A 461,373-nucleotide genomic window follows, 5' to 3' on the forward strand; every position below is an offset into this window, starting at 1 on the left:
CTGAGGGCCGCAAAGCCGCAGAAGGCATCATGAATTATCTAGAAGTCTGATAGTCAATATTCAGCTATATCCAAATAAGTCGAGGGCTGGTTATCCAGCCCTTTTTATTACTATTTTCCACTGCATATCCCTACTCTCTCAAGATTTTGTAACAATCTCAATTTGCCTTATTTGCAGCATTTTAATCATGAAGCGCTATAGTAAAGGCCGAGTTCATATTGAATTATGCTGTTAGGCTAAGACTTCCTGGCCTCACACCGCTATTTTTCCGGTAGTTATTGTTTTGTTACGCCTTGTTTTAAAGAAAGGATTATCTGTTATGAAATCTCACTTACTTTTCATGGCTGGCGGCTTGCTGGCTCTTAGTGGCAGCGCATTTGCAATGTCGCTTAATTATCAAGAAGTTGGCTATAATATTGAAGCCCGTGGCGCTCGTGCGGTGGTGGCTGAATTGGCAAAAGCGGGGCAACTGCCTGCGGTTGAGAATAATATTAAGCTCGGTGATGACAACTGGATTGCCATGGCCCCTAAATTGGCCGATGGCGGAAATGCGAGTTTCACTGCCGGGATAAAATCTGCGCTCTCTTCGGCACTTATTTATAACCCAGCTGCCGTCCTAAAAGCAGTAAGTGACAGCAAAAATCTTTCATTATCAGAGATTTGTACCGCACCAGCCGATGCTAAAGACAGTGCTGCCAAAGCCAGTTTTCAGCAGCGTGCTACTCATACGCTGTCAACTATCAGAAATAGCGACATGATGAGCCAGCGTGATAGCTGCCTGGCCGAATTGAAAAAGTTATCTTGATAGCGGATTAGATAGCAATGATAAGGGCGGCCAATGCCGCCCTTGACGTATTATCATTTTCGCCGAAAAACACCGGCTATTACTTAACGACCCGTAATGCTGGGCGGCCACCACGTGGCGGTGGCGGCTCATCATCAGGTGAATGCCCCTCACCTTCTGGGGCCTGAGTGTCATCCGTAACTAATGTTAGGCTTTCAGTCGACGTAGTCTCGCTGTCTTCTTCCATACCAACAAAATGACCATCAGCATCTGCATCGTAAGCTTCTTCAGGTTCAAACAGGGTGCCTGAACCGTTTTCACGCGCATAGATAGCCATCACCGCCCCCATGGGGACAGTCACTTGACGGGGAACACCACCGAAACGGGCATTGAAGCTGACGCCATCATTGCCGAGTTCCAGATTACCCACCGCGCGCGGTGCCACATTCAAGACAATTTGCCCATCACGGGCAAACTCCATTGGCACCGAAACACCCGGCCGGGTAACATCTACGACCAGATGTGGAGTCAGTTGATTATCAATCAGCCACTCATAAAATGCGCGCAACAGGTAAGGACGGCGCGGAGACATATCAGACGTCGCCATAAAAATTAACCCCGGGTTTGCAGGCGCATTTCACGTTCAGCTTCAGTCAGAGAAGCCAGGAATGCATCACGCTCAAACACACGTGTCATATAGCCTTTCAGCTCTTTAGAACCCGCGCCAGTGAATTCAATGCCTAATACTGGCAAGCGCCACAACAGCGGGGCCAGATAGCAATCGACCAGGCTGAACTCTTCACTCATAAAGTAAGGCGCTTCATTAAACACCGGAGCGATGGAGAGCAGTTCTTCACGCAATTGTTTACGTGCTGCTTCCGCTTCTTGGGCATTGCCTTGTTCGATTTTGTGCAGCAGGGAATACCAGTCATGCTCAATGCGGTGCATCATCAAACGGCTGCTACCACGTGCAACAGGGTATACCGGCATCAATGGTGGATGAGGAAAACGCTCATCCAAGTATTCCATGATGATGCGGGATTCATACAGCGTTAGCTCGCGATCAACCAAAGTAGGAACGGTACGGTAAGGGTTGAGGTCAATCAAGTCCTGCGGCAGATTATCAGCTTCAACCTGCTCAATCTCAACACTGACACCTTTCTCCGCCAGTACGATGCGTACTTGATGGCTAAAAATGTCGGTCGGGCCGGAAAACAGCGTCATTACCGAACGTTTGTTGGCAGCGACAGCCATGAAAACCTCCAAGATTATCTAGAAAACAATGCGAATAGCCCACGGTGACGTTGCTATCCTGAGTCGTTTTACCGCCGGTTCGCAATCCAGGTTGTTGCTGCCGTAAATAATCCTTGGTCGAAATAATAATTCAGCCAGGGAAAGACACGGACGCCAACAGTTCGCCGAACAGGCACAAAAGTGGGTGATAGTTTACCAGATTTTGTGTGTTTTGTGGGGGTGGCGCTGCGATTTCATCAATAATTGTCTATCAGACAACGGTTTAGCGGCAAAAATATAATGAATAAAATGACGGGAGAGTATTTCTAACGATTCATACAAATAAAAAAACCCGGTGAGACACCGGGTTTTTACCATTAACTTGCTGCCATAAAGGCAAAAAATTAACGTTTGGAGAACTGTGGACGACGACGTGCTTTACGCAGACCCACTTTCTTACGCTCAACTTCACGCGCATCACGCGTTACGAAGCCAGCTTTACGCAGTTCACCACGTAGAGACTCGTCATATTCCATCAGTGCACGGGTGATACCGTGACGGATAGCGCCAGCCTGACCTGAAATACCACCACCTTTAACAGTGATGTACATGTCAAACTTGGTAACCATGTCTACCAGTTCCAGCGGTTGATTCACTACCATGCGGGCAGTTTCACGACCGAAGTAAACTTCAAGGCTACGTTGGTTAATAACGATTTTACCACTGCCCGGCTTAAGAAAAACGCGTGCAGCAGAACTTTTGCGGCGACCAGTGCCGTAGTATTGATTTTCAGCCATTGCCATAATCCCGATTAAATGTCCAGAACTTGCGGTTGCTGTGCCGCATGATTGTGCTCAGTACCTGCATAAACTTTAAGTTTACGATACATTGCACGGCCCAGCGGACCCTTCGGCAGCATGCCTTTAACCGCGATTTCAATCACACGCTCAGGACTGCGGGCAATCATCTCTTCAAAGGTCGCTTGTTTGATACCACCGATGTGACCGGTGTGACGGTAATAAACCTTGTCTGTACGCTTGTTACCGGTTACAGCAACTTTTTCTGCGTTCAGAACGATGATGTAATCACCAGTATCAACGTGCGGGGTGTATTCCGCTTTATGCTTGCCGCGTAGGCGACTAGCCAGTTCAGTAGCGAGGCGACCCAAGGTCTTACCATTCGCGTCAACAACATACCAGTCGCGTTTTACAGTTTCTGGTTTAGCTGTGAAAGTTTTCATTATAAAAGCTTACCCAATTAATAAGTTACACGTTGGTGAACACCCAAACGTTCAAAAACAGTTGAGGCTCACACGACCATCAGTCCAGCAAACCTACCCCTTCGAATAGCCAATGCTGGCACTATACAAAGTTCTGGGAAAAAAACTTTGTTGTAACGTGGGGTCGCAAGATTATAGAGAAGTCGGCGTGAAAGATCGAACTGTTTTTGGCAAGAAAGGTATAAATTAAACATGTTAAGTTAGGGCGAAGAACAATCGCCCACCACAGAGTAGCATTTTAGCCGGTAAAAAGTGAATAACAGCAGCGCAGATATTCTTACGGCAAATGCGGTAAAGAGAGATATTCTTCACTCTGCATCTCTTGTAATCGCGATAAACAGCGCTGATATTCAAATTTAAGACGCTCACCGCAATAAATCTCAAACATTGATGCTTCTGCGGCAATAATCAATTTCACTCGCCGCTCATAAAACTCATCGACTAATGCCAAAAAACGCCGGGCCGTATTTTCATCTTGCGTCGCCATCCGGTGGACATTGTGCAGCAATACGGTGTGATAAAGCTTAGATAGCGCGATGTAATCAAGTTGGCTGCGGGCCTCTTCACATAAGTTATGGAAATCAACGGCTAGAACACCCTGTGCTGAGCAAATGGCCGGCAAAGGCCGGTGATTGACTTCCAGCACCGGTGCCTTTTCTCCTTCTTTGCCCGCCAGCTTAATGAAAATATCTGCCATTGCCTGGTCAGTTTGCGCGCTGAGTGGGGTCAGATAGAGATTTGCTTGAGTCAACGTGCGCAGACGATAGTCAATACCCGCATCAACATTCATCACGTCACAATATTGCTTAATGAGTGCAATGGCCGGTAAGAAGCGAGCGCGCTGTAACCCATTACGATACAAATCGTCCGGAGGAATATTGGACGTCGCAACCAACGTGATGCCGCGAGCAAACAGAGCTTCCAGTAAGGTCGCCAACAACATGGCATCAGTAATATCCGACACAAAGAATTCATCAAAACACAGCACATCAGTCTGAGCCTTGAAGCCATCAGCAATGATTTCTAATGGATTTTCATGGCCTTGCAACGCGGTTAGCTCCTGATGTACCCGTAACATAAAACGGTGGAAATGCAGGCGGAGCTTACGTTCACCCGGCAAACTGTGGAAAAACATGTCCATCAGCCAGGTTTTACCCCGCCCCACGCCGCCCCACATATACAGGCCCTGAACCGGGCGAATGGGGGTGCGAGGGGCAGTTCGGCCCAATAAACGCCCCAAACGCCCTCGAATACTGGCGCTGCCCGCAGGGGAACTCTGGCGCTGATTCAGTTCCTGATAAATGGCATCCAGCCTTGCAACGGTGCGCTGCTGTACAGCATCAGGTTGATAGTCGCCGGCATCTAGTGCCTGCTGGTAAAGTACTCTAGGTGAACTTGATTGCATGTTTATCAATAATCCCTGATAAAATAGTTAGCTACTTTTTGCCGCACTTTCTTGCTGATTTATCGGGCAATCGCAGCATTTACCGACTCTGCCGCTGCGAAAAAATCCTGATAACCATAGGCAAAGTTGCATCAGGATTCCACTCAGACAAGGTTAACGGTTATAGTGGGTATTATTAAGTGAAAAAGCCCCGCTGAACAATGAAGTCAAAAAGGAGTCATCATGACCTGGGAGTATGCGCTTATTGGGTTGGTTGTTGGTATTGTGATTGGCGCGGTGGCTATGCGCTTTGGCAACCGCAAATTGCGTCAGCAGCAAGTGCTGCAAAATGAGCTGGAGAAGAGCAAAACAGATCTGGAAGAATATCGCCAGGAACTGGTTGGGCATTTTGCCCGCAGTGCCGAATTGCTGGATAACATGGCTCGCGACTATCGCCAGCTTTATCAGCATATGGCGAAAAGCTCCAATAACTTGTTACCGGACTTGCCGTTGCAGGATAATCCGTTCCGCTACCGTCTGAGCGAATCGGAAGCTGATAATGATCAGGCACCGGTCAAAATGCCACCTCGTGATTACTCCGAAGGGGCATCCGGCTTACTGCGCCCGGAACATCAGACCCGGGACTAAACAGATTAATACCAAGCTGACTACAGCATGCTGCACACGGCTGTAGTCAGCACATTTACACTTCTATACTTACCTCTCCTTGAATTGTTTTATCCTGACCCCTATATCAAGCGGTATCTTAGGGTGCTTATTTTTAGAACAGCAGTAGCCTTTTGAAATAAGTGAATTTTTTAGCCAATTCAGAGTCTGAATTAACAACGGGCCTGTAGCAGCCATCTACCCTATTCATTCACCGTTAGGTATTGAGAGAGTTTAAGTCAATGAAGAAAAAGTCATTATTTCTTAGTGCGCTGGCAATGAGTGTCAGCTTAGGTCTCGCGTCTGTTCCTATGGTGAACGCAGCAGCACTTCCCGCCGCCGTAGCAGGGCAAGCAGTCCCAAGTCTGGCACCAATGCTGGAGAAAGTATTGCCCGCCGTTGTCAGCGTTCACGTCTCTGGCACCCAAGCCCAGCAACAGCGTTTGCCCGAAGAGTTCAAATTCTTCTTTGGCCCGAATGCCCCAACAGGTAAAGAGAGTAACCGCCCCTTTGAAGGTTTGGGCTCTGGCGTCATTATTAATGCGGAAAAAGGTTATGTACTGACCAATAACCACGTTATCAATAACGCCGATAAAATCCGTGTTCAGCTCAATGATGGCCGTGAATATGATGCCAAACTGCTGGGGCGCGATGAACAAACTGATATTGCGTTGTTACAGCTAACAGACGCCAAAAATCTGACCGCCATTAAAATAGCTGACTCCGATAATCTGCGAGTCGGAGATTTTGCCGTCGCCGTGGGTAACCCATTTGGTCTGGGGCAAACTGCCACATCCGGTATTATTTCAGCCCTGGGTCGCAGCGGCCTGAATTTGGAAGGGTTAGAAAACTTTATTCAGACTGACGCCTCTATCAACCGGGGGAATTCTGGCGGTGCGCTGGTGAATTTGAACGGTGAATTGATCGGAATTAACACCGCAATTTTAGCGCCAGGTGGCGGTAACATCGGCATCGGGTTCGCTATTCCGAGTAATATGGCGCAAAACCTCAGCCAACAGTTAATTGAGTTTGGTGAAGTGAAACGCGGTCTGCTTGGTATCCGTGGTAGTGAAATGACCGCAGACATGGCAAAAGCCTTTAATATTGATGCTCAGCGCGGTGCTTTTGTCAGTGAAGTATTGCCAAAATCAGCGGCATCGAAAGCCGGTATCAAAGCGGGTGATGTATTAGTTTCCGTCGATGGTAAACCTATCAGCAGCTTTGCGGAGTTACGCGCCAAAGTAGGTACCACCGGCCCGGGTAAAGCCATTAAAGTCGGTTTATTGCGTGATGGTAAGCCACTTGAAGTGACTGTCACACTGGAGAACAGCAGCCCAACGTCCACCAGTGCCGACACCTTATCCCCCTCATTGCAGGGCGCATCCCTGAGTAATGGCGAAATCAAAGGCGGCAGCAAGGGCGTTAAAGTAGAAAATGTCACCAAAGGTTCACCGGCAGCGCAATCGGGCTTGCAGAAAGACGATGTGATTATTGCCGTAAACCGTGTGCGCGTAAAAGATATCGCCGAGTTACGCAAAGCGATTGAAGCTAAACCGGCGGTTATTGCACTGAACATTGTGCGCGGTGATGAGAATATTTATCTGTTAATCCGCTAATTTGCAGAAAAATCGGACACAGCACAATGCTGTGTCCGCCAAACTCATGCTATCCTCCGGTTACCTATTCATTCATGCCTTAAACTTCATGTTTCTTAAGCTATTGCGTTCTATTATTTTGGGGCTCATTGTTGCCGGTATCTTGCTGGTCGCAATACCTATGCTCCGCAGCCCCGGCAATTTCTTTTCCAGCAATGGTAATAGCATAGATGAAGAGGCCCCCGTCAGTTATAACCAGGCGGTGCGCAGGGCTGCCCCTGCCGTTGTTAATGTTTATAACCGTAGCCTAAGCCCGACTCAGGAAGGGCTAGCCATTCGCACTTTGGGCTCCGGCGTGATCATGAGTGATAAGGGTTATATTCTTACCAATAAACACGTTATCAATAATGCTGAACAGATCATTGTCGCCTTACAAAATGGCCGGATATCAGAAGCATTGTTGGTCGGTTCAGATAATCTGACTGATTTAGCTGTCTTGAAAATCGATGCCGTAAATCTGCCGGTCATCCCCATTAATATTAATCGTACGCCACATATTGGTGATGTCGTGCTGGCGATTGGTAACCCATACAACCTTGGGCAAACCGTGACACAAGGGATTATCAGTGCCACTGGGCGGATTGGTTTGAGTGATTCCGGGCGACAAAACTTTCTCCAGACAGACGCCTCAATCAACCAAGGCAACTCCGGCGGTGCACTGGTTAATACCCTTGGTGAGTTGATGGGGATTAACACGCTGTCCTTTGATAAAAGCAGCAATGGCGAAACACCAGAAGGCATCGGTTTTGCCATTCCGACAGCGCTCGCGACCAAAGTGATGGAAAAGTTGATTCGTGATGGGCGGGTTATTCGTGGCTACATTGGGATTACCGGCGAAGAATATCCACCATTCAATGCCAGCGGTAATAGCGGCGAGCGAATTCACGGCATTAAAGTGAACAAGATATCGCCCAATGGCCCGGCCGCGAATGCTAACTTACACGTGGGCGATATCATTCTTAGCGTTAATAATAAGCCGGCAACGTCTGTGATTGAAACTATGGATCAGGTGGCGGAAATTCGCCCTGGCACCACCATTCCGGTGCTATTATTACGTAATGGCCAACAAATTACGGCCCAAATCACCATCACAGAATTGGACCAAAACGAAGTCCTTGGCCAACAACAGCCCGCGCCATAATCATGATGGCCGGTATGCGCCGCAAAAAAATGCCAGCCCGAGAATCACCGGCTGGCATCTGCTTTTATCAGGCGATGAGAAAAACTTATTCGCCTTTTACACGCTCGATCTTGGCACCTAGCGCACGCAATTTATCTTCGATACCTTCATAACCACGATCGATATGATAAATACGGTCAACAATAGTCACCCCATCAGCGATACAGCCGGCTAATACCAAACTGGCAGAAGCACGCAGATCGGTTGCCATGACTTGAGCACCGGACAGTTGCTCGACGCCATAGCAAATCACGGTATTACTTTCGATTTCTGCATGTGCGCCCATGCGAATCAGCTCTGGTACATGCATAAAACGGTTTTCGAAAATCGTTTCGGTGATAACTCCCGTGCCTTCCGCGACCAAGTTCAGTAAGCTGAACTGGGCCTGCATATCCGTTGGGAAGCCTGGGTGTGGCGCAGTCCGCAAGGTAACGGCTTTAGGGCGTTTACCATGCATATCAAGGCTTATCCAGTCGTCACCAACTTCAATATCGGCCCCCGCTTCACGCAGTTTAGCCAGCACCGCATCCAGCGTATCAGGGCGAGTCTGACGACAAACTACTTTACCGCCAGAAATTGCTGCTGCGACCAGGAAAGTACCGGTTTCGATACGGTCAGGCAGTACGCGATAAACACCGCCACCCAAGCGAGCCACACCTTCAATAGTAATGCGATCAGTTCCTGCGCCAGTAATTTTAGCTCCCAGCGTATTAAGGAAGTTTGCCGTATCCACGATTTCTGGCTCGCGAGCGGCGTTTTCAATTATTGTGGTGCCCTCGGCCAATGTGGCAGCACTCATAATGGTCACCGTCGCGCCAACGCTGACTTTATCCATCACGATATGCGCAGCTTTCAAACGCCCATTAACAGATGCTTTAACGTAGCCCTCTTCCAGCTTGATTTCAGCACCCAGTTGTTCCAAACCAGTAATATGCAAATCAACCGGACGCGCCCCAATAGCACAACCGCCCGGTAGGGAGACCTGCCCCTTACCAAAGCGGGCAACCAATGGCCCCAATGCCCAGATTGAGGCGCGCATGGTTTTCACTAAATCGTAAGGCGCACAAAATTCGTTCACACCACTGGCATCAACAAAAACAGAGCCGGAAGCATCACGCTCAATTTTAGTGCCTAATTGGCTCAACAATTTAATGGTGGTATCAATGTCTTTTAGCTTTGGGACATTTTGCAACTCTACCGGTTCCTCAGCCAATAACGCAGCGAACAATATCGGTAATGCCGCGTTTTTCGCCCCGGAAATGGTGACCTCACCGCTTAGGCGAGTCCGCCCCTGCACACGAAACTTATCCATTGTGACCACTCTTTGTTGTCAAAATACGGGTTGTTGGCAAAATACTGATCGCCAAATTCGAATTCACTGCCCGCGTGACCAACCGCCCAACAAACTGGTAGGCAATTTTATCGCCGACAGTATTAAAAGCCGTTTAGTTTGCGATCCCGCTGCCACTCTTGTGGCGTATAGGCCTTAATGGATAAGGCATGAATACGGTTATCAGCAATATATTCCATCAAAGGTGCATATACCGCTTGCTGCTTTTTCACCCGGCTCATATCAGCAAATAACTCACCCACAGCAATCACCTGAAAGTGGCTGCCATCACCGGTAACATGCGCTTCTTGTAATGCCAATGCTTGCATCAGCACGTCTTTAATTTCGGAAGTATCCATAAGATTCATTCTATTTTAGGGGGATTATAGCCATCATACTTCAACTAGCAGCGGAGTTGACCGCATCTTGAAGCCTGTTGGCTATAGTAATCAGTTGAACATATTAGTGGAATACCGCTTTCTCTGAAACTAAAGAAAAGCCCCTGTTTTGCTATTGCACACAGGGGCTTGAAAAATTTAGTTTTTTGCCGTGGAAGAAAACGGCACAACAGGGTGCCGACTCAATACCACTGACTACGCGCTGGCAACTTCCACCGGGATGACGTCGCGCAGATTGTACAGTTCAATCAAGGTGGACAACCGATCACTGACACCGGTAATAGTGAGTGAGACGCCCTGCTTGCTGCGCAGTTCACGAAAGTGAACCAGCAGTGCCAGGCCAGATGAATCAACGCGCTGTAATTGGCTGACATCAATGCACGTCTTATCTGCCAATAATACCCCGCGCTGTTGCCACAGGGGTAACAGCGTTTCACGATCTAATTCACCTTGCAGTATCAGCGTTTCGCGCTGTGACTGCCAATGCAATTCATCTGCCATAATCACTGCTTGTCTAAAGTTATCGGCTGTTTTGCGGCAATCAGCAACTGTTGGGTCAGGCCATCAACGCCCTTCTGACGTAAGATAGAAGCCCACTCATTTTGCTTGGTGCTTATCATGCTAACCCCTTCGGCTATCATGTCATACGCTTGCCAGTGACCCGTTTGGCTGTTTTTGCGCCACTGGAAATCTAAACGTACCGGTGGGCGGCCATTAGGGTCGAGGATAGTCACACGAATGGCGATAATATTGGCATCACCCAGTGGCTGGTCTGGCGCTACGTCGTAAGTTTGACCATGATACAAAGCCAGCGCCTGACCATATGCCTGTTCCAAGTATTGGCTGAACGCATTGAAATATGCCTCGCGCTGCGCAGGTGTGGCGGCTTTGTAATAACTGCCTAACACCAAGGCACCGGCGTATTTAATCTGCACAAATGGCAATAACTCTTCACGTACGATAGTGCGCAAATAATCTGGATTCTGCTTAATTTTGGCTTGTTCGGTTTTCAGGCGCGTAAATGTTCTTTGCGCCGCTTCATCCATTAAGCGGTATGGGTTGGTTTGGTCGACCGCATTTGCCAGTGGTGCCACCACTAACAACGCGACCATAAGTAAACGTTTAAACATTCAGATACCCTCTTAAGGATGTTGAGTTGCGGGCAAACTGCCATTGACTGCTGCTGGCTCAGCGGCGGGCGCATCAGAATTACCATTGCCGTCACTTTTGTACAAGAACTGGCCGATAAGATCTTCCAACACCAATGCAGATTTGGTGTCTTGAATCACGCCACCATCTTTCAAAATACTGGTTCCCATGTCAGGGTCTTCAAAACCGACATTGAGCGCCAGGAACTGCTCACCCAACAAACCGGAAGTGCGTACTGCCAAGGAACTGGTGTCCGGGATATGGTTATAGCGCTGTTGAATATCTATCGCCACCCGTGGACTGTAGTTTTTGGTATCCAATGTGATATCAGCGATTCGCCCCACCACCACCCCACCAATTTTGACCGGCGAATTATTTTTTAGGCCGCCAATATTGTCAAAATTTGCGTAAATCCGGTAAGTCGGCTGATTGCCGACAGATTTGATATCCGCCACTTTCAAGCAGAGGAATACCACTGCCAGAATCGCAATCAGTATAAACGCCCCTACCCAGACTTCATTTTTCTTCGTTTGCATCGACTCAGTTCCCAAACATCAGTGCTGTCAGCACAAAATCTAATCCCAATACCGCCAGTGACGAATGCACGACGGTACGGGTCGTTGCCCGGCTAATCCCCTCAGATGTTGGGACCGCATCATAACCATTAAACAGCGCAATCCACGTCACGGTAATAGCAAATACCAGGCTCTTAATCAGGCAATTCAGTAAATCAGTGCGCCACTCAACGGCACTTTGCATGGCAGACCAGAAGAAACCGCTATCAATGCCTTTCCAGTCGACACCGACCACAGACCCACCCCAGATGCCGACAGCGACAAAAATAGCGGTCAATAATGGCATACTGATAAGGCCGGCCCAGAAGCGGGGAGCAACCACCCGCCGAAGAGGGTCAATCGCCATCATTTCCAGACTGGAAATCTGTTCAGTGGCTTTCATCAAACCAATTTCTGCTGTCAGGGCAGAACCGGCACGGCCAGCAAAGAGTAACGCCGTGACCACTGGCCCTAACTCGCGCAGCAATGATAAAGAAACCATCATCCCAAGACTGGCTTCCGCACTGTAGGTGGTGAGGATCAAAAAGCCCTGTAAACCCAAAACCATACCGATAAACAGACCGGAAACCACGATAATCAGTAAGGATTGCACCCCAACGCTATACAGCTGTTTGACCAATAATGGCCACTGTTTTCGCGGTTCAGGCCGGCCAACCAGCGCATTAAACAGCATTAAACCTGCGCGACCAAAGGATGCACAGACATTGATTCCCCTGCGACCCAAAGACGCTAACGCCCGTACTAACATGAAGACTCCATCACTTTGCGCCTAACAATTCAGTTTTATAATCCCCGGCCGGGAAACGGAAAGGCACCGGCCCGTCGGCAATACCATCGAGGAACTGGCGTACCCGCATATCATCGTTGGCTTGTAGTTGTTCAGGTGTTCCTTCAGCAATCACATGCTGATCAGCCACAATATAAGCATAGTCAGCGATACTCAGCACTTCTGGCACATCATGGGAGACCACCACACAAGTGACACCCAATGCATGATTCAGCTCATCTATCAGTTTTACCAGTACGCCCATGGTGATAGGGTCCTGCCCGACAAAAGGTTCATCAAACATGATCAATTCGGGATCAAGGGCAATAGCCCGCGCCAGTGCTGCACGCCGTGCCATCCCCCCCGAAAGCTCGGCGGGCATTAAATTTGCCGCGCCACGCAACCCCACGGCCTCTAACTTCATCATCACCGTGCTATGTAACAGCTCTTCTGGTAAATGGCTATGTTCACGTAATGGGAAAGCCACATTCTCAAATACAGTCAAATCGGTGAAAAGCGCGCCGGATTGAAACAACATGCTCATTTTCTTGCGCACATCATACAAACGCTGACGAGAAAGCGCCGGAATATTATCACCATCAAACCAAATTTCCCCGGCATCTGGCGCAAGTTGCCCGCCAATCAAACGCAGCAGAGTGGTTTTACCAATCCCTGAAGGCCCCATAATCGCAGTGACTTTGCCGCGCGGAACCGTCATGTTGATATCGGCGAATATTGGCCGCTCACCACGGGTAAAACTCATCCCGCGGATCTCTATCAAATTCGACGCCAGTTGGTTCATTATCATTCGTCCCTTAGGCCTTTTAGACTCATTTACCCACCAATGCTACAGCAAATAGCGGCAACGAGCGCAATTGGGCAGTATTCTGGCAACTTATTAACACTTTTTCGTAGCCAAAGTTGCCATACGTTTTACTTTTCTGGCACTGACAGTCAAAATTAGGATGTCACCAAAAAGAGCGTAATGTGTTTTTAGTGATGTTTACCCGCGAGCTATCTGTTCTGTGCCGGCTATCAGTGACCGACAGCGAGTTTGTGCCAACGGATCGGGATTATACCTAATAAAGGACTCTGCATGTTTCTGGCGATAACACTATTAATCATTGGTTTGGTGCTACTGGTGTACGGCGCCGATCGATTAGTTTATGGCGCTGCCGTGTTATCGCGTTCTTTCGGAATCCCGCCACTGATTATTGGGATGACGATTGTCGGCATTGGCACTTCGCTACCGGAACTCATTGTATCAGTCACGGCGGCATTGAATAACCAAACAGATATGGCGGTCGGGAATGTGCTGGGCTCTAACATTACCAATCTATTACTGATTGTTGGTGGTGCCGCCCTGATACGCCCCCTGACCGTGCGCTCAGAAATTTTACGCCGCGAATTACCCTTGATGTTGCTCGTGACCGTATTATGCGGCTTTTTGCTGGCAGATAACCATCTGAGCCGAGCGGATGGCGTTATTTTACTCTTGGCGGCGGCCGCTTTTATTATTCTGATGCTAAAAATTGCCCGCCTGGCTCACGCGCAAGGAAATGATATTCTTACCCGCGAGCAATTGGCAGAGTTACCGCAAGACAGCAACAATACCGTCGCATTATTGTGGCTGGTGCTGGCATTTATTATTTTGCCGCTGTCAGCCAAAATGATTATCGACAATGCCACAGTCATTGCCAGAGTCGCAGGGGTCAGTGAACTGGTTATCGGGCTGACGGTCATCGCCATTGGCACCAGTTTACCTGAATTGGCCACATTCATCGCCGGGGCTTTAAAAGGTGAAGATGATATGGCGGTCGGTAATATTATCGGCTCAAACATTTTTAATATTGTTATTGTGTTAGGTGTCCCCGCATTGCTGTCCCCGGGGGATATCAACCCCGAGGCTTTCCAACGAGATTACTGGGTAATGCTCGGTGTCAGTATAATATTCACGGTGCTGTGTCTGGGGCGTAAACATCGAATCGGCCATATGGCGGGCGCTCTGTTATTATGTGGGTTTATCGCGTATCTCGCGGTGCTATTTTGGCTGCCCTTAACTGCGGCCTAACCCATGTTGCCTACCAACATTGAGCGGGAACCAAGTATGTTTTCTTCTGATTTACAGCCACATGTGGATTTACAACCCAGAGTTGATTTCCAGCAGGCCGGTAAACAAGTGCTACAAATTGAGCGCGATGGGCTGGCACAGCTCGACCAATATATTAATGACGATTTTACCAAAGCCTGTGAAGCCATATTTAACTGCCACGGCAAAGTTGTCATTATGGGAATGGGTAAATCTGGCCATATTGGGTGCAAAATTGCCGCCACCTTTGCCAGCACCGGCACGCCGTCATTTTTTGTCCACCCCGGCGAGGCCAGCCATGGTGATCTGGGTATGATCACACCGCAAGATATCGTGCTCGCCATCTCCAACTCAGGGGAATCTAACGAAATTCTTGCCTTGATCCCTGTTCTTAAGCGTCAGAAAATTCAGCTTATTTGTATGAGTAGCAACCCAGAAAGTACCATGGGCAAAGCGGCTGATATTCACTTGTGCATCAAAGTGCCGCAAGAAGCCTGTCCCCTGGGATTGGCCCCCACCACCAGCACCACCGCCACATTAGTGATGGGCGATGCCCTCGCCGTTGCCCTGCTACAGGCACGGGGCTTCACTCCGGAAGATTTTGCTCTTTCCCATCCGGGCGGCGCACTGGGGCGCAAGTTATTGTTGCGAATAAGCGATATTATGCACACCGGTGCCGACATTCCTCACGTCAGCCCTGATGCCACATTACGCGATGCATTACTGGAGATTACTCGGAAAAATCTGGGTTTAACCGTAATCTGTGACGACTTAATGATGATTAAAGGTATCTTTACCGACGGTGACTTGCGCCGGGTATTCGATATGGGCATCGACTTGAATAACGCGAAAATCGCCGATGTGATGACCAGCGGCGGGATACGGGTTCGTCCAACCATGTTGGCGGTGGATGCCCTCAACCTAATGGAATCACGTCATATTACCGCGGTGTTAGTCGCCGATGGTGACCAATTGCTGGGTGTGGTACATATGCACGATATGCTGAGAGCTGGCGTGGTTTAATTAAGGGCAAAATATGAGCAATACCGTCTATCTGGATACATGTTATGGGCCCGTGGCTAGCAGCGTCATACAGCGGGCGGCCAATATTCGCTTAGTGATTTGTGATGTTGACGGCGTCATGTCTGATGGCCTGATTTACATGGGTAATCAAGGCGAAGAGCTGAAAGCTTTCAATGTGCGGGATGGCTATGGTATCCGCTGCCTGATAACCTCTGGGATTGAAGTGGCTATTATTACCGGCCGCTGCGCCAAATTAATGGAAGACCGCGCCAACACCTTAGGCATTACCCACCTTTATCAAGGGCAATCTGATAAGCTGCTCGCCTATAACGAGCTATTAGTCGCCTTAGAGTGCCAACCTGAGCAAGTGGCTTATATTGGTGATGACTTGATTGACTGGCCGGTGATGGCGCAAGTTGGCTTATCTGTCGCCGTGGCGGATGCCCACCCATTACTTATCCCCAAAGCGCACTATGTTACGCACATCAATGGCGGGCGCGGTGCGGTACGCGAGCTATGTGATTTGATATTATTGGCCCAAGGTAAACTCGAGGGTGCCAAAGGATTGTCGATATGAGTAAAACAAGACTATGGATAACAATATCCTTAGCACTGATTGCTTTAGCCTTGATTGGCTGGAATTTTTCCGGTTTTAATCAAAAGGATACACAAATTGTGGCCGATGATAATGAACCCTCATCGCAAAGCCAACATACTGTGACGGTGGTTTTTAATCCGGTCGGGCAACTGAATTATAAACTGGTGGCGGAAGAGGTTCAGAACTTCAACACACAAGAGCTGACCTGGTTTACCCGGCCGGTGATGACCATGTTTGATGAAAATGCGGTCGCCACTTGGACAGTACGTGCAGATCGCGCCAAGTTGACCGATGATAAGATGCTTTATTTGTATGGTCACGTGGAGGTTGATAGCTTAACCCCAGACGCCCAGTTACAAAAAATTAAAACTGATAACGCCCAGGTTAATTTGATCACTCAGGATGTATCCTCAGACGATGAAGTTACCCTCTTTGGTATTGGATTTACATCTAACGGCATGAAAATGCGTGGTAACTTGCGGGATAAAACCGCCGAGCTGATTGAAAAGGTTAAAACCTCTTATGAAATCCAAAAATAAAATTCGTCATTTTTTGCTTGCCAGCTCACTTTTAGCCGCAAGCCTGCCTGCATTGGCTTTAACCGGCGATTCAGACCAACCCGTTCTGGTCGACTCGGTCAAACAAGCGTTAGATATGGCAGCGAATACCGTCACATTTACTGATAATGTGATTATCAAGCAAGGCACCATTGAGATTAAGGCTGATAAAGTCGTGGTGACTCGTCCGGGCGGTGATCAAAACAAAATGGTCATCGAAGGTTTTGGTAATCCGGTGACTTTCTATCAGATGCAAGACAGCGGCAAACCGGTCAAAGGCCACGCGCAGAAACTGCGTTACGAGGTTGCTAATGACTTAGTCATATTGACCGGAAACGCCTATCTGGAACAGCTTGATAGCAATATCAAAGGTGATCGCATCACTTATCTGGTGAAAAAACAGCAGATGGAAGCCTTTAGTAACAAAGGCAATCGCGTCACTACCGTGCTATTACCGTCCCAATTACAAGATAAAGGGCCAGCAGCGTCAGGCCAAAAGAAGAGTAAGTAATCATTTATGGCAACATTAATCGCAGAAAAACTGGCTAAGGCGTACAAAGGCCGTAAAGTGGTCGAAGACGTTAGCCTGACAGTCAAGTCCGGTGAGATTGTCGGCCTGCTTGGGCCGAATGGTGCAGGTAAAACCACCACTTTTTATATGGTCGTCGGCATTGTCCAGCGTGACGCCGGGCGTATTGTGATTGATGATGAAGATATCAGCCTCTTGCCACTGCATGAACGCGCCCTGCGCGGGATTGGCTATTTACCCCAAGAAGCCTCCATCTTCCGCCGCCTGAGTGTCTTTAACAATCTGATGGCGGTGCTGGAAATCCGTAAAGATCTCTCATCCGAGCAACGCCAAGAGCGGGCCGATGAGTTAATGGAAGAGTTCCATATTACTCATTTACGTGACAGTCTAGGGCAATCACTTTCTGGTGGTGAACGCCGCCGGGTTGAAATTGCCCGTGCACTGGCCGCGAATCCTAAGTTTATTCTGCTGGATGAGCCCTTTGCCGGTGTTGACCCAATTTCAGTTATTGATATCAAAAAAATTATTGAGCATCTGCGCGACAGTGGTCTGGGTGTATTGATTACCGACCATAACGTCCGTGAGACACTAGACGTTTGTGAGCGGGCTTATATTGTAAGCCAAGGGCATTTAATCGCTCACGGCACACCACAGGAAATTTTGGCTGACGAACAAGTTAAACGTGTTTATCTGGGTGAAGAGTTCCGTCTCTAATCTTCACTCGACAGCCCGTTTCGTCATCCATTAAGGAAAATTGATAACGTATTATGAAGCAAGGTTTGCAACTCAAGTTTAGCCAACAACTGGCCATGACTCCGCAGCTACAGCAGGCGATTCGCCTGTTGCAGCTTTCTACGCTAGAACTCCAGCAGGAGATTCAGTTAGCGCTGGAGAGCAACCCGCTGCTAGAGCAAACTGATCTTCATGAAGAGATAGAGGCCAAAAAAACGGTCGACAGTGAATCGCTCGACACTCGCGAAGCACTGGAACAAAAAGATATGCCGGAAGAGTTGCCGCTCGATGCCACCTGGGATGAAATTTACACCGCCGGTACGCCATCGGGCATGCGCAATGATTACAGTGACGATGAGCTGCCGGTCTATCAGGGGGAAACCACCCAAACACTGCAAGATTATCTGATGTGGCAAGTGGACTTAACACCCTTTTCCGAAACCGATGCCGCGATTGCGACCTCCATCGTCGATGCTGTTGATGAAACTGGCTATCTTACTGTGCCGCTAGAAGACATTCTGGAAAGCATGGGCGATGAAAACATCGCACTGGACGAAGTTGAAGCCGTACTCAAACGAATTCAACACTTTGATCCTATTGGTGTTGCTGCTCGCAATTTGCGCGAATGTTTATTGGTGCAGCTGTCGCAATATGCTAAAGATACCCCCTATCTTGCCGAAGCACGTTTGGTTATTAGTGATTATCTGGATTTGCTAGGCAACCATGATTTCCGCACGATGATCCGTTTAAGTCGGCTAAAAGAAGATACACTTAAAGAAGCCATTGCTCTGATTCAGTCACTCGACCCACGCCCTGGTCAATCTATTAATATCGGGGAGTCTGAGTACGTCATTCCCGATGTTTTGGTTCGTAAAGACAAAGGGCACTGGACGGTCGAGCTGAATGCCGATAGCATTCCGCGCCTGAAAATTAATCAGCAATATGCAGCAATGGGAAACACTACCCGCAATGATAGCGATGGGCAGTTTATCCGCAGTAATCTACAAGAAGCAAAATGGTTGATAAAAAGCCTTGAGAGCCGCAATGAAACGCTGCTGAAAGTGGCACGTTGCATTGTCGAGCAGCAAGTGGCCTTTTTTGAGAATGGGCCTGAATTTATGAAACCCATGGTGCTGGCAGATATCGCCCAAGCCGTGGATATGCATGAATCGACAATTTCCCGTGTGACCACGCAGAAATTCCTGCACAGTCCTCGGGGCATTTTCGAGCTGAAATATTTCTTCTCCAGTCACGTCAATACAGATAGCGGGGGTGAAGCTTCTTCTACTGCCATCCGTGCACTGGTGAAAAAATTGGTTGCGGCAGAAAACCCTGCCAAACCCCTTAGCGACAGTAAGCTGACCACACTATTATGTGAACAAGGCATTATGGTGGCACGGCGTACCGTCGCGAAGTACCGAGAGTCGTTATCCATCCCGCCGTCAAATCAACGTAAACAGTTGGTTTGACCTGAACTGAGAAGGAAGACACTATGCAGCTCAATATTACCGGACATCATGTCGAAATAACCGAAGCATTACGCGAGTTTGTAACCACTAAATTTGCCAAACTTGAGCAATACTTTGATCGAATTAACCAGGTGTATGTGGTTTTAAGTGTCGAAAAAGTAAAACAAATTGCAGAAGCGACGGTACATGTGAATGGGGGGGAGTTGCATGCAAGCTCAGAGCAGGAGGATATGTACGCCGCCATTGATATTTTGGTTGATAAACTGGCGCGCCAGTTGAACAAGCATAAAGATAAATTGAAGCAACATTAACCGATAAAGGTTCTACACTCGCTACATAGCCTGATGCCAGCAGAATATTCCACTGGCATCAGGCGTAAAACAGCGCTTAAGTGAAAAATGAGATGACCAACGATCCAGCATTGCAACTAAGCTCGGTATTAAATATCGAGTGCACCAAAAGCTCCGTACATTGCTCAAGTAAAAAACGGGCTTTGGAAATTATCAGCGAGTTAGCTGCCAAACAGCTCAACCTGCCATCACAGATCGTTTTCGATGCTGTATTAACCCGCGAACGTATGGGCAGTACCGGTATTGGTAATGGTATCGCGATACCGCATGGCAAGCTGGAAGAAGATACACTGCGCGCTGTCGGTGTATTCATTCGTCTGGAACAACCTATAGCTTTCGATGCTATTGATAACCAACCGGTTGATCTATTATTTGCCTTGTTGGTTCCAGCAGATCAATGTAAAACTCACTTACACACTTTGTCTTTAGTGGCCAAGCGATTAGCTGATAAAACAGTGTGTCGCCGTTTACGGGCGGCGCAAAGTGATGAAGAGCTTTATCAAATCATGACTGAACTACCGCCAGAAACAGCATAATCAGGCGAAACACCCTGCACTTCAAAAACGCAGGATATTGGCCAAAGTAATTAGAGTCACGGGTAGGCAGCAAGCAAATGAGTTCCGATGCGCTTACTCAAGTAAATGATTCGGGTGAAAGAGCGCAGCTAACACCCCTGTGGCTTCAAGTACACAGGGCACATAAGATACCAAGGGGAGTCACTCACATGGTGCTGATGATTGTCAGCGGCCGTTCCGGTTCAGGGAAGTCTGTTGCTTTGCGCGCATTGGAAGATATGGGCTTTTATTGTGTCGATAACTTGCCCGTGGTTCTGTTGCCGCAGCTGGCGAGTACCCTGGCCGATAGAAATATCTCTGCCGCAGTGAGCATCGACGTGCGCAATATGCCGGAGTCTCCTGAGGTATTTGAACATGCCATGACCCAACTGCCTGAGAGCTTCTCACCGCAGTTGCTGTTTTTGGATGCAGACCGCAATACCCTGATTCGTCGCTACAGTGATACCCGTCGCCTGCATCCGCTGTCGACTAAAAATTTGTCCTTAGAAAGTGCTATCGACGAAGAAAGTGCCCTACTTGAGCCATTGCGCTCACGGGCTGACTTAATTATTGATACCTCGGAAATGTCAGTGCATGAGTTGGCTGAGATGCTACGTACCCGCCTGCTGGGTAAACGCGAGCGCGAGCTGACCATGGTGTTTGAGTCCTTCGGCTTTAAACATGGCATTCCTATTGATGCAGATTATGTCTTCGACGTGCGCTTCCTGCCAAACCCACACTGGGACCCGAAATTACGCCCAATGACAGGTTTGGATAAGCCGGTTATCTCTTTCCTTGATCGCCATACTGAAGTGCACAACTTTGTTTACCAGACTCGCAGCTATCTGGAACTGTGGTTGCCGATGCTGGAAACCAATAACCGCAGTTACCTGACGGTTGCTATCGGTTGTACCGGTGGTAAACACCGCTCAGTCTATGTTGCTGAACAATTGGCCGATTATTTCCGCGCTCGCGGCAAGAATGTCCAATCACGCCATCGTACTCTGGAAAAGCGTAAATAAATGACTGTCAAACAGACCGTTGAGATCAAAAACAAGTTGGGGATGCATGCCAGACCCGCCATGAAATTGTTCGAACTGGTTCAGAGTTTTGATGCAGAAGTGATGTTACGCAATGACAGCGGCACCGAAGCCGAAGCCAGCAGTGTAATTGCACTGCTGATGCTCGACTCCGCCAAAGGCCGTCAGATTGAGGTGGAGGCCACTGGGCCTGATGAGATTCAAGCATTGGCGGCAGTGATAGAATTGTTTAATTCGGGGTTTGATGAGGATTAAGGTGCTCACTGAACCTCAACCGAGTCGGGCCGCCCAAGCCCCGCTCACTCTCCCCTCCATCCTTGTCGGCAAAATTCCTGATTGCGCTCAAGACCAAAACCATAGTTTTAGGTTTTGATGTTAAAAACACATTTGAGCAGTCGAGCAACTCCCCCTAATTAAAGATACTGCAAATCAAAACACACTAAGTAATCGTTTGCTAATCATAAAAAATGCGGCGTTTCCCTCTTGCAGAGAAATCCCACGCGAGTATAATTCGCCACAATTTGCCGGGAGATATGATGAAAAGTTGCTTGGATTTTGCCCAACATCGTCGTTTTGTTGAAAATGACCCGATTGATGGTCGACAAAATAGACTGCCAGCAGGCAGCCAGCTGCCATTCTTTCTCCCGTTGCTACACCGATCCTGAAAGGCCCCTCAATTGAGGGGCTTTTTTTTGTCTACTGATCGACGCCACATTCAACACCATGACAACTGATTAAAAATGAAGGTAGCCCGGGATCTCGGGTAACCACAGAGGAGAGAGCACATGGCCAACCCCTTGTATCACAAGCACATCATCTCAATTAATGACTTATGCCGCGAAGAGCTGGAACTGGTGCTGCGCACGGCCGCCAGTCTAAAAAGTCATCCGCAACCTGAGTTGTTAAAACACAAAGTGATCGCCAGCTGCTTTTTCGAAGCCTCCACCCGCACCCGTTTATCATTTGAAACTTCCATTCACCGCCTCGGCGCATCCGTTGTCGGCTTCTCTGACAGCAGCAATACCTCTTTGGGCAAGAAAGGCGAAACATTGGCCGACACCATGTCAGTCATCAGCACTTACGTCGATGCTATTGTCATGCGCCACCCGCAAGAAGGAGCCTCCCGTCTTGCCGCCCAGTTCTCGGGGAATGTGCCGGTGGTCAATGCCGGGGATGGGGCCAACCAACACCCCACTCAAACACTGCTCGATTTATTCACGATTCAGGAAACCCAAGGGCGGCTGGATAACATCAATATCGCCATGGTCGGTGACCTAAAATATGGCCGCACAGTGCACTCATTGACACAAGCGCTGGCTAAATTCAATGGCAACCGCTTCTTCTTTATCGCCCCGGATGCACTGGCAATGCCAGCTTATCTCCTGGAAATGCTGGCAGAAAAAGGTATCGAATACAGCCTGCATGCCAGCATTGAAGAAGTGGTGCCAGAACTAGATATTCTCTATATGACCCGCGTACAAAAAGAGCGCCTTGACCCCTCTGAATACGCGAACGTCAAAGCGCAGTTTGTCCTACGCGCGGCTGATTTGAATGGCGCACGAGATAATCTCAAAGTGCTGCACCCACTGCCGCGTATTGATGAAATCACCACTGATGTTGATAAAACGCCTTATGCCTACTATTTCCAACAAGCGGGTAATGGGATTTTTGCACGTCAGGCGCTGCTGGCACTGGTATTAAACGCAGAATTGGCTCTTTAAGGGGATTGAACATGACTCAGGATTACAAACTACAGGTTGAAGCGATTAAATGCGGCACCGTGATTGACCATATTCCGGCGCAAATCGGTTTCAAATTGTTGTCGCTGTTCAAACTGACCGCGACTGACCAGCGCATTACCATCGGGCTGAATTTACCATCTAAGCGCTCAGGCCGTAAAGACCTAATTAAAATAGAAAATACCTTCCTGACAGAGCAACAAGCCAACCAATTAGCGATGTATGCACCGGATGCCACTGTCAACCGCATCGATAATTACGAAGTGGTGAAGAAGCTGACACTCAGCCTGCCAGAACAGATTGATGCTGTCCTCACCTGCCCAAATAGCAACTGTATCAGCCACAACGAGCCCGTCGACTCGAGCTTTAAAGTGAAGGCCATGCAGGGTGAAATCCACCTGAAATGCAAATATTGCGAGAAAGAGTTCGATCACCAAGTGGTGCTACAAGCGGATTAACACGACAAACTGGCTCATTCCCAACTCGGATGAATACGGCTGTCCGTAAATATTTACAGCCGCCGGCTATCAGCAAACTTCGTCCGAGTGGGTTGCCGTAATCGCCCTCATCTTTATAATGGTGGAGAGAATTCTTACCCCGACCATTACACGTAAACCAGGAGTCTACATGTCACGCATTATCAGCACAGAACTCGCCCCTGCCGCCATTGGCCCTTATGTCCAGGGTGTTGATCTGGGCAACATGATCATCACTTCCGGCCAGATCCCGGTTGATCCTAAAACGGGCTTGGTAGCCGATGACGTATCCGCTCAAGCGCGTCAATCACTGGAAAATGTGCAAGCTATCGTCGAAGCGGCTGGCCTGAAAGTTGCCGATATCGTGAAAACCACAGTATTTGTTAAAGATCTGAATGATTTCAGTGCTGTTAATGCCACTTACGAAGCATTCTTCGCAGAACATAATGCCCCTTTCCCTGCGCGCTCATGTGTGGAAGTCGCCCGTCTGCCAAAAGATGTCAAAATCGAAATCGAAGCTATCGCAGTACGCCGTTAATTCTGCTGTTGTTGCCTCTACGGCTGGTGATGACCGGCCGTTTTTTATTGTTATCCCGCCAATTTCCCCTCTCTTTCTCCATGCGCCATTGCAGACCATCATCAGCCGGCCAAGGGAATTCTCTGCTCAGTCATAAAGCACCCTGCTCACTAATTGCACCCAAATAGTGCTGAAATCGCTCTAATCCCCCTGATTTTGCCTGTTTGCAGAGCTGGCACAGTTTATGCGTTACCTCATACACAGCCTGTTCTGTTAGCGAGGTGATAATGCTGAACATCGACCTTTCCGTATCCAGATTTTTCGATGAAATGTTACTGGCTGAGGGGAAACACCGAGGCCATTACGACGCCTACTGGCAATGGTTACAAGCCGCAGATCAGCTGACCATCGCGCGTAAACGCGAGGAAGCTGCACTGCTGTTTCATCGAGTGGGCATTACCTTTAATGTGTATGGTGACGATGACGGCGCGGAGCGGTTAATTCCATTCGACAGTGTGCCGCGCATTATTCCCGCCAGCGAATGGCAGATGCTTGACCGTGGCATCCGCCAACGTGTTCAGGCGCTAAATGCATTTCTGCATGATATTTACCACAATCAGCATATTCTCAAAGCTGGCATTATTCCGGCCGAGCAAGTGCTGGCTAATGACCAATATCAGCCCTGTATGCAAGGGGTGAATTTGCATCGAGACACCTACGCACACATTATTGGTGTGGATATGGTGCGTAATAGTGATGGCCTTTATTACGTGCTGGAGGATAACTTGCGCACACCTTCCGGCGTCTCTTATATGCTGGAAAACCGCAAAATGATGATGCGGCTCTACCCGGAACTGTTTGCTGAACAGCGCATTGCACCGGTTGAGCGCTACCCTTCCCATCTGTTGCAAACACTGCGCGAGAGCACGCCAGTTAATGATCCTATCGTCGTGGTGCTCACTCCTGGCCGCTTTAACAGTGCTTATTTTGAGCACAGTTTCCTGGCTCAGCAGATGGGGGTCGAACTGGTCGAAAGTGCTGATCTGTTCGTCAAAGAAGGGGCGGTATTTATGCGCACCACCGCTGGCCCTTGCAAGATTGATGTTATCTATCGGCGAGTGGACGATGCATTTCTCGACCCACTGGCTTTCCGCCCTGACTCCATGCTGGGGATCCCAGGGCTGCTGTCAGTCTATCGGGCGGGCGGAGTGGTATTAGCCAATGCTATAGGTACCGGCGTGGCAGATGATAAATCTATTTATCCCTATGTGCCGGAAATGATTCGTTTTTATCTCTCCGAAGATCCTATTTTGGCCAATGTTCCCACCTGGCAATGCCGCCAACCGGCTGAACTTTCTTATGTATTAGCCAATCTTGAGAAAATGGTGGTGAAAGAAGTTCATGGTGCTGGGGGCTATGGCATGTTAATTGGCCCGGCGGCGACACAAGCTGAAATTGGCCAATTTCGCCAATTACTGCTGGCACGGCCGCAAAACTATATTGCGCAAGAAACTCTCGCGCTCTCCACCTGCCCGACATTTGTTAACAGTGGGCTAGCCCCACGCCACATTGATTTGCGCCCCTTTGCCTTATCTGGTGCAGAGATTCGCTTGGTTCCCGGCGGATTAACTCGCGTGGCGCTGGGCGCAGGTTCGCTGGTGGTTAACTCCTCACAAGGCGGCGGAACCAAGGACACTTGGGTATTGGAGGATGATGCATGCTAAGCCGAACAGCCAGTGAACTTTATTGGATGGCCCGCTACCTCGAGCGGGCAGAAAATATTACCCGGGTATTGGATGTCACTAACCGATTATCGATGATGCCCGGCAGCAGTCGCGTGAATTTTGATTTACTGGTGCCCCTTAGCTTGAGTAATACTCAGGCGCTGTTTGCTGAGCACTATCCGCAGGTTTCCATGACCCACCTGCTGAACTTTTTCGTGCTCGACAGCAACAATCCTAGCAGTATTTTCAGTTGCTTACAGATGGCGTGGAATAACGCCCATGCAGTACGCGGCAGTTTGTCGTCTGAAGTATGGGAAAGCATTAACGCCACTTGGATTGAGATGAAGCAGTTGCGCCGCCAGGGGATCAGTGCCGCGGGGATTGATGCATTTTTTGACTGGGTTAAGGAGCGCTCACACCTGTTCCGGGGGGCCGTGTATGGCACATTGCTGCGCAGCGATGCACTCTATTTTATTCGGCTGGGCACCTTGATTGAGCGCGCGGACAGTACCGCCCGCCTGTTAGATGTCAAAAATCAATTATTGGATAGCGACGATGACCCGGTGCGCGAATATTACCGGATGGACACCCTGCTACGGGCCGTCAGCGCCCGCGAGGCTTACCACAGTTTATATAAGCAGCAACTGAGCCGCGAGGCGATTGCTGAGTTACTGATTTTACGCAATGAAATCCCCCGCTCGCTATTGGCTTGCGTCAACGATATGGAACAGCAGTTGGCATTAATTGGCGGGGTTGCCAACCAGCCGCGGCGTTTGGTCAGTATTTTGCTGGCCGAGCTACGTTTTAGCAGCATCACGGATGTCATGGCCGATGGCCTGCACATCTATTTGATGGATTTTTTAGGCCAGATAAATGCTATATCTGACAGCATCCGTCAAACCTATCTGGAGGTCCAATGAGACTGAATGTCGATCACAGCACCCACTATACTTATGCTCAATTGGTGCAGCACAGCACGCAGTATCTGCGCCTGACCCCGCAAGATTCAGCCCATCAGCGGATTTTGTCTTGGCAATTAACTTTACCGGAAAATGCCATTTGCACCACTGATGCCTTTGGTAATGTGCTGCATGTGCTGACATTGGATAAGCCGCATCAGGCCATTACCATACAAGCTCAGGGGGTGGTCGAGATTGAAGATAATGTCGAAGATGACAGTGGCGACCACCTCTCGCCCCTGGTGTTTCTACGCCACAGCCCGCTAACCCAACCGGATGCCGCTATCCGCCAGTTTGCTTTAGGGTATTGTCAGGGGGCTACCAGCGCAGGTGCTCAGTTAGATTGTCTGACTCAAATGATGGGGGAGTTACTGGCTAAAATGCCCTACAGCCCTGGCACCACCACAGTACAAGACAGCGCTGCGCAAGCTTTCGCCGCCGAACAGGGGGTGTGTCAGGATCACACTCACGTCTTTCTCGCCTGTTGCCGCAGTTTAAATATTCCGGCGCGCTATGTTAGCGGCTATCTTTATACAGAATCCTCCAGTCATGTGGCGACCCATGCATGGGCAGAAGTGTGGCTGAATGGGCATTGGCAGAGTTTTGATGTCACTAATAATACCTGCAAGCCAAATCAGCATTTAAAACTGGCCGTTGGTATAGATTATCTGGATGCCTGCCCGGTGCGCGGTATTCGCCGGGGCGGTGGTTATGAAGATATGCAAACCATTGCTGCTGTGCATATGTTAGCTAACCCGCGACAAGATATGTCGCAATAAACCTGCTGCTGACGGCTAATAACCTAATAGATAAGGGTATGTATTATGACCTACTGTGTGGCCATGCGGCTGTCATCCGGGCTCGTGTTTGCTTCTGATTCCCGCACCAATGCCGGGGTGGATCATATTTCCACTTTCCGTAAATTGCATCTATTTCAGCAAGATGGCGAGCGAACGCTGGTGGTGCAAAGTGCGGGCAATCTTGCCACCACACAGAGCATTGTCAGTTTGCTACAACGCCGGTGTTTAGACGCCGAACAAACCAACCTGATGAATGTGCATTCGATGTATGAAGCAGCCACGCTATTGGGTGAAACGGTGCGGGAGGTGATTAATCGGGACAGTGGTGCGCAGCAAAACAGCGGCGGAACTGATTTTAGCTGTAACCTATTATTGGGCGGCCAAATTAAAGGTGAAGAATTGCGGCTGTTTCATATCTATCCGCAAGGCAATTTTATTGAAGCCACACCAGACACGCCCTACTTCCAAATTGGTGAAAGCAAGTATGGTAAACCCATTATTGACCGCGTGTTGGGCTACCATACAACCTTGGATCAAGCCATGCAATGTGCTTTGATTTCAATGGATTCAACCTTGCGCAGTAATTTGTCAGTCGGGTTGCCACTGGACGTGATTATCTATCCACGAGACAGTTTCAGCACCGCCCAGCAATACCGGATCACGGAAGATCACCCCTATTTTATGATGATCCGTAAAGGTTGGGGGGAAGGGTTGCTGAGTATTTTTTCTCAGTTACCGCCATTAAAACTCGGCGAGTAATCAAGGGATGAAACAAATCATCCCAGCAATACTAATCCCTTAACCAATACACGCCCTCATAAGGCCGCAGTGTCATCTCCTGTGGCTGGAAGGTGCTTTCGCCATAGCTGCTCAGCAACAACTGCCAGTGACCATCTTGTGCAATATCTGCCGGCCGCCAGGGTTGCGGCTTATCACTTAGGTTGGCGACCACCAGCAATTGCTTACCTTGCCAGCTACGTAAATAACACCATAAATCAGCACGTTGCGGGCATAAGTCCTGATAGTCACCAAAGGTGAACACGTCATGTTGCTTGCGCAGCGCTATCAGATATTGATAGGTATAAAACACCGAGTCGGCATCTGCCAATGCAGTTTCGACATTAATCTCATGATAATTATGGCAAGGTTCAATCCACGGCGTCCCTTGACTAAACCCGGCATTGTGGCTGCTATCCCATTGCATAGGGGTACGGCCATTATCTCGCGATTTAGTCGCCAGAATTGCCAATAACTCGTCACAATCACGCCCCTGCGCCCTCAATTCAGCAAACATATTCAGGCTTTCAACATCACGGTATTGATCTATAGAGCTGAAGTTTGGATTGGTCATGCCAATCTCTTCACCCTGATAAATATAAGGCGTGCCCTGCATCCCGTGCAGCACCAGCGCCAACATTTTGGCGGCAGGCAAACGCAGCGCGCTTTCATCACCAAAACGCGACACAATGCGCGGTTGGTCGTGATTGCACCAGAACAGCGCATTCCACGCGCGGTTGTGCATCCCTTGCTGCCATTGGTTAAAAATCTTTTTTAACTCAACACTATCCGCCGGCATCAATGACCATTTTTCGCCATTAAGATAATCCACTTTCAAATGATGGAAATTAAAGGTCATTGACAACTCATCCCCGGCTAATGCCGCATAGCGCTGACAATGCTCCAGGCGAGTGGAGGACATTTCACCGACTGTCATTAAGCCACGGGGTTGAAATACATCGCGGCTCATTTCCTGTAAAAATTCGTGGATACGGGGGCCATCGGTATAGAAACGGCGGCCATCACCGTCAAAATCGTCAGGAAAGTCTTGCTGCTTAGACACCAGATTAATCACATCCAGACGCAAACCATCCACACCAATATCAGCCCAAAACTCGCACACTTTTTTGAGTTCATCGCGAACAGGTTGGTGCTCCCAGTTCAAATCGGCCTGCTCGGTGGCGAATAAATGCAGATAATACTGACCACTGGCGGCATGCCATTGCCAAGCATTGCCACCAAATTTAGAGCGCCAGTTATTGGGTAAATTGTCGCCCTCTCCATCGCGCCAAATATAAAACTGGCGATAAGGGCTGTGGCGGTTCTGTGATGCTTTGAACCATTCATGTTCAGTAGATGTATGGTTGAAGACCATATCCATCACGATACGAATGCCCCGTTGGTGAGCTTGTGCGACCAGATGCTTGAAATCAGCCAAGGTGCCGTACGCCGGATCAATGGCGCAGTAATCCGCGACGTCATAGCCGTTATCCACTTGCGGCGAGACATAAACCGGTGTCAACCAGATGGCATCAACCCCAAGCTTTTGCAGATAATCCAAGCGCTGCGTCACCCCCGCTAGGTCACCGTAGCCATTGCCAGTACTGTCCTGAAAACTTTTCGGGTAAATCTGATAAATGACGCCGTTTTGCCACCAAGGGATAGGATTATTCATAGCAGACTCTTATTCATTGAGAAATTAACTCCGCCACAGCATCTCCTCCGGCGGATATCCGGACTCAGACCGGCAATTCGCCGCGGCGGTCTTTGCGTTGATAAACCAAGATGGTCAATACCAGCGGCACGATAATCGCCACCAGCATGGCCAGTGCATAAATCGCCCAAAACTGGGGTTTGATGGACAAAATACCCGGCAGACCACCGACTCCAATACCATTCGCCATCACCCCAGTTAGCCCGCAAATCAGGCCCGCCAGTGCAGAGCCAATCATGGCGCACAACATCGGGAAGCGGTATTTCAAGTTAATACCGTACATGGCCGGTTCCGTCACACCGAGATAGGCTGAAATCGCCGCGGGGACTGAGATCTCGCGCTCATTAATCTTACGGCTAATGATGATGATACCCAGCACCGCAGAGGCCTGCGCAATATTAGACAAAGCAATCAGCGGCCAAACCGGTGTGCCGCCCATGCTCTGAATCATCTGCATATCAATGGCTAGTGTAGTTTGATGCACACCGGTTATGACTAACGGCGCATACAGGAAACCAAACAATGCCGCGCCAATAGGGGCGAAACTGCCGGTCATCACCGCTTTTACCCCCCACGCCACGCCGTCACCAATCATGCGGCCAAATGGCCCAATCAAAGTATGCGCCAAGAAGACGGCCAACAGCAGGGAAACCACCGGCACAACCACCAAATAGAGGTAAGCAGGAATAATTTTTTTCAGATTGGTTTCAATCCACCCCAGTGCTAACCCCGCCAGAATAGAGGGGATAACCTGCGCCTGATAACCCACTTTTTCAATGGTGAACCAACCGAAGTTCCATACCTCAGGAATTTGTTGCCCCAACAGATAGGAATTCATTAATTGCGGAGAAACCAGCGTAATCCCTAATACAATCCCCAATACTGGCGTGCCGCCCATTTTTTTGACGGTTGACCAACAGATAGCCACTGGCAAGTAGAAGAAGATGGCTTCGCCCAGTAACCAGAGGAAGTCGTAAATGGTCTTCCACGCCGGGTACATTTGCGCCAGCGTTTTGCCATCCGACATCGGAATATCGCCAATCACATTACGAAAACCGAGGATCAAGCCCCCACTAATCAGCGCCGGTAACAGTGGAAAGAAGATCTCGGCAAAGTGAGAAATACCGCGCTCAAACCAGGTCATATTCTGCCGTGCGGCCAGTTTGGTTTGCTCTTTATCCACTTCATTCTGACCAATTTTGGCAATCAATGCTTTGTAGTAATCATCGACTTCCGGCCCGATAACCACTTGAAATTGCCCGGCATTGGTAAAACAACCTTTGACCATCGACAGCTTTTCTAGCTCTTTGGCAAAGGCTTTCGACGGGTCATTTAACACAAAACGTAACCGAGTAATGCAGTGGCTGACGGTGGCAATATTTTCTTTGCCTCCCACCAGTACGATCAATTGTTCGATATCTTGTTGTTTGACTTTGCTCATTTCAACATACCTTGCGTAAAGGTGGGGTAGGGTACTGAATTATAATGTTTTTTACAAAAATACGGCCATACTATCTTGCCCAAAAAAACAAATTAAAAATAATCGTCGGTGATAAAAAACAATATTTAATTAAATATTTAGCTATTTAAATGTTAGCTAGGTATTTATTTTTATGGAATGGGAACGTTCCCTATTTGAGTTCAAGATCACAAATTGACAAATTTTTGTGCATTTATTCATCGGAAATCAGTCATTACCACAACGCCCTGCCACTCAACAGGAGGCGGCAGAGAGCATCACGATAGGGAAAATAGCATCAAGCCAATTGACCGGGGATGATAATTTGTTGAATAGATTGGTGATTATTCAGTTGGTCAAGCAGTTGCTGTGCCGCTTGCACACCGGCACTGCCGTAACCCAGCTCCACTGATAGGCTATTAGGAAACAAGAAACTCAACAGCGGCGTATTGCCAATACCACAGACTTGGATATTTTGCTGTCCTTGCTGCTGCAAGTACTTACTTACCCCCATGGCGATGGTATCAGAGGCACAGACCAATGCTGAGGTATCCGGTTTTATCACTTGTGGTGCGAGCTGGAAGCCGCTTTGATAACTCAATTCACCCAGCGCAACAGTCGCCGTCAAACCATATTGCTGGCAGTAATCGAGATAAGATTGATGACGACGCAAGCCGGTGGTGGCATCCGTAGGTTGCACGCCGATGTAGCTAATATGGCGATGCCCGGCCTGACGCAGTTTATCCATCAGCAACCGCACTGCGCCCTCGTCGTCATAACAAACCGAAGAAAAACCCGCATATTCGCGCGCCAATACCACCATTTTCTCCTGCCATAGCGAGAGTATTTCTGCGGTTAAGCCCGTGAAACCAAACAAAATTACGCCATCGACATGGCGCTGTTGTAATACCTGCAGATGCTCACTGACCAACTTGGGGTCAAACTGGCTCTCCATCAAAATCGGGTCGTAACCTTGCTGATAGAATAGCGGCAGCATGGTGCGCACCGCCTGATTTTCAGACGGTGAATCCAAGCGTGAGACGATAATTCCCACCACTTTATCACTCTGCCCCCGCATGGCACGAGCTGACTTTGACGGGGTAAAACCCTGTTGACGGATAACCGCCTCAACCCGCTCGCGAGTCAGTGGGCTGACACTGCCCTCGTTATTCAAAACCCGTGAAACGGTGGATTTTCCAACGCCACTCATGCGGGCAATGTCCTTAATGGTCAAACGGTTTTGCATGGTTTACCTAATGTTTAGGTTTGAATACATATAATAAACTTATTATTTGTAGCTACCATATTATTGATATTTACCACCGCGGTGGGAAGACTAACATGCACGGAATCAGACTCAGCGCATGATATCCCCATGACTGGTAACACGTTATTACCCTAACGGATAGGATAGCCGTCAGGGCGATTTTTGCCGTGGCAACAATAATAATACGGTTTACTGTCTGTCTAGCTGTTTGAGTGCTATAGCTTCAAACTCAAGCAAAACGTTTTTTCACTCACCGGAGGTTAATTACCCAGTGGACCCTGTTCCCTCGACCTGCACCCTTAGGGGTGTGCCGGTAAGGTAATCCCCCGTCTGACGTGGCTGCCTTATCGGATAATAACAATCTGAGAGGCAGTCACTGCGCACTTCCCCTGCGTTGGTTTCTGCTGATGATGTTTTTGCCCTTATTACGGCAGGTTTGCCGTGGGCGCAACCTGAAAATCGTCTCATATCACCTCAAAAAATCGAGTTGCAAGCAGGCTGCCAATGCGCATGCAGCTTGAAATAGCATGGGTGTGACGATTGCAGGGTATGACAGTAAGGTTTGAACCATGCAAGTTAAAAATTTCACTCGGCAATTGCTCAATGTATTGAGCCGTAGCCTGCCCCGCCGCCTAATCCGCCGGGAAAGCATGCTAGAAGGGCTTTCAGCCGGGAGTACGGCAAAAGATATCCCGGCGGATCTGACGCGCCAACGTTTGCAATGTGCCAATGAAACGCCCCAGCAACTTTATCAACGTTTTCAAAGCCATCCCGAGGGACTGACAGAGCAGGAGGCTGAGGCCATTCGCCTCAACAGCGGCAGTAATCTGATTGAAAATCAGCAAGCTACCCCTTGGTGGATTCATCTTTGGCACTGTTATCGCAATCCCTTTAACTTGCTCTTGACCATTCTGGCACTGATTTCTTATGCCACTGAAGACCTTACTGCGGCACTGGTGATTGGTGCCATGGTGCTGATTTCCACCCTGATGCATTTTATTCAGGAAGCCCGCTCAAACCGCGCGGCAGATGCGCTGAAAGCCATGGTGAGCAACACCGCGACAGTGCTACGTAGTGATGCACATAGCGGCAAAAGTGAGCACCGCGAGCTGCCCATCGCCCAGTTGGTGCCCGGCGATATCATCAAGTTGTCTGCTGGCGATATGATCCCAGCGGATCTTCGTATTCTGGCGGCGAAAGACTTGTTTATCAGCCAAGCCGCACTGACCGGAGAATCACTACCGGTTGAGAAAGTGGCGCAATGCCGTGAATGTGATGAGCAGAATCCTTTAGAGCGCGATACGTTGTGTTTTATGGGCACCAATGTGGTGAGCGGTTCTGCGCTGGCAATCGTCATCGGCACCGGTAACCAAACCTATTTTGGCCTATTAGCTGAGCGCGTAACCCACCAAGATGAGCAACCCAATGCTTTCCAAAGTGGCATCAGCAAAGTCAGTTGGCTGCTGATCCGTTTTATGTTGGTTATGACGCCAATTGTGTTGCTTATCAATGGCTTTACCAAAGGTGACTGGTGGGAAGCCGCGCTGTTCGCCCTCTCGGTGGCGGTGGGTTTAACCCCCGAAATGCTGCCGATGATCGTCACATCGACCTTGGCAAAAGGGGCGGTGAAGCTGTCAAAACAGAAAGTGATCGTCAAACGGCTGGATGCTATCCAGAACTTTGGCGCGATGGATGTTTTGTGCACCGATAAGACCGGCACCCTGACCCAAGATAAGATTGTGTTGGAGAGCCATACCGATGTGTTTGGGGCCAATTGTGAACGAGTGCTGCGCTATGCCTGGCTCAACAGTTACTATCAAACCGGGCTGAAAAATTTGCTGGATGTGGCGGTGCTGTCCTCCATGACCGAATCCGCCCTGGCCGAGTCTCAATCTGCCAACACACTGGCGGGTTACCACAAAATCGATGAAATTCCGTTTGATTTTGAGCGCCGCCGCATGTCAGTGGTGGTCAGTGATAAATCGGATTATCACGAACTCATCTGCAAAGGCGCATTGGAAGAGATGCTGTCTATTTGCCGCCATGTCCGCCAAGGGGATGAAGTCATCCCGATGACCGATACATTGCTGGCGCGCATTCGCCGCATTACCGATGAACAAAACCAGCAAGGGCTGCGAGTAGTTGCCGTCGCCACGCGGATTTTACCCGCATATCAACAAAACTATGCGGTTATCGACGAATATGACCTCATTCTTGAGGGCTATATCGCCTTCCTCGATCCACCCAAAGAGAGCACTGCACCTGCGCTGTTAGCATTGAAAAACAGCGGTGTGAGCGTCAAAATTCTTACTGGTGACAATGAGTTAGTCGCGCGAAAAGTTTGTAAAGATGTCGGGCTGTCTGTCGAGCAAGTGTTACGCGGCCATGATATTGAGCAGATGAGCGAGGCCGAACTGACGCAAGCCACCCGCACCACCACGGTGTTCGCCAAACTCACACCGATGCATAAAGAGCGCATTGTGCAAAATCTGCGCGATGCAGGCCATGTGGTTGGTTTTATGGGGGATGGTATTAATGATGCCCCAGCACTGCGGGCGGCTGACATCGGGATTTCAGTGGATTCCGCCGTCGATATTGCGAAAGAAGCCGCCGACATCATTTTGCTGGAAAAGAGCTTGATGGTTCTGGAACAAGGGGTCATAGAAGGCCGCCGAACTTTCGCCAACATGCTGAAATATATCAAAATGACCGCCAGTTCCAACTTTGGTAACGTTTTTAGTGTGCTTATTGCCAGTGCATTTTTACCTTTCTTGCCGATGCTGCCACTGCATTTGCTTATCCAAAACTTGATGTATGATATCTCGCAGATTGCGATTCCGTTTGATAATGTCGACGAAGAGCAACTGGCTAAGCCGCAACGCTGGAACGCCGGTGATCTTGGGCGCTTTATGGTGTTCTTTGGGCCGATAAGTTCAATCTTTGACGTGTTGACGTTCAGCCTGATGTGGTGGGTATTTAAAGCAAATACACCAGAAATGCAGACGTTATTTCAATCCGGCTGGTTCGTTGAAGGGCTGCTGTCCCAGACCTTGATTGTGCATATGATTCGCACCCGTAAGATTCCCTTTATTCAAAGCCGCGCCTCATGGCCGTTGTGTTTGATGACCTTGGCCGTCGTTGCCGTCGGTATTGGGCTGACCTTCTCGCCGCTGGCTGGGTTCCTGCAATTACAGGCGTTGCCACTGTCTTACTTCCCATGGCTGATTTTGATCCTCACCGGCTATATGGTGACGACCCAGTTAGTGAAAGGATGGTTTGTGCGCAGATATGGCTGGCAGTGATTGGTTTTGACTTCAACTTGAGCAGGAGACTCAGTCGCTATAAGTTCAGTAGCCGGCTGACCCTCCTTCTTGGTTGAGGTGCTGCAGAGGCGATAAGTTGAGCACTAAGTGATTATCAACCGAAGCTAAATGCGACTCAAACAATCCATCGCTATCATTTTGAAACTATCAAAATGCTGGCTACTCAATAAGCGGCTCATGGAGCGCTCGCGCACGAAGGTGACGAACAAATCGTAAATGGCCATCGCCTCTTCATAGTCCGTTTTACTGATAGCCAGCAAGAAAATAACATGCGCGACCTCCCCCTCCCCCCAAGCAATACCTTGGGGGGCGAGCAGGGTGACCACCACGGTTTTCTTCGCTAATAAGCCCAGTGAATGTGGCAAGGCAATCCCCTCGCCCAACATGGTGGAGACGATGGCTTCCCGCTCCACAACCGAGGGGTAGAAATCCGCATCGACAAAACCCTCTTCTTCCAACTGGCCACAGACTTTCTTGAACAACTGTGCTTGCGTCATGGGCTGGTCGATAATCATAAAATGTTGGCTATCAAAGAATTTTTCCAACATGTAAGGGCGGGTGCGGTCAACTAACACCAGCTTGCCCAGCTGCTCTAGCTGATATTCGGTCGGGAAGGGTGACATCACCACCACCGGCTTGTTCTTTTCTGCCAGCCGTGAATTAGAAATAATAAAATCTTCGTCGATATGGTCGAGATTTTCGTAATCACGCAGGGAAATCGTCTGTGTCATCACAATTTGCGGGTACTTACGCGCGATCTGCGCCTGAATCATGCGCGTGGTTGAGTTGCCGGTATCACACACCAACATCACTTGAGGATGGCGCTGGTAACCAATATGGTAATGGCGCTCTAGGCCCACCCCAATGTGCAACACCAGATAGCCAATTTCATTCTCACTGAGACTGTAAGGGGTATATTTCCCCCAACTGGAAACCGCTGCCAATGTCACATCATAGGCCATTGGGTAATGCTGTTTAATGTTGGATAACAGTGGGTTAGGAATAGTAATCTGATACTTCACCCGGGTTATCATGGTCTTGATATGGGTGAGTAAATCAAGCCGCAGCTGCTTATCGCCCTGCAAATTATAGTTATAGTGGGTATTGATATAAGAGAGAATATAATCCACCAATGTCTCTTCGTCATCGGCGTTAATTTCACTCGGGCGACTGGTGCTAGGCTGGCTGGCCTGTACCCGGCGGGCAGCAATATTCACCCGCAAGTAAGCTTCTTCTGCGGCAGAAATATCCTTACCGGATAATAGCTTAAGTTCATTTGCCAAACGGCCAGAGGCCAATTTAACTGCCTCGTCGACATCTTCTGCATCAAAATCGGATAGCGGGTAACCGTCTGTGATGCGCTTTATCGCCACCGCGCAGTAAAAAATCAGGTATTGCTCGCCCTCATCGGTTAACCGCACCGCGTATTGGGCAAGCAACTCATGCAGTAATCCGCTCAGTTCCGGCATGGTCTGGATACTGAGAAACTCATTTTTTAATAATGGGTTATCGGCATCTTGCAGTTGTAACTGAAACAGTAAATCCGTCAGACAGGTGCGAATGGCTAATTCCGCACCGAATAATTTCATGCCATAGCGGGGCTTGGTTTCAATGGTTAGATGGTAGCGGTTTAGCCTTTCTCTCACCTCGGCCATATCATTTTGCAATGTGCCACGGCTGACAAACCATTCATCAGCTAAATCTTCTAGCTTCAATGAAAAAGCGGAGGTCAAAAAGCGGATTAACAGATAGTGAACCCGCTCATTGGCTGTCCGTGGCGTCAGGTGCATCTTACGATTTTGCTGCTGTAGGGTACGAAAGCGGTCAGCATCCTCCACCATCAGCCGATACCCAAAACCCCGGTTATGCACAAAGTGCGCACCATAATGCTCAAGAATCTCATTCAACGCCGTGATGTCAGCCCGGACTGTACGTGTTGAGACCGCAAAACGTTTCGCCAACTCCTCCTGAGGTAGCGTTTCCGATTGCAGCGCATCGAACATATAGGCCAGACGTTGATAGGGGAATCTCACTGCTCCACTCCGTTATTCAGAATCTTAAGCGTCCCCCTGCCAACATAGCCGCAGGGGGCGCGTTATCTCACATTATTTTTTCTGTGCGGCCGGCACAAATACCATTTGCGAGGGGCTGCCCACGGCGGTATAGCCAGGTACAAAGGTCAATTTGCCACTTTGTGGCGAGACTTTAAAGCGCGTTATGTTATCGCTACGTTGATTCATGGCGTACAAATAGTGCCCGGTGGGGTCGAGAACCAACGTGCGCGGATAATCACCACGGGTCCACACATCTTCTATCAGCTTAAATTCACCATCAGCCGTCACGGCAAACAGGCCAATACTGTTATGCAGGCGGTTTGCGACATACAAGAATTTGCCATCTTGCGAGAGTGTCAGGCCCGCTGCAAAGTTGGTACCACGATAGTCACTGGGCAATGATGATACAGTATGTAACTGTTTCAATGTGCCTTTTTCCGGATCTAACTGATAGCTGGTCAGGGTTGATGCTTCTTCATTAATCAAAAATAACGTTTTGCCGTTAGGATGGAAGACAAAATGGCGCGGGCCAGCCCCCGCCGACGAGGCGCTGATAAATGGCGGAGAGTTAGGTATCAACTTGCCATTATCTGCCTCAAAGTGGTATTGATAAATTCTGTCCAGCCCCAAATCGGTGGAGAACACAAACTTGCCATTCGGTGAACTGGCGACCATATGAGCATGGGGGCCATTGTGGTCACTGATGGCAAAGCTCCCCTCTACCGCAGCCGCGGGTTTCGCGGCCCCCGCCGGGCCTTCATCTTGCTGTACGTCACTGGCATCAGAAAGTTTGCCACTGCTTTGTCGCGGGAAAACAGCCACTGAACCACTGATATAGTTGGCGACCAGCAAATGGCTGCCCGACGGGGTTAAGGAGAGATACACCGGCCCTGCCCCCTGAGAATCAACCTGATTAATCAACGTCAAGCTGCCATCAGCCGGATTAATGCTGTAAGCGGCAATAGCACCGTGTTTGCCGCCATTATAGTCCGCGACTTCACTGGCGACATATAAGGTCTTGCCTTGATTATCCACCACCAACTGCGCCGGATTAGCCAGTGAACTGACCAGCGTTTTCTCCGTCAATTCACCGGTTTTAGCATCAACCACTAGCCGGTAAACTCCTTCACCATTCGGGAGATAGGTTCCGACGTAAGCAAATGATTTATTGGCAGTCTGCTCGGCGTGGGCCAGCGGATTAAACAGGGCGACCGTCGCCAAAGCGATTCCCGCTGACAGATTTTTTAAGCCAGTCAGACCGGTTAAATCAGATTCTGTTGAGCTGTTATGCATATGGGTCCTTACTCATAGTGAACGATTATTGAATGGTATGGGTCTATTCAACTTCACCATCAGAGCACCCAGCGGGGCGCTCTGGACACTGGCGGCCTATCAAGTTTTATGCTAATAAATCAGAAAGTTACGGCACGATTTTTTTGACGATATTCAATAAGGTTTGCACGTCTTGTGGCCGGGTATTGCCCGTTTTGCTATCAATGATTGAGCTATAGATATGTGGAATAACTTTCGTGACGCCAGCATCCAACGCGATTTGCACAATAGCTTCGAAATTATCCAGATCAATACCGCCAGTTGGCTCCAGCCAGAAACCGGTCGCCGCGCAAGCCTCGGCCACGAAACGGTATTCATCAATGGAATCCAACCCATTCATCGGGAAGAATTTCACCGAACTGCCGCCCATATCTTTCAGCATGGCAATGGCGGTTGTGATCGGAACAATGGCGTCTTTTTGTTGTGAACTCAGGGGGCCGGTAGAAATTTTCACATAGCCCACTTTACCAGTGGGGGAAATCAGGCCGTTGACCACCGTCTCATGCTGGCCCAGCAAGGCACGGCTGGTGCCAACACCGGTGAAAACCTGATTCACATGTTGCGGCTGTACTTGCTGTGAAATCTGGCTGACCATCGCCGACTGCTTGGGATCACCGGCACCCAGCCCAACCGACAAAGCATTGTCAATCAGGGCAGCATACTCACACATGTCTTTGACGGCGCTGTCGACATCCGGGTAATTCTTCGATAACACCCCCACCAGCACATGGCCTTCAGCGGCCTGATAAATCTCGCGCGCATTGTCTTTAGAACCCGCCAGCACATTCAAACACACGCGGTCACGGTAATAATTTGGGGTCAATTTCATCGGTCAGGCTCCCTTAACCAAGCGGTTAATGCAGGTGTAAATTGTCTCAAGTTGCGATGGCGTCACACTGCGCACGTCCACCTCAATCTTGCCCTCGTTAGCTTTGTAAGCACGGAAGTAAATGGCAATATCACCATTTTTGAGTGCATCGACCAAATCTAGGGCCGAGCGGCCAATTTTGGCCTCGTCAAAACTGATTTCAGTGCGGGCAATATCACGCCCCGCCGCATCCCACACCACTTTGGCTGAGACGCCGTCAATAGTATTTAACTGGCTGATGAAAGGAGCCATTTTCTCCACCATCTGCTGGCCCGTCTCTTTCTCCAGTGTCATGTAGCTTTCAATCGCGCGGGTCAGTCCAAGAATGCCCTCCTTGCCGACTTTCATCGCCCGGCCAATGCCATTGGCTTGCAATTTCACCCAATCCACATAGGTTTTCTTGCCTAATACCAAGCCGCTGGTCGGCCCTTCAATGGCTTTGGCCCCACTGTAAATCACCAAATCCGCGCCCATGTGGTAGTAACACTGCAAATCTTCTTCTGCAGCGGCATCGACAATTAATGGCAACTGATGTTGACGCGCAATCACCACGGCTTGTTCCACCGATAAAATGCTTTTTTGCACACAATGATGGGATTTTATATACAAGATCGCCGCAGTATTGGGTGTGATGGCCGCCTCCAGCTGTTCTGGTAGGCACTCATTGGCATAACCCGCTTCCACCACTTTACCGCCGCCTAATGTCACCATGGTATCCACCGGCGCACCAAAGTTAACATTGTGGCCTTTGGCCATAACAATTTCATGGGGCACGGTGCGCGGTGCGGCATGCAGGTTAACCAGTAAGTTAGCATTGTCTTTGACAATCACCGCCGCGACGGACTGGGCAATCCCGGCAGAGGCGCAAGACACCACCACCGCACTTTCCACATTCAGTAAGTTCGCAATATAAGCGCCAGTTTGATTCACCAGATCTTTCATCACAAAGTAATGATTCAGCCCCAACTCCACGGCCTCAACCACATCTTGCCGTGGCGTCGAAACCCCCAGCATCGTCATGCGGCCGGAAGCATTAATGACATGCTTTAACTGGTATTTTTCATAGACTGAAGACATCTTTTAACTTCCCCTCGTCAGTTAATACTAAGTCACCGGCAACAACCGCCGCCAGTGGCACCAGGAACTTGTCACCGGCAACCGATTTACCTTCTGAATCACTGAACACCTTAGGCTGCTGTTGCAACTCAAAAATGGTCAAATCTGCATCATAGCCCGCATCCAGCCGCCCTTTATCCGTCAGGCGCAGAGCCTGTGCGGCATTTTCAGTCACACAGCGAATGACTTGTTCAAGACTCAGCCCGAGGGTGAAAAATTTGGACATCACCGTCGCCAGGCTATGTACTGGCCCATTTAGGCGGTTGCGACAATAAATGTCGGAGCTGATGGTGTGCGGGTAAATACCTTGCTTGATGGCAAGCTCGGCCACATCGAAACTGAAACTGGCACTGCCGTGGCCCACATCTAATAATACGCCGCGCTTTAATGCCCGCTGGATAGATTCACGTAATGCGCCGGCGGGGGTCAAAATTCGATTTGGTTTGCCGTTATAGCAGTGAGTAATAATGTCACCTTGGGTCAGTAAGTCGGCAATTTCATCCAAGTCGGGGGGGTTATTGCCGATATGCACCATCAGTGGCAACTGATTGTTTTCTTGCTGAATTTCTTTGGCGCGCACCAATGGTTTGATACCGTTTTTACCCACTACACTGCTGCTCATTCGGGCTTTAATGCCGAGAATAAAACCGGGATTGCGGGCAATGGCTTGGCTGACACTTTGCTTATCAATCTGCGCCATATCCGCTAATTCGTTTTGCGTCACAATGCCTGTTTTCGCAATATTCAGGAAAGCATAAACATGGGTTTTGGCCGCACGGGTTAAGCGGTAAAAATCGTCGATATCATTGGCCCCGGTGCTGCCCGCGTCCACCACGGTGGTGACGCCGCTGGCAACACCGACTAAATCGGCTTCATCATGATAAATAGGTGATGCGGGGTAACAATGCACGTGAGAATCAATCCAGCCGGCACTGAGGTAGAATTTCCCAGCCAGATCCAACACTTTTTTCGCGGAATTAATCGGATATTTGGCCTGATTGTGTTTATCTTCAGAAATAACCGCGCTGACGGCGACTATTTTTCCGTCATTAATCGCAACATCAACCTGTCGGCCGTCAACTAATAATGCCCCAGTGATAATAAAGTCATACATTATATTATACCTTCCTGACTCAATGCCGCCACGAGGTAAATATTCAAATAACTGGATATTTACCTCGTGTATTAGGAAATGGCGACTGGGAAAATAGATCCTAAAATCATAGCGCCCAGAATTGCACCACCGGTAATAGGTTTGTTCCACAGATAAAACAGCAATGCACCGGCTAAAGAACCAATGCCAATCGGAATGGATGCGGTAATGGCAGACAAGATAATCAATGGCCCTAAGAAACGACCAGACGAATTACCAGCCCCCATCATGACATCAGCCCCATAAGTTGAATTACTCTGGTTAATCGTAAATTTACGCGCCAAAATAATCAGATAGCCAATCGCCAGACCAATAATCAACCCTGTCACTAACGAAGCGGTGAAATTAGCAACCGGGAAAACAAATCCGGCCCCCAATAATAATGCCGGCACCCCCAAACCCACACCAGTTTGAATCGCCCCGCCAATATCCAAAATACCGACCAGTGAACCTTCAATAATTCGGGCGAATAAGAAGCTGGCACCAAATGCCGCCACTGCACCATAAACTCCCGTGTCCATCCCCGCACGTAGCATTGAAACAAATGCCACTTCGTTAAATGCGCCGATACCATATAAATAATACATATGAGTACCTGCAAATACACCGGAGGATAATAACCCGACAAAGATCGGAAATGACCAGTCGGCATACCAGAAATTATTCTTGGTTTGTTCATCCATCATCAAGCTCCTCTCGCTGTTTATTTTCCGCTTAATGCATTATGAATAGCATTGAGCCACACTGGTGCATTCAGACTGAATGATTCCAGGAATTTCAGATCGAAACCGCGGAAGAAACCACTGAGAACAAATAATAGAACAATTACTGTCATCATGATTTTAGTGACTTTATTCCAGCCGCTTTCCTCGACGCCTTTGCCAATTAAAATACCTAAAACTAGGCCTGGCACCGCGTTACCCATAATTAACTGCGCTAAGCCACCGAAAATAGTGGCCCAGAAACCAGAACGACGCCCGGCATCAATTGCCGCTAACCAGAAAATAACTGGCATCACGGTGTTAACCAGAATATTCGCCGCAGGTACCAACACTTTAATCGCTGTCACCTGTAATGCAGCTGGCACCGCCGATGCTGTAGTATTTAAGAAACTGACAACAATAACCCCGATAATTCCGCAGGCAATGGCCATCTTTTTCGGGTTATGCATGGTTTCTGCCACATTGCGATTTTTAATCATCAATGCTGCAGCCCCCCAGTTAGGAATAATACGATGGTCGACATCTTGAGTAAAAGCACCTGCCGCCACTGAAGAAGCCCAGGCGTTGAAGAAAAACCCTAACCCAAAGGAGAAATGCGAAGCCGGATCACCCTCACACGAGTTCAACTCGCCCAAGGTACGAAACGCCCCCATTCCTTGTATGGTCGGGGCGTGGAACATCCGGGCGGCCCCAACACCTACCCCCACGCCGACCAGTCCGCCGATAATAATCGACTTAAAAAGAATGATTAGAAACATCAGTATATCCTTTTCATTTAGATATGAAGACGACCTTATCTGTATTAATGATTGTCACACTCACGGTAATATCTAATTCAACGCTGTACGTTTTTCTTTCTCGCGGTAGGAAAAAGAATAAAAACTTTTCATTTTTTACTGATAATTCTGCTTTTAATACTTTTACGTCTTGTGGTTCGATTCTCAGTAAAATATTTTGTGTCGATTTCAACACGGTATTCTGAACATTACCGAGCGCATTAGCGAAAGCTTTACTTTGGGTATCGCCTTTACCTTTTACTTGCACCTGAGTGGTATATTGCTCTTTCATTACGGTTGACCATATTTCTTGATATAGGCTTCTACTAACTTCTGCCCTAGCTCTTCTTTATCCATAAATCCGAAGCCTAATACCTTGCAGCCTTCATTTATTGCCGTCACACCTTCCTCCACTGAACGCATGCCGTATTTTGCTTTGTAACCATATTTATTTTGCGCAGTAATAGCACCGGCACCACCACTGCCACAGAATGAAATACCGAAATCTGCTTGTTCGCTATTCATCACATCACCCAGTTTCATATCGGCAGCCACTCCGGGAATAACCACCACGCGGCCACCTGCTAATTCAACACCTTGACCTACTTTCTGGCCTTTTCCTAAACGGTCGCCAATCACTACGGTAATTTGAGTCATAGTCTCTTCTCCAGAACAGTATTTTATGGGTTATTATCTTTCGCGACTTCAAAATGCACCGACAACAGATATGCTTCTTCAATGGGTAAATTGGCAAATTTATTGACCACTTGCTGAGCCATTTGCATCGAATGTGCTGAAATCTCATCAAATAATGATTTATCCACTTCGGGTAATGGCTCGCCGGTTATTGCGCGCAGCACCATAGCCCGAATATGTGATGTCAACATTTGCTGTTGAACAGCATTGGTGAAAATATTTTCGGCATTTAACATCGCGGTAATTTCAGCTAATACCCGCTCAGTGATGATAATTGCCTCTTCCATTCCAGGGTTCTCGGCTGCATTCAATGCGGCTACATCATTCACGCTGGCAATCCTCTATTCCTTGCTGCTAACACTCTCTGACTGCAAAGATAAGTTCAGTTATTTATCCGTCATCCCTTGCCTCTGCGCTATAACATCACCCTACCTGCAAGCGGAATGGGTGTGTAGCGGCATTTTTTCCAGTTCAAAGTGGAAATGTAATGGGCTGGGGGGATCACTTTCGCAAAATAGGCATGTTAGATAGCTAACTTAATCATTAACAACAAAATAACTTTTATATAAATGCACCGTGAAAGCCTGCGGTGGAAAAAAGTTCGTGATCCGGATCTCTTTCCTTTCTTGTCGGAAGAGCCTAATATCAGATTAATATTAAGCTATTTTCTAACACCCCCTCTCCTATGGCGTGGGGGTGTTGTTTTTATGTTTTGCTGAAATTGAATTGGAGAGTGGTATGACCAAGCCAACCATCACGATTAACGAGCTGGATGCTGAACGTTTGGATGCGTTACTGGCGCAACCGGCTTTTGCTGGTTCTGTGGTCGCAACAGCGCTCAACGAAGAACTGGATCGTGCAGAAATTCTGCCCCCGAATGCTATCCCGGCAGATGTGGTGACCATGAATAGCCGCGTGCGTTTTCGTGACCTGAATAGCCAGGAAGAACATATTCGCACCTTGGTTTATCCGGCATCACTGAAAGACAGTAACGAGCAACTATCAGTGATGGCACCTTTAGGTGCTGCATTGTTGGGGTTGCATGTTAATGACGAAATTAGTTGGAAATTGCCGGGTGGGGATGAAGCCCGCATTACCGTGCTGGAATTGCTTTACCAGCCGGAAGCTGCCGGTGAGTATCACCGCTAGTTATTCCTCAAAGCCTTTGGCGTTACAGCTAGCAGTGCTGTAACGCCAAGTGCGAGGGGTGCGATTAGCGGTATTTTTTGTGGTAAGTATCGCGAGTCGGTTTAAAGTCTTGTGCGGCCTTTTTAGCGTCATCTAACTTGCCCTGATCAGCTAATGCCAGCGCGCCATCAATTTGCCCAATTAATAAATCCAAACCGTGGCGGAAGTCTTTAACTTCGGGGCTATCTGCAGCTTTGTCTTTTAACTTGGTGGGGATCCCTCGCTGTGCATCCTGTGCCGCCACCCGCATCGCCTGTAAACCTTGTTTGATAACATCGGTTGAGTCAGCTTTCAGCACTTTGCCGTAATTCTCCGCGATAGTATCCATGTTATCGGCCACACTGGCCGCCATTGCTAGACTGCTGGCACTGAGTAATGCCGCCGCGATTAATGCCATGATTGTCTTGCCCATTTGCGTTCCTTATAATTATTGTTTAGTTAATGATTATCGTTGATACATTGCTCCTACTTAACATAGGCAATAGAAAACCAAACTGACAATAATTTTTTGTCATCGGCTGAAAAATGGGCGTGGGTGGGATTTTGGCCAAAAAAAAGCTGGCAATAGATGCCAGCCTTAGTTCCACAGCAACACCCTATTATTCGCCAGCAATCTTCATGGCAGGTAATAAAATAGAGCCGCACTGAATGTTACTGCGGGTTTCGATATCGCTGCCGATACTGACGATATTGCGCAGCATATCTTGCAAGTTACCGGCGATAGTTATCTCACTGACCGGATATTGAATTTCACCGTTTTCAACCCAGAAACCGGCGGCACCCCGGGAATAATCCCCAGTCACCGTGCTAACCCCTTGGCCCATCAATTCGGTCACCACCAGGCCTTTATCCAGCTGCTTGAGCATGCCGGCAAAATCCTGGCCCTGGCCGGCAATGCGCCAGTTATGAATGCCACCCGCATGCCCGGTGCTTTGTAGCCCCAATTTACGGGCAGAATAGCTGGTCAGCAGATAGGTTTGCAGCACCCCATCCTTGACGATTTCGCGTTGCAATGTGCGCACGCCTTCACTGTCAAATGGCGTCGAAGCAAGGCCGCGCAATAAATGCGGATGTTCTTCGATAGTCAGCCACTCGGGTAAAATCTGCTTGCCAAGGTGGTCGAGCAAGAAAGTGGATTTACGGTAAATATTGCCACCGCTGATAGCAGAAACCAAATGACCAAACAGACCGGTAGCGACTTCTGCGGCAAACAGCACCGGCGACTGCATAGTGGGCAGCTTACGGGGTGACAAACGCGATAAAGTACGGCGGGCACACTCTGCACCGACCCATTCAGGGCTGGCTAAATCTTCCATTCGGCGGCCAATGGTATAGGCGTAATCCCGCTCCATATCGCCACCGTGTTCAGCAATCACACTGCTGGAAAGGGAATGGCGGCTTGAACAGTAGCTTTGCAACATACCGTGGCTATTGCCGAAAACTTTGATGCCATAATGGCTGTTAAAGCTGCCGCCCTCGGTATTGGTAATACGTTTATCTGCTTGTAATGCTGCTTGTTCTGCACGTGCCGCCAGCAAGATTCCCTGCTCAGCATCCAAATCACTCGGATGGAACAAATCTAAATCTGGCGCATCAAAGGCCAGCAAAGATTTTTCAGCCGGGCCTGCATAAGGGTCTGGTGAAGTATAACGGGCGATATCCAGTGCCGCCTGTACCGTACGGGCGACGGCATCTGGGTTTAAGTCGGTGGTGGACGCGCTGCCTTTACGCTGCTGGTGATAGACCGTGATCCCCAGCGCACCATCACTGTTGAATTCCACGTTTTCCACTTCACCAAAGCGAGTGCTAACACTGATTCCGGTGGTTTTGCTGACGGCAACTTCGGCCGCATCAGAACCCGCGCGGGCCAATTCCAACGCCTGTGCGACAGCGTGTTCCAGCGTGTTACGCTGTTGTGCAACTTGAGTGACTACTTTCATCAGTCTGCCATAATTAATGAGATAATCGTTCAGGAAAGTGTCGTAATACGACGACTTACACGGATAAAATAGAGGATTCCATAGTTCTGAGTCTATCAGAGATCTTTGTACAATTTCGCAGAAAGCCCACAACCTGCTACGATTAGCCTCTTTTTAAGGAATTTGACCATGAACAAACAGCCCGAAGACTGGCTAGATGAAGTCCCAGAAGATAAAAACGACGATGACGATGAAATTATCTGGGTCAGTAAAAGTGAAATTAAACGTGATGCCGAAGCGCTAAAAGATCTCGGCTCCGAGCTGGTTGAGCTGGGTAAAAATGCGCTGGATAAAATCCCGTTGGATGAAGATCTGCTGGCAGCCATTGAATTGGCACAGAAAATCAAGAAAGAGGGCCGACGCCGCCAACTTCAGCTCATCGGTAAAATGCTGCGTAGCCGTGATGTCGAGCCAATCCAGACCGCATTGGATAAGCTGAAGAATCGCCATAACCAGCAAGTCTCGCTGTTCCATAAACTGGAAACGCTGCGTGACCGTTTAGTTGCCGAGGGTGATGATGCAATCCCTACTGTGTTGGAATTGTATCCGGATGCCGATCGCCAGCAACTGCGTAGCTTGGTGCGCAATGCCCAGAAAGAGCAAGCCGCGAATAAACCGCCGAAGTCATATCGTCAGATCTTCCAGTATCTGCGTGAATTGGCAGAAAAACAGCCGTAATCGGGCGGGGCCGGGTCAGACCCGGCTCCCGACGCCATAACATTTTCCATCAGGCGATATTAAAGCGCAGGCTGCCTGCCAGCTCCTCTTCCGCCTCTTCGAACAATAAAACTATTGCCCCAAAACGGCGTTTCCGGCGGTGATTGAAATGAATAAATTCAATCTCTACCGGTAAAGCTATCTCGCCGGTGACCACATCCCACAGCGCATCCAGATTGGCACCAAAGCCTTCACTCAGCGCAAACTGTTGGGAGAATGCGCGATAAAAAGCTGGAAGATCAGGTATATGGTCAAAATCGAATACCACTTTTACCATCTTTTCACTCCATCCGAATGAAATGCTTGTAGTGATCCTGAGTCAGATAAATCAGGCCGTCATTGGAGTAAAGCAGCCGATCAGTGCCACGATGCCCACAGCGATAATTCACATCAGCTTCACGCCAGTTGCGGCCTTTAGCTTCAGGCAGTTGGCGCTCACGGTTAGAAAACCTGTCACCACCAATCGCTTTGCCTGGCAGCACCTGGCACAAATTACCTTCTTTTGGGTTCCAGCCCTTTTCACGTGCCTGCTGTTTGGTGATATAAAAATCCGGCAGGCGGTGATGGTCTTGCAAATATTTTACCACCTGCGGGTGTTGAGTTAATTGCTCGATAGACGCAGGAGCCGATAACCGTTGGCGCTCTATGTCTGGCGCTTGGCCGATAGCACGCGCAGTGACATTATCAATACTTTGCCACGTTGCCACGATCAGCAGTAATACCGCGCCCAGAATGGCTATAAGTCGCTTATGCATGGTTCTCCTTAACCCTTAGGCTGCTACTCATTTAATTTATAAATTGCCCAGATGCAGAGTTTTAACTTCCATAAACTCATCCAGCCCCAGCACAGAGCCCTCCCGGCCAAGACCGGATTCTTTCACGCCACCGAAAGGGGCTAATTCAGTCGACACCGAGCTTTCGTTCACGCCAATCATACCGCTTTCCAGTGCGTCTGAAACCCGGAATACTCGCTGCAAGTTCTGAGTATAAAAGTAAGCCGCTAATCCAAATGGGGTGTTATTCGCGCGCTTAATAACTTCGGCTTCTGTATTGAAACGAAAACAGGCCGCCAGAGGGCCAAATGTCTCTTCAGAAGCCACTTTCATTTGCTCTGTCGCATCAGCAATGACCGTGGGCTGGAAGAAATTCCCACCCAGTTCATGGCGGTTGCCACCGGCTAATAATCGCCCGCCTTTCTCAAGCGCATCTTTCACATGGTCTTCAACTTTCTCCAACCCTGCCAGGTTAATCAGTGGCCCCATATTGACGTCTTTATCCATGCCGTTGCCAACTTTTAGTTTCTTAACTTCAGCAGCCAACCGATTAACAAACTCATCATAGACACCATCTTGGATATAAAAACGGTTAACACAGACACACACTTGCCCAGCATTGCGGAATTTACAGGCCATGGCCCCTGCAATGGCGGCATCTAAATCAGCATCGTCAAACACGATATACGGCGCATTCCCCCCCAATTCCATGGAAATTTTCTTCATGGTCGCGGCGGCATTGCGCATTAACGTTTTGCCCACTTCAGTCGAACCGGTGAAGGAAATTTTACGCACTTCAGGGCTGTCCATGATGGCATCGCTGATAGCATGGGTGTCACCGGCGACGCCATTAAGCACGCCCGCCGGCACCCCCGCTTGCTCGGCCAATGCCAGCAAAGCAAAGGCGGAAAGCGGTGTGTTGTTAGCCGGTTTAATCAGCCCGGTACAGCCCGCCGCCAGCGCTGGCCCCAGCTTACGGGTCAACATCGCCAGTGGGAAATTCCACGGCGTGATCGCCGCCACCACACCGACCGGCTCACGGGTGGCCAGAATGCGCGCGCCTTCTTTGGCCGGTGGAATGATTTCACCATTGGCACGCTTAGCCTGCTCACTAAACCATTGAATAAAGCTGGCGGCATAGGCCACCTCGCCCAATGCTTCTTTCAATGGTTTACCTTGCTCAGAAACCATTATCTCCGCCAATGATTGCTGGTGTTCCATTATCAGCAAATACCAGCGCTGTAGAATCTCTGCGCGCTGTTTCGCTGGCGTTTTGCGCCAAGCGGGAAAAGCCTCGCTGGCGGCTTTAATGGCGGCTTCTGTTTCCGCTTTACCGGATTTCGCCACTTTCGCGACCAATGCACCAGTGGCGGGGTTGCGAACCTCGAAAGTGCTCTGCGCCTGATGCCAGGAACCGCCGACAAAATAGCCAATATGGTAAACACCGTCGCTCTGTTGTTGAGATTGTAATGGATCGCGTAATGAGTTTTGTGCTGACACGGGTCGACCTCCTGCGGGGAATGATGCCCCCCATCAATGGGAGGCTAGGAAGGATAATTCCAGATTCAGTATAGCCCTTGGAAAAGCGATGGGAACAACTTAGCGCCCTTCAGCCCGCGATTATATCAGCGCACTCTGATAACGGTGCAGCATGTCAGCCAACCGTTTTACTGGGCGAGTAACTGAATCAGGTGACTGATAATCAATCAATTTTTGCTGATATTGCGCTAATTCCTGCAACAGTCGGGCGAAGTAATAGCGCCGCTTCTGGGAATTCTTTGCATTAATGACTCTATCCGCCGTGTAACGAATTTGCTTATGGAAAGCACTCAATTCAGCATTGACCGGAATTTCCGTTTTATTGAGCCGCTGATGGGCGATTATCAAGCTTAAGGCCAGCCGATACTTATCAATATCACCGGGGAACATCATTAAAAGCTGATTAAGCTGTTGATATAAAGCAGGTAAATGATTTTCATTACGCCGCGCTTTATTGGTGGTCAGGGCAGACACCGCACTGTAAACAAAGCGGTTTAGTAAAGTTCTGCCCGTTCGGTCTTTGGCATTATCACGGATCAACAGCAGCACAATCAGGGAAACAAAACAGCCGACAATTTGGCCCAATGCGCTGTCGAGGAACAAGCTGACATTAAATTGCATCGGATTACTCAATACCATGATGTTGATGGTACTGGCCAATGTCCCCAGAGATCCCAGCCGCCGCTTTTGTACTTCAATACCAATAATAAACGCCAACAATCCCAAACTGATACACAGCAGTAACATGCTCTGCTGCGTGGCCGGAATGATAAACAGAAAGTACAGCGCCCCAATGGGCAGGGCCATAACCACCCCTAGCAAGAAGTCTATTGCCACCATCCGCGGATTAGGGGTGCGCATCGCCAACGACGTCACCACCGCAATCATCACCATACACCCCGCCCCTGATGTCCAGCCAGTCCACAACCAAAACAGGCCGCCGATTGCCGTCGCAATACCGGTGCGTAGGCCGTTAATCATGGCGTGGTGACCCTCAGCGGAGACATGTTTCACCGGCACAACACCGGCGAGAATATCTTCTTCGACCCGGCTGATGCTGCTGTTGGTGTGGATCCCTTTTGCCAGTAATAAATATCGTGTTGCCGCCCCGACCCAACTGCTGATGGTATGGGGAATGGTTTCACTGTGGCTGGCACCAATGAATTGGCGCAACTTTTTCATGCGCTGATGGATGTCAGCCGGCGTGTGCGCCGGTTTGCTCAGCATGGCTTTCAGTTCAGCGCTTAAAATATCGGGGTGGTTCGCCAGTAGCAGGTAGGTTTCACACGCCTGAGTGATCAGTGTTAATGACTCGGTGTGCAGCACCTGCAAACGCCGATTGCAGCGCTGCCAGCGGGAAGATTCCATCATCAGATAGCTGCGCATCCCATTGAGTGCAGTGGTATTTTTAACTAAATCATTCCAGGCTCGGTCAATATCGGCCTTTTCCGCAGGGCGAATGCACAGCTGCAGAAGTTGGTATTGATCCACCAGCACTTTGTCCACTAGGCGATCAATATCTTGTTTAATTGATCGCGGTGAAAACAGCAGGTCAGCCAGCACTGCACAGACAATCCCCAACACAATCTCACTGCAGCGCTCTACGGCAAACTGGGGGGTTAACAGGGGGGTTTCGCCGGTCGTCACAATGATGATAAGCGCGGTATAACCCGCTAGACCAAAAGCATAAGAGTTTTCCACTCGTACCAATGATGAGATCCAGGTACACACCCCGGCCCACAAGCAGCACAACATCAGCGTCAAAACCGGCGCTCTAATCGTCAGAACAATAATCAACAAGCCGCCAATACAGCCGATAAATGTTCCGATAATGCGCAGCCAGCCCCGATGACGAATCGCCCCAGAGAAAGGTTCGCCGCCCGCTGCAAAAGCCGGGCCAGCAGCCACAATCGCGGCGGTCAATACTGACCAACGCGGCGTTTCTAATTGCAAATGAAAGCCCAGAAACAGCGCAGCGACAATGGCAAAACTGAGCTTAAAAGCAAAGCGCAGACGGATAAAGGTCGGGCTGGTCATGTTAGCCAAACTCGCGCAGACGATGCATCAATTTCACAATCGGCGATGCTTGATTAGGGTCACGATCATTTGATCCCGTAATCACGACTGTTGCGGTAGTGCCCGCTGGATAGGGATGTTGCTGATCTTCACGGTCTAGGCGGATCTTCACCGGCACCCGCTGCGCCAACCGCACCCATTCCAGATTATTATCAATCGTCGCCAACCCTTTGCTGTCGACACTGCTGCTGCTATTGGTGATGCCGGCGGAGATGCTATCGACCGTGCCATGCAGGATGCGGTTGCTGCCAAGCGGCGTAATTTCGGCCCGATGCCCTGGTTTCACCCCGTCCAATTTCGTTTCTTCCAGATAGGCTAAAATATAGAAAGTCTCTTTTTTCACCAAGGCCACCGCCGTCGCACCGCGGTTAATAAATTCGCCAGCATGGACATTCAGGTTAGTTACCCAGCCCTCAGCAGGGGCGCGCACCGTGGTTCGCTCCAGGTCAAGTTTGGCTAAATCACGTACCGCAACAGCTTTCGCCAGTTGATGACGGACAGTTTGCAGCACATTGCTGGATTGGTCGATTTCCTCTTGTGACAGTGCCTGAACCCCTAAGCGCTGGCGTCGACCGGATTCGCGTTGTTTCTCGCCGGCCAGTGTCTGGTAATAAGCCACGTCAGCTTCTGCTTCTGCCAGTGCTTGCTGATAGCGCGGCTGGTCAATCACAAACAGGATTTGGCCTTTCTGCACCAGCTGATTATCTTTAACGGGTACATCTGTGATTAAGCCGCTGACATCTGGTGCGATCGCCACCACATCCGCAGTAAATTTTGCATCACGAGTCCACGGCGATTCCGTATAGAATGCCCAGACCTTGAAAATGGCGATCACCGCCAGTAAAACCAGCAGCAAGGTGATGCCGATGCGGATTATTTTTAAAGAAAAAGTGCTCACGGCGACCTCAGGAAAAAAGACGGGATATTAAATAAAAAAGACAACCATACAGCGCGGTATTAAAGAGGGCCGGATGCCAGACAAACTCATAAATACCCGTGGGTTGCAGCACACGACGCAGGGCAAAAAAAAGTGCCAGCGAGAGTAGCAGTTCAACAAATATCGGTGGGAAAGATAGGCCAAATATCACCATCACCGGCAGCAAACTCATTCTTTCAATCCTTTCTGTTATAGGGTGTTGGTGAGTACGCCCGGCTGAATAATCTCTCGTTCAGTTGAAACACATCCAACCGCAGCAACCATGGCTAAAAGCACCAGCCATAAGACTGACTTATAGGTTAAACTTGATTGTTCAGTATGACTGCGCTTGCCATGAGATGAGATAACACTTCGGCTACGTGGCTTTCAAGCTGCGGATTGTTCTACCGACAGCAGTATATTAGCCTGCTTACTATCAAGTTATCTACAATGTGTGATCTAAATCACTTTTAAGCCAGAGTTAACAATCAATATGGCGTTACCCATCCATGTAGAGTGAACAATGGAAAGATTAAAACGCATGTCAGTCTTTGCCAAAGTGGTCGAATGCGGCTCCTTTACCGGAGCTGCACGCCAGCTGGCCATGAGTGTCTCGTCAATCAGCCAAACAGTGTCAAAACTGGAAACAGAGCTCAATGTTAAGCTGCTTAACCGCAGTACCCGGCGCATCGGTTTGACGGAGGCGGGCCGGATTTATTATCAGGGTTGTCGGCGGATGTTGCAGGAAGTGCAGGAAGTGCATGAGCAACTGTATGCCTTTAACAATACCCCGACCGGCACATTGCGCATCGGCTGCTCATCAACAATGGCACAAAATGTGCTGGCGACAATGACGGCCGAGATGTTGAAAGAATATCCAGGGCTCTCCGTCAATCTGGTGACCGGAATACCCGCGCCAGACTTGATTGCCGATGGTTTAGACGTGGTGATTCGCGTCGGGGCTTTACAGGATTCGGGGCTATTTTCCCGCCGCCTCGGCTCCATGCCAATGGTGGTCTGTGCCACTAAACGCTATCTGGCGCAGCACGGGACCCCCGAAAAACCGAGCGATATGATTAATTTTTCGTGGCTGGAATACAGTGTCAGACCAGACAGTAATTTTGAGCTAATTGCGCCAGAGGGTATCACGACACAAATTTCGCCGCAGGGCCGTTTCGTCACCAACGATTCACAAACAATGATTCAGTGGTTAAAAGCCGGGGCAGGGATTGCTTATGTGCCGTTGATGTGGGTCATTGAGGAAATTAAACGCGGTGAGATAGAAATTTTATTCAAACGTTACCATTCAGACCCACGACCTATCTATGCGCTCTATACCGAAAAAGATAAAATGCCGCTGAAAGTCCAGGTTTGCATTGATTATCTAATGGCCTACTTCAAACGCATTGCCGAGATTTATCAGGGTTATCGCTAAATAATTCGGTGCTCCGTGGGGATAAAACTGAGCACCGAATGCCGTTGACTCTTATGCCGTCCCACCCACTGTCAGGTTATCCAACTTCAGCGTTGGCTGGCCGACCCCTACTGGCAAGCTTTGTCCTTCTTTACCGCAGACACCAACACCTTTATCCAGCGCCAAATCGTTACCGACCATCGAAATCTGCTGCATAGCTTCAATACCCGAGCCTATCAAAGTAGCGCCTTTCACCGCACTGGTGATTTTGCCTTTTTCGATTAAATACGCCTCAGAGGTGGAGAAAACAAACTTGCCGGAGGTGATATCCACCTGACCGCCACCAAAATTAGGCGCATACAGGCCATATTCCACACTGGCGATAATCTCTTCCGGCGTAGATTTACCCGCCAGCATATAGGTATTGGTCATGCGCGGCATTGGCAGATGCGCATAGGATTCACGACGGCCATTACCGGTCGGCGCAACACCCATTAGCCGCGCATTCAGTTTATCCTGCATATAACCTTTCAAAATACCGTTTTCAATCAGCACGTTATATTGACCGGGAACCCCTTCATCGTCGATGGCAAGCGAGCCGCGGCGACCTTGCATCGTGCCATCGTCCACCACGGTACACAGCTCTGAAGCCACCAATTTACCCATTTGCCCGCTGAATACGGAGCTACCACGGCGGTTGAAATCCCCTTCCAGCCCATGACCAACAGCTTCGTGCAGCAACACCCCCGGCCAGCCGGCACCTAACACTACCGGCATAGCACCTGCCGGGGCGGCAATCGCAGAGAGATTGACCAGAGCCATTCTGACCGCTTCATTAGCAAAATTATCAGCGCGCACTTCGCCATCAACGGTTTCCAGGAAATAGTCATAGCCGAAACGGCCGCCGCCGCCACTGGCCCCGCGTTCGCGTTTGCCATTCTCTTCAACCAATACGCTGACTGACAGGCGCACCAGCGGGCGCACATCTGCCGCCAGTGTCCCGTCGGTGGCCGCAACCAAGATTTGCTCATATACGCCCGTCAGACTGGCGCTCACTTCCTGCACCCGTTTGTCGGCAGCACGAGCGACTTTATCGACCCGGTGCAACAAGGCGATTTTGTCTTCCCGCGACAGACTTTGTAGCGGGTCAAGCAGCGGATACAGCGCCTGATGGGAAACCTCCCCCAAGGTATGCACTTTGCCGTTGCCACTATCACGCACGATGCTGCGCGCAGCATGAGCGCTTTGCTGTAAAGCATTCAGGGTGATTTGGTCGGCATAGGCAAATCCGGTCTTTTCACCGCTAACCGCGCGCACACCAACACCCTGATCAATATTGTAAGAGCCATCTTTGATGATGCTGTCTTCCAACACCCAGGCCTCATGATAGCTGGACTGGAAATACAGGTCAGCATAATCGAGGCGGCGTTCAGCCAACTGCCCCAATACTGAGAACAAGTTCTGATGGTTCAGCTTGTTAGCAGCGAGTAACTGCTCACTGACAAACGAGAGGCTCATAGTTTTCACTCTTTATTTAGATGATAGCGGCACCAGCGACGACACAAAGCGATTGTGCTGTAATACCGGCATCTGGTTACGAATAGTTTTCAAACCTGCGGTTTCAATTTTGACTTTTAAGGCAGCAACCGCGTCTGGATTTTGCCCGATGACTTTACCCCATGCATCGACCGCCATGCTGTGGCCCCATGTCCGGCGGGTCGCGCCATGACGCCCAACCTGTGCGGCGGCCAGTATCACACACTGGTTTTCAATCGCCCGGGCGCGCAATAAAATCTCCCAGTGAGCTTCACCGGTGACTTTGGTAAAGGCCGAAGGCACTGAAATAATCTCTGCTCCCTGCGCCCGTAAAGCTTGGAACAAACCGGGGAAACGTAAATCGTAGCAAATCGTCATGCCAAGGCGACCCACTGGCGTATCAACCACCGTCAATTGCTGGCCCGCCTGATAAGTATCAGACTCACGGTAATGACTATGAAGGTCGTTTATATCCACATCAAACATATGGATTTTATCATAGCGAGCTTTCAGTTCGCCCTGGTCGTCAAACAGCAAGCTACTGGTGGTGATAAGATCCGGTGACTCGCGGCTTATCATCGGCATTGAACCCACTTGAATCCACACACCATATTTACGGGCCATTTCACGGACTTCTTGCTGCAATGGCCCGTCATTATGCTGTTCGGCATGGTGGCGATATGAGGCGGCATTAGCAAAGAGCAATGCATTTTCCGGCGTCATAACCAGTTGAATGCCTGAGTTTAACTGTTTGATCTGCTGCTCAATTTGAGCCAGATTGTCACGGATATTTTCACCGCTGCATAACTGCAATAATGCAACATTGGCATTTTTCATGGCGCCTTACTCTCCTTTAGCTGGCGTAATACTTCATGGATGGCCGGTTGATCCAAACTACCGGTAATCTGATAGCGAATCAGCGAAACCTTGCTCCATAACGGCCCTAAAATTTTCGAAGCAGCGAACACCGCCGCCCCAACCACCGGGTTAATGGCAAAGGCAGTGGCGACACCGACAGTGGCAGAAATCTCTGGGGTAATGACCGCTTCCATGGCTATCTGGCGTTTGACTAAATCAACATTTCCGCTCATGGCAATATCTGCCGCCAGCCCATCAACCACTAAATCATCAGTATGCATCACGCCATTGTTAATCTTGGCATTGCCCCGAATAGAATCAAACGCGAAGTCACGGCTAAACGTATCACTAAAATCGAGCTGGAGCTTACGTAATAGTGCGTCAAAACTCACCAATCGCAATAGCTGCCCTGCGCGCCCGCCGCCAAGATCAGTCAGTAACCCTCTGCCCAATCTACTCTTTAACGTGCCATTTAGGGTATTAATCTGCGGTTGCCACGGCACGCCACGCCAATTTAGCTCGGCATTGATATCAAACGAAGCATCTTTAACCGGCGTTGTCAGACCAAAGAACGAGAGAGTTTCATCGATTTTTGGCCCACTCAGCGCAACATTCAGGGACGTTTTATCGCCTGAACTGTCTTGCTGCCACTGCCCACTGATTTTCGCGCGCCCGTTACCCGCCTCGATAAGCCCATTGGTCAGCGCCAGAATGTGGCCTTTCGGGGTCAAATCTGCATTAATCCGCCCGATGCTCTGCCCTAGAATCCAACACTCTTTGCAGCGCAATTGCACTGCGGGCCAGTTATGGAATGTGACCTTGCTGGGGCTTTGTGGCTCCTGCAATGCCGCCTGTGCTAGTGGATCTTTGGCCTCACTCCCCGCCCATTGCGGGTTGTAATAAAGATAATTGATATCGGCATGCCACGGCCCACTTTCTGCCATAAGCAGGCTGCCATCCACTTCCTGGCCTTTTGCCGTGACTTTCGTACCCGCAGGTAATGGGTCAACCTGCAAGGTCAGCCCATGCCAGGCTTGCCCCCCCATCAAGAGTTGAGGGGTCTGTAATGTCAGCCGTTTAGGCAAAATGACATTAGACGGCCCCCCCTTGATTGTGGGTTGAGCTGATGAAGCAAAAGGCGCGCTCACTGCCGCAAACTCGGGTGCCAGTAAATCCAGCCAGCGCTCGCCGTCAAGGTTAGGTAAATTGAGTACCAAACCTTTATCATCTGGCAGCGGTGGCGTTTTTTTACTGCCGGTCTGCCAGATAGCGCGGGCCAACTCGACCTGCTGTTTTTGCATTAACCATTGGCTATTAAAAGCATTGTGACTGCCCGCACTGCCAGACAAGGTAAAGCTCTCCAGCCCACCGGCCGCCTGTACCTGTAATGATAATGGCTGGCCACTTGATTTATCTAGCGGTGGAGGTAAGTGACTGCTCACTTTCTTAAGGTCAGCCGAGACATCAACTTGGTAATCTGGCTTACCGTTTTTAGGCAATTGCACGGCAACTTTACCTTGCCAGTTGGCGCTGCCACTCAGTAATTTTGCCACATCATTAGGCACCCCCGGTAATTTGGCGGGCAACCAGTCGCCGTGCAGCCCAACATTGACTAAAAAGTTCTTAGGTTGCTCTTCGGTAGTAAAATCAACCGATAACGGCTGCCCGAACCAATTGGCTGATAAAGTATCACTCTCGAGATTGCCATCATTGAAACGGAACTTACCGCTGATATTCTCCAGTTGGCTTTGCAGCGGCTTAACCAACAGGCTGTTATTCTGCAACGTCACTTCACCATTAGCATGTGTAATGCGGCCTTCTGCCAATGGGATATCGAGATGTAAGCGCCCACTAACATTACCGCCCACCTGCAATTCTTCCAGTGTCTGGGCCACCGAGTCATTGAGTGGTGTATCAGTAAAATAGTCATGAACTGCGCGCCCTTCACCGGCAACTTCAGCTTCCACGTACAGTTTTTCTTTCAGATAATCCGGGATGATGGCGCTGATATTGCGGCCGGTAACCTTGCCCAGCATGGCATGAGGCGCATTCATCCACAGGCCCTCATTGAGGAAATCGAGGTCGATGGCTAAGTTTTCTAGTGCAGGCCAATCTGGCTGGAATGCAAAGGTCGCGTTACGCAGCGGCACATAAACCTGGAATTGGCCTTCTTTATGTTTATAAGGAAAATCATGGGGATTGCCGTTGTAAATCAGCGTGGCATTATCCACCTGCCCACCCTGTAACGCCGCGGTCAGATAATCAGCCAGTTTCTCGCCCATCAATGGGATTGGGAAGTAGCGCCAGGCGTCAGTTGCATCATACAGGCGGATACCGCTCAAAATCTTAAGCCACGGCTGGCCTTGGTCAGGCTGCATATAGCGGAAACTGCCATTGGCCCACAATGATTTAGCCCGGACATCCAGTTGGTCGCTCCATAGCTCCCACCCTGTATCATTAACTTGCCAGTTCACTATGCCGCTGGCCTGGCTGACTTCTAATGGGGCGCGGAACATATCGCCATAAGGCAAAGTGCTGTTTTTGAGGTTGATATCCAGCCGACCATGCTCGGCAGTCCCACTCAGCACGCCAGCAAAATTATTCACCCCTGGGAGCAAATCCCAATGCTGCCAACTGATATCGTGCCATTTGGCCTGAAAACGGGTTCTTTGCGGTTGGCTGATGGGAATATCCAATGCCAAAGCATCGACAATCCCTTGCGGGCGTAAATCAGCCCAGCGCTTCATCAATTCAGGGGTAAACAGTGACAAAGTGGGCAGTAGCGGCCCCACCCGCTCTAGCTGAATATTTGTGGCGCGAATTCGTAACTCTTGAGACTGGTCTGGGCCAATAAATTGGGTATTCTCTGGTAACCACAGTGCGGATAAATGCCCTTTGGGCCAAGGTTGACCATCCGTTTTAAGACGCAATTGCGGCGCATCAATTTGCCAGCCATTCCCTTGACGGCGGCCTTCCAGCACAAAATTATCCACCGCTAACTGATGGGATTGCTGGCCCACCGTCCAATTAGCTTGCCCTTGGCTGAGCAAGACATTGCCGCTGTAGATTTCGCCACTGTTGATAGTGAGCCAAGCCGCCAGACTGAACTCTGCACTGTCCAGGCCGGTATTGTGGTGCAGCCAACGGCTAATCCAAGGTTTCAAATCAATATTATCGGCCTGCATATAAACCGTGCCATTGCTTAAAATTCCTTGATTATCATGCAGATCCATCCGCACCATCAGCACGCCATGTTGGCCATTAATGGTCGAGAGGCTGATTTGCCCTTCAGCACGATGCCGGCTCACCGAGTTAAGCCAAGTCAGTTGTGGAATCTCTAATTCGGCACGTGGGCCTGATGGGGTAAGGAAAGAAATACGGCTGTTGCGCAGATCAAAGTGATCTAACTGGCGCAAGAAGATATCTGTGATGGTGCTGGCTTCAAAACTGTTGCCATTATTCTGCTGTCTATCCAGTGTGGTGTGGAGATCCAGCTGCAACTGATAGAAAGTCATATCGCGCAGTTGCCAACGCCAATGTAGCAATGACTGCCATACATCCAATGCCAAGGTCACCCGCTGCACCTGCCAGTCGGCTTTCGGCAATTTAGCGCTAATATCGCGCAACTCCAATGTTGGGCCAAAAGTTTCCCATGTCCCTTGCATAAACCCCACTTCCAGTGGGATACCGCTGATGGACTGAACCTTGGCCACGATTTGCGCACGATAGTCGTTGATGTGAGGCAGCATCATGCGTAGCCCACTAACCAACAGTGCCACCACAACAATCATTGTGGCGCCTGTCGCAAATATTATCTTGGGCAGTCGCCTCACACTTCTCTCCTTGCCATCCCTGTAAGGCCGGGAGGCACTTACATCATCACCACATCAAATTGCTCTTGGTTATACAGTGGCTCAATCTGCACTCGCACTTGCTTGCCGACAAAAATTTCCACTTCAGCCAGTGCATGAGATTCTTCGCCTTTTAGCGCTTCCCCCACGGCCGGAGAAGCATAAACCAAGAAGCGGTCAGAATCATAAGCATGGTGAACACGGACAATCTCACGCAAGATTTCATAGCATACGGTTTCTACCGATTTGACCGTGCCACGGCCACGGCAGGTCGGGCAGTCATTACACAGCACGTGTTCAATGCTCTCCCGCGTGCGCTTGCGCGTCATTTCTACTAAGCCTAGTTGAGAGAAACCGTTAATACTGGTTTTTACTCGATCTTTACTCAGAGCCTGTTCCAATGAATGCAAGACACGCCGACGATGTTCTTCATTACTCATATCAATGAAATCAATAATGATAATCCCACCCAGATTGCGCATCCGCAGTTGACGGGCGATAGCTTGGGTAGCTTCAATATTGGTATTAAAGATAGTCTCGTCAAGATTACGATGCCCGACAAACGCACCGGTATTGATATCCACGGTGGTCATGGCTTCGGTCTGATCAATAATCAGGTAACCACCTGATTTTAACTCAACTTTGCGCTCTAATGATCGCTGGATTTCATTTTCGACATCATAGAGATCAAAAATGGGTTGCTTGCCAGCATATAACTCCAGTTTTTCGGTCATTTCTGGAATATATTCACGGGTAAACTCCACCAGCAAATCATAAGTCAATTTAGAGTCGACACGGATTTTATCCAACGCCGCTCCGGCAAAATCACGGAGCACCCGCTGTGCCAGGGCCATTTCACCGTACAGTTTATATTTGGTGATATTGCGTTTTTTGCGCTCTTGAACTTTCGTCCACAACCGTTTGAGAAACGCGGCATCAGCGGCCAATTCCTCTTCACCAATCCCTTCGGCGGCGGTGCGGATAATAAAACCGCCTTGCTCATCGCAATACTCCGCCACAGTTTTTTTCAAGCGCTCGCGCTCAGTTTCGCTTTCAATACGCTGGGAAACACCCACATGGGCGGCACCTGGCATTAACACCAGATAGCGGGAAGGCAGGGTGATATCGGTGGTCAGACGTGCGCCTTTTGTGCCGAGCGGATCTTTCACCACTTGCACCATTAAATCCTGGCCCTGGCGCACCAGTTCCGCGATATCGCGCACATTGAAGTTTTTCTGCTCATCCCCGGCCACGCATTCGGTGTGGGGCATGATATCGGAAGCATGAAGGAAAGCGGCCTTCTCCAGGCCAATATCAACAAAAGCCGCCTGCATACCCGGCAGAACCCGGCTAACACGCCCTTTGTAGATATTACCGACGATTCCTCTTTTTGCTTCACGTTCGATATGAATTTCTTGCAGGATGCCACCATCAATGTAGGCAACCCGCGTTTCAGACGGTGTGATATTGACCAGTAATTCAGCTGTCATGTATTCCTCTCACATTACGTAGCGCAATGAAATTACTCAGTAATTCATGGGTTTCAACCAACGGCAGCCCCACCACGGCATGATAACTGCCGCTGATGGTTCTGACGAAACAACCACCTCTCCCCTGAATACCGTAAGCGCCCGCTTTGTCCATGGGTTCACCGGTAGCAATATAGTCACTGATTTCTAACTGGGATAACACGCGAAATGTCACATCTGTCACCACCATGGCAGATAATATATCTTGTTGGTCAGCAATCGACACCGCCGTCATCACTTGGTGCTGTTGCCCGGACAATGCACGTAAAATTTGCTGCGCATCCGCTTTATCTCGTGGTTTTTCTAAGACTTGCCCATTTAACACCACAATAGTATCGGCCCCTAAGACCGGCAAATCTTGTGGTGCGACCATCACCCCTGCCCGTGCTTTATCCTGTGCTAAACGCCGGACATATTCTTGTGCACTTTCCTCAGGTTTACGCTGCTCTTCAACCTCTGTTTTCAGTACCTCAAAAGGGACATCAAGCAGGGTCAGTAATTCACGGCGACGCGGAGAACCAGAGGCGAGGTACAGGGCTGTCATGAGTCTTAAATCCTTATTGCACCGTAAATTGACGGCGAATTTTACGCATTAACAAAAATAGCCAAGGCCATAGAATGCCGTTGACCACACTACTCCAGAATACTTCGGGGCGGAATGAGACATTACTGACTAAAAACTCAGACCAGAACACCACGACATCCATCGTCAGCGATAACAACATCACAATCAGTGCCTGCTGCCACAGTGCCATATTGCGAAATAGCTGAAACTTAAACGCCACCAGATAAGCGATGATACTGAGCGCCAGCGCCCGCACCCCGAGAGTCGACCCCAAAATAAGGTCCATAATCAGCCCGAGAATAAAACCAGTCCCCACATTGACCCGGTGCGGTAATGCCATTACCCAATAAATGAGGACCAATGCCAGCCATGAGGGCCGGAACATATAAATTTGCTCGGGCCACGGCATAATTTGCAGCACCATAGCAATCAGAAAGGATAACCAGATAACCCAACGGCCATTGCTGCTGTAGCGGTTCATGGTGATACTCCCGGAGCAGTCACTGCGGTTGGTGCCGTGGTTGCGGGTGGTGCCGGTGGGCCCATGGCATCGGCAGAGGGTAATACTTGCGACATCATCGGAGCCAAACGTTCATTTGCGACGCGGCGAACTTCATCAGGCGGCAATGGAATATCGCCGTTGCGATCTGCCCCCCACAATAACAATAAGTAACGCAAACGCTGTAAATCCGCGGTCGGACGAGCTTGAATCACCGTATAAGCGCGTTGGTTATCCACTTTGACCGACGAAACCACTCCGACCGGATAACCTTCAGGGAAACGCCCCCCCAAACCGGATGTCACTAATACATCACCGACACGAATATCCGTATTACTAGGCAAATGCTCTAATAATAAGTCATCGGTGCAACCGCTACCGGCGGCAATCACTCGAATATCATTTCGCAAAACCTGAATAGGAAGAGCGTGGGAAGTATCACAAATCAATAATACGCGGCTGGTTAATTGACTTACCGCAACAACTTGGCCTACGACCCCCCGATCACTGATAACCGGCTGGCCTTCGTACACCCCATTGTTAGAACCTTTGTCGATAACCACTTGATCACTATAGGGATCTGTCCCGCTGGACATGACCTGCGTCACCATTTTTTGTTCATCTTGACGCAGTGGAGAACCGAGCAATTCACGTAAGCGGTTATTTTCCTGCTTAAATTGCCCCAGCAACTGCAAATCAGTGTTTTTCAGCAATAGCTCTTGGCGCAACGCACGATTTTCCAGCTCCAACTGTTGATGGGTAGCCAGAGTTTCAGAAACGTTATCGAGAACTTTACGTGGCCCATTGGCCAGAAAATAGAAAGGGCTAACGGCGGTGTCCATATAGGTACGTATTTTAACAAATGTACCTAATCGGCTATCCGCTATCACCAAAATAATGGCTGCAAGAACGGCAAAGAACAACCGCAGTTGCAGGGATGGACCCCGGCTAAAAATCGGCTTCATAAATTATGCGTATTCCTCGACGACAAAAAAAGAAACACTTGACCTGATGCGTAAGAATACGGTTATCCGATCAAGGCCTCTTCTTTTGTTTTGGCTGACTATTCTTCGCTGAACAAATCGCCGCCATGCATGTCGATCATTTCCAACGCTTTACCACCGCCGCGGGCGACGCAGGTCAATGGATCTTCTGCAACCACAACCGGGATACCCGTTTCTTCCATCAGCAAGCGATCCAGATTGCGTAACAATGCGCCACCACCGGTCAACACCATACCGCGCTCAGAGATATCAGAAGCCAGTTCTGGTGGGCACTGTTCCAGCGCAACCATTACGGCGCTGACAATCCCCGTCAGTGGCTCTTGCAGCGCTTCCAGGATCTCATTGGAGTTTAGCGTAAAGCCACGCGGTACACCTTCAGCAAGATTACGGCCGCGCACTTCAATTTCCAGAACTTCATCACCCGGGTAGGCAGAACCGATGCTGTGCTTGATACGTTCAGCTGTTGCTTCGCCAATCAATGAACCGTAATTACGGCGCACATAATTAATGATAGCTTCATCAAAACGGTCACCACCGATGCGTACGGAAGAAGAATAAACCACCCCGTTCAGAGAGATAACGGCCACTTCTGTGGTCCCGCCACCTATATCCACCACCATTGAACCGGTCGCTTCAGAAACCGGTAAGCCTGCACCAATTGCCGCGGCCATCGGCTCTTCAATCAGAAACACTTCACGAGCGCCAGCGCCCTGAGCAGATTCACGGATCGCACGGCGCTCAACCTGAGTTGCCCCGACTGGTACACACACCAATACACGCGGACTTGGGCGCATAAAGCTGTTGCTGTGAACTTGCTTGATAAAGTGTTGCAACATTTTTTCAGTCACAAAGAAATCGGCGATAACACCGTCTTTCATTGGTCGAATAGCTGCGATATTACCGGGGGTACGCCCCAGCATCTGTTTAGCATCATGGCCCACAGCCGCGACGCTCTTCGGTGAACCGGCACGATCCTGGCGAATAGCAACCACTGAAGGTTCATTCAGTACAATGCCTTGTCCTTTAACATATATAAGGGTATTGGCGGTACCCAAGTCGATGGACAAGTCGTTGGAAAACATGCCACGAAATTTCTTAAACATAACGAAAGGATAATCCTGCAAGCTGGGGGCGGAAAATAAAATCCGCCTACTTTACCAACCACACGAAGCAGCGACAAGGCGCAAAAACGTCCTGATTCGGTGAAAAAGTAGCTGCGTTATTGACATCTCGCTCCATCACAAACCTATGTCATTTGAAAAGGTTGAGTACACCCTCTCCACAACACAGTTTCCGCGCAACGACCGGCGTAACACAGCACATAAAATCTAACATTTAACCTGATTCTCGTCGGAAGTAAGCGCCCACCAACGATTTACGGAAATGACTGGCACATTCTACGTTAATTTTTGCTCAACGATCAGGCTAAACATTGCCTTAATACGAATATTTTTTCTTTCCAGGGCTTAAAAGCGTCGGCGGAGCAAAAAAATTGCCCTGTCCACCGTAAACACCTTTCTCCTTCAGAGTTTGCCACTCTTCACGGGTCAGCACTTCTGCGGCAAAAACTTTCGCATGCGTTCCCGCACAAGCACCGGTTAGACTCTCGACAAACAGCTGATTCTCATAACGTAAATTAATGCTTCTTACTAATCCTGGATGAAGTTTAATCATTTCCACCCGGAGAGACTTAATATATGACGTACTGACAACCGTCAACCCAGCCTGTGACACCATGACCTTGCAACCGACACCCAGTAACAAACGCATCATCGGACGGATTTGGCTGATATATTGACACACATCTGCCTCTGCAAGTTCAAAGATAATTCGCTCTCTATCCGATTTTCTGCATTGCAACAACGTATCCCGCAGCCAGCGCTGGAAAGGACGTTGTAATAATGAATCAACGCTGATAGAAAATGCCAGAGTTTCGTCCGGCCATAAAGCTAATAAAGGAATTATCCGATCAATTTTTTGGCGGTCATAACGCTCACCCAAACCGAATAACTGCACCAGTGGCGTAAATTCAGCGGCCCGCAATTCTTGCTCGCCATCATATATGCGACTAATAATTTCACGGTGGTGAATTTTGCCGTCAACTGTAACAACCGGTTTCTGGTAAAGCCGTGGGCCACCGTTAAGCAATGTTTGTTCCAGCAAAGTGCGCCATTTGACGCTACCACGCCCTTTTTCTGCGACTTGGGTGTCGTAAACATACCAACCATTTCCCCCATACATCGCGGCATTTTTGGTCGCTTGTCCAGCATTATCCATTATTTGTTCTGCTGAATCGCCATTGCGATACGCCACAATGCCAATATGCATCAGTGATTCTCGGTCAATAACATGGGGTTCGGGCAATGACCCAACTGCATGCACTAGCTGTGCAGCCATGACATCAGCATCTTTAAGCGTTTTATGAGGGAGTAAAATCGCAATATCACTGTGATGATAACGGGCCAGCAATGCAGAGGGGTGACGCGTGACAAAAGTAGAAAGCAGATTAATCAGCGAATGCATCAGTTCTTGCACCTGCTGGTGATCATCCGTTTCAATTAAACTGTCAAAATCCGGTAACTGCACCATCATCACCACCCCGTGGGCACCCGATTCTTCCATTTGAGTCGTCAGTTGGTTATCAAAAAAATGGCGGTTACTGAATCCTGTTTTGGCATCCTGTGCGGCAAAAGTGCGAATTAAAGTATCAACGCGATTGCGCTCTTCCCTAGCTTCTATCAGCTCTGCCAATAAATGATCAATGGCGCGGCTGGCGCAAGGAGGCCATTCGTGGCCGTCGTTATTCATGGCGTACTCACGTTCACCACTAAGAATACGCTTGGCTCGCCGTTCCAATTTTTCCTGACCTGCGGTCTGTTCACGTAACCAGCGGAAACTTAACAGGAGTGTCAACGCGATAATTATCACTGCCAGCGATAAAATAGCGGCGGCATAAAGAGAGCGAGCATAGCTGCTTAAGGGGTCAATATAAGTGAAATGCATTGAAGCCCCGGGCTGGTGCACCATAGGGACGACCAAGCTGCGGTAACGACTTTGACCGTTCCAAGGGGCATAAATAGCAGGCAATTTTAGTTGATATAACGTGCTGTCTTTATTCTGGATGCTCACTTCCAAAACACCCAGCGTCCGCATCATTATGGGCAACCATTCGCGTTCTTTATCAGCAGGATACACCAGCAATGATTGATCATAAGCTGTGACAATACTCTGGAGGCGGTGCTCCATTTTTTTCTGACACAAATAAAAAAAACTTGCCGTGCTACCCAGTAGCACTAAACACATCGCCAATACGACCAGCAGAGTCATAAATACAGAAAGTTTGGTTGTAAATCGCATCCCTTAACCTTGCGAAGCGCAATTCAGTGAAAAAAATACCTCAGTTCCTTCGAGGAAAAACACTATATGACAAAATGCCGTCATAACGCTGATTTTTTACGTCATAATGCGACTAAAACACAATAACTCAGCCTTTTTCCCAGAACTTCTGGTTAATCCTCTTTTAAGGATAGTCACGGACGAAATCAACAGCCTGATTTTTGTTCTTGATCAGGCCAGAAGGTTGATGTTGTCGCTATATTGGCTCACTCTTAACTCATACTTCCTTTGAATCTTGGAGTGCCACATGCGAGCGCTTGTTCTTGAGCAAACTGAAGGCCGTACTACCGCAGAAGTGCGCGAAATATCCCCTTCACAGTTGCCTGCCGGTAATGTCACGGTTGATATCAATTGGTCTAGCTTGAATTATAAAGATGCACTGGCTATCACGGGCAAAGGGAAGATTATCCGTGAATTTCCGATGGTTCCTGGCATTGATTTTGCTGGCACCGTCCACAGTAGTGAAGATCCGCGTTTTCATGTTGGCCAATCGGTCTTGTTGACTGGCTGGGGAGTCGGCGAAAACCATTGGGGCGGTTTGGCGGAACAAGCTCGCGTTAATGGCGACTGGCTGGTGCCCATGCCTGAAGGGTTGGAGCCTCGCAAGGCGATGATCATTGGAACTGCAGGTTTCACTGCAATGTTGTGCGTCATGGCATTAGAAGAGGGTGGAGTGACACCTGAAAGCGGTGAAGTGGTGGTCACTGGCGCGAGCGGCGGTGTGGGCAGCACGGCGATTGCTTTACTTGCTGCACTGGGTTACCAAATCGCCGCTATTTCTGGCCGTGACAGTAACAGCGACTACCTGAAGAGCCTCGGTGCCCAACGCGTGCTTTCGCGCAATGACTATCTTGATGCTTCACGCCCATTGGAGAAACAATTGTGGGCAGGAGCCATTGATACAGTTGGCGATAAATTGCTGGCAAAAGTGCTGGCACAAATGAGTTACAACGGCACGGTTGCAGCTTGTGGTTTAGCGGGGGGCTATTCGCTTCCTACCACCGTCATGCCATTTATTCTGCGCAATGTCCGTTTGCAAGGGGTAGATTCGGTGATGACGCCGCAACAGCGCCGCCGGCAAGCTTGGCAAAGGCTACAGAAAATTTTGCCCGAAAGTTTCTATCAGCAAGCATCACAATCCATCACGCTCGCCGATACGCCGACCATCGCGGCGCGCCTGCTGGCAAATGAAATCACGGGTAGAACCTTGGTGAAAATCCGCTGATTTAGCTCCGCCGGGGGCAATCATGCTCCCCGGCTTATCATTCGTATTGTAATGATTTTCAAATTTCCCGCCGCTCCTCTAGCACTTATCCATATAAGCCGCCATGATTAACATCAATTGGGTTGATATATTCTCCCCTGCTTGACGGAGCTATTTTATGCGCAACTTTTTCTCCCATTCCCTGCATCATGCGGCCATTTCACGCAAACTGACCGAAGCGGATGTCACCCCTGAGAGCATTTTTTATCAGCGCCGTAAGGTGTTACAAGCGCTGGGGATCACCGCTGCCACACTGGCGTTGCCGACATCTGCACAGGCTGACTTACTGGCATGGTTTAAAGGGAATGATCGCCCTAAAGCCCCTGCGGGCAAACCGCTGGATTTCACTAAATCAGCAGCTTACCACCCTGATTTGGCGCTAACACCCGAAGATAAAGTCACCGGCTACAATAATTTCTATGAATTCGGATTGGATAAAGCGGACCCCGCAGCCAACGCCGGCACACTGAAAACCGAAAGTTGGCAGATAAAAATCGACGGCGATGTCGCCAAACCAATGACACTCGATATTGATGACCTGATGAAACGCTTTCCGCTGGAAGAGCGCATTTACCGCATGCGCTGCGTGGAAGCCTGGTCAATGGTTGTGCCGTGGATTGGCTTTGAATTGGGTAAATTGCTCAAACTGGTAGAACCCACCAGCAATGCGCGTTACGTCGCGTTCCAGACACTTTACGCACCGGATCAGATGCCCGGCCAAGAGGATCGCTTCATTGGCGGCGGCCTGAAATACCCTTACGTCGAGGGATTACGGCTGGATGAGGCAATGCACCCCTTGGCCTTCATGACATTAGGGGTTTATGGTAAAGCCCTGCCCCCCCAGAATGGTGCGCCACTGCGCCTCATCACCCCGTGGAAATATGGCTTTAAAGGTATAAAGTCCATCGTTCACATTCGCCTGACCCATGACCAGCCACCGACAACTTGGAATCTGAGCGCACCCAATGAGTATGGTTTTTATGCCAACGTGAACCCTCATGTTGACCATCCGCGCTGGTCGCAAGCAACCGAGCGCTTTATTGGCTCCGGCGGGATCCTAGATGTGCAGCGCCAGCCGACGCTATTGTTTAATGGCTATGCTGACCAAGTTGCTTCACTCTATCGTGGTTTGGATCTGCGGGAGAATTTCTGATGCGGCTCAGTTTACGACAAATTAAGTGGCTAAAAGTCGCTATTTGGCTGGCAGCCGCACTGCCTTTCCTATGGCTGATTTTATCCGTGGACCAAGGCTGGCTCAGTGCTGATCCTGCTAAAGATATTCAACACTTTACCGGCCGCATGACCCTTAAATTGTTATTGGCGACACTGCTGGTCACGCCACTGGCACGCTATGGCAAGCAACCGCTGTTGATCCGCTGTCGCCGGCTGTTAGGTTTATGGTGTTTTGCCTGGGGAACACTACATTTGGTCAGCTACTCGGTATTGGAACTGGGGCTGAGTAATATTGGCTTACTGGGGCGTGAGCTGGTCACCCGCCCTTACCTGACGCTGGGCATAATAAGTTGGCTATTGCTCCTGTCACTGGCCGTGACATCCACCTTATGGGCCCAACGAAAAATGGGAGCCAACTGGCAAAAATTGCATAATCTGGTGTATATTGTCGCCATTCTTGCGCCGATTCATTATCTTTGGTCGGTGAAAACCCTATCACCACTACCGATTCTTTATGCCGTAGCGGCAGCAATATTATTAGCGCTACGTTATAAAAAATTTCGACAATGGTGCCGTTAAAAATCTGAGTTTTTCATCAACCATCATTTTTTTCTATTGAATATCTTCGCTGATAAGACCAGTATTTAGCTGCTAATTGCTACGATATCATTATAATGCCCGACCTTAATGCTGATCGCAGTATCAAATTCGTCGTAAAAAGGTGACAAATCGGTGACATCAGGTTATTTTTTACGATGATGTACTAATTGCCGGAGATACCAGCACAATGTCGGATAAGTTTCACATTTTGCTTCTGAATGGCCCTAACTTGAATCTGCTTGGAACGCGTGAACCCGAAAAGTACGGTTACACGACATTGACGGAGATTGTCAGTCAATTAGAGACTCAAGCTCAGGTCATGGATGTGGCGCTATCCCACTTGCAATCAAATGCAGAGCATGTGCTGATCGATAGAATTCACCAGGCACAGGGTAAGACCGATTTTATCCTGATCAATCCGGCAGCGTTTACACATACCAGTGTTGCACTGCGCGATGCGCTGTTAGGTGTGCAGATCCCGTTTATCGAGATCCATTTATCTAACGTGCATGCCCGGGAGCCCTTCCGTCATCATTCATATCTCTCTGATATCGCGGTTGGCGTAATCTGTGGACTTGGCGCAGATGGCTACAACTTTGCTTTACAGGCAGCGGTAAATCGCTTGTCACAACCCAACTAGACCCGAAATAATTCGAGTGGTGGGAAGGCGGCAACTGAGTAAATCCCCGTGAGCTTACATAAGTAAGTGATTGGGGTGAACGAAGGCAGCCAACACACATACCACTCGCAGCATGATGGGTATAATTGCAACACAAAAAGAGTACGGAATCACACTCATGGATATTCGTAAGATTAAGAAACTGATCGAACTGGTTGAAGAGTCCGGCATTTCAGAGCTGGAAATCTCAGAAGGCGAAGAGTCAGTACGTATCAGTCGTGCTCCCGCCGCACCAAACTACCCAATGATGCAACAGCCGTATGCTTTCGCAGCACCACAGCAACAACCAGCTCTGGCAGCTGCTGTCGCTCCAGCACCAGCTGAAGCTGCTGCACCGGCGGCTATCAGTGGTCATATCGTGCGCTCCCCAATGGTCGGTACTTTCTACCGCACCCCGAGCCCGGATGCCAAATCCTTCATTGAAGTAGGTCAGAAAGTTTCTGCTGGTGACACTCTTTGCATCGTTGAAGCGATGAAAATGATGAACCAAATCGAAGCAGATAAATCCGGTACTGTAAAAGCCATTCTGGTTGAAAATGGTCAACCGGTTGAATTCGACGAGCCTCTTGTCGTCATCGAGTAACGAGGCGTTCCATGCTTGATAAAATCGTAATCGCTAACCGTGGTGAGATTGCGCTGCGTATCCTGCGAGCTTGTAAAGAGCTGGGGATTAAAACTGTCGCAGTTCACTCTGTTGCGGATCGTGATCTTAAACACGTGTTACTGGCTGACGAGACTGTCTGTATTGGTCCCGCGCCGTCTGTCAAAAGCTATCTGAACATCCCAGCAATTATTTCTGCTGCTGAGATCACCGGCGCGGTGGCTATTCACCCCGGCTATGGTTTCCTGTCTGAAAATGCTGATTTTGCCGAACAGGTAGAACGTTCTGGTTTCATCTTTATCGGCCCTCGCGCCGAAACCATTCGCCTGATGGGCGACAAAGTTTCAGCGATAAATGCCATGAAGAAAGCCGGTGTACCTTGCGTTCCTGGCTCTGATGGCCCACTGGATGACGATACTGCCAAGAACAAAGCCTTTGCCAAACGAATCGGTTACCCGGTCATTATCAAGGCATCAGGCGGTGGTGGTGGTCGTGGTATGCGTGTGGTACGTCACGATAAAGATCTTGAGCAATCCATTAACATGACTCGTGCGGAAGCAAAAGCGGCTTTCAATAACGACATGGTTTACATGGAGAAATACCTGGAAAATCCACGCCATATCGAAATTCAGATTTTGGCTGACGGTCAGGGTAATGCAATCTATCTGGCTGAGCGCGACTGTTCTATGCAGCGCCGTCACCAGAAAGTGGTCGAAGAGGCACCAGCGCCTGGTATCACCAGCGAAATGCGCCGTTATATCGGCGATCGCTGTGCCAAAGCCTGTGTGGAAATCGGTTATCGTGGTGCGGGGACTTTCGAGTTCTTGTATGAAAACGGCGAGTTTTATTTCATCGAAATGAACACCCGTATTCAGGTTGAGCATCCAGTGACCGAAATGATAACCGGCGTCGATTTAATTAAAGAGCAGCTGCGTATTGCCGCGGGCCAACCTCTCTCCATCAAACAAGATGAGGTGAAAGTGCATGGTCACGCAGTAGAGTGCCGTATCAACGCCGAAGACCCCAATACCTTCCTGCCAAGCCCGGGTAAAATTACCCGTTTCCATGCGCCGGGCGGTTTTGGTGTGCGTTGGGAGTCCCATATTTACGCCGGTTATACCGTGCCACCATATTATGACTCCATGATCGGTAAGCTGATTACTTACGGTGAAAACCGTGATGTTGCTATTGCCCGCATGAAGAATGCGCTGGCAGAACTCATTATCGATGGCATCAAGACCAACGTGGAGTTGCAGCAACGCATCATGAATGACGAAAACTTCCAGCACGGTGGAACCAACATCCACTATCTGGAGAAAAAACTCGGGTTGCAAGAAACCTGATATTTCGCTTTTCATGCCAAGGCCGGTAAATTACCGGCCTTTTTCTTTTCATTGGTTTAATTTTCTGTTGATTGACATGGCTGGCGTTCCAATAATGCAGCAACCGAGTGCATCCCGATAAACTGACTCTGGCCAGTAACTCGGGTGAGCGAATGTAGCTAACACCGCTGCAAAGCCATATAAGAAGGGGAAAAATGGACACAAGGTTTCTACAGGCCAACAAAGAAGCACGCTGGGCCTTTGGCTTAACACTGGTGTATCTGGCGGGCTGGGTAATAACGGCTTACTTACCGGGCAATATTCCTGGCATCAGCGGCCTACCCGCTTGGTTTGAAGCCGCCTGTATTGCACTGCCGCTGCTGTTTATTGTGCTGTGCTATTTGATGGTGCGCGTGATATTTCGTGATATCCCCTTGGAGGACGACAATGCAAACTGATGTCATCCTGCCATTAGTGGGCTATCTGGCCATGGTATTCGGCTTATCTGTTTATGCTTATACCCGCCGCAAAACTGGGAATTTTCTCAACGAATACTTTATCGGCAACCGCTCGATGGGGGGATTCGTACTGGCAATGACCCTAACGGCGACGTATATCAGCGCCAGCTCATTTATCGGCGGGCCAGGTGCTGCCTATAAATACGGCCTTGGCTGGGTATTGTTGGCCATGATTCAGTTGCCTGCAGTGTGGTTATCCTTAGGGGTATTGGGTAAGAAGTTTGCCATCCTGGCACGCCGTTATAATGCCGTGACCCTCAATGACATGCTGTATGCGCGCTATCAGAGCCGCTTATTAGTGTGGTTAGCCAGCCTCAGCTTGTTGGTGGCCTTTATTGGTGCCATGACAGTGCAGTTCATCGGAGGCGCTCGCTTACTGGAAACCGCCGCCGGTATTCCTTACGACACCGGCTTATTGATTTTCGGTGTCAGTATCGCGCTATACACCTCTTTTGGTGGATTCAGGGCCAGTGTGCTCAACGATGCCATGCAAGGATTGGTGATGTTGGTCGGCACCATTTTACTGTTGGTGGCAGTTATCCATGCCGCTGGTGGGCTACATAAAGCCGTCGAAACACTACAGCATATTGATCCGGCGCTGGTTTCACCTCAGGGTGGCGATCAGATCCTCGACTTGCCATTTATGGCATCATTCTGGATCCTAGTGTGCTTTGGTGTTATTGGTTTGCCACATACTGCGGTGCGTTGCATTTCGTATCGTGATAGTAAAGCCGTGCATCGCGGCATTATTCTCGGCACCATTGTTGTGGCAATCTTAATGTTTGGTATGCATTTAGCCGGTGCATTGGGCCGGGCCGTGTTGCCGGATCTCAAGATCCCGGATCAAGTGATCCCGACATTGATGATAACGGTGTTGCCACCATTTGCCGCGGGGATCTTTCTGGCCGCACCAATGGCGGCTATTATGTCAACTATCAATGCCCAGTTGCTGCAATCCTCGGCAACCATTGTGAAAGATTTATACCTCAATCTGCGGCCAGAAGAGCTGAAGAATGAACGCAAACTGACCCGTATTTCCAGTATGTCGACACTGATACTCGGGCTATTACTGCTGCTTGCCGCCTGGCGACCACCAGAAATGATTATCTGGCTGAATCTATTGGCCTTTGGTGGGCTTGAAGCCGTATTCCTCTGGCCACTGGTGCTGGGGCTGTATTGGGAGCGAGCCAATGCCCATGGAGCCCTGAGCTCAATGATTGTTGGGGCGATATGCTATACAGTTCTGGCCAGTTTCGACATTAAAATTGCGGGCCTGCACCCGATAGTGCCCTCACTGGTACTAAACCTGCTGGCGTTTTATATCGGTAATCAGTTTGGCGATAAAGCACGAGCACGGCAGCCCGTCATCGCCAATGCTGAATAGAATTGCTACTTTTAGATAGCGATTTTTGACCAAAACCTTATTGATAAAAACCGATGCCAACACTCGCGTTGAAGGTCGGTTTTAGAAGAGAAAGCTATGCCTTGGATCCAACTTAAGTTAAACACCAGCGGTAATCAGGCCGAATCCCTTGGTGATGCATTGATAGAAAGTGGCGCAGTCTCTGTGACGTTTCAAGATACTCACGATAATCCGGTATTTGAACCACTGCCGGGGGAAACTCGCCTGTGGGGCGATACCGACGTCATTGGCCTGTATGATGCAGAAACCGATATGGCGCAAGTGGTCGCCATGCTGGAATATCATCCGCAGCTCGGTAACGGTTTTCGCCACAAAATTGAGCAGTTGGAAGATAAAGATTGGGAACGCGAATGGATGGATAACTTCCATCCAATGCGCTTTGGTGAGCGGCTGTGGATCTGCCCAAGCTGGCGTGATGTACCCGACCCTAACGCCGTTAACGTGATGCTCGACCCCGGTTTAGCGTTTGGTACCGGCACTCACCCGACCACCGCATTATGTCTGCAATGGCTTGATGGTCTGAACCTCGACGGTAAAACGGTTATCGACTTCGGTTGTGGCTCAGGGATTCTGGCTATTGCCGCGCTAAAACTCGGTGCAGCGCACGCTATTGGCATCGATATCGACCCGCAGGCCATTCAAGCCAGTCGAGATAACGCGCAGCGTAACGGCGTCTCAGAGCGTTTGGCGCTCTATCTGGCAAAAGACCAACCAGCAAACTTATCTGCGGATGTGGTGGTCGCCAATATCCTGGCAGGCCCACTACGCGAACTCGCGCCATTGATTAGCGTGTTACCCGTCACTGGCGGCCATCTTGGCTTATCAGGCGTGTTAGCAACACAAGCGGCTGGCGTCGCCCAAGCCTATGAGGATCAATTCGCTCTCGACCCGGTAGCAGAGAAAGAAGAGTGGTGCCGCATCACCGGCATCAAGCAGTAATAGCCACCACGCTAATAATAACTATCAATATTACTGGCGTTGCAACATTCACTGTTGTCACGCCAAGTTAGCCGAGTCGCATTAGCATTGCTAGGCGACCGCTAGCCATCCATCAGGTCTTTTTTTAGCTAAAATGAGATGTCTGACACATTTATATCTGCTATTTATCATTCATTTGATGGATAAATCAGCACTTTTGACCACAATGATGTTACGCCGACAGTTGATAATTATGTTGTTTAGTAGAAAATACTAAAGCGCACAATTTAACCATACTAGCTTAACTCAATGTTATATATAGATAAATAATTAATTAGCCAAGATTAGTCTGTAATTTGTCGCTCTTTTTTCATCAATTGGTCAAAGTTTGGCCTTTCATCTGAGCGCAAAAATGCGTAATATACGCGCCCTTACGGACACAGTGTGGTCATTCTTTGTCTATGCGTATTGGACACATCCAGCTTACAAATTGCCTGATTGCCGCCCCGATGGCGGGCATCACAGATCGCCCCTTCAGAGCGCTATGTCATGGCATGGGGGCTGGGATGGCAGTATCTGAAATGCTCTCCTCTAATCCAGAGGTATGGCGGACGGATAAGTCGCGTTTACGCATGGTTCATAGTGATGAGCCTGGAATTCGTGCCGTGCAAATTGCCGGTAACGACCCGGATGAGATGGCAGCAGCCGCCAAAATCAATGTGGCGAATGGTGCCCAAATCATTGACATCAATATGGGATGTCCGGCCAAGAAAGTGAATCGCAAACTGGCAGGATCAGCATTATTGCAGCATCCTGATCTGGTCAAACAGATTCTCTCCGCAGTAGTTAATGCGGTAGATGTGCCAGTAACGCTGAAGATCCGGACGGGTTGGTCGGCCGAACACCGTAACTGTATAGAAATTGCCCAACTGGCTGAAAACTGTGGTATACAAGCCCTGACGATTCATGGCCGAACCCGTTCTTGTCTGTTTAATGGCGAGGCGGAATACGACAGTATTCGGGCAGTTAAGCAGATTGTTTCCATTCCCGTTATTGCGAATGGCGACATCACTGACCCGCATAAAGCCAGAGCAGTGCTTGACTACACTGGGGCTGATGCCCTGATGATAGGACGTGCCGCTCAGGGAAGACCTTGGATCTTCCGGGAAATCCAGCATTATCTGGACACTGGGGAGCTGCTGCCACCGATGCCACTTGGCGAGGTACAGCGCTTGTTGGACGGGCATATACGGGAATTGCACGACTTTTATGGTCCAGGCAAGGGATTTCGTATTGCACGTAAACACGTCTCTTGGTATCTCCAGGAGCACGCCCCTAACGACCAGTTTCGGCGCACATTCAACGCCATTGAGGATGCCAGCGAACAGCTGGAGGCGTTGGAGGCATATTTCGAAAATCTTGCGTAAACAGAAAAAAGAGCTGACAGAACTATGTTCGAACAACGCGTAAATTCTGACGTACTGACCGTTGCAACCGTAAATTCACAAGATCAGGTGACTCAAAAGCCTTTGCGTGATTCGGTAAAACAAGCACTGAAGAACTATTTTGCTCAACTGAATGGTCAGGATGTGAGTGACCTGTATGAGTTGGTACTGGCTGAAGTTGAACAGCCATTGTTGGACATGGTGATGCAATACACCCGTGGCAACCAAACCCGTGCGGCCCTGATGATGGGCATCAACCGTGGCACGCTACGTAAGAAATTGAAAAAATACGGCATGAACTGATACTAGTCAGTTAACTTGTTGTTTAAAAAGGCGTACTCCACACGGAGCGCGCCTTTTTTATTAGCTGGTTTCTACCCGGTTACGTCCCCGCTGCTTCGCATGATATAACGCTTCATCGGCGCGTTTTAGCGCATCCTCCGGCTTATCTTCCCCACTCCAGTACGCCACACCCAACGAGATAGTAATAGGTCGAATGCCTGGCATCACCATCATCTCTACATTTTGGCGCAACCGGTTAGCGACTTGAATGGCGACATCAGGTGAAGTGCCGGGCAGCAACATCAAAAACTCTTCCCCACCGCTACGGCACAGGATATCAGTATCACGGGAGCTTTCGCGGATCTGCACCGCTAACTGCTTGATAACTTCATCACCAACATCATGGCCGTAAGAATCATTAATCACCTTGAAATGGTCAATATCCAGCGCGATGACCGAAAAATGCTGTTCAAATTGTGAAATTGGCTCAAGTGTTGTGGCTAGCCCGCGTCGGTTATACAAGCCCGTCATTGGGTCAGTTTGTGCTTCAAACCTCAACTTACCAATTTTCTTCTGCAACAAACTAATCCCAATCAGCAGCGCCCTTTTAAGCTGAGTAGATTCAAAATACCATGAAGGTATCTCTTTGATACTGTTGGCTATATCTGGCTTATCCATATCATTGGCACTGCCTGCCAGTAACCATAGCGGGCGAGCAATCATGCGGGACAATAGCCAGACCCCCAGCAGTGTGAGCAACGCCAGCGGCGCTATATGGCCCAATCCCTTCAGCATTAACCCCTCAAGGGGCTTCAAAGTGGACGATTCTGGCCGCAGGGTAACAATCTCCCAACCCGCAGGGCCGACCATGGAGTAACCCGCCAACATTGGTTCACCGCTGGTATTGGTCACTATCAAGCTGCCATTGTCACTTTTCTTGCTGGCCTCGGTAATCGGCTTAGGTTCCAGTATTTCTCCGATGCGGTTAACATCGCGGTGATAAAGAATACGCCGATCACCGTCGAGCACTACGATGTAAGAACCATCACGATAATAATGCTCGCCCAATAATTCATTTAAAATACTTTGCTTACGGAGATAAATTGTCCCGCCGATGTAACCGCGATAGTGCCCATCTGGCGTGATAATCGGTGTCGAAATATTGATGACCAGATTATTGGCGGCGGACATATAGGGTTTACTGATGAGCGGGCGACGCAGTTTTAGCGCCTCTACAGACCCAGGGGATGTCAGGCTGTGGCCCAATAACTGGAGGCTATCAGGCGATGTAGCGCGCACAATGCCGTGAGTATCCGTCACCACAACCGAGTTAAAACTGTCAGTTTGGTATTTTAGCCGAGCAGTCTCTGCTTGCAGAGCAGCCTGATCGTCAAAATTCTTTGCGGCGATCACACTGCTGTAATGCAGCTGCTTTTGCGCACTTAGCAGAAAAATTTCCGTACTGGACGCCAATTTCGTGGCATAAACGCGGTTCGCTTCCAGTGTGTTATCAATCAGTAACTGCCGCTGAACCCGATAACTGGCATAGAAGCTGTTTGCCAGCGTCACAAATGCACTCATCACAGCCAGAATAAGGATTAAGCGACCTAAGTCGAGGCGAAAAATCTTGGTTGAAAGAATCGAGCGTGACACGACAACATTCCTGCATGCAATGGGTTGGCTAAATTTGCTACTGACGGTAACACGAAAAGAACGCCGGAACTCATCTATATTGCATAAGCTCAATATTATCTCTTCAAATGAATCATTATCACGCTATAGTCATTATTAACAGTTAGCTATGGCTTTGGTGATTGTTAACTGACGTCTGATTTGTACTGATAATGAGGGGTTAATTATGAATAAAATGATCATCGCAGTAGCACTCGCAGCTACTGTATTAAGTGGATGCGCTAACAATAGAACGGCGTCTGGTGATACTTTCACGGCGGCTCAAGCACGGCAAGTACAGACGGTGACTTATGGTACGGTGATTTCCGCACGCCCAGTCACGATTCAGGGTGGCAGTGAAAATAATGTGGCTGGCGCTATCGGCGGGGCCGTGGTCGGCGGTTTCCTGGGCAATACTATCGGCGGTGGCCGTGGTAATAGCCTAGCAACAGCGGGTGGTGCCGTTGCCGGTGGTATGGCTGGTCAAGGTGTGCAAAGCGCCATGAACCGTAGTGAAGGTGTACAACTGGAAATCCGTCGTGATGATGGCAGCAGTATTGTCGTCGTGCAGGCTCAGGGACCAACCCGCTTCAGCGCCGGCCAACGTGTCATCATTGCCAGTGACCGCAGTGGTACCGTGACTGTTTCTCCACGTTAAATGCCAGCACCGGGAGAGATCTCCCGGTGTCTTGCCTCCCAACCTAAAAAAATCGCCACGATTTCCTACCCCATAACTAATTGTTTAATAAAATAAAAAATTAATATTGCATTCAGTTCTAGATAAAAAAACCATTTATATTAGTTATGGCAGTCAAATATTATGTTGCCATAGGAAATGTGTTGTGGTTAAATAGCGTCATCGGTTTGGAACACAGACCTTATGAAAGCAGTTTTAGTTAAGCAGTCCTCAGTTAAAGCGTTATCCTAGATATCCCTTCTCCGTGAGTCTCCTCCTAAGTGCCCAATAAGTTATCCGCTGAAAAACAGACCACGTTCGCTACATTATTGTGGCAAAAATAATTGAAGGAAATATCTCTATGTCTAATAAGATGACTGGTTTAGTAAAATGGTTTGACGCTGGTAAAGGTTTTGGTTTCATTACTCCTGCTGACGGCAGCAAAGATGTATTCGTACACTTCTCTGCTATCCAGAGCAATGATTTCAAAACATTAGATGAAGGTCAAAAAGTTGAGTTCTCTATCGAGAGCGGCGCTAAAGGCCCAGCAGCGGTAAACGTAGTCGCTCTGTAATTCAGTGTGATTAGGGGGGCAAGCTGCCAATAGCGATGACGGCTAGACCCGAGCAGAGTAGCCGCTCCCCAAATAAGTAAAGTAATACCCGGTTGACAGTAACATTTATGCAAGCAGTTTTAGTAAAGCAGTTCCCCGTATTAGCGTTATCAGATAGATACCTCTTCTCCGTGAAATTCCTTCTAAGTGCCCCATAAGTTGTGCCCAAGCCTATTCGCTCGCCTATGGCGGCAATCAAAAAATAATTGAAGGAAGTATCTTTATGTCTAATAAAATGACTGGTTTAGTAAAATGGTTTAACGCTGATAAAGGTTTTGGTTTCATTACTCCTGCTGACGGCAGCAAAGATGTATTCGTACACTTCTCTGCTATTCAGAGCAATGATTTCAAAACGTTAGATGAAGGTCAGAAAGTTGAGTTCTCTATCGAGAGCGGCGCTAAAGGCCCAGCAGCGGTAAATGTTATTGCTCTGTAAGAGTCAATAATAAAATCTAAATCAAAGAAACCACGGTTTCAATGATGACGATATATCGGGATGATTTACGATAGCGATGAAGGTGATAGCCCTGAGCAGTTAAATCATTCTGAATAAAAACAACCCGCCTTAGTGCGGGTTGTTTTGTTACTGAGAACCGGGTTTCATCCCGAATAATATAAATATTCACCTCATCCAGAGCGCAATATTTAATAATTAAAATTGATACGTTGTGCATTATTTCTTAACAGATATATTTAATCTGCCCGCTCCACTTGCATTCCCTCAGACTCATTCTGTCATCTCGTCTATTAATGCAAAATTATGTTGTTTTAACAGATAAAATCCCGCCCTGCATAATTAATAAAGTAAAGTAATCGACAAATTTCTTCTGAATCAATCCGTTCAGAACAATATATTTATCCCACCGCACTCCCGCGCCCCGTACAATATAAGAATGACTTTGATCAAAATCATGACGTTATTTTCTCTATACAGTTATTTCATATAATCTCAGCCTTAATAATTTAACTATTCCCTACAACTGCTGGCGATGATTAACACTGCACATAAAATAGCATCAGGGTAAATAATCATGTCGATACTCAAAACACGTATAGGAAGAATGCTACTTATCCTATTTATTGGGATAAGCATCTGGTTTAGTCCAGTACCGGAATCTGTTGATCCACGAGCTTGGCACCTCATGGCCGTCTTTGCCGCCACAGTTATTGGGCTGATTCTCTCGCCCTATCCGTTAGGTGCAATGGCAATATTCAGCCTGACGGTCGTCGCCGCCACCGGTTTACTCAGCATTAAAGAAGTGCTCGCCGGCTTTGCCGACCCAACAATCTGGATGATAGCTTGCGCCTTCTTTATTTCACGCGGCTTTATCAAAACAGGTTTTGGCCGCCGAGTCGGGTACTTGTTTATCAGTAAGTTAGGCCACAGTTCACTGGGTTTGGCTTACGGATTGGTATTGACTGATTTGCTGTTTGCACCGGCCATGCCATCAACGTCCGCTCGCTGTGGTGGCATCATCACCCCGCTGTTTCGTTCAATATCTGAAGCTTATGAATCCACCCCTGAGCGAGGAACCGAGCGCAAAATCGGGGCTTTTCTGGTGCAATGTATCTTCCAATGCAACGCCATTACCTGCGCAATGTTCCTAACGTCGATGGCGGGTAACCCGATGATAGGTAAGCTGGCCGGTGAAATGGGGATAACCATTACCTGGACCAGTTGGGCGCTGGCCGCGATTGTTCCTGGGTTAATTTCTCTGGCCGTCATTCCATTGCTGCTGTACCGCTTTTATCCTCCTGAATTGAAGAAAACCCCGGAAATGCGCGCATTGGCCATCGTGAAACTGCAAGAAATGGGGCCAATGAGCCGCAATGAATGGATCGTGTTATCAGTCTTCATTGGGTTGGTGACCTTGTGGGTGTGTGGTGCTGCGCTGAATATTGATGCCACCATGACCGCCTTTATTGGCCTGGCCATCCTGCTATTGAGCGGCGCGCTCACGTGGGATGATGTCATTGCTGAGAAAGAAGCCTGGCACACAGTGATTTGGTTTGCGGTGCTGCTCACTCTGGCCAGCCAACTGAATAAACTCGGGTTCATTACCTGGTTTGGGGCCTCAATTGCGGGCTCGGTACAGGGCATGAATTGGGTACCGATGATGGGGATTCTGCTGCTGGCTTACTATTACAGCCACTATATGATGGCCAGCGCTATTGCCCATATCAGCGCTATGTATGCGATTTTTGTTTCCATCGCCATTGCTGCCGGGGCACCGCCAATGCTGACAGTGCTGGTGTTTGGCATGTTCAGTAACCTGTATATGGCGACCACCCATTACTCCGGAGGCCCGGCCCCAATACTGTTCGGGTGTAACTTTATCCCGCTGGCAACCTGGTGGAAAATAGGTTTCCTGATCAGTTTAGTGGTTATTCCTATCTGGTTGATTATCGGTAGCGCCTGGTGGAAAGTGCTGGGCTTTTGGTAACCCACCGCCAAGATAAAAGTAAAAATACCGCGCTGTCAGGATGGCGCGGTGTTGATTTTTCCTTCCATTTACCGCGATTGTGATATAATTCACCAAAAGCTAGCCTCGCTTATCGATAGCCCTCTTTTGTGACCATTCACTACGCGACCCCCGCTTTTAATGTAAATATTGTGTCAATTATCGTCTTCACGAAAACGATAATCGACCTACGGTGTCTGAAGATATGTACCGCTATCGAGTTATTTCCTTATGCGTTACACGCTCGCACTTAACGCATAACGATAGAGTTCATATGATAAAGCCGCAGAAATTCCATATTTCCCTGCTCCACCCGCGCTATTGGCTGACTTGGTTTGGCCTCGGCGTGCTGTTTTTGTTAGTCCAATTGCCCTATCCAATCCTAAATAAATTAGGCATTTGGCTCGGGCGCACCTCCATGCGTTTTCTCAAACGGCGGGTTTCTATTGCCCGACGTAACCTCGAACTCTGTTTCCCTGATATGGATAAAACTACCCTCGAGCGGACGATTGTCGGTAATTTCGAATCCTTGGGCATGGGGTTGCTGGAAACCGGTATGGCATGGTTTTGGCCCGATGCTCGAGTAAAGCGCTGGTTTACCGTCTCCGGCCTGAATCACCTGAAAAAGGCCCAAGAGGGCAAACGCGGAGTCTTAGTCATTGGCGTTCATTTTATGTCGCTGGAACTCGGCGGCCGCGTCATGGGCCAATGTCAGCCAATGATGGCAATGTATCGTCCACACAATAACAAAGTGATGGAGTTAGTGCAGACTTGGGGCCGGATGCGCTCCAATAAAGCCATGTTGGACCGTAAAGACCTGCGTGGCATGGTGCAAGCCCTGAAAAAAGGTGAGGCCGTTTGGTTCGCGCCAGATCAAGATTACGGCCCGCGTGGCAGTGTTTTCGCACCTTTGTTTGCCGTTAATCAAGCCGCCACGACCAGTGGTACGTTTATGTTAGCCCGCTTAGCGAAACCGGCCTTATTGCCATTAGTGTTACTGCGCAAAACAGACGGCAGCGGCTATGACCTGCTTATCCAGCCAGCACTGGAAGACTATCCGATTGATGACGAGATAGCGGCAGCTCGTTACATGAATAAAGTGATTGAAAAAGAAATCATGCGTGCCCCCGAGCAATATCTTTGGTTGCACCGCCGCTTTAAAACTCGCCCGGTGGGTGAAACATCACTCTATTAAAAGCAACCTAAACAAGAAAAGCCCGGTCTATGCCGGGTTTTTTATTCCCTGAAATCCACCCAATGTGGCTGGATGCGTGTTACCCCTCGACCGGTGTTGCGCCCTCGGTCGTGGCTGTATCTTGTATGGCGATGAGATTACGCCCCGGCAATGTTTTGCAGGCCACCCCGCCAGTAGGCGGTGCCGTCGTGGGGTAGACCTCTTTGGGTAAGACATAAACCGGCGTGGTGGCGACAAAACCATCACTGAAAGTCGCCTCAACAAAAGTGGCCTGCCAGCCAGATGAGGGGGCCGTAAGCGCGATATCAAGGGTATTCTCTGCTGTTAGCGCCAGTGGAAAGGCGGTGTATTGCACATCGCAAGCATAACGAAAATCACGCGCGGCACTGTTGCTGGCACTCCATAGCAAGACTTTATCCAGAGTCTCGGACAACTTCACCGTCAATGTTTGCACCTTATCTTTCATGCCAATACTGGTATTTATGTGTGGTAAGGGCGTGGATTGTCGCAGGCGATTAACAAATGGAATCAGTGACTGTTCGCTAAACGCTTTAATACCATAGTGGCTGGAGTTGGGGGCAACTCGCAGGACTTTCTCCCCCGGTAATTTTTCGTAGTAAAAGTCTGTGTTATCAGGCACGTAAAAATCATCGCCGCTGGCATTGATAATATATTTCGGAATACTTAGCCGGGACTGATACTCAGTTCCCATGTATTGGAGAGGATCGATAACCTGCATCAATTTAGTAAAGCCCGCTGTATCCAGCTTCTTATCAATCTCGTCCAGATAATAAGGGGCAAAAGCTATCGGCCAGTTACCGCCATAAGATTGATACATATGTTCCAATGCGGCGCGGGTATCCAGCAGATCAATAACAAAGGGCGCGATAGCACTCACTCGGGCGTCGGCAATCGCCGTCAGCCAAGTCGTCCAACCGCGTTTGGATAGCCCCGTGACAATAAAACTGTCTAATGCTTGTTCCGGCAAAGCTTGTTGAGCCATGGTCATCGCCTGAGAAACAGCTGCCGCCATGGGCACCTGCAAGGGCAATATAGCGCGGGACTCAGGGGCGGCCATAAATAGAGACCAGCTACGGGCCACACTGACATCCTCTTTGCGGGGTTCGCCATCCTGCTGATACTCAAGATACTGATTGGGAATGGTGCTAATCGCTATCACCACCGTGTTGGTTTGGCGGGCAATATTTTGCAGTGCATCGAGGGGAAAATCCGTCGGCCCAGATGCTGGAACGGTGCCAGTGGCGTGGTTAATCCCATTATTAATCACCACCAGCCCTTGTGTCGATGTGTTGCTACTTGGAATAAAGACCTCGACCTGATGCTGCCAAGCGGCGGGAGAGACTAAATTATCAGGGGCCCAATGTTGAGAAGTCAGTTGGTAGCGACGCCATTCAAGCCCCGGTAAATTCTCCTGACTGAGTAAAGTGTAACTCAGCGGTTCCGTGGCTAATTTCGCCTTGTAGCTGGACAAAACCTGAGAAAAATTAATATTGCTGCATTGGGTTGATTCAACATCCGCTTGTGCCAAGCAACTGGCCGTGAGCAACCATGGCAATCCACAGAGCAAAGCAGTTAAATAATGAGGCATAATCCCTATCCTTTTATCTAAGGTATTTGGCTAAATAACTTTCCCACAGGGGATTAAATAACGGATTGAGCATTCAGAAAATCCGAATTTCACCTAGATATGCCTTTTTTTATATTACGATATGGACAAAATTCAGACAGTAAACTCACGAGACCGCCTTGCCCTCCGATACACTAAAAACCATAAGAAATTTCTGCACTAAAACATATCAACCGGGCTGTAAACGCGCCATTACGGTGCGTTCTCCCCTTCCCGCGCATACCCATAAAGAGTTAACCCCAAGTAATTACTCAGAGGATCAATGGAATGCAACTCTGGCATCCCATTTGCTAATACCAAACTGGCTACACGCCAACAGACAGCGAAGGTGCATCACCGGTGCGCTACAAAATGACAATAGGCACGACTTTGCCTCACAGGACGCTTTCATGAAAAAAATAATGATTTCAACGCTGGTTGCTGCTGCCTCGTTAGTGGCATTAGCGGGTCAAGCTCAGGCGGGCACTACTTTGGATGCGGTGAAGAAAAAAGGTTTTGTGCAATGCGGGATCAGTGATGGCTTGCCCGGCTTCTCTTATGCCGATGCCAGCGGTAAATTTTCCGGGCTTGATGTAGACATTTGCCGTGCTGTTGCCGCCGCCATCTTTGGTGATGCGGAAAAAGTCAAATACACCCCACTGACCGCCAAAGAGCGTTTCACTGCCCTGCAATCTGGCGAAGTCGATATTTTGTCGCGTAACACCACCTGGACGTCATCCCGCGATGCAGGCATGGGCATGCTATTTACTGGGGTGAATTATTATGACGGCATCGGCTTTCTGACCCACAATAAAGCCGGGCTGAAAAGCGCCAAAGAGCTAGATGGTGCCACCGTATGTATTCAGGCCGGCACCGACACTGAGCTTAATGTTGCCGACTACTTTAAAGCCAATAAAATGCAATACACCCCGGTCACTTTCGACCGCTCTGATGAAAGTGCCAAAGCACTGGATTCCGGGCGCTGCGATACCCTGGCCTCCGACCAATCTCAACTGTACGCTCTGCGCATCAAGTTAGGTAAACCAGACGAATTTATCGTGCTGCCCGAAGTCATTTCCAAAGAACCGCTGGGGCCGGTGGTACGCCGTGGCGATGAAGATTGGTTCGCGCTAGTGCGCTGGACATTGTTTGCCATGCTAAACGCCGAGGAAATGGGCGTAACCTCAAAAAATGTCGAGGAACTGGCGGCTAAACCGACCACTCCTGATATGGCGCATTTGTTAGGTCAGGAAGGCAATTATGGCAAAGATCTAAAAGTTCCTAATGATTGGGTAGTTAAAATCGTCAAACAAGTGGGTAACTACGGCGAAAGCTTTGACCGTAATGTGGGGATGGGCAGTGAACTGAAAATCAAACGCGGCCAAAATGCGCTGTGGAACAATGGCGGCCTTCAGTACGCACCTCCGGTTCGTTGATAACAGACGCCCCTCCGGCAGGCCTGCCCTGCCGGATGAATTATCCAGACCGAGGCCCACACTATGTCACAACGCCCAACCGCCAAAGGTGCCTTTGCGCTGACCAACCCAGCGGTGCGCGCCTGGGTGTATCAAATTATCGCGCTATTGATACTGATCGGATGCGGTGCGTACCTGATCCATAACACTATTACCAATTTATCAACCCGGGGCATCACCTCCGGTTTTGCTTTCCTGAATAACAGCGCCGGTTTTGGCATTGTTCAGCATCTTATCGACTATGAGCAGGGCGATAGCTATGGGCGAGTCTTTCTAGTCGGGCTATTCAATACCTTGCTGGTATCCGTATTATGTATTTTCTTTGCCTCAATATTAGGCTTCTTTCTGGGATTGGCGCGTTTGTCTGATAACTGGTTATTGCGCAAATTATCGACAATCTACATTGAGACATTCCGTAATATTCCACCGCTACTGCAAATTTTCTTCTGGTATTTCGCCGTGTTGCGCAATCTACCGGGGCCAAGACAGAGTTTGGATGCCTTCGGCGTCGCATTCCTGAGTAATCGTGGTTTATATCTGCCGTCCCCGGAGTTCGCTGCCGGTTTTATGCCAGCGCTCATCGCCTTGCTACTGGCCGCTCTCGCCATTTTTGCCCTCTATCGCTATAACCATTTTCGTCAGTTACATACCGGGCAATTCCACCGCACCTGGCCTGCGGGCTTGCTGTTATTGATAGCCCTGCCCGCACTGGCTCATTGGCTATATGGCCCGGCGTTACACTGGGATTTGCCACAGTTACGGGGTTTTAACTTTAAAGGCGGGCTGGTGCTGATTCCTGAATTGGCCGCCTTAACACTGGCGCTGTCAGTTTATACCTCGACCTTTATTGCCGAAGTTATTCGCTCGGGTATTCAGTCTGTGCCACATGGCCAGCATGAGGCCGCGCGCTCATTGGCGTTGCCTAATACCGTGACCTTGCGCCAAGTGATTTTGCCGCAAGCGCTGCGCGTCATCATCCCACCACTGACCAGCCAATATCTGAATATTGTCAAAAACTCTTCGCTGGCGGCGGCAATCGGCTACCCAGATATGGTGTCGCTGTTTGCCGGTACCGTGCTGAATCAAACCGGCCAGGCGATAGAAACCATTGCCATTACCATGTCGGTCTATTTGGTTATCAGCTTGTCCATTTCATTTTTAATGAATCTCTACAACCGGCGTATTGCGCTGGTCGAGCGCTAAGGGGAGCGAATGAGCATGACATTAACCCGCGAGCCGCCCAGCACTGTACGGCCAGGTAAGCCGTTGAGTCGGATGGTGTTTTGGGCCAGAAAAAATCTGTTTTCCAGTTGGACTAATAGCTTACTGACCCTATTGTGCTTATGGCTAATGTGGCAGTTAATTCCGCCATTACTGAACTGGGCAATTTTTAACGCCAATTGGCTAGGTACAACACGCGCTGATTGCACCCGTGAAGGTGCCTGCTGGGTCTTTATTCATGCGCGCTTTGGCCAGTTTATGTATGGCCTGTATCCCATAGATCAGCGCTGGCGGATCAATACTTCATTAATCATTGGGTTACTCACACTAATCCCCTTATTTTGGCATGGAATGCCGCGCCGTGGCCGGTATCTGGCGGTTTGGGCAGTGACATATCCACTATTGGTGTGGGTGATGCTATACGGCGGTTTATTCGGATTGACCGTGGTTGAAACCCGCCAATGGGGTGGCCTGACTCTCACCCTGATTATCGCCGCCGTAGGGATTGCCGGTGCATTACCGCTCGGCATTTTGCTGGCACTGGCCCGCCGCTCCAGCATGCCCATAGTGCGTATTTTGTCCGTGATTTTTATCGAGTTTTGGCGCGGAGTACCATTAATTACCGTGCTATTTATGTCTTCGGTGATGCTACCGCTGTTTATGACCGAGGGCACCAGTATTGATAAGCTGATTCGTGCATTGGTGGGGGTGGTGTTATTCCAGTCAGCTTATGTCGCAGAGGTGGTGCGCGGTGGCTTACAAGCTTTACCCAAAGGCCAAACTGAAGCCGCGGAGTCACTCGGCCTAGGCTATTGGAAAACACAAGGGCTGGTTATCTTGCCACAGGCCCTGAAAATGGTCATCCCGGGGCTGGTAAACACCATTATCGCGCTGTTTAAAGACACCAGTTTGGTCATCATCATTGGTCTGTTTGACTTGTTCAGCAGTGTGCAGCAAGCCACTGTCGACCCCGCCTGGCTGGGGATGTCGACCGAGGGCTATGTTTTTGCCGCCGCAGTTTATTGGATTTTCTGTTTCAGCATGTCGCGCTATAGCCAGCATCTGGAGAAGCGCTTTCACACCGGACGTTCTACACATTGAGGCCTAACATGAGCGACAATCAGCTAACCAAAAATGATAAAATGATGATTACACTGGAGAATGTTAATAAATGGTATGGGCAATTCCATGTCCTGAAAGACATCAATTTGTTTGTACGCCCCGGCGAACGCATTGTGTTATGCGGCCCTTCTGGCTCGGGAAAATCCACGACCATTCGCTGCATTAATCACTTGGAAGAGCATCAAGAGGGAAGAATCAGGGTAGACGGAATCGAGCTGAATGACGATTTACGCAACATTGAGCGAGTTCGCACCGAGGTCGGCATGGTGTTTCAGCACTTTAATTTGTTCCCGCACTTAACCGTCATGCAGAACTGCACTCTGGCCCCAAGTTGGGTGCGGAAAATGCCGAAGAAAGAAGCCGATGAGCTGGCAATGCATTATTTGGCGCGAGTGCGCATAGCTGAACATGCGCATAAATTCCCCGGCCAGCTATCCGGCGGACAGCAGCAGCGAGTGGCCATTGCCCGCTCTTTGTGCATGAAACCTAAAATTATGTTATTCGATGAGCCGACGTCAGCACTGGACCCAGAGATGGTGAAAGAGGTGCTCGATACCATGATAAGTCTGGCGCACGAGGGGATGACCATGCTGTGCGTCACCCACGAAATGGGCTTTGCCCGCACTGTCGCAGATAGGGTCATTTTTATGGATCGCGGCGAAATTGTTGAGCAAGCGCCACCGGCTGAATTCTTCTCTAACCCGAAATCAGAACGTACCCAAGCATTCTTAGCACAGGTTATTCATTAATGCAGTTTCATCCTCAAACTCATTGATATTGCAGGCCGGGTTACTCGCACCGCGCCACTGCAATTTCAAACCTATTCATTACTTTGGCAGTTTCATTGAGTATTTATGGGTGAGGGCATCCTCACCCTTTTTTCATCTTATCGGCAACCACTACCACAATATATGCCCAATCAAGGGAGCGCTAATGACAGTAATAATGCCAGCCAACATCATCACCAGGCTGGATACTACCCCCTCTTGCTGCCCCATTTCATAGGCTTTTGCTGTCCCTGCGCCATGCGAAGAAGCACCAAGACCGGCGCCTTTCGCCAACCCACTGCGCACAGAAAGACGCAAAAACAGCAAATCCCCGACCGCCATGCCAAACACCCCGGTAATCACCACAAACAGCGCGACCAAATCCGGCTGCCCACCTAACTGTTTTGCGGCCTCGAGCGCAAAAGGGGTAGTAATTGAGCGCACCGCCAAACTGCGTTGCACTTCTTCCGAGAGCGTCAATAACTGCGCCAACCACACCGAACTGACCACCGCCACAGTAATCGCCGTGATAACGCCAGCAGTGAGAGACAGCCAGTGGCGGCGGATAATCGAGAGATTCTCATAAACCGGCACGGCAAACGCGATGGTTGCCGGCCCGAGCAACCACAATAACCAGTGCGTCTCACCAATATAATCCTGATAAGAGATATGGGTGACCACCAGCAACACCACCAACACCATGGGGGTTAACACCAAGGGCATCAATAATAATGACCGACAGCGGCGATAAAGTTTTTTATTGGCGAAATAAAGTGCCAGCGTCGCCAGGAAACACCCGATGCTGATAATAAAATCATTCATGATGAGATTTGCGGCGTTGTAGCCACACCTCAAAACGGTAAACCCGATCAACCACCAAGCCAGTTGCAGCAAGGGTTAGCGAGGTACTGACCGCAATAACTGCGAAAATTTTCCAGCCCTCCACCATGATTAATTGCGCATAATTCACCACGGCGACCACCGCGGGAACAAAGAACAATAGCATTTCAGCCAACAGCCAGCGCGAGCCTGCCTGAACCCAGCGCACCGGCAGGATCCGCAGCATAATCATCACCAGCAGCAATAACATGCCGACAATATTGGCGGGCAATGGCAGGTGGAAAACTCTCACCAGTTGGTCTGCAATAACAAATAACCCGGCATATAACGCCACCTGAACCGGCACCTGTAGCCGCGAAAGAACAGCAGGCGCAAAACGGTGTAACGCCAATGACATAAGAAACCCCAGTGGGAAATTTTTCCAGTGCTCAGTATAGGCCGCAGACAACCTTGCAAAAAATGAATTAAAATCATTGTAATCATGCCTAAATGGCATACTTGTTATCTTTCCCCTTTGCCGCGAGTCACTGACAGGAAAAACTGATGGATATTAGGACGCTACGTTATTTCGTCGAAGTAGTACGCCAGCAAAGTTTCACTCGGGCGGCGGAAAAATTGTTTGTGACTCAGCCCACCATTAGCAAAATGCTGCGCAATCTGGAAAATGAATTGGAGTGCAGCCTGCTAACTCGTGAGGGCCGCCGCTTGCATTTGACCGACAGCGGGCAGGCGGTTTATCAGCGCGGGCTGGCTATCCTCGACCAATTTCAGCAGTTGGAAGCTGAATTAGAAGATATTGGCTCCTTGAAAAAGGGCAAATTGCGGCTGGGTATTCCGCCCATGGTTGGCACCCAGATGGCGGTGCTGATTAGCGAATTTCGCCGAAGTTACCCCGGTATAGAACTGCAAATTGCCGAATTTGGCGGCCTAACTGTACAACAGGCGGTATTATCCGGCGAATTGGATTTAGCCCTGACCGCCCTCCCCGCCGATGGCGATTTGCCCTTGACATCATTGCCACTGTTCAGCCATCCGCTTTGTGTGGTGGTGCCGCGTAGCGCATTTTGGCTTAACCGCACGACCATGAGTATTCCTGAGCTGGCTGACCTGCCCATCCTGATTTACAACGAGGATTTTGCGCTCTACCGCCAACTAATGGCTGCTTTCGCCGCAGGTGGTTTTACCCCGCAAATCGCGGTACGCAGCGGCCAATGGGATTTTCTCGCCGCGATGGTGCAAGCCAATATTGGTATTGCGATTTTGCCGGAACCTATCTGCCAGCGGCTGGATAAAAATGCGCTGTTATGGCTGCCATTAGAACCATTGATGCCATGGCAGTTAGGATTGATATGGCGTCAGGGAAGTTATCTTTCTCACAGCGCTCAGGCCTGGATTAGCCGCTGCCGTGAATTCTGGCCAAATGGGTCTTTAGTGGAGATAAAACCGGCTACTGAGCAGTAGCCGGATAAGAAGAATTAACTTTCTTTTTCAATCAATAACGCTTCGAGCAAATCCAAATCATGCAGCAGTTTTTGCAGGGTTTCGTTGCTGATTTTCTGTGTAGCACGCAAATGATACAGCTCGCCGCGCTCCGCCCGCAGGGCCGTTAAGCGAAAGCGCCGCTCCAGATTTTCGATAAGTAGCGTATTTTCGATTTCATCTTTACTGCCAGTACGCCGTCGTAGCGTGCCGATGACGCGCGAACTCACCTCTTTGAGCAATTCCGGGTCGATATTCTCTTCACTGCTGGCCGCCAGCCGCTCTTCCATCTTATTCAAACTGACAATCGCCACCTCTGCCGCCGCCGCGCGCGCCAAGCGAACCTCTTCGCGGCTGACACTCTTATCGGCCATCGTCACACCACGCAATAAAGGTGGCAATGCAATAACCCCGACAATGACCGACAGTAAAATCACGCCGGTGGCGATAAACACCAATTGGTAACGGGATGGGAAGGCCGAGCCATCACTGAGAAATAACGGAATGGACAGCACACCGGCCAGTGTAATCGCCCCTCGAACCCCAGCAAATGACGCCACCCACAGCTCACGGGTGGTGTAGTTACTGAATTCTAATGGCCGCTTAGCCAACAAGCGCTTACTGATTCTCTTCATCGACCATAACCAGCCAAAACGCAGTACCAGCAATGCACCATAGATAATGGCAACATCGGCGAATAGATTCCAAGTTTGGATAGTCGGGTCTAATTCAGCCTGCACAATCGAGGTTTCGAGAATCCCCGGCAATTGCAGGCCCAACAGGATAAACACCATGCCGTTGAACACGAATTCCAACATCGACCACACGCTATCGGCGCGTAACCGCATTGTTAGTGGGGCATTACGAATCACACCCGACTGACTGATAGTCATACCCGCAGCCACGGCGGCCAAAATGCCGGACACACCAATATGTTCGGCAATCAAGTAAGAGGCGAACGGCAACAGCAGCAGCAACACGATTTGTGTGGCCGGGTCATCGCCACTCCAGCGGCTCATCAGGCGCAGTGACTTACTGTACAGCCAAGTCACGGCCACACCGGCCAACAGCCCCCCAATAGCGACTTTCAGGAATTCCAGCGTCGCACCGGAAACCGAAAACACCATGGTGCCCATGGCAACAGCAATCGCAAACTTCAGCGCCACCAGGCCGGAAGCATCGTTCATCAATGCCTCCCCCTCCAGCACGCCCATAATTGATTTGGGGATACGCCCTTTCCCCACGATACCGGACAACGCCACGGCATCGGTCGGCGACAATACTGCCGCCAGCGCAAAGGCGGCCACCAGCGGGATACCCGGCACCATCCAGTAAATCAGGTAACCGATCCCCACCACCGTGACCAACACCAAGGCCAAGGCCAGACCCAATATTTCCCGCCCATGATGAATAAACTCCCTGGTCGGTGTTTTCCAGCCATCAGCAAACAGCAGCGGCGGAATAAACAGCACCAAGAATAATTCGGGGTCAAAATCGACATGCAAACCAAAGTGGGGGAAGGCCAACAAGGCACCACAAACAATCTGCATCAGTGGGAGGGGGATTTGAAACGGCAACATCCGGGTGACCACGCCGGAAAGCGACACCACCAAAATCAGGATGAGGATTGTAAAAAAGATTTCCATGCTTTCCTTAGACTCAACTCAACATAGCGCAGCAACATAAAATTATCACGGCCCTGCTTATCGGCAAGACTGAACGGCATTTGATAGTAGATCAATTTTTTGCAAAACGGGGAAAAAACCTGTTATTGAGCGCAGGAAAAAACAAAGAAAGTAGGGGTATTAACACCGGTAATGGCATCGGGAGTATATTTATCCCGATGCCAGCAAAGATTGACGACTTAGATTGCCCAACCGCCAGCATAGAATGCCACCAGCGCCACGGCAATAATCACAGTACCGAGATTCAATTTACGCCATTCACCAGAGCAGACCCGCCCAATCACCAGTGAACTGAAGCCCAGCATAATGCCGGTCACGATATTACAGGTCAGCACGATAAACACCGCACAGAGCAAACCGGACATCGCATCGACGAAATCGTCGAAGTCCAATTTAGAAACGTTGCTCAGCATCAGCAAACCAACATACATCAAAGCGGGAGCTGTTGCATAAACCGGAACCAAATAGGAAAGCGGCGAAAGGAACAGAATCAGCAAGAACAGGATACCGACGACCGTTGCTGTCAGGCCGGTTTTACCGCCTGCCGCAGTACCGGCCGCCGATTCAATGTAAACCGCCGCCGGAGCCGCGCCCACTAAACCAGCGAAGATGCTGCTGACAGAGTCAGAAGTCAGTGCTTTGCCGCCACTGATAATCTGGCCATCTTTATCCAGCAAGTTTGCCTGCCCAGCCACCGCACGAATAGTCCCGGTAGCATCGAAGACCGCCGTCATCACCAGCGCCAACACACTTGGCAATACCACGGGTTGCAGTGCGCCCATGATATCAAGACTGAAAATCAGTGAGTTACCATTAGCATCGGCCAAACTTGGCATGGCGAATAGCCCTTGATAAGTCACACTTGGGTCAAAAATCAGGCCGATAATGGAGATGGCGATAATCACCAACAGAATGCCGCCCGGTACCCGCAGTTTTTCCAAACCGAAAATCACCGCCAGGCCCAATAACGTCATAATGACCGGGAAAGAAGTAAATGCCCCCAGCGCTACCGGCAAACCTTCAATGGGGTTTTTGATAACCAAGCCGACACCATTGGCAGCAATCAGCAACAGGAACAGCCCGATACCAATACCGGTGCCGTGAGCCACCCCCATCGGCAAGTTACGCAATATCCATGAGCGGATACCCGTGACGGAGATAATGGTAAACAGTACCCCCATCAGAAATACTGCGCCCAATGCCACAGGAATACTGATTTGCTGGCCCAATACCAAGCTAAATGCAGTAAACGCCGTCAATGAGATGGCGCAACCAATCGCCATCGGCAAATTGGCCCACAAGCCCATCAGCAAAGAACCTAAGCCGGCAACCAAACAGGTCGCAACAAACACGGCAGTTGGCGGAAAACCGGCTTTACCGAGCATGCTCGGCACAACAATAACCGAATAGACCATCGCCAGAAAAGTCGTCAGGCCGGCCAGCACTTCTTGGCGCACATTACTGCCACGTTCACTAAGCTTGAAAAACGCATCAAGCGAACCCTTCGGCTTGACTGCCTGGTTCGCTTGAGGATTGGTGCTAGACATGGTTATGTCCCCTGTGTGTCAATGTAAAGTCGTCAACAAGACACGCGCTCTTTCCATACGTAATCGTTTCCGTCCCTGCCGATTAACTCGCCAACTCCCCCAACACCCATATGATGGAGAAAATAGCAAACGATTAGCTGGAAAAATGCATGACTGAAAAAAATCGAAGTTTAGGGCAGATGCCATTTAAGGCAAACGATTATCTAGCTATTTGCAGCGACTAAGCAACATCAGATAGCGACATTTAATGCATTTTTTTACATTAATTTGTCCGCGAGCATCAATTGCGCAGTGAAACGAAAGTGTGAGTGACCTCACACTCGTTGGTTTGAGATCCCCGCCCCCAATGGTCACTTTTCTAATTTGAAAGCGCCGCCCTTTGCAATCGCCTGTTGATAAGCTGGGCGTTGATGAATTCGCACTAAGAAATCTTGCAGTTTTGGGAATCCCTCAAGGCTACCGCGTGTATTTATCGCCTCAATAGGAAAACTCATCTGAATATCTGCGGCACTAAAATCACTGCCTGCAAACCATTGATTTTTCGATAAGTGTTGTTCAAGATAATCACGATGGGTGGCAATTTGCTTATTCAGATAGCTTTTCTGTACTCCATCGCCTAATGCCTTGGCTACTGGGCGGATAATCCACGGAACTGGCGGCCCACCGAAGCGGCTAAAGATAAGTTTCATGACCAAAAGTGGCATCAATGAACCTTCAGCGTAATGCATCCAGTAACGAAATTGCTGGCGATCATAATGGCCGGTGGGCTTAAACAAGCCTTGTGCATCATAGGTTTCCTGCAAGTATTCGATGATAGCGCCCGACTCCGCCAGGGTCAGGTCACCATCAGTAATCACCGGTGATTTCCCCAATGGATGGATTTTTTTCAACTCGGGTGGTGCCAGCAAGCTGCCGGGATCGCGCTGATAGCGCTGCAACTCATAGGGGACTTGCAACTCTTCCAGCATCCACAAGATACGCTGTGAACGCGAATTATTCAGATGGTGAACAATGACCATATCAAGCTCCATATGATGAATATCAGAGTATTGATTATAGTGATAAAAGGATATTTGGGTTGATCGAGCGGCCAACGTCACGTGAAGCAAGCAAAACAACGATAACTGAGTGCTTAAAATCACCTTCTGCAGAGGTCTGTAAAGCCGAAAGTAAAAAACCCTGCCGAGACAGGGTGTTATTTTATCGCCAAGACTATTTTGGTTCATAGCCCCAGTGGGATCAGAACGGAATATCGTCGTCAAAATCCATTGGTGGCTCATTGCCGCCTTGTGGCTGTGCTGCAGGGGCTGCTTGTGCAGGACGTGAAGTCTGGCCGCCGCTGAACTGGTTGCCACCTTGTGGCTGCTGAGGTTGACCCCAACCACCTTGTGCGCCGCCCTCTTGTGGTGCGCCACCGCCCGCAGGAGCACCGCCGCCTTGACGGCCACCCAGCATTTGCATGGTACCGCCCACATTAACCACAACTTCAGTGGTGTAACGCTCTTGGCCACTTTGATCCTGCCATTTACGGGTTTGCAATGCGCCTTCAATATAGACCTGAGAACCTTTACGCAGATATTCACCGGCAACTTCTGCCAGTTTGCCGAACAACACCACACGGTGCCATTCGGTCTTTTCTTTCTGCTCGCCGGTTGCTTTATCACGCCAGCTTTCGGAAGTGGCCAGGGTGATATTGGCAACAGCGCCGCCATTCGGCATGTAGCGGACTTCCGGGTCTTGGCCCAAATTCCCGACCAAAATCACTTTGTTTACGCCTCTGCTGGCCATGTGAACTCTCCTGATAAAATAAATTTCGTACAGTATAAACGACCCAGTTTAACACGCTAACCACCAAACGGCACAACTGATCATAACTGCGGAATGCATTGCAGATTTAGCGTAAAAACAGTCTTAATTGCACTCAGATACTGGATATCCATTCAGGTTTTTTTGTGTCATAATTATTCGTTTCGTACTGGCTGTGCTCTTTTTTGGCGTAACAAATTACGCCGGCTTATTGCTTTTCATCTTTGTTTTTTAAGGTAAAAAACCGATAAAGGCACGGTGAGAGGCTCAGTTTACATCCGGGAAGTGTTTGAATGGATAATATCGAAGTTCGGGGCGCTCGCACCCATAATCTTAAGAATATCAGCCTGATTATCCCGCGCGACAAACTGATCGTGGTTACCGGTCTATCGGGTTCAGGCAAATCCTCGCTGGCTTTTGATACCCTATATGCCGAGGGGCAGCGCCGTTATGTTGAGTCTCTCTCCGCCTATGCGCGCCAATTTCTATCATTGATGGAAAAACCGGATGTTGACCATATTGAAGGTCTCTCCCCAGCTATCTCCATTGAGCAAAAATCGACCTCCCATAACCCACGTTCCACCGTGGGGACCATCACTGAAATCCATGATTACCTGCGCCTGTTATTCGCCCGTGTGGGTGAACCGCGCTGCCCAGACCACGATGTTCCGTTAGCAGCCCAAACCGTCAGCCAGATGGTGGATAACGTCATAAGTCAGCCCGAAGGCCGTCGCCTGATGCTGCTGGCACCCGTGGTAAAAGATCGCAAAGGCGAGCATACCAAAACACTGGAAAACCTGGCGATGCAGGGCTATATCCGGGCGCGGATCGACGGCGAAGTTTGCGATCTGTCTGATCCACCGAAATTAGAATTGCAGAAGAAACACACTATTGAAGTGGTGGTTGACCGCTTTAAAGTGCGCGAAGATTTGGCTCAGCGCCTGGCTGAATCATTCGAAACCGCATTGGAGCTTTCCGGCGGGACAGCAGTGGTCGCCGATATGGACAACCCTCAGGCCGAAGAACTGCTGTTCTCTGCCAATTTTGCTTGCCCAATCTGCGGCTATAGCATGAGCGAGTTGGAACCACGTCTGTTCTCCTTTAACAACCCGGCGGGTGCCTGCCCGACCTGTGATGGTTTGGGCGTACAGCAATTCTTTGACCCCGACCGTGTGCTGCAAAATCCCGAACTGTCATTGGCAGGTGGCGCGATTCGTGGTTGGGATCGCCGTAATTTCTATTACTTCCAAATGCTGCGCTCACTGGCGGATCATTATAAGTTTGATATCGAAGCGCCATTTGATTCGCTGGATGCTGCAATACAGAAAGCCGTGCTCTATGGTTCCGGCAAAGACACCATTGAATTCAAATACATTAATGACCGTGGTGATACCACCGTGCGCCGCCATCCTTTCGAGGGGGTGCTGCACAATATGGAGCGCCGTTATAAAGAGACGGAATCCAGTGCGGTGCGCGAAGAGTTAGCTAAGTTTATCAGCAACCGCTCCTGTGCTTCCTGTGAAGGTACCCGCCTGCGCAAAGAAGCACGTTATGTCTTTGTGCAAAATACCCCGCTGCCGAAAATCTCGGATATGAGCATCGGCGATGCCCTTGAGTTTTTCAAGCGCTTAAAATTGAGCGGCCAAAGAGCGCAAATTGCCGATAAGATTCTGAAAGAAATCGGCGAGCGATTAACGTTTTTGGTCAATGTCGGCCTGAATTATCTGTCGCTGTCCCGTTCTGCAGAAACCCTCTCCGGTGGCGAGGCACAGCGCATCCGCCTGGCCAGCCAGATTGGTGCGGGCTTGGTCGGTGTTATGTATGTGCTCGATGAGCCGTCCATCGGGCTACATCAGCGCGATAATGAACGTTTGCTGGAGACCCTGATTCACCTACGTAATCTGGGCAATACCGTGATTGTGGTGGAGCATGATGAAGATGCTATCCGCGCCGCAGATCATGTGATTGATATCGGCCCAGGTGCGGGTGTGCATGGTGGCGAAGTCGTCGCGGAAGGAACTGTCGATGACATTATGGCGACACCAGAGTCATTAACCGGGCAGTTCCTCAGCGGCAAGCGGGAAATCGCCATACCGGTGCAACGCGTTGCGGGTGATCCGAGCAAAGTATTAAAACTGATCGGCGCCAGTGGCAATAATCTAAAAGACGTCACGCTGACGCTGCCTGTCGGGCTGTTCACTTGCATTACCGGTGTCTCCGGTTCTGGTAAATCAACACTGATTAATGACACTTTATACCCTATTGCGCAGCGCCAACTGAACGGCGCGACTATTACTGAACCGGCGCCATACCGTGATATCCAAGGACTGGAACACTTTGATAAGGTTATCGATATTGACCAAAGCCCGATTGGCCGGACTCCGCGCTCGAACCCGGCCACCTATACCGGTATCTTTACGCCAATTCGCGAGCTATTTGCCGGAGTACCGGAATCGCGCGCTCGGGGTTATACACCGGGCCGCTTTAGCTTTAACGTGAAAGGTGGGCGTTGCGAGGCCTGTCAGGGTGATGGCGTCATTAAAGTTGAAATGCACTTCCTGCCGGATATTTATGTGCCTTGCGACCAATGCAAAGGGAAGCGCTATAACCGCGAGACACTGGAAGTTAAGTACAAAGGTAAAAATATTCACGAAGTGCTGGCGATGACCATCGAAGAGGCGCGCGAATTCTTTGATGCTGTACCAGCCTTGGCGCGCAAGCTGCAAACCTTGATGGATGTTGGCCTGTCGTATATTTGTCTGGGCCAGTCGGCTACCACCTTGTCGGGCGGGGAAGCACAGCGAGTCAAATTGTCACGCGAACTGTCAAAACGCGGCACTGGCCAGACATTATATATTCTGGATGAACCCACCACCGGTTTGCACTTCGCGGATATTCAGCAACTCCTGGCGGTACTGCATCAATTGCGGGATCAGGGCAATACCATTGTGGTCATTGAGCATAATCTGGATGTTATCAAAACCGCAGACTGGATTGTCGATTTGGGGCCAGAGGGTGGCAGTGGCGGGGGGGAAATTTTGGTTTCTGGCACACCTGAAACCGTCGCAGAATGCACAGCATCACACACGGCTCGATTCCTCAAACCGATGTTGCAGCGCAAATAGAACATCAGGCCAGCACTCTGGGGCAGGGAACTATCTGTCCCAGAGGCTATGTTTACCCCTCAGACAACCAACTCTTGTCTTCTATGTTCTGGTAACCCTTGGAATACCAATTGATAAGAGCGGTCAATGAGCGAATAGAACTGTGAGTTAGGTAATTTGCCATCCAGAAACACCGTGTTCCAGTGCGCTTTATTCAAGTGTTCACTCGGCACGATCTCCGGATGTTGCTCACGTAGGCTTTCGGCCAATTCAGGGCTGGTTTTCAATGAGATAGAGGGGCGTCCACCCGTCTCTCCCACCATGGCAAACATCACGTCCGCCACTTTAATCTGATTTGCTTGCCATTCCTCATGGTCACTCTGCACAGCCCCCGGTTTGGACATGCAGTATTCCAGTAATGCCGAATTATTCATGGGGATATCTCCTATTATGGGCCGGTACCGACTCGCGAAAGGGCCTCATACATTGTTTTTTCCATAAAAACGTCATTTCATCAGTGACAGCAATATGCTGAATGGCTAGCTTGCGCCTGTAACAATAGATTTACTGTGAGCGATGAATGATCGTTTGGCATGTATCTACTACATTAATGAGTATATTCTTTAATCGATTTACAGCCATCGGCCGTGGGCCAAACAAGCGGAATATGGCGATAAGTTGCGGAAAGGTGGCGAAAAAAATAATAGAAAAAGGCGATATTGCTATCGCCTTAATGTAAAAAATACGCAATTCAGATTACTGTACCGCCGCAAAAGCTGCCGCAACGCGCTGGACATTACTGTGATTAACGCCCGCCATGCACATCCTGCCGCTGGCAATCAGATACACACCAAACTCTTCACGCAAGCGCTCCACCTGAGCAGCACTCAGACCGGTATAACTGAACATCCCGCGTTGTTGCAGCAAGTAATCGAAATTACGATGTGGCAGTGAGGCTTTCAAAGCTGCAACTAAAGTGCTGCGCATTTCAATAATACGCACACGCATTTGTTCCACTTCAGCCTGCCATTGTGCCCGTAATTCAGTGTTATGCAGCACTTTAGAAACCACCTGCGCACCAAAGTTTGGTGGGCTGGAATAGTTACGGCGCACAGTGGCTTTCAGTTGCCCCAATACGCGGCCCGCAGCCTCCTCACTTTCACACACCACAGACAAACCGCCCACCCGCTCGTTATAAAGGGAGAAGATTTTTGAGAAAGAGTTACTGACTAAACAGGGTAATTCTGCTGCCGCCATCGCGCGGATAGCATAGGCATCTTCCTCTAACCCGGCCCCAAAGCCCTGATAAGCAATATCCAGGAATGGGATTAAATCACGGGCTTTAGCCACTTCAATAACCTGATCCCACTGCGCATTTGTCAGGTCCGACCCCGTCGGGTTATGGCAACAAGGGTGCAATAACACAATGCTTTTGGCCGGTAACTGTTGGAGTGTTGCCAGCATTTGGTCAAACTTCACAGCCAATTTGTCATTATCAAAATACGGGTAGGTATTCACTTTAAAACCTGCGCCACTAAAAATAGCAACGTGGTTTTCCCAAGTCGGATCACTGACCCAAACCTGTGAATCGGGGAAATAATGATTCAGAAAATCAGCACCGACTTTCAATGCACCAGAGCCACCCACGGTTTGGATGGTCGCCACCCGTTTCTGCACCAACATCGGGTGTTCTGCACCAAATAATAGCTGCTGGATGGCGCTGCGATAAGGTTGCAGACCCTCCATCGGCAAATAGACCGGGGTTCCGTGTGGCTGGGCACTTAATTGCGCTTCGGCAGCGTTGACTGCCTGCATCAATGGGATCTCACCCTGCTCATTATAATAAAGCCCAATACTCAAGTTCACTTTATGTGCGCGGTTATCGGCTTTAAAACTTTCCATCAGCGACAGGATCGGGTCACCTGCATAGGCGTCAACATTTTGGAACACGGTGCTGCTCTCCTTTATCGATAATTATTGTCTACATCATTCGCATTCCAGAGAGAGGGCAACTCAGCCCGCCAGTCACGGGGACAGTTCGTGACGTCGGTGCATGAAAGCGGCCAATACATCTGTAACTTGAATGCGACGCGTATATTTATGCAGCTTACCTTATTCCCCCAGATATTCCATCGCGACACGGGAGGTCAGCTTAGTAATCAATTCATAGGCGCTGATACCGGTGTGCACGGCAATTTTTTCAACCGGTAATTCAGCCCCCCATAGCAAAACTTCGTCGCCGACTTTATCCGTGGCATCCGGCCCCAAATCAACGGAAATCATATCCATTGAGACCCGGCCAACAATGCCAACCTCGCGGCCATTCAGCCATATTGGGGTGCCCGACGGGGCGCTACGCGGATATCCATCACCATAGCCAATCGCCACCACCCCCAGCCGCGTATCCCGCTCACTGACCCAAGTGCCACCATAACCCACAGGTTCACCGGCTTTGTGCTCACGAACAGCAATCAGACTGGATTTCAATGCCATCGCCGGCAACAGATCAAAATGGCTGGCGTAGGGCTCATCCATCGGCGAAACCCCATACAGAATGATGCCGGGGCGCACCCAATCACGATGCGATTCTGGCCACAGTAAAATACCGCCGGATGCCGCAATAGACTGTTTGCCGGGCTTATCGGCCGCAAAAGCATCAAAACAATCAAGTTGCTGGCGGGTCGTGTCCACTTGCGGTTCATCCGCTCGGCTAAAGTGGCTCATGATATTGACTGGCTGAATGACATTACGGCACGCACTTAAGCGCTGGTAAAAAGCCTTCGCTTGTTCTGGGCGAACCCCCAGACGATGCATGCCGGTATCCAGTTTCATCCAAACATTGATTGGGGCGGAGAGATTGGCAGCTTCCAGCGCTGCCAGTTGTTCAATACTATGTACTGCAGTTTCAATGCGATTGGCCACCAGAACCGCGAGATCTTCGGCAGCAAAAAAACCTTCCAACAACAAAATCGGTTTGACAATTCCGCCAGATCGCAGCATCAGCGCTTCACCAATCCGCGCGACACCGTAGCAATCGGCATCCTGCAAGGTATGCGCTATTTCTAATAACCCGTGGCCATAAGCGTTTGCTTTCACAACTGCAATCAGGCGGCTTTGCGGTGCCATACGCCGAACCTGTTGCAAATTATGTCGCAGAGCGCGGCGGTCGATTACTGCAGTTGCCGCTTTCATTTCTTATCCTTAGCTATTGATATTATTAATTTTATCACTCGTCGTCATACTGTGGCCCAGCATAGTTATCAAAGCGTGACCATTGACCATTAAACTTCAAGCGTACTGAGCCAATCGGGCCATTACGTTGTTTTCCCAAGATAATCTGTGCAATCCCTTTTTCATCACTGTTTTCGTGATAAACCTCATCACGATAAATAAACATGATTAAGTCAGCATCCTGCTCAATAGAACCCGACTCACGTAAGTCAGAGTTAACTGGCCGCTTATCAGCACGTTGCTCCAAACTTCGGTTAAGCTGGGACAGCGCCACCACCGGCACCTGCAACTCTTTCGCCAAGGCTTTCAGGGAACGTGAGATTTCAGCGATTTCCAAGGTGCGGTTATCCGAAAGCGACGGCACCCGCATTAATTGCAGGTAGTCAATCATAATCAGGCTCAAGCCGCCGTGCTCACGGAAAATTCGCCGCGCGCGCGAGCGCACTTCAGTCGGCGTCAGGCCGGAGGAGTCATCAATGTACATATTGCGTTTTTCCATCAATATGCCCATGGTGCTGGAGATCCGCGCCCAATCCTCATCATCAAGTTGACCGGTACGAATGCGGGTCTGATCAACATGTGATAAAGACGCCAACATACGCATCATTATTTGATCACCGGGCATCTCCAAACTGAAGATCAACACCGGTTTTTCCTGCATCATCGCGGCGTTTTCGCATAAGTTCATCGCAAAGGTGGTTTTCCCCATCGATGGACGCGCCGCCACAATGATTAAATCTGATTTCTGCAAACCGGCTGTTTTTTTATCCAAATCAGTAAAACCGGTTGAAACCCCGGTGACGCCATCGTGTGGCCGCTGATAAAGCTGCTCAATTCGCGCGACAGTGGCTTCGAGGATCTGATCGACACTTTTCGGCCCTTCATCTTTATTGGCCCGGCTTTCGGCGATCTGAAACACTTTGGATTCCGCCAGATCCAGCAGATCTTCACTGCTGCGCCCTTGGGGATCATAACCGGCATCGGCTATCTCATTGGCGACCGAGATCATTTCGCGAACAACTGCACGTTCACGAACAATGTCTGCATAAGCACCGATATTCGCCGCACTTGGCGTATTTTTTGACAATTCAGCCAGATAGGCAAAGCCGCCTACCGATTCCAAATCACCCTTTTGTTCCAATGACTCGGATAAAGTGATCAAATCGATCGGCTTGCTGTTTTCCAGCAAGCGCTGCATTTCAGTAAAGATCCGGCGATGTGGTCGGCTGAAAAAGTCATTGCTGGCTACGCGCTCAGAGACGTTATCCCAGCGCTCATTATCCAGCATCAAACCGCCCAACACGGACTGCTCTGCCTCCAGCGAATGAGGTGGGAGTTTCAGCCCTTCCATCTGGCGATCGCGTGGCTCGGTCATATTGTTGGTGGGTTTTTTCGCTGCCATGAAAAGTGTTCTTTACCTTTGTTGCGATAGAGGAAAACGACGACTAAGAAATAAAGCGAGTAGTATACGCTATATTGGAAAGTAGTAATTATTTAGCGCTAACATGCAATTATTATTTCGAGGATCTGGCATGGCAAAACACATTCAATTCAGCACCACTGGCGGGCCGGAAGTATTGCAGTATCTTGATTTCACACCTATCGACCCGGCACCACATGAAGTTCAAGTAGAAAATAAAGCTATTGGTATTAATTATATCGATACTTATGTGCGTTCTGGCCTCTACCCACCGCCACAGTTTCCCAGCGGTTTGGGAAGTGAAGCGGCCGGTATTGTCACTAAGGTCGGTTCGGCAGTTAGCACGATAAAAGCTGGCGACCGGGTGGTATATGCTCAGGCAGCACTAGGTGCTTACAGCGAAATCCATAATATCGATGCGAGTAAAATTGCGCTGCTTCCTGAGCAGATCTCCTTCGAACAGGCCGCTGCTTCATTCCTTAAGGGGCTGACTGTTCAGTATTTATTACGCCAAACCCATGAAATCAAACCCGGCGAAGTGTTCTTATTTCATGCCGCGGCAGGCGGCGTTGGGCTGATTGCCTGCCAATGGGCAAAAGCGCTGGGCGCGAAACTGATTGGCACCGTCGGCTCCGATGAAAAAGCGGCATTGGCGCAAGCCAAAGGGGCTTGGGCGACCATCAACTACCGTAAAGAAAATATCGCCGAGCGCGTGGCTGAGTTGACGAATGGTGAAAAAGTGGGCGTAGTGTATGACTCAGTGGGGAAAAGCACCTGGCTGGACTCATTAAATAGCCTTAAACGCAGAGGTTTGATGGTCAGTTTTGGTAATGCCTCTGGCCCAGTGACTGGTGTTGATCTTGCCATACTGAATCAAAAAGGCTCATTGTATGTGACCCGGGCTTCCCTCAACGCCTATGTGACTAACCGGCAAGAGTTGGCAAATGCCAGCCAAGAGCTGTTTTCATTGATTATCAGTGGAGCCATTAAGGTGGATGTGGCGCAAGCTCAACAGTTCCCGCTGAGTGATGCGCGCCGCGCCCATGAAGTATTAGAAAGCCGCCAGACAACCGGCTCTAGTCTGTTAATTCCTTAATTCTCGGCACTATTAATGGATAGCTAAATATCGCTATCCATTATTTAAATTTTAATTTATTAAAAAAGTTATTTCCTATTATTTTAAGACCACAGTTTAATATATCCCAATTGCCCTCATGCCACTAAATATATATCCTCATTCGGTAATTTAAACACGACAAAATCCATTAACTATAATGAGGTCTAAATAATGAGTAACGCTGAAAACAATAGAGATATAGATGAATTGCTAAGAAATATCTATTGCGACAATAAAATCAATAACTTAGAGTTTCAGTTATTGCGGGACTTTGCTGATGAGAAATTTGATTATCTTTTAGATAATTATGGAAAAAATAATAATTTATCAGCATTCCAAAAATCTATGGATGTTGCTGTTCAATTAATGCAACAGAGTTTTTTTGATATCAAAGCAAAATGTAAAAATGAAGAAGAGAAGCAATTGGCAAAAGAAGCTTTTGATGCACAAATAGCTTATATCATTGCTAATTATGACCGATTCTTTTCTAATCTTTAATATCTATCACCTGACTTAATATTCTGCTTGTCAAGTCAGCGCCTAAAGTAATAACCAGGGCTTCTAATGCTAAGAAGCCCTGGTTACACCGCTTTCTTTGAGACACTTGTAGGGGTACAGCAGGGTATTTTCTGTCAGAGTGATGTTCACTTAAGTGAACGTGCCGTTTATACGGCTATTTTCACCTCTGACAGGGATGAAAACGTGATACCAAATCGTATCTGTCAGCATCCTAACAAGCCCATTTAGGAAAAAATACGTTTTCCTGGTAATTTGCTCCACTAAACTTTCAGCCTGTGATCACTCCCGCAAGAAAACAAAATAATCAGTAACGTCTTACAACCGGTTTTTGCATTGAACGCCAGATCCAGACAATGACCACCGCCAATATCAACCATGGCAACAACTTAATCATCATCACAAATAAGCCACCTAGCATCATAAAAGCAGCGGCAACCATTAAAGCGGCGAATATGCCCAACAGAGAAACACCGGTCACCATCAGCATAATAAAAAAGCCGATCACAAAGAGGATTTCGAACATGGCTGGCTCCTTAATAATTATTTATATCTCACCATCACATCATTAAATACAATGATATCGATAAAGTGTTTATTAAGCTTATTACAAGAAACGTGCCAATTTAGAGAGTATAGGTAACAGATTGAATTTACTGATTATCAATAAAATAAGCCTGCCAATGAAATCAGCAGGCATGGTCAATTTCGCTAACTTATCGTCACTTTAGTGACTAACTGTGTTGTGGGCGAGTCACCAATGCCAGCGCCTTTTCTACCACGGAAACATCAGCTCCAGGCTTATGCGCATTTTCACTCAAATAACGGCGCCACTGGCGCGCACCGGGGATCCCTTGGAAAATACCAAGGATATGCCGGGTTATATGGCCCAAATAAGCGCCACGCGACAGCTCCTGTTCAATATAAGGATAAAGCGCTTCTATAGCTTTAACACTGTCGACCACTGGTGCATTTGGATCAAACAGTTCGCGGTCCACTTGCGTTAAAATACTGGGGTTTTGATAGGCTTCACGCCCCATCATCACACCATCGAGATGCTTAAGATGTTCTTTAGCCTCAGCCAAGGTTTTGACACCGCCATTAATAGCGATAGTCAGTGCCGGAAAATCACGTTTAAGCTGATAAACCCGCTCATAATCCAGAGGAGGAACTTCGCGATTTTCTTTCGGGCTTAATCCTGAAAGCCAGGCTTTACGGGCATGGATGGTGAAAATATCACATTCACCACGTTCTGCGACAGTCTGCACGAATTCACACAAGAACTCGTAGCTATCTAATTCGTCAATCCCAATACGGGTTTTCACCGTGACGGGAATAGAAACCACATCACGCATGGCTTTAATACAATCAGCAACCAGATCTGCCTCAGCCATTAGACAAGCGCCAAAACGCCCATTTTGTACCCGATCAGAAGGGCAACCGACATTCAGATTAATTTCATTGTATCCACGAAGCTCCGCCAATTTAGCGCAATGTGCTAGCGCTTGTGGATCACTGCCCCCGAGCTGTAACGCGACGGGATGATCTTGCTCGCTATAAGCCAGATAGTCTGCTTTGCCATGGATGATCGCACCCGTAGTGACCATTTCGGTATAGAGCAATGCCTGCTTAGTTAACAAACGATGAAAATAGCGGCAATGGCGGTCTGTCCAATCGAGCATCGGCGCGATGGAAAAACGTTGTAGGGGGTAATTGCCTTTAAACTCGCTTGTACCAACGATCAAGCCTGAATCAGTGGATATGTTATTTTCGTGCATTCTGGGTCATTTTGTCGTATTTTTTCTTTATCAGCACCCCATACAGCCCCCTAATACGTGGGGTGCTGAGATAGGACAAGGGAAAAGCATGGTCTACTATAGCATAGAAAAACGCCTTCGCGCCGATGGCACTGGCGCGCTATAGTCCAGAGCAATCTCATTAGATTCTTATTGCGCTAGTTTTTGGAAAACATCTCCAAGAACTAATCTCGCACCAGCATTAGACAAGTGACTTCCATTATTATATAGCCCCCCATCTTTATTAATAATTAAACAACGGTTATCACTACATAAACTATCAACCGGTTTTATAATAATCAGATTAGGGTTTGGTGTGAGATAGTTATCGAGTGTTTCACCTAAGGAGAGTGCGGCATAATAACCTTTGGTTCTTTTATCATAGACTTTATTAATATGGGCGCTCGTCAGGTTCAGCAATCTAAAATACTCTATTTTAACATCGGTACTAATGCTAGGTATTGGGTATATCACAACCACCCGATGCCCTAAAGAAAGTAGTCTATTAATGTTCTCAGCAAGAGATTCCCATACTAACTTTTCACCAATAATAGGCATGCCGCTCGCTTTTTCCTCACCCTCTTGCACCAATTTAACATCTTTAAATTGAGCATAATTCGCGGCAATTAGAAATGTTTTTTTATTAGTGAAATCATTAATCACCTGCCAACGTTGACGATTAATTTCAGGGCACTCAGGGGCAGTACCAAACCATAATTTTTCAGAGACAAATGAACATTGCTCATATGTTAAGGATATAATACCATGACCTTTTTCCGCTAATTCACTCTGTAACGCATATTCGAATGATGCGGCATAACTATCACCCAGCACAACCCAGCTTTCATCACCAAACCTACATGCTTCTAGAGGGCTTCTATTTGCGCAGTCAATTGTTTTTTCATCAGATAGATAATTCTTACCTTCAGAGTTCCCCTTTAGACGCCTAAATTCAGGGACTTTAAAATCCTCATACATTTTTTTAGCTAAAGGCGACATGAAAGTTTCGGTCTGATCAGATGAACTATTTTTAGCTAATATGAAAACTGAAAACACAATTAAAATAATCGGCGATACAGTAATAACGACCAATTTCCAGCGAGATAACTGTTTTGTCCTAAAGGGTTTTTCAATCAAATAGAACGATAACACAGAAATAACCATTGACAGTAAAATCAACAAGATGGATGTAAAAGTATTGATTTCACCTATTTTAATTCTATAAAAAACAAATAATGGCTGATGCCAAAGATAGATAGAATAAGATATCGCCCCAATGAAAATCATTGGTTTAAGTGATAAAAAATTAGATGCTACACCCTTCTCACGAGAGAACAATATTATTAAACAAGTCCCTAGAACAGGTATTAATGTAATAACAGATGGATGTAGCATACTATCATCAACAAACAAAATGGATAAAATAATTAAAACAAACCCTACGACTGGTAATGTTTTATAATGAATTTTGCTAATGTTAAGTTTGTTTTCTAAAGTAATAATAGCAACAATACTTCCCGCCATCAGCTCCCACATTCTACTCGGTAACATATAGAACGCGAAGTTGGGTTGGCGATAGGCTAAAATGTTAGATAACACCAATGAAAGCAAAAAAAGTGAAAATATTATAGTCAGTTTTTTATCTTTAAATCTCTTACATAACCAAAGACATAAAAAAGGGAAAATCAGATAAAATTGCCACTCAACAGACAAACTCCAAGTATGCAGCAATGGTTTATATTCACTGGAATCTGATACATAAGTATCTTCACCAAAAAAGTATAAATTAGACACGAAAAACAAAGATGCCAATAGGGTTTTTACATAAATAACAAGGCTATCAGGTAATAAAAAATAAAAAGCCAAAACAGAAGAAACTAATAAAACAGCAATCATCGCTGGTAATATTCTTTTTATTCGTCTAATAAAAAAACTTTTAAAGAAAAAACACCAGCATTCATCTGCGTAAAAATTATTGTCGTTATCAAGTATCCCGATAATACAAAAAATATATCTACGCCAAGAAAACCACCCTTGAATACCTCATAGCCAAAAAGAGAAAATTTAACGTGATATAAAAGCACGGATATCACTGCAACAGCCCTTAAGCCATCTAACTCTGCCCTGTATTTGGTGATATCAGAAGACATTTTCATCTCTGTAAAAAATTAGTTTATTTATTTTCCCATAGCAAAAGTAATTTTGCAATATACGAACAATGGTACATGGTAAAATACCATTACTTTGAGTCAGTAATGCATACTTATCTTTATTTGCGAGGGCTTTAAAACTGCTAAAAAGTTTTACTTTAAATTCACTTAACCCCAAAATTGACACCAGCGTTTTAATCACAGAATCTATCAATAAAGGGATATTGAGCAACAGGTTAATATGATAAAATCTGTTCCATTCAAACGCTGCGGGATGAAACCATGAACTCAACCAACCAGGAAAAGCTGCTTGCTCAGGCTGAGAGCCTGTGCCAACAACGTAACGTCCGGCTGACACCGCAACGTCTTGAAGTATTACGCCTCATGGCGCAACAGCCCGGCGCAATCAGCGCTTATGATTTGTTAGACTTGCTCCGTGTTTCCGAGCCGCAAGCTAAACCGCCAACGGTCTACCGCGCATTAGATTTTTTGCTCGAACAAGGGTTTATTCACCGAGTAGAGTCAGCTAACAGCTATGTGTTGTGCCATCATTTTGAAGAGCCAACTCATACCTCCGCACTCTTTATCTGCGATCGCTGCAAGATTGTGACTGAACGCCCGACTGTAGGTATTGAAGAAGCACTGGCACAGTTAGCAAAACAGTCTGGTTTTACATTGCGCCATAGCGTGGTGGAAGCCCATGGCTTATGCACTAAATGTGGGGAGGTTGAAGCATGTGAAAGCCACGATCATTGTGATCATGACCATTCTATTGTGATGAAAAAAAAATAAATATCTGGCGATAAAGGTCAGCCCGTTATCAATATAGTAATAATACAGTAATAGGTTGAATTAGAATATGCGTTAAATAACACTGCCATGATAATAAATAGAAGGTACCACAGGACACGTCCTTGTGTCTTATCGATATTAGATTAGGACTAAATAGAATACTTTCCATTATTAACATCACTATGTAATAACGTATATTCTATGAAATGAAAGACCCAATATAATTTATATCGACATCAATTAAATTCCTTTTTAAGGCTGTTACCAGCGGTATTTGCTGTGGTCTTCCCAAGCTTTAACTTCTTTCTCGGCTTGCTCTTTCTGATAGCCGTATTTCTCTTGGATCTTACCTACTAGTTGGTCGCGCTTACCTTCAATAACGGTTAGGTCATCGTCAGTCAGTTTGCCCCATTTCTCTTTAATTTTACCTTTGAACTGCTTCCAGTTACCGTCAGCTTGATCTTTATTCATAATAACTCCGCTATCTTGGAATAAGTTAATTCGGTACGATAAACATTCTTTATAAAACTAATATTTTCTTAAATTAGTCACTCACAGTCTTAATTTAAATTAAGCATGATTATTTTATTTACCGTATAAATAACTATAGCAGAGGATATTAATAACTGAAGGAAAACCAATGTTACTGGTCGCAATGATGACCATAAGTGAATAACGAAACCATATTATATTCAGTTAAAACAGTAGGTAATAACGTATTATCGGATTGTTCTCAATATAAAGTGAATTAACAGAACAGAAGGTTATATGAACAATATACCCTCTAAATAAAGAGGGTATACATCAACAACTAGAATCAGATCCAGTCGCCATTGCGGATGACACCAACAGCCAGTCCTTCAATGGTGAAACTTTGTTCACGCAGATCGACAATAATCGGCTGGAACTCGCTATTTTCAGGAAGAAGCTGCACGATATTACCTTGTTTTTTCAAGCGTTTTACTGTGACTTCATCATCAATTCGCGCGACAACCACTTGTCCGTTACGCACATCTTGCGTTTTATGCACCGCCAGTAGGTCACCATCCAGAATACCGATATCTCTCATCGACATCCCATTAACCCGCAGTAGGAAATCTGCGCTTGGCTTAAACATGGAAGGGTCGACTTTGTAGTGCCCTTCAATATGTTGCTGTGCCAGCAAGGGTTCACCTGCTGCAACCCGGCCAATCAACGGTAGGCCATCTTCTTCTTCCATCAGTAAACGAATACCGCGGGAAGCGCCAGAAACAATCTCAATAACACCCTTGCGGGCCAATGCTTTTAAATGCTCTTCAGCGGCGTTAGGAGAGCGGAATCCCAGACGCTGCGCAATTTCGGCACGGGTCGGCGGCATGCCAGTTTGCGATAGGTGATCGCGCACCAGGTCATAAACCTCTTGCTGTCTGGTCGTAAGTGCTTTCATTTCGCCCCCTGTTTGTTTATACAGTCTTGCTGTGAGTATATACAGGTAAACCTGTATTGGGAACCAAAGAGTGAATAAAAACAGGGATTAATCACAGCTTATTTTTATTGTGTTGCTCACCGTGCCCAAAGCCACGATATTTCAGCCACACAACTAGCCCACATGTTGCCAGAGCACCGTTATCCAGATAAAAAGCGCCAGCAGGATAGCGAGAAACACAGCGGCAGACCCCATATCTTTGGCACGGCCTGAAAGTTCATGGAATTCACTGCCGATGCGATCAACTACTGCTTCAATGGCACTATTGATGACTTCAATAATGATCACTAACGCGACACTGCCAATCAATAAAATGCGCGCTAAAGCATCTACATCTAGCCAGAAGGCCAGTATGATAGCGACGATGGCAGCTACTGATTCTTGGCGAAATGCGGCTTCGTTTTTCCAGGCAGCACTGAGGCCTTTCATCGAATAACCGGCCGCTTTATAGATTCGGGTAAGCCCTGTTGATTGATTCGCCATGTTTTATTGCCTTTATCTTAAGTTAATGATGAGCTTTGCCGCTTTCTGTTATCTTATCACCACAGATCTCAAAACCAGTTTCTGGTATCCTTGCGACGAATTGCTAACAAGAGGCTTCATGTCGTTATGTCAGGTTGGCGTAAAATATATTATAAGTTACTGAATTTACCACTTAAACTGTTGGTAAAAAGCAAGGTTATTCCGGCAGATCCTGTGACTGAGTTAGGGTTAGACCCTTCTCGTCCTATTCTGTACGTTTTGCCTTACAATTCTAAGGCTGATTTGCTGACTTTGCGAGCGCAGTGTCAGGCGCAGGATCTGCCCGACCCATTGATTCCATTGGAAATCGATGCCGTGCAACTGCCGAGTCATGTGTTTATCGATAATGGCCCTCGAGTCTTTCGTTATTACGCACCTAAGCAAGAGTCGGTCAAGCTGTTCCACGATTATCTAGATCTGCACCGCAATAATCCGGAGCTGGACATTCAAATGTTGCCGGTTTCCGTGATGTTTGGTCGTTCGCCAGGGCGTGAAGGCCATGGTACGCCGCATCTGCGTGTGCTGAATGGTGTGCAGAAATTCTTTGCCGTATTGTGGCTGGGCCGCGATAGCTTTGTGCGTTTCTCGACCACGGTTTCATTGCGTCGGATGGCCAGTGAGCATGGCACCGATAAAACGATAGCCCATAAGCTGGCGCGCGTGGCGCGGATGCACTTCTCCCGTCAACGTCTGGCCGCTGTCGGCCCGAGCTTGCCAGATCGCCAAGACCTCTTCAAAAAGCTGTTGGCTTCCAAGGCGATTGAAAAAGCCGTGGCGGATGAAGCACGTACCAAGAAAATCTCCCATGAAAAAGCGCAGCAAAATGCGATTACGCTAATGGAAGAGATCGCCGCAGACTTCTCTTATGAAGCCGTGCGTCTGTCTGACAGGGTATTGAGCTGGACGTGGAACCGTTTGTATCAGGGTATTAATGTCCATAATGCAGAGCGCGTACGGCAGTTAGCGCAAGATGGCCATGAGATAGTCTATGTGCCTTGCCATCGCAGCCATATGGATTACCTGCTGCTCTCTTACGTGCTTTATCATCAAGGGCTTGTACCGCCACATATTGCTGCCGGTATTAACCTTAACTTCTGGCCTGCCGGCCCGATTTTCCGCCGTTTAGGGGCTTTCTTTATCCGCCGTACCTTTAAAGGCAACAAACTCTACTCAACCGTGTTCCGCGAATATCTGGGCGAATTATTCACCCGCGGCTATTCCGTCGAGTATTTTGTTGAAGGTGGGCGCTCACGAACCGGCCGCCTGCTAGAACCGAAAACCGGCACGCTGTCGATGACGATTCAAGCCATGTTACGTGGCGGTTCGCGGCCCATCACGCTGGTGCCAATTTATATTGGCTACGAGCATGTGATGGAAGTGGGTACTTACGCCAAAGAGCTGCGAGGAGCCACCAAAGAGAAAGAAAACCTGTTGCAGATGTTGCGTGGCCTGCGCAAGTTGCGCAATCTGGGTCAGGGCTATGTCAACTTTGGTGAGCCAATCCCGCTGACCACTTATCTGAACACCAATGTACCGCAATGGCGGGATGCGATTGATCCCATTGAAGCACAGCGCCCGAGCTGGCTGACACCGGTGGTAAATGATTTGGCCGGTAAGATTATGGTCAGAATTAACAATGCTGCGGCAGCAAATGCCATGAACCTGTGTTCGACCGCGTTGTTAGCTTCACGTCAGCGTTCACTAACCCGTGAGCAATTGTTGGAGCAACTTGAGTGCTACCTGCAACTGATGCGCAATGCGCCTTATGCGAAAGATGTCACTGTGCCGGATAAAACACCGGAAGAGCTGCTTAATCACGCCTTAAATATGAATAAGTTTGAGGTGGAGAAAGACAATATTGGTGACATTATCATCTTGCCACGGGAACAAGCCGTGCTGATGACTTACTATCGCAATAATATCCAGCACTTGCTGATGTTACCGTCACTGATAGCCAGTATGGTGATGTACCACCGTCGCATTACCCGCGCGGAATTATTGCGCCAAATCAGTATGATTTATCCAATGTTGAAAGCTGAACTGTTCCTGCATTACAGCAAAGAGCAGTTGCCACAAACCTTGGATACATTGATAGATGAACTGGCTCGCCAGCAGCTGATTTGCGATAAAGGGGATGAATTGGTGCTGAACCCAGCCCGCATTCGCCCTCTGCAATTACTGGCCGCTGGTGTGCGTGAAACCTTGCAACGCTACGCAATTACACTGTCATTACTCAGTGCTAACCCAAGTATCAACCGTGGTGCATTGGAAAAAGAAAGCCGGATTATGGCGCAGCGTTTGTCTGTACTGCATGGGATTAATGCCCCAGAATTCTTCGATAAAGCCGTGTTCTCGACACTGGTCGGCACCTTGCGCGAAGAAGGCTACATCAGCGACAGCGGTGATGCCATTCAGGAACATACACTGGAAGTTTACAATATGCTGAGTGCGTTGATGACGCCGGAAGTGAAGCTGACAATCGAAAGCGTCAGTATGCCGGCGGAAACCAACAATCAGTTACCCGCCCCTGAGGCCGAGGATGAATCGGAAGATTAATCCTGTAAGAGAAAAATGAAGAACAGAATGGCCAGATTTATCATCTGGCCATTTTTTTATATGTAACTCACCAAAATGCCGAGAAACAGCACCAGCCCCACATAATTATTATTCAGGAAGGCACGGAAGCAAGGATCGCGTTCACGCTGGGCAATCATCTTCTGTTGATGAACAAACAGCGCACCTGCCAGCAAAACTGACCCATAAAATGCGCCACCCAAATTCATCAACCAGCCAATAGTGACCATTAAAATCAACGTGGCCAATTGCAGCAACCCGATGATTAATTTGTCGCGCTGACCAAATAAAATGGCTGTGGATTTAACACCAATTTTCAGGTCATCATTACGATCCACCATGGCATATTGCGTGTCATAAGCGACTGTCCAGCAAATATTAGCGAGCAAAAGTAGCCAGCATACCAACGGCAAACTCTCACTCACGGCGGCAAAACCCATAGGGATTGACCAACCAAATGCGGCCCCCAGTACTACCTGCGGCAAGTGAGTGACCCGTTTCATAAAGGGATATACCCAAGCCAAAGCCAGTGCAGCCAGCGATAGCCAGATGGTCATGCTATTGAGTGTTAATACCAAACCAAATGACATCAGCACCAATACGACAAACAGGATTTTACTTTCTTTCTCGCTGATAAGCCCGCTTGGCAAGGGCCGGGATGCCGTGCGTTTGACAAAGCCATCAATCCGTCGGTCAGCATAATCATTAACAACACAACCGGCGGCGCGCATGAAAAACACCCCCAAGACAAAAACAATCAATATTTTGGTGTCAGGAATGCCGTGCCCCGCTAACCATAGTGCCCACAAAGTCGGCCATAGCAATAATAGTGAGCCAATGGGTTTATCAATGCGCATTAGACGACAATATGCCAGCCATTTGCTCTGAACAGTACTTTCCTTCAATTTATTGCTCTCCAAAATCTCACCACCACATGACACGGCTAGAACAGCATTATTTGGTATAAAGCGGCGAGGCCGGTAAAAAAACTTCAGTCAGTAACAAGGGCTTACCGGATAAACGAAGTAACGAACGGCGCGCCCAAAGGCTATCTTGTCGCCCGACTTGAATATAATCGCGGGTTAAATTATTACCACCAAATAAATAGCGCCCAAGCGGTAATGTGCCTAAATCCACCAGCGAGCGGTCCGGGCCAGACAAGGTTTCTTGCGGGATAACCGTGCGACCAAGCAACCACGGCTCATTATCACCACACAGAATGATTTCTCGTAACCAATAGCGCTCACTGACCGGCAGGTGTTCGGCATCTTCACCTAACTCATTATGGGTAATAAAGCATTCGCGCTGCGGTTCAACATGCACCCGCTGACAATGTTGCTCAAAACGCCGGGTCATTGATCCCAACTCCATCAGCCAGTCAGCAATGTCCACGGGAAGAGTTGGGCGCTCAATGGCACACCATTGAATGGGTTTTAAAATTGATGCATTGCCGGTCAGCATGCGAGTCGCTCCCTGCCGAGGATAAAATACGCATCCTCGCAATTGGTCATTGGTGGTCAGTAAATAGGGCATCATTGTAGCGCAGAATAGATATCGAGCGACATCAGGTTACGGGTTTATTACGCCCGGCAACATCGCGCCATCACTTAATTTTTTTATATTCGTCAATATATTCAAGTATATCGCTAATTCTCATATCCACTCCCCAATGTTGCTGGCTGCTCTCGACACCTCTTGCTGAGTGGTATCCATCATAGGCTTTATCAAAATCAATAGGATAGAAAGTGTTGGTTTTTTCATCATATAAAACATTATTAAAATTTAAGTCATCATGAATAATATTGTGATAGCCAAGGTCATCCATCATGCTCAAAAATCGCTCCTTCGCACTGGGTGGGAAAATGGCGCGCTTAATACTGGTCAATGTTCTCCCCGGTACACGGTACATTCTTATATAGTATTGATTTCCTTCAGCAATTAGCTCGGCGGCCCCCTCGCCATAATATCGATTAAAAAACTCAACTTCTTTCACGTGGATATCAGTGATAACTTCTTGATTTTGTGCAGCTAATTTCTTTAATACAAAACCGCGATTATTGGCATCCAGGTAGACATCGCCAGTCACTCCACGGCCAATTTTTGTACCTAACTTGATTTCAGGGTTAAATTGAGGATGTGAAAAGCGCGATTGGAGTGGCCCGCCGCCCAGAAGTCTGCCGGGCCGAATAAATTGCGGCCCTTGTTTCAAGACAAAACCTAAGTCTTGGCCGGTGACTAAATCAACCTCCCAATAAGCACCGCTACCGCCCTGCCTGACCCATGCTTGCCGCACTTCGCCGGCGGCGGCATCTTTAAGTGCAATTCGTTGTACCTCAATAAGTGTGCCGCGCGGGTTTTCTATCTCCTGAGTTTCCCGTTCAGGGACATTTACCTCGGGGCTGTATTCTTCTATCCCACTGATTTCATGATTGATTAAATCATCCATCTCAACTGATAATGTGGGCGACAACAGAGGGTCAGCACCGGGCGGAAGCTGTTCCACCGTCTTGACCCCCTCCCCCGCTCCCCTAAGCAAACTCACTTCCATCACCATCGCCGTCATGCCCGCCGCCATATTTTCCTTATCATTGCGGTAGCGCGGCCCTTCCACTTTGGCGATAGTGCACATCGGGTTGGGCTGGGGTAATTTACACACCCAATGATTTTCCAGACTTTCCCAGGCATTGCCCCAAAAACGTGTGTTTTCAGATTCGGGTTGGTAGGCTTGTGCCAGAGAACTTATTTTAAGCTGCAATGTTATGCCCTGTGGCTGCTGACCATCGTCTATTAACATCTCAATGGCTTTAGCCCGGATTGCCGGATGGGTTTTGATTTGTGCATAATATTGGTTTTTTTTCGCGTCCAGGCTCTTGAAAACATTAATTAACTTGCCGCGGCTACTGAGCATCGACATATTGGCGACAAAGTGATCACTGGCATTGCGACGCCGCTTAAATTCATCAACAGGTGAATCGAACTTTTTCTGGGGGAAACCAAACCGAGCATCCTGATGGTAAATATATTGTCTGGAAACATTGATATTCCTGACGCCATTTTCTAGCAAAATCGCCTTTATGGCCTGATTTTCATCAAATTCATCAGGTGGATGGCGATAGGCCAGACGCATATCAAGATAGTCTAATTCTCGCGCTATTTTCTCGCGTTCGGTGTGATAAAGCGCATGCTGCACCAACAAGTAGAGTGCGGGCTGATGATATTCTAATAGTTGACCGATCGCTTTGAGGTCCGACACAAACCTTTCCTGCTCCAAATCAATGGCAATATCGTCAATAATATTGCCAGCTAATTGTTTGAGCCGGCTAAAGGTAATCAGTGCTGATTCAGACAAGCCAGACATCGCGATTGACTCGGCAATGCGGTTGAAAGCACTCGCCATCTGCTTGACGGTCAGCACTTCGGCCCCATTAGATTGGCTGAAATGGGACAAAAAAATCACCGTCGGGCTATAACCGACAACTCCAGTTTGTTGTAATTGCTGCTCTTCCTCCAGCAATAAGTTATAGAGTTGCTCGGTATCTTTACCCTCCAATTGATCAAGTGCTTTACCTTGCAATCGATAATATAGGTTGAGCGTCGCCTTGAGTGAAAACGCCAAACTGCCGACCGGGTACTGGAGGTCAAGAAATTGGGTGAAATCCTGTTGGCTGCAGATGTCAAACCCAACCAAGCTGCATCCCGTTAACGTCATCTCCATCAGTGAGCCGGTCAAATAACGCCCTTGGGCATTTTTCGGTGCAAATCCATTGGCCAGATAACTTTCATCCGATTGCACTACCGCCGGTATGGCCGTCATTCCCTCATGCAGCACCCTTAATGCCTGAACTGCACGAAAGACGGGTAGCCCTGCGCCATCCAAACTATCTCGCGCCCAATGGACAGGTTGTTCAGCGGAGCCGCCCTCCACTTCCCCGTAGCGCTGGCCATAATGGGAATAGTTATACAGTATTGCCGCTTGAATTCGCCGCTCTTTATATTCAGGGCGATAAATACCAGCGGATAATTCGGTCAAAGTGGGCGGGTTCTCTTGATGCAGCCACCAGACAAGGTTTAGGGCGGCGAGCGGGGTGAGTTGCTCTTCTGTCGACAGCATCAGGCCTTTTTGGAATAACTTAAAAAGCACATCCCGCTCCAAACTGGCTATCCGTGCTTTTTGGTATCCTTGCTCTGCGGTTAACTCCGCTCTTAAATGCAGTAAATCCTCCAAACTTTCTGCTGATTCAACCTGTTGTACATCATAGAGTTGTAGGTAAAGATCCACAATTCTGCCCACCCGCGCATCACTGATTTGCCCGAATTGTTGCAACCATATTTCCTGCTCCAATTCATTCGCATTATCAATTAATTGCATTGCCTGACTGAAGACGGGATCTGAGGTCGAACTGACATTGGGCAGTTTGTCTGCCATTGCTTCCAATAGCAGATGGTCTCGTGCCGTGACTTTTAGCGGTGATCTAAAGGAATCAGTATGTTGGCGATTAATCGTGGATGGCGTAAATGGAGGGGGTTCTTCTGCCAAGAGGGCCGAACAAAACAGCACTGCAATCCATAGACAAAACTGAGTTTTCTTTAACATCAATTAGTTCCTTTAATTGTCTAGCTGAATCATTAGGAGCCATCTGATATCAATCCCGGTATGCCTTCCAAGATACCGAGATCAACCCCATTTTCAGTCTGGTAGATTCTTATTTGTCTTTTGTCTCTCTCTACTGAGCCAACAAACGAAAGCCCCACCAAGAAAAAAGGTGCGCCGAGGCGCACCAATCATCCAGCCATATTCGGCAGTGCCGGGATTTACCCCTTGCCTTTTACACTACCAATAAAGGTTTTTCGGGCTGAAGTTGAGCCCAAATGTTCCGCTTCGTTCAACAATTTCAGCGCCTTATCGACATCACCGGATTTCACCGCGTCTTTAATCGCCTGGTTGAAGTAGTTTTCAGTCTCGCTCAGCATCGGCTCTGTGGGTTTGGCCGGGGCTGGAGCTGCGACGGCTGCAGGTTGAATCGCGCTGCCCACCACCACGGGCGCAAAAGCCGGTGCTGACTGTATCAAGCCAATCATGACATTGCCCATGCCTTGCTCGGCGGTGGCTTTAATTCTCAAATTACCGGTCGGGATATGTTTGGCAATCGGGTCTGGAATATCCGGTACCGCATTACCCACGCCCATGGCATAAGCTTTGGCCGGATCCAGCAATTTGGTGGTTTTGACCAAATCATCACGGGTCGTGTAGACCAGCAGATAGATTTGTTTTTGCCCCAATGCCGGTGTCAATTTCATGACGCCCTGCAACCTGTCACTGGTCATAATGCCGGCTTTTTCATAAGTGAAATAGCTGGATGGATAGTAAGCCGCCGGGCGCATCTGTTCATCTAACACTAATACGCTAGGGGAAAATAATTGATTATCAGTAACTAAGCTGCTGAGTGTGACCTCCATGGAGCCACGGTCTGCCGGGAGTGCGAAAGCAGCAACCGCGCCCTCGACATTCCCCTGAGAAATTTGCGGGCTGGAGGCCGTCAGTTTGATATCTTGCGTCGCCGGTGGCACTAATGGCTGCCATGGCAACTGTTGTAATGTCGCGGTACTGATAGTCGGCGCGATGGAAACATTCGCCGGAGAAATCGTTGATTCGGCTTGAACTGCCAGAGGTGCTGAAACCCCCAGAGCTAATGCCAGACAGAGTGTCAGCAGATTCTTCTTCATTGTTATACCCTCATACATTGAGCGTCAGCGCTAACTGTGCACAGGCAAGGTCGGCAAAGTTAACCAATATATTCCCGTCATACCTCAAGCTGCATGTGCATTAGCTGCAACTCGCGCCACTTCAGGTATATGGCTTTATCTTGTTGGCAATGGGCCGTAGCCCGTCTCATCATGCAAAACAGCCGCCCCTCAGGACGGCTGTATGACATCTGTTACCACCAGGCTTCGAATTGCGCGCCGAAGGTCACTTCATTGTTTTTACCGCGGCTGTCGGTACCGATGGTGCCATTTTGTGCCAGCCCCTTATCAGCACTGCCATTCACATCGTTATAGCCCCACTTCTCATCCCAGTTGGCATAAGTAGCGAAGACACGAATGGCCGGACGTGACCAGATGCTGTCGCCTGCTTGCCATTGTTGTGCCAATGTCAGTTTGTATTGGCCGTTACGGTCGCCGGTACGTTGTGATTTCACATTGTCGTAGCCAACTTCTGCCAAGGTACTCATGATATTGGTCCATTTGTACATTGGACGCACACCCACGCTGTACCACGTGGTGCCGTTGTTGTTGTCCCAGTCAGTGTCCTGATACAGTCCGACGTACATCAGATCCCACTTCTCAGCCAGATTGATGGCACCGTGGTCGATAATACGCAGCATGTGGCCATTGTTATTCACTGATGTACCTTGTGAATGGCCGCTGTTGTATGAAGTCATAGAGTCAGTGGCATACTGAACAACAAATTTGTTGAAGCCGCCCATCATGCTTTGCGTATGTTCAGCGGTCAGCATCACGCCATCTTTCGAGGCATTTGGGGCCAGCGCGTAGTCGTCCTGGGTATTGGCACGACCATAATCCACACCAAACTCCAGGGTGCCGCCTGGGTTAGTTTCTAAACCGGCTAAACGGATGTCATACACATCATTGACGGTGTGGTCGGCATCTTTGCGTTGATTGTCAATCCAGGCACTTGAACCACCCGCTTCTGAGTTACGGGTTGCAGCCACAGATAATTTACCGAAGCCCAGATCAATAGCCTCTAAACCCGCACCTGGGCCAGAAATATCCCAGTAGTAGAAGTCAATCATATGGACGTCATGACGTTGGTAGAAGCGCTTACCTGCCCACATGGTGGAGCCAGGCAACCAATCAATTAGATTTTTACCCTGCACGTTGGCTTCACGGAAAGCGGGGTCGGTGGATTCCCAGTCATCACGTTGTGAAACGGAATACGCGACGTTGGTATCTAAGTAGAAGCTCTTATCACCCTCTTTCCACAGCTCCTGGCCTAATTTAATTTCCGCATAAGTTTCACATTCGTTACCCAGACGGTATTTACTTTGAGCACCAGTTGCTTTGAAACATTGTTGTTCACCGCCACTTGCCGTCCAGCCGATGCCGGAGCGCGCATACCCGTGGAAATCAACAGCCATGGCTTGAGTGGAAAGGACACCAGCGGCAACAGCCAGTGCTATCGGTAACTTGCGCAGAGTAGTCATCAGTAATCTCCTGTTATATTTGCCTGTCGGCATGCGTGCTTTACATTTTCCGTAACCGAACGTCGTGGTAACTAGACGCCCAGTTCTCGATACAACCGCTTGCACGCAGAACCATCTTCACGGAACAGATGACAGCGATATGGCGGCAGACCGATGGCGAATGTTGCACCTTCTTCTACCAGCACCACGTCGTTCTGGCGGTAGACCAGGTTTTGACGTATTGCCGGGATTTGGATGTGAATTTGAGTTTCATTACCCAGTTGCTCTACCACCTGAATTTCGCCCTCCAGCGTCACTTCAGAGGCACTGCTTGGCAGCAGATGTTCCGGGCGGATACCCAAAGACAGATTTGCACCGACCTGAACCTGAGTGCCCTCCACCGGCAGCCACACTAGCTGGCGATTTGGCAGTTCTATCTGCACCTGACAAGGTTCAACGGCGGTCACTTTAACCGGTAAAAAATTCATTTTTGGCGAGCCGATAAAGCCCGCAACAAAGCGATTAGCAGGGTAGTGGTACAGCTCAAGCGGCTTACCGACTTGCGCCACATTGCCGGCATCCAGCACCACAATTTTGTCCGCCAGTGTCATGGCTTCGACCTGGTCATGGGTGACGTAAATCATGGTGCGTTGCAGGCGCTTATGCAGGCGTGATATCTCAATGCGCATCTGAACCCGCAGTGCGGCATCCAGGTTAGAAAGCGGTTCGTCGAGCAAGAAAACATCCGGCTCGGCGACCAAAGTACGGCCAATCGCAACACGCTGGCGCTGCCCGCCTGACAAAGCCTTAGGCCGACGTTCCAACAAGTGAGCCAGTTGCAGCACTTCAGCGACCTGATTCACTCGCTGATTAATTTCTGCTTTCTTCACACCAGCCAATTTCAGGCCGAAAGACATGTTCTCTGCCACTGACAGATGGGGATAAAGCGCATATGACTGGAACACCATGCCGATACCGCGCTCTGACGGCGGCACTTCATTCATCCGCTTACCACCAATCAACAACTCGCCCGCGGTAATGTCCTCAAGGCCAGCAATCATCCGCAGCAATGTTGACTTTCCACAGCCGGATGGCCCCACAAAGACTACAAACTCGCCGTCATCGATTTCCAAATTGATGTCTCTGGAAATCACAGCCTCACCAAAGGCCTTATAAACGCCGCTCAGCGTTACATTAGCCATCTGTTACTCCTTTGCTTACGCAAACAACTTTTCATATGAACCTGACTGAAGAAAAATGGCGGAAGCAAATTCCGGCATGACCCATCGCATGACTCCCAGCCCCTGATGACTCTCTTGCTGCGCGCCGTTCCGCCATGCCTTAGCAAGGTTGCCCCGGACGACGTCGCGGCCTGAGTATAGGGCTGCGCGTTGATTAACGCTGCAATGTCCTGATCTGCTTGGGTAATAATTAACCGAACAACCACATTTCGTTGGTGACCGCATTTCAAAGGTGCTGAGTTTCAAGGGTGTTGACGCTGTTTCGATGACGACACCGCTTTTCAATGACGGCGATAATGCGGCAGCCGCACTATTTGGTAATCATCCGTAACAAAGTTTTTCATGGGGGAGGAGATGGGAGGATGAGGGAACGACCACGGGGAACAGAAGTTCCATCACAAATACAAATGTGTGATCTACCAAGCAAATTTCGACCTACATTATTGTGTCTGACACCACAGAATAGGCAGCAGTGTTAAGTCGGTCACAATAACTCGTCGGGGGGCGTAGAGAGGGGGAGGATGATGGTGTATCCAGTTGTGACTCAATATGTCAGCGTAATGTATTAGTCTCTGTAATAAACGTTTTGGTCAGTGTAATGAACGTAATGACTCACAAGAAAGTCGGTACCCACAAAATTGGATAAAAGGATTGGATTATGACTCGCAGCTTCACAAAATCCGGCATTGGTAAGACCGCACGTGTTTTGGCCCTTTCAGCGCTAACCACGCTGGTGCTCTCTTCCTCTGCTTTTGCCAAAATTGAAGAAGGTAAACTGGTTATCTGGATCAATGGCGATAAAGGTTATAACGGATTAGCCGAAGTCGGTAAGAAATTTGAGAAAGATACCGGCATCAAAGTCACTATTGAGCATCCAGATAAACTGGAAGAAAAATTCCCACAAGTGGCGGCGACAGGTGATGGCCCGGACATTATCTTCTGGGCACATGACCGCTTTGGTGGCTACGCGCAATCTGGCTTGCTGGCGGAGTTACACCCTGCTAAAGCTTTCCAAGACAAGCTGTTCCCATTCACCTGGGATGCCGTACGCTTTAATGGCAAACTGATTGGTTACCCCATCGCCGTCGAAGCCTTGTCTCTGATTTATAACAAAGATCTGGTTAAAGAAGCGCCAAAAACATGGGAAGAAATTCCTGCGCTGGACACCAAGCTGCGCGCAAATGGCAAGAGCGCCATCATGTGGAACCTACAAGAACCCTACTTCACTTGGCCACTTATCGCAGCTGATGGCGGTTATGCTTTCAAATCTGAAAACGGTGTCTATGATGTCAAAAACGTCGGCGTGAACAATGCCGGGGCGCAAGCCGGCCTGCAATTTATTGTTGATCTGGTGAAGAACAAGCACATCAATGCGGATACTGATTACTCCATCGCAGAAGCAGCCTTTAATAAAGGTGAAACCGCGATGACCATCAATGGCCCATGGGCCTGGTCAAATATTGATAAGAGCAAAATCAATTACGGCGTGACCTTGTTGCCAACCTTCCATGGTCAACCATCCAAGCCGTTCGTCGGTGTTCTGACTGCCGGTATTAACGCCGCCAGCCCGAACAAAGAACTGGCGACTGAATTCCTGGAAAATTATCTGATAACCGACCAAGGCCTGGCTGAAGTTAATAAAGACAAGCCGTTGGGGGCGGTGGCATTGATTTCATACCAAGAGCAGCTGGCAAAAGATCCACGGATTGCGGCCACAATGGATAACGCCACCAAAGGCGAAATCATGCCGAATATCCCACAAATGGCGGCCTTCTGGTATGCAACCCGCAGTGCGGTGTTGAACGCCATCAGTGGCCGTCAGACCGTGGAAGCTGCACTCAATGATGCAGCGGCACGTATCGTCAAATAAGAGTTTCACCTGCCAAGGGGCGCGGTTCGCCGTGCCCCGACCCAGTTTTCAGTTGTCATGCTGTCATGATGCTCACAGTCATTGACCTTGCAGCAAGGCAGCCAGTGAATAAATCCCGGTGAACTGATACAAGTCAGTGAGTTGGGTGAGCGAGAGCAGCTAACAGCGCTGTAACTTCAAGTACGAAGAGTATGAAAGGGACCATTATGCAGTTATCCCACACCGAGTATCAAAGCCGTAAAAAGAAAACCGCCTGGTGGCAAAGTGATGTTCTTAAGTGGCTGATTATCGGCACATTAAGCTTATTCACCTGCTATTTGATCGTGTTGATGTATGCTCAGGGTGAATATCTTTTTGCCATTGTGACACTGATTTTGGTGAGTCTGGGGCTGTATGTTTTCGCCAACCGCCGCGCCTATGCCTGGCGCTATGTTTACCCTGGTGTTGCCGGGATGGGGCTGTTTGTTCTGTTCCCGCTGATTTGCACCATCGCCATTGCCTTTACTAACTACAGCAGTACCAACCAGTTAACCTTTGAACGCGCCCAGTCGGTGTTAATGGACCGGCAATTCCAGACCGGCAAAACCTATACTTTTGGTCTCTATCCGAGCAGTGAACAATGGCGGCTACAACTCACCAATCCGGATGACAATACCGTCCTGATTTCAGAGCCTTTCAGCTTGAATGCCACTGGCGAGCAAAAAATAAATGTCACGCCAGCCAGTGCCGAACAAACCACCGAACGCGCCTCTTTGCGGGTTATTACCCAAAATCGTCAAGCCTTGAGTGGATTGGTGGCTATTTTGCCCAGTGGCGGTGAACTGCGCATGAGCTCACTGCGCCAGTTTTCTGGCACCAGCCCGCTTTATAAGCTAGGCGCGGATGGTAACGAACTGATTAATCAGCAGACCGGGGTGACATATCGGCCGAATCCGGATGTCGGTTTCTATCAGGCCATCAATGCAGACGGGCAGTGGGAAAATGAAAAACTCAGCCCCGGTTTTACCGTCACTATCGGCTGGAAAAACTTCCTGCGGGTGCTGCATGACGAGGGGATTCAGAAGCCTTTCATCTCAATATTCATCTGGACCATTATTTTCTCATTATTGACTGTCGTCCTGACGGTGGCGGTCGGTATGGTTCTGGCCTGTGTCGTGCAATGGGATGCTCTGAAAGGCAAAGCCGTCTATCGGGTGCTGCTAATCTTGCCGTATGCCGTGCCAGCATTTATCTCAATATTGATTTTCAAAGGGTTATTTAACCAAAGCTTTGGTGAAATCAACCTGATGCTCAGCCACTTATTTGGTATCAAACCGGCGTGGTTTAGCGACCCTATCACTGCAAAAAGCATGATACTGATCGTCAATACTTGGCTTGGTTATCCTTACATGATGATTCTGTGTATGGGGCTGTTGAAAGCCATCCCCGATGATTTATATGAGGCATCGGCAATGGACGGCGCTGGCCCGCTCCAGAATTTTTTCCGCATCACTTTGCCTTTGTTGATTAAGCCATTGACGCCACTGATGATTGCCAGCTTCGCCTTTAACTTTAACAACTTCGTATTGATTCAGTTATTGACCAATGGTGGCCCAGACATGATTGGTACCACGACGCCTGCGGGATACACCGACTTACTGGTCAGCTACACCTATCGCATCGCCTTTGAAGGCGGCGGCGGGCAGGACTTCGGCTTGGCGGCGGCAATCGCAACACTGATTTTCATTCTGGTAGGCGCGCTGGCGATACTGAATTTGAAAGCCAGTAAAATGAATTTTGACTAAGGAGGAGATGCAGATGGCCATGGTTCAACCTAAATCCCAGCGTTTGCGTCTATTAGGCACCCATTTTCTGATGCTGTGCTTTATCGCGCTGATAATGTTCCCGCTGCTGATGGTGATTACCATTTCACTGCGGCCCGGCAACTTTGCCACCGGGAGCTTAATCCCGGATCAAATCTCTTGGGAACATTGGCAACTCGCACTGGGCATGAGTGTGACTCATGCTGACGGTAGCGTGACACCGCCGCCATTCCCGGTCATGTTGTGGCTCTGGAACTCAATCAAGATTGCCGTGATAACGGCGATAGGTATTGTCACACTCTCCACCACTTGTGCTTATGCTTTTGCCCGCATGCGCTTTCGTGGCAAAAGCACTCTGCTGAAAGGGATGTTGATTTTCCAAATGTTCCCCGCCGTGCTGTCTTTGGTGGCGCTGTATGCCTTATTTGACCGCTTGGGGCAATATTTGCCATTTATCGGGCTCAATACTCACGGTGGGGTTATTTTTGCTTATATGGGCGGGATTGCTCTGCACGTCTGGACCATCAAAGGCTATTTCGAAACCATTGATAACTCATTGGAAGAAGCCGCCGCCTTGGATGGCGCGACGCCATGGCAAGCTTTCAGGCTGGTGCTGTTACCGCTGTCGGTGCCAATTTTAGCCGTCGTCTTTATTCTGTCATTTATTGCCGCCATCACTGAGGTGCCGGTCGCGTCATTACTGCTGCGCGATGTGAATAGTTACACCCTCGCGGTGGGGATGCAGCAATATCTAAACCCACAAAACTATCTGTGGGGCGATTTTGCCGCGGCTGCCGTGCTCTCTGCCATCCCAATCACAGCCGTATTCCTGCTGGCACAGCGCTGGTTGGTTGGTGGCTTAACGGCGGGCGGGGTAAAAGGCTAAATATTTCTCGTTGGTTTATGTCGTTACTATTGATTATGCCGCTGCTTCACTTGCTGTACTTTCATCCTCTGGTACTGTGTCTTTAGGGCGGCCTGAATGGCCGCCATTTTTATGCTTAAAATCAAAACATTACTCGCGCTTTAACCTTTCAGTATTGGCTAAGTACAGAGTTACCACCAGCAATAATATGGATGCTGAATAAATCAGTGTATCAATGGGGCTTTCATGATCGACAATGATCAACCGAATAATAGCCGTGATCCCAATATAGATAAAATAGCGCAATGGGAAGTGATAACCAGACTCAAAATACTTCACAATCAAGGCAATAAATTCAAAATACAGGAAATAAATCACAATGCCTTCAATCAGCATATAGGAAGAAGTTTCCTGATTATTTATAAATAGCATTTGCCCCAAATGAATGGTCTCTTTTACCAGAAAGACCACCAAAATAGCCGCTAATACAATCAACCCCGCATTCAATAAACGCTGTAGATTTTTAGCTACCCACTGAGAACGTGAATTTTTGGCCATAAATACCCCATAAAAAGTAGGCGAAACAGCCTGAGACTATCACAGCAATGCTGCATTCGAATCAAAAAAAGCCCCTTACTAAAAGTAAGGGGCTAACAAGCGCGGATCAAGGAGCTTGGATGTGTAAGTTTAACGCCAGCTCTTGAAACGGTTAATCAACGCATTAGTAGAACTGTCATGGCTGGTCACATTTTTGTCATCTGCCAGCTCCGGCAAAATACGGTTAGCCAGTTGTTTACCCAGCTCAACACCCCACTGGTCAAAGGTGTAGATGTTCAAGATAATCCCCTGCGTGAAGATTTTGTGCTCATACAACGCAATCAATGCACCCAGGCTGAATGGGGTGATTTCACGCAACAAAATAGAGTTGGTTGGCCGGTTACCCTCAAACACTTTGAATGGCGCAACATGAGCCACTTGTTCTGGGGTTTTACCTGCCGCCGCAAATTCAGCTTCCACTTCTGCCAGTGACTTACCAAAAGCCAAAGCTTCAGTTTGTGCGAAGAAGTTAGACAGCAGCTTCGCGTGGTGGTCACTCAGTGGGTTATGACTGATTGCCGGAGCAATGAAGTCGCAAGGAACCAATTTGGTACCCTGATGAATCAACTGATAGAAAGCATGTTGACCATTAGTACCCGGCTCACCCCAGATAATTGGGCCAGTCTGGTAATCAACCGGGTTACCGTTGCGGTCAACATATTTACCGTTAGATTCCATATTACCCTGCTGGAAGTAAGCCGGGAAACGGTGCATATATTGGTCATAAGGCAGGATAGCTTCGGTTTCAGCACCAAAGAAATTGTTATACCAGATGCCAATCAATGCCAACAGGATTGGCAAGTTCTTCTCCGCCGGAGTTTCTGCGAAGTGTTTGTCCATGGCGTGTGCACCACTGAGCAGCGCTTCAAAATGATCAAAACCGACCGACAGCGCGATAGACAAGCCAATAGCAGACCACAAGGAGTAGCGGCCACCGACCCAATCCCAGAACTCAAACATATTGTTGGTATCAATACCAAAATCGCCAACAGCTTTTGCATTGGTAGACAATGCCGCAAAGTGTTTAGCCACATGCGCCGGATCACTCGCGGCAGACAAGAACCAGTCGCGCGCACTGTGGGCATTGGTCATGGTTTCTTGCGTGGTGAAGGTTTTTGATGCCACCAAGAACAATGTTGTTTCTGGATTCAGTGGCTTCAAGGTTTCCGCAATATGGGTGCCATCAACGTTAGAAACGAAATGCATATTCAGATGATTTTTGTATGGGCGCAGCGCTTCGGTCACCATGTAAGGGCCGAGGTCTGAACCACCGATACCGATATTGACGACATCGGTAATCGCTTTGCCGGTATAACCTTTCCAGTCACCGCCAATCACGCGGTCACAGAATTGCTTCATTTTCGCCAGTACCGCGTTCACTTCCGGCATCACATCTTTGCCATCAACCAAAATCGGGCTATTGCTGCGGTTACGCAGAGCAACATGCAACACCGCGCGGTCTTCAGTCCGGTTAATTTTCTCACCGGAGAACATGGACTTAATCGCCCCAGCCAGATCGGTTTCTTGAGCCAGCGCTTGCAGTTTTTCCATGGTTTCGCTGGTAATGCGGTTTTTTGAGAAATCCACCAGCATTTGATCGTCAAAAGTGGCGGAGAATTTCTCAAAACGCTGCTTGTCCTTGGCAAACAGATCGCGGATTTGCACATCTTTCATCTGTTCAAAGTGTTGCTGTAACGCTTTCCAGGCAGCGGTTTGACTAGGATTAATATTTTTCATAGCGGCGCTCTTCTAGGCTTAAGGATTAATGAAATGAATACATTGATTGTATCCTGTTACCCTGTGATTGAGATCTCTTTTCTTGCGATAGGTGATATCTCTCGAAACAACTTTTGATCTGCTTCCTGTTTTCTCTCTTTCCCTTAATCTACGCCCCGCCCATGAGGTAAATGCCGCATTGTCAGCCGATATCCAGTTAAATTAGTTATATGAAGTGACAATTTATTAAATATGAAAATACCTCATGGTCATATCGTTGACAGCAAGCCGATAACCCGTTATTCCTAAAGACCTACTTACGCACCGAGTGCGTAAGCCAGAAGAGGTGCGTCGCCCAGGTAAAATGTCGGAGGAGCCGTGATCCGCTGAAGACACTCGAGGGGGAGCGACGCCGAGACACGATGATTTCGGCCATCAGCGTGTCGACTGCAGGGGCTGAATCCCCTGGGTTGTCACCAGTGCCGTTCCTTTAGGGCGGTCAACAAGGTGGAGCGCTTCTGGGTGTAACGTAGAGTTATTTCTACGCCTGCCCCCTAACTTACCGCTCTTCCCTTGTGCCAAATCTAATACAGATGACCACCCAAGATGGCATCCCTGACACGAGGTTTTTTAGATGATTCAAGTAGCACCCCAACGGACTGGCAGCGCCTCCTCCCCGACGGTTGTCGCCAAATTTGGCGGCACCAGTGTGGCTGATTTTGATGCCATGAGTCGCAGCGCTGATGTGGTTTTATCGAACCCGGATGTTCGTTTAGTGATTTTATCGGCCTCAGCCGGTATCACCAATCTGTTGGTCGCGCTGGCCGATGGTTGCGAACAGGAAACTCGCGCCCTTCATTTAGCTGACATCCGCCGCATTCAATACAGCATTCTCGCCAAACTCGCGGATCCGGCGGTTATCCGTGAAGAAATTGACCGCATGCTGGAGAACATTGCCATGCTGTCAGAAGCCGCCAGTCTGGCAACCTCGGCAGCACTGACTGATGAGCTGGTCAGCCACGGCGAATTGATGTCGACATTATTGTTTGTCGAACTATTACGCCAGCGCCAAGTGGCGGTGGAGTGGTTTGATGTGCGCAAAATTATGCGCACCAATGACCGCTTTGGCCGCGCCGAGCCAGATACTCATGCATTGTCTGAACTGGCTCAGGCCCAGTTAGCGCCGCGCATTGAACACGCCATTATCGTGACGCAAGGTTTTATCGGCAGCGAAAGTAAAGGGCGCACCACCACACTTGGCCGTGGTGGCAGTGATTACACTGCCGCACTGTTGGGCGAAGCACTTAATGTCAGCCGCATTGATATCTGGACGGACGTTCCCGGGATTTATACCACTGACCCGCGCGTGGTGCCCGGGGCAAAACGCATTGATAAAATCGCCTTTGAAGAAGCTGCTGAAATGGCGACTTTTGGCGCCAAAGTGCTGCATCCTGCCACCTTATTACCGGCAGTGCGCAGTGACATTCCGGTGTTTGTCGGCTCAAGCAAAGACCCGGAGGCCGGCGGCACGTTGGTGTGCAATGAAACTTACAATCCTCCGCTGTTCCGGGCATTGGCGCTGCGCCGCAAACAAACTTTGCTGACCCTGCATAGCCTGAATATGCTGCACGCCCGCGGTTTTCTGGCAGAAGTTTTTAATATTCTGGCGCGCCACAATATCTCGGTTGACTTGATAACTACCTCTGAAGTGAGTGTGGCACTGACCCTAGATACCACCGGCTCAACCTCGACCGGCGACAGCTTGCTGACCAGTTCGCTGCTGACCGAGCTTTCCTCCCTGTGCCGGGTCGAAGTGGAAGAAAATCTGGCATTGGTGGCCATTATCGGCAACAACTTGTCACAAGCCTGCGGGGTGGGTAAAGAAGTGTTCGGTGTGCTCGACCCATTCAATATTCGTATGATTTGCTACGGAGCTAGCAGCCACAATCTGTGCTTCCTGGTGCCGGGTAATGATGCAGAAAAAGTGGTGCAAACGCTGCATCATAATTTATTTGAATAATAGATTATTTGAATAACAGATTGATTACAAACAAAAACCGGCCCCAATCGGAGGGTCGGTTTTTTGTTGTTTATCGTGAAATTAGTCAGAAAATCTTTAATTTTCAGTGCCATTTCCAATGTAAGGCTGACTTTTTGCCATGACAAAATGAATGGCTTTAACGCCAACAGAACTGGATGATAAGGCGCGCGAATTCCCGCCCCCCTATTACCTCGGTGCTGAAGTTTCGTCCATGGTGTTAAATGTGACCTTTTTCTGCTGAGCATGTTCCTGCTGAAGAAAAAGCTGCCGAGTAAATTGCTTACCTTCCGTCATCCTTCGCCCAGTTGCTCGCCCAATACCGCAATTCCTGATGTTACCTACCGAAAATAACTTTTCAGCAATAGCGCTACCCACCACTTTAGCCGCCAGAGATTTATTCAGTGGTACAGACAATAACAAAGGCCTATTTACTTTTAATATTCCACCCATTGCTGGTGTTCTCCAAAGTTCACTATGATTAAGGAATCACAGAGTAGCGAACGTGCGCTGGCCCCTTCTATCATAAATCGTAGATGAAGTTTGTTCCGTCAGTCCGCATCATAACCCAAATTGGGGGCCAGCCAGCGCTCGACCTCAGCCACTGGCATCCCTTTGCGCGCGGCATAATCTTCAACTTGATCGCGCTGAATCTGCGCCACGGCAAAATATTTGCTGTCCGGATGGCTGAAGTACCAACCCGATACCGATGCCCCCGGCCACATGGCGTAGGATTCGGTCAGTTTCATGCCAGTGTGAGTTTCTACATCCAGCAACTGCCAGATTTGACCTTTCTCTGTGTGCTCTGGGCAGGCCGGATAGCCCGGGGCTGGGCGAATCCCTTGATAATTTTCGCGTACTAACTCTTCATTGCTCAGATTTTCATTAGGTGCAAAGCCCCAATACACTTTGCGCACCCGCTCATGCAGATATTCAGCAAATGCCTCGGCCAGCCGGTCAGACAGCGCTTTAATCATAATTTTATTGTAATCATCATGTTGAGCATCATAGGCATCAGCCAGCGCGTCCTCCTCCAGCCCGCCGGTGACGGCAAAAGCACCAAAATAGTCGGCTTTACCACTGAATTTAGGGGCCACATAATCCGCCAGACAATAGTTCGGGAAGTCGGTTTTCTCCGTTTGTTGCCGAAGATGATGACTGACCACCAGCACATCATCACGCCGCTCATCACGATAAATCTCAATATCATCACCCACACTGTTGGCCGGGAATAGGCCGACCACCCCTTTCGGATGCAGTAAATTCTCTGCCGACAGCTTATCCAACATCTCGTTGGCATCGGCAAACAGGCGCTTAGCTTCCTCGCCAACCACTTCATCTGCCAGAATGCGCGGATACTTACCCGCCAGCGACCAAGTCATAAAGAATGGCGTCCAGTCAATGTAGTTGCGCAAGGTTTCAATGCTGGCCTCCACCGCCTGCACACCTAATTTGTGTGCTGCTGGCGGCGTATAATTTTCCCAATCGATAACGGCGCAGTTGTCCCGGGCGGCTTGCAAACTCACCGGCGGGGTACGTGGTTTCTTGCGGGCATGCTGGATACGGACGGTTTCATATTCTTTGCGCGTTTTGGCCACAAATTCATCGCGTTGAGTGTCAGATAACAGCGCGGAAACCACCCCCACACTGCGCGAGGCATTAGAAACATAGGTGGTGGAGCCGCTGTAATTTTGCTCGATTTTCACCGCCGTATGCGCCTTGGAGGTGGTTGCACCGCCAATCAACAACGGCAAAGTAAAGCCCTGGCGCTCCATCTCCTTGGCCACATTCACCATCTCATCGAGCGATGGAGTAATCAGGCCAGACAAGCCAATAATATCGACCTTTTCTTCCCGCGCGGTACGCAGAATTTTTTCCGTCGGCACCATCACGCCCAAATCGATAATTTCGTAGTTATTACATTGCAGCACCACGCCAACAATATTTTTGCCGATGTCATGCACATCACCTTTGACCGTCGCCAGCAGAATTTTGCCCGCCGTGGTGCCTTTCTGCTTACTGGCTTCAATATAAGGTTCGAGATAGGCGACCGCCTGTTTCATCACTCGGGCAGATTTCACCACTTGCGGCAGGAACATTTTTCCTTCGCCAAACAGGTCGCCGACCACATTCATCCCCGCCATCAATGGCCCTTCGATAACCTCGATTGGCCGGGCGGCTTGCTGCCGGGCTTCTTCCGTATCCAGCTCAATGAATTCGGTAATGCCTTTAACCAGTGAATATTCCAGGCGCTTCACTACCGGCCAGCCGCGCCATTCCGCTTGCTGAACCGCTACTTCATCACTTTTACTGCCACGGTACTTTTCTGCCAGCTCCAGCAGGCGCTCGGTACTGTCATCGCGGCGATTAAGAATGACATCCTCAACCGCATCACGCAGTTCATCCGATAGGTCGTCATAAATCGCCAGCTGCCCGGCATTGACGATACCCATATCCATACCATTACGAATCGCGTAATAGAGGAATACTGCGTGAATAGCTTCACGCACTGGGTCATTGCCCCGGAAGGAGAAAGAGACATTGGAGACACCGCCTGAAATCATGGCGTATGGCAGTTCGGCTTTGATGTCGGCACAAGCTTCAATAAAATCAACAGCATAATTATTATGCTCTTCAATGCCGGTGGCGACGGCAAAAATATTCGGGTCAAAAATAATATCTTCCGGCGGGAAGCCGACTGTTTCTGTCAGAATCTTATAAGCACGGCGGCAAATCTCAATTTTGCGCGCGCGAGTATCTGCCTGCCCCTGCTCATCAAAGGCCATGACCACCATGGCCGCGCCATAACGCCGCACCAATTTGGCATGATGAATAAAGGCATCCACCCCCTCTTTCATCGAAATGGAGTTGACGATGCCCTTGCCCTGAATGCATTTCAGCCCTTTTTCGATGACATCCCACTTCGAGGAGTCAATCATAATTGGCACCCGGGCAATATCGGGTTCACCGGCAATCAGATTGAGAAAGCGCACCATCGCCGCTTCAGCATCCAACATGCCTTCATCCATGTTGATATCAATGATTTGCGCGCCACTCTCAACCTGCTGGCGTGCTACATCCAGTGCCTCGCCGTATTTTTCTTCTTTTATCAGCCGCTTGAAGCGGGCTGAGCCAGTAACGTTAGTCCGCTCACCGACGTTGACAAATAAGGTGTTGGCATCAATTGTCAGCGGTTCCAGCCCGGCCAAACGGCACGCCACCGGAATATCCGGTAACGGGCGCGGCGCAACCCCCGCCACGGCTTTGACCATCGCGGCGATATGCTGGGGTGTGGTGCCGCAACAGCCGCCGACAATATTCAAAAAGCCCGCTCGCGCCCACTCGCCAATCTGCTCGGCCATCTCTTTGGCTTCCAGATCATATTCACCAAAGGCATTCGGCAAACCGGCATTCGGGTGCGCACTGACATAATATTCAGAAATACGCGATAACTCAGCGACGTATTGACGCAACTCATCTGGCCCCAAAGCACAATTGAGGCCAAAAGAAAGCGGTTTTACGTGGCGCAGAGAGTTATAGAAAGCTTCCGTGGTTTGGCCAGAGAGGGTGCGGCCTGAAGCATCGGTAATGGTGCCGGAAATCATTACTGGCAACAATACACCCATGGCTTCAAATTCAGATTCAACCGCGAAGGTGGCGGCTTTGGCATTCAGGGTATCAAAAACGGTTTCAATCATGAGAAGATCAACACCGCCCTCAATCAGCGCGCGGGTTGATTCACGATAAGCTTCAACCAGTTGGTCAAAACTGACATTTCGGAATGCCGGATCATTCACTTTTGGCGAGATAGACGCAGTTCGGTTAGTTGGCCCGAGCACCCCGGCAACATAGCGGGGTTTTTCCGGTGTCCGAGCCGTCCATTCATCGGCGCAAATGCGCGCCAGACGGGCAGCTTCATAGTTAATTTCCGCGGACAGCGACTCCATCTGATAATCCGCCATGGCAATGGTGGTGGAGTTAAAGGTATTGGTTTCGAGAATGTCAGCGCCGGCTTCAAGATAGGCATTATGAATGGCAGTAATGACTTCCGGCTTGGAGAGCACCAATAAATCATTATTCCCTTTCAGATCACTGGGCCAATCCGCAAAACGCGCGCCTCGGTAATCGGCCTCTTCCAGTCGATAGCTCTGAATCATGGTGCCCATACCACCATCCAGCACCAAGATCCGCTGCGCTAACTGCCGATGTAATTCCTTAACTTTATTATTTGTAACTGTGTCCACCACTGTCGCCTCTTTACCCTGTTGCCTCGCCATTATCTGATACATATTTTGTTATTTATTGGTATCAGACATGCTGAAAAAGTTATCCCTACAAACCTATCAGCCATCCTAGCACAAGTTATCAATGTAATGAGTCCAGTCACAGTTGAGACTTTTTCAGGTAGCAAACCAAACTCATCGGATGAGCTTTTTTTCCGGTTTGCATGCATAATTGAAAAACGAAAATGAGTTCCATAATAATAGAAGAGGGCTGATTTATGGCGTTACCGATTTCGATTAAACGGGGAAAGAAACCCAAGACAGCCGCGCAAACCACGGCAGCACCAACAGGCCAAGTTCAATCATTGACACGGGGCCTAAAATTACTGGAATATATTTCCGAATCACAAGGCAGTGTCGCACTAACTGATTTAGCGCAACAGGCCGGTTTACCCAATTCCACCACTCACCGCCTGTTAACCACCATGCAACAGCAAGGTTTTGTCCGCCAGGTGGGGGATTTAGGTCTTTGGACGATGGGCGCGCACGCCTTTATTGTCGGCAGCAGCTTTTTGCAAAGCCGTAACTTGCTGGCAATGGTTCACCCGATGCTGCGCCGTTTGATGGAAGAATCTGGTGAAACGGTGAATCTGGCGGTACTTGATCACAGTGACTATCAAGCCATTATTATCGACCAAGTGCAATGTACCGCACTGATGCGGATGTCCGCGCCGATTGGCGGCAAACTGCCCATGCATGCCTCTGGTGCCGGTAAAGCTTTTCTCTCCACCTTGTCAGATGAACAACTGATACAGTTATTACATAAAAAAGGGTTGCATGCCTACACCCAGCATACTCGCACCAACCCTGCCAGTCTGAAAAAGAACCTGGCGCTGATCCGCAAGCAAGGCTATTCCTTTGATGATGAAGAACATGCACTCGGCCTGCGCTGTATCGCCGCCTGCCTGTTCGATGAACACCACGAAGCTTTTGCTGCTATTTCCATCTCCGGCCCGGTATCACGTATTACCGACGATCGCGTTACAGAACTGGGTGCGCTGGTCATTCATGCTGCCAAAGAAATCACGCAATCTTACGGCGGTGGTAATCGTAGCTAATGCACCAACCGCCGTACATTGACCGACAAACGGTAGTGCCCCGGCCTTAATGGCCATGGGGCCAGTACCGGGAACCCTTAGTGAGCTTGCCGGCCTCGCGATTAATTTAACGCGCGCTGGGAAAAGCGCTGTTTTCGGCGATAAGCAAACACATCCTCCACATGCCCATCTTTAATCCGCTGTTGTAACCCCCGCCAATAACTGGCATGGAACAGGTCGCTGTGCATTTCCTCGAAAAAGTGCCGTACTTTCCGGTCACTGCACAAGAAATGGCGAAACTCTTCAGGAAAAACATCATTGGGTGACACGCTATACCACGGCTCGCTGGCCATCTCATCTTCAGGATACCGCGGCGGTGGAATATCGCGGAAATTCACCTCCGTCATATAGCAAATTTCATCATAATCGTAAAACACCACGCGCCCATGACGAGTGACACCGAAGTTCTTAAATAACATGTCGCCGGGGAAGATATTCGCTGCCGCCAGTTGCTTAATGGCATTACCGTATTCTTCGATAGCATCCTTTAATTGCTGATCATTCGCCTGCTCCATATACAGATTCAATGGCGTCATCCGCCGCTCCATATACAAGTGTTTCAGAATGATTTGGTCACCTAAATCTTCTAATTTTTCAGGCACTTCCCGCTGCAACTCGGCCAGCAATTCGGCACTAATGCGCTGTTTATCAATGACAAAATTCTCATACTCTTGGGTATCCGCCATGCGCCCTACCCGGTCATGCTCTTTAACCAATTGATAGCATTCTAAAACGCGTGCCTGGCTGACCTCTTTTTGCGGGGCAAACTGATCTTTAATCACCTTAAAAACCCGATCAAATGACGGCAAGGTAAACACCAACATCACCATGCCTTTGACCCCAGGTGCAATAATAAACTGTTCGCTAGATTGATGAACGAAAGTGAGATATTCACGATAGCTTTCAGTTTTACCGTGCTTTTGGCAACCAATCGCCATATACAATTCGGCGGTAGATTTGCCCGGTAAGATTTCCCGCAGCCATTCCACCATCGCCGCAGGTAATGGCGCATACACCATAAAATAAGAGCGGGCAAAGCCGAACACAATGCTGGCCTCGGCTTTGCTGGTTAGACAGGTATCAATAAATAGCGCGCCGGATTCATTGTGATGAATAGGTAGCAAGAATGGCAATATTTCGTCCGCCAATCGCAATTTCCCCACTAGCCAAGCCGCTTTATTGCGGTAAAACAGTTCATTCGCAATTTGAAAGCGCGCGCTCGCAAGTTGCTCATCTGTAAATGTTTTCCGCAATGCCGCTACAATGTAGCCAATATCTCTGGGCAAATCTTCCCACGGTAAACGCAGCGGTAAATCATTAAGTACCAGCTGTAACATGCCACTCAAATTACCTTGGGGCATAAAATCACGCGCTAAGGGTCGGGGAATGTCACGAAAGCGCCGCTCCGGTTGTGAACTGAAAACAAACAATTTATCCGGGGTTAAATCGCGGTGTTTGAACAAGCGGCAATAAACTGAATTAAAAAAACTTTCGGCTATTTCAAAACGCGGATAATCCGGTAACAGCCCAGTATAAATATCTTTTACCCGTGCGAGAAAGTCCGCATCAAAACAGCGCTGATCGGTGATGTGCTTGAGTTGTTCAACCACTAATCCCACATGGCTGTCATAGAGGTGAATGCGCTGTTTCATCGCCTGCTGTACCGCTTGCCAATCCGCCTGTTCAAAGCGGTGTTGAGCGCCCGCAGTCACCTCCAAGAAGCGGCCATATTGCGCATCGAATCCCTGCAAAATTGTCTGAGCGATTAATTGTTCCAGCTTTGCTGCCATACTCACCCCCGCCATACGGAACAGAGCCTGCATAAGCAGGCCCTTGATAACTCGATACTTTCACTCAATCAGCTGATTAAAATTGCTGTTCTTCCGTCGAGCCAGTCAATGCTGTTACCGATGACTCACCGCCCTGAATGATATTGGTGACTTTATCAAAGTAGCCAGTACCCACTTCTTGCTGATGAGATGCAAAGGTATAGCCGCGCTCAACAGCGGCAAACTCTGGCTGCTGCACTTTTTCAACATAGTGTTTCATGCCCTCACCCTGCGCGTAAGCATGGGCCAGGTCGAACATGTTGAACCACATGCTGTGGATGCCCGCCAGAGTGATAAATTGGTATTTATAACCCATAGCAGACAAATCATCCTGGAAACTGGCAATTTGCTGGTCAGTCAGATTTTTCTTCCAGTTAAATGATGGCGAGCAGTTGTAAGCTAATAACTTACCAGGGAATTTAGCATGGACAGCATCAGCAAAACGTTTGGCTAGCGCTAAATCTGGTGTCGAAGTTTCGCACCAAACCAAATCAGCATAAGGGGCATAAGCCAGGCCGCGGCTGATAGCTTGCTCAATGCCAGCATGTGTGCGGAAGAAACCTTCAGCGGTGCGCTCACCCGTAATGAATTCGCTGTCATAAGGATCACAATCTGACGTCAGAAGATCAGCAGCATCGGCATCGGTGCGGGCAATCAGCAGGGTTGGAACCCCCAGAACATCGGCGGCCAGGCGGGCGGCAACCAACTTCTGAATGGCTTCCTGAGTCGGCACCAAGACTTTGCCGCCCATATGACCACATTTTTTCACAGCGGCCAGTTGGTCTTCGAAATGCACCCCTGCGGCCCCGGCCTCAATCATGGCCTTCATTAACTCAAACGCATTCAACACACCACCAAAACCGGCTTCGGCATCTGCCACAATCGGCAGGAAATAGTCGGTATAACCTTTGCTGCCTGGCTCAATATTATTCGACCACTGAATCTGATCTGCGCGACGGAAGCTATTATTTATCCGTTTAACCACCGCAGGAACCGAATCGACCGGGTATAACGACTGATCCGGGTACATACTTGATGCGGTGTTAGCATCAGCCGCCACCTGCCAACCCGACAAATAAATGGCCTCGACCCCAGCTTTCGCCTGTTGCAAGGCCTGGCCGCCGGTTAATGCCCCCAGACAGTTGATATAACTTTTACGTGACTTACCGTGCAGCAATTCCCATAAGCGCTTAGCGCCGTGCTGTGCCAGAGTGCATTCTGGGTTAACCGAGCCGCGCAGCTTAACCACGTCTTCAGCACTGTACGGGCGAGTAATCCCCTGCCAGCGCGGTGATTTCCATTCTTCTGCCAATTGCTGAATTTGTTGAGTACGAGAGGTCGTCATGGTGATATTCCTTATTATTTAATTTTGTAGGGTTAAATAGGCTGTCATCTCAGGCTAACAAGGCGTAGCCCGGCAATGTCAGGAAGTCGATAAGCTCGTCTTGTGTTGTAATCCGCTCCATCAGACGCGCGGCTTCATCAAACCGCCCGCTGTCAAAACGCTCTGCGCCAAGTTCAAGCTTCACTACCTGCATTTCCTCACTCAACATGCTGCGAAATAGCTCTTTCGTCACCGTCTGGCCATTACTCAGGCTTTTCTGGTGATGGATCCACTGCCAGATAGAAGTACGCGAAATCTCAGCCGTCGCAGCATCTTCCATCAGGCCATAAATCGGCACACAACCGTTGCCAGAGATCCATGCTTCAATGTATTGCACCGCCACCCGGATGTTCGCGCGCATCCCCTCTTCAGTGCGCTCACCGGAGCAAGGTTCCAGTAACTCAGCAGCAGTGATTGGTTTGTCCTGCTCACGAGTCACTTCTAATTGATTTGCTCGCTCGCCCAATACTTGGTTAAAGACTTCCATCACCGTGTCAGCCAGCCCCGGATGGGCGACCCATGTGCCATCATGACCATTACTCGCCTCTAACTCTTTGTCTGCACGGACTTTATCCAACACCAGCGCATTTTGAACCGGATCTTTATTGGGGATAAACGCCGCCATGCCTCCCATCGCCAAAGCACCGCGCTTATGGCAAGTCTTAATCAGCAAGCGGGAATATGCACTCAGGAACGGCTTGGTCATCGTGACCGACTGGCGGTCAGGCAGAACACGGTCGCCGTGATTTTTCAACGTTTTGATATAGCTGAAAATATAGTCCCAGCGGCCGCAGTTCAGCCCAACAATATGATGGCGCAGGTGATAAAGAATCTCATCCATTTGGAACACGGCTGGCAAGGTTTCAATTAACACCGTGGCCTTAATGGTGCCTTGCGGTAAATTGAAACGTTGCTCGGTAAAGGTGAAAACATCACTCCACCACGCAGCTTCTTGATAAGACTGCATCTTTGGCAAGTAGAAATAAGGGCCGCTGCCATTGGCCAGTAATTGCTTATAGTTATGATAGAAATACAAAGCGAAATCGAACAACCCCCCGGGAATAGCTTCCCCCTGCCATTTCACATGTTTTTCCGGCAAATGTAGGCCACGAACCCGAGCAATCAGTACCGCGGGGTTAGGTTTAAGCTGATAAATTTTGCCGGATTCATTGGCATAGGAAATCGTGCCTTTTACGGCATCATGCAGGTTAATCTGGCCATCAATAACTTTTTCCCAGCTGGGTGCCAGTGAATCTTCAAAATCAGCCATAAAGACTTTCACATTGGCATTGAGGGCATTAATCACCATTTTGCGCTCAACCGGCCCGGTAATTTCAACGCGGCGATCACGTAAATCAGCAGGAATTCCCTGGATTTTCCAATCACTATCTCGAATGGAATTGGTTTCCGAAATAAAATCCGGTAATGCGCCTTGATCGATCTTTTTCTGCCATAATGCCCGCGCAGCAAGGAGTTCACCACGAGGTTTGGCAAATTTCACCACTAATTCGGTTAAGAATTCGATAGCGTCATCCGGCAAAACCTGTCGCTCTGCAGCAGTAAATTGCTGGGTAAAAACTAACTCCGTGCCAACCAACTGTTGTGTCATTTCCCTTCCCCTTCCCAATCTCACGACTTTCACATCAACGCCAATGCAGCGTCACTCTTGGATTCGTATCGGGTAATGCATTCCAACCGGAAATTGAAGGCTAGATTTTATGGTCACTTTTCACCCCGACAGGACTAAGAATAATCAATTAATTTAGAAAATCAAAAACGATTTCCATTTTTATTAAAAATAATTTTTTAATCTTTAATTATCATATTGTTAACATCATAGTAAATATTAGATAGAGAGGAACTGACTTCCATTTTGTGTTTTTTAGTGTGATAAGTTATTGTTTAATAAAGAGATCAGACCAGTTCATGGCGGGTGAGTCGGCTTTATCGGAGCCAAAAACAGAAAGGCGGCCTCGATTCAGCCGCCTTTATAACATTGAGAGAGAGGAAAAATCAGTCGAGGGTAGGATTCATATGGCGCAAATCAAATGGCGTGATTTGGTAAACATAGTAGTTTAGCCAATTAGCAAACAATAGATGCCCGTGGCTGCGCCAAGATGCTTTTGGCGGTAATGAAGCATCATCATTGGGGAAATAATTGAGTGGAATTTGGGGGTTTAGACCCGCGGCCAGATCCCGCTGATATTCACCGGCAAGGGTATCCACATCATACTCAGGGTGGCCTGTGACAAACGCGACTCGCTTATCTTTGCTGGCGAACAGATATGCGCCCGCCTCTTGCGAGGAGACCAGAATATCTAAATCTGTATATTGTTGGAGCACTTCAACCGGGAAATCGGCATAGCGGGAATGGGGGGCTAAGAATGTTTCATCAAAGCCACGTGTGAGCAGCGCCAATGGTTTATCTGTCTGATGTGGGTAAATGCCGGAGAGCTTAGTCTCACGGGTCATCTTAGGGATTCCGTATAAGATATTTAATGCCGCCTGTACCGCCCAACACACAAATAAGGTCGAGGTAACGTGATCTTTTGCCCAGGCAATAATGCGTTCAATCTGTGGCCAATAAGCTACATCACAGAAATCGACCAACCCCAAAGGGGCGCCAGTCACAATCAATCCATCAAAGTTTTGCTCTTGAATATCCTCAAAATCGCAATAGAAGTTATTTAGATGTTCAGCGGGGGTATTTTTTGACTCGCGGCTATCAATGCGCAGCAATTGAATATCAACCTGTAGAGGCGAGTTAGAGAGTAAACGCAGGAATTGATTTTCCGTCTCAATTTTTTTAGGCATTAGATTCAAAACCAACACCTTCAGGGGACGAATTTCCTGAGTTTTTGCGCGCGATGAGGTCATGACAAAGACATTCTCATTACGTAAGAAACTCACTGCTGGTAATTCATCAGGAACCCGAATTGGCATGCCTATATCCTCAATATATCCGTTTATACGTTTAGACTTCTAGATGCCCGAAGATAGCGGATTTTGAGTAAAAAGTCGAGTGATCTGAGACAACCTGAGAATGTTTCATGGCTGAAATTTCAGCATACAGAGTATAGGAAATAACCTTCACAGTGATTTTAAATGCCAAAAAGCACAAAAACCGCTTTGGAAACAGTGGGTTTTCACGGAATTATCAATGGAATTTTATGGATAGCAGAAAAGCAAAAACCCCACGCTTTTGGCATGGGGTTTTTACTTGATTTGATACCTGGCAGTGTCCTACTCTCGCATGGGGAGACCCCACACTACCATCGGCGCTACGGCGTTTCACTTCTGAGTTCGGCATGGGGTCAGGTGGGACCACCGCGCTATTGCCGCCAGGTAAATTCTTTTCTACAACTGCCGAACTTTAACCCATGTAACTGGTGCTGATACCCAGAGTCGAACTGGGGACCTCACCCTTACCAAGGGTGCGCTCTACCAACTGAGCCATATCAGCACGCTAAATTTGATGCCTGGCAGTGTCCTACTCTCGCATGGGGAGACCCCACACTACCATCGGCGCTACGGCGTTTCACTTCTGAGTTCGGCATGGGTTCAGGTGGTGCCACCGCGCTATGGCCGCCAGGCAAATTCTGTTTCAATCAACCCGCTCCATGATAATCATCACGTAGCCAGTTAATCCAATCTGTAAACATCGCTGAAAATCAAAATTCTCTCTAAAACACCTTCGGTGTTGTAAGGTTAAGCCTCACGGATCATTAGTACTGGTTAGCTCAATGCATCGCTGCACTTACACACCCAGCCTATCAACGTCATAGTCTTTAACGTTCCTTCAGGGGGCTTAAAGCCCCAGGGAAGACTCATCTCGAGGCAAGTTTCCCGCTTAGATGCTTTCAGCGGTTATCTCTTCCGAATTTAGCTACCGGGCAATGCCATTGGCATGACAACCCGAACACCAGTGATTCGTCCACTCCGGTCCTCTCGTACTAGGAGCAGCCCCTCTCAATCTTCCAACGCCCACGGCAGATAGGGACCGAACTGTCTCACGACGTTCTAAACCCAGCTCGCGTACCACTTTAAATGGCGAACAGCCATACCCTTGGGACCTACTTCAGCCCCAGGATGTGATGAGCCGACATCGAGGTGCCAAACACCGCCGTCGATATGAACTCTTGGGCGGTATCAGCCTGTTATCCCCGGAGTACCTTTTATCCGTTGAGCGATGGCCCTTCCATTCAGAACCACCGGATCACTAAGACCTACTTTCGTACCTGCTCGAGCCGTCACTCTCGCAGTCAAGCTAGCTTATGCCTTTGCACTAACCTCACGATGTCCGACCGTGATTAGCTAACCTTCGTGCTCCTCCGTTACTCTTTGGGAGGAGACCGCCCCAGTCAAACTACCCACCAGACACTGTCCTCACCCCAGATTATGGGGCCGAGTTAGAACATCAAACATTAAAGGGTGGTATTTCAAGGTTGGCTCCACGCAGACTGGCGTCCACGCTTCGATGCCTCCCACCTATCCTACACATCAAGGCTCAATGTTCAGTGTCAAGCTATAGTAAAGGTTCACGGGGTCTTTCCGTCTTGCCGCGGGTACACTGCATCTTCACAGCGAGTTCAATTTCACTGAGTCTCGGGTGGAGACAGCCTGGCCATCATTACGCCATTCGTGCAGGTCGGAACTTACCCGACAAGGAATTTCGCTACCTTAGGACCGTTATAGTTACGGCCGCCGTTTACTGGGGCTTCGATCAAGAGCTTCGCCTTGCGGCTGACCCCATCAATTAACCTTCCAGCACCGGGCAGGCGTCACACCGTATACGTCCACTTTCGTGTTTGCACAGTGCTGTGTTTTTATTAAACAGTTGCAGCCAGCTGGTATCTTCGACTGGCTTCGGCGCCGAGAGCAAGTCTCTTTACCTAATGCCAGCGTGCCTTCTCCCGAAGTTACGGCACCATTTTGCCTAGTTCCTTCACCCGAGTTCTCTCAAGCGCCTGAGTATTCTCTACCTGACCACCTGTGTCGGTTTGGGGTACGATTTAATGTTACCTGATGCTTAGAGGCTTTTCCTGGAAGCTTGGCATCAACTACTTCACCACCGTAGTGGCTCGTCATCACACCTCAGCGTTGATAAGCAACCGGATTTACCAAGTCACTCCGCCTACATGCTTAAACCGGGACAACCGTCGCCCGGCTAGCCTAGCCTTCTCCGTCCCCCCTTCGCAGTAACACCAAGTACAGGAATATTAACCTGTTTCCCATCGACTACGCTTTTCAGCCTCGCCTTAGGGGTCGACTCACCCTGCCCCGATTAACGTTGGACAGGAACCCTTGGTCTTCCGGCGTGCGGGCTTTTCACCCGCATTATCGTTACTTATGTCAGCATTCGCACTTCTGATACCTCCAGCAAACCTCACAGTTCACCTTCAACGGCTTACAGAACGCTCCCCTACCCAACAACGCCTAAGCGTCGCTGCCGCAGCTTCGGTGCATGGTTTAGCCCCGTTACATCTTCCGCGCAGGCCGACTCGACCAGTGAGCTATTACGCTTTCTTTAAATGATGGCTGCTTCTAAGCCAACATCCTGGCTGTCTATGCCTTCCCACATCGTTTCCCACTTAACCATGACTTTGGGACCTTAGCTGGCGGTCTGGGTTGTTTCCCTCTTCACGACGGACGTTAGCACCCGCCGTGTGTCTCCCGTGATAACATTCTTCGGTATTCGGAGTTTGCATCGGTTTGGTAAGCCGGGATGGCCCCCTAGCCGAAACAGTGCTCTACCCCCGAAGATGAGTTCACGAGGCGCTACCTAAATAGCTTTCGGGGAGAACCAGCTATCTCCCGGTTTGATTGGCCTTTCACCCCCAGCCACAAGTCATCCGCTAATTTTTCAACATTAGTCGGTTCGGTCCTCCAGTTAGTGTTACCCAACCTTCAACCTGCCCATGGCTAGATCACCGGGTTTCGGGTCTATACCTTGCAACTAGACGCCCAGTTAAGACTCGGTTTCCCTACGGCTCCCCTATTCGGTTAACCTTGCTACAAAATATAAGTCGCTGACCCATTATACAAAAGGTACGCAGTCACACCACGAAGGTGCTCCCACTGCTTGTACGTACACGGTTTCAGGTTCTATTTCACTCCCCTCGCCGGGGTTCTTTTCGCCTTTCCCTCACGGTACTGGTTCACTATCGGTCAGTCAGGAGTATTTAGCCTTGGAGGATGGTCCCCCCATATTCAGACAGGATGTCACGTGTCCCGCCCTACTCATCGAGTTCACAGCAAGTGTATTTTTGTGTACGGGACTATCACCCTGTACCGTGCGACTTTCCAGACGCTTCCACTAACACACAAACTGATTCAGACTCTGGGCTCCTCCCCGTTCGCTCGCCGCTACTGGGGGAATCTCGGTTGATTTCTTTTCCTCGGGGTACTTAGATGTTTCAGTTCCCCCGGTTCGCCTTGCATGGCTATGTATTCACCATGCAATAGTGCAACGAATTGCACTGGGTTTCCCCATTCGGGTATCGTCGGTTGTAACGGTTCATATCACCTTACCGACGCTTTTCGCAGATTAGCACGCCCTTCATCGCCTCTGACTGCCTAGGCATCCACCGTGTACGCTTAGTCGCTTAACCTCACAACCCGAAGGTGTCTTTCGACATCGTCGCATTGCGATTATTTGAGAGACTCTATGACAGGTTAATCCTTATCTCAGCACTTCTACGGAGAGATAAGTTTCAGCTGTCATGTTTCAATTTTCAGCTTGTTCCAGATTGTTAAAGAGCAATATTTCACAACCCACTGAGTCTTGCGACCGCAGTACGTTTTGAAATAGTTTTTTATATGGTGGAGCTAAGCGGGATCGAACCGCTGACCTCCTGCGTGCAAGGCAGGCGCTCTCCCAGCTGAGCTATAGCCCCATATAAAAAGCAAAATCACCTTATTGCTGCAACTCAACAGGGAATGGTGAGTTGGTGGGTCTGAGTGGACTTGAACCACCGACCTCACCCTTATCAGGGGTGCGCTCTAACCACCTGAGCTACAGACCCAACAAGGTACTAAAGCCCGACTAATTTCTCAGTCCGGCTTTATTTGCTCGTTACTTTCTATCAGACAATCTGTGTGGACACTGCGCAATGCGTATCTTTAGGTAAGGAGGTGATCCAACCGCAGGTTCCCCTACGGTTACCTTGTTACGACTTCACCCCAGTCATGAATCACAAAGTGGTAAGCGCCCTCCCGAAGGTTAAGCTACCTACTTCTTTTGCAACCCACTCCCATGGTGTGACGGGCGGTGTGTACAAGGCCCGGGAACGTATTCACCGTAGCATTCTGATCTACGATTACTAGCGATTCCGACTTCATGGAGTCGAGTTGCAGACTCCAATCCGGACTACGACAGACTTTATGTGGTCCGCTTGCTCTCGCGAGTTCGCTTCACTTTGTATCTGCCATTGTAGCACGTGTGTAGCCCTACTCGTAAGGGCCATGATGACTTGACGTCATCCCCACCTTCCTCCGGTTTATCACCGGCAGTCTCCTTTGAGTTCCCACCATTACGTGCTGGCAACAAAGGATAAGGGTTGCGCTCGTTGCGGGACTTAACCCAACATTTCACAACACGAGCTGACGACAGCCATGCAGCACCTGTCTCACAGTTCCCGAAGGCACCGAAGCATCTCTGCTAAGTTCTGTGGATGTCAAGAGTAGGTAAGGTTCTTCGCGTTGCATCGAATTAAACCACATGCTCCACCGCTTGTGCGGGCCCCCGTCAATTCATTTGAGTTTTAACCTTGCGGCCGTACTCCCCAGGCGGTCGACTTAACGCGTTAGCTCCGGAAGCCACGCCTCAAGGGCACAACCTCCAAGTCGACATCGTTTACAGCGTGGACTACCAGGGTATCTAATCCTGTTTGCTCCCCACGCTTTCGCACCTGAGCGTCAGTCTTTGTCCAGGGGGCCGCCTTCGCCACCGGTATTCCTCCAGATCTCTACGCATTTCACCGCTACACCTGGAATTCTACCCCCCTCTACAAGACTCTAGCTTGCCAGTTTCAAATGCAGTTCCCACGTTAAGCGCGGGGATTTCACATCTGACTTAACAAACCGCCTGCGTGCGCTTTACGCCCAGTAATTCCGATTAACGCTTGCACCCTCCGTATTACCGCGGCTGCTGGCACGGAGTTAGCCGGTGCTTCTTCTGCGAGTAACGTCAATCACAAAGGTTATTAACCTTTATGCCTTCCTCCTCGCTGAAAGTGCTTTACAACCCGAAGGCCTTCTTCACACACGCGGCATGGCTGCATCAGGCTTGCGCCCATTGTGCAATATTCCCCACTGCTGCCTCCCGTAGGAGTCTGGACCGTGTCTCAGTTCCAGTGTGGCTGGTCATCCTCTCAGACCAGCTAGGGATCGTCGCCTAGGTGAGCCGTTACCCCACCTACTAGCTAATCCCATCTGGGCACATCCGATGGCGTGAGGCCCGAAGGTCCCCCACTTTGGTCCGAAGACGTCATGCGGTATTAGCTACCGTTTCCAGTAGTTATCCCCCTCCATCAGGCAGTTTCCCAGACATTACTCACCCGTCCGCCGCTCGCCGGCAAAGTAGCAAGCTACTTCCCGCTGCCGCTCGACTTGCATGTGTTAGGCCTGCCGCCAGCGTTCAATCTGAGCCATGATCAAACTCTTCAATTTAAGATTTGTTTGATTTGCCATCGAAATGGCGATGCTCAAAGATTACTTTCTGCAAATATGCATTCGAACCGAAGTTCAAATGTGTACTGCTTTGGTCACTCTTCAAGACTTTGATTATTTCTGCCTGTCGAAACAGGCTTTGATATCGTCTTGCGAGTGCCCACACAGATTGTCTGATAAATTGTTAAAGAGCAGTGCGTTAGCAACCCGTGGTTGGTAACGCGAGGTGCGCATATTACGCTTTCCTCATTCAGAGTCAACTACTAATTTCGTTGAATTTCTCTGTTCTCTTTGCCGGTCACTTAACTACTTGATTCGTTGTGTGCCGTCTCGATGGATGCGCATTATAGGGAGTCGAATTTTTTGCACAACACTTTTTTCGTGTTTTTTTCCTGTTTGAATACTTTTCACTCCTTACGTGCAGATCTTGGTCGATCCGTTGTATTTTCACTATGATCCGCACCTCTGATTGGTTGTAATTCCATCAGTAAAGGCTAGTATTCTCGGTACAGTACTTTCATATAACGAGGCTATTATTATGTCCGATGCTATTCGCCCCTATCTTCATTATTCACCTACACTAGGTGAGCGCGTCATGATCGATAGATCCAGCGTGGTCATTGGTAATGTGATTTTGGGTGATGATGTTAGCGTCTGGCCGTTAGTTGCCATCCGTGGTGATGTTAATCAGGTTAGCATTGGGGCACGCTCTAATATCCAAGACGGAAGCGTTTTGCATATTACCCATCACTCAGAACATAACCCCGAGGGAAATCCACTGATTATTGGTGAAGATGTGACTGTCGGGCATAAAGCTATGCTGCACGGTTGCACCATCGGTAATCGAGTACTCGTGGGAATGGGTTCCATCGTGTTAGATGGTGCTGTTATTGAAGATGATGTGATAATCGGGGCTGGTAGCTTGGTTTCCCCCGGGAAACGATTGGCTAGTGGTCACCTCTATATCGGCAGCCCAGCCAGACAAGCTCGCCCTTTAACGCCTGCTGAATTAGAAGGTCTGCTTTATTCCGCGAATAACTATGTGCGCTGGAAAGATGACTATCTGGCAGAAATTAAATAGAGAGTCATTTCTGATGCAAGGAATAAACTATGCTTTCCCTGCATCATCCACACTTTTCTATTGACCTAACTCATTACGTAACTGATTTAATACTGGGGTTATTGCGGGCATCACACCATGCCATAACTGGAAAGCATGCGCTGCTTGCCCCACTAGCATTCCTAATCCATCGGCATAATTGGCTACACCCAATCTAGTACACCAGGCTAAAAATGGCGTGATATCAGTTTGATAATACATATCATAACAACGAGTTTGCGAATCAATAATATCCATAGGTATGTTTGGCACATCACCATGAATACCCGAGGCTGTCGCATTTATAATTAAATCAAACTGCTGCCCACTCAGGGCCTGCATTTCAATAGCAGCAATATCACCTAAATGGTGGAACACTTTAGCGAGTTGCTGCGCCCGAGCATAAGTCCTATTGGTGATAACGACTTCACAACCATATGAAAGTAAAGGGAGAATAACCCCCCGAGCCGCTCCACCAGCGCCCACCAATAAAATACGATCGCTGGTTTGGATCAAATGCTGCCGTTCAAGATCACTGAGTAAACCGATACCGTCGGTATTGTCGCCTAACAAGCGCCCATCTTCTAATTGCTTAATCGTATTGACAGCCCCAGCCAGTGATGCACGCTCCGTGAGTTCATCGCACTTCGCATAAGCTCGCTCCTTAAACGGCGTGGTTATATTCGCGCCCCGCGCTCCATCCGCAAAAAAAGACGTTAAAGTCTGTTCAAAAGATTCAATAGGCGCCAAGACCTTCCCATAGTGATGTTCAATACCGGTTTGCTCGGCAAAAAGCGCATGGATCCTTGGCGACTTACTGTGCCCAATCGGGTTACCAAACACTGCAAACTGTTGATCCATGTTATGTATTATCCTTGACGAAATTGTTTACCGGTTAAGGCATCTCTGATTTCAGATGGATTCAAACGCCCCCCCACCAGGCCAGTAAGTACTGGTAGCAAAGGGCCAAACTGCATTCTGACCTCATCAATGGTACGACAAGGCTCTTGCCCGCTTAAATTGGCGCTGGTTGAAACCACCGGCTTGCCATATTGCGTACAAAGTTGCTGCACCAGTGGGTGGTCACTCACTCTGACGGCCAGTGAGTCAAAGCTGCCCGTTAACCAACGCGGTGTCTCAGGGCGGGCAGGAATTACCCAAGTTACCGGCCCTGGCCAAACAGAAAAAATAGCCTTTCGTTGAGCATCACTGAGTGCCGCGTCATTTACATAAGGTTTTAGCTGTTCATAATTGGCTGCAATTAGGATTAAACCTTTCTGCCATGGCCGCTGTTTTAACGCTAATAAGGCATTCACTGCCTTTTCACTGTCAGGGTCACAACCTAAGCCAAAAACAGCTTCTGTCGGATAAGCTATAACCTCTTCTTGTTGCAACGCCAGTAACACTGCTGGCATTGCAGAATTATTCTCTTGTTTACTCACACTGTTATTACTCACTAACAATTGCCTTCCCGCATAACTTGCTGGCGCAAAAACGTTTTACACCTTGCGCTGTTCTCTTTTCCATTAACAATGGATAGTGGCAATAAGCACACTCTCCGGCAATGGGCTGTTGATTGATTGTAAACTGACAATCGGGATAGCGATTACAGGCATGGAAGATCTTTCCAAACCGGGATTTTCGCTGTAATAATTTTCCTTGCCCACATTGCGGGCAGTCGATAGAGGTTTCATCAGGCTTATCAATCACTTCGGTATGATCACACTGTGGATATTGGCTACAGCCAATAAACATACCAAAGCGCCCTTGCCGTAATACCATCTCTGAACCACATTCAGGGCAATGTTGCCCTTCCAGAACCTTCACGATATGGCCATCAGATTGTGCTTTCAGTGGGCGCATATACTGACATTCTGGATAATGTGAACAACCAAGGAATGGGCCATGACCACCGCTGCGAATGACTAACGCCGATCCACACTCCGGACACGACCCATTATCCTTGGCAGTAACTGTTTTTGTCATAACACCTTCTATTTAAAATTATTAGCCAGTGATATTACCAGTTAGTGCAAATAACCTTCATTGACTTCAAAAAGTAACTCTTCCATCTGCTGATAAGCGCTCTCATAACCCGGAATATTAAATAGCACCATCAACACCACCCATTTGAGATCCTCCAGATCAATCTCATTCGAGTCCAATGCCATGATGCGGTCGATAACCATTTCACGGGTATCAAGATGTAATACCTGAATTTGTTCAAGAAATAGGATAAAACCACGGCAAGTGGTATCCAGACGTTGGGACTCTTCCGCCGTATAAATACGCAGTGCCTGCGGTTCGGCAGCATAGAGATAAGGTGCTTTCTGCCCCTCTTGTAAGTCAGCCAGAGCCTCTAACCAGTTCAGGGCGTTGTTGATATCCTCACGATAGAAACCAGCTTGTGCAAGATCGTCGGTAATTTTGTCTTGATCAACAAGCATTTCCGACTCGTTATGCATATAAGTTTCAAATAAGTAAATTAGAACGTCGAACATGGCCTGCCCTCCTTAATCGGACATAGCCGCCGGGTACAGCTGCGATCCACCCTGCTAACTCCAGCTCGAGCAATTTGCTGACGATATCTGGCACAGGTTGGCCGGCACGTTCGGCGACGACATCAACGGGTGTCACCTCATCTCCTACGTTAGCCAACACATCGGCAAATGGCAATTCAACTTGCCCTTCGGATGAAGAAATAATTTCTTTCTCGGGCAATGATATCCATTGCAATGAACCAGCAACCTGTTCCGCGACCTCACGGGCAGACTTGGCCAAGTAAGCGCCCTGCTGAATTAGCCAGTGGACACCCTCACTGGTTGCACTGCCCAGAGGGCCAGGTAGAGCAAAAACATCTCGCCCCTGATCCATAGCATAACGAGCCGTAATTAAAGAGCCACTTTTCAGTGTCGCCTCAACAACCAATACAGCGGAGCTTAACCCGCTGATTATGCGGTTTCTTCTGGGGAAATGGGCCGCGATCGGCAATGCCGTCGTCAGAAACTCGGAGACCAAAACGCCCCCTTGATGCTCAATTTCGCGGGCTAATTGGCTGTGGCACCGCGGGTATATATTTGCCAAACCACTCCCTAATACCGCAATGGTTTTTCCTTTAACATTCAAAGCTGCCTTATGACATATCCCGTCAATCCCCACCGCTAAGCCACTGGTGATAACCAACCCTGCCGCCGCCAGTTCTGAAGCAAAATGACGCCCCCACTGCTCACCATAATGACTAAAATGACGGCTCCCGACCATGGCCATTTGTGAGCGATAAAGAACATCAAGCTCACCTGAGGCAAAGATAACCAAGGGCGGGGCGGAAATATGTGTTAAACGTGGCGGGTAGCCCGGTTCGCCATAAACTAGTAAGTGATGAGAGGGGTTGTTGAGCCAAGTTAGCGTTGCATCAATATAGTGGGGCTCGACCTGAGTAAATTGCTGACATTGTTGCAGATTTAACCCATAGACGGCTAACCTGCCGGGGTGAACATCACCGCTGGCGAGTAACCTCTTGGCTAAAGCACTGCTTTTGACTGCCCCAAGCCCTTTGACTTGGCTCATCCTGAGCCATAATTCTGCCGCTAGCATATCGCCTCCCTAGCTGACTTCCTAAGCTGACACCGATTCGTTCAATTGGTAGACGATGCTGTCAATCAAGGCCGGAAATGTCTAGAATAGAGATTGAATATCATTCACTACTCGGACGCAGATCTAGATATTTATGTCAGTATTACAAGTATTACATTACCCAGACGAGCGGCTGCGCAAAATTGCAGCGCCGGTAAAAGAAGTCAATGGTGAAATCCAGCGTATCGTGGATGACATGTTCGAAACCATGTACGCAGAGGAAGGTATTGGCCTTGCTGCTACCCAAGTGGATGTTCACCTGCAAATTATCGTCATTGATGTTTCGGAAAATCGTGACCAACGTTTGGTGTTGATTAACCCTGAACTGCTGGAAAAAAGCGGTGAAACCGGCATTGAAGAAGGTTGCTTATCAATCCCTGAGCAACGTGCATTGGTGCCTCGCGCTGAAAAAGTCAAAATCAGAGCACTGGATCGTGACGGCAAATCATTCGAGCTAGAAGCTGATGACTTATTAGCCATTTGTATCCAGCATGAAATGGACCACTTGGTAGGTAAATTGTTTGTGGACTATTTATCACCACTGAAACGTCAGCGTATCCGCCAAAAGCTGGAGAAAATGGCCAAGCTGAATGCTCGTGCCAACTAACCCCTTTTAATGCAGGAAACCAATGTGTCTGACTCTTTGCGGATTATTTTTGCCGGAACTCCTGACTTTGCAGCGCGCCATTTAGGCGCGTTGCTGTCTTCCCAACATCAGATTGTGGGAGTTTTTACTCAACCTGACCGCCCGGCGGGCCGTGGTAATAAGCTCACGCCGAGCCCAGTTAAGGTATTAGCCGAACAACACAACATTCCTGTTTTTCAGCCAAAATCATTACGGCCGGAAGAAAATCAACATTTAGTTGCTGACCTTAACGCAGATATTATGGTGGTGGTCGCCTATGGCCTGATTCTTCCCGCAGCAGTTTTAGCAATGCCGCGCTTAGGCTGCATTAATGTCCATGGTTCTCTGCTGCCACGTTGGCGCGGTGCTGCCCCCATCCAACGCTCTCTCTGGGCTGGCGATGCCAAAACGGGTGTAACCATCATGCAAATGGATGTTGGGCTAGATACTGGTGATATGCTGCATAAAATTGAGTGCGTGATTGAGCCAGAAGATACCAGTGCGACCCTGTATGATAAGTTGGCACAGCTTGGCCCACAGGGTTTATTAGCCACATTGCAACAACTGGCTGAAGGCAGTGCGCATCCTGAAGTGCAAGATGAAACACATGTTACCTATGCAGAAAAACTGAGCAAAGAGGAAGCCAAATTAGATTGGTCACTTTCTGCTGCCCAGTTAGAGCGCTGTATTCGTGCCTTCAATCCTTGGCCTGTAAGTTATTTCGTGGTTGACGAGCAACCCATCAAAGTTTGGCAAGCACAAGTGCTTGCTGCGGTTGATAATGCAACGCCAGGGACCATTCTTCATGCTGATAAGCATGGCATCCAGGTTGCCACCGCAGATGGCATTTTGAATATCACGCAACTGCAACCCGCCGGTAAGAAAGCCATGTCAGCCGCTGATTTACTAAATTCACGACGCGAATGGTTTACACCCGGTAGCCAGCTAGCATAATAGCTCAGGTCTGACGGATAGATTTCATCGCCCGATACTTCATCATCGGGCCACTTTCCCTTTATTTGCTGACGTTTGTCGGCTTTTTTGGTTATGAAAAACACATATAATCTCCGCAGCATCGCTGCTAAAGCAATTAGCCAGGTATTGGATCAGGGGCAATCGCTCAGTACCGTTTTGCCTGGGCTACAAAAAAACATTTCTGATAAAGACCGCGCATTGCTGCAGGAGTTGTGTTTTGGCACTTTGCGTGTCCTGCCGCAACTTGAGTGGTGTATCCAGCAGTTAATGGCGCGCCCGATGACCGGAAAACAGCGGGTTTTTCATTATCTGATTATGGTTGGACTTTATCAGTTGATATACACCCGAATTCCCCCCCATGCAGCACTGGCAGAGACTGTTGAGGGCGCTACCGCCTTGAAACGCCCACAATTAAAAGGGTTAATTAATGGGGTACTGCGCCAATTCCAGCGCCAGCAAGTGGAACTACTGGAACGGGCGGCTAATAATGATAGTCACTATCTGCATCCAAGCTGGTTATTGGCGCGAATCAAACATGCTTATCCTGAGCAATGGCCGCAAATTCTGGCGGCAAATAACCAGAAACCCCCCATGTGGCTGCGGGTAAATCGGCTACACCATTCGCGCGATGAATATCTGGAGCTATTAAAACAAGCCAACATTGATGCCCTACCGCACGATGTTTATCCCGATGCGGTTCGCCTTGTCACCCCTTGCGCCGTGAATGATCTACCCGGCTTTGAACTTGGCTGGGTAACCGTGCAAGATGCATCAGCGCAAGGTTGCATCCCTCTGCTTGACCCACAAAATGGTGAGCAGATCCTCGACCTATGCGCCGCTCCGGGTGGCAAGACAACTCATATACTGGAAGCTGCGCCAAAGGCTCATGTATTAGCTATAGATATCGATGAACAACGGCTCAGCCGAGTTAAAGAAAATTTACAACGTCTTAAATTACATGCCGTGGCCCGAGTTGGGGATGGGCGCACACCTGATGAATGGTGTGGTGAACAACAGTTTGACCGAATACTGTTAGATGCACCTTGCTCTGCAACCGGCGTCATTCGCCGCCATCCTGATATCAAATGGTTACGCCGAGATAGTGATATTGCCGAGCTGGCTCAACTGCAATCTGAGATAATAGACGCTATCTGGCCTAAACTGAAAAAAGGTGGCGTCATGGTTTACGCAACCTGCTCCATATTGCCCGAAGAAAATCAGCAGCAGATCGCCGCTTTCCTGCAACGCCAGGATGAGGCTGAGTTGGTTGAAACCGGCACACTCTCAGCGCCCGGTAGACAAAACCTGCCCCATCCTGAAGATGGTGATGGTTTTTATTATGCGAAGTTGATCAAAAGATAGTCGTGGCTTTTACTGCCTCAAACCTAATTTCAGTGTGAAACAGAGAACGCTATGAAAATAATTATTCTTGGGGCGGGGCAAGTTGGCGGAACCCTGGCAGAAAACCTGGTGGGTGAGAACAATGACATCACTGTCGTTGATGTCGACTCCGGGCGGCTACGCCAACTACAAGATAAATTTGATCTGCGAGTGGTGCAAGGGCACGGCTCGCACCCTCGTGTGTTGCGCGAAGCAGGGGCGGAAGATGCAGATATGTTGGTGGCAGTGACTAACTCCGATGAAACCAATATGGTTGCCTGCCAAATCGCTTACTCGCTCTTCAACACCCCCAATCGAATTGCCCGTATCCGGTCAGCTGAGTATATCCGTGAAGCCGACAAACTGTTCCTGCCGGAAGCGGTACCTATTGACCATTTAATCTCGCCGGAACAACTGGTTATCGATTACATCTATAAGTTAATCGAATATCCCGGCGCTTTGCAGGTGGTCAACTTTGCCGAGGGAAAAGTCAGCATTGCGGCGGTCAAAGCCTATTATGGCGGGCCATTGGTCGGCAATGCATTATCATCTTTACGTGAACATATGCCGCATATTGATACCAGAGTCGCAGCTATATTTCGTCAAGACCATCCTATTCGCCCACAGGGTTCAACCATTATTGAAGCGGGTGATGAAGTCTTCTTTGTGGCCGCCTCACAGCATATTCGCGCGGTCATGAGTGAATTGCAGCGCCTGGAAAAACCCTATAAGCGCATTATGATTGTCGGCGGAGGCAATGTGGGCGCGGGTTTGGCTCTGCGATTAGAAAAAGATTACAGCGTAAAATTAATTGAACGCGACCAACAGCGCGCCGCTGAATTAGCTGAAATGCTGCATGACACCATCGTATTTTATGGCGATGCATCAGACCAGGAATTACTCGCAGAAGAGCATATTGAGCAGGTTGATGTCTTTATTGCGATTACCAATGATGACGAAGCAAATATTATGTCGGCAATGTTGGCAAAACGGATGGGCGCTAAAAAAGCAATGGTATTAATCCAGCGCAGCGCCTATGTCGATTTGGTGCAGGGAAGTGTTATTGATATTGTTATATCACCGCAGCAGGCCACTATTTCTGCGCTATTAGGCCATGTCCGCAAAGCCGATATTGTCAGTGTTTCATCATTAAGGCGCGGTGTGGCGGAAGCAATTGAAGCTATTGCCCATGGCGATGAAAGCACATCAAAAGTTGTCGGGCGCATGGTAGAAGATATAAAACTACCGCCGGGCACAACTATTGGGGCCATTGTGCGCGGTGACGAGGTTATTATTGCCAATGGGAATTCTGTGATTAAACAGGGCGACCATGTAGTGATGTTTATAACTCATAAGAAATTTGTTCCTGATGTCGAGCGGTTGTTCCAACCCAGCCCATTCTTCTTATAATCAATGACAGCTAAATTAAAAGCATTCTTATTGAGGATAGAAAATTTTTCTATCATTATGGCCGTATCCAGTTTTATTTAGCTAAGATTAACTAGTTCATTTTAAAGGGGGGGTTGGTTATGAGCTTTATGAAGGAATTCCGTGAATTTGCCATGCGCGGCAATGTTGTCGACTTAGCGGTCGGGGTTATTATTGGTGCCGCATTCGGCAGAATTGTTTCCTCACTTGTTGCCGATATTATCATGCCGCCACTGGGCTTATTACTCGGTGGCGTCGATTTCAAACAGTTCCATTTCGTATTACGGGCGGCTGAAGGGACGATACCCGCGGTTGTCATGAATTACGGCTCATTTATTCAAAGTATTTTTGATTTTGTCATTGTGGCACTGGCTATTTTCTCTGCAGTTAAACTGATGAATAAACTGCGTCGTGAAAAAGCGGAAGAACCCGCCGCACCTCCAGCCCCAACAGCAGAAGAAACCTTATTGACAGAAATCCGTGATTTACTAAAAGCCCAACAATCAAAATAATTTCAAATCATCAAAACAAAAAAAGCCATCACATTGATGGCTTTTTTATTACTCTACACTCAGAAGGCCAGTGGTAAAAAATCTATTAATTGCTTACCACTGGCCTCCCAGTTACCACCTTTGACATGTTTTCCTTTTCGCTGGTAACTTCCTTTCCCTTTAACATTCTTTTCAATACGTTGCCTGAACAGTGGGTCATGGAGCAGTGCTTCCAACGCGTTGTCTTTAATTTTACCTTTGGTGTGCTGATAGGTCGTCATATTAATGCCTCACTAATGAAGATATTGCTTAATAAACCCACAGATAATAGCGCCTATATTAATGAATGAAAACTGCCCGCTAAAAAATTTAATCTCTGGATAACTCTTCGGCCGCCCCCTGCTCCAACGCTTCTAAAATAGAGCAATAAGTCGTAGCATGTGAACTTCCACAACATGCATTGCTAAGTCGTTTTAGAGATTCGCGCATCCGTTTTAACTCTGTAATCTTACTTTCCACATCATTCAAGCGGGAATCGACAATTGCCTTAGACTCTTGGCAAGTATGATGTTCAGGGTCAACACGGATAGACAATAATTCGGCAATGGTTTCTAAAGTAAATCCGAGCTGCTTGGCATAACGGATAAACCGCAAACGCTGCAAATCTTGTTCAGTGTATAACCTGTAGCCACCCTCTGTACGCTCTCCATGTTCCATCATCCCTTGTTTTTCATAATAGCGAATAGTATCGGGTGTTACGTCAGCGAGTTTAGCGAGCTGCCCAATCTTTAACATTTATTATTCCTCTTTAGACAGCCTATCTACCACTTTATGCTGATATTCTGTATGTAAAAAATCCGTGCTAAGCCCTGCCTGTTTCAATCTTAACTCTAATAAGAGCAGCTTCTTATGCAAATTTGCATAATCATCATGTTGCCTATCGATCTGTGACAATAAATCAGCAATAGTCAGTGCTTCCTGCATATCCTGTAATTTGGGAGGAAGATAGCCCGCATTCTTGAGTAATCTATATCCGGCTCTTAATTCAACAGGGACAAAGGTATCATCATCGAGCAATAATGGCCGGCCATTTCCTGGTAAGTTATCAAGCTCGCCTCTCTCCTGAGCGCTAATAATATGTCTTTCAGCCCACTCATCAATTAACGCCATGATGCCCCCAAGAGATCAAATTTCACGAATAGATAAAAGTTAAGATTAATAGATTGGCGGATAAATAATAAGAGGAGAAAAGGGCTATCGGGAGGGTAAGGACTCATGTCACTGAATTATGGTCGTAAAAAAACCGGGCAAGCCCGGTTTTTTTACGCGTTTACAGATTACTCTGCAGCAACTACTTCTGCTTGCGATGCAGCACGATCAACTAACTCGATGTAAGCCATCGGGGCGTTGTCGCCTGCACGGAAGCCACACTTCAGAATGCGAGTGTAACCACCGGCGCGGCTCGCGAAACGCGGGCCTAGCTCGTTAAACAGTTTTGCCACGATCTCGTTATCACGAGTGCGGGCGAATGCCAGACGACGATTAGCTACGCTGTCGGTCTTGGCAAGAGTAATCAGCGGCTCAACAACGCGACGCAGCTCTTTCGCTTTCGGCAGGGTCGTCTTGATTATCTCATGACGAACCAAAGAGCCGGCCATGTTACGGAACATAGCCTGGCGATGGCTGCTGTTACGGTTCAGTTGACGACCACTCTTACGATGGCGCATGACCTTATCCTTCTCAGTAAAACCTTAACCTGTGATCCGGTTACTCGTTATCAGCAATGCTAGCCGGTGGCCAATTTTCTAGGCGCATGCCTAAAGAAAGACCACGTGATGCGAGCACGTCTTTAATCTCAGTAAGAGATTTTTTACCCAGGTTAGGCGTTTTCAGCAACTCAACCTCGGTACGCTGTACCAGATCACCGATGTAGTGGATAGCTTCTGCCTTGAGGCAGTTAGCAGAGCGGACAGTCAATTCCAGATCGTCAACAGGGCGCAGCAGGATCGGATCAAACTCTGGCTTCTCTTCTTTAACTTCCGGCTGACGTACATCACGTAGGTCAACGAAAGCTTCAAGCTGTTCAGCCAAGATAGTTGCCGCACGGCGGATCGCCTCTTCAGGATCGATCGTGCCATTGGTTTCCATCTCGATAACCAACTTGTCCAGGTCGGTACGCTGTTCTACACGCGCTGCTTCAACATTGTAGGCAATTCGCTCTACAGGGCTGTAGCATGCGTCTACTAACAGACGACCAATCGGGCGCTCATCTTCTTCCGAATGAATTCGGGCAGAAGCCGGCACATAACCACGACCACGTTGAACTTTGATACGCATGCTAATAGCTGCGTTTTCATCGGTCAGGTGGCAGATAACGTGCTGCGGCTTGACGATTTCGACATCACCATCATGGGTGATATCGGCTGCAGTCACAGGGCCAATGCCAGACTTATTCAGGGTAAGAATAACTTCATCTTTACCCTGAACTCTCACCGCCAGCCCTTTCAGGTTGAGCAGGATCTCCAGGATATCTTCCTGTACGCCTTCTTTGGTGCTGTACTCATGCAGTACACCATCAATCTCAACCTCGGTCACCGCGCAACCCGGCATAGATGAAAGCAGAATACGGCGCAGTGCGTTGCCGAGAGTATGGCCAAAGCCACGCTCTAACGGCTCAAGGGTCACCTTGGCGTGCGTCGAACTGACTTGCTCGATATCTACCAGGCGCGGTTTTAGAAACTCTGTCACAGAACCCTGCATTGTGTCCTCTCTTTGGTACTAAGCTTTACTTGGAGTAAAGCTCGACGATCAGGTGTTCGTTAATGTCCGCAGACAGATCAGTACGTTCAGGAATACGTTTGAACACACCTTCCATCTTAACAGCATCAACTTCCAGCCAAGTCGGCTTTTCACGCTGCTCAGCCAGCTCCAAAGCTGCCTTAACACGAGACTGCTTTTTAGCTTTCTCACGGATGCTGACTACGTCATTCGGAGATACCTGATAAGAAGCGATGTTAACAACGCGACCATTTACCATGATAGCTTTATGACTAACCAGCTGACGTGATTCAGCACGAGTTGCGCCAAAGCCCATACGGTAAACTACGTTATCCAGACGACCTTCCAGCAGTTGCAACAGGTTTGCACCTGTGTTGCCTTTCAGACGTGCTGCTTCTTTATAGTAGTTACGGAATTGACGTTCTAGAACACCATAGATACGGCGAACTTTTTGTTTCTCACGTAACTGCACACCGTAGTCAGACAGACGCGGTTTACGCGCACCGTGCTGGCCAGGTGGTTGTTCAATCTTACACTTGGTGTCAATCGCGCGAACGCCAGACTTAAGGAACAGGTCTGTGCCCTCACGACGGCTCAGCTTGAGCTTAGGACCCAAATATCTTGCCATTTTCTCTCTCCAACAAACCTAAAAGCAGCGTTATACGCGGCGCTTTTTCGGCGGACGACAACCGTTATGAGGGATCGGAGTCACATCAGTAATATTAGTGATGCGGAAACCAGCCGCGTTTAACGCACGGATAGTAGACTCACGGCCCGGACCAGGTCCTTTAACCATAACTTCCAGATTCTTGATACCGTATTCTTTCACTGCGTCAGCGCAGCGCTCTGCTGCAACTTGCGCTGCAAACGGAGTAGACTTACGAGATCCACGGAAACCGGAACCACCTGCTGTTGCCCAACCCAATGCGTTACCTTGACGATCTGTAATGGTAACGATGGTGTTGTTGAAAGAAGCATGGATATGAGCCACACCGTCAGAGACTGTCTTTCTTACACGCTTGCGTGCACGAATAGGTGCCTTTGCCATTATTCAATCACCCCGATTATTTCTTGATCGGTTTACGCGGACCCTTACGGGTACGTGCGTTGGTCTTAGTACGCTGACCGCGAACTGGTAGACCACGACGATGACGCAAACCACGATAAGTCCCAAGGTCCATCAGACGCTTGATGCTCAGGGTCACCTCACGACGCAGATCACCTTCTACAACGTACTTGGCAACTTCGTCACGCAGCTTCTCGATTTGCTCTTCAGACAGCTCACTGATCTTAACATTTTCAGCAATACCCGCCGCAACACAGATAGCCTGTGAGCGAGTTTTACCGATGCCGTAGATCGCAGTTAACGCGATAACGGTATGTTTCTGATCAGGAATGTTAATGCCTGCTATACGGGCCACTATGCACTCCTACTATTTTATACAGCAATACCATTCTGAAAAGCCCGTTTTCAGGATACTCAAATAGCATTGCAGTCACATACAAAAGATTGGCTGGCTAATCTAGCCAGCTCAACCCAACTTTGCAAGAAAAATATGCAAGATAAATCAGCCTTGACGCTGTTTATGCTTTGGTTCGGCACTGCAGATTACGCGAACGACACCGTTACGCTTAACAATTTTGCAGTTACGACATAATTTCTTGACGGAAGCACGAACTTTCATTTTTACTCTCCGTAACTTCTCAAACATCCCTGAATCAGCGGTTATAGCCTTTCAGGTTTGCTTTCTTCAATGCAGACTCATATTGACTCGACATCATCAGAGTTTGCACTTGAGCCATAAAGTCCATGATGACCACCACTACGATAAGTAGGGAGGTACCACCAAAGTAAAATGGTACTTTCATCGCGTCACGCATGAACTCCGGGATCAGGCAGATAAAAGTAATATACATAGCACCAATTAAGGTTAGACGCGTCATTACTTTATCGATGTACTTCGCCGTTTGCTCTCCCGGACGAATTCCTGGCACGAATGCACCGGACTTCTTCAGGTTATCTGCTGTTTCACGCGGATTGAATACTAACGCCGTGTAGAAGAAACAGAAGAAGATGATTGCAGATGCATAGAGTAACACATAAAGCGGCTGTCCCGGCTGCAAATACATCGAAATAGTCGTCAGCCAGTTCCAACCTGTTCCACCCCCAAACCATGATGCAATCGTGGCCGGGAACAGAATTATGCTAGAAGCGAAGATTGCTGGGATAACCCCGGCCATATTCACTTTCAGCGGTAAGTGTGTGCTCTGTGCTGCATAAACACGACGACCTTGTTGACGTTTAGCATAGTTAACGACGATACGACGCTGACCACGTTCAATGAAAACAACGAAGAAGGTTACTGCAAACACTAATACTGCAACCAACAGCAACAGGAGGAAGTGCAGGTCGCCTTGCCGAGCTTGCTCGATGGTATGCGCTATCGCAGGTGGAAGACCCGCAACGATACCAGCGAAGATTATGATTGAGATACCGTTGCCGATACCCCGTTCAGTAATCTGTTCACCCAGCCACATCAGGAACATAGTCCCGGTGACTAAGCTAACAACAGCGGTAAAATAGAAAGCAAAGCCTGGATTGATTACCAGACCTTGCATCCCAGGCATATTCGGTAAACCGGTAGCAATACCGATAGATTGGAATATCGCCAATACCAACGTGCCATAGCGGGTATACTGACTAATCTTACGACGGCCAGCCTCCCCTTCTTTCTTTATTTCTGCCAGCGCCGGATGAACCACCGTTAACAGTTGGATAATAATCGATGCCGAAATATACGGCATGATACCCAAGGCAAAGATAGAAGCACGACTGAGAGCACCACCAGAGAACATGTTAAACATTTCAATGATGGTGCCTCTCTGTTGCTCGAGCAATTTAGCAAGCACAGTGGCATCGATACCAGGAATCGGAATAAAAGAGCCGATACGGAAAACAATAAGCGCACCGATAACAAACAAAAGTCTGCGCTTCAGTTCGCCTAATCCGCCTTTAGCACTTTGAAAATCTAATCCTGGTTGCTTAGCCATCTGCTACTTATTCCTCAATTTTACCGCCAGCAGCTTCGATAGCAGCACGAGCGCCTTTGGTGACACGCAGACCACGCAGAGTTACCGCACGAGTGATTTCGCCTGAAAGCATAACTTTCGCGAACTCAATCTGGGTACCAACAACGTTAGCGGCTTTCAGCGTGTTCAGGTCGATTACGTCGCCTTCCACTAAAGCCAGTTCAGACAGACGAACTTCTGCCGTGATCATCGCTTTGCGAGAGGTGAAGCCGAATTTCGGCAAACGACGATATAAAGGCATCTGACCACCTTCAAAACCACGACGTACGCCACCGCCAGAACGTGAGTTCTGACCTTTGTGACCACGACCAGAGGTTTTACCCAGGCCAGAACCAATACCACGACCTACACGCTTCGGCGCATGCTTGGCACCATCAGCCGGAGACAGAGTATTTAAACGCATCTGTTACTCCTCAACTTTAACCATGTAGGAAACCAAGTTGACCATACCACGCACAGCAGGAGTATCCTCACGCTCTACAGTATGACCAATACGACGCAGACCTAAACCGATCAAGGTTGCCTTATGTTTTGGCAAACGACCGATACTGCTTTTTGTTTGAGTTACTTTAATAGTCTTTGCCATGGTTATTTCCCTAGAATTTCTTCGACGGATTTACCACGCTTAGCAGCGACCATTTCTGGGGATTTCATATCTTCTAAAGCAGCGATAGTTGCACGAACCACGTTGATCGGGTTAGTAGAACCATATGCTTTAGCGAGTACGTTATGAACCCCTGCAACTTCCAAGACGGCGCGCATTGCACCACCGGCGATGATACCGGTACCTTCAGAAGCTGGTTGCATGAATACACGAGAACCCGTGTGAGCACCTTTAACAGGGTGCTGCAGAGTACCGTTATCCAAAGCAACATTAATCATAGCGCGACGGGCTTTTTCCATCGCTTTCTGGATCGCTGCCGGAACTTCGCGTGCTTTGCCGTAGCCAAAACCAACGCGACCGTTACCATCACCAACGACTGTCAGTGCGGTAAAGCTGAAAATACGGCCACCTTTTACGGTTTTAGATACGCGGTTTACCGCGATCAGCTTTTCCTGCAGTTCGCCAGCTTGTTTTTCGATGTGAGACATCTTACACCTCTACCTTAGAACTGAAGGCCAGCTTCACGGGCAGCATCTGCCAGTGCCTGGACTCGACCATGATATTGGAAACCGGAACGGTCAAAGGATACTTTCGTAATCCCTTTTTCCAACGCGCGCTCAGCAATAGTTTTGCCTACAGCTGCTGCGGCATCTTTGTTGCCGGCGTACTTCAATTGCTCATTGATAGCTTTTTCTACAGTAGAAGCGGCGACCAAAATTTCAGAACCGTTTGGTGCAATAACCTGCGCGTAAATATGGCGTGGGGTACGATGTACCACCAGGCGAGTCGCACCCAGTTCTTTGAGCTTGCGGCGTGCGCGGGTCGCACGACGGATACGAGCTGCTTTCTTATCCATAGTGTTACCTTACTTCTTCTTAGCCTCTTTGGTACGCACGACTTCGTCGGCGTAACGGACACCCTTGCCTTTATAAGGCTCAGGACGACGGTAGGCACGCAGATCTGCTGCAACCTGACCAATCACCTGCTTATCAGCGCCTTTCAGCACGATTTCAGTTTGGGTCGGGCACTCTGCAGTGATGCCAGCCGGCAATTCATGGTCAACTGGGTGAGAGAAGCCTAAAGCTAAATTCACCACGTTGCCTTTAACTGCGGCACGGTAACCTACACCTACCAATTGAAGCTTCTTAGTGAAGCCTTCGGTAACACCAACGACCATTGCATTAAGCAGTGCACGAGTGGTACCCGCTTGGGCCCAACCGTCTACAGCGCCTTCGCGTGGAGCGAAAGTCAGTGTATTTTCTTCTTGCTTAACTTCAACAGCGCTATGGACGGTACGAGTCAGCTCGCCGTTCTTACCCTTTATCGAAATAACCTGACCGTTGAGTTTTACCTCTACGCCGGCAGGAATGACGACGGGTGCTTTTGCAACACGAGACATTCTTTCCTCCCGAATTAAGCTACGTAGCAGATAATCTCGCCACCAAGACCTGCTTGGCGAGCTGCACGATCGGTCATAACACCTTTAGAGGTAGAAATAACAGCGATACCCAAACCGGCCATAACTTTTGGCAGCTCATCTTTTTTCTTATAGATGCGCAGACCTGGACGGCTGATACGTTGAATGCTTTCTACCACTGCCTTGCCCTGGAAATACTTAAGTGCTAATTCCAGTACAGGCTTGGTGTCGCCTTCGACTTTAAAATCTTCAATAAAACCTTCTTCCTTCAGAACGTTGGCAATTGCCACTTTCAGCTTGGAGGAAGGCATGGTGACCGCAACTTTGTTTGCGGCTTGACCGTTACGGATACGGGTCAGCATATCCGCGATCGGATCTTGCATGCTCATCTGTCTTTACTCCCGTGATTCAATTGGTGACAATTACCAGCTAGCCTTTTTAAGGCCCGGGATTTCACCGCGCATTGCGGTTTCACGGACTTTAATACGGCTCAACCCGAACTTCCGCAGGAAACCATGCGGACGACCAGTTTGGTTGCAGCGATTACGCTGACGGGACGGGCTGGAATCACGCGGCAGAGACTGCAGCTTCAGAACAGCATTCCAACGATCTTCATCGGATGAGTTCACACCAGAGATAATAGCTTTTAATTCCTCGCGTTGAGCGCGGTATTTATTAGCTAGTTTTACGCGAACGACTTCGCGTGCTTTCATTGATTGCTTTGCCATAAGTCAACCCTACCTTACTTGCGGAATGGGAATTTAAAAGCAGCCAATAATGCACGGCCTTCATCATCGGATTTCGCAGTAGTGGTAATGGTAATATCCAAGCCACGTACACGATCGACTTTATCGTAGTCGATTTCCGGGAAGATGATCTGCTCGCGCACACCCATGCTGTAGTTACCACGACCATCGAATGACTTAGCGGACAAGCCACGGAAGTCACGGATACGAGGTACAGCAATGGAAATCAGACGCTCTAAGAATTCCCACATGCGTTCGCCACGCAGGGTCACTTTACAGCCGATCGGATAGCCCTGACGGATTTTGAAGCCTGCAACAGATTTGCGTGCTTTGGTGATAAACGGCTTTTGACCGGAGATTGCTGCCAAGTCAGCTGCTGCATTATCCAGCAGTTTCTTGTCAGCGATCGCTTCACCAACACCCATATTCAGGGTGATCTTCTCGACCCGAGGGACTTGCATGACAGAGTTGTAGTCAAACTGAGACATCAGTTGTTTGACCACCTCGTCTTTGTAGTAATCATGCAGTTTCGCCATCGTATTACTCCAAATTACTTGATAGTTTCGCTATTAGATTTAAAGAAACGGACTTTTTTGCCGTCTTCGAATCTAAAGCCTACACGGTCAGCCTTACCGGTTGTCGCGTTGAACAGCGCAATGTTGGAAACTTGAATTGCAGCTTCTTTTTCAACAATGCCGCCTGGTTGGTTCAGGGCCGGAACCGGCTTCTGATGTTTTTTAACCAGGTTGATACCTTCAACAATGACCTTACCAGCAGACAGGACATTCTTTACTTTACCGCGCTTACCTTTGTCTTTCCCGGTTAGCACGATAACTTCGTCATCACGACGGATTTTCGCTGCCATGGTTCGCTCCTTAGAGTACTTCTGGTGCCAGAGAGATAATTTTCATGAACTTCTCATTACGCAGTTCACGAGTTACCGGCCCAAAAATACGCGTGCCGATTGGCTGCTCGCTGTTATTATTTAAAATAACACAAGCGTTGCCATCGAAGCGAATGACAGAACCGTCCGGGCGACGTACACCCTTCTTGGTGCGCACCACTACCGCCTTCAGAACATCGCCTTTCTTCACCTTGCCACGAGGAATTGCTTCCTTGATGGTGATCTTGATGATGTCGCCGATGCCTGCGTAGCGACGGTGCGAGCCACCTAGAACCTTGATACACATTACGCGACGTGCACCGGAGTTGTCGGCCACGTTCAGCATAGTCTGTTCTTGGATCATGTTAGTGCTCCGCTAATGTCAACTACTACTTTAGGACCCAGAATAGGTCGTTTAAAAGCCCCACTAATGAGGGCGCGGCATTATAACACCGGTTCCACATCCTTTGATAGGAAAAAGTGGGTAGAAAAAATAAGCGGCCCATTTTCTGAGCCGCTTATTATGTTCGAGCCAGCTACTCTATTACAGAATCGCTTTCTCTACAACGCGAACAAGTGTCCAAGACTTAGTCTTTGACAATGGACGGCATTCGCGGATTTCTACCACGTCACCGATACCACATTCATTGTTCTCGTCATGTACATGCAATTTCGTCGTACGACGGATGAATTTCCCGTAAATCGGGTGCTTCACCACACGCTCGATAGCAACAACCATGGATTTCTCCATTTTGTCACTAACTACGCGACCTTGCAGAGTACGGATTTGGTCAGTCATTACGCACCCGCCTTTTCAGTCAGTAAAGTCTTAACACGTGCGATATTACGACGCACTTGTTTCGACAGGTGAGTTTGTTGCAGCTGGCCACTAGCCGCCTGCATGCGCAAATTAAATTGCTCACGCAGCAGGTTGAGCAGCTCAGTGTTCAGCTCTTCAACGCTTTTTTCACGCAGCTCTTGTGCTTTCATTACATCACCGTCTTAGTTACAAAGGTGGTTCCTACAGGCAGTTTCGCTGCTGCGAGCTTAAATGCTTCGCGAGCAGTTTCTTCCGGCACACCAGCCATTTCAAATAAAACTTTTCCTGGCTGGATCAGGGCAACCCAATACTCTACGTTACCCTTACCTTTACCCATACGCACTTCGAGCGGCTTCTCGGTGATCGGTTTGTCCGGGAATACACGGATCCAGACCTTACCTTGACGCTTAATTGCACGTGTCATCGCACGACGGGCTGCTTCGATTTGACGAGCCGTCAGGCGGCAACGGCCACAAGCTTTCAGGCCGAACTCACCGAAGCTAACATCCGTACCTTGCGCCAGGCCACGGTTACGGCCTTTGTGCATCTTACGGAATTTTGTACGCTTTGGTTGTAACATCAGCGATTCTCCTTACTTGCGGCCTTTACGCTGCTGCTTTTTAGGTTGAGCAGCCGGTTCCGGTTGTTCAACAGCAGCCATACCACCCAAGATCTCACCTTTGAAGATCCATACCTTAACGCCGATTACACCATAAGTGGTGTGCGCTTCAGATGTGTTGTAATCGATATCCGCACGCAGTGTATGCAACGGAACACGACCTTCACGGTACCATTCGGTACGCGCGATTTCAGCACCGCCAAGACGGCCGCTTACTTCAACTTTGATACCTTTAGCGCCAAGACGCATTGCGTTCTGTACAGCACGCTTCATAGCACGACGGAACATAACACGACGTTCCAGCTGTGAAGTGATGCTATCAGCAACCAATTTTGCGTCCAGTTCCGGTTTACGGACTTCGGCGATGTTAATCTGTGCAGGAACGCCAGCGATATCCGCTACGACCTTACGCAGTTTTTCGACATCTTCGCCTTTCTTGCCGATAACGATGCCAGGGCGAGCAGTGTGAATAGTCACACGTATGCTCTTCGCTGGACGCTCGATAACGATGCGAGAAACGGAAGCTTTCGCTAATTCCTTAGTCAGGAATTGGCGAACTTTAAAGTCGCTGTCCAGGTTGTCAGCGAATTCTTTGGTATTTGCGTACCAGGTAGAGTTCCAAGCTTTGACAATACCTAGTCGAATACCATTAGGATGTACTTTCTGACCCATTGCTAGTCTCCAGAGTCTCAGCGATCGGACACAACCACAGTAATGTGGCTGGTGCGCTTCAGGATGCGATCTGCACGACCTTTTGCACGCGGCATAATGCGCTTCATGCTAGGGCCTTCGTCTACGAAGATCTTCGTGACTTTCAGATCATCGATGTCAGCGCCATCGTTGTGTTCTGCGTTAGCAATGGCAGACTCTAGTACCTTCTTAACCAAACCAGCAGCTTTTTTGTTGGTATAGGTCAGAGTTTCCAGAGCTTGCGACACTTTCTTACCGCGAATCAGGTCCGCTACCAAGCGAACCTTCTGAGCAGAAGAACGAGCGTGGCGATGTTTAGCGATAGTTTCCATCTCTTCCTCCTACCTTAGCGCTTTTTAGCCTTTTTATCGGCCGCATGGCCGCGATAAGTACGGGTCGGCGCGAATTCACCCAATTTGTGACCGACCATTTCATCGGAAACAAAAACAGGAACGTGCTGACGACCATTATGGACAGCGATGGTCAAACCGATCATATTTGGAAAGACCGTTGAACGACGGGACCAAGTCCGAATTGGCTTCTTGTCTCCGCTTTCCACCGCTTTCTCTACCTTCTTCAGCAAGTGCAGGTCAATGAAGGGACCTTTCTTGAGAGAACGTGGCATGGCTTATCCTCTAATTATTTTTTACTACGGCGACGTACGATGAACTTATCAGTACGCTTGTTGCTACGGGTCTTCTTACCTTTGGTTTGAACGCCCCACGGAGTTACCGGGTGCTTACCAAAGTTACGACCTTCACCACCACCGTGTGGGTGATCTACCGGGTTCATCGCCGTACCGCGAACGGTAGGACGAATACCACGCCAACGACTGGCACCTGCTTTACCCAGGACACGCAGCATGTGTTCAGCGTTACCGACTTCACCTAAGGTGGCGCGGCAATCAGCTTGAACCTTGCGCATTTCGCCGGAGCGCAGACGCAGAGTAACGTAGGAACCGTCACGAGCAACGATCTGAACGTATGCACCAGCAGAACGAGCCATTTGGCCGCCTTTACCTGGTTTCATTTCTACGTTATGAACCGTTGAACCAACTGGGATGTTGCGCATCGGCAGGGTGTTACCTGTCTTGATTGCAGCATCAACACCAGATTGAATCTGGTCACCAGCTTTCAGGCCTTTAGGCGCCAGGATATAACGGCGTTCGCCGTCTTTGTACAGAACCAACGCGATATTCGCGGAACGGTTCGGATCGTACTCCAGACGCTCTACCACTGCAGGGATACCATCTTTGTTGCGTTTGAAGTCAACCAGACGATAATGCTGCTTGTGGCCACCACCGATATGACGGGTAGTGATACGGCCATTGTTGTTACGGCCACCGCTTTTGCTTAATTTCTCAAGCAACGGGGCATAAGGCTTACCCTTGTGCAGCTCAGGGTTAACCACTTTAACAACGTGGCGACGACCCGGAGATGTAGGTTTACATTTAACAATTGCCATTGTTTACTCCTCCGACTTACTCTGCGCCGCCGATGAAGTCCAGATTCTGGCCTTCTTTCAGGGTGACGTAAGCTTTTTTCCAGTCGCTACGACGACCAACACGCTGACCGTGACGCTTACTCTTGCCTTTAACCAGCAAGGTGTTAACGTCTTCGACTTCGACTTCAAACAGTTTCTGCACTGCAGCTTTAATTTCTGCTTTGGTCGCGTCTTTGGCAACTTTGAGAACGATGGTGTTATTCTTTTCCATCGCAGCGGACGCTTTTTCAGATACATGCGGCGCGCGCAGTACTTTCAGCAGACGTTCTTCACGAATCATGCCAGCATCTCCTCAACTTGCTTCACAGCATCAGCAGTCATAACCACTTTGTCGAAGGCGATCAGGCTAACTGGGTCGATACCGGCTACATCGCGAACGTCAACCTTGTACAGGTTGCGAGCTGCCAAGAACAAGTTCTCGTCCAGTTCACCCGTTACGATCAGCACATCTTCCAGAGCCATATCTTTCAATTTCTGCGCCAGCAACTTAGTTTTAGGTGCTTCAACAGAGAATTTTTCGACAATGATCAGACGATCTTGACGTACCAATTCGGACAGAATGCTTTTCAGCGCGCCGCGGTACATCTTTTTGTTTACTTTTTGACTGTGGTCCTGAGGCTTCGCAGCGAAGGTCACACCACCTGAACGCCAGATCGGGCTCTTTACAGAACCAGAACGCGCACGGCCGGTACCTTTCTGGCGCCACGGTTTTTTACCGGAACCAGTCACTTCAGCGCGGGTCTTCTGAGCACGGGTACCTTGACGGGCACCTGCTGCATAAGCAACAACAACCTGATGTACCAGCGCTTCGTTGAAATCACGACCGAAGGTAGTTTCGGAAACAGTCAGCGCGCCTTGCGCGTCTTTCAATACTAATTCCATTGCTATCCCCTTACGCCTTCACAGCTGGTTTAACGATCAGGTTGCCACCGGTTGCGCCCGGTACAGCACCCTTAACCAACAGCAGGTTGCGCTCAGCGTCAACACGTACTACATCCAGGCTTTGAACGGTTACACGCTCGTCACCCAGGTGGCCAGCCATTTTCTTGCCTTTGAACACTTTGCCCGGAGTCTGGTTTTGACCGATAGAACCCGGAACGCGGTGAGACAAGGAGTTACCATGGGTAGCATCTTGGGTACGGAAGTTCCAGCGCTTAACAGTACCGGCAAAACCTTTACCTTTAGACGTACCTGTAACGTCGACTTTCTTAACGTCTGCAAAAATTTCGACGCTAATTTCTTGACCAGCAGTAAATTCTTGACCTTCTGCAAGGCGGAATTCCCACAGACCACGGCCAGCTTCTACGCCAGCTTTCGCGAAATGACCCGCTTCTGGTTTAGTAACGCGGTTAGCTTTTTTAGCACCGGTAGTTACTTGCACAGCACGGTATCCGTCGTTCTCCAGGCTTTTGACCTGAGTTACGCGGTTCGCTTCAATTTCGATAACAGTTACTGGGATTGAAACGCCATCTTCAGTGAAGATACGAGTCATGCCCACTTTTTTACCGACTAAACCAATCATTGTTTCAACCTCTCAATCGCTCAATGACCTGATTAACCCAGGCTGATCTGCACGTCTACACCGGCAGCCAGATCCAGACGCATCAGAGCATCAACGGTTTTCTCGGTTGGCTCAACGATGTCAACCAGACGCTTGTGAGTGCGAATTTCGTACTGATCGCGCGCATCTTTATTGACGTGCGGAGAAACCAGAACAGTAAAGCGCTCTTTGCGAGTTGGCAGCGGGATCGGACCACGAACCTGCGCACCAGTGCGCTTGGCAGTCTCGACGATTTCCGCAGTTGATTGATCGATCAAACGATGATCAAACGCTTTCAGGCGGATACGGATTCTTTGGTTCTGCATGAGACCAGAGCTCCAATTATTTATAAACGTAAATGATTACTCCTCGCACCCATTTCGATTGATGGGGGAGTGTAATCGTTCAACATATAACCCCCATATCGGGAGTATTGTTCGGCTCCAACACTAGGCTGCAACCGACAGATTAGTTTCAATCTGACCTATCAAGATTAGGTAGGCCCGCGCATTATACGTAAATACCAGCAGGAAGCAAGCTGGTGTTGAAAATCTATGCAAAAACTTACTAGATAATTTAATCGAGAAAGAATAAAGCTATTTGAAGGACTTTAATGAAGAGAAAGAGTGAGGCCAATACCGCGCTCACTCTTTTGACTAGAAATATTATTGCTGGATAAACTGCGAGGAATTAGTCTTTTGCCAGCTGGGCTTGGGAGTAGTTTTGTATTCCCAGACGGTCAATCAGACTAAGCTCGGTCTCAAGCCAATCAATGTGCCCTTCTTCTTCGGCCAGAATTTCTTTCAGCAAATCGCGGCTAACATAGTCATGAATAGAGTCCGCGTAGGCAATCCCCTCACGCAGATCCTTAGCACCAGCCAATTCGAGGGCCAAATCTGACTTCAGTATCTCCTCAACATCCTCCCCAATATTCAGCTTACCTAAATCCTGTAAGTTAGGTATGCCCTCGAGGAATAAGATGCGCTCGATATATTTATCCGCATGTTTCATTTCATCGATGGACTCGTTATACTCCTTATCATTAAGGCGCATCAATCCCCAGTTTTTAAACATGCGGGCGTGGAGAAAATATTGATTGATGGCAACTAACTCGTTGCCGAGCAGTTTATTGAGATGTGCAATTATCTTTTTATCACCTTTCATAGCTATACCCTCCGCTTCCAGTACTAAAAGTGTAGTACCAGATGGCAAAGTGTGGGGAAAACTTCTCCCTGCTAACTATTAGGCAACATCATTCATTTCTGGAATATTAGCTCGTTCCTCAATCAAGATTTCTCTGGCCTGTCGAATGCACTTCCCGCAGTCGGTGCCAATTGGGACTAATTGACGCAACTGCTGGATGGTATGTGGATGGTGCTGACGTACAGCTTTACGGATAACTTTGTCTGATACCGCATTACACAGGCAAACATACATAAAATGACTCACTTCTTAACCAGTATTTCTAGTGTAAATAAGAATGCGAGTTATTTCAATTAAGATTATTAACTTTGGGCAATAAAAAAGGGCGCCGAAGCGCCCTCTACTTGATCAATAAAATAATTAATCAATAAAACAATTAAGCGATAACTTTAGCAACAACACCAGCGCCTACAGTACGGCCGCCTTCACGGATTGCGAAACGCAGACCGTCGTCCATCGCGATTGGGTGAATCAGAGTAACAACCATGTTGATGTTGTCACCTGGCATCACCATTTCAACGCCTTCTGGCAGTTCGATGGTACCGGTTACGTCAGTAGTACGGAAGTAGAACTGAGGACGGTAGCCTTTGAAGAACGGAGTATGACGGCCGCCTTCATCTTTGCTCAGAATATAAACTTCTGATTCAAAGGTAGTGTGTGGCTTGATAGAACCTGGTTTAGCAAGTACTTGACCACGTTCGATATCTTCACGTTTGATACCACGCAGCAGAACACCCACGTTCTCACCAGCACGGCCTTCGTCCAGCAGTTTGCGGAACATTTCAACGCCAGTACAAGTAGATTTAGCAGTATCTTTGATACCAACGATTTCTACTTCTTCACCAACTTTAACGATACCGCGCTCTACACGACCAGTCACTACAGTACCACGGCCGGAGATGGAGAATACGTCTTCGATTGGCAGCAGGAACGGCTTGTCGATAGCACGTTCTGGTTCTGGGATGTAAGAATCCAGGTAGCCAGCCAGTTCGATGATTTTAGCTTCCCACTCAGCTTCGCCTTCCAGCGCTTTCAGAGCAGAACCACGGACAACTGGCAGGTCATCGCCTGGGAAATCGTAAGCAGAAAGAAGTTCACGAACTTCCATTTCTACCAGTTCCAGCAACTCTTCATCATCAACCATGTCACATTTGTTCATGAATACGATGATGTAAGGAACGCCAACCTGACGACCCAACAGGATGTGCTCACGAGTCTGTGGCATAGGGCCATCAGTTGCAGCAACAACCAGGATAGCGCCGTCCATCTGAGCAGCACCGGTGATCATGTTTTTAACGTAGTCGGCGTGCCCTGGGCAGTCAACGTGCGCATAGTGGCGTGACGGGGTGTCATATTCAACGTGAGAAGTGTTGATGGTGATACCACGTGCTTTTTCTTCTGGTGCGTTATCGATCTGATCGAAAGCACGAGCGCTACCGCCGTAGGTTTTAGCCAAAACGGTGGTGATTGCTGCAGTCAGGGTAGTTTTACCATGGTCAACGTGGCCGATAGTACCGACGTTTACATGGGGTTTGGTACGTTCAAATTTTTCTTTAGACACGACTATATTCCTTACTCTTGTGCTCTCCCACTGATGAGAGAGCACTGGATCATTGTTTTAAACCCGAAAGCTTATTTGCCACGGGCTTCGATAACGGCTTTAGCGACGTTACTAGGTGCTTCTGCATACTCCAGGAATTCCATAGAGTAAGAAGCACGGCCCTGAGTCTGAGAACGCAGGTCAGTAGCATAACCGAACATTTCAGACAACGGAACCTTGACGCGAACGGTTTTACCGGTAGCAGTATCTTCCATACCTTCGATGATACCACGACGACGGTTAAGGTCGCCCATTACGTCACCCATGTAATCTTCAGGGGTTTCGACTTCAACCTTCATGATTGGCTCAAGCAGAACTGGTTTAGCTCGTTTGAACCCTTCTTTAAAGGCGATAGAACCGGCTAATTTAAACGCCAATTCTGAGGAGTCAACGTCATGGTAAGAACCGTAGTGCAGACGGATTTTAACGTCAACAACCGGGTAACCAGCCAGAGGACCGGCTTTCAGTTGTTCCTGGATACCTTTATCAACAGCAGGGATGAACTCTTTAGGAATAGAACCACCAACGATTTCGTTGACGAATTCATATCCAGCACCACCCGGTGGCAACGGAGACATGTCGATAACAACATGACCGTACTGACCACGACCGCCTGATTGTTTAGCGTGCTTACCTTCCACGTCCTTAACGGTTTCGCGGATAGTTTCACGGTAGGCAACCTGAGGTTTACCGACGTTTGCTTCCACGTTAAATTCGCGGCGCATACGGTCAACCAGAATATCCAAGTGCAGCTCACCCATACCTGCGATGATAGTCTGACCAGATTCTTCGTCAGTCCAAACGCGGAATGATGGATCTTCTTTTGCCAGACGACCCAGAGCCATACCCATTTTTTCTTGGTCGGCTTTGGTTTTTGGTTCAACGGCAACAGAGATTACTGGCTCTGGGAACTCCATACGTTCCAAGATGATCGGACTAGCAGGATCACACAGAGTGTCACCCGTCGTCACGTCTTTCAGACCAATCGCTGCTGCAATATCGCCGGCACGAACTTCTTTGATCTCTTCACGTTTGTTGGCGTGCATCTGTACGATACGGCCCAGACGCTCACGCTGTGAACGTACTGAGTTCAGCACAGTGTCACCGGAGTTTACAACACCAGAGTACACACGGAAGAACGTCAAGTTACCCACAAACGGGTCGGTAGCAATTTTGAACGCCAGTGCAGAGAACGGCTCTTTGTCGTCAGAATGACGAACTGCCGGAGTATCTTTACCGTCGTCCAGAATACCATTGATTGCTTCGACATCAGTTGGTGCTGGCAGATAGTCGATAACTGCATCCAGCATTGCCTGTACGCCTTTGTTTTTAAACGCAGAACCACAGGTAACCAAGATAATTTCGTTACGCAGAACGCGTTGACGCAGAGCTTTCTTGATTTCTTCTTCGGTCAGCTCTTCGCCGCCCAAGTATTTGTCCATCAGCTCTTCTGACGCTTCTGCAGCAGATTCAACCAGATTCTGGTGCCATTCTTTAGCCAGTTCAACCATATCAGCCGGGATATCTTCGTATTCGAAGGTCACGCCCTGATCAGCATCATTCCAGTTGATCGCTTTCATTTTCACCAGATCGATAACACCGGTGAATTTCTCTTCCGCGCCGATAGCCAGTTGCAATGGAACTGGATTCGCGCCCAGACGAGATTTAATCTGACCAACAACTTTCAGGAAATTCGCACCCATACGGTCCATTTTGTTAACGAACGCGATACGTGGAACTTTATATTTGTTCGCCTGACGCCATACGGTCTCAGACTGTGGCTGAACACCACCAACTGCACAGTAAACCATTACCGCGCCATCAAGAACACGCATGGAACGTTCTACTTCGATGGTGAAGTCAACGTGCCCAGGGGTGTCAATGATATTGACGTGATGTGGTTCGTACTGTTTAGCCATACCAGACCAGAAGCAGGTAGTAGCCGCAGAAGTAATGGTAATACCACGCTCCTGCTCCTGTTCCATCCAGTCCATGGTGGCTGCGCCGTCATGAACTTCACCGATTTTATGATTTACACCGGTGTAAAACAGGATACGTTCGGTAGTGGTTGTCTTACCGGCGTCGATGTGAGCGCTGATACCGATATTACGATAGCGCTCAATGGGTGTTTTACGAGCCATTTGATTCCTCTATTCCTAGGGCGTTCGTTCGGTTAACCCATGCGGGTTGGCTGTTGAGCACCCGCATGGTTAGCAAAACTATCGCGTGGGATTACCAGCGGTAGTGGGCGAACGCCTTGTTAGCTTCGGCCATACGGTGAACGTCTTCACGTTTCTTAACAGCAGAACCTTTGTTCTCTGCTGCGTCAGACAGTTCATTCGCCAAGCGCAAAGCCATGGATTTATCACCGCGTTTACGAGCAGCATCAACGATCCAGCGCATTGCCAAGGCATTACGACGAACCGGACGAACTTCAACTGGTACCTGATAAGTAGAACCACCAACGCGGCGAGACTTAACTTCGACAGTCGGGCGCACGTTGTCCAGAGCTACTTCGAAAGCTTCCAGAAAATCTTTACCAGAACGCTGAGCCAGGGTCTCCAGCGCGGTATAGACGATTGCTTCTGCAGTAGATTTTTTACCATCTACCATCAGGATATTTACAAATTTAGCCAACAATTCAGATCCGAACTTAGGATCTGGTAAAATTTTACGTTGGCCAATTACACGACGACGTGGCATGGAAATACTCCGTTGTTAATTCAGGGTTGTCCAAAACTCTAAGAGTTTATTTTGACATTAATGTGAAAATGTTTGGCCTTACTTAACGGAGAACCATTAAGCCTTTGGCTTCTTCACGCCGTACTTAGAACGTGATTGCTTACGGTCTTTAACACCTGAGCAGTCAAGCGCGCCGCGAACGGTGTGGTAACGCACACCTGGCAAGTCTTTAACACGACCGCCACGGATCAGGATCACGGAGTGTTCCTGCAGGTTATGACCTTCACCGCCAATGTAGGAGGTGACTTCAAAACCGTTAGTTAAACGCACACGGCAAACTTTACGCAGTGCGGAGTTAGGTTTTTTCGGAGTGGTTGTATATACGCGGGTACATACACCACGTTTCTGCGGGCATGCTTCCAGCGCAGGAACGTTGCTTTTAGCAACCTTCATGCTGCGTGGCTTGCGAACCAGCTGGTTAATCGTTGCCATTATTAAAAAAGCTCCTGGTTTTTTGCTTCGTAAACACGTGATAAATCCCCCTCGTTTGCACAACAGGCAGAGAACGAGGACGCAGAATTTTATGGCTGACTATCTAAGGTGTCAAGAAATATACAGCATTGACTGCATTACCATGCCAGTTGCTGCTGATGTTTTAGGGTCAAATCCACGAATTGATTATAACCGATTAGCGTAGCGCTGTCTGAAATTTGACCAGATAAGCCGCGCGCAATAACATCATTTTCCAATACAAATAGCGAAGTGGGGTTATTTAACAATAGGTTAAGACTTTCACTATTTTTCAAAACAGTCATCACCCCATCTTGCAGAAATAGAATTTCATCTTCAGCTGTGACTAATCTCAGTAATGCCGATAAATCGCAGTGATAAGGGGAATGACTGACGGTATAAAGCATTATGGCTTCCCAAATCCCATTAAAAAGTCAGCACAACTTCATAATTTGCCAATTGGCGGCGTAAATTTACCGGAGATAATACCTCGACATCAAGTACCCAATCCGTCACTTCGCTTAATCCGCGCTGCTGCAATGAGGCTTCACAGATATAATAATTCTCGACATCGTACAGGGGTAAGACACCGAAAGTGGCGATATAGTTTCTGGCAAGAATTTTTTCTGGCTGCTGCTGAGGGAGCAATTGCAATACGCCATCAGAGATGAAGAATACGCCTAAATCCTCACTCAACGCTGATGTGGCGAGCAAAGCATCCAACCCCTCCCGCCCCGCCGAGTTACCATGAGGGCCTTGGGTGAAAACAAAAGCGATGCGCTTCATGGCCATTAGAATTGCACCATACGGTCACAGGTTAATGCCGCTTCTGCCAGTGCCCCCAAGCCGCTTAGGGTAAAACCGGGTTGCAGATTCGCCGCCGCTAAATTGAGTTGGTCAGCTTCATGTTGGTCACTAATGCCGCGCCGCAATGCCGCCGCCACACAGACATTCAATGTAACAGCCTGTTCAGTCGCCAATTTTTGCCATGCGCGCACCAAGTCAAATTCATCATTAGCCGGGGCAGTTAATTGGTTAGCATTCAAAACACCTTCACGATAGAAGAAAACACTAACCAAATGATGACCGGAATTTATCACAGCTTGTGCAAACTGATAGGCACTGCTGGCCTGCTGGGTGCCGTATGCTGGCCCCGTCACCAGCAGGCAGTATTTCGCCCTATTCACCCCTGACATCAACGATCATGCCCAATAAGATCGCCACTTTTAAACTGGCGAATGTAGAGATAAACGGTGTGTTTAGAAATATTTAGCCGCTCAGCAACCTGATTAATGGCATCTTTGATATCAAAAATACCTTTTTCGTATAGATTGAGAACCACCTGACGGTTCTTTGCATTGTTAGAAACATTGCGATCGGCATTTACTTCCTCAATGGTGAACTCCAATGTCTGTGCTACCAGGTCATCAACTGATGAGGCAAAGTTGACGGAGGAAGGGACTTCTTGGGTTTCCGGCGGCATAAATGTCTGAATGATTTGTGAGAAAGGCACATCCAGATTCATGTTAATGCACAGCAAACCAATAACCCGCTGGTCGCGGTTACGGATGGCGATAGTGACTGATTTCATCAGCACACCGCTTTTGGCCCGCGTGAAATAAGCCCTTGAAACACTGCTGTCAGCCCCCGCCATGTCGTGCAACATCCGCAGGGCCAGATCGGTTATTGGGGAACCAATCTGCCGGCCGGTGTGTTCACCATTGGCAATTCTGACTGCAGAGCTTTTCAGGTCTTCCAGTGAATGCAGGACAATCTCACAGTGGCTGCCAATAAGCATCGCCAAGCCATCAACGATAGCTTCATATGACTTGAGTATTTCATGGTCCGTCTGACTGAACGGACGTTCATCCAGTAAATCCAGTTCACTGGTTTCGCTACTGAGAAGCGAATTAGACATCGAAGACACCATCCTCTACGTAAAGCCTGTCTCAATATCGTTGGCAGACTCATAACTCAATATCTTAGACTTTAAGTCTAGCAAATATGCCGAGATAAAATCCTTGCGTTCGCGCGTGGTATTGACGTTAAGCCCACAAGCTATAAATCGTCAAGTTATCAACGAGCGGAAGTGCGAATTGATAGATATACCGCAAAAAAAACCGCCACGACAATTATCGCGGCGGTTATGAGTATCACCGGGCACTACTCTACGGCAACCAATACGCTAAATTACTTCTTAGCTTTTGTATCCGCAGCAGCAGGTTGCTGTTCTTGAGCATCAGCCTTAGGCGCGGCTTTCACATCCAGCAACTCGACATCAAATACTAGAGTAGAGTTGGCTGGAATACCTGGGACGCCAGTTTTGCCGTAAGCCAGCTCTGGTGGGATAACCAGCGTTATCTTGCCGCCTTTCTTGATTTGCTTCAGGCCTTCGGTCCAGCCTGGGATAACACCATCAAGACGGAAAGACAGGGGCTCACCACGTTTGTAAGAGTTATCAAACTCAGTCCCATCGGTCAGTGTCCCTTTGTAGTTAACTACAACGGTGTCGCTGTCTTTTGGCGCATCACCGGTACCGACTTTCTCTACTTTGTACAGCAGGCCAGATGCGGTTTTCTTCACATCTTTTTCTTTTGCGAAGGTTTCACGGTATTTCGCGCCTTTATCGGCGTTTTCTTTGGCATCCTGCTCCATTTTGGCCTGAGCAGAAGCTTTTACGCGCGCTTCAAAACCTTGCAAGGTTTTTTCGATTTCTTCGTCAGTCAGTTTGCTTTTGCTCGCAAAGGCATCCTGTACACCCGCGATCAGCTGGTCTTTATCCAGTTTAATGCCAAGTTTTTCCTGTTCTTTCAGGGAGTTATCCATGTAACGCCCTAGGGAAGCACCTAATGCATATGCTGATTGCTGGTCATCATTCTTAAATGCGCTATTTGTCGTTGCTGCGGCATCAGCAGTTTTAGCTGTTTCAGCAGCAAAAGTAGCAGAGGTATTCAGGGTCAGCGCCATGGTCGTAGCCAGTAGCGTTACTTTAAACAGTGATTTCATCCATTTCTCCATTGGCTTAAGGACACTTACCCCAAGCAACGATTATAAGTGTAATTTGTACTATAACTGTCTGTGCGAACACAAAACAATCTCTATGCAGCTGCTATTAAGTGATATTAAGACTTTTTTTACTACAAGAAGTTTCGTTTTATCGATATCTTGACCCTTGCGGGGTCATCATGGCGTTTTACAGGTAGAATCCCCCCCTGCCTTTTCCCATATTATCACTGGATGGAAAGTGGCCAAAGGATATGGTTTGCAGTCATAAGAGGTAACTAAAATGGAACAATCCCTGTTTGAACAACGGCTGGAAATGCTAGAGAGCCGGCTGGCATTTCAGGAAGTGACTATTGAGGAGCTCAATTTGATCGTGACGGAGCACCAGATGGAAATAACCAAACTGCGGGAGCATCTACGATTATTGACCGATAAACTGCGAGAATCTCAGTCTTCTATGATGGCCTCGCCAGCAGAAGAAGCACCGCCTCCGCACTATTAGCATCACATTGGCAATCAGTGGCGCAGACAGAATAACTCCGTCGCGCTGATAGCAAAAAGCCAGCCGCAAGGCTGGCTTTTGACTGAGCCGGTAAAGTCACCAGATCAGATTTTAGTGGCAGCCGCAGCCGCCTTTACCACAACCGCCTTTGCCGTGCTCATGACCGTGCTCACTTTCATCATGGCCATGGCCGCCGCAGCAACCGTCACCGTGTTCATGGTGATGATCATGCTCACCATGTACGTGACCATGCTGCAGTTCTTCTTCGGTTGCTTCACGGATAGCAACCACTTCGACGTGGAAGTTCAAATCCTGACCCGCCAGCATATGGTTACCATCAACCACGACGTGCTCATCTTCAACCGCAGTGATTTCAACCGGCACTGGGCCTTGGTCGGTATCTGCCAGGAAACGCATGCCAACCTCCAGCTCGTCAACACCCATGAAGACGTCTTTAGGTACGCGCTGCACCAGATTTTCATCATAGCTGCCGTAACCTTCGTCAGCATTCACACGCACATCAAAGCTGTCGCCAGCTTCGTGGCCTTCGAGCGCTTTTTCCAAACCAGCGATCAGGGAACCGTGTCCGTGCAGGTAGTCCAACGGCGCGCTCACCGGAGACTCATCAACTAACACACCGTCTTCTGTACGTACCTGGTAAGCCAGGCTGACCACCAAGTTTTTTGCTACTTTCATGATATCTCCTACCCTTGGAACAAAAATTGGCACAGATTGTAGCGGAAATCTGCACCGCTGTACCCATCAGCATAAAAAATCGCGTGGGATAACGCTACTCTGGATGGAAAATACCGATCACTTGCTCATTGGCACGAACATGCTGTTTAACTTGTTCGTCCGTTTGACGCTGATGGTGACCGCACTTTACACACTCCACCACCTCAACCTGATCTTCACGCCATAAAGCCAGGGTATCCAATGCCTTGCATTGTGGGCAGACCGCGCCAGCAATGAATCTTTTACGGGTTTTCGTCTTGTGACTCGACGGGGTTGTCATCATTATCTCCGGCATTATTCGTATTCATCCCAGCCATCTAACTGCCGACTTTCATGCAGCATTTCGCGTTGGAAAATATCTTCCAGTTCACGGCGGGCTTCTTTAACTCTGGAAATTTGCGCGACATCACCATGATGCTGCGGCACCAATTCCCGTAACATGCGCATATCGAGACGACGGAAATGTTGTTGCGCCCGGTAGGCCTGATGCGGATGCATGCCTAACCCCAGCAACGTCTTACGCCCCAGTTCCAGCGCACTGGAAAAAGTTTCGCGCGTAAAATCTTTCACGCCGTTTTGCAGCAATTCATGGGCTTCTACCCGCCCTCTGGCACGGGCTAAAATATGCAGATTAGGGAAATGTTGTTGGCATAAATGGACCAAAGTCATGGTGTCTTCCGGCTCATTACAGGTAATCACGATAGCTTTGGCCTTCTCTGCTCCAGCGGCGCGCAGCAGTTCTAGCTCAGTGGCATCGCCATAGTAAACTTTATAGCCATATTTGCGCATCACACTGACGGCACTGACATCGCGCTCCAACACCGTGATCCGCATTTTGTTCGCCATCAGCAAGCGGCCAATCACCTGACCAAAACGCCCAAAACCAACAATAATCACCTGCGGGTTATTGTCTTCAACAAACGGTTTTTCATCACTCTCTTCTTGTGCGTTGTAGCGGCGGACTAAAATCCGGTCAATCCCCTGCATCAATAATGGCGTTGTCATCATTGAGAGTGTGACCACCACCAACAGCAATGCCAGCTGTTCCGCATCCAACACGTGCTGAGAGAAGGCCGCAGAGAACAACACGAAAGCGAATTCACCACCCTGACTCAACACGCCGGCAAATTGCAGCCGCACTGAACGGCGCAAACCAAATGTTCGCGCTAAACCATACAGCACCGTGCCTTTGATAAAGACCAAAGCTAACACACCTAGCAGCACGTCCCACAGGTGAGTGAACAGGACGCCGAGGTTCAGGGCCATCCCGACTGAGATGAAAAACAACCCAAGTAACAACCCCTTAAAGGGTTCGATGGCAATTTCCAGTTCATGCTGGAATTCACTTTCAGCCAGTAAAATGCCCGCGATAAATGTCCCCAATGCCATAGACAGGCCCAGGGCATCCATAAACAACGCCGAGCCTAAAACCACCAGCAAAGCCGCAGCGGTAAACACTTCCCGCACACCGGAGGCCACAATGTAGCGAAACAGCGGGCGCAGCAAATATCGCCCGCCAATCAGCATGCCAGCAAAAGCCGCGACCTTAATACCAATCCGTGCCCAGTCATTGGCTGCCCCGCCGCCGCCGGCCAAAATAGGAATCAGCGCCAATGCTGGGATTACCGCCATATCCTGGAATAGCAAGACCGAGAAACCGAGCTGGCCGCCTTCGTTGCGGTTCATGCCCTTTTCGCGCATCAATTGCAATGCCATGGCCGTTGAAGACATCGCCAAACCGACACCGCCAATCACCGCCGCTTGCCAGGCAAATTGAGTGAAATAGAGCAATGCCCCCAGCACCGCCGCGGTTATCACTACCTGACCGGCACCGACACCAAAAATAGAGCGCCGCAGTTGCCAAAGCTTGGCAGGGTTCAACTCCAAGCCAATGATAAACATCAGAAAAACAACACCCAGCTCGGAGAAGTGGAGGATTTCGTCAACATCACGAATAAACCCTAAGCCCCAAGGGCCAATAGCAATACCGGCGATCAAATAGCCCAATACCGCGCCGATCCCCAGGCGCTGAGCAATCGGAACCGCCACCACAGCAGCAAATAAAAAAAGTAAGATAGCGGTCAGTAGCGCCGAGCCTTCCATATCAGTGCCCTCCCGTCGATAGCGGTGACTGCAACCACTGCGCATAAGCTTGTGCATGGCTGGCTAACACTTCCGGTTTCTGGCGGCGCGCCCAATATATAATCATCGGACTCATCCAATGCATATGGCACATAGCTGCCGTCAATTCAAACGGCCGTAGAATATCTTCCATCGGATAGCGATTATATCCCCCTGCCCGATAGGCGCCTTCCGGCTCACCGGTGGTAATCACTGAACGCCAGTATTTCCCGGTCAGGGCATGCCCACCGACACCATTGGCAAAGCCACGCGCCAGCACACGATCCAACCATTCTTTCAGCAATGCCGGGCAACTGTAGGTGTAAAGAGGGTGTTGAAATACAATAATTTGATGTTCACGTAGCAATTGCTGCTCGTGGTGAATATCAATAAAAAAATCCGGATAATGTGCATAGAGATCGTGCACAGTAACATGTTCTAAGTGCTGCACCGGTTGCAGTAAAACCCGATTAGCCACCGAATCCTGTGATTCCGGATGGGCATACAACAGCAAAACCTTCGGTAGCTGCGACATCATTCCCCTCCAAAGCGTCGTCAGGGCCCGGTTTTTCCGTTACCATGCTTCGCAAAGACCAAAAAAGACTCATATTTGTACCCACAGTCATTGGCGTCGCCAGTCGGCAGCGGCAAGCACCACGGGGATAATAATTTAACATACTCTAAACATACGGCACTCTATGATTGTTTTTTCCTCGCTACAAATTCGACGTGGTACTCGCGTCTTGCTGGACAATGCAACAGCAACGATTAATCCTGGCCAAAAGGTCGGGCTGGTCGGCAAAAACGGCTGTGGTAAATCCACTCTGCTGGCGTTGCTCAAAGGCGAACTGAGCGCCGATGGCGGCAATGCCGCTTTTCCCAGTAACTGGGCGCTGGCTTGGGTTAACCAAGAGACCCCGGCACTGGATGTACCGGCGATAGAGTATGTTATCGACGGTGACCGCGAATATCGCCAGTTGGAGGCCGAACTGCAGGCCGCCAACGAAAAAAATGACGGCCATGCTATTGCCACCGTGCATGGCAAGCTGGATGCCATCCATGCCTGGACCATTCAGTCGCGTGCTGCCAGTTTGCTACACGGGCTGGGCTTTTCTCAAGATCAATTACAACAGCCGGTGCGCTCGTTTTCTGGCGGCTGGCGGATGCGCCTTAATCTGGCGCAGGCGTTGATTTGTCGCTCCGACTTACTGCTGCTGGACGAACCCACCAACCACTTGGATTTGGATGCCGTCATCTGGTTGGAAAAATGGCTGAAAAACTACTCCGGCACATTGGTGCTGATTTCCCATGACCGCGATTTCCTTGATCCTATTATTGATAAGATTTTACATATTGAACAGCAGACGCTGAATGAATATACCGGTAATTATTCATCCTTCGAACGCCAGCGGGCGACCAAACTGGCGCAGCAACAGTCGATGTATCAGCATCAGCAAGAGAAAGTCGCGCATCTGCAAAGTTACATTGACCGTTTCCGGGCGCAGGCCACCAAAGCCAAGCAGGCCCAAAGCCGCATTAAAATGCTGGAGCGCATGGAGCTGATTGCGCCCGCTCATGTGGATAATCCATTCCACTTCAGTTTCCGCACCCCAGAAAGCCTGCCTGACCCGCTGCTACGAATGGACAAAGTCAGTGCTGGCTATGGCGAGCGCACGATTTTAGAGTCCATCAAACTCAATCTGGTGCCGGGCTCGCGTATTGGCTTGTTAGGCCGCAATGGTGCCGGTAAATCAACGCTAATCAAGCTGTTAGCCGGAACTTTAGCGCCACAAAGTGGTGAAATTGGCCTGTCCAAAGGGATTAAGCTGGGTTACTTCGCCCAGCATCAGCTTGAATTCTTACGCGCTGATGAATCCCCACTCCAACATATGAGCCGCCTGGCTCCCAAAGAGCCGGAACAACAGCTACGCGATTATCTCGGGGGCTACGGTTTTCAAGGCGATCAGGTGACCGACCCGACCGCCCGCTTCTCTGGCGGTGAGAAAGCGCGTCTGGTGTTGGCACTGATTATCTGGCAGCGCCCGAATCTATTGCTGCTGGATGAACCAACTAACCACCTTGATCTTGATATGCGCCAGGCTCTGACCGAAGCCCTGATTGATTTCGAGGGCGCATTGGTGGTGGTGTCCCATGACCGCCACTTATTGCGCTCAACCACCGATGACCTCTATCTGGTACACGATGGCAAAGTAGAGCAGTTTGATGGTGATTTAGAAGATTATCAGCAATTTTTGGTCGACATTCAGCGCCAGCAAAGTCAGCAGGATAACCCCACCAAAGAGTTATCCGGCAACAGCGCGCAGCAACGTAAAGATCAAAAACGCCGTGCTGCTGAATTCCGTAGCCAAACTCAGCCTTTGCGCAAACAAATTATGACGCTGGAAAAGCAAATGGATAAACTCAGCGCAGAACTGACCGCCATCGAAGAGCAATTGGCTGACTCTGCCTTATACGATATTGCCCGTAAGGCGGATTTGACCCAATGTCTACAGCAGCAGACGCAAGTCAAATCCAAGCTGGAAGAGACTGAAATGCAGTGGTTGGACGCCCAAGAACAGCTGGAAGACATCACCAAGCAATTTGAAGCGGAGTAATCGGTTTTCCCCGCCATAATGCAGGGCATAGCACGCTAACTTTCACGTGTTATGCCCTGCTTGAGTCTTTATCACATAAATAGATATTAAATTAAGATTTATTTTTGTTATTACTTCGAAGATTTTAATGTCTAATAAGCTATAAAAACTATTTCTGGGAAGAAGTATAAATGCAGCGCATTTTGGTCATCCGAATTGATTTCCTTGGCGATATGATATGCACCACTGCTTTATTACACGCACTAAAACAGCGCTGGCCTTCGGCTGAGATTCATGTCTTAGCCAACAAATATAATCGGGCAGCACTGGCACGTAATCCTGATGTCAGCGCAATTCACACTTACGTTTACAGTAAACAATGTGAGCGAAACCAAAAGTCAGGCCGGGTGAAAGCTATTTTTGACCGGCTGGCCCTGATTTGGCAATTACGCCGGTTGCGCTTTGATCTACTGATTATCCCGAACGGCGGCATGAGCAAGAACAGTATTCAGTTCGCCAAACAACTGAATGTGGTCGATAGCCGTTGGCATACTACCGTCACTGAATTTGATGACCGCAACCCTGAGCATGTTGCCAGCCGCCCGATGCGCCATGAGGCACTCTCCGGCTTTGCCTTGCTGCCCGAATTAAACTCGGTCGATATCAATACGCTCAAGTTGCATCTCTATCCTGACCCCGCATTACAGGCGAAATGGCAGGCAGAGTTAGGTCACAAAGAGCGGCCACGGGTTGGTTTGTTTGTCTCGAACAAAGCCCCGCAGCGGCGTTGGAGCTGGGAGAAATGGCAGCAGTTGGCACTAAAACTCAGTGACCAAGCTGATGCAGTGATTCTCTATGACCCCAATGATCCCCCGAGTGAGCAACAACTGGCGAGCATCAAAGGGCGCGCTTTATTAACCCCCTCAGTCGATGAATTTGTGGCCGCAGCAAGCCAACTGGATATGGTCATTTCTGCCGACAGTGCGCCGGTGCATATCAGTTCCGCGCTGCAAATCCCGGTGGTGGCGTTGTTTGAATCTCGGCCAGAGAAATATCGCCGTTGGTATCCGCTAACCCGCCACATTTTGTTGCATAAGGGGCTGCAAGTTGATGATATCACTGTCGATGCCGTCGAAACCGCCGCCCGCCAGCTGCTGGATAACCAATAAAATACCCCATTAAGGCCGATATACTGGCTTATCCCCCAAAATAGTCGCGCGGTGCATAATGCGCCGCTGCGGCAGATAATCAGCATTAGCATAATGTTGGGTAACGCGGTTATCCCAAATCGCAATATCATCTTGCTGCCAGCGCCAGCGCACCTGGAATTCAGGTTTGGTGGTGTGCGCAAACAGAAAGCGCAATAAAGCATCACTCTCTTTATCACTCACATCAACAATTCTGGTGGTGAATCCTTCATTAACAAACAATGCCTGACGCCCACTCACCGGGTGGGTGCGTACCACCGGATGCAGCAGCGGCGGATTTTTCTCTTTGGCTAACAGCCAGCGCTGATGCTCTTCTGGCGTTGCGCGATGTTTGTGCTCGGGGAAAGAGTGGGCGAAATCATGCTCAGCGCGTAACCCCGCCAATAGCTGTTTAAAGGGCGCAGAAAGTGCTTCATACGCGGCGATGCCGCTGCTCCATAAAGTATCGCCGCCAGTGGTCGGTAATTGCTTGGCCGCCAATATCGCGCCTAACGGCGGGTTCTCGATGAAGGTGACATCGGTGTGCCAGTTATCATTATCCGGCGGATTATTATCGTGAGTATCTAACACAATAATCTCTTCACACTCTTTAGCATGAGGATAAACCGGATGAATGTGTAAATCGCCAAAACGCCCGGCTAAATCGCGCTGCTGTAAGGGCGTTATCGGCTGCTGGCGGAAAAACAGCACCTGATGCTTGAGCAGCGCGTGATAAAGCTGCTCAAACTGACTGTCGCCTAATGGGCGGGCGATATTAATATTCTCAACCAGTGCGCCGATATACGGCCCCAACGGGGTCACGACCAAACGTTCATTCATTGTTGTGCTCCATACCAAGGTGTTAGCCGGCGTTGAATCGCCCGTAAACTTAATTCCATGCCAAAAGCGATAATCGCAATCACACTGATGCCCGCCACCACCACGTCGGTGGCCAGAAACTCACCGGCGGATTGCACCATAAAGCCCAACCCGCGCGTGGCAGCAATCAGCTCAGCGGCCACCAGTGTCGACCAACCGACCCCCAAGCCAATGCGAATACCGGTTAGGATTTCCGGTAATGCGCTGGGCAGGATGACAAACCATAAAACCTGCCAGCGGCTGGCCCCCAATGCGCGGGCGGCTCTCACCCGCACCTGTGCAACGCTGCGCACTCCGGCGACGGCGGCCAGGGTTATCGGCGCGAATATCGCCAGATAAATCAACAGGATTTTTGACGTCTCGCCGATACCGAACCAGATGACCATGAGTGGCAAATAAGCGAGCGGCGGCACCGGCCGATAAATTTCAATCAGCGGATCCAGCACCCCGCGCACCGTGCGGCTCAGCCCCATGGCAATCCCAGTAGGGACACCGAGTGCGACAGCGGCTAACAGCGCAATAAGAATTCGCCCTAAACTGGCCGCCAAATGCTGCCATAGTGTGGCATCCATAAACCCCTGCGGGCTGGCAATCACCCGTAACTGATGCAAAACCTGCTGTGGCGCGGGGAGAAATAGCGGGCTGATAAGCTGGAGAGCCGTAATTGCCCACCATAGCGCCACCACACTTGCTAATGTGGCGATGCTGAGCCATAGCCCTTTATTGACCGCTAACCGGCGGGCGCTTTTTTTCGTCGCGCTGCGCGCCGTCGCTGGTGCCGGCACGGCCACGGGTTGGCGTAAATTGCCGTCGCGTAAGGTACTGTGCAGGCTCATATTAGTGCCTCCCGCTGCTGGAAGATTTTACCCAGCACATATTCACGGCGGGCGATAAACTCCGGATCAGACTTAATGCTGCGGCAGGCTTCACCCTCGGCATAGCGCTGGCCAAAGTTCAGTGATAACCGCTCGACAACCTGCCCCGGCCCCGGCGACAGCAACAATAATTCGCTGGCCAGGAAGACGGCTTCTTCAATATCGTGGGTAATCAGCAAAATTTGTTTGCCGGTATCACGCCAGATAGTGAGCAGCAGCTCTTGCATCTGTTCGCGAGTGAAAGCATCCAGCGCGCCGAACGGCTCATCGAGCAGTAATAGACGCGGCTCCACGGCCAGCGCCCGAGCTATGCCCACGCGCTGGCGCATCCCGCCGGAAAGCTGCCAAATAAAATGATGTTCAAAACCGGCCAAGCCAACGCGATTCAGCATTTTCAGTGCCGTGGCCCGCTGCTGCTGCTGACTGAACCCCGCCAGTTGCAGGCCAAATTCGACATTACTGACCACATCGCGCCACGGCAGTAAACCCTCATGCTGGAACACCACTCCCCGCTCGGCACTGGGGCCATGAACCGGAATATCATCCAGAGTGATGCTGCCAGCTGAAGGCTCGATAAATCCGGCAATTAAGTTGAGCAAAGTGGTTTTGCCGCAACCTGATGGCCCCAATACCACGACCAACTGTCCGGATGCGATTTGCAATGACACATCCTGTAAGGCCGGTTTGCCCTGATATTCAGCCCACAGGCCGCGCACATTTAACATGATGGCTCCTAGGACTGTGGTTGGGTCTGAACTTCTTTCACAAAGCGGTCTGTGACAAAATCACGATAATCACTGGCAACCTGCGGGATTTTCCCCTGCTCTTTCAGAAATGCGGCCGTGTCACGAATAGCTTGGTTCACCGGCTGACCTAACTGGGTTATCTGGTCAGCCACGGGCAGGTAAGTATTGCCTTTCACCAACTCCGGCACCTGCTCGGCGGGAACACCACTTAAGCGCGCAAGTTGACTCAGATGTTCAGGATTTTTAAGCCATTGTTCCGGTTGCGCCAAATAAGCGCTTTGCGCCGCCAAGGCACTGCGAGCAAAGGCGGTCACCACCTCAGGATGGGCTTGGGCGAAGTCTTTGCGCACCACCCAGACATCCAGTGTTGGCGCGCCCCATTGACCCACTTGTGCAGAATCAGTCAGGACAGTACCGGTTTTGGCTAATTCATTCACCGCAGGTGCCCAAACATACGCGCCATCAATATCACCGCGTTGCCAAGCCGCAGCAATCGCTGGCGGTTGTAAGTTCAGAATAGTGACCTGCTCCGGCTTGATGCCCCAATGCTTCAGCGCAGCCAGTAGGCTGTAGTGGGTGGTGGAGATAAACGGCACGGCAATGCGCTTGCCAATTAAATCCTGCGGCGTTTTGATCTCTTTTTTGACCACTAAGGCTTCAGAGCTGCCCAGTTGGGAGGCCAGCAAAAACACTTCAATTGGGACATTCTGGCTGGCAGCAACTGCCAGTGGGCTGGAGCCGATGTTACCAATCTGCACATCACCTGAAGCCAGTGCTCTGACAACACTGGAGCCGCTATCAAATTTGCGCCAATCCACCTTGGCACCGGAAAACTTTGCAAAGCTGTTATCCGCTTGGGCGACCTTGGCCGGCTCCGCAGAGGTTTGGTAGGCGACAGTCACATCAACAGCATGTGCACTGGTGGCCAGCAATGACAGAGCCAGCAGCGCCCCACCAGGCAGCAAAAAGCCGCGGGCTGCGCTGGCAAGATTCATAGAAGAAAAGGTTATCGCCATGGGTTCACTCCGCTCGGTTAACAATGTCATTCGCTATTATTGCGACCCTCAGCGCACTCGGGCGGCTGAGATGACAGTGATACCTGAAGGAGCAATATGGCTAAAGGAATAAAAAAATATTCTTTATTCCTTTAAGTGATAACAAATTAGCTAAAAACTGAATTCTTATCTGCAACAAATAGTTAACTAAAGGGACATTTCGCCTTTGAGGAAAATGCGCGACTGACCGGAAATAACAGTGCGATCCCCCGCTAACATGCAGAATAACTCGCCACCGCGAGCAGAGATTTGGCGGGCATGGAGTGCTGTGCGGCCCAGTCGCGCCACCCAATATGGCATTAATGTGCAATGAGCCGACCCGGTAACCGGGTCTTCATCACTGCTCAAGGTGAAATAGCGCGAAACAAAATCAACCTCATCACCCGGTGCCGTCACAATCACCCCCCGGCCAGTATAGGCAATCAATGCCGCTAAATCCGGCTGCAACTGGCGCACCTGCTGCTCATTTTCTAGCACCACCAGCAGCGATTTTGCCTGCCAAAGCTGTTGAATATCCACACCGAGTAAGGTTTTCAGTGCAGCCGAAAGCGCGATTTGCGCTGGGGGCAATGCGGGGAAATCCAGTGACAGTCGGCCAAAGTTATCCGCATCGCGCTTGACATGTAAATCACCGCTGGCGCTGCGAAAGCAGATATCATGCAAACCGGGGTTCACCACGTTGAACATCACATGCGCCGCCGCCAAAGTGCCGTGGCCGCATAAATCCACTTCATATTCTGGGGTAAACCACCGAATCGCCGACTTATCCCCCTCATCCCAGACAAAACTGGTTTCCGGCAAATTAATCTCAGCGGCAATGCATTGCATCTGTTCGGCCGACAGCGGTTTTTTCAGCAAACAGACCCCGGCCGGATTGCCGGATAATCCTGGGCCGATAAATGCATCAACATGAAAATAGTTATAAGCCATCAATTTGCTCCGGTGATTGGCTAATGCCAAATCAACAACACACAGGCCGCCGTCAGCAAGCCCATCGAAATATTAAAAGTAAACCAAGCGCGGCGACTGCGCAGCAAGCGGCCAATCAAAGTCCCAAAACCCAGCCAAATAATACCGGCGACCAGATTCACCATAAACATGCCAAGGCTTATCATTAAGATGGAATTATTATAAGCCGCCCCCGTCATGCTGAAGCTGGCGACGGAGCCTAATCCCATCAGCCAGGCTTTGGGATTAAGGAACTGTAATAGCCAGCCCTGATATAATCGCAATGGTTTTGGCGGTGCGACATTGATGTCTAATTTTTCATAGGCCGAAGTGGCAATTTTCCATGCCAGCCACAGTAGATAAAGACTGCCCAGGATTTTTAGAATGAAGTGCAGCGAGGGATAGATCAAAATCAGGCCACCGACCCCGAATGCCACCAGCAGCAGCATGCTCTGCATACCCAACATAATGCCTAACATCAGCCAGATAGAGCGCATAAAGCCAAAGTTGGCACCAGCAGAAGTCAGTAACATATTATTGGGGCCGGGGGTGATGGCAGCAACCCAAAGAAAACCAACCATTGAAAGAAATAAACTCAGTTCCATGAGACGGGTGCCTCTCACCCAAAATGATGCGCGATATACCCATGAAGCTAACAGTGTGCTATTGATCACACAAGAGCAACGACATGATTTCCATTCATCATATGTATGAAATATTTCGTCCGCTGGCCGGGGCCAGCAACCCACACCTGCAAACACTGCTGCCGCGGCTGGTGCGACGGCGGGTGCAGCTTAGACCTTTTTGGCAACGGCTGGAATTGCCCGATGGGGACTTTGTCGATTTGGCCTGGAGTGAAAATCCTGAGCTGGCGCGCGATAAGCCCAGATTGGTACTATTTCACGGGTTGGAAGGGAATTTTTACAGTCCTTATGCCCATGGTTTACTGCACGCCTGGCAAGCCGAAGGGGGGCTGGGTGTGGTGATGCATTTTCGCGGATGCAGTGGAGAAGCTAATCGTAAGTCTCGCATTTATCACTCCGGTGAAACAGAAGATGCCCGTTTCTTCCTGCGCTGGTTGCGAGAAAACTATGGCCAAGTACCAACGGCTGCGGTCGGCGTCTCTTTAGGCGGCAATATGTTAGCGTGCTATCTGGCACAGCAAGGGCAAGAGAGTTTATTAGAGGCCGCCGTGGTGGTTTCGGCCCCACTGATGCTCGAACCTTGCGCCAACCGCATGGAGCAAGGTTTCTCACGTGTTTATCAGCGCTATTTGCTGAATCAGCTCAAGTTAAATGCCACGCGCAAGCTGCTGCATTACCCCGGCAGTCTGCCTTTGGATCTGGTGCAATTGAAAGGGCTGCGGCGAATCAAAGAATTTGATGATGTCATAACGGCGAGAATACATGGCTTCAATGATGCACTGGATTACTATCGGCGGTGCAGTGCTTTGCCACTGCTCCCGCAAATTACCACGCCATTGCTTATTATTCATGCCCAAGATGACCCCTTCATGACGACAGAAGTTATCCCCAATCTCAGCGAATTACCCAGTAACATTGATTATCAGTTAACTGAGCATGGCGGCCATGTCGGTTTTGTTAGCGGCTCATTAAAACACCCACAAATGTGGTTGGAACAACGTATTCCAGCCTGGCTTTCCCCTTATTTGGAGCAACAATCATGATTATCCCCTGGCAGCAAGTCGACAGTGAAACGCTGGATAATATGCTGGAGGCCTTTGTGTTACGTGAAGGCACTGATTACGGCGAGCAAGAGCGCTCATTGGCACAGAAAGTCGAAGATGTGCGCCGTCAATTAGTGAGTGGCGAGGCGGTATTAGTGTGGTCTGAATTACACGAAACCATCAATATTATGCCACGAGGCGCATTTCGTGCCGGGGCAGAAGAGTTGCCATAATCCTCGCGTTGCCGCCGCACTCTTGGCGAAAAATCAGAGTGACAAGCTGGACACTTTGCCCTAAAAATAACCCTTAATGATAAAAAATAGCCCGTTTAAACCTGTCCGCTGAGTTAACTAACCCCATGGAGTTACAGCTAATATGTCAATTAAACATCCGGTTATCGCCGTCACCGGCTCCAGTGGCGCAGGAACCACGACCACCAGTCTGGCGTTTCGCAAAATTTTTCAGCAATTGAATATTCGCGCGGCTCAAATTGAGGGTGACAGTTTCCACCGCTACACCCGCCCGGAAATGGATTCAGCGATTCGTAAAGCACGGGATCAAGGCCGACATATCAGCTATTTTGGCCCAGAAGCCAATGACTTTGGGCAGTTAGAAGAGAGTGTTTCGCAATATGGCGCATTGGGTACCGGGCGCTCACGTAAGTATTTGCATACCTATGATGAAGCCGTGCCCTACAACCAGATTCCCGGCACATTCACTCCGTGGGAGTCGCTACCAGAGCCGACTGATGTGCTGTTCTATGAAGGGCTGCACGGCGGGGTTGTCACCGAGCATCATGATGTCGCAAAACATGTAGATTTACTGGTCGGCGTAGTCCCCATCGTTAACCTGGAGTGGATTCAAAAATTAGTCCGGGATACTGGCGAGCGCGGCCATTCTCGTGAGGCGGTGATGGATTCCGTGGTGCGCTCCATGGATGACTATATTAACTACATCACGCCACAATTTTCGCGGACTCACATTAACTTCCAGCGAGTACCGACCGTCGATACCTCCAACCCATTTGCCGCCAAAGCCATTCCGTCACTGGATGAAAGTTTTGTTGTCATTCACTTTAGAGGTCTGAATCAAATCGATTTTCCCTACTTACTGGCGATGTTACAGGGATCGTTTATTTCCAATATCAATACTTTGGTGGTCCCAGGCGGGAAGATGGGGCTGGCAATGGAGTTGATTATGGCGCCATTGGTGCAGCAATTACTGGAAGGCAAAAAGATTATTTAATCGCCTGCGTACTTGAAGTAGCGGCCAACATCTCCGCTGCTTCAAGTCCGTCGAGTTTATTTAGGCGATTTCGCGGATCTCAAAACTGTGGGTAATGGTCGCCGCTTTGCCCAGCATCAGAGACACCGAGCAATACTTTTCAGCTGACAGCTCCACCGCGCGCTCAACAATTTTATCGGTTAAGCCCTTGCCGCTCACAATAAAATGCAGGTTAATTTGTGTAAACAGGCGCGGTGCCTCTTCCCGGCGCTGCGAGGTTAACGTCACTTCGCAATCGCGCACATCATTACGGCCTTTTTGCAAAATAGAGACAACGTCAATTGCGCTACAGCCGCCCGCCGACATTAACAGCATTTCCATCGGGCTCGGTGCTTTGTCTCCCGCATTTCCGTCCATCAAAACTTGATGCCCTGAAGCGGATTCCCCCAAAAATGTCAGCCCCTCAACCCACTTTACACGTGCCTGCATAACTCTTGCTCCCGGTTAAATTTTCTGATTCAGACTACCCTTTCATTTACAAACTGGCAATGTAACCCGATGTTCATCATGCTGAAGCGATACAACACAAGACACTGGCCTCATCCTGTGCTACAAACAGAATCGAAAGTGTTGTTTCTAGAATTAAATAGGGTAGCTTCTCAATACTCAGTGAAGGGTTTCTATCCGGTACGTATCTTGGCTATACCTTTCGGCAGTTGAGCAAATTAATATGCTAAGAGAAAGTGTATTTTATAAGCACGCCGCGCAGGGAACTCTGAACCCTGTTAAGTCTGGCTGCGATAACAACAGAGGATAACAGCGAATGGTTCTCGGCAAGCCACAAACAGACCCGACTCTCGAATGGTTCCTGTCTCATTGCCATATCCACAAATATCCATCGAAGAGTACGCTAATTCACCAAGGTGAAAAGGCCGAAACGCTTTACTACATCGTGAAAGGCTCCGTTGCGGTGCTTATCAAAGATGAAGAAGGTAAAGAGATGATTCTCTCCTATCTCAATCAGGGGGATTTCATCGGCGAGCTTGGATTATTTGAAGAAGGCCAAGAACGTAGTGCCTGGGTTAGAGCAAAAACCGCCTGTGAAGTGGCTGAAATTTCTTACAAAAAATTCCGTCAGTTGATTCAGGTTAACCCAGACATCTTGATGCGCCTGTCTTCACAGATGGCGAACCGCTTGCAGATTACATCGGAGAAAGTGGGTAACCTCGCCTTCTTGGATGTCACTGGGCGCATTGCACAAACGCTGCTTAACCTGGCAAAACAACCTGATGCCATGACCCACCCAGATGGGATGCAGATAAAGATTACCCGCCAGGAAATTGGTCAAATAGTTGGCTGCTCCCGCGAAACTGTGGGGCGGATACTAAAAATGCTGGAAGATCAAAATCTGATCTCCGCGCACGGTAAAACGATTGTCGTTTACGGCACGCGTTAATTCCCCCATAAACCGGTGTCGTTACCTCGGCACCGGTTTTTTATTTGTGTGATCAATAAACTTCTGGGGCCTATATGAATTGGCAACGGCTTATTTATCATCCTGAAGTTAACTATGCACTTCGCCAAACATTAGTCCTCTGCATACCTGCGGCGTTGGGATTCGCCATGGGCGAGTTACGGCTGGGGTTGATGTTCTCCCTGATACCAGCGTGTTGTAACATTGCGGCGCTAGATACCCCCCATCAACATTTCTTCCGACGACTGATTGTCGGCGGGGCTCTCTTTACATTCAGTAGCTACCTCACTCAGCAACTGCTGCTGTGGGAAGTTCCATTACCCGCAGTGATGCTTGGCTTGGCATTAATATTGGGTGTGAGTGGAGCTATCAGTCAGCTCAATGGTCGACTGCTTCCCGCCGCCCTTATCGCCGCTATTTTCAGCCTCAGCATGGTGGGCCGCGCACCTATCTGGCAAGCCCCCTTGATGTGTGCCGTGGGGACTCTCTGGTACGGCGTATTTACCTGGCTGTGGTTTCGCTTATGCAGGGACCAGCCCATCCGTGAGCCATTGAGCCAGCTTTATCATCTGTTGGCTGATTATTGCGACGCGGCATATCGTTTATTTGGCCAGCAGCAAGAAGCAGAAAAGACGATACCGCAGCTGTTAGATAGACAGCAAGGTATTATGGATAAAATTAATCAACTTTATCAACAATTTAACTTGCTCCCTAATACCACAAAAAAAGAACGAAAACGGCTACTGACACTCTTTCAAATGGCACTCGATTTGCAAGAACACATCACTGCGGCGATGAATCAGTCAGAAAAAACGCAAGAACTGGTTGAACAGACACCAATAGAAAAGGTTCTTGAGCGCAATATACAGATTATCTCAACACAAATGCGCACCATCGCCGATGATATTCTCTACCACCACCGGGCGAAAACCCATGTTAGCGCGGGTGATGCACTGGTCGAACTGGAAGAAATTGCCCAGCAATATCCTAATAATCCGGTGGCACAATTCTGCTATTACCATATCAGTCATATTACCCAAATCCTGAGTGACCAGCGCCCGCAATATGACCGCGATTTGATGTCCAGCCAGGTACCCCAGCCGCTCTGGCCAGCTATTGTCAGTTACTTATCTTTTAAATCCAGTGTATTACGTGATGCAGGTCGGATGGGTGTCACCTTGGCCACAGGCAGTTATATCGGCAACCTTATTCACCTGCCTAAACCTTATTGGATTTTACTCACCATCATGCTGGTGACGCAAAACGGCTATAACGCCACAAAAATACGTATTCATCACCGCGCCCTTGGCACCCTGATTGGGCTGCTACTCGCGGCAACTTTGCTGCATTTTAAGATGCCGGAAGGCACCACACTGAGCATCATGTTATTCATCACATTGATAGCTTATCTGGTGCAACGCAAAAACTATGGCTGGTCAGTTATCTTTAGAACTATCACTACGGTCTATATCTTGCAGCTATTGACTGGAGAGGGTGCGGACTTTTTGATCCCACGTTTGCTGGATACATTAATCGGCTGCGCATTGGCCTTTGCCAGCGCACTGTGGTTGTGGCCTCAGTGGCAAAGCGGTTTACTGCGGAAAAATGCGCATCAGGCGCTAGAGAGTTATCAGAATATCCTGCGCATCCTACTGAAACCTCAGCCAGATATCGGGAAGCTGTCCTATCAACGCATTCAGGTCAACAAAGCCAGCAATGCAGTTCTTAGCTCACTGAATCAGGCCATGCAGGAGCCGGGATTCAACTCAAAATATTTATCTGACATGCGCCTCTGGGCCACACATAGCGAACTTATTGTTGGGCATATCAATGAGATGACTATCCTGACCCGGGCCTACCCATTGACAGAATCGCCGGGGGAAACCGATAAGCACCACGTCCAGCTAACCGTAAAGTTGGCGGAAGATTATTTACAGCTCTGTGAGATGGCCATTCAGCAATGCCAGCAGCGACTGGAGTCGGATAACAGTGAGGGGAATAACGATTTTGTGCAAATGCCGGACATTGACCCCGACACGCAAATCTCTGAGCTGGAGCGCAATTTACGGCGCATTCTGTCGCATCTTAGTGTAATGCATACCGTTTCATCTCTGGCATGGCAGCAGCAGCCGCACCACGGTATTTGGCGCAGCCACAAGTTAAAAGCGTAGAATGGCGAGGTGGCCCTCTCCGTGATGCCGCTTAGCCGTTGACCACCTTGGCGACGGCTTGTTCTAAACGCGCCATACCGAGCTGGATATCTTCTGGCTCAATCACCAGTGATGGGGCCAGGCGCAGTACATCAGGCCCGGCATTGAGGATCATCACCCCCTGCGCGGCCGCTGCGGTCAGGAACTCCCGCGCACGCCCCTGATATTGCGGGGTTAATTCTGCCCCAATCAGCAACCCCATGCCGCGAATATCGCTGAACACATGATACTTGCGGTTAATTTCTTGCAGAGCCTGCACAAACCAGCCGTGGCGCTGTTCAATACCATTAAGTACCTCAGGGGTGTTAATCACATCCAACGCGGCTTCAGCTACCGCACAGGCCAGCGGATTGCCACCATAGGTGGTACCGTGTGTTCCAACGGCCATCACTGAGGCAATTTCTTCTGTTGTCAGCATCGCACTGACAGGGAACCCGCCGCCCAATGCTTTAGCCGTGGTGAGGATATCTGGCGTAACACCATAATGCATATAGGTAAACAGCTTGCCGCTGCGCCCCATGCCGCTTTGAACTTCATCAAACACCAACAGCGCTTTATGTTGGGAGCACAGCGCACGTACGCCTTGCAGAAACTCTGGCGTCGCTGAGGTAATGCCGCCCTCTCCTTGGATAGGCTCCAGCACCACCGCGCAAGTGTGGTCATCCATAACGGCTGCTACCGCCGCCAAATCATTAAATGGCACATGGATAATATCCGCCGGTTTCGGGCCAAAACCATCGGAATACTTTGGCTGGCCCCCGACCGATACAGTAAACAAGGTGCGACCATGGAATGCATTGTGGAAAGCAATGATTTTAGTTTTATAGGGGCTATGGCGCTCAATAGCATAATGGCGAGCTAACTTAAATGCGGCCTCATTGGCCTCACCGCCGGAATTGGCGAAAAACACACGGTCAGCAAAGGTGGCGGCAATCAGTTTTTGCGCTAACCGCAGCGCCGGCTCATTGGTGAATACATTGCTGGTATGCCATAGCATTTCACCTTGCTGATGCAATGCTGCCACCAGCGCCGGATGGCAATGCCCCAGAGCAGTGACTGCAATTCCGCCTGCAAAATCAATGTATTCCGTGCCTTGCTGATCCCACACCCGGCTACCTTTCCCTTTTACTGGGATAAACTGCGCGGGTGCATAAACAGGCAAAATAACCTGATCGAATGTACTGCGATTCACTGCTAATTTATCTGTCATTACCCTGTCCACCTTGATAAACCATTGAGCTACCAATTACTGACGAGTGAAAATATAATCACAAAATATGCATAAAAAATCACACACAGGCAAACAAAAAAATCATTTATTGAGTGAGTCTAATTCAACAGGTTAATTTTTAAGGAAATTATCTAATAATTGATGGCCTTGCTCGCTAAGGATGCTCTCCGGATGGAACTGCACCCCCTCCAGCGGCAAGCTGCGATGGCGAATCCCCATAATCTCATCCATCACACCGTCCTGCTCCGTCCATGCCGTCAGCTCAAAGCATTCAGGCAGTGAATCGGTGGCAATCACTAAAGAGTGATAACGCGTCACCGTCAGCGGCTGATTAAGTCCACGAAAAACCCCCTCACCCGTATGGCGAATAGCGGTTGTTTTACCGTGCATGACTTGCCGCGCCCGCACAATTCGCGCGCCAAAGGCCTGCCCTAGCGCCTGATGACCAAGACAGACGCCCAATATGGGTAACTTACCGGCGAAATGGCGAATGGCAGCCACAGAGATACCGGCCTCATTCGGGGTACAGGGGCCGGGGGAAATGACCAAATGGGAGGGCGATAACCTTTCAATATCAGCCAGTTGTACTTCATCATTACGTTTAACCACCACCTCCGCCCCCAGTTCACAAAAATACTGATAGAGGTTGTAGGTGAATGAATCGTAATTATCGATCAATAACAGCATTTCATATCCAAAAAAATCAGGTTAGCGCTTACGCCCACCGGTAATCGAGCCCAGAACCCCGCGCAAAATTTGTCGACCCAGGTCACGCGCCATACTTTTGGCCGCAGTCTGCACAATACCATCGCGTTTACCCCCACGCGGGCCGGTAGAACCAAAGAGCAAATCATTCAGCCCATCCATCAGTCCACCGCCATGGCTATTTGGCGGCTCTGGTGTTGCCGCCCCGCCTGCCGCCTCGTCCCCCAAGGTCGAGGAGCCGCCAGCAGATAATGTCTCATAGGCCGATTCTCGGTCGACCATCTCTTCGTAGCGGCCATACAGCGGCGAATGATTGATGGCGTGATTACGTGCCGCAGCATCCAACGCCCCCATTTTGGATTGCGGAGCAATCACCATGGCGCGCTCCACAATATTGGGCCGCCCTTTCTCATCAAGGAAAGAAATGAGTGCCTCACCCACTCCCAGCTCAGTAATCACTTGCTCAGCACTGAATGCCGGGTTCGCGCGCAGGGTTTGCGCGGCCGATTTAACCGCTTTTTGATCCCGTGGGGTAAAAGCGCGTAAAGCATGCTGCACCCGATTGCCCAGTTGGCCGAGGATCTTATCCGGAATATCTAACGGGTTTTGTGTCACAAAATAGATGCCAACCCCTTTTGAGCGAATCAGCCGCACCACTTGCTCAACTTTATCCACCAGCGCGCTCGGCGCATCAGTAAACAGTAAATGGGCTTCATCAAAGAAGAAGACCAATTTCGGTTTATCAACATCGCCGACTTCCGGCAATTGCTCGAAAAGTTCGGCCAACAACCACAGCAGGAAAATGGCATAGAGTTTGGGCTGATTAATCAGCCGATCCGCAGCCAGCAGGTTGATAATACCTTGCCCATTGCTGTCAATCCGCATCAAATCGTGAATATCCAGCATTGGTTCACCAAAGAATTGATTCGCTCCCTGCTCTTCCAAGGTCAGTAAACCGCGCTGGATGGCCCCTACCGAGGCGGGCGTGATATTGCCGTATTGCGTGCGGAACTGCTTAGCATTGTCGCCGACATATTGCACAATGGCGCGCAAATCTTTCATGTCCAGCAACAGCAAATTGTTGTCGTCCGCAATTTTAAAGACCAATTGCAGCACACCACTTTGTACTTCATTGAGATCAAGTAAGCGCCCCAGCAGCAGTGGGCCAAGATCAGAAATAGTGGCTCGGATGGGGTGGCCTTTTTCAGCAAAAATATCCCAAGGGACAATGGGGCATGCTTGGGGCTGCCAGTCAGTGACCCCGATCGCCGCCAACCTGGTTTGCAGCTTTTCGGATTCAACCCCCAGAGCACCAATCCCGGATAAATCGCCTTTGACATCAGCCAGAAATACCGGGACACCAATGCGAGAAAATTGCTCGGCCATTTTTTGTAGTGTGACCGTTTTGCCCGTTCCGGTCGCGCCGGTAATTAAACCATGGCGGTTTGCCAGCGCCGATAAAATGACTAAATCCTGTGCCGGCTGCGCCTTTGCGATAAGCAATGCTTCACTCATGGATAGTTACCCCAAGCAGAGTCAGATAATTGATTATAAGCAACCTATTGGAGCAGACGAGCTAATTTTTTGGCGGGGCTGAATATTTATCCAATGCCATTGGCGTTGCAGGTAGGCCGCGGTGAACTTATCCCGATCAGCTGACTGAAGTCAGTAACTCGGGTCAGTGAGCGTAGCTAACACCCCTGCAACGTCAAGGACGAAAGGTAATTTAAGGTAATACTTTTGCGGACAGAATAGTAATCGGTTTAACTGGCACATTCTGATATGGGCCAACGTTTTCTGTCTGAACCTGGGAGATTTTTTCTACTACATCCATCCCCTTAACCACTTTACCGAACACCGCATAGCCAAAGTCACGCTGGCCGTGATCGAGGAAAGCATTGTCTGCCACATTGAGGAAGAATTGGCTGGTGGCACTGTCTTTATCTGCGGTGCGGGCCATAGAAATGGTGCCGCGCAGGTTACGCAAGCCGTTATCCGCTTCATTCTTGATAGGTGTTTTCGCCGTTTTTTGTTTGAAATCAGCAGTAAAACCGCCGCCCTGAATCATAAAACCAGGGATGACGCGGTGGAAGATAGTATTGTTGTAATAGCCGTTGTTGACATAATCAACGAAATTCTGTGTTGAAACCGGTGCCTTCTGGCTATTGAGTTCCAACTCAATATTCCCAACCGACGTTGTTAACAACACATGAGGTTCACCGGCAGCTAAAGCCGCGGGCGCGACGGCGCTCAGGGAGCAAAGTGCGATGAAGGTCACTAAAGTACGTTTGAACATTAACGGTTCCTTTCTGTAGGATGCGAACAACGCAAAAGCGCTTTGATTCTAGAGAGCTGACCCGCGCAATGCCACCCATTTACGGTTATTTACGTAACAAAATGCGCATTTCGCTGAAAACTCGCGACGGCAGCAGTGAAACAGCACAATAGAGATTAATTAGCCAAACTAAACCATCTACCAAATCTCAGGCAACAGTGAAATTCTGCAACCGGGATCACGTCCTGCCCATTTGCTTACTCTCAAACTACCATTCTTGTGAGCAGCATCCCATTTTGTTTTTGGTTAATCGTTAGTCTTCCCCCTCAAATGAGAGCGCTCTCATTTCTAATTTACTCATTCGGAGGCCAAAGATGAAAACCTTTAAAATTGCCATTATTGGTGGCGGCAGTAGCTATACCCCTGAGCTAGTTGACGGATTAATTCAGCGTATTGAGCAGTTACCTGTCACTGAACTGGCACTGGCTGATGTCGAGTTAGGCCGTCAAAAAGTGGAGATTATTGCCGCGCTAACCCGCAGAATGCTAGACCGCCATGGGTTGGAACAGGTGAAAGTTAGTGTTCATTTCTCACTGGACACCGCCATCGAGGGAGCCAGTTTTGTGCTGACACAATTCCGTGTCGGCCAGCTGCCGGCACGGGCGGCGGATGAGCGCTTGGGTCTGAAATATAACTTGCTCGGGCAGGAAACCACCGGCGTTGGTGGTTTTGCTAAAGCGCTGCGAACCATTCCAGTGATGCTGGATATTGCGGCTAAAGTTGAGAAGCTGGCGGCGGATGCTTGGATAATTAACTTTACCAACCCGGCAGGTATCGTCACCGAGGCCGTCACCCGCTATAGCAAAGCAAAAATTATTGGCCTGTGTAATGTGCCAATCAGTATGCACCATATGATTGCAAAATTACTGGATGCGCCATCTGAAGATATCCAGCTGCGCTTTGCTGGGCTAAATCATATGGTGTGGGTGCATGAGGTTCTACAGCAGGGTAAAAATGTCACCGCCGAGGTACTAAATATGTTGTGCGACGGTGCTTCCCTGACCATGAACAATATTAAGGAAGCACCATGGCCGCCGGAATTTCTGCGCGCAATGGGCGCAATTCCTTGCCCATATCATCGCTATTTTTACCAGACGCAAGATATGCTGGCGGAAGAAATGGCCGCTGCTGCTGAACGTGGTACCCGCGCAGAGCAGGTCATGCAGGTAGAAAAAGAGCTATTTGACCTGTACGCTGACCCCCATCTGGATAGCAAACCGGAGCAACTCAGTTTCCGGGGTGGATCATTTTATTCTGAAGTAGCACTGGAACTTATTCGTGCAATTCATAATAATTTAGGTACGCAACTAGTTGTGAATACCACCAACCGGGGGGCGATTCGCGGTTTATCTGATGGCTCAGTGGTAGAAACCAACTGTATTGTTGATGCGCAAGGCGCTCATCCACTCACTTTTGGCCCTTTACCGGTTTCAATGCATGGGCTCACCCAGCAGGTCAAAGCCTACGAGCGCCTCACGATTGAAGCCGCCGTGCATGGTGACCGACGCAGTGCTTTGTTGGCATTAGTGACTAACCCACTGATTGGGAACGCCAGCATTGCCCAGCCACTACTGGAAGATGTGCTACAGGTAAATAAACTTTACTTGCCGCAGTTCGCAGATTTGTAACATTCATTCATTTTATACTCACAGTAATTGAAGTTGCAGCTTCCCCCCTGCAGCTTCAAGTACTCAGGGGATTGGAGCATGCAATGGTCACACTGGAAGACGTCGCGGTATTAGCCGGAGTTTCCCGCGCTACGGTATCCCGCGTGGTCAACGGTGATACCAATGTCAAAGCACAGACGCGCGAAAAAGTAGAACAAGCGGTGGCGGTATTGGGCTATACCCCAAACCCGGCCGCACGGGCACTGGCCTCCAGCCAAAGTCATACTCTGGGGCTAGTGACTACCTCCTATCGCGGGGGCTTTTTTGGTGCATTGATGGATTTTGTCCAAACTGAGGCGGAATCTCAGGGTAAGCAGCTGTTAGTCACCCAGGGGCGGGATAATGCAGATAAAGAATGGCAGGCAATTCAGCGCCTGTATAATTTGCGCTGCGACGGCCTCATCCTGCATGTCCGTTTTCTCAGTGATGAAAGGCTGCACCAGCTGGCGGCGGCAGGCCGCTCATTCGTGTTATTGGATAGATTGGTTCCCGGCCTGGAGGCCCGCTGTGTCACTTTCGACCATCGTCGTGCCAGCCAAATGGCGACCCAAGTACTGATTGATGCCGGCCATCGCCATATTGCGTGTATTAGTGGCTCAGCACAGCGCCATTCCAGCGGATTGCGCCGTCAGGGGTTTATCGATGCCATGCAATTAGCGGGGTTAGCGCCCGTCGCCTGTTTGGAAGGGGTTTACGACTTGGAGAGTGGCTATCAACGTGCGGATGAGATCCTCAATCGCCCGCAATTACCCACCGCTATTTATTGTTGTAACGAAGAAATGGCCATTGGGGCCCTGCTGGCTATCAACAAGCACCGCTTGCAAGTGCCGCAGGATATTTCATTGCTGTGTTATGACAGTGGCGAACGCGCGCCTTTTGTCAGCCCGGCATTGAGCAGCTTGCATTTCCCGATTGTAGAAATGGCGCGCTATGCGACTCAATTATTGATTAACCCACTGATCCCCAACGCCAGTTTCCCCCCGGCGATTATCATGCGCGAGTCGGTGACGCCGCCTAAAAACAGCCATTAAAAGCGCAGTTGATACTCACAACAAAGGTGGCAAGCAAATGCCTGCCACACTTATCATTTCACTCGCAAATTGATGTTTAGAATGTCACATTCAGTTTTGCCCACAGAGTCCGGCCCGGCTCATTCAGCTGTGTATTGGCGGAGTAACCAAAACCGCTGTTACCGGCCATATTGAGGTGCTCGCTATATGCTTTATTCAGCAGATTATCGACACCGGTGCTGATTTTCACCTGCGGAGTCACCTTGTAGGCCACATTCGCCGACAACACGCCGAAGCCGGCACTGTCAGCGAAGTCTTTGCCCACCACATTCCCCTCATTCAGGGCAATCCGCTGCTGACTGCTGACCAGCCGCCATAATGCCGTGCTGCTCCAGTCACCGGCTTCAAAGGTCAACCCCAGCCGCGCTTCGAGCGGAGGAATTTGCGGCAATGGCCGATTATTGCTGGTATTTTCGCCCCATGAATAAGCCAGACTGGCATCCGCCTTCCAGTTATCATTGAAAGCATAGCCAGCCCCCATCTCACCGCCCATGATAGTGGCGTTGATATTATCCGCCTGACTGATACGCAAATTGTTCGGGTTATATTTGAACAAGATGAAATCATTAACCCGCCCTAAATACGCCGACATCCAACCATTCAGTTGCTTACCATTATATTGCGCCCCAATATCAAGCTGGGTGGTTTTCTCACTTTTCACCCCCTCAAAAGCACTGCTGGAGCCAGTAGGGCCAAATTTTGGTGAGAATAGCTCCCAATAATCAGGAAAGCGCTCAGTATGGCCCAAGCCGGCATACCACATCACCGGTAACTCAGCCAGATTATGCTCAAAACGCATGAAGCCGGCGGGGAGTGTCGCGGAGCGGGTTGGCTCATCAGCACGAACATAATTAGTGACCTGATGATGGTCGACACGGGCACCGGTAATCAACTTATCTTGCTCGCTGGCGCGCCAAGTCAGTTCACTGAACAGCCCATAGTTGGCAAAACGGGCATTTTTACTCCAATCTCCTTGTTTATTCTTACGATGGGTATTTGTTTGCAGGTCAGTCCCCGCCTCCAGCTTGAAATCTTGCCACAACCAAGTGCCCATCACTCTGCCGCCCAAGGTGCGCCGGTCTAGGTTACTGCTCATTGCCATCATTGGCGGGGTGCGTAATGTGTGATTGTCCATAATATGATTGACATAGGTGTAATAGACTTTCGCTTCGATTTTATCCAGCACATCACCAATATTGGTTTTTTCAAAGCGCCCGCCCCAACTCTCCCGCAGGAACTGAGAGCCGTCCATACCGCGCCCAGCATAGCGAGCTTCGCCGTCACCTTTGCCTGCCGTCAGTTCCAGCAGAGTATCTGCATCCGGCGTCCAGCCCAGTGCCATGTCGCCATTCCATTTATCCCATTGCGAGGGTACCCGCGCCCCATTGCCATCCTGATAATCGCCAGCCTGAGACTGATTCCCCATCATCCGCAAATAGCCTTGTGCATTGCCCAAGCTGACATCAACATTTTTATCCCAGCGGCCATTCGAGCCCACCAACAAACTGGCATTTCCTTTGATGCCCGCCGCGGTAAAGTGCGGGGGTTCGCGCTCAAACAAAATGGTACCGGCAGAGGCTCCCGCCCCCCACAGCACCGATTGTGGCCCTTTCACCAAGGTTAATAGGTCAAAACTCTCCGGCGAAATATATGAGGTCGGCGCATCCATCCGCGACCCGCAAGTGCCCAGAATTTCTGCACCATCAGTCAGAATTTTCAGGCGCGAACCAAACATGCCACGAAATACCACGTCACCATTGGTGCCACCATTGCGGATTTGGGCGAAACCGGGGATGGTTTTCAGATAGTCAGCACCATCACTGGCCGGCACTGGCTGGCGCGGTGCTTTTGGGGATGTGACGATAATGAGCGGTGAATGTAAGGGCGCCGTGACGGTAATGACATCCGCATCATGGGTTTTTTTAGCTGCGCCAGCATCTGCTGCCTGATTTGTCACCGGATGATGAGTCACCCCATGCCGATGCTCCTCAGCCACCACATTTAAGGCCAATACCGATAAGGTCGAGGTTACTGCACAGGCTAATAATGTTTTTCTAAAGGTTTTATTCTTACCAGACATAACTATTCCTAGGGTAATACAAAGCGATCCAGCGGGTATTTATCCACGCCAGAAAAGTGTTTTTTATTGAGTTATCAGGAATAAAACAGTGGTAATGGCGGAGCGCGCGGGTGGCCTTCGGAATAAGTATCGTCAATGATTTTTGCATATATAAATATCGTGGGTGATATCTCAACCCGCGGTAATACGGAGTGCATATCGGCTTTAAAAGCCGTATTGAGCAATGGCAGATGGGTCAGTAAGACACAATATCCACAGGCGGCATGCTCCATCACCATGTCATGATGAACAGCAGGCTGCCCGTTATGAGCGGCCTGGACATCATGATGGGCCATATCCATGACATCGTCGGTCACCATCATCGAGAGGGTGCTTGGCGCGGAGGAAGGCACCAGTGAGGTGGATATCACAGGCGCGATGAAGAGCATTAGAATCGCGGCGATCCCCAGCCAGGCGCAATAGCACCGGCGACGATAAAGCATTTGACCTACTGGCATCCGCCCATCCGCGCGAATAATATTGCTACGCTAATCCCATGGCTCATGACGAGAGTTCCTTTATCTCAATAGCAAAAAAAATACGAGTGATAGTTTCCTATTTTATCAATAACTTTCATTGGCTGTGACTGGCCGAATGAGTGGGGAGGATCATATCTAAATCTGAGTTAAGCCGGCATTAAACCGCCTTAAATTAAGACTATTTCTCCTTTTTTCCGAGCTTAGATTTGTGATGCGTCACTATTATTTGCAATGACTCAGTTTTAATTGCATTTGAAATTGAATGTATATCACAAAAAATAGCCATGCCTGTGCTAGGATCCGCGGCCTCAGTTGTGAAACTGGTTTGAACACTTTTTATTAATGTTATTACTATTATTGTTTAAATATTATGCTGACACAGGCCCATCTATGAATAACAGCAACCGCCTTCGACTCACTTGGATCAGTTACTTTTCATACGCGCTGACCGGTGCGTTAGTTATTGTCACCGGCATGGTGATGGGAAATATCGCAGAGTATTTCAATCTGCCTATTGCCAGTATGAGCAACACATTTACTTTCCTTAATGCCGGTATTTTGATCTCTATTTTCCTTAATGCTTGGTTGATGGAAATCATTCCGTTAAAACGCCAGTTAGTCTTTGGCTTTATTCTGATGTTGATTGCGATTGCCGGATTGATGGTGGGCCATAACTTGATGGTCTTCTCCATCAGCATGTTTATTCTCGGGGTCGTTAGCGGGATAACCATGTCGATCGGGACTTTCCTGATTACCCATATGTATGAAGGGCGTCAGCGCGGTTCGCGCCTGCTGTTCACCGACTCCTTCTTCAGCATGGCCGGGATGATTTTCCCCGTTGCCGCGGCAATGCTGCTGGCGCGCCATATTGAATGGTACTGGGTCTATGTCTGCATCGGCCTGCTGTATGTGGGCATTTTCGTCCTGACATTGTGCTCTGAATTCCCGGTTCTGGGCCATAAAGCCACGGACCAAAGCCAGCCGGTCGCCAAAGAGAAATGGGGCGTTGGCGTCTTGTTCCTGGCGATTGCCGCCCTGTGCTATATCCTCGGCCAACTCGGTTTTATCCAGTGGGTGCCGGAGTATGCGACCAAAACTTTCAATATGGATATCAGCCAGGCCGGCCAATTGGTCAGTAACTTCTGGATTTCTTACATGATTGGCATGTGGGTGTTCAGCTTTATCCTGCGCTTCTTTGACCTGCAACGCATCGTCACGGTGTTAGCGGCGCTGGCAACCTTATCAATGTATATGTTTGTCAGCACGGATAACCCAGACCACCTGAGTTACTACATTCTGGCCTTGGGCTTTGTCTCCAGTGCCATCTACACCACATTGATTACCTTGGGTTCACTGCAAACCAAAGTGTCTTCGCCAAAACTGGTGAACTTCATTTTGACCTGCGGCACCGTCGGCACCATGCTCACTTTCGTGGTCACCGGGCCGATTGTGGCCAACAGTGGTGTACATGCAGCACTGGCAACGGCTAACGGCTTGTATTTGACCGTGTTTGTGATGTGCCTGATTCTGGGCTTCTTCACCAAACACCGCAGCCACGGCCATGTAACTCACTGATTTTTCTGTTCTCCTGCCCTACGACCTTGGCGGTTGTAGGGCATTCACGGCGATTTAACATTTATCTCTATTTGAAGTTAATCACTTCCTCCGCGCCTAAATATATCCGGCTCTCTGCGGGCTGCGTCTTGGCTATCACCACGCCATGGCGAATAGAGTAATGCACCGGAACCTGCCGCCGTAGCGCATCAAACCCACTGTCCGCGGGCAGAATAATTAAGTTGGCGCTATTACCCGGCTGCAAACCATAATCCGATAAATTCAACGTTCTGGCACTGTGGGTGGTTATCAAATTCAGCCCATCATTGATTTGGCCGTATCCCATCAGCTGGCAAATATGTAATCCCATATGCAAAACCTGCAACATATTGGCAGTGCCCAGCGGATACCACGGGTCAAACACATCATCATGACCGAAGCAGACATTAATCTGTGCCGCCAGCATCTCTTTAACCCGTGTAATGCCGCGCCGCTTTGGATAAGTATCAAAGCGCCCTTGCAGATGAATATTCACCAGCGGATTAGCAACAAAGTTAATGCCGGACATTTTCAGCAAGCGGAATAGCCGCGAAGCATAAGCGCCATTGTAAGAGTGCATTGCCGTGGTATGACTGGCCGTCACCCGCGCGCCCATATCTTCCCGCAGTGCCAATGCCGCCACCGTTTCGACAAAGCGCGACTGTTCATCATCAATCTCATCACAATGCACATCCACCAGCCGCTGATATTTCTGCGCCAGTGCAAAAGCAATATGCAGTGATTCAACGCCATATTCGCGGGTAAATTCAAAATGCGGAATGGCACCGACCACATCCGCCCCTAGCCGCAGCGCCTCTTCCAGCAGTGCCGCGCCATCTGGGTAAGAGAGAATCCCCTCCTGCGGGAAGGCCACAATCTGCATATCCAGCCACGGGCTGACTTCTTCTTTAACTTCCAGCATGGCACTCAATGCCGTCAAGCCGGGGTCAGAGACATCCACATGGGTGCGAACATGCTGAATTCCATTGGCTATTTGCCATTTCAGCGTTTGCCAGGCGCGCTGTTTAACATCTTCACGGGTCAGCAGGGCTTTGCGCTCCGCCCAGCGCTCAATGCCCTCAAACAAAGTGCCAGATTGGTTCCAACTGGGCTGACCGGCGGTTTGCGTGGTATCCAGATGAATATGCGGCTCAACAAACGGCGGCAATGCCAGCCCGCCCTGTGCATCCAACACCCCCACACCGCTGACTGGCTGCTCCGGTTGGGGCACCATCGCCGTGATTTTGCCATCCGCAATTGCTATCTGCCACAACCCGGCCTGCCCGGCTAGGCGGACATGATTGATAGTGGTTAATAAATGATTCGCTAAAGATTGGCCCGCCATACATACCCCCATCATGATTGCTGTGCGTCATTATGCTTTAGCTTACCCGACTCGCCGCCACTCACCCGATTTTCTTTAAATAAAACACTGTTTTATTTAAATGAGTAAACCAACCAAAACTGAAACCATTCAGCCAAACATGAATGAAATCCGCAACTTATCAAAAGCCGTTAAAAATCAGCCATCTACCACCTTAGAGGTATATGGAAAGCAAATTGATTTACATCAATAAGTACGCGCGGCGGAAGATTAAGGTGAGGGTAGAAAATTAAAAATTGAGGCAAAAATGAGCAAAGTCAAACTTGCCATCATCGGCAATGGTATGGTCGGCCACCGCTTTATTGAGGACTTATTAGATAAAGCAGATAAAGACCAATTTGAGATAACCGTATTTTGCGAAGAGCCGCGCATCGCTTATGACCGGGTTCATCTTTCATCTTACTTTTCCCACCATACTGCAGAAGAATTATCACTGGTTCGCGAAGGTTTTTATGAAAAACATGGCGTAAAAGTGCTGGTAGGTGAACGCGCCATTACCATTAATCGCAAAGAGAAAGTCATTCACTCCAACAGTGGGCGCACCCTCTATTACGACAAGCTGATTATGGCGACAGGATCTTATCCATGGATCCCGCCCATCAAGGGCAGCGAAGGGCAAGATTGCTTTGTTTACCGCACCATTGAAGACTTGAATGCCATCGAAGCTTGTACCCGCCGCAGCAAACGCGGGGCGGTGATTGGCGGTGGGCTATTAGGGTTGGAAGCGGCCGGCGCACTGAAAAACTTGGGCGTTGAAACCCATGTTATTGAGTTTGCTCCCGTTTTAATGGCCGAGCAGCTTGACCCGATGGGCGGCGACCAACTGCGCCAGAAGATTGAGCGCATGGGCGTCAAAGTGCATACCGGCAAAAACACCCAAGAAATTATCCATTCTGGACAGAATAGCCGCAAAACCATGCAGTTTGCCGATGGCACACAGCTGGAAGTCGATTTTATTGTGTTCTCCACCGGTATCCGCCCCCAAGACAAACTGGCCCATCAATGCGGTTTAGCTACCGCGCGCCGGGGGGGGATTGCCATCAATGATTATTGCCAGACTTCTGACCCTGATGTGTACGCCATTGGCGAATGCGCATCATGGCAGGAGCGCACTTTCGGCTTGGTCGCCCCGGGCTACAAAATGGCACAAGTGACTGCCGACCATGTATTAGGCCGCGAAAATAGCTTCCAGGGTGCAGACATGAGCGCCAAACTCAAGTTGCTGGGGGTCGACGTCGGTGGGATTGGTGATGCCCATGGCCGCACTGAAGGCGCGCGCAGCTATGTCTATCTGGATGAAAGTAAAGAAATTTATAAACGTCTGGTGGTCAGTGGCGATAACAAAACCCTGCTCGGCGCGGTGCTGGTGGGGGATACCAGTGATTATGGCAATCTGCTGCAACTGGCGCTGAATAATATTGAGTTACCGGAAAACCCCGATAGCCTGATTTTACCGGCTCATGCGGGCAGCAAGCCGGCCATGGGGGTGGATTCACTGCCAGATACCGCGCAAATTTGCTCCTGTTTTGATGTCACCAAAGGCGACATTATTCAAGCGATCGGCCAGGGTTGCCATACTGTGGCGGCGCTTAAATCGGCGACCAAAGCCGGCACCGGCTGCGGCGGCTGTATTCCACTGGTGACCCAAGTGCTGAATGCCGAACTCAGCAAGCAAGGCATTGAAGTTAATCATCATTTGTGCGAACACTTTGCTTATTCCCGCCAAGAGCTATACCACCTGATTCGTGTTGAACAGATTAAAACCTTCGCCGCCCTGCTGGAGAAATATGGCAAAGGTTACGGCTGTGAAGTGTGTAAACCGACCGTCGGTTCGCTGCTGGCATCGTGCTGGAATGAATATATATTGGCGCCGCAGCATACTCCGCTGCAAGACACCAATGACAACTTCCTCGGCAACATTCAAAAAGACGGCACTTACTCAGTTATCCCGCGCTCGCCGGGCGGTGAAATCACACCTGATGGCCTGCTGGCCATTGGCCGCATTGCCAAACAATATAATCTCTATACCAAACTGACTGGCTCACAGCGCGTCGGGATGTTTGGCGCGCAAAAAGACGACCTGCCCGCTATCTGGGCGCAGTTAATTGACGCCGGCTTTGAGACCGGGCATGCCTATGCCAAAGCACTGCGCATGGCGAAAACCTGTGTCGGTAGCACTTGGTGCCGCTTTGGGGTCGGTGATAGCGTCGGTTTTGGGGTCGCGCTGGAGCATCGTTACAAGGGCATCCGCACACCACACAAAATGAAATTTGGGGTCTCCGGTTGTACTCGTGAATGTTCGGAAGCACAGGGTAAAGATGTCGGAATCATCGCCACCGAAAACGGCTGGAACCTGTATGTCTGCGGTAACGGCGGGATGAAACCTCGTCATGCGGATTTACTGGCCGCGGACTTGGATGAAGCCACACTGATGCGCTACCTCGACCGCTTTATGATGTTCTACATCCGCACCGCCGATAAGCTGCAACGCACTTCGGTATGGCTGGAGAGTCTCGACGGCGGCATTAACTACCTGCGCGCCGTCATTCTCGACGACAAACTGGGCATTAACGACCAACTCGAAACCGATATTGCCCGCCTGCGCGACAATGTCGTCTGCGAATGGAAAACCACCGTTGAAAATCCGGCGGCACAAGTGCGTTTCGCCCACTTTATTAACAGCCCACGGCGCGACCTCAATGTGCAAGTGGTGCGCGAGCGTGAACAACATCGCCCAGCGCGTCCGGAAGAACGCATTCCTGTCCGGATGCTGGAACTGGAGGAAAACCTATGAGCCAGTGGACGCCACTTTGCCCATTAAATGACATTTTGCCCGGGAGCGGCGTATGCGGCCTGATGGGTGAACATCAAATCGCGGTCTTTCGGCCTTATGCTGACGAACAGGTATTTGCCATCAGCAACATTGACCCTTTCGCCCAGGCCAGTGTGCTGTCGCGCGGGTTAATTGCAGAACATCAGGGCGATTTGTGGGTCGCCAGCCCGCTGAAGAAACAACATTTTCGCCTGCATGATGGCTTCTGCCTAGAAGATGAAACGCGCTCGGTTACCCATTATGACGTGCGGGTACGCGACGGTATCGTGCAAATTAAGCATTGATAAATAACGGGAAAATCTGGTTTAACCGGATTTACACACCATAACCTTTGGATATCTCCGAGATATTGGCGACAAAATCGCAGGGGATTTAGGATTCACTATGTACAGCGACACCATCAACAAATGCGCGGCCAATGCGGCCCGCATCGTCAAACTGGCCAAAGAAAGCCCGCTGGGCTTTTGGATTGGCTCAGCCATGGCCGGTGCCTATGTCGGCCTTGGTATTATTCTGATTTTCACACTGGGTAACCTAATTGACCCGGCATATCGCCCATTAGTCATGGGAGCCACCTTTGGCCTGGCGCTGACCTTGGTGATTATCGCCGGCTCTGAGCTGTTTACCGGCCACACTATGTTCCTGACCTTCGGTGTCAAAGCCGGCACCATCAAATCCAGCCAAATGTGGGCGGTATTACCCCAAACCTGGCTAGGGAATCTGCTGGGTTCTGTTTTTGTCGCCCTACTTTATTACTACGGCGGCGGCAATCTGCTGTCAGTAGATACCAGCTTGGTGCATAGCGCCGCATTGGCAAAAACCTCAGCGCCAGCTATGACCTTATTCTTCAAAGGTGTATTATGTAACTGGCTGGTTTGTCTGGCAATCTGGATGGCAATTCGTGTTGAAGGTGCTGCGAAATTTATCGCTATTTGGTGGTGTTTACTGGCCTTTATTGCCTCCGGTTATGAACACTCGGTGGCCAATATGACACTGTTTGCTTTGTCCTGGTTTGGTCATCACAGCGAGGCTTACACCCTGAGCGGCATCGGCCACAACCTATTGTGGGTCACACTGGGGAATACCTTGTCAGGTGCGGTATTTATGGGGCTGGGCTACTGGTATGCCACACCGCGCGAGCAGCGCCCACAGTCTGCGGCAGTCAATACGCCACAGGCGGTTAAGCATTAATGACCATGAATAACCAGCCCGCAGGGGCTGGTTTTGCCACACAGCGGCCTTAACTTGAAGGATTGCCCATGGACTACTTCCCGATTTTCTGCCAACTGCAAAACAAAGCCTGCCTGCTGGTCGGTGGGGGTGAGGTGGCCGAACGCAAAGCCCGTTTATTGCTCGCGGCGGGTGCCGCCGTTACCGTCAATGCGCGCGAATTTACACCACAGTTTCACGATTGGGCCGCGCAGGGGCAACTTTCATTGGTCAGCGGTGAGTTCATCACCGAACTATTAGCAGAGAAATGGCTGGTGATTGCAGCAACGGATCAAGTGGCCGTCAATGCCTTAGTCTATCAAACTGCCAACCAACAACGGGTATTTTGCAATGTGGTTGATGACCCGAAACGCACCAGTTTTATCATGCCATCAATCATCGACCGCTCCCCTATCATGGTTGCTATCTCATCCGGCGGCAAAGCACCGGTATTGGCCCGATTGCTGCGAGAAAAACTCGAGGCCATGCTGCCGCAGCATTTAGGGCAGTTGGCGCGCTTGGCGGGCGATTTACGCCAGCGGGTGAAACAGCACTTTGCTGCCATGACTGACCGCCGCCGTTTTTGGGAGAAACTGCTGACCCATGACCGTCTGGCGCAATCACTGGCTAATGAAGACCGGATACAAGTCGAGCACCACCTTGAGCAACTGTTCAATGTGCCACTTGCAGATTGCGGTGAAGTGGTGCTGGTGGGCGCAGGCCCCGGCGATGCCGGTTTGCTGACATTAAAAGGTTTGCAACAGATTCAGCAAGCTGACGTCGTGGTATATGACCGCTTGGTATCCGATGAAGTCATGAATTTAGTGCGGCGCGATGCCGAGCGAATTTTTGTCGGCAAAGAGTCTGGCCGCCACACCGTGCCGCAAGAGCAAATTAATCAGATTCTATTGCAGCAGGCGCAGCAGGGAAAACGTGTGGTGCGCCTAAAAGGCGGCGATCCGTTTATTTTTGGCCGCGGCGGTGAAGAATTGGAAACATTGGCAGACTACAACATTCCATTCTCCGTGGTGCCGGGGATAACGGCGGCTTCTGGCTGCTCGGCTTACAGCGGCATTCCTCTGACTCACCGTGATCATGCCCAAAGTGTGCGGCTGATTACCGGCCACGCCAAGAAAGACAGTCAGTTGGATTGGGCCAATCTGGCAGCAGAAAAACAGACGCTGGTTTTCTATATGGGGCTCTCACAGGCTGGTGAAATTCAGCAGCAACTGATTCGACACGGCATGCCCGCCACAACACCGGTGGCACTGGTCGAGAACGGCACCTCGCGGCATCAAAAGGTGGTTAGCGGCGAACTGAGTCAGTTGGCGCTACTGGCCCAGCAGGTCAGCAGCCCGAGTTTGATAATCGTCGGCAGTGTGGTCAGTTTGCGCGAAAAACTGAACTGGTTTTCCAGTGCCGAACATGGCGAGGCCGGGGTAAAGGAACAAATTGAACGAGTGGGCTGAACTGAACTGATGCTAAAGGGGGAGCAACCCCCTTTAGCTAAGTGACTAATTTACTTATGGATGGGTAACAAAACCAATCGCGTCATACACTTTTGCCAGTGTTTCTTGCGCACGACCACGCGCCTTAGCGGCCCCTTCGCGCATCACTTCCTGCAAGAAAACTTCGTCTTGACGATATTGGTGATAGCGCGTTTGCAGCTCACTCAGCATGCCAGACACCGCATCGGCAACCGCCCCTTTCAAGTGGCCGTACATTTGGCCGGCAAACTGGGCTTCCAGCTCCGCAATAGACTGGCCCGTGACGCCAGAGAGAATATCCAGCAGGTTAGAAACACCGGCTTTCTTTTCGGTGTCATATCGGATAACCGCGGGTTCGTCAGAATCTGTCATCGCGCGTTTAATCTTTTTCACGACAGATTTAGGGTCTTCCAATAATTCGATGACGTTATTGCGGTTGTCATCTGACTTTGACATCTTTTTGGTTGGATCCTGCAAAGACATAACCCGTGCACCGGCTTTAGGAATAAATGGCTCAGGGATTTTGAAGATATCACCGTACAAGTTATTGAAGCGGCTGGCAATATCGCGACTCAATTCCAGATGTTGCTTTTGATCTTCCCCCACGGGCACCTGATGGGTCTGGTACAGCAAAATATCTGCGGCCATCAATACCGGGTAGTCGAACAAACCGGCGTTAATATTTTCAGCATAGCGGGCGGATTTGTCCTTGAACTGAGTCATGCGGCTTAGTTCGCCGAAATAGGTGTAGCAGTTCAGCGCCCAGCCCAGTTGGGAGTGCTCTGGTACATGGGATTGAACAAAAATGGTGCTTTTCTGCGGATCAATACCACAAGCCAGATACAGCGCTAAGGTGTCCAGCGTTCTTTTACGTAACAGCGCGGGGTCTTGACGAGCAGTAATCGCATGCAGGTCAACAATGCAATAGATGCAATCATAATCATCTTGCATCTGTACCCACTGACGCAGCGCACCCATGTAATTACCAATAGTCAATTCGCCGGACGGTTGCGCGCCGCTAAATACGATAGGTTTTATTGGGTTATCGGATACAGCCGTTAATGCAGTGGGTTTACTCATTTTATGCTTCCTGATCTTTTAAAGATGGTAGCCCGATGGCGGGCAACAGACAGGCAAAATGCTCCAGCACACAGTCGGGATGACTGGTGGCAATAGCTTCACCATAGTTATATCCATAAGTTAGCCCAACGCAGGGGCAACCCGCCGCCTGTGCGGCCATAATGTCATTACGTGAATCACCAACAAACAGCATTTCATGGGCATGCAAGCCAAGTTTGGCTAACAATAAATACAATGGAGCTGGATGAGGTTTCTTCACCACGACATCATCACCGCCAATGATGACGGAAAAATACTCGGCAATACCCAGTGATGCCAGCAGCGGGGCAACAAATGGCGTGGGCTTATTGGTAATCAGCCCCATCGGCAAACCACTGGCCGCCAGTTGCGCCAGTGTTGCTTTCACTTGCGGAAATAACTGACTTCCCTGCTCAACCGTTTGGGCATAATAGTGGTCAAATAGTTCGCGGGTATGGGCTACAGATTGAACATCGGCCTCACGGCCAGCCCAGCGCAGCGCGCGCTCGACTAACACATCAGCGCCATTGCCAATCCAGGTTGACACCAAATCTTGGCCCGCGGCGGGCAAATTTTGCTGCTGCAACGCCATATCAATCGCGCTGGCAAGCCCGGGGGCGCTATCAACTAATGTGCCATCGAGATCAAAAGCCACCCCGCGGATAGCATCAAATTTAGTCATTAGTAGACATCGCCAATTCACTGCGCATGGCATCAATAACTGCGGCGTAATCTGGCTGATTAAAAATAGCCGACCCCGCCACAAACATATCCGCACCGGCGGCCGCGATAGCACGAATATTATCCACTTTAACGCCACCATCCACTTCCAGGCGAATGTCATAGCCGCTGTCATCAATCAGTTTGCGCACCTGGCGCAATTTATTGAGGGTTTCGGGAATGAAAGACTGCCCACCGAACCCAGGATTGACCGACATCAACAAAATGACATCCAGCTTATCCATCACGTAATCAAGATAGCTAAGTGGGGTTGCCGGGTTGAACACCAAGCCCGCTTTGCAGCCACTCTCTTTAATGAGTTGCAAAGTGCGGTCAACATGCTCGGAAGCTTCAGGATGGAATGAAATATAGCTGGCACCCGCTTTAGCGAAATCCGGGACAATGCGGTCAACCGGTTTCACCATCAAATGGACATCAATAGGGGCGGTGATGCCGTAGTCACGCAGAGCCTTACACACCATCGGCCCGATGGTCAGATTAGGCACGTAATGGTTGTCCATCACATCAAAATGCACAACATCAGCACCGGCGGCGAGCACCTTAGCGGTATCTTCACCCAAACGGGCAAAGTCTGCTGATAGAATAGACGGGGCAATTAAAAACTTTTTCATCCGCTTCTCCAAACGTGTCTCTTTGCTTTATGAGATATCAGCTTGGTTGATAACCGGCTATCTCATCAGTCACTGGGTTTGAATCGTTACCGAGCAGGCGTTCCCACTCAGCTATACAGCGCCAAAAGTTCGTTCACTTTACTACGGCCGAGGATATTACGGCTGATAGTACGGCGCGCTTTTACCACATGCAGTGACGCCTGATGATACCAATCGCGCGTCAGTTCAGTGTCGTGATTAGAAATCAGCACCGGAATCTTGTTCTCTGCCGACAGCTGGTAAGCCAAGCGAGCCAGATTCTGTTGATCCGCCAGACCAAAATTACTGGTGTGATATGCCGTAAAATTAGCCGTCGCTGACAATGGCGCATACGGAGGGTCGCAGTAAACCACGGCCCCGTGCACTGCTTTTAATAAGGTTTCCTGATAGTGCTCACAAACAAAAACAGCATGTTGCGATTTTTCAGCAAACCAATACAGCTCAGTTTCCGGGAAATAAGGTCTTTTGTAACGGCCAAAAGGCACATTGAATTCACCGCTCAAATTATAACGGCACAGACCGTTATAACAATGGCGATTCAAATAGAGAAACAATAATGCACGGCGATAGGCATCAGTACTGGCGTTAAACTCTTGGCGCAGTTGGTAAAAAATCTCGGAATTATTGAAATCACCCGTAAATAAAACGCGAGCATCCCGCACGAAATCATCGGTGCGGTCCTTCACGATATTGTAGAGGTTGATAAGATCGCTGTTGATATCGGCCAGTATGTAAGACTCATACTCAGTGTTAAGAAACACCGAACCCGCACCGACGAATGGCTCTATCAAGCAGTCGCCCGCTGGAAGATGGCGTCGAATGTCATCAACCAGCGGATATTTTCCACCAGCCCATTTTAAAAAAGCGCGGTTTTTCTTCATGCCGTCAGTTAGCTACTTAATAATTCAGAGCCGCAGATTGTACTCTGTTTCAGACAGCACATCAGCGCACAAATAAGAATGATTTATTTTTTAAGGTCTTGCTGTACTTGCTGTACAGGTTTAACCCACGGTTTTTTCGCCTGAACATCAGCTGGTAGTGTCGCAATAGCCCTTTTTGCATCCGCAGAAGAGGCGTAGTTGCCACTCACTAAGATGTACCAAGGCTTACCATCACGTTTAGTTTCATAGACATGATAGTCAGATAATTTTTGCTGCTTAGCATAGGCATTCAACGTATCTGAGCGCGAAGCGCTGCTCAGTTGCAACGTGAAGTGGCTACCAGGGGCATTTTTCAATGCACTGCTGCCAGTCGTGCCTGATTTCGCTACCGCAGAAGCGGCTGGAGAAACTGCGGTTGTCGGACTTTTATGACTAACAGCCGGTTGCTTAGTCGCGGTTGTGGCCGATTTTTGCGCTGGATGGGTTAGCGGTTCCCGCGCTGCGGGCACTTTAGCCCCTTTCGAGCCCGAAACCGTTGCTGGCGCTGTCGGTAAGGTTGATGTCTGACCGTCATTCATGTTTTGAGACAATGTATCAACCTGCCCCTGGGTCTGAGAAAGTGCATCAGACATATTTCCAGGTAACTCAACACGTTGAGTTGGACCATTGGCAGAAGACTGCGGTGCGGCCTCGGTCGGCGTCGGAGATATTGGCGGAACACTGATATCTTGTGGCTGAGCCGTGTTCTTCACCCCATTAGCATCATGACCATCAGTGGTGTTATTTGCCACTGCGGGTTGGGTGTTATTACCGCTGGTCAATGAAGATGAATCAGATAGATTAATGCTTCTCGCATCCACATTCGGATTCTGTTGTGATGCTTCATGCTCTGTCGGTGCTTTAAGAGCTGAGCCGATGGCAATAATAATCAGTAACAGCACTAAAATGCCGATACCAATCATCATATGTTGGCGTGAAACCGCCAGCTTAGGCCCAGTTGAGGACTTGCGGGCACGTGTAGGACGACGGTCACTGCTATCTGGTTTCAGATCGTCTTCCGGCTTTAAATCATCCATCTAAACCCTCCAACTAGAGGCAAAAGCCAACCACATTTATCACTGCAGCCCGGCTGATTGATTTTACTGACTGCAAACAGGCTAAACCGCCCGCCGCAAAGGAATATGATGTTTTTATGATACAACATCATAGAACTTATGAGCATAGAACTTATCAACATAGAGTTTGAATATCTTAGCTATGTCAATCCTATAACCGGCAATCCGCGATAGACGCCAGCACCATATCATGCGCAATACCACCACGGACTTCAGATTTACCTATCGCCGTTGGCAGCACTAGGCGAAGCTCCCCGGCCAGCACTTTTTTATCTCGCATCATATGCGGCAGATAAGATTCTGGCGTCATTTCCTGTGGCCCGCAAACTGGCAGACCCGCACGTAAGAGTAGTTTCTTGATACGCTCAACATCTTTGTCTGAGAACTGGCCCAATCGACGGGAGGTCTGTGCGGCCATCACCATTCCGGCAGCCACGGCTTCCCCATGTAGCCAGACGCCATAACCCATTTCGGCCTCAATGGCATGGCCATAAGTATGACCCAAATTGAGTAAAGCGCGCATTCCGCTCTCTTCACGTTCGTCGGCGGCAACAACATCGGCTTTCAATTCACAGCAGCGGCGGATGCAGTAAGCTAATGCTGACATATCCAAGGCAAGAAGTGAGTCGATGTTAGCTTCCAGCCACTCAAAGAAATCGGCGTCAAGAATAATGCCGTACTTGATAACTTCAGCCAGCCCGGAAGCCAGCTCACGTGGAGGGAGGGTTTTGAGACAATTAAGGTCAACCACCACCGATGCAGGCTGGTAGAAAGCACCAATCATGTTCTTACCCAAGGGGTGATTCACTGCGGTTTTACCACCGACAGAGGAATCCACTTGAGAAAGTAAGGTAGTAGGAACTTGAATAAAGCGAACGCCACGCTGATAGCAAGCTGCGGCAAAACCGGTCAGGTCGCCTACTACACCGCCACCTAAGGCGACGAGCGTAGTATCACGACCGTGCGGTTTTTCCAGAAGGGCAGAAAACACCTGCTCCAGAACACTCAGAGATTTATACTGTTCACCATCAGGTAAAATCACCTGATCAACTTTAATGCCGCTGTGCTCCAGCACTGCCCGGACTGAATCCAGATAGAGTGGGGCTAGCGTTTGGTTAGTGACCAACATCACCTGGTCACCCGCCTTTAGCGGCTTAAAAGAGGCCGGATCATTAAACAACCCAGCAGCAATCGTAATCGGGTAGCTACGCTCCCCTAACGTGACAGTAATCTTCTCCATGTCGCGCCCAGTAACCTTCTTAACTTACGCCCGCGGGCATTAGTAAAATGCTAAAATCAGTTACTTTCCAGCATGTTGATAATCTGGTTAGCAACAACTTTCGCGCTTTGATCGTCAGTGCGGATGGTGACATCTGCAATTTCTTCATACAACGGATTACGTTCTTTTGCCAGTGCTTCTAACACTTCACGTGGGGGCGAATCAACCTGCAACAACGGACGTTTTTTGTCGCGCTGAGTACGGGCCAACTGCTTTTCGATAGTGGTTTCCAAATACACCACAACGCCACGGGCTGACAAACGGTTACGGGTTTCTCTGGATTTAACAGAGCCACCACCGGTTGCCAGAACAATGCCCTGTTTTTCCGTCAGTTCATTAATAACTTTTTCTTCACGATCGCGGAAACCTTCTTCGCCTTCCACGTCGAATACCCAGCCCACGTCAGCTCCGGTACGTCGCTCAATTTCTTGATCAGAGTCGAAAAACTCCATATTGAGTTGCTGAGCTAACTGACGACCAATAGTGCTTTTGCCGGCACCCATAGGCCCAACCAGAAAGATATTGCGTTTCTCTGCCATGTTTTTGGTATTACTAAGACTATTCGTTAATGATAACCCGCCCCGCCAATCAAATTAGCGACGGGACCTAAACTGAAACCTCATGAGCGATAGTGCGAGATCAGACGGAAAATTATCTCAGCACTTCTGGTAGTTTGGCAACCGAATAAATCGTTGTACACGTCGTGGGAGGGAAACCATACGTTTTTATCGGCGTATCAACGTTATTAAAAACCTCGGAGCTCAATTCGGTAACCCTTGTAAGCTAAATCGGAGGCAGCGTCAAATTTAGAAGCTCCCTATCACACAAAAAGTTGCAGAAAGTCACCAAGATTAGTCCGTTTTCATAAATCTGTACCCTATAAAACTCATGCGCTGATTAACTTTGGTGTGATGAAAATCACTAACTCTCGACGACTTTGTTGCTGGGCATCCTGTTTAAACAACCCACCTAACCAAGGAATATCGGCCAGTATGGGCACTTTATTAATGCCCTGACTACTTTTTTGCTGAAAAATCCCGCCTAACACAATAGTTTCACCATCATTGACGGTTATTTGGGTTTTTATTTCCTGTTTATCTATTAATAAAGTTTCACTATCGCCACGTTTCATCGCCATTCCGGGCATATTTTGACTGATTTTTAAGTTTAAAGTAATTTTGCCATTACGCAGTATTTTGGGGGTAACTTCCATCCCGAGTACCGCCTCTTTAAACTCAATCGTCGTGGCCCCTTTTTTACCCTGTGAAACGGTATAAGGAATATCTGAACCTTGCTTTATACTGGCAGTTTGCTGATGTGAAGTCACTAAACGCGGGCTGGCAATAATATCGACCTGATTTTCTTGTTCCAATGCGCTCAACTCCAGTTCTAGCAGACGCCCCCCGATGCGGGCAACATTGAACCCCGCATTGACAGCGCTATTTGGCAGCGGCAAATTAACATTAAAATCATTCATGCGAAGTGCTGGCGCTGGTTTCCCCTCCCCCATCCCCCAACGTACGCCAAGTTCCTGCAAATTCTCGCGGCTGATGGTCACAATATGCGCAGCAAGTTGGACTTGCTGTAAAGGCAAATCCATCTCTGTTAGCCAGTTTTTCAATAATGCTAATGATGCGGGAGTATCGCGAATTAATAATGTATTTGTACGTTTATCTACCACCACACTGCCCAACGGAGAAAGCAGTCCCCCCTCAGCTAAATTCAAACTCTCCGCAACTTGCTCAGCATCCGCATATTGCAAGGCAAGGCTCAAGTTACTCAGCGCTTGCGGTGCCGATTTTTGTTCGGCTCGTTGTCGTTTATCTTCAATATCCTGCTCAGTGAAAACCATCAGCACCGCACCCTCACGTTCAACTTTTAGGCGGCTCATGCGTAAAACGATAGCGAGCGCTTGCTCCCAAGGGACACCAACCAACTTTAAGCTAAGCTTGCTGCTGACTTCTGCCCCGATCACCAAGTTCAATTGCTGATAATCCGCCAGTGCTTGCAGCACAATGGAGACAGGGGCATCTTGAAATTCCAGAGTGACGACTGGCGCGCCACCTTTGGCACTCACGCAAAAGGTGTTAGTCAGTAACACACTGAGCAACAAGAGGATAAATAATGACTCTCGTACCACGCGGCATGCAGCCAAAAACCAACCTTTCACTTTGATTGTATAAATTCCCATCAGACTAATTCCTTTTAATGCTGATAATTCATCGCTAGCGCATTGATAGCACTACAGTTCCCAATAAACCTGAGCATGGCCGGTCTGAATTGACATGCTGCAGGCTAACCTGCCGCTCGCTGATGTGGGTCACCCGCCAATGGGGCAATAAACGTGTTTCCATAACAAGTTTTCGCCACTCCCCCCCTGGCCGCAGCACCCAACCAGAATGATAATCGGTACCACGGACAGTGCCCTGCAATTGCCAATGGATAAGCTCTCTACGGTCATCATCACAAGATTGTGTTGATATTTGCTGAAAAGGGTTGCGCTCAATCGCCGCCAATAAAGGCTCTGCGCTAGCAGCCGAGGTCATTGCTACCAACAGCCCCGCGATAACCCATGCTCTAAGGCGATGATTACTCATGATCACCCTCCACGCGATATTCTTTTAGCTGTAGTTTTACTCTCAGCGCCGAGCTATCTCGCGTAATATCAATCACTTGGATTTGGACCGGCGATGGAGTTGTTGCTAACTGACGAAGCAAATGGAGCACCCCATAGAAATTGACGCGCAAGGTTGCATGCCATTGTTGCGGTGCCGATGAGTGCTCCCCGGCCTCCACTGGCTGTTCAGATTGCCGCTGCCAACTGATAACCTGCCCACCAAACGGCGTAATCCATTTGCCGACTAAATGCGCTATTGGACCCTCTGACTGCTGCCACGGTGCCTCTATTGCCCGCAATGCAACAATTTGCTGCTGAAGAGAAATAAGTGATGGCAACAGTGCCAGTGCTGATTGTTGGCGTTCAACCTGTTGTTGATGTTGAATAATATCCTGATCCGCTAGCTGTTGCTGCTGCCACATCGGCCGCAATATCAGGCTATAAACACATGCGCCAACCAGCGCCAATAGCCCCCATTGATATAAGCAAAGCTGCCAGCCGGGCCTGTCCATCCAACGTTGAAGCTGTTTATTCATCATTAATTTCTTCTCCCTGCCAGTTCGCCTGCACCATAAACTGAAAATGGCCATCATCACGCTGAGCAATCTTTTGTAAGCGCACATCGGCCAACAGAGGCTGCTGGCTCAATCTGGCCAAAAAGTCATGAATGGCAACGTAATCTTGGCTGACGGCCTCAAAAACCAACTTGTCACCTTGTGGCATCCAATTTATTAACCAGCAATTATCAGGGATTTGTTGTGAGAATAGCTGCAATAGTGTTGCGTAGTGACCGGCAGATTGCTGCATTTGCCGATATATTTTCACTCGCTGCTCTATATGCTGTTTTTGTGCCATTCCTTGTTGCACTTGCTGGTGCTGCTGGTTTAATACCGTCTGTTGGTGCGAAAGCGCCGCCAGGCTGCGTTGCTGACTGATTTGTACTGAGTGTGATTGCATCTGCATAGCAATCAGTGCGAGGATAAAAATCCCCCCTTGGCATAACCCTACATTGCGCCAAAATCGGTAACGGGTTAGCTGGCGTTCCATACGCCATAATGCAAAATTAACCTGATACATCAGTAATCTGCCGGGCGTAATGCCAGCCCTCCAGCTAAGATGAAAGCCGAGGGCAATGGAGGTAGCGGTGGCTGATATTGGGCAAATGCCGTAAAGGGTGACCAGAGCATCGTATCTTCCGGGGGTGGCTCCTCCGTCGTGCTGCTGTAATACACTTTTGCAGCTTTATCCTGTTCGGGATAATAGGCATGAAGTTGCGCTAATAGCGCAGATAACGGATTGATTGTACTAGCGCTACAACCCTCCTGTGGATCATCAGTTTCAATCGCAACCACACCAAAGCTGAACGGCATCTCGCTGGAAGAGACCCATAACCACTCATTTGCCAGCCGATGGACTAACCAATAAGGCCCCGATAAACCCGCCGCCGTAGCCATATGGCGCAAGGCGCAAGGGGTGATATCAATCATATGTGCTGACAACCCCGCCTGCTGAAGGCATTCTTGCCATTGACGAACTTCTGACTGGCGAGCCGCAGTGATTAATAACTCATTGCCAGCCATCGCCCCAGCCCGATAATCCAACGCCAATTCCTGGCTGTTTACCGGGAAAATCTTGCTGGCCACCGTGCGAATGAATCCCTCACGTTCGGGCTCGCGCAGCCGCCGGTCTGGGGCAGGAATGGCCTGTTGTAATATGCGCTGGGCGGGCAAGGCAATACGTAATGAAATATGTTTTGGTAATTGTTTGCGTAATAGTTTGAGTTTGTCGCTAACAACATCCGGCTGTTGTAAAATACCCTCCCGCAAAGCCCCGGAAGGTAAGGTTTGATGCCACCAATAACGCAGTTGCCAGCCACAACGCCGCCTGACAACTGCCAAGGCGCGTATAGCCTCCATTTGAATATCCAGCCCAACCTGCCAATATTGTGAGTGCACTTTGTCGACCTCCGTGTCGAGAGAGAATAAAAGAACGTATCCATGTTACGGGCTTGCCTTTATACTACGACGCGGTTGTTTATAAACTGCCCAATTGACATTGAATGGGAAATCTCAGGTGAAGTTCGTAAAGTATTTTTTGATCCTTGCGGTGTGTTGCATTTTATTGGGAGCAGCCTCGATATTTGGCCTGTACAAATATATTGAGCCTCAGCTACCTGACGTTGCCACGCTGAAAGATGTCCGGCTGCAAACACCGATGCTGGTGTATAGCGCCGAAGGCGAATTGATCGCCCAATACGGTGAAAAACGCCGCATCCCGTTGACATTAAAACAAATTCCACCAGAAATGGTGCATGCGTTTATTGCGACGGAAGATAGCCGATTCTATGAGCATCACGGTGTGGACCCAGTGGGGATCCTACGTGCGGCGTCTATTGCTATGGTTTCGGGCCGCGCCTCTCAAGGGGCCAGCACCATCACCCAGCAATTAGCGCGAAACTTTTTCTTAAGCCCAGAACGAACCTTGATGCGTAAAATCAAGGAAGCTTTTTTGGCCATTCGCATTGAACAGTTGCTGACCAAAGATGAAATTCTTGAGTTATATCTGAACAAGATTTATTTGGGTTACCGCGCTTATGGTGTCGGGGCCGCAGCTCAGGTTTATTTTGGTAAAGATGTCAATGAGTTGACTCTCAGTCAGATGGCGATGATTGCCGGTTTGCCGAAAGCGCCATCAACGTTCAACCCGCTCTATTCGCATGACCGGGCGATTGCCCGCCGGAATGTTGTGCTGTCGCGCATGCTGGATGAAAAATACATCACGCAAGCACAGTATGATCAAGCGCGCAGCGAAGAGCTGGTTGCTAACTATCATGCGCCGCAAATTGCTTTCTCAGCACCTTATCTCTCTGAAATGGTGCGCCAGGAAATGATTAAGCGTTACGGTGAAAACGCCTATACCGACGGCTATCAGGTTTATACCACCATCACCAGAAAGCTCCAGTTAGCGGCTGTTGATTCCTTACGAGCCAATGTGCTGGCCTATGACATGCGCCACGGCTATCGCGGGCCATCGAATGTGTTATGGAAAGTGGGTGAAAGTGCTTGGAGCAATGAGCAAATCATTGATTCGCTGAAGACTTTACCTGTTTATGGCCCACTGTTGCCTGCGGTCATTACGCAAGCTAATCCTGAGCAAGCAACCGCAATATTGGCGGATGGCAGCAATGTGACGTTACCGATGGCCGGTATTCGTTGGGCGCGTCCGTATAGATCTGATAATGCTCAAGGGCCGACACCGAAGAAAGTCACGGATGTGGTTCAGCCAGGTCAGCAGATTTGGGTTCGCAAAGTCGGTGACAGTTGGTGGTTGGCGCAAGTGCCAGACGTCAATTCCGCCTTGGTTTCTATCGATCCAAACAATGGCGCGATTAAAGCGCTGGTTGGCGGGTTTGATTTTAACCAAAGTAAGTTTAACCGTGCGACACAGGCATTGCGTCAGGTCGGTTCGAATATCAAACCATTCCTGTATACCGCGGCGATGGACAAAGGCCTGACTCTGGCAACTATCCTTAACGACTTGCCAATTACACGTTGGGATGCCGGTGCGGGGACAGATTGGCGGCCAAAGAACTCGCCACCGACATATGACGGCCCAATTCGTTTACGCCAAGGTTTAGGCCAGTCGAAAAACGTGGTTATGGTGCGAGCTATGCGGGCTATGGGCGTGGATTATGCCGCTGAATACTTACAACGCTTTGGTTTCCCGGCACAAAATATCGTGCATTCCGAGTCACTAGCATTAGGTTCGGCGTCATTCACACCATTACAGTTGGTTCGTGGCTATGCCGTGTTGGCAAATGGCGGCTATTTGGTTGATCCGTATTTCATTACCAAAATCACTGATGATACCGGCAATGTACTGTTTGAAGCGCAGCCGAAGATTGTTTGTGAGGAGTGTAACTTACCGGTCATTTACGGTGATACCCAGCGTTCGGTTGTATTGTCCGACGATAACACTGAAAACGTCGCGACGTCACAAACGAACAATGCCAACAATGTGCCCATGCCGGAGCTAGAACAAGTCACTCCAGCCCAGGCGAAGCTCAATAGCGATGAGCAATATGCCCCTCATGTTATCAGCACGCCACTGGCGTTTCTGATTCGCGATGCATTGAACTCCAACATCTTCGGGGAACCGGGCTGGATGGGGACGGGCTGGCGTGCAGGGCGCGATTTGAAACGTAAAGATATCGGCGGTAAAACCGGTACCACCAACAACTCAAAAGATGCCTGGTTCTCCGGTTATGGCCCTGATACGGTGACATCAGTCTGGATTGGCTTTGATGATCATCGCCGTGACTTGGGCCGCAGCACCGCATCAGGCGCTATCCCTGACCAGATATCTGGGGCTGAGGGGGGGGCGAAGAGCGCACAACCGGCGTGGGATGATTTTATGAAAGTCGCCCTTGAAGGTTTGCCGGAAAAACAAGTGCCACCACCACCCGGCATCGTCAGTGTTGTGATTGATAAACAAACGGGCAAACTCTCTACTGGTGGGCCCGGTAGCCGTGCAGAATACTTTATCGAGGGGACACAACCCACTGAGTATTCAGTGCATGAGGCGGGTACAACCCTGATGGATAACGGCCAGACGCACGAATTATTCTGATTGTGAGTGTTATGATGGCAACATAGCCATAGCGCATCAGAAGCAAAATAAAAGCCGGGAAATCGCAAGATTGTCCCGGCTTTTTCATAGCGTCAGTCAATATTAATAGAGGCCCGCTTTAGACAGAAATGCTTGTGCCAAAAACAGCGCACTGACATTCCGAGCTTCGCAAAAACCGGGTTCATCAAGCAGCGCCATCATATTGGCAATCGGCCAACGCACTTGAGGTAGCGGTTCCGGCTCATCACCTTCCAGGCTTTGCGGATAGAGGCTTTGCGCGACAACAATATTCATTTTGCTGGAGAAATAAGACGGTGCCATTGTGAGCTTATTGAGGTAATCGAAGCGCTCAGCCCCGAATCCAACTTCTTCCATCAATTCGCGATTCGCCGCTTCCAAGACACTCTCCCCGGGATCAATCAGCCCTTTAGGAAAGCCCAATTCATACTCTTCGATGCCCACGGCATACTCGCGGATCAGCAATAAATCATGGCCAATAATGGGCACAATCATGACAGCTTCGCGATTAGATGGCCGCATCCGCTCATAGACTCGCTGTACGCCATTACTGAACTCCAGGCTCACAGCTTCTACAGTAAATAAGCGGGAGCGGGCGATCGTTTCTATTGTCAGTATTTTAGGTTTTTGCAGATGTTTCATCATGGCCCCAAATTAAAACTCACCGCTTGTCGGACGCGCATCAGGGTCATCAGGCCCATATTATGGTTACTTAATAAGCCACTTTTTGCCCACGCGAATTAACCCGACTCTTTATGCTGTAATTTATTAGAACTTGATCACATTGTGCGTTAATGAGAACCTTTATCGCAATGTCAGTTAGATATAATTTACCTGTTTTTAACATGGCGGCGAGTTTAGTCAAGATTCAAGTGGTTAATTTTCATCCTATACCAGCGTAATACACGTTAAAACTTGTGTTTGAAAATAGGATTATGCTGATATTACCGATGTTTTAGCCTTGCTATCCTTATCAGTCTACGGGCAGTCGAAGAGCACTTGCATTAGGTTATTTGATGAATAACTCTGTTATATGCCTCTGTACTGTATTTATGCGTAAAATGATACATTATTTCATAGAGTTGACGTAAATCAGAGGCGTTCGGATGGGGATGGGATGAGCACAATAGTCTTAATCTTGGCCTTACTGCTGACCGGCCTGATTGCAGTAGGCTCATGGTGGTGGTTTCGATTCCGCCGCCCTGCCCCCGTAACTGCAACACTGCCGTTCGCGAAACCGACACATCGCAAATTGACTCCAGAAGAACGGGGCAATATTGAAAACTACCTGCTAAACCAACAAGATAAAATTGGCTTCAAACCCCAGTCGACGTTTGATACCCGCACTCTGACAAACAGTGCTCCGTCACCCGCAAAACTGATTCTGACCCCCCAGAGTGACAATGTTTATGCGGTTACCCGCGCAATAACCCGCTACGGCGTGGCAACTGACGAACCCAATAATTGGCGCTATTATCTTGATTCCATTGAAGTTCATCTGCCGGCTTCATGGGAGCAATATATTACGCAGGATAATGATGTCGAACTTATCCAAACCCAGACTATCCCCTTGGTTATCTCTCTTAACGGCCATACGCTGAAAAATCACCAGACTGAGAGTACATACCAGCCGATTTTGCCCTCTGTGGCGCAGAATGCGTCAATTCGCAAAGCGGATAGTGAACATATTGAGCTACTGAATATCCGGAAAGAAACGCCGGAAGAGTATGCCCTGCATGGCGCTAATGGCTTAAAAGAAGCCGGGGCTATTTGTTTGGCATTATTATTGCTGTTCTTCGCCCTGACCGGCCCCGCGGTAATACTACCTTGGCTCGTTTGTGTGGCGGCAGTATTAACCGGCTGGGCCTGCTGGAATATGTTCCGCCCGCTATCTGAAAAAGATTTACGCGAAGTGCATTGTTTGAGTGGTACGCCAAAACGCTGGGGTCTGTTTGGCGAGTCAAATCAGGGGCAAATGAACAATATTTCGCTCGGGATTGTTGATCTGATTTATCCCGCGCATTGGGGGCCTTATTTCGCTCATGACTTGGGCCAGAAAACCAATATTGATATCTACCTCAATCGTCAGGTTGTGCGCCAGGGAGCATTCTTATCATTACATGATGAAATGAAACATTTCCCGCTACAGCGCTGGGGGAAAAACCTGACACTAATGGCCGGCTCACTGTTGGTGATGGCGCTATTACTGATTTATGTCCCGCTGGGCCTGCCACTGAAATTGAGTGTCGCGTGGTTACAAGGTGCGCAAAGCCAGCAGGTGACCAGTGTCGCAGCATTAGAGAAAATGCCCCTGCGTATTGGCGATATGCTGAAAGCGCAGGGCATGGGAATGTGCTATGTGCCGCCGAATAGCCAGACGCCGCACAGTTTTGTTTTTACACCTTTTGATTGTTCCGGTATCTATTGGAATAATGCAGCGCCCTTACCACAGCCGGAATCTGAAACCATTGAAAAAGCGGCAGCCCTGATTGCGACCGTCAATCAACAGCTACATCCACAGGGCACAGATGCCAACGTTAACCCACAGTTAGCAACTGCCATTGAAAAATCTGGCATGATTTTGCTGGATAACTTTGCTGATATCGTCCTAAAAACACAGGCATTATGTGCTGGTGATGCCGATTGTATCCGCCTGAAAAACGCCTTGGTTAATTTGGGCAATGCCAAGAATTGGCCGGGGCTGGTCAAGCGGGCGCAATCTGGCACATTGAAAGGCATGAATGTGCTGTTGCGCCCCGTCAGTGCTGATACTCTGGAAAATTTGGTTAAAACGGCAACATCATCATTTGTTTACCGTGAAACACATCTGGCGACCGAGGCCTTAAACAGCCCACCGCCGGGCGGGTTCCTGATAACCAGTGATGAGGGTAAGCAGTTGGTCAATCACCCAGCGCCATCCGCCCCGCTGTTTGATTACAGTGCGCTTGAGCAGTGGCGAGAATTGCAGCGCCTCTCGGGGTTACTGCTCAACACCCCCTTTAAGGCGGAGGGGATCATTACCAATATCACCACCGACGCCAATGGTACTCGCCACATTGCATTACACAGTGAACCGGATATCGTGACTCTCGGGCGCTATTTGGGTACCAGCCTATTGCTGCTGGTATTGATTGTCTGCTTCGTGGTCAACACCACCTTGTTCATTCAGCGCATTTTGAAGAATCGTAGCCGCATGGATAACATTCAGCGCTACTATGATAATTGCCTCAACCAACCCCTCACGCCAACACCATTCCTCCGCTAGCACTTTTTCGTTTATCATTAGTATTATTTATCACCAAAGTTGTGATTGTGGAGCCGCTATGCCCCCTGAATTTAATTGGCAAGAAATTGATACTGTGCTGCTGGATATGGATGGCACCTTGCTGGATTTAGAGTTCGACAGCCATTTCTGGTTAAAGCAGGTACCAGAAACACTCAGCCAACGCCGGGGGATCTCGCTGGAGCAAGCGCGCAAAATTATCCATGATGAATATCTGGCAGTGCAGCACACCTTAAATTGGTATTGTTTCGACTACTGGAGCGAGCGGCTAGATTTAGATATCTACACAATGACCACCCAAGCAGGCCATCGGGTGCGGTTACGCCAGGATACCAAGCCATTTTTAGCCGGTTTACGTGAGCGCGGGTTGCAAACCATTTTGCTCACCAATGCCCATCCGCACAGCCTCGCGGTAAAAATTGAGCATACAGCCCTCGACCAGCACCTTGATTTATTACTTTCCACCCATACATTTGGTTATCCCAAGGAAGATCAACGACTGTGGCAAGCTGTCACGCAGCATACCGGGCTGAATCCTGTCAGAACCTTATTCGTCGATGACAGCGAAAAGATTCTGGATGCCGCGCACACCTTTGGTATCCGCTACTGTTTGGGGATAGAAAACCCAGACTCCAGCTGTGCTGATAAGGTATTTCACGGCCACCCTGCAATTAATGACTACCGTAAGCTATTGCCTGCATTGCAATTACGTAGATGAGCAACAGGCAGGAGGTTCCATGAAGGATAAAACCGTCTCGGACGAATCGGTTCGGCTGGATAAATGGCTTTGGGCGGCCCGGTTTTACAAAACCAGAGCCATTGCTCGGGAAATGGTAGATGGCGGCAAAGTCCATTACAACGGACAGCGCGGTAAACCGAGCAAACTGGTTGAAATCAATGCGGAAATCCGTCTGCGCCAAGGTAATGACGAGCGCACGGTGCGGGTTTTGGCGCTACATCATCAGCGCCGAGGAGCAAGTGAAGCACAAGCATTGTATGAAGAGACCGAAGCCAGCATTGCTAACCGCGAGAAAGTGGCCCAGGCCCGTAAGCTAAATGCCCTGACCATGCCCCATCCGGACAGGCGGCCGGATAAAAAAGAGCGCCGCAACCTGATAAAATTTAAACAAGGCGAGCCGGAGTAAACTCAATATAGCGGGTTTAAACGGCGGCCAAGATGAGAGAAAATTATGTCTAATCACGACCAATTACACCGCTATCTGTTCGCTCACCATGCTGTGCGCGGTGAACTGGTTTCAGTTAATGAAACCTATCAGCAGGTATTGGCCAATCATGACTACCCACCTGCGGTGCAAAAGCTGTTGGGCGAAATGTTGGTCGCGACCAGCCTGCTCACCGCTACCCTCAAATTTGATGGTGATATCACTGTACAGTTACAGGGTGGCGAAGGTCCGCTATCACTGGCAGTCATTAATGGCAATAATCAGCAAGAAATGCGCGGTGTCGCCCGTTTTACCGGTGAAATCAGCGATAACAGCACTCTGAAAGAAATGATGGGCAACAGTGGATATTTGGTGATAACCATCACCCCGGCCCAGGGTGAGCGCTATCAAGGCGTCGTGGCATTGGAAGGTGAAACCATCGCCGCTTGCCTGGAAAATTACTTTATGCAGTCGGAACAGCTCCCTACCCGCCTGTTTATCCGCACCGGTGATGTGGCTGGTAAACCGGCTGCGGGCGGCATGCTGTTGCAAGTTCTGCCAGCGCAAGAGCGCAACGAAGATGAGTTTGATCATCTGGCACAACTGACAACCACCATTAAAGCCGAGGAATTATTCACCCTGCCGGCCAATGAGGTGCTGTATCGTTTATATCATCAGGAAGAAGTGACACTTTATGAACCACAAAATGTCAGTTTCCGGTGTACCTGTTCTCGTGAACGTTGTGCCGATGCATTAGTCACGCTATCTGAAGATGACGTCAAAGAAATGCTCGCGCAGGACGGCAATATTGATATGAATTGTGAATATTGCGGCACTCATTACCTATTTGATGCCGTCGATATTGCCGCATTAAAAAGTGGCAATAGCCCGTCACCAGAACAAATTCATTAATTCTTGTAATGCTTGGTTGGGTGCTGACTCGTGCCCAGCTATTCCTTCTGCCGTTTCATACTTGCGACAATCCGTGTTCTATCTCTCATAACCTAGCGAAAAATAGGCCATATATTGAAATATTTGAACGCTATCGCTGTTAATCAGAGATGAGTAATTACAATCGCTGGTAGAAAATTGACGATCCAGGAGTTATGACATGAGTGTTAAAGGAATTACCCCGCAGGAGCTCGCCGCCTATGGCATCCATAACGTCAGCGAGATTGTTTACAACCCAAGTTATGATTTACTGTTCCAGGAAGAGACTAAACCCACGCTGGAAGGATACGAGCGCGGAACCCTCACCACTACAGGAGCAATTGCGGTAGACACCGGCATCTTTACTGGCCGCTCACCAAAAGATAAATATATTGTCCGTGATGCTATCACTCAAGATACCGTGTGGTGGGCTGATCAGGGCAAAGGCAAGAATGATAACAAACCGCTGAGCCAAGAAACCTGGACTCACCTGAAAGGGTTAGTAACTCAGCAGCTGTCTGGTAAACGCCTGTTTGTTGTTGATACATTCTGCGGTGCAAATGCCGATACCCGCCTGCAAGTGCGCTTTGTTACTGAAGTGGCCTGGCAAGCGCATTTCGTCAAAAACATGTTTATCCGCCCAACAGATGAAGAACTGGCCCATTTCGAACCTGATTTTATCGTCATGAATGGCGCTAAGTGCACCAACCCGAACTGGAAAGAGCAAGGTTTAAATTCAGAGAACTTTGTGGCATTTAACCTGACAGAACGTATGCAGCTGATTGGCGGCACATGGTATGGCGGTGAAATGAAGAAAGGGATGTTCTCAATGATGAACTACCTGCTGCCACTGAAAGGCATTGCGTCCATGCACTGCTCGGCTAACGTCGGTGAAAAAGGCGATGTCGCCATCTTCTTCGGCCTGTCCGGCACGGGCAAAACCACCCTGTCTACCGACCCGAAACGCAAGTTAATCGGTGATGACGAGCACGGTTGGGATGATGACGGCGTATTTAACTTCGAGGGTGGCTGCTACGCCAAAACCATCAAGTTATCTGAAGAAGCAGAACCCGATATTTATCATGCAATTAAGCGAGATGCCCTGCTGGAAAACGTCGTGGTACTGCCTGATGGAACGGTTGATTTCAATGACGGTTCCAAAACTGAAAACACCCGTGTTTCTTACCCTATCTACCACATCGAAAATATCGTCAAACCGGTGTCTAAAGCAGGCCATGCTACCAAAGTTATTTTCCTGACTGCTGATGCCTTTGGCGTATTACCGCCGGTATCCCGCCTGACGGCAAATCAAACCCAGTATCATTTCTTGTCTGGCTTTACCGCCAAACTGGCCGGTACTGAGCGCGGTGTCACTGAGCCAACGCCAACCTTCTCAGCTTGCTTTGGCGCGGCATTCTTATCACTGCACCCAACCCAATATGCAGAAGTGCTGGTTAAACGTATGCAAGCGGTGGGCGCTCAGGCCTATCTGGTGAACACGGGCTGGAATGGTACGGGCAAACGTATTTCTATCAAGGATACCCGTGGCATTATCGATGCCATTTTGAATGGTGAAATTGATAAAGCGGAGACCTTCACCTTACCAATCTTTGACTTGGCCGTGCCAACGTCATTGCCGGGCGTGAACCCTGAGATTCTCGACCCACGTGACACTTATGCCGATGTTGCGCAGTGGCAAGAGAAAGCTGAAGATTTGGCGAAGCGTTTTACCACCAACTTCGATAAATATACCGATACCCCAGCCGGGGCAGCGTTAGTCAGTGCTGGGCCGAAAATCTAAGTTAGATTGGGGCTGATTATCTTGTGAGGGGCACAGTGGTGCCCCTTTTGTTTTTCTGGCGGTGAAAGGGATTAGTCATCCAGCTCGGTATTTTAACAACCAAACTCACCACAAACCAATATCACCCATGCCCCACTACCGCAGGCAATTTCGGCTTCACATCCAACGGCAAGGGAATATATGCCCGGATCCGTAACCCGCCCCGCGCACTGGTGCCGATATCCAATAAACCGGCGTGGGCATCAATAATGCGCTGCACAATGGCCAGCCCTAAGCCGGTGCCACTGGTGCTACGGGCGCTATCGCCACGGACAAAGGGCTGGAACAGATGCTTTAAATCTTCCGGCTTAATACCTGGGCCATCATCTTCCACCTGGAACCAAGCCCGCTGTAACTCCGTGCCGCTGCTCACTTTTATCCAACCATTGCCGTAACGGGCAGCATTCACAACCATATTCGCCAAGGCGCGTTTAATGGATAACGGATGAATATCCACCATGACCTCACCGGCGCATAAATCTGTTTCAATTACCCGCTCATAGCCACTTTCGGCGGCAATCACCTCACCCAATACCGCATTAAGATCGCTCGGTTCGGTCGGCATCTCCTGCCCGGTGCGCAAATAGTCAATAAATTGCTCAATAATGGCATTGCACTCTTCAATGTCTTTATTGATAGATTCAGATAAGTAGCCGTCGGCTTCACTCATCATTTCCGTCGCCAAACGGATGCGGGTCAATGGCGTACGTAAGTCATGGCTGACCCCCGCCATTAACAAGGTTCTGTCGTCCGCCAGCAATTTCACGCCGGCCGCCATTTGGTTAAATGCCCGGGTCACGGAGCGCACCTCAGAAGCACCATACTCACGCAGTGGCGGGGGAATAATGCCCTTACCGACCTGCAAAGCCGCGTGTTCCAGCTCCACCAAGGGGCGATTCTGAATCCGGATAAACAGCCAGGCACCGCCAACGGCCAGTAGCATGATGGCCAAGGTATAACGGAATAATGGCGAGAAATCACCCTGATGGATCTCAGTTAATGGCACCCTCACCCAGATATCCGGCGACAACCATGTTTTTAGCCAGACAACCGGTGAGTTTTTATTAACTTCGACACGAACGTCGGTTGGCCCACCTAACTGCTGGGCCATTTGGTCACTGAGAAATTTGTAATGCTGTGCCCAACGCAGGCCACTTTCCTCTGCCGCGGCATTGGTATAAAGCGAAATACCCAATTCACGGTAAATCTCACGCCGAAACGCCGGCGGGACTTCAAGTAGCGTGCCATCTTCCAGTTGCAGCCGGTCAGTCATCAGCATACGAACTTCGTAGGCCAACACTTTATTAAACTGCTGCAAACTGGGCAAAATAGCGAAATTCAGCACCACCAAATAGGTTGTCACCAAGCTGACAAACAGCAAGGTCACAATCAATAATAAGGTTCGGGCAAATGAGCTACGCGGAGAAAAGCGCCATCGCCTCATGCTTTACTGCCGTCCGGCACAAATACGTAGCCCAAACCCCATACCGTTTGGATATAGCGCGGATGCGCCGGATCTTCTTCTACCATGCGACGCAGACGTGAAATCTGCACGTCGATAGACCGCTCCATAGCACTGTATTCGCGACCGCGCGCCAGATTCATCAGTTTATCGCGGGATAATGGCTCACGCGGGTGGCTAACCAAAGCTTTCAGCACCGCAAACTCACCACTGGTCAGTGGCATAGGTTCATCCTCGCGGAACATCTCGCGCGTCCCCAGATTCAGTTTGAACTTACCAAAAGCAATCACCGCTTCTTCTTGTGAAGGTGCGCCCGGTAACTCGTTGGCTTGACGGCGCAGTACCGCGCGGATACGAGCCAGCAATTCGCGGGGGTTAAATGGCTTAGGAATATAATCATCTGCCCCAATTTCCAGCCCAACGATGCGGTCAACTTCCTCGCCCTTAGCCGTCACCATAATAATCGGCATTGGGTTGCTTTGGCTGCGCAGGCGGCGGCAGATAGACAGGCCATCTTCGCCCGGTAACATCAGGTCGAGCACCATCAGGTGGAAAGACTCACGGGTCAGCAAACGATCCATTTGTTCAGCATTGGCGACACTGCGCACCTGGAAACCTTGTTCTGTCAGGTAACGTTCTAATAGCGCGCGCAGGCGCATGTCGTCATCAACGACCAGAATCTTGTGATTCTCTTGCATTTTATTACTCCCAAAGGCCGTATTGCCCGAATCTGCACATTGTTAGAAAAACTCACTCTAACAGACAGCTATTAATGGTATATATTCTAGTCGAAATTGTTACAAAGATTATTATCGGGCTTAATTATCAACACTTTCGTCAAATGGGCGGTAGCGAATGTCTAAAATCCAGTAGGTTGCTTCGCCATTGGGTGTTTGCACCGTCACCTCATCATCCACCTGTTTGCCAATCAAGGCGCGGGCCACCGGTGAATCAATAGAAATCCATTTCTTCGCGGGATCAAACTCATCCGGCCCCACCAAACGGAAGATTCGCTGTTCCTCTGATTCATTTTCGACCCGCACCCAAGCCCCGAAAAAGACTTTCCCTTCCTGACGTGGGTCAGGATCGACCACTTTCAGCACCTCAAGGCGCTTGGTCAAAAAACGTACCCGCCGATCAATTTCCCGTAGGCGCTTCTTACCATAGATATATTCAGCATTTTCCGAGCGGTCGCCCATTGCAGCAGCTTCAGACACCGCCTGAGTCACCACCGGCCGCTCTTCTCGCCACAGGTAATGCAGCTCACGATCCAGTGCCTGCCAGCCTTCACGGGTAATATAGTTACTTTTAGCCATAAAATTATCCAATTATCCCTGTAGGATAGATACCTCTACTATACCCTATGTTTTTACCGAGAAGTTCAGGTTAGCTCAAGCCCGAAGAGCGCTCTACTGGCAATTTATCCGGGCAGTCCGTATAACTGTCTTCTGCCCTTTTTCCTACTGACTAATTGATATCAGACTTATGAATGAACAACTGAGCCGCATTATTGCAAGCGAACTACAGGCGCGGCCGGAGCAAGTTGCCTCCGCAATACGCCTGCTGGATGAAGGTAATACCGTGCCCTTTATTTCACGGTATCGTAAGGAAGTTACCGGCGGGTTGGATGATACCCAGCTGCGCCAGTTGGAAAGCCGTTTGGGCTATCTGCGCGAACTTGAAGAAAGACGCCAAACTATTCTTAAATCAATCGACGATCAGGGCAAACTCACCGCGCCGCTAGCCGCTGCCATTAACGGCACCATGAGTAAAACCGAGCTGGAAGATTTATATCTTCCTTATAAGCCCAAACGCCGCACTCGTGGGCAGATTGCTATTGAAGCCGGCCTGGAACCCTTGGCTGACAGCTTATGGAATGATCCACAGCAAGACCCAGAACAAATCGCCCTGGCTTATATTGATGCCGATAAAGGCGTGGCGGATACCAAAGCGGCACTGGATGGGGCGCGCTATATCCTGATGGAGCGCTTTGCTGAAGATGCCACTTTGTTGGCAAAAGTGCGCCAATATCTGTGGAAAAACGCCCATTTAGTCGCCAAAGTGGTGGAGGGCAAAGAGCAGGAAGGCGCTAAATTCCGCGATTATTTTGATCACCACGAACCCATTGCCCAAGTTCCTTCACACCGCGCACTGGCGATGTTCCGTGGCCGTAATGAGGGCGTGCTGCAACTGGCGCTGAATCCAGATCCGCAGTTTGACGAACCGCCGCGCGAAAGCCAAGGCGAGCAGATTATTATCAATCATCTGGATTTACGCCTGAATAATGCCCCAGCGGATAACTGGCGCAAAGCGGTGGTCAACTGGACATGGCGTATTAAGGTGCTGTTGCATCTTGAAACTGAACTGATGAGCACACTGCGTGAGCGGGCTGAAGACGAAGCTATCAATGTATTCGCGCGTAACATGCAAGATTTGCTGATGGCCGCACCAGCAGGGATGCGCGCCACCATGGGCCTTGATCCCGGCCTACGTACCGGGGTGAAAGTGGCGGTGGTTGATGCTACCGGTAAGCTGGTGGCCTTCGATACCATCTATCCCCACACCGGCCAGGCGGCTAAAGCTGCGGCGGTGGTCGCCGCCCTGTGTATCAAGCATCAGGTGGAATTGGTGGCCATTGGTAATGGCACCGCATCACGGGAAACCGAGCGTTTCTTTGCTGAACTGCAACAGCAATATCCGGCGGTAACCGCGCAGAAAGTGATTGTCAGTGAAGCTGGGGCCTCGGTTTATTCGGCCTCAGAGTTGGCCGCGCTGGAGTTCCCGGATCTCGATGTTTCCATCCGTGGCGCAGTTTCTATTGCGCGCCGGCTGCAAGATCCGTTGGCGGAATTGGTGAAAATCGATCCAAAATCCATTGGGGTCGGCCAATATCAGCATGATGTCAGCCAAAGCCAACTGGCGAAAAAGCTCGATGCAGTCGTAGAAGACTGCGTAAACGCCGTTGGGGTGGATCTGAACACTGCATCAGTGCCGCTGCTGACCCGAGTCGCCGGCCTGACCCGCATGATGGCGCAGAACATTGTAAGCTGGCGTGATGAGAATGGCCGCTTCCATAACCGTGAGCAATTACTGAAAGTCAGCCGCTTAGGGCCAAAAGCTTTTGAGCAGTGTGCCGGTTTCTTGCGCATCAACCACGGGGATAACCCACTGGATGCATCCACGGTGCATCCAGAAGCCTATCCGGTCGTCGAGCGCATTTTGGCCGCCACCGAGCAAGCTTTGCAGGACTTAATGGGCAATGCCACGGCCTTGCGCAACCTGAATGCTGGTGATTTTACCACCGAGAAATTTGGCGTGCCGACCGTGACTGACATCCTGCGCGAGCTGGAAAAACCGGGCCGAGATCCGCGTCCAGAGTTTAAAACCGCGACCTTTGCCGAGGGGGTCGAAACACTGAATGACCTCACCCCGGGGATGATCCTTGAGGGGGCGGTGACGAACGTAACCAACTTTGGCGCGTTCGTGGATATCGGCGTCCATCAGGATGGTCTGGTGCATATCTCATCACTGGCAGATAAGTTTGTCGATGACCCGCATAAGGTGGTGAAAGCGGGGGATATTGTCAAAGTGAAAGTCATGGAAGTGGATTTGCAGCGCAAGCGCATTGCCCTGAGCATGCGCCTTGATGAACAACCGGGTGAAAGTGGCTCACGCCGGGGTAATGGTGGCGAAAACCGTGCCAATACCAATAATGATAACCGGGGTGCCAGCCGCCCACGCAATAATAATGAATCCCATAACCGCCCACCTGCCAAAGGGCGAGCAGACAGCAGCTCCAGTGGCAACAGTGCCATGAGTGACGCGCTGGCGGCGGCGTTTAAAAAACGCTAATACCTAAGCTTGAGGGCCACATTTTGTGGCCCTTTCTTCATCAACTTGCTGTTATGGGCATTGAATCAGGCGCGGCAAACACGCCCTAATAATATATTAAGCCGCCATAATCATATTTTTTTCTTCTATAAGATTGTAAGTTTATCCTCCAAATTAATTAGCACGCGATTATTTTCCGCCGCAATGACGCCGCTAAATTTGGCCGCGAGTGCAGCTGATTTAACATCATATTTAACATGCAGCTTAATTTATAAATAATTACGATAATATTCTGCTAGTTAATTAAAATACGAATGTTATTTGATTCAAATCATAGTGAATTAATTATGTTAATCCTCAGTGTTTCTTATGCTCAGCAGATAGTGATGGAAACATTCAGTTAACTGATTTAACTCATCATTCGCATTTGCGATCATGCTAATTTGATGGTAAAACAAGCGCAAATAGAAATCAGACTCATTAATTATAAAAATGAAATTGTAATGAATATTTACTCTTGAGCATTTGACCTGAGTTGAATATGAAAACAATTCTCACTATTATTATTTTAATCATTACGCCTTGTTTATCGACGCTAAATAATGCGAGTTGCAGGACAGTCGCTAGCCCATATGCGGCTGAGAATATGACCAGGGAAATACGCTGCATTCTGGTACGCCAATCACGATAATTAATGACCTATATCTCAAGAGGCTCTTATGCATTTGATCCCACAGCGTTCCTACAAAATTGTTGGTTTCTCACCTGAAATTAGCCCGGCTTATCGGCAGAAATTATTGTCTCTGGGTATGCTGCCCGGTTCTTCATTCAATGTTGTTCGCCTTGCGCCCTTAGGTGACCCCATTCAGATAGAAACCCGGCGGGTGAGTCTGGTGGTACGTAAGAAAGATTTGGATCTGCTGACACTCGACCTGCAACCCTAATATTTCAGGTCAACGTCTTATTCTGACTACGAGGTGATGCCACAAAGCCGCCTTGCACACTTTAATTTATTGATATTACGTTGGATCATGAAAGCACTCACCATTGGCCTGATTGGCAACCCGAATGCGGGGAAAACCACCCTTTTCAACCAGTTAACCGGTGCTCGTCAGCGGGTAGGGAACTGGGCGGGGGTCACTGTTGAGCGCAAAGAGGGCCATTTCAGCACCGCGCAACATCAGGTCACCTTGGTTGACCTGCCCGGCACATACTCGTTAACCACCATTTCAGAGCAAACGTCGCTGGATGAGCAAATTGCCTGCCACTATATTTTGAGCGGCGAAGCTGACCTGCTGATCAATGTGGTTGATGCAGCCAATCTGGAGCGAAACCTTTACCTGACACTGCAACTGATAGAATTAGGCATCCCCTGCATTGTGGCACTCAATATGCTGGATATTGCCGAAAGCCAGCACATTCATATTGATATCACAGCACTTTCTCAGCAATTGGGTTGCCCAGTGATTCCGCTGGTCTCCACCCGAGGCCGCGGTATCAATGAATTAAAAAACAGTATTGATGAGTTTCAGCCCGTGACCGACAAAGCACTGGTTAACTACCCGCCGGCGCTGCTCCAAGAAGTGGATAAACTGGTACAAGAAATGCCGGGATCCTGGCCAGTACAGCAACGCCGCTGGTTAGCACTGCAAATACTGGAGGGGGATATCTACAGCTTGACGCGCGCGGGTATCACCTCATCGCGGGTAGCATTGGCGCGAGAAAATCTGCAACAAAAACAGCATGAAGACCCAGAACTGGTGATTGCCGATGCCCGCTATCAAAGTATTGCCCACATTTGCGACCGCGTGGGCAATTCCCAGCAAGCTGAGCCCAACCGCCTGACACAAGCGCTGGATAAAGTCATCCTCAACCGCTGGCTGGGCGTGCCTATCTTCTTGTTTGTTATGTATTTAATGTTTGTATTAGCCATCAATATTGGTGGGGCTTTACAACCCATATTTGATCTCGGCTCGGCGGCTATCTTTATACAGGGGATACAATGGGTCGGTTATACCCTGCATTTCCCAGCCTGGTTGACCATTTTTCTTGCTCAAGGTGTCGGGGGCGGGATAAACACGGTGCTACCGCTGGTGCCGCAGATTGGTATGATGTATTTGTTCCTCTCGTTTTTGGAGGACTCCGGTTATATGGCTCGGGCCGCATTTGTTATGGACCGGCTGATGCAGGCGCTGGGGTTACCGGGTAAATCTTTTGTGCCCCTGATTGTTGGCTTCGGCTGCAATGTCCCGTCGATTATGGGGGCACGCACCTTGGATGCCCAGCGCGAGCGCTTGATAACCATCATGATGGCGCCATTTATGTCCTGTGGAGCGCGACTGGCTATTTTTGCCGTCTTTGCGGCGGCATTCTTCGGGCAAGACGGCGCGAGCATCGTCTTTTCTCTCTACTTGCTGGGAATTGCCGTGGCCATCCTCACCGGCCTGGTACTCAAATACACTATCATGCGCGGCGAAGCATCACCCTTTGTGATGGAATTGCCGGTCTACCACGTGCCACACCTCAAAAGTCTGCTATTACAAACCTGGCAGCGGCTGAAAGGCTTTGTGCTGCGCGCCGGGAAAGTCATTGTCATTGCCAGTATTTTTATTGGCGGCCTGAATAGTTTTTCTTTCAGCGGCAAAGCGGTGGATAGCATCAATGACTCAGCGCTGGCTGCGGTCAGTAAAGTGCTGACCCCATTACTGACCCCCATGGGCATCCATAGTGATAACTGGCAAGCAACCGTCGGCTTAGTCACCGGGGCGATGGCGAAGGAAGTGGTGGTCGGGACATTAAATACCCTGTACACCGCCGAACAAATTAAAAATGAGCCCTTTGATGCCGAAAACTTCCATTTATGGCGTGAATTAGGTGGCGCGGTTGATACCACCTGGCAGGGATTAAAAGAGACCTTTAGCCTCAGTGTGTTATCTAACCCAATTGAAGCCAGTAAAGGTGATGGCGAAATGGCGGTCGGCTCGATGGGGATGATGAGCAGCAAGTTCGGCTCCAGCATTTCAGCCTACAGCTACCTGATTTTCGTCTTGCTGTATGTGCCTTGTGTCTCGGTGATGGGGGCGATTGCGCGGGAAACCAGCCGAGGCTGGATGACGTTTTCAATACTGTGGGGGCTGAATGTTGCTTACTCACTGGCCACGTTGTTCTACCAAGCTGCCACCTTGCGCGACCATCCACAACAGAGCCTCAGCATTATCGCTTTAGTTATTATTATTAATGTTTTGATCTTATTTGGTTTGCGCCGTGCGCGGAGTCGGGTCACGGTGAGATTACCCAGTAATACCCCCACCAGCAGCTGTTGCCAAAGCTCTGGCAATGATTGCCACTAATGAGGAGGTGCTATGACCAGCCTACTGCAATTGCGTGATGCAATCGCCCTCAGCGGCAGTGCGGATGCAAATCAACTGAGTCATCAACTGGCGATGCCGTTACCTCTGGTTGAGGCTATGCTGGAAAAGTTAACCGCCATGGGCAAAATTGAGCGGATTGAACAAGATAATAGCGGGTGCCTCACCGGCAGTTGCCGCAGCTGCCCGGAGGGGCTGAATCAATGTAACACTGTGATTTATCAATTAAAAAATAAATTTTGAGTGAAATGAGATGCCCGCCTGGACATCTCTAGCAACATTATTTGTAAACATCCGCATCAGCATCAAACTTCGTCTTCTCGCGCTCGGCAATAATCACGTAATACTTACCGCCTTTCTCATCTGCCAATTTAGACAGTTCTTGCTTCACATCCATTGGTGATGTTGCTTCACCCGAGGTCGAAATAGTGCCGATCTTCTCGTAATTCTTCGCTTCTTCTTTAGTGATTTCTTTCGCCGCCATCGCGCCAAAAGAAACCCCTGTCACCACCAGAGCTACCGCCAGATTTTTCAATAAACTCATACTGAACACCTCGAAAATGAATGATTAATGTGTATCAATATTGTACTAATGCATTAGCAATTATTAATGATATTTAATATTTAGCCATTAAATCGACGATTAAATTTCCCTTGCCCGCCTTTTCCAACAGTTGCCACCGCCCACTCTCTGGTGCTAAAAACCCAGACAATAGAACACTAGCCGTGGTTCTGTCGCAAACAGTGCTGTTGTGAGAAATCGATAATTTGTTCTGAAAATTCATCAGGATGGGAAACAAATGGCGCGTGAGCGCATCCTTTCATCACCACGGATTGGCTATGCGGCCATTTGCTGTCTAATAATGAGGCCACTTTGCGGGGGACTAATCCATCCAGATAACCGTAAATGCGCAAGCAAGGAAGATAACTGTTCGCCAGCCCTTCGCGTAAATCTGCGGTGCGCAGAATATCCAGCCCCCCGGTCAACACCTCCACTGCTGGCATCTGATGCTGCAGCACCACGGCCTTCAACAAGCGGGCATCCTGGCGCGCACTTTCCGTCCCCAATGTTTGCAGGGCCAGAAAACGCTCAACAGTTCGCTGGAAATCCTCACTGAGCTGCTGCTGGAAACCCGCCAGCACTTCTGGGCGGATACCCGGCCATTCATCGTGAGCAGTAAAACACGGCGAAGAAGAAACGGTTATCAGCCCACGGACGCGCTCGGGGCGGCTCAAGGCTATCTGATTGGCAACCAACCCGCCCATTGACCAACCCAGCCATATCGCCTGTTGCGGCGCTTGTTGTAAAACAATCTCAGCCATGTCAGGCAATGACATCGCCCCAAAATCATGGCTGCGCCCATAGCCGGGGAGATCAACCAAGTGCAGGCGAAAATGCGGCGCGAGTCTGTCAATAATGCAATGCCATACCTCGGCATTCAGCCCCCATCCGTGCAGCATCACAAGATCAAGACTGCCCTCACCACAGGTGTTCCAATAGAGTTGTTTCATGCGTTAGTATCCTGTCGCCTTAGCCTTTCATCAAGGAAGATGTCTATGCTAACAATCGTCAGTCCGTGTTGGCTATGCCAGCAGCCGTTATATCACTCTAAACACGGTATTTGTTGCTACTGCCGCCGCCATCTGCCCCAGTTGCCACCCTGCTGCCCTTGCTGCGGTTTGCCGAGTCATAACCGTGTTTTGCTTTGTGGCCGCTGCCTTAGCAACCCACCGCCTTGGAGCAGCATCACTTTTGTCAGCGATTATGCCCCCCCATTGAGTGAACTCATAAAAAGGCTAAAATTTAGCGGGGTAACTTCACTGGCTCCGGCATTGGCCCGCTTATTGTTACTGCGCAGGCTCGATACCTGGCGACACGGTCATGCCACAAAACCGGACAGAATCATCAGCGTACCGCTACACCGCTGGCGCTGTTGGCGGCGCGGATATAACCAAACAGACTTATTAGCCCGCCCATTAGCACACTGGTTGGGTTGTCATTACAGCAACACCACCTTACGTCGTATCCGGGCAACCCCGCCGCAACAACAATTAAACGCCGCAGAGCGACGTAAAAATATGCGGGGAATATTTCGCTGCACGACATCAGTTCGCGGCCAACATATTGCTCTGCTGGATGATGTTGTGACAACAGGCAGTACACTGAATGAGATTGCCAAGTTACTCTGGGCCCAAGGGATCGCCTCACTGCAGGTCTGGTGTATTTGCCGAACCTTGTAGTCACCCTAACAATGGGCGTATTATAACCGACAAGAGTAGTCAACTATTGAGCAGATGCCATGATCACAATAACAGATGCAGCACAATCTCATTTTGCCAAACTGTTGGCAAATCAAGAAGAAGGCACCCAAATCCGCGTATTTGTTATCAACCCCGGAACACCGACCGCTGAGTGCGGCGTGTCTTACTGCCCACCGGATGCCGTTGAAGCAACAGATACTGAACTGAAATTCGAGCAGTTATCAGCTTATATTGATGAGCTGAGCAAACCTTATCTTGAAGATGCTGAAATCGATTTCGTCACTGACCAGCTAGGTTCACAACTGACACTGAAAGCCCCTAACGCCAAAATGCGTAAAGTGGATGACAATGCACCGCTAATGGAGCGGGTCGAGTATGTTCTGCAATCGCAGATTAACCCGCAGTTAGCCGGTCACGGTGGCCGAGTCACTTTGATGGAGATCACGCCAGATGCATTGGCTATCCTGCAATTTGGTGGCGGTTGTAACGGCTGTTCCATGGTTGATGTGACGTTGAAAGAAGGCATCGAGAAAGAACTGTTGCAGAAATTCCCAGAATTGAAGGGCGTGAGAGATTTGACCGAACATCAGCGCGGCGAGCACTCTTACTACTAATATTCGCTTTCATACCTTGGTTAAGGCCTTTTGGCTGACAAGATGCAAAACAAAGGGGAAGCGCCGTTAAGTGCGATTCCCCTTTCAGTTGTTAATCAAAATCAGGCCAATATTAGCCAGCCGAAACATTCTTGCGGCGTTTATCCAAATCTTTCAATAAGCGATTAACTTGGCCGTCGGCAAACATCTCTTCTAATGTTGCTGCCAATTTACGCCGCCAGTTTGGGTATTCATCACTGGTGCCCGGAATGTTGACCGGTGCTGCCATATCCAACCAGTCTTCCGGTTGCAGCCCCAGCAGCGCACTCGCACTGTCAGCAACATAGCGCTGTAATCCACGATTAAGCACCGGGTTCATTGAAAGTAATGATGCTTTATGGCCCACTTTCTTGGGCACGCAATCATAATGATGCAGCCCTTCGAGCAAACCTTGCTTAGCGCGCTCTCTATCAAGATAAAGCTGCTTCAATATCAGTTGGTCCGGATATAACCCTAGCTCATTTCCCAACTTCAAATCATCACTTTGCCAATAGCCCCGTAAGGTCGGTAAATCATGTGTCGTGATGGTTGCCATCGCTTGCACAGGATAAGACTGCGGAGCACGGAATATATTTTCGCTATCATGCTCAAAATACAGTACTTTGTAAGAATACACCCCACTGTCGCGCAGCTTGCCAACAATCTCTACTGGCACTGTGCCTAAATCCTCACCAATGACCATGCAGTGGTGGCGCTGACTCTCTAAAGCCAATATCGCCAGCAGATCGTCAACCGGATATTTAACATAGGCACCTTGATCAGCCGTGTGGCCGTAAGGAATCCACCATAGGCGCAATAATGCCATTACGTGGTCAATACGCAGCGCGCCACAACTGGTCATATTGGCTCGCAGCAAATCGATGAAAGGCTGGTAAGCACGGGCCACCATGACATGCGGGTCCATGGGCGGCAAGCCCCAGTTTTGGCCCAGCGGCCCTAAAATATCAGGCGGAGCCCCTACTGAAGCTTTAAGACAATATAACTCGCGATCACACCAAGTTTCAGCCCCGCCCTCCGCCACACCGACCGCCAAGTCACGATACAAACCCAGCGGCATTTTTTGTGTTTGGCTGGCGCGGAAACAGTCATCAAACTGGCTGGCAGCCAGCCACTGTAACCACAGATAGAAGTTCACTTCCTCGGCATGCTCACGGCAAAAATCGGCCACTCCCGAACTGTGCCCTTCACGGTATTTTTCCGGCCACACCGGCCAACCCCACATCATCGGGTCATTTTCACTCAAATGAGCATGTAAGGCATCAAAAGCAGCCTGTTGATGCAAGCTACTGCCCCCTTGCTCAACAAACCGATGGAATGCCTGTACCCGTGTATCTTTGGCTTTGCGGGCGGTAAAAAGCGGGAAGGCCAAACGTAAAGCCCTCAGCTTGAGTTGCATGACCTGCGGATAATCAACCCATGCGCTAGCACGTGCTTTAAGCACTGCGTTTTGTGTCTCGGGCTGATGCCACCACATCTGTGCCGCTTCGCTGTGCTGGAATTCATCCACCCGATTAACATCAATATAAATCACATTCAGCCAGCGCCTGGAAGAGGGGCTATAAGGGCTGGCACTTTGTGGATTGGCCGGATACAGCGCATGAATGGGATTAAGACCAATAAAGGCACCACCGCGCTCACCCACCTGCTGCAACATCTGGTTTAAATCGCCAAAGTCGCCAATCCCCCAGTTGTTCTCGGAACGCAGGGTATATAGCTGAACACAGGCCCCCCACAGCTTTTTCCCGGCCAGCAAAGCATCCGGCTCATAACAGCGTTTCGGGGCCACGATAACCGAGCACTGCCACTGTTGTAAGCCCTGCTCCAGCACCAAACGGTGATAACCCTGCGGCAATGAAGCCGGCAATGTCAGCGTTTTTTTGGCACTGATTCGCCCTTGGTGCAAATCACCCTTTTCTGTCTGTAACTGCCAGTGATAATCGCCTGATCCCGCCATTGGCAGCTGCATTGGGCTGCCAAAAGTAAATACTTTGACCGGTGGTAATGGTGCTTTTTCTGCCTGAGAATCTGGAAGCACACTCGTGCGCCCCATGGCCGCCAATAACTGCTGCTTGGTTTGTGCCGAAATAGCCTGCGGCTTACCATGAGCATTGATATAATTGGCGGCTATCCCTGCCAGTGTCGCTGCTTGATCGAGCGATTTACGATCCATGCAGTCTTCTCCTTAACGTTTGGCTTGCCAGATTCGCGTCTGATAGTCGCGAATTGAACGGTCAGAACTGAACATCCCCACCCGGGCGGTGTTAAGAATGGTACGGCGAGTCCATTCATCCTTATCGCGGTACAGGGCATCAATTTGCTTCTGTGCCTGACAATATGAAGCAAAATCAGCCAGTACCAGATAAGGGTCTCCCCCGTCCAACAGGCTGTGCAGCATCATGTCAAATGCGTGTTTATCACCTTGGCTAAATGCACCGCTGGCCAGCTCATCCAGAATACTTTTCAGGTGTGCATCAGCTTTCAAATAACTCTTTGGTTTATAACCTTTCGCCAGAATGGCTTTTACCTGCTCAACCGTGTTACCGAAAATAAAGATATTCTCGTCACCCACCTGCTCAGCAATTTCAACATTAGCGCCGTCCAATGTGCCAACGGTCAATGCGCCATTCAGGGCCAATTTCATATTGCCCGTCCCGGAGGCTTCTTTACCGGCAGTTGAAATCTGCTCGGACACATCTGCCGCAGGGATCATCAACTCCGCCACCGAAACCCGATAGTCAGGGATGAAAACAACTTTTAGACGATCTTTGACGATAGGATCATTATTGATCTTCTCAGCCGCCTGATTAATAGCATAAATAATATTCTTGGCTAAATAATAACCCGGCGCTGCTTTAGCACCAAACAGGAATACACGCGGCGCAATATCCAGCTTCGGGTTGTCGCGGATCTGGCGATACAGCGACAGAATATGCAACAGATTCAAATGCTGACGTTTATATTCATGCAAGCGCTTAATCTGCACATCAAAGATGGCATCCGGGTTAATGGTTATCCCCATGACGCGCTTAACATATTCAGCGAGCTTAACTTTGTTGTCGTATTTGATTTGCTGATAGCGGTGACGGAAAGCTTTATCTGCGGCATAAGACTCAAGCCCGGCTAATGCATCCAGATTATTTGCCCATTCCACTTGCAATGTGTCGTCAATCAAACCAGACAGCGCCGGATTACACTGCTTCAACCAGCGGCGCGGCGTAATACCATTGGTAACATTGTGGAATTTATTTGGCCATAATTGATAGTATTCTGGGAATAAATCTTTGATAACTAAATCAGAGTGCAACTGCGCAACACCATTGACCGCAAAGCCGCTCACCACACACAGGTTGGCCATCCGCACTTGTTTATTATGGTGTACAGCCAGCTTGGCCCAGACAGCTTCATCACCCGGCCATTGTTTATCCACCAACTGTTTAAATTGCGCATTGATCTGCTTAATAATGACAAAATGGCGCGGTAACAAGCTGCGCACCAGTTTTTCATCCCAGCACTCAAGGGCTTCTGGCATCAAGGTGTGGTTGGTGTAGGCGAAGGTTTTACTGGTAATCGCCCAAGCCGCATCCCAGCTCAGCTGATGTTCATCCAGCAAGACACGCAGCATTTCCGGGATAGCAATAGTCGGGTGAGTATCATTTAACTGAATCACTTCATAGTCAGGCAACTCAGCCAGCTTGCGGCCCGCCAGATGGTGCTTGCGCAAGATATCGGCGACCGAACAAGCACATTGGAAATATTGCTGCATCAAGCGCAAGCGCTTACCGGCCAGATGATTATCATTCGGATACAACACTTTAGTCAGCTTTTCGGCTTCAACACCATTTTTCTCTGCCAGTAGGAACTTACCGTCATTAAAATCAGTTAAATCAAATGGATGTTGATGAGTCGCCTGCCATAGGCGCAATGGCTGAGTGACCCCATTGCGATAGCCCAGCACCGGCAAATCCCATGCTTCACCGCGTATAGTAAAGGCCGGGCGCCATAACTGGCGGCCATCAGACTGTTTCTCCAGCTTGCCACCAAAACCGACATCCACAGCCAATGCGGCATTGTGGCGGAACCAGGGGTAGCTTTCGCGCTGCCAATTATCGGGTGCTTCCTGTTGCTGACATTCACTGAAAGATTGGCGGAACAGGCCGTATTGATAATTCAGGCCATAACCGGTCGCGGGCTGCTCAACAGTCGCCATCGAGTCAAGAAAACAAGCCGCCAGACGCCCCAAGCCACCATTACCCAATGCAGGGTCGGTTTCCTGCTCTAGCAAGTCACTCAGATTAACCTTCTGCTCCGCTAGCAGTGCCTCGACTTGGTCATACCAGCCTAGGTTAATCAGGTTATTTGCTGTTAACCGGCCAATTAAAAACTCCATCGAAATGTAGTTCACATGGCGCTGCACTTGGGCGGTTTTACCCGGTGCTGGCTGCGCAGACAATTGTTCGGCTAATGCGGCGCTAACAGCTTCCCACCATTGGTGTTGGGTCATTTGCTGAGCCGAAGTTAAGCCAAAACGCTGCCACTGGCGGGTCAGTGCGGCCAGGAAATGTTCCTTTTTAAGCATAGGCTGTGACATAGGGAGGTCTCTATCCTGTGAGTTGGGTAATTTTACCCTTATCCTGCCAATGAGAGCTGACAAGATCATCATCCTGCCGGGGGATTAGCTGGGGATGAGTCGTAGGGCGTAGCTAAAATTGTGATCCGGTGCAACTTACAGCCATAGGAAACATTAACTCTGTTGCAATAAGATGGCCGTTATCAGACCTTAGCAGTGCTGATTAATTACGAGGCTAAAAATAATTACTCTTATGAATGCCTGTAACAACTCACGACAAATGGATTTATCAATCGCCAGGACATCTTCTCACCGGATCCCATTTAAACCGGATACAGCATGCTGATCCCATCAAAACTGAGCCGCCCGGTACGGCTGCAAAATACCGTGATACGCGATCGCTTGTTAGTGAAGTTATCGGGTGTCGCCAATTACCGTCTGACCTTAATCAATTGCCCAGCAGGCTATGGCAAAACGACACTGATCGCCCAGTGGGCGGCCGACCAATCTGATCTTGGTTGGTATTCTCTGGATGAAAGTGACAATCAGCCAGAGCGCTTCGCTACCTATTTAATTGCCGCGATACAATTGGCGACCAGAGGCCATTGCAACAAGAGTGAGGCTCTCAGCCAAAAACATCAATATGCCAGCCTTGCTGCGCTGTTCGCCCAATTATTTATCGAGTTGTCCGATTGGGATGGCCCGCTGTATCTGGTGATTGATGATTATCATCTGATTACCAATGACGCCATCCATGAAGCTATGCGCTTTTTCCTGCGCCATCAGCCGGAAAATCTAACGCTAATTTTGCTCTCTCGAACCTTGCCGCCATTGGGGATTGCTAACCTGCGGGTGCGCGACCAACTGTTGGAATTGGGCATGCAGCAGTTAGCCTTTACTCATCAGGAAGCGCAGCAATTCTTCGATTGCCGCCTCTCCGTGCCGCTAGAGCAAGGGGATAGCAGCCGCTTGTGTGATGAGGTTGAAGGCTGGGCAACGGCGCTGCAATTGATTGCTTTGTCATCTCGCCAACCCAATTCCTCAGCACAAAAATCGGCCAAACGGCTGGCCGGCTTGAATGCCAGCCATTTATCAGATTATCTGGTCGATGAAGTGCTGGATCAGGTCGACAGTGACGCGCGTGCGTTTCTATTGCGTTGCTCGGTATTGCGCTCGATGAATGATGCCCTCATTGTGCGCCTGACCGGTGAAGATAACGGCCAGCAACGGCTAGAAGAGTTAGAGCGCCAGGGGCTATTTATCCATCGCATGGATGACAGCGGTGAATGGTTCTGCTTCCATCCTTTGTTTGCCACTTTCCTGCGCCAGCGCTGCCAGTGGGAACTGGCGTTAGAGCTGCCCGAATTGCACCATGCGGCAGCTGAAGGTTGGATGGCTCTGGGCTATCCTGCAGAAGCCATCCACCACGCATTAGCGGCCGGTGATGTCGGCATGCTACGTGATATCTTGCTGCAACACGCCTGGACACTATTTAACCACAGTGAGCTAGCCCTGCTGGAAGAATGCCTCACAGCCCTGCCCTACTCTTTATTGGTGCAAAATCCTGAGCTGGCATTGCTGCAAGCTTGGCTGGCGCAAAGTCAACATCGCTACAGCGAGGTCAATACCTTGCTTGAGCGCGCCGAATCAGCCATGCAGGAACGTAAAATTCCTATTGATGAGATTCTGCGCGCTGAGTTTGATGCGCTACGTGCTCAAGTGGCTATCAACGCCGGTAAGCCGGATGAGGCCGAAAAACTGGCAACAGATGCGCTGAAGTATCTGCCAATGGCTAACTTTTACAGCCGCATTGTCGCCACTTCAGTCACTGGTGAAGTTCATCATTGCAAAGGGGAACTGAGCCGCGCGCTGCCCATGATGCAGCAAACTGAGCAAATGGCGCGCCGCCACGAAGCCTATCACTGTGCGCTATGGGCGCTATTGCAGCAGAGTGAAATTCTGATTGCACAAGGGTTCCTGCAAGCCGCATATGAAACACAAGATAAAGCCTTTGATTTGATTCATGAACAGCATCTTGAACAGCTGCCGATGCATGAATTTCTATTGCGAATTCGCTCACAAATCTTGTGGTCTTGGTCGCGGCTGGATGAAGCCGAAGATGCCGCGCGCAAAGGTATCGAGATCTTGGTCAACTACCAGCCACAGCAGCAGCTACAGTGCCTGGCGATGCTGGCAAAATGCTCACTGGCGCGCGGGGATCTGGATAACGCCAATATGTATATTCAGCGCTGCGAGGCGCTACAACACGGCAGCCAATATCACCTCGACTGGATTACCAATGCTGATAAACCCCGGGTTATTCACTGGCAAATGACCGGGGATAAAGTCGCGGCGGCGAATTGGCTGCGCCAGGCACAAAAACCGGGGATGGCTGATAACCACTTTTTGCAGGGGCAGTGGCGTAATATTGCCCGCATCCAGATTATGTTGGGGCGATATAATGAAGCAGAAGTGGTGCTGGAAGAGCTCAATGAGAATGCCCGCCGCTTACGGTTGACCAGTGACCTGAATCGTAATCTATTGTTAAGTAACATTCTTTACTGGCAAACCGAGCGGAAAAGTGAAGCGCAGAAAGCCCTGATTGAGTCCCTCTCCTTGGCCAATCGCACCGGCTTTATCAGCCATTTTGTGATTGAGGGTGAGGCGATGGCACAACAGCTGCGGCAACTGATTCAACTGAATGCCTTGCCCGAACTGGAGCAACACCGCGCCCAGCGCATCCTAAAAGACATTAATCAACATCATCGGCATAAATTTGCCCATTTCGATGAGATTTTCGTCGATAAGCTGCTCACGCATCCACAGGTTCCCGAGCTGATTCGCACCAGCCCGCTAACCCAGCGGGAATGGCAGGTGCTAGGGCTGATTTACTCCGGCTACAGCAATGATCAAATAGCCGGTGAGCTCGACGTCGCCGCGACCACCATTAAAACGCATATTCGTAATTTGTATCAAAAATTGGGGGTCGCCCACCGGCAAGACGCGGTACAGCAAGCACAAAGGTTATTACAGATGATGGGCTATGTTTAGTTAGCCGCAGGGTGAAATCGCCCTATCTTAACTTTCCACGTTAAGGCTACGCTGACAATGTTCGCGTAGCTTATTGATATTAGATATAATTTTATTAACTCGCTCTGACTCTATTTCCGCCTCTTTTCCTTCGAATTTTTGAGAGCTAACTCTTAATTTATTAATAATATGGTCAACAAAATTAATTTCTTCTTCGGAGTCATTTTGGGGTTGGAACATCTGATTGACCATACTCTGTTTTATTGAGTTTAAGTTTTTTTTGATCAATGCAACTTGCTGACTTTCAAAATCGTCATCAACTTGCAATTGCTTAGCCTCCTTCAAAGCATTAATCACACAATTATTAATATATTGACGACTTCTCTCTTCGGTTTTCGCATTAATATTCATCACTCTAAATATTTCATTTACATCAATTAATCCATTTATTTTTTTAATATCATCATAGACCCCACCAATAAATTTATACCTTTCAACCCTATTATCATACTTATCTTTAACTAATATTGAGTTTAGATTAGAGTCAATTTGTTCAAATAAAGTCGTCATCTCATGATACGGGCAACTAGTATAATGATTATAAACCTTAATTTTATTATCATCATTACTATTTATTTTTTCAAATGCTAATAAAATTAACTCATGAGTATTATCTCTAATGGGAATTTCTAATCGCGTATCGCCATCATAAGACAAAATGAATCTTTCTAATTTAGTCTCTTCATTTTTAATATCAACCATGATTTTTGCATTATATTTCTCTTTGCTATACTCAGGTTCTTTTGAACATGTGTCTATTATGGTATTGAGCTCGCGACTGATTGCACTTCCAAATACACTTTCTTCATCACTATGATGTATAACATCTTTTTTACTAAAATTGATTTCATCGCTGCATGTACCAGTATCTTTCTTTTCTATCACTTCAATAACATTTATTTTTGAATTGTTGATTTTCTCTTCGTCCCAAGACGTTAACCAGCAAGAGTCAAGTGTGATTTCTAGGCGTTTATCATTGCAACATATTTCTATACTTTTGAATTTTCGATCACTGCCTTCATAACGAAAATAAAAAATAGTATTTTCTTTTATATTGTCAGGTAGGAATTTTTTAAAAATATCTAATAATTCAACTGGGCTATGTGCCAGGTGATTCTCATGCATAAATTGGTTTAACTTAGCCAATCCTTGGCCTTTTGTTTCATAGCAAAGTACCATTCTTAAAAAATCAAAGATCTTATCCTTAATGGAAAGATTAGCATTGAATTGTTCAGGTTTGCTTTGAAGAGAATCTAAATCATGACAGCTTAATTTATGGCTGGAAAAATACCCTGCCGTGATATCACCCATTAGAAGTACCCCTCTCTCTTTTTGGACAAGTCTATCCCTTTCCCTAAATTTTTCTTTTAAATACCACCTTATTTTATGAATTATGTCCTTGAAAAGGACCTCAATATCCTTACATAAGTTATTTGTTTTTGTCCGTCAAAAATCGCTTACAATAGAGCATTAAAATCATTTATCTGCTTCAGGATTTAAAGGCGTTATGGAACAGTTTGAAACAATGAGTGTTGAGCAAGCGCATAGCCGTTTGAAAGAAAACAAGGCGGTTTTAGTTGATATCCGCGATCCACAAAGTTATGAAGCCGGCCACGCCCCCGAGGCATTCCATCTGACCAACAGTAGCTTGCATACTTTTATGCAACAAACTGATTTTGAGCAACCGGTGATGGTCATGTGTTATCACGGCAATAGCAGCAAAGGCGCGGCGCAATATTTGCTGCAACAAGGTTTCGAGGCGGTTTACAGCATTGATGGCGGTTTTGAAGCTTGGGCCAAAAGCTATCCACAAGAAATCATTCGTGAAAATGCCTGATCTTTATTGTTCGTTTGTGGTGCGTTATTCGCAACAAGCAGACAGATTGTGATATTTTTAAGGACATTGATTAAAATCTCGTGATGCGGTGGTAGGCAATATGGTTCGTGTAATCGCAATATCTAATCGACGTCTGGCGCAAGCCTTTGTTGATTATATGGCCACCCGCAATGTGGCACTGGAAGTTCGGCCTGATGATCAAGGTGCTGAAATTTGGCTCGCCGATGATGCGCAATTGCCTCTGGTGCAGCATGAGCTGGAGCAGTTTTTACTGGATCCTCTCAATTCGCGTTATCAGGCGGCCAGTTGGCAGTCGGGTAATCTGCATTCTCATTTGACCTACCAGCGTTTTTCTTACCTTCAGACGCTGCGACAAGCCGGGCCACTGACTCTGAGTGTCATGATTCTGTGTATCGCCACCTATATTCTGATGCAAATCGTCGGGGATGCCGCCGTGATGTCTTGGCTGGCCTGGCCCCGAGATAGCAGCCAGTATCTGCAAATTTGGCGGTGGGGCAGCCATGCTTTATTGCACTTTTCACTGCTGCACATTCTGTTTAATCTAATGTGGTGGTGGTATTTGGCCGGGCAGATGGAAAAACGCCTTGGCAGCGGCAAATTGCTGGTATTAACTGTTGTGTCGGCTTTATTTAGTGGCTGGGGGCAATCCCTGTTTAGCGGGGTAAATTTTGGCGGCCTTTCTGGTGTGGTTTATGCCTTAATGGGCTATGTCTGGCTCACTGGCGAGCGCGCGCCCGAGCGCGGTATTTCATTGCCGCGTGGCTTAATGGCTTTTTCTGTGCTCTGGTTGGTGGCGGGGTATTTCGATATTTTAGGTTTATCGATTGCCAATGCAGCGCATGTTTCAGGCCTGATCATTGGGCTGTTGATGGCATTTTGGGATACGCGCAACAGCGCGAGAACCACACAATAACTGCCTGGAGCAACCAGGCGCATTAGGGGATTATCGTGAAGCAAACGCAGCGGCATGATGCGATTATTGAATTGGTACGCCAACAAGGCTACGTCAGTACTGAAGAGCTAGTAGAACATTTTGCCGTTAGCCCGCAAACCATCCGACGCGATTTGAATGATTTAGCGGATAAAAACAAGATTCATCGCCACCATGGTGGCGCTGCTTTACCCTCCAGCTCAGTCAATGCGGCTTATAATGACCGCAAAGTGATGTGGTCAGAAGAAAAGGCGCGCATTGCACAACGTGTTGCCAGCCAGATCCCCGATGGCGCGACATTATTTATTGATATCGGCACCACTCCCGAAGCGGTTGCCCACGCCCTGATGAATCATAAAGGGCTGCGCGTGGTCACCAATAATTTAAACGTCGCGACATTGCTGACGGCCAAAGAGGATTTCCGGTTGATTCTGGCGGGTGGTGAAGTACGCACCCGCGATGGCGGAATTATTGGTGAGGCTACGCTGGATTTCATTTCTCAGTTCCGCCTTGATTACGGCATTCTTGGTATCAGCGGCATTGATATGGACGGCTCCCTACTGGAGTTTGATTACCATGAAGTGCGCACCAAACGGGCGATTATTGAAAATTCCCGTTGTGTGATGCTGGTAACTGACCATTCCAAGTTTGGTCGTAACGCGATGGTGAATTTGGGGAATATGAATTTGATTGATTATCTGTTCACAGACCAGATGCCCCCAGCCAGCGTCATGAAGATAATTGAGCAGCATGAAGTTCAATTAGAGCTTTGTTGAGGCTTTAAGTGACATTTGGGTCTGGCTTAGGTTGCTAATCGATCTGTTCTCTTTGCTGGCTCCCGAGTCTCAAGCGGTCAAGAGTGTGTAAGCGCGCACTCTTTGCCTCAGCAATTACGTCAGTTTGGCATGTTAACAACCACACCATTCACTGATTCCAACTCCAACTCCAACTCCAATTTAAGTCTCCCCACATCCTGATAACAAAACTGTTACTTCCATCACGCATAAATGTTTTTTTTTGGTTAAGTCTTGGCTTGTTTGTTGGTTTTTGATTACAATCATGAGCGAAAACGAACATTAAAGCGCTGTTTCGAACATCCGGAGGAAGTGAGCATGGAAACCAAAGACTTGATCGTGATCGGTGGCGGCATTAATGGTGCCGGTATCGCTGCGGACGCTGCAGGGCGTGGCCTGTCCGTTCTGCTGCTGGAAGCACAAGATTTGGCCTGTGCTACGTCTTCGGCCAGCTCCAAACTGATCCACGGTGGCCTTCGCTATCTGGAACACTACGAGTTCCGGCTAGTCAGTGAAGCACTGGCCGAGCGTGAAGTGTTGCTAAAGTTGGCCCCGCACATTGCTTTCCCGATGCGCTTTCGCCTGCCCCATCAACCCCATCTACGCCCGGCTTGGATGATTCGTACCGGTTTATTCTTGTACGACCATTTGGGCAAACGCACCAGTTTACCTGCCAGTAAAGGGCTGCGTTTTGGGCCAGAATCCGTATTGAAACCGGAGCTGGTGCGCGGTTTCGAATATTCTGACTGCTGGGTCGATGATGCCCGCTTGGTGGTGTTGAACGCGCAAGAAGTGGTCGAGCGCGGTGGCGAAGTTCGTACCCGAACCAAAGTGACCCGAGCCTGGCGTGAACAAGGCCTGTGGGTAGTGGAAGCCATTGATGTAAACACCGGTAAGACCTTGACTTGGCGCGCTAAAGGGTTGGTAAATGCCACCGGCCCATGGGTTAAACAGTTCTTCGATGATGGGCTGAATCTGAAATCACCTTATGGTATCCGCTTGATCAAAGGCAGCCATATTGTTGTGCCACGGGTTCATAACCAACCGCAGGCCTATATTCTGCAAAACGAAGACCACCGCATTGTCTTTGTCATTCCATGGTTGGATGATTATTCCATCATCGGCACCACTGACGTGGAATACCACGGCTCGCCGCAAGATGTGAAAATTGACGACCAAGAAATTGATTACTTGCTGAAGGTGTATAACGACCACTTTAACAAGCAATTGGGCCGTGATGATATCGTCTGGACATACTCTGGTGTCCGTCCATTATGCGATGATGAATCAGACTCACCACAAGCGGTGACTCGCGATTACACGCTGGATGTGGCTGATGAGGGTGGCAAAGCGCCGTTGCTGTCGGTGTTTGGTGGCAAACTAACCACTTACCGTAAACTGGCAGAGCACGCGCTGGAAAAACTGTCCGGCTACTATCCGAATGTCGGCCCGGCATGGACAAAAAACGGCGCTTTACCGGGCGGAGATATTGGCGGCAACCGTGACAACTATACTGTGCAGCTGCGCCATCGCTATAACTGGCTACCAGAAGGGTTGGCACGCCGCTATACCCGAACTTATGGCAGCCACAGTGAACTGATTCTGGCGGATGCCACCAACATCGAAAGCCTGGGCGAACACTTCGGCCATGGCTTGTATGAAGCAGAATTACGCTATCTGGTTGACAAAGAGTGGGTCGTTGAACTTGATGACGCCATTTGGCGTCGCACCAAGTTAGGTATGATTCTGGATGATGCGCAGAAACAGCGTGTTGCCGAATGGCTGGCAGAAGTACAGGCCGGGAAACAACAGACACTCTCTCTGGTTTCTTGATAGCCACATATTTTACCCTGAATTAAAAATCCCCCATGATGGGGGATTTTGCTATTGGTTCTGCGAATATATCCAACGCACTACAACCTGATTGGTTTAATGTGCCAAATTTCATCGGCATATTCTTCAATGGTTCTGTCGGAGGAGAAATAGCCCATATTGGCGATATTGAGTAAAGTTTTACGTGTCCATTCATCTGGATGACGATATAACGTATCAACTTGCTCTTGGGTATCCACATAACTGCGATAATCCGCCAGTAACTGATAGTGATCGCCCAGATTGACCAGTGAATCAAACAGGCTAGTGTACCGATTAGGCTCTTCCGGGCTGAAAGTCCCGGTCGCAATCTGTGTCAACACCAAATGCAGCTCAGGATCTTCGTCGTAATATTTCCGTGGGTTATAACCATTCTTACGCAACGCCTCAACCTGCTCAGTGGTATTACCAAAGATAAAGATATTATCCTCGCCCACATGCTCGCGGATCTCAACATTGGCCCCATCCAAAGTGCCAATCGTCAGCGCCCCATTGAGTGCAAACTTCATATTGCTGGTGCCTGAAGCCTCGGTTCCCGCCAGTGAGATCTGCTCAGAAAGATCCGCCGCTGGAATGATCAATTGCGCCAGACTGACACTGTAGTTGGGAATAAATACGACTTTTAGCAGATTATTAATGCGTGGATCATTGTTGATAACCTTGGCGACATCATTGATCAGCCGAATAATCTGTTTGGCATTGTAATAAGCCGATGCCGCTTTACCGGCAAAAATCACCACTCGAGGTACCCACTTCTCATCAGGGGCTTCGAGAATGCGGTTATAATGAGTAATCACATGCAAAATATTCAGCAGTTGCCGTTTATACTCATGAATGCGTTTGATTTGCACATCAAACAGCGCCGCTGGATTGACCACGATATTCAGCTTCTCAGCAATATAAATCGCAAGCCGCTTTTTGTTCTCCAACTTGGCTTTTTGTAATGCCCGCAAGAAGCTCGGATAGTCGAGATTCTTTTCCAACTCACTGAGTTGGCTCAAGTTAGTGCGCCAATTATGACCAATGCTGTCATCCAAGACCGCCGCCAGTGGTCGATTAGCCAGCCCCAGCCAGCGCCGAGGAGTGACGCCATTAGTTTTATTGCAAAAGCGATTTGGGAAGATGCGGGCAAAATCAGCAAACAGCGATTTCACCATTAATTCTGAATGCAGGGCAGACACGCCGTTGACTTTATGGCTGGCGATCACTGCAAGCCAAGCCATACGTACACGTCGGCCATCATTCTCATCAATAATCGATACGCGCGACAACAATTCCGGTTCGTCCGGATATTGCTCCTGTACCAGTTTGAGGAAATGGTCATTGATATCAAAGATGATTTGCAAATGGCGCGGCAAAATCTTGCCAATCATGTCGATGGGCCAGGTTTCCAGCGCTTCACTCATCAAAGTATGGTTGGTGTAAGAGAAGACTTGCTGCACCACATCCCAGGCGTCCATCCAGCTAAATTTATGCTCATCAATCAGCAGTCGCATCATCTCAGGGATAGAGAGCACAGGGTGGGTATCATTCAGGTGAATAGCTATCTTATCGGCCAAATTATCGAACGTTTGGTGCATAGTCCAATGACGGCTCAGAATATCTTGCACCGTCGCGGAGACTAAAAAGTACTCTTGGCGTAAACGCAATTCGCGCCCGGAGTATGTCGAATCATCGGGATACAGTACCCGCGAGACGTTTTCTGAGTGGTTTTTATCCTCAACTGCGGCAAAGTAATCACCCTGATTGAACTTACCCAGATTGATTTCATTACTGGCCTGGGCTGACCATAAACGCAGTGTATTAGTCGCATCGGTATCAAAACCGGGGATGATTTGGTCATAAGCACAGGCAAGAATTTCTTCGGTTTCCAGCCAACGAATTTTACTGCCTTCCTGCTGAATCCGCCCGCCAAAGCGCACTTTATAGCGGGTATTGTGCCGTGGAAATTCCCAAGCGTTGCCGTATTCCAGCCAGTTATCTGGCGACTCCATCTGTTGACCATTTACTATTTTCTGGCTGAACATGCCATATTCATAGCGAATGCCGTAACCACGGCCGGGAAGCGCCAAGGTTGCCAGTGAGTCCAGAAAACACGCCGCCAAGCGCCCTAACCCGCCATTACCTAAGCCGGGGTCGTTTTCCTCTTGCAGCAGCTCAGACAGGTTAAGGCCCATTTCATCTAAAGCCTGCTCGATATCTTCATAAATACCCATCGATAACAGTGCATTAGAGAGTGTTCGCCCCAACAGAAATTCCATCGACAAATAATAAACTTGCCGGACATCTTGTGATAATTGTGCGCGGTTAGAACGCAGCCAGCGCTCGACCATACGGTCACGCACAGCAAATAAGGTTGCATTCAGCCAATCGTGCTGAGTGGCAATCGAAGGATCTTTGCCCACAATAAACATCAGTTTATAGGCAATGGAATGTTTCAGCGCATCCACACTGACAACAGGTGAGGTATAACTGAACGGTGATGTCATAGCGTTTTTCCCAATTCGTGGTAACAACAAATCGACAACTAAAGACGCCGATAAAGTGACAGATAATCTGCCGCTGCTACTTGCCAACCAAAATCCAACCCCATCGCGTGGTGCTGGACATGACGCCAATGTTTTGGCCGGCTCCACAGCACAAAAGTACGGCGAATAGCGCGTACCAATGCCTGTGCATCGCATTCATCAAACACAAACCCCGAGGCGCTGCCATCCGCCAGATTTTCCAGGGCGCAATCCACCACGGTATCTGCCAAACCGCCCGTATGTCGGACCAGTGGCAGTGTGCCGTATTTCAAACCATACAACTGTGTTAACCCACAAGGTTCAAACCGGCTGGGCACTAAAATCACATCCGCACCAGCAATAATTCGGTGCGAAAATGCCTCGTGATAGCCAATTTGTACCCCAACCTGACCGGAATAGTCTGCCGCAGCCGCTAAAAATGCCTCTTGTAGAATGGCATCTCCGGCCCCCAATACTGCCAGTTGACCGCCTAATTTTAGTAAATCGGGCAGTGCCTCCAACACTAAATCTAACCCTTTTTGTTCCGTTAATCGGCTGACAACCGCAAAAATAGGTTTCTTTTCAGTTACCTCCAATCCCATTGTGGTTTGCAGATGTACTTTATTGACCGCTTTCTTTTGCAGATTTTCTGCATCATAGCGAGCATGGAGTAAAGCATCTGTTTGTGGATCCCAAATCTCACTGTCCACGCCGTTGAGGATCCCGGTTAACCGCCCCTGACTGGCGCGCTCTTGCAGCAAGCCCTCCATGCCGTAGCCAAAGGCAGGCTGGGTAATCTCCTTGGCGTAGGTCGGGCTGACGGTGGTGACATGGTCAGCAAAGAACAACCCGGCTTTCAGATAGGAAATTTGGCCATAAAACTCCAACCCGTACATTTGGAAGAATGCCGCGGGCAGTTGTAGCTCAGCTAAATGTTTGGCCGAGAACAATCCTTGATAAGCCAAATTATGGACGGTAAATACCGATCGCGCTGGTCGGCCACGTGCTGCCAGATAAGCGCAGGCCAGCCCCGCGTGCCAATCATGAGCATGCACCACCTCCGGACGCCAGTAACCATCGAGTCCCGTCGCCAGTTCACACGCCATCCACCCCAGCAATGCAAAACGACGATAGTTATCAGAGTATGCATGCAAAGATTGGTCGTGGTAGGGGCTGCCGGCTCGGTCATAGAGGCCTGGAGCATCAATTAGATAAATACCAACGCCCTGATAATGCCCATAGCGCAATGAAACTCGCCCAGCAAAAGTGTCTATCTCCCTGACCAATACGGTATCTGGAATACCCCGGAACAAATCAGGGAAGCCAGGTAGCATGACCCTAACATCGGCTCCCTCAGCAATTTGGGCGGCAGGTAGAGCACCCACAACGTCAGCCAGTCCGCCGGTTTTCAACAAAGGAAATAGCTCGGAACATACGTGTAGAACCCGCATCATAACTCCTATTCACTCTTCAGCTTGGCGAGCATCGCACGCGTGACCAACACTACCCCACCCTCGGAACGATAAAACCGGGCGCTGTCTTCTTCGGCGTTTTCCCCAATAACCATGCCCTCGGGGATTTGGCAGGCGCGGTCAATAATGCAACGGCGCAGGCGGCACGAACGCCCGACATTGACATCAGGTAATAATAAGGAGGAATCAATGGTACAGAACGAATTCACCCGCACCCGTGGGAATAACACCGAATGCACCACCACCGAGCCAGAAACAATGCAACCACCAGAAACCAGTGAATTCATGGTCATACCATGGCTGCCAGAGCGGTCTTGCACAAACTTGGCCGGCGGCAGCGGTTCCATATGAGTGCGAATTGGCCAATCTCGGTCATACATATCCAGCTCTGGGGTCACCGATGCCAAATCAAGATTGGCTCGCCAGTATGCATCCAGTGTCCCAACATCACGCCAGTAAGGGGGTAGCTCGGCATTAGATGTCACACAGGACAGGTCAAACGGGTGTGCCCAAGCGACTTTTCGTTCTGTTAATTTCGGAATGAGGTCTTTACCAAAATCATGGCTAGAGCCGGGAGTATTTCTGTCTTCTTCCAATAACTTAAACAGATATTCAGCATTGAAAATGTAAATTCCCATGCTGGCGAGCGCCATGTCCGGACGGCCCGGCATCGGAGGAGGATTGGCCGGTTTTTCAAAGAACGCTGTTATTTGGTAATCATCTGCCACTTCCATGACACCAAATTCAGTGGCTTCTTTAATCGGCACAGGAATACAGGCGACCGTGCATTCAGCCCCTTTCTCCACGTGGTCGAGTAACATACGCGAGTAATCCATCTTGTAGATATGGTCACCCGCCAGAATGACAATATATTCCGCGTTGTAGCGGCGGATAATATCCGAATTCTGATAAACCGCATCCGCAGTACCTTTGTACCACTGCTCCGTGCTCAAGCGCTGCTGGGCTGGCAGTAAGTCCACAAACTCGTTCATTTCCTCATTAAGAAATGACCAACCCCGTTGAATATGCTGAACCAGACTATGGGACTGGTATTGTGTGATGACGCCAATGCGCCGGATACCGGAGTTCAGGCAATTGGAGAGGGCGAAATCAATAATGCGGAATTTGCCGCCAAAATGAACTGCGGGTTTAGCTCGGGTAGCCGTTAAATCTTTCAGCCGTGAACCACGGCCGCCCGCCAAGATAAGTGCCACAGATTGATTGGGTAATAATCTCGCTAACATCATCGGGTCTTTGTTCTCAAACTTAACCATGGGGACTCCTTAAAATTTCTGTACGAGCACGCAAACGGCATATGCGGATCCGTTCCATACGGTTAACGGTTCCGTATGCTCCGGCGACTCAAAAGGAGGAACCACCACCCATTCCCCCACAGGTAAATGCATTTCACACTCTTGCTCCGTGGCATTTATCACCACCAACCAGTGTTGAGATAATTGAATTTGTAGTTGCTTTTGGCAGCCCTGCTCCCAAGCTGAATCACTCAGCGCTTGCCCCTGGCTATCCAGCCATTGCACATTGTCATCCCCCGCTTCCCACCATGAGTCTCTAATCAGCGCCGGGATCTGCTGGCGTAGCCGAATCAGCTCGGCAGTAAACGCCGTTAACTCACTATCACTACTGCCCCAATCGAGCCAAGTGAGAATGTTGTTTTGACAATACGCATTGTTGTTGCCTTGCTGGCTATGGCCATGTTCATCCCCAGCCAGCAACATTGGCGTTCCTTGCGAGAGTAACAAAGTGGCGAGCAATGCCCGCTGGCAAGCTTTACGCCGCTGCCAGGTAGCATCATCCGCCACCAAACCTTCACTACCAAAATTATTACTCAGGTTGTTATCACTGCCATCACGATTTTCTTCTCCATTGATTTCATTGTGTTTTCGGTTAAAACACACTAAATCCTGTAAAGTAAAACCATCATGGGCGGTAATTTGATTGATGCTGGCAGAAGGTAAGCGCTCCCGCTGTTTGAACCAATGACTTGAGGCCGCAAAATGCTGGGCGAACTGACCCAGCGCTAAATCACCGCGTAACCAAAAGCGGCGCATTGCATCACGGTATTGATCATTCCACTCGCTGAAACCAGCCGGGAAATTACCGAGTTGATAGCCCCCCCAACCAATATCCCAAGGTTCCGCAATCATCTTGCAGGCGCTGAGTTTTTCATCCGCCGCCAGTGCCGCAAAAAGGGGCGCATGTTGATCAAAAGCCGGTGTCCGCCCCAGAACTGTGCCCAAGTCAAAACGAAAACCATCAATATGGCAGCTATCAACCCAGTAGCGCAGGCAATCAATCACCCACTGCACCACATAAGGTTGGCTAAGGCGTAGTGCATTGCCGCAGCCTGTCATGTTGTCATATTCACCCTCGGGAGTGAGCCAGTAGTAACTGGCATTATCAATCCCGCGCTGGCACAGCGTAGGGCCAAACACATCCAGCTCGGCACTGTGGTTAAACACCACGTCCAGAATGACTTCAATCCCGGCGCGATGCAGGGCTTTCACCGCATCGCGTAATTCTTGCAATGGAGATATCCCCTCACGGCCCGAGGCATAATCCGGATCAACCGCATAGGGCGCGAGCACGTTATAGCCCCAATAATTACTCAACCCCATCTTCTGCAACCGCGGCTCATCAACATGAAATTGCACTGGCAGCAACTCCAACGTCGTAATACCCAGCTTTTGCAAATAATGAATCATGGCCGGATGGGCCAGTGCGGCATAAGTCCCGCGCAAATCAGGGGGAATATCCGGGTGCAATTGGGTTAAACCCCGCACATGGGCTTCATAAATGACGGTATTGCCCCAAGGAATAGCGGGCGAACGGTCGCCCTGCCAATCATATGCTTCGTGAACCACGATACATTTAGGAGCCACCGCAGCGCTGTCCCGCTCATCGGGCTGATTAACCCCACCATGCAAACTGGAGTCATCGCCCACCTTATGGTCGAGGGCACAAGCACAGGGGTCTATCAATAACTTATGAGGATTAAAACGGTGGCCTTGTTGTGGGGAGAATAGCCCACTGACGCGATAGCCATAGCGCTGCCCCGGTTTGCCGCCGGGAAGATAGCCATGCCAGATATCCCCACTGCGGGCCGGTAGCGGCATACGCAATTCCTGATTGTTATCATCAAACAGGCACAGTTCGACCTGCTCGGCATTTGCTGAAAACAGGCTGAAATTTATCCCGGCACCATCAAAATGAGCACCTGCCGGTGTCGGGGAGCCGCTTGTCAACCTCGCCATACTATCCCTCCCGCACCAGATAGAGCGTTGATAACGGCGGCAGAGTGAGCAGCAATGAATGACTATGATTATGGCTACTCACATAATGGCTATAAATGCTTCCTTGATTCCCCAAATTACTGCCACAATAAAATTCTGAGTCAGAATTCAGCACTTCGCGATAATGGCCGCGGTGTGGGACTCCCACCCGGTAGTTATAACGCGGGACTGGGGTGAAATTACTGATAACAATCAGTTCGTTACCATCAGCATCTCGGCGCAGGAAAGCAAATACCGAGTTTTCATGGTCATCGACCACCAGCCATTCAAAACCCTCGGGCTGGTAATCCAATTCATATAATGGCGCATATTGTTGGTAACAATGGTTAAGATCACGAACCCACCGCTGCACGCCCTTATGCCAGCCGTTTTCATCGTCTAGCAGATGCCAGTCGAGGCTGGTATCGAAATTCCACTCGCGCCCCTGGGCGAATTCACATCCCATAAACAGCAATTTTTTGCCTGGGTGCGCCCACATAAACCCATAATAGGCCCGTAAATTAGCGAATTTCTGCCATGCATCTCCGGGCATCCGATCGAGTACTGAACGTTTGCCATGCACAACTTCATCATGGGAAATGGGTAAAATAAAGTTCTCGGTATAGGCATACAACATACCGAAAGTCATGAGATTATGGTGGTATTTGCGGTGAATAGGGTCACATTGCATGTAATTGAGCGTGTCATGCATCCAGCCCATATTCCACTTGTAGTTAAAGCCCAATCCGCCGGCATCCGGGGGTAATGTCACGCCGGGGAAATCAGTAGACTCCTCGGCCATAGTGACACCGCCGGGGCGCTCAACCCCGATGGTGTGATTGGTGTAGCGCAGAAAGGCAATGGCTTCCAGATTTTCTCGCCCGCCATAGTAGTTAGGCACCCATTGCCCTTCGGCCCGGCTATAATCGCGGTAAATCATCGAGGCAACAGCATCAATACGTAATGCATCGATACCAAAGCGCTCCATCCAATAAAATGCATTCCCCGCCAAATAGTTACGAACTTCATTGCGGCCATAGTTATAAATTAGGGTATTCCAATCCTGGTGATAACCTTCGCGCGGATCGGCATATTCATATAAGGCGGTGCCGTCAAAGGTCGATAATCCGTGCTCATCACTGGGGAAATGGCCGGGAACCCAATCAAGAATGACGTTAATCCCGGCTTCATGGAATTTGGCGACGAAATCTTTGAAGTCCTGCGGGGTACCAAAGCGGCGAGTCGGAGCATACAGACCCAGCGGCTGATAACCCCAGCTGCCATCAAAGGGGTGCTCATTAATTGGCAATAATTCCACATGGGTAAAACCCATATATTTGACGTATTCAACCAGTTGGTCAGCTAACTCGCCATAACTGAGCCAAAAGTTATTTTCAGTGTGGCGTCGCCACGAACCCAGATGCACTTCATAGATAGAAATCGGCGCGCGCAAGTGATTGGCTTTTTGCCGGGCGGCGGTGTTTTCCACCACATCGGGTAACGGGCTGATCAGTGAAGCCGTTTCTGGGCGCATCTGGGCTTTGAAAGCATAGGGATCCGCTTTTAACCGCACCTGACCATGACAATCTATTATTTCAAACTTATACAATTGCCCGGCCTGCACCCCGGGCAGAAATAGCTCCCAAATCCCATTTTCACGCCGTAACCGCATAGGATGGCGGCGGCCATCCCAAAAATTAAATTCCCCTACAACAGAAACACGTTGAGCATTGGGCGCCCAAACCGCAAAACTGACACCCGGCACCCCATCCAAACTCATCAAATGTGCACCTAAGCGTTCATAAGGGCGTAAATGTGTACCTTCAGCCAACAGCCAAGTGTCTATATCCTGCAATAATGTGCCGAATCGGTAGGGATCGTCGATGATTTGTGTGCTTTCTTGCCAGGTAACGGCTAACTGATAACGAAAAGGGTTTTTACGATGGGGGAGTTTAGCGATGAAAAAACCCCGCGGGTCTTCACAGGTAAATTGCGCGATATTTCGCCCACTTTTGGTATCCACCAACCAAACTTCTTTAGCATCTGGCAGTAGCGCACATACCCGTAACCCTTGTGCTGTTTGGTGCATCCCCAAAACGGAAAAAGGGTCGGCATAGTGGCCTGAAATAATCTGATTAATCACCTGATAGTCGGGAAGTGCTGACATATCTTCTTCCTTTGATTAATAACATGACTTCATTATGAAATTTGAACAAAAGTGTCAAATGTAGCATTTTTATCATGCAATCCATTTAAGTTACGGGGCATGATCAAGGTCAATAAATTGATTTGATGCCTCAACCTGCTTTTCTGATGAATAACCAACAATCTTTACATTTTTTTTCACCCAAACTATAAGCATAGTCAATGAGTGCTAAAAAATAGGCTTATGCTTAATGAAATTTTTTCTTACGCAATTAGGTGAGAAAAAAGGAGATTCAGCTGTGCAAGGAGCACATACATGATGTGAATATATTTGTGAGTAACACAAAGATCACGTAATGCCCGCCAGAGAAAAGGTATAAAACAACAAACTGGCATGATATTTGGCCCCATCGGGCTTTTTTTTTAAAAAAAGGGGCTGGTTAACGTCTTCGTGCAGAAATCTGGATACAATAGCAGCAAAAATAAATAGCCTTAGCCATTACAGTGGTCATCCAACATGGGCGTGAGCCAAGTCGAGCTGATTTTTTCTCTGTTACAACAGATGTGTGTCTATCTGGTCATTGCCTATCTGTTGAGTAAAACACCACTTTTCATCCCCTTAATGCAGGTTACCATTAGGTTGCCCCACAAGCTGGTGTGCTACCTCACGTTTTCCATGTTTTGCATTATGGGCACCTATTTTGGTTTACATATTGAAGACTCGATCGCCAATACCCGTGCAATCGGCGCTGTATTAGGCGGCGTGCTGGGCGGGCCATCTGTCGGCTTTCTGGTGGGGCTAACTGGGGGTTTACACCGCTATTCCATGGGAGGAATGACCGCCACCGCCTGCATGTTATCCACCATTACAGAGGGGTTACTGGGCGGGCTGCTCCATAGCTATTTAATCCGCAAAAATCGCCTTGATCTATTATTCCAACCATTGGTGGTCGCCGGTATTACCTTGGTGGCTGAAATCCTGCAAATGCTGATTATTCTGGCTGTTGCTCGGCCATTCCATGAAGCTGTTGAATTAGTTGAAAATATTGCCCTACCAATGATGATAACCAACACCATCGGTGCCGCTATGTTTATGCGCATCTTATTGGACAGGCGAGCTATTTTCGAAAAATACACCACTGCATTCTCGGCCAAAGCATTACAAATTGCCGCACGAGCTGATGGGTTGCTACGCCATGGTTTTGACCAGCAAAACAGTATGCGGGTGGCGCGTATTTTGTATGAAGAACTGGGCGTTGGCGCAGTGGCCATTACTGATCGCGAGAAACTGCTGGCATTTATTGGCACCGGTTCTGACCACCACCGCGTGGGCGGGGTCATTACCTCCGACCATACTCATCGGGCAATAGAGCTCAACCAAGTGGTCTATGCCGACGGCAACGCCGTGCCGTATACCTGCTCAATTTCACCGACATGTAAACTGGGCTCCACCTTGGTTATTCCATTACGGGGTGAAGAGCATCGGGTGATTGGCAGCATCAAGCTGTATGAGCCAAAAAGTAAATTATTTTCCAGTATTAACCGCACCTTAGGTGAAGGTATTGCCCACTTGCTGTCGGCACAAATTCTGGCCGGTGAATTTGAGCAGCAAAAACAGATGCTGGCGCAATCGGAAATCAAGCTGCTGCATGCCCAAGTGAACCCCCATTTCCTGTTTAATGCCCTCAATACCCTGTCGGTGGTGATTCGCCGCAATCCAGACCATGCTCGTAAACTGGTGCTTTCGCTGTCGACATTTTTCCGTAAAAATCTAAAGCGCAGCCACGATGTGGTCACACTGAGTGATGAAATTGAGCATGTGAATGCTTATCTCGAAATAGAAAAAGCGCGTTTTGCTGATCGTCTGAGTGTCGAAATTTCATTACCGGATGAGTTAATGGAGGCGCGGTTACCCGCATTCTCCCTGCAACCGGTGGTTGAGAATGCCATCAAACACGGCATATCGCAGATGTTCAGCAATGGGCGCATCACTTTACACGGTAAGTTGGAGGACCATGTTCTGGTGCTGGAAGTGCAAGATAACGCCGGATTATATCAACCACGACCAAATGGTGATGGGCTGGGTATGAATCTTGTCGATCGGCGGATTAAAGTGCGTTATGGCAATGAATATGGCGTGACAGTAATAAGCGAGGTGGAGAAATTCACCCGTATTATCATTAAGCTGCCATTTATTATCGCGAGTGAGAGTTGATTACACATACGATGCAACATATTTAAATAAATAAACCCTGACCATAAGATCAGGGCTAATCGTTATTTATTATTGTTACAGCAGAATTCGCAGCATACGGCGCAGTGGCTCTGCCGCGCCCCATAGCAGCTGGTCACCGACGGTAAAGGCGGAGAGATATTCTGGCCCCATGTTTAGTTTACGCAGGCGGCCCACCGGGGTGTTCAATGTGCCGGTCACCGCTGCTGGAGTCAGTTCGCGCATGCTCAGTTCGCGGTCATTCGGAATGACACGAACCCAGTCATTGTGAGTTGCCAGCAGTTGCTCGATTTCGGGTAGCGGCACGTCTTTTTTCAGCTTCAGCGTGAAAGCCTGGCTATGACAACGCAGTGCGCCGATACGAACACACAGGCCATCAACCGGGATAACATGGCTGGTATTCAGGATTTTATTGGTCTCGGCCTGGCCTTTCCATTCTTCACGGCTCTGGCCGTTATCCAGCGCTTTATCTATCCATGGAATCAAGCTACCGGCCAGCGGCACACCAAAGTTATCGGTCGGCAGCTTGCCACTGCGGGTCGCCGCCGTCACTTTACGTTCGATATCCAAAATGGCCGAGGCGGGGTCTTGCAACTCTTTTGCCACATCGGCGTGCAACATGCCCATTTGTGTTAATAACTCGCGCATATGACGCGCACCGCCGCCAGATGCCGCCTGATAGGTCGCGACAGATGCCCATTCAACCAAATCATTGGCAAACAAGCCGCCCAATGACATCAGCATCAGGCTGACCGTACAGTTACCGCCCGCAAAGGTCTTGATGCCCTTATCTAGCCCCTGCTGAATCACCCCGTGGTTCACCGGATCCAGAATAATAATCGCGTCATCGCGCATACGCAGAGAAGAAGCGGCGTCAATCCAATAACCTTGCCAGCCAGTTTCCCGCAGCTTTGGATAGATTTCGTTGGTATAATCCCCACCTTGGCAAGTAATGATAATATCCAATGCACTCAGCGCATCAATATCATAAGCGTCTTGCAACGTACCTTGCTGCCCCGTGAAAGACGGTGCTGCTTGGCCGTGTTGAGAGGTAGAGAAAAAGACCGGGCGGATACCGTCAAAGTCGCGTTCTTCAATCATGCGCTGCATGAGAACTGAGCCGACCATACCGCGCCAGCCGATAAAACCAACGTTTTTCATGTTTACTGTCCTGCCTTGGAAGGTGACACCGATTAGTGGATATCTATCTTGCATCGCTGCACGTTATCTACGGCAAGCTGACGAACACAGACCTGATACCACCTTACAAAATATGGACAAAGTGGCAAGTTAAATTATTCGATACCAGAATGATTCAAAGCAATCTTCCTAATATGTGACTTTGACTGGCGAGAAACGCCAGCCGTTTTGATTATTTTGAGGTAATAATGACTGAGATGATTGCAGCAACTGTGTTGCTGTTTTTGATTATGGACCCGCTGGGAAATTTACCGATTTTTATGTCGGTGCTTAAGCATCTGGAGCCTAAGCGGCGGCGCGTGGTCTTGATTCGCGAATTGCTGATCGCCCTGATATTGATGCTGATTTTCCTGTTTGCAGGTGAGAAAATTTTGGCATTCTTGAATTTACGCACTGAAACGGTATCGATATCCGGCGGTATCATTTTGTTTTTAATCGCCATTAAGATGATTTTCCCCTCGCCCGAAAGCAATGTGACCGGGCTATCTGCGGGGGAAGAACCTTTCCTGGTGCCACTGGCCATTCCATTAGTGGCCGGCCCGTCTATTCTGGCGACCCTGATGTTGCTGTCGCATCAATACCCTAATCAACTGAGTCACTTAGTGCTGGCATTGATGATTGCCTGGGGTTTATCGGCGGCAATTTTATTGATGTCGAATCTATTCCTGCGCTTGCTGGGCAATAAAGGCGTCAGTGCATTAGAGCGGCTGATGGGGTTAATTTTGGTGATGTTATCAACGCAGATGTTTTTGGATGGCGTGCGGGCATATCTGACTAAGTGAATAATGGATGAAAGGAATGACCCATTGCCGGCAGCGGTGAAAACAGGCTGAGAGTGAAGAGCCGAATTTCTTTTGTGAAAACAAACCGTCATGTAAGTTCGGGCCGCGCCATCGCCGGCGCGGACAGGTTACTCTGCTGCCAATCCTGCCCTCCAGAGGTACAATTATCGGGGTTGGTCAGCAGTTTGTATATTACGCAACTATCGGGCTTGCTTTTCCAGCGCCAACACACACCGCTGTACAACTTCATCAATGTCCGCATCAATATCCACACAAATCACATCCGGCTCTTCTGGCCCTGGCTCTTCTAATGCTTCAAACTGACTTTTTAATAAATCAGTGGGCATAAAATGGCCGGAACGCGCTTTTAGCCTCCCCATGATCACATCGAAACTGCCTTTCAGATATAAAAATACCATTTCCGGATTGCCTTCCCGCAGGCGGTCGCGATAGCGGCGTTTCAGTGCCGAACAGACAATAATGCCGGTTTCATTCTTATGGTTCAGGCTATAAGCTGCATCGCTCAGGCGCTCCAGCCACGGCATACGATCTTCATCATTGAGCGGATGCCCACTGCCCATTTTTTGGATATTGGCTCGGGGATGCAGGTCATCGCCGTCAATAAATTTGGCATGAATGCGGCGCGCCACGGCTTCTCCCACCGTGGTTTTACCGCTACCCGACACACCCATCACGATAATGCTACGTCCTGCCATAATGTTGATCTCTATCTCAGAATGGGAATTTTACTGTTCGCTATGGTTCCGTATTTTATCATGTTACCGGTATCATGATACCGGTAACAAATAGAGATGTGACTTTTATCACAAAGGATAGAACACCGTCATTGAACTCAATCGCGCAATCACGCTGGCCCCAGCTGACTGTAACCATAACAAAAAGCGATATATACCCAAAGTAAGTGGAGAAATACTATGCCATTAGTCATTGTTGCGGTTGGCGTTGCCATGCTGCTGTTACTGATGATACGTTTCAAACTCAACGGATTTATCTCGCTGATATTGGTCGCGCTGGCGGTCGGTGTCATGCAAGGGATGCCGGTCGATAAAGTCGTCAGCTCAATCAAAGCAGGGGTCGGTGGCACACTGGGCAGCTTGGCGCTCATTATGGGCTTCGGTGCCATGCTCGGTAAATTACTGGCTGACTGCGGTGGCGCTCAACGAATTGCCACCACTTTAATTGATAAATTTGGCAAAAAGCACATTCAGTGGGCGGTGGTACTAACTGGTTTCACCGTCGGTTTTGCCCTGTTTTATGAAGTCGGTTTTGTATTGTTGCTGCCGCTGGTATTCAGTATCGCCGCTTCAGCCCGCATTCCATTGCTGTATGTCGGTGTCCCGATGGCCGCCGCGCTGTCTGTGACTCACGGCTTCTTGCCCCCTCACCCCGGCCCCACCGCCATTGCCACCATTTTCCACGCCGACATGGGCAAAACCCTGTTGTACGGGACGCTGCTGGCCATCCCTACGGTGATTCTGGCCGGCCCGGTATTTGCTCGTTTCCTGAAAGGCATTGATAAGCCGGTTCCTGAGGGGCTGTATAACCCGAAAACATTTACTGATGAAGAAATGCCCAGTTTTGGGGTCAGTGTCAGCACTGCGCTGGTGCCGGTTATTTTGATGGCATTGCGCGCGGTGGCAGAAATGATTTTGCCCAAAGGCCACCCGATTCTCTCTTATGCCGAGTTTCTCGGTGATCCGGTCATTGCGACCCTGATTGCGGTGTTAATTGCGATTTTCACTTTTGGTTTAAACCGTGGCCGCTCAATGGAGTCGGTGATGGATACCGTGACTGACTCCATCAAAATTATCGCGATGATGCTGTTGGTTATTGGCGGCGGCGGGGCTTTCAAGCAAGTTTTAGTCGACAGCGGGGTTGATCACTATATCGCCAGCATGATGAACAGTAGCGGGCTATCACCAATTCTGATGGCATGGTCAATTGCAGCCGTCCTGCGTATTGCACTGGGTTCAGCGACTGTAGCCGCCATTACCGCCGGGGGGATTGTGGCACCCTTAATCGCCACCACCGGTGCCAGCCCTGAATTGATGGTGATTGCCGTGGGCTCTGGCAGCGTGATTTTCTCTCACGTCAATGACCCTGGCTTCTGGCTATTTAAAGAATACTTTAACCTGACTATCGTCGAGACGTTCAAATCATGGTCAGTGTTAGAAACCATCATTTCAGTCTGTGGGTTAGTCGGCTGTTTGTTGTTAGCCACTGTGATTTAAATACTGCCACCGGGGAGGATGGTGAAACCCACATCAACCATTTTGGGTGTCACCGCCTCTCCGCGCAACCGAGCCAGCAAGCGCTCAGCACCGATTTGCCCCATTCTTTCGCGCGGGGTCAACACACTGGCCAGCTTCGGCACCATCGACTGGCCAATATCATGGCCATGAAAACCGGCTATCGCCATATCCTGTGGGATAGAAAGCCCCTGGCGCTGACATTCAAATACTGCCCCAATTGCCAAATCATCATTGGTACAGAAAATACTGTCGACTTGCGGGTAATTCGCCTGCGCTTCGCGCAACAACTCCGCCCCAGCAGAATAGGATGAAGACCGGCTGGTCATTACACTCCTCGGCTCTAGACCTGACTCCCGCATCGCCTGCTCATAACCTTGCTGCTTAATTACCGTCCGCTCATCCTGCCGCGCGCCAAAATACACGACGTAGCGATGACCTTTGGCGATAATCTGCTGCGTCATCTGCCGTGCAGCTTCAAAGTTGTTAAAACCTACCGCTAAATCAATGCAAGGTGAGGAACAATCCATTAGCTCAATAACAGGAATGCCCGCGACCTCAATCATTTTCAGTGTACGCGCGGTGTGGTGGCGCTCGGAGAGGATTAGTCCATCAATATTGTAGGAAAGCAAAGAGGTCAGCCGCAGCTCTTCACGTTCTTTCTGATAGCCATAATGTGCCAACATGGTTTGATAACCGTGGGCATCCGTCACACTTTCAATCCCCCGCAGCACCTCGGCAAAAACTTGGTTAGTTAATGACGGCAGTAATACACCGATAGCATGGCTGGTAGCATTGGAGAGGATATCGGGGGCGCGATTAGGGATATAGCCGAGTTCATCTAGCGCCAATGCAATTTTTTCCTGCAACACCGCAGAAACTTGTTCTGGATTGCGCAAATAACGGCTGATAGTCATTTTAGTGACGCCAACCATATTGGCAACATCTTGTAGCACTGGCCTTTTTTTCTTCATTATCAATGAACTGAGGCAGAGTAAATGGGCTGCCATTCTAGCAAAGAAAAGGGTATGACGCGATGCGCATACCCTTTTTTGCTTAGTATTATCAAAGTTAGACTGGCGGTAAATCAAACAACAATATTTCACTATCTTCATCGGCATGAATAGAAAGTGCCGCTTCATCCCAAATAGCAAATGCATCACTAGTTCCGGCCCGGTGACCATTGATAGACACATTACCGCGCACAACTTGTATCCAGATACGGCGCTCCGCCTGAGGCTGATAAATTGACTGCTCATCGCGTTTCAATGCCCAGCGCCATAACGTCATGTCTTGGAACACTTTCAGCGAGCCATCACGGGCATCCGGTGATAACACAAGCTGCCGCCCTTGCGGGATATCAAACATCCGTTGCTCGTAACGCGGCTCTAAGCCAGCCTTATTCGGGATAATCCAAATCTGATATAAATGCAGCGGTTGGTCGTCACGGCCATTATATTCTGAATGGCGGATACCGGTGCCGGCACTCATTATCTGGAATTCACCCGCATGGATTTGTTCTTTGTTGCCCATGCTATCTTGGTGTTCAACAGTGCCGGACAACACATAAGTTAGAATTTCCATATCCTTATGTGGGTGGGTACCAAAACCCTGGCCGGCATCGATAACATCTTCATTAATCACACGTAATGCTGAAAAACCCATAAATTCTGGATCATAATAATCGGCAAATGAGAAGGTATGCCAGCTGTCCAGCCAACCGTGATTAGCATGGCCGCGTTCTTCTGCTTTGCGTAAATAAATCATGTTCAACTCTCCTCAACGTTTTCTTTAGTCTAGATAGTGCTGGAGAATATGAAAGCGCAAAAAACTCACTCCTCTGTTCAAAAAATTCGACTGATTAACAAGTTAAAAGACAAATCATTTGAATTTGAAATAATTAGAGAACGGGAAAATATCAATCTCTGGATGTATGAGTGTGTTAAACCGAAAGTCAACGAAAGTGGATGATGAGAATAGGCAAAAAAAAAGCCAGCACCCGGCTGGCTAAGTAAACACTGGAAGCAATGTGAGCAATGTCGTGCCTTCTTCATGTGAACACCTACTTTGATGGCCTCATCTGAAAGCACGACAATGATAATCATTATCACTCTCACTTGTAAAGTGTTTTTTTTAGCCACTGACAATATTCTTGACTCAGGTAAATAAAACACTATTTTATTAGTTAATTCAAACAGTAAGAGTAGGGGTATATTGATGAAAAATGTGCAGATACGCCATGTGGAACCCACCGATTATCCGGCCTTGCAGCAGCTATTTGCTCATCCACTGGTTTATCGCGACACATTACAGCTTCCTCTGCCATCTTTAGACATGTGGGCAAAAAAAATCAAAGATATACCACCGGGGATGCATAATTTGGTGGCATGTATTGATGAGAATATTGTTGGTCAACTTACTGTTGAAGCAAACCAGCGGGCACGCCGCCGTCATGTTGCTACTTTTGGCATTGCTGTTGATGCTAGTTTTTACAGGAAAGGGGTAGGCAGTGCATTGATGGCAGCCATGATTGACTTATGCGATAACTGGCTGAATATACAACGTATTGAATTAACAGTGTTTGTCGATAATCAGGCAGCAATCGCCTTATACCGTAAATTTGGGTTTGACATTGAAGGTACCAGCCCACGCTATGCTTTCCGTGATGGCAAGTTTGTTGATGCCCATCATATGGGCCGGATTAAAATATCAGAATAACTACCAGGGGTAGGGTTTATGCCCTATCCCCTGCGGCAACTGTTTGCCAGTAGATAGCATGCAAGAGCACCAATACATTTGTAATTTCAATATATTCGCAATTTAAAGGGCAATGACTGCCACTAAATACCCGCTGTTTCTTTGATATAACGGCGGGCTTTCACCGCATACTCAAATGGATTAGCAAGCGCTGGGTCTTGCTCTGCCTCTACCACCATCCATCCCTGATAGCCTTTTTTGTCTAGCAAGTTAAATACTGGGCGAAAATCAATGACACCATCGCTAGGTACTGTGAAAGTGCCTTTTTTCACACCATCAAGGAAACTGAGTTTTTTTGCTTTAACTTCCGCAACTATCTCATCACGAACATCTTTAAGATGAACATGATTAATACGCGGTAAGTATTTTTCTAAAATAGCTAACATTGCCTCTTGGCTACCCTCGGAATAATAGGCATGACCGGTATCAAATAGCAGATATACATCATCGTTAACCATACTCATATAACGGTCTATTTCTTCACTGGTTTGAATACCGGTTCCCATATGGTGATGTAAACACACCTGCATCCCTTTCGTTGCAGCAATTTTAGCTAACTCGTTATACCCATCCGCGACGCGTTGCCATTCAATATCAGTAAAGTAAGGTTTCTCGTCAAATACGGCTTTTGTAGTTCCCTGAATACTTTTACTTTGTTCTGAACAACCAATCACTTTTGCTCCCATGGCATGGAGAAAATTCATGTGATTAATAAATTCATCAATCGTTTTAGCGTGTTGATCATCAGCAAAGAAGGTACTGAACCATGCATTGCAAATCTGTATACCACGAACTTCAAGCATAGGTTTCAATACGTTAGGATCTCGTGGATATTTACTGCCAACTTCACTACCGGTAAACCCAGCCAGTGCCATTTCACTGATACATTGTTGGAAAGTATTTTCTTTGCCTAAATCCGGCATATCGTCATTCGTCCAACCAATAGGAGCGATTGCCAACTTCACACGATCTTTATTCATAATAACCCTCTGCGATACATCTAATTTATACAGATGAATACAATTAAAAGGTAATTAATTGCCCGCTCTTGTAATACAAAAAATAGTCTTTATTGAAGTTTTAAATAGTGCCTAATACTCAGAAGGCTATAGGATTTTATTTATTATAAAAAGCGGGCCGTGGCGGCAAGCTTATTGGGACAATCTCGCCATTATCCTGCGCAGCAATACAAGCATCTGCAGTAACTGCGGCCGCAAAGCCATCCCAAGCAGAAGGCCCAGTGAGTTTTTCCGCTAATACATCATTGATAAAAGCTTGTAACTCGACATCGTAGGCATCAATAAAACGATCTTTCCAGTCGGTGAGAATTTCATGTGATAAGCGCGCTTCACTACGCAGCAATACTGAGGAGGGTTCAGGTAATTTTGCAATGCCGTTATCGCCCACAACTTCGCATTGAATATCATAGCCATACTGGCAGTTCACAAAAATCTCAACATCAATGCGTGTCCCTTTAGCCGTTTCAAACAGTACGACTTGCGGGTCTTTCAGATGTGCTTTGGCATACTTGGCTTTACGCGGGAAAACAACCTGAACAGAGATATAATCATCATCTAGCAGCCAGCGCAGTACATCAATTTCATGAATTAATGTGTCAGTGATAGCCATGTTCGTGGTGTAATTCTCACCAACTCGCGGGTTACGGTGAGCGCAATGTAACATTAATGGCTCACCAATCTTGCCACTGGTTATCACTTCTTTAAGTGCGCGATAACCTTGATCATAAGGTCGCATAAAACCAACTTGAACCAAGCGTTTACCTTGTGCAGCTTCCGCTTCTACAATCCGCTTACATCCTTCAGCGGTCACCGCCAAAGGTTTTTCACAAAATACGTACTTACCCGCAGCCACAGCGGCCAACACGAACTCTTCGTGACTTGGCCCCCAAGAGGTCACTAACACCGCATCCACTTCTTTTGCATTAATCACGTCATAGCCATCAGCATATATATTCGCTTCGATGCCCAAGTCACGAATAACCTTAGTGGCATGCTCACGATTAATATCAGTCACTGCGACTACACGACCACCCTGCAATACCTTGCTACAACGGCGAATATGATCCTGACCAATAGCACCCGTTCCAATCACACCAATATTTAACGACATAGCATTTCCCTCATGAAGTTTCGGTTTGCAGGTGATACCTGCTAGTTGTACGACTTCACCGCCAAGCCAAGCGCTCCCACCCTCTTTTAAGCTGTAGGTGTGTTCACCCTGTGGGCCAGCGCAAGTGCTAATAATCACGAGCTTTAGCGATATTTTGCTCTAACACCCGCACTATTGCGTCCGTCCTCCCACTCTCAGAGACCTGAGCAACCCCGACTCGCCACCAACTCAGATACTTATGCACCATGGTCTTTGGCAGAACTTTTATGTCTATCAAGGTTGAAACCGTCTGCAAACGCGCATCAGCCAATGCATCAATCAGTTGCTGCTCAGTGGAAACACGGTATGTCTTACAACCATAGGCAGCAGCCAGCATGGCAAAATCGACAGGAACAAAATCACCATCTAATTGGCCGGTTGCCTGATTACGGAAACGGAATTCCGTGGCATAGCTGTCCATTCCATGTTCCATCTGGAGATTATTGATACAGCCGTTTGTCATGTTATCGAACAACATCACATTAATTTTGCAGCGTTCTTGAATGGATGTGACCAACTCAGAATGCAGCATCATGAAAGCACCATCACCGACTAACGAATAAACTTCGCGATCCGGCTCTGCCAGCTTTACGCCCAATGCAGCACTGACTTCGTAGCCCATACAGGAGTAACCATACTCGACGTGATATCCATTGATTCCTTTCGTGCGCCACACCCGCTGCAAATCACCGGGTAAGCTGCCAGCAGCGGCAACAATGATTGCATCTTGTGGTAATTGATTATTGAGTATCCCGAGAACCTGACTTTGTGTCAGAGACGAGCCGGTTTTATTGATAAACTCGGCAAATACCTGCTCACGATCTAAATGGTCACTGATTTCAGGAGTGAAATCATCAGCGCTGTATTCCACCTGATAGACCCGCTTCGTCTCCGCTAATTGTTCAGCACGCACCTGCGCAATTTCGCCCCCCCAGCTCGCCTGATAATCAGTATTACCGAGTTGCTGATGCAATGCTGACAATGCTTCTCGCGCATCAGCCAGTAGTTGCAAACCATCCAATTTTCCGGCATCGAACGCGCTTACGTTAATATTGAGGAATGAAACATCCGGATTCTGGAACAACCACTTAGATGAGGTCGTAAAGTCGGTATAGCGAGTGCCAATACCAATCACGAGATCAGCTTTTTTAGCCAATGTGTTAGCCGCAAGACAGCCCGTTTCACCAATGCCACCAAGATTTAGTTCATGTTCGGAGCTGATTGTGCCTTTACCGGCTTGTGTTTCTACCCATGGCAAACCAAAACATTCCGCAAATCGTTGCAATGCTTGACCGGCTTGTGAATATTTCACTCCCCCGCCACATACCAAAATCGGTTTACGTTTTGAGGTCAGTAAAGCAATAGCATCAGCCAACATAGCCGTGCTGGCAGGCCGCCGGTCAAAACGATGAATGCGCTTCTGGAAAAAATAATCAGGATAATCATAAGCTTCCGCCTGAACATCCTGTGGCAAACAAAGTGTTACTGCCCCGGTTTCCGCTGGGTCAGTTAGGACTCGCATGGCATTAATACACGCGCTCATCAACTGTTCTGGCCGTGTAATGCGATCCCAATATTTACTGACGGGCTTAAAAACATCATTGGTGCTGATGCTCAAGTCATGTGATTGCTCAATCTGCTGTAGTACGGGGTCAGGTTGACGCGACGCAAACACATCACCTGGAAGCAATAACAATGGGATCCGATTAGCTGTCGCAGTCGCAGCAGCAGTAACCATATTGGCACTTCCGGGCCCAACAGATGATGTACAAGCATAAATTTGCTGGCGTAATTTCTGTTTTGCAAAACCGATCGCAGCATGCGCCATTCCTTGTTCATTTCGCCCTTGATGAACCACTAACTCGCCACAGTTTTGCTCTAGTGCCTGCCCCATCCCCAGTACATTACCATGGCCAAAGATAGCAAAAATCCCTTTGATAAATTTGATTTCCTGGCCATCAACTTGCAGGTATTGATTGTCCAAAAATCGGACTAATGCCTGTGCTGTGGTTAGCCGAATCTTATTCATTTATCCATCCTTTGCTCTGTTTGCGCGATACCATGGCGGCCGAGATATTGTCAGCCCCTGAGGAGACGTTTGCCGGAGAGAAGAAGCCGATACTGATAGCTTCCTCTATGTTGACAACACCGAGGTGAAACATAGCAGGGATTATAAACAAATATTTTTTTCATAAAATGACATTACAGAAAAAATATTTCATTATGCGATGAAGATCAAATAATCAGGTAAACACTGAAACTGCTCAACCTTAGTTTACACATTAGAAATGGCATCATTTCGCCTCACAAAATATATAATTAATTAATTGATATTATTAACTTATTAAAATATTTAATACCTTTTATTTTCCCAAAGAGAATCAGCAATAACTTGCACTATTCTTTGAGTTAAACCCTATTTACAGCCGTTATATAAGGCTTTTAGCCTTGTCACATAACCGGGGAATAAATTTCATTTAACCTTGAACTTGAAATTTTTATTCCTCATACTGATTTAAGAAACGTTCACACAGGTTCATTTCATCGGTCATTGTCGGGGTTTGATTTAATACAGAAGGAAATGGGGATGGGTACACAACACAAAGTGCTGGATGTCATATGTATCGGGCGAATCGCCGTCGATTTTTATGGGCAACAGATTGGTTCCCGGCTGGAAGATACCAGTACATTTGCCAAATACTTGGGGGGGTCATCAGGTAATGTTGCCTATGGTACGGCAATTCAAGGCTTGAAGTCAGGTATGTTGGCACGTGTCGGTGATGAACATATGGGCCGATTTCTACGCGAGGAATTACAACGTGTTGGGGCTGATACCCGTTTTCTTATTACTGATAAGCAACGCTTAACCGCTTTAGTTATTCTGGGTATTAAAGATAAAGAAACTTTCCCACTGATTTTTTACCGTGAAAACTGCGCTGATATGGCGCTAACACCAGATGATATTGACGAGTCTTATATTGCTTCATCACGAGCACTTGCTATCACGGGAACACATCTTTCGCATCCCAATACACGCGCTGCTGTATTGAAAGCATTAGATTATGCGCATAAGAATGGGCTACGAACAGCTCTGGATATTGATTATCGCCCGGTATTATGGGGGCTAACTTCACTGGGTGACGGTGAAACACGTTTTATTGAATCGGAAAAAGTGACGCAACAATTGCAAGAAGTCCTACACCATTTCAATTTAATTGTCGGCACCGAAGAAGAATTTCATATTGCCGGAGGCAGTACGGATACCCTGATAGCACTACAAAATGTACGTAAAGCGACATCAGCGACACTGGTCTGTAAGCGCGGAGCACAGGGCTGTTCAGTGTTCGAAGGAGAAATTCCCATCAGTTGGGAATTCGTCAAACTTCACTCTGGCGTGCGCGTTGAAGTTCTCAATGTGCTCGGGGCCGGCGATGCCTTCATGTCTGGCTTGTTACGCGGTTATCTTAATGATGAAAGCTGGGAACAAGCTTGCCGCTATGCCAATGCCTGTGGAGCACTGGTTGTTTCACGTCATGGCTGCGCGCCTGCGATGCCAACCAAGATAGAATTAGACAATTACCTCAGCCGCGAGCATTCCGTACCACGCCCTGATAGTGATGATCACCTTAATCATTTACATCGGGTGACAACCCGTAAACAGCAGTGGCCGGAACTTTGTGTCTTTGCTTTTGACCACCGCAAGCAGTTGGCCGACATGGCGCGTGAGGCAGGGGTGAGTGAAGACCGCATCCCTGAACTCAAAACATTATTGTTACAGGCAGCACAACAAGCTGCTCAAGAGTCTGGGCTGGAGCATAAGAGTGGCATTCTGGCAGATACGACTTACGGGCAGGAAGCACTCAATACCATTACTGGACAGGGGTGGTGGATAGGCCGCCCAATTGAGTTGCCCAGTTCAAGACCGTTGCGCCTTGAGCATGGCAACATCGGTTCCCAACTCATTGATTGGCCGCTGGAACATGTTGTGAAATGTTTAGTTTTTTATCACCCTAAAGACAGTGCGGAGCTACGCCAGCAACAAGATGAACTGATTCTTGATGTTTATCGTGGATGCTGTAAATCAGGGCATGAATTACTGTTGGAAGTCATTTTACCTGAAGATAATAAAGATAAAGATGAGCGGTATTACATTGAAACTATGGCTCATTTTTATGGGCTAGGTATTCAGCCTGATTGGTGGAAACTGCCCCCTCTGAGTGCAGAAAACTGGCAGCAGGTGGGTAAACTGATTGAAACTCAAGACCCCTATTGCAGAGGCGTATTAATTCTTGGATTAGATTCCCCAGAAGCTATATTAAAAGCCGGTTTTGCGGCGGCTGCCAAAGCACCATGGGTTAAAGGTTTTGCTGTCGGCCGCACAATCTTTGGCCAAGCAGCACGGCATTGGCTGCAAGGTGAGTTAAATGATGCGCAATTGATTAAACAAGTGAAACAAAATTATCAAACACTCATAGGATATTGGCGAGATTATCGCCCGGTGGCTTGAGTTAAACATCGCTTTACTGGCGCTGTCGTAGAAAATCGTCAGCGCCATTATGCTGTTATCTGCATTGTTTCTTCCTTATTAGTTGGAAAAAATCCTGATTTTTATCAAACTTGATAAAGTAATATCTTTTGCTTACAACCATTTCCTTTATTATGGTTTTGTGAATGATTTGAATTCGCAATGAAATAAAAGCAAAGACAAATATCAATAAATGAAATTTTCCAACCATCTGTTAGAATGCCTGACAGATATACCCAAAGAACTTGCAGTTGCAACTAAGTAAAGCGGGAAAACCCCGGCTAACTTACACCAATAAGTGATTCAGGCGAGTATATGTAGCGAACCACTCTGCAACATCAAGTACCGAGGGAATAACCCTTGAATTTTCCTCTGCCGTGGGCCGAATGGATGAATAACCCGACTCAATTATCATTGTTACAAGACCAGATTCGTCATCGTTATGAGACGTTAAGCAAACGCTTAAAACAAGTTGCCCGTTATATATTGGATAACAGTAATAGCATTGCATTTGATACAGTTGCCTCCATTGCGGCTCAAGCTAGCGTGCCACCATCAACATTAATTCGGTTTGCAAATGCCTTTGGTTTCAGTGGGTTTAACGAAATGAAACAGGTATTTCGTCAGCACTTGATGGAGGAAACCGTTAACTATACTGAACGGGCGCGATTGTTCCGCCAAACCTCAACTGATGGTAATACTGCGCCAGAGAAACCGGCAGAAATATTGAATGTATTCACAATGGTGAATGCGCAAGCTCTGCAACAACTGGCAGTACAAACCAGTGCAGATCAGTTGGATAAAGCTGTTGAGCTGTTGAATAACGCTGAAAATATTTATGTTATTGGTCTGCGGCGCTCTTTCAGTGTGGCTTCTTATCTGACTTATGCATTACGTCATTTAGAGCGCAGAGCCTTTCTGATTGATGGGCTGGGTGGAATGTTCGCTGAACAACTGAGCATGGTAAAACCCAAAGACGTGGTTATTGCCATCAGTTACTCACCTTATGCACAAGAAGCATTAGAACTGGTTGAGTTGGGTGCGAAAAGTGGTGCCCAGCAAATAGCCATTACTGATAGTCAAGTCAGCCCATTAGCGGCTTTCAGCGATGTTTGTTTTGTGGTGAGAGAAGCACAAGTTGACGGATTCCGCTCCCAAGTTGCTTCTATGTGCCTAGCGCAAACTTTGGCAGTTTCGTTGGCGCTCAATAACGCAAAAGAGTAAACCATCGGGCAAGATAACCAGGTTCGATACAGCCAGACTCAATCTTCCGGAGCCAATAAAATGGGTAGCATCCCACCTACCCATTCAATTTATTCTTTAAAAAAACGACTCAGTTTTTTTCTAGCGGATATTGATCACTGTTGATCCAAGCGTGATCTTTTTCCCAAGTGAATTTCCATAACCGTACTGGCCCTGCCATAACATTCAAATAATAGTTGTCGTAGCCCGCCAATGTTGCCACTGGGTGGTATCCCCTTGGCACTTTCACCACATCGCGGTTATAGACCGCCATACATTCATCCAGTGAACGATCGTCGGTATACACCCGCTGCATGCAAAAACCTTGCTCTGGATTGAGGCGGTGATAGTAGGTTTCTTCCAGATAAGTTTCATCTGTTGCATTTTCCTGGTCATGTTTATGACTTGGGTAAGAACTGGTATTCCCCTCATCGGTATAAACTTCAACCACCAGCAAACTGTCTGCGGGCTGATTGTCAGGCAAAATATTATGTACTAGCCGCTGGTTACGCCCTTTACCCCGCTGCTCCACTCCCACATCTGCCGGTGTAATCAGGCGGGAAGGTAAATGGCCATGACCAGGGGCACGGCAGACAGCTAATTCCAAATCGGTCTCTGCCACAACTTTCACATAATCGTGATGTGGAACATAAACAGCATAAGGGGGGGTTCGCTCGAAAGGGCTCATACGTTTGCCAATGTGCGGATATTCAGCACGCCGGGTAGATACTGAGGCCACTCCTGCGACTAATACAAGACAGAGTTCATTATCTGCACTGTCCAGAGCCAACGTCTTTCCAGCCATGAGGTGGTAAACATCAAACCCAACAAAACGCCATTCTGCATTTTCCGGTGAAATATGCTGAATACGCCCATCCGCATCTGGTAGCTGACATTTGGCAAGCAGTGAAGACATGGTGACTCTCCTGTTAACAACATCGAATTATTCTCACAAACACCCTCAGGCAGCATTAGCCCAGTGTTGGCATACTGTATTCTGAAACAGTCTGCTGACCTGTCGGCCAACGGGCGGTAGTTGTTTTCATGCGCGTGTAAAAACGTACACCATCAGTACCATGGACATTTAATGCCCCAAATACAGAGCGTTTCCAACCACCAAAACTGTGAAATGCCATTGGTACTGGAACCGGTACATTCACACCGACCATCCCTGCCTGGACTTCATGTACAAACTGCCGTGCATAGTGGCCATTACTGGTGAAAATAGCGCTCCCATTGCCAAACTCATGGCTATTCACCGTATTAATTGCCGTTTGATAATCAGGAACTCTGACGATGCCTAATACTGGGCCAAATATTTCTTCCCGATAAATCTTCATGTCCGGGGTGACATGGTCAAATAATGTGCCGCCGACATAGTATCCTTGTTCATAGCCAGCCACCTTATAATCGCGACCATCTGTGACTAACGTCGCCCCCTCTTTAACACCTTGATCAATGTAATCAAGGACTTTTTTCTGGTGGACTGCAGATATTAACGGCCCCATTTCATTTTCTTCCCCGCCTTGCTTTATACCGGGGCCAACACGCAAGTGGGTAATGAGTGGTTTTAACTTCTCAATTAACTTATCTGCCGTACTTTCCCCGACGACAACAGCAATAGGCAATGCCATACAACGTTCACCAGCTGACCCAAATGCCCCGCCCATCAAGGCATTAACTGTCGCGTCCAAATCAGCATCAGGCATGATAATCGCTTGGTTTTTCGCCGCACCAAAGGCTTGTACGCGTTTACCGTGTGCACTGGCCGTGGTGTAAATATGCTCGGCAACAGTAGAGGAGCCGACAAAGCTTACTGCTTGAATTCGTGGGTCTGTACAGAGTTGTGCGGCACTTTCATTTGAACAGTGAATAACATTGAATACGCCATCAGGTAAGCCCGCTTCCGTCAACAACTCTGCCAACCGAACCGATGCAGAAGGGTCCAGAGCTGGCGGTTTCAGAATAAAAGTATTTCCGCACGTTAATGCTATAGGGAACATCCACATTGGCACCATCGCTGGAAAGTTAAATGGTGTTATCCCGGCAACTACCCCTAAAGGTTGCATCATTGAGAAGCAATCAACTCCGGTACCTACATCTGCGGAATATTCGCCTTTCAATAGATGCGGAATACCACAGGCGAATTCAACAACTTCCAGGCCGCGAGTAATTTCACCTAGCGCATCGGAATAGACTTTGCCGTGCTCACGGACAATCAGCTCCGCCAGTTCATCACGATGCTGCTCAATCAATGTTTTAAAGTTGAACATAATGCGAGCGCGGCGCAGAGGAGTCGTTTGTGACCAATGAGAAAATGCCTGATGAGCAACACCGATAGCCTGATGAACTTCTTCAGCGGTACTTTGCGTAACTTGGTTTTCCACTGTACCGGTAGCTGGATTATGAATATCGGCAGTCTGATTGCTAGAGCTCAGAGAACTCTTCCCACCGATAAAGTTACTCACGATTTTCATGTTTCACCCTCTTCTTAATAGTGGCTATCGCAAGGGTCATTGAAAATGGCTATATGCCAGACACCTAACGGACCATACGCCCAATCAGTAAGGGTTATCTTGGGATAAAACCAAGATAGCCCGCAAGGCGGCCAGTCACCAGAAAGGCGAAATACCAGCCGATATGCAGACTCTATGCTATTGAAAAAAAAGTTTCAAATAACTTTCTTTGGAAATTTTATTTTGTGCGATGCATCGCAAGTTCCTGCAAGAGATCCGCGCAACTATCAAAATCTCCAGAGTTGCTACGCAACACTATTACATTACTGCAATTTCTCATGTTTTAACTTTAAATAAGCACGTAAAGTGAAAAGAAACACACGTTACTATTTAGTTCTTTGCCACATTAAATGATTTTAACAAGGCTTTTTAAGCTTGATATTTGAACTGGATCTAAAAATTAATATTTCGTTATTTAATTAAAATGAAATAAATGTTCTTATCCATTCAGTATGCACGTTACTTCAATCCAACTCCTGCACCTCGTTATTAACTCTACAGATCAAGGCCGCAGGTTGGCGACAAAGAACACAAAACGGAGTTTTTATGGCATATCAACAGAAAAGGAATACCGGCTATGTGTTGCGGATCTGCGGCATTGCCGCTCTCGGTGGCATTTTATTCGGCTACGACACCGCAGTTATCTCAGGTGCGATAGATTCACTGAAAAGCTACTTTAATCTTAGCCCTGCGGAAACCGGCTGGGCAGTATCTAATGTCGTTATCGGTTGTATTATCGGCGCATTTATCTCCGGCCCCATTGCAGGCAGATGGGGGCGTAAAAAAGCCCTGATACTGGCTGCCGCTCTATTTACCATCTCCGCTATTGGAGCGGCGCTGGCAACAACTTTTACCGCATTTGTCATTTATCGCATTATCGGCGGCTTGGCCGTCGGGCTAGCGTCAACCGTTTCTCCGATGTATATGTCTGAAGTTTCACCCAAAAATATGCGCGGGCGCGCACTAAGTATGCAGCAGTTTGCCATTGTATTTGGGCAGATAGTGATTTTTTACGTTAACTATAAAATAGCCAGCCAAGCCACCGAACTGTGGTTGATTGAATATGGTTGGCGCTGGATGATAGGCTCCGCCGTTATCCCTTGTGCAATGTTCTGTATCTTTGTGTTCTTTATTCCGGAGTCCCCACGTTGGAATGTTATGGTAGGCCGGGATGAGCAAGCATTAGCCATGCTCACTAAGGTATCCAATGCTAAGCACGCCCAAAATGTACTGAACGAAATAAAAGTATCACTCGCGAAAGATAGGCAACAACATAAAAGCCGATTGAACTACGGTGATTACAGAGTGCGTTTCATTATTTTTGTCGGCTGTATGCTGGCAATGCTGCAACAAGTCACTGGCGTTAACGTCATGATGTATTACGCTCCCGTCGTACTAAAAGTTGTCACCGGTAATATGCAAGAAGCACTTTTCCAGACTATCTGGCTTGGTGTGCTGCAATTGGTCGGTTCCATTATAGGTGCGATATTGATGGATCGTATGGGGCGCTTACCGCTGATGCGCTTTGGTACTATTGGCACTATCCTCGGGTTACTGATTACCTCTTTTGCCCTTTACAACCAATCGACTGGCTATCTGGCACTGTTCGGCATGCTGTTCTTTATGATTTTCTACGCACTATCATGGGGGGTCGGGACTTGGGTACTTATTTCTGAAATATTCCCCAACCGTATGCGCGCACAAGGTATGAGTATTGCGGTCGGTTGCATGTGGGTAGCCAATTTTGCTGTCTCACAAAGCTTCCCGATGATGAATGAACAACCTTACCTTTCATCTCAGTTCCACGGGGCCTTCCCAATGTGGATTTTTGCTCTCTGTTGCTTGTTCAGCTATTGGTTTATCTGTCGTTTTGTACCTGAAACTAAAGGTGTGGCATTGGAGCACATGGAAGAAGCCATGCTGGCCAAAAGAGCCAAACACTCGGTATCAGCAGTTGCATCGACGACTTCCTACGGGAATAAGTAATTGTTTTAACAGACACACTTTTCGGATTGCCCAATAGGCAAGTCAACATATCTTATGAGCCCATTATTGCAGGAGCAAAAACCATGTCTATTACACAAGATCGTTTCTGTATTAATCGCAAAATTGCCCCTAATTTAAATATCGAAAGCTTTTTCCGCCTGGTGAAGAAATGTGGGTTAAATAAGGTTGAATTACGCAATGATATGCCCGGCGGGCAAATCACGGATGGGTTGAGCACAGCACAGCTCAATACACTGGCCGATGAATATGAAATTGAAGTTATAACTATCAATGCATTGCAATACTTCAATCTGCCAGAACATGGTTCTTTTCTGCTGAAAGAGGCAGAAAGTATGCTCAAGCAAGCCAAAGCCATTCGCTGCCACGGAGTCATTTTATGCCCCAACTGTAACGCCAATGACCGACGTTCAACTGAGCAAAAAGAACAAGACACACTGGATGCTTTAATACTGCTAGCCCCACTATTTAAAAAATACCAAGTGACCGGGCTAGTGGAACCTTTAGGCTTTAACATCAGTTCATTACGTTCTCATCTGCTAGCCCAATCTATTATCCGCAAGTCGGCAGCTCCATACAAAATGGTATTGGATACTTTCCACTACTACCTGAGCGATATCGCCCAGGCCGAGTTCGATGCACATATTGACGTCAATATCATTGGGCTGGTGCATATTTCTGGTGTCGAAGAGAGACGGTTGAAATCCACCCTGACAGATGAAGATCGTATTATGCTGAGTGAACAGGACAAGCTGAACAGTAAACAGCAAGTCGCTAATCTTGAGCGCTTGGGCTATCAGGGAATATATGCTTTTGAACCGTTTTCATCACAACTGAATACCTGGTCGGAAGCTGATATTGAAAGGGAGATTCGCCAAAGTATTGCGTATTTACAACACTAACATATAAGGCCGATACTGAAAGCCGGTGAAGGTAACCAATGACGATTGGTGAACATCGTTGTTATTCCCATGCTAAAGAACCAGTTGAAAGTGGGAATGCGATGGAAGATTATCTCATACAAGGTCGGTTCATCTATCTAACCGCTGGCCGGCCGGGGTTACCTTAGCGATATATTTAGTTTCCCCCATACCAGCGATTGCCCAGCCAGATTGGGGGCACCTCTCAATATTATGCGCCAAGCTATAGTCAGTCAGGCGGGAATACCGCGCCAGACCAAAAAATGCAGAGATAAAAAACAGTAAAAATGTCGTATTTACCCAGCCGATATTAAAGTGCTAAGCACTATATCAACAGCAAAATAATTAATGTATTCCAAAATTTCATGGCAACTAAATTACAAAAAACACATTGTTTTATTCATGGTACATTTTACAAAAAAGAAACGTATTTTTTACGTGACAACAATATAATCTTTTGTAATCTTTATTGGCAGCTTAATAACATGAGTATCCTACAATGATAAAATTAATAATTACTGATTTGGATGGGACTTTTCTCGATGAGAATGGGGATTATAATCGAGAATTATTTCAGGACGTCAAAAAAATCATGGCCCAAAAAGGAGTCCATTTTGCGATATGCACGGGTAAACAATGCGAGCGTGTAGAAGAACTTTTCAACGATGATGCAGGACAGTTCTGGATTTTGGGTGATAGTGCTACCAGAATAAAATATAAAGGTGAATACATTTATCAGTCACTCATTAAGAATCAACTTGGATTGAAAATAATTTCTACTTTAGAAGCTATAAATAAAGAGCCCATCATCATTGCTTGTACATCAGAAGGGGCATTTATTAAGAGTTCTGTGTCTAACGATATGGAAAGAAAAATTAAAAAATCATATGCTAAAGTAACAAGAGTTGATGATTTTTCTCAAATAACTTATGACTTTGTCAAAATATCTGTTTATGACGAAAAGGGGCGCTGCCCAGACTTTAAACCTCATCTACACGAGTTCTTCGATAAGGCCTATATCGTTGTTTCTGAAGATGCTTGGATTGATATTGCCGATGTCGGCGTCCATAAAGGGCATACAGTTGAAATACTGCAAAATTTATTGCATGTTAATAAAGATGAGACCATGGTATTTGGCGATGGATTGAATGATATTGAATTGATGGAAAGATCTACATTCAGTTTTGCCATGCGTAATGCGTTCGAAGAAACTAAATCTGCTGCAAACTTCATCACAGGTAAAAATACCGAAGATGCCGTTATGTTAACTATCAAAAGAATATTGACACTTCAGTAAGATAATTAACTCGGCCAACCTACTGGTTTGATTAGAGAGTTCAAAAAGCAGCATATGCAGAGATTTATCTAAACTTATCAACTTAGATATCGACATACTCTGCCTTGCTGCTCATCTAAATAGCCCCACCCCTAAGATAATAAGTAATATATATTATCTCCAGTATTAAGATATTTCGTAGTTACACAACAAAATCAATATGTGCATTCACTCATTCAGGCCACTATCACCAATCAATACCTTTTTGCGCCTTAATTCCACTATCGAACGCATGCTTAATTGGCCTTAACTCACTGACGGTATCTGCAATATCAATAATAGCACGATGACAAGCTCGCCCAGTGATGATCACACTTTGATTATTAGGCCGATTTGTCAGTGCAGTAATGACCTCATCCAGTGCTAAATAGCCGTAAGTGACCATGTAAGTCAATTCATCCAGCACCACAAGCTCGTAACTGGGATCAGACAACATTCTGCAGCCCTGTTGCCACACCTCTTTTGCCGCCAAAGTATCTGCTATTTTATCTTGTGTATCCCAGGTAAAACCCGTCGCCATAATATGAAACTCAACACCATTACATTCCAGCAGGTTGCGCTCACCATTTTCCCAAGCGCCTTTGATAAACTGAAGTGCACCGACCCGCATACCATGGCCAACAGCTCGAGTGGCTGTGCCAAAAGCGGCTGTCGTTTTCCCTTTGCCATTGCCGGTAAATACCATAATGATACCACCGGCTTGGGTTGCATCCGCAACACGGGCCGCAACGTGATCTTTAAGACGTTGCTGCCGCTGTTGATAGCGCTCTTCACTCACAGTGATATCCTTGTATAGAAACTACTGCGGGCAGCCAGCACACACTTTCATCTGAATCTGGTCAAAGAAAGAGTTACCTTTGTCATCCAACAGAATAAAAGCCGGGAAGTTTCTAACTTCCATTTTCCACACCGCTTCCATTCCTAATTCTGGATACTCAATACATTCCAGACTTTTGATGTATTCCTGTGCCAAAATTGCCGCAGAACCACCAATACTACCCAAATAGAATCCGCGGTGTTTCTGACAGGCTTCAGTAACTTGATGGCTACGATTGCCTTTTGCCAACATAACCAAGCTGCCACCATGAGCTTGAAAAAGGTCCACATATGGATCCATACGCCCACCGGTTGTTGGCCCCATCGAACCTGAAACAAATTCATCTGGCTTTTTCGCCGGCCCGGCATAATAGACCGGGTGATCTTTCATGTACTGCGGTAATTCCTCCCCCTGCTCTAGCCTATCTTTTAATTTGGCATGCACAATATCGCGCGCCACAATAAGCGGGCCATTAAGTGATACTCGGGTAGATACCGGATAACGGGAAAGTTGTTGACGGATTTCATCCATCGACTGATTTAGATCGATATTAACTACCGTCCCTTCATTATTCACACGCAAATGCTTAGGAATATAACGTTCAGGATGGCGCTCCAATTTTTCGAGCCAGATTCCCTCGTGGTTAATTTTAGCTTTGATATTACGGTCAGAAGAACATGAAATAGCCATGCCTATCGGGCAAGAACCACCGTGGCGCGGTAAGCGAATAACGCGTACATCGTGAGCAAAATACTTGCCACCGAACTGAGCACCTAAGCCAAACTCACGTGATGCCAGCAGTAACTCTTGTTCGAGTGCTATATCACGAAACGCCTGACCGTATTCGTTACCTTCAGTTGGCAGATTGTCATAATATTTGGTTGAAGCCAGCTTTGCAGTCTTCAGTGTTAATTCTGCGGAAGTTCCCCCCACCACAAACGCAATATGATAAGGAGGGCAAGCAGCAGTCCCTAGCCCTTTCATTTTTTCGATTAAAAAAGCTGTGAGTTTTTTCGGTTCCAGCACTGCCTTTGTTTCCTGATATAACGCAGCTTTATTTGCAGAACCACCGCCTTTATTCACAAATAGAAAGGTATATTGCGCCCCGGGGGTAGCAAAAATATCAATTTGACCGGGGAGATTAGTTCCGGTATTCACTTCGGTATACATATCTAGCGCCGCATTTTGCGAATGGCGCAGATTATCGTGGCGGAAGGTGTTATAGATGCCGCGCGATAAAGCTTGTGCATCATCACTATCAGTCCAAACTCGCTGGCCTTTTTTTGCCACAATAGTAGATGTGCCGGTATCCTGACAATTAGGTAGGATCCCTTTGGCTGAAATTTCCGCATTCCGCAATAACTGTAGCGCCACATATTTATCATTTTCACTTGCCTGGGGATCATGCAAAATAGCAGCAACTTGCTGTTGATGAGCAGGGCGCAGAAAAAATGAAGCATCATGAAAAGCTTGTTGAGACAATAATGTCAGGGCTTCAGGCTCAACTTTTAATATGTCTTCACCTTCAATTTTAATAGTAGAAACATACTTATCTGTTAATAAGTAATACTCTGTTTCATCCTCAGAAAGAGGAAATATATCTTGATAAAAAAAGTCATTTTTATACATTATTTTCACTCAATTACATTGGGAAAGTTTTGGTAAAAAATAATTAGAACACCCGCTGCGTTACCCAACTATTATTGATGAGACAAAATAAAAAGCAATTGTTCTATCTGCAATACATAATGCGTATTAGTTAATAACCGTCTAATAATATTTAATTTCATCCCTGCTCGTTATTTTCTTAACGGGCATTTATCGGTAATCACTTTACGGGCGAGTACATTATAAAACTTAGTCAACCCAGGTTCTTTTCAACTCTTCTTCTTTCGATTTTTCATGAATCCAGCGACTGAATTTTTGCAAACTCCGCAGCCCTCTTTTCCCATCCTTATAAGTCAGAACGAAATGGTTTCCAGTGCTCATTGGTAGATCACAAGGAATGACCATATCACCATTTTCTAAGTCTTTATGAATAGCAAAACGAGGTAATAAAGCGACCCCAAGATTAGAACGAACAGCAGAAATCAGCATTGATAAGAGATCAAAGCGAGGCCCCATCCTAACTTTTGGGCTATTAACACCTGACAATGCAAACCAGTCATACCAAGCATCCAAACGTGTTGATTGATGAAGTAATGTAAATTCCTCCATCAATTGTTCTGCGCGCATCACCTTTTTGTCGTCGCGCCACAGCATACGGCTGCAAACAGGCACCAATTCCTCTTCAAATAGATGCTCATTTTCGGCCCAAGGGCTACTAAAATCTTCCCGCATAATTGCTGCGTCATATTTCAAGTTCAAAAAATCAGCTGCCGTAGTGAGCGCAGTTAAATTGAGCACAATTTCCGGATGATTTTCATGGAAACTACTGAGATTAGGAATAAGCCAATGTGTACTAAATGTAGGTGTTACCGCTAATTCCAGAACCTGTTGTGTCGACTGGTAAGACATAATACTTTGCGTATCTTTTTCCAGTTGTTCTAGGGTATCTCTGACCAAACCAAGGTAATAACGCCCGGCGTCATTGAGAAAAATCCGCTTACGGACATGGTGGAATAATGACACGTTGAGAAATTCTTCCAGGGCTGTGATCTGCCGGAAAACGGCACTTTGTGTTAATGCTAATTTCTCCGCAGCTCTCGTATAGCTTTCATATTGAGCCACTGCTTCAAATGTCACTAATAAGTCTGTTTTTGGAATTTTGTACCGCATTGTAACTCACCCATTATTCCATAAAATAATTAACTAAATTACCGACTTTACCGGGATAGTTATATTAGAAATTAACATCGTGTTTTATTGGTTTTTTAACATACACAGTTTTATTTATATGGACATAGATCTCCGTCGTTTTTGTGATAGTCTTCATAATTATAAATAATAAATTTAATATTAAAGTTAAAAACAAAAATAAATAATAAAAACATAACTAATGACAATGAAATAATAAATTTCAAAGAAAAATTAAACATCATATATTCTGAAGAGTTCATTCCGTAAAATGATTAAATAATGGGAGCGGGGTCAAGTATCGCATGCATCTATTGATGGATAATGGCGCTGAGTTTTTAAGTTATTCGCTATTTATTTAATATATTTTAGGTAATTAACGTTAAGAAATCATATGCCGTATCGGCTATAAAGGTTGTTCTAATGAAAATAGGGAAAGTATTGTTAGTTGGCGCGGGGCCAGGGGATGCATCATTAATCACTGTAAAAGGATTACTTGCCATTCGTGAGGCTCAAGTTATTGTTCATGACCGCTTAGTCAGTTTAGAGTTAATTTCTCAAGCGCAACCACATTGCCAGATTATTAACGTCGGAAAAAATGCTAACCACCATCCGGTTCCTCAGGAACAGATTAATAAAATCTTAATTGGCCATGCTTTAGCGGGCAAGAATGTCGTGCGCCTCAAAGGCGGTGATCCTTATGTATTTGGTCGCGGCGGCGAGGAAGCAGAAGCTCTTTCGCACGACCAAATTCCCTTTGAAGTTATTCCCGGCATCAGTTCTTCTATTGGCGGGCTGGCCTATGCAGGTATCCCCGTAACCCATCGTAATTATGCTTCCAGCTTTCATGTGGTCACCGGACACATGTCTCAGGGCAATGAGCCACAAAATTGGAACATACTGGCACAATTAGACGGCACATTGATTGTGCTGATGGGCATGACCCGGCAAGAAGAGATTTGCCAATTATTAATCCAGGGCGGAAAGTCGCCAGATACCCCCGCAGCCGCAGTGATGTATGCCAGCCATCAACAGCAGAAAGTCGCCAAAGGAACACTTAGCACGCTAAAAGATGCAATCGCCCGTCAAAAGCTGCATGCGCCAGCATTGCTAGTGATTGGCAGTGTCGTCAACCTGAGTGATGTTTTGGCCTTTACTGCTCACCAGTGCGATCTCAATCATAAGTCACTGATGCCGATAATATAATGTGCAATTAGCAAAAAGATTTTGCCGAGAGAGACTCGTTATATGGCTGAAGCGTGCTGCCCCGCCTCTTGTGGTGAATTGCTGCAAGGATGGATCCTTGGTGGGGAAAAACTGATCTCTTGCCCAATAAATTGGTATAGCAGAGTCTCAGTGATGCCCGGAAAACCGGGGCAAAATGAGCGGCCGCGAATGCGTCAAATGCTGAAGCAAGTCTTAGCGCACTTCGCTGAATCTCCATTGCTGGCTGAGGGAATCTGTATTGAGTTCGAATCGACAATTCCGGTCGCGAAAGGTCTAGCCAGCAGCACCGCAGATATTGCTGCAACGGCTATTGCAACCGCTCGATTGCTCGGCCAATCACTGGATGACGAGGCGCTGGCACGATTATGTGTTGCACTCGAGCCTACCGACAGCACCATATTTAAAGATCTCACCCTATTTGATCATCAGACGGCGCAAACCCGGCAGCCATTCTCTTGGTTGCCTGACATCGACATTGTATTGCTTGAAAGCCCGCAAACGCTGTTAACAGCAGAATTTCATCAAAGAAATCGCCATTCATTTCTGTTGAAACAGGCCCCTAACTTGGCAAAGGCGATGCAACAGTTTGAGCTGGCGCATGAGCGGCGCTGCTGCTATCGGCTTGGAGAGGCCACCACATTGAGTGCCATCGCCAGTGAAGCAACGCTACCTAAACCACAATTTCATCAATTGTTAGATATCGTCGAACACAGTGGTATTTATGGTTTGAATGTGGCTCACAGTGGTAGCGTTATTGGGTTGCTATTTAACCCTCAACAACATGATCTGGACTGCCTGCTGCATACTTTGCATCACAGGTCATTAATACAATATTACCCACAGATACATTTAGTCAAAATGGTGGCAGGTGGAGTACGTTAATAAATGATTTTCCATCTCTATTATAACAGGCAATTAATGCTATCCGGCATGCTTGCAGACATATTTTAAGATGCTTCAAGTCTCAAAAAAAATTAATTTTTACTGTGGAAATTTTATGTCTTTTTGTAAAACTGAAATTTATAACTGTAAATTAATACAATCAATTTTAAAATATGACACTCATCACAATACTATCATAAAAAATAACAACACCTAGATCACAGTTTTCATTTAAATATCTATTTAAGTTGCAAAATATTTATATTTAATTATTAACAAAAAATACACAATAAAAATCAATACATTGATTTTACTTAAAATAAATTAAATAAAAAATTTTAAAGTCCATTTTTTCAAGATGTTCTGATAATAAATCAATTGTATTTGACTTATCGGAGAAGCACATTAAAAGCCAATGAAACCCTAATGAGACACCATCAGCTCTCATAAATAATGAGAATGAATTTTTGTCATTAAAAATAAAATAATTTAATTTCTCGTGGACAGTTCAATGCTCAGCTTAACTTTCCACTCACCCAATAAAATATATGGAATGTAATCTACATAGAGGGCAAAACATGCAAAACCCAACAATTGTTATTGGCGTCATTGGTGCTGATTGCCATGCTGTTGGTAATAAAGTGCTCGACCGAGTATTTACAGTGCACAATTTCAACGTAATTAATCTCGGGGTCATGGTGAGCCAAGATGAATATATTGATGCCGCCATTGAAACCGGCGCTCAGGCCATTGTCGTTTCGTCTATTTATGGGCACGGTGAGGTAGATTGCATCGGGATGCGTGAAAACTGCATTGAACGCGGAATAGGTGAAATTTTGCTCTATGTCGGCGGGAATTTGGTGATTGGTAAGCATGATTTTTCTGAGATTGAGGCAAAGTTCAAAGGAATGGGCTTCAACCGTGTTTTTTCACCAGATACAGATTTGGAATTAGTCTGCTCTTTGATGAAACGCGATATTAGCCATGTTCTGCAAGCAGAGGAAGCAGTTGAGGGCATGCAATGATCAGCGTTTCTATCGATATCGGCTCCACCTGGACCAAAGGGGCGGTGTTCGAGGTAGGAGATGACTCCCATATTGGAGTGAGAAATTATGCATTATCACCAACTACACCACACCATTTAGCGGAAGGGTTCTTTTCAGTATTGAATAAGATTCTGAATGTTAGTGATGCCCGGCCCATGTTGGCTTCAGGAGAGATTAATATTGATTACTCTTCTTCCGCGAAAGGAGGGCTGGCCGTCGCCGCCATTGGATTGGTGCCCAATATTACACTGGAGTCAGCTAAAGTCACCGCGCATTCTGCCGGGGCTAAAGTGTCACAGCACTTTGCCTATAATCTGAATAAGTCCGATGTTCGAGCTTTAGAAGCCTCACCGCCTGATATTCTGCTCTTTACCGGCGGCACTGATGGTGGTGATTATGGCCACGGCTTGTTAAATGCCAAATTGTTAGCACAATCAAACCTTGAGTGCGCCATTATTTATGCAGGAAATCGTGACCTGCAAGATGATGTGCAGGAGATCCTCGGTGATAAAGATTTAACCATCGTCGATAACGTGTTGCCCAATCTTGATAGCCCCAGCCCTTATAGTGCGCGTAAAGCTATTTGTGACATTTTCCTGCATAAAATTGTTAAGGGAAAAGGTTTAGACGCCATTGTCGAGCAGACCGGGGAAGAACCTCTGCCCACCCCGTATTCGGTCTTTGAACTAGTACAACACATTCGTCATCACGTGCCTGATTGGGACACCTTTATGTTGATCGATATGGGAGGCGCAACCACTGATATCTATTCCTCTTATAACAATCACTTACTGCCTGACACTGTCATGCACGGAATCCCTGAGCCACTGATAAAGCGCACTGTTGAGGGTGATCTGGGGATGCGCATTTCGGCGATAAATGCAGGCGAAACCGGCACGATGATGATTGAGCATTATTTTGCCCATCAACAACCCAAAATTGATGCTTTTCATCACTATCTCCAACACATCACCGCACATCCCGACTATTTACCACAACGTGATGAAGAAATGGTCTTCGACCAATTACTCGCCGGAATTTGTATCGGATATGCCTCAGAGCGGCATGCGGGAACCAAAACGCAGGTCTGCACCTGTGCGGGCAATATTGACCTACAAATTGGGCGCGATTTAACACAGGTGAAAAAAGTCATTGGTACCGGAGGATGGCTCTCCAGAGCAGATTCATTCGATATTCATAACTGGCTGAAATATCGCAATTTAGATGATAAAAACAGGCAAGTGCTGCTCCCCGACCAGTTTGAGTATTACAGAGATACCCACGGTTTGCTTCCCCTACTCGCTAATGTCGCCCGCCGCTTCCCTAAAGCCGCCGCCCAGACTGGCGTTCGAATTTTGCACAAATAAAAATTGGAGTCATGATGGAACTTCGCAATAAAAAGATTTCTTTAGACGATTTTATGTCCGAACGCTTTCACGTGTTGAAAACTTGGCACACCGGCAAAGATGTTGAAAATTTTGCAGATGGTGTGAAGTATCAGCAAACGATTCCTGAGTCGAAGAACTTTGCCAGAGCCTTGTTTGAAGCTGACCGTAAAGGCATCACGCTAAGCCAACCTCGTGCAGGGGTGGCGTTAATCGAAGAACATATTGAGCTACTGAAAACACTGCAAAAAGATTGTGATTTGTTACCGACGACGATTGATGCTTATACCCGTCTTAATCGCTATGAAGAAGCGGCTGTTGGCATTCAAAAATCTATTGAAGCAGGCACCTCCAAACTCAACGGATTACCGGTGGTCAATCATGGCGTAAAAGCCTGTCGTCGCATCACCGAATCCTTATCTAAACCACTCCAAATTCGCCACGGCACTCCGGATGCGCGCCTACTGGCTGAAATCGCCATGGCTAGCGGATTTACCAGCTACGAAGGCGGCGGCATCTCTTACAACATCCCTTATGCAAAACGCGTGACACTGGAGAAATCCATTCGTGACTGGCAGTACTGCGACCGCTTGATAGGCGTCTATGAAGAGCACGGTATTCGTATTAATCGCGAGCCATTTGGCCCACTGACCGGAACCTTAATTCCGCCGTTTGTCTCCCATGCCGTCGCCATCATTGAAGGGCTATTGGCACTGGAGCAAGGGGTGAAATCCGTCACTGTGGGTTACGGCCAAGTGGGTAACATTGTGCAAGATATTGCGGCAATCCAGTCCCTACGTGAGCTGGCACATGAGTATTTCCGTGCTAACGGTCATGAAAATTACGAACTCAGCACCGTGTTCCATCAATGGATGGGCGGGTTCCCGGAAGATGAATCTCGTGCCTTTGCAGTTATCTCTTGGGGGGCCGCAGTCGCTGGAATGGCCGGTGCCACCAAAGTGATCACCAAAAGTCCACATGAAGCCTATGGCATTCCTACCGCTGAGGCGAATGGCCAAGGGCTGAGGGCATCAAACCAGATGCTAAACATGGTTCGCGACCAAAAATTTCCGCCTTGTGCAGAGGTCGACCTTGAAGTGGCGCTGATTAAACGCGAAGTTCGCGCCGTCATGGATAAAGTGCTGGAACTGGGCCAAGGCGATTTGGCGATAGGGACTGTGCGTGCCTTTGAAGCCGGCGTGCTTGATGTGCCTTTTGCTCCAGCCACCTGCAACTCCGGCAAAATGATGCCCATTCGTGATAACCACGGGGCCATTCGCGTGTTCGATCCAGGTAGCGTCCCTCTGCCTAAAGATGTGCTGGCTCTTCACCATGATTTTGTCGCTGAACGGGCTAAAGAAGAGGGCCGCACACCTTCATTCCAAATGATTATTGACGATATTAACGCCGTATCCCACAGCAAATTAATAGGAAGACCATAATGAAAATCAAACACGCGCTGTTCACCGCAGGTAATTCCTCTTTCTACTTCGATGACCAGCAGGCAATCAAAAATGGCGCAAAGTTGGATGGATTTATCTATCAAGGTAAACCTGTCACTGAGGGGTTTAGCGCCATTCGTCAGGCGGGTGAATGCGTCAATATCCAATTAGTCTTAGAAAATGGCGCGGTTGCGGTGGGCGACTGTGCCGCCGTGCAATACTCTGGTGCCGGTGGCCGAGATCCTTTATTTATCGCCGCCAATTTCGTGCCTTTTCTGGAAAAACATATCAAACCCTTGCTGGAAGGGCGCGATATCAGTGAATTTCGTCTGAACGCATGCTTCTTTGATGAAGTGACAATCAATGGCAAACCGCTGCATACCGCAATCCGTTATGGTCTTTCCCAAGCATTGCTGGATGCAACGGCATTAGCAACGGGCCGTTTAAAGGCGGAAGTGGTGTGCGATGAGTGGCATCTGCCGTTGGTGGCCAAGCCGATCCCTCTGTTTGGACAAAGTGGCGATGACCGTTATATCGCGGTAGATAAAATGATTCTGAAAGGTGTCGATGTTCTGCCACATGGCCTTATCAATAATGTTGATGAAAAACTGGGCCGCAATGGCGAAAAACTGCGTGAGTATGTGAGTTGGTTAGCTAAACGAATTAGTGAGTTGCGCGTCGATCCTAACTACAAACCCGATTTACATATTGATGTCTACGGCACTATTGGCCTGATTTTCGACATGGACCCGATATTGTGTGCAGAGTACATCGCCAGCTTGCAAGAACAGGCCGGTGACCTGAATTTATATATCGAAGGGCCGGTGGATGCTGGCAATAAACCAGACCAAATTCGCTTATTGACGGACATCACCCGTCATCTGCAACAGCTGGGTTCTCGCGTCAAAATCGTGGCCGATGAATGGTGCAATACCTACCAAGACATCATCGACTTTACTGATGCAGGCAGCTGCCACATGGTACAGATCAAAACCCCGGATCTGGGCAGCATTCATAACATTGTTGATGCTGTTCTGTACTGCAATAAAAAAGGCATGGAAGCGTATCAAGGGGGGACTTGTAACGAAACCGATATCAGCGCCCGCACTTGTGTACATGTTGCTATCGCCTCCCGCCCCATGCGCATGCTGATAAAACCAGGTATGGGTTTTGATGAGGGGATGAACATTGTGTTTAACGAGATGACTCGCACCATCGCGCAACTGAATGCAAAGGTTAACTGATATGTCTAAAACTTTTAAAATTCTGTCGCCAACCGCCATTCTGGGATATGGATTTCCAGAAGAAAGTTTTATGAGGGCGATGGCGGAATCACCGGATTTAATCGCCGTGGATGCGGGTTCTTCCGATCCCGGTCCCCACTATCTGGGTTCTGGGAAACCATTTACCGATCGGGCGGGAGTCAAGCGGGACCTGCGTTATATGATAACCGCGGGCGTGAAGAATGGCATTCCCGTGGTGATTGGCACTGCGGGCGGCTCAGGGGCAGCGCCGCATCTGGCATGGTGTCGCCAGATAATTTTAGAGATTGCCGCGGAAGAATCTCTCAACTTTACCCTAGCGGTTATTCCTGCAGACATCAGTAAAGAGGTGGTTCACGCGGCCCTTGATGCAGGCAAAATTCAGGCCCTGGATTTTGTCCCTGAACTGACCCATGAAGCTATTGATGCCACAACTTATATTGTTGCGCAGATGGGTATTGAGCCCTTTCAGGAGGCATTACAAGCTGGCGCGCAAGTGGTGTTAGGCGGCCGCGCATATGACCCGGCCTGCTTTGCCGCATTACCTATCATGCTGGGGTTCGACGAAGGTCTGGCGTTACATTGCGGCAAAATTCTGGAGTGCGCCGCCATTGCCGCAACCCCAGGCTCAGGTTCTGATTGTGCAATGGGTATTCTGGATGAAACCGGTTTTACGTTGAAAACCTTCAACAAAAATCGGCAGTTCACAGAAACCTCCGCCGCTGCACATACATTGTATGAAAAATCAGACCCTTACTTTTTGCCCGGCCCTGGTGGCGCATTGAATCTGAAAGCATGCAGCTTTAAAGATGTGGGGAATGGCCAAGTTCGTGTCAGCGGTTCGGTGCATGAGCACACGCCCTACACCGTGAAGCTGGAAGGGGCGCGCCCGGTGGGTTACCGCACACTGAGTATTGCAGGAACTCGTGACTCGATTATGATTGCCGACATCGATAATATCTTGCTTGAAGTGCGTAAAAGTGTGGAAAAAAACCTGAGTATCGAACCAGACGCAGTAAAACTTAATTTTCATCTGTATGGCAAAAATGGCGTGATGGGGAAAATGGAGCCGGAGCCGAATACCACATCCTACGAATTGGGTATTTTGCTTGATGTCGTCGCGCCATCTCAAGCGACCGCCGACAGTATTTGCTCACTGGCCCGCTCGACCCTACTTCATTATGGTTATGCTGGCCGCATTGCAACCGCAGGTAATTTAGCTTTCCCATTCTCGCCATCAGATATTAGGGCAGGTCTGGTTTATGAGTTCTCCATTTACCACTTAATGGAATACACACCAGAAATTGCCTTTAAGTTCCAGCTGGAGAATGTCACTGCCGAAGGAGTGATGGCATGAAAATATCAATTTTAGACTTAGCTCATGTCGTCAGGTCAAAAAATGCTGGGCCATATGAATTAGTGCTGGATATTTTATTTAAGGATAAAAATATATATTCATCCATTAAACAGTCCGGCCAATTTAAAAGAGAGCTAATAGCCAAGCTTTATAAAATTGAACCTGACCTTGTACATCGTATTGTTTGGTTTGACCCGGCAAACGCCGTCAAAGTAGTCATGCCGCGCAGTCTGGTGTCTGGCGCGGTAGGAGATACGGACGTTTATGGTGCTCAACAACATGCGCCATTATTGAAGCTCGAGTTCAATATTTAGTTTTTCATTATTGGTATTAGTCATACATAAACACTCAAGTCATCCGGTGCATGGTGCTGCGCGATGTGCTTCGCCCTGCACCGTTTTCAAAATAGAGATCAACACAATATCAGTAGCATTATTAAATGACTTTAGAAAAACAATACCACCCTACTTATAAATGGAATCATTATGAAATCAAAAAATTTGACCACAATGATCATATTGGGTCTGATAATCGGTATTATTGTTGGGTTTTTAATAAATTCCTTTAGCAGCCCTGATTTTGCAAAATCGTACGCATCTGAAATATCTATTTTTACCGATATATTCCTCCGATTGATCAAAATGATCATTGCGCCATTAATCATCTCAACATTAGTGGTTGGAATTGCAAAAATGGGTGATGCCAAAACATTAGGGCGCGTTTTTTCAAAAACGCTGTTCCTGTTTATTTGCGCAGCATTCATTTCCATTCTGCTCGGTTTAGTGGTGGTTAACCTGCTAAGACCGGGTGATGGCATTAATTTCGTCGCCGCCGCAGCCCATGCCGTTGACGGTATCGAACCTGTTCCATTCTCCGCTAAAGTCTTTATTTCGCATGCTATTCCAACCAGCATTGTTGATGCGATGGCACGCAATGAAATACTGCAAATTGTCGTCTTCTCCATCTTCATGGGAGTTAGCCTTTCCGCCATCGGCGAAAAAGCACAACCTATTGTTTCCGTATTAGATTCGCTCGCACATTTAATGTTGAAACTCACGGGCTATGTCATGCTATTTGCCCCATTGACTGTATTCGCTGCGATATCCGCAATGATTTCTGAGCGGGGATTAGGTGTTTTGGTCAGTGCCGGTATTTTTATGGGTGAATTTTATCTGACCCTCGGCTTGCTGTGGCTTATTTTAATTGGTTGCTCAATTCTTTTGATTGGCCGCTGTACTCTTCGCTTAATAAAAGGTATCAGCGAACCGGCTCTATTAGCATTTACCACCTCAAGTTCTGAAGCCGCCTTTCCCGGCACATTAGAGAAGCTGGAAGAGTTTGGGGTTTCTAACAAAATTGCCAGTTTTGTTCTGCCTATTGGCTACTCCTTCAACTTGGTTGGCTCAATGGCATATTGCTCATTTGCCGTCATATTTATTGCCCAGGCATGTAATATTCATCTGAGCATGGGCGAGCAAATTACCATGTTATTAATTCTGATGCTGACCTCTAAAGGTATGGCGGGTGTGCCGCGTGCATCATTAGTGGTCATCGCCGCCACTCTCAGCCAATTTAATATCCCGGAAGCCGGCTTGATTCTATTAATGGGCGTGGATCCTTTCCTCGATATGGGCCGTTCAGCCACTAACGTGATGAGTAACGCGGTTGGCGCAGCACTCGTCGGGCGCTGGGAGGGGGAACATTATGGTGAGGGCTGCCGCGGGACGGCAAGAATGGGTAGCGAAACGGTGATAGTTAAAGAAATAGCCGTCGCCCAAGAAAGTTTCACTCTGGAAGCACAAGCTAAATAACGCCACATCAGGAAATAAAAACCCCAAGCTGCAATAAGCTTGGGGTTAATGACTGACGGGGCTTAAAAATCAGCTATCTGCACAAGTGTGTTGGAAAAATAAAGTTTGTACATAAGTCCGATTCGGGATATTAAAGTTTGTACACTAATCGAGTGGTTGGGAAATTTTGAGTTATTATTTTCTCGGATTTTCAAAAAAAGCAGGCTTGAAGAACACTGCTGCCGCTTTCGCTACCTGTAACAGCCTGCATTTATAAATGGAAAAATCTGCAGTTATCGCGTTTTCCGGCTCACATTAACTGCAACTATCGGTAGATACATACCCACAATATCTGCAAATGAACCTGCATTTTATGGGGCTGACCTGCATTCCATCTTCACGGGCCCACAATTACTGCAACTCTAAAATTTTAGACACCAGAGAAGCTCAAAGATAAGTTCTCGATATGGGATAGACAACTTCTGACATCAGATAAGCCTCATACGTCTACTTCCTGGTGCTGATTCGCCAAGGAAAACCTTTTAAATGGGTATCAGAAAAACAGCTATATCCCGTGCAACTTACTAAGGCTAAAAAAGGGCGTACAGAAAAATGAAACTAAAGGTTAGATAAAACAAACTCAATGCGCTTTTCAACTGTTGAAAGAAATAACTCAATCAAATTATAACCTTGGCGCCTGCATACACGCTACCTGAGCGGGAAAGCCAGAAAGGATCGATGGTACTGGAATAACAGTATCCAGCGGGGCCGAAGTACCGCAGTCAGGGAAAACTGGGAATGGAAACCCGCCGTTGCTTATTGCCGCTATGCTGATGACTTTGTACTCATTGTCAAAGGCACCAAAGCACAGGCGGAAGCTATCAGGGAAGAGTGTCGGGACGTGCTTGAAGACAGTCTTAAACTCAGGCTGAACATGGACAAGACCAGGATCACCCATGTCAATGACGGTTTTATCTTTCTGGGTCATCGGATCATTCGCAAACGCAGTCGTTACGGCGATATGCGTGTGGTATCGACAATCCCGAAGGAGAAAGCCAGAAACTTCGCCGCATCGCTGACGGCACTGTTATCAGGCAATTACAGTGAAAGCAAAGTCGATATGGCTGAACAACTTAACCGGAAACTAAAAGGCTGGGCTGCGTTCTATCAGTTCGTTGATTTTAAAGCCAACGTGTTCAGTTATATCGATCGTGTCGTGTTCTGGAAACTGGCTCACTGGCTGGCCCGCAAATACCGTACAGGTATCGCCTCCCTGATGAGGAGGTGGTGCAAATCACCGAAACCGGGACAGAGCAAAACGTGGGTTTTATTTGGTAAAACCAACCACGGCAAGCTCAGCGGTGAAATCCTGTACCGGCTGGTAGGGCAAGGCAAGAAGCTGTTCCGCTGGCGTCTGCCTGAAGGTAATCCCTATCTGAGGACGGAAGCCAGAAACACATACACATCACGTTACCAGGAAGTGGCAATGGCGCTCGCCAGCGTTTAAATGGAGAGCCGGATGCGCTGAAAGGTGCACGTCCGGTTCGGAGAGGAGAGGCAGGGAAATAGTCCGACTACGCCCTGCCTCTTACTCTACTCTGGGCGGGTAAACGCTGGGCTTATTTAGCCGTTGTGCTTGATCTGTTTTCCCGTAAACCAGTTGGCTGGGCGATGTCATTTTTCCCGGACTCTGCACTGACAGGTAAAGCGCTGTCCATAGCCAGGCTTCCGTTCGTCCAGCGCAGCCAATATTATCAAGATATTCTTTTGCAACTCTGATAAGAGTGCTTTCATCTGTTGACTGCCTAAAACAGGCAGTCAACTTTTGCTAACTCACCGACGTCAATACATGCGACAAAACTACTTTACCAGAATGAACCTAATTCTGGACACATGGTACATACTCCAAATTAGCACCATCACTTACTTTGGGCACAGTACCGTCTCCGGTCACTATATTTACCATATATCGATAACCCGGCATTGTCGAAGGCTGAGTATTACTCCAATACGCAGTATTGGCGTCACCAGAAGCCCAACTGGTTGGCTTCTGCCATTCTGACCATAACGAACCAATTCCACGTATATTAGTACCTTGAGTCAATTGATCCCGTGAAGGTATTACCATTCCGTTAGTCGAACAGTAATTTTCAGCATCAGAGAATTTTCGATAACTTCCCGAGATAAACCAGCTAGTAACCTTAAACTCATAACGATAAGCATTTATGTTATCTCTCGCTGTTATTTTGACCAGCTTATTACGAACATTACTATCTATTAAAGTAACATTGCCTTCATTATCAACACTCGTAGAGATGGTTTCGTTTGATGTCCAATCATAGTTTGTATTAGATGTTATATTCCCACTGGCGTTTATTTGGAATTTAGCATTTGAATATCCGGTCGTTGGGAACCCTTTATTAAAGGTAAAAACATAACTACCTGGCGCGACGACACTATTCACTTCGCGTAATGTTAAGAAATTAACGAGTAATGAGTCATTTGCTGCGAGTCCTGAAATAGTGGCTGTTATCGTAGTTTTGCCGCCAGTAGAACCGCTTTTAGTTACTGAAGAAAATATCTCTCCGCTTGAATTAGTCATACCGCTGGCCGGTGTTAGTGTAATGTCAGATGAAGCGGTAAAGTCAACCATGACATTGGCAACTCCGTTGCCGTCTGGGCCTAAAACAGTGGCTTTGACCGTATTGCTCTCTTCTCCTGAAATTGCATTATCCTTTGTCGTTTCGATACTAATATTAAAAATTTGGCTAAAATTGATGTCTTTTGTTTGGCTTATGCCGTTCACCGTGGCCTTCACTGTGGTAGTACCCGCAGTCATATTCGTCACTGTTGTCGTGGCTATCCCGTCAGCCCCCGTGGTACTAATGGCCGTGACCACCGTAGCCCCATTGTCAGCCTCGAAACTTACCACATGACCTGATAGCGGGTTATTGCCCGCATCCGTAACAATGGCCTTGACCTCATTGGTCTCTGTGCCATTAGCGCTAGCGTTATCTCTCACGACCGTCAGGTTGGCTGCCGTAATTTGAGCGGTGCTGTCGTCCGGTTCAAACGTGGTCGGCACACTTTGGCTTACGCCGTTCACCGTGGCCTTCACTGTGGTAGTACCCGCAGTCATATTCGTCACTGTTGTCGTGGCTATCCCGTCAGCCCCCGTGGTACTAATGGCCGTGACCACCGTAGCCCCATTGTCAGCCTCGAAACTTACCACATGACCTGATAGCGGGTTATTGCCCGCATCCGTAACAATGGCCTTGACCTCATTGGTCTCTGTACCATTAGCGCTAGCGTTATCTCTCACGACCGTCAGGTTGGCTGCCGTAATTTGAGCGGTGCTGTCGTCCGGTTCAAACGTGGTCGGCACACTTTGGCTTACGCCGTTCACCGTGGCCTTCACTGTGGTAGTACCCGCAGTCATATTCGTCACTGTTGTCGTGGCTATCCCGTCAGCCCCCGTGGTACTAATGGCCGTGACCACCGTAGCCCCATTGTCAGCCTCGAAACTTACCACATGACCTGATAGCGGGTTATTGCCCGCATCCGTAACAATGGCCTTGACCTCATTGGTCTCTGTGCCATTAGCGCTAGCGTTATCTCTCACGACCGTCAGGTTGGCTGCCGTAATTTGAGCGGTGCTGTCGTCCGGTTCAAACGTGGTCGGCACACTTTGGCTTACGCCGTTCACCGTGGCCTTCACTGTGGTAGTACCCGCAGTCATATTCGTCACTGTTGTCGTGGCTATCCCGTCAGCCCCCGTGGTACTAATGGCCGTGACCACCGTAGCCCCATTGTCAGCCTCGAAACTTACCACATGACCTGATAGCGGGTTATTGCCCGCATCCGTAACAATGGCCTTGACCTCATTGGTCTCTGTACCATTAGCGCTAGCGTTATCTCTCACGACCGTCAGGTTGGCTGCCGTAATTTGAGCGGTGCTGTCGTCCGGTTCAAACGTGGTCGGCACACTTTGGCTTACGCCGTTCACCGTGGCCTTCACTGTGGTAGTACCCGCAGTCATGTTGGTCACTGTCGCCGTAGCTACCCCATCGGCCCCGGTGGTGCCAATCACGGTGGTCACCACCGCCCCATTGTCAGCCTCGAAACTTACCACGTGACCTGAGAGCGGATTATTACCTGCATCGGTCACCATGGCTTTAACCTCATTGGTCTCTGTGCCATTAGCGCTAGCGTTATCTCTCACGACCGTCAGGTTGGCTGCCGTAATTTGAGCGGTGCTGTCGTCCGGTTCAAACGTGGTCGGCACACTTTGGCTTACGCCGTTCACCGTGGCCTTCACTGTGGTAGTACCCGCAGTCATGTTGGTCACTGTCGCCGTAGCTACCCCATCGGCCCCGGTGGTGCCAATCACGGTGGTCACCACCGCCCCATTGTCAGCCTCGAAACTTACCACATGACCTGATAGCGGGTTATTGCCCGCATCCGTAACAATGGCCTTGACCTCATTGGTCTCTGTACCATTAGCGCTAGCGTTATCTCTCACGACCGTCAGGTTGGCTGCCGTAATTTGAGCGGTGCTCGGTATAACCACAATCTGCATCGTTGCCCGAGGGGATGCATTGCCTTGCTGGTCATGAGCCACCGCACTCAGGGTATGAGTATTGCTGCTTCGTGTTGATTGATAAGGCGGCAATGTGATGGATATAGTCTGAGGCGATACTTGCGTCACGCTTCCACCTGCTGCGATTAGCCCCGCGCTGTCCCAGTCAACTCTTTCCAGCCCGTATTTCGACACTACCTGCGCATTGACTATTGCCCTGGACAACGCTTCTCCTGTCACTGCATCGGGAAGAGTCAACTGCATCAGCGCCTGCTTCTGATAGTCGAGCACAATATTGTTATTACGTTCAACTAAGTCGTAGCGACTGCCCGCCAGTGTCCGGCTCGAGGCTACTGCAGAGGGACTGAGATGAGACTGCCAAGACTCACCCAATCGGTAGTTCAACTGGAAGTTGATACTACTGTCATTCTTGCCGCCTTTACCGGCCCGATGTTCTGTTGCTACGGTTAATAACGGGATGGGCGTATAATTCACCCCGGCCGTTACCGCATACGGGTTCTTTTGGCGATTATCTTTACCGAACAAAGCCACTTCATCTCCGCGGTATTTTTCATACATCAACTTACCGCCCAGTTGCGGATAAGTAGGTAGATAAGCTTCAGCTCGAACATCGTAGCCGTTGGCCGGACGTTCATTGTAGTCGGCAAAATCACGCGACTGGTGCCAGTCGGTGGTGCCGAAATAACTGTTGGCAGACAGCTTGAGATAATCGGCCCAGGCTTCAGCTCCGATACCGACCCTGCGGTTTTTGCCCGTCATATCGTTATCAAAGAAGGTGTTGGCACCGTACATCCAGTTATTTTGGAATGTACGCACTCCAGCTCCGATATTGACGGTATTGCGGCTGTCTTGATTACGGGCACCCAATTGCGTGAATAATATCGATTTTTGATTATCATAGAGTGGGAGCAATACATCGACGGCACTGCCATCGAGCTTAAAGTCGTCATTCAGATTCATTTGTACGCGAGCGGTACCGAACTGACTCAGCCATTGTTGGGCCTGGCTGTTGAATTCATTGTTGGCAACCGAGCGCGCCATGCGCTCGCCGGATTTGGCGGCATTACCGGTAGATAATGCCGCGGCGCCGGTTTGAGCATAACCTGCCAGTTTATTCTCCAGAGGAATATCAGCGTTTTTATTTTTTTGATTATCAATGGAGAACGGTGATGTTTTGCGGGGTATATCTATTTCATCCCCGGAGGCTAATTTATTAAAGGGTTTGGAGAAAGTTCGGTATATATTGATTCTTTTAAGTTCATCGACAGTCATACCGTTTCTTTTAGCTACAATGTTTACATTTTCGCCAGCAGTAAGAATATAAGATTCGGTAGGGATATTGACTAAGGTTGCCTTTGATATTGGAACGGCAGCAATGGCAGGAGTGAAGGATAAACTTAAAGGAAACAGTAATTGGAACAGAATATTCACCCAAGCGATAACCCTGAACGTTCGCTGCTGTGCGCATGCGGCTGCAAACTTACGTCCCGAGGGTGTTTTGAATGATTTCGTCCAATAGAAATTATGCATTTATTACGTCCGATTAAGTGTCTGAGATATTTGGACCGAACTGTATTGTGAATGCAATTAATACGCAATAAGACTTACCATACTTTACTATAGGATATTTCCTACATTATAGCGTGACGAGGCTCGATTTGGTCTTTTGAAACTGCCGGCTGCTTTCACTAATTTTTTGATGGGGGGCATGGTCAGACTCGATCCGGTTGTTCAGGTATTTAACCTGCCTTGTTTAGCATCATCCCGCAGCTTTCCTTCGTTGATTAAACGAGTGATAGCGCGATAGAGATAAAACCATTTTCCATTGACTTTGATATAGGTTTCATCGAGTTGCCATGAGGAGTCGGTGTAAGTGAATTGATATCGGTTCAACTTCTTACGGAGTAGTGGTACATATTCAATAAACCAACGGTAAATAGTAGAGCGATGAACGGAAATCCCACGCTCTGCCAGCATATCGCTGACATTGGCATAACTCATCGGTGTTGAACCGTAGCACCATAAGCACCACAGGATGATCTCGGGAGCAAAATGTTTCCATTTGAAATCGTTAGGGGTCATGTGGGGTTACTGAAGAAGGAATGAATAGCCTCAGTTTTCATGACAATTCCATTTTTTGCAACAAGCCCAAAAGAAGAGCCTAGTTGATCTGTGTGGAAGTAATCGTATTTACGATGGCATGATGAAAACCAGAGGAAAACGATATTGAGTAATATATTGCGACCGAGAATGGGGCCATATTATTCTGTAGTGGTGTACAAAAACAAACCGAATTTGTAAGCTGGAATATCTGTGATTGGCTTTTTTCGGGGATAATATGAACTATTATGCAGAGGACCACTTCTAGGTATCGTCAATTAACCTGGAAGTGTTATGAAAAAACTGAAACAGCAGTACAAATACTCAGAGGAGTTCTCAGGAGTTCGTCGTAGTTGGGTTCATTATCCTCTACTTAGGAACTGGTTATATAAACGTTTTAGCACTCGGCAGGAAAAGAGTCATTACTACTTGCATTCTATTGAATATAAAGGGTATCCACTAAAACTGAGAGCTGCGCGTGGAAAGCAACTTGCAAACCCATGGGATGATTACCCATCTGATGTTTATCATATAGCCAGAAACTGGAAACACAACTCTAGAAGAAGACGGCAGTACTATCGTTGATGCCGAGTTAATCAGTCAAATGCAATAGGCTTGGAATACAGGCCTATTTTGATGTTTTCAATGGTCAAAACCGTGACTGCGTAAAATATGAGGTAAGAAAATGCCCAGAGTAAGTAGATTGGTCTTGGCCAATTTTAAAAAATTTGAATCTCTGACTCTGGATTTTGAGACCGACATGAATGTACTAATCGGTGATAATGAAGCAGGTAAAAGCAGCGTTCTTTTGGCTATGGATTTGGCGATGAGTGCCAGCCGAAACCGTGTCGAATCTTTGGGTGTGGAATCTCTGCTATCTCTTGCCGCTGTTAAGAAGTTTCAACAAGGCGATAGAAGTCCTGAATTACTTCCATATATTACAGTCGATGTATTCCTGGAAGAAGGCGAAAATCAGGAACTCAACGGCAATCAAAATGCCAAACATCGTCTCGCCGATGGTCTAAGGATGATTGTAGAACCGTTAATTCAGGAATATGGAGAAGATATCAACGCTCTGCTAGGGCAAAACCAAGAGAACTTCCCTTACGAATATTATGCGGTGAAATTTTATACATTTTCAGGAGCGCCTTACGCGAGTTTTAAGCGCTATATAAGGCACCTCATGCTTGATAACTCTCGTATCGACAGCAGTTACGCGGTTCGTGAATATATCCGCACCGTTTTCAATCTGCGAGTCCCTGTTGCGGAGCGGTACAAACTAGAAAACGGCTATCGTCAGGGGAAAAAAAATTTCGAGAAGAGCATCTTACTACAATAAACGAGGCGATTGGTCCTTATCAGTTTGATCTGAGAACGACATCAGACTCAAATCTGGAAACTGACCTTGATCTCACACAAGGAGGAATATCCCTTCTGAACAGAGGTAAAGGCCAGCAGTGCTTCATCAAAACAGAATTTGCTCTTGGCAAGCAAAAATCCAAAGGTGATTTAGATGTGATGCTACTTGAAGAACCAGAGAATCACCTAAGTTTCAATAATATGAAAAAACTGGTTAAGGAATTATCGGGGGCGGATAATACTCAGCTTTTCATTGCCACGCACAGTAGCCATATCTGCTCTAGATTAGATTTGCGGCATGCATTAATGCTTGGACCTGATCGTTCTGTATTGAATTTAAAAGGGCTTTCTCCAGAAACCGCTGACTTTTTCATGAAGGCCCCAGATAATAATATTCTTGAGTTTGCTCTATCAAAAAAGGTAATTTTGGTTGAGGGGGATGCTGAATTTATCTTGCTTGAAGCGCTTTATAGTACGCTTTCAGGAGGAATCTCACCTGAAAATGATGGTGTACATATCATCTCTATCGGCGGAACAAGTTTTAAACGCTACCTTGAACTTGCGAAATTGCTGGGTATCCGTGTGGCTGCAATTCGTGACAATGATAGTAATCACGAAAAAAATTGTGTTCTTAATTATCAAGAATATATCGGAGATGATGCGAAGATTTTTACTGATGACGATAATAGCCGCAGTACATTTGAAATATGTCTTTACCTAGATAATCAAGCGATATGTGAAGAGCTTTTCGCTGCGGGCAGGAAAACACTTACAGTACAGGAGTACATGCTGAGCAATAAAGCTGAAGCAGCTTTCGAATTGCTCAACAAGAAAGCAGCCGAACTGACAGCTCCTAAATATATTAGGGAGGCGGTTAAATGGATAAGACTGTAATTTTTGCGGTGGCTGGTTCCGGAAAAACCACACTGATAATAAGCCAGCTTGAAGAAGGCCGGCGAGCATTGATTATTACTTATACTGACAATAATTATACCCACCTGCGTTTTCAGATAATTCGAAAGTTTGGCTATATGCCAGTCTTCATAACTTTAATGACTTACTTTGAGTTTTTGCATGGCTTTTGTTATAGGCCATTTAAGCAGTTGCAATTGCAAACTCGTGGGCTTAATTTCAAGATACCTCCAGACTTCACCTCGAAATTACCCCGCACGAATATTAAATATTACCGCGATGGTGAAGGCAGGCTTTATCACAACCGTCTGGCAAAGCTTATAGACCAATTTGACGTGATACCGCAGGTCCTCGATCGAATGGAACGATACTATGACGATATTTACGTCGATGAGGTTCAGGATTTTGCAGGACATGATTTTAATCTGCTGACCTCATTGTGTGCGGCTAAGACGCGGGTGCTGTTTGTTGGTGACTTCTTTCAGCATACTTTCGATACCAGTCGTGATGGCAATGTGAATAAAAACTTGCATGATGACATTGCAAAGTATGAGAAAAGGTTCAAATCCGCGGGACTCACGGTCGATAAAATAACGCTTGGACAAACTTGGCGCTGCTCGAAGACAGTTTGTGATTTTATAAAAAAAAATCTTTCAATTGATATAGATGCACAAGATGGCAGAACAACCGACATCATCAATGTTGAGTTAGAAGAACAGGCTAAAACAATATATTTAGATAATAATATTGTGAAGTTATTCTATAGTGAACATTATAAATATGATTGTTTTTCAATGAATTGGGGGGGCTAGTAAGGGACTTGATCATTTCAAGGATGTCTGTATTGTAATGGGAAATAAGATCTGGAAGCAATATCGTGAGGAGAAACTCACCGAAGCTGTTCCTAGTACACGGAACAAGCTCTATGTAGCTTGCTCAAGAGCCAGAGGGGATATTTACTTCATGCCAGATAAACTCATCCGTAAGTTTAAGGCATAAAGTGAACAGAAGTTGAGGCTAAATTGGTGTAAGTGTGCGAAGTGAATTTACAACTACTTTTTCCGTCAACATCTATATTTAGCGATATATTGGCCATAAAATAGCACTAATGTTATATAGGTATATATTATGTTATTAGATGATGAATCACTCTATAGTTTTATGTTTCGAGCTCAGTTATTACATGGATTACGAGAACTTTCTAATCTTACTCACGTTACTGGGCGTTGGAAACGCTTACCTAAACCTCACCCTAAATTAGTCCCCTATTACAAAATATTTCCTAAAAAACACCTAGAGAAATTATTATATTCTTCGGGATTCAAAATCGATAATCCCTTGATAGAAAACCATGAAAAACTGGGTCATGTCTCTATTGAAAATATTTTCTTCAATCCCTATCATAATGTATACTCGTCTAGCATACCTATTCTTTATTGTCATGAATGTATTAAAGAAAGTATAGAAACATGTGGGGTTGGATATTTTAAAAAATCATGGGTATATATGGATAAATGTAAAAAACATCAGAAATTACTTTCTTATTTAAAACCCACATCTAATCTAGAGTTTACTATTTTCAAAGTCATTAGTGGTGTTTTAATTTAACATTTTAGAATTAGGACATTCATTTCCCAAAGAAATGAGCGGAACCAGCTCTCTAATTCTATAAGTAATAATATCCATTTGTCCTTTATTACTATATAGCTAAATGCCTTCCAGAATATATCTTTTGAGTTTAGATAAAGTATTAATGACCCGATTTTATTTTGTATCGACCAGGGGCCATGAGTGCTTTAGGTAAGTTATTCTCTAGCCAGTTTTTATCTTGTCCATAAAGCCAAAAGAAAGCTGCATTACAGCGAGACTTTATTTCTTGTCGAATGGCCATCGGATGAAGTTTTCGATACCGCGCTATATCAGCGCGATATCTACGACGCTTGGACTCCCAACGACACTTCTTTCGATACTCGACTAAATCAGGTTGGCTAGAAATCACCTGTTCAACAGAACCAATACCTATTCCACATCGTTCCGATATAACTTTACGATGTATCCCAGCGTACGCCAATTGAATAATTCGTTGTGTAAGTATTGGAGTTAGAACTTTCGGCTTTAGCTGTAGAAGGATCCTATTTATGTGAGCAAGACGTTTCAAATAACAGCGGCTCTTGCCAGTGACACGATAAACCTCGGATAATGAATGCTTCTGTTGTAGCAATACTAAGCAATTTTGCTCACAGTTGTTACGTGTATTGAAGACAACAGAACGATTTATTTGTGGGGTAATTTTCTGAGAAATATTGATCTCAAATAACTCTTGGGCACTATTAAATAGCCAACTTGTAAATAGTAGGTGCCGAAACGGATGATGGCTGGATCTTTGCTCTAATAACTGAGTAATGTAACGATAATCTTTGGGATGGCGAAAGAATGGGGTATCAAGGCCAGTACGATACTGCCCAACGTCAGCAACAAACTCTCGCATCAAACTTTTACGTCGAACTCGACCAGAATAGGTGATATATCCCAACTCAGCTAAACGAGTTCGATAAACCATTGCTATATCTATTTGTGATGCTTGTTGGCGACTAATAAACTGAAGGAGTTCGAAACCAACATTAGCAACCTTAACCTCACTCTCCAATGCGGGTCTCAAGTAATCATTATGACCCGGCAGCAAACTCACCAAGACCCTTTGACGCTGTGTTAGCTCGTATCTATTAAGTAAATAATGATGAAAAAAACATGCTGTAACTCCCGGGATCTGATGGCTTCGATGCCAGTATGTGACACCGTACCTCAGCAAATCTTGTTGAGCACAGAGTGAGCACCACTTTAAACAAAGCGAGTTTCCGGCCCCAAATGAAGGTAGCTGACTTTCTCGCACAGCTCTGGCCGCTTGGTTAACCAGCAAGAATCTCTTAAGTTGATCTGCATGTAAGGGGACGAAGAAAAAAAATAGTGGGGCCAAAGTTTGCTGTATCAGTAGATCTCCAGCCGTTTCACCACTAGCCTTAGCTATCTGTTTAAGTCCTGACGTCAAAAATGGGTGAATAGAGCTCCTATCTGAACCAAAAATCATACGAAGTAGTTCAGTAACATCATCGCCTGATATCGTGATGTAACGAATCATACGACTTAGTAGCAGTTCATCCGGCAAACACTTAGGTAAAAGCATGTGTTTCCCCCATAATTAAGCTAGCTAAAGATTTTCAATGGGTCTATACAGACTATCCCTGAATTCAGTAACGAATTTAATGGATGACCATCTCTTGAAGCTCGTTGAAATAAGTCTGGATCTGCTATCTGTTTATATAAGTCATCAACATACTGAAGAGTGGAGAGTGCGTGCGCAAACTCAGGATGGTGTGGACGGCTCAAATCCCCTGGGATAATAACAATTCTTGTTCCAACATTAACCATGGTGTCTTGCTTTATTTTTGTCGATGTTTGTAAGCTTTCAACCCTTTTTTCTATTCGCTTGAATATAGTCAGACGTTCACGTTTTATTTCATCGACGACTACTTTTGAAGCTTTAATGGCGATACTTGCGGCATGGTTCAATGTATCGACAGAGAGCTTCTCATCTTGTGAACCAATAACCAGACGTTGGGACTCGCGATAAATCCTTACAGCTAAATCCATATTTCCAATAGATAGTTCATATAACTTATCACTTAGATCTTTTGTTAATGGTGTTTCAACATTAGTCCATTGAAGCCCCCATAATTCATCAATAAATAGGTCCCATTCTTCATCGTTGTTCATTAACTTGACATCAAAATACCCATTACTCTCAGCTCTTCTAGCTGCTTTTAAGGTTTTGCTAAGCAGCTCATTGAACGGTGGGTTAGCACAGAAAAGTATTGGGATCCCTAAATTGTTTACCAGATTATGTAGGAATCCGAGTAGACGATCTGCTCCACCAGTTTTGGCTAAATTTAGGTTCTGCATCTCGTCGATCACCAAAATTCCGAGAAAACTTGATTTAATCCGCGCTTCAATTTGGTCAAGCAGAAGTGGGATCGTTCCTGCTGGTTTGGTTGGTGCAAGAGCAAGCTTCCGATCTAATTCAGTTAGAATTTTGTGACATAGTGCTCTCACACTTGAGTCATCGGGGCAATCAACTTTTACCCACACTACCTGTTTTAAAGGCAGTGCCTTCCCCTGATAACTAGAATGTTCGATAGTGTCATCGAAACAACTTAATATCTGCTCCAGCATACTGGTTTTGCCGACACCACTTTCACCTATAATAGTGATACCACTCCCTCTTGGTTGAAAGAAACCTGTTCGAGGCGCGATGTTGGGACGTCTATCTATTGGATAATGCAGATAATTCATAGTGGTTGGCGAGAAGGGGTTCTTCGTAGAATACCCTTCCTTAATGGCCATCTCAACGGCTCGGAAACAGTCAATATAAATTGGTAATGGTTGCCGAAGCTCTTTAAGGCGCGTTAAATACTCAACCCGTTCAAAGGCATTCAACTTAGTTTCGTCCCTAGTCCTCGCAGGATAAAAGCTCAATTTTTCAATGAGCTTTTCATCATTCAATTTCTCTGGCAACCCTTCAATAAGTGGATTTCCTCTGTGCTCTGGTAGAATCGCCATACGGTATTTCGCCGATGTGATTTTCATTTATTGCAACCCTTCTTACGTTTAAGAAGCGAAATCACTTTACTCGTTCGCTGCGTAACCAACTCCTTCAAATTTGAGAGTTCAACTGAATGTTCCGTTACTACAAAATCATCCCCCGTTATTCTGGCATCCAAAATTGCCTCTTTTCTACGCTCTTTCATACCATTGATACGCTCAGCTTTTGTCGCTAAGGGCATTGTATTTTTGACTTCGTTTTGGGCATGTTTACTAATGGATTTTCTTCGATTATGCCTCTCGATGGACTTACATGTTGGCTTGACGCGCCTTTTCTCAACCGCCTTCCAATCTTTAAAAAATAGTACGTCAGCCATATGTCGTTCATTGAAATTAGAAGAAAAATTCATTAAAGAACATCGGGTGAACCCCTCTCTTTCCTGCAAGCGCACATATATAAATGATGAATTATCTTGGTCTAGTCGGGCTTCCAGTTTCCAATTTTTGCTGGAGCGCGCAATTATCTTCCAGTCTTCAAATTCTCGCCTATCGCACTCATAGTACATCTCATCATTGAGTCGGACCCCTCTACTTGTCATCGACACATGCTCTATTGGTAATAATCTTGCCCGGACCTCACCTTCATCAGCCTTACTCAAAGCATGTCGATGCTTTTTACAATGAATATTCCAATAATTAAGCGGGGTTGGTGCTATCCCTGCTTCAATAAGCAATGTCGTTTGCCCAGCTAACCCATCGAAGATATGGCTGTTGTGATCTAAAACTGCATCAATAAGAAGTTTTGTTACTTCAGCCAAGGTAAGACAAGCATCGAGACGTGGATCACGATCACCTCGAATATACTGACGGCCTCTGGTCGTCCCCACCAGTTCGTGGACTAACTTTTCATTAAGTATCTGGAACCGATGCTCCACAATCCCTTTTAAATCGGCACGGTAGGGAGGGGCAATACTCAAATGTCCAATTAATGGGACAGCGAGTTTCTCTGCTTGATTACAAATAAACTCTCCTCTATCGCATAGAAGTCGCTGTGGAATGTGATTACAAGGCCAGTCTTCATCTTCAATTTCCATTCCAAACCGAGCACAATAATCTTTCTTTGAGGTGAAACTATTTACTAGAGCCTGACGACCCGCTCGCCATGAGGCATACTCCATAGATACATGGATCCCAACAATCATTCTGCTTTCTTTATCAACAACACAGTAAACCGTTGGCCGTCCAAGCACATGGTTACGTTTGAACTCAGATACGATATGGACATCCAGAACTGTTGCATCTAATTCAAAACAACTCCCTGGAACTTCGGTATGATCAGTCGCTTTTCCTCGTAAAGCTCTTCTATTACGCTCAAAATCACCAAGTGTCGTTTGTTTACGAATTAATTCGTTTTTTGGAATGAGTTTCTTGCACCAGTAAATAAAAGTCCGGTAACTCGGAATATTAGGTTCACGATTTTCATTTTCGGCAAGCATTAACTCATTGGCATAAAATTCCTTGAGCATCTGGTCATACATACGGCTAAAACTTACTTTCCTACCTTTAAAACCGTATTTTTTCATGGCTTTAATAAATATGCTCTTATCTACTTCCCTTGTATTAACGCCAGAAAATACCAACATACTGGGTGTTGATAACTGAATTGGCCTACCGCGCTTAACCTCTCCAGAAAATCGTTGTTTTCCTGCGCCGCCAGAGTATTTATAAGCAGGTAACAAAGCGTTTTTTTCTTGCCCGTATTTCCAATAAAGATTTAGTAAACGATAAATATTTTGAACGTATGTACCATTCAGTTTCGCGTAGCTAACCACAATCTTACTTCTAAGATTTAAAGTTACTTCAAGTAAAAAGTTAGGGGCATTAACTAAATTTATAATCAACTCAAAACGTTTATCTCTTAACGCAATATATTCTGTAGAAATTTCTTCTTCAGATACAAGCTGATAGAAAGGAATAGGGAAAGTTGAACTTATTATTTGTCCACGTTTGAAAGAGTTAGCAAACAAGGAATGAGTAACAATAATTGGGCGTTCTAAGCCATTACCATGGGACAATCGAAATAACACCAGATGAGTCCCATCGGGAGAATGCCCTAAGACTCTATATATCCCGTCCAGAACACCATCTGTTTGCATTATTTGCCAGATACTATTTCGCTCAATTAGCATAATTTCGTACCATCTGATGATTTGATATCTTAAGGATTTCTAAGATACCCGTGTCTGCAATAGGTTTGTTAAGGTCAACCTCAATTAGTTTATGCACCATCAATGATTTTAACAAGACGAGTGCATCATCATGTTCTATCCCCATTTCACTGATAAAATCATTACAGATATCTTCAACTAATGCAGTACCGACATGAACAAATAAAAGAGCATGATTCAATAATTCTTCTGAAAATCTGCGTCCCTGTCGGAATTGTGCCGTAAACCATTGAATATTTTTCGATTGAATCTTGTTCTCGTCAGTCATGACAAAAAGTTGAAAACGAATCCCCTGTAGTTGCCACCAGATGCGTTCAATATCCAATTTCTCAGCAATACGCTTATCTTTTAATTGGTCAGTTGGTTTTACAGTTATAGCTTCATACCACGTTCTGGTTCCGTCTGAACATGTCAATACAAAATCGGTTGTCATGACATTAGGTATTTTTGTGTTTGGAACAGTCGGGTGCTTAATATTCAAGGTTTTTGAGATTTTGACGGAAAGATCTAAAGGGAGGAGAGGGAATTGCTCCCTGATATCAATTACTGTGTCACAAAATTCGACAAGATAAAAAAAACAACTCTCATGCTCAGAAAGAGTGTGATGCTCTCGATGAGATTTAATACCTTGTATTTTACCGCTATTACCTCGTGAGCTAACATCCTGTACTCGAAGCCAGGGCTTGTAGGTATCACCCTCTCCAAGCCCATACTTATTCTTCAGGGCCCGCAAGAAGTCAGGTTGAGTATCTAATTTACGCCTCGCCAAGATCCTTCATCTCCACCAGACTTGATGGATCAACTATAGCTTAGTGTACAAACTTTATTATTCTAAAATGAGCTTATGTACAAACTATTTTGTTAGTGTACAAACTTTATTATTCCAGAACAACAAGCTATTGCCTGCGCACAGGCCCAGGCGGAGCTCCAAGCCCATTGGAAGTTATAGCCCCCTAACCAGCCGGTAACATCAACAACCTCGCCAATGAAGTACAGCCCGGGCACTTTATGGGCTTCCATGGTTTTAGAGGAGAGTTCTTGGGTATCGACCCCGCCAATAGTGACTTCAGCAGTGCGATAACCTTCCGTTCCATTAGGTTGTACACGCCATTCTTGCAGATTTGCTATCAAAGCTGCCTGCTGCGGCGTATTTAACTGTTTCAAGGTGACATCCGGCAGTTGCCCCAAAGTCTGGAGACACTCCACTAGCCGCTTCGGTAACCGCTGGGCCAAGGTGTTTTTCAATGTCTGATTAGGATGTGCTTGCCGCTCAGTATTGAGGAATGCCGCTAAGTCAGTATCAGGAAGTAAGTTAATGCTCACATACTCGCCAGGCTGCCAGTAGCTTGAAAGTTGTAAAATGGCTGGCCCAGAAAGGCCACGGTGGGTAAATAAAATACTCTCACGGAAGCTGACACCATTCTCCGCCGTCACCACCGCAGGAACAGAAACACCGGAGAGGGTTTGCAGGTGCTCTAGCAAAGGCTTATGCAGGGTAAAAGGCACCAATGCCGCACGGGTCGGCAAGACTTTCAAACCAAACTGTTCTGCCAGTTTGTAGCCCAAGGGAGAGGCCCCCAGCCCCGGCATCGATAGGCCGCCAGAAGCCACCACAAGTGAGTGAGCGCTTACTTTCTCATCATTCATCTGCAATATAAAGCCGCTATCAATTTTTTCAACCGAGCGAATATCACTACGCAGCCGAATGGTCACTTGCCCCAATTCACACTCTTTTAGCAAAAGCTCCACTACTTGCTGTGCCGAATCATCGCAAAACAATTGCCCCAAGGTTTTCTCATGCCAGGCGATGTTGTAGCGATTCATGAGGTCAATGAAATCCCATTGGGTATAACGCGCCAAAGCAGATTTACAGAAATGTGGATTTTGTGAGAGATAAGCCGCAGGTTCGACAAACATATTGGTGAAATTACAGCGGCCACCGCCAGACATTAGAATCTTGCGCCCGGCTTTCTTGCCATTATCAACCAAAAGTACCCGACGCCCAGCTTGCCCGGCCTGGGCCGCGCAAAATAGGCCCGCAGCACCTGCGCCTATCACTACCACATCAAACTGTTCCACACTGGGCCTCACTGGGTAAAATCATCATCACTGCAAAATTGTCCATTTTCTCGCCGTCTTGCGTATTATTTATTCATTCAACTGATAAATTCGTGGCGAATGATTGTAAGTCGCTCAGTGTCAGGATGCTATAGTAAGAAAATGTCTCAGACGGTAAAACTAAGTAACCTGCTGATATAACATACATATGTTGCTCAAAAAGACAGATTCGTCTGCGGTCATGTCAAAAAAAGGTCATATTTTCCTTTTCCCCACCCCCCATTGTCACTGATAATGCGCCGCGTTCATGTCCACAAACTGGCGTAACGCTTATGCTACATCTTTTCGCTGGCCTGGATTTCCATACCGGCCTAATGTTAGTTCTTGCTTTGTTGTTTGTGCTGTTTTACGAAGCCATCAATGGTTTTCATGACACAGCCAATGCGGTTGCAACCGTAATTTATACCCGCGCCATGCGTTCACAGGTGGCTGTCGTGATGGCAGGGGTATTTAACTTCCTCGGCGTGATGCTGGGCGGATTGAGCGTGGCTTATGCTATCGTTCACTTATTGCCTACTGATCTGCTGTTAAATGTTAGTTCGGCACATGGGTTGGCGATGGTCTTCTCTATGCTGCTGGCTGCGATTATCTGGAATTTGGGCACTTGGTATTTCGGTATCCCAGCCTCCAGTTCACATACGCTGATTGGTGCAATCATCGGTATTGGTTTAACCAATGCATTAATGACCAGTACATCTGTAGTAGATGCGCTGAACGTTCCTAAGATGATTCAAATCTTCCTGTCATTAATCTTATCCCCGATTGTGGGTCTGGTTATTGCTGGGTTGATGGTGTTCCTGCTACGTCGTTACTGGAACGGAACCAAAAAGCAGCAACGTATTCATCTGACACCCGCTGAACGAGAAAAGAAAGACGGTAAACGCAAACCGCCATTCTGGACCCGTACTGCACTGATTATATCGGCTATTGGCGTGAGTTTCTCTCATGGTGCTAACGATGGTCAGAAAGGGATTGGCTTGATCATGCTGGTATTAATCGGCGTGGCTCCGGCTGGATTCGTCGTGAATATGAATGCAACAGGCTATGATATTGCCCGCACCCGCGATGCAGTGACTCATCTGCAACAATATTATCAGCAGCATGTTGAAGTATTACCTCATGCTGTCGCACTCAAGCCACTGGTACCGACACCAGATACATTGCCGAATACACCAGCCCAGTTCCACTGTGATAGTTCACGCGCCATGATAGCAATTGATCATGCACAAGCGCTGTTAACGAATCTGCAAAGCTATGACGACCTGACGGTCGACCAACGTAGCCATATGCGTCGCTTGCTGATGTGTGTTGCAGAAACAGCTGGAACCGTTGCCAAACTGCCAGAAACCAGTGCTGAAGACCGCCGTTTCCTCAATAATCTGCGCACAGATTTGTTAGAAACCGTGGAATATGCACCCACCTGGATTATCGTTGCCGTCGCTCTGGCCCTGTCTTTGGGTACCATGGTTGGCTGGAAACGCGTGGCCGTGACTATCGGTGAGAAGATAGGTAAGAAAGGCATGACCTATGCCCAAGGGGTTTCTGCCCAAATGACGGCCGCAGTATCTATTGGTATCGCCAGCTATACCGGTATGCCAGTATCGACAACTCAAGTGCTTTCTTCTGCTGTTGCCGGCACCATGTTGGTCGATGGCGGCGGTGTGCAGAGCAAGACGGTGAAGAACATTATGTTGGCGTGGGTACTCACCTTGCCAATCTCTATTCTTCTTTCCGGCGGGTTGTACTGGGTCGCGTTGAAGTTTATTTAGTCCAGCGGATGTGTTGCTATCACAGGGCGCGTTAAGCGGAACTGTGATGATACTCAAAGTGCTAACACCGAATTGACAGTAAATAAAAGGCGGCCTGATTAGGTCGCCTTTTTACATACTTTTATGCCAAGAGTTCATACTAATACCACAACATTAACCCCACCAAACTCACTACGACCAAGCCACATAATGCGCTGGTCAGAATAAATTGCCCACGTAACCTTTCACAGCGGCGAATAAACTCCGGATCATGATGATCAAGATAACGTTGAGCAAAAATATAACCGACTAATCTAATCTGCTTGCTCGGCTGACCGTGGGAGGTAAAAAATCCACCGCCATCAACATACTGATACAGCAACGGGTCGCAACCACGTAATACCACTAACAAAGCACGCAGTGATGAATAATAACGTGCCATATTAATCACACATACCACACACAAAGCCCAAAAAAGCGCGACGGTACTGATCATAATCATCCTCCCAGCGATATCACACGCATAAGGTCAGTTTCCCCTGAAACCCTTGCGCCATCGCTCACTCTAGCCGATACAAACACCCCCAGGGCATCAAAAGCCACCCCCTATCGTTCGCTTTCTGATTGTGTCTCGATGCATTATTCACTCGACACACTCCCCGAACGCGTAGGACTCCCTTTATGAGTGTAGGAAATGAAATGAAAAATAACCTGATAATCTCTAAATTAAGCCAAATTTGGCCTTTGTTAAGTATCGATTAGTATTAACTTATAACGGACTTTACCCACAAAAAAATGCTTTCCCTCTGACCAATACCGGCTAAATATTAATCTTTCTTAACTGAATTATATAAATCAAACTGTCATTTTTTGGGGGTTATATCTGCATCACAAATATGGAATTACGCCTTTCACGATATTTTAACCACGCTATACTTAATATAATGATCTGCTTCAAATTCAAGCAGTGCGCCAAGACATTAGGGCAATACGCGGTAGAGTTTAGTCAGTTTTTAGTGTAAAAAAACAGATGCTGACTTTAGTGATCATCATCAAAACAGTGCGTTGTGATCCGTGAAACACTTCAGTTAGGGGTCATAATGGTATGATGTAGATATCGCGTTAGCACCCGTTCAACAGGTTGAATGTTTGCTTACCCATTAATTAACATTATGGAAGGAGTTTACTTATGGCTTACAAACATATTCTCATTGCGGTTGACCTATCCCCGGAAAGTAAGGTGTTAGTGGAAAAAGCGGTCTCCATGGCCCGGCCGTATAATGCCAAAGTTTCCCTAATCCATGTTGATGTTAACTATTCCGATCTCTATACCGGCCTGATTGACGTCAATCTGGGCGATATGCAAAAACGCATTTCTGAAGAAACACACAATGCTTTGACCGAGCTTTCACAAAATGCTGGCTACCCCATTGAACAAACTCTGAGTGGCAGTGGTGATTTGGGCCAGGTATTGGTTGATGCCATTAAGAAATACGATATGGACTTGGTGTTATGCGGTCATCATCAGGATTTCTGGAGCAAGCTGATGTCTTCAGCACGCCAGCTAATCAATACCGTTCATGTCGATATGCTCATCGTACCACTGCGCGATGATGAAAATGGTGAAGACGATTAAGCTGCTTGAGTGTCAATAGTTCAGCATCATCACCTCTGACGCCCGCCTTTAGCGGGCGTTTTTTATGCTGAAACCCGCACCCACCCTATATCTCCACACATTAATAATCCTGCTAAATTTTTAGCAAAATCCCTTGCGGCATGAATATAAACCAGTGATATAGTCGATGATGCACAACATCGTCTCCTCACTATTTTGGATAATAATAATAGGCTGCAAAAATCTGTTAGGAGAGTCTTAATTGGTACAAGGAATTATTAGTGATGAATGGTTTAAATTCTCTGGAGTCATTTTTAGAATCTTTACAACAACGTGATGCCAACCAACCAGAATATCTCCAAGCCGTACGTGAAGTTTTCACGTCACTTTGGCCCTTTCTGGAGCAAAACCCACACTACCGTGAACAAAGCCTACTGGAACGTTTAGTCGAACCAGAGCGCGTCATTCAATTCCGCGTTGCCTGGACGAATGACCAAGGTCAGGTTCAAGTCAACCGCGCATGGCGCGTTCAGTTTAACTCCGCAATTGGCCCTTATAAGGGCGGTATGCGCTTTCATCCATCAGTCAACTTATCCATTCTTAAGTTCCTCGGTTTTGAACAGACCTTTAAAAATGCCCTGACAACATTGCCAATGGGCGGCGGTAAAGGCGGTTCTGATTTTAATCCGAAAGGGAAAAGCCAAGCTGAAGTGATGCGTTTTTGCCAGGCATTGATGACCGAACTATATCGCCATCTTGGCCCGGATACTGATGTTCCTGCGGGTGATATTGGTGTTGGCGGTCGCGAAGTGGCCTTTATGTCCGGCATGATGAAAAAACTGTCCAATAACACCGCCTGCGTTTTCACCGGTAAAGGGCTCTCTTTTGGCGGCAGCCTGATTCGCCCAGAAGCCACCGGTTATGGCTTAGTCTATTTCACTGATGCCATGCTAAAACGCCACGGTTTAGGTTTTGAGGGAAGAAAAGTTTCGGTTTCCGGTGCTGGTAACGTGGCACAGTACACTATCGAAAAAGCCATGGAATTGGGTGCTCGCGTTATTACTGCTTCCGATTCAGGCGGCACGGTGGTCGATGAAGCTGGTTTCACACCGGAAAAACTGGCCCACCTGGCTGAGATTAAAAACAAACGTTATGGTCGCATCGAAGATTATGCCCGCGAACGTAATCTGGTGTATTTAGCCGACCAACAGCCGTGGAGTGTGCCGGTTGATATCGCCCTGCCTTGTGCAACACAGAATGAGCTGGATTTAGCTGCCGCCCGTCAGTTGATTGCCAATGGGGTTAAAGCTGTTGCTGAAGGCGCTAATATGCCGACCACCATTCAGGCAACTGATGCCTTCCTGGATGCCGGAGTGCTGTTTGCGCCGGGCAAAGCAGCTAATGCCGGTGGCGTGGCGACCTCTGGTCTGGAAATGGCACAGAATGCGGCGCGCCTGAGCTGGAAGTCAGAGAAAGTGGATGTTCGTTTGCACCACATCATGCTGGATATTCACCAATCCTGTGTTGAATATGGCGGCGATGGTAAGCAAACCCACTATGTCCATGGCGCTAATATTGCCGCCTTTGTCAAAGTAGCAGATGCCATGCTGGCCCAAGGTGTGCTGTAAATAAAACCGAACCCCATATTCTTTGCGCAAAGAATATGGGAATTTATCTTTTAATCATTAATATCTCGAATAGTTAATTCATTCTGATATGCACTCCATTGTATTTTTTAAGATAAAGCTCATTTAAATAATCACCGCCTCCAGTAATATTCCACCTGGTATTAATCGATTTCTAAACTCTTTATTTTTGCTTATCAAGAGATAATCATGACCAGACAACGTAAAATGACAGACAGTAATATACCCTATGAAGAGAATGTCATTTCAAAAGAAAAATTAAAGAAAGAAATAATTAATAAGTTAACTTCTTATCATTCATGGCGTAATAATCAAAATCATAAAATCACCACAATTTATTATTCATTTAGCCAAAGTTATTCACTGTGGGAAACGGATATCAAAACACAGCAAGGTGCGCCGATATTCTCATTTAATCACCAGCAAATTAACCAAGCTAAAGCGGCAATGCAAAGCTATGCCGATGTCGCCAATATTCGATTTATTCAAGCATCCGGGAGCAACTCTGCAAATCTATTATTTTTAAATTATGAGAAAGAAGTCGACAATGCTTCGGGCTATGCTTATTACCCCAACAGTGGCGGCTTTAGCCCAATATGGGTTAATTACGCGAGACAAGATGCCCCGACCCCCACAATAACCAACTATGGTGGACATATCATCATTCACGAAGTCGGCCATGCATTGGGATTAGCCCACACCCATACACCCCATGGCTATACACAGCAAGTCAGTGTGATGAGTTATTTGCCAATGAAATACTCTAGCTCGGACGATCACCACTGCTATCCATCAACGCCGCAAATGCTTGACATCTCAACCATGCAATATCTCTATGGCGCTAATCTGCGCACACGCACCGGTGCAACTATTTATGGTTTCAATTCTAATAGCGAGCGCGAGTATTTCAGCGCCTATAATAACCACGATGAGTTAATATTCTGTGTATGGGATGCAGGCGGCATTGATACGTTTGATTTCTCCGGTTATCAGCAAAACCAAAAGATCAATCTTAATGAACTCAGTTTCTCTGATATTGGTGGCTTAAAAGGAAATGTTTCAATTGCCGCAGATGTTATTATTGAAAATGCTATTGGCGGCAGTGGCAATGATGATATTAGGGGTAACAGTGTTGATAATAAATTAACCGGTCGACTAGGTGCAGACCAACTCTGGGGCGGTGGGGGTAATAACACTTTTGTGTATATTAGCGATAGTGATTCATTAACAACCGCTGCGGATATTATCCATGATTTTAAAATAAATAACGACAAAATAGATTTATCATCATTACTTTCTGAGGATTGCGATATACAGTTGGTTGATAAGTTTACGTTTGGAAAAGTTAATGATCAGGTAGAAATCATGCAAATATTTGATAAAGATATCGATATAACATACTTGCTGATTGACCTTAATAATAACTTGCATGAAAACGATATGATGATAAAACTCACCGGCAAACATCAGCTAACACTCAATAACTTTATTGTTAGCCCGATACTCGCAGCATAATCTTTATACCTTTAAACCAAAGCTGAAATATAAAGGATATGGGCGGAAAGACGTCAAGATGCAGGTCTAAAATACAATTACCATATTGAATTTAAATGATTTTACACATCATTCGCCAGCATCTTGATGCTTCATTGGATATCACCCCACCGCCACATCAAACCAAAGGAGGATAGATATCAAAACGGTGGCTTTTCGTCGTCACCGCTGCCGGAGCAGCTACTCCAGCTAGCGGCTCCGCATAATCTGGCCGCTTAACCACCACTCGTTTGGTAGCCAAAGCCCGCGCCGGTGCCAATAAGCCATCGGCATCTTCATCAGCCCCCACCAGTGATTGGAATACCCGCATTTCCTTTTTAACCAACGCACTTTTTTGCCGATGCGGGTACATAGGGTCGAGATAGACCACTTCCGGGCGAGGGTCAATCTCTGTCAACGCCGTCAAACTGGATGCATGCAGCAACGTTAATCGCTCGCGCAACCATGGGCCAATTTCGCCATCCTGATAGCCACGGCGCAGCCCGTCATCCAGCAATGCAGCGACCACCGGATTGCGCTCTAACATTTGTACATGGCAACCCAGCGCCGCCAGGACAAAAGCATCGCGCCCCAACCCCGCAGTGGCATCGACAACCCGTGGAAGATAGCCTTTTTTAATGCCCACCGCTTTGGCGACCGCCTCACCGCGCCCGCCACCAAATTTACGACGGTGAGCCAGTGTGCCGGAGACAAAATCAACATAAATACCGCCGAGTTTCGGCTCGTCTCGTTTGCGCAGTTCAAGGCGCTCAGGAGTGAGCACTAGCGCCATTGTCGCCTGCTCATCAGCCACCAAACCCCAGCGCTCGGCCAGAATAGATAAGGCGCCGGGATCGGCGCCTGCTTCTGACAATAAACAAATACTTACCTGTGGCACATTCTAGCCCTTAATACCGTAATGGCGCAGCATAGCATCCAATTGCGGCTCACGGCCACGGAAGCGCTTGAATAGGGTCATTGGCTCCTCGGAACCGCCACAGGACAGAATATTATCGAGGAATGACTGGCCAGTTGCGGCATTGAAAATACCTTCTTCTTCAAAACGCGAGAACGCATCAGCAGAAAGCACTTCCGCCCATAGATAACTGTAATAGCCCGCGGCATAACCACCGGCAAAGATATGGCTAAAGGCATGTGGGAAGCGGCCCCAAGTTGGCGATGGCACCACCGCGACCTGCTTTTTCACTTCATACAGGACGGGCAGAATCTGCGCGCCAGTCAGCGGATCAAACTCATAATGCATGCGGAAATCGAACAGCCCGAACTCCAGTTGGCGCAGGATAAACAGTGCCGCCTGATAGTTTTTTGCGGCCAATAGTTTATCCAACATTTCTTGTGGCAGGGGTTCATGGGTTTCGTAATGCCCCGAAATGAAAGCCAGCGCTTCGGGTTCCCAGCACCAGTTTTCCATAAACTGGCTTGGCAACTCGACCGCATCCCACGGCACGCCATTGATACCCGAGACACCGGCGGTATCAATTTTGGTCAGCATATGATGCAAGCCATGGCCGAATTCATGGAACAATGTGGTCACTTCGTTATGTGTGAACAGCGCCGGTTTGCCGCCCACTGGCCCATTAAAGTTGCAGGTCAGGTAAGCCACTGGTTTTTGTAATTGACCATTTGCCAAGCGCAGGCTGCCAACACAATCATCCATCCAAGCCCCACCGCGCTTGTGTTCACGGGCATACAAGTCCAGATAGAAGCTGCCGCGCAGTTCGCCACTGGCATCATATAACTCGAAGAAACGCACATCAGGATGCCAAGTATCTACATCATGGCGCTCTTGGGCGGTAATGCCATAAATACGTTTAACAACCTCAAACAGCCCCTCGACCACCCGCTGTTCCGGGAAGTAAGGCCGTAATTGCTCGTCACTGATGGAGAACAAATGCTGCTTTTGCTTCTCGGAATAATAAGTGATATCCCACGCAGCCAACTCACTGACACCATAGTGTTTTTCAGCAAAAGCCTGTAACTGGGCCAGCTCTTCTTCTGCTTGTGGGCGAGCGCGTTTGGCTAAATCATTTAAGAAGCCCAGCACCTGCTGTGGGCTTTCTGCCATTTTGGTCGCCAGCGATTTATCGGCATAGCTGCTAAAGCCCAATAATTGAGCCAATTCATGACGTAAGGTCAGAATTTCGGCCATGACTTCGCTATTATCCCATTTGCCGGCATTCGGCCCCTGATCAGAAGCGCGAGTGGCAAAGGCGCGGTACATCTCTTCGCGCAGTTCAGCATTGTCGGCATAAGTCAGCACGGGCAAGTAACTTGGCATGTCCAGTGTCAGTAACCAGCCGTCCTGCTCTTTGGCTGCGGCCATGGCTTTAGCCGCGGCTAATGCGCTTTCTGGCAGGCCCTTCAGTTGTTCGACATCAGTAATCAGTTTGCTCCAACCCATGGTGGCATCCAGCACATTATTGCTGTAAGTCGACCCCAACTCAGACAAGCGGGCGACGATTTCGCCGTAACGTTTTTGCTGTTCTGGCGCCAAACCAATACCGGATAACTGGAAATCACGCAGCGCGTTTTCTACCGCTTTGCGCTGTGGTGCGGTCAGGGCATCAAATCCCGGCCCTTCTTTCAAACTGACATAAGCCTGATATAACCCTTTATGCTGCCCCGCCCAAGTGCCGTATTCCGATAACAGTGGCAAACTTTGCTCATAAGCTGCACGTAATTCCGGGCTGTTTTTGACTGAATTTAAATGCCCCACTGGCGACCAAATGCGCGATAAGCGGTCATCAGATTCCGCCAGTGGTTGGCACAAATTATCCCAGGTGAAAGGGCCTGGCTGGGCAACAACCCGCTCCACCGCTTGACGGCATTCATCCAGAGCGGATTTCACCGCGGGCACGATATCTTCAGGGCGGATAGCAGAAAATGGCGGCAGGGAGAACGGGGTCAACAGCGGATTTGTCATAAGGTTGTCCTGATTATTTTTGAATTTCAGCGCCAGACCATGCCCGGCAACAGAGAATAAATGGTGCATTAATAATTAACATGAGGTCGGTCAGCATGAAAATCAATGGCTGGCGGGTGAATCAAGCACCTCGACTAACTCAAATTGCTCAAAGACTAATAGCATGTCAGGCGCGAAGTACCCGGATCGTTCAAAAAAAGCTCGATGCTCTTGCTGCCAATACGCCAGGCTTTTGTCGCCCTCACCCTCTTTGGCCGCCATTTCTGCTGTGACATCACAATAACGGATGAGTGTTAAACCGATGGTCCTGATGACGCAAAGTGGCTTATTGCAGCCATCAAGAATGATATTGTAGTCACCAATTCCCGGGGAACTCTCTGATTTGTATGCATCATAAGTACCGCATGAGGCGATTTTGGTGCCGTTTATCACCAACTGTGCCAACTCATCGGCCATTGCAGGGCTATCACCAAAAGACCATTGCAGAGCCTGTGGATATCTTTCGGCGAGCATTTTTTTATTCACGATTATCTCCAGTGCGTTGAGCAAGGTATTCACCACAGATTAATGCTTTTCACTTTTTATGCACCAGACAGTTTATACTAGTTGCCATAATGTGTTGGCTGCGGTTTCTGGCGACAATATTTTGTCACACTCACCGAGAAAGACCGCAAGAAACACCGCCGCAATGTACTGAATATCAATTGGTTAAAATAAAATGTTGAGTTACCGCCATAGTTTTCACGCCGGCAACCATGCCGACGTTCTTAAACATACCGTTCAAAGTCTGATTATTGAGTCTTTGAAAGAAAAAGAAAAACCGTTCCTTTATCTGGATACTCACGCCGGTGCCGGCCGCTATCAGTTAAGCGGCGAGCATGCCGAGCGTACCGGTGAATACCTCGAAGGTATCGGCCAACTGTGGCAACGCGATGACTTACCCGCTGATTTAGCCCCGTACATGAGTGCTATCCATTACTTTAACCGTGGTGATAAATTACGTTATTATCCCGGTTCACCACTGATTGCCCGTCATTTACTGCGTGAATACGACAAAATCCATCTGACCGAATTGCACCCAAGTGATTATCCGCTGCTGCGCAATGAATTTGCCAAAGATGAACGCGCCAAAGTACAGCGAGCTGATGGTTATCAACAGCTTAAATCACAGCTCCCGCCGCCATCACGCCGTGGTTTGATTCTTATCGATCCACCGTATGAAATGAAAACCGACTATCAGGACGTGGTAAAAGGTATTCAGGAAGGTTATAAACGCTTTGCGACGGGTACTTATGCATTATGGTACCCAGTGGTTTTACGTCAGCAAATCAAACGATTATTACGGGATCTGGAGGCCACGGGCATCCGCCGTATTTTACAAATTGAATTAGCTGTGCGCCCAGACAGTGACCAACACGGTATGACAGCCTCTGGCATGATTGTGATTAATCCACCGTGGAAATTGGAGCAGCAAATGAACACGCTGTTGCCATGGCTGCACAAAGCACTGGTGCCATCCGGCCACGGCCATACGCTGGTGAAATGGGTAGTGCCGGAATAAACCTTGCCTAAATCAATTGGTCACGCGAATCAGAGCCATTGATGCAACCTTTGCGACAAAACGCTAGCAAAGGTTAAACTCTTAGGCAAATTTTAAACAACTCTTGATGGAAACGACCCTGATGACCAAACATTACGACTATCTAGCAATTGGCGGTGGCAGTGGCGGGATAGCATCTATCAACCGGGCTGCGATGTATGGCAAAAAATGTGCGCTTATCGAAGCTAAACAGCTTGGTGGTACTTGTGTAAACGTTGGCTGTGTACCGAAAAAAGTGATGTGGCATGCGGCACAAATTGCCGAAGCTATTCATCTATACGGCCCAGATTACGGTTTCAACACCACAGTGAATCATTTCGATTGGAAAAAGCTGATTGCCAATCGTACTGCTTACATCGATCGTATTCATCAGTCTTATGAGCGCGGCTTAGGTAATAACAAAGTGGATGTTATTCATGGTTTCGCGCGTTTTGTTGATGCGCATACCGTGGAAGTGAACGGCGAGAAAATTACCGCCGATCACATCTTAATCGCCACTGGGGGTCGCCCAAGTCACCCCAATATCCCTGGCGCTGAATACGGTATCGACTCCGATGGCTTCTTCGAATTGGACGAGATGCCAAAACGCGTTGCGGTGGTGGGTGCTGGTTATATCGCGGTAGAAATCGCCGGTGTACTCAATGGGTTAGGGACAGAAACACATCTGTTTGTGCGCAAACATGCACCACTGCGTACTTTTGATCCGTTGATTGTTGAAACCCTGTTGGAAGTGATGAACACCGAAGGGCCAAAACTGCATACCGAAGCGGTGCCAAAAGCGGTTATCAAAAATGCCGATGGCAGCCTGACGCTGCAACTGGAAAACGGCACTGAAGTGACTGTCGACCACCTGATTTGGGCAATCGGCCGTGAGCCGGCGACGGATAACCTGAATCTGCCTGCCAGTGGTGTCAAAACCAATGAAAAAGGCTATATTGAGGTCGATAAGTTCCAGAATACTAACGTCAAAGGTATCTACGCCGTTGGCGATAATACCGGTGCTGTTGAGCTAACGCCGGTGGCCGTTGCTGCGGGTCGCCGTCTATCCGAGCGCCTGTTCAATAACAAGCCGGATGAGCATCTGGATTATAGCAACATCCCGACGGTGGTATTCAGCCACCCGCCTATCGGCACTATTGGTCTGACTGAACCGCAAGCCCGCGAGAAGTTTGGTGATGACCAAGTGAAAGTATACAAATCGTCATTCACCGCGATGTACAGCGCGGTGACTCAACACCGCCAGCCATGCCGCATGAAGTTAGTTTGTGTCGGCGCGCAAGAGAAGATTGTCGGCATCCATGGGATTGGTTTCGGAATGGATGAAATCCTGCAGGGGTTCGCTGTTGCCGTGAAGATGGGCGCAACCAAGAAAGATTTCGACAACACTGTTGCTATCCACCCAACCGCTGCTGAAGAATTTGTGACCATGCGCTAAGACTGGGTCAGTAGACGCTAAAAAGGCTATAAACCACCGGGTTTATAGCCTTTTTTATTGCTCACTCAATAGACGGGCTTAGAAACTGACTTTGACACCTAAATTACCTGTGTAGCCGTCCATTTTACCGTCAAAAGCGCGCTGGTATTTAGCATCCGCATAAATATCAACGTTTTGACTCACTTTAGCGGTCACCCCAGCGCCACCTTGCCAGTAGGTTTTACTGAATTCAGGGCGCAAGCGGGCAGTATCAACAGTAACCTGTGGATTTTGTCCCAATTGATAAACCACATCAGCAGACAAATAAGGTTTGATAATTTGCTGTTTGGCCGTCTCACTGAAAACTCGCATCCCAGCGCGAGCCTGCCCGACAGAATAGGATGTCCCACTCACGCCAGAGATTTCGTCACTGAAGCTGCTAAGATTCAGATATTGATATTTCAGTTGCCCTTGGGGTTCGACTTTCCAGCTTCCAGCAAGAGGATACGCCTGTCCTGCTTCAGCAGAGAGCGCCACACCATAGCCATTCTGTTTGGCGTCATGCTGGCTTTGATACTTGTTGCGATATAACGTGCCTTGGCCGACGATATCAACATAACCGCCTTGTGGCGTTGTTAGGGTGTAGTAACCCCCGAGACCATAAGCATCCGTTTTAATTTTGCCGGTATTGACCGACAGATCTGACCGCATGGCCCGTGCCTGGTCTTGTGCATCAGTTTCCTGTTTACCCAAGGTTATCATCACGCCAGCTGTTGCCTGAGCTCCCGCTGCATTTTCAGCCTGATAGAAATCATGCCCTAGTTGAGCGAACCAAATATCAGAGTCATAACTAAAACGCCCAGCTTCAAACTTATTATGTTGCCCGCTGATTCGCCCCCAAGAACCTTGGCTAAAACCATTCGCCGCCCCTTTTACATCCCCTTGGCGCTCATGGAAGCTACCCAAAGTGGTAAAACCGTAGAAAGCATTTAACCAAGGTGCTGCAATATAGCCAGGAACATCACGGCGATATGCCGTCTCTGGCTCTACTGGGTTTACTGGGTTTACCGTAACAATTTCACCTGGGTCAGTTGGATCTGTCGGATCAATTGGTAATGGCACAACAGGTGCCAGATTCGATTGTAAATTCCAGTTGTGCTCATCAAGCTGATACAGGAAATACTCATAAGCACCAGCAACAACAGAGCCGTTCATCGCAATATTGCTGCCACTGCTATCCCCGTCGACTGTAATCAGGTTAATACCGGTTCCGGTCGTCAATGCCCCCAGCCCACCCTGATTAGTGACCTGAACAAGATGATTACCTGCCACATTTCCGGTCACATGCAATCTATCTGTCGGTGAATTGTCATCACCCAATTGTGTATTAAAATTCAGGACGCCATTGCCGGTTAAATTGCTATTCACCGTTAATGTACTGAAACCGGTGCCCAGCGCGCGAGCACGGGTATTATTGCTAGCCGAAATAAAATTCAGTTGGCCCAGAATATTCATAGACTCTACATCAGCATCACCGGTCAAATTCCAAATGCTGCTGGCGTCAATATCAACACTTTTGGCATTATGTGCCGCTCCCTGCCAAACCGAATTATTTTTCAGCGTCAGGTTAATGTTGTTATTTTCATCCGCTTGAATATCACCGACCAACACAGAATGGTTATCACCATTTACATTAACATTACTCACCAGGTTCAATGGTGCAGCGCTGGTGCCAATATTGGTCGAGGCATTCACCAGTAAGCCGTTACCGCCACTCAGTTGCGAACCATTTTTCACATCCACATTGATGCTGGCACCATAAGCCCGGATACCGGCACCCTGTTCACTGATAATCTGGCTGTTGTCCAGTGTCACCTGGCTATAAGTTGTATTGGAGCTGGTCGCATAAATACCCCCGGCATTCGCACCCGTGGTGGTGATTTGGCTATCCGCCAGCAAAATGCGGCTATTAGTTTGTAGCCATAGTGCATAGGCACTGGCACCGGTGGATGTCCCGCTAATATTTTTAGCATTCACTAATGAGCTAGCGAAAGTGCCGAGCACCATACCCGAATCACCGGTGGTATTGATGGTGGCGCGATCCACATTCAGGGTTCCCCCTCGCGCGGCAGTCGCCCCAATACTCCCCACACCCGCAGTCGAGATGGTCATGTTCGTGGCATCAAACATTGATTCCGAATAGATACCGTGGGAACTATTTCCCGTAGTGATAGCTCGGGTATTATCTACAATCGCGCTACCGCGATTCTCAATGGCCGTCGCACCATCACCCTCGGTAATAACTTCAGAATCATACACTTTCACCGATGAAGTTGTATCCGGCACCCAAATCCCCGTGGCGTAAGTGCCTTTGGAGAGGTAAGAGCCGCCATTAATAGTGACATCAGCATTCATATTCACGTTAACCATCGCCGAGTTACCACTGCGAGAAATGGCATTAACGTTATTTAAGATGATGACGGCTTTATTGGTCGAGCTGTTACCCATTGCACGTAATAACGCGCCAGAAGCTAAATCAATATTGGCATTACTCACCGTGGCCGCGCCAGTGACATCAAATACCTGACTCATATTTCCCGTGGCGGTCAGGCCATCCATCGTAATACTCGAATCGCGGCCAACACTCACCCCAGCATAGCCGTTAGCCATGCTAATAGTTGTATTGTCCAGAGTGGCATTTAAGCCACCATTACCAATATAAATACCGGTACTGCTACCAGGCCCGGTACTATTAATCACATTATTCGCACCGGTTAATGTGCTGCCTAAATCACTTAAATAAATACCATAACTCCCGCCACCATTGGCGTTAATTATCGTATTATTCAGTATTAATGCCGCGCCCCCTGCTCCTGAAACACCATAAGCAGTTGACCCATTAGTTGTTATTTCAGTGCCATTAATCTCAGTGCGGCTCCCGACACCTGTAGTGGAAACACCATGGCTTTGCTGGCCTACCGTGGTGACCGTGCCACCCTCTAATATCACCGAGCCTTTATTATTGTTGATGCCATAGGCGACGACACCTTGAGTTTTTATCGCGGAGCCGTTCAAATACAGAGAGCCGCCATTAGTGACATTAGCACCATTCGCGCCATAGCCCGTAGTGTTGATAGTGAGGTCAGACTCCCCGGTGATGGCACTATTAAGCCCCTGAACAACCACTGCTGGCTGGTAGTCACCGTCAGTGCCATAGTCATTGGAAATAGTGTTGGAAGTGCCATCCGTGACACTAATAGTTTGAGCTGCCCAGCTATAAATAGGGCTAAAAAGAGGAATAAGTAAGCTGGCCAGCAGCGTTTTACGGAAGCTGGGTAAGAGTATAATGTTATTTATTTTCATCTTCATAACCTGGTTTCACAAAAAAAAACGTACAAATAGAGCAATTATTTAACTCATTTATGGGTCTTATTTTGTATGTAATATTTATATTTGTTCGCAGGGTTTAAATTTAAGAAATAATTAACCAAGCTCATTTATTAATATATATATTTAAAAATAAATTTAATATGGGAGAACACCCCCATGTGTGTAGGCCATTTCCTACCCAATATAAATAAAGTTCCTAATCAATATGTTAAGGGGGTTTAATAAAAAAATAATTGATGCTGATTTCTGCATTGCAAAACCCCGGAATTTATTCGCGACGGTTGTGATAGACGTCCACTCTGCTATTATCAACAGATAAGCCGCCGTTTTATGTCATATTTTGTAGAATAATCATCTGCATAAGGCATGAATTAACATATTCGAGGAGAATTATGCCGAACGCACCGCGAGACAACCCGGCACCACTGACTGCAGGGATTGAAACTGGCAAAAAAGCAATTTCTTTCATGGCGCGGATAACTGACCGCGTAAAAGCGTACCCCGCCGTCGCCCATATTATCCGAGCAACAGAACGTTTTAATGATCGGCTGGGCAGTCAATTTGGGGCCGCTATTACGTATTTTTCATTTTTGTCACTTATTCCTATTTTGATGGTTTCATTTGCCGTCGTGGGGTTTGTATTAGCCTCTAACCCCGACTTATTAGCTGAATTAATTAACAAAATCGTTAATACCATCAGTGACCCAAGTTTGGCGGCCACACTTAAAAATACGGTAAATACGGCGATTCAGCAGCGCACGACCGTGGGATTAACCGGTTTAGCGATTGCACTTTATTCTGGTATCAGTTGGATGGGCAATTTACGCGAAGCCATTCGTGCACAGTCGCGGGATGTATGGGAACGCAACCCACAAGATCAGGAAAAGTTTTATTACCGCTATGCCCGTGATTTTATTTCACTCACCGGGTTAGTTATCGCGCTGATTATTACCCTTTCGCTCACGTCTATTGCAGGTGCGGCACAGTCTGCGATTGTCAATGCATTAGGGCTGGGAGGAATTGAGTGGTTACGCCCGGTCATGACACTGATTGCCTTGTCTATCTCAATAGCGGCTAACTATTTATTATTTCTATGGATATTCTGGATTCTACCGCGACATAAGCCAAAGAAAAAAGCGCTGCTGCGCGGTACCCTGATTGCCGCAATCGGCTTTGAAATAATCAAATTCATCATGACCATGATGTTGCCACGCCTCGCCAGCTCCCCGTCGGGCGCTGCTTTTGGTTCAGTGATCGGCTTAATGGCCTTTTTCTACTTTTTCGCGCGCTTAACATTATTTTGTGCTGCCTGGATAGCCACCGCCCGCTATGCCGAGGACGGAACCTTACCTCAAGAGTCGACCAATAAAACATCACAATAGTTCGAACATGCCAGTTAGAATTCATTAACTGGCATTTTATTCCTTACAATCAGCAATAAATCAGCATTAAAGTCTAACCAAGAAACATCTCACTCCCGAAAAGCAGCATAAGTCACTATCACGAATTTTTTATTTACCCGATTATCAGCAATAAAATCTGCATTTCATTTCTTATATGGCGGCATTTACCACTAAAACTTCCATTAAGAATAGATTGTTCTTTTTTCGGCATTTGACACCGAACTGTTCATTTCTTGTGCGTTGAAAGTGCCCATTTCTGTGACTAAGATAACTTTTCGCCAAAATTAACAATAAGAAATAATATGTCGTCAACCATCGCACAAACCATCGAGTCAGACAGTCTGCCACCACCAGCAAATTCACGATCAAAAGTCATTGTCGCCTCACTTATCGGGACAGCCATTGAGTTTTTTGATTTCTATATTTATGCCACGGCCGCAGTCATTGTCTTTCCCCATATTTTCTTCCCACAGGGTGATCCGACAGCGGCGACGCTGCAATCATTAGCCACCTTCGCTATCGCCTTTATTGCCCGTCCGATTGGTTCTGCCCTGTTTGGTCACTTTGGCGATCGGGTAGGCCGCAAAGTCACATTGGTGGCCTCGCTGCTGACCATGGGGATTTCCACGGTGCTCATCGGCCTGCTGCCGGGTTATGCCACTATCGGCATATTCGCGCCACTCTTGCTGGCACTGGCGCGTTTCGGCCAAGGGTTGGGCCTAGGTGGCGAATGGGGCGGAGCGGCATTGCTGGCAACAGAGAATGCGCCACCGAAGAAACGCGCTCTTTATGGCTCCTTCCCACAACTGGGTGCACCTATCGGCTTCTTCTTTGCCAACGCCATGTTCCTAGCACTCTCCTACGGCTTGACGGATGAACAGTTCCTCAGTTGGGGCTGGCGTGTGCCATTTTTGCTCTCAGCAGTATTGGTGTTGATTGGCTTGTATGTGCGGGTGTCACTGCACGAGACGCCGGTATTTGCCAAAGTCGCCAAAGCCGGTAAGCAAGTTCGGATCCCGATAGGAACGCTGTTTAGCAAGCATATGAAAGCCACCATTTTGGGCACATTCATCATGCTCGCCACTTATACGCTGTTTTACATCATGACAGTCTATTCATTAACCTTCGGCACCACGCCAGAGCCGCTGGGGTTGGGCTATTCGCGTAATCACTTCTTGTTGATGCTGATGATTGGTGTCATCGGCTTTGGGGTCATGGTACCGGTTGCCGGACAAATGGCCGACAGTTTTGGCCGCCGCAAGACCATGATTTGCATCACTTTGCTGCTGATTGCTTTCGCCTTGATATTCCCCAGCATGCTCGGCTCCGGCCAGCCCGCGCTGGTGATGGCATTTCTGGCCTGTGGTTTTATCATCATGGGGCTGACATTCGGCCCGATGGGGGCCTTGTTGCCGGAATTGTTCCCGACCGAAGTGCGTTATACCGGCGCTTCATTTTCCTATAATGTCGCGTCAATACTCGGGGCTTCGGTTGCTCCTTATATCTCGACCTGGCTGGCAACCCATTACGGCCTATTTTATGTGGGTATCTATCTGGCCTCGATGGCCACACTCACCTTAATAGCGCTGCTGTTTTCCAAAGAAACCCGCCATATCTCGCTATAAACCCGCCTGATGCGGTAACCCCATAATGAGAAATAAGCATTATGGGGTTACCGCACCGCCGATTTCTCACTACACTGATGGCCCGCCAGTGAGAATGAAAGGAAACCCATGCTACGTTATATAAAAAAGCCGTGGTTTTTACTCATATTGCTGATAATTACGGTGCTCGGCATGGGGTATAAATTGCGCTTTAGCCATGCAGATGCATTGTGGAAAATTGTTAGCCAGCAATGTGTTCCCCATATGGCCGCGGAGCATAATCCGCAACCTTGTGTGGCGGTTGATCAATCCGCCGGTTTCGTGGTGTATAAAGACATGCACGGGCCGTTACAGTATTTGTTGATGCCAACGGCGAAAATCAGCGGCATGGAAAGCCCGCAATTATTAGCCCCCGACACACCCAACTATTTCGTTGATGCCTGGCAAGCTCGGCATTTTATGGCCGCTAAGTACGGCGCCCCCATTGATGACGCGGATATCTCACTCGCCATCAACTCACAATATGGCCGCAGTCAGGATCAATTACATATTCATATTTCTTGCCTCAACCCACAGGTCAAAGCCACTCTGGCGGCACAGAAAGCCAATTTCCAGCAGCAATGGCAACCCTTACCCGGCGGCTTACTGGGTCATGATTATCTGGTACGGCGGACTACAGCGCAGGAATTGCAGCAATCAGGTGCATTTCGCTTGTTAGCGCAAGAGGTGCCAGCAGCGAAAGATGAAATGGGCCGTTATGGTTTAGTCATGACAGCGCTGCCAGATGGCGATTTTTTACTGCTCGCCAGCAAAGCCGACCTGATCAAATGGCATCGGGCCTCGGTGGAAGAGTTGCAAGATCACCACTGTAAGCTGCTCCCCCAGCCACCGAGACATTAGCGCATTATTTTTTCTGCTTCATTTTTTGCAGGAATGGCGTGCATGGGTTTTGCTCTGCCTCACTCGGGGAAATCAGTGCCAACAATGCCGCCGCGGGAGTCAGCGCCACCCCCAAGACGGCGGCAACTGCGCCACGAGCAAGCAAAGGCCCCGCTTTTACCCCAGCATCCGGCCGTTTAAATGTTCCTTTCACATACAACGGAGAACGCAGGGTCAGAATGCGCAGCCCCTTGCTTTCGGGGTCAATGGATAAATCCAGCCGCTCAGTAGCAAAATTGATATTACCGGTAATGTTGATAATGGCATTCTCGGTATCAATGACGAACAAACGCGGCGTGGCCAAACCATGACGTAATTGAATATCTGCCACCGCGCAATTAATTTTAACTTCATCGTCACCAAACAGCTTCGCCACCAGATAGTTACCCACATTCAGGCCGAGTAACTCCATCAAACTGCGGCTGATTAATCCCTGATTCAGTAGCAAGCGCAGGTTACCATTACTGGTGGCAAGCAGAGTGGCAACCGAGTTGCCCGCAGCAGTAAATGACGCATCGCCATTCAATTGCCCCAAACTGTTGCGCATCGCCTGTACCTGTGGCAACAGCTCTTTCAGTTGCAGGCGGCGGGCATGTAAATCAACTTTGCCGTGCATCGGGTTTTGATTGCCATTCAGGCGCACAATGGCATTGAGGTTCCCCCCGGCCATGCCAAATCGCAGTGGGTCGAGCAGCAGCTCACCATGATTAAGCACCACATGAGTGGCCAAGTCAGTCAATGGTAATGATTTATCTCGATCAATACGTTTTGCGGTATAGGTGACATCGGCATCCATCACCTGCCAACTTTTAGTATCAAATTTCTCCGTCGGCAGCACCTTATTGCTGGGCTGCCTGCTGCGCTCACCACGATGGGCTTTTTCTTGATTGGAGTCGGCCCCAATCAAAGGAGCCAGATCAGCAAAGCGCAATTTATCGGATGACATATTACCAATTAATTTTGGCCGAGGTTGGCTGCTGGTGTAAGTCAGGCTGCCATGGATATCACTGTCACCAATTTTGCCATTAAAGTTTTCATAGCGATAAACAGCGCCCCCCGTCTGTTTGAGGCTCGCCATTAAGCGGCCATCGGTGTTGTAAGCTGGAGTGGCCGGCAACAGCACCCCAATCAGGGGATAGAGATTATCCAGGCTGGCACCCGAGAATTTCAATTGCAGATCCAATCCCGCTAAATTGCCGGGGTCAGTTAATGTTCCCGCCACGACGATGCGGGTGGAACCAGAGCGGACATCCGCTTGCAATGGGAATGGGATGCTGGCATCACTCATCGACAACATCCCGCCGATTTTGCCACTGCCGGTTAAAGGCTGGCCCTGATACTTGCCGTCAATTTTCCAGCCGAACATAAAATCTGGTGCCTTATTCTGCCCCTGCTCGGCGGGCGTTTGAACCTTGCTTTCATCACGCGCGCCAATCACCTCAGCAAACGGCAGCGGCTTACCCAATGGGTCAATCACCGCGTGCAAATCCGCTTGCAAAACAGCATCTTTCAGATTGATATTGCCGCGGTCAAAGACAATATCATTGATGTTCACCGACCAATCTGAGGGCGCATGCTTATCTTCTGCCGGGCTGTTGGCCAGATTAAACGTCCAGTTATTCTTACCATTCGCCAGACGCAGTAAGTTGGCGTCTGGTTGCGTCAGCCAGATACGCGGTATCAATACTTTCTTCGCCAATAAAGCTAATGGCGCAATGCTGGCATCAACCCGTTTTAAGGTGACCATCTCTCCTGCAGGAAATGCCGTCGCGGGCGCTTTGTCCGGTGCATCGTTGGTCTTACCATCGGCTTTATCACCGGCTAAATCTGGCGGGTTACCCAGCACCAGATCTTCAGCATGAATATGCGGCCATGGCACCCAGCCACGCCAGCCCGGTTCATCACCTTTACGTGACCAATCCACCCCAAGATTGCCGCGAATGGCGAAGGGCCGTTGCAGCTCAGTAGCGACTTTTTCATTAATGGTTGGCTTTAGACGATTCCAGTCGAAAGTCATCACGAACACGATGGCTGCTACCAGTAGCAGCAAGATAACCCCGACAATGCCTGTCAGCACTTTTCCGGTTTTGGTCATAACAGCTCCATGCCAGTACTCATGTGTTAATACACGCAAAATAATTCGAGTTGCAAGAAAGTGGCGATTTGAACAACATTTATGCTAGCCCACAGAATGAGCATACTCAGGTAAGTGATTCGGGGGAGCAAGAACCGCCAACACACATGCAACGTGAAGTAGGATAAGTCTATAGAGTGCGAATTAAAGACCACTTTAACCATAGTCGATAATGAAGCAGGCGGGCAGGTTTAAGGAGAGAGCGGCTTGTTTATCAACCCATCAATATTAGCCGCAAAACAACATCGGGAGGCTCTGCAAACGATCAAATGACGAGGGGCGGGAAAGGTAATAACCTTGTGCCGCAACCGCATCAGAGCGCTGTACCATCGCCCATTCTTGTGAGGTTTCTACCCCTTCAACAATCACGCCTTTGCTGTAGCTACCCATCAAGGTGACCAGGGTGAAAAACAGTTGATTCCCAACATCACTTTCTTGCAGCACGATAAACAGATCTCTGGCAACTTTGATGTACTCATAGCGCCAGCTAATAAATGAGGTGAAATTCGCCAGCCCGCTGCCAAAGTCATCCAACCAAAGTCGGTCTGCTTCAGCAATACGCGCAAAGGGGGTATCCAGAGAGGTATCGACATGCTCCAGCAATTCAAAACGAATATAAGGCATAGCATCGATTAACACCTTAGCCTGCTGATCATCTTGCATTGCCATTAGCGCCTGACCATCAATATTGATGGAGACCAGCACCGAATGATGCACAAAAATCGCATGCCACTGTTTAATCATATTCAACTGTTCGAGCACCACATCCAGACGGGCCCGGATACTGATAGCACTAAAATAATCCTCCGGATTCAAGCGAGTATCCGGCGATGAGGGGTGAAAAACAGCCGTCAGCAACTCAATAGCCAACAGCGCCCCAGAAGTGCGATAGATAGGTTGAAAAGTGTACCGACGCTGACATTGCCGCCAGAAGTTCTGTCCCTTATTACGATCAATGGCAGCAAAGGATGGCGCAAGTAAACCTGATACTTTATTGGTCATCATCAGTTTAGTCGCCATGTTTTAGGGCACCAGACAGTCAAGGCAATGGGTATTGCCGCCAACTGAGCCACCCTGTGATAAACGTTTTTTCCACTGCAGATGTTATCGACTCGGGCGAACAGAACTTTATACAGCAGCATGATAGATTATTGATCTCAAGTGGGCTGGCGCAACATATTTAAGCCACTTATATTACTTAACTCAATAATGCCACTACTGTTAATGGAGATGAACATGCCTTATGTAAATATTAAAATTACTCGCGAGGGAGCAACCGCGGAGCAGAAAAAACAGCTCATCGCCGGAGTCACCCAACTTTTGGTTGATACTTTGGGGAAAAACCCAGCCACAACTGTCGTCGTCATTGATGAAGTGGATACAGACAACTGGGGAATTGGCGGCCACAGTGTGACTGACCTGAGAAAATCATCATAATCGTCTGCAGAAATGCGGGAAACTTGCCGGTTTCCCGACCTACATCATAAAAAATTTAAAACATCGTTTTAATAGTATTGACTCTGACCAAGCCAGCAGTGAGACTAACCTTATTTCCATCATTGACTCACAGGCCCGCTTTCCATGACCAGCAAAAATATTGCCGTTATCGGCGAATGCATGATTGAACTGTCACAAAAAGGTAGCGACCTTAGCCGGGGCTTTGGCGGTGATACGCTGAATACTGCGGTATATGTTGCCCGTCAGGTGCCACAGCAGGCCCTGAATGTCCATTACGTTACAGCTCTGGGTACTGACAGCTTCAGTAACGAGATGCTCAATGCTTGGCAGCAAGAGAACATCGACACCTCCCTCATTCAGCGTCTGGATAATAAATTGCCGGGTTTGTACGTCATTGAGACTGACAGCACCGGTGAGCGCACTTTCTATTATTGGCGTAATGATGCTGCTGCACGTTTCTGGTTGAGCAGCCCGCAGGCGGATGAAATCTGCCAGCGGCTGGAAAAGTTTGATTATCTGTATCTCAGCGGTATCAGCCTAGCTATCCTCGACAATGCTTCGCGCCAACGTTTACTTCAGTTGCTGCGCGCCTGCCGGGCTAACGGCGGCAAAGTTATCTTTGATAACAACTACCGCCCTCGTCTGTGGCAAAGCAAGGAAGAAACTCAACAAGCCTACCGCGCCATGTTGGCCTGCACTGATATCGCCTTCCTGACACTGGATGACGAAGATATGCTGTGGGGTGAAAAACCGCTGGAGCAAGTCATTGAGCGCACACAAGATTTAGGCGTAAGCGAAATAGTGATTAAGCGCGGCGCAGATTCCTGCATCGTCTGGGTGAAAGAGGGTTTTGAAGCCCATCAATATGATGTTCCTGCGGTTAAACTGCCGAAAGAGAAAGTGGTCGATACTACCGCTGCCGGGGATTCTTTCAGTGCCGGTTATCTGGCTGTTCGCCTCACCGGCGGCAGCGCACATGACGCAGCCGTGCGCGGGCACCTAACCGCCAGCACAGTGATTCAATATCGTGGCGCAATCATCCCACTGGCAGCCATGCCAGCAGTGTGATTGATAATGCGCTGTTGGCCAATGGCCGCCCGCCACTGGCCCGCCGAGTATTGCGCGCAAAGGCAATTTAGGTGCGGGCAGCGCACCGTCACCGGGACGTACATGCCGTACGTGAGGATGACGAGCACTGTCCAACCCTAACCGTAGCCTTTCAGCCCCTATTGAGCGGTGGTCGGTATGGCGGGGGCGGCTTCAGCAGCACTTGCCACCGTAGGTGCCGCATCTTCTGGCACCACGGAGTGTGGTGTCATAATCGCGTTATACGCCTCCTGCAATACCTTGACATTCACTTCTGGCTCACCTTTTGGCTGCGTCAGAATCAGCGTGGTATCTTGCGATAATTGCTGTTTCAATTCCTGATTCAGCTCCGCCAAAGTCAGACCAGACAAAAATGCCTGCCGCAGTTTCTGATATTGCTCCGGAGCAATATCCACTACGCCACTTTGCTGTGAACGTAGGCGTTGGCTGATTAAGATATCTGTATCGGTGCGGGCATAAGTCGCAAACAACTTACTGAGTTGGTCATTTTTCTGCACCATCAAAGCATCAAACTCAGCCTGACTCAGGCCATTGGTACGTAAACTGGCCAATTCGCGCGCCACAAAATTCATGCCTGGCGTCAGATTTTCTGTCGGAGTATTCAGGTGAATCGCACATTGAGCGCGTTGATATTGCACCCGACAATCAAAGCCCAATTTCAGGTTCTTCTGATCACTTTTTTCCAACACTTGCTGCACATGCCAGAACAAGGCCTCACGGGCTAAATCACTGCGCCAGTAACGGCTTAGGGCCTGAGAGTCCTGAATCGGATGCCAAGGGGTATCCCACATCAGTGATAATGTGTCTTGTGTCGCCTGCTCACTCATCAAGCTCACCGGCTCGGATTGCAGGGGCGCTAACATCGCGATGGGTGCTGGTGTCGTCCGTTTCCCTTGCAACTCAGAGAAGGTTTTACCAATTTGAGCCGCGATATTGCGACTGTCGACATTACCCACCACATACAATGTCATGGCATCCGGGGTATACCATTGCTGATAAAACTGCTTTAACTTCTCGATATCTACCGGTTTTGCCACAGGTTGACCGGGATCATGCCCCATCAAAGATGAGCCTTTGAGCCGGTAACGCCACCAAGGTTCCTGAATATTTTGCGGGAACGTGGCGATAGGGTCCGTTGCACTATTCAGCGCCGCGTTGACGGTCTGTTCGCTGATAGCCAGCTTGCCACTGGTATCGGATAACCACGCCAGCGCTTCTTTCATCAAATCAGGGCGGTTATTGGGCAAACTCAAGCTATATAAGGTGAAATCATAAGATGTTATCGCCGGTGGCAACGGACGATCGCTATCGACCCCTTGCTGCCATAATGACTGAAGCTGGGCCGGAGTAAAACTCGCGCTGCTCATTAATGCCAGGCGGGGCAACAGATGGGCAAAGCCAACTTGCTGCGTGCTCTCAGATAATGAACCGGTATTCACCACCAGACGTAACTCGATCCGGTCGCTAGGGCGCTGTGGCGTCGCCAACAACTGCCATGAAAACCCGTTTTCTAATTTCCCCTGCTGCCAGGCAGGATCGGGTTGTAGTGCTTCAGCCTGCACATTACTGCTGGCCGCAGCCAACAATAATCCACCCACTATAAGACGAATTCTGGTGCCCTGCATGTGAACCCCTACTTAATAAACTAGCCAATGTTAAAACGATGCAACGTCATGTCATTCCGGTCAGCCACTGGTGCTTTCACGCCATCCGCCAACCGGTGCTATGCAAACGGGTAACCATAAAGACATGAATAAATGAATCCAGCTTTCAAAAACGCATCGCTATGCCGTTATTATTGGGCGAAAAATCAGCGGTTATCACCACCGTAAAAACTGGAAGTGGGAGTGTACCACTGTGTTAGACCGCATGCTTTTGCCGATGTCACTCATCAGAGTAAAAAATAGTATCTAAATGCTCATTAACACAAGAAATGGTATCGCGGGGCATACAGAAGAGCAGCTACCGGCGGCAATCCACCACCGGTAGTGATTGTTGAAGATGTTGCTATGACACTATCAAGAAGGGGTAACGCTGTTTTTTATATCGCCATTGGGTAATGTTTTGTTTGATAACACAGCTTGCAATTGATCATTATCCAGTTGGTTGCACCACTTCGCCACCACGATAGTTGCAACCCCATTCCCCACCAGATTAGTCAATGCACGGGCTTCAGACATAAAGCGGTCGATACCCAGAATCAGTGCCAAACCAGCCAAGGGTAAATGCCCGACCGCAGAAATAGTCGCCGCCAAGACGATAAAACCACTGCCCGTGACCCCTGCCGCGCCTTTTGAGGAAAGCAGCAAGACCACCAGTAAGGTCACCTGGTGAATGACATCCATATGGGTATTGGTTGCCTGGGCAATAAACACCGCGGCCATAGTCAGGTAAATAGAGGTGCCATCTAAGTTAAATGAATAACCCGTCGGGATAACCAAGCCCACCACGGATTTCTTACACCCGGCTTTTTCCATCTTATCCAGCATGCGCGGCAGCACAGACTCCGAAGAGGACGTCCCTAACACGATCAATAACTCTTCTTTTATATAGCGGATAAACTTGAAGATGTTAAAACCATTGAATTTCGCAATCGAGCCCAGCACAACCACCACAAACAATACGCAGGTGATGTAGAAGCAGATAATCAACTGGCCCAGTTGCACCAAGCTACCCACCCCGTATTTACCAATAGTAAAGGCCATGGCACCGAAAGCCCCGATAGGTGCCAAGCGCATGATCATATTGATAATACCGAAGATAACGCGGGAGAAACTTTCAATGACATTAAAGATAAGCTGGCCTTTTTCACCCAGACGGTGCAGGGCAAAACCGAACAGAACAGCAAATAACAAGACTTGCAGAATATTGCCGCTAGCAAAGGCACCCACGACACTGCCGGGAATGATATCCAGTAGGAAAGGTATAATCCCTTGCTGCGAGGCTTGCTCAGCATAAAGTGCAACCGCTTTAGCATCCAGTGTCGCCGGATCGATATTCATACCAGCACCGGGTTGCACCACGTTAACAATGACCAAACCAATCAAGAGTGCAATGGTACTGACAATCTCAAAATAGAGCAGCGCGATGGCACCGGTACGGCCAACGGCTTTCATACTTTCCATACCCGCGATCCCGGTCACGACAGTACAGAAAATCACGGGTGCGATAATCATTTTAATTAGTTTAACAAATCCATCACCCAAAGGTTTCATCTGAGCGCCAAGATCAGGGTAAAAATGACCCAATAAAACGCCCAGAGTAATCGCCGTTAACACCTGAAAATAAAGACTTTTAAATATTGAAGCTTTCATAACTATGTCCTTTTGGAGTAATACACGGCAGCCTGTCGCTTTGTTCTCTGTAATGATTGAGTGACACTTCTTTTTTATCCGTGCTTGCGCGGAAAATAACACCCTCATAACAATATGGAAATTATTAGTTGCACTGGATTGCACCCTAAACGCGAAATTAAGAACTGAAACGCTTCAAGCGGGCGCAATAACGGCGATACAGTCAGATCAACCAGACAATTAACCCAAAATGATTAATAGTAGAAATGGATATAAAAAAGCCATCAGCAGATGTGGGGCGATGTACACCAGAAAGGATTTTTGAGCGGATAGTTGGTGGGTGGTAGCCCCCTTTTGAGGATGAAATGCAGGGGGCAGTTGAATACTTATCAGTCGAGATTATTTGATTGCCCGGCTGGGCACAGCAGCAGCGCTATTAATGGCAATTTCGTTAATTGCACTCCACTTGTTGATATCCGTCCCAAAGGTATCCAGCTTGATATATTTAGCCGTAACGGGGGTAAAAGTCAGTTTTTCACCATTTTTATCTGCCGTAGATGTTTCTAAACCTTCAGCCAGCGGCTGCCAACTTTTTCCATCATTGGAATAAAAGATAGAAAACTTCAGTTTCCGCTCAGTCGGTTTGAATGGAACAATCAGAATATTTTCAATGGATTGCTCTTTATCCAGCTCAAGCTGAATCCAACTCTCGCCAGAGGCCGCCCAGCGCGTTTTAACATCGCCATCGGCAATATTCGCGGGCACATGGCCCTTTTCGCTGTCATAACCGGATGCTGTTACAGCAACAATTTGTGCAGCATAACCCGATGCGCAAAACAGCGAACCGAGCAAAAATGTGGCTAATATCTGTTTTTTCATCAACCTATCCTTTTTATCACGACGATGAGAACCCGTGGGTAAAAGCGCCGGGCAAACTGACCCTGGGAAGCCACTGCTCGGCACTTTTTACCAACAGCGGCCCCAGCACGGGCCGCTGTCGGGACTATTTACGGCCGTTCGGTTGCAGCTTCTCACCCACATTGAGCAAGAACAGTTCATTATCACGAGTTGAAATACGTGCTGAACCGTCGTCCATTCGGTAGGCACCCTCAGTAAAGCCAGCACCATTGAGGAAAGGTGCTACAACCTGCGGTTTATTACGCAATGAAGCTTCCAGTGCCAGCAAAGCATAAGGCTCTATCGCATCAACATCAGCATATTGGCGGTCAGGAGAAGCCATGAAGAAGCCGTCGATATAGCGTGTTTTAATCATGTTATCGCCGATTTTCTCTGCCAGTAGCCGATAATCCGCCACTTGGCTGGCATTATAGAGATCCAGCAGAGCAAACAAGGCGTAAGGATCACTGTTGGTGGTGTCCATTTTAACCTTCACATCCTTGCCCGGTGCAGTACCGAGGTCACCCAAGCCCTGATCATTGGCAATACCGCGCGCGACTTTCCATAGCAACGGGTTATTGTCGATGGCATAGGCACGTGCATAAGAAACCAGGAATTCATTCCCAGCCTTGTAAGGCTTAAGCACGGTGCCTTTTTTGCCATAATAACCATCGCGCGGGAGGGTGTAATTTGACAAATCCTGCCCATCGGCAATCATCGGACGGAAGGTATTGTCCTTATCGTTATAAGCATATTGCGCAAATGCTTTCAGACCATCCACAGTCCATTTGAGTAAATCCTGCCCCTGCGGACCCAAATCTTTACCCAACTGCAACTGCATTAAGGCATTTTCAGAATAAAGGGTGCTAGTGCGCCCTTTGAGCATCATATTGCCTTCCAGTGCTGCCGGGCCGAACTCTGGCCCAAATTGGCGCTGGGCACGATCGCCAAACTTAGAGTGGGTATCGGCATCGTCAGTTGGCTCTTCGCGCTTCAGAGCCTGTGTGAACTGATAAACCCCGAGGCCAGTTTTGGCATCGCGCGGTAAAACATATTGATCTGCCAAACGTTTAGCCCAGACTAATGCGCCTTGATCCTGCTTATTTTTGTAAAGCAGGGACGCAGAATAAATCAGGTCATTACCGGCATTAAGGAAACTAAGCCCTTTAGTGGCAAAGAAAGGTGGCTGCTGCTCAAATTGACTTTCCCACAATACCCCCATCGGCTTGCCATATTCACCATGGCGGCTGGTTTCAAGAATGCGCCAATCATAAACATGGGCATTCCAAAAGCCGCGAATAAACCGAGCAGTAGCATCACTGTCGACGCTGAACATCAGGTCATAGTAGGGATAAGCATTTTTCAGCTCATGCACCATCTCTTTTTCACTTGGCCCTTCCGGTTGCAGAGTTTTCAGATCAACAAAGCGGTGGCCACCCCAATACAGTAAACCACTGGCGTCCTGATAATTCTGGAAGTGATAGCGCACAATATCTTCGGCACGTTGCTGATAGCGGGGGTCGCCACTAAGCTGGCTCAAGCCACTCATCACACGCATCAAATTTTGCTGGGCGGAGAAGTTTGATAATACGGCCCGACGGCCATCGGGGAATATCCATTCCAATTGCTGCCCGCTACGGGGGTCAACACCATCCGCCAGCAGCGGACTAGGCTTATCACCGTGGTAACTATCTGATGCCTTGTCTAACACATTATCGACATACTGTTTCACCACAGTCAGTCGGTCAGTATCCGCTGCCTGTCCGGCGGGTGTATACAGCGCTGCTAACGCCGCCATACTCAAAAATAACGCTCTTTTTTTCATTACTTTGTTACCTGTCAAAAATCGTTATAGCGAGGTGTGACCCCTGAGGTCAGAATTTAATTATTTATAGATTAGAAGCTATATTTGATACCTACGCGGTAACGGGTTTGGCGCTCATCGGTATTTTTACTGCCGGAAACATTACCAATAGCCATATAAGGCGACCAGTTCTTATCCCACTTATAGCTCAATTTAAAATCATGGGTCCAATCGTAATTTTCGTTATCTGACAGAATGACGCCGGCTTTATTGGCTTGCTTGTAATCCAACTCATAGTCTAATTGGAATTCTTTGTTGATTTTATAGCTCAGAACACTCGTCAGATTATAGCCATTTTCAGACGTGTCTTTTTTTGTATTAATATTGGCGCTAGTGCGTTTGTAATAAGGGCGATAACGTAATGAAATAGAGAGATCGTCCGTGATATTTGCTTTACCACGAAGATATGGGCGATAACTGTTCGCTGTTGAACTTGAATCTAATGAGAAGCCTGGTTCAATGGAGAATGTTTTATCAATTTTATACACATAGCTGGCAACCACTTCAGTACCATTGCTCACCCCCTCATGGAATGGCTTATCTTTGTCACTGGCGCTTTTCCATTTGCCTTCTAGAGATAGCCCGAAGCCATTGTCAAAGCGGTGGGACATTAATAAACGGTCTTTGTGGTTATTACCACTTTGATCTTGTGTTTCATGACGATAGTCAATAGTCACAGCCATTGCACTGGTGCTGATAAGTGATGCCACTGCCAGAGATAATAATTTAAATTTCATTACAGTTCCCTTATTTTAATAAGTAATGTTAATTATTCTAAGAAATACAAAAACACTTATGAAACGGTATTTTATTTATTTTGATATTAAGTTCCGAGATCCATGACTAATAGTTCGAAATTAACAAAACAAATATCCGTTTATGTGATGAGGTTCAAAGTAAATAGTTTTGACTAATGCAATGGCATCGTAATTTTTTAGTTATACCGCAGGTGTAGCAAGGGGTTTAGGCTATTTTGAAGGGGATTTCTTTCGAATTAAATAGTCTTGACGAGAGAGGTGTTAATATTGTAGGGCTAATATAAATAAGCAAATAGATGTCAGGAAAATATTTTCTTAGTGGTATTATTGTTAGTTTAATCACTTTTATATTATCACTCATATTTCTCTTAACTTTTCAGTCAAGGAGTGTGCGGTAATACACCGAAAAGTAGGGTATAACCGGTATTCTGGATGAAAAGTGATTTTGATTTAATATCAGAAAAGATAATGTTTCGGTTTTTATTCTTTAGAATAAAATACTGCTATTTGATCAAAGTGCAGTGATTAAGAGCCAATAAATATAGCTTACGCCGTGGTTACATCAGTGGCGTAGAATAAAACGGGTTTCGAACTCTTCACATGGGAGCGGCTCAGAAAGCAAAAAGCCCTGCCCACATTGAATACCATGTTTTAATAACCATTGCCGCTGTTCGTTGGTCTCAACTCCTTCAGCCATTACCCGCAGCTGCAACACCTCTGAGATAGTAGTGATAATACGCGCCATCGCATCATCTTCTGGTAAATGCTTCACAAAGCTTTTATCCAGTTTAATAATGTTAATTGGCAAACTTTTCAGGTGATTAAGGTATTGCAGACTTGAATAGCCGGTACCAAAGTCATCCAGAGCGATAGATAAACCAAGCCCCCGCAGCTCACCCAGCAACACCAATGCTTCGTCAAGGTTATTAATACGGGCCGTCTCAGTAATCTCCAGCACTAATTGACGGGGATCGATATCATAGCGGCTGATGATAGTTTTCAGGTGAGTAATGATACTATTGCATTGAATTTGCAAGCCGGAAATATTGACCGCCAGTGACAAAGTCACCCCTTGTGCTTTCCAGCCCGCCAAAATGCGGCATGCTTCTTCCAGCACCCAACTTCCCAGTGGCAGCATCGCCCCGCTCTCTTCTGCATCAGGGACGAACTCAGAAGGCAAACGATAGCTGCCATCCGCCTGACGCCAGCGTAATAATGCCTCTGCGCCAATCACTCGCGGCTCACCCATATCCCATTGCGGCTGTAAAAACAGTACGAAATCGCGATTTTCTATTGCCTGTAAAATGTCATTTTCCTGCGTCAGCTGCTGCTGGGTTTTATGTTGCGCAGGTAATTCAGTGCTGGGGCTAGGACTCAGATCGGTGTAAGCCTCAGCGAGCAGTTGCTGGTTACGATTGTAATTGTTAACCAATACCCCCAGTTCATCGTCTTGATGATGGGCAGGTAAAGTCAGTTGATGATTCAAAACACCTTGCTGACCAATCTCTTCCAGCTCCTTGGCCATCTTCCGCAGTGGGTGAATAATTAGGCGATTAATACACCAGGCGATAGAAACTGACAATACCAATGCCAACAGCAAATAAGTCGAGAGCATTGCCGACAAGGTGCTCAGGATAAACTGATACATGCGAAATGAGTCTGCACGTAACACTAAATGTGCCAGTGGCTGCGGGTTGGCGGAAACCCGCTCCAGCGAATAGAGCGGCACAGTTATCTGTACTGGCAGATCAAAAATACGTTTGGCCCAGCGAGGCACTGGCCGTTCCGTGGGAAAGTTGGCGTGCAATACCTGAATCTGATTGGGCAGAATGACGTCAGCGCGGCTAAGAATGCCAATAGGTAGCACGCTATTAAGTATTTTTTTAGCTTGCGGAACATCAACGCTTAAGATTGCTTCAGACAGCGGTTGGCGAATAGAATAGGCAATACTCTCCAGCTGCCTGGCGTAATCATCCTTGCGCTGCTGCACAAAGTGGAACAACTGAAGGACGATAAAAATACAGATAGTAACCAGTGCAACAACTGCCACTGCCGCCATTTGCTTGATCGTTAATGAACGCCTTACCCGCAAACTCACTCCCACCCATTCCGACTGAATAAAATAAAATGATTGCCACAGTGGTGCGGCGACCCGTCGATGCTGTCCGAGTATACTCGATCGCCCTGAGATTTTATCTTACGAAACCAAACCGGTTGGGAAGAATACCGTGGGTTTCGGTCTTTTCCTATCAGGATCGCCACTTCAAAGTGCTATTTATCACTCTAAAGTCGCTTTTTTATGCAAATAAGTTCGAGTGGCTATTACTTAAAGTCTGAGTATGGCACTAACGGCTGCGGGGGCATGTCCAGATCACCTTGCCATCCTGCCATTGAATAGCGCAAGTAAATGAGTGCGTGGCTCGGGGTATAATCTTTTGCTTGTTGGATATCAACCCCAGCGCCCAGAGTCCAATGCGAACTCAGGCGGCGCTCAATCAATGCCCGCAAGGTGTAACCCACACCATTGCTGCTTTCACCATATTCGGGAGCATTCCGATCCGGGATCGGCTGAATGCTGCTGTTCAGCAGATTTTGCAGTGGGTAACGCGCCTGGTCACTGGTGGCTGAATGTGAAACTGACACCGACCCGCCCAACTCCCACGACCAGTTATCTGTCCGCTGCCGATAGTTTACCGGAATAGACAATGACAGATATTTTTGTGGGCTATAATACCCGCCCTGACCTAGCGTGTAGCCGCTGAGGTCTTTTTGATAATGCCACCACATGCCATTCAAGCCCACGGTAAAACGGCGGTTATCTTCATTGATTAGCTTATAATAATAGCCCGTCATAAAGCGCAACCGCTGGTTATCGGCGACATTTTGTCCAGTCAGGTAATGATAACTTAAATCACTCCAGACCCCATTAGCTTCGCCCCGGTCATAGCTGGCCCCTAAACTGACACCATTGGCCCGCACGCCGCCCCAAGTGACATTGGTGTTGGGATCTTTTGCGCCGGCAAATGCCAGCAATGAGCTGGATATCGGCCGGCGTGAAGCCGTTGCCGTCCAGCCAATATGGTTCCAGCTGTTACTGTATGCCAAACCACCGACCACATCGACCACCTCAAACCCCATAGGAGTGGTGCCGATATCCGTCGCCCAGCTGTCATTCTGCCACCCCACCGCCACACTGGTACCGGTAGCGCGTTGGTGTAAATCGGTCTGACAAGGGAAGCGAGTTTGGAAACAAGTCCCTGCTTTATATCGGGTATTTTTGTCAAAAGTTCCCGCATCCATCTGCACCGTATCCGTTCGGAAGAAAGCCCGGCCATCGGCCAACGAGGTATCAACCTGCAACATGGTGTTATGCGCGCGGAGGTCAGAAATCCCCTCAGTCCCGCTTGATCGCAGATAGTCGTGATCCAGTGTGACGCGGGTATCCTGCTGGCGATAGAGGTCAGCTGCATCAGCGCGGATACCGCGTTTAAGCCAATCATCCGTGGCCTGATTACGTGTCAGTAAAGTATAACTGTCATTATCTGCTGGCAGCACGGGCGCAATACCGCTGGCTACCATCGCCTGTTTGAAATCATCCTGAGCATCTGCTGGCTGCCCTTGTAGTTGTGCCAGACGGGCCGAATCACGAAATACCAGTGCATTATCCTGCGACGGCGCACCTTTGGCCGCTACCGGTTTCAATCGCTGGAAAATTTCAGCCGCTTTTTGTGGCTCACCTACGCCACTCCAGGCATTAGCAACTCGCCGTTGAGTATTTAAAGTGGCGCTATCTCCCGTCAGCGGCTCCGTTTGCAAATGCTGGCGCGCAGCACTGAGGCGGCCTTCGGCAATATAGGCCTCGATTTCGCCCAGACGCGCATCCGGATTTTGCGGCTCACGGGCCAGAACGTGCTGATATCCAGCCAGTGCTGCGCTGTAATCACCGCGCTCCAGAGCCCAATCTGCCAGTGTCAGGTCAATTTGGGTATTGGCCGGCTGCTGGCGTAACGCCGTTATGGCCCCTGTTTCATCCCCACTAGCCCGCAATTGGCGAGCTAACGTCAGCACCTGATCCAATTTCAAGCGCTGGTCTAACTCACGAATATTGTCGTTCCATTGTGCTGTTGGCAGTGTGGATAAATGTGCCAGCGCCTGGCTATCTCGCCCCGTGCTGGACAAGTAAAGCGCATAAGCATAGACCTGTTCGGGGTCACCCGGCCTGCGGCTCGCCAGTTGGTGGAACAATGCATCAGCTTGCGCCGACTGGCCCTCTTGGGCCATGGCTTGCGCCAGTCGGTAGGTTATCCAGACATCATCCGGTGCCATCTTTTGCGCCTGCCGGTATTTCTCCGCTGCCTGATGCCATTGTTGCTGCGCGGCTAAGCTTTCAGCCTGCTGTTTCAGCATATCCAATTGCAGGCTATCTAATGTGTCACGCATTTTGGCCTGTTGGCTACGCGGCAAATTATTCAGGTAATTCAGTGCCTTTTGCGGTGATTCGCGTTGGTAAATATTGGCAAGCCCCCGCACTGCACTGCTGCTTGCCGGATCAAGACGCAGCGCCTGCTGATAATACTGTTCGGCATTTTTATCGTCATGGCGGGCAACAGCCACATCACCCAGACCAATCAATGCATAGCTGTCGCTGGCGTCGATTTGCCGCGCCTGCTGGTATTTCTGTTGCGCCAATGCAATATCACCGGCTTTCAGTGCTTTATCACCTTGGTCATTAAGCAGCCAGTAGCGGTTGGTTTTGATCAAACTGGCCCATTTATCACTCTTCAGGCCATCTTTATCTGATTTTTGCGCTTGTTCAAACAGCTGCAATGCCTGTGCCCGTGAGCCACCCCGAGCATATGCCAACCCCAGTACACCCAGAATTTCCGGGTCATTGGGTGAGGCCGCCAGTGCTTGTTTCAGGGCCGGTATCGCGCCAGCCCCTGCGCCACTGTCTACTTTAGCTAACCCGCTCAAACGCGCCTGATAGCTCGGATCCGCGAGCATGGCTTGCTGATTAGCTAATTCTTTGCGCGCAACATCAGCTTGAGGGCCGGTTGAGAAGACATCCAGAAAATGGGTCAATGCGGCGACACTTTGTGGGCTGACCGTCATCGTTTTGATAGTGTCCATCCACAAATCGGCGGCATCAGACGCCCCCGCAGGGTCCGAGGCCACTTTTTCCAACATCGCGTAGCCTTGTGCCGCCTTTTGCTGGCTGAAATACATGCGCGCCAGTGCCATGCGCAGGGCGATATTGCCGGGATATTGTTGGTCTAAAGCGGTAAGTTTCTGGCTAGCCACAGCTTCTTGACCCGGTAATCTCGCCACTAGCCGCCAATATTCTACCGCCAGATCCAGTGTCGGGGGCTGACCTTGCAGCAGTTGATCATATTTAACTTTAGCTTCAGCCAGCCGCCCAGCCGTTGCCAGTAAACGCGCCTCCTGCAATTGCTGGCGCACTTCGGGTTTCGTCATGGCGAACATCAATTGAGCACGTCGATACACCTCGGAGTTGGGTGCCAATTGTTGCAACTTATCCAGCTGTTTCTGTGCTTGCGCCAGATCCCCTTGCCGCAGCGCATGGCGTATCCCTGCCGCGATGACCTCTGGGTTATTGGGGTCCATAAGGTTCAGGCGATAAAGTGATTGCTTCACTAACTCGTCTTTATTGGTCGCCTCCCCCAAACGTACCTGCTCGAGTAAAAACTGAGTCGGCGAGACAACTTCTGCCCCCTGCGCCACACCAACAAAGGCTTGGGGCAACAACGCCAGGCTCAACAGCCAGTTTATTTTAATGTTGCGCATTGACTGTTCCATGAGGGCTGAAGTTCTCCCTGACGATTAAAACTATAACGTTTTTGTGCCCATCCCTGGCCAAATAGGATTAGCACTGAACTGTAGTAGGCATTAGCTCCCAGAGGTGCGTCTTGTACCCGTTTTTGCTGTTCACTCAGCGCCTGCTTATTTAACGGCGTAGAGCCGCTGGCTAAAAAGGGTAATAATGCCGCCGAGAAACCCACTGGCCCATTGCCAGAGGTTTTACCGGTGAGGGTATCGACTTTCTCCGGTGGCACACCCTGCTGTTGCGTAACTTCAGCCATAGGCTGGAAGCGCTGGATAAGCGCTGCTTTTTGCGGGCTGTCATTAGATAACATACCGGCCCACAGATAGGTGCGGATAGCATCATAGCTGCCGACATTCGGTTGTGTTTCATCCGGCTGCCAGCCTTTCTCTTCTTGCCACACCACCCAATCCGGGCTGAAACCATGAGGCGCTGTTTCCAGCCATAAGCGCTGATTGACATCAACCATCTCTTTCCATGGCCCCGCCAAAGCAGCAAAGCGTGTCAATAATTGCGGCGGTAAATAGCTTGGATTGAGCCGCCAGTGCCCATTATCACTAAAGCCAATTTTGCCCGGTAATAACATTTTTCCGAGGCCCGGAATATTCACCACTTCTTCTTTGGCAATTCGTTGCAACAACAGAGTGCCCATCGTCTGATATTGGCGGCTATCCCATAATCGGCCAGCTTCTAATAAGCTGTATGCAATCCACAAATCAGCATCAGAGGCCGAGTTCGGGTCGATGATATCCCAACGATGTTCTCGGTGTTGCCCCCATAACCAGGCGGGTAAGCGGGCCGTTAAGTCGCCCGCGGACAAGTTGTTTTCCGTCCAGGCTAACAACCGGTCGAATGTCTCGCGATCATCCGCTACCAACGCAAAGAACAAGCCGTAACTCTGCCCTTCTGACGTGGTTATTTGCCTCGGGTTACTCGGGTCGATAACCCGCCCGCCCTCACTAATATAATATTGTTTGAACTGCTGCCATGCAGGCCAATCGCAAACGGCTGCTGCGCCAAAACTGGCAAGCAGCAGCAGGGTGCAAACCAGTCGTTTAAACATCACGACCATCAGAATTAATCTCTCTCATCGGGTGACAGCCGACGGCGGCTAATCAAGCGTAACAAGCGCCAAGCCATCATTGCGGCAATCACTACAACTAACACAGCGACACCAGCCAACAGAACCGGGTGGGTCGATAACACGTGCCAGATACGCTCCCACCACGGTAAATGGCCAACATCATAGGTATCGCCCACCCGCAGGCTGTTCACGCCCGATTCACGGATAACAGCAACCGAGCCAAATACCGCCTCGCGTTTACCGCTGTCGAGCAACGCATTATTCAGTAAGTTATAGCCACGCGGGCTGTCCGCCAATAACGCCACAACACTGCGCTGCGGGAAGTTAGGTGACTGCACGCCGATAATGGCCGACATCGCCCCTTCAGAGCTCACCGTCGCCTTGCTATCTGCAACCCAGTCGGATGCCGGAGCCATCATGCCTGGCAAACCGGTCTGGCGATTTGGCATTTTGACCCAACTTTGAGTTTGATCCACCAGCAGATTTATCTGCTGGTCATCACGTAGTTCCGGCGGAATGGTGCCGATAATCAGCACATCGACATCTTGGTCTTTCGCCTGTGACCAGTCATCGGTGATGTTAATACCCACTGCCGGATATCCTACCTGCGCCCCAATATTCCCCACCGCATTCAGCAGTGTCGTCAGCTGTGATGGCACCGGTTTTGGCGGCACCAAGACCAGGGTTTCGGAGAGATCCGCCATGCGGCTGAAGGGGAAGCCAGCATTGGCAAATGCTCGTAAATCCGGCATTTCCATAAAGTGGCGATAGCCAGAGAAGTCGATGGTGGAGTTACCATCAATCACCGCGTGGTTCGGGGCAGTGGAATAGGTTTCACATCGCCCTTCCGCGCCGCTCGCCAGCAAGGTGCTGTAATCAAAATCAAAACGCAGCTGGTTAGTTGCCCCCAATTTCAATGCTGGGATGGTTAGCCGCTTGGCCGCATCTTGTAAGCCTTGCAGTAAGGGGAGCCGCAGGATTTTACCGTCGTTCGGTGTATTCGGTGACAGCGGATAGTCCTGCACAAACTGATTATTCAGGCTGATACTTAAACGGGAACCATCCATCAGGCGCGTTGAGGTATAGCGATATTTCAAGCGCATATCGATCCCCGCACTGCGGATCAAGAACAAATCCGGTGGCAAGTTCATCGATAATGAAATTGGCGGCGGCAACAAACCGGTGGTTTGCAACTGATCCGGATATTGCTGTAATTCAGCAAAGGTCATTGGCCGGTCGGTACGCACCCAGTTTGGCGCGTCATAGGGCAAGCGGGGGGCCAGTTGCTCGACTTTATCCACCGTCACATTTTGGCCACGGAACAGAATATTGCCTTGCGCTATCCCCTGCGCTGCCGTGATAAGGTCATTATCATCGCGCCCTAAAATCAGCAACAGCTTCACATATGGGTTATCTGGATGACTGATTATTTCTACCGTCGGTGCTTTAACGGGCGGATAATCTTTCAAGAAATCAGGGCGCTGGTTGTTAGTCGCAAAAACCACTGCATGCTGGGCCGGTAACTGATTAAACAAAACCGGGAAGTTCTGCCCACGCCATTGTGCTTTATCACCAAACCACGATGCCAGAATAGAGGCCGCACGCTGCTGAGCCACATCTGGGGTGGTAGCAAAAACCACCGGCAAAGTGAGCGGCCGGTTATCCCGGGCATCAAAGAAAGGTTCCGGGAAGTGGGATAAATCATTTTTGACTGACAATGATTGATAGCGCAAATCTAACGAGCTGGATTTGCTGATATCCAGCCACAGCGTATTGCTGGCCGGATTCTCACAAATGTTCTGATAATGACCGACAAAAACCAGCCGCAAACGGTTGAAATCACTGATATAAAGTGAGTTAATCGGCAATTGGATCCGCGTTGGTTTACCCAACTGCTCTTTGGTGATTGCCGTGACCCCCATCAGTTCGTCATTCAGGAAGACTTTTATCTGTGATTCTACCGGGATAAGTGACGGCGACGGTGTAAATTCGAGATTCAACATCGCCTGAGTGACAACTTCGTCACTGCGCACGCCAAACTCAATCACCCCTTCGGGGTTAGTCCCGCGCAAAGCAAATGTCCCCGGTGGCGGGGCAATTTTGGCGAAAGTGTAAGCGACATCGCGCACCGGCGCATCAGGAAGTGCTGCCACGGGGGCGGCCAAATCTACGCTAGCTTCGGCGGCTGGCATTGATGCCGCCGATTGAGGCGACGGTACTGCCGGTGTTTCAGCATGGGTGAATGGCGCCAAACCCAAAGCCAGTGCGGTAAACCAGGTTATTTTTCTCGTCATCATATCATCATCAATGTTGAGCCACTGTCTGGCCCTGGCTACTCGGAGCCTGATTTTTATCCACGCCATGGGGTACAAATGATGCAATCCAGGCAATCAGGGAAGTCAATCCTACCAATACATTTCGAATTACCGGAGGAGCATAACTGGCCATACGAACATAGCCTCTAAAGCCCAGCGCCAAAACATCACGCAGACTTTCAATCGGTTTATCTTCTGGGAAGCCATCCTGCCATAGTGCCCAAGTGTCTGCGCGAGCAAAAGTGCACTGTATAAAATCAATATGTTGGGCCACCGTCAGTTGATGCATCCGCATCCCGACTTTGGTGCCGAAAGCGCGGGTCACTTCGCAAGGGAAGGTGTATTCCTGCGCACCGCGTTTAAGCAACAAATGCACCGCTTCGCCATCTTTCAGTAACCCGGCTTCGCGCATATCAATCCCCACCCCCCCATCAGAATAGTCGCGCAGGGTACAAGAGAATAAATGACCATCGGCACGGGCCACCGCGGCGGGCATGGCAATCTCAACCCGGTGGGACTGACGGACTTGCTTGGCTTCAACCGCCACCGCCACCGCCCCGCCTAAAATCGTCATATTATAAATAACCCACACCAGACTAATGATCACGGTCATGATTTCAGTCGCTGGGCCATAACCTAAGCGCCATAAACCGGCAATCAAACCGGCCAGATTAAGCAGAACCAGCGCCATATATGGGCGAGTAATCACCCAGTCCACGTGCTGCTCTTCGACCAAACCGCCTTTTGCCGTGACATTGAATGTCCCTTTATGCGGGTTGAGCAGCGCCACGGTGGTCGGGCGGGCAATATACCAAGCCAGCACCGTTTCGTAGATTTCACTCCAGAATGAATGGCGATATTTACCCTGTAGGCGGGAGTTAGTCAGGCTGGCGTGAATCATATGCGGCAATACATAAAGTGCAATTGCCAGCGCCGGAGCAAAAATGATGTAAGCATGCAGCAGCAGGAAAGCCAGCGGTGCCGTCAAGAAGATTAACCGCGGAATGCCGGATAAAAAGTGCAACATGGCATTGGCATAGCACAAACGTTGGACAAACTTCAGCCCTTTGCCCAGCAGCGGGTTATCCAAGCGGAAGATCTGCACCATGCCCCGCGCCCAGCGAATACGCTGCCCAATATGGGCCGACAAACTCTCCGTTGCCAAGCCGGCCGCCTGCGGAATACGGATATACCCAGACGTGTAGCCCTTGCGATGCAGCCGCAATGAAGTGTGGGCATCTTCAGTGACCGTTTCCACCGCAATCCCCCCGACTTCATCTAAAGCACTGCGGCGCAGAACCGCGCAGGAGCCGCAGAAGAAAGTCGCATCCCACATGTCATTCCCGTCTTGCACCAAACCATAAAATAGTGTGCCTTCATTGGGGGTTTGCCGAAAACGGCCTAAATTTCGCTCAAAAGGATCAGGGGAGAAAAAGTGATGCGGCGTTTGAATCATGCCGAGCTTTTTATCTTTAAAGAACCAGCCGACCGTCAATTGCAGGAAAGAACGGGTGGGCACGTGGTCACAGTCAAAGATGGCGACAAACTCACCGGTCGCCTGCTTTAGCGCATTATTGATATTACCGGCTTTGGCATGCTCATGAGTTGGCCGGGCAATGTAGTGCACCCCAACTTCTGCGGCAAACTCTCGAAAAGCGGGCCGGTTGCCATCATCCAGAATATAAATATTGATTTTGTCTTTCGGCCAATCAATACCCAGCGCCGCATAAATGGTCGGTTTTACCACTCCGAGATCTTCGTTATAAGTCGGCACCATTAAATCGATAGTTGGCCAGCTATTAATATCTTCCGGCATCGGCACCGGCTGGCGATTGAGCGGCCAAATAGTCTGGAAGTAGCCCAATACCAATACTACCCAAGCATAGGTTTCAGCTAACAGTAATAATAAACCGCACACCAAGCTGACCGGGTCATCCCAGTTAAGCGTTTCAGTATATCGCCACCACAGGTAGCGGCAGGAAACCGTTAATGACAACACAATCAACATCAGGGTAGGTAAACGCCCTGGCACCCGCCGCACCACCATGGCGATGGCCCATAGCAGTAAGACAAATACGAATTGCGCCATCATGCCGAATGGCTGTGAGATACACAGCAAGGCCAAGATGCCGGTGAAAATTCCCAGAATAATAAACAAGATACGCCGAGTACGTCTGGAGAGCTGGCCTAATCGGGCCGCCACTGACGTCTCTATTTGCTGGAGTTCAAAACGCTCAGAAACGTTGCTCAACCAGCGGATGTAACCCTGTCTTTTATTTTTTACCCAGCTCTTACCCGCCGCGGCGGGCTGACGTTTTTTATCATGGTTGGATTGCGGGCGGGTGAATAACAACCAAAGGCCTTGCAGCAGATAACGTAAACCATCCCCCAGCCGTGGACGATTAGGTGAAATCTGCGGAAACCAGTATGTCCGATGGTGTATCACACTCTGCCAACTCGGGGACTCGAGGCGCAGGAATATCCAGCACAGCGGCAGCGCCAATGTAGTGAGAAACGCGGTGATAACGGTGCAGCCCTGCTGCATATAACGATGATAGCGGCCGCGCATTGCTTGATAGACAGGGGCCAGAAATAATATCCGCATAAGGCGACTCATAGGCGACTTTCCGCCCCATGAATCAGGCACCAATTCGCCAGCGTCATCACCTCTTCCGCCGCCAGACTTTGCGCGCTGTATTCGCCCAATGGCTGCTTGGCGGCTAATGCTTCGGCCATCGCTTCATCGCGATGAATAAACGTTGGTAATAAACTATCCAGACTTTGCAACCAAAGCTGATGCAAATCCTGCTGTAAACGGCTGCTGGCAGCAAACTGATTGAGCAGAAAATGGCAGCCAGCGGGTAAATGTTGCTGATGCAGACGAACATGGCAGCTGGCATCCGCATGGATCAAAATGAGGGTTTTATCAGCCAATGCCAGAGCTTGACGCGTCAATGCGTTATCGCCCGCGGGGACATCCAGTAAAATCCAGCGATAAGCTGCAGTGGCTTGCAACGCGGACAGGTTCTCCTGCCAGTGCTGCGCTGTATTTTGCAAAGAGGCAGCAAATTGCTCATTTTCAGCTTGCGTGAGTTGACCGAATGGTAAGAAATCCAGTTTTTCGGTGTAGCGCATCGCCCCTTGCTGCCAGCCTTCACCGGTAATTTCAGCCTTAGCCCAACCACGGGATTGCTCAAAATGCATGTTAAAATGCAAACGCAATAAATTGTCCGGTGAAAAATCAATGACCAGCACTGATTCATCCAGTTGCTGTAACGCCCAAGCCAGAGCTGCGGTTACCGAGGTAGTCCCAATGCCCCCTCTTACGCCTTGTAACGCCAGTACTGGCATAGACTATTCGCTCCCTGTGGATTGCGCCAATTCTGCCAACAATGGCCAACGAGCCATCATTTTAGTTAGTCGTTCCTGACGGACAATATCAATATAACTTAACGTCGGCAGTGAGAAAGCCTGACTTAATGCTAGTAGATCATCCTGAGCTTCAAGTGATGTTTTCTCATGAAAGTGATTTATTATAGTCTTCATTTATCCGCCTGTAGAAAATAGGCTATGGTAATTAAGTATAACAACGACTGGAGGATACTTTCTCCCAATTAGGTGAGTCTTAGATTAATATCAAAGCAAGGACATTGGTTAATACTTATTGCAATGTTACAATTGTTCTCTGATTTTATCCAGTGATTGGTCCAATAGCACTTTAACGAAAGCAGATAAAGAATCTATGTCACGATCATTCTCATTAGGTGTTCGAAAAATCTGGGATGAATTAGCCGTGATGCAGGCTCCTGGATTCTATTGGGTCAATATTGAACGTCAAATTGATGCCAATTTATTTTGTCAGCAGCTTCTTCGTAGCCAACCCGAAAATACTCGTGCGGCATTGATTTGTTCAGGACAAAAACCTGAAAATCTCCTGACCAATATGGGACATTCTGGCCCCACGAAATTACCGTTATTTACGTTACCCGCTCAAAGAAACGCCTTAAAATATTTAACCCATGATTTAATGCGTTCATTGCGCCCACAGCAACGGCTTTTCATTCTGTTCGCGCCTGCGAATTTATGGCAAACATTTACCAGCGAAGAGATGCAACAGTGGCTCCTGCACATTCAACAATGGCTGGAGGCCCAGAGCTGCACGTTACTCGTGATTTGTCACAGCTCCGGCATGAATAAAATAAAGAACCAATTAGTCAGCCAACACCGTTATTTACAAGGCCTTGCCAACCTACAGTGGCAGCAGGATAGCGCACAATATGTGGTTTCTTGGTGGAGTACGGCGAAAGGGGTCACGGCCAATCAATTGGTGCTGCTCGAAGCCGATAAACAGGGCTGGAGCATGGCGGATGAAGTCCAGCAAGCGCTGCCACAATCACGCAATGATGAACATCTGTATTTAGCACAAACCACTATTTTGGAAGGCGCTCCGCCCCTTTCCAGCAATTGGCAATTGCTGGAATCCAATGCCGCGTTGTCTCAACGGGCAATGACCACTCATGCCGCAACATTAATTTTTGCGTTGAATCAAAGTGAACAAATTGACGAGATGGCGCATCAGATCCATAACATACGGCGTCAACGCGGCAATACGGTAAAAATTGTGGTGCGCGAAATGCATGCCAGCCTGCGCTACAGCGATGAGCGCTTGTTGCTGGCCTGCGGTGCCAATCTGATTGTGCCTCATGTTGCGCCATTATCGCGTTTTCTGACGATGCTGGAAGGGATTCAGGGGCAGCGTTTTACACGCCATGTTCCCGAAGATATCAATGCGTTACTGGAGGCTCTGCGCCCACTGCAACTCAAAGGCTACCTGCCTCCCACCGAGTTCTGCCAATCTGTTTTGCAACTGATGAACAACACTTTACTACCGGAAAATGGTAAAGGTGTGTTGGTTGCGCTGCGGGCAGTGCCGGGGTTACAGGCGCGCCAGGCGCTAACACTGTGTCATTTGCGCCGCTATGGTGATGTGGTGACGGTCTCTGACAACCGGCTACTACTGTTTCTTTCAACTTGTAGAATCAATGACTTAGATACGGCATTAAGCCATGTTTTCCGCTTACCCGTCGCAGAGGTCTTTAGCAACCGGCTGGTGTGGTATCAGGATCAGGAAATTATCTCAGAGATGAACCGCATGAATAATACTCCCGAGGCAGAGCAAGCGGCTGGTGATAAAAAAACCTATAAACAAGTCACTGACGCACCAGAACAAGCGGTCGTCGTCCGGCGAGTTCCTGTGCCGTTGGCACTGAATACTGGCCATCGTCAGGAGAATACCCAATGAATCTTAATGATATTTGGCAAATCCTGCTGCTGGGTGCCATCATTTTTTTCCCACTGGGCTATATGGCTCGCCGCCGCTTTCCACGATGGTGGGAGAAAAAACAACATTTGTTCTTATCCGCGCGCTATTTAAAATCAGAAGGAATCTGGTTGCGTGATGGCTCCTCTTCACAGATTAAGAAATAACCATGAACGCAAAAAATAAACAGCAAGACTCGCAGAGTCCGTGGCGCTACTGGCGCGGTCTGGGCGCATGGAATTACTACTTTCTGCTAAAGTTTGCCCTCCTGTGGTTTGGTTATCTGAATTTCCATCCACTGGCTAACTTGGTGTTTCTTGCTTTCTTGCTGTTTCCGATCCCAGCGTATCGCGTCCACCGCTGGCGTCACTGGATAGCCATCCCCATTGGTATCGGCTTGCTTTATCACGATACCTGGCTGCCGGGCATTAACAGCATCATGAGCCAAGGTTCACAAGTGACGGGTTTCAGTTTAAGCTATCTGCTTGAATTATTTAGTCGTTTTATTAACTGGACCATGATAGGAGCGGCCTTTGTTATTCTGGTGGGCTATCTGTTTATCTCACAATGGATTCGCGTCACCGTTTTTGTCGTCGCAGCCATGATTTGGCTGAATATCGTGGGCATTGCCGGGCCAGCATTTTCTCTGGCCCCCACGACTGAGACGGTCGCCGCAACAGAGCCCACGAACACAGCACAGCCAGCGGCGAGCAGCCAGGTGGAGGCCAGTGGGCCACCAACCGATGCTAACCTGACGGCCCATCTGAATGCTTTTTATGAACAAGAGAAAACGCGCTCTACCACCTTCCCGGCATCACTGCCTGGAGACGCGCAACCATTTGATTTATTAGTTATTAATATCTGTTCATTGTCATGGTCAGATATTGAGGCAATTCAACTGGATAAACACCCGCTGTGGAGTAAGTTTGATATTCTGTTCAAAAACTTTAACTCTGCCACCGCCTACAGTGGCCCGGCGTCTATCCGCCTCCTGCGCGCCAGCTGCGGCCAGTCATCCCACAAAGATCTGTATCAACCACAAGATCAGCAATGTTATCTGTTTGATAACTTAGCCAAACTCGGGTTTACCTCCCAGCTGGTGCTGGATCACTCGGGTGTCTTTGGTAATTATCTGCAAAATATTCAAGATGACGGCAATATGCATGCGCCGATGATGTCGCAGAAAGGCATTAGTAATCAATTAGCTTCCTTTGATGGCGAGCCAATTTATAACGATCTGGAATTGCTTAACCGCTGGCTGGAACAGCAGAAGAAAGGGGGGGATGTCCGCAGCGCAACTTTCATGAATATCATCCCGTTACATGATGGAAACCGCTTCGTCGGCACCAACAAAACCGCGGATTATCGTGCGCGCGCCCAGACCCTGTTTGACCAACTGAATACCTTCCTTGAAGAGTTGGAAAAATCAGGGCGGAAAGTCATGGTGGTCGTGGTGCCAGAGCATGGTGCTGCCTTGGTGGGTGATAAAATGCAGATGTCTGGTCTGCGCGATATCCCAAGCCCAAGCATCACGCACATTCCCGTCGGGATTAAACTGATTGGTATGAAAGCACCACAACCCGCCAGCCCGGTGGTGGTTAGCGCCCCTAGCAGCTATCTGGCTATTTCTGAATTAGTATCACGCATGGTTGATGGTAAAGTATTTACTACTCCAAATGTGGATTGGCAGACTCTGACACAAGGTTTGCCGGAAACCGCCGTTATTTCAGAAAATGATAATGCTATTGTGATGCAATATCAGGGCAAACCGTATATTCGACTAAATGGCGGTGATTGGGTGCCTTATCCACAATAATTAGCACAGTATTATTGGTTTTCACTGCTGTTCAAAAAAGAGTGCATTTAATGCGCTCTTTTTTGTTTATTGCAGAATAAGTTCTATGGGTAACATTACTCTAACAAAATAAAGAAAAACTCATTAATGGGTAGAATATTCAGGTCAAAGTGCCAATAATATTTCGCATCCATTGGTAATATATGCGATCTATATCATTTAAATCCCATTATTTCATTCTCATTATAAACACTGTCTATGGCATTATTTCACTGCAACATCACTCATTCATAAATAATTAATACGTTATTATTTGCATGCCAATTATTTTATTGTCACTTATATAAATACTTCGGTTCAATATCGTCCTACTAGCGACAACAAAATCAGTAGCAAAATATCCCAATGGGGCAAGACTCGCTTTATGAAAGATATGAAGGGGCGGGTGAGCTTAATCTATCATCAGGATAATAATGTGAAATAAAACAAATGAAACTGACACAAACAAGAGGCACAACTTCAACCACACCAACAGCGGCGTCAAAGCACTCTGGCGTTCAGGGGCGAGGTAGCAGTGCATTGAGCAAGGCTCTTTCAACAATATCTAATACAATTCAAAAATGGGTTGGAAACTTCGGGCAAAAAGGTCATTCATCACGATCTTCTGATAAGCAACCTATTGATAAAATAGAAATCAAAGCGGTGCGATCCCAGAACATGCCAAATAAGGCCGAGATAAAGCGCCCTAAGGAAGCACCACCAGCACCGCCGCCACATGCACCTAAGTTAGCAAGTAAACCAGCGAAGCAGATGCTGCAGCGCCCTAAGGAAGCACCACCAGCACCACCGCCACATGCACCTAAGTTAGCAACTAAACCCGCGAAGCAGATGATGCAGCGCCCTAAGGAAGCACCACCAGCACCGCCAGTGCCTGTTGCGGCAAATGCCAGTCAACAAGGGCCAGCAACCTCAGTACAGAACGGGAGCGAACCGGCTAAGAGTGGTGATAAAATGACGCAAAACGAGATGAAGGAGGCACAGCGTTTGATAACACGTGCCACTATAAGTTTTGAGATAGAGCGCAGGTTGAACGGCCTCAAGCGGGCCGAATAGCGCCCGGATTTACCCCTGATATCAGCGGAGAATGTCTTGCGACACTCCCCGCCAATGTTAAAACGCACAGCACTGTGGCCTGCTATGCACCGTTGGCTTTTTCCGCTTCATCCTGATCGACGGCGAAACAAGCCACCATTTGATCACCATATTTCTTCAGTTGTGGCTGCAACTGCGTGCAGGTACCAAATGCCCGACGACAGCGCGCATTGAATGCACAACCTGGCGGTGGGCTCATCGGGCTAGGTAATTCGCCGGTCAACTTAATACGTTCACGGCGCATATCTGGGTTCAGACGTGGTGTCGCCGATAACAATGCCTGTGTATAAGGGTGACGCGGATTGTTAAAAATGGCCTCTTTGCTGCCCTTTTCAACACAGCGCCCCAAATACATCACCATCACTTCATCAGCAATATGCTCAACCACGGACAGGTCATGGGAGATAAAGACATACGACAATCCCAGTTCCTGCTGCAAATCCATCATCAAGTTCAATACTTGGGCCCGCACTGACACATCCAGTGCAGAAACAGGTTCATCGGCAATCACCACATCCGGGTTCAACATCAACCCACGGGCAATGGCGATACGCTGGCGCTGGCCACCGGAGAACATATGTGGATAACGGTCATAATGTTCGGTTTTTAGACCAACTTTTGCCATCATCGCCAAGGTCTTTTCGCGCCGTTCTTGGCGATTGAGTTTGGTGTTGATTTGCAATGGCTCTTCCAGAATCTGCCCCACTTTCTTACGTGGATTCAAAGAACCATACGGGTTCTGGAACACAATCTGGATTTTCTGCCGCCGCAGTTTTTCTGCACTTTCATCGGGCTTAAGCAAATCCTGGCCTTGGTAATAAAGCTCACCACCGGTTGGAATTTCTATCATGGTCAGTAAGCGGCCCAAAGTGGATTTACCACAGCCGGACTCCCCAACCACCGCCAATGTTTTGCCTCGCTCTAAAGTGAACGACACCCCATCCAGCGCCTTAACCAAGCGCTCCGGTGCAAAAAATCCTTTCTTGACCGGATAGTATTTTTTTAAATCAATGGCTTGCAACAGTGGCTTAGCGGCCTGTGATTCATTTTTCATTTCAGTCACTTGACTCATAGGGTCGGCCTCCCCGCATCATCGAGCGGTGTATGGCATTTGACCTGACGCCCGGCTGGCCCCAGCAGTTCAGGTTCTTCACGACGGCAGCGATCATTGGCATATGGGCAACGCGGATTTAGCAAGCAGCCTTCAGGCCGGTCATATTTACCCGGCACCACACCCGGCAATGATGCCAGCCGTGCTTTATCCTGAGCAAACTCCGGTAGCGCCCGCAGCAATGCCTGAGTATATGGATGGCGCGGCGCACGGAAAATTTCCGATGACTTACCGGTTTCCACCACCTGACCGGCATACATCACAATAATGTGATGGGCCGCTTCGGCGACCAATGCCAAATCATGGGTAATCAGCAACAACGCCATATTTTCACGCTGCTGTAATTCCAGCAGCAATTCAATAATTTGCGCTTGAATCGTCACGTCCAGCGCCGTCGTTGGCTCATCGGCAATCAGCAACTTAGGCCGACAAGCGATGGCCATCGCAATCATGACCCGCTGACTCATCCCACCGGAAAGCTGGTGCGGATAGACATCCAAACGCGACGCCGGATCCGGAATGCCGACCAAGTTCAGCAGATCCACCGCCCGCTGATGACGGGTTTTGCGGTTGCCTCCCTGATGCACCTTTAGCGCTTCCATAATCTGGAAACCGACGGTATAGCACGGATTAAGGCTGGTCATCGGGTCTTGGAAAATCATCGCCACTTCCGCACCCACTAACTGACGCCGCTCTTTTTCAGAAATCTTGGTCAAGTCACGGCCATTAAACTCCAGTTTATCGGCCATCACTTTACCGGGGTAATCAATCAGCCCCATGATTGCCAATGAACTGACCGATTTACCTGAGCCAGATTCACCGACAATCCCGACCACCTGACCTTGCTCAATACTGTAACTGATGCGGTCTACGGCTTTGAACGGCGCACTTTCGTCACCGAAATGCACCGACAATTTATCTACATTTAAAAGTGCCATCTCTCTCTACCTCTATTACTGCTTGAGTTTGGGGTCGAGAGCATCACGCAGGCCGTCCCCCATCAGGTTAAACGCCAGAACCGTCAGCAGAATCGCCACACCAGGGAAGGTCACCACCCACCAAGCGCTTTGAGCGAACTGCAACACATCAGAGAGCATGGTGCCCCACTCTGGTGTTGGCGGCTGCGCACCCATGCCGAGAAAGCCAAGAGCCGCCATATCCAGAATGGCGTTAGAGAAGCCGAGAGAAGCCTGCACGATGAGCGGCGCTAGGCAGTTTGGCAAAATATTGATAAACATCTGGCGCATCGACCCCGCCCCAGCCACTCTGGAGGCCGTGACGTAATCGCGATTGACCTCGACCAGCACTGCTGCTCGTGTCAAACGAACATAGTGCGGCAAGGCCACAAAGGTTAGCGCCAATGAGGCATTGACAATCGAAGGCCCGAATACCGCCACCAACACTAACGCCAGCAACAAGCTTGGCAGTGCCAGCATGATATCGACAATCCGCATGATGATGGCATCGACGACGCCGCCAAAATAACCGGCCAGTAAGCCGAAAATAACCCCCATCACCAGCGATAGCACCACCACCAAACAGCCGACCAATAGCGAGAGGCGCGCCCCATACATCAGGCGGGACAATACATCGCGGCCAACATCATCAGTACCAAGAATAAATTTCCAGCTTCCCCCCTCTTCCCAGACCGGCGGCTTCAGTAGGGCATCACGAAATTGCTCTGCCGGGCCGTGTGGGGCAAGCCAGGTCGCACCAGCGGCAATCAGCAGCATAATAATGATGTAAAACAGGCCGATAACAGCCCCTTTATTGCGCTTGAAATAGTGCCAAAATTCCTGCAATGGAGTCATCGGCTTCGGCGCACTTTTTACTGTCGACTCAGTAAGTTGAGACATTCTGCGCCCCTTATTTCTTGTGACGAATACGCGGGTTAACTACGCCATAGAGCACATCTACCAGCAAGTTAACTAAAATAATCATGATTGCGACCAGCAACACCCCACCCTGTACCACCGGGTAATCTCGGCGTTGCAAAGCATCCATCAGCCAGCGCCCTAATCCTGGCCAGGAGAAGATGGTTTCCGTCAAAATCGCCCCCGCCAGCATGGTGCCGACCTGCAAGCCAATCACGGTGACCACTGGCAGCAAGGCATTGCGCAAGGCATGAACTACAATCACCCGCATCCGGCTCAACCCTTTGGCGCGCGCCGTGCGGATGTAATCCTCACCCAGCACTTCCAGCATTGAGGAGCGGGTCATGCGCACAATGACGGCGAGGGGAATGGTGCCCAGCACGATGGCGGGCAAAATCATATGCATCACCGCGTCTTTGAAGTCGCCTGGTTCGCCCCAAACCAAGGTGTCAATCAGCATAAAACCGGTTAACGGCAGGCTATCATCGAGGAAGACCGTATCACTGACGCGCCCCGACACCGGGGTCAGGTTCCATTGCACCGAAACCAGCATAATCAGCATGATACCCCACCAGAAGATAGGCATCGAATAGCCGGTGAGAGAGACCCCCACGGCAGTGTGATCGAAGATTGAACCGCGTTTAACTGCCGCCAGCACGCCGACCGGGATACCCACGGCGATAGCAAACAGCATCGCGCAGACTCCCAGCTCCAGTGTCGCTTTAAAGCGGGGAACAAACTCTTCCCAGACAGCAATACGGCTTTTCAGTGAAATACCGAGGTCGCCATGTAATACGCCGTTCACATAGTGGAAGTATTGTTGATAGAGAGGCTTGTCCAGCCCCATTTCCGCCATGATTTGCGCATGACGTTCTGCGGAGATACCGCGTTCCCCAGCCATGATGGTCACCGGGTCGCCGGGGATCATATGGACAAAAGCAAAGGTCAGCAAAGTAATGCCGATAAACGTTGGGATAACTAGCCCCAAACGTCGGAGTATGAACTGCAACATATCCCGAACTCTCTGTGTAGAATGCCGGGCTGCTCGTGGGCAACCAAGCTTATTAAACCCATCCCATTAGGCTATTTTGTGCATCATTTTGAGAGAGCAGTGCTCATCACCGCCACGTATAAGGTGTTTCGGTGTTTGGGCGCAATCCATGCTCAAAATTTCTGCGACAATGACACTTATTGGGCGAGGTTATATGGCTCACATCTGTATCTGTCTTAATCTAAATGAAGAAGCCGGTGCACATGCTATGCACGCCCACCGGCTCTACTTTCTAGATTAAAATTAATCCAGGGACACGTTCTCGAAATGGTGTTTACCCAACGGATCAACAACATAGCCTTTCACTTCTTTACGCACCGGCTCGTACACTGTTGAGTGAGCAACAATCAGCGCAGGCGCTTGATCGTGCATCACAACCTGAGCTTGTTTGTAAAGTGCGACACGCTTGTCATGGTCAGACTCAGCACGTGCTGGCTGGATCACGTCTTCAAACGGCTTATAACACCACTTGGAGTAGTTGGAACCTTGTTTGGCTGCATCACAGCTGAACAGAGTCGCGAAGAAGTTATCTGGATCCCCATTGTCCCCAGTCCAACCCATCATCACAGTCTCATGTTCACCGTCTTTAGCACGCTTGAGGTATTCACCCCACTCGTAAGTCACGATTTTGGCTTTCACGCCCACTTTCGCCCAGTCAGACTGGATCATTTCAGCCATACGGCGCGCATTTGGGTTGTATGGCCGTTGAACTGGCATAGCCCACAAGTCGATGGCGAAACCATCTGGCAAGCCCGCTTCCTTCAACAACTCTTTCGCTTTAGCCGGGTCATAGCCGTAATCTTTCACTTCATCGTTGTAGCCCCACATAGTTGGTGGGATCAGGTTCTTGGCAGCTTGGCCCGCGCCTTGATAAACCGCATCGATGATAGCTTGCTTGTTGACGGCCATGGTCAGCGCCTGGCGAACCTTGACGTTATCCAGTGGTTTTTTCTCAACGTTGAAAGAGAGATAACCGACGTTCAGGCCAGGTTGCTCCATCAAATTGATGGTTTTATCCTCTTTCATGCGCGCGATGTCAGCCGGGTTAGGGTACGGCATCACCTGACATTCATTTTTCTGCAGTTTTGCGTAGCGGACTGACGCATCTGGTGTAATAGAGAATACCAGGCGGTCAATTTTCGGTTTGGTGCCCCAGTAGCCATCAAACGCTTTGTACAGGATGCGGGAGTCTTTTTGATATTGCTGCAACTGGAACGGGCCGGTGCCGATTGGGTTCAAATCGACTTTTTCCGGCGTGCCTGCTTTCAGCATGCCGTCGGCATATTCAGCAGACAGAATTGACGCGAAGTCCATCGCCAAGTCAGCCAGGAATGGTGACTCTGGGCGCGCCAGTTCGAAGCGCACAGTGTTATCGTCAACTTTAACAATGTTGGTGATCAAATCACCCATCCCCATACCTTGGAAGTATTCATAGCTGCCGCCAGACACTTTATGGTACGGATGTTTGTCATCTTTCTGACGCATGAAAGAGTAAATCACATCGTCAGCATTGAAATCACGGGTCGGTTTGAAGTCTTTATTATCTTGCCACTTCACGCCCTTACGCAGGTGGAAAGTGTAAGTTTTACCATCTTCACTAATTTCCCACTTTTCAGCCAAGCCAGGTTCAATTTCGGTTGTCCCGAGTTTGAACTCCACCAGACGGTTATAAATAGGAACCGAGCTTGCGTCATAAGTAGTGCCAGAGGTGAAAAGCTGCGGGTTGAAACCTTCCGGAGAACCCTCAGAACAATAAACCAATGTTTTCGCTTGAACACTGGCCGCCACGGTCAGTGCAATCAGCCCAATACCGAATTTCAGTATCCCTGTTTTTCCCAAGGAAATCGTCATCGCTTGTGCTCCATTATGGTGATGTGTGTTGTGTGTACGGCCATGCCCTATAATTTTTTAATCAGTGGACTGTACCGTTTTGGCCTTTTGCCGCAGGGATGCGGGATTGAGATGCCGGACAAATGTTATCGCGACGACAATATTGAGTGCACGAAATCACCCCAAATTGCTCTCGATTACTCCCCCTGAGGGTACCAATTTGGCAACAGTTAGTGGCAACGTCAATACGGTCTAAGTGGATTTATCAAGACAATGCGAAACAGCATGCAAACATAAAAAAAACTTCCCATTAACATTATCAGCATTAAAATTTATGCTATCGGCAATAAGCCAGCGGTATAAACTGTCTAAATAAAATTAAGCAGCTGTAACAACCAATGACAAACAAAAAAACTTTGTTACCAAATGATGTATATCTGTTCAGATTTTTTTGTAAAAACGATAGAAAATAGAGAGAAATGCGACTGCGACAGCCGATATGTGACGTGAACCTTGTCACAAACAGCCGGAATCTCAAACATTTTGCGTGCTGTTAAAAAAGAGAAATATCGCCCGGTTTATTTACTTGGCCGCGGAGCGAACTGCCCCCCAATCAGGGCGCACCACCATCGTGCCCCAAATCAGTGCATGCCATGATGAGCAAGCTAACAAAAGCATTTTATCGATTACTTTATGGTTTTTTTAACTCCCATTCCCCCGTGCAATACTCCCGTCGTGTCCTCTAGCGTTTTATAGCGCAAATTCACTGCGCCAAAAGCACTGACAACCCGCCCTTGATTATTTTTAAAGTTATCTGTATTTATTGAGATATTATTTGTCGTTATTATTACTCCATTAAAATTATGGAATGCTTTAGATTTAATCTTAATATCTGCGACTCCATATGAACCAAGAGTTCTGACTACCCCATGAGCATTGTAAAATCTACCCTTTGCATCAATAACCACCCTCCCTAGATTTGAGTAAATATAGCCTTTTTTATTATCAACAATTCTGCCCGCGATATTAATCCCTAATCTCCCATTAGTATCAACCCCCGAAGAGTGCTTTATGTTTTTTATTGTCCCCTGCTGATTATCAATTAATGCCAAGCTGCGCAGACTGATATCCTCAGCAGATATTTTCCCATTATTGACAATAAATCTATTTGAAGTAATATTGATTTTATTATCTGCGTGAATAATACCAGAGTTCTTTACACCACCATCTTTGGAGAATATAAAAATCTTATTTGCATACATTCCGCCTAAATGACTAACATCTATGCCAATATTATCTTCATCCTTGGAGGTAAATCCGGCTAACGAACTTACATTGACACGCCCACCTATGGGGGCATAACTCACCGCGTGTTTTCCAATAATAAGAAAGATATCATCTGCTCTGATTTCGCCATCTACATTTAATGAGCGTGAGAAAATATCCAGATAGGCATTAGTATTATCAACAAACACCAAACCGGCTTTGCCAATATCTACCACTCCCCCAGTCACATTATATCCATTAATGTAACCACCTGAAAAAACAGGCAATCCCGATGTTAATGTCACATGATCAGTATTGCTAAAATGGCAACCATCACAATGAATCCCGGCGGGGTTAGCGATAATGACATGTGCTTTCTCACCTGCAACACTCAGAGAACCATTTAATAAAGTCGGCTGATTTGAAGTGACTTCGTTGAGAATAACCTTTGCAGGCACCGTGATTAAATTTGGATTTCCAGTAGCACTCGATGCAAGAAAATTATTAAGCGATACTTTATCGTACCCAGCCCCCTTTAAGACATCAAATTTAACATATTTATTATGCGACACACCTTGTTCATTGGGGGTTTGGATATTCACCGTCGTGTAATTAGCACCACGGCAATATGCATTCAAAGCCTTGCAATATGATTGACTTTCTTTTATATATATCGAAGACAAACCTAGCTTTTGATGTTGAGGAGCATTTTTATCGACAATAATTTCAGCATGTGAAAATGAAATTAACGAATAAAAAATATAAATAATAAAACCATAGGATAATTCAGTTCTGTTATTTTTAATATTAAATCTAGAGCACAAACATAAGCTAATCATTATTTATCCACCCTATTGAATTATAATAAAGTAGCTTTATACTCTGGTGATTAGTACATTATTACAACCTTAAAAGTACTTCACATATACATAAATTATAGTTAACCATTATAGATGAAAACTAATACTGCCAACTCACTATAAATCCTAATGCTACAGGATCAGTTTTTAATTCACTTGGTTTATCAAGTGGCAAGCCAATATTAAAGTCATATCCAACCTTATGATAATTCCCCCGAACACCTAACACGCCGCCAACTAAGCGACGCCCTAATAAAAATGGCTCTCCTGCCTCCCTCACCTCACCATAATCCACACCAACATACAGTTGGTTAGCCAATTTTTGATTTATCCAGGAAAAATCATTTCTTAAAAACCATCCTTGTGACCCGACTAAAGCACTCCCCGTAGAAAATCCGCGCACAGAATTGCGACCCCCGATGGAAAAATTATCTTGTACCGTGAGATTTGAATGAGTGTATTGCTGGCTAAATGCCTGTTGATAATGAAAACGCTGTTCACCTAGCATAAAAGGAATATCCAGTGACGCAGTGAGATGAATTAATTTGGTCGCTGGGGCTGCCTCTCTACCAGGTGATGATCGCGCACCAAACCATGGTGTCTCTTGCTGGTAATTAACGCCACCTTTTATGGTCGCCCAATGGCTATAGTAAACATGTTGTAGCCCGAGGTACCAGTCAACAGTGTCTAACCGTTGAATCTCCAGTTCTGTATTGGCAAAAAAACGGTTTGATTTTCGAATTAATGCTCCCGAGGAGCCAACTGTTTTATAATTATATCCTCGCATTAATAGCCTTTGAATTTGCATATCCAATGTCCGCCAACGGGTGCGATATTTAAATGCGCTATTGCCCAGCAACAAAGATTGATAATAGCTTCCCTGACTCCCTGTCAGGCTTAATAACCAATAGCCAAACGGGACTGAATAATGCAGGGCCAAATTACTGTTACCTTTATCATGATGATTATCTAACTCACGACTGGCAGAGAAATAAACTAAATCACTCAAGGATAATGGATTATCAAGAAATAACGTTGCCCCCGCACGATAACGGCCGACGGTATAATGCCCTGCATCATCCAGGAAAGCACTTACTCGCCAGAAGCGAGATTGCTGGCGTTTTACCACAATCTGACTGCTTAAATCTTCGCGATTTAATACTATATCCATCGTGGCATCCACTGAGGGCAAACGCTGCAAATTTTCCAGCCCCTGCTCAAGGTTACGCAAATTAACCAAGTCACCTTCGTTGCCGGGGAAAGCTAAATTTAACTGTGCATAGCCATCGCTGTCTTCATGATGTTTGATACCGTTCAAGCTGCCGGAGATTAACGTCAATAATAAAATTCCGTCGGTGTAACTGTCTTCAGTAAAGGCTACGTACGAAGTAATATAGCCATCAGCAGCCAGTTGCCATTGCAGTTCCTCGCGCAGAGCAGATAATGCTTTCTCATCCAAACAATGACCTTCAACTTGTTTTGCTCGCTGTAGCAAATTCCGTGCATTAGGAAAAGCATCAATATTTATTAGTTCTACGCGTTTAATAGCCAAGCATGACAAATTATCTGACAAATTCTTTTCTGCCGGTGCAACAGATTGGCTACCCATCGACGAATATTTCAATGATGGTGTAAAACTACTTTTTAAATCGCGGTGTTGCTGTTTAAATATAGTAGCTTGAGTTTGGTTAATATCTGCCTTGGCAGTAAAGGATAAAACAGATATAAAAAACAAAAGAGATAATAAAGCTGTCACGCCCCATGGGTTATTGATATTATTTGTAATAATCCCAATTATAGATCTTAATTTCATTTAATAAACCCCATATCAATGAAACCACGGATGAATATCATCAATCAAACAATTAGCCACCACTTATGACTAATTGCTTGATAAGAATGTAGTTAATTAATATATATTCAACACCAGAAAGTGATGTTATATCTTTAACTGCTTTTTATTTTTATTACCAAAAATAGCAATCTCACCTTTATGATTTTCAATGGGTTTATCAACTCTTATTTTTATATTCTTACCGTGCGAGTATATTTTACCACGATTATTAATCAAACTTCCCGCAACTATATCTACTGCTGAATTATCATTTGATTTGCTGACTTTTATTTTTCCATCGATATTATTGATCACACCACCACTATATAGCAGCATAGCCCCAGCTGTTATGCTTCCCAAACGATTGTCTATATTTGCACCTGCTACCATTTGGAGTGCACTGGCTGATTGGATGTAATTTCTATTGATGATATTTCCTTCGGTAATAATACGTATCTTATTGGCATACATCCCCCCCATAACCTTAACACTGTCGATGTTATCTGGCGGACTTAGATGGGAAACTAATGAAGAGATACCCATCCTTTCACCAGGAGATGCCAATCTTATTATTTTTTTTCCTGCAATAACAAAGAGATCATCCGCAAAAATATCGCCTTTAATTTTTAATGAATCAGTGAACAAATCGAGATAGGCTGAGCCTTTATTTTTCCCTTTGTGACTAAATCCCAGACTGTTAAATTCCCCCTTATTAATATTTATTTGCCCACCCTGGACTTCAAAACCTTGCAGCTTGTTATTATGACTGAAATATGCACCACCTGTGGTTAGTGTCAGATGAGATATATTATTAAATGAACACCCATTACAATCAATACCTGATGGGTTAGCAATAATAACATGGGCATCCTGGCCTGAAAGCGTCACCGTTCCATTTAAAAGACTTTTTTGTGGGGACCTCACCTCATTTAAAATTATTTTTGCAGCAGCTCCTGCCAAGTTTGGATTACCATTATTCTCCTTGGATAGTATATTGTTTAGTACAATGGTATCACTAAAATGAGGCGCATCGAATTGAGTAAATTTATTATGTGATAAACCGTTTCCATCAGGTGCTGTAATATTTACATCCACTCTATGACCACAACCTTTCACAGATCGACAAGGAACAACAGAAGGCCAAGGGGTAGATTCAACTTTTATATTAGCTTGTTGTTCTATAGGTGCCTGACTATCAGCAACAATACTTGCAGCATTTGTTATTGATACACTACTGAAAGAAAATAAAATAGCCAGTGATAGTGTTGATACTACTTCCCCTGTATATATGCAGTTTACATTCATAATACATTCCTTATTTAAATAAATAATAGCGATTAATTATAAAAATGCTTTTAGTAAAAAGCGCATATAATTACCTACTTTAGGGCTAGAAAAGTCAACGCAATCAATAAGACATAATATATTTCATGAGAAACAATAAATATAAATTTGGAATGCGATAAATATTTTAACAACTAGAAAAATAGAGATATTTAAAGAAGTTTTGAGAATTAGAATGATAAAATAATACTATTCAGACACAAAAAAACCCTGACATTGCTGTCAGGGTTTTTAAATTTGGTCGGCGAGAGAGGATTCGAACCTCCGACCCACTGGTCCCAAACCAGTTGCGCTACCAAGCTGCGCTACTCGCCGAATCGGGGCGCATCTTACTGCGGCGCGTCTAGGGCGTCAATCACTTTTTAACAACCCGTCAGTGACTGTTGCTAAAAGCATCATTTTGGCCAAAACTGAATCATTCGAGCCAACATCAAGCTTCAGCGTGTTTCAGTTGTGGTGATTGCGCGCGTAAGAATGGCAGTAAGAAGAAAGCAGATAAGCAAGCGGCCACGGAAATAACCACAAAGAAACCATTCCAGTGCCAAATCTCCATAACGCGAGCAATAGGGTAACCTGATAAAGCAGCACCTAAGTAAGCAAATAACCCAACAAAACCTGTGGCTGCGCCCGCCGCATCTTTATGTGAACATTCAGCAGCGGCCATGCCAATGAGCATCTGCGGGCCAAAAATAAAGAAGCCGATGGCGAAGAAACACCCCGCCTGCAAGACATAACTGACTCCCGGCATAATCCACAATGATGCGACAGATAGAAAGATGCCGATAGCGAATATCAGATTCATCGGCCCCCGGTTACCACGGAACCATTTATCTGAGCCCCAACCGGCGACCAGTGAGCCGATAAATCCGCCCACTTCAAATAATGAAATTGCTGAGTTGGCCGTCATTAATGAATAGCCTTTCTCTTGCGTCAAATAGAGGTTTCCCCAGTCATTGATCGCCGTACGGACGATATAAACCAGCACATAGGAAACCGCCAGCAACCAGATATATTTATTGGTTAAGACATAGCGTTTGACTATTTCTTTGTTTGATAGCCCTTGGCCTTCAGATTCCTGCACCAGCTCCATGGCATCATTACGCCACTTGCCTACACTTGGCAGCCCCATGGTGCTAGGTTTATCACGCAGTCGCCAGCACATCAGTAAACCAATTACCACACCGATAATGCCTGGAATAATCATGCCGTAGCGCCAGCTAAAGTGCAGAGAAATAAAGCCAACTAGCAAGGGAATTAATGCGCCACCAAAGTTATGTGAAGTATTCCAGATTGCCCACCAACTGCCACGTTCCGAGCGGGAATACCAGCTGGTCAATATTTTAGAGCATGGCGGCCAGCCCCACCCTTGGAAGAAGGCATTAATGACCCACAAGGTACCAAATACCAGCAATGAAGAACTCATGCCAAACAGGATATTAATTATCCCAGTCATGACCAAACCAATACCCATAAAATAACGTGGATTTGAGCGGTCGCTGATCATCCCCGAAATAAACTTAGAACAACCATAAGTGATATAAAATAGCGTACCTAAAATCCCAACATCTGACATCGTTAGGCCTAAGTCGCTAAGCATGGCTGGCATAATGAAATTGAAGCTTTTACGTGTGAAATAAAAAGCTGCATAGCCAATGTACATTGTCCACATTAACTGGATACGCCAGTATTTGTAAGACGAATCAATCTGTTCCTGATTGGTTACCACTGGTATGTTATCGCGACTTTTGAGGAAAGACCACATATTGAACCTCAGAGTATTATATAAGTGCGGTCATCATGGTGCGCGCACGCGCGAAACTAATTAGGGAAATTCCCACTATAAACGAGAATATTTCCTAGTTTTCCTTAGCAGGAGTGGAAACTGTGGGCAGGATCACATTTAAGCAAGTGCCCTGATTCACACTTAAGCTAAAGCTCCCACCTAATGCACTCACCCGTGATTGCATACCACGCAATCCGTAACCTGGCGTTAATGTCGCCAAATCCACACCTTTGCCATTATCACGGATAGTGAGATATATATTCTGATTATCCTGTGTCGCATTAATCTCAATCCGGTTGGCAGCCCCATGACGATATGCGTTGGTCACACCTTCTTGGCAGATGCGATATAACGTAATTTTCAGTGTTTCATCAATTGAATAATCATCCAGTTGCCAGTGTAGCACCCCCACAACTGACTGATCTTGTGGGATAAGCTCACGCATCAATGCTGCAATAGCCCCCGATAATGGCAAATCATTTAATGCTGCGGGCCATAATTTAGCTAAAACATCATGCACACCATCGTAAACCCGTAAAGCCAGTATCTCTATCATTTCGGCACTGGTTAAAACCTGAGGTTGTGCTGTTAACCGTTTGATAATACTGGCTTGAGTACGGATGACTGTCACAGTCTGCCCTACCTCATCATGCAACTCACGCGCAACATCGCGGCGGGCATGCTCCTCTGTCACGACCAAGGCTTTGGCTAATTCACGATTTTCATTCAGCCGGATTTGTAATTGCTGATTTAACTCCCGCTGCCGCTGGATTCCAGCGCCTAATAATAAGCCAGTCAAACTCTGCGCTAATAATGACAACAGTAAATCACGGTGTGAATTTAATTCAACCGGGGTGTTAATCAATAACACCATGCCATTGAGTAGCGTTGCCACAACGGCCCCTTGCCAGCCATAACGGTAAGACATAAATACAATCGGAATAGCCAGACAGAAAGGGGCAAATAAATATAAATCTGACTCGGTAATATGGTGTTGCAGCCAAATACTCAATGCAAACAGCAGCAGATACCACATAATGTGGTTCAAACGCAGATTAATCGGTTTATGGATCAGCCCCGGTTCCAAAGGCGTCCAGATTTGGCGCGCTAGATAATGCCACAATAACAGGCAAATCGGCGCAATAGTTAAACCGCCAACCAGCCCCAATAACAGTGCCATCGCCCCCTGTTGACTGGCAATTTGCCATCCCAACGCCTGTATCAATGCAGCCCCGATAATAACGGCCCCCTGCATTAACGGCCATTTCCATTCACTGCCATTTTTCTGATGGCGTAATAACCACGGGGATGCAAAAACCGCTAACAAGGTCGTCGCCAGCAGCAATGGAATCGCGAACCACAATAACTCTGGGAAACCAAACTGCTCCGTTAGCAGCCACCATAATAAGGCGTCACCGAGGAGAATTCCCGGCCAGTATTGCCGTGGGCTTTGCAATAAAATACCCATACGTAGGCCGAACGGAAATAGCAGCAAGGCCTGTAAGGGCCTATCAACCAACTGTGTACCAACAGACCATAAACAGAAAGCCGCGGTAATATAAATAAAGAATAATGCCAGCAGCATAATTAAACGCTGCATCATAGATTCAATACCTGTTTGGCCAGTTCAACATTATTACTGACCCCCAGTTTGGCAAATAAATTAGCGCGATGTACATGAACCGTTTTAGGTGACAAGCCAAGTGACTCGGCAATCTCGCGCACCTCCATTCCCTGAGCTAATAACACCGCAACTTCGCGCTCCCTGCGCGTTAAGGGATCAACAGCAATACGCGCTAATTGTTGGGCAATTTCAGGCATCAGATAGACACCACCACTGCCTACCGTGCGGACGGCAGAGACCAAATCTTCCGGTTTACAACGTTTGGAGAGAAAACCTCTCGCCCCGCGCTCGAGCGCCATTTCGACTAGCGCCGGGCTGTCATGCATCGATAGCATAATGACCCCCATTCCTGAGGGGAGGTCTTTCAATAAATCCAAGCCACTTTCATCGGGCATAGAAATATCGCAAATACAGATATTCGCTTGGAGACTCGGCAACCCAAGGCGAGCCTGCTTTGCTGAGCTGAATTCACCCACCACCTGGATATCATCCTCGAGAGAAAGTAATTGGGCAAAACCTGAGCGCACGATGTCGTGATCATCAATAAAAGCAACACGGTAAGTCACGGAAGACTCCAGCCGAGAAGGAACTCAATCTGGAGTATACAGCAAGCTTATAATTACAATGTGGATAGGTATCAAAAATCAATCAATATCGGATTATACCTGTATCCAGGTGTTAAATTGCGGGCTGAATATGTCGTGTTGGGGCCTGGCACCAGTTATTGCTGGCATTAATTCCACCATCGGGTGAGGTATAGCCTAAACAGCCGAGGATGGAGTCAAACAATTCAATCTGTCGATGGTTTTTGCCAATGCGCTGCTCAGCTTGTAGTTGCTCAAAAGCGCTGAGACTGGCCGGCTGTGCCAGAAACTTATCGGATGCCCAGACCATCAGTGGCACGCGAAATTGCTCTGGTGGCGCCATTTCCCGCGGGGTGCCGTGGAAGTGAGAATTATCGTCGATAGATTCCCCATGATCTGCGGCATAGAATACCAACGCTTTCTTATCACGCAGTTGATCAATCACATTCGCAATAAATGAATCGGTGTACAACACACTGTTATCAAAAGCATTCACCAGTTGCTGTTTACTGCAAAAATCATCCACACCCATACATTCGGGCTGATAGAGGGCATAGCTACGCGGGTAGCGCTGGGAATAAAGATAATGTGAGCCTTTAGTGTGCAACACCACTAAATGCTTGCCCACAGGATAGCGCGCCAGAGATTCTTTCAGTTCATCGACCAGTAGCATATCATCCACCGGCTTATCATCATTACGTTTCTCAGAAGCAATCAATTCGCGGAATGAATAGTTATCGACATTCGCATTATTGTAGAACCACATCTCACTCTGCATCGCGAACAATTCGGAAGTGAAGCCCAAGGATTTCATCACAGCGAACACATTTTGCTCTTTCAGAGTCCGTTGTGGATTCTCTTCTGCCCCGCCTTCACGCACAAACATACAGCGCAATGAAAGTTTGGTGGAGGTATCACAAGATGTGCCGCGAAAAGCGACTAAATTCTTTTCTTTACTTAGGCGCGGGGTGGTGTCGCGTGAATATCCCAATAACCCCATATGATCCCAACGCGTTGTTTCACCAATGATAAATACCACATAAGTGTCATCAATTCCGGCGGGTGCAATATAAGTATGATGTTCGGCGGGGTCATATAATGTCGCCGCATCATACTTTTCATCATATTGGGTATAAGCATATAAACCCAATGCTGCCAACCAGTTAGACGGCAGATAGGAGTGAGCAACTACCCCGCCATAACTCGGTAAATCCACCGTGTTCAGTTGTTCATCCGCATGTTGTACTTTATCCAGATAGCGAAGCGGTAACCACACCAATGCAACAACAGCCACCATCAGTAATATTGGTTTGATGCGCTGGCCTGGCGTGCGGAATTGTTCGAGCAAAGTGAACTGTAAGGTATTTTTCCAGATAAGCAGCACAGGCAGTGCGCTGACGACAACCATCCAGATAACAAAATGAAGCCCGATAACCTCTTTTGATAAATCAGTATCCGTGGTCAAAACGGAAATAACGATGCCATAGCCAATCACGACATTGAAAAAAGTCATGTAATAACTGGCTGCAACAGAAATTAGCACCAGAAGGGTGGCCACGACACGATAAAACCGTCTTCCCCCGAGGGAGATAATGCGCATAACGAAAAAGGTAAACAGAATAATGGCCATCACTTCAGTGATAGCAGACACGACTTTTATACCTTGGATGCCCTGACTAAAGGTGTCAAAACGACGATAAAAGACAGAGATATTCAGGAAAATGCCAATATAAACAGCCAACAACAAAGAAATGCTTTGCTGTGATAAAGATTTAACTCTGTCCATATAACGCAGGGTCTCCAAAGGCACTATTTGCGGCTTGAATCAATCAGACAGTGAACCCCGCCTCAGGTTCAGTACAGAGCTAATAAGCACGCTATTGATTTCAGTTACAAGAATTATCTTAACAATTCTGAGTCATGCAATCCGCGGCAGAGCGCAAAGTCCGGCTAGGATATCTCTGCTCAATCAGCAGTAAATTGGGGGAAAAAGCACGATATGCCCACAAGATAATTCTCATGGGATTTTGCTTGGGGATAGTGATTTATTTGATATTCAACGTGACTTCAATATTGCCGCGCGTTGCATTGGAGTATGGGCAAACAACATGGGCTTTCTTCACTAAATCCTCAGCCACACTGCGTTCAATACCCGGCAGGCTGATATCTAGTTGCACTTCAATACCAAAACCCGTTGGAATGGCACCAATACCGACTGTTCCTTCAATGCTGGCGTCGTCAGGCACTTTCACTTTTTCTTTTGCTGCCACAAACTTCAAGGCTCCCAGAAAACAAGCAGAGTAACCAGCAGCAAACAACTGTTCTGGGTTAGTCACCGCGCCACCGGCCCCGCCCATCTCTTTTGGCACACCCAATTTCACATCCAGTACACCATCAGAGGATGTTGCTCGACCATCACGGCCACCAGTGGCTTTCGCTTTGGCGCGGTATACGACTTTTTCAATAGACATGATGCATTCCTTTCCGGGTCAATAAAGATGAAGAACATCTACGATTTGAAAGTATGACACTCATTATGAAAAAGCCCCCAATCGGGGGCTTAGAAACACTATCATTTATAAAAACTATTATTTAGCGGGGACATCTATCTTGTCGTCTATGCGTTGCAACATATATGGATAGAATGGATTAGATGAGATACGCATCAGTGAATCCAATCCCACGACCAGCACGGCCCGCTCGCCACGTGCGGCGAATGTCCCTAGGCTGATACCGTATTGATCACGCGGCTCAGGGTAGCGACCATAGAGCGAATCACTCATTGGGAATGGTAACGCCACATGAGATAGCGAGAAAATATCCGGCGGATAAATCAATCCAGTCGGGACAGAGGTCTCATTGGTTTGCCCTGCCAGGGTTGTTAACGCCACCGTTTCATTACTTTGCGGTGAAACGTTGGTAATAATGGTGACGCTATAATTACGCGGCGGTGGCGGTAATAAACGGGCCAAAGCTGTATAAGAAGAACTTCTTAATAGCGGGCCAAAACTGGCTGCGCGGTTCAAGTCGAACAGCACCACCTCACTCCCATTCTTCGGCAAGTGGTTATAAAGAGCCGTCACAACCGCGCGGGTACTGACCGTTGAATCCATCAATGATTGGAAAGTCAGAATTGGCGGTAACTCTTCCATTTTATTATTTCTGGCATCACGCGCTATTTGCTGTTGCAAAACGGACGTCAGTAAATAGGACTGGCGAGCAGCATTCACCGGGAAAGAGTTATATTTGAACGGATTAAACTCGGGCACAATCCCAAGCCAAGCTGCTTTCGCAAAGGCAGGGAAAATAGCTGGCCAACCGGCAATACCGGCAAAACGTGCAAAGCTTGTTACTCCAATCATTGGAGATATCAATATAACTCGCTCAGGTTTTGCCAGTGCCGGATCATCCAGTGAATCCAAGGTGTACTTCATTGCCAACGCGCCGCCATTAGAAAAACCAATGACATGCAATGGTAAATCCGGGCCGCTCAGGGCTTTCGCTTCACGAACAGCAAGGCGTGTAGCGGCTAACCAATCCTGCCAATCCACATCAGTCAAAGCGCCGGGGACGGTACCATGAGCAGGCAAACGAATACCAATAGCAACAAAACCACGCTCGCGATAATTTTCCGCAATATGGCGCAAACTATAGGGTGTGTCAGTTAAACCATGCAGTAATACGACGGCACCTTTAGGTTTACCTTCCGGTTGCAGAATGTAAGAGCGGTTCCAGTCATTTTTAAAATGAGGCGGATAAATCGCGCTACCAGAATAATAACGATTAAGCGGAACCTGTGCTCCCGGCTCCAGTTTTTCGGTCACATTAATCCGAACTTCATCGAAAAGCGCATTTTCAGCTTTTATGTAATCTGCCCAATTGGCTTTATCAATTTCGGCGGCGCGCATATCATGAGGAACAAACGTGTGCCAAAGCTCAAGTTTCGGGCCACGTTGTGTATCGTAAATGCGTATTGCCAGTATGGTAACGGACATTACCACCAAAACCAGAACAATCCGTTTAATCCACCGTTTAATGGCTATGGCAGGCATGGGTAGTTACTCCGTATGTATATAATTTTTTTCATCATTAAGGCCACTTTATCACCATCTGGTCATATCGTACTTTAAACGCAAAGCATTATCTTGGTATATAGTGCAGTATTAATAAAATTGGCATCCAGTCATTACTGTCAAAGAAACAATCTTAAACAGCTTAATTCCCCATTATCCACCTCATTTCACGATAGTATTAAATAAACGGGTTTAACTTTATTACGGTTACTTTATATCAGAGTTGCTGATTTACAGAATAACATGCCCTGAAAACGACCGAATCTACTCTCGAACAGACCCCTTCCACTAGAGAAGAGTTGATTATCTTCGATTTCATCGCCCTTATGAGTATGAGTCTAATCCTTTCGAGAATGGTTGGTTTACATTGAAAACAGAAGCCTTGGCAGGGAATGTGATGGGTGGAGTCAAGTTGGGCATTTATCCCTTTATTCTGCTGGATTTGGCTTTTAAGTACACCCCATACCTGAAAAATAAATCGGGCCAAAAAATACTATTATCAGTGGCCCAATTAAAATCTACCGAACCTACGCTTCGCTGTTTTCCACTCGCTCTGTAATCATATTGGCGGGGGTTTTACGTAACCAAACCCACCACGCAAGAGTCATTAATGCAACCCAGGCTAGACCAACATACATGGCAATTCGAGTGTCAGGGAAATACCCCAAAACCGCGATAATAAATGCCATGAAGATAATGGTCAGGATAGGTGCAACCGGCCAGAAAGGCACAGGGAAGGCTAAGCGGGCTACATTTTCTTTACTCATTGAGCGGCGCATCGCAACTTGCGATATTAGAATCATTAGCCACACCCAAACAGTCGCGAAAGTCGCAATCGAGGCAATAATCAGGAACACATTTTTTGGGATCAAATAATTCAGTACCACCCCACATAATAAAGCAATCGCCATCACTAAAATTGTCATCCATGGCACACCATTGCGGGTCAGGCGGCTAAAACACTTAGGTGCCAGTCCCTCCTGCGCTAAGCCGTACATCATACGACCGGCACCATAAATATCACTATTGATCGCCGAAATAGCCGCAGTAATAACCACCAGGTTCAGAATGTTCGCCGCAGAGCTAATCCCTAAACTGCTGAAAATCTCTACAAAAGGACTGCCATTTTGCCCAATGCTATTCCACGGATAAATCGCCATCAAAACAAATAAGGTCAAAACATAAAACAGTAGAATACGCACTGGGACGGTATTAATCGCCCGTGGTAATACTTTTTCTGGATCCTTCGCTTCACTGGCGGTCACCCCGATGATTTCGATACCACCAAAGGCAAACATCACTACAGCAAATGAAGCAATTACCCCCGTAATACCATTTGGCATGAACCCTTGATGGGACCATAAATTACTGACGCCAGTGCTCTCATGACCAGCACCAAAGCCAAACATCATAATGCCTAGCCCTGCTGCAATCATGGCAATAATTGCAGTCACTTTTAGCAACGATAACCAGAACTCCATTTCACCAAAGACTTTGACTGAGCATAGATTTAGCGCACCAATAAAGAAAATAATACTCAACACCCAAACCCATTGCGGCGCATCCGGGAACCACAACCCCATATAAATACCAAACGCGGTGACATCTGCGAGTGCCACGATGACCATCTCGAAGGTATATGTCCAGCCGGTTAGAAAACCTGCCAATGGGCCAAGATAGCGACTGGCGTAATGACCAAAAGATCCTGCAACCGGATCATGTACCGCCATTTCACCCAGTGCGCGCATCACCATAAACACCGCTGCACCGCCAATCAGATAAGCAAGTAATACTGCGGGCCCTGCCAGACGGATAGCCTCGGCAGAACCATAAAATAGGCCCGTGCCAATAGCGGAACCTAACGCCATGAAACGGATATGTCTGGCGCTAAGGCCACGTTTGAGCGTGGATGAATCATTCTTCATGGGACATTCTCGCAAGATTTATGCCCTTTCAGGCAGGGGTTCAGAGAGGGTGATCCCGATTATTGGGATCACCTATAGGTCAATGTTCTTGACTAATTATTATGAGTTATTAAAGACTTGGTAGTAGATGCGCGGGCATCAGTTCATTCAAATGACGTTGAGCAATCAGCTTGCTTGCAGCTTCAATATCGGGGGCAAAGAAACGATCTTTTTCGTAGTAGGCCACATGCTTACGCAACAACTGGCGTGCGGGCTCCAGCGTATCAGATGTCTTAAGTCCTTTTCGCAAATCCAGCCCCTGACATGCTGCCAGCCACTCGATGGCCAGAATGTCGCGTACGTTTTCCGCCATTTCCCACAAGCGCTTACCTGCGCGGGGTGCCATCGAAACATGGTCTTCCTGATTCGCCGAGGTTGGAATGCTGTCAACACTGGAGGGGAATGCCAACCCTTTATTTTCGCTGGTTAATGCTGCGGCGGTGACCTGTGCAATCATAAAGCCAGAGTTTACACCGCCGTTTTCTACTAAGAATGGCGGTAACTGCGACATATGTTTATCCATTAATAGCGAAATACGGCGTTCTGATAATGAGCCCATCTCCGCTAATGTCAGCGCCAGATTATCTGCCGCCATAGCCACCGGCTCTGCATGGAAATTACCACCAGACAACACGTCACCCTGCTCAGCAAAGACCAATGGGTTATCTGACACCGCGTTCGATTCAATCGCCAATACTTCAGCGGCCTGACGCATTTGGGTCAGACAAGCCCCCATGACCTGTGGCTGACAACGCAAAGAATAGGGGTCTTGGACTTTGTCACAATTACGATGAGATTCAGAAACTTCGCTGCGCTCACCGAGTAAGTGGCGATATGCATTAGCGGCATCAATTTGCCCACGCTGGCCTCTAACGGCATGGATACGAGCATCAAATGGGCTACGAGAGCCTAACGCAGCTTCAACCGTCAGGCTGCCAAAGACAGAAGCGGCGGCGTAAAGATCTTCAGCTTCGAACAAACCGCGCAAAGCATAAGCGGTGGAAACCTGAGTGCCATTAAGGAGTGCCAGCCCCTCTTTCGCCGCCAGCGTAAGAGGCTCTAAACCTGCTTTTGCCAGTGCCACACGTGCATCCAGCCATTCACCCCGATAACGGGCTTTACCCTCACCGAGCAACAGCAAACTCATATGTGCCAACGGAGCCAAGTCGCCAGAAGCCCCCACTGACCCTTTGAGTGGAATATGTGGGTAAACTTGCGCGTTAACTAATGCTATTAGCGCCTGAATAACGGCCAGTCGAATACCCGAGAAACCACGAGCTAAACTGTTAATTTTCAACACCATTATCAGCCGTACAATCGCATCGTCATTCGGCTCACCAACACCCGCAGCATGGGAAAGGACTATCGAGCGCTGTAGGTTTTCCAAATCTTCCGTGGCAATGCGCGTCGATGCCAATAAGCCAAATCCGGTATTGATACCATAAGCAGTGCGTTTCTCTGCCAATATGGCCTGCACGCAATCCACACTTTGCTGTATGGCGGCATAGGCACTTTCATCCAAGGATATCTGAACGGGATGCTGATAAATATGTCGCAAATCAGCCAGAGTCATCTGGCCTGGGCGTAGTGTCATTGTTATTTTCATGCTTTTTTCCCTTGAGTTGCGGCAATCATTGGCAGGTTTAGCCCCTGCTCTTGTGCACAATTAATCGCGATGTCATAACCCGCATCCGCATGACGCATCACGCCAGTTGCTGGGTCATTATGTAATACTCGAGCAATACGTTCGGCGGCGTCATCGCTGCCATCACATACCACCACCATGCCTGAATGTTGCGAGAACCCCATCCCCACACCACCACCATGGTGCAAAGATACCCACGTCGCGCCACTGGCTGTATTCAGCAATGCATTGAGCAGCGGCCAATCAGAAACAGCATCAGAACCATCCTGCATAGCTTCGGTTTCACGGTTAGGGCTGGCGACTGAGCCAGAATCCAGATGGTCACGGCCAATCACAATGGGGGCTGACAACTCACCAGTTCTTACCATCTCATTAAAAGCTAAGCCTAATTTAGCGCGCTGCCCCAAGCCAACCCAACAAATGCGAGCCGGCAACCCTTGGAAGTTGATGCGCTCACGCGCCATATCTAACCAGTGATGTAAATGCTCATCATCAGGGATGAGTTCTTTGACCTTTGCATCCGTTTTATAGATATCTTCTGCATCACCGGAAAGCGCAGCCCAGCGGAATGGCCCAATGCCACGGCAGAATAGTGGGCGAATATAGGCTGGAACAAATCCAGGAAAATCAAATGCATGGGTGACACCCATGTCTTGTGCCATCTGACGAATATTGTTGCCGTAATCAAAGGTCGGGATACCCATATTATGGAAAGCCAGCATCGCCTCAACATGTTCTGCCATCGACGTTTTAGCGGCATTGACCACTAGCGTGGGCTCAGTTTGCGCCCGTTGGCGATACTCTTCCCAACCCCAGCCTTTGGGCAAATAGCCATTCAGTGGGTCATGAGCACTGGTTTGGTCGGTCACCATGTCTGGGCGTACCCCACGGCGTACTAGTTCCGGTAAAATCTCAGCGGCATTACCACATAAAGCAATAGAAACGGCTTGTCCGGCGGAGGTGTATTTCTTGATACGCGCCAGCGCGTCATCTAAATCAGTCGCCTGCTCATCGACATAGCGGGTTTTGAGGCGGAAATCGATACGGCTTTGCTGACACTCAATATTCAGCGAACAAGCGCCAGCGAGAGTGGCCGCTAGCGGTTGTGCCCCCCCCATGCCACCTAATCCCGCAGTCAGCACCCAACGCCCTTTCAAACTACCGCCAAAGTGCTGTCGGCCCGCTTCAACGAAGGTCTCATAGGTACCCTGGACAATGCCTTGGCTACCAATGTATATCCAACTGCCCGCCGTCATTTGGCCGTACATGGCCAGCCCTTTGGCGTCCAGTTCGTTAAAATGCTCCCAATTGGCCCAATGAGGAACTAAATTAGAATTAGCAATCAACACCCTAGGTGCGTTACTGTGCGTTTTAAAGACACCAACCGGTTTCCCTGATTGAACCAGCAAGGTCTCGTCATCATTCAGATGAGTGAGGCTTTCCACAATTTTGTCATAGCATTCCCAATTACGGGCCGCACGACCAATCCCACCGTAAACCACTAATTCTTTTGGATTCTCAGCAACTTCAGGATCGAGGTTGTTCATCAGCATGCGCAGCGGGGCTTCGGTCATCCAACTTTTGGCGGTAAGTTTTGTTCCACGCGAAGCTCGAATCTCATTATCACGGAATCTATTTTTGGCAGTCACGGCAATTTCCTTCAACCAGTTTTTCAGGTGTCAACGACATTACTTAGCTTGAGTATTTATTAACATATACTCGTATAGACAAGTACAATCAAGCACCAAAAAAGTGGCAATAAATCACCATGTATTTAAAAAAGAATAATTATAATAATGTTTAAAATTAATTATTTATAATAATTACCATTCTATATTAAGGTGAGGTGAGAGGATTTTCGACGTGATTTTAACGATGAAGCCAGCATAAAATTGGTCTATTTTTGCGCACGGAGTCACATATATTTCACACAGATTTTACATTGTGACATTCAAAATGCGCGATATCTCGCCTGATAAATAAGCGGGTTAGCGAGGATAGTGCTGTTTGGCGATTAAAAACCATTTGCATTACACCTATTCATATTTGCACCGCCACGCTATCCCTACCTAACATCCATATTCGTTATATAAATGTGATCAACTCCTGATTATTATTTGTTCGCCTGAATTATTATTTGAGCATTATTAGATGCAAACGTTGTCATTTTTTCATGTGGCAACATTGCTATTTATTCTTATTATTTTGTTTTATATGTGATTATTTTTTTAATCATTTATGCAAACGTTGTCATTAAGGTAACGCATGGCCAATATAATTGATATCGCAAAGAAAACCGGTCTTTCTGCCTCCACCGTATCTCGCACACTGACCCGACCCGAGAAAGTCGCTGCAGCGACCCGCGAGCGAGTGATGAAAGCCATCGACGAATTGGGTTATGAAGCCAATATCTTTGCACGCAATCTCCGGCAAGGAGGATCACAAGTTATTGGTTTAGTTGTGTCTGATATTCTCAATACCTTCCACGCCACGATTGTCAAAGCAGTGCAAGATGTCGCCTATAAAGCCGGTTATACCCTAATTGTTGGCAGCACTGACGAGGATTCATTGCGCGAAGAGCAACTGATGACACAATTGCGCAGCCATATGTTACAAGGGCTGATCATCACTCCAACACATAACACACGCGATAATTTGCAGCGTTTTACCAATATTCCCATCGTCGAAATAGACCGAATTTCAGGCCATGTCGGCAGCGATACGGTGTTATTGAATAATATCCTTGGCGTGGAAATGGCTGCGCGCCATCTGCTGGAGCTAAAACACTCACGCATCGCCTATATCGGGGGCAGTAGCCAAACCATTACCTTTGCTGAGCGTCTGGCGGGTTTTCGTCAGGTTTGCCCTGAAGAGACCTATACGGATGTCATTGAAATCCCGGCAACAACATCACTGTTTGCCGATGCCTGTGAGCAGACACACTTGCTGATGTCCAAACCCATCGCGCAACGTCCAACGGCAATTATTGCAGCAAACAACGATATTGCCGCAGGTGTGGTGCATGCCATTTATCAGCGCAACATCAAAATGCCTGACGAAGTCTCCGTGGTTGCCTTTGACGATCCAGATTGGGCCAGTTTCTTCCCGTGCCCACTCACCACTATTCGCCAGCCGGTGTATGACATGGGGAAACATGCCGCAGAACTATTAATAGAACGTTTACGAGGCAACATCAGTGGTGCAGCCCTCTCAGAACGTTTTGACCCACAACTGATTGTACGCGCATCAACAGCCCGCCCTAACTAAAGCTGACTCTTTTGATTTTTTTAAACAACACCAGAGAATAACTAGAGGATAAATTATGACTGTTTTACATACCATCCCACTTATTGAGCCAACGGCGGAAAATCTTGCGCCTTTCGCTCGATTAGTAGGCCAACCCACAACACCGCCAACTCTCGCCAGAGGCGATATTGATTGTTATCACAATATATGCGATGCCAATGATTTCAATGAGCATCCTGTCGCCAGCTATCTCATTTGTTATCCACTCCCATTATTAATGGAACAGATAGAGCAGCATCATTTGATGGAAGAAGCCTTTATTCCTTTAAAGGGTAACAGTGTGATGGTTCTTGGTGCGCCGGGAGAGCTTGATCCACAAAAACTTGTCGCGGTGCATATGGATGGGTCATTCGGATTAATTCTTTATCGTGATACTTGGCATTTCGCTCCTTTTGCACTGGAAAAGCCCGCAACCTACATGCTGCTATCTGGTAAAGACTCTGGCCCAGATATCAAAGTGGTCAATATTGGCCCTTATCCTATAAGCCAACCTGAATATCAGGAGTGAATATGAAGCGGATTATTTGCTACGGCGAGAGCTTGATCGATTTTACTTATGATGGGCAGGCTTTTATTCCTCACCCTGGTGGCTCACCGTATAATGTGGCGGTAGCACTTGGCCGTTTAGGCACTCAAGTCGATTACTGCACGCAATTGAGCACCGATATGTTCGGTAATATGTTATTGCAGCATCTTGAGTTGAATCACGTGGGAACTACCTCTATTAGTCGGAACCCGGCACCTTCGACTTTAGCCTTTGTATTAACCCACCCTGAGACTGAACCTGAATATGCATTCTATTCTCGTCAGGCAGCCGATGTAATTATTCAATCAGAGGATCTACCCGCGCCGATTGAAGCAACATTACATCACTTCGGCTCAATTTCTTTAATGCAAGAACCCTGCGGTACAACATGGGAAAATTATTTAACCCAGCTGGATGGCTTTATTTCTTTTGATCCTAACATTCGCCCAAGTTTAATTCCTGATCGCCAAGTTTATCTTGACCGATTTAATCGCATTACGGGGCGAATACAATTGCTACGACTCAGTCTATCTGACCTCCAGTGGTTAGCTCCGGATGAAGCTGTTGAACATTTTGTCGATCGGATGTTTGCTAAAGGTATTTTGATGGTGGCTATCACCAGTGGCAGTGATGGCGCGTGGACTTACACTCTAGAATGTAATAAATATCAGCCAGTTATGTCAGTATCAGTTGCTGATACCATTGGTGCTGGAGATACATTCACCGCTGGATTGTTGTCAGTATTAGTCGATGGTATTAAAGATAAAACATTGGCAAAACTGGATAACAATATGCTAGCTCGAGCATTAAAAACTGGCAGTATTGCGGCGGCACTAAATTGCCGTAATAAAGGTGCAAATCCGCCAACGGCAGATGAAGTTAATAAACTGATGTAATTATTCACCCTCACACAGGTAAAAGATATGCCCCTCCATGGGTAGGGATACTTTTACCTGAAAACAAAAATTATGGGGTAATATTATGAGCATAAAAAATATGTTCACCACACCTGATGGTAAAAACCACGGGTTCACATTCTTCTTACTTACCTGTCTCTTTTTAGTCTTAGGCTTTAGTACCGGGTTAATTGATATTCTTAATAAACATTTTCAAAATACGTTACAAGTGTCTAAGGCTGAATCGGCATTAGTACAATTTGCTAACTACATTGGCTATTTCGTCATGGCGATCCCGGCAGGAATATTAGCTCGGCGCTATGGATATAAAGGCGGAATTTTTATTGGTCTGGCATTAATCGCATTGGGAGCATTCTGGTTTATCTCTGCTGCCAGCATCGGGGAATATTGGGCCTTTCTGGTTGGGTTATTTATTCTGGCTACCGGGCTAACCTGTATTGAGACCATTGCGAACCCTTTTGCTACCGTAATGGGCTCCCCAGAACAAGGTGCTGCACGCCTGAATTTATCACAATCCTGTACTGGTATTGGCTTGATATTTGGCCCACTCATCGGTGGGCATTTTATCTTGTCAGCGACCGGCGATGTGAACACCAGTAATGACGCTTTATTTATTCCGTATATGGGTATTGGTTTGGCTGTTGCGATACTGGCCTTGGTCTTTTTCTTCACGAAAATTCCTGACATCACACCCGAATCAGATATTCCTCAGGAAGGATATACCCAGAACAGCCCTTCTTTATGGCAACGCCCCCATTTTGTATTAGCCATTGTTGCCCAGTTCTTATATGTCGCAGGGCAAACGGGCGTATTTAGCTTCTTTATCAACTATGTTGTCGACCACTCCCCTTTATTTAGCCAGACAGTTGCTGCATTCTTACCGAATAGCTGGAGCTGGCAATCCCCTGAGGGCTGGAAATTTACCGAACGTGGTGCCTCACAGTTATTAGCTTTCGGTGGCTTCGGGTTATTTATGCTTGGCCGATTCACTGGGGGATTATTATTGAGTAAAATTTCGGCGCACAAACTACTGTGGATCTTTGCTGCCATCGACTGTGGCTTGATGCTGATCATTATGTTTGCAGAAGGCTGGTTGGCAGTGACTTCACTGGTGCTTAGCTTCTATTTCATGTCGATTATGTTCCCAACTATCTTTGCTCTGGGTATTTTCGGCTTGGGCGAACAAACCAAAAAAGCCTCTTCCTATATTGTTATGTCAATTGTGGGCGGGGCTGTTATGCCAATGCTAATGGGCAGTATTGCGGATGCCTATTCAATGGCCTTAGGATTTGTTATGCCACTAGCATGCTTTGTTATCATTGGGATGTACGGATTATTCTGGACGAAATTGCATTCACGAAGCATCAACCAAACGAAAACCATGACAGCCCGTTCATTGTAGTCATTATTTTTAGTGGGCTAATGCCACCGGCGGAATTTATTCTTGTCTGGTGGCTGCACTTATATGCAACAACCCGCGGACTGGATCATCAATGACAAAATCTTCGGGATAGCAGCGACCCAAAATGATAAAAGCCCCAACTACACTAGTCAGGGCTTTTAAGGTACTACACATTTAAAATTAAACATTAATCAACTTAATAACGTGATACTTATCTTCGTACTATTTATAAAGATGTACTTGTTTTACAGGAATATTTTCGGTTAGAACTAACTCTGCCCTCCAATATATTAACTAAATGGTAACATTCCCAGTTTATTACATTTAGCCATTCTATTGATAAGATTGACTAAATGAGTACATCACCCTCGCGATATATACTCTTTGTTACGTGGCTTTACTTTCGTCGCGATATTCTCGATCTCATACTGATGTACACAAATCGCGAACATTACTAATAATAACAAAGCCTTAACTCATCGCGTATCGTCCAAAAAATGCGACTGTAAAGATTTACTGCGTGACTTTAAAGCATCATCGTATGAGTTAAATATAAAAAAACTCATGACGAATCTCACATAAAAAAATATTTCGTGACCTTTATCGCATTATTTAAAACTTGCTACATGGACACCGGCTAAATAAAAAACTCGTTACTCATTGCACCGGTGTTAAATTCTAATGTACGTGTTCTGCATGAGATGTCAATACTGTTTTTAAGCACATGTCTTTATTATCAGTATTATTGAATTTTTATAGCAATTTATTGATTTAGATTAAAATAAAACGACCCATAATCAAAGACTCATGTCATCAATAGCATTCGCATATCACCATGCTAACAGTCCAATAAACAGGCATAAGAAAACCAATAATCGTTTGAAATAGGCATTTAACCCCCCTCATTTTATTTAACTCTTTGACCTGACTCATCCACGACCTTTTCGCCATTCTCTTTGGTGAATGCACCTTGTTGTATGTTAGGCAAAATATCGAGCACAGGAGGTGTTTCAAGATATAAAATAATGCTCGGCTCTTCTACACTGTTGCGAATCATCTCCAGCGTATTACGCGAAGTTCCGCAGGCCGGGTTGTGATAAATAGTAATGTTATTCATATTATTGTCTCGTTACAGATTGAAAGAGAGACGTAGCGCTACTGCCATCAATAGATAAAGATCCAATCAGAACTGTGGGCACATTGTTCATAATGGAAGAAAGAAATGCCGTTAGGAAACCCGTGCCCATCGTCGCGACCCACAGGCCTTCATCTGCAAACAAACTTAACACATCAGAAAGATATTCAGTTAACCCGGCATTGTGCAGGTCATAGACCACCAAATACATCCCTAATGAGAAAATGACAATTTGCCAGAGTGCACCAAGTAGCACTTTTCCGGTATTAATTGCATGCCCTTTCCTCGCGACAGCAAATAGAATAAGTGCGCCAACGGCCGCGCCCATTACCCCAGCGGTAAACTTGCAATGCAGCCCATTCGAAAAATCCCGATTCATCCAGTAATAAGCTGATAATAATCACTACAATAAAGGTTGCGGTGGCATTCCAGATAATGTTCCACACAATAGGAATATCAGTAACATGAACTATACCGGAGACTAACGCCAGCGCAGCCCCTAATATTGCGCTCCAGCCAATTCCCAAACCTTTCGGCTGCCAAATAACCAATAAATTGTCAGGATAAATATTGTGCCTGCCAGTAACATAAAACCTCTCTAAACCATGAGTTGCAGTGGCAGACTGAATCTCTCCACTGTTATACCTCACTGCTTTAACAAACTACGTCAGGAGGAAAATCCACCCAATTTTGGTCAATCTCGGTATTACCGCTCCCAGAGCTACAACACATGACAGGTACATATGCACCACAAGCTCTCACATTGACATTTCATATTTGTTTTAACGCATATGTTTGGATAAAATTTTTTTACCGACAAACAGCTTTACTGCTGCCGGAACTGTTGGCCAAGACAAGTTTGCCAGCCACAGCCTTAACTTCATCTTGCTGGCTCAGCCATGCCTGCTCTATAACCTGTGCTGCCCATGCAGGAATATGTGGCGACAGGCGGTAATGAACCCATTTCCCTTGTTTTCGGTCTAACAAGAGACCGCTCTCCCGCAGCATAGCTAAGTGACGCGAAATCTTGGGCTGTGACTCATTAAGCGCCATACAGAGCTCACAAACACAGAGCTCGCCCATCTCTCTGAGCAACAACACGATACCTAGGCGAGTTTCGTCCGATAAGTTTTTAAAAAGTTGTAAGGACGAGATAATCATCATTTCTCCAGTTTGAGTTGCCTGCGGGATACTCCGCATACAGATAAAATCAACAATACATTCGAATAATCATATGTGAAAGAAGATAATCATGACCTTTCCACGATTCGACCTCTGGCCTTAAACTGCTAATAAATGGAGTGTTTCAAACAGAAATACAATTAATTAATTGATATATAAGTAAAATTTTAGAATCACGCATCTGAGATATCCCCCCAGTATATGGTGGAAACCAGTAGCCCGCGGTAGATTCGGACAAACTATAACCTAGGTATTCATTTGATTATAAAGTAATTTATTTTTTGTGAGAGAACATAGCAGACAAGTTTTGGCGGATCACAGGAATACTTAAAACATTATTACACATTGATATATAAGTAAAATCTTAAAGTTGAAGTATGACTCTATACACTTTCCTATACACAATAATTAATACGGTGATATTTTGAACAACTATTAGGGTGAGAACTCAATAGGCATATATTCAAATCAGCCAAGAAAAAAAGATTTATAGAAAAACTGTTCACACTGTTCACTTTTTAATTTAATCATTTAAATACAATGGATTAGGTAGTGATGAGTTAGTGACGAGTTTATCCAAACTGGTCACTTGCTGTGAACAGTCGGCCATTGAATACAAAAACACCGGCCTAGGCCGGTGTGATTATTTTTGAGCTGCCAAGAGTTGTGGGACAGAATTGGGGATAAAAGAAAGGCCTGCAAGCTGGCCCGAGTACACACTGATACATTGCTCCCCGGTGTTGGATGTATGAGGTTTGTACAACGCAACTATAAGTGTCGTAACTGATAGCGTCCAATGGGTTAGGCAGATCAATAACGCCATATTGATCGGTAGAAACGATCGTGATGCTGTTTATTCAATATGCTTCACATTTAGGCAACCAGTCGGCCTCGCAGTCTTCACTTAATATCAGATTGGTTTGCATCCCTTGGTTCGTCTTACGCTTCAACAAGGCTATTTCATATTCGCTCAAGGTTTGTGGCACAGCGCGCCCGAATGCGGTCAGGCTCATTGGCCGTTGGTGGCCGCGCGCCTCCATAAATGACAGATAAGCGTGATACAGGTATTTACGCGGATTAGCTGGGATAATATTGGCATTCCCCATATACAGGCCATTGGGGGTATTAACCGCCAGCAGATAACCACAAAAATCAACCAACGGGTCAGCACCGCGTTTAATCTCCAGCGCTTCATCCGAGTTCTGCTGCGCTTCGAGTAGCGCACGGGCATCATTGGGGGCGGTAAAACGCAGCATCAGGTGGCGCACGATCACCGCCAGCTCACCGGTAATTTTCGCCAGTAATAGCGGGTCACGCTCGTTAGCCGGGATGACTTCCGGGAACGGCAGAATAACCCGGCGACGAGATACGCCGCCGCTGCGGTCACTGAACTGCATCGGGTTGTTATTGACGGCCAGAATCACCGCCGGGATATGGGTGGAATAGGCATCACGGTATTTCGGGTCAATGGCGACAGCATCACCGCCAGTGATGGCTTTAATGCCCGCCCCATCACCGCTCCAGCGCTCTTGGTCTGGCAGGATAATCAGAGAGAACCCCACTACGGAGGCACGTTCCCGCGACGATTCCAGCGTATCGATGGTGGCCGAGGTAGTATTGTCTTTACCGGCCAGCAAGCTGGCGATGGAGGCCATCACGCTTTTACCACTGCCACCCGGCCCGGTCACCTCAAGGAACAGTTGCCAGTCATAGCGGTTCGCCAACACCATATAAAGCGCCGCGAGAATACGCTCCTGTTTCTCGTGTTGTTGCCCGGCGGCCCGCGTTAACCAGCGCCAAAAGTGCGGGGCATGGTCGGACAGATTTTCTCCAGCTTTGGGCGGGGTGTAGTCCACACTGTTCACGGTACGCAACCAGTGCGTTTTCTGGTGTGCGCTGAACTGGCCGGTAGTGGTATCAAATACCCCGTTACGAAAACCTATCAAGTGCCGGGCGGGTGTTCCCATTTGTGGCACCATCAGCTTAAGTGTATCGAGTACGCTGTTTATCCCGGATGCTGAGAACGGGGCGCGGATTTTATGGAACAGAGCGGCAATTTCCCGGCTGAGTACCCGATACGGCAGCACCTGCCACGCCCCGTTTTCATAGCGACACAGGTCTTCACCCACCTGTGGCACGGCCAATAAGTGCTGATAGTGCTCTGCTAATAGTTCAGCCTTTTCACTGGCGCTCATGGCTTTCAGGTCGGCGTCACTGAGCGTATCAAACGGGCTGGGCTGTTGCGGCTGATTGAATGCTTGTAACTGGGTCAGAGTAGCCAGTTTGCCTTGCTGCTGATAAACGTCGTTCCAGTCACTGACAACCGACGGCAACGCCAGCTTACCGCCGCTCAATTGGGCGGCCTCTGTTGCGCGGCTCTGGCCGGTGCCGTTCTCGTCATTATCGGCGGCCAACAATAGCAATGCATCCGGGTAGTGGGTACGCAACTGTTGCGCCAGTGCGGGCAGATTGTTAGCACTGAGCGCGACACACACCGTTTCCCCGGTCAGATGATGTACCGTTAGCCCGGTAGCATAGCCCTCGGTCAGCCAGATAACGGCGTTATCCTGTCCGGCAAAAAAATGACAGGCGGCTTTCACCTGCCCCCCGGCCAGTGTGCGCTTGTCACCGTTGGCGTTAATCAACTGAACATTAACCACTTCACCGGCACTGTCGGTCAGGGGGAATAACAGGTCGCCGGGTTGATAGGTAATACCCCCAACACACAACGGTTTATCGTGTAATGTCAGCGTCTCCAGCTCTGGCCAACCTTTGGCGGTCAGATAGGCATTCCCGGCCTGTGGTTGGGCGACAGTCAGCAACTGTCTGGCCTGTTCTGCGGCCCGCTGCCGTGCTTGCGCTTTCTCCTGCACTTCCTGTCCGGCATTGTGTGCCGGTAATGGCGGGTTCGATGGTTCGCCTAACACCTCGGCCACTTTGCAGGCGGCTTCCTTGGTCGTGACCGCCAGCGCCTTTTCAACCAGATTCAGGCCATCGCCGCCTCCGCATTGGTTACAAAACCATGTGCCACGCCCTTGCAGGTTATCAAAGCGGAAACGGTCTTTACCGCCACACATTGGGCAGGGCTGCGCCCGGCCTCCAGCGGTGATATGAATACCGAGAGCCGGGAGCAATACAGGCCACTGGCCGGTGGCTGCACGTGAGGTTTTTGAAACGTTTAATAGTGTCATTCTCTGTTTCTCCTCAGTGCAGGGTGGTTTGATTGGTTGTGGTTATCTGCGCTTGGCACAGCTCATCCATCATTTTTTGCCCCAATACTGTCAGGCGCGGCGGAGCCAGCAAAATATCCGGCTGTACCATGTCACTGAGCATGGTACAGGCCATATCCATACCGGCCTCTGGCCCGTGCTGGCGCACGAAGTAGCCCTCAATATCCATCGCAATCGCCATTTGCAATTCATCCAACGAGTAACCAAGGCTCACCCCGTGAGACACGCAGGTATCCAGATAGGCATGGGCTAACGCACGGCGATAAACAGCGGTACGGACTTCAACGGGCAGACAGGATTGATTCAGGGTATTCATACGATAGGTGCCTCCATGCGGGATAAGATTTGTGATTCGCAGGTGTTCATTACTTGTCCGAGCTGGTCAGTCAGTAGCGCCACCATTGAGGCGAACGATTCAGGCGACGGTGGGGTAATGCCGTGCAACAGGCTGCTTTGCGTTTCCAGCATATCGAGGAACGTCACACCGACATTGTGTGCATGCTGTAGGCGTAAGAAATCGGCGTGAGGGATGCTGTACTGCGTATCACAGTCATAACGGGCGGCAAGGGTATTCATGCGACCTCCCCCAGTGGCAGGCGGCCAGCAAACGACAGGATGTAGTCACGGGTTAAACGCAGGCGGGCATTCTTCTCACTGCTGGCGATGGTACGCAACATGCAGGGACGTGCCGTTAATTCAGTACGACGAACAGCAGCAAACAGATAGATAAATTGCGGGTGTAACGGGGTGAGGGATGTAGCCATAGTGGCAGCCTCCATTGAGTCATGGTTATTGCTACCACCGAAGTTTCCACGCTTATGGGTGGTAGCCCAGACGGGGGTGGAAATACCGGCCTCAATGAATACCGGCCAGCCCGAAGGCTGCCCCGCCTGAGCCACCATTGCTTGATAGCGACAGCGGTGTAGAAACCACTGCGCAAAAAACTGGTAGGCTAAGGCCACGACATAAAAAAACACGCCAGGCGCGTGTTGTGTCGCCATTGAGTTACACGGGTTTCCACGCCCGGCTGCCGATTTTGCGACAGCACGGCGACTATAACGCAAGGCTTGCAAAAAATGCAAGCCAGAGAAAAGCCCTTTTTGCGGGATGAATGTCATCGGTTTAACAGTCAGTCTGAATATCAGGCTTGGGCTGAGCAGGAGCACGGGAGTAGAAATTGGCCTGTGCTGGCGTACTCGTCGCATTGCCCGACATCACTTGCACCACGCCGTTTAGCTGGCTGCGGTACTTGGGTAAAGCAAGGCCAGGTTGTTGCTGCGCAATCTGGAACGCCTCAGCGATGTATTGCACGTCGCCCTCGTTCAGAGTGAAGAATTGCTCACCGATTTTTAGGGTGATCATGCTGATACCCCCTGACGGTTAGCAATACGCTCTGCCATCCAGCCCTCAATCTCAGAGGCCAGCCATGCGACGTTCTTACCGCCGAGGGAAATCTGTGCGGGGAAGTGGTCGCGGCTAATCAGTTCATAGATAGTCGAGCGGGATAACGCGGTGGTGTTAATCACTTCCGGCAGACGCATAAAGCGGTCACGCGGGTAGTGTGTTGCCATTGGGGGTGGCGTATTGGATAAAGCCTGTTGTGTCATTGCAAGCATGTAAAGCTACCTTGTTGTTGTCCGGCCATATACCGCCGGGTTTGCTGGGATTCAGTTGGGTAGCCCCCTATTGTGAGAATATTTTTACCTGATGCAACAAGCTATTGTTGTGTGATTCAGCAAACTCACCAACCCATGCTCATCCCTGAAATTTGTCACATTTGCCTCTTTTAGCCTTTCTTTGCCTTTCTTTGCCTCTCTTAGTATTTCGTTTGTTTTTTACCCACATTTAATAGGGTTAATTGAAATATATAATATTTTTTAATTCCAAAACGGTATAAAAAATTGGCTAATTATCATTCTGTCTGAATGGTTTTTTAGCTAGCCAGAGAAAAAGCTCTTTTTTGACCGAGTGAACAGTAGTGAACACTTGGTGAATAGTTTCAAGTGAACTGTTCACCCTTTTATTTATTGATTATTAATACTTTTTCCATAAAGTGAAGAGTAGTGAACAGTTTTTATAAAACTATTATTTTTATGGCCCTTTTAGTTTGATTTGAGAGTGTGTTGTATGAGAAATGGCACAACGGGCATTGATTGAGGCGTTGTGTGAGAGCTTGCAAAATGACTCCACCTTGACTGAGACGGAGTTATAACTAGATGAGCCAAACAACCCCACACCCAGTAACACCCGCCCTTGAAAATTTTAAAGCGGCGAAAGCGCAACACCTGAAGAATGAAGAAACCTACGAAGAAATTATTGCGTCCATTGCCCGCAGCCAGCAAAAGCAGCGCGACGCCGAAAACCAGAGCCAACAGGCTGACGGCAGTTGGCGCAAATTGTTTCGCAGTCTGCGCGGTGAAATGACGGATGAGCTGCAAACCGAACATATCCGCCGGATTTCACAGCGGGAGCTGGCACAAGAATTCGGACATCTGATTGAAGAGCTGGAGTTGGATAAAGATTACACGTCACTGCAATTATGTGCTTCTGCAAAACCCTATAAAGACACACATAAAGTAGCGTTGATGGAATATGCGAGGCTGGAAATGTCTGCTGCGATGAAAACTCTGTCACCCGAACTCATCCGGGCAGCGAAAATCATGGTAACTGCGAACGAACTCTACACTGACTCATCACCGGCGAAGGCACTGGGTACACTGACAGCGACTCTTCTTTCATTAGCGGGGCTTTATTCGTTTGATATGGAGAAAGAATCGATATTAGCCGAACTCACACTACAACAACCACAACCGGGTTATGTTGACTCTGCTCTGAGCAATAGTCCGATAAAATGTGCGCGGTTATTTGAAGCAATAAAGGTAAAACGGGAAAAACTAAACCCAGCCGGGGAACAATAATTATGATGCGTTGTCCTGTGTGTAAACATGCGTCTCATACGCGTGCCAGCCGCTATTTATCTGAGCAGACAAAAGAAGCCTATTATCAGTGCCAGAATATAGAATGTTCTTGTACCTTTAAATCGATTGAGAGTGTGGATAAAATAATTACCCGCCCACCGGTTAAAGAGCCAGAAATAATACCTGATGTTATTCTACCAGAACGAAAAATATTAAATCGCTACGGTTCTAACGCACGAATTCATTAATAATCTCACCCCGCCTGTAACCTTTCAAGGCGGGGACTTTTCTCCGACTCTCACCACTTCGCCCTTGCCGTTTAAGGGCTTTTTCTCTGGCTAGCCTGCCAAAATGAGCACTGCATGCATATAGTGCATGAATTTGCATGCAACACCCCAGCATCAAAACAGCTGAAACACCGCGCTACAAGGGCTTGTAGGCTCTCTATGTCATGCATGAAAAGTGCATGATAAAGTCAGAGCGCGTAGGCGGGGGACCATTGCGCGCGGGGCGATTAACATACCCATCATCAATATACATATTCGAACACAACCGTATATAATATTATTTATCACCAATATGAAGTGAATGGATATTGCTGATAGTGCATTTATATCCATCGTAACTTTCGTGCCTATTACAATCTAAACTTATATCACTAGTTTCTTTTTTACCGGGTTTATCTGCAAAAAAAAGTAAAGTCGTTGATATTATCAATACAATAAGAACACCAAAATAAAATAACTTCGCTTTTGTTGTACTATGAACATCTTTTTTCCAAAATATTTGGGTAGGACTTTCCTTTCCTATTCTAGTTGTTAAGCCAATTTCTGGCATTATATCTATAAGACCCTTTTCTATAGAAGCACCATGTTTTACTGCACCAAGAAGCAAAGGGTGATACCAATAAACATCAACAAAGTATATCAAAAACCATATAATGGTTGCGCCAAACGATAAAATAAATGCAACGGGAGCGTTAATGCCATATATACTAAAAAAGTATCCAGAATTAAAACTTACGCCAATAGCGCCAATAAAAGCAGATAGCACTAAGATTCCAAAATTTCTAACTTTCATTTCCAAATCATTAAAATGCTTCTGCGTATCAATAACAGTCTTCCATATATCCACTGTTATCTTCATTCTTTCCATCTCTAAATTTTTTTCGTTGTCACTCTTTTCATCACCAGCCAACATATTATTACCCCTTGAACTTTGTAAACTCAAAAAATCCAATAAGATCAGAAAATTTTTCTGCTATATATGATGGTTTAATAACAGAACAATGTTCTTTGATAGCTCGCTCTCTCTCCACATCAGCCTCGGTCCAATGTGTGACAGCTCTTAATAATTCGTAACCTTCTATATTATCAGAAAAATGCCCTGTCCCATACTTCGCAAAAACATCAGTAACACTAGAAGTCTGCGCCATCGCAATATCTTTCATCTCACTATCACCGATATAAACACATTCATTAACATCAGCTTTAATCGTTTTGATAATATCTAAAAGTATTTCTGGATTTGGTTTTATCTCTCCCACAGGAGTATGCTTGTTAATTGTATGGCTTAATTGATAGTTAGTTTGTTTTTCAACACTCTCAGGTATCTCATGATCTTGTGGTGAGAATAAAACATCAATTACACCATCAAGACCAAGCCTATGAATTCTAAAGTTTGAATAGTATTCCTTTGACTCAGTATATCCAATTACCATAACTCCTTTACCTTTTAATTCAACCAAAGTTTCCATCACTGATGGGTATAACTTTAGATATTTCTTTCTTTCACTTCGATATGCATGAATAGCCTCATTAAATGTACTATTTATAGTATCTCTATCCCCATATTTTTCTCGCAACGCAGGGATTTCCTCTAATAAGAAAGAATACTCAGCAGTACCATGTTTTTGATGAATAGGTTTTATTTGTTCAATAAGAAAATCTTTGGAAAAACCACTTATTTCCACAGTTTTATTCAGCATAGCATTAAAACTATGATACCAAACACTAAACCAATCAAATAAGGTATTATCCAAATCTGTTATTAACACTGTCTTTTTCATAAAAAATACTCTAGAACTTTAAAATAATATAGTACCAAATAATCAAGTAATGTTAAATGGAACTCTTACTTTCAATTAAACTAAAAAAACCATTAAGATGTTTGCTATACCACTGCAACATCTCTCTTCGCTTTTCAAGATACTGTGCATGATTATAAGTACCGCGAATACTATTCTTATCAACGTGAGCCAATTGTAGCTCTATCCATGCACTATCATAGCCTTGCTCATGCAAAATCGTTGACATGGTATGTCTAAATCCGTGACCCGTCGCACGGCCTTTATAACCCAGTAATTCAATGACCTGATTTACTGTTTCTTTACTTATAGGCTTTTTACGGTCATTTCGTCCAATGAAAATATAAGGATAATGTCCGGTGATAGGTAAGAGCTGTTTAAATAGGGCTATAACCTGCGTAGACAACGGCACGATATGAGGGCGACGCATCTTCATTCGTTCTGCTGGAATCTCCCACAAGCCGCTCTCAAGATCGATTTCCTGCCAAGTAGCAAAACGCATTTCCTTAGTTCGTACACCCGTTAACATCAGAATCTTCGCGGCGTTCTTGGTTATGATGCTGCCGGTGTAACCCTCTAGGTCACGAATAAAATATGGCATCTCTTCGGCAGACAGGAACGGGTAGTGCTGTTTCTTTGGTGTGCTTAATGCGCTGGCAAGGTCAGGGGCAGGATTATATGCAGCCCGACCGGTAATAATGGCATAACGAAATACTTCGCCGCAGCGCTGACGTACTTTGCGCGTTTTTTCTAAGGCTCCGCGCTTTTCGATACGTTGAAGCACATCAAGTAATTCCAGCGGTGTTATTTCTGCAATTGGCCGTTTACCGATATACGGGAATATATCCGCCTCAAAGGTACTCATGATTTCTTCCCTATACCCCAAAGACCAACGATCCGCTTTAGCTTTATGCCACTCGCGGCTAATGGCCTCAAAAGAGTTTTCCGATGAAAGCCGCTGCGCTAACTTCTCAGCCTTTTTCACCTCTGCGGGATCTGTTCCATCAGCAACCTGTTTACGCGCTATATCTCGCTTAGAGCGAGCTTCAGCAAGGGATATCAAGTCATAAGTCCCTAATGACATTAATCGGGCTTTACCGGCGAAACGATAGCGAAAGCGCCACCCTTTACTGCCGTTAGGTTCAATTAAGAGTGATAGCCCTTGCCCGTCACTCAGGGTATAGGCTTTTTCTTGTGGTTTAGCACGGCGAATCTGGATATCGGAAAGTGGCATGTGTATAGCTCAAAAAGGTATAGGGTAATTCTATACCCTTTACTATACACAATTGTTACGGATTTAGAGAGATAAGCTCGGACACCTACGGACAATAAAACGCTCTATCCATTGGTTTTACTGGGGTTTTTAGGACTTTTGGGGAGTAATACGGAAGAGCTTTGGCGGAAGATCACAGGAGTCGAACCTGCCAAGGGCCGCTGGCGGCCCCATCTGGATTTGAAGTCCAGCCGCCCCACCGGGGACGATGATCTTCCATTGGGAAGATGGATGGTAAGGGGGCGATTATAGCGTGTTTATTATATGGCGCTATTCATTCAATAAGCATGGCGAATAAATCTGCTCGCAGAATGGGGTTAGAGAGTTATTATTTGTCGCCCTGAGACGGCTAATAGCTGACTTCACCATATTTATCCCGGTGCTCTTTTGGGGTGATTGAATAACCCTTTTTGAATACCGAATAAAAATATTGTAGTGATGGGTAACCACACATTTGTGAAATTTCATTGATGGGCAATGAAGTTGCAGACAATAAATTGCGCGCCCGATCGAGTTTTTCTTCATGGATAACCCCATGAATAGTCTGCCCAATATCATCTTTAAAGCGCTTTTCCAGATTCGAGCGGGACATCCCGACCGCGTCCAACACCTGCTCAACTTTAATCCCCTTACAGGCATGATGGCGGATATAATGCATCGCCTGAATGACCGCCGGATCACGCAGCGAGCGGAAATCTGTTGAGCGCCGCGCCATCACTTTGACCGGCGGCACTAGAATGCGCTGTAGTTGAGGAGTTTCTTGTTGTTTCTGGCGCTGATTCAGCCGTTGATGCAATAACTTAGCGGCCCGATACCCCATCTGCCGAGTTCCTTGCACGACTGACGAAAGCGCCACTCGCGATAAATAGCGAGTTAACTCTTCATTATCAATACCAATCACACTCAGCTTCTCCGGCACCGCAATATCCAAATGCTCGCACACTTGTAATAAATGCCGCGCTCGCGCATCAGTCACAGCAATAATGCCCGTTTGGTGTGGTAGAGTCTGTACCCAGTCTGCCAGCCGATTTTGGGTATATTGCCAATTGGCTGGCGCGGTAGCCATTCCCTGATAAACCACACCTTGATATTGCTCCGCCGCCACTAATTGCCGGAAAGCATACTCCCGCTCTTGTGCCCAGCGCTTGTCACTACTGGCAGGCAATCCATAGAAAGCAAAGCGATTTAACCCCTTTTCTTTCAAATGCATAAAAGCGGCCTCCACCAAGGCTGCATTATCAGTCGCAATATAATCAACTGGCGGATAATCTTCTGGCTGATGATAAGAGCCGCCCACACCAATAATCGGAACATCAACATTCACCAACAATTGCTCTATCTGCCGATCATCAAAATCGGCAATAACACCATCGCCAAGCCAATCTCTGATATTTTCAATACGGCAGCGAAAATCCTCTTCAATAAAAATATCCCAGTCGCATTGCGATGCCTGTAAGTACTCACCAACACCTTCCACCACTTGCCGGTCGTACACTTTATTAGCATTAAATAGCAAGGTTATCCGGTAGCGTTTCTCAAACATGGGAATGGCTCCTGAAATAGGTGGAGGATTGGCGTAACAGACTAAGAGACCAATGCAGTATGGCATTGATCTCTCTGCAAAGATGGGATCATACTCGGCGTTTTGTGGCGGAATCCATCCACACAGCCAGCAGCAAAATTGCGCCTTTGACAATGTACTGCCAGAAAGTCGGCACATCCAGCATGCTCATCCCATTATCGAGAGAGGCCATGATAAATGCGCCCATTACCGCACCCGCGACACTCCCGACCCCACCGGCCAAGCTGGTTCCGCCAATGACACAAGCGGCAATCGCATCCAGCTCTGCAATATTACCCGCGGAGGGAGAGCCGGCCCCCAGACGTGAGCTGAGAATCAAGCCTGCCATCGCGACCATCAAACCATTGATAGCAAACACCGCCAATTTGGTGCGCTCGACATTCACCCCAGACAAGCGGGCGGCATCAATATTGCCGCCAATGGCATAGATCCGGCGGCCAAATGCGGTGCGGGTGGCCATAAATATCCCAGCCAACATTAAGGCCGTAAGAATCAATACCGGGGTAGGAACCCCGCGATAATCATTCAGTAAATATATGGCACCAAGCACGATAACTGCGGTAATTGTTTGACGTGTAACATCACCTTGCGGCGCGGCAACAGGCAGGCCCAGGCGAATACGGTGACTGCGCCGCCGCCACTGCCAGGCAACAAACAGCATCAGCCCAATAGCACCAATACCAAAGCCAAGTCCATTGGGCAGATAACTTTGACCAATCTGCGACATAGCATTACTGGTCGGTGATACCGTGGTGCCGTTGGTGATACCAATTAAAATGCCGCGGAAAGCCAGCATCCCAGCCAGCGTCACAATAAATGAGGGAACTTTACGATAAGCCACCCACCAACCATTCCACGCGCCCAAAACCAGCCCCAACCCCAGTGTCACCACAATGGTCAGAGGGAGCGGCCAGCCGAGCCACACATCAAAAATAGCTGCCGCACCGCCCAATAGCCCCATCATTGAGCCGACCGACAAATCAATTTCTGCCGAAATAATGACAAAAACCATCCCGACAGCCAAAATGCCGGTGATAGCCGTTTGGCGCAGTAAATTAGAGATATTCCGCGCGCTGAGATATGCCCCTTCGGTGGTGAAAGTGAAAAATAACATAATCACGGCGATAGCCGCCAACATGACAAAAACTTGTAAATTGACCGATTTAAGGCGTAATAATGGATTTTTATCACCATTTTTAGGCGTATTAACTTCAGTTTGATTAGCGTGCGACATGGGTTTCACTCCTGAGTGCGGCTTCCATGACCTTTTCTTGCGTCAGATTATGATTAATGAGATCAGCTTTGATGCATCCTTGATGCATGACCAACACCCGATCACTTAATCCCAAGACCTCCGGTAATTCAGAGGAAATCACAATGACCGCAATCCCCTGCTGGACTAATTGATTGATAAGTTTATAAATTTCATATTTTGCACCAATATCAATACCGCGCGTCGGTTCATCGAGAATCAAAATTCGTGGGTTCAGTAGCAAACATTTGGCCAGAATAGCTTTTTGCTGATTGCCACCACTCAGGCGCGCAATGGCCAACTCCGAAGAGGAGGTTTTCACCTTTAATCGGGCCAAAGATTGCACAATAGTTGATTGCTCTTTCGCATCATCCAATATGCTGAAAGAGCCGGTGAAGTTATCTAAGGCAGCCAGTGTGATATTAGCTCCCACCCCCATAACCGGCACGATGCCATCTTTTTTGCGATCTTCTGGCACCATGGCAATGCCCAATTTCATGGCTTGCTGACAATCACTGATGGTCACCGCGTTTCCATCAATAAAAATATCCCCCTGCCAACGGCCCGGATAAACGCCAAACAAACATTGCACCGTTTCAGTTCGGCCAGATCCCACCAGCCCCGCAACACCTAAAATCTCGCCGCGTTTCAATGAGAAAGAAACTTTATCCACCCGGCGAATATGACGATTGACTGGGTGCCAAGCACTGAGATTTTCGACGCGGAGAATTTCCTCACCGATGTGGTGAGCTTCATGCGGATAAAGCTCTTTCAGTTCGCGCCCTACCATCATGGCGATGATGTCATCTTCAGTCATGGTCGCTGCCGGGCGGGTATCAATATGGCGGCCATCACGAATCACACAGATATGCTCGGATATAGCTTTCACTTCATTCAATTTGTGCGAAATATAGATGCAGGCAATACCGTGGTGACGCAAGTCACGGATAATATCCAGCAAAATAGCGGTTTCACTCTCTGTCAAAGAGGCTGTCGGCTCATCCAATATCAGCAGTCGTACTTGCTTATTCAGTGCTTTTGCAATTTCAACCAGTTGCTGCTGCCCAAGCCCCAACTCCCCCACCGGGGTATGAGGGTCGACGTCCAGTTTGACCTGTGCCAGCATCCGTTGGCAGCGCAAATACATGGCATCGTAATCCATCATGCCAAAACGCCCCCACTCGGAACCGAGAAACATATTTTCCAGCACCGACATTTGCTTTACCAAGGCTAATTCCTGATGAATTATCGCAATACCTTTTTGTTCCGTTTCACGGATATTTTTAGCCTGAAGCGCTTCACCTGCGAAAATTATTTCCCCTTGATAAGAACCTGTGGGGTAAATACCACATAACACTTTCATTAGTGTGGATTTACCCGAGCCATTTTCACCACACAATGATAATACTTGCCCGGCTTCCAGTGTCAGGCTGATATTATCTACCGCCTTCACGACGCCGAATTGCTTAGTAATATTTTTCATTTCTAGCAGGTAGGGCATAATTCCCTCCATATATCTTTTATTTTTGAGGTTGCAGCATGGTTAGCGACAACCTCAATAATTCAGGATATATTAAACATCGAAAAGCAATTAATAAATATCAGCTTTCTTGTGGAAACCATCAGCAATAATTGTGCTGTCGATATTATTTTTATCTACTTGAATTGGCGTCAGTAAATAAGCTGGGACATCTTTTATACCGTTATTTAATTTACTGTTTGATTTTGGCTCTTCGCCTTTCCCTAATGTTACTGCAATTTCTGCAGCATCATTAGCTAATTTACTGATTGGCTTATATACCGTCATGGTTTGGGTGCCAGCAACAATACGTTTTATTGCCGCTAAATCAGCATCCTGCCCAGAAATAGCCACTTTACCCGCTAAGCCCTGTGCAGCTAATGCCTGAATCGCGCCCCCTGCGGTAGCATCATTAGAGGCCACAACAGCATCAATGTTATTATTGTTAGCTGTTAAAGCATTTTCCATAATTTTCAATGCATTTTCCGGCAACCAAGCATCAACCCACTGATCGCCGACGATTTTTATTTTACCTTCTTTTATCAATGGATTAAGCACTGTCATTTGCCCCTGACGGAACAGTTTGGCATTGTTGTCGACTGGCGAACCGCCCATCAGGAAATAATTGCCCTGTGGCACTCGCTCAACCAAACTTTTAGCTTGTAACTCACCGACTTTTTCATTATCGAAAGAGATATAAAAATCAATATCAGCATTATTTATCATGCGGTCATAAGCTAATACTTTTATTCCCTCCCGTTTTGCTTCGGCGATCACATTACTTAACACCTGCCCGTTATAAGGAATAATAACTAACACATCAACACCACGGTTAATCATATTTTCAATCTGCGACATTTGAGTTTCTTCATTGCCATTTGCCGATTGAACAAATACTTTAGCGCCGAGAGACTCCGCTTTGTTAACAAAAATATCGCGGTCTTTCTGCCAGCGTTCAAGACGGAGGTCGTCTATCGCCATACCGATTTTAATTTCTTTACTGAATCCGGGCTGACTAAACATGACTAGCGCGGCACATGCGGAGAGTAAAATGTTCTTAAATTTCATCTTTCGGTACCTTTCTTATTGTGCAAGCAGGGTAAGAGAAACGGTAAACATCAACTGCAATAGGGATTGTTGTCGCTTATTTGCACATCAGCAATTACAGATTTTCATCCGCCAATTATGTTTTTTGGTTTAATGTTAATTTTATGATAACGATCATGTTTTCTTTCCTGCAAAATGCATAATTCCAGTAAGAGATGTTATCCGCGTAATGAATATCCGAGATTATTTATTATTAATCGGGTATTTATGAGATCTGCACCACAATTAATAATTCTCTGAATTTAAGTGTGAAATAACGTAATTGAGAGAATAGCGAACAACTCCGAAGATAAAAGCTCACCAGCCCGAAAATGCGGGTCAGCTTCCAAGGAGTATTGCATGCAATCTTATTTTGATGAATTAGAACAAGTGCGTTACGAGGGCAGCCAGAGCACTAACCCACTGGCATTTCATCACTACAATCCGGATGAAATTATCCTTGGTAAGCGCATGGCCGACCATTTACGGTTCGCCGCCTGTTACTGGCATACATTCTGCTGGGGTGGCGCGGATATGTTTGGCAGCAATGCCTTTGAGCGCCCATGGCAACAATCGGGAGACGCGCTGGCTCTAGCAAAACGCAAAGCCGATGTTGCTTTTGAATTCTTTCATAAACTGAATGTGCCTTATTACTGCTTCCATGATGTGGATGTATCGCCAGAGGGCGCATCTCTTAAAGAATATCTGAATAACTTCGCAGTAATGACCGATGTATTGGCTGAGAAGCAAGAGAGCAGCGGGGTGAAATTACTCTGGGGCACAGCCAACTGCTTCACCCACCCGCGCTACGGCGCTGGGGCCGCGACAAACCCCGACCCAGAAGTCTTTAGCTGGGCTGCTACCCAAGTCTTTACCGCCATGAATGCCACCCAAAAACTGGGTGGCGAAAACTATGTTTTATGGGGTGGACGCGAGGGTTACGAAACACTGTTAAATACAGACTTGCGACAAGAACGTGAGCAAATTGGCCGCTTTATGCAAATGGTGGTCGAACATAAGCACAAAACCGGTTTCCAGGGCACCTTGTTAATCGAGCCAAAACCACAAGAACCGACCAAACATCAGTATGATTATGATGTGGCAACTGTTTATGGTTTCCTCAAGCAATTTGGGCTGGAAAAAGAGATTAAAGTTAACATTGAAGCCAACCATGCCACTTTGGCTGGTCACTCTTTCCACCATGAGATTGCCAGTGCCATTGCATTGGGCATTTTTGGCTCAGTGGATGCAAACCGTGGTGACCCGCAGCTGGGTTGGGATACAGATCAGTTCCCAAACAGTGTCGAAGAGAATGCACTGGTCATGTTCGAAATTCTTAAAGCGGGTGGTTTTACGACCGGAGGCCTGAATTTTGATGCCAAAGTACGCCGCCAAAGCACAGATAAATATGACTTGTTCTACGGCCATATCGGCGCAATGGATACCATGGCATTGGCACTGAAAATTGCCGCGAAAATGATTGAAGATGGTCAATTAGATCAGCAAGTTGCTAAACGTTATGCCGGTTGGAATACCGAGCTCGGGCAGCAGATCCTAAAAGGAAAATTGTCATTGGAAGAGTTGGCTCGCTATGCCGGCCAACATAATCTGAACCCTCGCCACCACAGCGGGCATCAAGAGCAGCTGGAAAATCTGGTTAACCGCTATATCTTCGGCTGATAAATTTATCTATGTGATACCTGCGGCGAATAGGTAAATATTTATCTCAAGATATTGAATATACGGGAAAATGTACCGAATGGGTCATAACGGCGTGAGCCGTCGCAGTGCCTATCGGTACAGCCGCCCCGTCAGTCGCTGCACGCTAAAATAGCCTAATAAATTATGAGGAACACACATGTACCTTGGCATCGATCTAGGCACCTCCGGCGTTAAAGCCATTCTCCTGGCCGAAAACGGGCAAGTCATTGCCAGCCAAGGTGCAGCATTATCTGTCTCTCGCCCACATCCTTTATGGTCTGAGCAAAACCCGGCCGATTGGTGGCAAGCCACGGATGAAGCAATGCAAGCATTAGCCGCAGACCATGATTTGCAGCAGGTCAAAGCACTCGGGCTGACGGGCCAAATGCACGGCGCAACCTTACTGGATAAACAACATAAGGTGCTGCGCCCGGCCATTTTATGGAATGATGGCCGCAGTTTTTCCCAGTGTCAGGCGCTAGAAAAGGCGGTGCCGGAATCTCGCCAGATTACCGGCAATCTGATGATGCCGGGTTTTACTGCGCCGAAGCTGAAATGGTTGGCAGAACATGAGCCAGATATTTTCAATCGCATTGATAAAGTGCTGTTACCAAAAGATTATTTGCGTTTTCTAATCAGTGGTGACTTTGCCAGTGATATGTCTGATGCCGCCGGAACAATGTGGCTCGATGTGGCAAAACGCAACTGGAGCGATGAAATGCTGGCGGCTTGCGGCCTCAATCGCCAGCACATGCCCGCACTATTTGAAGGCAGCCAGATAACCGGCTATGTCAGTGCTGATATCGCCCAGCGCTGGGGGATCAATTCTGTGCCCGTCATTGCGGGCGGTGGTGATAATGCCGCCGGTGCCATCGGCGTTGGTCTATATCAAGCCGGGCAAGCGATGTTATCGCTGGGTACCTCTGGCGTCTATTTTGCGGTCAGTGATGGCTTCCTAAGTAACCCCGCCAGTGCAGTACACAGTTTTTGCCATGCTTTGCCCAATACTTGGCACTTAATGTCAGTGATGTTGAGCGCAGCATCTTGTCTTGATTGGGCTTGCCAACTCACCGGCACTGAGAGTGTTCCAACCCTGATTAGCGCAGTGGAAAATACGCCGCCAGCGGATACGCCAGTGTGGTTCCTGCCCTATCTTTCCGGTGAACGCACGCCGCATAATAATCCGAATGCTAAAGGGGCTTTCTGGGGCTTTACTCACCAACATGGCCCAACGGATTTAGCCCGGGCGGTATTGGAGGGGGTCGGGTTTGCCTTAGCCGACGGGATGGATGCCCTGCATGCCAGTGGGTTGCAGCCTAAATCAGTGACATTAATTGGCGGTGGCGCGCGCAGTGCTTATTGGCGACAAATGTTGGCGGATATTAGTGGCCAGACTTTAGAATATCGAACTGGAGGTGATGTTGGGCCTGCATTGGGTGCCGCCCGGTTAGCGCAAATTGCCCTCAATCCTGGCGTCCCATTAGCCGATTTATTACCTGCACTGCCATTGGAACAAACTCATTTGCCAGATGCACAGCGCCATCAGGATTATGCGGCGCGTCGGATTATCTTCAAAAAACTTTATCGGCAATTACTGCCATTATGTGAATAAGCTAAAATGCACCGCAGGCTGTGGAGAAGATTAACTTTTTTTTGCAGCCTGGATTTGGCAATGGCCAGTTGAGCAATTAACCCGGCGAATAATCATCTGACCAAAATCATCCATATAACCGATGCTATAGTGCTTGCCATTATATCCGGGCGTATTAACTGACTCAGTGCCAAACGGTGCAATCATAACACTATCAAAACCGGGGAAATTACCGCGATTATCCCGGTTTAAATGTCCTAATGTGACGTAATATGGTGTAGGGTTATGAATATCAAGCACTTCGCCTTGTGGAGTGAACTGTAATTTCTCCTGCCAAGCATCCTTGTAATCCGCTTTAATCGACGCCGGCCGATAAAATAACTTTATTTTACTTTGAATGGCAATTTGTACCGCATCAGCCATTGCATTTTTTGGCGGTATTTCGCGCACATTAAAATAGAATAAAGTCTCACGGTCAGTGGCTAATTGCTCAATATTCGGTAACGAGATGATGCGCACCACACTTTCCTGGCCCGCATCAATCCGCTTTATTGGCGGCAAGACAGACAATGGGCCATCCACTTTTTGCCCGGCTATATTCTCCAACCAGGATTGCGTCAAATAGGGTAATTTCTCACTTGTATTTTGCAGAGTGACACTGACGGAGGTGTCGGTGCTATTGAAAATAATCCGCGTTCTGTCCAAATTTATTGCCGCCTCACTCACCATCGTGGCAATCAGCAGTATTATCCCCATTAGGATTTTATTTAACTGATGATTTCTCCTGATTAGCATCGTGTTATTAAGGCTTTTCATGGTTTATTCCATTCCCATTGATATCGTCATGCGGTGAATAATGTCTTTTCTTAATAAGTGTTTTCGGCCGTGAAACTGTTTTAATGAATCTATTTTCCCATTCACTTTTTAAGCTCAGTATTGAAGCTAATAATCTAGTCCCTTTTACTCCCTATGATGGCCGGATTTGGCATTCCATTCAGGACAAAACCCGCAGATGATGGAAGCATACCCACACGGCGGAGGGCCGGAAATGACAAACAGCGCATTACTGATAATTGACGTCCAACAGTCTTTTGAACATAAATCTTTTTGGCAGCCACAAGATATTCCCGCATTTGCGGCGGCGCTGAACCAACTTATTGTGGGCTGTAAACAGCGGGGAGTGGCGCTGGTAGATGTCTTCCATGTAGCACCCGAAGGCCCATTTTCACTGGCTTCCGGCTATGTTAAGCCCATGTCACTGGTTTCCCATCAAGCGGATGTGACGGTGCAAAAGCGGGTACATAATGCGCTGACAGATTCAGGGCTGGACCAATGGCTGAGAGAGCGCCAGATAAATCATCTGATTATTGCGGGAATGCGCACAGAACAATGTTGTGAGACGACAGCGCGGGTGGCGTCAGATTTGGGTTATCAAGTCACTTTTGTCACCCAGGCCACACTGACATTTCCGATGACTCAGCCCAATGGCGTACTCCTGAGCAGTGCAGAATTAAAGTTACGGACAGAAACCGTGCTCGCCGACCGGTTTGCGACCATTCATACCGTGGCACAAACACTGGCAGCACTGGATTCACAACCGCCAGCAGCAATCTTCGCTGAAAAAACAGCACATTGGCAGCCGCAACCTTATTTGCCACGGGTTATCACCCCCGCCGGCATTAGAAATCTTAATCACTGGCAGCTGAAATGCTATGTGATTCGTTATTCACAAGCTCAGGGGGCGGCGCCCGATTATGCCCCAGCTTATCAACTCGTGGGGCAGTGGCTACCTCATGATGCAGAAACTGTCGATCGCCCCGGCGTAGGTTTTGTGATTGAGCATCAGGGAAAAACCCTGAATTATCTGATTGTTGGGTGGTGGGATAACGAAAACGAATTGCGCGTGAAAGTCTGGGTACAGCAGCAGGGAGTCTGGCGTGCGGCGCGTGATGAATCTTTCTGCGTGTGGGATTTACAGGTAATGGCCTTTGAGCGCAATGCTTTTGTTGATACTTTGCTACAGCATACTCCGGATATTCCGGCTTATATGAACCGTTATCTGACGGTAACTGTGGACTAACTATGCAACGAAATGTCTATTTTCTCTTGCTGCCCGGCGTGCTGTCGCTGGATTTAACTGGCCCCGCTGAAACATTGCGCTTGGCGGGGTCATTTAACCTTTGCTATATCAGCCCATTGCCTGAGGTGATGTCTTCCACCGAAATGATGCTGGGCCAGTTGCAGCCGCTCCCCGAGAACTTACCGCCAGGTAGCTTACTGGTTGTTCCTGGTGTGAGCGATTCGCGCCACTACTTTGCGACAGAAACCGCCGCAATAGCCCGCCAGTGGTTACAGCAGCAGAAAACCGCCATTGCCGAGCAAAAAACCATATTGGTTTGCGTCTGTTCTGGAGCATTGTTGGCGGCCCAAGCAGGGCTACTGGATGGCTATCAATGCACAACTCATCATCATGTTCTTGAGCGATTGCGCCAACAAGCTCCAGCGGCGCAAACCAAAGAAAATCGTATTTTTGTTGAAGATCGCGGGGTATATACCAGTGCCGGAATTACTGCCGGTATTGACCTATCCTTACATCTGATTAGCCGTTTTTGTAGCCCGCAAACTGCGCTAGAAGTGGCGCGCGAGATGGTGGTTTATTTCCGCCGTTCTGGCGATGACCCGCAACTTTCGCCATGGCTGCGCTACCGCAACCATCTCCACCCCGCAGTGCATCGGGCGCAGGATGTCATGTCCGCCGAACCACAAGCTGAGTGGTCGCTGCTCCAAGTCGCGCAGAAAGCCCATGTGAGTAGCCGCCATTTAACCCGCTTATTTCGCGAACATGTCGGGATAAGTGTGCGCGAATTTCATGAACAGTTGCGGGTCGCCGTGGCAGAAGTTCGTCTGCAACAAGGGTTTACTCTGGAGAAAGCGGCACTGGCGGCCGGATTTTCCTCCAGCCGCCAGCTGCGGCGCGCACAACACCGCGGAAAAATAGTGGCTAACTGACTAACCGCCGCCGATCAATACGCTGCAATCCCATCGACAATAACGTGCTCAAAGTTAAGGCCAGCGCGAAGACATAGAAAATATCCAGTACCGGATACCCCGTAAAATCATAATGATGAGTGCGGATAAAATGAATAATCAGTGCATGGAAACCATAAATAGCCAGCGAATGCCCAGCAAGCCAACTCAACCAGCCAATCGGCTGATTCAGACAATTTTTAAACCACACCAGCAGAGATACCGCCGCCATAAAGACCAATGGGCCACAGTACATATAGAATGTATCCGCGAAACTGCCATTAATGCGCGTCTGTTTCTCGGTCGAGATGGCAATCAATATCACGCTCACGATAAACAATAATGCCGCGCCCCAACTGATGGCGCGCCCCCGCGTCTCCAGCATGCCGATAGCCCGCCCCAACAGCGCGTACAGCAGATAATAGAAAGTATCGCCGTAGATATAGAGATTTATTGGCAGTAACTGAAAGCCGCCGATTGAGTATTTGCTGGTCTGCGGATTGGCGACCACGGCCAGCAACAGAATCGCGACCGCCACATAGCGGCCAGATACCGGTTTGACATTAATCAGCGGTGAGACCAGATAAATCACAATAATGGCGTAGAAAAACCACAAATGATAAAACACCGGTTTTTGCAGAATACTTTTTAGCGACGCCAAACCATTAATCGGGGTCAGGGTCGAAATGTAGATAAGCGCAATTAAACTGTAAAACAGCAGACACAACCCAATACGGGTAAAATGCTTTTGCTTGGCACTTTTTTCACCCAAAAACAGATAACCGGAGATCATAAAAAACACCGGCACACAGGCACGGGAAGCCGAATTCAGCAGGTTAGCAATATCCCAATTGACCTCCCCCACTTGCGCACCACTGGTGACATAATAGGTCGTAGCATGGATCATGACCACCATAATGCAGGCGACAGCCCGCAGATTATCAATCCAGCCAATCTTATTGGTCATTCATGCTCTCTATCACCGATTTGCTCAAACTATTTAGTACGCCAATAATCAAGCTGCAAACAATAACGTAAATTTGACGTATTCCCAAAGTAAATGAAACGGCATCAAGGACGAAGGGTAATTGTTGCCATAACGTTATATTGACGGCAAAATAGCCGTCCTGACATGCTCTGACTGTATATCCTGCCTGAGCATTCCAATTTTTATGTTTATTATTAATAGCTTAATCTATGCAAACTTCATTATCCCCCGCGACGCGTTTAGGTCGACGGGCGCTTTTATTTCCCTTGTGTTTGGTATTATTCGAATTTGCCGCCTATATCGCCAACGATATGATTCAGCCCGGAATGCTGGCCGTGGTCGCAGATTTTAATGCCAGCATTGAGTGGGTTCCAACCTCCATGACAGCATATCTGGCTGGTGGCATGTTTCTGCAATGGCTTTTAGGGCCATTGTCGGATCGCCGTGGACGTCGCCCGGTCATGCTGGTTGGTGTCGCATTCTTTGTGGTGACGTGCCTTGCCATATTATTGGTCACCACAATTGAACAATTTATCGCCATGCGTTTCTTGCAAGGTATCGGTTTGTGCTTTATCGGCGCAGTCGGCTACGCCACTATTCAGGAATCATTTGAAGAGGCGGTGTGTATCAAAATCACCGCGTTAATGGCCAATGTGGCATTAATTGCTCCGTTACTTGGCCCTTTGGCGGGTGCCGCCCTGATTCATGTCGCCCCATGGCAGTCCATGTTTGTAATATTTGCCGTGCTGGGGGCGATTTCATTTGTGGGCTTGTGGCGTGCCATGCCAGAAACCGCCTCACGCAAAGGAGAAAAGTTGTCGGTAGGAGCAATGTGGCACGATTATAAGCAAGTGCTCGCCAACCGCCGTTTCTTGTGCGGCTCTCTGGCTCTGGGCTTTGCCAGCTTGCCCTTACTGACATGGATTGCCCAATCTCCGGTGATTCTCATCAGCGGTGAGCAGCTCTCAACTGTGGAATACGGTGTCTTGCAGGTTCCGATTTTCGGGGCGCTGATTATCGGTAACCTGACACTGGCGAAATTGAGCGGTAAAACCAGTATTCCGCAACTTATCCGCTATGGTGCTGGCCCGATGATTATTGGCCTGATGATTGCGGCGGGCTCAACCCTCTATTCATCCCATGCTTATTTGTGGATGACCGCGGGCCTGAGCCTCTATGCCTTTGGTATCGGCCTGGCGAATGCCGGTTTAGTGCGGCTGACGCTATTTTCCAGTGATATCAGCAAAGGGACGGTATCAGCCGCCATGGGGATGATCAATATGATGGTCTTCACCTTGGGCATTGAGTTTGCCAAAGTGGCCTATCTGTGGGGCAACAGCGGCATTTTCAATCTGTTCAACTTAATCAGTGGGTTACTGTGGCTGGCTTTAGTCATGATTTTTATCCGCCGCCAACCAGACTCATTGGTTGCAGAGTAATTTTGCCGCAGGCGTGCCACTTAATCGCTGTTCAACAGATTTAATGCACGCCTCGCTCAGAGGCTCAATTCACAGAAGAAAACAATCCGCGGTCGCGTAATAGATGGTCATTGCCCCGACGACGGGTGAAGCCGCTGCGGTCGAAAAACTCCAGGATTTGAATCGCCAGCTTGCGGCCTATCCCCAGCCTATCGCGGAAATCTGTGGTGCTGGCGCTACCTTGGCTGGCATCCAATTCACGAATCAAATCAGCAAACTGCTCAATACGCTGACTCAGATAATAGCGATCCGCGACAATGGCGGTGATGTAGCCCAGTTGCGCAGCTTTGCGTAGCAGAGCGCGCACCTCACTTTCATCCCTTCCCAGCTCGGTGGCTAAATCCCGCACCCACCATGGAGCATCAGCAAAATAGGGAGCCACTTGCTGCCATAGCGCCTGTTCTTGCTCAGTAAACCCCAGCCCATGCTCTGGTAAATGTAACCAGCCGCGCGTGTTTTTTAATGCGCCCTGGGCCAGCATATTGTCAATCAAACGAAACACCAGCGCTTCGTCCAATGTCGGCAATGCCATGCGCCGCAAACGTGCCCGCCCTAACCCTAGCTGGTCACTATACTGTTGATGATAAAGACATAAAACATGCAATAAGGTTTGTTGTGCTTGCTGGGCATGCGGGCTAGACAATGCAATATCGCCAGCAACAACACAGTCAGTACCCGCCAATAATGTTGCCATATCATGGCTGTTAAGCTGACGCGCCCAACTGAACTTGCCCACAGAAACCGGGCCTTGCGCCAAATGCAATGCCAGCACTGCGCGGTCTGTTGTGGCCTGCGCCAATGCAGTTAACCAGGCTAAAAATGCTGGTTGCCGTTTACCGCGTTTGGGCGCAGCCAGATGAATGACTCGCGCCCCGCCCAATGTCTTCTTCGCAGCAATATCCCGCAGGATAAGACTATCATTCTCAACCAGCCACAGAGGGGTATCCAGCAATAGCTCGGCCAGTATTACTGGGTTCTTAGCATCAGGTTGAGGATTGTTGAGCAGAGAGAAGCGCCCAGTAATATGGCTGGCGGCATGATGTAAATGCAGAGGTTGCCAGTGCTGTATGGGTTCATCGGCATCGACGATAACCAATACCCGATCCACGGCTTCAGGTGGCTGCTGCGCCAATAGCCAATCGCCCCGACTGATTTGTTCCTTGCTGACAGCGCCGGTGATATTTAGCGCGATACGCTGACCCGCTTGCGCTTGCTGGGTATCCTGATTTTGAGCATGTATGCCCCGCACCCGCACCGGGCCGTCGCTGCCCGTGAGCCATAGGGTATCACCCACCGCCACTTTGCCCGCGAGTGCCGTGCCGGTGACCACTAAACCTGCGCCTTTCACACTGAATGCGCGGTCGACTGCCAGACGAAAACGCCGCTGCAACCGGCTATTATCTGCATCTTGCTGATTGCAGCGTGCCAGATGCGCGCGCAATTCGCGGATACCACGTTCGGCCGTCGCCGCCGTGACAAACAGTGTGACTTGCTCGGCCTGCCAGCCTTGGGCTAACAGCTCAGCCATCACCTGCTGGCGCACCTGCGCGATACGCTCGTCATCCACTCGGTCAGCCTTGGTCAGCGCGACGGTTAATGTCGGGCGGCCCGTCAGTCGCAGAATAGCCAGATGCTCACGGGTTTGCGCCATCACACCATCATCACAGGCCACCACCAGCAATGCATGATTGATGCCGCCCACGCCCGCCAACATATTGGCCAGAAATTTCTCATGTCCAGGAACATCAATAAACCCGATAATGTTGCCATCAGGTTGAGGCCAATAGGCATAACCCAAGTCAATAGTCATACCGCGCTGTTTTTCTTCCGGCAAGCGGTCGGCATTAACGCCGGTAAGCGCCTGTAAAAGCGTGGTTTTACCGTGGTCAACATGACCCGCAGTTGCAATAATCATGGTGCCAACTCCCTGAGCAACGCCGCTTCGTCCTCCAGGCAGCGCAAGTCCAACCATAAACGCCCATCAGCCACGCGGCCAATGATAGGTTTAGCCAAGCCCCGCCAACGCGCCGTCAGTGCTTCCAGCGCGCTGCCGCTGCCATCTTTAGGGGTAAATGTTACCGCCCAACTGGGTAGCCGGTCTACCGGTAAAGACCCACTGCCAATCTGCGACCAGCACGATTCTACAGCCAGTGTAAAATCAGCACCATAGCTGCGATTGAGGGCCGCCAACACCCGCTGAGCGCTCTCGGCAATCTCCTGCGCCGGGCGAGTCAGCAGCCGCATGGTCGGTAACAGCTCGGCCAAACGGTCGGGCTGCTGATAGAGGCGCAAAGTGGCATCTAATGCCGCTAATGTCATTTTATCGGCTCGCAATACCCGCTTGAGCGGATGTTGCTGCAATTGGTCAATCCACTGTTTCTTACCGAGAATTATCCCCGCCTGTGGGCCACCGAGCAGTTTATCTCCCGAGAAAGTCACTAAATCAATGCCCGCAGCAATCAATTGCTGTGGCATCGGTTCGGCCGGTAAACCATAGCGAGTCATATCCACCAATGAACCACTGCCCAAATCTGTTGCGGTCGGGATGGCAAACTCATGCCCCAGCACCGCCAGTTGCGGCTCCGCAACAGAAGCGGTAAAACCCTCAATGCTGTAGTTGCTGGTGTGCACTTTCATTAACAGAGCGGTGTGTTCATTGATAGCTTGGCGGTAATCTTTTAGATGGGTGCGGTTGGTGGTACCGACTTCAACCAGTTGACAGCCGGCCTGACGCATCACATCAGGAATGCGAAAAGCGCCGCCAATTTCGACCAATTCACCACGAGAAACCACGACCTGCTTTCCTGCTGCCATGACCGTCAACATCAAAAATACCGCCGCAGCATTATTATTGACGATGCAGGCATCTTCCGCGCCGGTCAGTTCACAGAGTAAGTCAGCGACCGCGCGATCGCGATGGCCACGATGCGCACCGCTCAGGGAATACTCCAGGGTAACAGCCCCGCGCATGGTATCCGTCACCGCCGCAATAGCTGATTCCGCCAAAGGCGCTCGCCCTAAATTGGTGTGCAAAACCGTGCCGGAGAGGTTAAAAACGGGCTTTAATGCGGGTTGACGCTGGTTGAGGCGTTGACGTAAAGCTGCCGGCCAATCCATGCACCAATCAGCCAATGAATGAAATTGGCGAATATGTTCACGGGCTTCCGCCTGCATCAAACGCAGGGTTTCAGTTAACAATGTGGTGCCATATTCATCGAGCAAAGGGGCCATTTCTGGCGCCCGTAACACACTGTCGATAGCCGGTAACTGGCTGTAAAGATGATGGGGTTCTGCGCTCATAGTCACTCAGCGGGGTTAATTAAATGAGATAGAGCCAACGTTAAGCTCTATTCACCTGAAAATTTTCTCACCTGTAGACCTATTCATTCGCCAGGAAATCTATTCACTGGGGAAAATAAACGGATTAATACTGCTGCGGGCAAAACCTTCGCCCTCCATCTTGGCATCAAGAATCAATGAGGCTAAATCGTCAGCAACAGCTTCGACCATCGGGTCTTTCTCCTGATATAAAATTTTCAGGTAAGTGCCGCAATCACCGCAACTTTCCGCCTTCACTGCGGCCAATTCACTGTCCAGCGACCAGTAGTTCAAATCGCGCGTCTGTTCGCAGTTACTGCATTTAATTCGCACCACATGCCACTCGCTTTCACACAAATTGCAGTGCAAATAGCGCAAACCATTGTTGGTGCCAATATGTACCACACTGGAGACCGGAATACTGCCACACACCGGGCAGAATTGGCGGTGCTCACCATACTCAGCACGGGCTTTGCCCGGAATTTGGCTGGCCATTTGCGCCCAATACAATGAGAGTGCGGCCCAGATAAATGGCGCTTTTTCGCTACCAACATTAGCAAATTCGCGGTTTAACAATGCATCTGCGTACAGTTCCAGCTCATGCACTGAAGACTTATCCAGATTATCCAATACTGCCTGAATATGGTCAGGCGCATCTGGGCGTAGCTCGGCAATCAGCGCTGACAGTAGCTTGCGCCAATGGTCAGTACGCGGAAAAACGCTCAAATCCAGCGGGGGTTTACCGCTAACAGCGGATTGCGCCAATTCCGCTTGCATATCCAGCACCAGCGGATGGTCATGCAGTGCTTTTTGCTGGGCTTGGGTAATTTTAGCCGCAAAATCCAGATAGTCAGCGAGTGGATTATCCAATGCTAACTGCTGCAAACGCTCGGTTCGCCGGGTATACAAACTTTTTAAATTCGCGAAAAGTAACGGCGGGATATTCCCCGCCGTTGTGCCTTTTTCGCTTTGTTTTCCTAATCTCTCTTTAGGGACAATGCGAATACTCATCAGGGTTTCTCTTCCTGTTTTTTCTGCAGCTGCCTTTTGGCGCTAACCTCACGATACCAACGCGGATGGTGCTTTTTAGCCCATGCATCGGGTACCCAGCCCTCCACCATCGCGGTAATGGTGCCTTTGACCCACAGGGCAGCATAAATATGCACCATAATCACGATAATCAATCCCACTGCGGCCAGCGAATGCACCAGCAACGCCAAGCGAATCAATGGGATCGGGAAAGAAGGCGCAAAGTAAGGCCGCCAGATAACAACGCCACTGGCCAACAACAATACCAGACTGATAATAGCAGCCCAGAATACGCACTTCTGACCGAAATTATAGCGCCCCGTGTCACCCACTTCCTCATTCATGGCGATTTTATGGATATTTTTCGCCCACTCCAGATCTTCCCTATTGATCAAGTTATGTTTCCAGTAACGGAAAAACATGATGAGGAAGGCGGCGAACATAATCACTCCGGCGAAGGGGTGAAGGATGCGCGCCAGCTGTGGAGTACCAAAAATATTCATCAGCCAGTTAAATGACGGGAAGAAGAACCCCAGGCCACTGATCGCCGCTAATATAAAGCAAAAAGCCACTATCCAGTGGTTGATTCGCTCCGGCGCACTGTAGCGCTGGATCCGCTTTTCTTTTTTCATTTCCGCGTCTCCCCGTCGTCTGAGTGCTCAGTGGTGGTCTGCTCTGGTTCCTTGGACACTGTAGCAGAAGGAGTGGCATCCGGTTTATGCTCTTCGTCCTCTTCTTCTTCCACCCGGTTCGGGCCAACACCAACGTAATGGAAGATACTGGCAGCAAATGTCGCAGCGAAACCAATCGCCGCCAGTGGTTTCCAGATACCTTTCCAGAAAGTGACCGTCGGACTGATCGTCGGGTTCTCCGGCAAACCATGATAAAGCTGAGGTTTATCCGCATGATGCAGCACATACATCACATGGGTGCCGCCGACGCCCGCCGGGTCATATAACCCGGCGTTATCAAAGCCACGGGTTTTCAATTCCGCCACTCGGCCTGCGGCCACTTCTTTCATCGACTCTTTGGTGCCAAAGTGAATTGCCCCGGTCGGGCAGGTTTTCACACAGGCCGGTTCCTGACCAACACCCACACGATCGACACAGAGCGTACATTTGTACACCCGGTTGTCGTCTTTGTTCATGCGCGGCACATCAAATGGGCAACCGGCGATGCAATAACCACAGCCGATGCAGTGCTCTGACTGGAAGTCGACAATACCATTCGCATATTGAATGATAGCCCCTTCCGACGGGCAGGCTTTCAAGCAGCCCGGATCAGCACAATGCATGCAGCCATCCTTGCGGATCAGCCACTCCAGCTTGCCGCTCTCTTCATCTTCCACTTCCGAGAAGCGCATCACCGTCCATGATTTGGCGGTTAAATCGGCGGGGTTATCGTACACCCCGACGTTATGACCGACTTCATCACGAATATCGTTCCACTCCGAACACGCCACCTGACAAGCTTTACAGCCAATACAGGTGGTGACGTCGATAAGTTTGGCCACCTCTTGCTGATGGTTACGATCCTGCGGCGGCGGCGTAAGGGAGTTGGTGCCGGAGCGCCGGATAATGTCTTGAGTTTGCAGTGACATAGGTTCTCTCCGTTACACCTTTTCCACATTGACCAAGAACGCCTTAAACTCTGGCGTTTGCGTATTAGCATCACCGACAAACGGCGTTAGGGTATTGGCCAGGAAGCCTTTTTTCGCCACCCCTTCGTAACCCCAGTGAATCGGAATACCAATGGTGTCAACCTCTTGCCCATGAACATTCAGCGTACGAATACGTTTAGTCACCACCGCCTTGGCCTTGATATAGCCACGGTTGGAGCTAACTTTCACGGTATCGCCCTGCTTAATGCCCTTCTTAGCGGCCAGTTTTTCGCCAATTTCCACAAACTGTTCCGGCTGGGCGATAGCATTGAGCAGCGCATGCTTAGTCCAGTAGTGGAAATGCTCGGTCAGGCGATAAGTGGTGCCGACATACGGGAACTGCTCATGAGAACCCATCGCGGCCAAGTCGTCTTTAAAGACACGAGCGGCCGGGTTGGATATCACATTCGGATGCAGTGGGTTAGTTCCCAACGGCGTTTCGAATGGCTCATAGTGTTCCGGGAACGGCCCTTCGGCCATTTTGTCGATGGCAAACAGACGGCCCATGCCTTCAGGTTGCATGATAAACGGCCCGACATCACTGCCCGGTGCTGCTGCGCTGTAGTCAGCAACATCCACGCCCGTCCATTTGCTACCATCCCACTCCAACAACTGGCGTTTCGGATCCCAAGGTTTACCTTGTGGGTCAGCAGATGCACGGTTGTACAGAATGCGGCGGTTCAGCGGCCATGCCCAGGCCCAGCCCAGCGTATTGCCCAGGCCGGATGGGTCAGCGTTATCACGCCGTGCCATCTGGTTGCCCGCGGGAGTCCAGCTACCGGCGAAAATCCAGCAACCGCTGGCAGTGGTGCCGTCATCACGCAGATGAGCAAAGGTGCTGAGTTGCTCGCCTTTTTTGACCAGAACTTTGCCCTCGGCGTCAGTGATATCAGCCAGTGCTTTACCATTGCTTTCCTGCGCCACTTCTTCTGGCTCTGGGTTATCTGGCGTCAGATAATCCCAAGTCATATTAAGCACCTGCTCTGGCACTGCACCACCATCCCGGCGATACATATCACGCAGACGACTAAAGATACCCGCCAAGATAGCACCATCATTCAGTGCTTCACCCGGTGAATCAGCGCCTTTCCAGTGCCATTGCAGCCAGCGGCTGGAGTTAACAATTGAGCCATTTTCTTCAGCAAAACAACTGGATGGCAAACGGAACACTTCGGTTTGAATTGTCGATGGGTCGACATCGTTAAATTCACCGTGGTTTTGCCAGAAATTCGCCGTTTCAGTATTGAGCGGATCAATAGTGACCAAGAACTTCAGTTTCGACAGTGACGCGACGACTTTATTTTTATTCGGGAATGACGCGACCGGGTTAAAGCCCTGGCAAATATAGCCATTCACTTTGCCCTGCGACATCATCTCGAAATACTGCAATACGTCGTAACCTTTATCCCACTTCGGCAACCAGTCGTAGCCCCAACCATTCTCTTTCTGGGCTTTATCACCATAGAAACTTTTCATCAGACTGACGAAGAATTTCGGATAATTACTCCAGTAGTTAACCTGGCCCGGTAACAGGGTTTTCGGCGTGTTGGCTTTCAGGTAAGTATCAATATCCGGCTGTTTCTCTGACGGCAGACTCAGGTAGCCCGGCAAGCTTTGTGATAGCAAGCCGAGGTCAGTTAAGCCCTGAATATTAGAGTGGCCGCGCAAAGCATTAATGCCGCCGCCCGCCATCCCCATATTGCCGAGCAGCAACTGGATCATCGCCATAGTACGGATGTTCTGTGCGCCGACAGAGTGCTGTGTCCAGCCCAACGCGTACAGGAACGAGGCGGTTTTATTGGACACACTGGTTTCGGCGAGATATTCGCAAACCTGCAAGAAATCTTCTTTTGGCGTACCGCAAATGTTGGCAACCACATCTGGCGTGTAACGGCTGACGTGCTCTTTCAGCAAGTTCCACACACAGCGCGGGTCTTGCAGCGTGACATCGCGTTTGGCAAAGCCGTTCTCATCCAACTGGTAATTCCAGGTGGTTTTATCGTATTTGCGATTTTCGGCATCATAACCACTGAACAAACCATCATCGAAGGTAAAATCTTCCCGCACCAGCAGGCTGGCGTTGGTATAGGCCTCGACGTATTCGCGGTTAATTTTTTCGTTGGTCATCAGATACAACAACACGCCGGACAGGAACGCAATATCAGTACCGGAGCGGATTGGCGTATAGAAGTCAGCCACCGATGCAGTACGGGTAAAGCGTGGGTCTATCACCAGCAATTTGGCATTGTTGTGGATTTTGGCTTCCATCGCCCAGCGGAACCCCACCGGATGCGCTTCTGCCGCATTACCGCCCATGACGATAATTAAGTCTGCGTTCTTGATATCAACCCAGTGGTTGGTCATCGCACCGCGACCAAATGTTGGAGCAAGACTTGCTACCGTTGGTCCGTGTCAGACACGTGCTTGGTTGTCTACGGCAAGCATGCCGAGAGCGCGACTAAATTTCTGGGTCAAATAACCCGTTTCATTACTGGATGCCGAAGCACACAGCATACCGGTACTCAGCCAACGGTTGACGGTAACACCGGCGTCATTGGTCTTAATGAAGTTGGCGTCCCGGTCTGCTTTCATCAGCTTGGCAATGCGGTCAAATGCATCATTCCAAGTGATTCTCTGCCATTTATCAGAACCCGGTGCCCGATATTCTGGGTATTTCAGGCGACTTTCGCTGTGGATAAAGTCCACCAGCCCCGCACCTTTTGGACAAAGTGCCCCACGGTTTACCGGATGATCCGGATCCCCTTCAATGTGGAAAATACTTTCTTTGGCGTTTTTCGCACCGTCGCCAAGGCTGTACATCAACAGCCCACAACCGACAGAGCAATATGTGCAGGTATTCCGCGTCTCACGGGCGCGCAGCAATTTATAATTGCGCGTTTCCGCCAGCGCCACCGACGGCGTAAAGCCGAGTGCCGCGACCGTGGTTCCCGCCATACCGCCAGCGCAGATCTTAAAGAACTGCCTTCTGCTGACCTGCATGGGTCTCTCCTTCGTTCATTGTCACATTATTTCAGTTCACACTTCCCTCAACGAAATGGGAGGCGTTAAAATCGCTGACGCGATATCCAGCTTTTCAGTGTGGGATACATTTCTAATAACGGAATAAAGCCACACTATTCTTAATGTGAATGTTACCACATTGTGATTATGGATTATAACTTTCAGGACCGCATAGTGAGCCAGATCAAACCTTCAGAAATTGACTTCACCACCGAAATCTGCGGCGCCAAGCAACTCAACGTGCTACAGCGCCATCACCTGGCCGAGCCGCAATTGGATTGGCTGGCAGAAGAAGTGCCGGTTGCCTTGGTGTACAACGGCATTTCTCATGTGGTCATGATGGCCACACCCAAAGATTTGGCGGCTTTTGCACTGGGATTTTCACTGTCAGAAGGCATTATTAGCGCACCACAAGAAATCTACGCCATTGATGTCACCCCCAACTGTAATGGCATTGAAGTTAACATTGAGTTATCCAGCCGCCGTTTTGCCGGTTTGAAAGAACGCCGCCGCGCCATGGCAGGCCGCACCGGATGTGGTGTTTGCGGTATTGAGCAACTGGATGATATTTTCCGGCCTATCACGCCACTGCCGTTCACCCAAACATTTAATTTAAATCAATTGGATAGTGCACTTGCACAGCTCAAACAAGTACAAACGGTCGGTCAATTGACGGGATGCACCCATGCTGCGGCGTGGATTAATCCACAAGGTGAATTATTGGGCGGTTGTGAAGATGTTGGCCGCCACGTGGCCCTGGATAAATTACTTGGGGTGCGGGCCAAGCAGCCGTGGCAACAAGGTGCGGTGCTGGTTTCCAGCCGGGCCAGCTATGAAATGGTACAGAAAACCGCCATGTGCGGAGCCGAGATTTTATTTGCAGTTTCTGCTGCAACAACCTTAGCAGTTGCCGTCGCCGAGCGCTGTAATCTCACCTTGATTGGCTTCAGCAAGCCCGGCAGAGCAACGGTTTACACCCATCCGCAGCGGATTAGCGAATAAAAGACCACACAATTAGTACGGCATTGATAATCATTTTCAATATCATTTAATTAACTATAATGATCCGAATGCTTACGCGGCGCTTACTTTTTTTGTGCCGCCCTACACCTACGGAGACGATGATTATGAGTTACTCACTGCCATCCCTGCCTTATGCTTATGACGCCCTGGAACCCCATTTCGATAAGCAGACGATGGAAATCCATCACACCAAACACCACCAAACCTATGTTAACAATGCAAACACGGTGTTGGAGAGCTTCCCTGAGCTGGCTAAACTGAGTGTTGAAGAGCTGATCAAAGATCTGGACAAAGTTCCAGCTGAAAAACGCACTTTCATGCGCAACAATGCCGGCGGCCACGCTAACCACAGCCTGTTCTGGAAAGGCCTGAAATTGGGCACCACTCTGGCCGGTGATCTGAAAGCCGCTATTGAGCGCGATTTCGGCAGCGTTGACAGCTTCAAAGAAAAATTTGAACAAGCTGCGGCAACGCGTTTCGGCTCAGGTTGGGCATGGCTGGTACTGAAAGACGACGGCAAACTGGCGGTTGTTTCTACAGCTAACCAAGACAGCCCGCTGATGGGTGAAGCCGTTTCTGGCGCATCTGGCTTCCCAATTATTGGCCTAGATGTGTGGGAACATGCTTACTATCTGAAATTCCAAAACCGCCGCCCAGACTACATCAAAGCATTCTGGAACGTGGTCAACTGGGACGAAGCAGCAGCACGTTTCGCCCAAGCGAAATAATTAGCGAAAACTCGCAGAAGTATCATTAATAATGCCAGCAAGGCCGCCTTGCTGGCATTTTTTATTGTTAAAGTTTAGTCAATACCTGCCGATAGATTGTACAAGAAGGTTGCTGGCATTGATGGCATTGATGGCATTGATGGCATGAATGTTGTCACAAAAACGTTTGGGAAAAGCACTCTTGCCAAGGCTGCCCCACATACCGCCAGTTCCCCGAAATCCTCTAATAACTAGACCTCCCCAAACTCACCTACGCTGATTGATTTGCAGCAAAAACACCGCATAACGGAGAAGAACATGGCAGGATTTAGCAAAGTTTTTGGTCACTTTGAAAACATGAAAGTCGGTAAAAAGCTCGGATTAAGCTTTTTCCTGATGTTGTTGTTGGTTGGCATTATCGCAGGTACCACCGCATATCATTTCTCCGCTATTGAAGAACATGCTTATAAAGTCGATTTAAGCTACAAAATTAATGATGAAGCCAATCAGGCAAAATATAACCGCGCGCTATATGAACGCACTTATGATTTGAAATACATCAAAGAAAATTCTGAGCATATCAACAAGATAAAAACCTTGCTGTCTCAAAGCGACGAGCTTAACTGGTCAAAAAGCAACCACAAAACGATCAGTAATATTGCCGATGTAGTAGAAGAATATCTGCAACAACAGACTAATTTTGTCAACGCAGTCGCTCATAAGGACGACGTACGCAAAAGTTGGAATATCTCTGAAACTCAGAAGAACCTCAATGAATTACAACAAAGCTTGCTCAATGAGGGCGCGGATACCAACACCCAGATTCTACTGGCTGAAATGAACCAAAAATTAATGACTGTGCGCTATAACGCGCGTGGTTTATTGCTGGATCGCAACCAAGATGCAGAATCTTCATTAATAACTTCGATCAATATTGCTAACAGCGCCGCAAATGCTTTCATGCCAGTGTTATCAGCCGAGCAGCAAAAACTATTAGCCCCGGTTATCTCCAGCCTTCACATCTATAAAGATAATGTATTGGCTTATTTACCGGCTTATCAGCAAGAGCTGGAAGTCGGTAAAGTGATGGAAGCCAATGCCAATGAATTGAATAAGTTGGCAACCTATCTGTTCACCCAAGAGCTACAAGGCACCCACGACGAAATCAATAACGCGCAATTGCAGTTAACTATTTCAGCCATCGCGGCGCTACTCTTTGGTCTGCTGATTTCATGGCGCATGACCCGCCAGATCACCGTGCCACTGCGCACTACGCTGGCGATGGCCGAGCGCATTGCCACTGGTGATTTAACCGCAGCAACCACCTCAACCCGTACTGATGAATTGGGCTTGCTGATGAATGCGGTGGCCCGAATGAATGAAAATCTGCGCGCGATGATTGATGAAATCCGCATTGGTGTCAGTCAGGTGTCTCATGCCTCCGGCGAGATTGCCGCCGGTAATACTGATTTATCATCCCGCACCGAACAACAAGCAGCGGCCGTAGAAGAAACCGCGGCCAGTATGGAGCAGTTAAATGCCACGGTGAAACAAAATGCCGATAATGCCCATCACGCTAATCAACTGGCAACGGAGGCATCACAAACCGCACAACAAGGTGGCAAGCTGGTTAATGATGTGGTGCGCACCATGAATGATATTTCGGGTAGCTCTCGACGGATTTCTGAAATCACCTCAGTGATTAACAGCATTGCTTTCCAGACCAATATTTTGGCACTGAATGCCGCAGTTGAAGCAGCTCGCGCCGGTGAGCAAGGCCGTGGTTTTGCCGTGGTGGCAAGCGAAGTGCGTAATCTGGCACAACGCAGTGCGCAAGCAGCGAAAGAAATTGAGGGGTTGATTGGCGAGTCAGTATCTCAAGTGAATGCCGGGACATCGCTGGTACAAAATGCGGGCCAAACCATGGAAGATATTGTCCGCTCCGTGACTCATGTGCGCGATATCATGGCAGAAATTGCCTCGGCCTCTGATGAACAAAGCCGGGGTATCACTCAGGTCAGCCAGGCTATTTCGGAAATGGACAGCACCACTCAACAGAATGCCGCATTGGTGGAAGAGTCCGCCGCCGCCGCCGACTCATTAGCGGAGCAAGCTATCTTATTGGCGCAAGCCGTGGCTGTATTCCGGCTGTCAGAAACAGAAACTGAACCCGCGCAAAGTCATAGCCCCCCCCCGCGTGCAACATCACCACGCCCGGCCACAGAGGCTAATCGCATCACTCAGCAGGATAATTGGGAAACGTTCTGATTCGCCGTTAAACCTTGGAACCCTGCCCTTAGGCAGGGTATTCTGAGCTCCCCCCTGAACATAGGCAAAGAGAGCAGATGAAATATCCACAGGTTTATATCGGCAAAATTGAGCCTTACAGCGGCAGCTCCCCCAGCGCCATTGGCAAACGTCAGGTTCAGGGGGGCATTATGCTCACAGCGTTGGGTCTGGAGGGTGATGAACAGGCCGAAACGCGCTTTCACGGCGGCCCGGATCGGGCGTTATGTCATTATCCCCGCGAGCATTACACTCACTGGGCACAGCAATTCCCTGAACAGGCTGATGTTTTCTCGCCCCCGGCTTATGGTGAAAACCTATCCACCCTCGGCATGACCGAGAAAAATGTATTTATGGGGGATATCTATCACTGGGGGGATGCCATCATTCAGGTGACGCAACCGCGCTCACCTTGCTACAAACTTAACTTCCATTTTGCCATTGAGGATATGTCAGTGTTGATGCAGCAAACCGGCTACTGCGGTTGGCTGTATCGGGTGATTTCACCCGGCAAAGTCAGTGAAAGCCATTCTTTAACACTGCTAGCGCGGACTAGCGATATCTCCGTCTCTGAAGCCATCGCCATTGCTTGGCATATGCCGTTCGATGAAGAACAGTATCGCCGCTTATTAGCGGTATCCGGGCTATCAGCCAGTTGGAGCAAAACCATGTTGACGCGGATTGCAGAAGGGAAAATTGAGGACTTTAATCGACGTTTACTGGGGAATAGCAAGCTACCAAGACGTGATTAATGGTTAAACATCGCCAGCACTCTTTTGAATGATAAACCGACAAAAACAAACCAGGTGGCGGCAAGTACCGCGCACCTGGGTTGCTCAGAAGCAGTCATCAGAATGCTTTTTTGGCGTAACCGGTCACTTCTTTCAGGCCCATCTCGCGGCCTAATGCCGTCATTGGGTGAACCACCACAATACCGCGCGCCGCTTTCTTCAAAGAGCCCATATCAGCTTGCTCTTTCTTGGTAATGGCGCGGCTAAAGGGCAGTTGAGCCAGTTTCTGGGCTTCAGCACTCAGGTTTTTAACCCGCACTTCTTTCAAACGCTGAATTTCAGCCGCCAGCTTCTCTTTTTCTTTCATATGCTGCGCGATTAAATCCACATTCCCCTGCTGAATAACAATAGGATCTTTGTGGTTCAACGCATCCAGCATGTCGCTGAGGCGCTTGATTTCTGCATGTTCTTTCATAGTATTGGCCCGTACATGCCGCTATGGGCACGATATTTCGCTAAAGTTGGAGATAGGATAGCACTGATTGTGCATCAAGATGGATAGTGTATCAGGATGCATCTCTTTCGGCAGTAGCCTCCTGCACCGGTTGCCACGACATTCCCGCGGGCAAGCCGCTAATTTCACAGGCAACCGCTCCCAGCCGCTCCAATGCCCCGGTATAGCGGCTATTGAATGGATAACAGCAGGATAGGCGGAATGCATGGCGATAACGGCCACTGGGTGAATAAAGCGTCCCCGGTGTCAGGCAAATCTGCTCTTGCAACAATTGATGGAACAGTGCAACGGTATCGACGCTAGCAGGGAATTCCACCCAAAAGACAAACCCACCAGCCGGCTGTGTCACTGTGGTTCCCCGCGGGAAATAGCGGGTAATCAGTTGTTGAGCTTGCTGGACTTGTTGTGCATAGCGGCGGCGCAAGCTGCGTAAATGGTGGTCATAGCCACCGGATTCAAGAAATAGCGCCAATGTTTCGGACAACAGCACCGGTTCTGCCATTGAAGAAACGGCTTTGAGCTTGTGCAATGCTTCTGCAAAGCGCCCACCGTCAATCCAGCCAACACGGAAATCCGGGGCTAATGTTTTAGTAAAGCTGGAGCAAAACAGCACCCAACCGTCACGATCAAAAGCTTTAACTGCCGGTGATAGAGTCGAGCCAAATTGAATTTCGGCATATAACCCATCTTCAATCAGTGGTACTTGATGATCGTTCATCAGCTGCGCCAATCGTTTTTTCGCGGCAAGTGGCATGGTATAGCCCAAAGGATTCTGCACCGTCGGCATAGCAATCAATGCATTCAGACGCCCTTCTTCAAGCAACAATGCCAATACATCCAATGAGATACCCTGCTGTGGGTCCGTGGGAATCTCCACTGCTTTTAACCCGAGGCTTGCCAATAAGGGCATCAAATAGAAATAAGTCGGCGACTCCAGGCCGACACAATCCCCCGGTTTGGTGGTCACCCGTAGCGCCAATTGCAGCGCCTCCATACACCCATGGGTAATGGTGATATCCGTCGGGCTGGCCAACATCCCTAACGTCATGGCGCGGCGGGCGATTTGCTGGCGCAGACGCAGGCTACCGGGCGGCAAAGAATATTGACTGATTAATTGTGGCTCACGGCGTAGCAAGGAAGCCATGATACGGCCCAGCTTGGCACTGGGATAAAAGTCGCCGGTCTGCGGGCAGGCCAGCGAGATATTGGTAAAGCGCGGGTTTTGTTGTGCTGCAAACACCGTATCAATCAAATCCAGCACTTCATCCACCGGCTTACCCACAGTGGCAGTTGGCACCACGGCGGTGGACGGGCTACAGACATAAAAACCCGACTGCGGACGGGCCTCAATCAGACCTCGGTCTTCCAAGGTGCGATACGCGGCCACCACGGTATTGATGCTCACCTGATGGCTCTGCGCGCATCCCCGCACCGAAGGCAGGCGGCTACCCGCCGGGAGACTGCCATTTTTAATGGCTTGTGCCAAATTGTCGGCCACTTGTAAGTAGCGGATTTCATTCATAACAAGGGCCATGGTGACAGTTCTCCACAAGATGGATGGGTACAGTTTTGCTCCATGCAAACTGTACCCATAACAATAGATAACTTCTGCTTCTGACGCCACCCCGGATTGATGTTTATGCTGAATCTCTTGGCAACACACATAACAATAGACTCAGGAAAATTCTCATGCTGGACAGTGCTTTTATCAGTTACGTTACCGTTATGTCGATAACCCCCGGCCCGAATAACCTGCTATTGGCCGCTTCTGGCGTCAATTTTGGTTTGCGTCGAACTTTCCCGATGATGTTGGGAATTACTTTTGGTTGTGCGCTGCAATGCGCGTTAATGACCACATTGCTCGCCTTGGTTCTCAGCTGGGTGGGGGTGGTTCGCCTGCCATTAGTCACATTGGGTGGCGGCTATCTACTGTGGTTATCTTGGAAGATTTTTAATTCCGGCACCCCCAATGCCCGAGATAGCGAACACCCGATGGGATTCATTCAGGGGGCTTTATTCCAAGCGGTTAACCCCAAAGCTTGGTTGATGGCAATGAATGTCGCCATCTTATTTACCCCACGTGAGGGCGCAACACTGAGCCACACACTGATGATTATGAGCGGCTTCGCTTTATTAAATCTGCCTTGTGTGGCGGTGTGGGCGGTAATGGGCGACCAGTTGCGTCATGCACTGCGCGTTAATTGGAAGTTACGGCTATTTAATGGCGTGATGGGCGGTTTAATGGCAATAACCGCATTGTGGTTGTTGGCTGATGAATGGCTGAGCGCGATGGCGTAATTCAGGCATGGCCAAGTGGAGAGAGCTTGGAGACTTGTTTCTGACTGATGCGGGAGAGCAATTCAGTTATCGACAGCACCATAGTTGAGCGCACCATTTGCTGATAACGCTGGCGTTGCATAGCAATCAGCGAAGCATCGGCCTCATCCGGGCGAAGGAATGTTGGCACTGGCGGCAGCTCAGCCACACAATGCAATTCACCAAATGGCCCGAGGATTTCGTCATCAGTAAAACGATACTCGGTGCCATCATGGTTGAGTTCTTCGCGCAGCGCCATTAATAGCTCAGCATCTTCATATTCATGGCGGGTAATCACCCCCAAGGCATAAACCAACTTCAGCCGTACAGATAACTCCCCCAACGGCCCATCCCCCACCAACAATGGCTCCACGGCATATTTCACCGCATAGTCATCTTTACGAAAAACCTGCACCACGAGAATGTTCAACGCCTCGGCCAATAATTCGACAGCAGCCATCAAGAAACTCCGAACGGTCTTTCCCGCGTTCAGATGTTCAAGTACCCGATTCTCAAATGCCTGTGTTTTCTCAATCATCGTTTGTCACTGGGGTGGTTGCTGATTATCAGGCTACGAAAGGATAAATACCGCGCAATCTGACACGGTATTTATCACCTAACGCAAACTCGTTTATAACAAAACGAAATCAGTGCGTCAGCTTGTCCTGCATGGCGTTATACACACTCACCGCCTGTTCCACAACCTCGCTATCAGCTGGTAGACCGGAAATTTGAGCAAGGGTGGCTTTCGGCCCCAATTTCGCCAGTAACTCAACCAATTCCTGTACTTGCGGATCCTGCTCACTGCGATAACTCATTGCGGCCGCGATGCCGGTCACCAGATTATGGTGCGGCAACTGATATTCCAGTGTCCCCAGCAGCGGTTTGATCAAACGGTCACCGGCACTCAGTTTACGCAGCGGCTGGCGGCCAACACGCTCAACATCATCATGCAAGTAAGGATTTTCGAACCGGGAGAGAATTTTATTGATATAAGCCGCATGTTTTTGTGGATCAAAAGCATAGCGTTTAATCAGCACCGCACCGCTCTCTTCCATTGCGCCCTTCACGGTCTGGCGGACAGCTGGGTCTAAGATGGCATCACGAATAGTTTGGTGACCGGCCAACTGGCCCAAATAGGCCGTAATAGCATGCCCGGTATTCAGAGTGAAGAGTTTGCGCTCCACAAAAGCCATCAAATTATCCGTCAGTTCCATCCCGGCGATTTGTGGCGGCGGCCCTTTAAACTGGGTGCCATCAACAATCCATTCGCTGAATGTTTCTACTGTTACAGCCAGAATATCCGTACTGCCCGCCTCCGATGGCGGCACAATGCGGTCTACCGCAGAATCAACAAAACCCACATGTTGCTCCACCCATGCTTGCTCATTCTCTGGCAAAGCAGCGAAAACATGCTGTTTTAACTGGCTGGTGCCACGCACCATATTCTCACAAGCAATAATATTCAGCGGGCGGGTATTACCTTGTTGATGACGGGCAATCAAACCTTGCGCCACGGTGCCAGCAATGCGGGCCAGAATTTGTGGGCCAACCGCGGTGGTGACAATATCAGCATCGGCAATCAGTGCCACCACTTCCGGGCTACCACTGTTGACTGCGCTAACATTTTTCACTTCTTCAACCCGCGCTTGCTCACCCACCACATTGACCTGATAACTCTGCCGCTTATTCAGCTCATCCAACAGCGGCTGATTCACATCTGCGAAAGTGAGTTGCGCACCGGCATCAGCAAGAAGTTTACCAATGAAGCCCCGGCCAATATTACCTGCGCCAAAATGTAATGCTTTCATGTTTTTTACCTTTTGCTGTAAAAGGGCCATTTACTCCCAATGGCCCTATTCAGTGATGACTGGGTTACTTTCCCCCAGTTATTTTTTACCGCCGAGCAAGTCCAGCACTTCTTGTACGTTAGTCGTTTTGCTTAAACGCTCAATGACTGAATCATCATCCAACGCATTGGTCAGGCTAGTAATCACCTGAATATGCTCATTATTACGGGCAGCAATACCAATGACCAGACGAGCCACTTCATCTTCTTCCTCACCAAAACGCACACCTGCAGGATATTGGCAGAACACCACGCCCGTTTTCAGTACACGATCTTTGGCTTCAATGGTGCCGTGTGGCACGGCGATAGATTCGCCCAGATAAGTGGAGGTCAGTTTTTCACGTTCCAACATAGCTTCAACATATTCTGGCTCGACATAACCGCCTGCCACTAACTGCTCACCGGCAAAGCGAATGGCTTGCTCTTTGGTGGTCGCATGTTGATTAAGGAAGACATTCTCTGCGCCCAGTCGGAACAGGTTGGCTTCAGATGGTTCAAAGCTATCATCCAGCGTTTCAATCACTTTCTGCGCTGTTGCAGCGGCCTCACTGGCTTCAACCAAACGTGCGGTCAGGTTGTTGTACAACTGGCTGTCTAAGAAGTTAGTCAGCGAAATATGCTGTGCTTGTGGTGCATGGCGCATAGCTCGCTCGGTCAAATCACGGTGCGTGATAACTAAATCGACATCTTCTGGTAAGTTGTTGATAGCGCAGTTTGTTACCGAGATGTACTTCAAACCCGCATCCTGTACTTTCTTACGCAACACCCCGGCCCCCATCGCACTAGAACCCATACCAGCATCACAGGCTACGATGATTTTACGCACAGTGCTCAAATCGCCAGCAGCAGCGGCTGCATTGGCGGCTTGTGCGCCTTTAGATTGTGCTTTCATGTCTTGCATACGACGGGTCGCATCTTCCAAACTGTCTTCGTCGTCATCTTTCACTTTAGAAGTTTTCAGCAAGATAGCTGACACCACGAATGACACAGCAAAAGCCGCCGTTACTGCAGCAATGTTGGCAAAATATGCGCCTTTCGGTGTCATCGCCAATACCGCCAGGATAGAACCCGGAGATGCTGGTGAGACCAAACCGCCATTCAGCAGAGTCAGTGTGAACACACCGGTCATACCACCCAGAATCACCGCCAGCAATAAGCGTGGGTTCATCAGAACGTATGGGAAATAGATTTCGTGGATACCACCGAAGAAGTGGATGATAGCCGCGCCGCCAGCAGATTGTTTGGCATTACCTTTGCCGAAGAACATATAAGCCATCAATACCCCCAAACCTGGGCCTGGGTTAGCTTCGATCAGGAAGAAGATAGACTTACCGGTTTCAGTGGCCTGCTGGATACCCAGCGGTGAGAAGATACCGTGGTTGATGGCGTTATTGAGGAACAGGATTTTGGCTGGCTCAACGAAGATTGATGTCAATGGCAGCAGGTTATTCTGCACCATGATATGCACGCCTTTCGACAGCACATGAGACAATATTTCAACCAATGGGCCAATCGCCATAAAGGCCAAAATAGCCAACAACATACCGATAATACCGGCTGAGAAGTTGTTAACCAGCATCTCAAAGCCGCTTTTAATTTTACCTTCAACCCAACGGTCAAAGTGTTTGATTGCCCAGCCACCTAGTGGGCCGACAATCATTGCACCGAGGAACATTGGCATATCCGCACCAACGATAACCCCCATGGTGGTAATCGCACCCACCACACCACCACGATCACCCCCTACCAAGCGGCCACCGGTAAAACCGATCAGCAGCGGTAACAGGTAGGTGATCATCGGCCCCACCATTTTGGCTAACGTTTCATTCGGTAACCAACCTGTTGGAATAAACAGTGCGGTGATAATACCCCAGGCAATAAATGCGCCGATATTGGGCATAACCATGTTACTGAGGAATCGGCCAAAATTTTGAATTCTGACCTTTGCGTCTGGTGAAAACATAAAACACCCCTATTGGTACGCGCTAACAATAAGAGCGCGATATCATTGTTTTGTTGAGGCAGTTCCGCAAAACCCGCCGGTGTTATCGAATACAAACACGCTGTATGCAAAACAAACTCTAGCATGCTCCTTTACTCACGCGTAGCTCACCCCATAAATGTGATAAACATCACACTAAACCCCCCATCACTGGGGTGTATTTGTTGATGTACATCACATTATTAGGGTGTAAGAAAACCACAGCGAAGAATTTTTAAGCTAAAAACAGCCAATATGGTGATATAAATCACACTTTTATTGCCATCATTTGTTTTGAAAATGTGATGTTAATCACAAGTTATTTTTGCTCGCACAGAGGAGATGAGACATTCACACAACTAATAGCCTCTAAGACTCAGCTTTTAATAAAAATGTGTAATAAAGCAACAGGGAAAGGGGGAGTGTGCTGCCGGGAACAGCAGCGAAAAGTGCGCCAAAGCGGGAAAGGACACGCAGTTCGTCAGCTCGAAAGATGCAACAAGTTTACCCGCCGGCACCACCATATTTCAGCGCGGGAGACCAAAAGGTGCGCGCCCGCACCCTTCGGCGGTTGAGTGAGCAAAAATCCAGACAAAGCCCAATCAACAAACTAAATTCATCACTGCATGATACTCATGACGCTCTTCTGCGCCGCCATCATTGCCGGATACTTAGCAACCAGATTCGCCATCATCGCGTTGTATTGTGCCGCTTGCTGCGCAGTCTGGAATTGGACGCCGCCATTATTAAAGCTGACTTGGGTGCCCTGCTGTTGCAGGAAATCGCCCACTTGCGCCAAATCCTGCACAAAGGCAGAAACCACCGGAACTGCCGGGGTCAACACATTCGTCGGCTGAGTGACCACGTTATCAAAGACTTTATTAAACACGGCTTTCAGGTCATCGGGCTGTTTCAGTGCAGCTACAGCAGTGTCTGCTTGTGTTTTTGCAGTGCGAATCTGTTGCACCAACAGGTTTAAAGCGCCCGCGGACTGCTGTAATGCATCGCGCTTATTGAGATAATCCTGCGCGACACGAATCTCATTGATTTGTGCAATAGCGGGCGTCAGGCTGGCATCTACAGATTTACTCAGTTGCTGTGAAAAAGTGACTAAAATCGCGTAATCGCTGACATAAGGGCCAAACTTCTGCTTTTGATCTTCACTCAATGTCGGCAGTTTCATCCCACTGCGCATCACGGTGTTTTGCAGATAATCAATAAAAGCCTTACGTTGTTCTGGCTCTTTATCCCCGCAGGCAGTCAATTGGAACACCACCAGTAACGCCAGGAATGGCGCCAACCAACGTGAATATCGGGTCGTATTCAGTGCAAAAGTCATGTGAAACTACTCCTGTAATAAGTACTTATCTTCACAAAATTCTATTCTTATCACTCATATCCACTAATAAGAATAGCTAAGGGGAGCGATAAACGCTCCCCTGTGATTAGCTGAGTACAGGATTACTGCAACAGCGAAATATCAGCAACCTGCAAGAACAGCTCGCGTAACTTGCTCAACAATGTCAGGCGGTTAACCCGCACGGCATCGTCTGCGTCCATCACCATTACACTGTCAAAGAACTCATCGACCGTTTCCCGCAGAGCCGCCAACTGAACCAATGCTTCTTGGTATTGGCCAGCAGCAAACACCGGCTCCAGTTTATCGCGCAGCACCACCAAATGAGTGGCCAGTTTCAGCTCAGCAGGTTCTTTCAACACGGAAGCACGAACATGGTCACTCAGCTTATCAGTAGATTTGGCCAGAATATTCGACACCCGTTTGTTGGCAGCGGCCAGTGCTGTAGCGGCATCCAGAGTACGGAAATAGGTCACCGCCTTCACCCGAGCATCAAAATCAGCCGGTTTGGTGGGCCGGCGCGCCAGAACTGCCTGAATGGTATCGACGCTATGACCTTCATCCTGATACCAAGCACGGAAACGGCCCAGCATAAACTCAATCACTTCATCGACCACTTTGGTGTTGGTCAGCTTACTGCCATACAGGCGCACGGCCTCTTCAGTCAGCGTTTGCAGATCCAGCGGCAAATTCTTCTCAACAATAATACGCAATACACCCAACGCCGCGCGGCGCAGAGCGAATGGGTCTTTATCGCCTTTCGGATGTTGCCCGATACCGAAAATACCGGCCAATGTGTCCATTTTATCGGCAATCGCCAATGCACACGCCACCGGATTTGACGGCAAATTGTCACCGGCAAAACGCGGCTGATATTGCTCATTCAGTGCGACAGCAACGTCTTCAGCTTCACCGTCATGACGGGCGTAGTGCATCCCCATCACACCTTGAGTGTCAGTGAATTCGAACACCATATTGGTCATCAGGTCACACTTGGACAGTAAACCCGCACGTGTTGCATGGTTAACATCCGCGCCAATTTGCGCCGCAACCCAACCGGCCAGTGCTTGGATACGATCAGTTTTATCGCGCAGAGTGCCCAGTTGCTGCTGGAACAACACGGTTTCCAGACGCGGTAAATTATCTTCCAGCCGTTTTTTACGGTCAGTATTAAAGAAGAATTCAGCATCCGCCAGACGCGGGCGCACCACTTTCTCATTACCCGAAATAATCTGCTGAGGATCTTTCGATTCAATGTTGGCCACAAAAATAAAGTGTGGCAGCAAGTTACCGGCCTTGTCGTAAACCGGGAAATACTTCTGGTCACCTTTCATGGTGTACACCAGCGCTTGTGCAGGAACAGCCAGGAATTTCTCTTCAAACTTGGCGGTCAACACCACCGGCCATTCAACCAGTGACGCCACCTCTTCCAGCAAGCTTTCACTCAGATCTGCCACACCGCCAATTTTCTGTGCGGCCAATTCAGCATCACGCTTAATGATAGCTTTGCGTAATTCATAATCAGCGATAACTTTGCCGCGCTCCAGCAACACTTCCGGGTATTGATCCGCATTATCGAGAGTGAATTCAGCTTCCCCCATAAAGCGGTGACCACGGATAACGCGGCCTGACTCGATACCCAATACAGTGCCAGGAATAACTTCAGAACCTAGCAACATGGTCACGGTATGAACCGGGCGAACGAATTGGGTTTCTTTATCACCCCAACGCATTAGTTTAGGAATCGGCAGTTTGCTCAGGGCGGTATTTACCATCCCCGTCAGCAATAATTGTGCGGATTGCCCTGTTACGTGAGCGCGATACAGCAGCCATTCGCCTTTGTCAGTGACCAGACGTTCTGCTTGATCCACAGTAATACCACAGCCCCGCGCCCAACCTTCGGCGGCTTTGCTTGGTTTACCTTCCGCATCAAATGCTTGGGCGATTGCCGGGCCACGTTTTTCGACTTCACGATCAGCCTGAGCAGCACTTAAATTAATCACTTTTAACGCTAAACGGCGCGGGGCGGCATACCAAATAACCTCGCCATGAGGCAAATTGGCGCTATCAAGTTCAGCCGTAAAATTGGCAGCAAAAGATTCGGCCAGAGAACGAAGAGCCTTCGGCGGCAACTCTTCCGTGCCGATTTCCACCAGGAAAGTCTGTTGAGTCATGACAGCCTCTTAGTTCTGATTCTTTTTGCACATAGGGAAGCCCAATGCCTCGCGGGAGGCATAATAAGCCTCGGCGACCGCTTTGGTCAGCGTACGAATGCGCAGAATATAGCGCTGACGCTCAGTCACCGAGATGGCTTTACGGGCGTCAAGCAGATTAAATGTGTGGCCCGCTTTCAGAATACGTTCATAAGCGGGCAACGGTAGCGGAACTTCCAGCGCCAGCAGTGACTGAGCTTCTTTCTCATACTGTTCAAAGCAGGAGAACAGGAAGTCCACATCGGCGTATTCAAAGTTATAGGTGGATTGCTCCACTTCATTTTGATGATAAATATCGCCGTAGGTGGTTTTACCCAGTGGGCCATCGCACCAAATCAGGTCATAGACACTGTCTACACCCTGAATGTACATTGCCAAACGTTCCAGCCCATAGGTTATCTCGCCGGTGACTGGCTTACATTCCAAGCCCCCCACTTGCTGGAAGTAAGTGAACTGAGTCACTTCCATGCCGTTGAGCCACACTTCCCAGCCCAGCCCCCAGGCACCCAATGTTGGGTTCTCCCAGTTATCTTCGACAAAGCGGATGTCATGAATCATCGTGTCCAGGCCCAATTCTTTCAATGAACCTAAATACAGTTCCTGAATGTTGTCGGGCGAGGGCTTAATAATCACCTGGAACTGATAATAGTGTTGCAGGCGGTTCGGGTTCTCACCGTAGCGACCATCGGTCGGGCGGCGCGAGGGTTGTACATAAGCGGCAGCGATTGGCTCTGGGCCAAGCGCGCGCAGGCAGGTCATGGGGTGGGAAGTACCCGCGCCGACTTCCATGTCCAGTGGTTGAACAATGGTGCAGCCTTGGCGCGCCCAATAGTCCTGTAACGTCAGGATCAGGCCCTGAAAGGTCTTGGTATCAAACTTTTGCATGTTGGATTCGCACGCGATACAAGTGGATTAAAATGGAATGGGTCAGTATACCCGTTGACCGTAAGATATACAGCCAGAATCCAGCAAGATGTCAGGATCGGGGTGAATTTATTGATTAATTTTGCAAAAAATAGCGGAAACTGAAGGAGAAGGGCCGTATCTGAAAAGAAAAACAAGCCTATTTTTAGATACGGCCGGATATTGCTTTACGACATAAGCTCTCAGTGCCATTGCTACCACCTTATATTATTCAAGGCCGTCGACAACCAAACCAACAACGCCAGTATATCGGCGGAGCTATGGCGGACAGAGCCACCGCTTGCTGGCGGCGTCTACCTTGCTGAGAAGATAAAATGG

At 48.3% G+C, this 461,373-nt stretch carries 399 protein-coding genes, 5 tRNA genes, 4 rRNA genes, 6 pseudogenes and 1 riboswitch (1 of these 415 only partly in view); of the genes and pseudogenes, 150 read left to right on the top strand and 264 right to left on the bottom strand.

All coding sequences use genetic code 11. The features are described from left to right. Together D5F51_RS19720 and D5F51_RS19725 are read left to right on the top strand one after the other, a co-directional pair. Nucleotides 1-50, top strand: the 3' portion of a protein-coding gene (locus tag D5F51_RS19720) for a glutamate synthase small subunit (RefSeq protein ID WP_025376892.1). It extends 1,369 nt beyond the left edge of the window; only the last 50 of its 1,419 coding nucleotides appear in the window; its start codon lies off the left edge, out of view; it ends in the stop codon at nucleotides 48-50. 269 nt (nucleotides 51-319) lie between these two features. After that, nucleotides 320-805 (top strand): hypothetical protein, encoded by a 486-nt coding sequence (locus D5F51_RS19725; protein ID WP_129198639.1) that lies wholly within the window; start codon nucleotides 320-322, stop codon nucleotides 803-805. Between the two features lie 79 nt (nucleotides 806-884). On the opposite strand, the gene sspB is transcribed toward D5F51_RS19725, so the two are convergent. The 5 genes from sspB to zapE form a co-directional block, all read right to left on the bottom strand. Further along, complete coding sequence (sspB, locus tag D5F51_RS19730; RefSeq protein WP_025376890.1) at nucleotides 885-1,391, bottom strand: ClpXP protease specificity-enhancing factor; 507 nt, start codon at nucleotides 1,389-1,391, stop codon at nucleotides 885-887. A 5-nt stretch (nucleotides 1,392-1,396) separates the two neighbouring features. Beyond that, complete coding sequence (gene sspA, locus D5F51_RS19735; protein ID WP_025376889.1) at nucleotides 1,397-2,038, bottom strand: stringent starvation protein SspA; 642 nt, start codon at nucleotides 2,036-2,038, stop codon at nucleotides 1,397-1,399. A 383-nt stretch (nucleotides 2,039-2,421) separates the two neighbouring features. After that, nucleotides 2,422-2,814, bottom strand: a complete 393-nt coding sequence (gene rpsI / locus D5F51_RS19740) for a 30S ribosomal protein S9 (RefSeq protein WP_005162424.1) — start codon at nucleotides 2,812-2,814, stop codon at nucleotides 2,422-2,424. Between the two features lie 14 nt (nucleotides 2,815-2,828). Beyond that, nucleotides 2,829-3,257, bottom strand: coding sequence for a 50S ribosomal protein L13 (gene rplM / locus D5F51_RS19745; protein WP_025376888.1), 429 nt, complete (start codon nucleotides 3,255-3,257; stop codon nucleotides 2,829-2,831). Between the two features lie 316 nt (nucleotides 3,258-3,573). After that, nucleotides 3,574-4,701, bottom strand: a complete 1,128-nt coding sequence (gene zapE / locus D5F51_RS19750) for a cell division protein ZapE (protein WP_129198641.1) — start codon at nucleotides 4,699-4,701, stop codon at nucleotides 3,574-3,576. 222 nt (nucleotides 4,702-4,923) lie between these two features. Here zapE and zapG point away from each other — a divergent pair, with 222 nt between their 5' ends. The 3 genes from zapG to degS all read left to right on the top strand — a co-directional run bounded on the left by zapG (nucleotide 4,924) and on the right by degS (nucleotide 8,142). Next, complete coding sequence (gene zapG / locus D5F51_RS19755; protein ID WP_025376886.1) at nucleotides 4,924-5,328, top strand: Z-ring associated protein ZapG; 405 nt, start codon at nucleotides 4,924-4,926, stop codon at nucleotides 5,326-5,328. Between the two features lie 260 nt (nucleotides 5,329-5,588). Further along, on the top strand, nucleotides 5,589-6,962 hold the full coding sequence (gene degQ, locus D5F51_RS19760) for a serine endoprotease DegQ (RefSeq protein ID WP_025376885.1): 1,374 nt from the start codon (nucleotides 5,589-5,591) through the stop codon (nucleotides 6,960-6,962). A gap of 88 nt (nucleotides 6,963-7,050) precedes the next feature. Further along, nucleotides 7,051-8,142 carry an outer membrane-stress sensor serine endopeptidase DegS gene (gene degS, locus D5F51_RS19765; RefSeq protein WP_025376884.1) on the top strand — a complete coding sequence of 364 codons (1,092 nt, stop codon included), beginning with the start codon at nucleotides 7,051-7,053 and terminating at the stop codon, nucleotides 8,140-8,142. An 85-nt stretch (nucleotides 8,143-8,227) separates the two neighbouring features. On the opposite strand, the gene murA is transcribed toward degS, so the two are convergent. The 7 genes from murA to mlaF form a co-directional block, all read right to left on the bottom strand. Beyond that, the gene (murA, locus tag D5F51_RS19770; RefSeq protein ID WP_129198643.1) at nucleotides 8,228-9,493 is read right to left on the bottom strand and encodes a UDP-N-acetylglucosamine 1-carboxyvinyltransferase; all 1,266 of its coding nucleotides are present in this window, start codon (nucleotides 9,491-9,493) and stop codon (nucleotides 8,228-8,230) included. 122 nt (nucleotides 9,494-9,615) lie between these two features. Further along, nucleotides 9,616-9,870 (bottom strand): BolA family iron metabolism protein IbaG, encoded by a 255-nt coding sequence (ibaG, locus tag D5F51_RS19775; RefSeq protein WP_025376882.1) that lies wholly within the window; start codon nucleotides 9,868-9,870, stop codon nucleotides 9,616-9,618. A 234-nt stretch (nucleotides 9,871-10,104) separates the two neighbouring features. Then, on the bottom strand, nucleotides 10,105-10,410 hold the full coding sequence (gene mlaB / locus D5F51_RS19780) for a lipid asymmetry maintenance protein MlaB (protein ID WP_025376881.1): 306 nt from the start codon (nucleotides 10,408-10,410) through the stop codon (nucleotides 10,105-10,107). Between the two features lie 2 nt (nucleotides 10,411-10,412). Continuing rightward, nucleotides 10,413-11,039, bottom strand: a complete 627-nt coding sequence (gene mlaC / locus D5F51_RS19785; protein WP_129198645.1) for a phospholipid-binding protein MlaC — start codon at nucleotides 11,037-11,039, stop codon at nucleotides 10,413-10,415. Between the two features lie 12 nt (nucleotides 11,040-11,051). Next, nucleotides 11,052-11,594 (bottom strand): outer membrane lipid asymmetry maintenance protein MlaD, encoded by a 543-nt coding sequence (gene mlaD / locus D5F51_RS19790; RefSeq protein ID WP_129198647.1) that lies wholly within the window; start codon nucleotides 11,592-11,594, stop codon nucleotides 11,052-11,054. 4 nt (nucleotides 11,595-11,598) lie between these two features. Continuing rightward, nucleotides 11,599-12,381: a lipid asymmetry maintenance ABC transporter permease subunit MlaE gene (mlaE, locus tag D5F51_RS19795; protein ID WP_129198649.1), complete on the bottom strand. Its 783-nt coding sequence runs from the start codon at nucleotides 12,379-12,381 to the stop codon at nucleotides 11,599-11,601. A 10-nt stretch (nucleotides 12,382-12,391) separates the two neighbouring features. Continuing rightward, nucleotides 12,392-13,201 (bottom strand): phospholipid ABC transporter ATP-binding protein MlaF, encoded by an 810-nt coding sequence (gene mlaF / locus D5F51_RS19800; protein ID WP_025376877.1) that lies wholly within the window; start codon nucleotides 13,199-13,201, stop codon nucleotides 12,392-12,394. A 294-nt stretch (nucleotides 13,202-13,495) separates the two neighbouring features. Between mlaF and D5F51_RS19805 the strand changes: the two genes are divergently transcribed. The 11 genes from D5F51_RS19805 (at nucleotide 13,496) to npr (ending at nucleotide 21,595) form a co-directional block, all read left to right on the top strand. Continuing rightward, nucleotides 13,496-14,470, top strand: a complete 975-nt coding sequence (locus D5F51_RS19805) for a calcium/sodium antiporter (RefSeq protein WP_129198651.1) — start codon at nucleotides 13,496-13,498, stop codon at nucleotides 14,468-14,470. Nucleotides 14,471-14,506: 36 nt separating this feature from the next. After that, the gene (gene kdsD, locus D5F51_RS19810; protein ID WP_025376875.1) at nucleotides 14,507-15,511 is read left to right on the top strand and encodes an arabinose-5-phosphate isomerase KdsD; all 1,005 of its coding nucleotides are present in this window, start codon (nucleotides 14,507-14,509) and stop codon (nucleotides 15,509-15,511) included. Between the two features lie 13 nt (nucleotides 15,512-15,524). Next, the gene (kdsC, locus tag D5F51_RS19815) at nucleotides 15,525-16,088 is read left to right on the top strand and encodes a 3-deoxy-manno-octulosonate-8-phosphatase KdsC (RefSeq protein WP_129198653.1); all 564 of its coding nucleotides are present in this window, start codon (nucleotides 15,525-15,527) and stop codon (nucleotides 16,086-16,088) included. After that, complete coding sequence (lptC, locus tag D5F51_RS19820; RefSeq protein WP_129198655.1) at nucleotides 16,085-16,648, top strand: LPS export ABC transporter periplasmic protein LptC; 564 nt, start codon at nucleotides 16,085-16,087, stop codon at nucleotides 16,646-16,648. Before kdsC ends, lptC begins: the two co-directional genes overlap by 4 nt. After that, nucleotides 16,632-17,177 carry a lipopolysaccharide ABC transporter substrate-binding protein LptA gene (gene lptA / locus D5F51_RS19825; RefSeq protein WP_025376872.1) on the top strand — a complete coding sequence of 182 codons (546 nt, stop codon included), beginning with the start codon at nucleotides 16,632-16,634 and terminating at the stop codon, nucleotides 17,175-17,177. Before lptC ends, lptA begins: the two co-directional genes overlap by 17 nt. A gap of 6 nt (nucleotides 17,178-17,183) precedes the next feature. Then, nucleotides 17,184-17,909 (top strand): LPS export ABC transporter ATP-binding protein, encoded by a 726-nt coding sequence (lptB, locus tag D5F51_RS19830; protein WP_004710935.1) that lies wholly within the window; start codon nucleotides 17,184-17,186, stop codon nucleotides 17,907-17,909. A 53-nt stretch (nucleotides 17,910-17,962) separates the two neighbouring features. Then, nucleotides 17,963-19,396, top strand: coding sequence for an RNA polymerase factor sigma-54 (gene rpoN, locus D5F51_RS19835; protein ID WP_129198657.1), 1,434 nt, complete (start codon nucleotides 17,963-17,965; stop codon nucleotides 19,394-19,396). A gap of 23 nt (nucleotides 19,397-19,419) precedes the next feature. Then, nucleotides 19,420-19,707, top strand: coding sequence for a ribosome hibernation promoting factor (gene hpf / locus D5F51_RS19840; protein WP_004392031.1), 288 nt, complete (start codon nucleotides 19,420-19,422; stop codon nucleotides 19,705-19,707). Nucleotides 19,708-19,799: 92 nt separating this feature from the next. Next, a complete protein-coding gene (gene ptsN, locus D5F51_RS19845) occupies nucleotides 19,800-20,282 on the top strand; it encodes a PTS IIA-like nitrogen regulatory protein PtsN (RefSeq protein ID WP_087769408.1) in 483 nt (160 codons plus the stop codon). Between the two features lie 188 nt (nucleotides 20,283-20,470). Next, nucleotides 20,471-21,322: an RNase adapter RapZ gene (gene rapZ / locus D5F51_RS19850; RefSeq protein ID WP_025376869.1), complete on the top strand. Its 852-nt coding sequence runs from the start codon at nucleotides 20,471-20,473 to the stop codon at nucleotides 21,320-21,322. Then, on the top strand, nucleotides 21,323-21,595 hold the full coding sequence (gene npr, locus D5F51_RS19855) for a PTS phosphocarrier protein NPr (RefSeq protein ID WP_005162489.1): 273 nt from the start codon (nucleotides 21,323-21,325) through the stop codon (nucleotides 21,593-21,595). A 174-nt stretch (nucleotides 21,596-21,769) separates the two neighbouring features. Here npr and D5F51_RS22530 read toward each other — a convergent pair whose 3' ends face one another. Then, complete coding sequence (locus tag D5F51_RS22530) at nucleotides 21,770-21,976, bottom strand: hypothetical protein (RefSeq protein ID WP_162301802.1); 207 nt, start codon at nucleotides 21,974-21,976, stop codon at nucleotides 21,770-21,772. 149 nt (nucleotides 21,977-22,125) lie between these two features. On the opposite strand from D5F51_RS22530, the gene pyrB reads away from it, so the two are divergent. From pyrB to D5F51_RS19890, 7 genes are all read left to right on the top strand, one after another. Next, nucleotides 22,126-23,061, top strand: a complete 936-nt coding sequence (pyrB, locus tag D5F51_RS19860; protein ID WP_129198659.1) for an aspartate carbamoyltransferase — start codon at nucleotides 22,126-22,128, stop codon at nucleotides 23,059-23,061. A gap of 11 nt (nucleotides 23,062-23,072) precedes the next feature. Beyond that, complete coding sequence (pyrI, locus tag D5F51_RS19865) at nucleotides 23,073-23,537, top strand: aspartate carbamoyltransferase regulatory subunit (protein ID WP_025376866.1); 465 nt, start codon at nucleotides 23,073-23,075, stop codon at nucleotides 23,535-23,537. A gap of 169 nt (nucleotides 23,538-23,706) precedes the next feature. Continuing rightward, nucleotides 23,707-24,093 carry a 2-iminobutanoate/2-iminopropanoate deaminase gene (gene ridA / locus D5F51_RS19870; RefSeq protein WP_025376865.1) on the top strand — a complete coding sequence of 129 codons (387 nt, stop codon included), beginning with the start codon at nucleotides 23,707-23,709 and terminating at the stop codon, nucleotides 24,091-24,093. 266 nt (nucleotides 24,094-24,359) lie between these two features. Further along, complete coding sequence (locus D5F51_RS19875; RefSeq protein ID WP_129198661.1) at nucleotides 24,360-25,796, top strand: circularly permuted type 2 ATP-grasp protein; 1,437 nt, start codon at nucleotides 24,360-24,362, stop codon at nucleotides 25,794-25,796. Then, nucleotides 25,790-26,716, top strand: a complete 927-nt coding sequence (locus D5F51_RS19880) for an alpha-E domain-containing protein (RefSeq protein ID WP_129198663.1) — start codon at nucleotides 25,790-25,792, stop codon at nucleotides 26,714-26,716. The genes D5F51_RS19875 and D5F51_RS19880 overlap by 7 nt, the downstream gene beginning before the upstream one ends. Continuing rightward, nucleotides 26,713-27,534 (top strand): transglutaminase family protein, encoded by an 822-nt coding sequence (locus tag D5F51_RS19885; RefSeq protein ID WP_025376862.1) that lies wholly within the window; start codon nucleotides 26,713-26,715, stop codon nucleotides 27,532-27,534. The genes D5F51_RS19880 and D5F51_RS19885 overlap by 4 nt, the downstream gene beginning before the upstream one ends. A gap of 45 nt (nucleotides 27,535-27,579) precedes the next feature. Beyond that, on the top strand, nucleotides 27,580-28,314 hold the full coding sequence (locus tag D5F51_RS19890; RefSeq protein WP_025376861.1) for a proteasome-type protease: 735 nt from the start codon (nucleotides 27,580-27,582) through the stop codon (nucleotides 28,312-28,314). Nucleotides 28,315-28,345: 31 nt separating this feature from the next. Here the strand turns inward: D5F51_RS19890 and treC are convergent, their stop codons facing one another. From treC to treR, 3 genes are all read right to left on the bottom strand, one after another. Continuing rightward, entirely contained in the window at nucleotides 28,346-30,007 is a 1,662-nt protein-coding gene (treC, locus tag D5F51_RS19895; RefSeq protein ID WP_129198665.1) for an alpha,alpha-phosphotrehalase, read from the bottom strand. A gap of 64 nt (nucleotides 30,008-30,071) precedes the next feature. After that, nucleotides 30,072-31,487: a PTS trehalose transporter subunit IIBC gene (gene treB / locus D5F51_RS19900; RefSeq protein ID WP_129198667.1), complete on the bottom strand. Its 1,416-nt coding sequence runs from the start codon at nucleotides 31,485-31,487 to the stop codon at nucleotides 30,072-30,074. 316 nt (nucleotides 31,488-31,803) lie between these two features. Further along, on the bottom strand, nucleotides 31,804-32,751 hold the full coding sequence (gene treR, locus D5F51_RS19905; protein WP_129198669.1) for a trehalose operon repressor TreR: 948 nt from the start codon (nucleotides 32,749-32,751) through the stop codon (nucleotides 31,804-31,806). Between the two features lie 590 nt (nucleotides 32,752-33,341). Between treR and mgtA the strand changes: the two genes are divergently transcribed. Then, nucleotides 33,342-36,074 (top strand): magnesium-translocating P-type ATPase, encoded by a 2,733-nt coding sequence (gene mgtA, locus D5F51_RS19910; RefSeq protein WP_129198671.1) that lies wholly within the window; start codon nucleotides 33,342-33,344, stop codon nucleotides 36,072-36,074. Between the two features lie 125 nt (nucleotides 36,075-36,199). Here mgtA and D5F51_RS19915 read toward each other — a convergent pair whose 3' ends face one another. The 10 genes from D5F51_RS19915 to D5F51_RS19960 form a co-directional block, all read right to left on the bottom strand. After that, complete coding sequence (locus D5F51_RS19915; RefSeq protein ID WP_129198673.1) at nucleotides 36,200-38,128, bottom strand: BglG family transcription antiterminator; 1,929 nt, start codon at nucleotides 38,126-38,128, stop codon at nucleotides 36,200-36,202. Nucleotides 38,129-38,200: 72 nt separating this feature from the next. Further along, the gene (locus tag D5F51_RS19920) at nucleotides 38,201-39,442 is read right to left on the bottom strand and encodes a lactonase family protein (protein ID WP_129198675.1); all 1,242 of its coding nucleotides are present in this window, start codon (nucleotides 39,440-39,442) and stop codon (nucleotides 38,201-38,203) included. Between the two features lie 127 nt (nucleotides 39,443-39,569). Then, nucleotides 39,570-40,310, bottom strand: a complete 741-nt coding sequence (gene dagF / locus D5F51_RS19925) for a 2-dehydro-3-deoxy-phosphogluconate aldolase (RefSeq protein WP_025376854.1) — start codon at nucleotides 40,308-40,310, stop codon at nucleotides 39,570-39,572. A 3-nt stretch (nucleotides 40,311-40,313) separates the two neighbouring features. After that, nucleotides 40,314-41,426 carry a DgaE family pyridoxal phosphate-dependent ammonia lyase gene (locus D5F51_RS19930; protein ID WP_129198677.1) on the bottom strand — a complete coding sequence of 371 codons (1,113 nt, stop codon included), beginning with the start codon at nucleotides 41,424-41,426 and terminating at the stop codon, nucleotides 40,314-40,316. Beyond that, nucleotides 41,410-42,579, bottom strand: a complete 1,170-nt coding sequence (locus D5F51_RS19935) for an amidohydrolase/deacetylase family metallohydrolase (RefSeq protein WP_129198679.1) — start codon at nucleotides 42,577-42,579, stop codon at nucleotides 41,410-41,412. The genes D5F51_RS19930 and D5F51_RS19935 overlap by 17 nt, the downstream gene beginning before the upstream one ends. 71 nt (nucleotides 42,580-42,650) lie before the next feature. After that, nucleotides 42,651-43,301 (bottom strand): DUF4310 family protein, encoded by a 651-nt coding sequence (locus D5F51_RS19940; protein ID WP_162301871.1) that lies wholly within the window; start codon nucleotides 43,299-43,301, stop codon nucleotides 42,651-42,653. Between the two features lie 20 nt (nucleotides 43,302-43,321). After that, entirely contained in the window at nucleotides 43,322-44,098 is a 777-nt protein-coding gene (locus tag D5F51_RS19945; protein ID WP_087769024.1) for a DUF4311 domain-containing protein, read from the bottom strand. 13 nt (nucleotides 44,099-44,111) lie between these two features. Continuing rightward, entirely contained in the window at nucleotides 44,112-44,408 is a 297-nt protein-coding gene (locus D5F51_RS19950) for a DUF4312 family protein (protein WP_087769025.1), read from the bottom strand. After that, nucleotides 44,408-44,773, bottom strand: coding sequence for a glycine-rich SFCGS family protein (locus tag D5F51_RS19955; RefSeq protein ID WP_129198683.1), 366 nt, complete (start codon nucleotides 44,771-44,773; stop codon nucleotides 44,408-44,410). Before D5F51_RS19955 ends, D5F51_RS19950 begins: the two co-directional genes overlap by 1 nt. A gap of 23 nt (nucleotides 44,774-44,796) precedes the next feature. Further along, on the bottom strand, nucleotides 44,797-45,141 hold the full coding sequence (locus D5F51_RS19960) for a PRD domain-containing protein (RefSeq protein ID WP_025376849.1): 345 nt from the start codon (nucleotides 45,139-45,141) through the stop codon (nucleotides 44,797-44,799). Nucleotides 45,142-45,550: 409 nt separating this feature from the next. Between D5F51_RS19960 and rnk the strand changes: the two genes are divergently transcribed. Next, nucleotides 45,551-45,961: a nucleoside diphosphate kinase regulator gene (rnk, locus tag D5F51_RS19965; RefSeq protein ID WP_005174306.1), complete on the top strand. Its 411-nt coding sequence runs from the start codon at nucleotides 45,551-45,553 to the stop codon at nucleotides 45,959-45,961. A 64-nt stretch (nucleotides 45,962-46,025) separates the two neighbouring features. Here the strand turns inward: rnk and cybC are convergent, their stop codons facing one another. Both cybC and pmbA read right to left on the bottom strand, forming a co-directional pair. Next, nucleotides 46,026-46,412: a cytochrome b562 gene (gene cybC, locus D5F51_RS19970; protein WP_129198685.1), complete on the bottom strand. Its 387-nt coding sequence runs from the start codon at nucleotides 46,410-46,412 to the stop codon at nucleotides 46,026-46,028. 187 nt (nucleotides 46,413-46,599) lie between these two features. After that, nucleotides 46,600-47,940 (bottom strand): metalloprotease PmbA, encoded by a 1,341-nt coding sequence (pmbA, locus tag D5F51_RS19975; RefSeq protein ID WP_129198687.1) that lies wholly within the window; start codon nucleotides 47,938-47,940, stop codon nucleotides 46,600-46,602. Nucleotides 47,941-48,108: 168 nt separating this feature from the next. Between pmbA and yjgA the strand changes: the two genes are divergently transcribed. Then, nucleotides 48,109-48,657, top strand: a complete 549-nt coding sequence (yjgA, locus tag D5F51_RS19980; RefSeq protein ID WP_025376846.1) for a ribosome biogenesis factor YjgA — start codon at nucleotides 48,109-48,111, stop codon at nucleotides 48,655-48,657. Between the two features lie 49 nt (nucleotides 48,658-48,706). Here the strand turns inward: yjgA and D5F51_RS19985 are convergent, their stop codons facing one another. From D5F51_RS19985 to aaeX, 6 genes are all read right to left on the bottom strand, one after another. Beyond that, a complete protein-coding gene (locus tag D5F51_RS19985; protein WP_025376845.1) occupies nucleotides 48,707-48,973 on the bottom strand; it encodes a barstar family protein in 267 nt (88 codons plus the stop codon). Between the two features lie 4 nt (nucleotides 48,974-48,977). Further along, nucleotides 48,978-49,451: a ribonuclease gene (locus D5F51_RS19990; RefSeq protein WP_025376844.1), complete on the bottom strand. Its 474-nt coding sequence runs from the start codon at nucleotides 49,449-49,451 to the stop codon at nucleotides 48,978-48,980. Between the two features lie 36 nt (nucleotides 49,452-49,487). Beyond that, entirely contained in the window at nucleotides 49,488-50,969 is a 1,482-nt protein-coding gene (locus D5F51_RS19995) for an NAD-dependent succinate-semialdehyde dehydrogenase (RefSeq protein WP_129198689.1), read from the bottom strand. Between the two features lie 120 nt (nucleotides 50,970-51,089). Further along, nucleotides 51,090-53,045 carry a p-hydroxybenzoic acid efflux pump subunit AaeB gene (gene aaeB / locus D5F51_RS20000; RefSeq protein ID WP_129198691.1) on the bottom strand — a complete coding sequence of 652 codons (1,956 nt, stop codon included), beginning with the start codon at nucleotides 53,043-53,045 and terminating at the stop codon, nucleotides 51,090-51,092. 1 nt (nucleotide 53,046) lies between these two features. After that, entirely contained in the window at nucleotides 53,047-53,982 is a 936-nt protein-coding gene (gene aaeA / locus D5F51_RS20005) for a p-hydroxybenzoic acid efflux pump subunit AaeA (protein WP_025376841.1), read from the bottom strand. A 7-nt stretch (nucleotides 53,983-53,989) separates the two neighbouring features. Then, nucleotides 53,990-54,193, bottom strand: coding sequence for a p-hydroxybenzoic acid efflux pump operon protein AaeX (gene aaeX, locus D5F51_RS20010; RefSeq protein ID WP_050100582.1), 204 nt, complete (start codon nucleotides 54,191-54,193; stop codon nucleotides 53,990-53,992). Between the two features lie 330 nt (nucleotides 54,194-54,523). On the opposite strand from aaeX, the gene aaeR reads away from it, so the two are divergent. Then, a complete protein-coding gene (aaeR, locus tag D5F51_RS20015; RefSeq protein ID WP_129198693.1) occupies nucleotides 54,524-55,435 on the top strand; it encodes an HTH-type transcriptional activator AaeR in 912 nt (303 codons plus the stop codon). A gap of 51 nt (nucleotides 55,436-55,486) precedes the next feature. Here the strand turns inward: aaeR and tldD are convergent, their stop codons facing one another. The 9 genes from tldD to csrD form a co-directional block, all read right to left on the bottom strand. Continuing rightward, on the bottom strand, nucleotides 55,487-56,932 hold the full coding sequence (gene tldD / locus D5F51_RS20020; protein ID WP_129198695.1) for a metalloprotease TldD: 1,446 nt from the start codon (nucleotides 56,930-56,932) through the stop codon (nucleotides 55,487-55,489). A 12-nt stretch (nucleotides 56,933-56,944) separates the two neighbouring features. Continuing rightward, a complete protein-coding gene (gene nit1 / locus D5F51_RS20025) occupies nucleotides 56,945-57,787 on the bottom strand; it encodes a deaminated glutathione amidase (protein ID WP_129198697.1) in 843 nt (280 codons plus the stop codon). Beyond that, a complete protein-coding gene (yhdP, locus tag D5F51_RS20030; RefSeq protein ID WP_129198698.1) occupies nucleotides 57,784-61,641 on the bottom strand; it encodes an AsmA2 domain-containing protein YhdP in 3,858 nt (1,285 codons plus the stop codon). Before yhdP ends, nit1 begins: the two co-directional genes overlap by 4 nt. A gap of 38 nt (nucleotides 61,642-61,679) precedes the next feature. Beyond that, nucleotides 61,680-63,149 (bottom strand): ribonuclease G, encoded by a 1,470-nt coding sequence (gene rng / locus D5F51_RS20035; RefSeq protein WP_129198700.1) that lies wholly within the window; start codon nucleotides 63,147-63,149, stop codon nucleotides 61,680-61,682. Next, complete coding sequence (locus D5F51_RS20040; protein ID WP_129198702.1) at nucleotides 63,139-63,732, bottom strand: Maf family protein; 594 nt, start codon at nucleotides 63,730-63,732, stop codon at nucleotides 63,139-63,141. Before D5F51_RS20040 ends, rng begins: the two co-directional genes overlap by 11 nt. Before the next feature lie 13 nt (nucleotides 63,733-63,745). Next, nucleotides 63,746-64,234 (bottom strand): rod shape-determining protein MreD, encoded by a 489-nt coding sequence (gene mreD, locus D5F51_RS20045; RefSeq protein ID WP_025376835.1) that lies wholly within the window; start codon nucleotides 64,232-64,234, stop codon nucleotides 63,746-63,748. Further along, complete coding sequence (gene mreC, locus D5F51_RS20050) at nucleotides 64,231-65,217, bottom strand: rod shape-determining protein MreC (protein ID WP_129198704.1); 987 nt, start codon at nucleotides 65,215-65,217, stop codon at nucleotides 64,231-64,233. Before mreC ends, mreD begins: the two co-directional genes overlap by 4 nt. A gap of 98 nt (nucleotides 65,218-65,315) precedes the next feature. Then, the gene (mreB, locus tag D5F51_RS20055) at nucleotides 65,316-66,359 is read right to left on the bottom strand and encodes a rod shape-determining protein MreB (protein ID WP_002228205.1); all 1,044 of its coding nucleotides are present in this window, start codon (nucleotides 66,357-66,359) and stop codon (nucleotides 65,316-65,318) included. Between the two features lie 334 nt (nucleotides 66,360-66,693). After that, nucleotides 66,694-68,613: an RNase E specificity factor CsrD gene (gene csrD, locus D5F51_RS20060; protein ID WP_129198706.1), complete on the bottom strand. Its 1,920-nt coding sequence runs from the start codon at nucleotides 68,611-68,613 to the stop codon at nucleotides 66,694-66,696. Nucleotides 68,614-68,899: 286 nt separating this feature from the next. On the opposite strand from csrD, the gene acuI reads away from it, so the two are divergent. The 11 genes from acuI to fis all read left to right on the top strand — a co-directional run bounded on the left by acuI (nucleotide 68,900) and on the right by fis (nucleotide 78,898). After that, nucleotides 68,900-69,877, top strand: coding sequence for an acrylyl-CoA reductase (NADPH) (gene acuI, locus D5F51_RS20065; RefSeq protein WP_025376832.1), 978 nt, complete (start codon nucleotides 68,900-68,902; stop codon nucleotides 69,875-69,877). Between the two features lie 157 nt (nucleotides 69,878-70,034). Further along, the gene (gene msrP / locus D5F51_RS20070) at nucleotides 70,035-71,069 is read left to right on the top strand and encodes a protein-methionine-sulfoxide reductase catalytic subunit MsrP (RefSeq protein ID WP_129198708.1); all 1,035 of its coding nucleotides are present in this window, start codon (nucleotides 70,035-70,037) and stop codon (nucleotides 71,067-71,069) included. After that, complete coding sequence (gene msrQ / locus D5F51_RS20075) at nucleotides 71,069-71,668, top strand: protein-methionine-sulfoxide reductase heme-binding subunit MsrQ (RefSeq protein WP_129198710.1); 600 nt, start codon at nucleotides 71,069-71,071, stop codon at nucleotides 71,666-71,668. Before msrP ends, msrQ begins: the two co-directional genes overlap by 1 nt. A gap of 208 nt (nucleotides 71,669-71,876) precedes the next feature. Further along, a complete protein-coding gene (gene aroQ / locus D5F51_RS20080) occupies nucleotides 71,877-72,329 on the top strand; it encodes a type II 3-dehydroquinate dehydratase (protein WP_025376829.1) in 453 nt (150 codons plus the stop codon). A 157-nt stretch (nucleotides 72,330-72,486) separates the two neighbouring features. Further along, complete coding sequence (accB, locus tag D5F51_RS20085) at nucleotides 72,487-72,951, top strand: acetyl-CoA carboxylase biotin carboxyl carrier protein (protein ID WP_025376828.1); 465 nt, start codon at nucleotides 72,487-72,489, stop codon at nucleotides 72,949-72,951. A gap of 11 nt (nucleotides 72,952-72,962) precedes the next feature. After that, entirely contained in the window at nucleotides 72,963-74,312 is a 1,350-nt protein-coding gene (gene accC, locus D5F51_RS20090; RefSeq protein WP_025376827.1) for an acetyl-CoA carboxylase biotin carboxylase subunit, read from the top strand. Between the two features lie 194 nt (nucleotides 74,313-74,506). After that, nucleotides 74,507-74,749, top strand: a complete 243-nt coding sequence (locus tag D5F51_RS20095; RefSeq protein ID WP_129198712.1) for a YhdT family protein — start codon at nucleotides 74,507-74,509, stop codon at nucleotides 74,747-74,749. Further along, entirely contained in the window at nucleotides 74,739-76,193 is a 1,455-nt protein-coding gene (gene panF / locus D5F51_RS20100) for a sodium/pantothenate symporter (RefSeq protein ID WP_129198714.1), read from the top strand. Before D5F51_RS20095 ends, panF begins: the two co-directional genes overlap by 11 nt. 96 nt (nucleotides 76,194-76,289) lie before the next feature. Further along, nucleotides 76,290-77,171, top strand: a complete 882-nt coding sequence (gene prmA / locus D5F51_RS20105) for a 50S ribosomal protein L11 methyltransferase (protein ID WP_129198716.1) — start codon at nucleotides 76,290-76,292, stop codon at nucleotides 77,169-77,171. A gap of 440 nt (nucleotides 77,172-77,611) precedes the next feature. Beyond that, nucleotides 77,612-78,577 (top strand): tRNA dihydrouridine synthase DusB, encoded by a 966-nt coding sequence (dusB, locus tag D5F51_RS20110; RefSeq protein ID WP_087769055.1) that lies wholly within the window; start codon nucleotides 77,612-77,614, stop codon nucleotides 78,575-78,577. A 24-nt stretch (nucleotides 78,578-78,601) separates the two neighbouring features. Continuing rightward, nucleotides 78,602-78,898 (top strand): DNA-binding transcriptional regulator Fis, encoded by a 297-nt coding sequence (gene fis, locus D5F51_RS20115; protein ID WP_002210061.1) that lies wholly within the window; start codon nucleotides 78,602-78,604, stop codon nucleotides 78,896-78,898. Between the two features lie 60 nt (nucleotides 78,899-78,958). On the opposite strand, the gene D5F51_RS20120 is transcribed toward fis, so the two are convergent. Then, nucleotides 78,959-80,518 (bottom strand): sensor domain-containing diguanylate cyclase, encoded by a 1,560-nt coding sequence (locus tag D5F51_RS20120; RefSeq protein ID WP_129199524.1) that lies wholly within the window; start codon nucleotides 80,516-80,518, stop codon nucleotides 78,959-78,961. Between the two features lie 217 nt (nucleotides 80,519-80,735). Here D5F51_RS20120 and D5F51_RS20125 point away from each other — a divergent pair, with 217 nt between their 5' ends. The 5 genes from D5F51_RS20125 to lpxP all read left to right on the top strand — a co-directional run bounded on the left by D5F51_RS20125 (nucleotide 80,736) and on the right by lpxP (nucleotide 85,494). Continuing rightward, complete coding sequence (locus D5F51_RS20125; protein WP_087769056.1) at nucleotides 80,736-81,206, top strand: outer membrane lipoprotein; 471 nt, start codon at nucleotides 80,736-80,738, stop codon at nucleotides 81,204-81,206. A 379-nt stretch (nucleotides 81,207-81,585) separates the two neighbouring features. Then, nucleotides 81,586-81,798 carry a transcription antiterminator/RNA stability regulator CspE gene (gene cspE / locus D5F51_RS20130; RefSeq protein WP_025376800.1) on the top strand — a complete coding sequence of 71 codons (213 nt, stop codon included), beginning with the start codon at nucleotides 81,586-81,588 and terminating at the stop codon, nucleotides 81,796-81,798. Between the two features lie 262 nt (nucleotides 81,799-82,060). Beyond that, the gene (gene cspG, locus D5F51_RS20135; RefSeq protein ID WP_025376799.1) at nucleotides 82,061-82,273 is read left to right on the top strand and encodes a cold shock protein CspG; all 213 of its coding nucleotides are present in this window, start codon (nucleotides 82,061-82,063) and stop codon (nucleotides 82,271-82,273) included. 595 nt (nucleotides 82,274-82,868) lie between these two features. Further along, nucleotides 82,869-84,281, top strand: a complete 1,413-nt coding sequence (locus D5F51_RS20140) for an anion permease (RefSeq protein WP_025376797.1) — start codon at nucleotides 82,869-82,871, stop codon at nucleotides 84,279-84,281. Between the two features lie 292 nt (nucleotides 84,282-84,573). After that, nucleotides 84,574-85,494 carry a kdo(2)-lipid IV(A) palmitoleoyltransferase gene (gene lpxP, locus D5F51_RS20145; RefSeq protein ID WP_025376796.1) on the top strand — a complete coding sequence of 307 codons (921 nt, stop codon included), beginning with the start codon at nucleotides 84,574-84,576 and terminating at the stop codon, nucleotides 85,492-85,494. A 79-nt stretch (nucleotides 85,495-85,573) separates the two neighbouring features. Here the strand turns inward: lpxP and D5F51_RS20150 are convergent, their stop codons facing one another. Further along, entirely contained in the window at nucleotides 85,574-87,103 is a 1,530-nt protein-coding gene (locus D5F51_RS20150) for a PhoPQ-activated pathogenicity-related family protein (RefSeq protein ID WP_129198718.1), read from the bottom strand. 428 nt (nucleotides 87,104-87,531) lie between these two features. Between D5F51_RS20150 and D5F51_RS20155 the strand changes: the two genes are divergently transcribed. From D5F51_RS20155 to D5F51_RS20170, 4 genes are all read left to right on the top strand, one after another. Then, nucleotides 87,532-88,557: an amino acid ABC transporter substrate-binding protein gene (locus D5F51_RS20155; protein ID WP_087769058.1), complete on the top strand. Its 1,026-nt coding sequence runs from the start codon at nucleotides 87,532-87,534 to the stop codon at nucleotides 88,555-88,557. A 63-nt stretch (nucleotides 88,558-88,620) separates the two neighbouring features. Then, the gene (locus tag D5F51_RS20160) at nucleotides 88,621-89,799 is read left to right on the top strand and encodes an amino acid ABC transporter permease (RefSeq protein ID WP_129198720.1); all 1,179 of its coding nucleotides are present in this window, start codon (nucleotides 88,621-88,623) and stop codon (nucleotides 89,797-89,799) included. Nucleotides 89,800-89,814: 15 nt separating this feature from the next. Continuing rightward, nucleotides 89,815-90,918: an amino acid ABC transporter permease gene (locus tag D5F51_RS20165; RefSeq protein WP_162301872.1), complete on the top strand. Its 1,104-nt coding sequence runs from the start codon at nucleotides 89,815-89,817 to the stop codon at nucleotides 90,916-90,918. A gap of 8 nt (nucleotides 90,919-90,926) precedes the next feature. Further along, nucleotides 90,927-91,688: an amino acid ABC transporter ATP-binding protein gene (locus D5F51_RS20170; RefSeq protein ID WP_162301803.1), complete on the top strand. Its 762-nt coding sequence runs from the start codon at nucleotides 90,927-90,929 to the stop codon at nucleotides 91,686-91,688. A 150-nt stretch (nucleotides 91,689-91,838) separates the two neighbouring features. Here the strand turns inward: D5F51_RS20170 and D5F51_RS20175 are convergent, their stop codons facing one another. Further along, on the bottom strand, nucleotides 91,839-92,528 hold the full coding sequence (locus D5F51_RS20175) for an LrgB family protein (protein ID WP_087769061.1): 690 nt from the start codon (nucleotides 92,526-92,528) through the stop codon (nucleotides 91,839-91,841). Then, complete coding sequence (locus D5F51_RS20180) at nucleotides 92,521-92,943, bottom strand: CidA/LrgA family protein (RefSeq protein WP_025376791.1); 423 nt, start codon at nucleotides 92,941-92,943, stop codon at nucleotides 92,521-92,523. Before D5F51_RS20180 ends, D5F51_RS20175 begins: the two co-directional genes overlap by 8 nt. A gap of 146 nt (nucleotides 92,944-93,089) precedes the next feature. On the opposite strand from D5F51_RS20180, the gene D5F51_RS20185 reads away from it, so the two are divergent. Continuing rightward, nucleotides 93,090-94,007 carry a LysR family transcriptional regulator gene (locus D5F51_RS20185; protein WP_129198726.1) on the top strand — a complete coding sequence of 306 codons (918 nt, stop codon included), beginning with the start codon at nucleotides 93,090-93,092 and terminating at the stop codon, nucleotides 94,005-94,007. A 14-nt stretch (nucleotides 94,008-94,021) separates the two neighbouring features. Here the strand turns inward: D5F51_RS20185 and D5F51_RS20190 are convergent, their stop codons facing one another. The 4 genes from D5F51_RS20190 to ssb1 form a co-directional block, all read right to left on the bottom strand. Further along, nucleotides 94,022-95,671, bottom strand: a complete 1,650-nt coding sequence (locus tag D5F51_RS20190; RefSeq protein ID WP_129198728.1) for a Na+/H+ antiporter — start codon at nucleotides 95,669-95,671, stop codon at nucleotides 94,022-94,024. Nucleotides 95,672-95,889: 218 nt separating this feature from the next. After that, a complete protein-coding gene (locus tag D5F51_RS20195; protein ID WP_025376788.1) occupies nucleotides 95,890-97,257 on the bottom strand; it encodes an NCS2 family permease in 1,368 nt (455 codons plus the stop codon). Nucleotides 97,258-97,607: 350 nt separating this feature from the next. Beyond that, on the bottom strand, nucleotides 97,608-98,276 hold the full coding sequence (locus D5F51_RS20200) for a glutathione S-transferase family protein (RefSeq protein WP_129198730.1): 669 nt from the start codon (nucleotides 98,274-98,276) through the stop codon (nucleotides 97,608-97,610). 220 nt (nucleotides 98,277-98,496) lie between these two features. After that, on the bottom strand, nucleotides 98,497-99,045 hold the full coding sequence (gene ssb1 / locus D5F51_RS20205) for a single-stranded DNA-binding protein SSB1 (protein WP_129198732.1): 549 nt from the start codon (nucleotides 99,043-99,045) through the stop codon (nucleotides 98,497-98,499). 311 nt (nucleotides 99,046-99,356) lie between these two features. Here ssb1 and uvrA point away from each other — a divergent pair, with 311 nt between their 5' ends. Beyond that, on the top strand, nucleotides 99,357-102,188 hold the full coding sequence (uvrA, locus tag D5F51_RS20210) for an excinuclease ABC subunit UvrA (RefSeq protein ID WP_129198734.1): 2,832 nt from the start codon (nucleotides 99,357-99,359) through the stop codon (nucleotides 102,186-102,188). Nucleotides 102,189-102,247: 59 nt separating this feature from the next. Here the strand turns inward: uvrA and D5F51_RS20215 are convergent, their stop codons facing one another. The 4 genes from D5F51_RS20215 to dnaB form a co-directional block, all read right to left on the bottom strand. Then, on the bottom strand, nucleotides 102,248-102,601 hold the full coding sequence (locus D5F51_RS20215) for an MmcQ/YjbR family DNA-binding protein (RefSeq protein WP_129198736.1): 354 nt from the start codon (nucleotides 102,599-102,601) through the stop codon (nucleotides 102,248-102,250). Nucleotides 102,602-102,923: 322 nt separating this feature from the next. Beyond that, nucleotides 102,924-104,117, bottom strand: coding sequence for an amino acid aminotransferase (locus D5F51_RS20220; RefSeq protein WP_129198738.1), 1,194 nt, complete (start codon nucleotides 104,115-104,117; stop codon nucleotides 102,924-102,926). Between the two features lie 162 nt (nucleotides 104,118-104,279). Continuing rightward, complete coding sequence (alr, locus tag D5F51_RS20225) at nucleotides 104,280-105,359, bottom strand: alanine racemase (RefSeq protein WP_129198740.1); 1,080 nt, start codon at nucleotides 105,357-105,359, stop codon at nucleotides 104,280-104,282. Nucleotides 105,360-105,393: 34 nt separating this feature from the next. After that, nucleotides 105,394-106,800, bottom strand: coding sequence for a replicative DNA helicase (gene dnaB, locus D5F51_RS20230; RefSeq protein WP_025376782.1), 1,407 nt, complete (start codon nucleotides 106,798-106,800; stop codon nucleotides 105,394-105,396). 130 nt (nucleotides 106,801-106,930) lie between these two features. On the opposite strand from dnaB, the gene D5F51_RS20235 reads away from it, so the two are divergent. Together D5F51_RS20235 and D5F51_RS20240 are read left to right on the top strand one after the other, a co-directional pair. Beyond that, nucleotides 106,931-107,914 carry a quinone oxidoreductase gene (locus tag D5F51_RS20235; RefSeq protein WP_129198742.1) on the top strand — a complete coding sequence of 328 codons (984 nt, stop codon included), beginning with the start codon at nucleotides 106,931-106,933 and terminating at the stop codon, nucleotides 107,912-107,914. A 192-nt stretch (nucleotides 107,915-108,106) separates the two neighbouring features. Next, nucleotides 108,107-108,433, top strand: coding sequence for a hypothetical protein (locus tag D5F51_RS20240; RefSeq protein WP_025376780.1), 327 nt, complete (start codon nucleotides 108,107-108,109; stop codon nucleotides 108,431-108,433). Between the two features lie 325 nt (nucleotides 108,434-108,758). Here D5F51_RS20240 and pspG read toward each other — a convergent pair whose 3' ends face one another. The 4 genes from pspG to D5F51_RS22845 all read right to left on the bottom strand — a co-directional run bounded on the left by pspG (nucleotide 108,759) and on the right by D5F51_RS22845 (nucleotide 112,397). Then, nucleotides 108,759-108,977, bottom strand: coding sequence for an envelope stress response protein PspG (gene pspG, locus D5F51_RS20245; protein ID WP_050101701.1), 219 nt, complete (start codon nucleotides 108,975-108,977; stop codon nucleotides 108,759-108,761). A 208-nt stretch (nucleotides 108,978-109,185) separates the two neighbouring features. Continuing rightward, a complete protein-coding gene (dusA, locus tag D5F51_RS20250) occupies nucleotides 109,186-110,229 on the bottom strand; it encodes a tRNA dihydrouridine(20/20a) synthase DusA (protein ID WP_261373021.1) in 1,044 nt (347 codons plus the stop codon). A gap of 168 nt (nucleotides 110,230-110,397) precedes the next feature. After that, entirely contained in the window at nucleotides 110,398-112,143 is a 1,746-nt protein-coding gene (locus D5F51_RS20255) for an acyltransferase family protein (RefSeq protein WP_245994853.1), read from the bottom strand. A 17-nt stretch (nucleotides 112,144-112,160) separates the two neighbouring features. After that, on the bottom strand, nucleotides 112,161-112,397 hold the full coding sequence (locus D5F51_RS22845; protein WP_245994855.1) for an acyltransferase family protein: 237 nt from the start codon (nucleotides 112,395-112,397) through the stop codon (nucleotides 112,161-112,163). Nucleotides 112,398-112,679: 282 nt separating this feature from the next. Between D5F51_RS22845 and zur the strand changes: the two genes are divergently transcribed. Continuing rightward, nucleotides 112,680-113,189: a zinc uptake transcriptional repressor Zur gene (zur, locus tag D5F51_RS20260; RefSeq protein WP_050101724.1), complete on the top strand. Its 510-nt coding sequence runs from the start codon at nucleotides 112,680-112,682 to the stop codon at nucleotides 113,187-113,189. A 261-nt stretch (nucleotides 113,190-113,450) separates the two neighbouring features. Here the strand turns inward: zur and D5F51_RS20265 are convergent, their stop codons facing one another. The 3 genes from D5F51_RS20265 to D5F51_RS20275 form a co-directional block, all read right to left on the bottom strand. After that, nucleotides 113,451-113,660: a CsbD family protein gene (locus D5F51_RS20265; RefSeq protein ID WP_004715824.1), complete on the bottom strand. Its 210-nt coding sequence runs from the start codon at nucleotides 113,658-113,660 to the stop codon at nucleotides 113,451-113,453. A 346-nt stretch (nucleotides 113,661-114,006) separates the two neighbouring features. Further along, nucleotides 114,007-114,615, bottom strand: coding sequence for a transcriptional repressor LexA (gene lexA / locus D5F51_RS20270; protein ID WP_025376726.1), 609 nt, complete (start codon nucleotides 114,613-114,615; stop codon nucleotides 114,007-114,009). A gap of 153 nt (nucleotides 114,616-114,768) precedes the next feature. Further along, a complete protein-coding gene (locus D5F51_RS20275; protein ID WP_129198746.1) occupies nucleotides 114,769-115,137 on the bottom strand; it encodes a diacylglycerol kinase in 369 nt (122 codons plus the stop codon). 126 nt (nucleotides 115,138-115,263) lie between these two features. Between D5F51_RS20275 and plsB the strand changes: the two genes are divergently transcribed. Next, the gene (gene plsB / locus D5F51_RS20280; RefSeq protein ID WP_129198748.1) at nucleotides 115,264-117,732 is read left to right on the top strand and encodes a glycerol-3-phosphate 1-O-acyltransferase PlsB; all 2,469 of its coding nucleotides are present in this window, start codon (nucleotides 115,264-115,266) and stop codon (nucleotides 117,730-117,732) included. A 56-nt stretch (nucleotides 117,733-117,788) separates the two neighbouring features. Here plsB and ubiA read toward each other — a convergent pair whose 3' ends face one another. The 7 genes and pseudogenes from ubiA to D5F51_RS22850 all read right to left on the bottom strand — a co-directional run bounded on the left by ubiA (nucleotide 117,789) and on the right by D5F51_RS22850 (nucleotide 126,399). Beyond that, nucleotides 117,789-118,655, bottom strand: a complete 867-nt coding sequence (gene ubiA / locus D5F51_RS20285; protein WP_129198750.1) for a 4-hydroxybenzoate octaprenyltransferase — start codon at nucleotides 118,653-118,655, stop codon at nucleotides 117,789-117,791. A 49-nt stretch (nucleotides 118,656-118,704) separates the two neighbouring features. Continuing rightward, entirely contained in the window at nucleotides 118,705-119,211 is a 507-nt protein-coding gene (ubiC, locus tag D5F51_RS20290) for a chorismate lyase (RefSeq protein WP_025376722.1), read from the bottom strand. A gap of 142 nt (nucleotides 119,212-119,353) precedes the next feature. After that, a complete protein-coding gene (locus D5F51_RS20295) occupies nucleotides 119,354-122,344 on the bottom strand; it encodes an OspG family effector kinase (RefSeq protein ID WP_129198752.1) in 2,991 nt (996 codons plus the stop codon). A gap of 218 nt (nucleotides 122,345-122,562) precedes the next feature. Continuing rightward, nucleotides 122,563-123,474, bottom strand: coding sequence for a maltose operon protein MalM (malM, locus tag D5F51_RS20300; RefSeq protein WP_162301804.1), 912 nt, complete (start codon nucleotides 123,472-123,474; stop codon nucleotides 122,563-122,565). A 212-nt stretch (nucleotides 123,475-123,686) separates the two neighbouring features. Continuing rightward, nucleotides 123,687-124,976 carry a maltoporin gene (locus D5F51_RS20305; protein WP_484455991.1) on the bottom strand — a complete coding sequence of 430 codons (1,290 nt, stop codon included), beginning with the start codon at nucleotides 124,974-124,976 and terminating at the stop codon, nucleotides 123,687-123,689. 68 nt (nucleotides 124,977-125,044) lie between these two features. After that, nucleotides 125,045-126,154, bottom strand: a complete 1,110-nt coding sequence (gene malK, locus D5F51_RS20310) for a maltose/maltodextrin ABC transporter ATP-binding protein MalK (protein WP_025376718.1) — start codon at nucleotides 126,152-126,154, stop codon at nucleotides 125,045-125,047. A gap of 15 nt (nucleotides 126,155-126,169) precedes the next feature. Continuing rightward, nucleotides 126,170-126,399: pseudogene (locus tag D5F51_RS22850) on the bottom strand (hypothetical protein). Nucleotides 126,400-126,851: 452 nt separating this feature from the next. Here D5F51_RS22850 and malE point away from each other — a divergent pair. The 3 genes from malE to malG all read left to right on the top strand — a co-directional run bounded on the left by malE (nucleotide 126,852) and on the right by malG (nucleotide 130,751). After that, entirely contained in the window at nucleotides 126,852-128,063 is a 1,212-nt protein-coding gene (malE, locus tag D5F51_RS20320; protein WP_025376717.1) for a maltose/maltodextrin ABC transporter substrate-binding protein MalE, read from the top strand. Between the two features lie 206 nt (nucleotides 128,064-128,269). Next, complete coding sequence (malF, locus tag D5F51_RS20325; protein ID WP_129198756.1) at nucleotides 128,270-129,847, top strand: maltose ABC transporter permease MalF; 1,578 nt, start codon at nucleotides 128,270-128,272, stop codon at nucleotides 129,845-129,847. Between the two features lie 13 nt (nucleotides 129,848-129,860). After that, nucleotides 129,861-130,751, top strand: a complete 891-nt coding sequence (gene malG, locus D5F51_RS20330; RefSeq protein ID WP_025376715.1) for a maltose ABC transporter permease MalG — start codon at nucleotides 129,861-129,863, stop codon at nucleotides 130,749-130,751. Between the two features lie 129 nt (nucleotides 130,752-130,880). On the opposite strand, the gene psiE is transcribed toward malG, so the two are convergent. Together psiE and pgi are read right to left on the bottom strand one after the other, a co-directional pair. Continuing rightward, a complete protein-coding gene (psiE, locus tag D5F51_RS20335) occupies nucleotides 130,881-131,288 on the bottom strand; it encodes a phosphate-starvation-inducible protein PsiE (RefSeq protein WP_025376714.1) in 408 nt (135 codons plus the stop codon). A 129-nt stretch (nucleotides 131,289-131,417) separates the two neighbouring features. Continuing rightward, the gene (pgi, locus tag D5F51_RS20340; RefSeq protein WP_129198758.1) at nucleotides 131,418-133,064 is read right to left on the bottom strand and encodes a glucose-6-phosphate isomerase; all 1,647 of its coding nucleotides are present in this window, start codon (nucleotides 133,062-133,064) and stop codon (nucleotides 131,418-131,420) included. Nucleotides 133,065-133,376: 312 nt separating this feature from the next. Further along, a riboswitch (Lysine riboswitch) is annotated at nucleotides 133,377-133,569 on the top strand. 108 nt (nucleotides 133,570-133,677) lie between these two features. Here pgi and lysC point away from each other — a divergent pair. Then, nucleotides 133,678-135,063, top strand: a complete 1,386-nt coding sequence (lysC, locus tag D5F51_RS20345) for a lysine-sensitive aspartokinase 3 (protein WP_129198760.1) — start codon at nucleotides 133,678-133,680, stop codon at nucleotides 135,061-135,063. 207 nt (nucleotides 135,064-135,270) lie between these two features. Here the strand turns inward: lysC and D5F51_RS20350 are convergent, their stop codons facing one another. Both D5F51_RS20350 and metH read right to left on the bottom strand, forming a co-directional pair. Then, a complete protein-coding gene (locus D5F51_RS20350; RefSeq protein ID WP_129198762.1) occupies nucleotides 135,271-135,534 on the bottom strand; it encodes a hypothetical protein in 264 nt (87 codons plus the stop codon). A 98-nt stretch (nucleotides 135,535-135,632) separates the two neighbouring features. Next, entirely contained in the window at nucleotides 135,633-139,328 is a 3,696-nt protein-coding gene (gene metH / locus D5F51_RS20355; protein WP_129199528.1) for a methionine synthase, read from the bottom strand. 254 nt (nucleotides 139,329-139,582) lie between these two features. Between metH and iclR the strand changes: the two genes are divergently transcribed. Beyond that, the gene (iclR, locus tag D5F51_RS20360; protein ID WP_129198764.1) at nucleotides 139,583-140,422 is read left to right on the top strand and encodes a glyoxylate bypass operon transcriptional repressor IclR; all 840 of its coding nucleotides are present in this window, start codon (nucleotides 139,583-139,585) and stop codon (nucleotides 140,420-140,422) included. 101 nt (nucleotides 140,423-140,523) lie between these two features. Here iclR and aceK read toward each other — a convergent pair whose 3' ends face one another. The 11 genes from aceK to D5F51_RS20415 all read right to left on the bottom strand — a co-directional run bounded on the left by aceK (nucleotide 140,524) and on the right by D5F51_RS20415 (nucleotide 152,344). Beyond that, entirely contained in the window at nucleotides 140,524-142,251 is a 1,728-nt protein-coding gene (gene aceK, locus D5F51_RS20365) for a bifunctional isocitrate dehydrogenase kinase/phosphatase (RefSeq protein WP_025376710.1), read from the bottom strand. A gap of 76 nt (nucleotides 142,252-142,327) precedes the next feature. After that, complete coding sequence (aceA, locus tag D5F51_RS20370) at nucleotides 142,328-143,635, bottom strand: isocitrate lyase (RefSeq protein ID WP_129198766.1); 1,308 nt, start codon at nucleotides 143,633-143,635, stop codon at nucleotides 142,328-142,330. A gap of 49 nt (nucleotides 143,636-143,684) precedes the next feature. Beyond that, entirely contained in the window at nucleotides 143,685-145,283 is a 1,599-nt protein-coding gene (gene aceB / locus D5F51_RS20375) for a malate synthase A (protein ID WP_129198769.1), read from the bottom strand. A 404-nt stretch (nucleotides 145,284-145,687) separates the two neighbouring features. Next, a complete protein-coding gene (gene metA, locus D5F51_RS20380; RefSeq protein WP_087769555.1) occupies nucleotides 145,688-146,617 on the bottom strand; it encodes a homoserine O-acetyltransferase MetA in 930 nt (309 codons plus the stop codon). 287 nt (nucleotides 146,618-146,904) lie between these two features. Further along, nucleotides 146,905-147,020 (bottom strand): 5S ribosomal RNA (gene rrf / locus D5F51_RS20385). A 41-nt stretch (nucleotides 147,021-147,061) separates the two neighbouring features. After that, a tRNA-Thr gene (locus tag D5F51_RS20390) sits at nucleotides 147,062-147,137 on the bottom strand. A 14-nt stretch (nucleotides 147,138-147,151) separates the two neighbouring features. Beyond that, nucleotides 147,152-147,267 (bottom strand): 5S ribosomal RNA (gene rrf / locus D5F51_RS20395). A 111-nt stretch (nucleotides 147,268-147,378) separates the two neighbouring features. Beyond that, nucleotides 147,379-150,285 (bottom strand): 23S ribosomal RNA (locus D5F51_RS20400). A 209-nt stretch (nucleotides 150,286-150,494) separates the two neighbouring features. Then, nucleotides 150,495-150,570: transfer RNA gene (locus tag D5F51_RS20405), tRNA-Ala, on the bottom strand. Between the two features lie 52 nt (nucleotides 150,571-150,622). Continuing rightward, nucleotides 150,623-150,699: transfer RNA gene (locus tag D5F51_RS20410), tRNA-Ile, on the bottom strand. Between the two features lie 102 nt (nucleotides 150,700-150,801). Continuing rightward, nucleotides 150,802-152,344, bottom strand: a 16S ribosomal RNA gene (locus D5F51_RS20415). Together the 16S, 23S and 5S rRNA genes with 3 tRNA genes alongside form the textbook arrangement of a ribosomal RNA operon. Nucleotides 152,345-152,882: 538 nt before the next feature. Here D5F51_RS20415 and D5F51_RS20425 point away from each other — a divergent pair. Then, entirely contained in the window at nucleotides 152,883-153,425 is a 543-nt protein-coding gene (locus tag D5F51_RS20425) for a gamma carbonic anhydrase family protein (protein WP_129198771.1), read from the top strand. A gap of 57 nt (nucleotides 153,426-153,482) precedes the next feature. Here D5F51_RS20425 and aroE read toward each other — a convergent pair whose 3' ends face one another. Genes aroE through dprA form a run of 5 tightly spaced genes read right to left on the bottom strand, consistent with a single transcriptional unit; the run spans nucleotide 153,483 to nucleotide 157,037 of the window. Further along, on the bottom strand, nucleotides 153,483-154,304 hold the full coding sequence (aroE, locus tag D5F51_RS20430; RefSeq protein ID WP_129198773.1) for a shikimate dehydrogenase: 822 nt from the start codon (nucleotides 154,302-154,304) through the stop codon (nucleotides 153,483-153,485). Between the two features lie 8 nt (nucleotides 154,305-154,312). Continuing rightward, nucleotides 154,313-154,885: an L-threonylcarbamoyladenylate synthase type 1 TsaC gene (gene tsaC, locus D5F51_RS20435; RefSeq protein WP_025376705.1), complete on the bottom strand. Its 573-nt coding sequence runs from the start codon at nucleotides 154,883-154,885 to the stop codon at nucleotides 154,313-154,315. A gap of 7 nt (nucleotides 154,886-154,892) precedes the next feature. Beyond that, the gene (locus tag D5F51_RS20440) at nucleotides 154,893-155,429 is read right to left on the bottom strand and encodes a DNA topoisomerase family protein (RefSeq protein WP_025376704.1); all 537 of its coding nucleotides are present in this window, start codon (nucleotides 155,427-155,429) and stop codon (nucleotides 154,893-154,895) included. Nucleotides 155,430-155,470: 41 nt separating this feature from the next. Continuing rightward, entirely contained in the window at nucleotides 155,471-155,944 is a 474-nt protein-coding gene (locus tag D5F51_RS20445) for a DUF494 family protein (RefSeq protein WP_025376703.1), read from the bottom strand. Next, entirely contained in the window at nucleotides 155,916-157,037 is a 1,122-nt protein-coding gene (gene dprA / locus D5F51_RS20450) for a DNA-protecting protein DprA (RefSeq protein ID WP_129198775.1), read from the bottom strand. Before dprA ends, D5F51_RS20445 begins: the two co-directional genes overlap by 29 nt. 133 nt (nucleotides 157,038-157,170) lie before the next feature. Here dprA and def point away from each other — a divergent pair, with 133 nt between their 5' ends. From def to mscL, 5 genes are all read left to right on the top strand, one after another. Next, a complete protein-coding gene (gene def, locus D5F51_RS20455; protein WP_025376664.1) occupies nucleotides 157,171-157,683 on the top strand; it encodes a peptide deformylase in 513 nt (170 codons plus the stop codon). A 24-nt stretch (nucleotides 157,684-157,707) separates the two neighbouring features. Further along, nucleotides 157,708-158,655, top strand: coding sequence for a methionyl-tRNA formyltransferase (fmt, locus tag D5F51_RS20460; RefSeq protein ID WP_025376663.1), 948 nt, complete (start codon nucleotides 157,708-157,710; stop codon nucleotides 158,653-158,655). A 93-nt stretch (nucleotides 158,656-158,748) separates the two neighbouring features. After that, on the top strand, nucleotides 158,749-160,038 hold the full coding sequence (gene rsmB, locus D5F51_RS20465; RefSeq protein WP_129198777.1) for a 16S rRNA (cytosine(967)-C(5))-methyltransferase RsmB: 1,290 nt from the start codon (nucleotides 158,749-158,751) through the stop codon (nucleotides 160,036-160,038). A 51-nt stretch (nucleotides 160,039-160,089) separates the two neighbouring features. Continuing rightward, nucleotides 160,090-161,466 (top strand): Trk system potassium transporter TrkA, encoded by a 1,377-nt coding sequence (gene trkA, locus D5F51_RS20470; protein ID WP_025376661.1) that lies wholly within the window; start codon nucleotides 160,090-160,092, stop codon nucleotides 161,464-161,466. Between the two features lie 119 nt (nucleotides 161,467-161,585). Next, nucleotides 161,586-161,996 (top strand): large-conductance mechanosensitive channel protein MscL, encoded by a 411-nt coding sequence (gene mscL / locus D5F51_RS20475; protein ID WP_025376660.1) that lies wholly within the window; start codon nucleotides 161,586-161,588, stop codon nucleotides 161,994-161,996. Between the two features lie 59 nt (nucleotides 161,997-162,055). Here mscL and D5F51_RS20480 read toward each other — a convergent pair whose 3' ends face one another. The 42 genes from D5F51_RS20480 to fkpA all read right to left on the bottom strand — a co-directional run bounded on the left by D5F51_RS20480 (nucleotide 162,056) and on the right by fkpA (nucleotide 185,666). After that, a complete protein-coding gene (locus tag D5F51_RS20480; protein WP_129198779.1) occupies nucleotides 162,056-162,256 on the bottom strand; it encodes an alternative ribosome-rescue factor A in 201 nt (66 codons plus the stop codon). A gap of 88 nt (nucleotides 162,257-162,344) precedes the next feature. Then, a complete protein-coding gene (gene zntR, locus D5F51_RS20485) occupies nucleotides 162,345-162,770 on the bottom strand; it encodes a Zn(2+)-responsive transcriptional regulator (protein WP_129198781.1) in 426 nt (141 codons plus the stop codon). Between the two features lie 3 nt (nucleotides 162,771-162,773). Further along, the gene (locus tag D5F51_RS20490) at nucleotides 162,774-163,145 is read right to left on the bottom strand and encodes a DnaJ family domain-containing protein (protein WP_129198783.1); all 372 of its coding nucleotides are present in this window, start codon (nucleotides 163,143-163,145) and stop codon (nucleotides 162,774-162,776) included. 167 nt (nucleotides 163,146-163,312) lie between these two features. After that, a complete protein-coding gene (gene rplQ / locus D5F51_RS20495) occupies nucleotides 163,313-163,702 on the bottom strand; it encodes a 50S ribosomal protein L17 (RefSeq protein ID WP_004391407.1) in 390 nt (129 codons plus the stop codon). 40 nt (nucleotides 163,703-163,742) lie between these two features. Continuing rightward, nucleotides 163,743-164,735, bottom strand: a complete 993-nt coding sequence (locus D5F51_RS20500) for a DNA-directed RNA polymerase subunit alpha (RefSeq protein WP_025376656.1) — start codon at nucleotides 164,733-164,735, stop codon at nucleotides 163,743-163,745. Nucleotides 164,736-164,760: 25 nt separating this feature from the next. Then, nucleotides 164,761-165,381: a 30S ribosomal protein S4 gene (gene rpsD / locus D5F51_RS20505; protein ID WP_002218949.1), complete on the bottom strand. Its 621-nt coding sequence runs from the start codon at nucleotides 165,379-165,381 to the stop codon at nucleotides 164,761-164,763. A 30-nt stretch (nucleotides 165,382-165,411) separates the two neighbouring features. After that, on the bottom strand, nucleotides 165,412-165,801 hold the full coding sequence (gene rpsK / locus D5F51_RS20510) for a 30S ribosomal protein S11 (protein ID WP_004709234.1): 390 nt from the start codon (nucleotides 165,799-165,801) through the stop codon (nucleotides 165,412-165,414). Between the two features lie 16 nt (nucleotides 165,802-165,817). Further along, nucleotides 165,818-166,174, bottom strand: a complete 357-nt coding sequence (gene rpsM, locus D5F51_RS20515; protein ID WP_004702348.1) for a 30S ribosomal protein S13 — start codon at nucleotides 166,172-166,174, stop codon at nucleotides 165,818-165,820. 147 nt (nucleotides 166,175-166,321) lie between these two features. Beyond that, entirely contained in the window at nucleotides 166,322-166,438 is a 117-nt protein-coding gene (gene rpmJ / locus D5F51_RS20520) for a 50S ribosomal protein L36 (RefSeq protein ID WP_002227352.1), read from the bottom strand. Nucleotides 166,439-166,472: 34 nt separating this feature from the next. Next, a complete protein-coding gene (gene secY / locus D5F51_RS20525; protein WP_002213344.1) occupies nucleotides 166,473-167,804 on the bottom strand; it encodes a preprotein translocase subunit SecY in 1,332 nt (443 codons plus the stop codon). Nucleotides 167,805-167,811: 7 nt separating this feature from the next. After that, nucleotides 167,812-168,246: a 50S ribosomal protein L15 gene (gene rplO / locus D5F51_RS20530; RefSeq protein WP_025376655.1), complete on the bottom strand. Its 435-nt coding sequence runs from the start codon at nucleotides 168,244-168,246 to the stop codon at nucleotides 167,812-167,814. Between the two features lie 3 nt (nucleotides 168,247-168,249). Continuing rightward, the gene (gene rpmD / locus D5F51_RS20535; RefSeq protein ID WP_002213339.1) at nucleotides 168,250-168,429 is read right to left on the bottom strand and encodes a 50S ribosomal protein L30; all 180 of its coding nucleotides are present in this window, start codon (nucleotides 168,427-168,429) and stop codon (nucleotides 168,250-168,252) included. 2 nt (nucleotides 168,430-168,431) lie between these two features. Continuing rightward, nucleotides 168,432-168,935, bottom strand: coding sequence for a 30S ribosomal protein S5 (gene rpsE / locus D5F51_RS20540; RefSeq protein WP_004391412.1), 504 nt, complete (start codon nucleotides 168,933-168,935; stop codon nucleotides 168,432-168,434). A gap of 14 nt (nucleotides 168,936-168,949) precedes the next feature. After that, nucleotides 168,950-169,303 (bottom strand): 50S ribosomal protein L18, encoded by a 354-nt coding sequence (gene rplR, locus D5F51_RS20545; RefSeq protein WP_002213336.1) that lies wholly within the window; start codon nucleotides 169,301-169,303, stop codon nucleotides 168,950-168,952. 9 nt (nucleotides 169,304-169,312) lie between these two features. Beyond that, nucleotides 169,313-169,846 (bottom strand): 50S ribosomal protein L6, encoded by a 534-nt coding sequence (rplF, locus tag D5F51_RS20550; RefSeq protein WP_004391415.1) that lies wholly within the window; start codon nucleotides 169,844-169,846, stop codon nucleotides 169,313-169,315. A gap of 14 nt (nucleotides 169,847-169,860) precedes the next feature. Further along, nucleotides 169,861-170,253, bottom strand: a complete 393-nt coding sequence (gene rpsH, locus D5F51_RS20555) for a 30S ribosomal protein S8 (RefSeq protein WP_004709239.1) — start codon at nucleotides 170,251-170,253, stop codon at nucleotides 169,861-169,863. A gap of 33 nt (nucleotides 170,254-170,286) precedes the next feature. Beyond that, complete coding sequence (gene rpsN, locus D5F51_RS20560) at nucleotides 170,287-170,592, bottom strand: 30S ribosomal protein S14 (protein WP_004391418.1); 306 nt, start codon at nucleotides 170,590-170,592, stop codon at nucleotides 170,287-170,289. 14 nt (nucleotides 170,593-170,606) lie between these two features. Next, nucleotides 170,607-171,146: a 50S ribosomal protein L5 gene (gene rplE / locus D5F51_RS20565; protein ID WP_025376654.1), complete on the bottom strand. Its 540-nt coding sequence runs from the start codon at nucleotides 171,144-171,146 to the stop codon at nucleotides 170,607-170,609. Nucleotides 171,147-171,160: 14 nt separating this feature from the next. Then, nucleotides 171,161-171,475 (bottom strand): 50S ribosomal protein L24, encoded by a 315-nt coding sequence (gene rplX / locus D5F51_RS20570; RefSeq protein ID WP_004709242.1) that lies wholly within the window; start codon nucleotides 171,473-171,475, stop codon nucleotides 171,161-171,163. Between the two features lie 10 nt (nucleotides 171,476-171,485). Beyond that, a complete protein-coding gene (gene rplN, locus D5F51_RS20575; RefSeq protein WP_002213325.1) occupies nucleotides 171,486-171,857 on the bottom strand; it encodes a 50S ribosomal protein L14 in 372 nt (123 codons plus the stop codon). A gap of 180 nt (nucleotides 171,858-172,037) precedes the next feature. Further along, on the bottom strand, nucleotides 172,038-172,292 hold the full coding sequence (gene rpsQ, locus D5F51_RS20580) for a 30S ribosomal protein S17 (RefSeq protein WP_002228135.1): 255 nt from the start codon (nucleotides 172,290-172,292) through the stop codon (nucleotides 172,038-172,040). Further along, nucleotides 172,292-172,483, bottom strand: coding sequence for a 50S ribosomal protein L29 (gene rpmC / locus D5F51_RS20585; RefSeq protein ID WP_005159843.1), 192 nt, complete (start codon nucleotides 172,481-172,483; stop codon nucleotides 172,292-172,294). The genes rpsQ and rpmC overlap by 1 nt, the downstream gene beginning before the upstream one ends. Beyond that, the gene (rplP, locus tag D5F51_RS20590; RefSeq protein ID WP_002218940.1) at nucleotides 172,483-172,893 is read right to left on the bottom strand and encodes a 50S ribosomal protein L16; all 411 of its coding nucleotides are present in this window, start codon (nucleotides 172,891-172,893) and stop codon (nucleotides 172,483-172,485) included. Before rplP ends, rpmC begins: the two co-directional genes overlap by 1 nt. Before the next feature lie 12 nt (nucleotides 172,894-172,905). Then, the gene (gene rpsC / locus D5F51_RS20595) at nucleotides 172,906-173,604 is read right to left on the bottom strand and encodes a 30S ribosomal protein S3 (RefSeq protein ID WP_002221644.1); all 699 of its coding nucleotides are present in this window, start codon (nucleotides 173,602-173,604) and stop codon (nucleotides 172,906-172,908) included. Nucleotides 173,605-173,621: 17 nt separating this feature from the next. Further along, nucleotides 173,622-173,954, bottom strand: coding sequence for a 50S ribosomal protein L22 (gene rplV, locus D5F51_RS20600; RefSeq protein WP_002223844.1), 333 nt, complete (start codon nucleotides 173,952-173,954; stop codon nucleotides 173,622-173,624). A gap of 14 nt (nucleotides 173,955-173,968) precedes the next feature. Continuing rightward, on the bottom strand, nucleotides 173,969-174,247 hold the full coding sequence (gene rpsS / locus D5F51_RS20605) for a 30S ribosomal protein S19 (RefSeq protein WP_002213430.1): 279 nt from the start codon (nucleotides 174,245-174,247) through the stop codon (nucleotides 173,969-173,971). A gap of 14 nt (nucleotides 174,248-174,261) precedes the next feature. Then, nucleotides 174,262-175,086, bottom strand: a complete 825-nt coding sequence (gene rplB, locus D5F51_RS20610; protein ID WP_025376653.1) for a 50S ribosomal protein L2 — start codon at nucleotides 175,084-175,086, stop codon at nucleotides 174,262-174,264. Nucleotides 175,087-175,102: 16 nt separating this feature from the next. Further along, the gene (gene rplW, locus D5F51_RS20615) at nucleotides 175,103-175,405 is read right to left on the bottom strand and encodes a 50S ribosomal protein L23 (protein ID WP_005159841.1); all 303 of its coding nucleotides are present in this window, start codon (nucleotides 175,403-175,405) and stop codon (nucleotides 175,103-175,105) included. After that, nucleotides 175,402-176,007: a 50S ribosomal protein L4 gene (rplD, locus tag D5F51_RS20620; RefSeq protein WP_019213299.1), complete on the bottom strand. Its 606-nt coding sequence runs from the start codon at nucleotides 176,005-176,007 to the stop codon at nucleotides 175,402-175,404. Before rplD ends, rplW begins: the two co-directional genes overlap by 4 nt. A 10-nt stretch (nucleotides 176,008-176,017) precedes the next feature. Next, nucleotides 176,018-176,647 carry a 50S ribosomal protein L3 gene (gene rplC, locus D5F51_RS20625; protein ID WP_004718579.1) on the bottom strand — a complete coding sequence of 210 codons (630 nt, stop codon included), beginning with the start codon at nucleotides 176,645-176,647 and terminating at the stop codon, nucleotides 176,018-176,020. A 32-nt stretch (nucleotides 176,648-176,679) separates the two neighbouring features. Then, nucleotides 176,680-176,991, bottom strand: coding sequence for a 30S ribosomal protein S10 (rpsJ, locus tag D5F51_RS20630; RefSeq protein WP_118785242.1), 312 nt, complete (start codon nucleotides 176,989-176,991; stop codon nucleotides 176,680-176,682). 364 nt (nucleotides 176,992-177,355) lie between these two features. Then, nucleotides 177,356-177,829 carry a bacterioferritin gene (gene bfr / locus D5F51_RS20635; RefSeq protein ID WP_129198785.1) on the bottom strand — a complete coding sequence of 158 codons (474 nt, stop codon included), beginning with the start codon at nucleotides 177,827-177,829 and terminating at the stop codon, nucleotides 177,356-177,358. A 78-nt stretch (nucleotides 177,830-177,907) separates the two neighbouring features. Then, complete coding sequence (gene bfd, locus D5F51_RS20640) at nucleotides 177,908-178,102, bottom strand: bacterioferritin-associated ferredoxin (RefSeq protein WP_004391429.1); 195 nt, start codon at nucleotides 178,100-178,102, stop codon at nucleotides 177,908-177,910. A 142-nt stretch (nucleotides 178,103-178,244) separates the two neighbouring features. Then, complete coding sequence (tuf, locus tag D5F51_RS20645; RefSeq protein WP_050076773.1) at nucleotides 178,245-179,429, bottom strand: elongation factor Tu; 1,185 nt, start codon at nucleotides 179,427-179,429, stop codon at nucleotides 178,245-178,247. 71 nt (nucleotides 179,430-179,500) lie between these two features. Further along, nucleotides 179,501-181,609: an elongation factor G gene (gene fusA, locus D5F51_RS20655; RefSeq protein WP_025376651.1), complete on the bottom strand. Its 2,109-nt coding sequence runs from the start codon at nucleotides 181,607-181,609 to the stop codon at nucleotides 179,501-179,503. Between the two features lie 91 nt (nucleotides 181,610-181,700). Next, entirely contained in the window at nucleotides 181,701-182,171 is a 471-nt protein-coding gene (gene rpsG, locus D5F51_RS20660) for a 30S ribosomal protein S7 (RefSeq protein WP_002212324.1), read from the bottom strand. 96 nt (nucleotides 182,172-182,267) lie between these two features. Beyond that, nucleotides 182,268-182,642 carry a 30S ribosomal protein S12 gene (gene rpsL / locus D5F51_RS20665; protein ID WP_002212323.1) on the bottom strand — a complete coding sequence of 125 codons (375 nt, stop codon included), beginning with the start codon at nucleotides 182,640-182,642 and terminating at the stop codon, nucleotides 182,268-182,270. A 137-nt stretch (nucleotides 182,643-182,779) separates the two neighbouring features. Beyond that, on the bottom strand, nucleotides 182,780-183,067 hold the full coding sequence (gene tusB / locus D5F51_RS20670) for a sulfurtransferase complex subunit TusB (RefSeq protein ID WP_025376650.1): 288 nt from the start codon (nucleotides 183,065-183,067) through the stop codon (nucleotides 182,780-182,782). 19 nt (nucleotides 183,068-183,086) lie between these two features. Then, complete coding sequence (gene tusC / locus D5F51_RS20675) at nucleotides 183,087-183,452, bottom strand: sulfurtransferase complex subunit TusC (protein ID WP_129198787.1); 366 nt, start codon at nucleotides 183,450-183,452, stop codon at nucleotides 183,087-183,089. Continuing rightward, nucleotides 183,452-183,847, bottom strand: a complete 396-nt coding sequence (tusD, locus tag D5F51_RS20680; protein WP_025376648.1) for a sulfurtransferase complex subunit TusD — start codon at nucleotides 183,845-183,847, stop codon at nucleotides 183,452-183,454. The genes tusC and tusD overlap by 1 nt, the downstream gene beginning before the upstream one ends. A gap of 8 nt (nucleotides 183,848-183,855) precedes the next feature. Continuing rightward, complete coding sequence (locus tag D5F51_RS20685; RefSeq protein WP_025376647.1) at nucleotides 183,856-184,578, bottom strand: helix-turn-helix transcriptional regulator; 723 nt, start codon at nucleotides 184,576-184,578, stop codon at nucleotides 183,856-183,858. A 272-nt stretch (nucleotides 184,579-184,850) separates the two neighbouring features. Further along, entirely contained in the window at nucleotides 184,851-185,666 is an 816-nt protein-coding gene (gene fkpA / locus D5F51_RS20690; RefSeq protein WP_129198789.1) for an FKBP-type peptidyl-prolyl cis-trans isomerase, read from the bottom strand. Between the two features lie 280 nt (nucleotides 185,667-185,946). Here fkpA and D5F51_RS20695 point away from each other — a divergent pair, with 280 nt between their 5' ends. After that, the gene (locus tag D5F51_RS20695) at nucleotides 185,947-186,165 is read left to right on the top strand and encodes a protein SlyX (protein WP_025376645.1); all 219 of its coding nucleotides are present in this window, start codon (nucleotides 185,947-185,949) and stop codon (nucleotides 186,163-186,165) included. A 111-nt stretch (nucleotides 186,166-186,276) separates the two neighbouring features. On the opposite strand, the gene slyD is transcribed toward D5F51_RS20695, so the two are convergent. From slyD to kefG, 4 genes are all read right to left on the bottom strand, one after another. Further along, on the bottom strand, nucleotides 186,277-186,861 hold the full coding sequence (slyD, locus tag D5F51_RS20700) for a peptidylprolyl isomerase (RefSeq protein ID WP_129198791.1): 585 nt from the start codon (nucleotides 186,859-186,861) through the stop codon (nucleotides 186,277-186,279). Between the two features lie 94 nt (nucleotides 186,862-186,955). After that, the gene (locus tag D5F51_RS20705) at nucleotides 186,956-187,180 is read right to left on the bottom strand and encodes a YheV family putative zinc ribbon protein (RefSeq protein ID WP_025376643.1); all 225 of its coding nucleotides are present in this window, start codon (nucleotides 187,178-187,180) and stop codon (nucleotides 186,956-186,958) included. Between the two features lie 14 nt (nucleotides 187,181-187,194). Further along, nucleotides 187,195-189,003, bottom strand: a complete 1,809-nt coding sequence (gene kefB / locus D5F51_RS20710; protein ID WP_129198793.1) for a glutathione-regulated potassium-efflux system protein KefB — start codon at nucleotides 189,001-189,003, stop codon at nucleotides 187,195-187,197. Nucleotide 189,004: 1 nt separating this feature from the next. Further along, entirely contained in the window at nucleotides 189,005-189,556 is a 552-nt protein-coding gene (gene kefG / locus D5F51_RS20715) for a glutathione-regulated potassium-efflux system ancillary protein KefG (protein ID WP_025376641.1), read from the bottom strand. A 163-nt stretch (nucleotides 189,557-189,719) separates the two neighbouring features. On the opposite strand from kefG, the gene D5F51_RS20720 reads away from it, so the two are divergent. Together D5F51_RS20720 and D5F51_RS20725 are read left to right on the top strand one after the other, a co-directional pair. Next, nucleotides 189,720-191,636, top strand: coding sequence for an ABC transporter ATP-binding protein (locus D5F51_RS20720; RefSeq protein WP_129198795.1), 1,917 nt, complete (start codon nucleotides 189,720-189,722; stop codon nucleotides 191,634-191,636). 170 nt (nucleotides 191,637-191,806) lie between these two features. Next, nucleotides 191,807-192,784 carry a glycosyltransferase family 9 protein gene (locus D5F51_RS20725; RefSeq protein ID WP_129198797.1) on the top strand — a complete coding sequence of 326 codons (978 nt, stop codon included), beginning with the start codon at nucleotides 191,807-191,809 and terminating at the stop codon, nucleotides 192,782-192,784. A gap of 9 nt (nucleotides 192,785-192,793) precedes the next feature. Here D5F51_RS20725 and tauD read toward each other — a convergent pair whose 3' ends face one another. From tauD to D5F51_RS20755, 6 genes are all read right to left on the bottom strand, one after another. Continuing rightward, nucleotides 192,794-193,642, bottom strand: coding sequence for a taurine dioxygenase (gene tauD, locus D5F51_RS20730; RefSeq protein ID WP_129198799.1), 849 nt, complete (start codon nucleotides 193,640-193,642; stop codon nucleotides 192,794-192,796). Beyond that, the gene (gene tauC / locus D5F51_RS20735) at nucleotides 193,639-194,517 is read right to left on the bottom strand and encodes a taurine ABC transporter permease TauC (RefSeq protein ID WP_129198801.1); all 879 of its coding nucleotides are present in this window, start codon (nucleotides 194,515-194,517) and stop codon (nucleotides 193,639-193,641) included. Before tauC ends, tauD begins: the two co-directional genes overlap by 4 nt. Then, nucleotides 194,514-195,281, bottom strand: coding sequence for a taurine ABC transporter ATP-binding subunit (gene tauB, locus D5F51_RS20740; RefSeq protein WP_129198803.1), 768 nt, complete (start codon nucleotides 195,279-195,281; stop codon nucleotides 194,514-194,516). The genes tauC and tauB overlap by 4 nt, the downstream gene beginning before the upstream one ends. An 8-nt stretch (nucleotides 195,282-195,289) precedes the next feature. After that, entirely contained in the window at nucleotides 195,290-196,318 is a 1,029-nt protein-coding gene (tauA, locus tag D5F51_RS20745; RefSeq protein WP_162301806.1) for a taurine ABC transporter substrate-binding protein, read from the bottom strand. Nucleotides 196,319-196,504: 186 nt separating this feature from the next. After that, nucleotides 196,505-197,287 carry a PhzF family phenazine biosynthesis protein gene (locus D5F51_RS20750; protein ID WP_129198805.1) on the bottom strand — a complete coding sequence of 261 codons (783 nt, stop codon included), beginning with the start codon at nucleotides 197,285-197,287 and terminating at the stop codon, nucleotides 196,505-196,507. 20 nt (nucleotides 197,288-197,307) lie between these two features. Continuing rightward, nucleotides 197,308-197,910: a LysE family translocator gene (locus tag D5F51_RS20755; RefSeq protein WP_129198807.1), complete on the bottom strand. Its 603-nt coding sequence runs from the start codon at nucleotides 197,908-197,910 to the stop codon at nucleotides 197,308-197,310. 101 nt (nucleotides 197,911-198,011) lie between these two features. Here D5F51_RS20755 and D5F51_RS20760 point away from each other — a divergent pair, with 101 nt between their 5' ends. The 3 genes from D5F51_RS20760 to D5F51_RS20770 all read left to right on the top strand — a co-directional run bounded on the left by D5F51_RS20760 (nucleotide 198,012) and on the right by D5F51_RS20770 (nucleotide 200,237). Beyond that, complete coding sequence (locus D5F51_RS20760; protein WP_025376633.1) at nucleotides 198,012-198,992, top strand: hydrolase; 981 nt, start codon at nucleotides 198,012-198,014, stop codon at nucleotides 198,990-198,992. Next, entirely contained in the window at nucleotides 198,989-199,225 is a 237-nt protein-coding gene (locus D5F51_RS20765) for a YheU family protein (protein WP_025376632.1), read from the top strand. The genes D5F51_RS20760 and D5F51_RS20765 overlap by 4 nt, the downstream gene beginning before the upstream one ends. A 142-nt stretch (nucleotides 199,226-199,367) precedes the next feature. Beyond that, the gene (locus D5F51_RS20770; RefSeq protein WP_025376631.1) at nucleotides 199,368-200,237 is read left to right on the top strand and encodes a phosphoribulokinase; all 870 of its coding nucleotides are present in this window, start codon (nucleotides 199,368-199,370) and stop codon (nucleotides 200,235-200,237) included. A 60-nt stretch (nucleotides 200,238-200,297) separates the two neighbouring features. Here D5F51_RS20770 and D5F51_RS20775 read toward each other — a convergent pair whose 3' ends face one another. Then, the gene (locus tag D5F51_RS20775) at nucleotides 200,298-200,705 is read right to left on the bottom strand and encodes an OsmC family protein (protein ID WP_004875129.1); all 408 of its coding nucleotides are present in this window, start codon (nucleotides 200,703-200,705) and stop codon (nucleotides 200,298-200,300) included. Between the two features lie 334 nt (nucleotides 200,706-201,039). On the opposite strand from D5F51_RS20775, the gene crp reads away from it, so the two are divergent. Then, nucleotides 201,040-201,672, top strand: coding sequence for a cAMP-activated global transcriptional regulator CRP (crp, locus tag D5F51_RS20780; RefSeq protein ID WP_002212297.1), 633 nt, complete (start codon nucleotides 201,040-201,042; stop codon nucleotides 201,670-201,672). Nucleotides 201,673-201,746: 74 nt separating this feature from the next. Then, complete coding sequence (locus tag D5F51_RS20785; RefSeq protein ID WP_129198809.1) at nucleotides 201,747-203,861, top strand: YccS/YhfK family putative transporter; 2,115 nt, start codon at nucleotides 201,747-201,749, stop codon at nucleotides 203,859-203,861. Between the two features lie 31 nt (nucleotides 203,862-203,892). On the opposite strand, the gene argD is transcribed toward D5F51_RS20785, so the two are convergent. The 4 genes from argD to ppiA all read right to left on the bottom strand — a co-directional run bounded on the left by argD (nucleotide 203,893) and on the right by ppiA (nucleotide 208,132). Continuing rightward, nucleotides 203,893-205,110, bottom strand: coding sequence for a bifunctional acetylornithine/succinyldiaminopimelate transaminase (argD, locus tag D5F51_RS20790; protein WP_129198811.1), 1,218 nt, complete (start codon nucleotides 205,108-205,110; stop codon nucleotides 203,893-203,895). 132 nt (nucleotides 205,111-205,242) lie between these two features. Next, on the bottom strand, nucleotides 205,243-205,818 hold the full coding sequence (locus D5F51_RS20795) for an aminodeoxychorismate synthase component II (RefSeq protein ID WP_025376628.1): 576 nt from the start codon (nucleotides 205,816-205,818) through the stop codon (nucleotides 205,243-205,245). Between the two features lie 21 nt (nucleotides 205,819-205,839). Further along, entirely contained in the window at nucleotides 205,840-207,351 is a 1,512-nt protein-coding gene (locus tag D5F51_RS20800; RefSeq protein WP_129198813.1) for a helicase HerA-like domain-containing protein, read from the bottom strand. A 211-nt stretch (nucleotides 207,352-207,562) separates the two neighbouring features. Further along, nucleotides 207,563-208,132: a peptidylprolyl isomerase A gene (gene ppiA / locus D5F51_RS20805; protein WP_025376626.1), complete on the bottom strand. Its 570-nt coding sequence runs from the start codon at nucleotides 208,130-208,132 to the stop codon at nucleotides 207,563-207,565. Nucleotides 208,133-208,485: 353 nt separating this feature from the next. Here ppiA and D5F51_RS20810 point away from each other — a divergent pair, with 353 nt between their 5' ends. Then, a complete protein-coding gene (locus D5F51_RS20810) occupies nucleotides 208,486-209,799 on the top strand; it encodes a 6-phospho-beta-glucosidase (protein ID WP_129198815.1) in 1,314 nt (437 codons plus the stop codon). Nucleotides 209,800-209,882: 83 nt separating this feature from the next. Beyond that, on the top strand, nucleotides 209,883-210,869 hold the full coding sequence (locus tag D5F51_RS20815) for a LacI family DNA-binding transcriptional regulator (RefSeq protein WP_129198817.1): 987 nt from the start codon (nucleotides 209,883-209,885) through the stop codon (nucleotides 210,867-210,869). Between the two features lie 76 nt (nucleotides 210,870-210,945). On the opposite strand, the gene D5F51_RS20820 is transcribed toward D5F51_RS20815, so the two are convergent. Next, complete coding sequence (locus D5F51_RS20820) at nucleotides 210,946-212,988, bottom strand: TonB-dependent copper receptor (RefSeq protein ID WP_129198819.1); 2,043 nt, start codon at nucleotides 212,986-212,988, stop codon at nucleotides 210,946-210,948. A 74-nt stretch (nucleotides 212,989-213,062) separates the two neighbouring features. Next, nucleotides 213,063-213,485 carry a DUF2946 domain-containing protein gene (locus D5F51_RS20825; RefSeq protein WP_129198822.1) on the bottom strand — a complete coding sequence of 141 codons (423 nt, stop codon included), beginning with the start codon at nucleotides 213,483-213,485 and terminating at the stop codon, nucleotides 213,063-213,065. Between the two features lie 411 nt (nucleotides 213,486-213,896). Between D5F51_RS20825 and tsgA the strand changes: the two genes are divergently transcribed. Beyond that, complete coding sequence (gene tsgA / locus D5F51_RS20830) at nucleotides 213,897-215,081, top strand: MFS transporter TsgA (RefSeq protein ID WP_129198830.1); 1,185 nt, start codon at nucleotides 213,897-213,899, stop codon at nucleotides 215,079-215,081. A 67-nt stretch (nucleotides 215,082-215,148) separates the two neighbouring features. Here tsgA and D5F51_RS20835 read toward each other — a convergent pair whose 3' ends face one another. Beyond that, nucleotides 215,149-216,444: a cytosine deaminase gene (locus tag D5F51_RS20835; protein ID WP_162301807.1), complete on the bottom strand. Its 1,296-nt coding sequence runs from the start codon at nucleotides 216,442-216,444 to the stop codon at nucleotides 215,149-215,151. Between the two features lie 286 nt (nucleotides 216,445-216,730). Here D5F51_RS20835 and nirB point away from each other — a divergent pair, with 286 nt between their 5' ends. The 4 genes from nirB (at nucleotide 216,731) to cysG (ending at nucleotide 221,994) form a co-directional block, all read left to right on the top strand. Next, nucleotides 216,731-219,277, top strand: a complete 2,547-nt coding sequence (gene nirB, locus D5F51_RS20840; protein WP_129198832.1) for a nitrite reductase large subunit NirB — start codon at nucleotides 216,731-216,733, stop codon at nucleotides 219,275-219,277. Beyond that, nucleotides 219,274-219,600 carry a nitrite reductase small subunit NirD gene (nirD, locus tag D5F51_RS20845; RefSeq protein WP_025376619.1) on the top strand — a complete coding sequence of 109 codons (327 nt, stop codon included), beginning with the start codon at nucleotides 219,274-219,276 and terminating at the stop codon, nucleotides 219,598-219,600. Before nirB ends, nirD begins: the two co-directional genes overlap by 4 nt. A 100-nt stretch (nucleotides 219,601-219,700) precedes the next feature. Next, nucleotides 219,701-220,507 carry a nitrite transporter NirC gene (nirC, locus tag D5F51_RS20850; protein ID WP_025376618.1) on the top strand — a complete coding sequence of 269 codons (807 nt, stop codon included), beginning with the start codon at nucleotides 219,701-219,703 and terminating at the stop codon, nucleotides 220,505-220,507. 68 nt (nucleotides 220,508-220,575) lie between these two features. Beyond that, nucleotides 220,576-221,994: a siroheme synthase CysG gene (cysG, locus tag D5F51_RS20855; protein ID WP_129198834.1), complete on the top strand. Its 1,419-nt coding sequence runs from the start codon at nucleotides 220,576-220,578 to the stop codon at nucleotides 221,992-221,994. A 54-nt stretch (nucleotides 221,995-222,048) separates the two neighbouring features. Here the strand turns inward: cysG and trpS are convergent, their stop codons facing one another. The 12 genes from trpS to pilM form a co-directional block, all read right to left on the bottom strand. Then, nucleotides 222,049-223,092 (bottom strand): tryptophan--tRNA ligase, encoded by a 1,044-nt coding sequence (trpS, locus tag D5F51_RS20860; RefSeq protein ID WP_129198836.1) that lies wholly within the window; start codon nucleotides 223,090-223,092, stop codon nucleotides 222,049-222,051. A 1-nt stretch (nucleotide 223,093) separates the two neighbouring features. Continuing rightward, the gene (locus tag D5F51_RS20865; RefSeq protein ID WP_025376615.1) at nucleotides 223,094-223,792 is read right to left on the bottom strand and encodes a phosphoglycolate phosphatase; all 699 of its coding nucleotides are present in this window, start codon (nucleotides 223,790-223,792) and stop codon (nucleotides 223,094-223,096) included. Next, nucleotides 223,785-224,462 carry a ribulose-phosphate 3-epimerase gene (rpe, locus tag D5F51_RS20870; RefSeq protein WP_025376614.1) on the bottom strand — a complete coding sequence of 226 codons (678 nt, stop codon included), beginning with the start codon at nucleotides 224,460-224,462 and terminating at the stop codon, nucleotides 223,785-223,787. The genes D5F51_RS20865 and rpe overlap by 8 nt, the downstream gene beginning before the upstream one ends. Before the next feature lie 107 nt (nucleotides 224,463-224,569). Next, entirely contained in the window at nucleotides 224,570-225,382 is an 813-nt protein-coding gene (gene dam, locus D5F51_RS20875; RefSeq protein ID WP_129198838.1) for an adenine-specific DNA-methyltransferase, read from the bottom strand. 83 nt (nucleotides 225,383-225,465) lie between these two features. Beyond that, nucleotides 225,466-226,458 carry an SPOR domain-containing protein gene (locus D5F51_RS20880; RefSeq protein WP_129198840.1) on the bottom strand — a complete coding sequence of 331 codons (993 nt, stop codon included), beginning with the start codon at nucleotides 226,456-226,458 and terminating at the stop codon, nucleotides 225,466-225,468. A 190-nt stretch (nucleotides 226,459-226,648) separates the two neighbouring features. Then, a complete protein-coding gene (gene aroB / locus D5F51_RS20885) occupies nucleotides 226,649-227,737 on the bottom strand; it encodes a 3-dehydroquinate synthase (protein WP_129198842.1) in 1,089 nt (362 codons plus the stop codon). 56 nt (nucleotides 227,738-227,793) lie between these two features. After that, on the bottom strand, nucleotides 227,794-228,315 hold the full coding sequence (gene aroK / locus D5F51_RS20890) for a shikimate kinase AroK (protein WP_004391482.1): 522 nt from the start codon (nucleotides 228,313-228,315) through the stop codon (nucleotides 227,794-227,796). 347 nt (nucleotides 228,316-228,662) lie between these two features. After that, on the bottom strand, nucleotides 228,663-229,967 hold the full coding sequence (gene hofQ, locus D5F51_RS20895; RefSeq protein ID WP_162301808.1) for a DNA uptake porin HofQ: 1,305 nt from the start codon (nucleotides 229,965-229,967) through the stop codon (nucleotides 228,663-228,665). Nucleotides 229,968-230,001: 34 nt separating this feature from the next. Further along, nucleotides 230,002-230,373 carry a pilus assembly protein PilP gene (locus D5F51_RS20900; RefSeq protein WP_129198844.1) on the bottom strand — a complete coding sequence of 124 codons (372 nt, stop codon included), beginning with the start codon at nucleotides 230,371-230,373 and terminating at the stop codon, nucleotides 230,002-230,004. Next, nucleotides 230,366-230,929, bottom strand: a complete 564-nt coding sequence (locus tag D5F51_RS20905) for a pilus assembly protein PilO (protein ID WP_129199534.1) — start codon at nucleotides 230,927-230,929, stop codon at nucleotides 230,366-230,368. Before D5F51_RS20905 ends, D5F51_RS20900 begins: the two co-directional genes overlap by 8 nt. Then, on the bottom strand, nucleotides 230,922-231,470 hold the full coding sequence (locus tag D5F51_RS20910) for a PilN domain-containing protein (protein WP_129198846.1): 549 nt from the start codon (nucleotides 231,468-231,470) through the stop codon (nucleotides 230,922-230,924). Before D5F51_RS20910 ends, D5F51_RS20905 begins: the two co-directional genes overlap by 8 nt. Further along, nucleotides 231,470-232,348: a type IV pilus biogenesis protein PilM gene (gene pilM / locus D5F51_RS20915; RefSeq protein WP_025376607.1), complete on the bottom strand. Its 879-nt coding sequence runs from the start codon at nucleotides 232,346-232,348 to the stop codon at nucleotides 231,470-231,472. Before pilM ends, D5F51_RS20910 begins: the two co-directional genes overlap by 1 nt. 118 nt (nucleotides 232,349-232,466) lie before the next feature. On the opposite strand from pilM, the gene mrcA reads away from it, so the two are divergent. Beyond that, the gene (mrcA, locus tag D5F51_RS20920) at nucleotides 232,467-235,022 is read left to right on the top strand and encodes a peptidoglycan glycosyltransferase/peptidoglycan DD-transpeptidase MrcA (RefSeq protein ID WP_129198848.1); all 2,556 of its coding nucleotides are present in this window, start codon (nucleotides 232,467-232,469) and stop codon (nucleotides 235,020-235,022) included. A gap of 102 nt (nucleotides 235,023-235,124) precedes the next feature. Here mrcA and nudE read toward each other — a convergent pair whose 3' ends face one another. Then, nucleotides 235,125-235,682, bottom strand: a complete 558-nt coding sequence (nudE, locus tag D5F51_RS20925; protein WP_025376605.1) for an ADP compounds hydrolase NudE — start codon at nucleotides 235,680-235,682, stop codon at nucleotides 235,125-235,127. A 475-nt stretch (nucleotides 235,683-236,157) separates the two neighbouring features. Here nudE and D5F51_RS20930 point away from each other — a divergent pair, with 475 nt between their 5' ends. The 5 genes from D5F51_RS20930 to pckA all read left to right on the top strand — a co-directional run bounded on the left by D5F51_RS20930 (nucleotide 236,158) and on the right by pckA (nucleotide 242,217). Beyond that, nucleotides 236,158-238,305, top strand: a complete 2,148-nt coding sequence (locus D5F51_RS20930) for an intracellular growth attenuator family protein (RefSeq protein WP_129198850.1) — start codon at nucleotides 236,158-236,160, stop codon at nucleotides 238,303-238,305. A gap of 58 nt (nucleotides 238,306-238,363) precedes the next feature. Continuing rightward, complete coding sequence (gene yrfG, locus D5F51_RS20935) at nucleotides 238,364-239,041, top strand: GMP/IMP nucleotidase (RefSeq protein WP_025376603.1); 678 nt, start codon at nucleotides 238,364-238,366, stop codon at nucleotides 239,039-239,041. A 19-nt stretch (nucleotides 239,042-239,060) separates the two neighbouring features. After that, nucleotides 239,061-239,468 (top strand): ribosome-associated heat shock protein Hsp15, encoded by a 408-nt coding sequence (gene hslR / locus D5F51_RS20940; RefSeq protein ID WP_025376602.1) that lies wholly within the window; start codon nucleotides 239,061-239,063, stop codon nucleotides 239,466-239,468. A 45-nt stretch (nucleotides 239,469-239,513) separates the two neighbouring features. Next, nucleotides 239,514-240,398: an Hsp33 family molecular chaperone HslO gene (gene hslO / locus D5F51_RS20945; protein ID WP_129198852.1), complete on the top strand. Its 885-nt coding sequence runs from the start codon at nucleotides 239,514-239,516 to the stop codon at nucleotides 240,396-240,398. 199 nt (nucleotides 240,399-240,597) lie between these two features. Further along, nucleotides 240,598-242,217: a phosphoenolpyruvate carboxykinase (ATP) gene (gene pckA, locus D5F51_RS20950; protein WP_025376600.1), complete on the top strand. Its 1,620-nt coding sequence runs from the start codon at nucleotides 240,598-240,600 to the stop codon at nucleotides 242,215-242,217. Between the two features lie 121 nt (nucleotides 242,218-242,338). Here pckA and envZ read toward each other — a convergent pair whose 3' ends face one another. The 3 genes from envZ to greB form a co-directional block, all read right to left on the bottom strand. Continuing rightward, entirely contained in the window at nucleotides 242,339-243,700 is a 1,362-nt protein-coding gene (gene envZ / locus D5F51_RS20955; RefSeq protein WP_129198854.1) for a two-component system sensor histidine kinase EnvZ, read from the bottom strand. Continuing rightward, nucleotides 243,697-244,416, bottom strand: coding sequence for an osmolarity response regulator transcription factor OmpR (gene ompR, locus D5F51_RS20960; protein WP_004709363.1), 720 nt, complete (start codon nucleotides 244,414-244,416; stop codon nucleotides 243,697-243,699). The genes envZ and ompR overlap by 4 nt, the downstream gene beginning before the upstream one ends. A gap of 120 nt (nucleotides 244,417-244,536) precedes the next feature. Beyond that, nucleotides 244,537-245,034, bottom strand: a complete 498-nt coding sequence (gene greB / locus D5F51_RS20965) for a transcription elongation factor GreB (RefSeq protein WP_087768565.1) — start codon at nucleotides 245,032-245,034, stop codon at nucleotides 244,537-244,539. 169 nt (nucleotides 245,035-245,203) lie between these two features. On the opposite strand from greB, the gene D5F51_RS20970 reads away from it, so the two are divergent. From D5F51_RS20970 to D5F51_RS20985, 4 genes are all read left to right on the top strand, one after another. Then, a complete protein-coding gene (locus D5F51_RS20970) occupies nucleotides 245,204-247,570 on the top strand; it encodes a Tex family protein (protein ID WP_129198856.1) in 2,367 nt (788 codons plus the stop codon). Between the two features lie 698 nt (nucleotides 247,571-248,268). Further along, entirely contained in the window at nucleotides 248,269-248,493 is a 225-nt protein-coding gene (gene feoA, locus D5F51_RS20975) for a ferrous iron transporter A (RefSeq protein WP_004702177.1), read from the top strand. An 87-nt stretch (nucleotides 248,494-248,580) separates the two neighbouring features. Beyond that, nucleotides 248,581-250,899 carry a Fe(2+) transporter permease subunit FeoB gene (gene feoB, locus D5F51_RS20980; protein ID WP_129198858.1) on the top strand — a complete coding sequence of 773 codons (2,319 nt, stop codon included), beginning with the start codon at nucleotides 248,581-248,583 and terminating at the stop codon, nucleotides 250,897-250,899. 12 nt (nucleotides 250,900-250,911) lie between these two features. Next, the gene (locus tag D5F51_RS20985; RefSeq protein ID WP_129198860.1) at nucleotides 250,912-251,160 is read left to right on the top strand and encodes a FeoC-like transcriptional regulator; all 249 of its coding nucleotides are present in this window, start codon (nucleotides 250,912-250,914) and stop codon (nucleotides 251,158-251,160) included. Nucleotides 251,161-251,197: 37 nt separating this feature from the next. Here D5F51_RS20985 and D5F51_RS20990 read toward each other — a convergent pair whose 3' ends face one another. Further along, complete coding sequence (locus tag D5F51_RS20990) at nucleotides 251,198-251,461, bottom strand: YdgH/BhsA/McbA-like domain containing protein (protein ID WP_129198862.1); 264 nt, start codon at nucleotides 251,459-251,461, stop codon at nucleotides 251,198-251,200. A 176-nt stretch (nucleotides 251,462-251,637) separates the two neighbouring features. Further along, entirely contained in the window at nucleotides 251,638-252,429 is a 792-nt protein-coding gene (gene bioH / locus D5F51_RS20995; protein ID WP_129198864.1) for a pimeloyl-ACP methyl ester esterase BioH, read from the bottom strand. Nucleotides 252,430-252,474: 45 nt separating this feature from the next. Between bioH and gntX the strand changes: the two genes are divergently transcribed. Together gntX and nfuA are read left to right on the top strand one after the other, a co-directional pair. Next, a complete protein-coding gene (gene gntX, locus D5F51_RS21000; RefSeq protein WP_129198866.1) occupies nucleotides 252,475-253,158 on the top strand; it encodes a DNA utilization protein GntX in 684 nt (227 codons plus the stop codon). 59 nt (nucleotides 253,159-253,217) lie between these two features. Continuing rightward, nucleotides 253,218-253,793 carry a Fe-S biogenesis protein NfuA gene (nfuA, locus tag D5F51_RS21005; RefSeq protein WP_005159611.1) on the top strand — a complete coding sequence of 192 codons (576 nt, stop codon included), beginning with the start codon at nucleotides 253,218-253,220 and terminating at the stop codon, nucleotides 253,791-253,793. A gap of 112 nt (nucleotides 253,794-253,905) precedes the next feature. Here nfuA and malQ read toward each other — a convergent pair whose 3' ends face one another. Beyond that, complete coding sequence (gene malQ / locus D5F51_RS21010; protein ID WP_129198868.1) at nucleotides 253,906-256,002, bottom strand: 4-alpha-glucanotransferase; 2,097 nt, start codon at nucleotides 256,000-256,002, stop codon at nucleotides 253,906-253,908. Between the two features lie 12 nt (nucleotides 256,003-256,014). Then, a complete protein-coding gene (gene malP, locus D5F51_RS21015; RefSeq protein ID WP_087768561.1) occupies nucleotides 256,015-258,420 on the bottom strand; it encodes a maltodextrin phosphorylase in 2,406 nt (801 codons plus the stop codon). Between the two features lie 318 nt (nucleotides 258,421-258,738). Between malP and malT the strand changes: the two genes are divergently transcribed. Continuing rightward, on the top strand, nucleotides 258,739-261,450 hold the full coding sequence (gene malT / locus D5F51_RS21020) for an HTH-type transcriptional regulator MalT (protein WP_025376589.1): 2,712 nt from the start codon (nucleotides 258,739-258,741) through the stop codon (nucleotides 261,448-261,450). A gap of 27 nt (nucleotides 261,451-261,477) precedes the next feature. Here malT and D5F51_RS21025 read toward each other — a convergent pair whose 3' ends face one another. Then, nucleotides 261,478-262,800: a hypothetical protein gene (locus tag D5F51_RS21025; RefSeq protein WP_129198870.1), complete on the bottom strand. Its 1,323-nt coding sequence runs from the start codon at nucleotides 262,798-262,800 to the stop codon at nucleotides 261,478-261,480. A 196-nt stretch (nucleotides 262,801-262,996) separates the two neighbouring features. Here D5F51_RS21025 and glpE point away from each other — a divergent pair, with 196 nt between their 5' ends. The 4 genes from glpE to glpD all read left to right on the top strand — a co-directional run bounded on the left by glpE (nucleotide 262,997) and on the right by glpD (nucleotide 266,905). Next, nucleotides 262,997-263,326: a thiosulfate sulfurtransferase GlpE gene (gene glpE / locus D5F51_RS21030; RefSeq protein WP_129198872.1), complete on the top strand. Its 330-nt coding sequence runs from the start codon at nucleotides 262,997-262,999 to the stop codon at nucleotides 263,324-263,326. Nucleotides 263,327-263,426: 100 nt separating this feature from the next. After that, the gene (gene glpG, locus D5F51_RS21035; RefSeq protein WP_025376587.1) at nucleotides 263,427-264,260 is read left to right on the top strand and encodes a rhomboid family intramembrane serine protease GlpG; all 834 of its coding nucleotides are present in this window, start codon (nucleotides 263,427-263,429) and stop codon (nucleotides 264,258-264,260) included. A 35-nt stretch (nucleotides 264,261-264,295) separates the two neighbouring features. Further along, nucleotides 264,296-265,054, top strand: coding sequence for a DeoR/GlpR family transcriptional regulator (locus D5F51_RS21040; RefSeq protein WP_129198875.1), 759 nt, complete (start codon nucleotides 264,296-264,298; stop codon nucleotides 265,052-265,054). 336 nt (nucleotides 265,055-265,390) lie between these two features. Further along, entirely contained in the window at nucleotides 265,391-266,905 is a 1,515-nt protein-coding gene (glpD, locus tag D5F51_RS21045) for a glycerol-3-phosphate dehydrogenase (protein WP_025376586.1), read from the top strand. Nucleotides 266,906-266,985: 80 nt separating this feature from the next. Here glpD and glgP read toward each other — a convergent pair whose 3' ends face one another. From glgP to glgB, 5 genes are read right to left on the bottom strand one after another with little or no spacing between them, the layout of a single operon-like run. Beyond that, nucleotides 266,986-269,433, bottom strand: coding sequence for a glycogen phosphorylase (gene glgP, locus D5F51_RS21050; RefSeq protein ID WP_025376585.1), 2,448 nt, complete (start codon nucleotides 269,431-269,433; stop codon nucleotides 266,986-266,988). 38 nt (nucleotides 269,434-269,471) lie between these two features. Beyond that, the gene (gene glgA, locus D5F51_RS21055) at nucleotides 269,472-270,902 is read right to left on the bottom strand and encodes a glycogen synthase GlgA (RefSeq protein WP_025376584.1); all 1,431 of its coding nucleotides are present in this window, start codon (nucleotides 270,900-270,902) and stop codon (nucleotides 269,472-269,474) included. An 8-nt stretch (nucleotides 270,903-270,910) separates the two neighbouring features. After that, nucleotides 270,911-272,197 (bottom strand): glucose-1-phosphate adenylyltransferase, encoded by a 1,287-nt coding sequence (gene glgC, locus D5F51_RS21060; RefSeq protein WP_129198877.1) that lies wholly within the window; start codon nucleotides 272,195-272,197, stop codon nucleotides 270,911-270,913. A 9-nt stretch (nucleotides 272,198-272,206) separates the two neighbouring features. Next, entirely contained in the window at nucleotides 272,207-274,195 is a 1,989-nt protein-coding gene (gene glgX, locus D5F51_RS21065; RefSeq protein WP_129198879.1) for a glycogen debranching protein GlgX, read from the bottom strand. A gap of 1 nt (nucleotide 274,196) precedes the next feature. Continuing rightward, nucleotides 274,197-276,380, bottom strand: coding sequence for a 1,4-alpha-glucan branching protein GlgB (gene glgB / locus D5F51_RS21070; RefSeq protein WP_129198881.1), 2,184 nt, complete (start codon nucleotides 276,378-276,380; stop codon nucleotides 274,197-274,199). Nucleotides 276,381-276,875: 495 nt separating this feature from the next. Here glgB and D5F51_RS21075 point away from each other — a divergent pair, with 495 nt between their 5' ends. Continuing rightward, the gene (locus tag D5F51_RS21075) at nucleotides 276,876-278,573 is read left to right on the top strand and encodes a sensor histidine kinase (RefSeq protein WP_129198883.1); all 1,698 of its coding nucleotides are present in this window, start codon (nucleotides 276,876-276,878) and stop codon (nucleotides 278,571-278,573) included. A 75-nt stretch (nucleotides 278,574-278,648) separates the two neighbouring features. On the opposite strand, the gene asd is transcribed toward D5F51_RS21075, so the two are convergent. Next, the gene (gene asd / locus D5F51_RS21080; RefSeq protein WP_025376578.1) at nucleotides 278,649-279,752 is read right to left on the bottom strand and encodes an aspartate-semialdehyde dehydrogenase; all 1,104 of its coding nucleotides are present in this window, start codon (nucleotides 279,750-279,752) and stop codon (nucleotides 278,649-278,651) included. A 227-nt stretch (nucleotides 279,753-279,979) separates the two neighbouring features. On the opposite strand from asd, the gene D5F51_RS21085 reads away from it, so the two are divergent. After that, nucleotides 279,980-280,573, top strand: a complete 594-nt coding sequence (locus D5F51_RS21085; RefSeq protein WP_025376577.1) for a YhgN family NAAT transporter — start codon at nucleotides 279,980-279,982, stop codon at nucleotides 280,571-280,573. A gap of 200 nt (nucleotides 280,574-280,773) precedes the next feature. Here D5F51_RS21085 and D5F51_RS21090 read toward each other — a convergent pair whose 3' ends face one another. Continuing rightward, nucleotides 280,774-281,289: a gluconokinase gene (locus D5F51_RS21090; protein WP_025376576.1), complete on the bottom strand. Its 516-nt coding sequence runs from the start codon at nucleotides 281,287-281,289 to the stop codon at nucleotides 280,774-280,776. Nucleotides 281,290-281,508: 219 nt separating this feature from the next. On the opposite strand from D5F51_RS21090, the gene gntT reads away from it, so the two are divergent. Further along, nucleotides 281,509-282,825, top strand: a complete 1,317-nt coding sequence (gntT, locus tag D5F51_RS21095; protein WP_025376575.1) for a gluconate transporter — start codon at nucleotides 281,509-281,511, stop codon at nucleotides 282,823-282,825. Here gntT and gntR read toward each other — a convergent pair. Both gntR and D5F51_RS21105 read right to left on the bottom strand, forming a co-directional pair. Further along, the gene (gntR, locus tag D5F51_RS21100) at nucleotides 282,822-283,817 is read right to left on the bottom strand and encodes a gluconate operon transcriptional repressor GntR (RefSeq protein WP_129198886.1); all 996 of its coding nucleotides are present in this window, start codon (nucleotides 283,815-283,817) and stop codon (nucleotides 282,822-282,824) included. The two genes, gntT and gntR, sit on opposite strands and share 4 nt — an antisense overlap. 97 nt (nucleotides 283,818-283,914) lie before the next feature. Beyond that, entirely contained in the window at nucleotides 283,915-284,610 is a 696-nt protein-coding gene (locus tag D5F51_RS21105; protein ID WP_025376573.1) for a pirin family protein, read from the bottom strand. 450 nt (nucleotides 284,611-285,060) lie between these two features. Here D5F51_RS21105 and D5F51_RS21115 point away from each other — a divergent pair, with 450 nt between their 5' ends. After that, complete coding sequence (locus D5F51_RS21115; RefSeq protein ID WP_129198890.1) at nucleotides 285,061-285,561, top strand: GNAT family N-acetyltransferase; 501 nt, start codon at nucleotides 285,061-285,063, stop codon at nucleotides 285,559-285,561. A 122-nt stretch (nucleotides 285,562-285,683) separates the two neighbouring features. Here D5F51_RS21115 and iolE read toward each other — a convergent pair whose 3' ends face one another. From iolE to iolD, 3 genes are all read right to left on the bottom strand, one after another. Beyond that, nucleotides 285,684-286,580, bottom strand: coding sequence for a myo-inosose-2 dehydratase (iolE, locus tag D5F51_RS21120; protein ID WP_129198892.1), 897 nt, complete (start codon nucleotides 286,578-286,580; stop codon nucleotides 285,684-285,686). 136 nt (nucleotides 286,581-286,716) lie between these two features. Further along, nucleotides 286,717-287,730, bottom strand: a complete 1,014-nt coding sequence (gene iolG, locus D5F51_RS21125) for a bifunctional inositol 2-dehydrogenase/D-chiro-inositol 1-dehydrogenase (RefSeq protein ID WP_129198894.1) — start codon at nucleotides 287,728-287,730, stop codon at nucleotides 286,717-286,719. Nucleotides 287,731-287,857: 127 nt separating this feature from the next. After that, nucleotides 287,858-289,798: a 3D-(3,5/4)-trihydroxycyclohexane-1,2-dione acylhydrolase (decyclizing) gene (gene iolD / locus D5F51_RS21130; protein WP_129198897.1), complete on the bottom strand. Its 1,941-nt coding sequence runs from the start codon at nucleotides 289,796-289,798 to the stop codon at nucleotides 287,858-287,860. A gap of 558 nt (nucleotides 289,799-290,356) precedes the next feature. Between iolD and D5F51_RS21135 the strand changes: the two genes are divergently transcribed. Together D5F51_RS21135 and D5F51_RS21140 are read left to right on the top strand one after the other, a co-directional pair. Then, nucleotides 290,357-292,276, top strand: a complete 1,920-nt coding sequence (locus D5F51_RS21135; protein WP_162301809.1) for a bifunctional 5-dehydro-2-deoxygluconokinase/5-dehydro-2-deoxyphosphogluconate aldolase — start codon at nucleotides 290,357-290,359, stop codon at nucleotides 292,274-292,276. A gap of 408 nt (nucleotides 292,277-292,684) precedes the next feature. Next, complete coding sequence (locus D5F51_RS21140; RefSeq protein ID WP_025376569.1) at nucleotides 292,685-293,518, top strand: MurR/RpiR family transcriptional regulator; 834 nt, start codon at nucleotides 292,685-292,687, stop codon at nucleotides 293,516-293,518. A gap of 109 nt (nucleotides 293,519-293,627) precedes the next feature. Here D5F51_RS21140 and iolB read toward each other — a convergent pair whose 3' ends face one another. Both iolB and D5F51_RS21150 read right to left on the bottom strand, forming a co-directional pair. Then, entirely contained in the window at nucleotides 293,628-294,452 is an 825-nt protein-coding gene (gene iolB, locus D5F51_RS21145) for a 5-deoxy-glucuronate isomerase (protein ID WP_129198899.1), read from the bottom strand. A gap of 55 nt (nucleotides 294,453-294,507) precedes the next feature. Further along, on the bottom strand, nucleotides 294,508-296,013 hold the full coding sequence (locus tag D5F51_RS21150; protein WP_129198901.1) for a CoA-acylating methylmalonate-semialdehyde dehydrogenase: 1,506 nt from the start codon (nucleotides 296,011-296,013) through the stop codon (nucleotides 294,508-294,510). A 585-nt stretch (nucleotides 296,014-296,598) separates the two neighbouring features. Here D5F51_RS21150 and D5F51_RS21155 point away from each other — a divergent pair. From D5F51_RS21155 to D5F51_RS21165, 3 genes are all read left to right on the top strand, one after another. After that, complete coding sequence (locus tag D5F51_RS21155) at nucleotides 296,599-298,038, top strand: sugar porter family MFS transporter (protein ID WP_129198903.1); 1,440 nt, start codon at nucleotides 296,599-296,601, stop codon at nucleotides 298,036-298,038. An 83-nt stretch (nucleotides 298,039-298,121) separates the two neighbouring features. Beyond that, nucleotides 298,122-298,958, top strand: coding sequence for a TIM barrel protein (locus D5F51_RS21160; RefSeq protein WP_129198905.1), 837 nt, complete (start codon nucleotides 298,122-298,124; stop codon nucleotides 298,956-298,958). Between the two features lie 517 nt (nucleotides 298,959-299,475). Next, a complete protein-coding gene (locus tag D5F51_RS21165; protein WP_129198907.1) occupies nucleotides 299,476-300,273 on the top strand; it encodes a Cof-type HAD-IIB family hydrolase in 798 nt (265 codons plus the stop codon). 226 nt (nucleotides 300,274-300,499) lie between these two features. Here the strand turns inward: D5F51_RS21165 and cobO are convergent, their stop codons facing one another. From cobO to D5F51_RS21180, 3 genes are all read right to left on the bottom strand, one after another. Beyond that, nucleotides 300,500-301,090: a cob(I)yrinic acid a,c-diamide adenosyltransferase gene (gene cobO / locus D5F51_RS21170; protein WP_025376565.1), complete on the bottom strand. Its 591-nt coding sequence runs from the start codon at nucleotides 301,088-301,090 to the stop codon at nucleotides 300,500-300,502. Nucleotides 301,091-301,111: 21 nt separating this feature from the next. Continuing rightward, entirely contained in the window at nucleotides 301,112-302,758 is a 1,647-nt protein-coding gene (locus D5F51_RS21175) for a fumarate hydratase (RefSeq protein ID WP_129198909.1), read from the bottom strand. Between the two features lie 228 nt (nucleotides 302,759-302,986). Then, nucleotides 302,987-303,907 (bottom strand): LysR substrate-binding domain-containing protein, encoded by a 921-nt coding sequence (locus D5F51_RS21180; RefSeq protein WP_025376563.1) that lies wholly within the window; start codon nucleotides 303,905-303,907, stop codon nucleotides 302,987-302,989. A 441-nt stretch (nucleotides 303,908-304,348) separates the two neighbouring features. On the opposite strand from D5F51_RS21180, the gene cobA reads away from it, so the two are divergent. The 11 genes and pseudogenes from cobA to D5F51_RS21235 form a co-directional block, all read left to right on the top strand. Next, nucleotides 304,349-305,131, top strand: a complete 783-nt coding sequence (gene cobA / locus D5F51_RS21185; protein ID WP_129198911.1) for a uroporphyrinogen-III C-methyltransferase — start codon at nucleotides 304,349-304,351, stop codon at nucleotides 305,129-305,131. 42 nt (nucleotides 305,132-305,173) lie between these two features. After that, nucleotides 305,174-306,034, top strand: a complete 861-nt coding sequence (locus D5F51_RS21190; protein ID WP_129198913.1) for a GHMP family kinase ATP-binding protein — start codon at nucleotides 305,174-305,176, stop codon at nucleotides 306,032-306,034. Between the two features lie 578 nt (nucleotides 306,035-306,612). Then, nucleotides 306,613-307,059 carry a methylaspartate mutase subunit S gene (gene glmS, locus D5F51_RS21195; RefSeq protein WP_025376561.1) on the top strand — a complete coding sequence of 149 codons (447 nt, stop codon included), beginning with the start codon at nucleotides 306,613-306,615 and terminating at the stop codon, nucleotides 307,057-307,059. Further along, complete coding sequence (glmL, locus tag D5F51_RS21200; protein WP_129198915.1) at nucleotides 307,056-308,447, top strand: methylaspartate mutase accessory protein GlmL; 1,392 nt, start codon at nucleotides 307,056-307,058, stop codon at nucleotides 308,445-308,447. The genes glmS and glmL overlap by 4 nt, the downstream gene beginning before the upstream one ends. A 14-nt stretch (nucleotides 308,448-308,461) precedes the next feature. Next, entirely contained in the window at nucleotides 308,462-309,907 is a 1,446-nt protein-coding gene (locus D5F51_RS21205; protein ID WP_129199538.1) for a methylaspartate mutase subunit E, read from the top strand. Then, complete coding sequence (locus tag D5F51_RS21210; RefSeq protein WP_087768586.1) at nucleotides 309,907-311,151, top strand: methylaspartate ammonia-lyase; 1,245 nt, start codon at nucleotides 309,907-309,909, stop codon at nucleotides 311,149-311,151. The genes D5F51_RS21205 and D5F51_RS21210 overlap by 1 nt, the downstream gene beginning before the upstream one ends. A gap of 1 nt (nucleotide 311,152) precedes the next feature. Beyond that, complete coding sequence (locus D5F51_RS21215) at nucleotides 311,153-312,526, top strand: acyclic terpene utilization AtuA family protein (RefSeq protein ID WP_129198917.1); 1,374 nt, start codon at nucleotides 311,153-311,155, stop codon at nucleotides 312,524-312,526. Next, a complete protein-coding gene (locus D5F51_RS21220; protein ID WP_025376557.1) occupies nucleotides 312,523-312,840 on the top strand; it encodes a DUF4387 domain-containing protein in 318 nt (105 codons plus the stop codon). Before D5F51_RS21215 ends, D5F51_RS21220 begins: the two co-directional genes overlap by 4 nt. Nucleotides 312,841-313,011: 171 nt before the next feature. After that, nucleotides 313,012-314,337 carry a dicarboxylate/amino acid:cation symporter gene (locus tag D5F51_RS21225; protein WP_129198919.1) on the top strand — a complete coding sequence of 442 codons (1,326 nt, stop codon included), beginning with the start codon at nucleotides 313,012-313,014 and terminating at the stop codon, nucleotides 314,335-314,337. Between the two features lie 676 nt (nucleotides 314,338-315,013). Then, a pseudogene (locus D5F51_RS21230) lies at nucleotides 315,014-315,823 on the top strand (group II intron maturase-specific domain-containing protein); the annotation flags it as partial. An 80-nt stretch (nucleotides 315,824-315,903) separates the two neighbouring features. Beyond that, nucleotides 315,904-316,038 (top strand): annotated as a pseudogene (locus tag D5F51_RS21235) (IS3 family transposase); the annotation flags it as partial. Between the two features lie 157 nt (nucleotides 316,039-316,195). On the opposite strand, the gene yrIlm reads toward D5F51_RS21235, so the two are convergent. Next, on the bottom strand, nucleotides 316,196-320,446 hold the full coding sequence (gene yrIlm, locus D5F51_RS21240; protein WP_129198923.1) for a YrIlm family inverse autotransporter adhesin: 4,251 nt from the start codon (nucleotides 320,444-320,446) through the stop codon (nucleotides 316,196-316,198). A 114-nt stretch (nucleotides 320,447-320,560) separates the two neighbouring features. Then, nucleotides 320,561-320,998 (bottom strand): annotated as a pseudogene (locus D5F51_RS21245) (IS6 family transposase); the annotation flags it as partial. A 703-nt stretch (nucleotides 320,999-321,701) separates the two neighbouring features. Between D5F51_RS21245 and D5F51_RS21255 the strand changes: the two are divergent. The 3 genes and pseudogenes from D5F51_RS21255 (at nucleotide 321,702) to D5F51_RS21265 (ending at nucleotide 324,895) form a co-directional block, all read left to right on the top strand. Continuing rightward, nucleotides 321,702-323,269, top strand: a pseudogene (locus D5F51_RS21255) (ATP-dependent nuclease). After that, nucleotides 323,254-324,099 carry a DEAD/DEAH box helicase gene (locus D5F51_RS21260; RefSeq protein WP_315851184.1) on the top strand — a complete coding sequence of 282 codons (846 nt, stop codon included), beginning with the start codon at nucleotides 323,254-323,256 and terminating at the stop codon, nucleotides 324,097-324,099. Before D5F51_RS21255 ends, D5F51_RS21260 begins: the two are co-directional and overlap by 16 nt. Nucleotides 324,100-324,415: 316 nt before the next feature. Further along, nucleotides 324,416-324,895 carry a hypothetical protein gene (locus D5F51_RS21265; protein WP_129198925.1) on the top strand — a complete coding sequence of 160 codons (480 nt, stop codon included), beginning with the start codon at nucleotides 324,416-324,418 and terminating at the stop codon, nucleotides 324,893-324,895. 142 nt (nucleotides 324,896-325,037) lie between these two features. Here D5F51_RS21265 and D5F51_RS21270 read toward each other — a convergent pair whose 3' ends face one another. From D5F51_RS21270 to D5F51_RS21290, 5 genes are all read right to left on the bottom strand, one after another. Then, nucleotides 325,038-326,468, bottom strand: a complete 1,431-nt coding sequence (locus tag D5F51_RS21270) for a TnsD family Tn7-like transposition protein (protein WP_050076677.1) — start codon at nucleotides 326,466-326,468, stop codon at nucleotides 325,038-325,040. A gap of 20 nt (nucleotides 326,469-326,488) precedes the next feature. Continuing rightward, the gene (locus D5F51_RS21275; protein ID WP_129198927.1) at nucleotides 326,489-327,928 is read right to left on the bottom strand and encodes an ATP-binding protein; all 1,440 of its coding nucleotides are present in this window, start codon (nucleotides 327,926-327,928) and stop codon (nucleotides 326,489-326,491) included. Next, nucleotides 327,925-330,072, bottom strand: a complete 2,148-nt coding sequence (locus D5F51_RS21280) for a DDE-type integrase/transposase/recombinase (protein ID WP_129198929.1) — start codon at nucleotides 330,070-330,072, stop codon at nucleotides 327,925-327,927. The genes D5F51_RS21275 and D5F51_RS21280 overlap by 4 nt, the downstream gene beginning before the upstream one ends. Continuing rightward, the gene (locus D5F51_RS21285; protein ID WP_050076674.1) at nucleotides 330,062-330,880 is read right to left on the bottom strand and encodes a TnsA endonuclease N-terminal domain-containing protein; all 819 of its coding nucleotides are present in this window, start codon (nucleotides 330,878-330,880) and stop codon (nucleotides 330,062-330,064) included. The genes D5F51_RS21280 and D5F51_RS21285 overlap by 11 nt, the downstream gene beginning before the upstream one ends. A gap of 92 nt (nucleotides 330,881-330,972) precedes the next feature. Beyond that, on the bottom strand, nucleotides 330,973-332,190 hold the full coding sequence (locus D5F51_RS21290) for a BaiN/RdsA family NAD(P)/FAD-dependent oxidoreductase (protein WP_129198931.1): 1,218 nt from the start codon (nucleotides 332,188-332,190) through the stop codon (nucleotides 330,973-330,975). Between the two features lie 311 nt (nucleotides 332,191-332,501). Here D5F51_RS21290 and pitA point away from each other — a divergent pair, with 311 nt between their 5' ends. Then, nucleotides 332,502-333,998, top strand: coding sequence for an inorganic phosphate transporter PitA (pitA, locus tag D5F51_RS21295; protein WP_025376554.1), 1,497 nt, complete (start codon nucleotides 332,502-332,504; stop codon nucleotides 333,996-333,998). A 139-nt stretch (nucleotides 333,999-334,137) separates the two neighbouring features. On the opposite strand, the gene uspB is transcribed toward pitA, so the two are convergent. Continuing rightward, entirely contained in the window at nucleotides 334,138-334,473 is a 336-nt protein-coding gene (uspB, locus tag D5F51_RS21300; RefSeq protein WP_005187112.1) for a universal stress protein UspB, read from the bottom strand. Between the two features lie 693 nt (nucleotides 334,474-335,166). On the opposite strand from uspB, the gene uspA reads away from it, so the two are divergent. From uspA to D5F51_RS21315, 3 genes are all read left to right on the top strand, one after another. Then, the gene (gene uspA / locus D5F51_RS21305) at nucleotides 335,167-335,613 is read left to right on the top strand and encodes a universal stress protein UspA (RefSeq protein WP_005157389.1); all 447 of its coding nucleotides are present in this window, start codon (nucleotides 335,167-335,169) and stop codon (nucleotides 335,611-335,613) included. A 263-nt stretch (nucleotides 335,614-335,876) separates the two neighbouring features. Further along, entirely contained in the window at nucleotides 335,877-337,220 is a 1,344-nt protein-coding gene (gdhA, locus tag D5F51_RS21310; RefSeq protein WP_025376553.1) for an NADP-specific glutamate dehydrogenase, read from the top strand. A gap of 201 nt (nucleotides 337,221-337,421) precedes the next feature. Next, a complete protein-coding gene (locus D5F51_RS21315) occupies nucleotides 337,422-338,753 on the top strand; it encodes a M57 family metalloprotease (protein WP_391592416.1) in 1,332 nt (443 codons plus the stop codon). 157 nt (nucleotides 338,754-338,910) lie between these two features. Here the strand turns inward: D5F51_RS21315 and rsmJ are convergent, their stop codons facing one another. The 3 genes from rsmJ to D5F51_RS21330 all read right to left on the bottom strand — a co-directional run bounded on the left by rsmJ (nucleotide 338,911) and on the right by D5F51_RS21330 (nucleotide 342,228). Beyond that, a complete protein-coding gene (gene rsmJ, locus D5F51_RS21320) occupies nucleotides 338,911-339,669 on the bottom strand; it encodes a 16S rRNA (guanine(1516)-N(2))-methyltransferase RsmJ (RefSeq protein WP_129198933.1) in 759 nt (252 codons plus the stop codon). A gap of 3 nt (nucleotides 339,670-339,672) precedes the next feature. After that, the gene (gene prlC, locus D5F51_RS21325) at nucleotides 339,673-341,715 is read right to left on the bottom strand and encodes an oligopeptidase A (RefSeq protein WP_129198935.1); all 2,043 of its coding nucleotides are present in this window, start codon (nucleotides 341,713-341,715) and stop codon (nucleotides 339,673-339,675) included. A gap of 102 nt (nucleotides 341,716-341,817) precedes the next feature. After that, nucleotides 341,818-342,228: an ASCH domain-containing protein gene (locus tag D5F51_RS21330; RefSeq protein WP_129199542.1), complete on the bottom strand. Its 411-nt coding sequence runs from the start codon at nucleotides 342,226-342,228 to the stop codon at nucleotides 341,818-341,820. A gap of 205 nt (nucleotides 342,229-342,433) precedes the next feature. Here D5F51_RS21330 and D5F51_RS21335 point away from each other — a divergent pair, with 205 nt between their 5' ends. Both D5F51_RS21335 and gorA read left to right on the top strand, forming a co-directional pair. Then, nucleotides 342,434-343,276: a 23S rRNA (adenine(2030)-N(6))-methyltransferase RlmJ gene (locus tag D5F51_RS21335; protein WP_025376548.1), complete on the top strand. Its 843-nt coding sequence runs from the start codon at nucleotides 342,434-342,436 to the stop codon at nucleotides 343,274-343,276. Between the two features lie 121 nt (nucleotides 343,277-343,397). Next, entirely contained in the window at nucleotides 343,398-344,750 is a 1,353-nt protein-coding gene (gorA, locus tag D5F51_RS21340) for a glutathione-disulfide reductase (protein WP_129198937.1), read from the top strand. Nucleotides 344,751-344,828: 78 nt separating this feature from the next. Here the strand turns inward: gorA and D5F51_RS21345 are convergent, their stop codons facing one another. Further along, complete coding sequence (locus D5F51_RS21345) at nucleotides 344,829-348,092, bottom strand: autotransporter outer membrane beta-barrel domain-containing protein (RefSeq protein ID WP_129198940.1); 3,264 nt, start codon at nucleotides 348,090-348,092, stop codon at nucleotides 344,829-344,831. Between the two features lie 419 nt (nucleotides 348,093-348,511). On the opposite strand from D5F51_RS21345, the gene yhjD reads away from it, so the two are divergent. The 3 genes from yhjD (at nucleotide 348,512) to D5F51_RS21360 (ending at nucleotide 352,026) form a co-directional block, all read left to right on the top strand. Further along, on the top strand, nucleotides 348,512-349,501 hold the full coding sequence (gene yhjD, locus D5F51_RS21350; protein ID WP_025376546.1) for an inner membrane protein YhjD: 990 nt from the start codon (nucleotides 348,512-348,514) through the stop codon (nucleotides 349,499-349,501). A gap of 323 nt (nucleotides 349,502-349,824) precedes the next feature. Further along, the gene (locus D5F51_RS21355; RefSeq protein ID WP_129198942.1) at nucleotides 349,825-351,147 is read left to right on the top strand and encodes an MFS transporter; all 1,323 of its coding nucleotides are present in this window, start codon (nucleotides 349,825-349,827) and stop codon (nucleotides 351,145-351,147) included. 108 nt (nucleotides 351,148-351,255) lie between these two features. Continuing rightward, nucleotides 351,256-352,026 carry a CDP-diacylglycerol diphosphatase gene (locus D5F51_RS21360; RefSeq protein WP_129198944.1) on the top strand — a complete coding sequence of 257 codons (771 nt, stop codon included), beginning with the start codon at nucleotides 351,256-351,258 and terminating at the stop codon, nucleotides 352,024-352,026. Nucleotides 352,027-352,030: 4 nt separating this feature from the next. Here D5F51_RS21360 and D5F51_RS21365 read toward each other — a convergent pair whose 3' ends face one another. Next, entirely contained in the window at nucleotides 352,031-354,160 is a 2,130-nt protein-coding gene (locus D5F51_RS21365; RefSeq protein ID WP_129198946.1) for an AsmA family protein, read from the bottom strand. Between the two features lie 267 nt (nucleotides 354,161-354,427). After that, nucleotides 354,428-355,219, bottom strand: coding sequence for a cyclic-guanylate-specific phosphodiesterase (gene pdeH / locus D5F51_RS21370; protein ID WP_025376543.1), 792 nt, complete (start codon nucleotides 355,217-355,219; stop codon nucleotides 354,428-354,430). A 216-nt stretch (nucleotides 355,220-355,435) separates the two neighbouring features. Here pdeH and D5F51_RS21375 point away from each other — a divergent pair, with 216 nt between their 5' ends. Both D5F51_RS21375 and kdgK read left to right on the top strand, forming a co-directional pair. Beyond that, complete coding sequence (locus D5F51_RS21375; protein ID WP_004388926.1) at nucleotides 355,436-355,636, top strand: 2-hydroxymuconate tautomerase family protein; 201 nt, start codon at nucleotides 355,436-355,438, stop codon at nucleotides 355,634-355,636. A 144-nt stretch (nucleotides 355,637-355,780) separates the two neighbouring features. After that, the gene (kdgK, locus tag D5F51_RS21380) at nucleotides 355,781-356,725 is read left to right on the top strand and encodes a 2-dehydro-3-deoxygluconokinase (RefSeq protein WP_129198948.1); all 945 of its coding nucleotides are present in this window, start codon (nucleotides 355,781-355,783) and stop codon (nucleotides 356,723-356,725) included. Between the two features lie 158 nt (nucleotides 356,726-356,883). Here the strand turns inward: kdgK and D5F51_RS21385 are convergent, their stop codons facing one another. The 12 genes from D5F51_RS21385 to bcsR form a co-directional block, all read right to left on the bottom strand. Beyond that, nucleotides 356,884-358,389, bottom strand: coding sequence for a M16 family metallopeptidase (locus D5F51_RS21385; protein WP_129198950.1), 1,506 nt, complete (start codon nucleotides 358,387-358,389; stop codon nucleotides 356,884-356,886). A 393-nt stretch (nucleotides 358,390-358,782) separates the two neighbouring features. Further along, on the bottom strand, nucleotides 358,783-360,078 hold the full coding sequence (locus D5F51_RS21390) for a dicarboxylate/amino acid:cation symporter (protein WP_025376539.1): 1,296 nt from the start codon (nucleotides 360,076-360,078) through the stop codon (nucleotides 358,783-358,785). Nucleotides 360,079-360,456: 378 nt separating this feature from the next. Then, a complete protein-coding gene (locus D5F51_RS21395) occupies nucleotides 360,457-360,936 on the bottom strand; it encodes a discoidin domain-containing protein (RefSeq protein ID WP_129198952.1) in 480 nt (159 codons plus the stop codon). Between the two features lie 124 nt (nucleotides 360,937-361,060). Further along, nucleotides 361,061-362,779, bottom strand: coding sequence for a pectate lyase (locus D5F51_RS21400; protein ID WP_129198954.1), 1,719 nt, complete (start codon nucleotides 362,777-362,779; stop codon nucleotides 361,061-361,063). Between the two features lie 71 nt (nucleotides 362,780-362,850). Then, nucleotides 362,851-363,555, bottom strand: coding sequence for an oligogalacturonate-specific porin KdgM family protein (locus D5F51_RS21405; RefSeq protein WP_025376536.1), 705 nt, complete (start codon nucleotides 363,553-363,555; stop codon nucleotides 362,851-362,853). A gap of 583 nt (nucleotides 363,556-364,138) precedes the next feature. Further along, a complete protein-coding gene (locus tag D5F51_RS21410; RefSeq protein ID WP_162301810.1) occupies nucleotides 364,139-365,635 on the bottom strand; it encodes an EAL domain-containing protein in 1,497 nt (498 codons plus the stop codon). 263 nt (nucleotides 365,636-365,898) lie between these two features. Then, nucleotides 365,899-369,381, bottom strand: a complete 3,483-nt coding sequence (gene bcsC, locus D5F51_RS21420; RefSeq protein ID WP_129198957.1) for a cellulose synthase complex outer membrane protein BcsC — start codon at nucleotides 369,379-369,381, stop codon at nucleotides 365,899-365,901. Further along, complete coding sequence (gene bcsZ, locus D5F51_RS21425) at nucleotides 369,363-370,490, bottom strand: cellulose synthase complex periplasmic endoglucanase BcsZ (protein ID WP_129198959.1); 1,128 nt, start codon at nucleotides 370,488-370,490, stop codon at nucleotides 369,363-369,365. The genes bcsC and bcsZ overlap by 19 nt, the downstream gene beginning before the upstream one ends. Nucleotides 370,491-370,495: 5 nt before the next feature. Continuing rightward, nucleotides 370,496-372,796, bottom strand: coding sequence for a cellulose biosynthesis cyclic di-GMP-binding regulatory protein BcsB (gene bcsB / locus D5F51_RS21430; protein ID WP_162301874.1), 2,301 nt, complete (start codon nucleotides 372,794-372,796; stop codon nucleotides 370,496-370,498). A 10-nt stretch (nucleotides 372,797-372,806) separates the two neighbouring features. Further along, nucleotides 372,807-375,434, bottom strand: coding sequence for a UDP-forming cellulose synthase catalytic subunit (bcsA, locus tag D5F51_RS21435; RefSeq protein ID WP_025376533.1), 2,628 nt, complete (start codon nucleotides 375,432-375,434; stop codon nucleotides 372,807-372,809). Beyond that, the gene (gene bcsQ / locus D5F51_RS21440) at nucleotides 375,431-376,168 is read right to left on the bottom strand and encodes a cellulose biosynthesis protein BcsQ (protein ID WP_129198962.1); all 738 of its coding nucleotides are present in this window, start codon (nucleotides 376,166-376,168) and stop codon (nucleotides 375,431-375,433) included. Before bcsQ ends, bcsA begins: the two co-directional genes overlap by 4 nt. Nucleotides 376,169-376,171: 3 nt before the next feature. After that, nucleotides 376,172-376,363: a cellulose biosynthesis protein BcsR gene (bcsR, locus tag D5F51_RS21445; protein WP_025376531.1), complete on the bottom strand. Its 192-nt coding sequence runs from the start codon at nucleotides 376,361-376,363 to the stop codon at nucleotides 376,172-376,174. A 196-nt stretch (nucleotides 376,364-376,559) separates the two neighbouring features. Between bcsR and bcsE the strand changes: the two genes are divergently transcribed. The 4 genes from bcsE to D5F51_RS21465 all read left to right on the top strand — a co-directional run bounded on the left by bcsE (nucleotide 376,560) and on the right by D5F51_RS21465 (nucleotide 381,045). Next, nucleotides 376,560-378,119: a cellulose biosynthesis protein BcsE gene (bcsE, locus tag D5F51_RS21450; RefSeq protein ID WP_129198964.1), complete on the top strand. Its 1,560-nt coding sequence runs from the start codon at nucleotides 376,560-376,562 to the stop codon at nucleotides 378,117-378,119. Continuing rightward, complete coding sequence (gene bcsF, locus D5F51_RS21455) at nucleotides 378,116-378,304, top strand: cellulose biosynthesis protein BcsF (RefSeq protein ID WP_025376529.1); 189 nt, start codon at nucleotides 378,116-378,118, stop codon at nucleotides 378,302-378,304. The genes bcsE and bcsF overlap by 4 nt, the downstream gene beginning before the upstream one ends. Before the next feature lie 2 nt (nucleotides 378,305-378,306). Then, nucleotides 378,307-379,953, top strand: a complete 1,647-nt coding sequence (gene bcsG, locus D5F51_RS21460) for a cellulose biosynthesis protein BcsG (protein WP_129198966.1) — start codon at nucleotides 378,307-378,309, stop codon at nucleotides 379,951-379,953. A 696-nt stretch (nucleotides 379,954-380,649) separates the two neighbouring features. Beyond that, the gene (locus tag D5F51_RS21465; RefSeq protein ID WP_129198968.1) at nucleotides 380,650-381,045 is read left to right on the top strand and encodes a hypothetical protein; all 396 of its coding nucleotides are present in this window, start codon (nucleotides 380,650-380,652) and stop codon (nucleotides 381,043-381,045) included. A gap of 82 nt (nucleotides 381,046-381,127) precedes the next feature. Here D5F51_RS21465 and dppF read toward each other — a convergent pair whose 3' ends face one another. The 18 genes from dppF to hutU all read right to left on the bottom strand — a co-directional run bounded on the left by dppF (nucleotide 381,128) and on the right by hutU (nucleotide 405,576). After that, a complete protein-coding gene (gene dppF / locus D5F51_RS21470; protein ID WP_025376526.1) occupies nucleotides 381,128-382,138 on the bottom strand; it encodes a dipeptide ABC transporter ATP-binding subunit DppF in 1,011 nt (336 codons plus the stop codon). A gap of 14 nt (nucleotides 382,139-382,152) precedes the next feature. Next, on the bottom strand, nucleotides 382,153-383,133 hold the full coding sequence (dppD, locus tag D5F51_RS21475; RefSeq protein WP_025376525.1) for a dipeptide ABC transporter ATP-binding protein: 981 nt from the start codon (nucleotides 383,131-383,133) through the stop codon (nucleotides 382,153-382,155). Between the two features lie 15 nt (nucleotides 383,134-383,148). Continuing rightward, nucleotides 383,149-384,051: a dipeptide ABC transporter permease DppC gene (gene dppC / locus D5F51_RS21480; RefSeq protein ID WP_025376524.1), complete on the bottom strand. Its 903-nt coding sequence runs from the start codon at nucleotides 384,049-384,051 to the stop codon at nucleotides 383,149-383,151. A 10-nt stretch (nucleotides 384,052-384,061) separates the two neighbouring features. Further along, the gene (gene dppB, locus D5F51_RS21485) at nucleotides 384,062-385,081 is read right to left on the bottom strand and encodes a dipeptide ABC transporter permease DppB (RefSeq protein WP_025376523.1); all 1,020 of its coding nucleotides are present in this window, start codon (nucleotides 385,079-385,081) and stop codon (nucleotides 384,062-384,064) included. Between the two features lie 282 nt (nucleotides 385,082-385,363). Further along, nucleotides 385,364-386,971, bottom strand: a complete 1,608-nt coding sequence (gene dppA / locus D5F51_RS21490; RefSeq protein WP_129198970.1) for a dipeptide ABC transporter periplasmic-binding protein DppA — start codon at nucleotides 386,969-386,971, stop codon at nucleotides 385,364-385,366. 665 nt (nucleotides 386,972-387,636) lie between these two features. Then, a complete protein-coding gene (locus D5F51_RS21495) occupies nucleotides 387,637-389,055 on the bottom strand; it encodes a two-partner secretion domain-containing protein (RefSeq protein ID WP_129198972.1) in 1,419 nt (472 codons plus the stop codon). A gap of 121 nt (nucleotides 389,056-389,176) precedes the next feature. After that, nucleotides 389,177-390,889, bottom strand: coding sequence for a ShlB/FhaC/HecB family hemolysin secretion/activation protein (locus tag D5F51_RS21500; RefSeq protein ID WP_129198974.1), 1,713 nt, complete (start codon nucleotides 390,887-390,889; stop codon nucleotides 389,177-389,179). A gap of 126 nt (nucleotides 390,890-391,015) precedes the next feature. Continuing rightward, nucleotides 391,016-392,215: a two-partner secretion domain-containing protein gene (locus D5F51_RS21505; RefSeq protein WP_129198976.1), complete on the bottom strand. Its 1,200-nt coding sequence runs from the start codon at nucleotides 392,213-392,215 to the stop codon at nucleotides 391,016-391,018. A gap of 277 nt (nucleotides 392,216-392,492) precedes the next feature. Then, nucleotides 392,493-392,569 (bottom strand) — tRNA-Pro (locus D5F51_RS21510). A gap of 115 nt (nucleotides 392,570-392,684) precedes the next feature. Continuing rightward, nucleotides 392,685-394,016, bottom strand: coding sequence for an MFS transporter (uhpC, locus tag D5F51_RS21515; RefSeq protein WP_129198978.1), 1,332 nt, complete (start codon nucleotides 394,014-394,016; stop codon nucleotides 392,685-392,687). A 94-nt stretch (nucleotides 394,017-394,110) separates the two neighbouring features. After that, nucleotides 394,111-395,640, bottom strand: a complete 1,530-nt coding sequence (gene uhpB, locus D5F51_RS21520) for a signal transduction histidine-protein kinase/phosphatase UhpB (RefSeq protein ID WP_129198980.1) — start codon at nucleotides 395,638-395,640, stop codon at nucleotides 394,111-394,113. After that, nucleotides 395,637-396,227: a response regulator transcription factor UhpA gene (gene uhpA / locus D5F51_RS21525; protein WP_025376517.1), complete on the bottom strand. Its 591-nt coding sequence runs from the start codon at nucleotides 396,225-396,227 to the stop codon at nucleotides 395,637-395,639. Before uhpA ends, uhpB begins: the two co-directional genes overlap by 4 nt. Before the next feature lie 112 nt (nucleotides 396,228-396,339). Beyond that, a complete protein-coding gene (gene eptB, locus D5F51_RS21530; RefSeq protein WP_129198982.1) occupies nucleotides 396,340-398,031 on the bottom strand; it encodes a kdo(2)-lipid A phosphoethanolamine 7''-transferase in 1,692 nt (563 codons plus the stop codon). A 259-nt stretch (nucleotides 398,032-398,290) separates the two neighbouring features. Beyond that, nucleotides 398,291-398,716 carry an organic hydroperoxide resistance protein gene (locus tag D5F51_RS21535; RefSeq protein WP_025376515.1) on the bottom strand — a complete coding sequence of 142 codons (426 nt, stop codon included), beginning with the start codon at nucleotides 398,714-398,716 and terminating at the stop codon, nucleotides 398,291-398,293. A 117-nt stretch (nucleotides 398,717-398,833) separates the two neighbouring features. Then, nucleotides 398,834-400,297 (bottom strand): alpha/beta hydrolase, encoded by a 1,464-nt coding sequence (locus D5F51_RS21540; protein WP_025376514.1) that lies wholly within the window; start codon nucleotides 400,295-400,297, stop codon nucleotides 398,834-398,836. Nucleotides 400,298-400,845: 548 nt separating this feature from the next. Further along, nucleotides 400,846-402,243, bottom strand: a complete 1,398-nt coding sequence (locus tag D5F51_RS21545; protein WP_129198984.1) for an amino acid permease — start codon at nucleotides 402,241-402,243, stop codon at nucleotides 400,846-400,848. 109 nt (nucleotides 402,244-402,352) lie between these two features. Continuing rightward, nucleotides 402,353-403,888: a histidine ammonia-lyase gene (hutH, locus tag D5F51_RS21550; protein ID WP_129198987.1), complete on the bottom strand. Its 1,536-nt coding sequence runs from the start codon at nucleotides 403,886-403,888 to the stop codon at nucleotides 402,353-402,355. Further along, complete coding sequence (hutU, locus tag D5F51_RS21555) at nucleotides 403,885-405,576, bottom strand: urocanate hydratase (RefSeq protein ID WP_025376504.1); 1,692 nt, start codon at nucleotides 405,574-405,576, stop codon at nucleotides 403,885-403,887. The genes hutH and hutU overlap by 4 nt, the downstream gene beginning before the upstream one ends. Nucleotides 405,577-406,192: 616 nt before the next feature. On the opposite strand from hutU, the gene D5F51_RS21560 reads away from it, so the two are divergent. The 4 genes from D5F51_RS21560 to fucP all read left to right on the top strand — a co-directional run bounded on the left by D5F51_RS21560 (nucleotide 406,193) and on the right by fucP (nucleotide 410,078). Further along, on the top strand, nucleotides 406,193-407,194 hold the full coding sequence (locus tag D5F51_RS21560; RefSeq protein ID WP_129198989.1) for a LacI family DNA-binding transcriptional regulator: 1,002 nt from the start codon (nucleotides 406,193-406,195) through the stop codon (nucleotides 407,192-407,194). 55 nt (nucleotides 407,195-407,249) lie between these two features. After that, complete coding sequence (locus D5F51_RS21565) at nucleotides 407,250-407,741, top strand: ureidoglycolate lyase (protein ID WP_129198991.1); 492 nt, start codon at nucleotides 407,250-407,252, stop codon at nucleotides 407,739-407,741. Between the two features lie 2 nt (nucleotides 407,742-407,743). Then, complete coding sequence (locus D5F51_RS21570) at nucleotides 407,744-408,655, top strand: carbohydrate kinase family protein (protein WP_129198993.1); 912 nt, start codon at nucleotides 407,744-407,746, stop codon at nucleotides 408,653-408,655. An 85-nt stretch (nucleotides 408,656-408,740) separates the two neighbouring features. Next, nucleotides 408,741-410,078, top strand: a complete 1,338-nt coding sequence (fucP, locus tag D5F51_RS21575) for an L-fucose:H+ symporter permease (RefSeq protein ID WP_129198995.1) — start codon at nucleotides 408,741-408,743, stop codon at nucleotides 410,076-410,078. Nucleotides 410,079-410,985: 907 nt separating this feature from the next. Here fucP and D5F51_RS21580 read toward each other — a convergent pair. From D5F51_RS21580 to D5F51_RS21620, 9 genes and pseudogenes are all read right to left on the bottom strand, one after another. After that, nucleotides 410,986-411,195: a thioredoxin domain-containing protein gene (locus D5F51_RS21580; RefSeq protein WP_129198997.1), complete on the bottom strand. Its 210-nt coding sequence runs from the start codon at nucleotides 411,193-411,195 to the stop codon at nucleotides 410,986-410,988. Between the two features lie 19 nt (nucleotides 411,196-411,214). Further along, nucleotides 411,215-411,802: pseudogene (locus D5F51_RS21585) on the bottom strand (ArsB/NhaD family transporter); the annotation flags it as partial. A gap of 221 nt (nucleotides 411,803-412,023) precedes the next feature. After that, on the bottom strand, nucleotides 412,024-412,374 hold the full coding sequence (locus D5F51_RS21590; RefSeq protein WP_129199544.1) for a transcriptional regulator: 351 nt from the start codon (nucleotides 412,372-412,374) through the stop codon (nucleotides 412,024-412,026). An 878-nt stretch (nucleotides 412,375-413,252) separates the two neighbouring features. Next, nucleotides 413,253-415,586: a primase-helicase zinc-binding domain-containing protein gene (locus D5F51_RS21595; RefSeq protein WP_129198999.1), complete on the bottom strand. Its 2,334-nt coding sequence runs from the start codon at nucleotides 415,584-415,586 to the stop codon at nucleotides 413,253-413,255. Between the two features lie 13 nt (nucleotides 415,587-415,599). Beyond that, nucleotides 415,600-415,941, bottom strand: a complete 342-nt coding sequence (locus tag D5F51_RS21600; protein WP_049610015.1) for a DUF5375 family protein — start codon at nucleotides 415,939-415,941, stop codon at nucleotides 415,600-415,602. Next, nucleotides 415,938-416,201, bottom strand: a complete 264-nt coding sequence (locus tag D5F51_RS21605; protein WP_032910557.1) for a hypothetical protein — start codon at nucleotides 416,199-416,201, stop codon at nucleotides 415,938-415,940. Before D5F51_RS21605 ends, D5F51_RS21600 begins: the two co-directional genes overlap by 4 nt. Next, complete coding sequence (locus D5F51_RS21610) at nucleotides 416,198-416,743, bottom strand: host cell division inhibitor Icd-like protein (protein WP_049610013.1); 546 nt, start codon at nucleotides 416,741-416,743, stop codon at nucleotides 416,198-416,200. The genes D5F51_RS21605 and D5F51_RS21610 overlap by 4 nt, the downstream gene beginning before the upstream one ends. Nucleotides 416,744-416,747: 4 nt before the next feature. After that, nucleotides 416,748-416,987 (bottom strand): hypothetical protein, encoded by a 240-nt coding sequence (locus D5F51_RS21615; protein ID WP_227728635.1) that lies wholly within the window; start codon nucleotides 416,985-416,987, stop codon nucleotides 416,748-416,750. Further along, nucleotides 416,984-417,241, bottom strand: a complete 258-nt coding sequence (locus tag D5F51_RS21620) for a helix-turn-helix transcriptional regulator (protein ID WP_025381895.1) — start codon at nucleotides 417,239-417,241, stop codon at nucleotides 416,984-416,986. The genes D5F51_RS21615 and D5F51_RS21620 overlap by 4 nt, the downstream gene beginning before the upstream one ends. 600 nt (nucleotides 417,242-417,841) lie before the next feature. On the opposite strand from D5F51_RS21620, the gene D5F51_RS21625 reads away from it, so the two are divergent. Beyond that, nucleotides 417,842-418,543, top strand: a complete 702-nt coding sequence (locus D5F51_RS21625; RefSeq protein WP_129199001.1) for an aldehyde dehydrogenase — start codon at nucleotides 417,842-417,844, stop codon at nucleotides 418,541-418,543. 2 nt (nucleotides 418,544-418,545) lie between these two features. Beyond that, nucleotides 418,546-418,791 carry an ogr/Delta-like zinc finger family protein gene (locus D5F51_RS21630; protein ID WP_057630488.1) on the top strand — a complete coding sequence of 82 codons (246 nt, stop codon included), beginning with the start codon at nucleotides 418,546-418,548 and terminating at the stop codon, nucleotides 418,789-418,791. 316 nt (nucleotides 418,792-419,107) lie between these two features. On the opposite strand, the gene D5F51_RS21635 is transcribed toward D5F51_RS21630, so the two are convergent. From D5F51_RS21635 to xylF, 8 genes are all read right to left on the bottom strand, one after another. After that, nucleotides 419,108-419,743: a hypothetical protein gene (locus D5F51_RS21635; protein ID WP_129199003.1), complete on the bottom strand. Its 636-nt coding sequence runs from the start codon at nucleotides 419,741-419,743 to the stop codon at nucleotides 419,108-419,110. A 4-nt stretch (nucleotides 419,744-419,747) separates the two neighbouring features. Further along, nucleotides 419,748-420,611: an HAD family hydrolase gene (locus tag D5F51_RS21640; RefSeq protein ID WP_129199005.1), complete on the bottom strand. Its 864-nt coding sequence runs from the start codon at nucleotides 420,609-420,611 to the stop codon at nucleotides 419,748-419,750. A gap of 52 nt (nucleotides 420,612-420,663) precedes the next feature. Beyond that, nucleotides 420,664-421,863, bottom strand: coding sequence for a tyrosine-type recombinase/integrase (locus tag D5F51_RS21645; RefSeq protein ID WP_129199007.1), 1,200 nt, complete (start codon nucleotides 421,861-421,863; stop codon nucleotides 420,664-420,666). A 162-nt stretch (nucleotides 421,864-422,025) separates the two neighbouring features. After that, nucleotides 422,026-422,120 (bottom strand) — tRNA-Sec (locus tag D5F51_RS21650). A 131-nt stretch (nucleotides 422,121-422,251) separates the two neighbouring features. Then, nucleotides 422,252-423,445 carry a D-xylose utilization transcriptional activator XylR gene (gene xylR / locus D5F51_RS21655; protein WP_025376473.1) on the bottom strand — a complete coding sequence of 398 codons (1,194 nt, stop codon included), beginning with the start codon at nucleotides 423,443-423,445 and terminating at the stop codon, nucleotides 422,252-422,254. Between the two features lie 88 nt (nucleotides 423,446-423,533). Further along, the gene (xylH, locus tag D5F51_RS21660; protein ID WP_025376472.1) at nucleotides 423,534-424,718 is read right to left on the bottom strand and encodes a xylose ABC transporter permease XylH; all 1,185 of its coding nucleotides are present in this window, start codon (nucleotides 424,716-424,718) and stop codon (nucleotides 423,534-423,536) included. Then, on the bottom strand, nucleotides 424,705-426,237 hold the full coding sequence (locus tag D5F51_RS21665) for a xylose ABC transporter ATP-binding protein (RefSeq protein ID WP_129199009.1): 1,533 nt from the start codon (nucleotides 426,235-426,237) through the stop codon (nucleotides 424,705-424,707). The genes xylH and D5F51_RS21665 overlap by 14 nt, the downstream gene beginning before the upstream one ends. 90 nt (nucleotides 426,238-426,327) lie before the next feature. Further along, nucleotides 426,328-427,323, bottom strand: coding sequence for a D-xylose ABC transporter substrate-binding protein (gene xylF, locus D5F51_RS21670; RefSeq protein ID WP_025376470.1), 996 nt, complete (start codon nucleotides 427,321-427,323; stop codon nucleotides 426,328-426,330). A 378-nt stretch (nucleotides 427,324-427,701) separates the two neighbouring features. Between xylF and xylA the strand changes: the two genes are divergently transcribed. Both xylA and xylB read left to right on the top strand, forming a co-directional pair. Beyond that, nucleotides 427,702-429,021, top strand: coding sequence for a xylose isomerase (xylA, locus tag D5F51_RS21675; protein WP_025376469.1), 1,320 nt, complete (start codon nucleotides 427,702-427,704; stop codon nucleotides 429,019-429,021). 178 nt (nucleotides 429,022-429,199) lie between these two features. Then, on the top strand, nucleotides 429,200-430,654 hold the full coding sequence (gene xylB / locus D5F51_RS21680) for a xylulokinase (protein ID WP_129199011.1): 1,455 nt from the start codon (nucleotides 429,200-429,202) through the stop codon (nucleotides 430,652-430,654). A 30-nt stretch (nucleotides 430,655-430,684) separates the two neighbouring features. Here xylB and D5F51_RS21685 read toward each other — a convergent pair whose 3' ends face one another. After that, entirely contained in the window at nucleotides 430,685-431,449 is a 765-nt protein-coding gene (locus tag D5F51_RS21685; RefSeq protein ID WP_025376467.1) for a fimbrial biogenesis chaperone, read from the bottom strand. Nucleotides 431,450-431,681: 232 nt separating this feature from the next. Here D5F51_RS21685 and D5F51_RS21690 point away from each other — a divergent pair, with 232 nt between their 5' ends. Both D5F51_RS21690 and D5F51_RS21695 read left to right on the top strand, forming a co-directional pair. Next, the gene (locus D5F51_RS21690) at nucleotides 431,682-432,713 is read left to right on the top strand and encodes an isochorismatase family protein (protein WP_162301875.1); all 1,032 of its coding nucleotides are present in this window, start codon (nucleotides 431,682-431,684) and stop codon (nucleotides 432,711-432,713) included. A gap of 2 nt (nucleotides 432,714-432,715) precedes the next feature. Beyond that, the gene (locus D5F51_RS21695; protein ID WP_025376465.1) at nucleotides 432,716-433,642 is read left to right on the top strand and encodes a GlxA family transcriptional regulator; all 927 of its coding nucleotides are present in this window, start codon (nucleotides 432,716-432,718) and stop codon (nucleotides 433,640-433,642) included. Here D5F51_RS21695 and D5F51_RS21700 read toward each other — a convergent pair. Continuing rightward, nucleotides 433,635-434,627 (bottom strand): acyltransferase, encoded by a 993-nt coding sequence (locus D5F51_RS21700; protein ID WP_129199015.1) that lies wholly within the window; start codon nucleotides 434,625-434,627, stop codon nucleotides 433,635-433,637. The two genes, D5F51_RS21695 and D5F51_RS21700, sit on opposite strands and share 8 nt — an antisense overlap. A 230-nt stretch (nucleotides 434,628-434,857) precedes the next feature. On the opposite strand from D5F51_RS21700, the gene D5F51_RS21705 reads away from it, so the two are divergent. Then, a complete protein-coding gene (locus D5F51_RS21705; protein WP_025376463.1) occupies nucleotides 434,858-436,087 on the top strand; it encodes an MFS transporter in 1,230 nt (409 codons plus the stop codon). A gap of 64 nt (nucleotides 436,088-436,151) precedes the next feature. Here D5F51_RS21705 and selB read toward each other — a convergent pair whose 3' ends face one another. The 6 genes from selB to fdnG form a co-directional block, all read right to left on the bottom strand. After that, nucleotides 436,152-438,041 carry a selenocysteine-specific translation elongation factor gene (gene selB / locus D5F51_RS21710; protein WP_129199017.1) on the bottom strand — a complete coding sequence of 630 codons (1,890 nt, stop codon included), beginning with the start codon at nucleotides 438,039-438,041 and terminating at the stop codon, nucleotides 436,152-436,154. Next, complete coding sequence (selA, locus tag D5F51_RS21715) at nucleotides 438,038-439,426, bottom strand: L-seryl-tRNA(Sec) selenium transferase (protein WP_129199019.1); 1,389 nt, start codon at nucleotides 439,424-439,426, stop codon at nucleotides 438,038-438,040. Before selA ends, selB begins: the two co-directional genes overlap by 4 nt. Before the next feature lie 99 nt (nucleotides 439,427-439,525). Next, on the bottom strand, nucleotides 439,526-440,455 hold the full coding sequence (fdhE, locus tag D5F51_RS21720) for a formate dehydrogenase accessory protein FdhE (protein ID WP_129199021.1): 930 nt from the start codon (nucleotides 440,453-440,455) through the stop codon (nucleotides 439,526-439,528). Then, on the bottom strand, nucleotides 440,455-441,105 hold the full coding sequence (gene fdoI / locus D5F51_RS21725) for a formate dehydrogenase cytochrome b556 subunit (RefSeq protein ID WP_129199023.1): 651 nt from the start codon (nucleotides 441,103-441,105) through the stop codon (nucleotides 440,455-440,457). Before fdoI ends, fdhE begins: the two co-directional genes overlap by 1 nt. Continuing rightward, nucleotides 441,102-442,073, bottom strand: coding sequence for a formate dehydrogenase subunit beta (gene fdxH, locus D5F51_RS21730; protein ID WP_025376458.1), 972 nt, complete (start codon nucleotides 442,071-442,073; stop codon nucleotides 441,102-441,104). Before fdxH ends, fdoI begins: the two co-directional genes overlap by 4 nt. 12 nt (nucleotides 442,074-442,085) lie before the next feature. Next, nucleotides 442,086-445,133 (bottom strand): formate dehydrogenase-N subunit alpha, encoded by a 3,048-nt coding sequence (gene fdnG / locus D5F51_RS21735; RefSeq protein WP_145507532.1) that lies wholly within the window; start codon nucleotides 445,131-445,133, stop codon nucleotides 442,086-442,088. 168 nt (nucleotides 445,134-445,301) lie between these two features. Here fdnG and fdhD point away from each other — a divergent pair, with 168 nt between their 5' ends. From fdhD to yiiM, 4 genes are all read left to right on the top strand, one after another. Then, the gene (gene fdhD / locus D5F51_RS21745; RefSeq protein ID WP_162301812.1) at nucleotides 445,302-446,156 is read left to right on the top strand and encodes a formate dehydrogenase accessory sulfurtransferase FdhD; all 855 of its coding nucleotides are present in this window, start codon (nucleotides 445,302-445,304) and stop codon (nucleotides 446,154-446,156) included. 125 nt (nucleotides 446,157-446,281) lie between these two features. Beyond that, nucleotides 446,282-446,905 carry a superoxide dismutase [Mn] gene (sodA, locus tag D5F51_RS21750; protein WP_025376454.1) on the top strand — a complete coding sequence of 208 codons (624 nt, stop codon included), beginning with the start codon at nucleotides 446,282-446,284 and terminating at the stop codon, nucleotides 446,903-446,905. A 297-nt stretch (nucleotides 446,906-447,202) separates the two neighbouring features. Continuing rightward, complete coding sequence (locus D5F51_RS21755) at nucleotides 447,203-449,152, top strand: methyl-accepting chemotaxis protein (RefSeq protein ID WP_129199029.1); 1,950 nt, start codon at nucleotides 447,203-447,205, stop codon at nucleotides 449,150-449,152. A gap of 77 nt (nucleotides 449,153-449,229) precedes the next feature. Then, nucleotides 449,230-449,922: a 6-hydroxyaminopurine reductase gene (gene yiiM / locus D5F51_RS21760; protein ID WP_129199031.1), complete on the top strand. Its 693-nt coding sequence runs from the start codon at nucleotides 449,230-449,232 to the stop codon at nucleotides 449,920-449,922. Nucleotides 449,923-450,019: 97 nt separating this feature from the next. Here yiiM and D5F51_RS21765 read toward each other — a convergent pair whose 3' ends face one another. Then, entirely contained in the window at nucleotides 450,020-450,376 is a 357-nt protein-coding gene (locus tag D5F51_RS21765) for a YibL family ribosome-associated protein (protein ID WP_025376452.1), read from the bottom strand. A 91-nt stretch (nucleotides 450,377-450,467) separates the two neighbouring features. Continuing rightward, on the bottom strand, nucleotides 450,468-451,949 hold the full coding sequence (locus D5F51_RS21770; protein WP_129199033.1) for an aminotransferase-like domain-containing protein: 1,482 nt from the start codon (nucleotides 451,947-451,949) through the stop codon (nucleotides 450,468-450,470). Nucleotides 451,950-452,104: 155 nt separating this feature from the next. On the opposite strand from D5F51_RS21770, the gene D5F51_RS21775 reads away from it, so the two are divergent. Next, nucleotides 452,105-452,713, top strand: coding sequence for a LysE family translocator (locus tag D5F51_RS21775; protein WP_025376450.1), 609 nt, complete (start codon nucleotides 452,105-452,107; stop codon nucleotides 452,711-452,713). A gap of 1 nt (nucleotide 452,714) precedes the next feature. On the opposite strand, the gene D5F51_RS21780 is transcribed toward D5F51_RS21775, so the two are convergent. The 6 genes from D5F51_RS21780 to glyQ all read right to left on the bottom strand — a co-directional run bounded on the left by D5F51_RS21780 (nucleotide 452,715) and on the right by glyQ (nucleotide 461,016). Next, nucleotides 452,715-453,269 (bottom strand): MltR family transcriptional regulator, encoded by a 555-nt coding sequence (locus D5F51_RS21780; protein WP_019212698.1) that lies wholly within the window; start codon nucleotides 453,267-453,269, stop codon nucleotides 452,715-452,717. A gap of 109 nt (nucleotides 453,270-453,378) precedes the next feature. Beyond that, nucleotides 453,379-454,542, bottom strand: a complete 1,164-nt coding sequence (locus D5F51_RS21785) for a mannitol-1-phosphate 5-dehydrogenase (protein ID WP_129199035.1) — start codon at nucleotides 454,540-454,542, stop codon at nucleotides 453,379-453,381. Between the two features lie 78 nt (nucleotides 454,543-454,620). Further along, nucleotides 454,621-456,543, bottom strand: a complete 1,923-nt coding sequence (locus D5F51_RS21790) for a PTS mannitol transporter subunit IICBA (RefSeq protein ID WP_025376448.1) — start codon at nucleotides 456,541-456,543, stop codon at nucleotides 454,621-454,623. Between the two features lie 637 nt (nucleotides 456,544-457,180). Continuing rightward, nucleotides 457,181-457,900 carry a DUF3053 domain-containing protein gene (locus tag D5F51_RS21795; protein ID WP_129199038.1) on the bottom strand — a complete coding sequence of 240 codons (720 nt, stop codon included), beginning with the start codon at nucleotides 457,898-457,900 and terminating at the stop codon, nucleotides 457,181-457,183. Between the two features lie 122 nt (nucleotides 457,901-458,022). Then, entirely contained in the window at nucleotides 458,023-460,092 is a 2,070-nt protein-coding gene (glyS, locus tag D5F51_RS21800) for a glycine--tRNA ligase subunit beta (RefSeq protein WP_129199040.1), read from the bottom strand. A gap of 9 nt (nucleotides 460,093-460,101) precedes the next feature. Beyond that, nucleotides 460,102-461,016, bottom strand: a complete 915-nt coding sequence (gene glyQ, locus D5F51_RS21805) for a glycine--tRNA ligase subunit alpha (protein WP_025376445.1) — start codon at nucleotides 461,014-461,016, stop codon at nucleotides 460,102-460,104. Nucleotides 461,017-461,373: the final 357 nt, after the last annotated feature.

The organism is Yersinia hibernica, assembly GCF_004124235.1.
Taxonomy (GTDB): domain Bacteria; phylum Pseudomonadota; class Gammaproteobacteria; order Enterobacterales; family Enterobacteriaceae; genus Yersinia; species Yersinia hibernica.

What these genes read in the sequence shown, in the direction of transcription:
- D5F51_RS19725 (WP_129198639.1), top strand. Translation starts at nt 320, where the DNA reads ATGAAATCTCACTTACTTTTCATGGCTGGCGGCTTGCTGGCTCTTAGT.
- sspB (WP_025376890.1), bottom strand. Translation starts at nt 1,391, where the DNA reads ATGGCGACGTCTGATATGTCTCCGCGCCGTCCTTACCTGTTGCGCGCA.
- sspA (WP_025376889.1), bottom strand. Translation starts at nt 2,038, where the DNA reads ATGGCTGTCGCTGCCAACAAACGTTCGGTAATGACGCTGTTTTCCGGC.
- rpsI (WP_005162424.1), bottom strand. Translation starts at nt 2,814, where the DNA reads ATGGCTGAAAATCAATACTACGGCACTGGTCGCCGCAAAAGTTCTGCT.
- rplM (WP_025376888.1), bottom strand. Translation starts at nt 3,257, where the DNA reads ATGAAAACTTTCACAGCTAAACCAGAAACTGTAAAACGCGACTGGTAT.
- zapE (WP_129198641.1), bottom strand. Translation starts at nt 4,701, where the DNA reads ATGCAATCAAGTTCACCTAGAGTACTTTACCAGCAGGCACTAGATGCC.
- zapG (WP_025376886.1), top strand. Translation starts at nt 4,924, where the DNA reads ATGACCTGGGAGTATGCGCTTATTGGGTTGGTTGTTGGTATTGTGATT.
- degQ (WP_025376885.1), top strand. Translation starts at nt 5,589, where the DNA reads ATGAAGAAAAAGTCATTATTTCTTAGTGCGCTGGCAATGAGTGTCAGC.
- degS (WP_025376884.1), top strand. Translation starts at nt 7,051, where the DNA reads ATGTTTCTTAAGCTATTGCGTTCTATTATTTTGGGGCTCATTGTTGCC.
- murA (WP_129198643.1), bottom strand. Translation starts at nt 9,493, where the DNA reads ATGGATAAGTTTCGTGTGCAGGGGCGGACTCGCCTAAGCGGTGAGGTC.
- ibaG (WP_025376882.1), bottom strand. Translation starts at nt 9,870, where the DNA reads ATGGATACTTCCGAAATTAAAGACGTGCTGATGCAAGCATTGGCATTA.
- mlaB (WP_025376881.1), bottom strand. Translation starts at nt 10,410, where the DNA reads ATGGCAGATGAATTGCATTGGCAGTCACAGCGCGAAACGCTGATACTG.
- mlaC (WP_129198645.1), bottom strand. Translation starts at nt 11,039, where the DNA reads ATGTTTAAACGTTTACTTATGGTCGCGTTGTTAGTGGTGGCACCACTG.
- mlaD (WP_129198647.1), bottom strand. Translation starts at nt 11,594, where the DNA reads ATGCAAACGAAGAAAAATGAAGTCTGGGTAGGGGCGTTTATACTGATT.
- mlaE (WP_129198649.1), bottom strand. Translation starts at nt 12,381, where the DNA reads ATGTTAGTACGGGCGTTAGCGTCTTTGGGTCGCAGGGGAATCAATGTC.
- mlaF (WP_025376877.1), bottom strand. Translation starts at nt 13,201, where the DNA reads ATGAACCAACTGGCGTCGAATTTGATAGAGATCCGCGGGATGAGTTTT.
- D5F51_RS19805 (WP_129198651.1), top strand. Translation starts at nt 13,496, where the DNA reads ATGTTTCTGGCGATAACACTATTAATCATTGGTTTGGTGCTACTGGTG.
- kdsD (WP_025376875.1), top strand. Translation starts at nt 14,507, where the DNA reads ATGTTTTCTTCTGATTTACAGCCACATGTGGATTTACAACCCAGAGTT.
- kdsC (WP_129198653.1), top strand. Translation starts at nt 15,525, where the DNA reads ATGAGCAATACCGTCTATCTGGATACATGTTATGGGCCCGTGGCTAGC.
- lptC (WP_129198655.1), top strand. Translation starts at nt 16,085, where the DNA reads ATGAGTAAAACAAGACTATGGATAACAATATCCTTAGCACTGATTGCT.
- lptA (WP_025376872.1), top strand. Translation starts at nt 16,632, where the DNA reads ATGAAATCCAAAAATAAAATTCGTCATTTTTTGCTTGCCAGCTCACTT.
- lptB (WP_004710935.1), top strand. Translation starts at nt 17,184, where the DNA reads ATGGCAACATTAATCGCAGAAAAACTGGCTAAGGCGTACAAAGGCCGT.
- rpoN (WP_129198657.1), top strand. Translation starts at nt 17,963, where the DNA reads ATGAAGCAAGGTTTGCAACTCAAGTTTAGCCAACAACTGGCCATGACT.
- hpf (WP_004392031.1), top strand. Translation starts at nt 19,420, where the DNA reads ATGCAGCTCAATATTACCGGACATCATGTCGAAATAACCGAAGCATTA.
- ptsN (WP_087769408.1), top strand. Translation starts at nt 19,800, where the DNA reads ATGACCAACGATCCAGCATTGCAACTAAGCTCGGTATTAAATATCGAG.
- rapZ (WP_025376869.1), top strand. Translation starts at nt 20,471, where the DNA reads ATGGTGCTGATGATTGTCAGCGGCCGTTCCGGTTCAGGGAAGTCTGTT.
- npr (WP_005162489.1), top strand. Translation starts at nt 21,323, where the DNA reads ATGACTGTCAAACAGACCGTTGAGATCAAAAACAAGTTGGGGATGCAT.
- D5F51_RS22530 (WP_162301802.1), bottom strand. Translation starts at nt 21,976, where the DNA reads ATGGCAGCTGGCTGCCTGCTGGCAGTCTATTTTGTCGACCATCAATCG.
- pyrB (WP_129198659.1), top strand. Translation starts at nt 22,126, where the DNA reads ATGGCCAACCCCTTGTATCACAAGCACATCATCTCAATTAATGACTTA.
- pyrI (WP_025376866.1), top strand. Translation starts at nt 23,073, where the DNA reads ATGACTCAGGATTACAAACTACAGGTTGAAGCGATTAAATGCGGCACC.
- ridA (WP_025376865.1), top strand. Translation starts at nt 23,707, where the DNA reads ATGTCACGCATTATCAGCACAGAACTCGCCCCTGCCGCCATTGGCCCT.
- D5F51_RS19875 (WP_129198661.1), top strand. Translation starts at nt 24,360, where the DNA reads ATGCTGAACATCGACCTTTCCGTATCCAGATTTTTCGATGAAATGTTA.
- D5F51_RS19880 (WP_129198663.1), top strand. Translation starts at nt 25,790, where the DNA reads ATGCTAAGCCGAACAGCCAGTGAACTTTATTGGATGGCCCGCTACCTC.
- D5F51_RS19885 (WP_025376862.1), top strand. Translation starts at nt 26,713, where the DNA reads ATGAGACTGAATGTCGATCACAGCACCCACTATACTTATGCTCAATTG.
- D5F51_RS19890 (WP_025376861.1), top strand. Translation starts at nt 27,580, where the DNA reads ATGACCTACTGTGTGGCCATGCGGCTGTCATCCGGGCTCGTGTTTGCT.
- treC (WP_129198665.1), bottom strand. Translation starts at nt 30,007, where the DNA reads ATGAATAATCCTATCCCTTGGTGGCAAAACGGCGTCATTTATCAGATT.
- treB (WP_129198667.1), bottom strand. Translation starts at nt 31,487, where the DNA reads ATGAGCAAAGTCAAACAACAAGATATCGAACAATTGATCGTACTGGTG.
- treR (WP_129198669.1), bottom strand. Translation starts at nt 32,751, where the DNA reads ATGCAAAACCGTTTGACCATTAAGGACATTGCCCGCATGAGTGGCGTT.
- mgtA (WP_129198671.1), top strand. Translation starts at nt 33,342, where the DNA reads ATGCAAGTTAAAAATTTCACTCGGCAATTGCTCAATGTATTGAGCCGT.
- D5F51_RS19920 (WP_129198675.1), bottom strand. Translation starts at nt 39,442, where the DNA reads ATGCATAACAGCTCAACAGAATCTGATTTAACCGGTCTGACTGGCTTA.
- dagF (WP_025376854.1), bottom strand. Translation starts at nt 40,310, where the DNA reads ATGAAATTGACCCCAAATTATTACCGTGACCGCGTGTGTTTGAATGTG.
- D5F51_RS19930 (WP_129198677.1), bottom strand. Translation starts at nt 41,426, where the DNA reads ATGTCTTCAGTCTATGAAAAATACCAGTTAAAGCATGTCATTAATGCT.
- D5F51_RS19935 (WP_129198679.1), bottom strand. Translation starts at nt 42,579, where the DNA reads ATGTATGACTTTATTATCACTGGGGCATTATTAGTTGACGGCCGACAG.
- D5F51_RS19940 (WP_162301871.1), bottom strand. Translation starts at nt 43,301, where the DNA reads ATGGATGAACAAACCAAGAATAATTTCTGGTATGCCGACTGGTCATTT.
- D5F51_RS19945 (WP_087769024.1), bottom strand. Translation starts at nt 44,098, where the DNA reads ATGTTTCTAATCATTCTTTTTAAGTCGATTATTATCGGCGGACTGGTC.
- D5F51_RS19950 (WP_087769025.1), bottom strand. Translation starts at nt 44,408, where the DNA reads ATGAAAGAGCAATATACCACTCAGGTGCAAGTAAAAGGTAAAGGCGAT.
- D5F51_RS19955 (WP_129198683.1), bottom strand. Translation starts at nt 44,773, where the DNA reads ATGACTCAAATTACCGTAGTGATTGGCGACCGTTTAGGAAAAGGCCAG.
- rnk (WP_005174306.1), top strand. Translation starts at nt 45,551, where the DNA reads ATGACCAAGCCAACCATCACGATTAACGAGCTGGATGCTGAACGTTTG.
- cybC (WP_129198685.1), bottom strand. Translation starts at nt 46,412, where the DNA reads ATGGGCAAGACAATCATGGCATTAATCGCGGCGGCATTACTCAGTGCC.
- pmbA (WP_129198687.1), bottom strand. Translation starts at nt 47,940, where the DNA reads ATGAAAGTAGTCACTCAAGTTGCACAACAGCGTAACACGCTGGAACAC.
- yjgA (WP_025376846.1), top strand. Translation starts at nt 48,109, where the DNA reads ATGAACAAACAGCCCGAAGACTGGCTAGATGAAGTCCCAGAAGATAAA.
- D5F51_RS19985 (WP_025376845.1), bottom strand. Translation starts at nt 48,973, where the DNA reads ATGGTAAAAGTGGTATTCGATTTTGACCATATACCTGATCTTCCAGCT.
- D5F51_RS19990 (WP_025376844.1), bottom strand. Translation starts at nt 49,451, where the DNA reads ATGCATAAGCGACTTATAGCCATTCTGGGCGCGGTATTACTGCTGATC.
- aaeB (WP_129198691.1), bottom strand. Translation starts at nt 53,045, where the DNA reads ATGACCAGCCCGACCTTTATCCGTCTGCGCTTTGCTTTTAAGCTCAGT.
- aaeX (WP_050100582.1), bottom strand. Translation starts at nt 54,193, where the DNA reads ATGAGTTTGCTGCCGGTGATGGTGATATTTGGCCTATCTTTCCCACCG.
- aaeR (WP_129198693.1), top strand. Translation starts at nt 54,524, where the DNA reads ATGGAAAGATTAAAACGCATGTCAGTCTTTGCCAAAGTGGTCGAATGC.
- tldD (WP_129198695.1), bottom strand. Translation starts at nt 56,932, where the DNA reads ATGAGCCTCTCGTTTGTCAGTGAGCAGTTACTCGCTGCTAACAAGCTG.
- nit1 (WP_129198697.1), bottom strand. Translation starts at nt 57,787, where the DNA reads ATGAAAAATGCCAATGTTGCATTATTGCAGTTATGCAGCGGTGAAAAT.
- rng (WP_129198700.1), bottom strand. Translation starts at nt 63,149, where the DNA reads ATGACAGCTGAATTACTGGTCAATATCACACCGTCTGAAACGCGGGTT.
- D5F51_RS20040 (WP_129198702.1), bottom strand. Translation starts at nt 63,732, where the DNA reads ATGACAGCCCTGTACCTCGCCTCTGGTTCTCCGCGTCGCCGTGAATTA.
- mreD (WP_025376835.1), bottom strand. Translation starts at nt 64,234, where the DNA reads ATGAACCGCTACAGCAGCAATGGCCGTTGGGTTATCTGGTTATCCTTT.
- mreC (WP_129198704.1), bottom strand. Translation starts at nt 65,217, where the DNA reads ATGAAGCCGATTTTTAGCCGGGGTCCATCCCTGCAACTGCGGTTGTTC.
- mreB (WP_002228205.1), bottom strand. Translation starts at nt 66,359, where the DNA reads ATGTTTAAGAAATTTCGTGGCATGTTTTCCAACGACTTGTCCATCGAC.
- csrD (WP_129198706.1), bottom strand. Translation starts at nt 68,613, where the DNA reads ATGCGATTTACAACCAAACTTTCTGTATTTATGACTCTGCTGGTCGTA.
- acuI (WP_025376832.1), top strand. Translation starts at nt 68,900, where the DNA reads ATGCGAGCGCTTGTTCTTGAGCAAACTGAAGGCCGTACTACCGCAGAA.
- msrP (WP_129198708.1), top strand. Translation starts at nt 70,035, where the DNA reads ATGCGCAACTTTTTCTCCCATTCCCTGCATCATGCGGCCATTTCACGC.
- msrQ (WP_129198710.1), top strand. Translation starts at nt 71,069, where the DNA reads ATGCGGCTCAGTTTACGACAAATTAAGTGGCTAAAAGTCGCTATTTGG.
- aroQ (WP_025376829.1), top strand. Translation starts at nt 71,877, where the DNA reads ATGTCGGATAAGTTTCACATTTTGCTTCTGAATGGCCCTAACTTGAAT.
- accB (WP_025376828.1), top strand. Translation starts at nt 72,487, where the DNA reads ATGGATATTCGTAAGATTAAGAAACTGATCGAACTGGTTGAAGAGTCC.
- accC (WP_025376827.1), top strand. Translation starts at nt 72,963, where the DNA reads ATGCTTGATAAAATCGTAATCGCTAACCGTGGTGAGATTGCGCTGCGT.
- D5F51_RS20095 (WP_129198712.1), top strand. Translation starts at nt 74,507, where the DNA reads ATGGACACAAGGTTTCTACAGGCCAACAAAGAAGCACGCTGGGCCTTT.
- panF (WP_129198714.1), top strand. Translation starts at nt 74,739, where the DNA reads ATGCAAACTGATGTCATCCTGCCATTAGTGGGCTATCTGGCCATGGTA.
- prmA (WP_129198716.1), top strand. Translation starts at nt 76,290, where the DNA reads ATGCCTTGGATCCAACTTAAGTTAAACACCAGCGGTAATCAGGCCGAA.
- dusB (WP_087769055.1), top strand. Translation starts at nt 77,612, where the DNA reads ATGCGTATTGGACACATCCAGCTTACAAATTGCCTGATTGCCGCCCCG.
- fis (WP_002210061.1), top strand. Translation starts at nt 78,602, where the DNA reads ATGTTCGAACAACGCGTAAATTCTGACGTACTGACCGTTGCAACCGTA.
- D5F51_RS20125 (WP_087769056.1), top strand. Translation starts at nt 80,736, where the DNA reads ATGAATAAAATGATCATCGCAGTAGCACTCGCAGCTACTGTATTAAGT.
- cspE (WP_025376800.1), top strand. Translation starts at nt 81,586, where the DNA reads ATGTCTAATAAGATGACTGGTTTAGTAAAATGGTTTGACGCTGGTAAA.
- cspG (WP_025376799.1), top strand. Translation starts at nt 82,061, where the DNA reads ATGTCTAATAAAATGACTGGTTTAGTAAAATGGTTTAACGCTGATAAA.
- D5F51_RS20140 (WP_025376797.1), top strand. Translation starts at nt 82,869, where the DNA reads ATGTCGATACTCAAAACACGTATAGGAAGAATGCTACTTATCCTATTT.
- lpxP (WP_025376796.1), top strand. Translation starts at nt 84,574, where the DNA reads ATGATAAAGCCGCAGAAATTCCATATTTCCCTGCTCCACCCGCGCTAT.
- D5F51_RS20150 (WP_129198718.1), bottom strand. Translation starts at nt 87,103, where the DNA reads ATGCCTCATTATTTAACTGCTTTGCTCTGTGGATTGCCATGGTTGCTC.
- D5F51_RS20155 (WP_087769058.1), top strand. Translation starts at nt 87,532, where the DNA reads ATGAAAAAAATAATGATTTCAACGCTGGTTGCTGCTGCCTCGTTAGTG.
- D5F51_RS20160 (WP_129198720.1), top strand. Translation starts at nt 88,621, where the DNA reads ATGTCACAACGCCCAACCGCCAAAGGTGCCTTTGCGCTGACCAACCCA.
- D5F51_RS20165 (WP_162301872.1), top strand. Translation starts at nt 89,815, where the DNA reads ATGACATTAACCCGCGAGCCGCCCAGCACTGTACGGCCAGGTAAGCCG.
- D5F51_RS20170 (WP_162301803.1), top strand. Translation starts at nt 90,927, where the DNA reads ATGAGCGACAATCAGCTAACCAAAAATGATAAAATGATGATTACACTG.
- D5F51_RS20175 (WP_087769061.1), bottom strand. Translation starts at nt 92,528, where the DNA reads ATGAATGATTTTATTATCAGCATCGGGTGTTTCCTGGCGACGCTGGCA.
- D5F51_RS20180 (WP_025376791.1), bottom strand. Translation starts at nt 92,943, where the DNA reads ATGTCATTGGCGTTACACCGTTTTGCGCCTGCTGTTCTTTCGCGGCTA.
- D5F51_RS20185 (WP_129198726.1), top strand. Translation starts at nt 93,090, where the DNA reads ATGGATATTAGGACGCTACGTTATTTCGTCGAAGTAGTACGCCAGCAA.
- D5F51_RS20190 (WP_129198728.1), bottom strand. Translation starts at nt 95,671, where the DNA reads ATGGAAATCTTTTTTACAATCCTCATCCTGATTTTGGTGGTGTCGCTT.
- D5F51_RS20195 (WP_025376788.1), bottom strand. Translation starts at nt 97,257, where the DNA reads ATGTCTAGCACCAATCCTCAAGCGAACCAGGCAGTCAAGCCGAAGGGT.
- D5F51_RS20200 (WP_129198730.1), bottom strand. Translation starts at nt 98,276, where the DNA reads ATGGTCATTGTTCACCATCTGAATAATTCGCGTTCACAGCGTATCTTG.
- ssb1 (WP_129198732.1), bottom strand. Translation starts at nt 99,045, where the DNA reads ATGGCCAGCAGAGGCGTAAACAAAGTGATTTTGGTCGGGAATTTGGGC.
- uvrA (WP_129198734.1), top strand. Translation starts at nt 99,357, where the DNA reads ATGGATAATATCGAAGTTCGGGGCGCTCGCACCCATAATCTTAAGAAT.
- D5F51_RS20215 (WP_129198736.1), bottom strand. Translation starts at nt 102,601, where the DNA reads ATGAATAATTCGGCATTACTGGAATACTGCATGTCCAAACCGGGGGCT.
- alr (WP_129198740.1), bottom strand. Translation starts at nt 105,359, where the DNA reads ATGAAAGCGGCAACTGCAGTAATCGACCGCCGCGCTCTGCGACATAAT.
- dnaB (WP_025376782.1), bottom strand. Translation starts at nt 106,800, where the DNA reads ATGGCAGCGAAAAAACCCACCAACAATATGACCGAGCCACGCGATCGC.
- D5F51_RS20235 (WP_129198742.1), top strand. Translation starts at nt 106,931, where the DNA reads ATGGCAAAACACATTCAATTCAGCACCACTGGCGGGCCGGAAGTATTG.
- D5F51_RS20240 (WP_025376780.1), top strand. Translation starts at nt 108,107, where the DNA reads ATGAGTAACGCTGAAAACAATAGAGATATAGATGAATTGCTAAGAAAT.
- pspG (WP_050101701.1), bottom strand. Translation starts at nt 108,977, where the DNA reads ATGTTCGAAATCCTCTTTGTGATCGGCTTTTTTATTATGCTGATGGTG.
- dusA (WP_261373021.1), bottom strand. Translation starts at nt 110,229, where the DNA reads ATGCACGAAAATAACATATCCACTGATTCAGGCTTGATCGTTGGTACA.
- D5F51_RS20255 (WP_245994853.1), bottom strand. Translation starts at nt 112,143, where the DNA reads ATGATTGCTGTTTTATTAGTTTCTTCTGTTTTGGCTTTTTATTTTTTA.
- D5F51_RS22845 (WP_245994855.1), bottom strand. Translation starts at nt 112,397, where the DNA reads ATGTCTTCTGATATCACCAAATACAGGGCAGAGTTAGATGGCTTAAGG.
- zur (WP_050101724.1), top strand. Translation starts at nt 112,680, where the DNA reads ATGAACTCAACCAACCAGGAAAAGCTGCTTGCTCAGGCTGAGAGCCTG.
- D5F51_RS20265 (WP_004715824.1), bottom strand. Translation starts at nt 113,660, where the DNA reads ATGAATAAAGATCAAGCTGACGGTAACTGGAAGCAGTTCAAAGGTAAA.
- lexA (WP_025376726.1), bottom strand. Translation starts at nt 114,615, where the DNA reads ATGAAAGCACTTACGACCAGACAGCAAGAGGTTTATGACCTGGTGCGC.
- D5F51_RS20275 (WP_129198746.1), bottom strand. Translation starts at nt 115,137, where the DNA reads ATGGCGAATCAATCAACAGGGCTTACCCGAATCTATAAAGCGGCCGGT.
- plsB (WP_129198748.1), top strand. Translation starts at nt 115,264, where the DNA reads ATGTCAGGTTGGCGTAAAATATATTATAAGTTACTGAATTTACCACTT.
- ubiC (WP_025376722.1), bottom strand. Translation starts at nt 119,211, where the DNA reads ATGCTGACCGGCAATGCATCAATTTTAAAACCCATTCAATGGTGTGCC.
- D5F51_RS20295 (WP_129198752.1), bottom strand. Translation starts at nt 122,344, where the DNA reads ATGTTAAAGAAAACTCAGTTTTGTCTATGGATTGCAGTGCTGTTTTGT.
- malM (WP_162301804.1), bottom strand. Translation starts at nt 123,474, where the DNA reads ATGAAGAAGAATCTGCTGACACTCTGTCTGGCATTAGCTCTGGGGGTT.
- malK (WP_025376718.1), bottom strand. Translation starts at nt 126,154, where the DNA reads ATGGCTAATGTAACGCTGAGCGGCGTTTATAAGGCCTTTGGTGAGGCT.
- malE (WP_025376717.1), top strand. Translation starts at nt 126,852, where the DNA reads ATGACTCGCAGCTTCACAAAATCCGGCATTGGTAAGACCGCACGTGTT.
- malF (WP_129198756.1), top strand. Translation starts at nt 128,270, where the DNA reads ATGCAGTTATCCCACACCGAGTATCAAAGCCGTAAAAAGAAAACCGCC.
- malG (WP_025376715.1), top strand. Translation starts at nt 129,861, where the DNA reads ATGGCCATGGTTCAACCTAAATCCCAGCGTTTGCGTCTATTAGGCACC.
- psiE (WP_025376714.1), bottom strand. Translation starts at nt 131,288, where the DNA reads ATGGCCAAAAATTCACGTTCTCAGTGGGTAGCTAAAAATCTACAGCGT.
- pgi (WP_129198758.1), bottom strand. Translation starts at nt 133,064, where the DNA reads ATGAAAAATATTAATCCTAGTCAAACCGCTGCCTGGAAAGCGTTACAG.
- lysC (WP_129198760.1), top strand. Translation starts at nt 133,678, where the DNA reads ATGATTCAAGTAGCACCCCAACGGACTGGCAGCGCCTCCTCCCCGACG.
- D5F51_RS20350 (WP_129198762.1), bottom strand. Translation starts at nt 135,534, where the DNA reads ATGGGTGGAATATTAAAAGTAAATAGGCCTTTGTTATTGTCTGTACCA.
- iclR (WP_129198764.1), top strand. Translation starts at nt 139,583, where the DNA reads ATGGCGTTACCGATTTCGATTAAACGGGGAAAGAAACCCAAGACAGCC.
- aceK (WP_025376710.1), bottom strand. Translation starts at nt 142,251, where the DNA reads ATGGCAGCAAAGCTGGAACAATTAATCGCTCAGACAATTTTGCAGGGA.
- aceA (WP_129198766.1), bottom strand. Translation starts at nt 143,635, where the DNA reads ATGACGACCTCTCGTACTCAACAAATTCAGCAATTGGCAGAAGAATGG.
- aceB (WP_129198769.1), bottom strand. Translation starts at nt 145,283, where the DNA reads ATGACACAACAGTTGGTTGGCACGGAGTTAGTTTTTACCCAGCAATTT.
- metA (WP_087769555.1), bottom strand. Translation starts at nt 146,617, where the DNA reads ATGCCAATTCGGGTTCCTGATGAATTACCAGCAGTGAGTTTCTTACGT.
- D5F51_RS20425 (WP_129198771.1), top strand. Translation starts at nt 152,883, where the DNA reads ATGTCCGATGCTATTCGCCCCTATCTTCATTATTCACCTACACTAGGT.
- aroE (WP_129198773.1), bottom strand. Translation starts at nt 154,304, where the DNA reads ATGGATCAACAGTTTGCAGTGTTTGGTAACCCGATTGGGCACAGTAAG.
- D5F51_RS20440 (WP_025376704.1), bottom strand. Translation starts at nt 155,429, where the DNA reads ATGACAAAAACAGTTACTGCCAAGGATAATGGGTCGTGTCCGGAGTGT.
- D5F51_RS20445 (WP_025376703.1), bottom strand. Translation starts at nt 155,944, where the DNA reads ATGTTCGACGTTCTAATTTACTTATTTGAAACTTATATGCATAACGAG.
- dprA (WP_129198775.1), bottom strand. Translation starts at nt 157,037, where the DNA reads ATGCTAGCGGCAGAATTATGGCTCAGGATGAGCCAAGTCAAAGGGCTT.
- def (WP_025376664.1), top strand. Translation starts at nt 157,171, where the DNA reads ATGTCAGTATTACAAGTATTACATTACCCAGACGAGCGGCTGCGCAAA.
- rsmB (WP_129198777.1), top strand. Translation starts at nt 158,749, where the DNA reads ATGAAAAACACATATAATCTCCGCAGCATCGCTGCTAAAGCAATTAGC.
- trkA (WP_025376661.1), top strand. Translation starts at nt 160,090, where the DNA reads ATGAAAATAATTATTCTTGGGGCGGGGCAAGTTGGCGGAACCCTGGCA.
- mscL (WP_025376660.1), top strand. Translation starts at nt 161,586, where the DNA reads ATGAGCTTTATGAAGGAATTCCGTGAATTTGCCATGCGCGGCAATGTT.
- D5F51_RS20480 (WP_129198779.1), bottom strand. Translation starts at nt 162,256, where the DNA reads ATGACGACCTATCAGCACACCAAAGGTAAAATTAAAGACAACGCGTTG.
- zntR (WP_129198781.1), bottom strand. Translation starts at nt 162,770, where the DNA reads ATGTTAAAGATTGGGCAGCTCGCTAAACTCGCTGACGTAACACCCGAT.
- D5F51_RS20490 (WP_129198783.1), bottom strand. Translation starts at nt 163,145, where the DNA reads ATGGCGTTAATTGATGAGTGGGCTGAAAGACATATTATTAGCGCTCAG.
- rplQ (WP_004391407.1), bottom strand. Translation starts at nt 163,702, where the DNA reads ATGCGCCATCGTAAGAGTGGTCGTCAACTGAACCGTAACAGCAGCCAT.
- D5F51_RS20500 (WP_025376656.1), bottom strand. Translation starts at nt 164,735, where the DNA reads ATGCAGGGTTCTGTGACAGAGTTTCTAAAACCGCGCCTGGTAGATATC.
- rpsD (WP_002218949.1), bottom strand. Translation starts at nt 165,381, where the DNA reads ATGGCAAGATATTTGGGTCCTAAGCTCAAGCTGAGCCGTCGTGAGGGC.
- rpsK (WP_004709234.1), bottom strand. Translation starts at nt 165,801, where the DNA reads ATGGCAAAGGCACCTATTCGTGCACGCAAGCGTGTAAGAAAGACAGTC.
- rpmJ (WP_002227352.1), bottom strand. Translation starts at nt 166,438, where the DNA reads ATGAAAGTTCGTGCTTCCGTCAAGAAATTATGTCGTAACTGCAAAATT.
- secY (WP_002213344.1), bottom strand. Translation starts at nt 167,804, where the DNA reads ATGGCTAAGCAACCAGGATTAGATTTTCAAAGTGCTAAAGGCGGATTA.
- rplO (WP_025376655.1), bottom strand. Translation starts at nt 168,246, where the DNA reads ATGCGTTTAAATACTCTGTCTCCGGCTGATGGTGCCAAGCATGCGCCG.
- rpmD (WP_002213339.1), bottom strand. Translation starts at nt 168,429, where the DNA reads ATGGCAAAGACTATTAAAGTAACTCAAACAAAAAGCAGTATCGGTCGT.
- rpsE (WP_004391412.1), bottom strand. Translation starts at nt 168,935, where the DNA reads ATGTCTCACATCGAAAAACAAGCTGGCGAACTGCAGGAAAAGCTGATC.
- rplR (WP_002213336.1), bottom strand. Translation starts at nt 169,303, where the DNA reads ATGGATAAGAAAGCAGCTCGTATCCGTCGTGCGACCCGCGCACGCCGC.
- rplF (WP_004391415.1), bottom strand. Translation starts at nt 169,846, where the DNA reads ATGTCTCGTGTTGCAAAAGCACCCGTCGTCATTCCTGCCGGCGTAGAG.
- rpsH (WP_004709239.1), bottom strand. Translation starts at nt 170,253, where the DNA reads ATGAGCATGCAAGATCCGATCGCGGATATGCTGACCCGTATCCGTAAC.
- rpsN (WP_004391418.1), bottom strand. Translation starts at nt 170,592, where the DNA reads ATGGCAAAGCAATCAATGAAAGCACGCGAAGTCGTTCGCGTAAAACTA.
- rplE (WP_025376654.1), bottom strand. Translation starts at nt 171,146, where the DNA reads ATGGCGAAACTGCATGATTACTACAAAGACGAGGTGGTCAAACAACTG.
- rplX (WP_004709242.1), bottom strand. Translation starts at nt 171,475, where the DNA reads ATGGCAGCGAAAATCCGTCGTGATGACGAAGTTATCGTGCTAACCGGG.
- rplN (WP_002213325.1), bottom strand. Translation starts at nt 171,857, where the DNA reads ATGATCCAAGAACAGACTATGCTGAACGTGGCCGACAACTCCGGTGCA.
- rpsQ (WP_002228135.1), bottom strand. Translation starts at nt 172,292, where the DNA reads ATGACTGACCAAATCCGTACTCTGCAAGGTCGCGTAGTTAGTGACAAA.
- rpmC (WP_005159843.1), bottom strand. Translation starts at nt 172,483, where the DNA reads ATGAAAGCACAAGAGCTGCGTGAAAAAAGCGTTGAAGAGCTGAACACT.
- rplP (WP_002218940.1), bottom strand. Translation starts at nt 172,893, where the DNA reads ATGTTACAACCAAAGCGTACAAAATTCCGTAAGATGCACAAAGGCCGT.
- rpsC (WP_002221644.1), bottom strand. Translation starts at nt 173,604, where the DNA reads ATGGGTCAGAAAGTACATCCTAATGGTATTCGACTAGGTATTGTCAAA.
- rplV (WP_002223844.1), bottom strand. Translation starts at nt 173,954, where the DNA reads ATGGAAACTATCGCTAAACATCGCCACGCTCGTTCTTCTGCTCAGAAG.
- rpsS (WP_002213430.1), bottom strand. Translation starts at nt 174,247, where the DNA reads ATGCCACGTTCTCTCAAGAAAGGTCCCTTCATTGACCTGCACTTGCTG.
- rplB (WP_025376653.1), bottom strand. Translation starts at nt 175,086, where the DNA reads ATGGCAATTGTTAAATGTAAACCTACATCTCCGGGTCGTCGCCACGTT.
- rplW (WP_005159841.1), bottom strand. Translation starts at nt 175,405, where the DNA reads ATGATTCGTGAAGAACGTCTGCTGAAAGTACTGCGCGCGCCGCATGTA.
- rplD (WP_019213299.1), bottom strand. Translation starts at nt 176,007, where the DNA reads ATGGAATTAGTATTGAAAGACGCGCAAGGCGCGCTGACTGTTTCCGAA.
- rplC (WP_004718579.1), bottom strand. Translation starts at nt 176,647, where the DNA reads ATGATTGGTTTAGTCGGTAAAAAAGTGGGCATGACTCGTATCTTCACT.
- rpsJ (WP_118785242.1), bottom strand. Translation starts at nt 176,991, where the DNA reads ATGCAGAACCAAAGAATCCGTATCCGCCTGAAAGCGTTTGATCATCGT.
- bfr (WP_129198785.1), bottom strand. Translation starts at nt 177,829, where the DNA reads ATGAAAGGTGATAAAAAGATAATTGCACATCTCAATAAACTGCTCGGC.
- bfd (WP_004391429.1), bottom strand. Translation starts at nt 178,102, where the DNA reads ATGTATGTTTGCCTGTGTAATGCGGTATCAGACAAAGTTATCCGTAAA.
- fusA (WP_025376651.1), bottom strand. Translation starts at nt 181,609, where the DNA reads ATGGCTCGTAAAACACCCATTGAGCGCTATCGTAATATCGGTATCAGC.
- rpsG (WP_002212324.1), bottom strand. Translation starts at nt 182,171, where the DNA reads ATGCCACGTCGTCGTGTAATTGGCCAACGTAAAATTTTACCAGATCCT.
- rpsL (WP_002212323.1), bottom strand. Translation starts at nt 182,642, where the DNA reads ATGGCAACGATTAACCAGCTGGTTCGCAAGCCACGCAGCATGAAGGTT.
- tusB (WP_025376650.1), bottom strand. Translation starts at nt 183,067, where the DNA reads ATGCTTTATACCGTCAGTCATTCCCCTTATCACTGCGATTTATCGGCA.
- tusC (WP_129198787.1), bottom strand. Translation starts at nt 183,452, where the DNA reads ATGGCCATGAAGCGCATCGCTTTTGTTTTCACCCAAGGCCCTCATGGT.
- D5F51_RS20685 (WP_025376647.1), bottom strand. Translation starts at nt 184,578, where the DNA reads ATGTCTAATTCGCTTCTCAGTAGCGAAACCAGTGAACTGGATTTACTG.
- fkpA (WP_129198789.1), bottom strand. Translation starts at nt 185,666, where the DNA reads ATGAAATCACTGTTTAAAGTAACGCTACTGGCTACGACCATGGCGCTG.
- D5F51_RS20695 (WP_025376645.1), top strand. Translation starts at nt 185,947, where the DNA reads ATGGAACAATCCCTGTTTGAACAACGGCTGGAAATGCTAGAGAGCCGG.
- slyD (WP_129198791.1), bottom strand. Translation starts at nt 186,861, where the DNA reads ATGAAAGTAGCAAAAAACTTGGTGGTCAGCCTGGCTTACCAGGTACGT.
- D5F51_RS20705 (WP_025376643.1), bottom strand. Translation starts at nt 187,180, where the DNA reads ATGACAACCCCGTCGAGTCACAAGACGAAAACCCGTAAAAGATTCATT.
- kefB (WP_129198793.1), bottom strand. Translation starts at nt 189,003, where the DNA reads ATGGAAGGCTCGGCGCTACTGACCGCTATCTTACTTTTTTTATTTGCT.
- kefG (WP_025376641.1), bottom strand. Translation starts at nt 189,556, where the DNA reads ATGTCGCAGCTACCGAAGGTTTTGCTGTTGTATGCCCATCCGGAATCA.
- D5F51_RS20720 (WP_129198795.1), top strand. Translation starts at nt 189,720, where the DNA reads ATGATTGTTTTTTCCTCGCTACAAATTCGACGTGGTACTCGCGTCTTG.
- D5F51_RS20725 (WP_129198797.1), top strand. Translation starts at nt 191,807, where the DNA reads ATGCAGCGCATTTTGGTCATCCGAATTGATTTCCTTGGCGATATGATA.
- tauD (WP_129198799.1), bottom strand. Translation starts at nt 193,642, where the DNA reads ATGAATGAACGTTTGGTCGTGACCCCGTTGGGGCCGTATATCGGCGCA.
- tauC (WP_129198801.1), bottom strand. Translation starts at nt 194,517, where the DNA reads ATGAGCCTGCACAGTACCTTACGCGACGGCAATTTACGCCAACCCGTG.
- tauB (WP_129198803.1), bottom strand. Translation starts at nt 195,281, where the DNA reads ATGTTAAATGTGCGCGGCCTGTGGGCTGAATATCAGGGCAAACCGGCC.
- tauA (WP_162301806.1), bottom strand. Translation starts at nt 196,318, where the DNA reads ATGGCGATAACCTTTTCTTCTATGAATCTTGCCAGCGCAGCCCGCGGC.
- D5F51_RS20750 (WP_129198805.1), bottom strand. Translation starts at nt 197,287, where the DNA reads ATGGCTTATAACTATTTTCATGTTGATGCATTTATCGGCCCAGGATTA.
- D5F51_RS20755 (WP_129198807.1), bottom strand. Translation starts at nt 197,910, where the DNA reads ATGGAACTGAGTTTATTTCTTTCAATGGTTGGTTTTCTTTGGGTTGCT.
- D5F51_RS20760 (WP_025376633.1), top strand. Translation starts at nt 198,012, where the DNA reads ATGTATGAAATATTTCGTCCGCTGGCCGGGGCCAGCAACCCACACCTG.
- D5F51_RS20765 (WP_025376632.1), top strand. Translation starts at nt 198,989, where the DNA reads ATGATTATCCCCTGGCAGCAAGTCGACAGTGAAACGCTGGATAATATG.
- D5F51_RS20770 (WP_025376631.1), top strand. Translation starts at nt 199,368, where the DNA reads ATGTCAATTAAACATCCGGTTATCGCCGTCACCGGCTCCAGTGGCGCA.
- D5F51_RS20775 (WP_004875129.1), bottom strand. Translation starts at nt 200,705, where the DNA reads ATGCAGGCACGTGTAAAGTGGGTTGAGGGGCTGACATTTTTGGGGGAA.
- crp (WP_002212297.1), top strand. Translation starts at nt 201,040, where the DNA reads ATGGTTCTCGGCAAGCCACAAACAGACCCGACTCTCGAATGGTTCCTG.
- D5F51_RS20785 (WP_129198809.1), top strand. Translation starts at nt 201,747, where the DNA reads ATGAATTGGCAACGGCTTATTTATCATCCTGAAGTTAACTATGCACTT.
- argD (WP_129198811.1), bottom strand. Translation starts at nt 205,110, where the DNA reads ATGACAGATAAATTAGCAGTGAATCGCAGTACATTCGATCAGGTTATT.
- D5F51_RS20795 (WP_025376628.1), bottom strand. Translation starts at nt 205,818, where the DNA reads ATGCTGTTATTGATCGATAATTACGATTCATTCACCTACAACCTCTAT.
- D5F51_RS20800 (WP_129198813.1), bottom strand. Translation starts at nt 207,351, where the DNA reads ATGAGTGAAGCATTGCTTATCGCAAAGGCGCAGCCGGCACAGGATTTA.
- ppiA (WP_025376626.1), bottom strand. Translation starts at nt 208,132, where the DNA reads ATGTTCAAACGTACTTTAGTGACCTTCATCGCACTTTGCTCCCTGAGC.
- D5F51_RS20810 (WP_129198815.1), top strand. Translation starts at nt 208,486, where the DNA reads ATGAAAACCTTTAAAATTGCCATTATTGGTGGCGGCAGTAGCTATACC.
- D5F51_RS20815 (WP_129198817.1), top strand. Translation starts at nt 209,883, where the DNA reads ATGGTCACACTGGAAGACGTCGCGGTATTAGCCGGAGTTTCCCGCGCT.
- D5F51_RS20820 (WP_129198819.1), bottom strand. Translation starts at nt 212,988, where the DNA reads ATGTCTGGTAAGAATAAAACCTTTAGAAAAACATTATTAGCCTGTGCA.
- D5F51_RS20825 (WP_129198822.1), bottom strand. Translation starts at nt 213,485, where the DNA reads ATGCCAGTAGGTCAAATGCTTTATCGTCGCCGGTGCTATTGCGCCTGG.
- tsgA (WP_129198830.1), top strand. Translation starts at nt 213,897, where the DNA reads ATGAATAACAGCAACCGCCTTCGACTCACTTGGATCAGTTACTTTTCA.
- D5F51_RS20835 (WP_162301807.1), bottom strand. Translation starts at nt 216,444, where the DNA reads ATGGCGGGCCAATCTTTAGCGAATCATTTATTAACCACTATCAATCAT.
- nirB (WP_129198832.1), top strand. Translation starts at nt 216,731, where the DNA reads ATGAGCAAAGTCAAACTTGCCATCATCGGCAATGGTATGGTCGGCCAC.
- nirD (WP_025376619.1), top strand. Translation starts at nt 219,274, where the DNA reads ATGAGCCAGTGGACGCCACTTTGCCCATTAAATGACATTTTGCCCGGG.
- nirC (WP_025376618.1), top strand. Translation starts at nt 219,701, where the DNA reads ATGTACAGCGACACCATCAACAAATGCGCGGCCAATGCGGCCCGCATC.
- cysG (WP_129198834.1), top strand. Translation starts at nt 220,576, where the DNA reads ATGGACTACTTCCCGATTTTCTGCCAACTGCAAAACAAAGCCTGCCTG.
- trpS (WP_129198836.1), bottom strand. Translation starts at nt 223,092, where the DNA reads ATGAGTAAACCCACTGCATTAACGGCTGTATCCGATAACCCAATAAAA.
- D5F51_RS20865 (WP_025376615.1), bottom strand. Translation starts at nt 223,792, where the DNA reads ATGACTAAATTTGATGCTATCCGCGGGGTGGCTTTTGATCTCGATGGC.
- rpe (WP_025376614.1), bottom strand. Translation starts at nt 224,462, where the DNA reads ATGAAAAAGTTTTTAATTGCCCCGTCTATTCTATCAGCAGACTTTGCC.
- dam (WP_129198838.1), bottom strand. Translation starts at nt 225,382, where the DNA reads ATGAAGAAAAACCGCGCTTTTTTAAAATGGGCTGGTGGAAAATATCCG.
- D5F51_RS20880 (WP_129198840.1), bottom strand. Translation starts at nt 226,458, where the DNA reads ATGGATGATTTAAAGCCGGAAGACGATCTGAAACCAGATAGCAGTGAC.
- aroB (WP_129198842.1), bottom strand. Translation starts at nt 227,737, where the DNA reads ATGGAGAAGATTACTGTCACGTTAGGGGAGCGTAGCTACCCGATTACG.
- aroK (WP_004391482.1), bottom strand. Translation starts at nt 228,315, where the DNA reads ATGGCAGAGAAACGCAATATCTTTCTGGTTGGGCCTATGGGTGCCGGC.
- hofQ (WP_162301808.1), bottom strand. Translation starts at nt 229,967, where the DNA reads ATGGGAATTTATACAATCAAAGTGAAAGGTTGGTTTTTGGCTGCATGC.
- D5F51_RS20900 (WP_129198844.1), bottom strand. Translation starts at nt 230,373, where the DNA reads ATGAGTAATCATCGCCTTAGAGCATGGGTTATCGCGGGGCTGTTGGTA.
- D5F51_RS20905 (WP_129199534.1), bottom strand. Translation starts at nt 230,929, where the DNA reads ATGAATAAACAGCTTCAACGTTGGATGGACAGGCCCGGCTGGCAGCTT.
- D5F51_RS20910 (WP_129198846.1), bottom strand. Translation starts at nt 231,470, where the DNA reads ATGTATCAGGTTAATTTTGCATTATGGCGTATGGAACGCCAGCTAACC.
- nudE (WP_025376605.1), bottom strand. Translation starts at nt 235,682, where the DNA reads ATGAAACATCTGCAAAAACCTAAAATACTGACAATAGAAACGATCGCC.
- D5F51_RS20930 (WP_129198850.1), top strand. Translation starts at nt 236,158, where the DNA reads ATGAGCACAATAGTCTTAATCTTGGCCTTACTGCTGACCGGCCTGATT.
- yrfG (WP_025376603.1), top strand. Translation starts at nt 238,364, where the DNA reads ATGCCCCCTGAATTTAATTGGCAAGAAATTGATACTGTGCTGCTGGAT.
- hslR (WP_025376602.1), top strand. Translation starts at nt 239,061, where the DNA reads ATGAAGGATAAAACCGTCTCGGACGAATCGGTTCGGCTGGATAAATGG.
- hslO (WP_129198852.1), top strand. Translation starts at nt 239,514, where the DNA reads ATGTCTAATCACGACCAATTACACCGCTATCTGTTCGCTCACCATGCT.
- pckA (WP_025376600.1), top strand. Translation starts at nt 240,598, where the DNA reads ATGAGTGTTAAAGGAATTACCCCGCAGGAGCTCGCCGCCTATGGCATC.
- envZ (WP_129198854.1), bottom strand. Translation starts at nt 243,700, where the DNA reads ATGAGGCGATGGCGCTTTTCTCCGCGTAGCTCATTTGCCCGAACCTTA.
- ompR (WP_004709363.1), bottom strand. Translation starts at nt 244,416, where the DNA reads ATGCAAGAGAATCACAAGATTCTGGTCGTTGATGACGACATGCGCCTG.
- greB (WP_087768565.1), bottom strand. Translation starts at nt 245,034, where the DNA reads ATGGCTAAAAGTAACTATATTACCCGTGAAGGCTGGCAGGCACTGGAT.
- D5F51_RS20970 (WP_129198856.1), top strand. Translation starts at nt 245,204, where the DNA reads ATGAATGAACAACTGAGCCGCATTATTGCAAGCGAACTACAGGCGCGG.
- feoA (WP_004702177.1), top strand. Translation starts at nt 248,269, where the DNA reads ATGCATTTGATCCCACAGCGTTCCTACAAAATTGTTGGTTTCTCACCT.
- feoB (WP_129198858.1), top strand. Translation starts at nt 248,581, where the DNA reads ATGAAAGCACTCACCATTGGCCTGATTGGCAACCCGAATGCGGGGAAA.
- D5F51_RS20985 (WP_129198860.1), top strand. Translation starts at nt 250,912, where the DNA reads ATGACCAGCCTACTGCAATTGCGTGATGCAATCGCCCTCAGCGGCAGT.
- D5F51_RS20990 (WP_129198862.1), bottom strand. Translation starts at nt 251,461, where the DNA reads ATGAGTTTATTGAAAAATCTGGCGGTAGCTCTGGTGGTGACAGGGGTT.
- bioH (WP_129198864.1), bottom strand. Translation starts at nt 252,429, where the DNA reads ATGAAACAACTCTATTGGAACACCTGTGGTGAGGGCAGTCTTGATCTT.
- gntX (WP_129198866.1), top strand. Translation starts at nt 252,475, where the DNA reads ATGCTAACAATCGTCAGTCCGTGTTGGCTATGCCAGCAGCCGTTATAT.
- nfuA (WP_005159611.1), top strand. Translation starts at nt 253,218, where the DNA reads ATGATCACAATAACAGATGCAGCACAATCTCATTTTGCCAAACTGTTG.
- malQ (WP_129198868.1), bottom strand. Translation starts at nt 256,002, where the DNA reads ATGGATCGTAAATCGCTCGATCAAGCAGCGACACTGGCAGGGATAGCC.
- malP (WP_087768561.1), bottom strand. Translation starts at nt 258,420, where the DNA reads ATGTCACAGCCTATGCTTAAAAAGGAACATTTCCTGGCCGCACTGACC.
- malT (WP_025376589.1), top strand. Translation starts at nt 258,739, where the DNA reads ATGCTGATCCCATCAAAACTGAGCCGCCCGGTACGGCTGCAAAATACC.
- D5F51_RS21025 (WP_129198870.1), bottom strand. Translation starts at nt 262,800, where the DNA reads ATGGGTGATATCACGGCAGGGTATTTTTCCAGCCATAAATTAAGCTGT.
- glpE (WP_129198872.1), top strand. Translation starts at nt 262,997, where the DNA reads ATGGAACAGTTTGAAACAATGAGTGTTGAGCAAGCGCATAGCCGTTTG.
- glpG (WP_025376587.1), top strand. Translation starts at nt 263,427, where the DNA reads ATGGTTCGTGTAATCGCAATATCTAATCGACGTCTGGCGCAAGCCTTT.
- glpD (WP_025376586.1), top strand. Translation starts at nt 265,391, where the DNA reads ATGGAAACCAAAGACTTGATCGTGATCGGTGGCGGCATTAATGGTGCC.
- glgP (WP_025376585.1), bottom strand. Translation starts at nt 269,433, where the DNA reads ATGACATCACCGTTCAGTTATACCTCACCTGTTGTCAGTGTGGATGCG.
- glgA (WP_025376584.1), bottom strand. Translation starts at nt 270,902, where the DNA reads ATGCGGGTTCTACACGTATGTTCCGAGCTATTTCCTTTGTTGAAAACC.
- glgC (WP_129198877.1), bottom strand. Translation starts at nt 272,197, where the DNA reads ATGGTTAAGTTTGAGAACAAAGACCCGATGATGTTAGCGAGATTATTA.
- glgX (WP_129198879.1), bottom strand. Translation starts at nt 274,195, where the DNA reads ATGGCGAGGTTGACAAGCGGCTCCCCGACACCGGCAGGTGCTCATTTT.
- glgB (WP_129198881.1), bottom strand. Translation starts at nt 276,380, where the DNA reads ATGTCAGCACTTCCCGACTATCAGGTGATTAATCAGATTATTTCAGGC.
- D5F51_RS21075 (WP_129198883.1), top strand. Translation starts at nt 276,876, where the DNA reads ATGGGCGTGAGCCAAGTCGAGCTGATTTTTTCTCTGTTACAACAGATG.
- asd (WP_025376578.1), bottom strand. Translation starts at nt 279,752, where the DNA reads ATGAAAAACGTTGGTTTTATCGGCTGGCGCGGTATGGTCGGCTCAGTT.
- D5F51_RS21085 (WP_025376577.1), top strand. Translation starts at nt 279,980, where the DNA reads ATGACTGAGATGATTGCAGCAACTGTGTTGCTGTTTTTGATTATGGAC.
- D5F51_RS21090 (WP_025376576.1), bottom strand. Translation starts at nt 281,289, where the DNA reads ATGGCAGGACGTAGCATTATCGTGATGGGTGTGTCGGGTAGCGGTAAA.
- gntT (WP_025376575.1), top strand. Translation starts at nt 281,509, where the DNA reads ATGCCATTAGTCATTGTTGCGGTTGGCGTTGCCATGCTGCTGTTACTG.
- gntR (WP_129198886.1), bottom strand. Translation starts at nt 283,817, where the DNA reads ATGAAGAAAAAAAGGCCAGTGCTACAAGATGTTGCCAATATGGTTGGC.
- D5F51_RS21105 (WP_025376573.1), bottom strand. Translation starts at nt 284,610, where the DNA reads ATGATTTATTTACGCAAAGCAGAAGAACGCGGCCATGCTAATCACGGT.
- D5F51_RS21115 (WP_129198890.1), top strand. Translation starts at nt 285,061, where the DNA reads ATGAAAAATGTGCAGATACGCCATGTGGAACCCACCGATTATCCGGCC.
- iolE (WP_129198892.1), bottom strand. Translation starts at nt 286,580, where the DNA reads ATGAATAAAGATCGTGTGAAGTTGGCAATCGCTCCTATTGGTTGGACG.
- iolG (WP_129198894.1), bottom strand. Translation starts at nt 287,730, where the DNA reads ATGTCGTTAAATATTGGTGTGATTGGAACGGGTGCTATTGGTCAGGAT.
- iolD (WP_129198897.1), bottom strand. Translation starts at nt 289,798, where the DNA reads ATGAATAAGATTCGGCTAACCACAGCACAGGCATTAGTCCGATTTTTG.
- D5F51_RS21135 (WP_162301809.1), top strand. Translation starts at nt 290,357, where the DNA reads ATGGGTACACAACACAAAGTGCTGGATGTCATATGTATCGGGCGAATC.
- D5F51_RS21140 (WP_025376569.1), top strand. Translation starts at nt 292,685, where the DNA reads ATGAATAACCCGACTCAATTATCATTGTTACAAGACCAGATTCGTCAT.
- iolB (WP_129198899.1), bottom strand. Translation starts at nt 294,452, where the DNA reads ATGTCTTCACTGCTTGCCAAATGTCAGCTACCAGATGCGGATGGGCGT.
- D5F51_RS21150 (WP_129198901.1), bottom strand. Translation starts at nt 296,013, where the DNA reads ATGAAAATCGTGAGTAACTTTATCGGTGGGAAGAGTTCTCTGAGCTCT.
- D5F51_RS21155 (WP_129198903.1), top strand. Translation starts at nt 296,599, where the DNA reads ATGGCATATCAACAGAAAAGGAATACCGGCTATGTGTTGCGGATCTGC.
- D5F51_RS21160 (WP_129198905.1), top strand. Translation starts at nt 298,122, where the DNA reads ATGTCTATTACACAAGATCGTTTCTGTATTAATCGCAAAATTGCCCCT.
- D5F51_RS21165 (WP_129198907.1), top strand. Translation starts at nt 299,476, where the DNA reads ATGATAAAATTAATAATTACTGATTTGGATGGGACTTTTCTCGATGAG.
- D5F51_RS21175 (WP_129198909.1), bottom strand. Translation starts at nt 302,758, where the DNA reads ATGTATAAAAATGACTTTTTTTATCAAGATATATTTCCTCTTTCTGAG.
- D5F51_RS21180 (WP_025376563.1), bottom strand. Translation starts at nt 303,907, where the DNA reads ATGCGGTACAAAATTCCAAAAACAGACTTATTAGTGACATTTGAAGCA.
- cobA (WP_129198911.1), top strand. Translation starts at nt 304,349, where the DNA reads ATGAAAATAGGGAAAGTATTGTTAGTTGGCGCGGGGCCAGGGGATGCA.
- D5F51_RS21190 (WP_129198913.1), top strand. Translation starts at nt 305,174, where the DNA reads ATGGCTGAAGCGTGCTGCCCCGCCTCTTGTGGTGAATTGCTGCAAGGA.
- glmS (WP_025376561.1), top strand. Translation starts at nt 306,613, where the DNA reads ATGCAAAACCCAACAATTGTTATTGGCGTCATTGGTGCTGATTGCCAT.
- glmL (WP_129198915.1), top strand. Translation starts at nt 307,056, where the DNA reads ATGATCAGCGTTTCTATCGATATCGGCTCCACCTGGACCAAAGGGGCG.
- D5F51_RS21205 (WP_129199538.1), top strand. Translation starts at nt 308,462, where the DNA reads ATGGAACTTCGCAATAAAAAGATTTCTTTAGACGATTTTATGTCCGAA.
- D5F51_RS21210 (WP_087768586.1), top strand. Translation starts at nt 309,907, where the DNA reads ATGAAAATCAAACACGCGCTGTTCACCGCAGGTAATTCCTCTTTCTAC.
- D5F51_RS21215 (WP_129198917.1), top strand. Translation starts at nt 311,153, where the DNA reads ATGTCTAAAACTTTTAAAATTCTGTCGCCAACCGCCATTCTGGGATAT.
- D5F51_RS21220 (WP_025376557.1), top strand. Translation starts at nt 312,523, where the DNA reads ATGAAAATATCAATTTTAGACTTAGCTCATGTCGTCAGGTCAAAAAAT.
- D5F51_RS21225 (WP_129198919.1), top strand. Translation starts at nt 313,012, where the DNA reads ATGAAATCAAAAAATTTGACCACAATGATCATATTGGGTCTGATAATC.
- yrIlm (WP_129198923.1), bottom strand. Translation starts at nt 320,446, where the DNA reads ATGCATAATTTCTATTGGACGAAATCATTCAAAACACCCTCGGGACGT.
- D5F51_RS21260 (WP_315851184.1), top strand. Translation starts at nt 323,254, where the DNA reads ATGGATAAGACTGTAATTTTTGCGGTGGCTGGTTCCGGAAAAACCACA.
- D5F51_RS21265 (WP_129198925.1), top strand. Translation starts at nt 324,416, where the DNA reads ATGTTATTAGATGATGAATCACTCTATAGTTTTATGTTTCGAGCTCAG.
- D5F51_RS21270 (WP_050076677.1), bottom strand. Translation starts at nt 326,468, where the DNA reads ATGCTTTTACCTAAGTGTTTGCCGGATGAACTGCTACTAAGTCGTATG.
- D5F51_RS21275 (WP_129198927.1), bottom strand. Translation starts at nt 327,928, where the DNA reads ATGAAAATCACATCGGCGAAATACCGTATGGCGATTCTACCAGAGCAC.
- D5F51_RS21280 (WP_129198929.1), bottom strand. Translation starts at nt 330,072, where the DNA reads ATGCTAATTGAGCGAAATAGTATCTGGCAAATAATGCAAACAGATGGT.
- pitA (WP_025376554.1), top strand. Translation starts at nt 332,502, where the DNA reads ATGCTACATCTTTTCGCTGGCCTGGATTTCCATACCGGCCTAATGTTA.
- uspB (WP_005187112.1), bottom strand. Translation starts at nt 334,473, where the DNA reads ATGATCAGTACCGTCGCGCTTTTTTGGGCTTTGTGTGTGGTATGTGTG.
- uspA (WP_005157389.1), top strand. Translation starts at nt 335,167, where the DNA reads ATGGCTTACAAACATATTCTCATTGCGGTTGACCTATCCCCGGAAAGT.
- gdhA (WP_025376553.1), top strand. Translation starts at nt 335,877, where the DNA reads ATGAATGGTTTAAATTCTCTGGAGTCATTTTTAGAATCTTTACAACAA.
- prlC (WP_129198935.1), bottom strand. Translation starts at nt 341,715, where the DNA reads ATGACAAATCCGCTGTTGACCCCGTTCTCCCTGCCGCCATTTTCTGCT.
- D5F51_RS21330 (WP_129199542.1), bottom strand. Translation starts at nt 342,228, where the DNA reads ATGCTCGCCGAAAGATATCCACAGGCTCTGCAATGGTCTTTTGGTGAT.
- D5F51_RS21335 (WP_025376548.1), top strand. Translation starts at nt 342,434, where the DNA reads ATGTTGAGTTACCGCCATAGTTTTCACGCCGGCAACCATGCCGACGTT.
- gorA (WP_129198937.1), top strand. Translation starts at nt 343,398, where the DNA reads ATGACCAAACATTACGACTATCTAGCAATTGGCGGTGGCAGTGGCGGG.
- D5F51_RS21345 (WP_129198940.1), bottom strand. Translation starts at nt 348,092, where the DNA reads ATGAAAATAAATAACATTATACTCTTACCCAGCTTCCGTAAAACGCTG.
- yhjD (WP_025376546.1), top strand. Translation starts at nt 348,512, where the DNA reads ATGCCGAACGCACCGCGAGACAACCCGGCACCACTGACTGCAGGGATT.
- D5F51_RS21355 (WP_129198942.1), top strand. Translation starts at nt 349,825, where the DNA reads ATGTCGTCAACCATCGCACAAACCATCGAGTCAGACAGTCTGCCACCA.
- D5F51_RS21360 (WP_129198944.1), top strand. Translation starts at nt 351,256, where the DNA reads ATGCTACGTTATATAAAAAAGCCGTGGTTTTTACTCATATTGCTGATA.
- D5F51_RS21365 (WP_129198946.1), bottom strand. Translation starts at nt 354,160, where the DNA reads ATGACCAAAACCGGAAAAGTGCTGACAGGCATTGTCGGGGTTATCTTG.
- pdeH (WP_025376543.1), bottom strand. Translation starts at nt 355,219, where the DNA reads ATGGCGACTAAACTGATGATGACCAATAAAGTATCAGGTTTACTTGCG.
- D5F51_RS21375 (WP_004388926.1), top strand. Translation starts at nt 355,436, where the DNA reads ATGCCTTATGTAAATATTAAAATTACTCGCGAGGGAGCAACCGCGGAG.
- kdgK (WP_129198948.1), top strand. Translation starts at nt 355,781, where the DNA reads ATGACCAGCAAAAATATTGCCGTTATCGGCGAATGCATGATTGAACTG.
- D5F51_RS21385 (WP_129198950.1), bottom strand. Translation starts at nt 358,389, where the DNA reads ATGCAGGGCACCAGAATTCGTCTTATAGTGGGTGGATTATTGTTGGCT.
- D5F51_RS21390 (WP_025376539.1), bottom strand. Translation starts at nt 360,078, where the DNA reads ATGAAAGCTTCAATATTTAAAAGTCTTTATTTTCAGGTGTTAACGGCG.
- D5F51_RS21395 (WP_129198952.1), bottom strand. Translation starts at nt 360,936, where the DNA reads ATGAAAAAACAGATATTAGCCACATTTTTGCTCGGTTCGCTGTTTTGC.
- D5F51_RS21400 (WP_129198954.1), bottom strand. Translation starts at nt 362,779, where the DNA reads ATGAAAAAAAGAGCGTTATTTTTGAGTATGGCGGCGTTAGCAGCGCTG.
- D5F51_RS21405 (WP_025376536.1), bottom strand. Translation starts at nt 363,555, where the DNA reads ATGAAATTTAAATTATTATCTCTGGCAGTGGCATCACTTATCAGCACC.
- D5F51_RS21410 (WP_162301810.1), bottom strand. Translation starts at nt 365,635, where the DNA reads ATGGCGGCAGTGGCAGTTGTTGCACTGGTTACTATCTGTATTTTTATC.
- bcsC (WP_129198957.1), bottom strand. Translation starts at nt 369,381, where the DNA reads ATGCGCAACATTAAAATAAACTGGCTGTTGAGCCTGGCGTTGTTGCCC.
- bcsZ (WP_129198959.1), bottom strand. Translation starts at nt 370,490, where the DNA reads ATGGTCGTGATGTTTAAACGACTGGTTTGCACCCTGCTGCTGCTTGCC.
- bcsB (WP_162301874.1), bottom strand. Translation starts at nt 372,796, where the DNA reads ATGACGAGAAAAATAACCTGGTTTACCGCACTGGCTTTGGGTTTGGCG.
- bcsA (WP_025376533.1), bottom strand. Translation starts at nt 375,434, where the DNA reads ATGAGTCGCCTTATGCGGATATTATTTCTGGCCCCTGTCTATCAAGCA.
- bcsQ (WP_129198962.1), bottom strand. Translation starts at nt 376,168, where the DNA reads ATGCCAGTACTGGCGTTACAAGGCGTAAGAGGGGGCATTGGGACTACC.
- bcsR (WP_025376531.1), bottom strand. Translation starts at nt 376,363, where the DNA reads ATGAAGACTATAATAAATCACTTTCATGAGAAAACATCACTTGAAGCT.
- bcsE (WP_129198964.1), top strand. Translation starts at nt 376,560, where the DNA reads ATGTCACGATCATTCTCATTAGGTGTTCGAAAAATCTGGGATGAATTA.
- bcsF (WP_025376529.1), top strand. Translation starts at nt 378,116, where the DNA reads ATGAATCTTAATGATATTTGGCAAATCCTGCTGCTGGGTGCCATCATT.
- bcsG (WP_129198966.1), top strand. Translation starts at nt 378,307, where the DNA reads ATGAACGCAAAAAATAAACAGCAAGACTCGCAGAGTCCGTGGCGCTAC.
- D5F51_RS21465 (WP_129198968.1), top strand. Translation starts at nt 380,650, where the DNA reads ATGCCAAATAAGGCCGAGATAAAGCGCCCTAAGGAAGCACCACCAGCA.
- dppF (WP_025376526.1), bottom strand. Translation starts at nt 382,138, where the DNA reads ATGAAAAATGAATCACAGGCCGCTAAGCCACTGTTGCAAGCCATTGAT.
- dppD (WP_025376525.1), bottom strand. Translation starts at nt 383,133, where the DNA reads ATGGCACTTTTAAATGTAGATAAATTGTCGGTGCATTTCGGTGACGAA.
- dppC (WP_025376524.1), bottom strand. Translation starts at nt 384,051, where the DNA reads ATGTCTCAACTTACTGAGTCGACAGTAAAAAGTGCGCCGAAGCCGATG.
- dppB (WP_025376523.1), bottom strand. Translation starts at nt 385,081, where the DNA reads ATGTTGCAGTTCATACTCCGACGTTTGGGGCTAGTTATCCCAACGTTT.
- dppA (WP_129198970.1), bottom strand. Translation starts at nt 386,971, where the DNA reads ATGACGATTTCCTTGGGAAAAACAGGGATACTGAAATTCGGTATTGGG.
- D5F51_RS21495 (WP_129198972.1), bottom strand. Translation starts at nt 389,055, where the DNA reads ATGATTAGCTTATGTTTGTGCTCTAGATTTAATATTAAAAATAACAGA.
- D5F51_RS21500 (WP_129198974.1), bottom strand. Translation starts at nt 390,889, where the DNA reads ATGAAATTAAGATCTATAATTGGGATTATTACAAATAATATCAATAAC.
- D5F51_RS21505 (WP_129198976.1), bottom strand. Translation starts at nt 392,215, where the DNA reads ATGAATGTAAACTGCATATATACAGGGGAAGTAGTATCAACACTATCA.
- uhpC (WP_129198978.1), bottom strand. Translation starts at nt 394,016, where the DNA reads ATGTGGTCTTTCCTCAAAAGTCGCGATAACATACCAGTGGTAACCAAT.
- uhpB (WP_129198980.1), bottom strand. Translation starts at nt 395,640, where the DNA reads ATGATGCAGCGTTTAATTATGCTGCTGGCATTATTCTTTATTTATATT.
- eptB (WP_129198982.1), bottom strand. Translation starts at nt 398,031, where the DNA reads ATGGACAGAGTTAAATCTTTATCACAGCAAAGCATTTCTTTGTTGTTG.
- D5F51_RS21535 (WP_025376515.1), bottom strand. Translation starts at nt 398,716, where the DNA reads ATGTCTATTGAAAAAGTCGTATACCGCGCCAAAGCGAAAGCCACTGGT.
- D5F51_RS21540 (WP_025376514.1), bottom strand. Translation starts at nt 400,297, where the DNA reads ATGCCTGCCATAGCCATTAAACGGTGGATTAAACGGATTGTTCTGGTT.
- D5F51_RS21545 (WP_129198984.1), bottom strand. Translation starts at nt 402,243, where the DNA reads ATGAAGAATGATTCATCCACGCTCAAACGTGGCCTTAGCGCCAGACAT.
- hutH (WP_129198987.1), bottom strand. Translation starts at nt 403,888, where the DNA reads ATGAAAATAACAATGACACTACGCCCAGGCCAGATGACTCTGGCTGAT.
- D5F51_RS21560 (WP_129198989.1), top strand. Translation starts at nt 406,193, where the DNA reads ATGGCCAATATAATTGATATCGCAAAGAAAACCGGTCTTTCTGCCTCC.
- D5F51_RS21565 (WP_129198991.1), top strand. Translation starts at nt 407,250, where the DNA reads ATGACTGTTTTACATACCATCCCACTTATTGAGCCAACGGCGGAAAAT.
- D5F51_RS21570 (WP_129198993.1), top strand. Translation starts at nt 407,744, where the DNA reads ATGAAGCGGATTATTTGCTACGGCGAGAGCTTGATCGATTTTACTTAT.
- fucP (WP_129198995.1), top strand. Translation starts at nt 408,741, where the DNA reads ATGAGCATAAAAAATATGTTCACCACACCTGATGGTAAAAACCACGGG.
- D5F51_RS21580 (WP_129198997.1), bottom strand. Translation starts at nt 411,195, where the DNA reads ATGAATAACATTACTATTTATCACAACCCGGCCTGCGGAACTTCGCGT.
- D5F51_RS21590 (WP_129199544.1), bottom strand. Translation starts at nt 412,374, where the DNA reads ATGATTATCTCGTCCTTACAACTTTTTAAAAACTTATCGGACGAAACT.
- D5F51_RS21595 (WP_129198999.1), bottom strand. Translation starts at nt 415,586, where the DNA reads ATGACACTATTAAACGTTTCAAAAACCTCACGTGCAGCCACCGGCCAG.
- D5F51_RS21600 (WP_049610015.1), bottom strand. Translation starts at nt 415,941, where the DNA reads ATGAATACCCTGAATCAATCCTGTCTGCCCGTTGAAGTCCGTACCGCT.
- D5F51_RS21605 (WP_032910557.1), bottom strand. Translation starts at nt 416,201, where the DNA reads ATGAATACCCTTGCCGCCCGTTATGACTGTGATACGCAGTACAGCATC.
- D5F51_RS21610 (WP_049610013.1), bottom strand. Translation starts at nt 416,743, where the DNA reads ATGACATTCATCCCGCAAAAAGGGCTTTTCTCTGGCTTGCATTTTTTG.
- D5F51_RS21615 (WP_227728635.1), bottom strand. Translation starts at nt 416,987, where the DNA reads ATGATCACCCTAAAAATCGGTGAGCAATTCTTCACTCTGAACGAGGGC.
- D5F51_RS21620 (WP_025381895.1), bottom strand. Translation starts at nt 417,241, where the DNA reads ATGCTTGCAATGACACAACAGGCTTTATCCAATACGCCACCCCCAATG.
- D5F51_RS21625 (WP_129199001.1), top strand. Translation starts at nt 417,842, where the DNA reads ATGAGCCAAACAACCCCACACCCAGTAACACCCGCCCTTGAAAATTTT.
- D5F51_RS21630 (WP_057630488.1), top strand. Translation starts at nt 418,546, where the DNA reads ATGATGCGTTGTCCTGTGTGTAAACATGCGTCTCATACGCGTGCCAGC.
- D5F51_RS21635 (WP_129199003.1), bottom strand. Translation starts at nt 419,743, where the DNA reads ATGTTGGCTGGTGATGAAAAGAGTGACAACGAAAAAAATTTAGAGATG.
- D5F51_RS21640 (WP_129199005.1), bottom strand. Translation starts at nt 420,611, where the DNA reads ATGAAAAAGACAGTGTTAATAACAGATTTGGATAATACCTTATTTGAT.
- D5F51_RS21645 (WP_129199007.1), bottom strand. Translation starts at nt 421,863, where the DNA reads ATGCCACTTTCCGATATCCAGATTCGCCGTGCTAAACCACAAGAAAAA.
- xylR (WP_025376473.1), bottom strand. Translation starts at nt 423,445, where the DNA reads ATGTTTGAGAAACGCTACCGGATAACCTTGCTATTTAATGCTAATAAA.
- xylH (WP_025376472.1), bottom strand. Translation starts at nt 424,718, where the DNA reads ATGTCGCACGCTAATCAAACTGAAGTTAATACGCCTAAAAATGGTGAT.
- D5F51_RS21665 (WP_129199009.1), bottom strand. Translation starts at nt 426,237, where the DNA reads ATGCCCTACCTGCTAGAAATGAAAAATATTACTAAGCAATTCGGCGTC.
- xylF (WP_025376470.1), bottom strand. Translation starts at nt 427,323, where the DNA reads ATGAAATTTAAGAACATTTTACTCTCCGCATGTGCCGCGCTAGTCATG.
- xylA (WP_025376469.1), top strand. Translation starts at nt 427,702, where the DNA reads ATGCAATCTTATTTTGATGAATTAGAACAAGTGCGTTACGAGGGCAGC.
- xylB (WP_129199011.1), top strand. Translation starts at nt 429,200, where the DNA reads ATGTACCTTGGCATCGATCTAGGCACCTCCGGCGTTAAAGCCATTCTC.
- D5F51_RS21685 (WP_025376467.1), bottom strand. Translation starts at nt 431,449, where the DNA reads ATGAAAAGCCTTAATAACACGATGCTAATCAGGAGAAATCATCAGTTA.
- D5F51_RS21690 (WP_162301875.1), top strand. Translation starts at nt 431,682, where the DNA reads ATGACAAACAGCGCATTACTGATAATTGACGTCCAACAGTCTTTTGAA.
- D5F51_RS21695 (WP_025376465.1), top strand. Translation starts at nt 432,716, where the DNA reads ATGCAACGAAATGTCTATTTTCTCTTGCTGCCCGGCGTGCTGTCGCTG.
- D5F51_RS21700 (WP_129199015.1), bottom strand. Translation starts at nt 434,627, where the DNA reads ATGACCAATAAGATTGGCTGGATTGATAATCTGCGGGCTGTCGCCTGC.
- D5F51_RS21705 (WP_025376463.1), top strand. Translation starts at nt 434,858, where the DNA reads ATGCAAACTTCATTATCCCCCGCGACGCGTTTAGGTCGACGGGCGCTT.
- selB (WP_129199017.1), bottom strand. Translation starts at nt 438,041, where the DNA reads ATGATTATTGCAACTGCGGGTCATGTTGACCACGGTAAAACCACGCTT.
- selA (WP_129199019.1), bottom strand. Translation starts at nt 439,426, where the DNA reads ATGAGCGCAGAACCCCATCATCTTTACAGCCAGTTACCGGCTATCGAC.
- fdhE (WP_129199021.1), bottom strand. Translation starts at nt 440,455, where the DNA reads ATGAGTATTCGCATTGTCCCTAAAGAGAGATTAGGAAAACAAAGCGAA.
- fdoI (WP_129199023.1), bottom strand. Translation starts at nt 441,105, where the DNA reads ATGAAAAAAGAAAAGCGGATCCAGCGCTACAGTGCGCCGGAGCGAATC.
- fdxH (WP_025376458.1), bottom strand. Translation starts at nt 442,073, where the DNA reads ATGTCACTGCAAACTCAAGACATTATCCGGCGCTCCGGCACCAACTCC.
- fdhD (WP_162301812.1), top strand. Translation starts at nt 445,302, where the DNA reads ATGGATTATAACTTTCAGGACCGCATAGTGAGCCAGATCAAACCTTCA.
- sodA (WP_025376454.1), top strand. Translation starts at nt 446,282, where the DNA reads ATGAGTTACTCACTGCCATCCCTGCCTTATGCTTATGACGCCCTGGAA.
- D5F51_RS21755 (WP_129199029.1), top strand. Translation starts at nt 447,203, where the DNA reads ATGGCAGGATTTAGCAAAGTTTTTGGTCACTTTGAAAACATGAAAGTC.
- yiiM (WP_129199031.1), top strand. Translation starts at nt 449,230, where the DNA reads ATGAAATATCCACAGGTTTATATCGGCAAAATTGAGCCTTACAGCGGC.
- D5F51_RS21765 (WP_025376452.1), bottom strand. Translation starts at nt 450,376, where the DNA reads ATGAAAGAACATGCAGAAATCAAGCGCCTCAGCGACATGCTGGATGCG.
- D5F51_RS21770 (WP_129199033.1), bottom strand. Translation starts at nt 451,949, where the DNA reads ATGGCCCTTGTTATGAATGAAATCCGCTACTTACAAGTGGCCGACAAT.
- D5F51_RS21775 (WP_025376450.1), top strand. Translation starts at nt 452,105, where the DNA reads ATGCTGGACAGTGCTTTTATCAGTTACGTTACCGTTATGTCGATAACC.
- D5F51_RS21780 (WP_019212698.1), bottom strand. Translation starts at nt 453,269, where the DNA reads ATGATTGAGAAAACACAGGCATTTGAGAATCGGGTACTTGAACATCTG.
- D5F51_RS21785 (WP_129199035.1), bottom strand. Translation starts at nt 454,542, where the DNA reads ATGAAAGCATTACATTTTGGCGCAGGTAATATTGGCCGGGGCTTCATT.
- D5F51_RS21790 (WP_025376448.1), bottom strand. Translation starts at nt 456,543, where the DNA reads ATGTTTTCACCAGACGCAAAGGTCAGAATTCAAAATTTTGGCCGATTC.
- D5F51_RS21795 (WP_129199038.1), bottom strand. Translation starts at nt 457,900, where the DNA reads ATGACTTTTGCACTGAATACGACCCGATATTCACGTTGGTTGGCGCCA.
- glyS (WP_129199040.1), bottom strand. Translation starts at nt 460,092, where the DNA reads ATGACTCAACAGACTTTCCTGGTGGAAATCGGCACGGAAGAGTTGCCG.
- glyQ (WP_025376445.1), bottom strand. Translation starts at nt 461,016, where the DNA reads ATGCAAAAGTTTGATACCAAGACCTTTCAGGGCCTGATCCTGACGTTA.